This is a genomic window from Flavobacterium sp. MMLR14_040, from assembly GCF_033657265.1.
Taxonomy (GTDB): Bacteria; Bacteroidota; Bacteroidia; order Flavobacteriales; family Flavobacteriaceae; genus Flavobacterium.
Genome location: NZ_JAWVWO010000001.1, coordinates 115,343 through 566,044, shown reverse-complemented (window position 1 = coordinate 566,044; position 450,702 = coordinate 115,343). Strand labels below are relative to the sequence as shown.

The following is a 450,702-nucleotide window of genomic DNA, read 5'->3' as shown; positions in this document are numbered from 1 at the left end:
TGAAATTGCGTATGAGCTGGGATTCGAACACCTTCAGAGCTTTAGTAAATTGTTCAAAAACAAAACAAACGAAACACCCTTAAAGTTTAGAGCTAAGCTTAATAATCGTTTTATTTAAGTTTTTAAAGTCTCTTTTTGCAGAGAGAAAATAAATGTAAAAAATCCAAAGTTACCTTGCCTGATAGCGTAATTGAAAAAAGGCGCCAATTGTCTTCAATTGGCGCCTTTTGGCTGATTATATGTAGTTATCTGTCTTCCAGTGGCTTTAGTAATTTGGTTTGGATATCCTGTTGGTATTTGATGTGAACTTTTAAAAACTGTATTGGTTTAAGGCAGTAAATTATTTCTAGAGAAATTTGGGACAATAAAAAAAACAAGGCATTAGGCTTTGGATTATAAAAACCATTGAAAAATTTAAGAAGCTAAATAATTACAAGAATGTAGCTTAATTTTTTCTCTAGTTTTTGTTTTCATATCCACTCATTTGCTGTCTTTTTTGATTTCAATATCTTTTTTTAATTGTGGTTAATTATTTGTAATTCAGCTTCTCTTTGTCCATAAATGGTATTCAGAAATCTTAAAGGAGAAGAATAAAAAGGTTTGTTTTCATCTGTATTAATTTTAATTGTCCAAATATTCTCTCCCCTGTTAAATCAATCCAGCCCTTCTGGCCGTTTGGTAATTGGAAACGAGCAAAATTATCCTGAAATTTTTCTAGTGTTTTGTATTTTGGTTCTTTATTTAATGGAAAATAACCAAATAGATTGTTCTTTTTTATTTTGAAAAACATTTTATTATTTTCCATTCCTTCCACCGATTCTAAAACAAACGGAAGACGCTGAACACTATAATACGCTTGATTTGTTGACTTTTCTAAACGAAAATAAGGTATTTAAATCATAGATATTGTCATTGCCGTTTTTCATCTTACCATATACATAAAAGTCATTTTGCATGGCCATTGTGGAGTTGAATTTCTGTGTCTGAATTAGAATGAAAATAGACAGCCTGAATACCAAGATTATCTTTTAATACTACTTTTTGATTGTCATCTACAAATTGTATAAAAAATTAAAGTTATATTTATTTGTTCATTATTATATCTCTTTCATTTTAAATGAACATTCAAATATAGTGAACAAAACAACTTGGTTCTAAACGATTGTTTCATCATATAATTTTTACTAAAAGCAAAAAACTGGCTGCATAATCATTGATTTTAGTATTTAAGTGTAAGAAAAATCAATCTGAAAAACAAAAAAAACTGCCCGAAATTACTTTTCGGACAGCCTCTTAAAATGAAATAAATTCCCAATTACGCTCTAAAAATATAAAGCGTCAGTTTATTAGCCAAAGGGATAATGATCAGGGCGCTAACATAAGCAATGGGCAGCATAATGAGCCAGGATTTAAAAAACGTAAAAATCCATCCTTCTTTTTCATATCCATTATTTAAAATGAGTACGCAAACTGCCATTATCAGTGTCATTGCTGTAACCACAAAAAGGGTATTGACATATTTAGCAAAAAGCTTCATGACTTTTAAAAGGAATCGGTTAGAATTTTCCGTTTGTGTTCTTCTGATTCTCTAAAGATGGAATTTCTTCAATAACATCCCAATGCTCTATGATTTTATTATTTTCAATTCGGTACAAATCATAAAAAGCCGAATGTGTTTTTCCAACGTAACCTTCACTTAAAACCAAAACAAAGTTTCCTTCTCCCAAAACTTTATGTACAGCAGTGTAAACTTGTGCTTTGTCATTATTTTCCCATTGTTTCAAAACACTAAAAAACTCCGAGACACCGTCTCCCATATCAGGATTATGCTGAATAAGGATGTCGCCGTCAAAATATTTTGAAGCTTCATTAAATTTTTTGCCTACCAAAACTTCTGAAACAAAAGATGAAGCTAGTTCTTTGTTAGCATCTGTTAAATGATGATCAATAGCTTTTGTTTTACCATCTGTCATTGTTCTTCCGCTCTTGTTTACTTTTTTAGGATTCGTCTGTAAATTATCCCAATGCTCTACACTCACACCATTTTCGAATCGGTGAATATCAAAAGCGACCGTTGGTTCAAATAAATAATAATCGACATGCACAAATCCGATATCGCCATCCTGAAAAGCCCTTACCACATTGGTGTAAACTTTTTCCATCGGCATTAAATCGTGCAGGGCCATAATTGCATCAAAACCGTCGGCTACATTAATATTGTGCTGTTTGTATGATTTAGGATTAATTAAGCCTATTTGTCCTAAAGTTTCGGTTTCGATACTGTTTTGAATTGCAGCAGCTTTTTCTCTGTTTGAAAGTTCCATTTTTATATTGTTAAAAATTATTCGGCAAAGTTATCTTGACCGTTGTAGTGATGCAATAATGGATAAAAGGTTCGTATGGGGATAATATTATCCATATAAGGTTATAGAGCCCGTATTGATTATATGCTTATTTTTGTACCTATAAAAAATATAGCTGCTATGTACGAAAAAAAGATTCCAAAAGATTTTGACTGCGGAATGAGTATAACACTTGAAATAATAGGAGGGAAGTGGAAACCCTGTCTTATCGATTCTATATCTAAAGGTGTAAGAAGACCGAGTGAAATACACAGATGCCATCCTGATGCTACCAAACGTGTTTTGAATCTTCAGCTAAAAGAATTAGAAGATCATGGTGTGGTACGAAAAACAATATACCCGGTACTGCCTCCTAAAGTTGAATATTTCCTGACTGATCTGGGTAAAACTTTATTACCATTAATTTCGCACATGGAAAAATGGGGCACTAGTTATATGCCGATATTTAATGAATTACAGAAGAATAAAAGAGATTTACAAGCGGCAGTTTAAATTGTTAAGGGAAAATCGTCCATCATAAAGTGAAAAATCGCCATTCCCCAGACTCAATTATTCTGTGATCTTTTTGCTACTAAACTTCATTTAAATAGTCACCTACAAGTGTACTCAGAAAATGGTTGGATTTTATAATGCCAAATGCAGTTCTTAAATTTGTATCTTTCTTATATTCTGAATAGATTGTATTTTGATCTACGCTAAACAGTTAATTTCTGGAAGTGGTAATTAGCAAAAAAATCAGTAAGAGATGTAGTTTTCTTTTAATAAATAAGATGTTTCTTTTAAAATTCTTCTATTGTTAAATTTCCAAGAGCAGAATGTCTTCTGTATTTGTCGTAGAAATTTTTGATGTAATCAATTACTTTTTTTTGCTTTTTTTATCGTTGGATACTTGTTTTGGTAAATCAATTCTGTTTTTAATGTCTTGAAAAAACTCTCAGCAACTGCATTATCATAACAGTTGCCCTTTCTACTCATGCTTTGGGCTATCTGGTTACTTTTTGTCAAGATGGAAACAAAGTCTTTACAAACATATTGCATTCCTCTCTCTGAATGAAATATTAATTTCTGGTTATCAGCTATAGGGCGATTACGCAGGGCTTATTTAAAGACGGCAATAGTTGTATCCATTACTTTCATGGTTTCACTTAACGACCATCCTACTACTTTACGGTCAAAGAGATCTATAACAGCAGTTAGGTAAGCCCAGCCTTTTTTAGTCCGAATATAGGTAATGTCCGATACCCATACCTGATTTTGATTGGTCACCTATTAGAAGGATGATAAATCTGATAGCTACATTTTAGAAGTGCAATTATTAATATTTATAAACTGAGTGAGAATTATGTAGATTGAATTATTTTTTTTCTATGCGATTTTCCCCATTCTATCATTTTCAGCATTAGGTCTCCGTATTCTTTTGAGTATTCAGTAAAATGGTATTCATAAAAAAGAGTTTCATCGGACATTACACGTGTAATGAGCTTGTTCTCTTCAAGTTCTTTCAAATTCCGGGATAACATTCTATTACTGAGTCCTGGAATACTTTCTTCAATATCTTTAAATCTAATATTACCATTACAAATGGAATGTAGGATTGGAAGCTTCCATTTGCCGCCGATGACATAAATGGTATCTGCTAAAGCTTTTGCTGCCTCTTGCTGATCTATTTTAACAGAATTTGCCATGATTTGATTTTAGTAACATCGGTTATACTAAATACAAAGTTATGCTAAATGGAAATAACTTTGCACTCAAATAAATCATAAAATAGAGATAATGAAAGCGATTGTACTGAAAGAGCAGGGTGGAGTAGAAAATTTTACTTTTGAGTCTGTTCCTGTCCCAAATATTAAAGACGATGAAGTATTAATAAAAGTAAAAGCAGTAAGCATAAATCCTGCTGATGCGATTGTTAGGGAAAATAAAAGTGTAAGTTGGATATTCGGCGAAGAGGTTCCATTAATTTTAGGCTGGGATGTTTCTGGTCAGGTCGTTCAAAAAGGCGCTAACGTGACTAATTTTCAAATTGGTGATGACGTCTTCGGTGTATTGAAACATCCTTATATCGGGAGAACTTACGCAGAATTTGCTGCAGCTCCCGCTTCTCAATTAGCTATCAAACCTAAAAATATTAGTCATGAACAGGCGGCAGCTTCTGCATTGGCGGCACTTACTGCTTTGCAACCAAGCAATAAAGTAGGTATAAAAGAAAACGATCGTGTATTTATAACGGCAGCCGGGGGAGGTGTGGGACATTTTGCCGTTCAGTTTGCCAAATATTTTGGAGGTTATGTACTTGCTTTAGCATCAGGTGCCAAAAAAGATTTTGTAATAGCTCTTGGTGCTGATGAGTTTATTGACTATCAGAAAGGTCCTTTTGAGGAAATAGTAAAAGATATTGATTTGGTTATTGAAGCTGTAAAAGCGGACGGCCATATTAATCGAAGTATGCAAGTACTTAAGTCAGGAGGAAATCTTATTAGTCTTTGGTCCGGTATAACAGCAGATGAATCTATCAAAGCAAAGAAATTGAATATAAATGCGTTTTATAATATGATAACATTTAGCGGACCGGATATGGAATTTGTTGCAAAACTATTACAGGAAGGAAAACTTGTGCCGCATGTATCGCAGGTCTTTTCGTGGAAGGAGATTGCCAAAGCGCATCTTGAAATTGAAAAAGGACACACGCAAGGTAAGATCGTAATTGTTATGGATTAAAACGTAAGCATTAGTATCCAAATAATTTATTTCTAAACATTAATTAATAATCATTTAATAAAATATATAATGTCAACACTAAAAGGTAAAACAGCATTTGTTACAGGAGGAACCCGTGGCATGGGTGCAGCAATTGTAAAACGTTTAGCATCAGAAGGTGCAAATGTTATCTTCAGTTATGTGAGTTCTGAACAGACAGCAGGAAATATGGTAAAAAGTATAAAAGAATCAGGTGGAGAGTCATTTGCTATCAAAATAGATAGTTCAGTGAAAGGTGCTTTAGAAAAAGCTATTACTGATATCAGCCAGAAATATGGCAAAATTGACATTTTGGTAAATAATGCAGCAATTTCGGTAAAAGGATCTTTAGAAACAGCTTCTGAAAGGATCGCTGAATACGATCGTCAGATCAACGTGAACATCAGAGCCGTATCTGAAGCTGTACGTACGGTAGTTAAATATATGCCAGATGGTGGTAGGATCGTAAGTATCGGATCTGTTGGAGCTCATCGTATTGGAAGTCCTTACATGTCTGATTACATCGCTACCAAGGCAGCAATTGGAGCTTATACTCGTGGACTTGCATGGGATTTGGCACCTAGGAATATTACAGTAAATACAGTTGAGCCCGGCGCTATTGACACTGACATGTTGCCTTCGGATGATGCGATTCGTGAAGCTTTTATTAATGCTATCCCACTTAAGCGTTTTGGCAAGCCAGAAGAAGTAGCGTCGTTGGTCAATTTTTTAGCGGGTCCTGAATCAAGTTACATTACAGGAAGCAGTTTTACAATTGATGGTGGAATCTCAGCTTAATATTATAAAATCTTCTTTTACAATTTAAAAAAACCTTTAAAGTCAATCACTTTGGAGGTTTTTTTAAATATTTTTATTGAAGATTATTTTTCATATTAATTATATCATTGACGGCTTTAAATTCACGATATGCTTCATATTGATAGATAATTTCTTTCTAATACGTATTGAATGCTGCATTGCCATATAGAGAGATTCATTAAATATCAATTTAGATAATTTAATAAAGGTAGTATTGGAAATACGAAATTATATGTAGACGAATGAATATTAGATTGTCAGTCCTCAATTCCAGTTCTTTTTAAGAGCAATTGCATAAGAACCATTCTCTTAAACTCGTCTTTAATATTTGGATAAGAAAAATCAAATTGTTCAATAACTACAAAACCTTGTTTTTCGTAAAATTTTGTTGCATCGGCATCTTCCATTGCTTTTAACCATATTGCCTTTTTATTTTCACCTGTGGCAAGATGTTCAACCATTTTAATGGTAGATTTTCCTAAACCTTTTCCAGCGGCTTCTTTTAGAAAATAGATCCTCTCGATTTCTAAATACTCCGTGTCTCTTGTTTTATCTATAGCTTTATTGTTGTTAATTTTTAATATGCCTACCGGTAATTCCCCATCGTAAATAAGAAAAAATCGGGTATCATCTTCATTCATTTCTGAAAATATTTTTTCTTTTGTGAAATTAGTTTTCATATAGTTCTCTCCACTATCAGTCCACAAATGAAGGTAATGTTCAATGTACGATTGTTTGTATATTTTCAAAATCTGCGGAATATCACTTTCTGAGCAAATTTTATATTCTGGAGCTTGTATCATAGTAAAAATATTTTTTTAATGTAATCTTCGATCATCAATTAATAGGGGTAGTTGTTGAGAAATATCAAGAGAAATAATAAACAATAGTTATGATACTAACTTTGTTAAAGTTAAATGGAATCTTTTGGTATTTGTAAGTACTAGGTATTTCTTTTATATTGGACATAAATATTCTTCAAAAATAAGTTGTAAAAAATACGCAGTAGGTTTGATATACAAAAGGATACTTGAATAGGTTTGCTAGGTAGTATGCGGACACAATTGTAATGTTAATTTTTATTTTTGAACTTTAAGCAAGCTAAAAAAATGGAGGTACCACTTAAAATTGATAGTTAAGATATTTTGTTATATCGATCTATATCGATAAACTTCCATATACGAACTTATAAAGACGATACTGAACCTGTGCCTGTAATATCAGATGTTATCTGAGGCTTTCCGAGGTAATAGATGTTTCCACTGCCATGTATATGGGCTGTCAGGGATTGTCCTGTTTTAATATAAATCTTGCCATTACCTACTATCGAAGCCTTAGCATTAGAACCAGACAATGTACGCAAGTCTGCTATCCCTTTACCTGTTAGTCTAACATTGAGGTTGGCAGCAGTAAAATTATCAATGGATTTCATTTCACTTTCACCGTTGCTAACTATGTCGATATTATCTGTGTAATCAAAGGTACCATGCGTTGTTAATTGACGTGTTCCATTAATATGTAACTCTGTAAAATAAGGAACAGTGATGGTGATGTCCAGGTCCTCATGATTGATATGATCCTGGTCATAAAGGAGGTTAAGCTTTCCGTTGCTAACACTGGATTGTAAGTGACTTATCAGGTTGTCGCTACCTGTAATGGTAATCCTTGTTTGATTTGAATACATAACCTTAATGTTTCTGCCAGCGTTAATGTTTATTTTGTTGAAACTTTCAAGAGCTCGAGTCTCGGTTACGCTCCTGCCACTAGCCACTAGGGAATCATCATCACAGCTGGTAAAGAATAGCGCCGCGATCACTACATAAAAAATATTTTTCATAACAATTCAAATTTAAAGGATTAAAGATTTATTCAGGCTTATAGTATTACTAACATATGTAATAATAGAATAGGCTTTGAATCGGGCGCAAAAGTAGAATTTCGTTTCAGCACATAATTACCTGTAAAGTATTTTCAGCTACGCAAAAAGTATAATTTTTGACTTTATGTTTTACAGCAAGAAAATTTACATATCTGACCCAAAAGACAGTTCACCCACACAGAAAAACCTGATGATCTGCAAAATCTACTAAATTTGAGCAGCTCTCTGAAGTCTATTCAAAACAGCTTGCGTTCTACTTTTCTGCATAAAAAAAAATCAGCATTATTTCTGTTGAAGGGCTTGGCAAGATTTAGCAATAAAATTTAGATGTGAAAATTGAAATAATAATCGATTTGAACATCTTATCTTTTTATGATACATATAAATACATTGTTTTTCCTCAAGATAATATCGGCTATTTGTATGTTGTTATTTAAGTGATAAATTGTCATTAAGGCAAGTAACAATATCTATGCCTTGCCCGTATTAAATTATACGCATCGCGTATATATACTGAGTTTCTAAAATTTACTTTTGCAAATACCAAAACTGCAGTAGTTTTGAATAGTGAATGTTAAAAATTTTTCAATTAAAGTACAGATAGAATGGAACTGAAACTGAAACCAATCGAATTAACACTTGACGGCACAAATGAAATATATCGTTCGGATAATGCGCAAATGCTGATACAAGGTTATGAAGAATTCTATAAGCAGATTGGCTACAATATCCCATGGATCGGGTATTTTGTTGTCAGGAAAAACCAAATTGTAGGTTCCTGCGGCTTTAAAGGAAGCCCCAATGACGGTAGGGTAGAGATTGCATATTGGACCTTTCAAGACTTTGAAGGACATGGAATTGCGACTTTTAGCTGTAAAGAACTGATATCTATAGCCCTGAGATTCGATTCGACTGTAGAAATTACTGCAACAACCGCTCCTGAGCACAATGCCTCAACGAAAATTTTAGAAAATTGCGGATTTGGATATTACGGCATAGTTCAGGATGATGAAATCGGAGAGGCGTGGCTATGGTTGTTACGAAGTAATCGCAAATAATGAGTGAATATAATATAAAATCTCCCGTTGAAACTGATTTTGATAACCTTATAAACCTGTGGGAGAAAGCAGTACGTGCTACGCACCATTTTTTAAAGGAAGAAGATTTAATCATCTACAAACAGCTACTTATAAAACAGTATTTTAAAGATGTGGATTTATATTGTGTCTTTTTAAATGAAGAAATTGCAGGTTTTATAGGTCTTGAGGAAAAAAATATAGAAATGTTATTTATTGACCCTCAACACTTTTCTAAAGGTATAGGTAAGGCTTTAATGCAGTATGCTATTATCCATTTAAAATGCGACAGGGTTGCCGTCAATGAACAAAATACTAAAGCATTCACGTTTTACAGAAAGTTAGGCTTTAAACCTGTAAGCAGGGTTTTAAAAGATGGTTTAGGCAAGCCCTACCCCTTAATACAAATGAAAATTGATATATAAATAGTACACTGCCTACAAATTTACAGAGATTATAGTATGGGCAACTATCATAAATTTATACCCCGAAGCTAATGGGTAATTTGGTTTAAAATTTAAACTTGGTAGGAGTTACTCCGAAGTGTTTTTTGAAAGCCGTTGAAAAATGTTGTACATGCTGATATCCTAATATGTAGGCAACTTCAGAAATTGTGTTTCCTCCAGCAAGCAAGAGCATTGAGGCATAATCCATTCGTTTGCCACGAACGTATTCAAAAACACTTTTATGATAAAGTGCTTTGAAACCTGTTTTTATCTTAAAAGTATTAAGTCCTGAAAGTCTTGCAAGCGAATCTAGAGTAAATTCTTCCAGATAATGATTGTCTATATAAAGTTTTAACTCCTGTATTTTTTTTATATCTGCATCTTTTATTTCCAAATAATAGGAAGCATGTTCAGAGGTTTTAATTTCTTTGAACTGCTGAAGCAGTAGTTCGCTCAATAGACCTTGGAGGTAAAGAGTATTCATACTATTGTCAGCATATTTTGTATTTCTAATTTTTTTTAGGACAAGATACATGTCGGCAGTAAGTTTATAAGGATGCTTGGAGAAGCTAAATGGCTGTTTTTTTTCTATTTTATTAACTATCCCTTCCATCCACGGGTCATTATCCTGAAGTATTTCCTCAAAAAATCTTTTGTTAATACCGATGGCCATACTATCAATATGTTGTGTACCCTGTAATTCATGTTCATTATCATTAGGTCCGTAAACAAAGGTACAATTACGGGATCTAACCTGAAACTGATTATTGATTCCCTGATAATTAGAATTTATTTGACCTTCCAGCAGAAGTGTTAGCACCACGTCCTCTTTTCTTTGAAAAGGTGAGGTGTCAGCATTTTCATATAAAGTCACATGCTCCACTACAGCAGCTTGATTACTTGCAATCTTTACATTTCGAAGGTTAATAATTTCAGAATTGTAGATTTGGTCTAATCGGTTATGTGCAACTCGCATTTCCATTAATTTATAATAAGTAACTTTGCTATATTTGAATAATTAAAACTTACATTAACTGAAAAGGAGTTCTCTAAGTAAGTATTTCAGGGCTTTGCAAGAATTGTCGCTTTAATACCAGGTTGCCGATCTGGAATTTTGAACAAAAATAATTAAAATTTTCCATCTCTATTAATTTATTGAGTCTTCTACTTGATTTTTCGATCTGATATTGCTTATATTCTTGTAGAAGTAAATGGTATATAGCCTCATCGATTCAATTATTAAGCAAAATTATTTTAGACTTTGAAAATGATATTAGTATTATAATGTAAAACTTTCTTTGTAAATTATACATTTTGCGTAATCAGTTATCCTTTGTCAGTATATAAAATATCGACAACGGAGGTATCTTTGCTATCCTAAATATTTATCTATAAAGATGATTGTACTACGATTCGAAAATAGTCTTTTAGTTTTGCTGAGAAATTATGAATTTTCATTGAAATATGACATATGAAAAAGGAACTACTTCAATATTTACAGTGTATTTTAATCATTTTAGCAATATTTAGCTGCGCCGATTCTGATACAACTGATTTAACTGAAACTGATAAGTGGACATCCTTTGTTTATGACCCATCTAACTCTTTATTGCCGGACAAACAAATTACTGCCATTTCATACTCGCAGATTAGTAAACTTTGGATCGGGACCACTAAGGGTCTTGTTCAGATAAGAGACGGAAAATGGAAGGTTTACAATGTCAACAACTCTGGCCTGCCATCCGATAAAATAACCACCTTGGCTTTCGGTGAGAACAGAGGGATTTGGGTAGGCACAAGCAAAGGGTTGGCAAATTACAACGGCTCACATTGGTTTGTATACAGTAATGCAAACAGTATTATTACTAATAATACAGTATTATGCAGCAGCTATGACAGTGTGCGTCACTGGCTGTGGGTTGGCACAGAATCTGAACTAATTCGCATTGATGAAATAACAGGGAAGTGGTACCGTTATGATATGTTTGAGGACAATTTGATTCTTTCCATGTCAGCTGCTCCCGATGGTACTATCTGGATGGGGCTATTTGATCATCTAGTCTTTCAGGGACGTGTAATTCAATTTGATGGTATGCATTATAAACGGATTAGTTTGGAGCAGGAAGGTTATCCATCCACATTTCCCGCTGCAATAACAGTTGCGAACAATAATACGATCAACGTGTTGCTGACAGGCACATCAGTAAAAGCTGTACTGCAATTAAATACCCAGGGTAAGACAGAATTGACAATTCCTGGTGAACTTAATGGTTTAAAGTCCTTGATGCAGGAAGAAACCAGTTTATGGATAGGGGGCAATGCACTGGCCTTAAACAAAGATACGATAACTTCACTTTTCACTGTTTATCCACTTAGCGGAAGTACTATCAGCGCAATGGCATCACAGAGTCAAAATATAAAGTGGATCGGTACGATTGACGGTGGATTAGTATGTCTTAAAAAAGGAATATGAATATGAAATACCATAATGTTATAAAACGTAAGTATTTAATTGTTTATAATAGAATGTAATCAAAGATATTAAATGGGTATGGAAATATTTTTTATAGATTTGACTGTTCTGGTTATACTTATATATTTTGAAAATGAAGATTATTATCGAACCTTTTTCGCCTAATTGGAGTGTGGCTTATCAAGAACTTTCCGAAGTTTTTCGAAAGCGGCTTGGCGGTCTGTTTACGGACTTACAGCATGTTGGAAGTACTGCGGTTACAGGACTTGCCTCCAAGCCTGTACTGGATATAGATATTGTTATTGATAGTGTCGAAGCACTACCCGAAATTACTGAGAAACTACTGAAAATGGGTTATACCAGTAAGGGAATTGTTGCCATTCCAGACCGGTATGTCTTTACTGCTGACTCGGCGCTTATTCCTTTCACAAATCCTCCCAAATTATGGATGAAGCATAATTTATATGTATGTGTTAGCGGAAGTACGGCCTTGAAAAATCATATCCAGTTTAGGGATTATCTTATAAGCAATAGTAAAGCCGCTGCTCAGTACGAAGAATTAAAATACAGACTTGCTCAAAATTCAGGGTCTATTGAAAAATATGCATCAGATAAAACGGAATTTATCAGTGCTATATTAAAGAAATGTGGTCTTTCAGAAGGCGAATTGAATGATATCCAGCAAGTTAATATTGTAAATGATTAACTATTTAGCAAATAAGACGGCAATTTGAATGTCTGAAACGCATGTTTAGAAAAGTAAGTTACTCAGCATCAAGTCATATTTTATTGAGCAGTTTTTAAGATTTTATTTATGCAGCTACTTCCATCTCCGCATCTTAGGCCGTTTATAAAACATTATCTTTTCATAAGCAGTGCTGAGACACTCACAAAAGTTCTACGAATATTTTCCGATGGTAATACGGGCGTGGTTTTCTGTCTGCAGACGGCATTGTATTCTGAAGATTATGATGAGTTGCCGCGATCATTTGTATATGGACAGATTTCGGATCATAAAACATTGAGAACCAATGGAGCCATTTCTCTTGCCATTGCAGTTTTTTACCCATTCGGAATGAGCAGTCTGTTAGGCATCCAGGCAACTTTACTGAAGAATATACTGGTCGATTCGCAGGAAATATTTGGGTCCGATGTAAATCATATTCAAGAGAGATTGCAGGTATTACAAAGCAGGGAGGATATGGTGCAAGTTTTGAATCATTTTTTCAGCAGCAGAAAGCCTTTTAATGCGAAGCTCTATCCAATTGTCTCTACAGCTACCCAATGGATGCTAACTCAGAAAGGGCTTTTTACAGCTAAAGAACTACTTGACTATACTGGTTGGCAACAGCGCTCCCTGGAAAGGGCTTTTAATGATGTTGTCGGGCTAAGTCCAAAAAAGCTGGGAGGAATTATCAGGCTGCACCATTTTCTTGGAGAGGTACGTAAGATTAAAATTAATGAAGATTTGACACCGCTGGTTTATGATTCAGGATATTATGACCAGGCTCATCTTATACGGCAATTCAAACAAATAACAGGAATTACTCCAACGGCTTACCAGAAAATCTGTAACCCTCTAGCAGTTAATCTAGTCTTGTTTGCTGACGAAAATGTACAATTACATGTAAAAACGTGTATGTAAATTTGTCAAAAAAAAAATATGAATGATATTAGAATTGCGACAGCACAGTTTGAAAATAAAAGTACCGACAAAGTGTATAATCTCCAACAGATTGCTGCATTGTCAGCAAATGCGGCCCGGGAAGGGGTAAAAGTGATCGTTTTTCATGAATGTTCGATTACAGGCTATACATTCGCCAGAAAACTAACTAAAGAGCAAATGCTCGATATTTCAGAATATTTACCTGAGAGCAAGAGTATAGAAGTACTGAGGCAAATTGCGGAAAAAAATGAAATCGCAATTTGCGCAGGATTATTTGAAAAGGATGAAAATGATAATGTATTTAAAGCCTACGTATGTGTAGATAAAACTGGAATTGTAGGTAAATTCAGGAAGTTACATCCCTTTATTAACCCATATATAAGCCCGGGCAATGGGTACTGTGTTTTTACACTTTATGGCTGGAAATTCGGTATTCTAATTTGCTATGATAATAATATTATCGAAAATGTACGGGCTACGAAATTATTGGGAGCCGATATTCTGCTTATGCCACATGTAACAATGTGCACTCCTTCTCCACGACCCGGTGCTGGATTTGTAGATCCCCAACTTTGGTACAACAAGGAGCAGGATAGCGAGCAGCTTCGCTCAGAATTCAATGGATTGAAAGGAAGAGAATGGCTTATGAGGTGGCTGCCTGCCAGAGCATACGATAATGCTATGTATTGCGTTTTTTCAAATCCTATTGGTATGGATGATGACCAGCTTAAAAATGGTTGCTCCATGATTATTGACCCCTTCGGGGCTGTTGTGGCAGAATGTACAGCTTTAGGTGCTGATATTGCGATTGCACTCATTACACCTGAAAAACTTGAAGCAGCGGGAGGGAGCAGATATATTAATGCGAGAAGACCAGAACTTTACAAAAACATTATAGGGGCATCACACAAATCTGAGCAGAAGGTTGCATGGCTTAGTGACGCAAGTAAATAATTTAAACCTATGCATTTATCTCCTAAATACTTAATAATTCAAATTGACTAAATTTTAAAACGAAAAAAATGTCCAACAAAAAAAACTTAATGATTTTGGTGGCGGGTCCTTACAGATCTGGTACTCATGATGACCCGCAACTGATTGCCGCGAACGTTCAGGCAATGACCGATGCTGCTCTGGAGATATACAATTTAGGGCATCTTCCTGTTTTGGGTGAATGGTTTGCACTTCCACTAATAGAAGCAGCAGGCTCTAAAGTGATAGGAGATACAGTATTCAATAAGATTTTTCACCCTATTGCTGTAAACTTAATCCAACACTGTGATGCGGTTATACGAATAGGAGGGCCCTCTTTAGGTGCTGATGAAATGGTTACTGCCGGTCTTATGGAAGGAAAAATAATATATTACGCAATCGAGGAAATTTTCGCTCATACATAATTTGTGTCAATAGTTAAGATTATATAAAGTTACTTACAAGGGATGAAGATCATGTATGACTTTTCTAGAAGTTTATATGATATGAACATTTTAAAGAAATAAAGATTTTTTTGCTTTTATAAAATATATACTCAAATCAAATAAATGCTACAATCTGATTATGGAAGTATTTAAATTAATTTATTTACAATAATTTAATTTCTGACTTAGGATCTTTATCGCTAGTCCATTATTTCCGGAATGCTTATTGAATATTATTTTCTTATCTTAAAAGATGTCGATTTTTACTCTAAAAAAAAAAATATATTTAGTCAGACTACGTATATATTACAGCTAATTTTAGTCTTGATTCGAAAATAAAAGCAAAAATGAGTCAAACTTACATTATTTATAATAGTTATATAAAAAAATGGCGTCAATTGTCTTCAATTGGCGCCATTTGGCTGTGTTGAACTCTACTGGACAAATTCAATAAATTTTATGGAATATTTGAAGAGATTGGCTTACTGGAAGTAAAGGCTGTCTTCAATGGCTTCAAGAATTTGGTTTGGATGTCTTGTTGGGGATCGAAGGAAAATGTAGCGTCAAAAAAACAATTCGATAATCTTTTTATTAAAACTGCCTTAGCTTATTGTGACACAAAGTTATCCATTCCAAATATTAACAGTTTTATATTTTCCACAGTTTTAACTGGTATATTTAGCCAGCCATTTAGCTTTGTGTTGTGCTCTTGAATTTATAAATTCAATATCAGTTCCTTCTGCAATAGCATCAAGAGGAAAACGTAAAGGCCTTGTACCATCGGACATAATAATTAGTTCCAAGATGCCATCGGCTATGGTTTGCGGATCCATATTGAATTCCTGCATTTTTCCAAATAATCCTGCACCAATAGCATTAAACATTTCACTTGCTACCGGATCATAAGCTTTTGCAATTTCAGTGTAATCAGCATTATTACCAGTTTTCGATCCGTTATTCATTTCGGTTGGATAAACGCCTGGCTGAATAGTAACGTTTTCAATATTAAATTGTTTTAATTCATCCTGAAGAGATTCAGTAATAGCTTCTACACTAAATTTTGAAGCTAAATAGGGTCCCATAAAGGGCAGGGAATGACCACTGGCACCTGATGTAAGATTAATTACCAAACCGCTTTTTGCAGCTCTCATAGAAGGTAACACGGCCTGATAAGTACGAATGATACCATAAAAATTAACCTCAAAAAATCTTTTGATCTGGTCAATTGAAAAAGCTTCGACTAATCCGAAACCTGATAATCCTGCATTATTTACCAAAACATCTATTTTTCCATATTTGTTGAGTACTTTTTGAAATGCGGTTTGTACTGAAAGATCATCTGTAACGTCTATTTCTACAACTTCAATATTTGGATATGAAGAAAGTTCTTCCGCTGCCGATTTGTTTTTGTCATTTGTGGCACGCATGCCGGCGATTACATTATGTCCCGCTTTAGATAAGGTAGTGGCTGTCAGTTTACCGAATCCGGTGCTGGTACCAGTAATAAAAATTGTCTTTGTCATGATTACTAAATTTATAATTTAACAGTACAAAGATCTGGTACAACAACATTTATTTTCATTGACTTTTGCCTGATAAAAAAACAAACAAAAGTCAATGAAAAATAAATAAGAATTACTTTTTCGGGTTACGACGAATACGTGTAATGGTTTCTGGAGTTATTCCAAGATAAGCCCCAATCATATGTTGCGGAATACGGTTTATTAATAAAGGATTGGACTCTAAAAAGTTTTGGTATTTTTCTTCTGCAGAAAAACTTATGTTGGCATGTATGCGGTTTTGCGAAACCATAAAACTCTTTTGTAAAATAGTATTTACCAAGTTATTGAAGCTGGGAATCTCATTACAAAGCATTTCAAAATCTTCCTTTTTTATTAATATGATTTCAGAATTTTCAATTGCATCAATATTGAACTTTGAAGGCGTATTATTTGTTAAACTTTCACGGTCTCCAAACCAGTAATTTTCCGGAGAGAAATTTATAATATGTTCTTTTCCATCCTTGTCAATAGAAAATGTTTTTATTAACCCTTTACACACAAATGCATTGTATTTCCACACTTCTCCTGCCTCGAGTAGAAATTGCTTCTTTCGTATTTTCTTAACTATTGATACAGAATCAATCAAAAACAATTCTGTTTCAGAGAGTACAATTTTGTCAGTAAGATATTCCTGTAAGATACTAAGCATTTTGACGTAGCGTATTTTCTTGTAAATGTACAAAATGAATTGAAACTCATATACAGTATATCATCTTAGAATAGCACTGGGTTACCCGCTTTCTTAAAGCTGGGGTCGGCAGTAGCCGGAACGGTCCATTACTTTTGCTTTCTGATCACCGATATACCATAAAATGAAAAATTCAGATGCATTAGTATTAATTTTAGAAAATATAAAAACATGGATTTCCAGCTTCTGTCAAAGAAGTACAAATTTTAGAAATAGAAATAAAAAATGGTTTGCGTTTCTTTTTGTAATTGCCTTTCCAACGTTGGCTCAGGCGCAACTTGAGCTATATTCTAAAGTAAACAGCGATGGGTCAATTGAACCTATAATAGATTATTTTGGAAGTAAAAAGATAAACGATCAGTTTGCATTGACCTTTTTCGGACTTACCCGGGAAAAATGGGGACAGGCATTAATCGGGTTATCTTATTCACCAATAGAAAGAGTTGTTATTTCGGCAAGTGCCGGTATTGAGCAAGGGCATCATTCACCACGATATTCTTCGAGTATTTGGTTAAAGAATGGTAGTGTTACTTTTCTGGCATTGGGTGAAAAGGGAAGTGGTGCCGATAATTACTTATATAAAGTCAATATGTTCTACAAATTTTCAGAGAAGATAAGTTTAGGAATTATGGATTGGAGATACCATGGACTTGGACCCAATTTCAGATATACAATTACAAAATTAAAAGTAACAATATGGATTATGCCTGCCTATGATCATGAGGAAAAGACTAGCAGATGCATGTTAGGAATTAGCGTAGCAATGTAAATCAGCTATTCTTTGCTTTTAAATAATTTGCCGAAGAATAGAAAGTGACTGCTCAATTTCCCGTTCGTTAAGTGCTGCAAATCCAAGCCTTAGTCCATTAGGGTTAAAGAGTTCGTTATTATAAAACGTACCGTCTGAAATCTTTAAGCCCTTCTTCTCTGCACGGTTGGCTAATTCTATCAGGTTTATTTTTTTATCAAATAAAGACCACACAGCCATGCCGCCCTCAGGAGTTTTAAAAGTGATCACATCCTTAAAATTAGTCTCGAGTATTTCACAAAAAAGATCTCTTCTCTGTCTGTATATTTTGATGGATTTACGATAATGTCTTTCCATTTCTCCTGTATCATAAAGAGATGCAAATGCCTCTTCAATCAAAGAATCCCCCTGTTTGTCTATTAGCTGTCTTAGCGAGGCACAAGCATTTACAAATTGTGAGCCTGAGATTAAAAAACCAATACGAAGTGCAGGAGCAAAAGTTTTGGTAATAGAACCAATGTAAATAACATTTTGGTTGTGATCAATACTGGCCAGCGGTATATAAGGTTTATTATTGTAATGAAAATCAAAGTCATAATCGTCTTCAATTATAGCAAAACAATATTCCTCAGCAAGTTTAAGAAGCTTTAACCGCCGTTCCATGCTCATGGTAACAGTAGTTGGAAAGTGATGATGAGGGATAATATAAACGGCTTTTATTTTTTGATGCTTTAATGTATCGGCTAAATAATCAATGTCCATCCCAAATTCATCGACTGGTATTCTCAAAAGAGCAGCCCCGCTATATTTAAAAATTTCATCTGCTGAGCGGTAATTTGAAACCCCAACAGCAATTTTGTCTGATGAAGTCAGTAATAACTGAGTTGCCAGATAAATACCCATCTGACTTCCTTTTGTAATTATTATATTTTCAGGACTCACAGCAAGGCCTCTTGTTTCAGAAAGGTATCTGCATAATGCCATTCGAAGGCGTTCGGATCCTTTAGGATGACCATACTTTAGAAAGTTCTTTCCATAGAATCTTTTGGATATGCTTCTGTATTCCCGCATTAGAAGATCTACTGGTGTGAGCCGAACATCCGGAAAACCGTCATCAATTGTCAGAACTGCTTTTTGAAAATCCTCCACAGCAAATTTTTCCGTAAACGGATTATTCCATTTAAACGAATCTGGTTTCTCTTCCAAATGTGAAATAGAAGTGTGCTTTCTTTTATCTGAAAGCTCAGGAAGCTTAGATAGCACAAATATACCTTTACGTTCAACAGATTCTGCCCAGCCCTGGCTCATAAGTTCTTCGTATGCGACTTTCACAGTGTTGCGGCTAATTCCCGTTAGTTCTGAAAGGACTCTTGTACTGGGCAAAATATCCGAAGGCTTTAAGGTTCCGTTACTAATCAATTGAATAAAACTATTGCACAATTGAACATAGAGAGAAACATTCGAATCTCTGTTGAGTTGTATCAGTGATTTATATGGAAGCATTTGTACAATTTTATGTTAGGCGAATTCCTCAGCTGTCTTAGTAAATTTATAATTTTCTTACCTAATTATGGGAAAATGGTAAATGTATTTCAAAGAGAAAAGCTGCTCGCTTAAAAAACGGAGCAGCTTACTGAATTTTATATTAAATTTATTTAGGCAGGAACGAGCTGTGTCGTAATTCCAATTCTGTTCCAGGCGTTTATAGTTATTATGGCCAAAATAACCTGTGCAAGATAGGTCTTGTCCAATACTTCTGATGCAGCCTGGTAGGTCTCATCTTTCACATGTCCGCTTATTAATGTTACTTCTTCAGTCAGTGCTAAAATTGCACGTTCTTCAGTTGTAAAAAAAGGAGTATCACGCCATGCATTGAGTGCGTAAATGCGCTGTTCTGTTTCACTGGCTTTGCGTGCTTCTTCGGTATGCATGTCAATGCAGAATGCACAACCGTTTATCTGTGAGGCCCTGATTTTTATTAAGTCCTTGTGTGTTCTTGTCAGCGGAGTGCTTTCTATAAATTTTTCAAGTCCAAGGATTGCCTGATATCCGGCAGGTTCCGCCTGATCGATCTTAATACGTGTTTTCACTTTTTAAATTTTAAATTTTATATTTATTTGTAATTGTTATTTCGGTATTTTTCCAGGAGAATATTAAGGTTTTCCTTTTCATCTGAAGTGAGATTATCAGCAAGTTTTGTTTCATAAGCAAGTACTTTGGGGGCAACTTCTTCAAGAAGCGCTATTCCTTTTCTTGTAATGGTTATATCTATTTTTCTGCGATTCTCACTGCATTCTTCCCGGGTTACAAGTTCCTTATGAAGTAATTTATCTATAAGCCGGGTGGTATTACTTGTTTTTGATGTCATTCTCTCCTGTATCATATACATGTTTGCACACATACCATTTAAGTTTCGTAATAGAACTAAAACATCATATTGTTCTTTAGAAAGAGTATGAAACTTTAATATTTCATTTAAATCTTCCTTAAAAGCAGTTTGGATGTATATGATATTCAGCAATATTCTTTTATTTATTGGTAATGAACCGCCGGATTGTTTTATATCTTCTATTTTCATAATAATAGAATTATATAGAGAATGAAAAATAGTTACATAACTACTATTTCTCTCTATTAAAAAGATTGTCTAAACTCCATTTATAATTTGGAATAAACGAAAGCAAAAGACTAGCCGCACTGGCAGTGAAAACACCATAATTAATAGGTTTTTGAATTCCTACTGAAAATGTCATAAAGACGATGAAGGTGAAAGTAAGAAGCGATGCGCCTATGGCTGACCATTTTGTTTTAAACCCTAAAATCAAAAAAACACCGATCGATAATTCGGCCACTGTTGCTACTATTCCCATAATATTAACCATGGGTCTGTCAAAAATGGGCATAAGTGTAGAAGTGTAATCAATGAAATTTTGCCAGTTACCCCATTCAATATTACCGGTGCCAGCAGGGCCTAGTATACCTAATCTGTCCGAAACCGGTGTTAAGAACGTAATACCCAGTGCGTATCTCAAAAGCAGCTGGGGAATTTTAAATGTATCTTCCATAATTTTTTTATTTATGTTTTTATACGGACAAAGGTATTGTTAGCCTGTGTTTTTATTTTACCCCAGATTTACTAAACTATAGGACCCAGATGATATCGTATTTACATCACACCAACATTTTTTTTAGGCTGGGGCAGGTGTTGTCTGTAATCTGGGGCTTCACCGATAACACCATAAGCTTTTATTTTACAGTACATAAAATAGAAATTATGAAAAGTATAGCCGTTTTCTGTGGTTCCAGTTTTGGTACCGAACCAATTTTTAGGGAAACCGCCTATAATTTAGGCGCATTATTAAGCCAAAAGGGTTTTAGTTTGGTTTACGGTGGATCAGCTACAGGTTTAATGGGCGTTTTAGCTGATGGAGTCTTAGAAAATCAGGGTGAAGTTATTGGGGTCTTACCAAGATTTCTTCAGAAAAAAGAAGTTGCACATACCAGATTAACCCAACTTATTTTGGTTGATGATATGCACCAGCGAAAAGCAAAAATGAATGAGCTTGCAGATGGTTTTATTGTACTGCCCGGAGGACTCGGTACTTTTGAAGAACTCTTCGAAATGCTTACCTGGTCACAACTTGGGCTTCACCAAAAACAAATTGTATTGCTGAATATCGGTGGTTATTATGATCCATTGTTGTCACTGCTTCAAAATCTTGAACATTTCGGATTTCTCAAATCAGGAAATCAGTCCGCATTTTTAGTTTGTGATTCGGTGTTGGCTTGTCTCAATGTATTTGAGAAATAATTAGAGATCTTAAACCGGATTGTGATTTAGTATTAATTCTGATGTTAATTGCCTTTTTCGAACGAAGCTGGATCCTTTTATTTGTTGGATGTGGTATCCTATTAAAACAGGAATGCCGGCTAATTTTGCTTAAAAATAATATTCGTCATGAAAAAAATACTGGTAATTAATGCAAGTGCAAGAAGTTCCGAATCTAAAAGCCGTGAGCTTACAGAAGTTTTTGTAAAGCAATGGAAAACGATTAATGGTGAAGCAGACATTAGTTTTCGTGATTTGACAATTTCTGAGGTTCCTTACATTACAGAAAGTTGGATCGAAGCAGCAGCAAAGAAAAAAGAGGAAAGGAGCGAGGCCGACAACAATGCACTTAAAGTTAGTGATGTTTATATCAAAGAATTGAAAGATGCCGATATTATTGTTCTTGGTTCACCAATGTATAACTGGTCGGTACCAGGTATTCTAAAAGCATATATAGATCAGATCGTGCGGGTTAATGAAACGTGGAAATTCAATCATGACCATCCAACAAATCCTTATAAAGGTTTACTGGAGCATAAAACATTATTTCTTCTATTAGCCCGAGGAGGAACAGGATATGGAAAAGGGGAGCCCAACGAGCATATGAATTTCCAAAATACTTATCTCGAGCTAGTCTTCCAGTTAATTGGTATTCAAAACATACATACTGTTGCAATTGATGGTGTTTCTGTCGATCCGGAAAAATTATATCAAAGGATTGAAAACGCATATCAGAGCATTAAAAATTTAATTGCAAATAAAGTTTATAAAAATATAAAGACAAATTATGAAAGCCAACAGTAAGCTATTTAAAGGAAGCCAGTCAATTATTTTAGCTGCCTGCTGTTATGGAATGCTGGGAACCTTTGTAAAGCTGGCCTATAAAGACGGTTATAATACTGCTGAAGTAACTATTTCTCAGTTTTTTCTGGGATTTATAGTGCTGTTTATATTTACTATTATTTCCCGTAAGTCAGTGGCTGCTGTAAAAGCACCTCAAGAAAATCTAAAGAGTTGCGTTAAACTCATTGTCGCCGGCACTTCATTGGGATTTACAAGCATCTTTTATTATATGGCAGTAAAGTATATACCCGTCAGTATTTGTATAGTTCTTTTAGTTCAGGCTGTTTGGATGAGCCTTGTTGTAGAGATGTTACAAAAACAAAAACAACCGGAATTTTCTAAGATAGCTACTGTTGTAATAATAATTTTTGGAACCCTAATTGCAACGGATGTTTGGCATCAGTACAATCAAATTAATTGGACAGGCGTTGCTTGGGGCCTTCTGGCAGCATTGTCTTACACAGCCACAATTTATTCATCAAACAACATCGAATTGGGTTTTCCGCCGATTAAAAGAAGTTTTTTAATGGTAAGCGGAGGCTTTATTACAGTTTTACTGGTATTCTGTTCTTCTTTATTACAAGGTTTTTCTTTTAGTATTCTCTTAAATTGGGGTATTCTAGTCGCACTTTTCGGGACTATTCTTCCACCTTTATTATTTGCTAAAGGAATGCCTTTAACGGGAATGGGATTGGGAGCAATTTTTACATCCCTGGAAATTCCGGTCGCGATCTTATTTGCCCATTTATTACTAAATGAATATGTTTCCGTTGGTCAATGGCTGGGAGTACTTCTTATAATAATTGCGGTAATTTTGAAAAACATTCAGATAAAAAATCATAACTAAATATTTGATTAAGTTTAAATCTTCTGTGGGGTTTTTCTAAATAACGATGGAGTAATACCTTTGTGTTTTTTAAAGATTTTATTCAGATGACTTTCGTCATTAAAACCAAGTTCACTGGCGATTTCACCCACTCGCAAATCACTATACATCAATCGGTTCTCTACAAGCTTTATTCTATATTTTGAGATGTAATCCTGCAGTGTTTCGTTGGCTTGTTTTTTAAAATACCGTCCCAGATAGGTTTCTGAAATTCCAAATTTCGCACTCATTACAGCTACACTTAGTTTTTCAGGTTCATAGATGTTGGACTGAATGTATTGCAACATTGTATGTGATTTTGCATCGGATTGTTTAGTAATATTTTCAGGCAAATATTCTGAAATATTTCGGGCAATAATTACAATTAAAGTATTAATCAATAACTGAATAAGTTCTGTATTATAAAGTGTCGGATTATGATGTTCATGCCGAATTGCATCAATAATCGGATGAACAAGATTTTTGTCTGTTATTCTTTTTAGAATACAGCCAGGCTGGTGATTGGCGTGTTGTAATATATATTCCAGCTTATATAGATTATTCGATGTAAACGGCCCGTTTTTGATGTAAATATCAGTAAAACGTAAAATGAAAACGGAAGTATGGGTTTCAATTTTTAAATCGTGAATATCATCAGGCGTTATCAAAAATAAATGACCAGGCTGATACGATAACCTATTTTCATTTATAGTCTGAATTCCGGTTCCTGATACTATATATAGTAGTTCAAAGAAATTATTGCCCACTTCTGTTGCCAGTGAATCATCAATTTCCTTAAAAACAACTTCGTACGGAAGATACAGATTATTTTTTGCCATCGCACCATATTACTAAATTAGTGTATAATATTACTATTATAAATTTATAAAATCAGTATAATTTTGCTCAAAGTTAATTTAAATATTTTAATGATGGACAAAATTATTCAAAAAAATCACGAGCAAAGTTTTCAGAAACAGAAGGTTACATTACCACTAGCACCGGTATCATTTTTTGCAATGACCTTAGGATTAGCCGAAACAGGAAACGCATGGAGAAACGCAGCGGCTCTATGGAATTTGCCTGCTTATTTTGGTGAAGTTCTGGAAGGATTGGCAATACTTTCTTTTTTATGGTGGTTAACGCTTTATTGTAATAAATGGATTCAGCACAGAAAAGCGGCACTGCTGGAATTCAATGATCCTGTTCAATCCTCTTTTATAGCGCTGATCCCGGAGTCGGTTATTTTAATGGCATTGGCACTTCATCCTTACAGTCAAAATAGTGCTATCTCGTTATTTTGGATTGGCTCAATTTTCAATCTTATTTATGGTGCCTTTCGACTTTCAAAATTGTGGACACAAGAACGTCAAAGCGAGCAAACAACACCATCATTATTCTTAACCTTTACAGCTAGTATACTGGTAAATGCTCTTGCAGCGGGATTATTGGGTTATACTAATTATGGATTTATGCTCTTGGGTATTGGCAGTATTTCCTGGTTGATAATGGATTCTGTAATTACACAGCAGTTAACCGTAGGCGGACTTGGAGTCAAAACAAGAAATTTTATGGGAATTTACATGGCGCCAGCCGTTGTTTTATTTGTAGCCTATCAGGTTTTGGCCGGTACAAATGCAAGCATACCTGTTACTTATGCACTTATGGGATATGCTTTGTTTATTTTTGTTTCCATAATTTTAGCACTAAAGTGGTTGAGAGAACAAGCTTTTGCTCCTGGTTATTGGGCATATACTTTTGGAATAGCCACTTTATCGCAAGGGTTATCCCTATTTGCTTTAAAAGCAAATGATTCAGTTGTTACTGGGCTTGCCTTAGTTATTTTCTGCTTTACAAATATTTTAGTTTTAGGTGTTACAATTGGTTCGGTTAAGCTTGCTTTAAAGGGCAAGTATATTCCAAAATAAGTAAAAAGGTTGAATTTTGCATTGAGGATTTACCAAGCTATTAATTGCACAAGACCGTACTGTTTATTGCCATCATCCCCTTAATGGTGATGAAGCTTTTATCGGTACCTGAATTTAAAAAGATATGACCCTTATCATTTAAAACAATTAAGGCATCGAGCACTGTTGCCTCGAATTCCCTGCCAGAACATAAAGCACCGCCAGAGACTTTTTGAGAATTAATGACCGGAGCAAGAAAACTGGTCATTTCTTCCAAACTGCATCCTGAGCTGTATTTCCCGGCAAGGAGCTGCAAAACTTGTATATGAAATAGTGGTAATGTTTCCATAAATATAGCTTTTACCTAATTTACGAAAAAACGATTAATTTGGATTGTTTTATGTACTTAAAATCAGCATTAAAATGAAATCTAAATCTAGTTTTAATTTCTCGTTATCCAAAACGCGATTAGATTAGAGGGGTTGATGATGCTATTTTTTAGGAGCTTTTCCCGCTATACGTTGCAATCTTTTGCGCCGAACACCGGCACAAAAGGATTTCCACTGCTATCGGGGCTATGGGCAGCGGCCCAATTTTTGCCTTTGGAGAAATGTAAATTTTAATCCAATTGTATTGGTGGAAGTGGAAAACGGTTATTGTGTATCATTTAGAAGACAAAGATAAGCGCTATAGCGAACTTAGACGACCAGTTATCACAGCCACTCTGAAATACATACTATGTAATTTTTGAACTTATAATTTTTTGGGCAGGGTACTTCCGCTAGAAATTCCATCTTTTGAACGAAGACCTCCGCAGAAGGATTTTACTGTCGGGCTGAAAAACGCCGGCAAGGCCAATTGTGATTATCATTAGTTAAATATTCTGGGGCAGGTAAACGTTAAATACGGCTCCATTTTCGTTGCTTTGACCGGCATCGATCTCCCCATTATGGTTTTGGACAATTTTCTTGCACATGGCAAGGCCGATTCCCGTGCCCGCAAATTCACTTTTACGGTGCAGTTTTTGAAATATATTGAAAATCTTCTCTGTATCTGCAGGTTTCATGCCGATGCCATTATCACTGAATTGAATTTTATAATAAGCCACCCCTTCCTTTAGATGTACCGAGCGGATCTCCTCGGGCGAGGTAATACTGCAGTGAATATCAATTTTGGGCTGCACATCAGGGCGTATAAATTTTAAAGCGTTGCCTATCAGATTGAAAAACAGCTGGGACATCTGCAGGGGAATGCCTTTGATGACCGGCAGCTCGTTCCATGTCACTTGGGCTCCCGTACGCTCCATTACCACATCATAATCTTCCAGCGCATTACGGGCCGTGTCCTCAAGGTTGACTTCAACGAAAGTGGCATCCTCTTTCGGCAGGGCCGAGTAGGCGAGCACATCGCGGATCAGTTTGCCCATACGGCTGGTGGCGTCTTTTATTTTATTGATGTATCCCTGTGATTTTTCGTCAAGCTGTTCTGTGATTTTACCTTCGAGCAGCTGCACAAAGGTGCTGATTTTGCGAAGCGGTTCCTGCAGGTCATGTGAGGCTATGTAGGCAAACTGCTCGAGTTCCCCGTTGGAATGTATGAGCTGCACGTTGGTGTTTTCCAATTCTTCATTGGTAGCCCTTAATTCCTCTATAACAGCGGCGATCTCTTCGGTACGCTCCTGCAATTGGTTTTCCAGTTCCACCTGCAGTTCCATCTGGATGGTAATATCCTGGGCTGTGCCGTTCATACGTACAGGTTTCCCCTCGGGATCAAAAACAGTTTTACCCTGGGCATGCAATATTCTTTTTTTCTCTGTAGTGGGATGGATTATGGTATAGGTCTCATCATACAAACCTCCCGATTCAGGATTCAGTCCCCATGCCACGGCATTGGCGACCCTTTGCTGGTCTTCTTCCAAAAGGATCGGTATAACTTCATTATAATCCTGGGCGGCAGGGTCATACCCAAACCATTCGATCAGGCGGTCCGAGTAGGTCAGTCCGTTTGATGCCACATCAATGCTCCAGGTACCAAGCTGGGCGAGTTCAACGGCGCCTCTCATGTTTTGTTCGGCCTCTTGCAGTTTGTTGCGCGCCACTACCTCTTCTGTTACGTCAATAGCCGTACAGATAACACCATAGATATTGCCTTTTGCATCGTATAATGGTTTATAAGTGTAGTCATAGTAGCCGTAATATGGCGAGCCATTCTTAATAAACATAATGCGGGATGCCGTTTGGGTATGAATTTCACCAGTCTTCAAAACGTGCTGGTAGGCACCGAACAAATGCGTCTCTTTCATCTCGGGTACAGCTTCCATGATGGGTTTTCCGATAATGGAATCGCCCTTGCCGAATATTTCAAGCATTTTTTCATTGGCCTGGTGCAGAACCATATCAGGCCCGGTGTATACCAATTTCGCTACGGGAGAATTATAAAAAACAGTACGCGCAAATTTTTCGCTCTCTTCCACTTTTTGCCTTTGGATCACCTGCAGGGTATTGTCAGTGACCCAGACGGCCACTTTTTTCACCTCTCCTGCAGTATCTTTTAGCGGGGCATAAACCAGAGTTATATAAACGGTTTCTTCCTTACCACCCCTGATCACCTTACGTTCGGCTTCGCTATTAGAGTAAGGGCTTCCCTTTAAAATAACACCCGCGAGTGCGCTTTCATAATGTGGGCGTGCTTCAGGGAAAGTATCCCAGTAAAAATTTCCAAGGATCGCTTCGCGTGGTTTTCCGGCCACGGCTATGAAACTGTCATTTACAATTTCCGCTTTAAGGGTCTGGGCATCCAAAACACAGATGCCCACCGGCGCATTCATGACTAGTAAATAGAGTTCCTGTTGGTTATCGATATTCATATAATAAGGCGTAGAAGATTTGAAAGTTCTTTTATATTCAATGAGAAAATTTATTTATATCCCATTACACCAAGTTAATCAATTACGAGGAATTTAAAAAATGTTATTTCTCTGCCTATATAATTGGTCGTCTAACATTATTGCCAGGTGCGGCAATGTCCAAGCCATTACGCTTTTCCACAGCGTTTCCTTAATTTTGTATAATAGTGGGTTTTTCTGGGATAATTGCCAGAAAGCGCTGCTCTCACCAATGAGTTGAAATATTAGTTTTCGATACATTTTATGAATCCACTAACAATTAATTTTTTTATTATCTTGCATTCAAAGATTAATAATAAAGAATATGAACAAGAGAGGGCCTATAGTAATTATAGAAGACGACATCGATGACCAGGAATTTTTAGGTCAGGCATTTGATAAACTTCAATATCCAAATGAAATAATTTTTTTCGCAGATGGCGAACAGGCCCTCCAATATCTTACAGAAACAAGCATTGAGCCCTTTATAATTTTCTCTGATATAAATATGCCAAAATTAAATGGAATCGAACTTCGGTCTAAAGTTCATGAAAATGAAGACCTAAGGATGAAATCTATTCCGTTTCTGTTTTTTTCGACAGCTGCAGAACAGCAGCATGTAGTGGAAGCGTACTCAAAATCGGTTCAGGGATTTTTTATAAAACCGTTTGATTTCAATCAAATGGTGGTAATGATCAAAAATATTGTAGAATATTGGCAAAGTTGCGTTTCACCAAATTACGTAAAATAACTATAGTGGTTTAGCCATACACATGAAATCCCGATCAATGGAACCCCAGCAGTATATCAGGCTCTCAGTACTTAATGACATGATCCACGATACGATTAGTTCGCGTTTTGAAGGGCAGCGTTTCTGGGTACTGGCCGATATCACCAATCATTCCTATAAGGCAGATAAAAAGATCCATTATTTTGAGCTGGTGGAGAAGGCGCAGAACGGCAATACGATCACAGCCAAAATGCTTGGCAAGTCGTGGGGCGGGGGAGCCGGTCGTATTGAGGAGTTTGAAAAGAACACAGGACAGGCCTTTACCAATAACCTGCATGTTCTGGTTCAGGTGAGCGTGGATTATCATCCCTTATACGGTTTGTCTGTGAGCGTGCTGGATATCGACAGTAATTTTATGCTGGGCATACTCGAGCAGCAGCGCAATGCTACCCTGGAGCGTCTGGTGAAAGAAAATGATTATATCCAGAAAGTGGGGGATGGTTATTTGACGTTTAACAACCGGCTTAAACTTCCGGCAGTAATTCAGAGAGTGGCTGTAATCTCGTCGAGCAGCTCGGCAGGGAATGAGGATTTCCGCCACACCATGCTGCATAATGATTTTGGGTATGTTTTCCAGATTGATGATTATTATACCGTTGTACAGGGAGATAACAATGCAAAACTGTTCTTGAATAAACTCATCGAGATTTATAATACCGGAATTCCATATGATGCCGTTGTGATTAACAGGGGCGGCGGGTCCCAGTCTGATTTTTTGATCTTTGACAACTACAATATCGGAAGGGCAGTGGCTAAGTTTCCCATTCCGGTGATAACCGGGATCGGACACCAGAAAAATGTCAGTATAGCGGACCTGATGGCCCATACCCATACCAAGACACCCACCAAGGCCGCTGAGTTTATCATTGCCCATAACCGAAGTTTTGAGCTTGGGATACTCGCGCTCCAGCAAAATATTGTCATCAAATCACAGCAGGTTTTTCACGCCCATTACAAAGAATTAAATGAGCTTAAAAACGCCATTTCCCGTAATGCAAGGGAACTTATACAGCTGCACGGGGAGGAGCTGACTCGAACCAATCATCAGATTACAAGCAGTTCAAGGGAAGTTTTGTACACACACCAAAAGAATCTAATCCTTGCTGCACAGCAGCTGGCGCAGAGTCCGAGAATGCTTTTTCAGCAACAGAAAAATGATTTTTGGAATATAAAAAATAGCATACAAAATGCGGCGAGTGATTATCTTCGCCATGAGAAGCTCACTTTGGAATACCACCAGAAAAGCATCCGGATGATGTCCCCGCAGAATATCCTTCGCAAAGGGTACGCAATTGTGAAGGTTCACGATAAAATTATCAGCAGCGCTGAGAATATAGAGGCTGGCCACGAGATAGAATTGATACTGAAAGATGCTAAACTTAAAAGCATTGTTAAAGAAAAAATACAATATAATGGAAGAGAAACTGACCTATGAGGCGGCAAAGTCCGAGTTGACAGCCATTTCAAAAGAAATAGAAAGCGAAGAAATATCAGTTGACGTGTTGGCTGCAAAAGTCAAAAGGGCCTCGGAGCTTATTGAGTTCTGCCAGGCCAAGCTTAAAAACACAGAAGAGGAAGTGAATAAAATCATCGGCAGGATGGAGAATCCTGAAAACTAATGAATGACAGTATCGATTTATTTTATAGAATACCGAATTAGAATTCAGTAAATAATTTTATTTTTGATGCCGAACAGCACGAGTATTATTTAAAATAATTGCAATGGAAAAGGGGATGAAACTGAAGGTTCGAAAAGAGCTGGACGGCAGGCAGCAGTCGAACATTATCAAATTAAAAGGAAGCCTGATCTCAAAGGGCTACACCGAGATCATACATATTTTGGATCAGGATGAGGAGTTTCATATCAATTCTTTTGATATTGAGAGTGGGACTGACAGTGAAGTACGTGAATTTATTACAGCATTTATTGCAAGGGAACAGCTTGAGGACAGCATATCTATTTTCAAGTAGTTATTCAGGGGCTATTTAATAGTGGTTTTCAGGAGCTTTTCCCGCTATTCGTTGCAATCTTTTGTGTCCGCCGCGGCGGACACAAAAGGATTTTCACTTCTATCAGGGCTAGGGCTCCTGAGGAGCCCGTTTTGTCAGTATACCAATAACCGGCGCAGCTGGCCAGAGCTTTAAAGGAACAAGTTATCGATAGAAAATTTACTTTTAGAACTTCCACCATTTTTTATCCTTATTCCTAGAAGTATCAGTGTCGTTTTCAGTGAATTCTTTAGATGGAACTGCCTTTTCATCTTCAGACAGCGTCTCAGAAAAAGGATCTGGCCAAGCATTGTCATTTTTGTCAAAGGGATTTTCCTGGGACTTCAAATGAGATTTTAAGTCAATGGCAGAATCTGCATCACTATTTGCATTTGATCCTGAAATGGTATTATCACTTATTTTTTGCAGGAAGCGGAAATTAAAGTCTATTGGTTTTTCTTTGCTAATTTCAAAAAAGTCGATTGTATACTGGTTTTTATCCGGGTTGACTGCCTTGATTCTCCCTTTTTTAAATACCTCATGCAGGACCAAATCCCCGACCGCAAAAAGTTCTTTGTTTTCTGCACCCAAATTTCTAACCGGTACTTGAGAGGCCTGAAGGATTTCCGGGCTAAGCTTTCCTTTACGGATGTAAAATTCCTCGCTGATTTCAAAGAGAAAACGCGATGGATATTTTTGGAGCCCCGTGGTAAAATTATACCCTTCGGAGTCGGTGATGTAAAATCTTTTCTCGGCGCGGGTTACCGCCACATAGGTAAGCCTTCTTTCTTCTTCAATCGCGCGGCTTCTTCTCTCTTTGATCGAGAGTGCGCTTGGAAGGACACCTTCTGTAAAACCGCAAAGGAAAACATAGGGGAATTCGAGTCCTTTTGAAATGTGGATGGTCATTAGTTTTACCTTATCCTGATTTTCATTATGGGTATCCAAATCGGTGAACAGCGCAATTTCCTGCAGGTACTCTTCCACGTTGATGGGCTCTTTATTTTCCTTTTCAAGCAGGAGCATGGAACTCACAAGTTCCTTGATGTTTTCCAGTCGGTCCTCATCACCGTCTTTTCGGTACAACGCGGCCAGTCCGCTTCTCTCGAGTATCTCTTTGACCAAATCCGATATGGATTTTGTTTTGGCAAGCTCTTGTAGATTGTCTATCAAATCCAGAAATTCAGCCGCTCCTTTTTTAGCCAATTCCTTATCGGTGCTATTTTGTTCAAGTGCTCGAAGAAGCGAAAGGTTTTGCTCTCGTCCCAGATAACTCAGGCGTTCTATAAACTTCTTGCCAAGGCCGCGGGAGGGATGGTTGAACATACGAAGGAACGATATATTATCGCCCGTTACAATAAGGCGTAAAAGGGACAGGACATCCTTTATTTCCTTTCTTTCAAAGAATTTGACACCGCCAAAAATGGTGTAGGGAATATTCTCCTTGATCAGGGATTGTTCGATGTTCTTGGAAATATGATTGGCACGATATAGTATGGTGATATCGGAATACTTTGCCTTTTCGGTTTTAAGGATCTCCTTGATTTCCGAGGCTACCCAAAGTGATTCCTCAAAATCATTTTTGCCGTGAAAATGGACCACTTCAACTCCTTCGGGCCTCTCGGTAATCATATCCTTGTCGACCCTTATTTTGTTGTTCTTGATAATATGGTTTCCAACTTTCAGGATGTTGGGCGTAGAGCGGTAATTCTGGTTCATGATGATCGTCTCGCAGTTTGGAAACATCTTGTCAAAATCCACCAGGTACTCGGGTTTGGCACCACGCCATTCGTAAATGGTCTGGTCCGGATCGCCCACTACAAATAAATTCTGATGGATGCGCGAGAGCATCTCCACAAGCTCAAACTGACTGTCCGAGCTGTCCTGCGCCTCATCAACCTGTATGTAATGCATGTTTTGCTGCCATTTTACAAGTACCTCATTATAAGTATTCAGTATATAAACGGTGAAATGTATCAGGTCGTCAAAGTCCAGGGCATAGTTCCGCTTCTGTTTATCCAGATATTTATGGAAGACCCTCAGCGATAAGTTCTCGGTCTTTTCGTCCTCAAAACTTTTATTGGCCAGAATGTAGCTTAAATAATCCGAGGTACCTTTTGATTTGGAAATGAACTGCAGGACCTGTTTGAAAGTCAGGTTTTTGGAGTTGATGTCCAGTTCATTAAACACTTCGCGCAAAATGGTCTTTTGATCTTCCGCATCGAGTATAATAAAATTTTTGGGATACTGTATCTTGTTGATTTCCTCGCGGAGAAAACGCACGCAAAAACCGTGATAGGTAGTGATAAGGCTCACATCATAGATATCTCCAATGAGCATTTTTACCCTTTTTTTCATTTCCTGTGCTGCCTTGTTGGTAAAGGTCACGCAAAGGATATTGGAGGAATTGATCCCGAGCCTGTCCACGATATAGGCAAACCTTGAGGTCAGCGCTTTTGTTTTTCCTGATCCGGCCCCGGCAATCACGCGCACAAACCCTTCGGTAGTTTTTACCGCCTGAAGCTGTTTTTGGTTTAGGTTCTCTAGAATCGGATCGGTCATTGTATTTTTTATGTTTGGGCAAATATTGTTTTTGAAATGTATCAGGCGCATTTGCACCTTGGGATAAAATCAAAAATCCTGAAAAGAATTTACCATAAAAATACTAAATTCTTTTCAGGATCCACGAGTGTCATTATGATCCTACACTGTTAAATATCCGACAGCTTGGAAGGATCTGTGGCCTCGGCAATGCTTTTCCCCTCAGGATTGTTTTTTTTGTCTGCATCATCCAGGTCATCCTCCTCGTAGTCATTCAGGCGGCCGGCTTCTCCTGTTCCCGCACCGGGTTGTATGTTTCCCGAACCGCTGTAGGCGCTGTTTGCATTCTGATTTGTGTTTTCCTGATCGTTTTCGGATTTGTTTTTATTCGTTTCCATGATTTTCAGCTTTTTAGTTTTTTTCTCCATGATTCTCCAATAGTTCGCGGGCCTGTTTAAGACCGGTGGCTATGGCAGCTCCTTCTTCCATGCCGTCCTGAAGCAGGGCATTGGCGATCTCGACAGCCTTTTCCCTTACCTCGGAGGGCTGGTTTTTATAAGATGGGGGATAATCCCCGTTGTAACACGGCATGATTAGTTGTTTTCTGCCAGATAATCCCTGACGTCATCCACTCTGGTACCTGCGGCTCTCACGGCACTTTTTAATGTTTCTGTCGGCACATTGAACTTTTCAGACCAGTACTGTACCTCGTATGATTCGTTAATGTTAATCTGCGAATCATCTGCTTTTCCTGTTTTTGATTTATCATCCATGATTTTAAATTTAATAGTTTATTTAAAGTTACCATAACAGTGCAGGGATCCTGTTACAGGAAAAACGCTGATTTTTATAGGATTGCAATGATACATGGAGATAATTCATTTGAAAATGGATCAGTTTCTTTTATCTCACCTGACGAAAAGTAAGGTTGATCCTTGGCAGCACTTCCCGGGCTGTTTTGGGCACCTGATGTTCCCAATAGGTGTTGGTATGTCCGGCCATCAGCAGAAAAGTGCCGTGATGCAGCGGGATTTCAATCTGGGGGATGTGCTTTAGGGTTTTATGGCGCAGACGGAAAAGGCGTGTTTCGCCAAAGGTAACCGAGGCGATGTTCATGTCCTTGTTGGTGCTGGTGGTTTTGTCGCTGTGCCAGCCAACACCGTCAGTGCCGTCCCTGTAGAGGTTCAGCAGCACGGCATTGAATGCAATACCGGTATGCTGCTCCACACGTTCCCTGATCTGAAGCAGTGCTGTAGGCCAGTCGGGATTCGACTTTCTTTCGGGTCTTCTGGTCTCCCCATACCAGGAAATCATTCTTGGGGCGGTGACCACTTTGTCGTACATGGGCATTTCATATTCCCTCCACTGTGTGGTATGGTATAAAAAGTTATAGTAATAGTCGGACTCTTCCTTGCTGAAAAAATTATCGATCAGCATCAGGTCCGCATCAGGGACGTCAAAGGTTCTTTGTCCGCCTTTACCTGATGAAAAAATTTCGGTGTCATCAAATAGCATCATTTTCATAAGTTTTAAATTGTACATCTTTTTCAACCATGACCCGACAATCAAATAAAAGCATTCTTAATTGCTCATCTTAAGCCTTGGCAGGTTGATTTCATGTTCCTGCGGGTAGGGCTGGCGGTCGGTCATGCTGACGTCCTCACGCAGTTGTTCGTGCGCCTTGAACTGCCGCTCATCAGAGTTCGAATACCTTGGATCGGCAACAAAAGGCATCTTGGACATTTTGGTTACCGTAATGGTAGGGAAGTGGTAATCCACCTCCACATGGCCCAAAAGCAGGTAACAGCCACCGCCCTGAAAGGGATATTCCTTGAGGCTTCCCGTGAAATGGGCCGTATCAAACAGCTCGCCTTCCGCGTCAATCCAGGTACCGAAAAACATGGCGCCCATCTTGGTGGGAACATGTTTGCGTGAGATCAGGTAGGCCAGCATGCGGACTGTTTTTTTATGATGTTTGAGCAGATCCCTTGCCATTACATCACCACGGAATTTGGTCTGCAAAAGATCAAAAGGCGAGCAGGAAACAGGAAAGCTCAAAAGCTCTATCTCGTCAAAGGCATCCTCAAATTCAGAACGCGCCAGCTCAGGAAGTACAAATTCCCTGACGGGCTCCTGAAGGAGCAAAAGTCCGCGGTTCTCGGGCTTGAAATTGACAAGGATCAGTCGGGCGATGACCAGCAGCTGATTTTTTGTTTTTCCCGTAAACCGGAAAGCGCCTATAAAAATCAAAATCTGCAGGGTCTCAATGCCGATAGGGATGCGGTTGATAAAATCTTCGAGCGTGAGGTACGGGCCATTTTTTTCGCGCTCGGACTGGATCAGCCGGGCGGTCTGTTCATCAAGGCTTTTCAGGTGCATAAATCCCAGATATACATCGGTTCCGTAGAGCGTGGTTTCCAGCTCGCTTTTGTTCACGCATGGATTGTGAATCTCAGCCCCTGACATCCTTGCCTCATGCACGTATACCTCCGTCCGGTAAAATCCGCCCTGGTTGTTGATGACCGCTACCATAAATTCTATTGGGTAGTGCACTTTCAGGTAAAGGCTCTGGTAGCTCTCTACAGCGTACGATGCTGAGTGGGCCTTGCAGAACGAGTATCCGGCAAAGGATTCGATCTGGCGGTAGATTTCCTCGCTGAGTTTCTCGGGATGTCCCTGCGCGGTACAGGAAGCAAAGAAATTATCCTTTACCTTTTGGAGCGCTTCCTTGGAGCGCCCTTTGCCTGACATGGCACGGCGCAGGATATCCCCATCCGCTGCGGGCAGCCCGCCGTAGTGAAGGGCGATTTTAATTACATCCTCCTGATAGACCATAATCCCGTACGTTTCGCCAAGCTGCTCCTGGAACACAGGATGGAAATATTCGAACTGATCGGGATGGTTATGGCGAAAAATATACTCTTTCATCATGCCGCTTTGGGCAACACCCGGGCGTATAATGGAGGAGGCTGCTACCAGGGTTTTATAATTGTTGCATTTCAGGCGGCGCAATAATCCCCTCATGGCCGGGCTTTCAATGTAAAAGCAGCCTATGGTGCGTCCAATACCCAGAAATTCATTGCAGCTGGTCTCGTTTTTTGAAATGGAGGTATCGCGTATATTAAGGCGGATACCGCGGTTTTTCTCAATAAGCTTTACGCTGTCGTCAATATGGCCAATACCCCTTTGGCTCAGGATATCGAATTTTTCAAGGCCGATGTCCTCGGCTATATGCATGTCAAAAAGCGCAATGGGAAAACCCTTAGGGGGCATTTCCAGGGGCGTGTAATTGGTTATGGGGCCCTCGGAGATCAGGATCCCACAGGAATGCATGCTTCGCTGGTTGGGATATTTCTCCAGCAGCATGCCGTACTGCTGTACCTCGCGCACCACCTTGTTTGTAGGGTGCAGCTCCATGGGGTTTTTGGTAAGGATATCGAGCTCTTCCTTGGGAAGCCCGAAAACTTTACCCACTTCACGAAATATGGATTTATACTTGAATTCTACATTGGTGCCGCAAAAAGCCACATGATCATAGCCATAACGCGAGAAAATGTATTCCAGGATCGTGTCTCGCTCCTTCCAGGACCAGTCAATATCAAAATCCGGCGGGCTTTTGCGGTTCAGGTTCAAAAACCGCTCAAAATACAGGTCCAGTTCGAGCGGACAGATATCGGTAATGCCCAGGCAGTAGGCAATGATGCTGTTGGCCCCGCTGCCGCGTCCTATGTGCAGGAACCCCTGTGAATTGCTGAACCTGATGATGTCCCATGTAATGAGAAAGTAACCGCTGAACTCGAGCTGGTCAATTACCTTGAGTTCCTTGAACATGCGGGATTTGGCCTGGGCGTTATTTGTGCCATAGCGCCACTCCAGTCCTTTTTTGGCCAGTGTGGTGAGAAGATTCATATCGTCCTTTCTGTTATTGGTATAAAACTTCTTGTTTTTTGGCGTTTTGAAATCAAATTCAAAATGACACTCGCTGATGATTTTTTCCGTGTTGGCTATAATCCCCGGATAATTTGAGTAGCAGCACTGGATCCTTTTAACATCCACCATCACCTCTGAACTGCGGCAGTAATCTGAAGGGGAGAGTTTCGATAAAATAACATTCAGGTCAATGGCTCGAAGCACCTTGTGCAGCTGATATTCCTTTGTGGTACGAAAGGTCACCGGCTGGAGTACGACCATTTTGTCCTGCCTGTTTTTCCAATCAGAAAGCACCAGTTTTGGAAGCTCTTCGGGACGAATGCCGATGTATTCATTTTCTCTTAACAGATCCGGCGCGTTCTCCAAAGGATAAATGACAAAAACATCCTCAAGATCAGGAGCACAGAGGGGCAGGGGTGTTTTTTCAAAATTATGACCGGTCAGAAAACGGTTCATCTCGGCAAGACCCGATGCATTTTTAGCAAGGCCGATGTAGCGCAGCTTATTTTCGGACCGAAATTCCATTCCCACAATGGGTTTGATTCCAACGCTCTGGCATCCTTTTATAAAATCATAGATCCCGGTCACCGTATTAATGTCAGTGAGGGCCATGGCCTTTACGCCACAGGCGGCAGCATGGCTGATCAATTCCGGTAGTGGAATTGTGCCGTAGCGCAGGGAATGGAAGGAATGACAGTTGAGATACATGGGCTCGGGTTTATTTATCGGACTTGCGTTTTAAAATTTCATTTTTATTGTTGGGTTTAAAGGATGCCCCGGCGCAGCGCATCACCGCGTCAAAGCCATATCTAGTCTTCATCCGGTCCATGGCCTGATAAAGCGAGAGCATTTCCTGGGTATCCTCGAAAAGATCGATCTGATAGGTACCGCGCACAAGCCCGCTGAACCGTACCCCGATAAGGCGCAGGCGCATTCTTCGCTGGTAGAGCTTTTCAAACAGATCAACAGCGGTCTGGGTCAGGATATGATCGGCCGAGGTATACTGCACGCGGGACTGCTTGGTCTCGGTATCAAAGTTGGCATAACGGATCTTGATGGTAACAGTGGATGTGAGCCACTGCTCGGATCTTAGCTGAAAAGCCAGTTTTTCCACCATTCCCAGTATCACCCTTTTGAGTTTGTCCATATCAATGGTGTCCTGCCCAAAAGTATGCTCGGTAGAGATGGATTTCCGCTCCGTGTAGGGTTCCACCGGATTGTTGTCAATGCCGTTGGCTTTTTTCCATAGCTCCAGACCGTTTTTGCCAATCATCCGCTGAAGCGCTTCGGCTGGCATCTGGGAAAGCGTTTCTATCCTGCGGATCCCAATCCTTGAGAGCAGCTGGAAGGTTTTGTCCCCAACCATGGGGATTTTTCGTATGGACAGGGGATTTAAAAAAGACTGGACCAGATGCTCGGGTATTTCGAGGTTCTGTTTTTGTTTGCCTTCGCCGGTTCCGATTTTCGATACGGTTTTGTTTACTGATAAGGCAAAGGTGAGGGGAAGGCCGGTCTCTTTTGTGATGGTCTGCGCAAGCTCGTCTGTCCATTTGTAGCTGCCATGGAACTTGTCCATGCCGGTAATATCCAGATAAAATTCATCGATACTGGCTTTCTCCACCACCGGCGCTTTTTCCTGAATGATCTCGGTAATGTCATGGGATAGCCTGGAATAGAGTTCCATGTCGCCTTTCATGATTTTGGCCTGTGGGCAAAGCTTCATGGCCAGGTGAATGGGCATGGCCGATCGTACCCCAAACCTTCGCGCTTCGTAGGAACACGAGGCCACAACACCCCTTTCACCGCCCCCGATAATGAGTGGTATCCCTTCGAGTTCCGAATTGGTCAGTCTTTCGCAGGACACGAAAAACGTATTCATATCGATGTGCACAACTGCCCTTTGCATAGTCTTCTCATTTTATACATGACAAAATTATTACAGATCGTAACATTATTTAATAGCTTGTATGTTCTAATTTATAACAAATTTATATGGTGCGTTTTTTCTTATAGGGCAATAGCCTGTAAATATTGAAAACTCGAAAAGAAATGCAGATTAAGAAAATGTAAAAAAGAATTTTTTTAATGTGTTTTTTCTGAATTATGGATTAACTTTACATTCCCCTTATCAAATCAGGATATCATTTTGCAGTTTTAAAATAGCATGACCTTTACTTTGGAATATTGTTTATCCAAAGCAGCTTTCTATATTACCAGTTAATGTAAATTTTAGTAGAATGGCATTTGAAAATTACAATTCCCACAGGTTTATTTACCAGGCCGATGACGACAGCGATGACAGGGAGTTCTTTGCTGATGCGGTAAGTGAAATTGACCCCGATCTTATCCTAAGACAGGCCCCCGATGGCATGCATTTAATGGATGAACTTCTCGCGCTTGCAGGTTCTGATCTTCCCCAGTTTATTTTCCTGGATATCAATATGCCCGGCAAATCAGGACTGGAATGCCTAAAGGAGATAAGAAGTTTTGAGGGAGGTCTTAAAGATGTGAACATTGTGATGCTTTCCACCAGCAGTGATCCGGAGAATATCCTCAGGGCATCAGAGCTCGGCGCTACTTTCTATGCGGTAAAACCCAGCTGTTTTGATAGGCTCAAATCCCTGCTTGAAGAGGTGCTTTCGATGAATCTTGTGGGGGCTGATGAAGGAAATAAAAAGTTTCTTTTGGTTTAGTTTTTGGGTTATTTTTTTTAGTTTAGGCAGGTCATAAAGTGACTTTTACTAATGCTATTTTTTAGGAGCTTTTTCCCGCTATCCGTTCCAATCTTTTGTGCCGAACACCGGCACAAAAGATTGGAACGGATAGCGGGGCTAGGGATGCTGAGCAGCCCTGTTTTGCCTTGGAGAACTCCACATTGAAACCCAATTGCTGTTTTTCTAATTAATAATCCAGTAAACTTTTGACAACATTTAAAGAGCGGAAATTTTAGAACATTTTTCTATTTAATCTTCAATAAAATAAATGACAATTAATTTTATTATTTGGCTATTTTTGGCATTTTGAAATTATTGCCTGTATTTTATGAGATTATCTTTGGTTTTTATTGTTTTTATTTTGTCATTTTCTGCAAAAGCACAATCGGTAAGCGGGGTTATAACCACTGCAGACGGAAAAGCACTGAGTGATGTAATGGTTTATAATTTCTCTTCGAAAAACCATGCCCATAGTGATAGTAATGCAAAGTTTATTCTGGAAAACACTAAAACTCAAGACAGCCTTGAAATAACAAAACGAGGGTATATTACCAAAAAATAAAGGTTTCGGATACTGAAACACTTTGGGTTTCTCTTGAAGAAAAACCTTTTTTATTAGAGGAAGTTACCATTACCAACAACCTGAAATATTTAAATACCATTTCCAGGATAGATTTGGAAATCCAGCCGGTTTCAAATTCGCAGGATTTAATGCGAAAGGTGCCGGGCCTGTTTATCGGCCAGCATGCGGGGGGCGGGAAAGCCGAACAGATTTTCCTTCGCGGTTTTGACTGTGACCATGGAACCGACATCAATGTTTCGGTTGATGGAATGCCCGTGAATATGGTTTCCCACGCCCACGGGCAGGGGTATGCCGATCTACATTTTGTGATTCCGGAAACTGTCGATAAAATTGATTTTGACAAAGGGTCCTATTTTGCAGAAAAGGGTGATTTTACAACAGCCGGATATATTGGTTTTACTACCAAAGAGGCTTTAAGCACGAGCGCCGTTTCATTTGAAGCGGGCCAGTTTGATACCTTCCGGACTGTGGCATTGTTTAATCTGCTTCATACCGAGAACCAGTCTGCTTATTTTGCAGGGGAATATATGATGACCGATGGCTATTTTGATGTGCCTCAAAACTTTAACCGGATCAATTTATTTGCAAAATATTCAGCCAAAACGAGTAACGGCGATAAGATGGCCGTTTCCTTATCTCATTTTACAAGCCAGTGGGATGCCAGCGGACAGATTCCCGACAGGACCGTAAAGGATGGGACGATTTCACATTTTGGCGCTATTGACCCAAACGAAGGCGGGAATACCGCAAGGACCAATTTTAACCTGCAGTATGATTCCAAAATTGATGATCATTCTCACATCAAAAACAATGCGTATTTAAGCAAATATGATTTTGAACTATACTCAAACTTTACTTTTTTTCTAAATGATCCTGTTAATGGGGATCAGATCAAGCAAAAAGAAAACAGGACCATCATAGGCTTTCAGTCTGAGTATAATAACAAGCTGAGTGATAACTGGCTCTTTAAATTGGGCGCGGGACTCAGAAACGACAATAACAAAGACGTCGAATTATCCCACACCTTAAACCGAAAAACGGTACTGGAGTACTTGAGTTTAGGCGATGTAAACCAGAGCAATCTTTTTGCTTACTCCAGTTTTGATTTTACATCCGGGAAATGGCTGGTAAGTTCAGGTGTGCGTCTGGATTATTTTAAATTTGGATATGAAGATCAGCTGACAACAGCTTACACTAATCAGACGCAAACGAAGGCTATTGTCAGCCCGAAACTGAGTTTTTTATATACCCAGAATAAAACCCTGCAATATTTTCTGAAGCTCGGAAAGGGCTTTCACAGCAATGATACCCGTGTGGTGGTGCAAAAAGGCGAGAAAATCCTTCCGGAAACCTACGGGGCAGATCTTGGAGTTAACTGGAAGCCTTTTCCAAGGATGATTATAAATTCTGCTGTTTGGTATTTATACCTGGCCCAAGAATTTGTCTATGTGGGTGACGAGGCTGTTGTGGAACGGGGCGGGAAAACACACCGAAAAGGTTTTGATTTTGGTTTTAGGTACCAATTTACAAACTGGCTGTTTTGGAACACGGATTATACCTATACACATGCACGCTCTATCGATGAGCCAAAAGGGGAGAATTATCTGCCGCTGGCTCCCGTTCATACCCTGACAAGCGGACTATCGGTAAAGGAACTGCATGGTTTTTCAGGAAGCCTGCGAACACGGTTTTTAGGGGACCGCCCGGCAAATGAAGACAATTCGGTACTGGCAAAGGGATATTGCATCACTGATTTTTCGGTAAATTATCAAATTAAAAAGATTACTGTGGGTATTAATATTGACAATATTTTCGATACAAAATGGAAAGAAACGCAGTTTTTGACCGAGACGAGATTGGCCAATGAAACCGATCCTGTGGAAGAAATTCATTTTACCGCCGGAACCCCGTTTAATGCCAGACTGATTTTAAAATACAGCTGGTAATTATAATACACGTATTTAATTCTGTAGGGCCGGGAATAAAGGTTATCCATTTACTTTCTCCTTATGGTACTGCCTGAGCCATTTTTCCATTTTCTCAAGCAGCCGGATTTCCCTGGGGTCGCCAGTAGGATCTGGAAGCCCTGTGATGGTGCGGCTGTAATTGAATTTCCTGTCTTCAAAGCGGCAGATAAATTTTGGCAGTTCATTATGGGAAACCATCCAGCTGTCACGGTCTATTTTTTTTATTTCAAACTTTTTCATGCCCTTTTCAGCTAGTAGTATTATCCGGTTCTCTCGCTACGATCAGGCTGTTTTTAATGTTCCTGAAATTGCTGCAAAGATACTGCAATATTGAAAGTGATTTGAATCTGTCTGCTGAATTTCTTCCTGGATCCACCTTGGCCTATACCTGGTATTGAAGCGCTGTCTGACATTTGCCTTAAAGGCTGCGATCTGGAAAAAAAACCCGCCCAATACAAAAAATGCATCAGGCGGGGTGTCCATAAACATAATCTTCCATTTTATGTTTACTTGTTTATTTAAAGGGCAGTAAGGCGCTTTTTGGCTTGTTTTTACCGCTGTGGGGTAAAAAGGATGGGCATCTTATAAGGTCAAAGGTGTAGTTTGCTGACCCATTGCAGTTACAGCCTTCCGGTATGTTATTACACAATTCGCATCTTTAAATTTTGTAGTGCGGCAGTGCAAGGTATTTAAAAATAATAATAGTGCAATATTATGGGACAAAATAAGCACACGGTTTTAGGGTTTTAGGAATTGTTACCGGAATCTGATGTGAGTGATCAGTATTGTCGTTTATAATTAATGCTTTCTTTTTGGAGCTTTTTCCCGCTATTCGCTCCAATCTTTTGTGCCGAACACCGGTACAAAAGGATTTCCACTGCACAGGAGCGAAGCGAACTGGCGAAGCAATCAGGGCTAGGGGAGTATCGCACAACGTTCCGGTATTACAGTTGGTTTGTGATTAAATTAAGCTCGATTTTTGGAATTGCCCAAAATCATTCCACATACAAAACCAGCTTCACATTAAAATTATTGCCCAAATCCGTTATAGTAGCTGTTGATGGCCTGAATTTTTTACGTTCGATGAGTCGTTTTTATATATTCAATTTTTGCGCAATGCGGTTACCCCTGCGTTACCATCATTTTGGCTAACAAATTCCTCATTTACACTTCATGCTGCAAAAATCAGTTAATGACATTTGCAGTATAAAATTTTAAGAAATGAAAAATATTTTAACACACAAAACAGCATTTTTATCCTGGCTGGCTATTTATCCGGTAATGAACATCGTGTCCTATTTTTTTGATGATGTATTGATGCAGGTCCCATTACTCTTCCGTACACTAATACTCTCAGCAATCCTGGTTCCTCTGATGACCTATGTGATAATGCCGCTGTATACTGCTTTATTTAAAAAATGGCTGGAGAAACAATAGATTCACCGTATCTGTTATTAATTAATTTTATTTAAATTTAAGCGATGAAAAAGCAAGAAACTACCCACCGAAAAATTGACTCCCTCCATGACTTCCACAGGGCTCTTGGGCTGCCAAAGCCATTACACCCGATGATAAGCATGATCAATCTTGATGATGTAAATGTATTGCCGGACGCGCTGCCTGAAATGATGGTGCTCAATTACTATAAAATTGCTTACAAAACCAATATGGCGTCCCAGGTTCGGTATGGTCAGAATCATTATGACTTCAGTGAGGGCGGTTTGATTTTTACGGCCCCAAACCAGTTGTTTGAAAGCCCGGATGAAACTAAAAAGTCCGGCTATGTACTGCTGATCCATCCTGATTTTTTATTATCCTACCCTTTGGCAAGAAAGATAAAGGACTATGGCTATTTTTCGTATTCGGCCAATGAGGCATTACATTTATCGGACAGGGAAAAAACTACCATCCTTTCTATTTTTGGCATCATTCTCGAGGAACTGGAAAGCCGAATTGACGATTTCAGCCAGGATGTAATTATTTCACAGCTCGAATTATTACTCAATTACTGTAACCGTTTCTATAAACGCCAGTTCATTACAAGAAAAGCAGTAAATAATAGTTTGCTCGAAAAGCTTGAAGACATACTGGAGGATTACTTTAAAAATCAAAGAACAGCTACTGAGGGTATCCCAACAGTTCATTATATTGCAGGGCTTCTACACTTGTCACCGAGCTATCTCAGCGATATGCTGCGCTTGCTAACAGGCCAGAATGCCCAGCAGCACATCCATACTAAGATGATCCAAAAGGCCAAGGAGTTATTGTCCGGTACAGATCTAACGATTTCAGAAATTGCCTATCAGCTGGGTTTTGAGCATCCGCAATCTTTTAGCAAACTCTTTAAGACCAAGACCAAACTGTCCCCTGTCGATTTCAGGCATTCCTTTAATTAGTTGTCTGGTATTTAAGATTACCAGCGTTAAAAAGAGAAGCTAATTCCAAGTTGGATTTAGCTTCTCCTTTTATTTTATAACAGATTGAAACCAGCTTGAATTGTCTAAAGGTCCATTCTCATTTTGACTACGCAAGCCCTCAATTTGGCTACGTGCGGCGACCGTAATCTATCAACCTTTGTGTATTGTTAAACTAAAACATTTATACGATGAAAAATCAAGATCAAATCTCAGTTATCGGACTCAGCACCAATCCCGTTATTACGTACAGCCCCATTGTAATGCCGGTTTCTGGCAGACCGGCAGACATGCATGTAAAGATATCGGCACCTGCCAGCGGAAACAATCTTCCTATAGTAATCCTGTCACATGGGCATGGCGCCTCGACTTATCTTTCCTCATTAAGGGGATTGGCGCCTCTCACCGAGTTCTTCTCTTCCAAAGGCTTTATTGTAATTCAGCCCACCCACCCTGATGCCAAGCTTTTGGGTCTGGACACTACAGGCCCTGAAGGAGGTTTGTTTTTGAAATCAAGGGCCAAAGACATCCATTTTATCCTGGACAACCTGGACCATATCCTGGCCAGAGTTCCGGGCCTGGAGAACCGCGCCGACAAATCACAGGTATCGGCTATTGGCCATTCCCTTGGTGCACTGACTGTAGGAATGCTTGCCGGCGCAGAAGTTACCGATACTGTAACGGGTGAAACAATAAACTTGGCCGAAACAAGGCTAAAAGCCCTGGTAATGATAGGGGCACCCGGCGGTCCCGAAGGCCTAAACGGTGATTTTGCCCTAAACCATTATCCTATATTAAAAGGGATCAACTACACATCTATGTCACTGCCCACACTTGTAATCAATGGCGACAAGGACATTAACCTGAATTTTTCAAACGTTGAAAACTGGCGCGCCGATCCCTACTATCAAAGCCCGGTACAGTCAAGCCTGCTTACCGTATTTGGCGCCGAACATATCTACGGGGGTATATCGGGATGGGATGTCGCTGAAACCACAGATGAAAACCCTCAGCTTGTCGCCTTTCTCTGTGAATCTATTCTGGCATACATCCGCTCGGCAATGGATCCAAGTGATAATAGCTGGGCAGAATTGCAAAAGGAGTTTGAAAACGATCCAGATGCAAAAGCGCGCATCGACAACAAATAATACTGGGATCCATACGCTGGATTGTTTATGAATCAAAGGTACTGCCAGCAATAGGGCAGTACCTTTTTTATTTTTCTTTGTCCTTTGTCAAATGTAAAATATCACTTAAATTCGATCTCAAAATTAGCTGCTATTTTAATAACTAATCGAAAACAAATGCGATCCATCACCCAAAAAGACATTCAAAAACCTATTAACGGTTTATTTTTCATGATCATAAATACCGCTATCTGGACTTTTATATCTGAATACTATCTTGAAAATAAAGATTTAAGAATTGTTGGAATGCTGTTAGGACTTGTCATTGCCTGTTTTTTATATTTTTATTTCAAATTGGCTAAGGCACAAAAAAAGCTGCCTGAAACGCTAATTGAAAAAACCGCTGAAGAAAAAAGCAGAGAAAAATGGTTTCTGATCATTTTTGGCCTAGAAGGTTTTGGAATATTAGTAGTCAAAAATATTCTCGTAAATACTAATCACAACGAATTATTCATTCCCTTTTTTGCGTTAATTGTTGGTTTGCACTTTTTTCCGCTTGCCCGAGTATTTAAACGAACTTTTGACTATTACATCGCCACATGGACTTGCCTATTGGCGATATTAGGTTTTTATCTAATTACACAAAAAACTGTAAATCCGTATTTGGCAAACGTAATTGTAAGTTTAGGCTGCGCGGTTTCAACTATTTGTTACGGGATTAGAATGATTTTTGAAGCAAGAACAATACTCTGGCGAACTAATAATTCAAATAGCTATTAAAAAATCTTAAAGCTGGCGCCTAAAATAAATTAAGGACAGGAACAAATTATTTCAGATCTTAATGCATTAAAATTTTGGCTGGGAAGGTTTAGTATTGCGGTTCAAACTATGACCTGTTTCATCCCTTGCGCGTTCATCTTCCTGAAGCTCTTGGTTGCCCAGCGGCCTAATTTCGAATTCCTTCCTTACCGGATCATCCTTTTCGGGCGCTATGGTCTCAAAGGTGTCGCTTTGGGCCTCATCACTCTTGTTTGTATCCATATCCGTTTGGGACCCCTCCGGTGGGTCATTCTCTATAAGGTCCTTTTCTATGTCCTTCACCGTTATGTCTTTGGGGCCGCTTTGGGGTTCCTTATAAGGGTGCTGCGGGTCATAGGGGCTGGGTGTTTTTGGCTGCGTGTTTTGGGGCTTTGGTTTGGTTTTGGGAATTATTGTCGCCTGGTGGTATTTTTGGTTGTATTTTTTTCGTTTGATATTGTTTTTTTGGAGCTTTTTCCCGCTATCCGTTGCAATCTTTTGCGCCGAACCCCGGCACAAAAGGATTTCCACTGCTATCGGGGCTAATTGTTGTGTCCACACTATTGTTAAGACATACTTTATGATGCTTTATACCATAAGATAATAAAGTTTTCCAAATCCCTAAACCGAATCGTGCCAATTCAGCCTATAGGGGATTTGTATACTGAAAAAATGGATTTGGCTGTGATGAATTCCTATGATATGTTGTATTTCTAAAAACTCAAAAATCATTTTTTAGAACAACTTTTTTGTTACATTTGAGGTAAAACAAACAAAGTTTTTCCATAAACTGACCTTATGCGTCATACTATATGGTCAGTGAAAAATATAGATTTTAATAGCGATAAAAATGACCGACAAACTCACGGAGCTTGAAAAACAAATTGGACACCTTTCAAAAAAATCAGAACTGTCCGGAGAAAACCTTTTGGTATTCCCTGAAAACTTCAGACAGGTTCATTCCTTTAAGATTTTTGGAGACAATTTACTTGCCATACCAGCGAACCTAATAATTGAAGGTGATGATGAAGAATTTGAAAAACCGTTTAGTTTTTTAGACAGCCTGGAAAACCTAAAATTATTCGAGAGTGAATTCAGGCCAAAAGTTCCCTATGATTTTATACAAATTGGAAATTTATATGGTTCAACTGAAATTGTAGTATTAAATAAATTGAAGGACACTATTCATATTTTTCATGTCTCTGACTTATCAGACAAGGATTGGCTGAAATACAAATTGGAAAAAGGAATCTGTGATTTAGAATCATTTATTGATAGTATTCAAGTACAGACTGTTTGTTGTTTAATGGACCCAACTGATTACTCTAAATGGGATATTTGTGAAATTCGAAATAATGAAATGTTGACTGGTGCCGGGCTCTTAAAATTTAAAGACAAGGAAACTGCATGCATGAAATATAATAGATTTATAGAAAAATCATTAGAGAGAGGATTTCAAATATACTACGCTCCGAAAAAAATATTAAATGAACTCCAGCAATAATTTACAAAATCTAACACTGGCTCCAGGCGGGCTCAACTTTAAGCCAGGAGCATTACGTTTGATATACACAAAAACAGGAAACTTTGTACTTTGAAGCCTCATGAACTCAGGTTCAAAGTGTTAGTTGGTTAAGCCACATCATACACTAAATAATTAAACATAAAATGAATTCTAAAAATAGAAACTTAATAAATATATTAATTGGTATAATTTTAATCCTTTTTGGCTATTATTTATATTCTTTAAATGCGTTATTGTTTCATTATATGGGACTTTTAATGATAATTTACGGAAGTTTTGTATCAATTGTTAAAACGCTAAAAATAATATTTTTGAATAATGGCAAATTTAAAGCTATACGCAGATTTGAAGAACGTGAAAACCTGCAAATACCTAGTTTTATTAAAGAAATTTTAGAATTTAGAATAAAAAACAATCGAGAGCTTCTTTTTGAAGTTGCCTATTTGGGTGAGTTTAAAGTTTTAAATTATAGCAGTAGAGACAGCAATTTTAATAATCCAAGTTTCTTAAAAGAAGCAATTCTCGACTTTGTCAATAGCGAGTTTTATCCAGTATTCCGTGTAGAAAATTTAATTCCTATAGCCCGTAATAAGAGCAACGGCGCTTTATTTGTTGAAGAAAATAAATCCGAGGTAGTCTATATTGATTTAGATAATTCTAATTTTAAACCTTTGGCTTTAGATAAAAAAATAGATTTTTATTTAGACCTCAATAAATTATCGTTGCAAAATAATGCTTATTATGGCAATGCATTGGAGAAATTAGAGAATATAATTTCAAATAAGGAATTCTTTTATGATGTTCCGGATGGTATTTTTGAAGGTAAGGATTACTTGGAAATTTTTGATAAAAGTTTCAATTTACTAGATATAAGTATTGATTATTCCATTACAGCTATTCAAGAAAAAGAAGATAAATATTTTATCGAGTTAGAAATAAAGAATAAAATTTTTAAAACTTTTTTTCAAAAATATAGCCATTATATCGATAACGAAAGAATTACTATTGTTTTAAATGAAATTTTGGAATTAACACAAGCTCATTTTCAAAAGAAATTCTATTTACTCTCTTATGAAATTTGCGATTTCGGAATTGTATTGGCTGACCAAAATACTTATGAAAAATTAAAAGAAAATGGCTGTATAGATTTTGATTTTGAAAATCAAAAGTTAACAGCAGAAGAAATCAAAAGTATCAGGAAATATTCTGATTTGTCTACAGAAATTGAAAATATAGAATTTCATATAGAAGTGGTAAAAAAATCCAATAAGAACGATTTTAAAAAAGGAGAGCAATATCATTTTTCCTACCAGACGAAATATTTATTTGATGCTGATGGATTAAATTTAATTAAGGAAAAACTAAATATTATAATTGTAAAAATAGAATTGGGATATGAGATTTTCTTTAAAAACTGACAATAATATTTAATGATCAAACGATTAAAAATTTGTAGAATAGATTTGGGTAATTAGATTAATTGAAAATAGTTCTGGATTTGGAGGATTTGATAAAGTCGAAGAATAGGGCTCATTTAATGCAATATCTAGTTTAAGTCAAGAAAATCTGCTGTTATATTAAAAATACTATTATGAAAAATAAAACCATAATCGAAAGATTAAAAGAGACCGAAATTCAATTGGAAAAAAACGTAACTGAAAGTCTAAAATTAACAGACAACAAAACCCAACTTGAGTTTTATAATCTTTGGAAAGAACATGATAGCAATAAAAATATTGAAAGCATGTTTAATGATTTGAAAGCAAATATTAATAATTACTGGTTGAATGACAAGTACAATAATGACCTGAAAAAAGAGTTCAATATGCTTTATTTTGAGCATGGAGGGCTGTACGGCGGCGCATTTGATACCTTTGCCATCGGTTTCAATTACAGTAGCATTGAATCTCCTATTTTTAAAACTATGGACGAGCGACTGAATTATTTAGAAAACATTTCTTGTTTGCCAGGGTGTATAATTCCATTACTTTCTGATTTGACCAGAGAAATTCAGGGAAAAGAAAATGATTTTGATGATTGGGAGGACTTAATGGATATTTATAATTTATTTGAAACTGCAGCATTTATTGAATCATACCAGACTTTTTTAAGGGCTCACCACGAGAATATATTTAGTAAATTAAATTTTAAAAAACCTTTTTATTTAGCGGTTGGCGAACATGATGCAGGAGCTCCGAAATTACTATATGTAATTGAATAAAATACACAGCGAATATGCTACAACGAATTTGGACATTTGACCTATAGCGCTTAAAACGGATTTGGGCAACAGCCTTAATGGAAAGTTGGATCTGTATTTTGGAACCTGGCAAATCTGAACAATGGGGCTAATTTAGCCCCGAGCCCGCTGTTATATCCTATCGTTAGCAGAAATGCTAAGATTTGCGTAGATTCAATAACTTACTACAACACGTCTAATTAAATTAATGATGAGATTATTACAAATAACACTTATATTTTTTTAACACTTATATTTTTTTCAATATATGTTTAAGACTATACAAATTTTAAGGACACCTTGAATTAAATAAATCAAAAACTTTAAAACTCTCAATACAATACTATGTACGAATATCTTAAAAAAAATTGCGCCATGTCCAACTTGTTTGATAAGGTATATTTCGCAAATAAACTGAAGAATTTGAAAAGCGCTATTAAATTCATGAAACAGACCACTTTTGAATTTAATAAGGAATCCCTAGTATGGGAGCTCAGAGAAAGCTCAGAAAATTTTTCTTTTGAGTTTAAGAGGGAAAAAGAAATTATAAGAGAAGTGTCAGGGGACGGCCTATTTGAAATAAAATATAAGAATTTTAAAGAAAAAAAAATACTCTCTAAGCATTATTTTCCTGATAATTCCACTGAACTCTTTGAATATGATCAACAGACAGGCCTGGCTAATAAATATATAAAAATCAAAGATGGTGTAAGGACCGAGCAGGCACTGAAAATTGACATATTAGAGGATGGTTCAATAATTCATTTAAATGTAAGTATGGAAGTTCACTACGATAGTGATGGACATACATTGATTGAGAGGGACAGGAACAGTGATTTGGAACTTATTTATGATTATTCCGGTTATGGAAAAAAAGGATTTTACACCAAAACGCAGCGTATCGGAGATCAGATTCATGTTGTAGAAAAATATGGCAATAAAAATGAATTTTTAATAGGGAGGATCTCGTATAGAAATAATATCGTTTCAAGCAAAGACATGCTGTTTTTTGATGAGACCGATAAACTTGTACAATACCTGAAAATTTTTGACGAGGATTCATTTGACAATCATTATTATTTTTATAATGACAAAGATTTATTGATTGAGGATAGAATTTCCCTTCCAAATGGATATATGGGTACTGATCATTTATTTGAATATGACCAATATGATAATCTCATTAAAACCACAGACAGATCATATGAATATAAATATGACCAAAAAGGAAACTGGATAGAGAGGGTAGAAATTTACAGAGGTGAAATATCCAATAAAACAACCAGGGAATTTACTTATTTTCCTGCAGGGCTTCATTTAGTTTAGCTCCAAGGATAATAAGGCACGCGGTTATTTTTGCAGGGGATCTGCCTTCACTCTATTCGAAGGAGACACTGAAAAAAGATTTTATATTTTTCGATTAGACAATCTTTGCTTATCCGAGCGCTGACAATATGCTAACGAGGGTGAACCATGAGATATAAGAGTATAAAAGCTCAGGATCTCTAAGCAATTTTACTTTGATAATTACTATCTATTAGCAATTTTGGCAGCATTAGCCATACTATAATAATATTACTCTTTTGATTAGTCCCGTGCAGAGGATTGCCGGCAGATCGTATAAAAAACCTTTAAGGATTATAAAGTTTTTTTTAGGCATCAAATCTCCTTGCATTAAAATTTTCGCTCGGAGGGTTTGGCATAGCCTGGTGCACATTGACCTGTTTCATTTCTGGTAAGTTCATCTTCTTTTAGCTCCTGGTTGCCCAGTTTCCCTATTTCGAATTCCCTGCGCGCCGGATTGTCCTTTCAGGCTATGGTCTCAAAGGAATCATTCTCAGCCTCATCGCTCTTTTGGGTATTCCTATCCGTTTGAGACCCCTTTAAAGGGTCATTCTCTATGAGGTCCTTTTCTATGTCCTTCACCGTTATGTCTTTGGGGCCGCTTTGGGGTTCCTTATAAGGGTTCTGGGGGTCATAGGGGCTGGGTGTTTTTGGCTGCGTGTTTTGGGGCTTTGATCGGGTTTTGGGAATTACGGTGGCCCTTGTGGTAATTTTTGGTTGTATGGAAGTTTTTTATTTTATTTTTTGGATTAGATTATTGCTGTTGTTTTTTAAAGGGGTGTAGCGGGCAGGTTGGGCGGTATTGGCGTTTTTGTTCGCGGTTGTGCTTTTGTGCTTGGTACTTTGTCAAATATAAAAGGATAGTGATATTTTTTTTTTTAGAATAAGGATTTGTATTTATAAAATAGCGATCAGGTAATCAGGTGTGTAGGTGCGATATTATATACATGGACTATTGCTCATCTCTGAGTTTTTAGATTTGATATTATTTTTTTGGAGCTTTTTCCCGCTATCCGTTGCAATCTTTTGCGCCGAACACCGGCACAAAAGGATTTCCACTGCTATCGGGGCTAGGGCTGCCGCAGAGCGTTGTATTTCTAATTTTACAGGCGGTGCAAAAAAATCAGGTATTTTTTCGTAAAATATTTTCCTGTTTTTTTAGGTTTAATAAAAAAGGAAACGAAAACAAAAAAAAACACTAATGTATTGATTAAAAATTTTTTAAGTAATATAAGGTGCCAATTGTCTTCAATTGGCACCTGTTGGATTTTTTGTGACAGGAGAGGACAAGTTTATATAAAATTTTTGGACGATTTGAAGAGTTTGTCATAGGACAACATGTAGTGTCTGTCTACGAAATATCATCAGCGAAAGGTTTTTCCGTTTTAAAATGGTTATCGATGCCAAAGTAATAATGCCAGTGCTCAATTTTAAATCTTCAATATACTAATAAATATTTTTCAGAGATTACAATTTTTAGCACCGAACTATAAGGAAGAAATATTGTTAAACGGGGAAAAATCCCTGTCTTCCCTGATTTTTGATACCGCTGAATATGTGTAAGTTCAAATTGTCTTTTATCAGGTCTAGAGTTACCGGGTCAGGCATTTTGTTGTCAAAAATAATAATCTGTGAATTATCTGGGAGTTTTATAATGTCGGTAAAAAATGATTTTAGAATTTCAGCCTTTATTTTTTCGGCACCAGTGTAGTCTTTCTGCTTTTCTTCAAATGTTGTTAGGGGAGAATCCAAAACAATTAGATTAGAAAAATCTGTCTGGTTGAAACTGCAATAATCTAGAAGTCCAATTAGACACGCCGTGAAAGAAATGGACCGTTTACCTTTTCCGTAACTTCTTCTTGACTTTCCGGAAATCATGATATCAAAAATATTATAAGTTGAGTCAAAATCAACTTTCACTTGTTCTTCATAATTCCAGTTGCTAAGTCTGTTTTCAATAAATTTGCAAAGACTTACAAGTTTTGAGTAAGGAACCAAATTTATATCAGTTTCACTTTGATTTTTAGAATTTGGAAGCTGTTCCAAACGATTTTTCTCATCTGCCAACCTAGTTATTAAATTGTCAATAAAAACAATCTCCCTGTCTGATCTTTCCAATTCTAAATATTGATTGAGTTCATCTTTCAGTTCCTTTATTTTAATGGAAAAATTAGTATCTAAATCGGCTTCAATTTCACGAAGGGTATTATCCAGAATCTCAATATCAAAAAGCAGTGAGTTTTCCTCGGAAGATAGATTTTCAGCTGTTTCTTTTAGTCCGGCTAGATTGTATTTCGTTTTGATAAGTTCATTTGTTGCAGCAAGCATGAAATTTTCTTTTTCCAGCATATGGTCAATTGTATGATCTTCTAAAGGAGATGAGCAGATAGGGCATACACTGTCACCCAGCTGGCCTGAAATAACATGAGTTTCAAGGATGAAATTAAGCCGATCTGCATCGCTGATGTATTGCTGTTTTAATATTTGAAATCTCTGTAAAAGTTCCTTTTTATATACAAGGTCATTATGCAGTTCCTGTTTTTGAGCCAGCAATTCATTTTTTGTTGAAATTAGGTTTTTTGCCGTTTCAATATTATTCTGCAGTGTCTCATTTATATTTAGAAATTTCTGCCTTTCTTCTTTCGAGTGATTATTGTTGTTATCAATCAGCATTTGTTTTTCGTTACCGTAATGCCTGATCTGATATTCAATAAACTCGATCTTTCCCGATATTTGATTCTCTGCAACAGTAAAGTCTTCTTTTTCAACAACGTCTGAAAAATCGTTTCCAGAAAGAAGAATATGTAACAGTGACTGAGCCATTGTACGTTCTTTATACTGAACGGAATAGTAAAAAGGAGAGGTTGTTTTAATGATCTGGTCTTCGGGTATAAAAGTCAAATTCATTAAGTTTTTCCAAGATGCCGGAGATGTGGAACCTTTATCTTTGCTGACTAATACTTTCTTATCCTTCAGGCCCATAAAACCAAGCAGGAAGGATGAAATGTGATTCTCATTATCCAAACGGCCAGTGGTATGAAGTTCTTTATAAGGAATGTTTTTATTATAAAAGTCTTTGAATTCGCATTCCTTAAGATAAATTGCGGTTTTTCCAATTCGGCGCCATAATGTAAAAGGTTTTGAATCCTCATATCTAATTATTTCTATAAGTATTTGATCATAACCGGTACTTTGCGGAATATCTTTTGGCGCCTCGCCAATGCCCAGCCCATATGAAAGAGCAGCAAAAATATATGATTTTCCTGTGTCGGAAGCGCCTGTAATTAAGTTTGCACCACTTTTGAATTCTAAGCGGGCCGTCTCAACATGCTCTCCGCTAATGTTGATGCTGCGAATAAAAAAACCGCTCATATCGTTTTAATTCCAGAAGTTAAAAAATCACCGCCCCACTTTTGTATGTTATTATCAATAAAAAGCTTGATTTGGTCAGTATCTTGCGATCCCCATCGACTTACAACCCACCGACACCTATCGTTGAGTTCAAGAAAATAGTTTGTTTGAAACAGTTTCAGAAATAATATTCCTGCAGGAGTAATCTTGTAAAAAAAACCTTCCGGCATAACAACCAGTGTTATGAGTTCCTTTGTAGCCATTATGGATAGTCCTTTTTGTATAAGCTCTTTTTTTGAGAATACCTGCACACCTCGGTTAGGTATTGGGGCATGCAGACTTTTTGGGCCATTTATGTCAGAGGTGTTCAAACATAAATAGTCCAAATACATTATCTTTTCGAGGTCCATTAACTGGTCACCTCCTACGCCCAAAATTATTAATGACCTCATTCCGATTTCAATAGGTGTATTGTATATTTTTACTGTTTCTCTAATTTCTTTCATGAGTCGATCCATTTAATCCGATTTTCATTCGCTAAATGATTACATAACCCGTCTTTATCCAAAGGTTTTATTTCCAAGTGAAGCGGATTGCTTGAAAAATCAGTACGCTTCAACTCTTGCGAGGCCAATAGTATACGTCTATAGCCTGAATCACCCTGGTGGAGTTCCAAAGTAGTCTCTAGAATAGAATGAGCATCATCCAAAAGTTCCGAAAATGGCGAAGGATTTGCTTCTGTGAAATTTTCTCTGCTGAATTTGTCGAGTGATTCGGCACTGTAAAAGCTATTTCTCTGAGTATTAAAATGAGTAAAATATCTACCTCCTATATTTCTCAATTCTGAAATGTTTTGAATCTTTTGATTTAATTCCTGTTCATAAATTTTAAACAGCAATTCGGTGTAGGTCTGTTCACGTGGCTGTATGTTTGTTTCTGGAGCCGGTATAAGCTCCCTGTATTTTTTGATTCCTCCACCAAATCTTAATACATGATATTCCGTCAACTTGTGCTCTTCAATTATTTCATGCGGTGCTAAATCATTTAAAATGGAAAAGTCAAAGGATTCTACATATTTTTTTAGCTCTTTTGTTAATACAATATCTTTGGTTGAAGTAATTAGTTTCAAACAATAGTTTTCCCAATTTGCTATTAGCTTTTCATTTATATGTTTAGGATTATCAAGCCAATCCAAAACTGCAGGCCCGCAGCCTTTTGGTGCCACTATAAAATACTTTTTTGGGACGGGATAAGCACCAGAAAATGTATAGTAGCATAGCTTGCCCAGTTCTGGATATATTGTGGTAGGTGCTATTTTATTATTGTAATGCTTGCATTGGTAGATATCGATCGAACCATCCGCATAGTAGCCCACCACATCTCTTCCTTTATCCCCAGCTCCAGCAAATGAACGAACTTTTGCATATCTTTTATTGCGACATCCAAAGAGCCATTCTAAAATAAAAGTTTCGTAGTCGTCTGATGACATTAATTCTACCCTTTCCAAAGCAGAAATAACGGAACCCTGTATTGCCTCTAATGCTGTAATTCTTCTAAGAGGTGTAGGTTTAGAAAAGGGTAATTCTTCCTGCATTGAAATCAATTGTTTATATTTTTTGATAACGAAAAATAAGTATTTATTATTAAAGAGCAATTAAATTCTCACAAACAAAATCCAATATCTTTGTTATAAGTCTGTTTTATATGGCTGAATTATACTAATAAAATTAATCTTCAAAGTTATGATTTTAAAAATTCACTTTATAAGTAGTTATACCTGTTTTTATTTCTAAAGTTCCTTTTTAAGCACGATAAATTACTATTTTGTTTCAGTAGACTGTAATTAAAAATTTACTAACTTTTATTTGTAACTTATTAGTTGATAATGCTAGTAAAAAAAAAAAACGGCTTTTGGAACAAATTAAGGATTATGAATTAAGATTAAGCAATGCGAGAGACTTGTTCTTAATTTCAAGAATATATGCCGATGATTGTAAATTGATGAAAGAGACATAGGTGTACGAATTACAAACCTTGAAGTTGTTACTTTCTAAAAAGGAAACGAAATTAAAAAAATAGTGTCAATTGTCTTCGATTGGCGCCATTTGGCTGTAGTGACCTCGACGGAACAAATCTCTTTTTTTAGGACAGAGATATTAATCTATTATTTTTAGGCATCGGATGTAAAATCCTTCAATCTGGTACTCGTTGCTGATAGTTATATTTGGGTCATTTATTTTTAACTGAACTGCTTTTGAAGTTTTACCCGGAGGCGGAAGCTCAGGCTGGTTTGGATCTGTATCCGAAGTCCAGTAAAATACTGATTTACCAAAGTCTTCAAAATTACCTGCCCTGAAACCAAATAGCTGGGCATTAAAACCTTTTTGATCTTGAAGGATTCTGCCGCCTGAATTTAAACCACCAAAATTTTTTGCCAGTGTTTTCCAGTCTTCAACACTAGGAATTTTCCATCCTAATGGGCAAATATTTTCTGAAGCATTGACGGCAAACCAGTTGTAAATCCTGCCATATTTTTGATTTTCTTTTTTATTTTCAAACACTGCCTGGCTAGGAGAATGAAAATTCTGCCACTGCAGGCTATTCTGCACTAAAGTAATAGGGCTTCCATTTGCAAAAGAAGCAACTCTTAAATTTTCCGCCATCCAAATTTGGCTTCCAATTTTTATAGTTTTATATTCATTTCCATCTATATCATTAATTGTTTCTTCCGTGATGGACAGTTTTGTTGATTTACGGTTTTAATTGTTTTTTAATTAATATGTTTTTGTGATCTGAGCATTTGCAGCAGGAGTAAGTTCGATAGAAGTAAACTTCAAAATTTCCGCTACGACGTCATCTTTATTGTCAAAAATTGATAAAATAAGATTTTTATATTTTCCTTTATCTGACATTTCCTTTAGAAGCGGATAAATAGGACGTTCATCTGTCCAGTACTGTTGATTTAGAAAGACCATAGGGCTGGCGTAGCCAAAACTTAAATAATGGTTCTGTACTGCGTCCTGAAAAATTTCCTGGATAGTTCCCGCACTTCCTGGTGCAAAAATAACACCTCCTTTTGCTATTGCCAGAAGCCCTTCTTCACGTATGCTGTTGTCAAAATATTTTGCAATTTTTGAAGCGAAAGGAGTTGGAGGTTCGTGTCCATAAAGCCAGGTTGGTATTCCCAGACTGTCGTACGTTGTGTCAGGATACTGATCCAAAACCTGAAATGCTTTATCCAGCCAAAACCTGTCCTTGAAGCTAGGAGCTTGAGATAAGATATCAAACGCTATTTTTAATTCTTCTTCATCTCGACCTGCAAACCATGCTCCGAGGTGAGAAGCTTCCATTGCACCTGGACCACCGCCTGAGACTACCAGGTATCCCAATTCGGTAAGCTTTTTACTAATTTTTGCTACATCGAAGTAACTGAGATTATTACGTGGCAGATCGTGTCCGCCCATTACAGCTACTATTTTCTTTTCATCATATTTTGCCAGAAAATCATATAATGCATCAGTTATGGAATGGTCATGAAGGCGTCTGGAAAGAGTTTCTTTAATATCCTGTGCTTCTTTGCCGGCAGTTATATAATGATTGTAAACAATTTTGTCCAAAGTACTCTCGTAACTGTCAGGGTCGCCAAGGGCATATCCTCCAAGAAGAGAAGACTTTGTGTATAATGAATTTAAATAGCTGTTATAAGGCGTGTTAGTCTCGGGGAAAATCAAATTATCCTGAAGGAGAAACTTACCAAAAGTATCAGGTAGCTTGCAGCCTAAAAAAAGACAGTCTGAGAACTGTTTGTTTTCCAGTATACTATCGGTAAAAGTAAAATTAAGATTTTGAAAGGCCATCTGGCTAATCTGATTTGCACTGCTAAGAAGGATTCTTAAATCTTCCTCATTTTCTATTTCCCTGTATTTCATAAAGTAAAAATTTAATTTTAGTAGAACCGATTAAGGATACAGCAAAACAAAATAATTCTATATTTTGGTGTAAAGTACTATAAATCAAAAATATATTATTTAAGGATATAAAGAAATACGTATTTATACGGTTTTTTATTATTAAAAAACTGCGAGTCATGTCCATAAAAACTTCTGCTTTCAGACTTTTTTTTATTGCTATTTATTCTTCAAAGTGTAAAAATACTATCTTACAGCTTCAATAATTACCATTAAAAATATGGATCACGAAGAACTGGGATCAAAAATAGGAACTACGGAAATAAATGATGCGGCTCAGCTGTGGGAATTCCTGAAAAGCAGCGCTGGACTGGACTTAAAATACTATGATAAACAAATGCTTGACTCGTACGATCCTGATCTTAATCTATATTCGCTGCTTGGGATATCATGTGATCTGCCTTCAGTCGAGGAGAATTTAGCAGCAGGACAGGTCACTTTAGAGCGCCTGCTGGAGGTTCTTCTTACTGCATTTCATCCTTATAGTAGGATGATGAATGAAATATGCCGTTTCTTTGCCAAGTACGAGATCAAATATGCAGATGAAAATATTAAAATGGAGTTTGATTTTGATTCTCTCACAGAGGATATGAGATTTGATCTGGAAAGTTTTCGTGAAATGGTTAATAAATATCATTTAATTGAAGTTCAGATCTCAGCGTATGAAATAACAGCTTCTCAAATCAATGAATTGTACGGCATACTTCGTTTAACGGGTAGCGCTTCAATAAAAAACGTGGCTGCAAAAATGTGGACAGATTCCTATATTGACGAAAAGTCAGGAGCTGTTTTCAAAGCGCCAGACCTTAAAACGCCAATTACAGGACATCCAGATCTAGACCGAAGCCTTGAAATTCTTATGAGTATATGGCGTTCTTTTGTAAATAACTGCCTCGAGCATGGCAGAAGTCTTGAAGATCTAAAGAAAGCTGCGAACTGGAATGAGGACAGGGGAGCGTTAGAACAGAATGTAAATGTCCTAACTGATATCAGGCTTTTATGCCGGATTTCTTTGGATCACTGGGCTAAATTTTTTATCGTCCAAGTTTTTTCTACCATTGAAGAAATTGAACAACTGGATGCTGAAGAACGTAATTTACGCTTCAATGGGCTTTCTGACATTCTAAATGCTTTCGTTTTAAATTTGAATAGAGTTACTGTAACTGTGCCTGAAAAGAAAGTAACGGAACAGCTTAAGGATATTTTAAACCTACCAGTCTGGAAATTTCGTTATGAACTCTATGCAGCCTGGATACTGACAAAAATTGACAAATCATTTGACGGATATCAGGTCATGCTCCACCATAAGAATGGAAAGCTTAGTCTTCCTTTTAAAGCTAATCTTATTGCTACTATAAAATCGGCAGAAGGTGATTTTGAACTCTGGTCGGAAGTTAGAAGTGCACTTGCAAACCCAAGCGGAAGCAAAAGGAAAGCAGCGATTCAACCGGACTATAGGATTTTCTTCAGTGCAGATGATGATACTCCTGAAAATCATTTTGTTGCAATCGAGGTAAAACAGTATAGAAATTCGAATAAAAAGAATTTCAGCGAAGCTATGAATGATTATGCTCGAGGGCTTCCCAAGGCAGAAATCTTTTTAGTTAATTATGGTCCTGTTAAGGACAATATGTATTTAGAATTCCCGGAAAGATGTACATACATGGGGCAGATCAGACCGGATGATTTAGGTTCGGATATCTTCGAAGAGAAACTTTTAGCTGTGTTGCCATTACCAGATATAGAGGGATTGGAGCATTATCTTGATTCATCAGTGCTGGCGCCTTATTTGGGATGTCCTGTAGATGAAATATATGTTGATATATCAGCGTCTCTTGAGAGTCCTGACTATAAATCATTTTTGAAAGTAGTACTCAATGAATTACTACGTCGGAGAAAAATTGTAAAGGTAGCAGCTGTAGATTCTGCGGAACGTTATTTGTGGAAGAATCCGAATCAAAGTGCGGTAGAACAACTTACAGATATTGAATTTAAGGGCAGTACAGATTTCACAGAAATTATTCGTGGAGTTAGTCGAAAGAAACTGATTATAACTGATCTCGATGGCTATAGGATCTGTGTGAGGAATAATGTACTAATTGGAGGCTGCTTAATTTATCATGATAAAAAAGTTGATTTTCAACCACTAAGTTCTGATTTGTGGTGATACGAAAAAATAATATTTTAGCCCGTAGAATAGCTTTGAATTTAATTTTTCTGGTTTAACTATATTCAAAGCTTTCTGACGGACTTTTTTTTACAAATTCTTGTAAAACATACCGGGCAGGGAGGTTATTTAATTATTTTGAAAAATATTATCGGTCTTCCCACCAGTCATAATTTTGAGAGTCTGGCTGTATGTCATAAAAGTGATCCAGTTTTCGACCAAATAGACGTCTTAAACTATTTCCGTTCTGATTTTGAGCCGAGAGTTCGGCTAGATAGTTTTGAAGATATTCAGTTAATAAATTGTTTAAAATATTTCTGTCAACTCTGATTGTTCCGCTATCTTGTGTGATAAATATACGCTCTCCGCCAGGATAGGCTTTTTTTGCATTAATTACCCAGCTGCCTTTTGTCCGTGCCTCATGCATGAGACCGCAACGTACACTGCCATAAAAGTCCTTGGCAGAAAATGGAACATTTAATCTTTTTCGCCCTGATCTCATACTGTAAAAATGATTTTCAAAAATTGCCTCAGTCTGCAGGAATTTTATGAAACAGTCATCAGCCTGTTTATATTCAAATGAGGGACTAACAGCTGTTTTCCTGTGATTATGGATTTTACCACTTTTAAAAGCTGCAAACATTTCAATTAAAGCACACTGTATTGTCAGTATGGTAAAACCTTCACCCTTTAAAGCCGCTGGATGTTTAATTTTATTAATAGGAGATAAATAATAATTTTCAATTCGCAATCTGAATAATTCAATTACATTTCTCCAGTTATCATTATAATCATAGTTATTGCGCAACTGGTTTCTAAATAAATACCATTGGTTTCGGTCGAGTATCTGTTTATTCATAATTCTCTATTTTTTGATTTAATAATAAGATTAGCAAGCAATTTATTGAATGTCTTTAGATTTATAGCTATTATTTTAATGATGACTGATAATTGTAAAAAACTATAATGAAATAGCTGGTTTTGTTCCTAGAATATTATTCTTTTATTAGATTCAACAATCTTTCAAGAAGAAATTCTACGGATAAAGAAGGGTCATGCTCACGTTTCCAAGTGGCTATCCAGCCGCTTTCTTTTGCAATGGAGATCCCTTTGGCATTTTCGATAAGCATTTTAAAAAAGGATGTATCTTCAGGAGTTATTGATTTTTTAGTCTGAAAAAAGTCTAAGTCAATATCAAGAATATAGTTATTTATCCACTGTTCACGAGGAATGTAAAGATCAAATAAACGAAACCTGCTTTCCAGCTCAGGCCCATTAATAATAGTGGATGGCTCATGGTATGATTGTGAATTGTTGATGACCTGCTGCCCAGAATAATTTTTGGTAACATTTATGCAGAAAACCCGGTCTGGTTTGTTATGATATGAATCGTGGCTGTATACGAGTGCTTTTTTTATAAAGCCTGCGTTGATCGCTGCATCTATGTGCTCATCGTGCTTTAAATCATTAATGTTCTCCCAGTTATCCTCGATCATTTTGGAAAGAAGCTTGGATTGTGCTAAGTCCCATTCAGCTTGTGACTCCCACCGTTTCCCCGTATACGAAATCGTGTTAAGGTATCCTTGGAAGGCCCGATGAAGATCTGTGTGATGATCGAATGTTACAAGATAAGGTTGTTCTGCTCTATACTGACGCCAAAATTTCAAGACATGGTGATGCTCCTCGCAGATAAAAATTTGTTTATTATTGAGTTCAAATTGTTCGGTTTCCATTTTTTATTTTTATATAACTAAACGAGCAACTTCTTATATAATATGGTGATTAATGCTTTTTAAGTACTATTAATTGCTTTTCAACAGCGCATTTTTATACATTTCAAGCCGTTCATCTCCTTTTATCCGTGATTGTCTGGAAGTCGACGGTATTATTTCTATGTTAATTATCTTATTGTTAAAATGTAAAGTCGCCGTTTTAGGAAGCTTACCAGTAGGAATTATAAATGGATTTCCATTCAGACTGCAGTACTGATGTAGCCATGCTAATGTGCTGCTGTTTTTTGAGCTGCTGGTTACCACAATTGTTGTAATAATTGGATGGTTTTCAAGGAGAAGAAAAATATCAGTAAATTCAATTGGGAATAGTGCATTATCATTGGAGCTGGTTTTCTGACGGTAAATCATATGACAAATATCGGCAATTCCGAGTCCTAATTGTGTTAATACTTTTTTTCGTAATCTAACAGGATCTTTTTTTTGTGAATTTTCTATGTTCAAACCTGCTATTTCAAATATAATTTTCCAAAAATCATTATTGGGATTGGGATAGAAAAACTCATAAGTTTTTCTGTTTCTCGGGTGGGTCGGGAAGGTTCCCAATAAAAGCTTATCTGCTTTTTTGGGTATAAAAGGTTGCCATGGATGAGTCTCTACTTCAAAATTATTATTGGTTATATAAGTCATCACCTCTAGAGTATTAAATTTTTATATAATTATTAATTTGATTTTTATTTAGCTTATAATCAACGATGAACTGAGAGTATTTGCCAGGTTTAATTAATTGGAGGCTAGGAATGAGAAAATGGTATACGAACTGTCCGTTAAAAAGACTTATCCGAATACTTAGAAAGGATTCTGACTGGTAAAGGAATATGTTGTGGGTATTTGGCTGAGAATCCAGAATCCATTTTTTAGCCTCAAGGCCTGCAGAAAAAGTTCTTTTTCCTGTTTTTACAAAATCCAGATATGGCTGAATTGGGATCTGGTTTCTTGAAGCGGGATAATAGTGAAAAAGAGTATTGAGAGCAATCTTTACCAATGCTTGTTCACACTTTTTGGAGTTGAAACTAAAACCTACTGAGACTTCTTTCATATTTTTAGTATCAGAAACATAGGAATTCATCATCTCTTTAGAATCACTGAATTTAAGCAGTTCTAGAATAAATTTCACTGCTGCTGTCTCGGTTTTTGCTCTGATTTTTAAATTTCTTAGGTCATCGAAGTATATTCTTGTATTGAGTGAATTGTGCAGATGATGTGATCGGGGAAGTATGTCAAGAATTATTTCATTTTTTATTTTCAAGTGACCTTTAATTTTCTTGCAAAAATAGTTGTTTTCTGTTTTTTCAATCTCTAAATAGTTAGTCTCGGTAAGCTTCGATTCAGGTAATTTTGAGATAAGCCGCAGGTTATTATATTTCCAAGATTTAAATTTTACCATTAATGCATTTAGATTATCCTGATGATCAGCCTCCACATAAAAAGTATTTTTAATTTGAATAATCTGAGGGCGGATAAACACCTGCATTCTTTCAGACTGGCCAACTTCGTATACGATACCACTTGCGTCATCCTGACAAAGGAGTAAGGAAGCTTTAAAAGCTGAAACTGAATTTCTAGATTTATTTCCAATGACACCTTCCGTACTTCTAATTAAGGCTACTGGAGATTTCTGGTAAAGTTCCCTTTCTAATTTTGAAAATTCATTGTTGCATTTATCGCACACACAGTCAATCATAATTTTTTCACCTCCTAAACCAAGCGGAAAAACGTGTTCAGTATTTTTAGGATATAGGGTTTGGCAGTAAACACAGCTATACATCAACATAAATTAACATTATTCTTTCCACGGCTTCGTTCATATTTTTTCATTTTTATGGTTAACCATTCCTAATTGATGCAATACTTTAGCACATTCTCAAAATCTCCTAAAAGATGTTCCTGTTCGGTTAAATCCAGATCAAATAAAATTTTAGTTCCAGCGACACTGTTTTTAAGCATCTGAAGGTATTTTATTATTGAATTTTACCTGAATTATTGGTTCGGTGAGTAAATTGATCGAGGAAAGTTCTTCAAAAATCCCATTCTGGTCATTGAATACTCTAAAATTCTTAAATCCGTTAAAATCGATTGGTTTCATAAATTGCTGTTTATTATAGCGAAGATATACTTAAATTTTTAAGGTATAATCAGTGACCTTTCGGATTAATAAGAAACAGGTATTTATACGTGCGGGGATAAATGATTTTAGAGACCTTGATTGCACTTTAGTACTATCGGAAGCATTTCAAAACAGGCAAAAAACAATCTTTTTTCCTTTATTCAGAATTTACAGCGGATTGAAAAACAGAACTAATCAAAGCCTGTCAAGCAGCCTGCTTTTTTTCCTTTATCGGTTTTATCCATAACATCACAATTACTTCCCTTTTACTTTTTATCAAAGTCCCTGTATGCTTTTGTTTTATTTCAGGAGCAAAGGTAGTCCGTGTCCTTTAGCAAAAGCAAGGCCGGGCCTTTCAGGTCCTGTCAAAAAATCTCCACCCATGCGGGTTGTATTTTTTGCCAGAGCCTTGCTTTTGCCGGACACTCACCTTTTTATGCTCATGAAACAAAACATAGCATACTGCGGCTCTTTAGACGAATAAAAAAAAATGTCAGAAATGAGAATTGAAATATTGAAAAAAGCAATGATGAAACAAAACAGCACCTGCTCTCATTGCCGAATAAAATTTAAAAAAAAAAGAAAAGTAAAAAAAGTAAAAATGCGGGACGGGAAAAAGAAAGTAACAATTTAAAAACTAGAAATCATGAACATTACAGGAAGAGTGACAAGAGATGCGCAGGTACGCACCTTGTCAGACAGCAGACAGGTAGTAAATTTTTCAGTAGCCATTAACGAGAGCTACAAAAACAAAAAGGGCGACAGGGTAGAGCAGACCACCTTTTTTGAGTGCGCCTACTGGATAAGCCCGAGGGTTGCCGAGTGGCTGACCAAAGGCACAGTGGTGGAACTCACAGGGATGGTAAGCGCTAGGGCGTGGAAAGGGAATGACGGGGAACCGCGCGCGGGGCTGAACTTCAATACCTCGAATATAAAACTGCACGGGGGCGGGAAGAAGTCCGAAGGTGCGCAGGCAGTGAAAAATGGGGATAATGCGGAACAGGGAGAAAACAAAAAAGCCACCTTAAAACAGCCTGAGGATGACATCCCGTTTTGAGCAGGCAGTAAAGGGTTCTAAACAATTTTATTTTCAAACTTTAAAAATCAAATATCATGGCACATAATATCAATTACAACAGCGAGACAGGAAAGTATTCTTTTTTCAGCGTAAAGGAAAAAGCATGGCACGGGCTTGGGCAGATCGTGGAGCAGTACCCTACAAGCTCGGAAGCCATCAAACACGCAGGGCTTGATTACGAGGTGGCTAAAAGCCCGCTATACACAAAAGCATCGGGCATTATCCAAACTTCGGGCGGTATTGAAATGGGCAGTACTGAACTGGCAGTACCTGACTGCTTTGCCACTATCCGCACCGACAGCAATGCTGTTTTGGGTGTAGTAGGGAAAGACTACCAAATCGTGCAGAACCGTGAGGCGTTCAGCTTTTTTGATGCCATTGTAGGCGGGGGCGACGGTATACTGTACGAAACAGCAGGGGCACTCGGGCAGGGAGAGCGCATTTTTATCACGGCAAAACTCCCTGATTATATCCGTGTGGGTAAAGGGGATGATGTGACTGAAAAGTACATTTTCCTGACCACCTCCCACGACGGTAGCGGAAGCATCACAGCGGCTTTTACGCCCATCCGCATCGTATGCCAAAATACCCTTAACGCTTCGCTTAGAAATATGAGTAACGTGGTGCGCATCCGACATACCTCGGGGGCAAAACAGCGTTTGGATGATGCCCATAAAGTGATGGGACTGGCGGATAAACTCAGCAGTCAGCTCGAAGGTATTTTTAATGAATGGGCTAAAGTGAAGGTAACAGATACGCAGGTTAAGAAATTGATTCAATTGGCATTATGTCCCAATACCGAAACACTCGCTTTAATCAAGAACGGAGCAGAGGATGAAGTGTCTACCGTGTTTAAAAATACCGTTGAGGATGCTTTTGCGTACGCCATGGCAAGTGAATCTCAGCAGATGGACACGACCAAAGGCACGCTTTTCGGGGCTTACAATTGCGTGACGGGCTACTATCAGAATGTGCGAAAATACAAAGACAGCGAAGCCAAACTGCAATCCATTGTCATGGGAGGCACCGCCCAAGGGAAAGCCCAAAAGGCATTTGATTTATGCACAGCTTTTCAGTCAGACGGTTCGAAAATCCTAAATCTGAATTAGGAAGTCAGATAACCAAAGGCTGTTGCAAATCGTGACAGCCTTTAAAATCAGGTTGTAGTGATGCGATAGCAGGATTGGACATCTGCACAATTCAATAACATAAAAGCGCAGGAATTATGGCAAGGAAGCACAGCAACAATTTTGAGTTTATACTGTATCTCTACAATGAATTTGTCAGCAAACACCGCAGTATAGGCAAGGAAGCCCGAGTGTATTGGCATATTTTGGACATGTACATAAAACTGGGGCTTTCAAAAAAAAGCCAGACAGCCGAAAAAAAGTACGCCCAAAAGCTTATAGCCATCATCAGGGAAGCGGTAATGAACTGGAACACCCATCTGCTTATCTTAAAAGGGGAAGAGGGAGAAAAGGAATATCAGGAAAATATGAAAAGCTACATCGAACGCCTCTACAGGTTAGGGCATGATGAGCAGAGCGTCATGGAATTAATTATTAAAAAACTAAAATTAAATTATGGAAACGACAACTAATTTTTTCAATCAGATAGCGCAGTTGCAGATCATAGGTGATTTGCACATTACAATAGCCAAAGGGGCAGAGGACAGGCTTATTGTACTGGTCATGCTTCAAAACGAGGCGTGCGGGGATAGCGCCAAACACAGCATACCGCCATTAAACCTGCGAGGGACAGCAGAGGAACTCGACAGCGGTTTTTTTGAGAATATCACTACGCCCATGGAGTCCGCTTCGGGTCTTATGGTCGACATGGAAGGCTATATGAAACAGCTTGAAGATACCAAAAAGCAGTCGGCTATGGAAAAAGAGAAAGCCGACAGCAAGAAAAAAGAGCATGAAGCCAAGGATAAAAAGTTCAGCGAAGCTATGGCAAAGGCGGACGAACTGGAAAAGGAGGGGAAATTCCGTGAGGCATGGATAAAAGTGCCCGAAATACATGAGTTTCCACTAAAGGCGGAGGAAATACGCAGACGAAAATCTGAATTATCAGCCCAATTTGCGCCCGATTTGTTCGGCAGTACAACAGGGCAGACAATACCCGAACCACCCCGAGAGGCGTTTTTTCCCGAGTATGCTAATGATAGTAGTGATGCGCAGGAGCATGAAACGGACGAGGAAGAAACGGAATACTGGGAAAATGACCCCGAAGCAGAGGAGTAGGATATTAATCTAAATAATGAAATCATGTTATTAGCAACACAATTACAGCGGGTTTTTATACTCAAAGACAAAGGGCAGGAAATCAGGCTTTCCGACCCCGAGCCAAGATGGAGCACAGAAACGGTACTGAATTTTTATGCCCCGACCTATCCGATACTCACAACCGCCAAAATATCAGCCCCTGCCATCAGGGACGATGCGGTGGAGTACCGATTTGAAACGGTAATGGGAACAAAAGGTTAATCAAAAATTTAAAGCTATGAATTATGCAACAGACAATCATATCGGGAACAGTGCAACTGCCCGAGCGAAAAAGACAAAAACAGCTTCGCGCACAGCTCGCAGGGTTTATGGGTTGGATGCAGAGACCCAAGGACGCAGGCGAGGTGCAGAAAGACAAGCAAAGGTCAGTGCCTGCGGGGATGCTACCGATGGTTTTCTAAAGGTCTCTTTTCTGCCCAGACTACAGGAGAATAAAACGGTACAGGCTTGTCAGGATATTTCCAAAATGGAGAGCGATTTTTATAGCTCTCTTGACAGTCTAGCAGGGCATTACCGTATTGTGCCGATGCCGACCTCTCATTTTGAATATCCCTATAATATGGCATTGGCTGTGTGGGATTTGGAAGAGAAACTCAAAAAAAGTGTGGGGAACTTTTCCGAACTGCGGTTATTGCAGGACAGCCACAGAACGTATCTGCTCATCGAGGAAAAATACAGCACAGGCACAACGTTTTATTATATCCCCATTGAACCGATTTATCAGATGCTCAAAGACCACGAGCGCAGGAAAAATGCGCATCTGCTTTTGTCGGTATGCTCGTATCTGTATCATATTGCAGATGTGCCGTATTACAGACAGCAGGGAAGTTATTTGTACTGGCTCTATGAAATGCACAGGGAATGGACAGAAGAGCAGGACGAGGACGGGGAGGAAAACGAGCGGTATATTCGGGAGTTTGACAAAGCGGAATTTATCGGGGACTGTATGGGACAAAAGTTTTTCAGTCCCATGAACCTGACCTTTTTTGAAAAACGGCTGAACGGTTTTAAAAGCCTTGATGACTTTGATAAGCAGTGTTTGGATATAGGCAAAAAAGCCTTTGCATTATTTACCGATTATCCTAATGAGAGCATTTTTCGAAATGCACCAACACATGACGAGGAGGAAGATGAAGACACGGAAAGTGAGAGTATCGGGATGGAAAAGTACATTTCCTTTATCTCCGATACCAAAGGATGGCTGTATGAAAGCATTGAAGAGGGTATCAACAATGAATTTAACGAGTACGGGGCAATGGATGAGCCGACCATTATAAAATGCTTTGACGGAAAGGAACTGACAGAGAAAAGCCTTGATTTTGAAAGCCGTCTGTTTAACCTTTTGGAAGATATGTGCGCTTTACTGTCTAACTATAAACACAACGAAAATGAATAATGTAATTGATAGAACAGAGGATTTCGGGACACTCTACCACCCGAAATCCGCCCTTATTTTCTATGAAAGTAAAGGTTTAAATAAAGATATGTATGTCGAGCATTTTGATATGGATAAAAACGGCACGCCTATTAATGCGCACCCACTTACTGAGCGTGAAGCAGAAGCCCTCGCAAAAGCCCTTATGACCGAAAAGCAGAAGCAGAATGCTTTTTTAAAACCCGTCGGGATTCTGCCAACCACTATCCTGCACATCAATCCGAGCAGGGACAAAGGCGCTGTGACATGGTACACCAAATCCCAAAAAAGACCGCTTTATTTTATAGAGGGTTTAGGGATTCCAAGCGGTCAGGGGTTTGTGCCTCCCATGGTCTGGCAGGCAAGCAAAAACAGTCTGCGGGTATTTGCGCTTTTAAGTAACAGAAGACCTACGGAAAAAACACCGCTGTACTATGCACCATTTTTTAACATTTATGAGGACGGCAGGGTATGTATGGGGTCTGTTAGTATTGAGATAAAAGAATCTGCCTGCGTTGAGGAATTTACAAAGGCGTGGGAGGATTATTTCTTCAACAGCTACTTCAGCCACCTTATGGGAGAGAACAGCCCTGTAAAGGGTAATTGCGTGAGCCTGTGGAAAGACCTTGTTGCAACAGGCAGAACTTTTCCAAAGGAAGTTTTGAAAAGCAATACTAAAACACTTAAAAATTTATTGTCATGAAAACAGGCAAAACCAAAATGCATTTTACAGACCCGTATCTGATTAGCCCCACCAATCCAATAACGGTAAACCTTATTGGGGCAGGCGGTACAGGCTCTAAGGTGCTGACCGCCCTTATGGAAATGAACCACAGCCTTACAACGCTCGGGCATGCTGGTCTATCGGTGCGCCTTTGGGATGACGATAATATCACAAATGCCAACCTCGGTAGACAGCGTTTTGCGCAGAGCGAGGTCGGTCTTTACAAATCCGTGGCACTCATCAACAGAGCGAATCGTTTTACAGGCACACACTGGAAAGCGGAAACCGTAAAATTTGAAAGGGACAGCTTTGGAAAACTGCCGAGGAATGCAAAGGCAAGTATTTATATTACTTGTACGGACACTGCAAAATCCCGTTTTAACATAGCCGATATTTTAAAAAACAGCAACCAAAGGCATCACAGGGACGACCCCAAATACTGGATGGATTTTGGCAACAGCAAGTATACAGGACAGGTCATACTCTCCACTATTGGGGAAATTCCACAGCCCAAGTCCGAAAAATTTGAAACGGTGGAGCGCCTGCCATTTGTGACAGAGGAATTTGGGGAGCTTTTACAGGAATCTGAAACGAAGGACGACACGCCAAGCTGTTCACTTGCAGAGGCACTCGAAAAACAGGATTTGTTTATTAATTCCGCTTTGGCGCAAATGGGATGCTCGCTATTGTGGAATTTGTTTCGTGAGGGCATGACAGCAAACAGGGGATTTTTCCTGAATTTAAAAGATTTCCGCTCTCAGCCCATTCCAATATAAGCCCGAAATCGGGCGGCAAAAAGACACTCCTTCCTCTCGGGCGGAGCGTCTTTTTGCGTTTAAAACGGTGGAGCGCTTTTGCTGCAGTGCCCGCTATTTTACCAAACCCGCTGCGTTTTTTTAAGGGATGTTTATCATCCCTTTTGCTGTATTTGGCGGCTTCTTTTCTTTCCGAGGCCGGCCAAAGAAAAGAAGCAAAAGAAGACCGCCTTTTTTATGGTTTTTATTTTATTTGTATAATAGGCGCTTTTTTCCAGCGGGAAAAGCCTTTGAAAAGATACGCTATGTTTTCAAACTCTATAAAGGCTATGAGTTCTTCTTTGCACTTTATTTTAAATCCCCTGAAATGCTGAAAATCCTTCAGCGGTATATCGGCAAGGTCCCCAACAGTTTTGATCTCTAAAGCCTCCAATACGCTTTGCAGTCTTTTACTGAAAGCAAATAAACTGTCGTTAAGCAGTTTCTGCCGTTCTTTTTCCTCTTTTTTTTTTCTGATCTGAGCGGGGCTGTTATTTGGATTTAATTCGCGCTTTAATGCCTGAAGTTTTTTCTTGTAATGATCGATTTCACGTATCAGTTCGGTTGCTGCTTTTACTTTATTGCAGGTTTTCTCGTAAAGCTCCTCCACATATTCGGATGTAACCCCGTATTGTTCTGCTGCCTGGGTCAGGGGCATCTTATCAATGAGTAGTTTCTGAAGTAAATCATATTCCTTTTCAGAAAGTACCTGCTTGGACATTTCGATATAAAACCTGTTGGTGCGGTCAATAACATTATGCATAACTATACAAGTTAAATCTTTATTGCCAAAATAGGTTTTGGCTCTTGCAGTTCAATCCTAAGATATTAACGTTAATGCAGTTATCTAATTTATTTACAGGAAAAGATTAAGCTCAGGAAACAAAACAGCCCAAAGCAATGCTTCGGGCTGTAATACTTTTAATTTCTATTTTTTTAATAGTTTTTAAAATTTAAGGTGCATACTGTTTATCACCTTGGCTTTTACCAGATCTGAATTTTTAATCTTGAGTGTCTGGTGTCTGCCTCCGTTTTTCTCAAAGATCTCAATTAGCAGCAGTTTGTCATCCGCTATTGTAAATTGGTCAAAGAGAAACACATTTTGGTCCGTTGCTTTTCCGGGAACTTCATCGATCATTTTACAAGTGCGCAGCGGCACAATTGGCCTTTGCTGCGAGGCTGTGCGTCTGGCTGTTTTTTTATCCACCACCTTGAAACTCATAAAATCAATACTGAAAGGTACATTGGTTTGGTTTTCAAGCTGCGTATGGAAATAATACTTGCCGTTGTGGATATAGATGGCCTTTAAGCTGAACTGAATGCCGAAACTCTCCGATGCAATGTGCTTTACGATTCGCTTGTTGTTTTTGTAAATAGTTTCCAGGATCAGTCCTGCCAGTGAGGGCGGTGTTTTTCCAAGCTCCTCAAAAAGAACATCGCTTGCAATGACTTTGTCTAAGTTCTTCTGCATCCCCATAAGATCATAGCTAAGGGTAGGCGGGTTGGCGCTGTACTGTACGTTAAAATTGTAAAAACGGCCGTCATCGGTAATCACCGAAAAGTTGGTTTCCTCTTCAAAAGTCTTGACTGATGCCTTGATGCGAAGGACGTTTTCAGCATCCTCGGCCTTTGAGGCAATCAGGTATTCACTTCCGAGATCCACGTATCGGATAGCGGACGGGAAAATAAGATGTGAAGTTTTGTCATAAGTAACCTGCATTTGGTACGGCGGTATCGTTCCTAAATCAAGGCTCGTGGCTTCGTTTTCCTGCGCAGATGCGGCTAATGAATATGCTATTAAAAGGGCTGTTGCCCAAAATAGTTTAAATTGATTTTTCATAATTAATTTATTTTAGATTGCTGTTATTTTTTGGAAACCAGATACACCTGATGTCCTGCTTTTAGGGTCACTTTAGGCGTCCTCACTTTTTTGGCGAAATAGCCCGAGATGCCCTGAACCACCCCGCGGCTCAGGTCAGCGGCCACCTGCTGTCCTGCAGACTGTGTCATCATAAGGCTCGTGCCGGACTGTTGGCTCATGTTGCCAGCCATTTCAGTTAGAGCACTTCTTTCGGCAGAATAGGGAAAAGGCACTCCCTGCTGGCCGTCAAGGTCATAAATGGTAATGTCCACCGGAATAATGGATTCCTCAAGTTCGATGGAAGTGACTTTCAACTGAAGGCGGCCGGCCTGTATCTTCGCATTTGCTGTTATTATCGTGCCCGCTGCAATGGTTCGACCTGAAATCCTTGCTGGTTCTAAAAGACGAAGGGAAACACCTGCCTCGCCAATAATAGTTTGTGTTTGGTGCACGCGGGCCTTGACGCTGTTTTTTGGCTGAAGCGTTTCTTGCATTGAACCGGCTGAATTATACCCTCTGCCGGTGCTCCATTCTGCAAGAAAAGTGCTGTCGGAAGGCTGGCGATACAGCGAGGAGACTTTGCTTTTTTTTGCAGAAACCAGTGCCGAAAAAATCTTCTCTTCTGATTCCGCCTTTGCTGCTGTAGTGTTTTTGCCTGCAGGCTCGACAGAACCGGAGCCTGAGGGAAGGTATTTGGCGGCCATCTGATAGGATTTTTCCATAAGTGCCAGCTGGTCATCAACCGTGGCAGCTTTGGGAATTTCCTTTTGCGCGAGCTCCTGCTTCAGGTCCTCGAGCTGCCTGTGCAGTTCCTTTGTTTCTCCGTTATCCTGCTGATAGAAAGAGTCCAGCGTGCTTTGGGCAGTACGGTAAGTGTTCAGCGCCGGATTGTTAGCTCCTTCCGCGTCATCGGGCATTGATTGTTTCTGCTCAGTTTTGCCCTCATTCCAATAATCGGACAGCGTGGTTAAAGCGTTCTTTTTTTGCTCTTCTTTGTCTTCAAGTATTTCCTGCTCATACGCTTTCTGTTTGTCTGCCTGCAGTACAGATCCGCTTGCCTGTGGCACGCTGTCGTTCAGACCAATGCTTTCGATCTGATTTTTATCTTTCGAGGGCTTAAAGATCAAATACATACAGCCGAAACATACAATTCCCATCAGTGTGAAAATCAGCGGTTTTTTAATGCGCTCGGCAGTTGTCTTTTTTTCATCAGGCAGAAACGGGGAACTGTTTTGGCGAGCCTCGTCTGAGAGAAGGCTGACCTTTTTTTTATTTTCTTTCATAATCCTATTTTTTTAATTGGCTTCAGGGAGTCCTGTAGGGACGCCGGACTTTCTTTCCCTGCCGAGGCAGGGTTTTCGATATGTTCTACAGCCATATTGTTTCTCGCGTATGCCGTATCGCGGCATACGTTGAAAATGACAACTGCGGTCAGCAGCACGTACGCTGCAAAAAAGTATAGTATCACCTGATGTTGCCTTTTTATTGGCATTGCTTCCCAGTTCCTGTCAAGCCCTTCCAGCCATTGGTTTATATTTGCTCTTAATTTATTCATAACCTTGTTATTTTTGTTCTCAAAACTTAAAACGTTTTGGACATTTATCTGTTTTTTGGTGCTGTTCATCATTGACCAAGTCGACTGCCTGCGACGCGCTGGGCGCAGATATAACAGACAGGTTTGTCAGTTCCGCTTTTTTCAGCAGCTGTCCAAATTGATCTTTCCTTGCCACCTCCGTTCTGTTGAGAGAAAATTTACCGTTCAGGTATTTTACCAGCATAATGCATCGTACACTGGGCTTGTCTTCGCCTGACCATTGCAGGTAGCCTGTCAGCAGCAAGTCCTCTTTAGGCAAGCTGTCTTTTCCATTTTTGCAGTTTTCAAGGTATTCGCTGATGCTGTCTTTTAACTTTCCTGCGTATGCACCCTGCGCATGGAAATGGCCGTTAAATCCTTTTTGAGTCAGGATTCTCGCAAATGTGTCTAAATCTAATAATGCTTCCATAAGATTATTTTAGCGTTCGATGACTTCTATATCCCTGTTTTCAACCACCGCAAATTTTTCAATATTAAAGCCCTGCGGATTATTATCCGAGCGCACCGAATTTACGAGAAGGCAGGATGTAACCAGACTGCGTCTGGTTACATTACTCGAGCGTATGATAATTTGCCTTGCATAGCTCCGCACCACATACGGGTAAGTCTCGAAATTGCAGACCACGCTGTCCATTTCGATACGCTGCTGTACATTGCCCGATATGATCCGGTTGTAATAACCTTTTTCCAAAAGATCCTTGTAGTAGTTAAAGGCACTTTTATCGGCAAGGCTAAATGCCCTTTTCATATTGTTTTCAATGGCATTTTTGTCGGGCGCCAGGGTAAAGAACAGCTCGTGAAAACGCCTTACGTGCTCTCGGGCTTCCACAGGACGGTTGATCGAGGCGTCCTGAGCAAGTGCGAGCATGAGCGATTTGCCATTGTCCAACACATAAATTTTCTGGCGCTGCTGCTCGGCGAAACCATACGATCTCCAAAGCGCGTATCCGGTCACTAATGCACAGAGCACGGCAAATACAATGGCATACAGCCTGATCTGCTGAAAACTGTTTTCTATATTTCTGAGTGTTTTAAATTCCATTTTAGTGAATGTTTATTGATTACTTATTGACCAGCCTTCCGGCAATGTTGCCTGCGGCCGAACCAGCGCCTGCGCCTGCTATATTTCCGGACTTCATGGCAGTCTGGTGGATGTTGCGTGAAAAGTTTCCTGCGCCGCCTGCTTGGATAATCCAGCCTGTCACAGTTGGAATGGTAAAATATCCCACTATGCCGATGATCATAAAAATGATGTATACGGTGTTTGAGGTGTCAGGAATGAAAGCAGGATCAGCAAGCATTTCTATGTCCCTTTCAATAATCAGGGACTGGACCCTGGCCAGCATCGAGCTGAACAGGTCCGCTACGGGAAGCCAGAGATAAACGCTGACATACCGTGTAATCCACTGCGTGAGAGTTGACTGGAATCCGTCCCAGACTGATATGGCAAATGCGATAGGCCCCAGGATGGACAGCACTATGAGAAAGAAAGTGCGTATGGTGTCGATCACCAGCGCTGCAGCCTGAAATAGTATTTCGAGCAGGTTGCGAAACCAACCTTTTATTATTTTCTCTATCTGATAGGTCTGCCTGTCCATATACATTCCGGCCATTGTCCCGATGTCCGAAGGCGACCAGCCCAGCTCGTCCAGTTTCTTGTCGAACTCCGCGTCCGATACCATATAGGCGGTTTCGGGATTGCGGATCATCGCTTCATGCTCCAATAGGTCTTTTTTTTCCTGCAGATTGTTCAGGTCCAATACCTGATCTTCCAGAATGCTATGTGTTCCCTGAACTATCGGGCTTAATACGGCATTGATTGTGCCCAGCACGATCGTCGGGAAAAACATGATGCAGAGACCCAGTGCAAAAGGACGCAGAAGCGGGTAGACATCAATAGGTTCAGCTCGGCTGAGTGCCTGCCAGACTTTCAAGGCCACAAAAAACAGCGCCCCAAGTCCTGCCAGTCCTTTGGCCACCGCCGCCATATCGGCGGACAGTGGCTGCATCTCATCATACAGCGAGCGAAGGACCTCGTGAAGATTATTGAATTCCATATTACCAGTATTTTTGGTTGGGGGTGCCGTAAAGCTCAAGAACCCTTTTGGTGCTGTTCTGCTTTTTAGCTCTTAAGATACTGACCGAAATATTTTTATTGGTGTAGTAGCGCACCAGGCTGTGGTATTCTTTTACCTCTTTGTATACACGGTCGATAATATCCATTCGTTCCTTATCACTGAGTGACAGGCTCGAGGAGGTGACAATCTGCTTGAGTTCTTTCAAAAGCTCGGTACTCTCTCCCAACAGCGCCGAATATCCCTTGGCAATAGCGGTGAGTTCCCTTGCCGAAAAGTTTGGATCATTGAGCATCCTACCGAAATTCTGCACATACATTTCCGATACATCACCCACCAAAAGGACGGTCTGCTGTACCTTGCGGGCGTCCTTTACCAGATTGTTAATCGCCTGTAGCTTATCGTAATATTCCTTGCCCTGTTTGTATACCTTTTCGACTTCCTTGAAATTTTTGACCACATTGCTGACTGTAGAGGAAGTCTGTATGATCTCGTTGGCGCTGTTGAGGATTCCCGAGGCAAGATTTGCCGGATCGGTAACCACAAACTGGGCTTTTGCTGATGGCGCCGAGGCAAGCATAATTGCCGCAGACACCATAAATAGTATTTTTTTCATTGTTATCGATTTTTTCATTGTTATTGATTATTGATTTTTCTTTTCGCGGCGCCTACTGGCGATCTGCTTGATGGCAAGTTCTACATTGCCGCCAAGTTCAGCGGCAAGCTGCATCACCTCCATTTTTTCTGTTTCTTCTGTCGTGTACGCGAGATATTCCTCAGCGGACACTTCTGTGGCATAGACAGCCGAATGCGTCCCTCCAAGCCCGATCCATACTTCTTTGTAAAGACGTGATGCATCGTTGTTCATATTAATGGATAATACCTGCGCTTTTTCTTTGTCTGTCAGCCCGAGCATTGCCTGTATTTCATCAAACTTGTTCATATATTTGCGCTGATCCAGAAGTATCTTGCAGTCCGAATTATTGATGATGCTTTCCTTAACAATAGGGGATTGGATAATGTCATCAACTTCTTGGGTCACCACAATGGCCTCGCCAAAGAACTTACGAACAGTCTTAAATAAATACTTTATATAATTTGCCATACCTTCCTTTGCAATAGCTTTCCAGGCCTCTTCAATCAGGATGAGTTTTCGGATACCCTTAAGCCTTCGCATCTTGTTGATGAACACTTCCATAATGATGATCGTGACGATTGGAAAAAGGATTTTATGCTCCTTGATCGCATCAATCTCAAAGACGATAAAACGCTTGGAAAGCAGGTCCAGCTGCTTGTCGGAATTCAGCAGGTAATCATACTCGCCTCCTTTGTAATATGGCTCCAGTACATTAAGAAAATTGGCAATGTCAAAGTCTTTTTCCCTCACCTGTTTTTCCATCAGCACGCTTCGGTAATCTCCCTGAACATACTTGTAAAAGCCATTGAAAGACGGAAAGGCGTCATCGCGCTTGATCTTTTCGATATAACCGCTTACGGCATTGGACAGTGCCACTTCCTCGGAGCGGGTGGGAGGCTCGTCATCACGTTTCCATAATGTCAGTATGAGCGTCTTAATACTTTCTCTTTTTTCAATATCGAAAACCCCGTCATCGGTATAGAAAGGGTTAAAGGCAATGGGATTGTCCTCGGTATAGGTAAAATACACCCCGTCTTCGCCTTTGGTTTTTCCATTGATCAGCCCGCACAATCCCTGATAGGAGTTACCGGTATCTACCAGCAGGACATGGGCGCCTTGTTCATAATATTGCCTCACCATATGATTGGTAAAAAAAGACTTGCCACTTCCCGAGGGACCGAGTATGAACTTGTTGCGGTTGGTAATGATACCGCGTTTCATCGGCAAGTCGGAAATGTCCAGATGGATAGGTTTTCCCGTCAGCCTGTCTGCCATCTTGATGCCGAATGGCGATGGGGAATCATGGTAATTGGTTTCTTGGGTGAAGAAGCACAATGCTGGTTCAATGAAGGTGTAAAAGCTTTCCTCGCTTGGAAAATCTCCTGCATTGCCGGGCATACCCGCCCAGTACAGCGCCGCCGTATCAGTAGTATTGTGCCTTGGCTTGCATTCCATAAGGGCCAGTGCGCTCCCGCAGTCGTTCTTTAACTGCTTGAGTTCGGACGGGTCGTCCGACCATGCCATGATATTGAAGTGCGCTCGGATTGACGATAGTCCAAAGGAATGCGCCTCATTCAGATAGCGTTCAATCCACTCTTTGTTGATCTGGTTGGCGCGGCTGTAGCGTGCCAGTGAATGCATGTTTCGGGCGGATTTTTCAAACTTCTGCAGGTTCTCCTCACTGTTGTCCAAAAACAGGTACTGGTTGTAAATGTGATTGCAGTTCAGCATTAGCCCCACAGGAGCTGCAAAAGATAAACGGCAGTCGCTGCGGTCTGTGGACAGTTTTTCATATCGCGTATCAGCTGATACCGATGAGGGCATGTCGTCGGTGTCTGAAAGCGTATGAAGGCACAGCCTGTTATTTCCTACGCGTATCTCTTCACTGCCCAGCACAATATCCTGCATCGAGGTACCTGATTCCTTTGAAAGGGTCAGGTACTGTTCCAACAGTCCCGGCCTGCCTTGCTCACCGATGATGTCTTCTTCGCTTATGCGGCTGATCTTGACAAATCCGCAGTCGTTTATAATGCGCTCAAACTGAGCGACGGCTTCCATAAAACGGTGAACTGTTTCTTTATCCCTGATTTCTTTTGGTATAAGTACACCTTTGCATAGTGAGGAGAAATTGCTCTGCATCCTCATACGCTCTTTGGTGGTTTTGGTAAGAAACAGATAACAGTAATGGTTCAGGAACGGGCGCTCATTAAAGTGCCGCTGATAAGATCTGGCCAGAAAACTCTGCACATCCCTGTACATTTCAGGATCATATTTCTCCCTGATGTACCAATCCTGTTTATGGACAATCGTAAAATCGGGTAGGGTCTTAATAGCCTTATGCCAGGCAGAATGAATTGCTTCATATTCGGCCGAAGCCACTGTGAAGAGTTCAGGCAGACGGACTTCAAAGCAGGCGGTAATATCCGCATCCTTTGAAAGTATGCAGTTATTTTCCACTGCCAGCAGCGGAAATCTGCTTTCCAGTGTAGTGCTCTTGGCTGTATTTCTCATACGTCACTGGATTTAGGAATTGACTGTAAATAGCGTCGTACTGGCTTGCGGCAGATGATGTAGCGTGGATGTCTTTTTTTTGCCCCGATTTTCATAAGTCCGTGTTCCCCGTACTTTCTGTTCAGCGAGAAGGTCTGCCATACAATTAGCGAGCTGCCGCCTGCGCCCAGAAAAAGACAGATATAGGAACTCGTTCCGGCCATATATAAAATCATGACCAGGATAAGTATTCCAAGCAGCCCTCCTGCGAAAATGAACAGGTACTGTGCCTTGAGTCCCCTGAACTCGACTGTTCTTCCTATGCCTTTGTTGATGTTGTAAGTATTCATAGGCAAGGTTAAAGGAAGAAGGAGCGAAGGATGGTGGCCGCGACAATAAGGAAGATACAGGCGCCGAACCAGCTCGCCGCGGTTTTTGAGGTGTCGGGATCTCCGCTGCTGAATTTATTGTATACCTTAACCCCGCCGATCAGGCCGACTACAGCTCCAATGGCGTAGATGAGTTGTGTGGCGGGATCAAAATAGGAGGTAACCATTTGGGTGGCTTCCGTGATGCCTGCTGTTCCGTTTCCCTGCGCCGATAACTTTAAGGATGACAGTAGTATGATTACTGCCGGCAGGAATTTTTTTCTTTGTTTTTTCATAATGAAACACTTTAGATTGTTACTGTACTTCCGCATTATGCGGGCTCTGGCAACAAAAGTGTGATGAAAATCGAGTTCCTTCCGTAAAGTGGCTGTCTGTGGTATTAGTTGACTAACTGTGGCGTTATTCTTAGTGTTTGAGCATAAAAAAACGTCAAACATTTTAAGTTTGACGTTTAAATTTTCATGCAGAATTATACGGTGTTTATTAAATGAGAAAGGGGAGTATTGCCCTTTCAGACATACTCCCCAATATCAAATTCATTCAAATCAATTTTCCGCAGATAGGAAGAGCCGGAATGCTTTTCAGAAGAAAGGCTCCCGTCCAACAGCTCAGCTATTTTTCGAGAGGCACTTTCTATGGAATTTTCCAGCAGGCTGAATAATTCGGTTCCTTGTATTTTCTGAACTAACGCTATCGCTGTTTCCTGTTGAGAGGGCTCCAATTTATCTTTTTGAAGCAGCATCCCCACGGAGCTTAGTTCCTCGAAGGTAACCCCTTGGGCAAAACCGTCATCTGCGCCGGATATTCCATACCTGTTCCATTCTTCTTCTTCCTGTTCAAAATCAGGCATATTGCTGAAAAGTTCATCCAGCTCTTCCTGCGGAATTTGAACACCTATGTTTTCATTTTCGTCGTATTCAATGTCAAAATTATGGGGATCCACCTCTGTTTCCTCGATTTGGCTTTCATTGGCATTGTTTGGGACTGAAAGGCTTCTTGCAGGCTTGGGCTGACCCATAATATCTGGCAGGTTCGGGTTAACTTTTTCCTTTTTTGGCTGCTGTTGCCTTAGCCTATTTTGAATGACGATCTTGTCCTGCAGAAGAAGGACTATGACTATTAGCAGGCATATCACAATAACTGTTTCCATAATCAAAGAATTGGTTTTTGTTTTTCAATATGCAGTGTCTCTATATCCTTTCCAAAATCCTGAAAATGCTGCTTCAGTAAATTGTACATGTAATCTGAGATTGTGATTTTTCCATCGCCGAGAATAAAAACAATACGGGATATCTTCCTGTGAAAATCCTCACTGATATATACCGACTTGCCGTTTCTAGCTATAAATTCTGTTGGTTGTAAAAAATTGTCTTTGTATTGCCCGATTTGTGCGGGCGGCTTGATTTTCTTAAATAAATTTTTCATAATCATAATATTAAAAAATGGGTTTAAACTTCTCATTAAAATCTTCAGTAATTGCTTTCTCAAATATTTCAAAATGATGTTCGAGAATATTGTCGAGATAAGCATACAGCGGTATCTGATCTTTCCCTATTACCTGAACAATGCGGGACAAACGTTCGTGATATTCCTGACGAATGTAAATACTCTTCTCTCCACGCTTGGTCATTGAGTGGGTTTTCAAAAAGTGGCCCCCATAACTTCCGTCAACACCTTTCTTTGCTCGGTTCTTTTCCCTTTGTACAGGTTTAATCGACAGTGACTCTTCCTGTTTTACATCTATCTTTTGTATCTCTTCGATTGGTTCATGCGGAAACTGTATCCCTTCTTTTTTGACGCCGTCAACCATCAGGTCCATCATCAATTCTTCATTAATGTCCGGCGGGGCTTTTCTCTTATTTTCCTTTTCCATAAATCTACAATTGAATAATTTTTAAAAATTCGTCTATGAACAGGTCTAATTGACACGCTTTCATCAAGCGTTCATCAGGAGGCATTATCGTGGAACGGAAAACAGTTTTGCTGTCTGCTTCACTTTCTTTGCGGAAACGTGTGCTGCTCTTGATTTGGCTTTGCATAAGGCTTAAACCTAATTGTGCAATAAGTTGGTTATACACTTTATACAAAGGCGTGCTTTCCCTGCCGTCAACCTGGTTCCAGAACAGGTTAATAGTTTCTATGGAGGTTTCACCTTTTTTCATAATCACATCCTGCAAAAGCTGTGTGAAGATCAGCGTACTTTCCATTACCACACGGTCGGCCGTGATCGGGCTAAAAATGTGGTGCATTCCTGCCAATGCTTTCAGGATGCCGGGCGTGTTAACGGTTCCGGGCAGGTCGAAGAATACAACATCAACGGGAGCAGGAGAATCATTTACAAACTCTTGAGCTGCTTCCAGTACGCTGTCTGCTTTGTACGGCATGATGGGATAGGCTTTTTTGCTGAGGGTAGTAAACTGTTTATACGCCAGCTTTTTCAAAGCTTCGTTTTCCATTACCATTGCCAAATCCCTTGTCTTCATTTTTACAAGGCTGTGCTGTGGAAAATCCGCATCAAATACGACTACGTTATAGCCCAACCGATAGTGCAGCACACTTGCTAGAAGGGTTGTAAATGTACTTTTGCCAACACCGCCTTTTTGAGAAGAAAAGGCGATAAACAGAGGTTTCTTTTTTGTGTTCATATTTGATAATTTAAAGTTTATATATTCTAGCAATACAGTTTTGGAGGCACACTGATTTCAAGTTATTTAGCACCGGGTAGCTGTCAGGGATGCCGGCCGGCATTTCTGAATGCTTGCTTTTTTTAAGTACAGCATCACTTCATTCATTCCTGTATCTAGTCAGGCGGGAATTCCATCTTACTTATATTCTTTCAACCACTCCATCAGGAATTCAGGATAGTCTCACGTCATGCTGTCACGCTTTCCGACATTTCCGCATTGTTGCGATCTTGCATTCTAGCAATCGTGAAAACCAGATGATATGAAATCTGGAATGGACCCAATATACTTGTACTGAAGTACGGGCTGATTGTCCTCCTGCCAACATTCAAACACAAAGGAATAATCATTTTTGTTGCGCTCTATGGTTGTGGCATTGCTTGTCGCTTAAAGGAAGTGTTTGGTACTTCTTTATATTACAATCCTTTTGTAAACAGGGATTTACTTTGTAAAATGAATTTTTATTAAAGGATTTATGCAACGACTACTGAAAAAACGGAGAATAACGAAACGGCTTCGAGCCGTTTTCCCTGTTACATTTAATCCGTCCCGAAGGGCGGATTTTTGTGTTCACCAGAACACGGCAAGTTGTGTTTTGAGGCACTCGAAACCGAGTTAGTGCCTCAAAACAACTTGCCTTGCCGGGGGCTGAAAAAACCTTCCGAAGTCAGGTTTTATAAAAATTTAATTATGGATAAATAATGAAGGAGAATAATAACAACAAAAAACAGAAGGGTGGACGCAAGCCTAAAATCGACCCGAGCATCCACCGCCATGTATTTCGTCTGACGGATACGGAAAATGCCAAACTTTTATCGCTTTTTGAAACATCGGGAATTCCTAATAAAGCAAAATTTATCACCTCGATGCTGTTCAGCAAGGAGATGAAATCGATTAAAATTGATAAAGGAACAGTTGATTTTTATATGCGGTTGACTTCGTTTCATAGTCAATTCCGCTCCGTAGGCGTTAATTATAACCAGATTGTAAAGCTATTGTACCGTCATTTTTCCGAGAAAAAGGCGGCGGCTTTTCTCTATAAATTGGAAAAACAAACTGCTGAAATGGCGGCACTATGCCAAAAAATCATACAGATAACTGAAGAATTTGACGCAAAATATCTGAAAAAATAGCCTTAGAAATGATAGCAAAAATCGGAAGAAGCGCAAATTTATACGGAGCTTTAGCCTACAACCAGCTCAAAGTTGAGAATGAAAAAGGGGAGATATTGTATGGCAATAAGATAATTGAAACCGCTAGCGGTAATTATTCCGTTGCACAATTAGCCCAATCTTTTACTCCTTACCTCATTGCCAACCGCAATACAGAGAAACATACGTTGCATATCTCGCTTAATCCCGATCCGAAAGACAAAGTAAGTGACGACAGGTTCATGGAAATGGCAGATGCGTATATGCAGGAAATGGGTTATGGACAGCAGCCTTATGTAGTGTTCAAACATACTGATATTGACCGTAGCCATATCCATATTGTATCGGTGTGCGTTGATGAACAGGGTAAAAAGATTTCGGATAGTTATGAGAAAATGCGCTCTATGAACGTCTGCCGTGAACTTGAAAGGAAATATGGATTGATACCTGCAACAGATAAAGAGCATAAACAGATAGACAAGGTTTTCCATCCTGTAGATTATAAGGCAGGTGATGTTAAAAGTCAGATAGCTTCCGTAGTTCGTCACCTGGCTAACTATTATCAATTCCAAACTTTAGGAGAATTCAATGCCTTGCTTTCTCTTTTTAATATTACCACCGAAAAAGTGCAGGGCGAGTTGAAAGGAAAAATGCAGGAGGGTTTGTTATATATACCTTTGAATGAAAAAGGCGAAAGAGCCGGACATCCTTTCAAGGCTTCTTTATTTGGAAAGAATGCTGGACTGCAGGCTCTGGAATTGAATTATGCAAAATACAAAGAAACTTTAAAAGACCACCCGGCAAAGCCGACCATTAAAGCTGCCGTTACCATTGCCCTGCAATTAACAAGTGATGAGGAGGCTTTTAAAAAACAGTTAGTGGAGCAAGGAATGAATGTGGTGGCACGTAGAAATGACACAGGACGTATTTACGGAATTACCTTTATAGACCATAATTCTAGAACAGTGTGGAACGGCTCTAGATTGGGAAAAGAACTATCTGCCAACACATTTAATGATTACTGGAACAAAAATATCACACCTGAAATTAAAGATTCGGTTAAATTGCAATCGAAAATATCCCCAGCAAATAATGCAGATATTCCGCCAGATAAACCTTATCATTTGTTCGACTTCCTGAATACTGCGCAAAAGCACGAAGGCGATTTAATTGATACATTTGGTACCTTATTGCCAGAAGCCAATGGAGAAGATTATCAGGAACAAGATTTTGCTAATAGAATGAAGAAGAGAAGAAAAAAGAGGGAAGGCAGATAAGGATAGAATCAAAGCTATCCGAAAAGCCGACGGTTTTATCGGATAGCTTAGTTAAAAAGGCTAGAGTAAATTCCAGTTTTGAGCCACAAAATTATTTAGCTGGTCTCTCATTACAATGCTGCTGGCTAGAGATAGTCTTATTATTCTCTCGACCTTTTGAAAGCTTGCTTTCGTTTTCGGAACCTGATAGTTCTTTACAAAAGCATCGCAAAAATAGACGACTTCATAGCGTTCTTTTTTATTTACACGTTCTCTGTCACGAATAGCCGTGTAATTGGGATTGTCACCAGTGGTGGTCGTGTTTACATAATCACTATTGACTAGGTCATTTTCATCAAATTCTACCATAATTTATTAATTTAAAATTTCCTAAAATTAAGAGCTTTTAAAAAGCAGTTATTACGGTTTTCCGTAACCTTAAAATTTAAATTTTAACAAATCAGTCAAACACTGCCGCTTGCCGCCATTTTCAACCACTTTTAATACAAGCAGTTCTTATCGTATTTAAATTCATGAAACAACATTAAATGTTTTGAGATGCAGGGAGAAGATGATTTAAGAGGATTAGCCAAAATTATGGCTTTTATGCGGGCAGTAAGTATCCTATTGATACTGATGCACCTTTATTGGTTTTGCTACGGGTACTTTATAGCTCGGGGCTGGACACTAGAGGTAATCAACAAAATATTAGACAATTTTCAGCGTACTGCGGGATTGTTCTCGCATACTCTTTATACCAAAGTATTTGCCTTGGTGTTGTTAGCTTTAAGCTGCCTGGGTTCAAAAGGAGTTAAGAACCAGAAGATAACGTGGCCTAAAATTTATATTGCTTTGGCAATTGGGTTTGTTCTGTTTTTTCTGAACACAGCCTTATTAAAGCTATCAATCAATACCGCAACAATTTCTTATATCGTTACAACTGGTTTAGGATATATCGCTTTAATGGTTGCCGGAGTCTGGATGAGCCGACTACTTCGTAACAATCTCATGGAGGATGTTTTCAATAACGAGAACGAAAGTTTTATGCAGGAAACTACATTGATGGAAAATGAATATTCTGTTAATCTATCCACGAAGTTTTATTACAAAGGAAAATGGAACAATGGGTGGATTAACATAGTTAATCCTTTTCGAGCAACGATTGTTTTAGGTACTCCGGGCTCAGGAAAATCATACGCAATTGTAAACAATTACATCAAACAGCAGATTGAGAAAGGTTTTTCAATGTACATCTACGATTTCAAATTTGATGACCTTTCTACCATTGCATATAATCATTTATTGAAGCACAGCGATAAATACAAAGTACAACCAAAATTCTATGTCATCAACTTTGATGACCCCCGAAAGAGCCACCGTTGCAATCCTCTTAATCCTGATTTCATGACGGATATCTCGGATGCTTACGAAGCAGCATATACGATAATGCTGAACCTCAATCGTAGCTGGATACAGAAGCAGGGCGATTTTTTCGTCGAAAGCCCAATTATCCTTTTGGCTGCAATCATTTGGTACCTGAAAATTTATGACGACGGTAAATATTGCACATTCCCACACGCGATAGAACTCTTGAATAAAAAATACTCAGACGTATTTACTATTTTAACCTCATATCCCGATTTGGAAAACTATCTGTCGCCTTTTATGGACGCGTGGCAGGGAGGGGCACAGGATCAGTTGCAGGGACAGATAGCCTCTGCAAAAATCCCTTTGTCAAGAATGATTTCGCCTCAACTGTACTGGGTTATGACAGGAGATGATTTTTCATTGGACATCAACAATCCCAAAGAGCCTAAGATATTATGCGTAGGCAATAATCCTGACCGCCAAAATATCTATTCTGCTGCGCTGGGATTATACAATTCACGTATCGTTAAACTCATTAACAAAAAAGGCCAATTGAAAAGTTCTGTTATCATAGACGAGCTGCCCACTATATACTTTAGGGGGCTTGATAACCTTATTGCAACCGCCAGAAGTAATAAAGTGGCTGTTTGTTTGGGCTTTCAGGATTATTCCCAGCTGACAAGGGATTATGGCGACAAAGAGAGCAAGGTAATTCAGAATACTGTAGGTAATATTTTTAGCGGCCAAGTGGTCGGCGAAACTGCAAAAAGCCTGTCGGAAAGATTCGGGAAAGTATTGCAGAAAAGGCAGAGCATGAGCATCAATCGCAACGATACATCAACTTCAATATCAACTCAATTGGACAGTCTTATACCGGCTTCCAAAATATCCACCCTGACACAAGGCTTTTTTGTTGGTTCTGTATCGGACAATTTTGATGAACGCATCGAGCAGAAAATCTTCCATGCTGAAATTGTCGTGGATAATCAAAAGGTTGCTTCCGAAACTAAAGACTATCAAAAAATTCCTGAAATCTTATCTTTTATTGACGAAAACGGTAAAGACAATATAAAACAGGCAATAGAGGAAAATTACAGGCAGGTAAAAACGGATATTGTACTAGTTATAGAAACCGAATTGGAACGTATAAAGAATGATCCCAATTTAAAGCATTTGATACAAAAGGATAGGACTAAGAAGAGCGAGTAAAATTAGATGCTAAGTTAAAGTTTTGACCAGGGCCAGGCTTTTCAGTAAGTCCAAAATAAAACAAAACCCTCGAATTATTCAGAGGGTTAATTTATTTAATTGTTCAAAATTTGCAGCATTTTGCCAACCTCAATATCCATTCTTGAAAAGGCAAACCATTTTTTACCCAAATCCTTGAGCGAGGCTCCAATGTGATAGAGTTCCGTATCGTCAATTATCAAAAAACGGTCGTGAGCATCAGAGAAAATTTCGATTTCAATCCTGGGATATTGGCTGTTGTATCGCTGAACATCCAACCGCAGCTGATTGCTAATACTTTTGGTATAAATAGTTGCGGTGACATCATCGCTGCGTTTACCCAGTAAAGTTAGTACCGTGTCATCAACATAATTATCAAGTAGGATAATTGAGTTTTTGGCATTTCGGATAATATCGGAAACAAAGGCATAGGCATCAAAAATCTGCCCGTTATAGAAAATCCCTTTTTCGCTATGGAGCTTATCGCTTTCCAAAGCCTTAAAAATTTCTTCAAATTTTTGGTTCGCTTCTAATTGCTTGAATTCAATCTTATCTAATCGATGAAAAAGAGAGGCGTTGCTCATAAGTATTCTACGCATTTCTACAAAGGCTTCCATGATTTCTACACTGACCTTAACGGCAATGTAGGAACGCAGTATAGCGGAAGCCATGGCAACACCCTGTTCGGTAAAAACATAAGGTAAATAGCGTCTTCCACCATAACTCAAACCTGAGGTTCCAATTTGGAACCTCAAGATTTCAGCTTCCTCTTCATTCAATTGAAAACAAAAGGATTCAGGAAACCTTTCTATGTTCCTTTTTACGGCCTTGTTGAGGTTCTTTGTTTCAACCTGGTATAAGGAAGCAAGGTTGCTATCGAGCATAACCTGCTTTCCGCGTATGGAATAAATCAGATTTCTGATTTCCATAGTGCTAAGGGTAGGTTTATTTTCCATTACTTGGGAAGCTTTTGTTTTTGGCAAATTCAAAGGTAGTTTCGGCATTATCGTTCAGTACGATGTACGCATCGAATTTCTTTCCTGACCTGCTTTTCATTCCTTTAATGAGTGAAGTTGTACCCTTGCTGACAAGACTTTTAATATTGTCTATACTGATTTGCGCACCGCAGACATTGCGGAACTGTATCCAGTTGCAAGTCTCTTCAGGACACTTTACTATTTTGTCACGTATGATAAGTTGTTGGCTTTTACATTTAGGGCAGATGAGGTCTGACAAGTTGTTTTTGGCAATTGGGGTCTGCAACAATTCATTGGCAATAGATGCAGCGTAATTTTCCGTTTGCTTTTGAAATTTTCCTGCATCTGATTCGTTGTTTTCGATTTTTTCCAATGCAAGTTCCCATTGGGCAGTCATCGCCACATCTGCAATTTTTTTTTCTTTGACCAATTCGTATACCAATAATCCCTTTTCGGTTGGTACCAGAGATTTCTTTTCCCTATTTATGTAATTACGGTTAAACAATATTTCGATAATTGATGCCCTTGTAGCTGCAGTGCCAATACCTAAATTTCGCAAAACCTTTCGCTCACCTTGATTTTCGATATCATTTCCGGCACTTTCCATAGCTGACAAAAGGCCTGCTTCAGTGTAAAGCACAGGCGGTTTGGTTTTCTTTTCCAGAACGGAAGCTTCTTTTATTTTAAGTTCATCGTCCTTTTTCAGCTCAGGCAAATCCATTATATGTTCCGTATCATCATCAAGGAAACTGCCTCTAATAGAACGCCACCCGGATTCTATAATCTTACAGCCTTTTGATGTAAAATCATAATGCAGTACCTGTAAGTCGACATCAGTTATCTCTTTGATGCAGGGTTGTGAAACGGCTTCGAGTAATCGAAAGGCAATCATATTATAAATCGCATTTTCCTTTGGATTCAGGGCTGATGGCATTTTATCAGTAGTTAATAATCCATTATGGTCAGTGACACGCAAATCGTTCACGATATGTTTATTAAAACGGCGCCATTTCATTTGAGATAGGTTTTGTTTAATATTTTCCCTCTTTTGTAAAGCTCTTACAAGGTTGGGAATCTCTGCCCACATATCTTCAGGAATGTATTTGCTTGCGGTACGTGGGTATGTGATAAATTTCTGTTCGTAAAGGCTCTGGGAAATGTTGAGGGTTTCTTCGGCCGAAAGGTTTAATTTTTTATTAGCTTCTTTTTGCAGGCCGGTAAGGTCGAACAATAAAGGCGGTTGCTCTGTAACGCTTTTGGTCACTTGGGATGTAATTATTGCCGTTTGGTTTCGTGCAATGGCTTTCAAGACATCAGTGGCTAGTTTTTTATCTTCCCATTTGATTTTTGAGATACTTTTAAAATCTATCATTTCTTTGTTATGGGACAACTGTATCTGCCAGTAATTTTTTACTTTGAAACTCCTGTTTTCCAGATAGCGTTTGCATATTAAAGCTAATGTAGGTGTCTGCACTCTTCCGAGTGAATAAACCCCGTTTGCTAATGCAATGGAGAGCGCTTGTGTGGCATTGATACCCACTAGCCAGTCGGCACGGCTCCTGGCTTGTGCTGCCTGATATAATCCGTCAAATTCTTTTCCGTCTTTGAGATTATCAAAACCTAGTTTAATGGCTTTTTCGGTAAGGGAGCTTATCCAAAGTCGCTTAAAGGGTTTATTGCATTTCAAGTATTCGTATATGTACCTAAAAATGAGTTCGCCCTCACGTCCTGCATCGGTGGCGACAATAATATTATCGCTGTTGTCAAAGAGCTCTCTAATGATTCTTAGTTGTTTTAGCGCTCCTGTATCTACAGAATCCCCTTGATTTTTACTGACCTTTCTGACAGTCAGTAAAAAAGGGTTTGGAAGTATCGGCAGTGATGCTTTGTCAAATCCTGTGATTCCGTAATCTTCGGGCATCCCTAATCCTACAAGATGGCCCAGTGCCCATGTAACAAAATAGCCGTTACCTGTCAGGTAGCCATCTTTTTTTTCGGTGGCTCTGATTATAACGGCTATTTCCCTTGCTACACTGGGCTTTTCTGCAATAATTGTTATCATATTTTATTACATTTTACGCCCTTTTGATTTAGCAGTTGAGTTAGATTCTTCTTGTTGTTCCTGTTGTTTCTTGTCATCAGGATTTGTCTGACCTGATTTTAATGGCTCCTTTATGTTCTTAGTAGCTTCATTAGTTTTGCCTTCGGAATTGACAGCGGTCTGCGTTTTATGGGCTTCAGAAGGTTTTATCTGTTCTTTGATTTTATCTGGATTTTGAAATGAAAAATCTGTTTTATTGGTTTCCTTGTTGTAGGTGATATATCCATTGTATTCTTTTCCTTTTTTATCCACTAAGCCGCTGATATAAACCGTCTGACCATCTTTGAGCTTATGGTATTGCTCATTATTGAGTTCCTTATCTCTAAAGTTTTTAGGTGCTCCCTGAGTTTGGTTCTGCTGATTGCCTTGTGTCTGTTTATTAGAATCATTTCGGTCAAAGAGAAATTCAACAAAACGTTTATCTGCATTGAATTGCACAGATGCATCAAAGGCTGTTCCTTTCTTGGAAACCATTCCTTCTAGAGTAAGCGGCTTCCCTTCGAGCAAGGTTTGCTTTTGCTCTTCACTCAGCTTAATTCCTTTAATTTCATCGGGAATTTTAATGAAATCCGTGCGCAGTGCTATCACCTCATTGGTCAGCCTGTCTATACTGATAATGGAGGGCATGATCTCATTGTTTTTCGGATTGGTGAGATCTACTACGCGTCCCATATTGCCTGTTTGCAGCAGATTGTCTTTATCTTCCTTGCTGAACTCGTGACCGAAAAAAGGATAATTCAGATTAGGTTCTTTTCGGATGCCATGAATGGCCAATACGACCTGTCCTTCGTCATTTTGTTTAAGCGATAAACGGGCATCCATTCTTGTTACTGCAGTACCAAGATTAAGACTTACCGGTACAAGTTCATTTGTTTTGTATCCTTTGAGTAGCGGATCAAGCAGGCTCATTTTTTCAAGTTTTTCTTTGCTTAAACCCAAATGGTTTAATGTTTCCCAATCGATTTGTTCCGGTTTGTATTTGTATTCACTTGTTTCCGGATTTGTCTGTGCTGTTTCCATATTAATTTCATTTTTTTGTTTATAATCTTTTACTTCGTGCTGTTTCATTAATTGCTCACCTTCAGGTGTAGGATGATCTAAATGTTTCTGCATCTCTTTTGAAGTATCAACAGCCAGCAGAGCAGGGATTTTGAAGAACAAAAAATTAGTTGGGTTCTTCAGTTGGCTGAAAAAATTTGAAAAGAAATTTGAAAACACATCTCCGTGCTTGTCTACCCGCATAAATTGATTCTGATTTTTGTTGGTAGGGTCAACGGTTTCCAGATTGCCATTTTGGTCAATACCTTTTACCGCCAGAATTTTCTTTTTCTCTTTATCGAATACCAGCAGTATATCCGATAATTCTTCGGGAGTGTTAAATGCATCTTTAATATTTTCGCTCATAATTTTAAATTTTAAATTCATTTGCGAAATTAAAAGTTGAAAAGGTGCTAATTAAAAGCTGGAATCTATTGGCGTTATTTTTCACTCTTTGGCATAGTTTTTTGGCGTTCGGACACTGATACTTTCTCTGATGAACTGGTGTACATCTGATAGCTTATAATATATTTTTCCACTGATGGTATAGTAGGGGAGCTTGCCGATTGATCGGTAGCGCTGGAGTGATCTCCCACTTATTTTAAGCATCTGTAATATATCCTGATTATCCAATAGCTCTTCGCCGTCAACACTTCCTCGTTTTTTTTCAAGTTCTATGATATGTGAGCTCAAAAGATCGAAACGTTCTATGATTCGTTCCATCCACGAAATGAATTCTATTCTGTCTATATTCATGGCTGTGTGTTTTACATTAGTGATGCAAAATTGCTACTGGCAAAAGTTTTTCATTGCCAATACCAGCCAATGTAAAATGCTGTTTTATGAAAATTTTAACTGAATAAAAAATGAAGATAAGTTACTGATTTACAGGGATAAATAAATATTTAGAAGTAATTATATGCCAGTAGCCATTTAATGCCAATTGCACCTCATTGGCAAGAAAATTGCAAGTTTTAAAAAAATTAGACCTCTTTTTCCATGTGCTGTTTAAGCGATAATTTCAGCTGATCTAGAAAAATACTTTTGCTATCAGCCCTGTCTTTCATCCTATGGTAGGCGTGATGGACATCGCCGAGCTGGATCCTAAACAGCAGCTGAAAAACCATACTGATTTTACGGATGCCGGCTTTTCCATGAGAAATACTGCCCGATGCGTGAAGTGCGTAAATTAATTCGATCAGAGCATTCTTTGAATCTGTCCAGAAAAAATCTCTGTTAGCTACATTTCCGTCTGAAAAAATGGTGGCCTGCTGGGTGTCAGGTTCAATTTTAGAAACGAGGTAACTGTTAAGCAGTTCGTTAGCAATTATTCGCGCTACCTTGTAATCATAATAGGTAGAAAATTGAGTGTCAATTTCAAAAACAAAACTATTAACTCCTTCATGAAGGTCTATTTTTCCCCGACAAAAGAAATGATGGTCCCATTCGGTTCTTCCCGTGCGATAATAGCGATAAAAATCAGTGTTATAAAAGTGCTCTTTATATTCCTGCTTAAGGATATTAAGCTCATTGGAAAAATATTTATGATGCATTTTACCGGTTACAGCCGGACAGGATGCTTCAATTCGGAAAACTTTATTATAGAAAATCAGTTTTCCCAGTATTTGGGGTTTGATACTTTTAAAAAAATTAATCTCTTCATTTTCATCGGAGAATCCTTTTTCTAAAACATTTTTTTTAACCGTACAAAGCAAGCTTCGAAGAACGGTAGTCATGTGGTAGGATTTTTCAATTATATGTTCAGGGTCTAAGCTGAATTCCTGTTCTGCTTTTCGAATAACCTGAAGTGCGTTCTCACATGTAGATCTTATCATGGCAACAGAATTTAGATTTATTTGAACAAGGAAAAGTGAGGGCAGCTCTGCGCAAATACGGTATGACGTTACTTTTCGTTGGAGAATTTAAATATATTATATCAGCGCGCGGTATTGGTTTCATTCTGCAGTGTCTGCATCATTTCCATAGCGTAGTTATCCCTGGCTTGTACGTAAGCGACCTTCGTTATTATTGAAGCGCCAAGTTTTTTCTTCTCAAAGCTTGCCGATATGCCGAAATCAATTCGCTCAATTTCAAGCTCTCGCGCTCTTTTGATTGTTTGGTATAAAAGCTGTCTGTACAGATTGAAACCTTCTCCGGCAATGTAGTCCATGCCGATAAGTTCAGGTACATATACTTTTCCTGAATTTTTATAGCAGAACATTATCCCAACAAAATTGTTTTCAGGGGCATTTTTCAGGGTCAGAATTAAGAACTCCCAGTTTGGAGAGCTGTTCATATTTTCAAATACTTGTCTGTTGTATGTGAAGGTATTTATGGCTAGGTTGCGATCCTTTACATTGCAGTATAGCTCGTAGGCCCTGTTTATTTCTTCTTCTGTTAGGCAATCTTTTATTTCAACATCATAGAATTTTTCATACTTAAGTATTTCCCTGTTGAAATGCTGGCGGGAACGAGTAGAAAGCAGGGATCCATACTTCTCAATTGTGGGCCATTTTTTATTTTCAATAACACAGGATTCCGGCATATCAATCCGGAAATACCCATGGTTTCTTATCATTTCATCCCAGCGGAATCCGGTTTCAAAATCACGCAGAACAAGCATATCGGCCCCTAAAGAATTGTATGTTTCTTCCAGCTTGTTTAAGAGCATTTGAAAGGATTGCTCGGCCAGAGGATGATCCTTATCAATATAGCAGTGCAGTCCCTCAGTAAACAACGAGCCGGTACTTAATACTTTGGAAGTCATATGTATGGGATCTGTTTTTCTAATCTCTTCAAGGTGCCTTGATACAGATTCTGTAGCCAGCATATCATCTTTCCAGATACCAAATGTGCAGAACGTCATTAAAACAACTTGCATGTTTTGGTCCCTGATTATATAATAGAAGAAATCCCATTTATTGGCTGTATGCTGGTTGTTTGAGAAAGTCTGCTCGAGATACTGCATTCCTTCCCAATCCAAAATATTATAAGCACCCAGATACTTGTTCCATTCCTGCTTGTCGATGTTTTCGATTGTTACTTTTTCTTCAATCTGCAGCAATTCTGTTTGCTGTTTTATAACAGGGAGCCTCGTTTTGATGTCCATTCTAAAAGCCTGTCGTATTTTCTGGTCACTACTTCCTGTTTCTTCTACAGCTTTGTGAAAGTGGTGATCCATTGCACGGGCAAGATCTGTAATATCTTCAATTTTATTATGTGCAGATATCGTGATACGGATTCCGGTATTTTTTATAGGAACTGCCGGATAGATACCAAGGTTGAGATAAAAACCTTCCGAATAGAGACGTTTGGTAAAATTATAAGCAGTAGCAGGTGTTCCCATTCCAAGAAAAAAGACGGGAGAGTCGTTATCAGAGACTAGGGGCAGACTGCTTTTTGAAAGCAGCGTGCTGAAATAGGCTGTTTTTTTGGCAAGTTCAGTTTGGCGGTTATAGATTTCCGCAGAGAGATGGATGTCGCAAGATGCGATTGCAGCGGCAACTGATGCCGGTTCAAGCTGGGCAGAGAAGGTAAGAGGACCGCCAAAAGTTTTAATCTTTTCGCGTAATTTACGATCGCTGCAGAAAAAGGTTGCGCCGCTGGCACCAAATGTTTTGCTCAGAGTGCTGACAACCACAATATTTTCTTCTAACGTTCCAATTGCGTCAAAGATAAAACCAGTACCATTTTTTCCTTTCCAGCTCATTCCATGGACATCATCAAAATAGAGGTGAAGGTGCGGATACTTTCGGGCAAGGTTTAATAGATCCTGTACCGGCGCATAATCGCCGTACATAGAATAAACACCATCTGCCATGTACCAGATTTTTCCCGATTTTCCGCCTAACATCCGAATTTTGTCTTCAAGCATTTCAAGGTTATTATGGCGTATCATCTCCACTGGTATTCCCCTAAGCTTAAGAATCTGACAAGCATTCTGCACACTCCAATGCGCCTGATGGTCTATAATTACTGCATCTTCATCTCTTATCAGGGTTGGGATGATTGCCATATGTCCAAGGGTACTGTTCTTAGTTATGATTGGCGGTATATTGTACATCTGCTCAATCTTGCTTTCCAGTTCAGCATATAAGGGATGGGAAAGATAAGTTTTAGAAAGCGGGAACTGAGTTCCATAATTAGTAATGGCGCTTATTGCTGCCTCTTTTAGTCTTTTGTCCTGTTCCAGTCCAAGATATCCTGTAGTTCCGAAATGGAGCATTTCGCTTCCGTTAATTTTTATGCTTCGTCCATTAAGATATTCACCTTCAGCGTAAAGGTGTAATATGCCTTTTTCTTTTGCATTTGAAAAAACGGTGTCAACTGTATCAATAAAATTGTTGTGCTTTATTTTTGCCATTTTTTATAAGGTTTTTAAGTTTTAGAATTATCATCTTTTAAATATCTGAAAAACAGACATCTAAAATTCCTTATAAAAATTGAAAGTACTTTTATTGACAGATATTTTACTCCCAATTTGGCAAGTGTAATTCCCAATTTAACAACAAATCAGTGTGTTTTGCAAGAAATAATCCGCAATTGACAATTAGAATGTTTCTTAATCTTTATATTTTTGTTAAATTACAACCCTTTATTTAAAAACTGATAGGACATGATTGCGGCACATGAATCTTATGAGAATCGAAATGCGAGGTTTTGGATTGAAAAAGGAATTCTTTTTTTCGAATATAAACCCAATACTGCAATTGATTTAGAAGTGGCTATGCGTGTTGTAGCTGACAGGATTGCATTTCAAAATGAGAGACTTCTTCCTGTCTTCTGTGATACAAGGGGCATAGCCTCCATTGACAAAGCAGCCAGAGACTATCTTGCTAAATCCGGATCTCTGCTTGCAAAAGCAGTCGCATTGATTGGCAGTGAAAACGTTTCAATGACAATGAGCACTTTTTATCTGGAAATCAGCAAGCCCTCTGTACCTACCCGAATTTTTACCATTGAGCAGGAAGCACTGGATTATCTTAAAGGCTTTCTATAGAAACAGATCTAACTAGGCAGAAGTATATATAAAATCAGGACCGATGAAGAGACCCCACAATCGCCAGCGGCTAATATCCATGCACAAGATGTTATTTGAGATAGCACGGGGCAACTTCAATGGTCATATCCCCCTGAGTAGTTATGACGACGAAATTGAAACCCTGGTGGTTCTTGTAAACATGGTTGCCGAAGAACTTAAAGAGTCTGCCTTTCATTCCGGTTTTGTAAATCCCTATGTTACTCATAGGATGGTAACACTTGCAACTTTTATTTTAGATGAAAACCATTCCATAAAAAATGTAAATCAAGGGGCCTTGGAAATTTTGGGTTATAATGCAGCAGAAATGCTCAGACGCCCGATACAGGATTTCTTAAGCGATGACTTCAGCAGTATGTCTGAGATTGAGAGAAAAGAACTGGAAGAAATGCTTTTATCGGGTGAAATTATTACACTGAATTTTATAACATTCAAAAAGCTGATTGTAACTGCCGAGTGTTCCGTATCGAGATTATCGGATGGTAAGTTTACCGTACTTAGTTTTGTGGCACCCTTTCTCAAGGTTAATGAAGTTGCTTCGGAATCATTTGAAATAAATTTAAGCAGGCATTCTAATTTCAAACAAACTGATGCGCGCCTTATACAGCGGGTTTATGATTATGTATTAGCAAATTTGACTGAACCATTACCATCCGTTAAGGAACTGGCAAGACAGTTCGGTACAAATGATTTTAAACTCAAAGACGGATTCAGGCATTTTTTCCATACAAGCGTCTACAAGTTTTATACAGAGCAGCGCCTAAAAAGGGCTTACCTTATGATAGAGCAGACCGATATTCCGCTGAAGAATATTTCCTTTATGAATGGTTTTAACAGCTATCCTAATTTTTCTAAATCATTCAAGAAGCAGTTTGGATTTTCTCCTAAAGAACTCGGCAGAGGTAAAGCCGGTGGTTTTTTGCCATTGGATCACTTTAATCCTTCATAATTAATTTTTGCTCCCAATAACATAAGTGTTATGGTTTTGAAATTCAGAATTTTACATTATTGAATTCAAATCGAGTAATTATGATAGTGAATGCGAAAACGGGATTGAAAAAAAATATTACAGAGGTTATCTGTCTTCTTTATATAGTACTTTTTGTTTATGCGGCAGTCAGTAAACTTTTGGATTTTGAAAACTTTCAAGTTCAGGTTGGACAGTCCCCTTTGATAAGTGCCTTTGCTTCATGGATTGCATGGTTAGTTCTAATTTTAGAATTAACTATTGCTTTACTACTATGTATACCTAAATTCAAAATATGGGGGCTGTTGGGGGCTTTCAGCTTAATGACATTTTTCACGATATATATATTCATCGTTTTGAATTACAGTTCTTTTGTTCCTTGCTCCTGCGGTGGAATTTTGGAGAAAATGAGCTGGAAAGTACATTTGGTTTTTAATTTTGTTTTTATACTGCTGGCAGCATTGGCGGTTTATTGGCAAACTAAGATTGATCACGTAAAAATCTTAAGTCATAATTTAAAACCAGTCAGGAGTATGTTTATTCTCTGTCTTTGCAGCACAGGAATCATGATATTTTTATCCCTGTATTCAGAAGATATTATGCATTATGAAAATCCTTTTATAAGACGTTATGCAAAGCATCCTGTCACATTTCTTTCTAAAAAAAATCTAACGTTTAATTCTTTTTATATTGCAGGAATCTCTCAGGGAAGAATTTATTTGGGAAATTATACGAGTCCTTTACATATTGTCTCCGTGGATGAAAAACTGCAGGATGAGCAGGTGCATCAGATTAGTTTTATCCCCAAAAAAACTTCTTTTAAAAGTATAACAATTAACGTCAGAGGAAAGTATTTTTATCTGAAAGACGGAACGGTTCCCGCGATTTTCAGAGGAAGAATTTCTGATTGGAGAGTTAACAGTGAACTTAAAGGCCTGCCATACTTTACACAGGCAGAACCAATGGACAGCATAGCTGTTGTGTTTCGTTCCAACAATGGTAAGAACCTCGCTCATGTTTTAGGGATATACAATTCGAATGACAAAACAAAAGTGGTTTATAATGACTCTTTGCTTCAAAAGCAGATAGATGGTGTTTTTGATACGGACGGAATATTGACTTACAGTGAGATGCAGCGTAAAATAGTGTATCTGTATCTGTACAGAAATGAATTTATTGTAGCGGACCAGATAGGCAGACTGACTTTACGCGGTAACACAATTGATACAACAACAAAAGCAAAAATAAAGGTCTCTTACATTAAAGACAGCACACAGAGAAAAATGTCTGCCCCACCTTATGTTGTTAATGCTAAAGCTGCCGTATGTGAAAATCTGCTTTTTGTCCAGTCAAAAATAAAAGGAAGATATGAAAATGATAAACTATGGAATCAGGCATCCATAATCGATGTTTACGATTTAAGCAGAAACGCTTATGTACTGAGCTTTCCGGTTTATAATTTAAAAGATGAAAAAATGAAATCATTCAGAGTAACCCATACCCATTTATATGCAGTGATTGGACGTGATTTAGTGGTTTATGACTTTAAAGACGAGCTGCGAAATAAGATGGAAAATAAGGGTTCAGAATAATTTGAATTTGAAAATATACTGGCCAGTATCAGGAGGCAGATCGAAAACCTGTAAAAAAAAGTAGATCAAAAGTTAACTTAATATTTGATATTATGAAAACGCAATTTTTTAAAAACGCAATGCCTTTTGCCGTAGCTGCATTGGGTATTATTGGGGCTTTTACAACCACTTCAATGCAAAGTGCAGAAAAAGAAATGGTTCTTGTTGATGCTTACAATCCAAGTAATTGTCAGGACATTGTCAAACAATGTGATAATCAGGAAAGAACCTACATCTGTAGTTTTAACGGTAATCAGCTCTATGCTAAAGACAATATTGGAAATTGTACAGAGACCTTATGGCAAGAGCAGCCATAAGCTTATTATTAACTTTTAAAAAACAATGCCGTTCCTATTTGGAGTGGCATTGTGAGTTTTAATTATTTAATGATTAAATATGACCGCTGATCCAGTAAGGTGTTTTTTCATCTTTGAGGTAATAATCAAACCACTGTAACACTCGAATGGTTAGATCCTTCTGGTTAACTGGATTAAGGAGTGTGTGGCTTTCTTTTGGATAGAGAAGCATGATGTTTTTTTTGTTTAACCTGCGCAGTGCCATGTAATATGCTGTGGTCTGGAATGGATCAACCTGTGTATCTTCTTTTCCGCTCCACATTAAAAGCGGAGTCTGTAAATTTTCAATGAAGGCAAGTGGTGAATTCCGATCAAAATCCGCCTGACTAGAGAAAGGCGTTTTGTCTCCCATGCGCCAGCCTCCTGATGCAAAACGCCATATTTCAGGTCTTGCCGTATTTATGCCTATGGTAAGATATCTTCTAGTCAGATCTGTTATGGCCCCGCTGGCTATCGCTGCAGCAAATATATTGGTTTGATTGATAACATAGGAAGTTTCGTAGCCTCCGAAGGAATGTCCCATAATTGCAATCCTTTTAGTATCCACGTGTCCTGTTTCCATGATTTTTTTTGTGCCGGAAAGCACACAGTCCAAAGTGGAAGGACCGACATTTTCCTTTTCATGTACTATATCAGGCAGAAAGACAAAATAGCCCGCAGCTGTAAAAACACTTGGATTAAAGCCTGACTCATTTTCAAGAGTAGGATTCCAGTATCTGTGTAGTCCGCCGGACTGTACTTCATATATGTATACAATCATGGAGTATTTTTTATTTGGGTCGTAGTCTGCCGGGTAATATAAAACACCTTTTAAGTTTTTATTTTTTGAATTTTGGAAAGATACAAGTTCGTTTCTTCCCCAGCTAAAATTAGCGTGTTGGGGATTACTTTGGAAAATACATTTTTCATTTGAGTTGTTTCCCACAGCAATCATCCTGGGAGGAAGATCAAACTTCTGTTCCATACAGAAATAGGTGTCTCTTTTTGATCCTGTAATAAGATTGGAAAAATAGGAATCGCGGGCTATGATTGTCTTTATTCCCTCAGTGGAATTCCATGTGTAAAATCCTGTTTGACCATTCTGGTTTTCACCCCGAATCAGTAGTGTTTTTTTTATATCATATTGCTGGTGCAGCAGCCCGTCATAAAGATATTTGCGGTTAATTGTTTTAGGTTTCAGATCCAGTTTAAATCTAATTTGTACTTCCCTGCCATTAGTTAATCTTCTGTTTTGGGTGCCATCCGCTTTAAAAGCCCACAAATCAAATTCGTCATAAAGAAGAATTTCTTCGTCTGAAGTAGTCCAGCCGGCATTTCCATAAGGGCTGTCAGCTGAAAGCGCGATTACTTTTCCTAAAAAAGGAATGCGGGATTTTGAAGTAAGGTTGGTATGGGTTTTATCCTTTAGGCAATAAATCCACCAGTTTTTGTCTTTAAAGTACGAGATATACTTTCCTGTTGACGAAATGGAAATATCATGCATTAATACAGGTTGTTTTCTTAGAAGAAGATGTTTTTCAAAAGTGGAAAGATCTAAAAGATAATAATCCCTGGGGCCTTCAAATTCGAACTGCGGTTCATAGGCTTTTGGATCAGACAGCACAGCGTAGCTGCAGTCAGGGGAAAGCATCATAGAGGAAAGGTTATTGTCCGTAATCTGTCTGAATAATTTTTGTTCAGGCATCCATACCGCCATTTTTGGAGTGGAGGAAGAATTTCCGTTTCGCTGTTCCTGTGGGTATATCCATTTGTCTTTAGTACTCCAGATCTCCACTTTTGAATCTGATTGATTAAGTGGCGCTTCGCTTTTGTTTACAGAGAAAAATACCTTTTTAAGATCGTCTGATATTAGCATCTTATTCCGTGAAGCGGCGGCTATGGAAGCTCCTTTAGGAAAACTATCCAATATGTTTGGATCAAGCTGATACATTTTCTTGTCAGCAATGGTATAGAGAAACAGTGAGACTGGAGCTCCTGCTTTTGAATTACTGCAGAAAGCGAAGGCTTTATCAGTTCTCTGCCAGGTAAAATTGTCATAATAGTTTTCATCAGTTTTTACTAGCTGTTCTGATACGGATATTTTTTTAAGATCAATAAGAAACAGGGAATTCTTTCCATTGAAAGCGATGTTATATAACAAGCGACTACCTGAAGGGCTCATGGAAAATTTAGTCACATTAGGTATCTCCAGAAGCGTTTCATCTAACGGGGATTTAACTCGTAAGATACCTTTGTTTTTCTCTGAACGGATAAAAACCAGTAGCAGGTTGTTCTGATAGGAATACTCATAATGATCCGCTGCTGTGATTATGTCCTTTTTTCCGTTTTCTGGATTAATGGTGGTTAGGGTATCTCCTTTCATAAAGAGGAAGAGATTATTTTTAGTAAACAAGGACTTTACAGCAGAAGGAAAACTATAGGTTCTGCCGTCCGTAACGTTGCGCAGGAATAACGTATCGAAGCTGTAGGCGTAATTAATGCCGTAGCTTACCCATTTTTCATCCGGTGCCGTTTTATCTATTTCAAAATTGGACCATAGCTTGTAAGAAGCCTGATCTAATTTCTTTTTTTGCATTACCTGCCCCTTTAAAGGGCAGGTTACTAATGGCAAAATAAAAAATGGAACAAGGGTAAAAAATGGCAAAAATGAGATTTTAAATGTTCTCAATGGAATAAATGCTGTCATAATAAAAGGTTTAATATCCAGGATTTTGAGCAAGAAGGTTGGGATTTAAATTAAGTTCATTTTCAGGCAGGGGAAGAAGCTTGTCCGTGGTATCCCAGCCTGGCTTAACTTCTGAGAGCACGGCGTCTATTTGCCCAAATCGGCGTAAATCAAAAAAACGATGTCCTTGTTCTGTAAAAAGCTCCCATCTTCTTTCCTGAAGAATAGCATTTAGGATTTCTTGCGGAGAAACTGCAGCTGTGCCGGCAAGACCTGCCCGGCTTCTGATTTTATTCAGATCCTCTTTTGCCCCAATAAGGTCTCCCTGACGGATCCGCGCTTCAGCTCTTATTAGATATTGTTCGGCAGTGCGAAAAATGATGGAATATTCTTTAGAAACTGAAGTGTTGTTCTGTTCTTTGTATTTGTAAGCATGAGACCATGAACCATTTACATTGGTAACAGGTCTGATCCAGCTGGCTTTGCGCAGATCGGCATTTGAAAAGGAGTTCAGCAGATAGGGTGTGAGTGCTACTGTGGATGGCGGGCCAGCCTGAAAAATAAAAAAGGATCCTTCCGCCGCATTCTGGCCTGCAACTGAGGTCTGCAGCTGCCAGATTGTTTCTTTCGAATTATTTAAAAATACCTTTGAAAGATCATTTTCCATTATAAAGAGTTCTGTTTTCTTTAGCACTGCAGAGGCTTCGTTTGATGCCTGCTCATACATTTTATTGTAGAGGTAAACCCGTGCCAGAAAAGCGTGGCAGACATATTTATTGGGACGGATTCTGTCTGTAGAGGTGTAATTCTCCGGTAAGAGTTCCATTGCCTGATTTAAATCATTAATAATGTTCTGATACACTTTTTCTTCGGCCATCCTGCTGACTTTTGTGTTTTGCTCATAGTCAGTCTCTTTGATGTAGGGTATACCGCCGAAAAGATTGAGCAGATAGAAGTGTGATAAAGCCCTGATAAAAAGGGCTTCACCCTGAAGCTGTTTTTTTCGGTCCTCACTGAAATTTGTGATGTTTTCAACCCCTTTTAATATAGCATTGGCGGTATAAATCTGGTTATAGGAATTGTTCCAGTATGTTAGGACCACAGTTGATGAAGCAGGAACGGTGTTATCATAAAATGTAAATACTGCATTTGAGGGCAGCCCATAAGCAGTCAGTTCATCTGCATAGTTTCCAAGCTGGTTTGAAATTCCCATGGTTGATCCGTTCAGAATTCCGTTATCTCTAATCTTAGAGTAAATATTGGTAAGAGCGGCATTTGCGGTGTCGTAATTATCAAATACAGCTTGTGCGGTCAGTTGTGATTTTGGAAGGTCAACTTCAACAAAATCAGTACAGGAGCTGAACATTAGTAATATGGTCAGCATTGAAAAAAATGAATTAATAGAATGTATCATTGGAATATCTTTTTTTAAAAGGTTAATTGTACCCCTGCAGTCACAACTTTAAGAGGAGGGAGGTAACCGATAGTAGAAAATTCAGGATCTCCATCCTGATACTTTGTAAAAGTCAGCAGATTTTGAGCCTGCAGCATTACCTTGCAGCTTGTATCTTTCAGGCTTAACGGAACAGTATAGGAAAGCGCAATATTTTTTAAACGGATAAAGCTGGCATCGGTTATGATTGTATTGCTGAGCAGGTAATTATTATTGGCGTTTACCACGTTTCTGTCTGTGCCCGTTGTATACATTTGATAGGCAGTCTGGTCCCCTGTTGTCTGCCAGCTGTCTGTTATCCTTGTCTGCTGATTGGACATCATCCCGGGCGTTCCCATTGGGTATATGCGGTTCCGCTGTTTTGTGAACTGAAAAAGAAAATCAAGATTCCAGCCTTTATAAGTGAGCTGATTTTGTATGCCTCCAAAATACTTAGGATTCAGATTAGCGGTATGCTGTCTGTCATAAGGAGAAGATATTACGCCGTCGCTGTTTACATCCTCAAAATCATAAATGCCTGTCTGGGGATTTACCTCCTTAAATTTATACAACAGCAGAATGTTCAGTGGTTCTCCTATTCTGTACTGCTGGCTGTAGGTGGACCCCTCCAGACCGGGAAAACTCAGCAGTTTGTTTTTTGCAAAAGTGAGGTTGAAATTGGTAGTCCACTGAAAATTTGCTTTCTGTAAATTAACTGTACGCAGCGTAAATTCCAAACCTCTGTTTTCAACAACAGCATTTAGATTGGCCTGAATAGAGGAGAAGCCTGTTGTTCCGGGAAGCGGAATCCCGACCAGTTGATTAGAGGAACGGTTTTGATACCACGCTGCTGTTGTAAAGATTCTGTCCCTTAAAAATCCTGTTTCAAGTGCAAATTCAAGCTTCTTATTGATCTCCCAGCCGAAATCAGCATTGTAAAGCCTTGAAGGGGAAATTCCGGTCACACCATCATAGTTGACTCCTGTTGTGCTGTAGGTATCAAAAAACTGATAATCGCCGATCTGGTCATTTCCTGTAGTTCCGTAACTGCCACGGAGTTTTCCAAAACTGAGCCTTGAACTGTTTTTTAAGAAATTTTCATTTGTGAAAAGCCATGCAAATCCTGCCGCGCCAAAGTTGGCGAATTGTCTGCTGGGTCCAAAGCGGCTGGAGCCGTCCCTTCTTGCCGTAAGGTTTAAAATATATCGGTCCTGCCAGTTATAGTTTAACCTTCCAAAAATAGCCTGATATTTGTATTGTGTTTCATCGTCCAGCTGTATGGTAATGACTTTGGCAGCTGCAAGATTATAAATTAAGCTGTTGGAACTGAAACCGCTCCCTGATTGATAAAGAGCAGCTGTGGTCTGGTTTTGAAAAGTGGTGCCTGCCAATAAATTTATTTTTCCCTTTCCCAATTCTTTTTCCCACGTAAGCTGTGGTTCGATAATCCAGGAAGTTCTTGAGGTCTGGTTTTGATACAGTACTGATCTCTGGCTGGTGAAATTGTAAGCAGGGTTAAAGATCGTTGAAGGTGCTGTACGGGTTTCCAAAGTCGCGAGATCAGTAAAACCAAAGTTACTTTTAATACTTAAACCTTCTAATATTTCATAAGACAACATTGCGTTTGCTATGAAATCTTTAGTCTTCGATTCATATTTTGCATTAAGGTTTCGCAACGGATTTTCCCAAGTCTGATTTTCCCAGTTTAAACTCCCATCTGAATTGTACAATGCAGGGGCGTTAGGGGCAAGAAACCTTGTAGCATTAGTTAAATCACTGGCAGGCTGGTTGTTTTTCTGTGAAGTGTATCCGCCTGAGAATGTCATTTGAAATCTATTGTCTTCAGACGTGTGGTTGATATTGACCTGCACCCCTCCTCTGTTATAACCAAAATGACCGGGAAATACTGTTGATTCACTGTGGTAGGTGCCACTGAGCAAAAACTGGGTATTTTTTGAGCCCCCTGAAACAGTCACCTGATTGTCATTAATTTTTGAAGTTCCACCCAGAAGTTCCTGCTGCCAGTCAGTATATCTGTTTTGATCCCAAGCTCCGTTTACATCATAATCAGTACTACCATATTGTTTTCCGTCATTTACGAAAGCTTGTTTTCGCATTGCCAGATATTGTTCAGTATTCATGAGCTTGAGAAATCTTGTAACGGTTCCGGCTCCCGTACTGCTTGTTATGGTAAATCTGGTTTTTCCTGATTTTCCTTTTTTAGTTGAAATCAATACAACCCCGTTAGCTCCCCGCGATCCATAAATAGAGGTAGCATCGGCATCTTTCAGAACCTCGATGCTTTCTATATTGTCAGGATTGATGCTGTTCAGCGGACTGGTTGAGGTAGGAAAAATGGATGAGGTCTGCCCCGAACCAATAGGGCTGGAAGAGTAAGGAACTCCGTCAATTATATACAGCGGAGTATTTGCTCCAGAGCGCAGACTGTTTTGTCCGCGAATCTTGATATCAAAACCGCCTCCGGCAACTCCAGTGGTCTGTGTGATATTCACACCGGCCATCCGGCCCTGCATGACTGCAAGGACATTGGAAACCGGCTGTGTTTCGATATCCTTTGATGTAATTTTGGCTATGCTGCCTGTGCGTTCACTTTCTTTAACGGAATAATATCCCGCATTTACCCTTACTTCCTTAAGTGTAGTAGTATCGTAGGATAGTACAATGTTTACAACTGAGCGCCCTTTAATGGGAACAAGTGCAGTTTTAAAGCCTATATAAGATACTAAAAGTGTGTCATTAGGAGAACAAGTGAGCGAGAACTGACCACTGTAATCTGAAATTACGGCATTGTTTTTTTTGTTTTTAATTGCAATGGTTACACCAGGCAGGGGATTAGTGCCGTCCGTTACAGTACCCTGAACCTTATGCTGTTGGGAAAGTAAGTTGCCAGCCTGAAAGTGATTTTTAGCAGACATTGGTGAAAAAGACAGTAGGAAACCTAGAAAAATTAGGTAATAGAAAGCTCTTCCACCCGTGGAAAATGAATAATTATTCATAATTTTGGGATTGGTTAGTTAAATATGATTTGATTGGCTACGGTCCTCTGCTATAGTTAGTCGCTGCTGCAGAGGACTATTTTTTATTTATTAAGTAAACGCTTAATAGACATAAATAAGATTTGTTTAATTCACAGGCAATCGTCGTTTTAAAAGGTTCATCTTGACTGCGAAACTTTAAAATAAGAAGTGTGATTTACTAAGAATCCGAAGAGAGTATAAGGCAAAAAAAAAGCGCGGAACTCAGCTTATCGAACAGAGGTACTGGCGGCACCAACCACAATAAGTGAGCCCACGCCAATGACGTGAGCATCTTACTTATCCTCTCGTGGTATAAAAAAACGCCAGTTTTCTGTTCGAGATTCAAAGCGAATGCTTCAAATATTTTTAATTGAAGAGTCGCAAAATTAATAAAATACTATTTAAAATTTCTTTAAATAATTTTTTAGAATTCAAATATACGAAAAAAATCACAAAATTGTCAAATTTGACAATTTTTTTTGTTGTAATTATCTCAATTTCACTTTATGAAGGAGATTAGAAAAAAATATTATAAAGCATTTGGGCAGAACTTAGAAAGAGTAATGGAAAAGAATGAAAAAGATGTTATGACTGTTGCTTCTATTGGAAAGATTGAACTCAAGCAAGTATATAGAGTTCTAAATGGTGAACATGGGGCATCGCTAGGCACAATAATTTCAATAGCAAAAGGTCTAGATATTGAGCCTAAAGAATTATTTGATTTTCAATTTGACTTAGAAAAGGAGTAAAAAAGATGCAATGGCATCTTTTTTTTGTGTCTTAAATAAGAGAAAAGTATATATGTTTTTGAGAATAAATAATGGAAAGATTAAGATTAAGATGAAAATGATTTAAAGATTTTACAGATTAATACAAAATTAAATGGAAGACCTAATACTAAATAAGAGGGAAAACCATTTTTAATATGTCGTACTTTTTGAAGCGTTACGACGCGAAATAACAGATAGTAAGGTCTTGCATGTTACGTCAACAACTGCTTCTATTAACATTTAGGTATCTTTGATTAAATAATAACCTGATTTAAAGAATTTGTGTAATGAAGATTAAAACAATAGAAATAAGAAATTTTAGGCTATTAAAGAAGGTTGTTCTTAGCTTAGAAGATTACACTACCGTCGTGGTAGGTAGAAACAATTCTGGAAAAACCTCATTAACCGAGATTTTCCGAAGGCTGGTAGGGGATAAAAACCCAACTTTTTCGCTTTTTGACTTCAGTATTTCTTCCATCGAAGGTTTTAAATCTGCATTGCAGAAAAAGCTAAACGGAGCAAATGATCAAGAAATTCGAGCTGAGATTCCCTCAATTGAAATTAAAATTACAATTGAATATCCTATTGACGCTGAAGACTTGGGTGCACTAAGTGATTTTATTATCGATCTTAACGTAGCAAGTAACAGTGCCGTTATGTTGGTTCAATACACTTTGAAAGATGGCAAATTAGATAACTTATTTGAAGGAACTACTGACGATAGTGCTGAAAGCATTGCGGCATTTCTTAAGTCATTACGAGAAAAAATTCCTAATCTTTTTGAAGCTAAGATATTTGCACAAGATCCAAATGATGAAACTAATGTTGCGGCAATGGATCACTCCAAATTTAAAGCCGTTATTGGAGCAGGTTTCATCAATGCACAGCGTGGCCTTGATGATGTGACACATTCAGAAAAGGATGTACTAGGAAAAGTGTTGTCGCAACTTTTTAAAACATCAAAATCGGATTCAGCACCTGAAGACATGAAAGAAAAGTCAGAGGCACTGCAAGTTATTATAGATGAAATTCAAGAAAAAGTTGATACAGATTTTAATGGAAAACTTGACAAACTGCTTCCTGCGTTAGCACTATTTGGCTACCCTGGTTTGGCCGACCCAAACCTAAGCACAGAAACGCGTCTCGATGTGTCAAACATCTTAGATAGTCATACCAAAATAAGATACAATCAGGGCGATAACCTATTCTTGCCAGAAACATACAATGGCCTTGGATCAAGAAATCTAATTTATATTTTGTTTCAATTATTTGAGTTTTTTCGTCAATATCAAAGTAGACCGGTTAGCAATAGTCTAGACATAATCTTTATTGAAGAGCCTGAAGCACACCTTCATCCACAGATGCAGCAGATATTTATTAAGAAGCTTTACGAAATTGCGGAAGAATTTTCAAATGTTTTAAATGAAGGAAAACCTTGGCCCGTACAATTTGTTGTAACTACACACTCAACACATATTGCCAACGAAGCGGAATTTGAGGCTATACGATATTTTCTAACTTCGAATAATGAACAAAGAGAAACAACAATAAAAGATTTGCGAAAAGAATTTCGTGCTGATGAACTGCAGGTTGACAAAGAATTTTTGCACAAATATCTAACTCTTACAAAATGTGATCTTTACTTTGCAGATAAAGCCATTTTGATTGAAGGTATTGCAGAGCGACTAATGATGCCATTACTAATTAGCAAAAGCGATGCTTTGACGAAGGCCGAATTAACTGTAAATCCTTCAACTGATGTTGCTATTGATGAAGATGATCTAGAAGCTACTGTGACCGGAGAAATTCAAGCTCAGCTTCCAGATACAGAGAAAGAAGCTGAAAAGGACACCAACGCTCCCGAGGCGATTTCAACTCACGACGTTCCTATTACGGCAGAAGAAGCAGTTGACAATGCTTCTTTGGACGAAACCACGTTGTCTGTCGAAGGCTATCCTACATTGGAGACACAATATATTAGCGTAATCGAAGTTGGTGGTGCCTATGCACACCATTTTTATAAATTTTTAGACTTTTTAGAATTGAGGTGCCTCGTTATCACTGATATTGACGCCGTTGTTTCCACCGTAAAGGAGAATAAAACTACATATCCAGGATCACTTGTATGCGAAGGCTCACATAGTTCAAATGCAGGAATAAAAAATTGGTTCGCACCAGGTACAGCCGGCTATTACCCAATGGCGGATTGCTTAGCTAAAACAGCTGATCAAAAAGTTGCAGGTTCCCGACGGATTGCTTATCAAATCCCAGAAGATGGGCTTATTGGATGCGGAAGAAGTTTCGAAGAAGCTTTAATTTTAGCCAATCGCGATCTATTTGCAGTAACAGGTGCGTCTGTTTCAGAGATAGAGAAGTTTGCTGACGATAATGCGCCAGACAACAAGAATAAGTCTGGTTTCGCTTTAGAGTACGGATTGGAAAAAACGGATTGGAAAGCACCAAAATATATTGTTGAAGGTTTAAAATGGCTAGCACTCAGACCGAATAAGCCTTCACAAGAAGTTGAGGAAGCAATTGTTGAACTTGTACAATAAAAATGATAGCAGAAGAAGATCAAACCAGTCCAGCAGAAAAAGCATCGCAAGAATGTTTAATGCAAGTGCTCAAGGCGATTGATGAGCATAAAAATTTTCTTGTTGAAGCAGGTGCAGGCGCAGGAAAAACATATACGCTCATTAAAGCATTAAAACATTTAATATCAAAATATTCAGCGGAGTTTGAAAGAGCAAATAAAAAAATAGCTTGTATCACTTATACTAATGTCGCAAAAGATGAAATTAAATCTCGTACTGACAATCATCCGGTTATAATCGCCGATACAATTCATGCTTTTGCTTGGCAAGTCATGCAGGTTTTTCAAAAACCTTTACGGGATAGGATATCTGCCTTGGGGGAGAAATGGGTTGCAAGAATTGAAGAGGCTGGTGGTATTACTGACCAAAAAGTCATTTATAATTTGGGATATCCCAAAATTACTGACACGGAGATTTTCTTACATCATGACGATGTAATTAAACTTTTTACATCACTATTAAGCGATGTAAAATTTAGAAAGATATTTGCAAACAAATATCCGGTGCTATTGATTGACGAATATCAAGATACGAACTTATCCTTAGCAAATACATTGGTGGAGAATTTTATCGAAACTGAAGAAGGACCGTTGATTGGATTTTTTGGAGACCACTGGCAAAAAATATATGGTTCAAGCTCTTGCGGTCTGATACAAGCTTCAGATGGTAAATTACTTTCAATCGGAAAGCAGGCTAATTTCAGATCGGATAAAAGTATTGTTGATGTATTAAATAATATGCGGCCTGAATTACCTCAACACGAACATGACCCACATTCTGCTGGCGAAATCAGTGTTTATCATACAAATAATTTTACTGGAGAGAGACGTACTGGAGCACACTGGAATGGTGATTTACCCGAAGATGTAGCGCATGAACGTCTGGAAACACTCAAAGAACTCTTGCGGGCATCAGGATGGAATATTTCTCCTGAAACTACAAAAATATTAATGCTGACAAACAATGTTCTTGCTTCTGAACAAGGATATCAAACTGTTTCCTCTGCATTTTCTGACTCAGATGATTACCTGAAAAAGAACAATGAATACATTTCATTTTTAACCGACACTGTAGAGATAGGTGCTGCGGCATTTTTAGAAAAGCGTTATGGCTTAATGATAGAAGCATTTAGAATTAATACCAATCGAATTAGAAGACATAGTGATAAGCAGGTCTGGCATGACGCTATGATGCAGCTAAATGATGAGCGTACCAATGGTACAATTGGCAGCGTTATAGATTTGCTTAAAGTGACTTCAAAGCCAAGGTTGTCAAAGAAAATCGATGAGTGTGAAAACCGCATAGCGACGGTTCGACTCCAGCCCGAATCAGAGCGTAGTGACGAGGATAAAAATTTACTTACGAAATATGATGGTATTCGCACAATTCCTTATCCCGAAATTGGTAATTTGGCGAAATACATAGATGACAAAACCATATATTCTACGAAGCACGGAGTCAAAGGCGCTCAATTTGACAACGTAATTGTTGTATTTGGAAGGGGATGGAATCATTATAATTGGAATCAGATGCTTGAGCATGTCAACTCCGGAAATGTACCTGAGGCCAATCGAGATGCGTTTGAAAGAAACAGAAATCTTTTTTACGTCGCGTGTTCTCGACCTAAGCATCGTCTAAGCCTTTTATTTACACAAGAATTATCAGCTAATGCTATTCTAGGCTTACAGCGCTGGTTTGGTGAAATAGTACAGCCCATTTAAGTAGCGGTTCATGTTAAAAGTACATAAACCGCTAGAGAAAGTCTCCATTTTAATTCTATTTTGTGACGACACGCATTTCTAAAAGTAAAAAATTGAAAAGCCTACTTATACTAGATACGATCACAAGCAATAAAAATTATTATATAGTGTCTTAGTTATTTTTTCTTAGCGGTTTTTAGCTTAATGTAGTTTGTGAGTTTCTCGTATTCTATTTTCTTTATGTAGTTTTCCATATAGTCATAGTCGATATGCCCTTTTTTATTTATTGGAAATAATAACTTTTGTCTTAACATTCGGGTTTCATTAAACTTATAGGCATATTGAAACTTGGACTTTTGGTTTAAAATACTTGTTTTTATGAACAAATATAAAAACTCATTTCCTTCTACTTCTTTTAGGCTTAATCTTTTTACATCATCTGAAAATATAGCCTTATAAGGATGATAAAAATTTTCGACAACACTTCCGTTATAGTTTACTCCTAAAATATTGGAATCTAAAGAAGAATTGTTATTTGAAACAAAATTTGTAATTCCATTATTTGAATCAGATGCGCCAATAAATGGGGTTTCTCCGCTATGCATATCAGCTTTTGTGAGTCTTTTGCCTGCTTTAATGTTAAAAACATCTTCAATAAAAAATTCTCCCCACTCTTTTTTATTAAGTGTCTCGACCTCCTTGAAATCTTTTACTTGTTCTATTTTTTGAACTACATAATTACGAACCTTTAAAATTTTCTCATTTTCTTTATTACGAATATATTCTTCCATAAAAGAATAATCAGGTTCGTTTTTGGAATTGATGGGAAGTTGAATAATTTGCCGCTTCAATCTTGTTGAATTGATTGTATAAGAGTATGAATACTTGCTTTTATGAAGCTTCAAGCATTGTGAAATAAATAACAATACTTCTTTTGAAACGTTATGTTTTGATATCAATATATTGACTTTAGTTCCTGTAAAAAAAGGATAATTCTGTACAAAAGGTTCTGCTGTTTCATTTCCAATTGTTATAACTGGTCCTTCATTGTTCAAATATGCATTATCAAAATCTATAAATCCATCTAGACCATTTGCACTTTCTTTCCTTGTGATGTAGGCAACCTCACCACCATTTTTATTTACCTTGTTACCATCAATACTTTTACCGATTTTAACTACGAACAATTCATTAATTACGAATTTACCCCAACGAATATTTATCGAATCTATCTCCATAGGCTATTTTTTATCAAATAAATGTTCTTTTCCCTGCATTATCATACTAAACTCAAATGTTAGATAATCAGTAATTGTTTTTTCAAAGTCGCGTGCATTGGGGATTTCGTCATTAAAATAATAAAAAGAGTGTAACCATTCGTCTTCAGGTTCTATAGTAGTTTTGACACAGAATTTAGTTTCTGCATCTAATCTGTCAAACCATACATCCAGTAAATGCTGTTTTTTATCTTTGGCTTGAATAGTCTCAACAAGACCCCGATGCTTTTGAACTTCAAAACCATCTTGCTCAAAATTGATGAACTTTACTTCTTTTTCTTTATAATGAGGAATACCTGCTGTAAACACTGCAATGCAAGGATTTGTTCCAACTCCATAGAAGGTATTTTTATTTAGCGTAATAACTCCGTCCAAAGTGTGATGTTTTAATATGTTTTCTTTTATTGCCTGTTCTTCCCTAGTTTTACCTGTCATAGAAGATTGAGGTACTATTACAACTACTTTACCATCTGGCAAAATGGAATTTAATAAATGTTCAGTAAAATTAATCTCATATAAATTTGTATTATTTTTGCTTCCCATCGAGTAAGGTGGATTCATCATGCCTACTGTGCAGCCTTTTTCTTGCAATAATGAAGGGTTAAATTTTATAAAATCTTCTTGTTCAAGGTTACTTTTTCCATCACCGCGCAAAATCATATTAGTAGTAGCAATAGTAAACATATATGGTTGTAGCTCTAAACCATGTAATTGATTTTTTCTAATATTCCTTTGCTCTACTGGATTATCCGTTTTTTGCAACATTTTATGCATTGAAGCTATTAGAAAACCAGCTGTTCCACAGCAAGGATCTAGAATAGAATCTGTTGTCTTCAATTCTACTAAGTCGCAAAACAATTCCGTAACGTGCTTTGGAGTTAATACGATACCTAAAGATTGACCATCGCCACCAGAATATGACATAAATTCTCCATAGAATCTTCCCAAATAATCTTCAGCGGACTGTATATATTTAATATTTTTATAGATGTTCTCGTACAAAAAATCTGTAAAGTGTTTTAAAGGTGTTTTTTTTAAATGTTCATTTTCTTCATTGATAGCTTTGGTGTCTTTGATTACCAAAAACTGGCTAAGTAATTTATCTTTTTTAACTTGAGGAGAAACATTTGCTCTTTTTAGGTTTTTTTCAATGGCCTCGTATATTTTTTCGCCATCAGTAGTAGTTTCGTCACCTGTAAGGCTATCAATACTGAAACCTTTATGTTCCATTTCCCTTAATGCCAAAAGAATACCTGAAACTATAAGTGGTTTATCTTTGTCTTGGATACTACCATAATTTCTTAAATCTTCATGTAAATTTTTTGCATCCCTTAGAATCTCTTCTGTTGTTTTGTCTTCAGGAGTCTGCTCTTTAAGTATATTTTTTGTGTAGTATTCGTCAATGTTTTTCTCGTTGAAAAGTGTAAATGTTTCTACATCATCCAATTCTTTATACCCTGCTCTTTCATCAATAAATATAGGAGTTATTTTGTGTCTTTTTTCGTTACCTGAAACACCAAAAACTATGAATTTTTTATATGAAGTTTTCTGAGCTAAATGTCTGCCGTAAAATAAAGCTCCATTTACAGCGTAATTCTTTACGCTAGCAATATCGCTACAAATCACCTCTTTTTCGTTTCGTCTTAAGTGAAGTGATACATCCGCTTTATTTTCGATAATTAAAACGAAATCTTTAACTATTCCACAATATTCCGGAAAGCCAACTTTTCCCGTTCCGGCCTTTGATGCTGATTTTAAAGCTTTGTCAATATCATGTATGTTACTTCCTTGTGGATGTAAGTCAATATTTGCCTCTTTTAGCAATTCATAAACCCACAAATCTGTTAATACTTCTTTTTTAGCCATCTATATAATTATATTATAAATTCTTTTTAGATTGTAAAGTTAATTTTTTTTTACTGTTTAAATACTTTCGAATAAATAATTAGTGTATATACATCGGTTAATTTTTTTTATAGACTCAAACGCCTCATACTGCAACTGAATTGATTTACTCAAGCTTAAATGAGGTTAAGACCTCAATCTCATTTTTGTTGTATAATCCGATTGCCAATACTGATTCAACCTTTTATAGATCCTAACCTATTAGCTTTTGCTATGTTTGTTATTTCTACTCTAATGTACATTACTATTTTTAGTAGATATTTTCGTTTAAGTGTGCTAGGAAGTTGAATTAGGTAATAAACTTCCTTTTAAAGACAAGTACTATTGCTACTAAAATTTGAAGCGTTTCTGTATTTAAATTACATTTTATCAATTTAAAAAGTGTGATTATGGAGAAAGATATCGACTACAGTAATTCAAAGTTGACCCCAGAAAAAGCTTTACAAATGCTTCGATCTGAGGGATTAGATGTTACAATTGAGCAAGCAGAGGATATTTTGTATTTCTTAAGAATAATTGCTAATATCGCTGTGTTGAAACATTTAAATAAAACAAAATGAGCAAGATAGCAGATTTATATATTCGTGTAAGTACTGACGAGCAAGCAGAAAAAGGATTCTCCCAACGGAATCAGGAGGAAATGCTTAGAAAATATTGCGGCATAAACCAAATACAGATACGCAATGTAATTTATGAAGATCATTCAGCTAAGACTTTTAACAGGCCTCAATGGAAAAGATTTCTTGCTGATGTAAAAAAAAATAAACGTAAAATTAATTTAGTTCTATTTATGAAATGGGACAGATTCAGCCGTAATGCAGGTGATGCTTATCAAATGATTAATCTGTTAAGAAAACTCGGTGTAGAGCCACAGGCTATAGAACAGCCGCTTGATTTGAGTGTTCCTGAAAACAAGATGATGCTCGCATTTTATCTTGCGGCACCTGAAGTTGAGAATGATCGAAGGGCCCTAAATACATTCCAAGGACTTAGACGTGGCAAGAAAGAGGGTAGGCATATGGGAATGGCTCCTTATGGATACGCCAATAAAATAACAGAAGACGGGAAAAAGTATATTGCCATTGTACCGGAGAAAGCTGTAAAAGTTATTTGGATCTTTGAACAGATTGCGAAAAATATCTTTAGCACTGAATCTATTTATCAAATGGCAAAAGAAAAAGGTTTTGCTATATCTAAAAATAACTTGTGGCTTATCATAAGAAATCCTCTTTATTGTGGAAAGATAGTTGTTCCTAAGTATAGAGATGAAGAGGAGAGATGGGTCAATGGACAGCATGAGCCAATTATCACTGAGGGATTATTTTATCGGGTTCAAGACGTTCTTGATAGTAAAGCAAGAACCTACCGGCCTAAAATTAAGACTATTGAGAATTTTCCTTTGCGAGGTTTTTTCCTTTGTCCAAAGTGCGGTCAGAAGTTAACAGGAAGTAAATGTAAAGGAAGGAATAAATATTACTACTATTATCACTGTGATAAAGTATGTAAATGGAGAGTGAATTCTGAAATAGCTAACAAGATTTTTAAAGAACATTTAAATAAATTTAAACCTTTACAAGAAGTTAAGAAGCTATATACCGCAGTTCTGCTTGAAGGTTACAGGGAGCATACTGGAGTAATAGCTAACGAAAAAAAGAAGTCCCTTGAGCAGATTGCAGTTTATGAAAAGAAATTATCTGTGGCTAGAAATTTATTAGTTAGCGAGAAAATCGATGCTGAAGATTACAATCTCATGAAGACTGAATACAATACGATTATCAGTAATCTGGAAAAAGAGATGGGTAATGTCGAGGACGACAGGGCGAGTATAGAGCATTTAACGACGACTGGATTGGAAAACCTTTTAAAGCTAGGAGAAGTCTTTGATGGTGGGACTTTAGCTGATTCTAGAGAATTAATTGGTTTAATTTTTCCCGAAAATTTCACATTTCAAGAACAGAAAATCCGCACCGCCCGAGTCAATGAAATGGTCAACTGTATCTATCTGGTAAACAATAGGTTACGGGCAAAAAAAAACGGGACAAAAGATGATATTTTTCTTTTGTCCCGAGTAGTGACCTCTACAGGACAAATTTCAAATCATTTTATGTAAGATTTGTTGAGATTGTCTCACTATAAGTAGATACTGTCTTTTAATGGAACTAGGAAGTTGGTTTAGATGTCCTGTCGGGGATCAAAGTAAAAAATTATTTACTTATTCATTACAGTTGAAAATGTAATTTCAAGCCAAAAAGGAAATAAGCTTCCAATTAGTGCCAAATACCGTCAATAAGTATTTCAAAAGCATTTTAGAAATAATTTCCCTTAATAAATTTCTAAAGATGCAAGTTATGGAGAAAAGTATTGACTATAGTGGATCTAAATTGACAACTGAAAAAGCTTCACAAATTCTTCGTTCAGAGGGATTAGATGTAACGTCTGATACATCTACTAAACATATCCATACTATGAAAGCATATAAATTTGAAGACCTTCCAGATATTTTGGGAGCACTTTATTTAAGAATAGAAAATATTGAAAGAATTTTGAAAGATTACAATAAACAAGATAAAGTAATTGATAATGATCTACTCTCTATAAATGAAGCTTCAATATTATTAAAACTTTCCGTTGCTACAATTTATTCCAAGGTTTGTAGAAATGAGATTCCAGTAAACAAGCAAGGAAAACGCCTGTATTTCTATCGTACGGAATTACTGAATTGGATCAAATCCGGCCGTATTAAAACTATCTCTGAAATCCAGCATGAGGTTGAATTGAGTTTTAAATCAAAACAATCGGGTAGATAAGAAGTTTTAGTTTTTTATATAGAAAAGACGTCACCACAATGACGTCTTTTTTGTTTTATTATTTTAAACTTATTCTAACTGTTGTATCTCTTTTTCTCTGATCGATAATATGAGCGTAAATCTGAGTTGTTTTTACATTCTTATGACCGAGCATTTTCGAAACGGTAAATATGTCAGTTCCCGCGGATAATTGCAAGGTAGCATAACTGTGACGAAAGCAATGGAATGTAATATGTTTTATAATTCCTGCATGAGCTAGCCATACAGGTAAAATTCTGTCCACATCCCACTTTTTTAAACCTGGAAATACTTTCTGGTTTGGTTTTCCCCTTTTACCAAAAATTTCATAAGCTTCATCAGATATTGGCATTGTCTGCAAACCTTCCGTTTTCTTTTGTTTAAACCTGATATAATATCCGTCATTTTCAATATGCTCAATTTCAGACCATTCTAATTTGGCTATATCTGAATAGCGGTTCCCTGTTAAAAGAGAAAATTTTGAAATTCTATATACAATATCTTTTGAACACGGTGTACTAAATAACCTCCTGGCTTCTTCAATGGTTAAAAAATTGCGCTGAGATTCTTGTTCTTTAATTGAATCAACACCAGCATTTATATCTGTTCTTATTTTACCCTCTTTGTAAGCTTTTCTCAGCGTCGACTTAATTTTATTGTGGTAAGAGAGTGCTGTATTTCGTGTTAATTTTTTTCCCGTGCCCCTGCGGCTCTTGGTGTTCAGCAAGTAATCTCTAAAATCTTCAATAAAAATTACTGTTATATCTTTAAAGCATACATCTTTTCCTGCGAGAAATGCCTCAAAGTGCGCAATGGCCGTGTCCCAAATTTGGTAATTACTTCCTTTTCTTTTTTCGGCCTGATCTTTAAAATACTTCAAAAATGAAGTTTTACCGATTTTTTGTATTTCCAATTGCTCCTTCTCAAATTCAGAATATATATCATCTTTACGCAATTCGTTTAATCTGCGTATTAATATCAATTCTGCGATACGCTGGTTCTCTATATTGGTAATTTTTTCAATCTGATTTTTTGGTTTTACAAAGAGATATAATTTTAGAAATTCCCGCCTTGTATACTCATTTGTTTCTGCGTTGAATATCGGTGGATAAAAATCCAGGTATAATGATATCCTTCCACTTGCCAGCACTTTTTCTCTCAATGTTACATTACTCTTTTTCATTTCCTCTTGCATTAAATATAATATCAATATCCTTCTTTGCTACATAATTGAACTTCCCAACAGAATATTTAGTTATTGCGTGTCTTTGAATTATCATATAAAGAGCACCTGGTGAAACTCCAAATTTCTGCTGGATCTGCGTTATTGTATAACACTGATCCAATCCCGGAAATTCCTGTACCGGACGCAGTAAGGACTGATCCAGTGGAATAGAGAAAAAGCTATCCATGTCACACCTGCGGATCACGGTCCTTGCTCCAAATTTTGCTACATCGAGCTCTCCTCTTGATATAATTCTGTAAATAGTCCTGCGGCTTATTCCAAACAAAACACTGGCCTGATCCACGCTAATGAAATCTTTTGTTTTAACTATTTCAAGATTAGGATTTCTGGCAATTTCTGTCTGTCTGTTGCTTTCTTCAATTTTAGACTTTCTCGTCCTTGCTTTGTAGGCTCTGCTGCTGCATTTTAGCGAACAATACTGTGTTTTTGTTGTCTTGGCCGTGAATTCATTTTGGCAGAATTCACAGATGCGGGTAATCTTAATGTTTGTACTCATAGAAATGTGACTTTAAGTGTCCCACTGTGACTATGTGTGTCTACGCGTGCCATAATTTGGCCAAAAAAAATAATATTTGTACCTCACATTCTCGAGGTACAAATAGGGTACAAATTTAATCAAAACATCACATAATATCCAAAAGAAAAAGGAATTAAAAAACGAGTTAAAATATTGTTTATCAATACTTTAACTCGTTTGTTTATTGTTGTTTTGCGTTATTTTGTACTGCTATTTTCCAATACAGAAATTAGCAAATATATTCCCCAGCAATTCATCATTAGAAACCTGGCCCGTAATAAGACCGAATTGGTATAAAGCTTCGCGGATATCAAGAGCAATTAAGTCACTTGAAAGATTTGTTTCAAGGCCAAATTTTACTTTTGTAATTTCGTCTAAAGCTTTAAGTAACGAATCGTAATGTCTTGTATTTGTTACGATAGTTTCATTATTTCGTAATGCTCCAGTATTTACAAAAGAGAGTAATTCATTCTTTAATTCATCAACACCAATTTTTTCTTTGGCTGAAATCTTTAAAAGTTTCAAGTTTAAAGTTCCAAGCTTCTCATTGATAGTTTCAATTTCTTTTTCACTTAATAAATCCACCTTATTTACCACAACTAATATTGGTTTTAGAGGATATTTATTTTTAACTTTTTCAATTTCTACAATATAGTCAGAACCTGAAACCTGAAATTTGAAACCATCAAACAAAAATATAACAACCTGCGCCTGATCGATTTTTTCAAAAGTTTTCTTGATTCCAATACTTTCTACTACATCTTTAGTTTCGCGAATTCCGGCAGTATCAATAAATCTAAAACCAATTCCGCCAATAACCAGTTCATCTTCAATCGTGTCGCGGGTGGTTCCGGCAATGTCAGAAACAATGGCACGTTCTTCGTTTAATAAAGCGTTTAGTAAAGTTGATTTTCCAACATTTGGTTCACCAACAATTGCCACCGGAATTCCGTTTTTAATCACATTACCAACAGCAAACGAATCGATTAAACGTTTTAAAACAAATTCAATTCTGTTTAATAATTCATAAAACTGGGTTCTGTCTGCAAATTCAACATCTTCTTCGGCAAAGTCTAATTCTAACTCAATTAAAGATGCAAAATTTAAAAGTTCTTCACGTAATTTGGCAATTTCATTACTAAAACCGCCACGCATTTGCTGCATCGCAATTTGGTGTGAAGCTTCGTTATCTGATGAAATTAAATCGGCAACAGCCTCGGCTTGTGATAAATCCAGTTTTCCGTTAAGGAAAGCTCTTAAAGTAAATTCTCCCGCATCGGCCATTCTGCAGCCTTTTCTCAATAATAACTGAATAATTTGCTGCTGAATATAAGTAGATCCGTGACATGAAATTTCGATAGTATCTTCTCCGGTATAAGAATTTGGGCCTTTAAAAACAGAAATCAAAACTTCGTCCAGCGTTTTTGCATCATCAACAATATGACCCAAATGCAGGGTATGGGTTTTTTGTTTGGTTAAATCTTTGTTTTTAATCGATTTAAAAACCGAATTCCCAATAGTGATTGCTTCAGAACCTGAAATTCGGATTATAGCAATAGCTCCTGCTCCGGATGGTGTTGCCAATGCAACTATAGAATCTTGATTTATCATGGTGCAAAGGTATAAAAAAAGGCACAAATTTCCGAAACCGAAGCTCATTCGCAAAAGCGCTATTTAACCAATAACTTAATGTTAAAATACTGATAATTATCAAGGTGTTTTGTTTTTAGAATGATTAAATTTGAGAGAAGAACTTTATAAAACTGAAACAAAATGAAAAAGATATTATTACCAACCGATTTTTCTGACGCAGCAACAAATGCGTTTGTACATGCATTAGAATTTGCAAAAATTGTGAATGCCGAGCTTATTTTGTTACATACTTTTGAGATTCCGGTATATGATAGTCAATTTTTCCCTGAAAATTATGCTACAATTTATAGCTCCATTGAGTTTGCAAAATTTGAAATGTTCAAAGATGAAATTCCAAAATTAAGAGCTATTGCGGCCGAAAGAAATTTAGGTGATATAGTGCTAAAACACCGCCTAATGGATGGCGATCTATTATTTAATTTGAAAAATGCCGTTGAAGAAGATCAAATTGATTTTGTAATTATGGGAACAACCGGTATTTCTGACTGGACAAAATTCTTTCTGGGATCAAATACAAGCTCTGTAATTTCAGGAGTAGATGTTCCTGTTTTATGCGTTCCTGTTGATGCTAAATTCAAGAAAATTAAAACAATTGGATTTACGACCCGCTATCGTGAAAAAGATAAAAAAGAACTAAAAAAAGTACTGAAAATTGCAAAAAAAACAAATGCAAAAGTAAAAAGTTTATACGTTAAAACTTCAAACTCAGATGTTACTGATGTTACTGTTAAAGAATGGGAAAGAGAATTTGCCGGCGAAAACATCGAATTTTTAGTTTTACCAAGTGATGAAGTAAAAGAAACTATCCTTGATTTTATACTTTATAAAGACATAGATATCTTGACGACCATAAAGCATAAAAGATCTTTCTTTGAAAGTATTTTCGAGTCCAGTTTTTCAAAAAAAATAACCAAAGAGGTTTCAGTACCCGTTTTAATTATGCACGAAGATTAAATTCGCTCTTTTTTAATATTGATTTTATGATCTAAAACCTATATTTGTATTTCATCAAATCAATAAAATGAATTCATATCAGGATAAAGTTTCGCATTATTCAGAACTTCTTAATAAAATCAATAAAAGATACAACAGTTTAAGTTTACTAAGGCTTTTAAGCATTTTTGCTTGTTTGTTCCTGTTGTTTTATTACATTAAAACAAGTGAAATCCTATACGTTGTTTTTGCTTTTATATCTTTTGTTGGTTTTATTTTTTTAATGAGAATTCATTCTCGTTTATCTTTTCAAAAACAGCTTACAACGGCACTTTTAAAAATCAATAAAAATGAAATCTCTTTCTTAAAAAGAGAAAAAATTCCTTTTGAAAACGGAATAGAATTCAATGATTTTCATCATCCTTATGCATACGATTTAGATATTTTTGGCGAACATTCCCTGTTCCAGAATCTAAACAGAACTGCAACTTTTATCGGAAAAAAAACATTGGCAGATAACTTGTTGCAACAGTTTTCTAATGAAACTATTTTAGAAAATCAGGAAGCCATTAATGAGCTTAAAACGAAAATAGAGTGGAGACAGGAATTTTTAGCCCTGGCAATGGTGAGCAATGATTCTAAAAATTCGTACGATTCTATAATTCATTGGAATTCATTTAAAAATAATACCTTATCTAAAGTTTTAATTTCAATTTCAATTATTCTCCCAACTTTGTTTTTTGGAACATTAATTGCCTATTTTATTACTTCAAAAACAATTTTATTATCGTATCTGACCTATATTTTTATAGCGAATATGATTGTTTTGGGAAGATCATTAAAACGAATTCAATCAGAAATTGCCAAAGCAGATAATGTTGATAAAATAATCAAACAATACAGTTTATTGGTGGAGAAAATTGAAACCGAAAAGTTTCAGTCTAAAAAAATAATGGACTTGCAGCAAAAGCTTATTTTTAAAAATGCAACTGCAAGCAAACATCTAAAAGATTTGTCAGAACTGTTTTCCAGAATGGATACCATTAGCAACTTTGTTACCGCTATTTTATTCAACGGAACTTTTTTGTTTAATCTCCACGTTTTAAAAGCACTTTTAAAATGGAAAGAAAACTATTCTGATGAACTGGAAAAATGGATTGCTATTATTGGTGAATTTGAAGCTTTAAATAGTTTGGCGAATTTGGCCTATAATAATGCTGATTTTGTTTTTCCTGAAATTAATTCTGAATACAAAATTGAATTTTCAGATTTGAGCCATCCTTTATTAAATCCTGCGACCAGAGTAGGGAATGACACTCATTTTTATCCACAATCTTTCATGATTTTGACGGGCTCAAATATGTCCGGAAAAAGTACTTTTTTAAGAAGTTTAGGAATTAATATGGTTTTAGGTGGAATAGGTTCTGTTGTTTGTGCTTCAAAGGCTAACATTCATCCACTTCCAGTTTTGGTTTCAATGCGATTATCAGATTCTTTGGCAGATAGCGAATCGTATTTTTTTGCCGAAATAAAGCGTTTGAAACAAATTATGGATGCGCTTGAAGATAAACCGGCTTTTGTTTTATTAGATGAAATTTTAAGAGGAACAAATTCTGATGATAAACGTAACGGAACTATTGAGGTCGTAAAAAAGATTATTGCAAAAAAAGCCATAGGCGCGATTGCTACACACGATATCGAAGTTTGTTTAACAACCAATGAATATCCTGATACTTTAACCAATCAGTGTTTTGAAGTCGAAATTCAAAATAATGAACTCCATTTTGACTATAAATTGCGTCCGGGAATTTGCAAAAATAAAAGTGCTACTTTTTTAATGCAAAAAATGGGAGTGATATAATTTTAGATTTTAGAATGTAGATTTTAGATTATTTTAAAGCTAATAGTTTTGTTTCTTCGGGGGTAAAATCGTTTACAATAGCGTACGTATTTATTCCTGTTATTTTCATTTCATCAAGAATATCAACTAAATTTCCGTAGTTAGATTTTTTACTTGGTTTTATAATTACTATTATATTCTTTCTGTAGTCACCTGTATAGTCTTGAACTTGTTTAATTTTATTTACTAATTCTTTTCTTATACCATTTTTGCCATAAGAAACGTTTTTAGGATTTTCTAAAGGATCAAATAATAAACCTGAATAGGTAACAATTTTATCATTGTCATCAAGTAGTATAGTAGTAATTCGGTGATAATCAACACCACAAATAATCACACCATTCCATTCATCATCCCAATATCTTTCAGGCAAACCTAACTCCATTACTTTAGGTTTCGCTAACTCAATTGTAACCATAAAAAAGATAATCAATAAAAAAGAAACGCTAACCATTGCCGTTAAATCTACTCGTGTATTTAACTTTTTACTTCTTACTTTTTTTGGTAGATTTTCCATAAATCATCAATTTTTTATGAAAGTTAATAATAAAATTGAAGCAAAACAGAGTTGGTTTATAAAATATTTCAAAAATAATTTTATCTATTAAAGTCTTGTTTTACAGCATATTTTGAGGATTTTGCAATAATATTTCGTCTTTTTTATTTTTTCACTAAAACCAAAACGATTGTTATGGCGTAAATGAGCTTATAACTTAAAATATTAATTATGAAAACTAGAAAATTTTTAGCCGTAGCAATCTTAACATTAGGATTTGGATTTGCATCTTTCGCACAAAAAACTGTAATGGTTGGTGGAGCAGCAATGTATCCAAATAAAAATATCGTAGAAAATGCAGTTAATTCAAAAGACCATACGACACTTGTTGCTGCTGTAAAAGCTGCAGGATTAGTAGAAACATTACAAAGTAAAGGACCATTCACCGTTTTTGCCCCAACAAATGCCGCGTTTGACAAATTGCCAGCAGGAACTGTTGAAACATTATTGAAACCAGAAAACATTAAAACATTACAAACTGTTTTAACCTATCATGTTGTTGCAGGAAAAATGAACGCATCTGATATTGCAAAAGCAATTAAAGCCGGTAAAGGAAAAGCAACTCTTAAAACAGTAAGCGGCGGAACTTTAACTGCCTGGATGGATGGAAAAGATTTGTACATTAGCGATGAAAGTGGTAACAAAGCTAAAGTTACTATTGCAGACGTAAACCAATCAAATGGTGTGATTCATGTTGTCGATACAGTTTTACTGCCAAAAATGTAATTCAGTTTTCAGATAGCCTACAATCCAAAAAAAGTCCTGTATTTTACAGGACTTTTTTTATGAAAATTTATTTTTTAAGATATACAAAATTGAAAAAGTATTAATGAAGAATAAAAAGATTAATATACTTCCATCACTTCCGTTTAAATTTGTTAAATAAAGTATATCTAGTATTGCAATAAGGATGATTAAACCATATTTAATCTGATCTTCAATATCAAGATTGTTTTTTGTTACAAAATAGAAAATAATACTGCAAAGTAAAATGATAAGTTGAATAGAAACAAGGAATAGACTAACTATAATAAAGGTTCTAAGATCGAAAGATTCAAAAGAGCAGAACCAGAAAATCATCCAAATTAAAATGGAAATAAAATATATTCCATTGGTAACTTTAATATATTTAAGTAAATCACGGTTCATTATAAATTATTTCTTAGCTGTTAAAGTACTTCCTGCAGAAGCCACGACAACACAAACTACAGCAAGAATTTCATAAAAACTTAAGTTTTCCTGTAAAAAGATAAAAGCACAAATAGAAGCTGCAGCCGGTTCTAAACTCATTAAAATACTAAAAGTTCGTGGAGGAAGCTGACCCAAAGCTTTCATTTCTAGTGTAAACGGAATTGCACTTGACAAAAGCGCAAGAGCAACACCCATTCCGAAAAGTTTTGGAGTAAGATTTGCCAATCCGTTTTCGTAAAAACCGAATGGCAGAATTAAAATTGCTGCAAATAACATTCCCGTAGAAACAGCCTGACCATCATTCATTATTCGGGAAATTTTTCCGCCCAAAACTATATAAGCTGCCCAAAGACCTCCAGCGATAAGGGCAAACAAAACACCCAGCGGATCGATTCGTTCATTTGACCATGGAGCAATTAAAACGATTCCTGCCGCGGCCAATAATATCCAGCAATAGTCTATTAAACGTTTTGACCCTATAATAGCAACCAATAAAGGTCCGATGAATTCTAAAGTAACCGCTAAACCAATTGGAATTCTTTCTATGGCGAAATAAAAAATCAAATTCATGGCTCCCAATGATAAACCATACGGAACTACAATTTTCCATTGCTCACGCGTAATTGCTTTTAAATTTGGCCTGTAAGCCAATAATAAAATCAAAGCCGAAACTCCAATTCGTAAAGATGCTGTTCCTGCTGCGCCTATCGCAGGGAAAAGGGTTTTAGCAATTGCTGCACCACATTGTACACTAATAATAGCTAAAAGTACCGCCGGAACAGGAGGAATGTTGAATTCTTTATTTTTCATGGAAATTATGATAAGGGCAAACTTGAAGCTTAAGAAGATGTATTTTTCTAATTTATTCAAATAGAAAGCGGTGTTGAAAATAAATCAACATTTACAAAAATATTGGATTATAAACTATCCCAAAGCACGTTTTGTTACATAAGCGCGGTAACCAATAATTGCCATCTGCCATTTTTTTGCTTTAGCAATGTCCAAACCCTGCTTAGTGAAACTTGGTAAAAGTAGTTTATTTATTTTGGCTAAAATTTTATACATGGTAGGTTAATTTTCATCAAAGATATAAAAAAAGACTTTGCGTTTTGGCAAAGTCTTTTTATGGTTTTTAATTACTATAATTATATTAATCAATCTTCAAAAGCAAATTTTTATCTGGTCCATTTTCAATATTTAAAGCATTTTCAGGAGCTTCAATCCAACCTGTTTTATTGATAACAAATTTGAACATACGTACTTTATCATTTTCAAACTGGCTTTTTGGAATCGAAAGTTCAAAAGTATCTTTGTTTTTTCGAACCATTTGGTACTTTTGATCTCTTGGATTCCAATTGTCGAAAGAGCCGGCAATGGAAACACTTTTTACCAGACTTGCGTCAAGACCCTTATCATGCTGATAGGTAAAAACAACATTGTTGTTACTAATTTTATAGCCATAAATTTCTTTTTTGCTGTTTTCATTAACCAATAAATCGTGTGACAAACTTACTATGGCATTTCCTAATGCATTTGCGGTTTTTTCATTACTGATATTTACAATAATAGAAATTCCTAAACCACGTTCAGGATAAACCAAAAACATATTTTGTGTGCCAAAAGCTCCACCATGTTTCCAGCAATTTTTTCCATTGTCGTCAACTTGTATGCCATCCCAAAAATAACCGTTAAAATCACTATCAGAATTTAATAGGTTTCTTTGAGATTCGAGAACTATTTTATTTTTGGTATTTAATTCAAAAGCAAGAAATTTGGTCAAATCACCTAAAGTAGATTTTAAATATCCTGCCGCTCCCCAAAGATTATCACACAGCATTGGCATTTGGATTTTACCATTATATCCATTTGCAATAATGGTGTTTTTATCCGGATGCAAAAATGTCGATGTCATGTTGAGTTTCGACAGAATATTTTCTTTCAAAAGTGTTTCGTAACTTTTATGAAAGATATTCTCCAGAATATGTGCCGCTAATTGAACACTTCCGTTACTATATTTAAATTTAGTACCCGGTAAAGTATCCAGCTTTATTGTTTTTAAATCTTCAAAGAATTTTTCTCTCGAATAGGATTCATCCATTTTTTTAAAATCAAGATAACTGGTATCGCTTGGATTATTTCTGAATTTCGAATTATCTGGTAAATCTTTATTAAACCCAGTTCTAAAAGAAACTAAATTCTTTATTTTAATTGGATTTCCCTGATATTCTAAATTAGGATAGGATCCTGTAATATACTTTCTAATATCATCTTCAGGACTAATTTTTCCTTCTGTAACGGCTTGAGCCATTAATAATCCGGTAAATAATTTTGTTATCGACGCAACTTCAAAAACGGTATTGTTATCAGCTTGATTTCCTTTTCCTTTATCTATTTCGCCATAATGTTTTGTGTATGTTTTACCATCTTTTACAATACCAATAGAAACAGAATTGGCTTTGGAATTTTCTAATAAAATTGTGGCATTTTTATCCATTGATGCCAGAATTTCTTTTTCGGATAAGTTATTTAATTGTTTCTGTGCCAAACAGGAGAAACCGGAACTTATCAATATTATTAAAATTATTTTTTTCATTTGATTGGGACTTAAATGTTCTATTTAACAAATTTGCATTAGTTTGTAACTAAAAGACTTTCGTATTAAATATTTGTTTCACTTCTTAAAGAAATATTGGGTTAAAATTTTGAATAGAAAAATAAAAGCTAAAAAAAGAACCAGTGTTTTGTTCACTGGTTCCTATCTTATTTTTTATTTACTTCAATTTTTATTTCTATTACCTTTTTGATACAACGATCAATATTCAGCTTTGTTCCGTTCATTTCTTTTTGACTAAAACATAAATTTAAAATGAACAATAGTGTTGCAATAAAAAATGTTTCTTTCATTTTAATAAATCTTATGATTTTTTATTTTTCTCAGCTTTTCTTATATCCCTTTCTTGCTGTCTCATATGTTGCTCATAGACTCTCATGCCTTTTTCGTATTCTCCCATGTTTTTTTCATATTCGCCCATATTTCTCGCATATTCGTCGCTGCTTGGTCCGTATGCTTTTTCTATGTATTGATTGAATTTCTCCATATCAGCATCAAATTTTTGCATAGCAAGATCGTATTTCGCCATTTCTTTATCGTAAATGGCTTCACGCTTTGCCATGATTTCTTCTACTTGTTTTTCATAAGCAGACATATCCGGTTCAAATGCTTCCATTTTTTTCTCGAATTCAGCCAATTCTTTCTCAAAAGTTTTCATGGCCGCTTTATCGTTATGGTTGGTTGGCGCTTTTGGTGCTTTTGGCATTTTAGACATATCCATAGGCGGCGCTGTAGGCATTGGCCCATTTGGAAACACTGGCATTGTTGGCATTGTTGGCGGTGTAGGAGGAGTAGGAGGAGTTACTTCACCAACTTGATTTCTAATTTCTCTAACTTCAATTTTGCGATCTTCAATAATCATGGGTTTGTCAATTGCATCATCTGTAAGAATACCTATTCTATTAGAACCATTCTCCTTAATGGATACCACAATTCCGCATTTTTTAATGGCTTTATCACCTTCTATCTGAAGAGTTTGGGTTTCTTCATTTTCTTTTTTGATATCGATTCTAATAGATGTCAATTCTTCTTTTGAATTTCTTTTTACATTAGAAATAACAACATCGGCATTGTAATTTTCCTTTAACTCTTCGGCCATTTCCTTTAAATCCTGATCTGTTGTATGCTTATTAATTTTGTAAACATCAACAGGATCTGTTTTTTCAGCAACTTCTGTTTTTTCTTTACTTTCTTTTTCTTGTGCAATAACTTTGATTTGAAATAAAAATACAAAGGCTACAAGTGCCGGAATTATGGTATAATACTTCCAATAATTCCATTTTTTTGATTGATTTTTGTTTAACATGACAATTCGTTTTTTGATTAATGATTGATAAAAATGATTGGTGATTGCAACACATGATTCGTGTGTTGTTATTTTTAAAAGCGTGTATTGATACGCTTTTTTGTCGGATATTTTTTTGGTGGCTTCGCGGTCTGCAATAAATTCCAGATTTTGCAAAATCGCTTTTTTGTACAGCCAGATGATTGGATTGAACCAAAAAAGCACACAAAAGATTCTCGAAATTAAAACGTCAATAGTATGATTTTGATCACTATGTACTTTTTCATGTTCCAGAATATTTTCTAATTCAGATTCGCTGTACATTGATGAGTTGTACACGATATAATCAAAATAAGAAAAAGGCGCAATATTTTCTTTGACGTCAACAAATTTAAAATCAGCTTGTTGTTGTACTTGTTTACCTTTTAAAACGGAGTTTAAACTATAGAAATCAAGAGCAAACTTTAGCATAAAAGCCAAAAATCCGAGGGCATAAATAGCAAGAGAAACTAAATTCCAGTCTATCTCAAATGATTCTTTTTCACTACTTTGTGGAACGTAAGTTGGTGAATAGTTAAAATTTGGCAGTGGAGTAGGATCAACCCAGACAATTTTGGTGTAAACTAAAAAAGGCAACGCAACCGAGGTTAACAAACCAATTAGTAAAAACCATCTGTTGCTATTAAAAAATGTTTCCTTGCGTAATAAAAAATGATAAGCAAGATAAAACAAGATTAATAATCCACTTGATTTTGCGACAAATATGAAAAGTGCTTCCATAAAAAGGTTATTTTAGTTTGGTTGATTTTTTTTCTTACTTTTCTTTCGGATTTTCGATCATAGCAAGGATTTCGCGTAATTCATCGGCAGAAATTTTTTCTTCCTTCGCAAAAAACGAAACCATACTTTTGTAAGAACTATTAAAATAATTGTCGATTGCAGTACTCATAAATCCTTTTCTGTAATCTTCAATACTCACAATTGGATAATATTGGTGTGTGTTTCCAAAAGCATTATGCGCCACATATCCCTTTTCTTCCAAATTACGCACAATTGTCGAAAGTGTGTTGTAATGCGGTTGATCTTCAGTAATTTCTGCCTGAACCTCTTTTACAAAAGCTTTTTTAAGCTTCCATAAAATGTGCATGATCTCTTCTTCTTTATTGGTTAACTTTTGCATGTTTTCTAATTTTAATTCAAACCTACAACTATTTTTTTAGTTACACAACTATAAATGTAGTTATTTAACTAAAAAAGAAGTTTTGTTTTTCTTTTAGTACGGAAGAATTATATCTAACTGTTTGATTTTCAGGTTAAAATTAGTGATAAAAAATTTACCGCAAAGTGCGCAAAGTTTTTTTCTAAGTATGATTTTATTAAATAAAAAAAGTCCGCAAAGCTTTGTTTTGAAAAAGCTTTGCGAACTTTATGTTTATATAATATCACCTTAAAATAACTTTGTGAACTTTGCGTAAATCTTTGCGGACTTTGCGGTAAAATTATTGAATTAGACTTTCTCGTCGACTAAAGCTTTCCTAATCCAGAAACAACAAAAAGTCGCAATAACACCAATACAAGCCATAAATAACCAATTAGTTTGATAACCTTGCCAGTCAATAATTCCAAAACCAACTTTTGAACTTACAATATGAGCCAAACTAAAACTCATCGTATAAAGTGCCATATAACGGCCTTCATGCCCACGTGGCGCCCGGCTTAAGGCAAATGCATTCGAAAAAGGAAAAGTTAGAATTTCTCCAATCGAAATGCAAACCATACTAATCACCAAAACTCCGGCCCAGGTATTAATCAGTAATAAAAAGAAACTTAAAGCCATTATGAAGGATCCAAGAATGATAATTCGTATTTTTGAGTAGCCCTTTCTTTCCATAAAACCAACAGTAGGTACTTCCAGAGCAAAAATTAAAAGTCCATTTAAAGTCATTAATAATCCGGTTTGGAATTCGCTTAAACCAAATTTTTTATGATGATATAAGGGTAATGTCGTAAATAACTGGAAGAATATCATAGCGGTTATAAAACTCACAAATAAGAAAACTAAAAAAATACGATCATGAAAAGCCGACTTTATTTCTGTAGGAATTTCTATTTTATCGTCATGAACCGCTTTTTTCTTTTCTTTAACCAATAAAGCAAAAATGGAAATCGAAATGATACAAGATGCACCATCAACCCAAAAAAGTCCCTGATAACCAATTCCCATAATAATCAAACCTCCCAAAGCAGGTCCAGCAGCAAAACCTAAATTTACTGCTAAACGTACTAAAGTTAAGGCACGAGTTCTGTTTTCTGGTTTTGCATAAGCGCCCAATGAAACAAACATTGCCGGTCTAAACATATCTGCAATTGTCATTAAAACAAACATTGCAACACATAATCCCCAAAAAGAGGTTATATATTGTACAAAAAAAAGTGAAACTCCGCTGGTAAATAAACTAAAGATCATGATTTTATAAAAACCAATTTTATCAGATAATTTTCCGCCCAGCCAGGAACCCAGCATTGATCCTAAACCAAAAGAAACCATGATCCAACTTACATCTTTCAAATCAAAGTGCAAATCTTCATTTAAATATTTTGACAAAAAAGGAAGCACCATTGTACCGGCTCGATTGATAAAAGTGACAAGCGTAAGAATCCAAATTTCTCTTGAAAATCCTCTAAAATTATTGATGTAATGGTTAAAAGCAGTTTTGAGCATTATAAATAAGTATTTGCAACAAAGTTAGGAAACTTTGTCACTTACTGCGGTTGGAGCTTTGTTACTTTTAAACTATTTTTGCTTAAAATTTCAAAGATGAAAAATGTAATTGCTTTTTTAGTATTGTTACTGGTTAATTTTTGTTTTGGTCAGAAAAAATTTGATCAGAAAGAAACAGAAAAATTTCAGAAAACAATAAACGCTGAATATGCTGATCCTAAGACTAGTCCGCTTATGGAAGAAGATTTAAAGACTTTTAAAGCTTTAGATTTTTACCCTATAAATTCAAAATATTTTGTGAATGCCAAGTTTGTAAAAGCAAAGAATGAAAAGGTCTTTGAGATGAAAACTACGGGAACAAGAACTCCACAATATATTAAGTACGGAACTTTATATTTTACCTTAAACGGTGTCGCCCTGCAATTGAACGTTTACAGAAATATCGAACTTTCTAAAACGGCAGAATATAAAGATCATTTGTTTTTACCATTTTCGGACTTAACAAGTGGCAAAGAAAGCTATATAGGAGGAAGGTATATTGATTTGAAAATTCCGAAAGGAAACACAATTGCAGTCGATTTTAATCAGGCTTATAATCCGTATTGTGCTTATAATCATAAGTATTCATGTCCGTTGGTTCCTTTAGAAAATGATTTGAAGGTAGAAGTTAAAGCTGGGGTTAAAACATTTCATTAATGGAATTCTTTAATTTTCATACCCATCAATTTACAAACCAGCCTGATATTTTAGAGCTGGTTAATCAATATCCGCAGGAATTTAATGCTGGAATTCCGTTTTATTCTGTCGGAATTCACCCTTGGTATATTGTGGAAGACAGAGTTGATGCTGATTTGAAAATTATCGAAGAGAAATTGCAAACCAATAATTGTCTGGCAATTGGCGAATGTGGTTTGGATAAACGCATTGAGATTCCGTTAGAGCAGCAAATTATAGTTTTTAAAAAACAATTGGCTTTAGCCGAAAAATATAAAAAACCCGTTGTAATTCATTGTGTTGCGGCTTTTCAGGAAGTAACTGTAATCAGGAAAGAAATGAAAATTTCAGTTCCGATGATTATGCATGGTTTTTCAAAAAATGCTCAAATTGCAAATCAGCTTCTTAAAGATGGATTTTATCTTTCGTTTGGAAAATATTTATTGAGAAATCCGGAATTGAAAACGGTTTTTGAGCAAATTCCAAACGATCGCTTTTTTCTGGAAACCGATACAGTTGAAGAAAGTATTAAACAGGTTTACAATTTAGCAGCAGATTATAAAAATTTGAATATAAATGAATTACAAGATATTATCTCAAGTAATTTTAAAGAAGTTTTCGGTTAAAGTTAAACTTGAAACCTGAAACCTGAAACAAAATAAACTTAACAAAAATAAGAAGATTATATGGCAGAGTGGACAGAAAGAGCCGAGCTTTTATTTACAAAAGAAGGATTACAGAACTTGCAAAACTCGAATGTTTTAGTAGTTGGTTTAGGAGGAGTTGGCTCATTTGCAGCAGAATTTTTGGCAAGAGCAGGAGTAGGGAATATGACAATTGTAGATGGTGACGTAGTGGATATTACGAATATAAACAGACAATTGCCAGCTTTGCATTCGACAGTTGGTGAGCCAAAAATAAAAATTGTTGGCGATCGATTGATGGATATTAATCCGGAATTGAAACTTACTCGTGTACAGGAATTTTTATCTCCGGAACGTGCTTTTGAGATTGTTTCTCCAGAATTTGATTATGTTTTGGATTGTATTGACAGTATCACACCAAAATTAAATTTGATTATTGCAGCCAAACGCAAAAGAGTAAAAATCATAAGCAGTATGGGCGCTGGCGGAAAAATGCTGGCTTCGAAAGTAAAAGTGAGCGATATTTCTAAAACAATAAACTGCTATTTTTCTAAAACGATCAGAAAACGTCTGAAAGAAGTAAAAATAAACAAATTAAAAGTGGTTTTCTCTTCTGAAATTCAGGACGAAAAAAGCTTAAAATTAACCGACGGGAAAAACTTCAAAAAATCATTCTACGGAACCAACAGCTATATGCCAGGATTATTTGGACTTCACGCTGCCGAAACAGTGATTAGATATTTGTTGAAAAAATAAGTTGCTAAGATGCTAAGTTTCTAAGCTGCTAAGATTTTAAACTTATAGCAAAAAAAACTTAGCGACTTAGCACCTCAGAACCTTAGAAACTTAAAAAAGAAATGATAAAAACAGTAATATTTGATATGGACGGCGTAATTGTGGATACAGAACCCGTTCATCGTTATGCTTATTATAAACAATTTACAGAATTAAATATCGAAGTAACCGAAGAAATGTATACTTCGTTTACAGGGTTTTCGACCCGAAATACTTTTCAAACTCTAAAAGGCTTTTTTCCAGCGATTGAACATGAAGTTGAAGATCTGATTCAGAGAAAAAGAAATATTTTTAATGATGCTTTTGATACCAAAGAAGATTTGTATCTGTTAGAGGGGGTAGAAGATTTAATCAAAGACTTGTATGCCAATGGAATACAGCTGATTCTGGCTTCATCAGCATCAAAAGTAACGATTGATCGTGTTTTTACAAGATTTAATTTGCATTCGTATTTTACGCATATTGTAAGCGGAGAAGATTTTCCGCAATCAAAGCCTAATCCGGCAATTTTTCTTCATGCAGCATCATTGTCTGTGGCGCCTGCAGAAAATTGTATTGTAATTGAAGACAGTACAAACGGAGTGAAAGCGGCAAAAGCAGCAAATCTGTTTTGTGTAGGTTATAATAGTCATCATTCTAAAATGCAGGATTTATCTGCTGCTGATTTGGTTATCAACCATTTTAACGAATTAAATGCACAAAAAATATCACAGCTAGGCGCTTGAATTATATAATATTTAACATTTGTTCGCTAATTGAATTTGTAAATTTGAACAAAACAAATAAACTCAAGAAATGAAAAAACTACTTATTGCATTAGCCATTATTTTGGCTCCTTTTGCTACAGAAGCACAAATAAAAACACCACAAGCGAGTCCGAAAGGTTATATCAAACAAACTGTAGGCTTAACAGATGTTGAAGTTACTTATTCAAGACCAGGTGCCAGAGGAAGAGCTGTATTTGGAAATTTAGTTCCATTTGGCAAATTATGGAGAACCGGTGCTAACGAAAATACAATCATTAATTTTAGCGATGATGTTATTATTGATGGTAAAACATTGAAGAAAGGAAAATATGCAATATATACAATTCCTAAAATCGAAAGCTGGGAAGTGATTTTTTATCTTTCTACAGATAACTGGGGATTACCTGAAAATTGGAATGAATCGTATGTTGTTTTAAGAACTACAGTAAAAGAAGAGGCTTTACCAACTCCTGTTGAGACATTTACAATCGGGATTAATGGTTTAGATCCAAACTTTGGTTATTTAGAAATGGCTTGGGAAAACTCTCATGTTGCTTTAAAATTTGAAGTTCCAACTGCAAAAAATGCGATCGCAAGTATTGAAAAAACTTTAGGCGGACCAACAGCGAATGATTATTTTGCTGCATCTCAATATTTGTTTCAATCAAACGGAAATATCGAAACAGCAAGAACTTATGTAGATAAATCTCTAGATATGAGTACTGAAAAACCTTATTTTATCTTAAGATTAAAATCATTGATTCAGGCAAAACAAGGAGACAAAAAAGGCGCAGTTGAAACGGCAAAAGCTTCATTGGCCGCTGCTGAAACTGCAAATAATCAGGATTACGTAAAATTAAATAAAGATAGTATTGCGGAGTGGAGCAGATAATAATTCTTTGAATTATTAAATTCCATATATTTTAAATCCCAAATTCCAAAAGCTTTGACTTTGGAATTTGGGATTTTTTTTGTCATTGCGAGGAACGAAGAAATCTCACGATATGTATTCTGCAAAAATAAGAAAACATAAATGAGATATAATGTGAAAACCTGAAACAAAATCTCTAATTCATACTCGGAGGCTCAGGAATCTTGATAGTACGTTTTGTTTTTTTGACAATTAATAAATAAAAAGTAATTCCGCCCAATACAATGAGCAAAGCGATCTCCAGTTGTCCTAGGCTATTATTATCATTATACATGGCATTTGCGCTGGCCAATTTTACTTTTCCTTCTGTAATTTGAATTTGAGATAATTGTTCTAAAGTTTTTAAAGCTTTTTCACTCGATTTTGCAATTTGATCCCAATTTTTATTTTGGGTTTGTTTATTAATTGTATTACAGGAATTTAGAAAATTTTGAAAAAATATTCTTTCGGTTGGTGTCAAAACTGTTTTTTCGTATAAATGATCTATCGAATGAATTACTTTTAATGTGCTGATAATTTCATCTGTTTTAATAGTATCACTGAGATTCAATTTCTCTGCTTCGGCTTTTATAAAATGAAGTTCTTTTGAATATTGAAAAATATAATGTGCCACCACCAAACGATCTTTATAGATTGCGTTTATATTTTCATTTACCTTTTTTGAGTTTTGAAGCGTATTGAAATTACTTAAAATAATAATCAGCATCACAATCAGCAAAATGAAAGCAGCTTTGGTCTTATTGCTGATTTTATGTAGGTCTTTCATTTTGTTTAAGGTTTTGATTTTTCTCTATATCGTCTGAAAACTTCATTTACTAAGTGTTAAATTACTTTAGCAATTAGTCACGAACTGATAATCAGTATTTTAAATTGTTTATTTGTTTAAGGCTAGATTTTGGAAATACTAAAATAGTCTTTTTATTACAATTACAATATAATTATTTACTTATAAAATTGAGTATGTGGCGAAGTGTTTCTTCCTGTTGTTTTTCGCGGGAAATTGTTGCAGAATCGTCTCCCAATTGAAAACCATAATAGCCAAATTGTCCGTGATTGGCTCCTTCGATCTTTATAAATTTTGTATTTGGAGGAAGTTTAGCTTTATTCTTAAAAATTGTTTTTTCATCGGCAACACCATCTTTTGAACCGTATATCTTCATTATTGGAATTTTACTTTCTGCCAATGAAATATCTCGAGGATGTGTTGTTCCAATTAAAATCAGTTTTTGAATTAAATCAGGATTTTCTTTTACAAACTGAGCAGCCATTTTCCCGCCTTGCGAATGTCCCGATAAAATATAGGTTTTGGTTTTATCTGCAAATAAATCAAGCTGTTTCGGAATTTCGTAACCTTTTGAAGCCAGTCTCCAGGGCATTTTTATCAGATAAACTTTGATTCCGTTTTCTGAAATTTTTCTACATAAAGGCACATAAGCTTCCGGATCAACCATTGCGCCGGGAAAGAAAATAAAGACTTTATCAAATTTTTGTTTTGGTTCAAACAGAAAATAATCATCGCTATCTTTTACTGAAATTTCGGCACTGGTTTCTAAATAAGAATCAGGAACATTTTTAGCCTGATAAGAATAAAACAACCAAATCGTAAACAAAATAGCAATGGTAAACCATACTCTTTTTATGATCTTTACGATTTGGTATTTCTTTTTCATAGTTATGATAGTTTCAATTACTTGAATATAAAAATATTAACTATTTTTTGTTTATCAATAACATCTATAATTAGAATCAGTTTTTGAAAGATAAAAACTGTCTCGTTTAATCATTAAAATTATTCCAAAACCACTTCATCAACGTCTTTTTCTCCTCTAAAAAAGAAAAATTGTATCAACAATGACAATATGATTGTCAACATTGCCCCAATAAAATTAAGCCATAAATAACCCAATTTTTCCTGACTGTAAATCATAAAATAATAAATAATAAATATAGTGGTCTGGCTAATGATTGCACTGATAAACATGGCTTTTGCTTTTACGCGACGCAAATAAAATCCAACCAAAAATATTCCTAAAACTGTTCCGTAAAAAATAGAACCAATAATATTGACAAGCTGAATTAAATTCTCAAACAAAGTTCCCACGCAGGCAAAAAGTATAGCTACAATTCCCCAGAAAAGAGTGAAGAACTTTGTTGCATTTAAATAATGTTTCTCAGATTTTTCGGTTTTAAGATTTCGTTTGTAAATGTCAATTGCCGTTGTCGAAGCCAATGCATTTAGTCCTGAAGCTGTTGATGACATTGCTGCAGAAAGAATTACAGCCAATAATAAACCAATTAAACCTTTTGGCAAGTAATGCAAAATGAAATGGAAAAACACATAATCTTTATCATTTGTTTCACTATTACTGTCGGCTTTTGAAATAATTTCTTTGGCACGGTCGCGCAGATCTTTTTCTTTATTGGATAAAGCAACTAGCTCTTTACGCAAAATCGGATTGTCATAATCCTGATTCAACTGATCGATATACAATAAATTGATTACTTTTTTATCTTCAGAAAGTTTGCTTAATTTCTTTTCCAAGCCATGATATTCTTCCTTAAAAGCCGATTTTTCAATGACAATTTTGTTATTTGGATTAAAATTTAATGGAACCGGATTGAATTGGAAAAACACAAAAACCATAACTCCGGTTAACAGAATAAAAAATTGCATAGGAACTTTTAAAAGTCCGTTCATAATTAATCCCATTTGGCTTTCGCGAACCGATTTTCCTGATAAATAACGACCAACCTGCGATTGATCTGTTCCAAAATAGGCAAGGGCTAAGAAAAATCCGCCTGTGATACCGCTCCAAAAAGTATATTTTTCTTCGGGATCAAAAGAGAAGTCAACAATATTCATTTTATCATTTGCACCGGCAATATGCAGTGCGCTGTTAAAAGTCATATCATTTGGCAAATAATGTAAAATCAGGAAAAACGTGATAAACATTCCCGACATGATCACAAACATTTGCTGTTTCTGTGTTACGTTTACAGCTTTTGTTCCTCCCGAAAAGGTATAAATAATGACAAGAACACCAATCATGATGTTCATAAAGGTTAAATTCCAACCCAAAAGAGCCGACAAAATAATCGCAGGAGCATAAATGGTAAGCCCGGTTCCCAAACCTCTTTGCACTAAAAAAAGAATAGCGGCAAGAGAACGCGTTTTTAAGTCGAATCGTTTTTCCAGAAATTCGTAAGCGGTAAAAACTTTATTTTTATGATAAAGCGGAATAAATGTCAAACAAATCACAATCATTGCAATGGGCAATCCAAAATAGAACTGCACAAAACCCATTCCGTCATGATAGGCTTGTCCGGGAGTTGATAAAAAAGTAATTGCGCTGGCTTGTGTCGCCATTACCGAAAGACCAACTGTATACCAGGGAGTTTCGTTATTTCCTAAAATAAAATCTTCGACGTTTTTACTTCCTTTGGTTTTCCAGGATCCATAACCAACAATAAATAAAAGCGTAACGATCAATACGATCCAGTCAAATAATTGCATAGGTTATGAGTATAATTGCATGATTAAGAAAAAAATCACAATGTAAATTGCGTTGGCTACCAAAACGTAGGTGTAGCTTTTTTTCCATTTTTTTGTTTTTTTAGCTTCCATATTCTTGAAATCTCTATTTTTTTAGTTCTTGTTTAGGCGCTTCTATTGGCTGTTTCAGCGAAATAATATTCGACAATAACCTGTAAGCTCCGGCCACGCCCTCAGGCAATTCCCTAAAAAAGCTTAAGCCTGTGTAAATGTAATATCCTTTTCCGTATGGTGCTACTAATAAAGCGCCATCTTTAGCAGATTCGCCTTTATCATGCGATGATATAATAGGAGTGAAGGCAGCATCATATTCATTAGGATAATACAAACCTTGTTCTTGTGTCCAGCCTTCAAAATCTTTTGGTGTGATTTTGTTTGGCGTATTTAAGACAGGGTGATTTGGTGCTAAAAAAGTAACTTTTGCGTTTTCTTCGGTAACACGATCATTTGATATTTTTAAGGGATATGGTGCAATCTGATCGGTTACAGTTCTGCCAAAAGTATTGTACTGAACAATCATGTTTTTACCGCTTTTTACAAAATCAAAAAGTATTTTTTGTTTGTTTGCTAATGCATTTACGGTGTTGTAAGCACGAATTCCGGTAATTACGGTACTAAAGGAATCCAGTTTTTCAGGCGTAATTTCTTCTGGTTTTACAATCGTAACTTTATAACCCATTTGTGCCAAACTTTCCGGGACTTCGTCGCCCGCGCCCATAATATAGGCAATAGCATCTCCGGAAGTTTTCAAATCAATTCGAATACATTTTGATTCGGCTGATTTTAAAACCATTTGTTTTGTGATATGATCAAAATCAATGATAATTTCATTTTTGTCAAAACGTTTGTTGTCAACAATTGCTACACTTTTTGCAACGGCTTCTTCCGGTAATGTTGGTGGTGTAACTTCAAAATAAAAAGTTTGCTCAATTCCTTTTTTCGCCAAATTAAACGGAATTTCTTTTGGAGAAACTGCCCAGCTTTTTGGTAATTCAAGTTGCAAAACGCCCTTAATATCATCTTTTCCTGCCCGAACTTTTACAGGAATCATTTTGCTTTTAGTACTTCCAAACAGTAAAACTTTTTCCAGAATTGAAGTAGTAACTTCTGGAACTATATCCAGAAAATTATACATTTCACCTTTTACACCATCATTATATTTGTAAACAACAGTGCGCTCAAACGGAATTTCAACACCATTTATTTTGACATTAAAAATAGCTTTTGTTTCTCTGATAATATCCGGAATTCCAATATTTTCCTGATTCAAAACCGTGTACATTCCTACGCTTGCTTTTTCTTTTAACCAATAAGGCTGCGTGTATTCAATTGTATTTGGAAGCTGAATCTGAAGATTGATTTTCTGATCGTTGTTGTTTTGTAAAATACTGTTTTGAACTCTAGTTTTATTATCCGGCAAGGTTGTTACGCTCGTTAATTCCATTGCAACAGCACATCTGTTTATGGCTTCAAGGCTTAATTTTACAGTACTTCCCGGAGTTGCTTCCTGTTCGCTGGCAACAGCTTCCAGATAAAGTCCGGAACAAGAGGCAATAATGTTTTTTATTGCATTAGATTTTAGCTCTTTCCAATGATCATCTTCTAAAGATTGAATCATCGAATAGGCTTTTACCAAATCAGGAATACTGGCAGATGGATTGCTGAAATTATAGTTTGAAATAATTTTAGAAATTAATTCTCCAACAGGTTTTCCTCCTTTAACACGGTTCCATGTTGTGTCGATTCCGTCGAATAAATTATCGCGATCTTTAGGATTTTCTCCATTAATAAGTTCCAGATATTCGGTTTCGTTTCCACGAACGCCAGTGCTTCCAAAACCCTGCGATTGGTGACGGCTGCGGCTTAAAGCGGCAATTTCCTGATTAGATTTTCCAATTCCGGTATAATATACACCTGTTTCCAGTTTGGTGAACTTTGATTTATTTGCTGCATCAAATTTTTCCTGGCTTCCGTAAAACCACCACGAAGGATTAAAAAACTGACGTTTTACCTGCCATGGTTTAACATATTTTAATTGCTCCGGATATATTTTAGGATCGTTTGTTAATTTATAACTTTCAATGCTCAGCATTGCTGATGATGTGTGATGTCCGTGAGTGGTTCCAGGTGAGCGATGATCAAATCTATTAATGATAACGTCCGGCTGAAATTTTCTGATTGTCCAGACAACATCTGCAAGGACTTTATCTTTATCCCAAATTTGTAAAGTTTCGTCTGGATTTTTAGAAAAACCAAAATCATTGGCACGAGAAAAAAACTGTTCTCCGCCATCAATTTTTCGTGCTTCAATTAATTCCTGAGTTCTTATAACGCCTAATAATTCACGCAATTGGGGGCCAATTAAGTTTTGTCCTCCATCGCCTCGGGTTAATGATAAATATCCTGTTCTGGCATTCATTTCATTTGCCATAAAAGAGATTAAACGGGTATTCTCATCATCGGGATGTGCAGCAATATATAATACAGAACCTAAAAAGTTTAGTTTCTTAATTTGATTGTAAATTTCTACAGAACTTGGTTTTTGTGGTTGTTGTGCAAAAGAGATTTGAAAACCTATAAAAAATAAAAGAATTAATTGAACCTGTATTTTTCGCATGGTGTGATTTGATTGTTTTTTGAAATAGCTTCAAAAATAGTAATTATTTTACGGAACAGTATTTAAATGAAATGTTAATGCTCAAAAATCGATCCGATTTTTAAGATGAAAACCTAGAAAAAACAAAAATAAAAAGGAGAGCATCGTTATTTTGATACTCTCCTTTAAAAAAATTGGCTATTATTTTATTATCTTCTTCCACGGTGATCATCGTGATCATCATGATCGTGTCTGTCGTGTCTATCATGTTTATCATGATGTCTGTTATCGTGGCGTCTGTCATCTCTGTGGTCATGACGATCGTTGTAGCCATACACAGGTCTTGCTCTGTATGGTCTTTGTGGTGCGCCATGATATCCTTTGTAATATTTTACTCTGTGTCTGTCAAAATACGTATAAGGCGTTCTTCCATGATAATCATTTAAAACTACTTTATATCCTCCGTACAAATCATAGTTACGATATTGTCTTGGTAAACGAGTTGCTCTAACCCATCTTCCTCCTCCAAAATAAATAAACTGTGAAGCTCTAACATCATAATACGCTTCAACATCCGGCAAATAGTAATATTCCATTTCAGAATAACCAGATGGTCCCCAAGCTGGAGGTGTTCCTATATTTACATTAACTGATACCTGGGCTTGTGTGGCATTTGCAACCAAAAGAAATAATCCCGCGATTGCTATTTTAATTGTTTTCATTTTGTTTAGTTTTTTATATTAATCGTAATGTTATTTAACGATATTCATATACTGTGCCAAAAATGAAAACAGCTGGTATTTTGACGAATAAAATACATGTTTCGTCGATGTAAAACCGCTACTGTATTGGGAATGTGTTGATTTTTAAAAAGTTACTAAAATTTTAAAAAAGCACTTTTTTTTCGTTTTTTTTTCAAAAAATAAGAAGACAAAATCGATTATTTATATTCAACAATTCTTGGTTTTGCAAGTTCGAAATTCTGTAAACCAAAATCTGTGGTTTCAAAAGTGTTAGTTTTAAATACATTATCCCCTTGTAACGGTATGCTTGGATAGTATGACAGCGATAATTGAAAGGAACTGAAAACTAAATAATCATTACTGATCACCAAACCAATTGTTACTTTTTGATAAGCCTTGTTGTTGAACATGGCATCATTCGGACTTCCTAACACGGCAATAGAGTAATTAAAAAACGGATTCATACGAAATCCCCACAAGGCATGCGGAGAATACGTTTGTGTCTGTAATGATAAAACTGCTTTACTGGTACCGTATAATGCAGCATTAAAACCCGCAAGACCATTTTGCTCGTTTAAATTAAGTTCGTCTCCAATAATTTCCTGCCGATTTCCACCTAAAACCAATTTTGGATTAACGAATTGTCTTAATTTCCAATTTCCTATACTATATAATTTGGTAAAATAATTCGACTCAAATAAAAACGAAGTCTGATACGTTTTTGATTGATGGAAAAAAGTTCCGGCTTCAAAATTGGTACTTAAAAATCCCCAGTCATAGTAATTTCCAAAAGAAAACTGAGCTCCAACATAGGGCCGCCAATATTTATTTTTATACTGATAACCAAGTGTGATGCCATAAATTCTACCAATCGGGACGTCTTCTGTTACACCATTTCTAAAAATATAACTGTCTTTGACGAATTTTCTGGTATTGATTCCGATACCGCTTAAAAGCAGTTTTTCATCAGAATAAAAATGCGTTGGATCATATAGGTCTGATGGCATTTCGGTATAATCAACATTCAGAAAACGGGCAGATACAATTAAATTGGTAACGCCATTATTATCATCTTCAAAAACCTTTGATGCTTTTCCTACCCAAAAATCCTGTATATTATTTTTAAAAGGCTGAAAAGCATATGTTGTATCAGGTAAAGGCGCCTGAAGCGTATCTCGTCTAAAATTTTGGGCAAAAAACATTCCGCCGGCCCATTTGGTCAATGGCGAGTAGAAATCACGTTCAATATCAATACTTTTAGAATAATTATTATCCAAATCCATATTGTATCTTAGTTTGGTACTAATATAGGTGTTCTTGATATTTGGTATGGTGTAGATAACATCATTGGCATTTTGGCCGTCATCAAAACGATTGGTAAAACGATATTCAAGTTCTTGTCCTGAACCAAAAAAATCTTTTTCCTTAAACCCCACAGAAACGCGGCTGCCTGATATCGAGAATTTTGGAATCGTACTCCAGGAATCTAAAACGCGAATGGTAACATCTACAGAATCTGATGCCGGACTCGCTAATTGCTTTGTAATTCGAACGGCCGTTACATATCGCTGCGCACGTATAAGACGCTCAGATTCCTGCACTTTATAAGAATCGTACGGAACATTTCTTTTAAACAGCAATAAATTGTAAATCGCTATTTTTTTTGTTTTAAGATGAAGTTTATTACCGGTTCGTTCTCCCCAATTTCGAGGCCTTGCTGTAGTATCTGCTATCGAATGACCAAACGGATCTAAGGTTATTACATTTATATTTCTAATGATTTTACCATCGTAATTGGCCGTATCTTTTTCTATAATTTCAGCTTCTTTCTTTTTAGGTTTATTGGCTCTAAAAAGTAATTTGTGCAAAGTTTTGGTAAACTTGTGCTTTTTAGAATAGTTTTGGATTTTTTTATACATTGCCGCACTATCTTTTTTTGTTTCCAATTTTGGCTTATCTACCTGCGCACAAATGCTCTGCAAAAAGAAGCATAGTAAAATAGAAAGTATTATTTTAAAGTTTCGGAACATTAAGTATAGTGGGCTTTTTACAGATAATTTTTACATGAATATAAGATAAATAAAACTCATATTTTTTAAAAGAATCATTTATTATTTAATTTTCAATTTTGAGTTTTCTGATTCTCCACGTAAATTTTCTCGGCATATGATTTCCCATTAAATATCCCCACGGTTCTAACGATTCTATTCTTTCAAAAATAATTTTCAAAATAGCTAAAAGCGGAATTGCCAAAAACATTCCCGAAACTCCCGCAGCGGCTCCTCCAACAATGATTCCCAAAATAGATACAAAGGCATTAATTTCTACTTTAGAATTAATAATTAAAGGCACAAGTAAATTATTATCAATTAACTGAACAACGAGATTTACTAACAGAATACTTAACACCATAGAGGTCTCGGGCGTGCCGGATAAAGATGCCAAAAGACTTATAATACCTGCAATAGTAATACCTATATAAGGTATTAGGTTTAAAATTCCGGTTATTAATCCTAATAGAATAAAATATTTGACGCCAACAATCCAAAATCCTAAACCAGTCAAAATGGAAACTACAATCATTTCTAATAATAAACTAACAATATAATTATTTATAGAAACCCGTATTTGTGCCAATATATCTTTTAAAGCAGAATGGTCTTCTTTGTTCACTAATTTTGCCAAAAAAAGAATAAAATGATCTTTATACAGCAAGAACAAAAACGTATAAATTGGAATAATAGTACAATCTATTAAAAGATCGGTGATAGATAGTATTGCAGAACCTAAAGTGACAACACCGCCATTTTTAACAGAATCTTTGGTAACCGTATCAATGTATTTTTTTTGTTCACCAATGCTGATATGAAAATTATCTTTAATAAACTTATGAACCTCAGTTATAAAGACATTTATGTTTTTCTTTATAGCATCAAAATCGTTAGCAATATCTTTAACCTGATAGGAGATAAAGACTAATATACCTACAATAAACGCAGCAAATATCAAGACACAAAGTATAGCGGCAAGATGTCTGGGAAATTTAAATCGTACGTTAAAAAGAGTAAAAATAGGCAGCAATAAAACGGCAAATAAAAAGGCCATCAATACGGGTGTAATGATATCTTTTCCGATACAAAATATAAATGCAAAACAAAGTAAAGTTATAAGTATGAAGGAAAGTTTAGCGTAAAACGGCAATTTTATTGTTCGAATCATTGGTATAGAAATTAAGTTACATGGATCGAAAATTGATCTATACAAAATTCCTTAATTTCCCACAAAATTGTGTTGTACGTTTCTAATATTACTTTACAAGATTCCCATTATAGATTTTAATCGAAAAACTCTTTATCTTCATAGTGGCTTGGCATGATTGAAATCCCTTTTTGAAGCAGTAGGTTGTTCGGGAAAATGATTCTTTCGCCATCTCTTGTTCGAAGATTAACATGAAAGGCACTAATGTCTTCTATTTCTGCTTCGATGGGAAAATCTTTGTCATGGATTTTAATAGTATCGCCAATTCTGAAAGGAAATGAAAAGAACAAAATCATTCCAGAAGTTATATTGCTCAAAATAGACCATTGCGCAAACATGGCAACGCCAATAACGGTAGCAATTGACGAAACGGTAATAAAAATATCTTTGGTATCAACCCCCCAAATAACAATTAAACTAATGGTTACCAATATATTCATCAATATGTGAATATATTTTATAACCAAATTAGTCCGGTGTTCCAATAATTGACTTGAATGCGCATAACGACGAATTAATTTTGCAATTATAACGCGTAACGCCATTAAAGTTAACAAAAGAATGACGGTGGTTAAGATCTCCTGGCTATATTCTTTAAAAGAAAACATAAATAAATTTTTACACTAAAGTACTCAAATATTCGTAAACTTTAGCTGTTGGCAAGCCCATAACATTGGTATAAGAACCTTCAACTTTTGCAACTGCCATAAAACCAAACCATTCCTGAATACCATAAGCTCCGGCTTTATCATAAGGTTTGTAGTTTTCTATATAATATAAAATAGCTTCGTCAGACAAATCTGTGAAAGTTACTTTGGTTACATCATTAATTAGGGTAGAAGCAGCGTTCGTTTTAAAACAAACCGATGTAAATACTTCGTGTGTAGTATTCGACATTGATTTGATCATTTCAAAAGCTTCTTCGGCACTTTTAGGTTTTCCTAATGCTTTGTTTTGATGCCAGACAATGGTGTCGCTGGTTACTAAAATTTCATTTTCTTTTAGTTCACCTTCAAATGCACTGGCTTTTAATTCAGCCAAATAATCGGTTATTTCAACAGCTTTTAATTCTGGAGGATAAATTTCTTCGATGTCTTTTAACCTGATTTCGAAATCAAGATCTAAATCTTTAAAAAACTGCTGTCTTCGCGGCGACCCCGAAGCGAGGATTAGCGTATATTTTTTTAATTTTTCTTTAAGCATTGTACTTGATATTTAAGGTAATAATCAAAATTGATAAAATTCCGAAAAGCAAAATCAGTTTTAAAACCGTACTTAAATGATGAAAATCTTTCTGAGATTTAGCACTAACTATTTTTACACCAAAATATCCTAAAGGCGCTAAAACAAAAGCAAAAGCATATAAAGTAACAATATAAAGATTGTTTTCTATAAAGTATTTATCGATATAAAATAGTGTTAGAATAAACGGAATTACAGCAAAGCCCAAAGCCACTTTTGCAGCTCTGCTATTTCCAATTGCAATGGGTAACGTATTCATTCCCTGATTATAATCTCCATTTACATCTTCGATATCTTTTATTATTTCACGAATAAAATTAATCATAAAGGCAAATAAAGCATAATCAATTAATATAGAAAACATACTTGCCATTTGCGCCCGATTTTCGCCGGTCGTTGCCGGAAAAATATCAAAAACACCAATAATTATAACGCTAAGCGATAACACTGAAGCTACCACAAAATTTCCTAAAACCATAATTTGTTTTAAGCTTGTAGAATAGAAATAAAGCACAGAAGCAATCAATATAAAAATCACGGCAAAACTTGGTCTCATGATCACATTTGACAAATAACAGCCTATGGCAACGCCGGTAATATTTAGTCCAATATAAATATTGTAACCACGGGTTTCAGAAATGCCTTTACCAATTACAACATCATTTGGTTTATTAATTCTATCCGTCGCAATGTCAAGAATATTGTTAATTACATATCCCGCTGCCGCTAATAAAACGGTGCTTAAAATCAATAATCCATATTGCCAGTCTGCCAGAGCCAAAGGAATATCCTGCTGTTTTAAAAATGCATAACGAAATAAAAGCTGCATAAATGCCAGCATTAACAGGTTCTGGTAACGAATGAGTTTAAGGTATTTCATTTTTTTTTGAAGGTTCTAAGTGGCTAAGTTGCTAAGGTTCTGAGGTTTTTTGTTTCACGTTTTTCTTTGTTTCAGGTTTCAGGTTGCCAAAGTTTGCGCATTTTCAAAAAACTTGAAACCTGAAACCTGAAACAAACTGAGACTGAAAAACTAATCGTGTTGACCGTTAAAATACTCCATCCATTTTCCCTGTACTTTCATTACTTGCTCGATTACATCACGTGCAGCGCCTCGTCCGCCTTTTACGTGAGAGATGTAACGGCTGATATTTTTGATTTCAGGACTTGCATCTTGCGGACAAGTTGGTAAACCTACTAATTTCATAACATGAAAATCGGGAATATCATCGCCCATATACAAAACTTGTTCTGGTTTAATATTATAAGTATCCGTATATTCTTTAAAGGTTTCAACCTTGTTTGGAGTTCCCAAATGTATGTCTTTAATGCCTAAATTTTGAAGTCTAACACGCACACCTTCATTACTTCCGCCAGAAATAACACAAACATGATAGCCACTTTCTACAGCTGCTTTCATGGCAAAACCATCACGAATATTCATCGTGCGAAGAATTTCCCCTTCGCTGGTTACAAAAACGGAACTGTCTGTAAGTACGCCATCAACATCAAAAACAAATGTTGTGATATCGTTCATTATTTCTTTATAACTCTTTGCCATTATTTTGTATAGATTGTGTTAGTATTTTATAAATATTCTTTTGATTTTCATTTGTTAAATACTCCAAATGCGCCTCAATTGTAGTCGAATCACTGCGTTTTGCAGGTCCGGTTTGAGCTTCGGTTGGATTTAAAGTATTGATTTTATCAGCCGTTTCCTGAATTAAAGGTTTCAATATTTCAAAAGGAACCTTATTTTCTTCACAAATTTCCTGACCAATCTGATATAAATGATTCGTGAAATTGTTCACAAAAACTGCAGCGACATGAAGTGCCTTACGCTGCTCTGAATTTATAGGAAAAACAGCTTTTGAAATGCTTTTTGCTACAGTATCTAAAACACGAAAATCAAATGTATTTTCTGCTTCCAGACAAATCGGAATCACTGAAAAATCAACATCCTTATTTTTAGAAAAAGTTTGAAGGGGATAAAAAACGCCTTTACGGTTTTTGTCATCCAAAGTCTCAATTGAAGCCGTTCCCGAAGTATGAACCACAAGCTGGTTAATAAAAGGTAATTTTGCTGAAACCTCTGCAATTGCGTTATCTGTTACGGCAATAATATATAAATCAGCTTCTTTTAAATCCTGAAAATCGTCTACAATTTTATCAAATTCAATCAAAGAAGCCAGAGTTTCTTTTTTTCTGGAAAAAACCTGTGCAATTTCAACAAGTTCAGTTTTAGCAAAAGCTTTTATCAAATGCTGTGCAACATTTCCGGAACCAATTAACGTTATTTTAATCATAACGCAAAATTAGCATTATTTTTTGAAAGTAGAGACGCACCGCGGCACGTCTCTTATGAAGAATTACATTTTCACCGCTCCTTTAGCAACAGTTTCACCAATAGTCGTTGTTTTAGAATAATTTAGATCTTTAGAAGAAACTAATTCAATTTTCTCACTTGCGGCGCCATCTATTGTAACGGCTTTTGCAGAAGTTGAGTTGAATTCTACATTCTTTAAAGACATATTTTTCCCATTATAGATTTCAAAAATAGTTGGGCTTTTGATGTCTAATTTGGCATTTGTTATTTTAATTCCGTTTGCATCGATGATTGAAAAACCTTTTTCTGCTTTTGCAGTTAAGTTTGAAATTTCGATATTTTCCAGATTCATTTCAGGTAAACCTTGTAAAAATACAGCTTGATAAGCTCCAGTAATGGTAATGTTTTTAATCGAAATGTTTTTGAATTGCGGTGTTTCTTCATTTACCGGAACCGCTTTTGTATTGATTTTATTTCCGCCTTCGGCTAAAGTTTCTGCGATAGATTTTCCTCCATAATAAAGGTCAAAAGAAATTGCCTGCGATGGAATATCGGTCATAAAAATATCTGAAATATAGATATTTTCCACAATTCCGCCACGTCCGCGTGTGCTTTTAAAACGCAATCCAACATCAGTTCCCATAAAAGTACAGTTAGATACGTGAAGATTTTTTACGCCTCCAGACATTTCACTTCCTACCGTTACACCGCCGTGTCCGTGATACACGATATTATTTCGTACAATAATATTTTCGCATGGAACGCCACGGTCGCGACCGTCTTTATCTTTTCCTGATTTAATACAAATGGCATCATCGCCAACATCAAAACTGGAGTTTTCGATCAATACATTTTTGCAGGATTCTACATCAAGACCGTCTCCGTTTTGAGAATACCAAGGGTTGCGAACGGTTATATTTCTAACAATTAAATCTTCAACCATTAAAGGATGAATATTCCAGGCTGGAGAATTTTGAAAAACAGGTCCGTCAAAAAGTACTCTTTTACTGTTTTGAATACTAACCATTACCGGGCGAAGAAAATCATGAATGGCTTCAAATTCTTCTTTTGTTTTTAAATCAAGACGAACATTTTGATCGGCGCCAATAGAAGCTTTCATAAAAGTTTCAGAGGGATACCAGCTTTCTTTTTTCTCATTTAAAACCCCTCCGGAAGCAATCACTTTTTTCCATTGGCTATCGGTTAGTTTGCTCTTTTTAACTTGTCTCCAAACTTCGCCTGAGCCATCCCAAACACCATTTCCGGTAAATGCAATATTTTCTAAGTTTTTACCATAAATAGGAGAGATGCAGCGCCAGGTGTTTAAGCCTTCAAAACTGGTTTCTATAATAGGATATAGACTTTTATCTGTCGAAAATTTAATCAAAGCTCCGGTTTCTGCATGCAGTTCAATATTACTTTTCAGAATAATGGGTCCGGTAAGCCATATTCCGGGCGGAATAACAACTTTTCCGCCCCCTATTTTTGAAACAGCATCAATAGCATCGGCGAAAGCCTTTGTATTAAGAGTGTAACCGCCGTTTACAGCTCCAAAATCTTTTATATTGACGGAATTATTGGGAATTTGAGGTTCCTGAACTTTGGCCATTTTAAATTCGATTCCTGTATAAGTTTCAGCTGTTTTGGATTTTTGAGCCTGAATACTTCCTGAAAAGCAAGTCGCTAAAAAAGCGGCTAAAATGCACAATAAGTTAGTTGAGTTAGTTTTCATTTCGAAATTATATGAGTTTGGTTATTAATAGCTGTAATTCGTATTTTGAAACTCGATTTTTATCAATTCTGAAATAATTCTTGTTTTTCAAATATAAATTAAAAATGTAATCGATTACACAAATCTAATGATTTTTTTTCATTTTCAAAGAAATTCTAAAATAGATTAATTGTAGTATTTAACTTGTTTAAGATGAAAACATCAAACTAAATTAAACCTATTTTTGGTTTTAATTAACAAATGGCAAATATCGATACTCAACATTTTTAAGTACTTTTGTGGCACTTTTATACAATGTAATTCCTCAAAAATGGATAAAAAAATATTCTCTTTTTTGTTTTCTACACGATTAATGGCCGTTCTTTTTTTAACATTTGCAATCGCAATGGGTGTTGGAACTTTTATCGAAAGTAAATACAATACCGATACAGCCAGAATTTTAATTTATAATACCTGGTGGTTTGAAGCCATAATGGTTTTCTTCCTCATCAATTTCTTCGGAAACATCAAACGCTATCAATTATTAAAAAAAGAAAAGTGGGCGACTTTATTACTCCACCTTGCCTTTATTTTTATTCTTTTAGGAGCTTTTATTACACGTTATATTAGTTACGAAGGTATGATGCCAATCCGCGAAGGCGCTGCGGAAAACCAAATTTATTCTGATAAAACATTCATCACTATATTTGCAGACGGCGAATACAAAGGTGAACCAAGAAGAAGAGTTTTTGAAAAAAGCCTTTTATTATCTCCAGTTACCAATAATGATTTTAGTATTTCAGGAAAATTTGATGAAACTCCTTTTGAAGTGAGTTACAAAAATTATATCATGGGTGCTAAAGAAATTGTAAAACCGGATGCAAACGGAACTTTATACCTTAAACTGGTAGAAGCAGGAGCAGGCGGGCGTGAAGAACATTTTCTGAAAGAAGGTGAAGTTCAGAACATTCACAATGTTTTATTTGCTTTGAATAAACCTACTGCCGGCGCTATAAACATCAATACAACTGGTGAAAAATATACTATTCAAACTCCTTTTGAAGGACGTTTCATGAGAATGGCCGATAAGCTTGAAGGTGATGTTACTAAAGATAATGTGCAGCCGTTAATGATGCGATCTTTATATAGTATTGGTGATATTAGAATCGTTTTCCCGGATCCTGCTGTAAAAGGAACTGTTGATTATGAGTCTAATAACGATTTTAAAGCAAAATCTCATACCGATGCTTTACTTGTAAAAGTAAAAGCTGACGGACAGGAAAAAGAAGTAAGACTTTTAGGTTCTAAAGGTAGTATTGGTGAACCACAAACAGTTAAAATTGGAAAAATAGAATATACTTTATTCTACGGAAGTAAAGCTTATGTTTTACCGTTTAAAGTAAAATTAAACGACTTTATAGCCACAAAATATCCAGGAACAGAGAAAAGTTATTCGGCTTTTGAAAGTAAAGTAACCGTTCAGGATTCTGCAGAAACTTTTGATGCTGATATTTATATGAACCACGTTTTAGATCATAAAGGATTCAGATTTTTTCAATCATCATTTGATCCGGACGAAAAAGGAACTGTATTATCTGTAAACCACGATTTCTGGGGAACTAATATCACCTATTTTGGTTATTTTATGTTGTACTTTGGTTTAATGGCCATTATGTTTACTAAACATTCTCGTTTTGCAGATTTAAAACGTAAACTGGAAACTGTGAAAAAGAAAAAAGAAAAATTAATTACCATTTTCGTTTTATTGTTTAGTTTGAATGGCTTTGCACAGGCACCTCATGTTCATGAACATAATCATTCGCATAACGAAGATCCAAATGATCATGCCAATCATGTTACAGCTCCGCCAAGCCAAAAACAAATAGATTCGTTATTGACAATTTATAAAGCTCCTGTAGGACATGCTGCAAAATTTGGCCGTTTGATTATTCAGGATGCAGGCGGTAGAATGAAACCTATCAATACTTTTTCATCTGAATTATTGAGAAAAGTGAGTCAGAGCGATACCTATAACGGAATGAATTCTGATCAGGTATTTTTATCGATGACACAATACGCTCAGGTTTGGATTCAGGTTCCTATTATTTATCTGAATACAAAAGATGACAGTATTCGTAAAATTATTGGTATCGACAGAAAAGCAAAATTAGCTCCATTTGTAAAGTTTTTTGACGAAAACGGAAATTATAAACTTGCACCTTATTTAGATGCTGCTTACAAGGCAGGAAATCCAAATAGTTTTGAGAGAGATTTTATCGAAGCTGATAAAAAAGTAAACTTAATGGAATCTGCGTTGAGTGGTAGTATCTTAAAAATATTTCCAATTCCGAATGATCCTAACAACAAATGGATCTCTTATTTAGAATTGAATAATGCAGGTTTAAAGGGAATGGATTCTACTTATGTAAAGCAAATTCTTCCAATGTATTTTAGTGCATTAAACAACGGTTCGATTTCTAAAAACTTTGATACTGCCGATCAGCTGGTAGAAAGTATTAATGGTTTTCAGAAGAAATTTGGCAGTAAAGTACTTCCGAGCGAACAAAAAATTGATCTTGAGATCGCCTACAATAAGTATAATATTTTGCCAAAAATGTTTTATTGGTATTCCCTTTCAGGAATCTTTATGTTGATTTTTACACTTTTCAGTACCTTTTTCGATAAAAAATGGTTACGAATCACTGTAAATGGTTTTCATATATTAATTGGAATAATCTTCGTATTGCACACAGCTGCATTAATTGCCCGTTGGTATATTTCGGGTCACGCACCGTGGAGTAATGCTTATGAAGCCATTGTGTATGTGGCTTGGTCAACAATGTTCTTTGGATTGGCTTTTGATAGAAAATCGAAACTTACTGTGGCATCTGCAGCATTTGTGACGGCGATGATTTTCATGGCATCAAACGCCAACTGGATTGATCCTGAAATTGCCAATTTACAGCCTGTTCTAAATTCATATTGGTTAATGATTCACGTTGCTGTTATTGTGGCAAGTTACGGGCCTACCGCACTTGGAATGATTTTAGGTTTTGTAGCCCTGATATTGATTTTCTTTACCAATGAGAAAAACAAGGCCAAAATGGAATTAAACATAAAAGAAATCACTTATATCAACGAAATGGCATTGACTATTGGTTTGATTATGTTAACAATAGGAAACTTTCTTGGAGGACAATGGGCCAACGAAAGCTGGGGACGTTACTGGGGATGGGATCCAAAAGAAACCTGGGCATTAATTTCAATCATGATTTATGCATTTGTAATTCACGCTCGTTTTGTACCATCGCTTCGTAGTAAATGGTTTTTCAATGTAATGAGTATGTACGCCTTTGTATCTATTTTATTTACCTATTATGGAGTAAATTTCCATTTGGTTGGTCTGCATTCTTACGCAAGCGGAGAAGCGCATTCATTAAGCTGGGTTTATTATTCACTAGGAACCATTTCTTTAATTGCACTTATAACATATCCAAAATACAATAAGTATTATAAAAGCAAAAAAGCTGTAAAAGCAAAAAAATAATAATTTCAGAAAGCAAATTATTAATTCTCTTCAAAGGTTCAACGCAAAAGTTGGACCTTTTTTTTTGATCAGTAGCAGAATTAGGAGCTATTTCCTGCTGTCCTTCCAAATCTTTTGTGCCGAACCCCGGCACAAAAGGATTTTCCCTCCCATCAGGGCTAGGGCACCTCGTTTCATTAGGATATTTGTAATTAATTATTTAGGAAGTTTTCCAAGCAAGGCAAGAATTATAACCAGTATTATTGTAAAAACAACCAAAAAAATCAGGTGACTTAATATCGTTAAAAAGAAAGCTTTTGTTCTTGGCATTCTATTAAAAAACTGAATGTTTGTCCATAATATTAATATAATTCCTAGTAGATAAGTTATAGAGGAAAACTTCTCCGCATGATGTTTACTATTTAAATATAAAAGTATAGGAAATGCCAAAATTTGTACAAAAAGTCTTTGTGAAGCCTTAAAAGTGTTTAATACAAATAACTCAAAAAAATTATAGCCTTGTTTTTTAAAAACAATATATGATCCAATCGTGTATATTGGAATTGTGGCAATCGTTACCCAGGCAAAATGATTTGTCATCCATTCATTGTAGTCACTTATATCTATTTCTGAGTCTGTAGAAGTCTCAAATATATCAATATGAAAATAATGATATAAAAAACCATAAAGCGCTCCCAAAACCGCAACTAAAGACAAAGGCTTAAAATGTCTTATTCTTTTTCCCTCAATAAATTCCCGAATTGAATGACCGGGTCTTGTAAACAATTGTTTAACCGAATAAGGAATTCCATTATCAAAATGCAATAATCCGTGTTGAATATCATGCCATAAAAAATGTGCATTTATTTTGTGTGTATCAGCAGGTTGTCCGCAATTATTGCAGTAATGTCCTTTAAAAGTCTGATTGCAATTTTTACAGGTAATTTCCATACTTTAAAACTTTTAAATTATTCAGATTTCTTAAAACCGTTTGGATACATAATGGCTAATAAAACAAAAATCAGTAAGAAGTTATATTCTACACCATTTCTCCCGCCTCCAACAACAAACCAGCCTTCCTGAAAATGAACTAAAATTATACCCATTATCAAAATAAAAATAGTAACAAAACCTGCAGGCTTAACATATTTGTTTAGTAGTAACAATATAGCAGCGATGATGTGCGAAATTTTTATTGACCATGCCAGAAAAACACCAAACGGCGCAAAACCAATCTGATTAAGATATAGATTTCCAAAATCGTTTATACCATTATTGAAAATTCCAAAAACAGAGTGGGAGAGAAGTATGATTGCAGTTGCGATTCTTAAAAGTAAATTTCCGTTCATATATTTGGTTTTGAGTGTTTTGAATTAAAAATAATAAAAAAACGCATATTAAAATAAATTAATATGCGTTTTAAGTTTTGTTTTAAATTGTATTTTAAACTTTTCCTAAAGTATATAATTGTTCCATTGTAGGCGTTGCACTTCCTCCGGCCGGCTCAAGTGTAATTCCAAAAGCTTCTGCCGAATCTGTTTGTTCTACAGCAAAAATCTTTTGATCATTTTCTTCAAAATTATCCAGTAAACCAATACTTGTTGGCGTAAGAACCGGACTTAATTTTAAGGACCAAACCTGATAAACCATTCCTTTTGGAGGTTTTGGTAAACCTGCAGCATCTATATAAGTCGTTTTGGTGTTTTTGTTCCAATATACTTTGGCAAAAGATGTTGGAGAAACCGCCTGACCGCCAAGTGTTACACCTGTATTTTTGATGTCCCGAACAATCGTTAAGTTTTTCTCTGTTTCTTTATTTTGCTGATCTAAATAAGCAAACTCTCTCTGAATTTTATTCTTTTCATTACCAACAGTTGCAATAGCTTGCTTGGTTTTTGTTAATTCTAAAGTTTGATATCCAAGTCCTAAAAGCATTAAAACCGCAGCTGCCCAGCCCACATATTGAGACCAGTTTGATGCCGGTTTCATATCGACTACTTTGCCGTGTTTCAGCTCGAGGCGTGCTTTTATCTTTTCGAAATTAGCTACAGAATGAAAAGGTGAAAAACTTGATGATAAAGCTATAATAGCTTTTTCTATCTCAAGAATCTCCTGTTCAACCTCGGGATTTTTCTTTGCCATTTCGGCTATCTCCAGGTTTTCTGTTTCGGTTAATAAACCGTAAACATAAAGTTCTAAAATTCCTGATTCTATATACTCTTGTGCTTCCATTATATTTTTAAATAATTACGTAAATCGTTAATACAGTTTCTGTTTTGCGTTTTGATAGTACCTAACGGAATTGCCAGCTCTTCTGACGCTTCTTGTTGAGTGTATCCTTTAAAAAATAATAAGTCAATAATTTCAATACACTTTGGTTTCAATTTTTTTACAAATTCCTGAATCCCAATGGTGTCAATTTTATTAGTGAGTTTATTACTGTCATCTAACAGATTTACGAAATTATCCGAAGAAAGGTTTTTTTGGCTATTATTAAAATTTTTGGATCTTAGCTTATCGATGCTCGTATTACGAGCTATATTAAGGATCCAGGTGTAAAAACGACCTTTACCTTCGTTATATGAATCTATATTTTTCCAGATTTTTACAAAAACTTCCTGCAAAACATCTTCAGCTTCTTCACGGTTTTTTACGAGAACATTGATGACCGAAAACAAACTTTTAGAATACATATCATACAAATGGGTAAAAGCTCTTTCGTCTTTTTTGTAAATTAAAACTAATAATTCTTCTTGACTCATACATTTTGGTTTTTAAGCTTAAACAAAATTTTAGGAAATATTTTATTACAATGAGATAAAGATAATTTATTTTTTTATGAAAAAATACTTTTTTTTTATTGTTCTCAGCCCTTTAAAAATAAGGGGTTTATAGAAAAAATACTTTTTTTTTACTTTTTTTGATTTTTTTAAAACCAAAATTTAATCTCTTTCGTATATACAATTATAAAAGTAAGTGAAATAATACAGATTGAAAAAATAAAGATAAAAGCCGATTAAAAATTTGATTTATATAAGATTAGTATGAGCCTTTTAAGAGTATTAAAAAAGAAATTTAATAATCAAAAAAAACATCATGAGTAACGTAAATAAATTAAAAATACTGATAATTGCCTTAACTAGTGTCTTGCAGTATTCAAATTCCACAGATACTATTCTTCGAAAAGGTATTGTTAGACATAGTTCTTCAACAATACATCAAATAGGTAATTTAGATAATAGCAGTTCTTATAAGAAAGATGTAAATCAAGATTTATAAAATTTTATAGTTGATGCTACTCGGACTTCCAGACTGAAAATTTCCGGAATTTAAAAACTACCAGGAAAATAAGCCATTTAAAAATTGTAAACACCACTCAGAAAGTATTTGGAAGTTTAACAATTCAGGGAACAAAGAATTTTTCGTCATAACCGCAGTGCATCAGCTATAATTTAAATAAAAAAAATATATAAAATTAATTTCATGGTTTGATTTGTTTGTATGGGGAGAAGCCTAACGAGTGATTAACGTTAGGCTTCATTTTTTTATTTAACTTATGATTAAGAAAAAATAAGCAGTCAAAATCTCTTTAAGAAACTGATTTTGATTAATTTTATAAAAAATCTAAACATGAAAAAAATTATAATAATGGCGTATGGTGCACTACTTTTATTTAGTTGCCAAAACCAGGCGCAAACTAATAAAACGAAAACGCCTAAAATGGATAAAGTCATGACAAAAGAAACTATTTATCAATTTAAAGTAGAAGATTTATCAGGAAATTCATTTGATTTTGCTTCTTTAAAAGGTAAAAAAGTAATGATTGTAAATACCGCTTCAAAGTGCGGATTAACGCCTCAATACAAAGATCTTGAAGCAATTTACAAAGAATATAAGGACAAAGGTTTTGTAATTGTAGGTTTTCCTGCAAACAATTTTGCTTCTCAGGAACCGGGTACAAATGAGGAAATCGGCGCTTTTTGCCAACAAAATTACGGAGTAACTTTCCCTATGATGGACAAAGTTTCTGTAAAAGGCGATGACATGTGCGAAGTATATAAATTCCTGACCCAGAAGTCTAAAAATGGTTTACAGGATTCTGAAGTAGAATGGAACTTTCAAAAATATTTAATTAACGAAAAAGGCGAATTGGTTAAAGTTATCAAGCCAAAAACTTTGCCAACAGATCCTGAAGTTATCAACTGGATAAAAAGTTAATTAGAAAACTATCAAACCTAAAAGTCCGCAAATTTGAATTTCTCAAGTTTGTGGATTTTTTTTTACAACAAAGTACATCTTTGCTTGGAACGAAGCGATCGCAATTGCTGCATCGACAAAAGTTATATTGAAGCGATATTGAACGCGGATGACGCTGATTCGCAAGCGAAAACGCGGATTTGTACGGATTTTTTTATAACAATCTTATGTTCTTGAGTGTTTTACTTTGTGGTCATAAAAAACTTTAAAAATCCTCGCGATCTTTGCGTAAATTCTTGGCGGTCTTTGCGGTAAAAAATAGGATCTACTTCAATATCAACTGCATAAATACCAAATCAAGCCAGTGATCAAACTTATATCCCACTTCGCGAATCGTTCCTGTAGCTACAAAACCAAATTTTTCATGAAAGGCAATACTTCCGGCATTATCAGCATCGATGGCGCCAATCATTACATGGTAGCCTTGTTCTTTTGCCAAACGAATTAATTCTGTCAGTAATTTAGAACCAATTCCTTTTCCTATTACATGATCTACAACATAAACAGAATGTTCTACGGTATATTGGTAACCAATTTTTTCACGAAATTGACCATAACTCCCAAAACCAACTACTTCGCCATCTAAATCGGCTACAACAATAGGCAGGTTTTTAGCTTTTTTATCTTCAAACCATTTTGTCTGCACTTCAAGAGTCTGAATATCATAACTATAATTTGCTGTTGTATGTAAAATAGAATGATTTACAATTTCAAGAATTTTATCTAAATCTTTTGTTGTTGCGGGTCTAAGTATTGTATTCATGATGGTTATAATTGGAATTTGGAATTTATATTTTGAAATTTTATTTGTTATTTAATTCAGCTAATAAAACATCAACATCTTTAGAATTCCAATTCATTTCCTTTGCAATTGTTTTGGCATCTTTAGCGTATTTTAAAGCTGATTTTTTATCTTTTATTTTATTACACAACCTTGCAGTCAGCAGATTACCATCATAAGAATCGTTTAATTCTAAAGAATGTTTTACCCAGAAAATTGATTTTTTCAGGCTTTCCTCGTCAGTAATGTGTTTCAAATAAGTTTGTCCAATATCTTTTAGGAAGCTGGCATCATTCCAAACTAATTTTTGAGTGTCTTCAAGAGTAACTTTTTTATAAAACTGCCATTTTTCGGTTCTTTCTGCCAGAGTTAAATCAAACTTAAAAACTAGTGAATCTGTTTTTTGCAAACGAATTGACTTTGCAGTTTCTCTTTGTTTATAATAGTTTATCGTATCCAAATTATCTATATAAGGGCGCAATAACTCTGTTACAATATTTTCTATTTTTCGATCAACACGATTTTGCGAAGCTACGGCGGCAAACTCCTTTTGGTGTTTTAAAACGTATTGAAATTCCCTCGAATTAATATCAGTTACACCATTGGCAATAACACGCCAGTTTGTTTCGCTAACTAGTTGATTATCTGATTGTGTTTCAAGATAAATGTGTGTTGGAATCGATAGTTCTGTTCGGTCTTTTCCTTTTTTTAAAGTGTTTAAATAAGCAAAAAACTTAGTTGAATTGCTTTTATCGGCTAAAAACTCTTTTTCCAGATAAGGCAATTGCATTTTAGGATTCAAAGCAAAATTGGCCTCGTTCATGAAATCAGCTTTTTTCATTTCGCCCTTTAAAGCATACAAAAGCGTTTCATTATCATCCAAAAACAAAAAAGTCGGCAATGATTTGGTATTGAATTTGTCTTTCAGCGCAATACCTTCTTCCTTTTCAATATTTTTCCAAACGCAGATATAATTTTTCTTCAGAAAATCCATTACGGCTGCATCGCTAAAAACTTCGTTTTTCATTTGATTGCAATGTGGGCACCAATCAGCATATAGCATTACGAAAAGTGGTTTTCCTGTATTTTTTGCAGTTTCTAAAGCAGTTTTATAAGGAACATCATCAGGAATAAACTGATTTTGAGATTTTATTGTTTGAATTGAAATGAATATAAAAAGTATATATAAGAAACGCATATTGTAATTTTTACCGGGAATTTCGTTTCACAAATATATCCTCTTTTTACAAAAGCAGTCTTAATATCTTCCTAATTTATAAGTTAAATCCAGTGCGAAGTTTGTAACTTTGTACTATCAAAAGTTAATCTTGCTCTTAAAGATTTCTTTATAAAAATAATACATTATAAGAATGATTTACCCCAAAATACCGCTTGCACAAAGCATTATCGAAATTTGTTTAGCAAAAGGAATCACCAATATTATAATTTCTCCAGGATCAAGAAACGCACCTTTAACTATAGGTTTTGCCCAAAATCCTAATTTTACCTGTTACAGTATTGCAGATGAGCGTAGCGCCGCTTTTTTTGCATTGGGAATTGCCCAGCAAATTAAACAGCCAACAGCTGTTATATGTACTTCAGGATCAGCATTATTAAATTATTATCCTGCTTTTGCCGAAGCATTTTACAGCCAGATTCCTTTAATCGTAATCTCTGCAGATCGTCCGCAAAGTAAAATTGATATTGGTGATGGACAAACGATTCGTCAGGAAAATGTTTTTCAGAATCATTCTGTTTTTAATGCTAATTTAACTGAAGAAGCTTCAGAAGAAAATGATTTAAAAATCAATAAAGCGATCGAAACTGCAATTCTTCAAAAAGGCCCTGTTCATATCAATGCTCCGTTTGAAGAGCCACTTTATCAAACGGTAGATACACTTTCGGTTCACCCGAAAATTACGGTTTCCGAAGAGATTATCGGAACAAAAACTATAGAAAACAGTGGAGAATTAGTTTCAATCTGGAACTCTGCCAAGCGTAAATTAGTAATGGTTGGCGTTAACGAAGCCAATACTATTGATAATGAAATTATTCAAAATTTGGCAAATGATCCTTCGGTTGTTGTGCTGACAGAAACGACTTCTAATCTTCATCATCCAAGTTTTATTAATAGTATCGATACTTTAATTACTCCATTTGAAAATGGTGATTTTGAAGACTTTCAACCAGAAATTTTATTGACTTTTGGCGGAATGATTGTTTCGAAAAGAATCAAGGCTTTTTTGCGAAAATACAAACCAAAACAACATTGGCACATAGATACTTTGCGCGCCTACGATACGTTTGATGCAAAAACAAAACATATTGTGATGCAGCCAAATGATTTTTTTACCAATTTACTTTCTAAAACAACATTTGTAGAAAGTGATTATTTTTCTAAAATCAACAAGATTTACGATTTGCGAAAAATAAGAAAGCAGGAATATCTCAGTAAAATACCCTTTTCTGATTTTCAGGTTTTTGAAAAAATAATAGAAACTTTACCCAAAAACAGTCAATTGCAAATAAGCAACAGTTCGGCAATTCGATATGCCCAATTAATTGATATTGATAGTTCTATAGAGGTATTTTGTAACCGTGGCACAAGCGGAATTGATGGAAGCACATCAACGGCAGTAGGAGCTTCGGTAGGGAGTAAAAAGCAAAATGTTTTTATAACCGGCGATATTAGCTTTTTGTATGATAGTAATGCTTTGTGGAATTCTTATATTCCTAATAACTTCAAAATTATATTGATTAATAATGGAGGGGGAGGAATATTCAGGATTTTGCCGGGTCATGAAGAAAAACCTGTCTTTAATACTTATTTTGAAACATCACATCAATTAACAGCTGAACATTTGGCTAAAATGTATAAAATGAACTATTTAACAGCAACTGATTTGAAGTCTTTAAATGAGGGTATTGATTCATTATACAGTCAGAATAACACGCCGGCTATTCTGGAAATATTTACGCCAACCTTAGAAAACAATTTCATTTTAAATCAATTTTTCAAGGAATTAATCTAATTTATAATTTGTAAGTTAAATTGGGTTAAAATAATTGTAATTGTAAAATAAATATGTAAGTTTGATGTTTTAAAATAACAATCAAATAACTGTTTATTATGAGTGCAAGAGAAGAATTAATTAAAAAATATGCAGAAGATTTAAAGGAAAAATGTGGTGTAACGCCAAATATGGATTTATTGACTAAAGTAACAATTGGTTGCGGACCGTCTATATACAACCCAGATGCATCTACAGTTGCCGGAAGCCAGCCATCTGAATTGGAAACGGTTAAGAAAAATTTCCTAATAAAAAAATTGGGTTTACCAAAAAGTCCTGAATTAGATACTGCAATTCACGCAGTTTTAGAAAAGTATGGTAAAGCCAATAAACACAAATACAGAGCTGTAGTTTATTATTTATTGACAGTGCACTTTAAAAAAGAGAGTGTTTACAAATAAATCGAAACGATTATATACAAAAGCACCATTTATTTGGTGCTTTTTCCTTTTTATGTGGAATATTTTTCTGCGAACCATTTTCAAACTTCGTACATTTGCGCCTTAGAAACTTAGTTGCTTATCAGCTTAGAAACTTAGAATATGATTGAAATAGGAAAATACAATACACTAACTATATTACGTGATACCAAAGTTGGTTTGTTTTTAGGGAATCCTGAAAAAGATCCCGAAGGAATTCACGATATATTATTACCCAATAAATACGTTCCCAATGAATTTGAAATAGGCGAAGAACTTATCGTTTTTGTTTATTTAGATCATGAACAGCGTCCGGTTGCAACAACTCTTGAACCTTATATTTTATTGAATGAATTTGCTCTTTTGCGAGTAAATTACATCAATCAGGTTGGTGCTTTTATGGATTGGGGAATGGAAAAAGACATTCTGGTTCCGTTTAAAGAACAGGCTCGTCCTATGGAAAAAGGAAAACGTTACCTGGTTTATCTTTATATGGACGAAAAAACAAATCGTTTGGTGGCTTCAAGTAAATTGAACCAATTTTTGTCAAACGATCGGCTTACAGTTGAAAAAGGAGAAGAAGTTGATTTGATTGTATCGCATATTACCGAATTAGGGATAAATGTGATCATCAATGAGCAGCACAAAGGTTTGTTATATAAAGATGAAGTTTACGACGACGCGATTAGAACCGGCGACAGACTGCGTGGATATATTAAAAACATTCGTCCTGACAATAAAATAGATGTTGCTTTGCAAGTGCAGGGATATCAAAGTATTGAGCCAAATGCAGAGAAAATTTTAGATGAATTGCGTGCGAACAGAGGCTTTTTACGTTTAAATGATAATTCTCATCCCGAAGACATTAAAACAGTATTAAAAATGAGCAAAAAAACTTTTAAAAAGGCCGTTGGTGCTTTGTATAAAGATAAACTCATCGAAATCAAAGAAGACGGAATTTATCTGATTCAGGAAAATTAAAATTAAATTCCAATATTTTAAAATTCCAAATTCCAATAGCATTTAATATATTGGAGTTTGGAATTTTTATTTACTTGAAATCTAAAAATTGGATCAACACTAAATGTTGTGGATAATAACTTACTGATTATTTTTTAACGCAGAGAACGCAAAGGCTTCACTTAAGGATGCCTTAAAAAGCATAGAGTTCGCAAAGCTAAATCAACACAAAGCTTTGTGAACTTTGCTTTTTTATAAAAACTAAGAGTAAAAAAACTTAGCGTTCTCTGCGGTAAATTTTTTTCTTTCTCGATAGGTTTTGACTTTGTCTCATTTGGTTTGGAATTTGTATTTTATTTTTTGGAATTTAAACCATTTATAACAGGAAAGGCTACTCATTACAAGTAGCCTTTCCCTTTTTATTCTAGTTTTAAAAAAAATTGTAATTAAAAAAAAACAGAAATAAAATTATTCGAATCAATCATTTAAGATAATAACTTTAAAAATTTTAGAAATCATCGTCGTGATTGGTATGTCTTTAAATAGTTTATAACATTCGCATCAACAGCAAAAAATCAATTTCACGGCAGAACCATTTGGTTTGTTTGATATTTATATTTATAGAAAGTTTTCAATTTAAATTAAGTCCCCATTATCGTAATCCTTGCTAGACAAATTGAGTGAACAATTCTATTTTTTAACCTTAGGTGTTACTATCTCTTCTTTGAGTTTTTACAAACGCATAAACCATTTGCCCATCAATTAAAGTTTTAGTATTCAAAACCCCAAAAAAATGAGCGACAAATTTTTTAAATTTTCTCAAAAAAATCATTTTTTAGGTTAATAAATCAGTGAAAGAAAATCAATCTGAAATCAATGAAATAAATGTATCTAATTGATTTCTAGGCCGTAAAATTACTTATTTTTTTTTAAAACGAATGTTAAATAATGTTATTTTTTGTAAGTAAATACTATTTGTTAACATTCAACCACAATTTAGTAAAGACTTAAAGTAAATTGAGTAGGTAAAAATGTAAAAATGGTTTATTTTTACACTATAATTATTTAAAATAGACAAATAGAAATGGATTGGATTACTGCCAGAGAATTTGAAGATATAACTTATAAAAAATGTAATGGAGTTGCAAGAATTGCTTTTAACAGACCAAATGTTAGAAATGCTTTTCGCCCAAAAACGACTTCAGAATTATACCAGGCTTTTTACGACGCACAGGAAGATACTTCGATTGGGGTAGTTTTACTTTCGGCAGAAGGACCATCAACAAAAGATGGTGTTTATTCTTTTTGCAGCGGAGGAGATCAAAATGCTCGTGGACATCAGGGTTATGTTGGCGAAGATGGCCAGCACCGTTTAAATATTCTGGAAGTACAACGTTTAATTCGTTTTATGCCCAAAGTGGTTATTGCCGTTGTTCCTGGTTGGGCAGTTGGTGGCGGACATAGTTTACATGTGGTTTGCGACATGACTTTGGCCAGTAAAGAACATGCTATTTTTAAACAAACCGATGCTGATGTAACCAGTTTTGATGGTGGTTACGGATCTGCCTATCTTGCTAAAATGGTGGGACAGAAAAAAGCACGTGAGATTTTCTTTTTAGGAAGAAACTATTCAGCTCAGGAAGCAATGGATATGGGAATGGTAAATGCTGTAATTCCACATGATGAGCTTGAAGACACTGCCTATGAATGGGCTCAGGAAATTCTTCAAAAATCACCAACTTCTATAAAAATGCTAAAATTTGCAATGAATTTAACCGATGACGGAATGGTTGGTCAGCAGGTATTTGCAGGAGAAGCAACACGTTTGGCTTATATGACCGAAGAAGCAAAAGAAGGAAGAAATGCGTTTTTAGAAAAAAGAAAACCAAATTTCGGAGAAAATAAATGGTTGCCATAAGAAGTTAAAAATTGTTTCAAGTTTCAGGTTTCAAGTTGCGAAACTCAACCCAAAACTTGAAACCTGAAACCTGAAACAAATTCAAAACTAAACAAAACATAATGAAACATTGGATTGAAGCCGCCAGACTGCGCACATTGCCTTTATCAGTTTCCGGAATAATAGTAGGAAGCATATATGCCCTATCACACCCAACGGAAACTATCAATACACCAACTGAAGTTTTTAGCTGGAAAATTTTTGGTTTTTCACTTTTAACGACACTTGGTCTACAGGTTTTATCCAATTTTGCAAATGATTATGGAGACGGTGTAAAAGGTACTGATAATGCCGACAGAGTTGGTCCGCAACGTGCTATACAAAGTGGTGTAATTACGCCGCAGGCAATGAAAAAAGCCATCATAATTACTTCGATATTGACACTTTTATCAGCAATTATTTTAATCTATTTTGCTTTTGGAGAAAGTAACTTCGGATACTCTATATTTTTTCTTTTATTAGGAATCGCTGCCATTATTTCTGCAATTCGTTACACAGTTGGTAATTCTGCTTACGGTTACAAAGGTTTTGGAGATGTTTTTGTTTTTGTATTCTTCGGACTTGTAAGTACTTTGGGAGTAAATTTTTTGTATTCGAAAGAAGTAGATCCTATTTTAATTTTACCTGCAGTTTCAATTGGTTTATTAAGCGTTGGAGTTTTAAACCTCAATAATATGCGTGATGAAGAATCAGACAAAAAATCAGGAAAAAATACAATTGTAGTTCAAATTGGCGGAGCAAAAGCAAAAATCTACCATTTTGCATTGATTATAACAGCCATGCTTTTGGTTGTTGTTTTTGCAATATTGAGTGATTATCGTTTCGATCAATATTTATTTTTATTGGCTTATATCCCTTTAACAAAACATTTAATTACCGTTTATAAAAACCAGAATCCTAAGTTATTAGATCCGGAATTAAAAAAACTCGCACTTAGTACATTCTTACTTTCTATATTATTAACTGTATGCATGATCTCGTTGATTTCAGACATTATTGTTAACCTCTTCTTAGGCGGAAGATAAAATAAAGTTCAATTTTAAAAACTTATCAAATGAAAATTACATTTTACGGACACGCTTCTTTAGGCATTGAAGTGGGAGGAAAACATATAATTGTTGATCCTTTTATTACAGGAAATCCACAAGCGGCAGCAATCGATATAAATACATTAAAAGCTGATTATATTTTATTAACTCATGCACATGGCGATCACGTTCTTGATGTTGAAGCTATTGCAACTCGTACCAACGCGGTAATCGTTTCTAATGCAGAAATTACAAGTTATTACGCAAAACAAGGACTTAATGCACATCCGATGAATCACGGCGGAAGCTGGAAATTCGATTTCGGAAAAGTAAAATATGTAAACGCAATTCACTCAAGTTCTTTTCCTGACGGAAGTTACGGAGGAAATCCTGGTGGTTTCGTAATAGAAAGCGAACATAAAAACATATACATTGCCGGAGACACAGCTCTTACAATGGACATGAAATTGATTCCGTTAAGAACAAAATTAGATTTGGCAATTCTTCCAATTGGAAATAATTTTACAATGGATGTTGAAGACGCTATAATTGCTTCTGATTTTGTAGAATGTGATAAAATCTTAGGGTATCATTTTGATACTTTTGGTTATATCGAAATCAATAAAGAAGAATCTATTCGCAAATTTTTCGATAAAGGAAAAGATTTAATGCTTTTAGGAATTGGAGAATCTATTGAATTGTAGTTAAAAGCTTCATCATATTTTTTTTGTGGTTCCCGAAATGTGAGGAACCACAAAAGAATATGCTTTATCGAAATTTAAAAAAAAGATTTTTTGCGATAATTAATATGGATAATAGTAAGTTTATTTGTGAGTGCTGTGGTAAAGAACATGAAAGTTGGCCTGCACTAACATACAATTCACCAAGTAGTTACTACAATCTTTCCACTGAAGAGCGGGAAGAAATAGCTGTAATCGATCAGGATTTTTGTGTAATTAAGTACCCGGATCATGTAGATCGATTTGTCAGATGTGTTCTTATTCAAAAAGTGAACGACCATTGTGAAGACCTTGAATATGGTTTTTGGGTTTCCTTAAGCGAAAAAAGTTTTAAGGATTATCTCGAAAATTTTGATAATGAAAATCATGAAACACAATATTTTGGGTGGCTTTGCAATTATATCCCACAATATAAATTTTCAAATAGCGTTCCTACAACCGTTGTAACCAAAAGTGGCAATGACAGACCGGAAATTTTTCCTCATCAGGATTTTGACCATCCTTTTGTAAAAGATTATTATGAAGGAATTACAAAAGAAGAAGCTGAAAAAAGAATTCAGGGAATGCTAAAAAATTAGGCTTGAAATTTGCATGAATATTTAAACTAAATTTTCTAAAATGAATTTAAAACAAATAGCCCTATTTCTTTTAATAACAATTTCTTATAACACTTTTGCACAAAAAGATGGTTATTGGGACAAAGAACGCGCCACTACAAAAGAAATTATTGTTTATGCACGGGACCGTATTACTCTGACAACTGAAGATTTACCTGTTGGAACAACTGAAATCGTATACAGAATTACGCTTCTGGACGAAAACCAACAAATGGCAAATAGTTTAGTTTCAGTATTAAAAGCAATTCCAGATCCTACAGGAATCAGTCAGGGCTCTGCCGGAGCAGTTTTTTTAATGTCAAAAATTTCAGGAGACGATACTTGTACTTACGCATTATTTACTTCGGGAGAAAATGCAAAAAAATATATTGAAGACGGTAAAACAGACAAGGCTTGTTACGCTCAGGTTGATGCCGTAAGCAAAGATGCTAAACGATTATCGCTTGATAAATCTTCTTGTTTGGGAGAAAACGTAAGTACAATATGGTTTGGTTTTCACAGTAAAAACTGGGTTTTAAATCAAAAAATAGTTTTGGAAGTCGTGCCGTGGGTCGATACAAAACTGAATAGAGGCTGGAACCAGGACAATAAAAACGAGATTATCAGCTTATGCAAAACATCTACAATGGCACAAAAAATGGCCAATTCTGATGATTTTTGTGTTTGCATTATGGATAAAATAACAAAACAATATCGTTACTCGGAGTTTCAAAAGTTATTGCCAATCGAAAAGAATAAAGTTTATAAAGATTTTGGGAATGCCTGCTACAAAGATGCTGACATATCAAAAAATGTTTATAATGATTTGAGAAATCAGGCTTCAGCTTTAATAAAACAACAAAAATACAATGAAGCAATTCCGAAATTAAATACTATAATTAATGACGGAAAAGCAACTGCACTGGACTACAGTTCGATAGGCTATTGTTATATTTTGACTAAGCAATATGCAAAAGCTATAAAATCATTAAAAGAAGGTGAGAAATTGGACGACACAGAATTATTGGTCAAATTAAATCTGGCGCATGTTTATTTGGTTAGTGATGACTACAGCGAAGCAAAAGCGATTTATAAAAAATATCAGACTCAAAATGTTACTGACAGTTTAAGCTGGATAGAAAAAACAAAATTAGATTTTGCCGCATTTCAAAAAGCAGGTTTACCATCTAAAGATTTCGAAAAAGTTCTAAAACTTTATAATTAAAAAATTTTCCACCATATAAGTTATATAAGTAAATTTAAGTTAGCCACCACGCAATATTTAAATGAACTTATATAACTTATATGTTTTAAAAAACATACCAACTTGAAAGCAACTTACCACAAATACATGCTCGAATTCAAACGCCCGTCAGGAACGTCGCGCGGCGTTATGACCGAAAAAGAAACCTGGTTTATTGTACTTGAAAAAGACGGTAAAAAAGGAATAGGCGAGTGTGGCATTTTGCGTGGTTTAAGTGCCGACGATCGTGACGATTATGAAGAAAAACTAAAATGGACTTGTAAAAATATTCATTTAGGAGAAACAGCACTTTGGGAAGCTTTATTAGAATTTCCATCAATACAATTTGGCGTAGAAATGGCTTTTTTATCCTTAAAAAGTGAAAATCCATATTTATTATTTCCTTCAGATTTTACCAATAGTACTAAATCAATTACCATAAACGGATTGGTTTGGATGGGAGAGGCTGCTTTCATGAAAGAGCAAATTGAAGAAAAATTAGCAGCTGGTTTTAATTGTATAAAATTGAAAATTGGTGCAATCGATTTTCAAAAAGAATTGGAATTATTACAGTTTATAAGAAGTCATTTTTCTGCAGAACAAATAGAAATTCGTGTAGATGCAAATGGAGCTTTTGCCTTAAATGAAGCGTTAGATAAATTAAAGCAACTAAATCAATTTCAACTTCATAGTATTGAGCAACCAATAAAAAAAGGAAACAGTAAAGCGATGAAGGACTTGTGCGAAACAACGCCATTTCCAATTGCATTAGACGAAGAATTAATAGGCATTTTTTCATTCGAAGAAAAAGAAAAATTACTGCAGGAAATTAAACCACAATACATCATTCTGAAACCAAGTTTTGTTGGAGGTTTTAGAGGAACAAAAGAATGGATAACATTAGCAGATAAATATAATATTGGCTGGTGGATTACATCGGCATTAGAAAGTAATATTGGTTTGAACGCCATTGCACAATGGACTTTTTTGCAAAATTCAAAAATGCCGCAAGGTTTGGGAACAGGTGCACTTTACAATAATAATATCGATTGCCCGCTCGAAGTTTCTAATGGTCAATTATGGTATAATAATGATAAAAGCTGGGATTCCGATTTTCTTGATAAAGCATAAAAAAAACTGGCTTCTGACCAGTTTTTAAGGTTTAATTAATATTGGCTTTATTCTTTTCCTCCCAATAAGTTTTCCTGTAAATCTTTTAGATCCTGCCATTTCCCTTCATAGGCAAGTAAAGCTTGTTTTGACCACGTACTAGGATTGTGAATCGCATAGTTTTCTCCTCCCGCATCCAGAATTGCTTGCAATTTTTCGGTAGATGCTTCTGATAATTCCTTCCATGTGCTGATTCCAGCGGCGTTCATCAGAGTTTCAATTTTTGGTCCAATTCCTTCTACAATTTTCAAATCATTCTCTTCTATTTTTTTATTGCAAACCGATGCAGCCAAATCCTGATCAAAAAGAAAAACGGGAGTTGTGGCTGCAAATGACTGAGTTGCGTTTGGTTTAGATAGTTTTGCTGCTAAATCGGCTTCAAGAGCTGAAATTCTGGTATTCAGGCTTTTTGTATGTGCTTTACACGCATCCAAATCGGCTTGTAAATCAGCTGCAAGAGAACCATCTCCTTTTGAATTCATTTTCCCTAGTAAGTAACCTAAAATTCCACAGATTAATCCCACTAGCACAGGTATTAAAATACAAGGTATATTCATAATAGTATATTTTTGATTATTATTTAATCGTTATTACCGTTCTTCTGTTGTTGGCTTTGCCTTCGGGAGTTGTGTTTTCTCCAATTGGCTCATCAGGACCTTTTGATTCGGTTGTAATGCGTTCGCCATCGATTCCATTTTTTACAAGGTAATCTTTAGAAAATTCAGCACGTTTTTGTCCGAGAATTACATTTGCATCACGATTTCCAACATTATCAGAATGTCCCACAATTAAAACTGTAGCGTCATTAACATTTTTTAGATAATTCAAAATATCACTTACTTTTTGTTTTTCAACGGTATTTAAATCATCACTTGCTTTATTCGTGTTAAAATGTAGAATCAAAGGATCAGAATTGATCTTTTCCTTTAAAGTATCCCATTCATTATTAACGGCCGTAGTGGTATCCAAAGCCGGAAATTTATATTCTACCGGACCAATAAGAGTGTCAGCAATCATTTTCCAATTGTTTATAATTTCACCTTTTGTATCAAACTGACTTGCTGTTAAACCTTTAGAAACAAAATAATTTTTAACCTCATTTGCCCTTGCAAGTCCGAGATTTTCAAAAGTGGAGTTATTGGTTTCATTGGAAATAGCATAACCTGTAATTATTACTTTTTGTTTTGAATTTGAAGCTAAAAATGTTTTAAGATTCTCAATTCCAATTCCAATAGAATCACTTACCGGAGTAAGCAATGCCGAACTGTTTTTGAGGAACTTAAGGTTATCACTAGTACGAAAATCAATTCCGGAACCATTAAGAACAAAACGAACCATAGTGGTATCTCTGGCAGCTCCGGGTGTTTTTTCGGTGGCAACAGCTGGCGATTTCATACTGCAATTGCAACAAAATTTCAGGTATAAAAAAGTGCCTAAAATAATTGTTATAGCAATGCCTAATAGGTAAAGTGCTTTTTTAGACATAGTAATGAAGTTTAGATCCTATCAAAATTAACAAAAAAATAAATACAAAATGCTTTAATAATCAGTTATTTAAAATATAACATTCTATTTTTGAGATGATTACAAAATTTAACTGATTAGAAGGTATTGATAAAATGCAATTTCAAACTGAATTAAAATGAGTAACTTGCAGTAAAAATTTAATTTGGAGTTAAAATGATTGAAATAGAAAGAAAGTTTCTTGTAAAATCAAATGATTTTAAAGAACAGGCTTTTACTCAAAATAAGATTGCACAAGGTTATTTGAGTTCGCTTCCCGAAAGAACGGTGCGTGTGAGAATAAAAGGAAGTAAAGGATTTATTACGATAAAAGGAATTGGGCAGCATGGTGGAATGTCGCGCTTTGAGTGGGAAAATGAAATCCCGCTTGATGAAGCGCAGGAACTGCTAAAACTATGCGAAAAAGGTAAAATCGAAAAGACTCGTTTTGAAATAAAAGCCGGAAAACATGTTTTTGAAGTAGATGAATTTTACGGAGAAAATGAAGGTTTGGTAATGGCTGAAATTGAATTGGAATCAGAAACAGAATCTTTTGAAAAACCGGAGTGGCTTGGAGAAGAAGTTACGAATGATAAAAGATATTACAACGCTTATTTGAGCAAAAATCCCTTTAAAGACTGGGAAAAATAATAGATTTATGACAGAATATGATTTGATAATTGTTGGAGGCGGTCCAATTGGATTAGCCTGCGCAATTGAAGCTCAAAAGAAAAACTTACGCTATCTAATTATTGAAAAAGGTGCAATTGTAAACAGTATTTTCAATTATCCGTTGTACATGACTTTTTTTTCAACAGCCGAAAGACTAGAAATTGGAAATATCCCTTTTAATTGTCTTGCGCCAAAACCCGGTCGTCAGGAAGCTTTAGAATATTATCGAAACATTCACCGCTATTTTAATTTTTCCATCAATTTGTTTGAAGAAGTACTTAGTGTTGAAAAACAAGGGAATTCGGTTTTCAAAATAACTTCTGATAAAAAAACTTATGAAGCTAAAAATATTGTTATCGCTACAGGTTTTTATGATATTCCGATCAAAATGAATGTAAAAGGCGAGGGATTGCCAAAAGTTAGACACTACTATAAGGAAGCTCACGAATATGCTTTTAGGAATATTGTGGTTGTTGGCGCCAACAATTCATCTGTTGATGCTGCATTGGAATGTTGGCGAAAAGGAGCTAATGTAACAATGGTGATTCGCAAAAACGAAATCAATAATCGTGTAAAATATTGGGTAAAACCAGATATTGAAAATCGAATTGAAGAGGGAAGTATAAAAGCTTATTTTCAATCAAATATTACTGAAATAGGAGAAAATGAAGTTGAAATTGAAACTCCAAACGGTAAAGTGACCATTGAAAATGATTTTGTTCTTGCCTTAACCGGATATAAACCTGATTTGAATTTCCTTGAAAAAATGGGTATTGAACTTTCTAATGATGAACTAAAAATACCAACGTATAATCCTGAAACCATGGAAACAAACGTTGAAGGTTTATTTTTGGCAGGAGTAGTTTGCGGTGGAATGCAGACACATAAATGGTTTATCGAAAACTCCCGCATTCACGCCAATATGATTGTGGATTATATTACTGCTAAATAAAAAATGTTGCGCCGAATTTCACGAATTTTCACTAATTAATATTTTTGTCAGTTCGAGCGAAGTCGAGAACACTTTGCGTGCATTTCGACTTCGCTCAATGTGACATTCTTTGTCAATAAATTCGTGAAAATTCGTGAATCCGTGGCAAAAAAACTTTTAAGAACTACAAGAAAGCATAGAACAACCTACTTTTGAACGTGCCCAGTCTGGTCGTTTTGCAAACCATTTTTCTGATTCCGGCTGCTCGTCATAAGGCTTTTGCAATAACAAGTACAATTCATTTATCAACGAATAATCTTCCTGATCTGCATGGTCGATGGCCAATTGTGCCATATAATTTCGCAATACATATTTTGGATTTATTGTATTCATTTTTTGTGCACGATCTTCATCAGATAATGTTTCACTGTTTAATCTTTCAAGGTAAACAGAAAACCATTTTTTCCAGGATTCTAAAATGTCTCCAGAAATTTCTTCAGGAATATAAAAAGCATCCTGAATTTTTTCAATAGCGTTTTCTACAGAATCTTCTTTTTTAATTTTACTTAAATTTCTAAAAAAGATGGTCATATCCGTTTCAGATAATTGCAAAACAGTTTCTAAAGCGGTAACTAATTTATCGTCAGCTTCAGTTGAAGTAAATACACCTAATTTACTTAAAAACATCACTTTATAATCAGATTGAAAATCATTTATAAACGATTCTAAAATTTTTTCTAAAGGTTCTGCTTCATTTATTAAAGGATAAAGCGCATTGGCCAATTGATACAAATTCCATTGAGCAACCTGAGGCTGATTGCCAAAACGATATCTTCTGTTTTGACTATCAGTTGTATTAGGTGTCCAGTTTGGATCGTAATTTTCTAACCAGCCATACGGGCCGTAATCAATCGTAATTCCGTGAATTGACATATTATCGGTATTCATCACGCCATGTACAAAACCAACACGCTGCCAATGCAAAATCATTTCGCGGGTTGTATCAGCAACTTTCTTGAAAAATTGTAAATATTGTTCCTTTGGCTCGCCAGTAATTTCAGGAAAATAATGTTTGATATTATATTCAACAAATTGCTTTAAATTTTTAAGTTCATTTCGGGCTGTAAGCATTTCAAAACTTCCAAAACGAATAAAAGACGGAGCAACACGACAAACGATAGCACCTTTTTCGTAAGCAGGATTTCCATTGTATAAAATATCACGCAAAACCTGATCTCCAGACAACATTAGCGAAAGCGATCGGGTAGTGGGAACTCCCAAATAATGCATGGCTTCGGCACATAAATATTCTCTTATCGAAGAGCGCAAAACGGCCAAACCATCAGCAGTTCTGGAATACGGAGTTTTTCCTGCACCTTTTAACTGAAGGGTGAAAAACTCGTTATTATGTTCAACTTCAGTTAGATTAATCGCACGACCATCACCCAATTGCCCAGCCCAGTTCCCGAATTGATGTCCGGCATAACACATGGCGTAAGGTTTTGTTTCCTGCAAAATTTCCTTTCCCGAAAATGCATTCAAAAAGGCTTCTGACTGAATTTCATCTACAGAAATTCCAACCAATTCAGCAACTTCTTTAGAGGCATGAATTAGTTTTGGTTCTGTGGGTTTTGTTGGATTTACATATGAAAATAACGCATTTTTAACCTGACGAATTTCATTTGTTTCATCAGGATCTGCGGGTAGTTCAGCAGTAAATCTATTATTTATTTTTAAATTTTTCATTTGAGTTTCTTCTTTTTTTGCCACAGATTTCGCAGATTAAAAAGATTTTATATTAGTAAAAGCCACGAATTCACGAATGATTAGGTATATTTTTTTTAAATAAATTCGTGAATTGGTGGCTGTTTTTAAATGTTACAATAAAATCTAAGATAAAAAACTGCTATTTAAACAAGTTTATCTGCGTACATTTTTTTTAATTTCTGCACTTTTGGGTCAATTACGATTTGGCAGTAACGTGCATCCTGATTGTTATTGTAATAATTTTGATGATCTTCTTCGGCTTCGTAAAAAACTTCAAATTCAACTAATTGCGTTACAATTGGATCATCGTAAAACCCTTTTACTTCTTCAAAAACCTGTTCTGCAATTGCTTTTTGTTCTTCATTATGATATAAAATTACAGAACGGTATTGTGTTCCAACATCGGCTCCCTGACGGTTCAATGTTGTTGGATCATGACTTGTCATGAATATAAAAATTAAATCATGATATGAAATTATGTCAGGATCAAATGTAACTTGTATGACTTCGGCGTGACCCGTTCTGCCAGTACAAACTTCACGATAAGGAGGATTTTTAATAAAACCTCCTGAATATCCTGATTTTAAAGATTCTATTCCTTTTAAACGCTGAATTACAGCTTCTATACACCAAAAACATCCACCACCAAAGGTAGCTACTGATAAATTTCCCATAAATGTTATAGTTAAAGTTTTATATGCCCTATTAATCCGATAGAATATTATGATAATTTATTCAAAAAAAGACTATTTAATTAAAGATACTAAAAGGTTATTTAATGTTTGAAGTTTATAATTGATAAATTCACAATTCTATAAAAAAGCAATATATTTGCAATCAAACTCGGGCACAATAATGAATAGCAAAAATAATACCATCAGCTTAGAAACATATTTTCAGGATTTTAGAAAAAATATTGTTGGAATAAATCAGGAATTTATATCTCCATACGGTAAAAAACAGATTATTTATACCGATTGGACTGCCAGTGGAAGATTATATCGCCCAATTGAAGAGAAACTTCTTAATGAATTCGGGCCTTTTGTGGCTAATACACATACAGAAACTACTGTGTCAGGTACTGCCATGACAAAAGCGTATCATCATGCCAGACATATTATCAAGCGTCATACAAATGCAAATCAGGATGATGTTTTGATTACTGATGGAACAGGAATGACGGGCGTTATCAATAAATTCCAACGTATTCTGGGTTTAAAAATTCCGGAAAATTTAAAGGATTTTATTACGGTTCCTGCCGAAAAAAAACCTGTTGTTTTTATTTCACATATGGAACATCATTCTAATCAAACATCATGGTTAGAGACAATTGCAGATGTTGAAATTATTCCTTCCTGCGAAAAAGGGCTTTTTTGCCTGGATAATCTTGAACAATTATTAGAAAAATATACGGATAGAACAATTAAAATCGCTTCGATTACTTCCTGTTCAAATGTTACAGGTTTGAAAACTCCTTTTCATGAAGCAGCAAAATTGATGCACCAGCATAATGGTGTTTGTTTTGTAGATTTTGCCTGTTCTGGACCTTATGTAGAAATTGATATGCATCCTGCTGATCCTGAAGCTTATCTGGACGCGATTTTCTTTTCTCCACATAAATTTTTAGGCGGACCGGGAACTTCGGGTGTTTTGATTTTTAATAAAAAATTATACAATAATATGATTCCCGATTGTCCGGGTGGGGGAACTGTAAGCTGGACAAATCCTTGGGGCGAACATAAATATGTTGACAATATTGAGGATCGTGAAGATGGAGGAACTCCAGGTTTCTTGCAGGTTATAAAAACTGCTTTGGCAATTGAGCTAAAGGAAGAAATGGGAATTGAAAACATTTTACAACGTGAACACGAAATTGTTGATTATGTTTTTAGCGAATTAGGATCTGTTGAAAATATCAAAATCCTCGCAGGGCAACATAAAAATCGTTTGGGTGTTGTTTCTTTTTTTATTGAAAATTTACATTTTAATTTAGGTGTAAAATTATTAAATGACAAATTCGGAATTCAAACCAGAGGAGGATGCAGCTGTGCCGGAACTTACGGTCACTTTTTACTTCACGTAGATCAGGAAACTTCAAATAAATTGGTGAACGAAATCACGATTGGTGATTTGATCAAAAAACCGGGATGGATCAGAATGTCTATTCACCCAACTACTACTGATGAAGAAATTAAATTTGTTTGCGATGGCATAAAAGAATTGGCTAAAAACCATGAAACCTGGGCTTTAGATTATTCTTATGAAAAAAACACAAACGAATTTATCCATAAAAATGCAAATTCATTTGAAGATGAATTGGTAGGGAAATGGTTTAAATCATAATATTTTTCACAAAGATTGACCGTAGAGACGCACAGCAGTGCGTGTACGTTCCAATTTATTACAATGATTGTATATATACGATGTTTTAGACGCACTGTTGTGCGTCTCTACGATATACATTACCATAAATATTGCGGTAAATGTTGTGAAGATTTATAAATGAAATAATGTACAGGGAATTTTTTAAAAATAAATTTCTAATAAATTACAAAATTTCTAATATAGCCCCGATAGAGCCGTTATCCTTTGAGAGGAACGAACAAAGATATAGGTGAAAGCGGGACTGGTGGTCTTGGAAATTTGATGTTTCTGCTTCTAAAAAAAGAACCCGACAAGTTTTTCAAAACAAGTCGGGTTTTATATTAAATAATAGTATTAAAATTATTTTGCCTGCTGAAATTTCTTAAGTGATAATAAGGCCTGCTCTTTTACTTTATCCTGAAAAAAACCTGTCCAGCCCAGTAAAAGTCCTTTAAACCCGAAAGCTTGTTTTGACCATTTCCAAACATCAAAACTATCTGTGTGTTTAATAATCAAACCATCCTGAAAAATAAATTCGGCAGAAATTTTATTAATAACATTTCGGTTGGTTTTACTAAAATTATAAGTCGCAACCCAATTTGCCGATCCTGTAAAATCATCAGCCTTAACATTTGAGAACTCAATTTTTAAATTGCCTTTACTTCTTAAAAGTAACATTTGCCACATAGCAGAAACCTGCTCTTCTTTTAGTAAGCCAAAAGCGGGATCAATAAAATGAATTTTTGGATGATAGCATTCACTCATTGTTTTATAATCGGCGTTGGCAAAAGCAGTGTAGAATTTGGTGATTAAGTTTTCGTTTGGGTTCATAAAATACAATTAAGGCATAAATATAAGATTTATTAGAGAAAAAAATCTTTATAAAACGCTAATTTCTTTTGCTGTATTGAATGTTTTTTTTGATTGGTCGAAAGCTGTCGAAAAATAATTGGTTTTGTTTACTGCCGTAAAATATCCGGTTTGATTGCCGAAGGTATTTGAGTTTCCGGTAATAATAAACCTAATTCCTTTTATATCAGTATTTTTAAGTTTGTTCATTTCTGCCGGTGTAAAATAATAATAAGAAGTCGTTTTGCCATCTGCATATTCTTTTACATTTTTATCAACACAGGCTATTACATCGGCGTTTGCCAAATCTACATACACTCCTCCGGCAATTCTGGCTTTGTCGTTTGCTGTTGCAATTGTTAATTTTAAAATTCCCCCTTTTTCTGTTTTTGCGATCTGAACATTCGCTTCTCCCGTGTAGGCATATTTTTCGCAGATAAAAGTATAATTTTGTGTTGCCGAAAAAGGTTTAGAATCCTTTACAATCATGGTTTCCTGAGCATTGACCAAAGTCGAAAGAAACAATAACACAAAAAGAGGGAATTTTAAATTCATAAGTTAATTTTTATTAGTCTGTTATTTGAGATTCGAATTTCTCATCCCAATCCATTGATTTTATAGCAGAAACTAAATTATCTTCATTTACAAAAACACGCAATTCTTTGTTTGCCACTTTTTTGGTGTATAATGCATGATAGCGATAAATGGTTTCTTGTTTTGTTTTGTAAACACCATCCAATTTCAAATCAATAAAACTGCCATAATATTGTCGAAACTTTTGGCAGGTTTTTGTCAAACGTTCTTCGGTCGTGTTTTCCATTACAGATTGTGTGACTTCAGTTTCGTTAAAAGGTTTAAATTTAGATGTGTTGCAGGTTTCTAAAACCCGTTTCCCTAAATCATACGCTTTTTGTTGCTGCGCCGAAATAATTTCGGTCGAAACAACTTTTTTAATTTTTAAATCTTCGGTGTCTCTGCTTATGGTTTTCGATTTACAACCAATTAGCAATAACAAACATATAATCAATCCTGCTTTCTTCATAACTATTTATGTTATTTTTAATAATAAGTTAGGGTCGGGACAGTTTTCTATATAAAAGTTCAAGTCGTTTATGTTACAAACTCCTGGATAATCACCGTAATAATTTTCAATATTATTTATAATCTGAAAATGCAAATGAGGTGCATAATCTCCATTAACTGTAGAATTTCCAAAGGTTGCCAAACGGTCACCTTTTTTAAAAACTGTCCCAACGGTAATATTTTCTATACTTTCTAACGATAAATGTCCGTATAAAGTATAAAATTTTTCATTTTCAATTTCATGTTCCAAAATAATAGTGGGACCATAATCTCCAAAACCCTCATTATTTTTAAAACTGTGAATTTTTCCATCAAGCGGAGCGAGAATGGAAGTTCCAACTTTTCCCCATAAGTCCAAACCTATATGGATATTACGTTCGGGAAGATTTTCATTTTTAAAAATAGTACTTCTTTGATATAAGTTCCGCCCTTCTATATAACCGCCAAAAGCTATTTCGGCATCATTCTTTTTTAAATAATTGGTTATAAAAATTTCAAAATCATTGGCAGTCAAAGGTTTACTTTCAACTAGTCCTTTGTTGGTAACTGATAAATCTAATGCTATATATTTTGAGAAATCTATACTTGAATCAATAACTTTAGTAGGCGGCAAGGATTTTAAAATAGAAACTAGGGTCTTCATAAAATAGCAAATTAGGCGACTTTTTCGATGATAATTAATTCGTTGTGAACCTCCACACGAGGTAACATTTTTGAGGAAAACAATTTACTATTTATTTCCGAAATATACTTTCTATTTCTAACATTATGTGCTTCATCCAAAATCATGGTATTAAAAAGGACAACTCCTTTGTTTTTTAATAATGAAAAAACGCGGTTTGCAAAAAAGCTTTCGAATAAAAAATTGGGCATTTTTATATCTTCAAAAACATCAATAATAATCAAGTCGTATTTGTCTTTGGTTTTTAAAACAAACTCAAAAGCATCGTCGATAATAATTTCGAGTTGCTTGATTTGGTCCAGGTTAAAGTATTGATTGGCGATCTGAATCATATCAGGATCAATTTCGACTCCGGTAATTTTACCTTTATATTCAATTTCGTCTACGAGAGTTTTTATAACACTTCCGCCGGCAACGCCCAACAACAAAATATGTTCCATCTTAAGAATGCTTTCGTAACCAATATTTCGTAATCCGTACCTTAATATGCGCTGGAGACTTCCATAAGAATAATTGGTGTTTTCAGAATCTAAAACTAATTCGCCATTTGCCCAGGTAACTTCGATTACTTTGCTTCTGGCTGATTTTTTTTTGAATATTTTTATTGGAATCAGATAACTGAATATTTTTTGAATCATTTTATTGCGCTTTAACTCAAATTTACCATTAAAATCTTTTAATTTGCACGAAATAATTGACTTTAATGAAGAAAAAATTATACAAATTCCTTTTTTTTAAGCTAATGGGCTGGAAAATAGTGGGTGTAGAAAATGCCGAAGTAAAAAAATGTGTCTTGATGGTTATGCCTCATACAAGCAATCATGATTTTTATTTGGGAGTTTTCACCCGCGGAATCTCCGGACTGCAAATGAATTGGGTAGGAAAGAAAGAATTGTTTACTTTTCCGTTTGGTTATTATTTTAAATATATGGGTGGAGAGCCTTTAGATCGTACCGGCGGTTTAAATAAAGTAGATTCTATTGCTGCTATTTTTGAAAGAAAAGAAGTTTTTCGTCTTGCCGTTGCTCCGGAGGGAACCCGAAAAGGAGTGAAGGAAATTAAAACCGGATTTTACTATATTGCTCTTAAAGCAAATGTGCCAATTGTACCGGTAACTTTTAACTGGGGCAAGAAAGAAGTTAATTTTGGAACACCTTTGCAACCCACTGGGAATTATGAAGCCGATTTAGAAATTTTGAAATTACATTTTAGAGGAGTATTAGGGAAAATTCCGGAGAATGGCGTTCAGATCTAAATTTTAGCTCTTTTTTTTGCTTCCGTGAGAATCGCTTAAATGAAAAATATTTTTAAAATTTTTTAAATACGCGAAAATTCAGATTATGGGTTATATACCTTAAATGTTCCGTTTTTATAAAAAAATACAATTTTTTCGATTTCGCCTTCTTCCAAATTTAGATTTGAATTTTTTGATTCTGAAAAATATCTCTTTTCCTGATTTTCCTCTTTTTTATTCATTCCTGAAAATAAATCTTTCGAAACTTCATTTTCATGATACGGAATAGGTGTAGAAGGTTTTTCTGTTTCAACCGTGTTTTCAATTTTAGAATTTACAGTTTCTTCTTCATTTTTAGGAAAACTTCCTTTTCCATTTAAAATCCAATACAAGTCCACATCCGGAAAAACATCCAAAATTTTAAGAACAAAATCAAGGCTTGGTTTGTTTCTACCAGAAAGCAGGTGAGACATACTAGATCGCTGCACACCAATTTTATCAGCAAAAGAAGAGGCGTTTAGAGCATAATAATCGAGTATTATTTCGAGTCTTTTTACAAAATCATCGATGTTTACCATTGTAAATTCTATATTTAAAAATTGATGTTTACAAATGTAACTATAATAAGTCGAATAAGCAATTTTACAATAGTAAATAAGGTAAATAAGATTAAAAACTACTCTAATTTACTATAAGTAATGATGCTTAACTAATTGAAATAGAGCCTTATAATATATTTTATTAACAGAAGTAACAAATGTTAATCATGAAATATTAAAAACCAATTTAAAAGCATTAAAAACTGTTTACATTTCTAAATAATTAGAAATTTTACATGTTTACAATTGTAAAAATAAAGATGTTTACTTTTGTAAACTAATCAAAACACAATGAATTTAGAAGAATTATTTAATCAATACAAAGAGCAATCTATTGCGGGACGTTATCTAACTTTAGATCATATCCAACCATTATTAGATAAACTAAATACTAATAATCAGGTCAAAATTATTGGACATTCGGTTTTAAATAAACCTATATATAGTTATGAAATTGGTACAGGAGAAACTCGTATTTATTTATGGTCTCAAATGCACGGAAATGAAAGCACTACAACCAAAGCGCTTTTTGATTTTATAAATGTTTTAAACGGTAAGTCGGATTTTGCAGATAAAATGCTAAAAGCATTTACTTTTTACACTATTCCAATTCTAAATCCTGATGGGGCGGCGCTTTACACTCGTGAAAATGCCAATAAAATTGACTTAAACCGAGATTCACAAAATCTGACTCAGCCCGAGAGTACTATTTTAAGGAAGGTATTTGAAGATTTTAAACCTCATTATTGTTTTAATCTTCATGATCAGCGCACCATTTTTGGTGCAGGAGATAGTGGTAAACCGGCAACCGTTTCTTTTTTAGCACCATCTTATAACGAAGCGCGTGATATAAATGATAACAGATTAAAAGCCATAAACCTTATTGCAGGCCTTAATGATGTATTACAGGGGTATATTCCGGGGCAGGTGGGACGTTTTGACGATTCATTCAATATTAATTGTATTGGAGATACCTTTCAGTTCTTAGGAGTTCCAACTATTTTATTTGAAGCAGGTCATTTTCCGGATGATTATCAAAGAGAAATTACCCGAAAGTTCATATTTTTCTCACTAATTTCGAGTTTCAAACTGCTTTCCGAAAACGATTTAGTTGATAATCGAATTAATGATTATTTGAATATTTCACAAAATAAAGTCGTTTTTTATGATTTTATGTATAAAAACATCAAAATAAATTATGATGGTATCGAAATTATTACGAATTTTGTCGCACAATACAAAGAAGAATTGATTGAAAATAAGATTCAGTTTAACGCTTACATAGTTGAAGTAGGCGACTTGGAAAATTATTTTGGTCATTATGAATATGATGCTAAAGGCGCAGATTATTCAGATGACTTTAGTAACATTCCGAAATTGAATCAAAAAGCAAATTTTTATTTAAATAAAAATGTTAAATTTGTTAACGGATTGATAAAAAGTTAATTTTTATGTGAATTTGTTATTTTTTATGCATATTTTTATACTTTGTTATAGCAATTAGTAATATTAATTAAAGAATTATGAGTAAATTTCGTTTAGATGAAGTAGATCACCAGATTTTAGATATGTTAATAGACAATACGAGAGTTCCGTTTACTGACATTGCAAAAAAACTATTGATATCTGCTGGAACAGTACATGTTAGAGTAAAAAAAATGGAAGACGCCGGAATTATAATGGGATCTTCACTAGCCTTAGATTACGATAAATTAGGGTATTCATTTATTGCTTATGTAGGTGTGTTTCTTAATAATACCTCTCAAACTAAATTTGTATTAGAGCGAATAAACCAAATTCCTTTCGTAACTGTGGCTTCTGTGACTACCGGAAAATTCAATATTTTCTGTAAAATCAGAGCGAAAGATACGAAACACGCGAAGGAAGTTATTTTCATGATCGACGATATCGAAGGCGTTTACAGAACAGAAACAATGATTTCATTAGAAGAAAGTATAAACGATAAGAAGCGTTTGATGCATACTATATTTAAAAATATGTAATATTTTCTTGAATGCTATATTAAAATATAACCTCAAGTTTATTCTTGGGGTTTTTTTATGACCAATTAACCAACCAACTATAACACGATTATGTATACGTTACCCAAAATTGAGCGCTTCAATCAGGACGTTCTCTCAAAATACCACATTTATAATAGTGTTTTTATAACATTACCTTTTGATTCTATAGATAATACAGGAGTTTTACTTCCTTTATTTACAGAAACTTGCGAAACGGGCTTTAAAAAACAGGAAACACCAAAAGAGATTTTTGATTTCTTTTCTAATAAATTTTTAAATAACGCAACTGAGACTGAAAAAATCGATTTAATGTTTCGATTTATTCAATATATAGAACGTCAGATTGTGCTATTTGATGCCATTGAAGATGCTGCTTTTCCGGTTGTAAACAACATGGAAGGGCGTGGTTCTCTTCGTGATATCAAAGAAAAATCAGATGCAAAGGAAAAAGACGACGATCTTATTGAATTTCTTGAAAATTTCAATGTAAGAACGGTTTTAACGGCGCATCCTACGCAATTTTATCCAGGCCCGGTACTTGGGATTATAAATGATTTAACCGAAGCAATTCGATTGAATAATTTATTGCAGATTAAGCAATTGCTGGCTCAGCTGGGAAAAACTCCATTTATTCAGAATGAAAAACCAAATCCTTACGACGAAGCGGTAAGTTTGATTTGGTATCTGGAGAATGTTTTTTATGCTACATCTGGAGAAATTGTGCATTATTTACAGAAAAACATCCTTCACGGAAATGCTATTCAAAACCAATTAATCAAACTTGGTTTTTGGCCGGGAGGAGACCGTGACGGAAATCCTTTTGTAACAACTGAAATTACTTTGAAAGTTGCAGAACGCTTGCGTACTTCGATTTTGAAGTGTTATTATGTTGAAATGAGAAGTTTAAAAAGAAAACTAACCTTCTCAGGAGTAGATACTTTGGTGTCTGAACTTGAACAAAAACTTTATCGTTCTGTTTTTTATTCAAAAGGAGAAATTTATATCACTTTAGACGAATTATTATCGCAGCTTAATGCAATTCGAAACATTATTATTGAAAAACACCAATCCTTGTATTTAGATGAATTGGATGCGTTTTTAGTAAAAATTAATTTATTTGGTTTCCATTTTGCGACTTTAGATATTCGCCAGAATAGTAAAATTCACAACGCCGTTTTCAAAGATGTTGTAAATTATTATTTGAATTCAGGTTCGAAAATTTTCCCTGAAAACTATTATGAATTATCAGAAGAAGAAAAACTGGTTGTTTTATCAAAAGTAAAGGGAGAATTGAATCCTGAGCATTTTGAAGATGAAATTACCAGATCTACTTTAGAATCTGTTCAGGCTATAAAAACGATTCAGCAAAATAACGGAGAGTTTGGTGCTAACCGTTATATTATTAGTAATAACGAAAGTGCGCTGAATGTTATGGAAACTTTTGCCATGATTCGTTTGAACAATTGGGAAAATCCTACTGTTGATATTATTCCGCTTTTTGAATCAGTTGATGATTTACAAAATGCTCACGAAATTATGGAGCAGTTGTACACCAATCCTGAATATTCTAAACATTTACAGGCGAGAGGAAATAAGCAAACTATTATGCTTGGTTTCTCTGACGGAACTAAAGATGGTGGTTATTTAATGGCAAACTGGAGTATTTACCAGGCTAAAATTGCATTGACAGAAATTTCAAGAAAATATGGTATTAAAGCTATTTTCTTTGATGGCCGTGGTGGACCTCCAGCTCGTGGCGGTGGAAAAACACATAAATTTTATGCGTCTTTAGGACCAAAAATTGAAAATAACGAAATTCAGATTACAGTTCAGGGACAAACAATTAGTTCAAATTTTGGAACTCTTGATTCTTGCCGTTATAACATCGAAAACTTATTAAGTGCCGGTGTAACGAATCAGGTTTTTAGCAAAGAAAAAAATGAATTAAGCGCTACTGAGACTGAAATTTTAACGCAATTGGCTGGTTTAGGATATGACAAATATTTGAGCTTTAAAAATCATCCAAAGTTTATTCCGTATTTAGAAAAGATGAGTACATTAAAGTATTATTCTAAAACAAATATTGGAAGTCGTCCATCTAAAAGAAGTAAATCTGAGCAATTGGATTTTGCTGATTTAAGAGCAATTCCTTTTGTGGGTTCATGGAGTCAATTGAAACAAAATGTACCGGGATTTTTTGGAGTAGGAACTGCATTGAAATATTTTGAAGACAACAATCAATGGGATAAAGTGAGTGATTTGTATCATAATTCACTATTCTTTAGAACATTGCTAGAAAATAGTATGATGTCATTGGCAAAATCATTTTTTCCTTTAACAGCGTACATGAAAAAAGATCCTGAATTTGGTGAATTCTGGCAGATTATCTACGATGAGTTTTTAGAAACAAAACGTCTTCTGCTTAAAATTGCTGGTCATAAAACATTGATGGAAAATTATCCTGATGGTATAGCTTCTATTCAAATAAGAGAGCGTATCGTTATGCCATTGTTGACAATACAGCAATATGCTTTATTGAGAATTAATGAGCTAAACAAAGAAAATGGCAATAATGAAGAGTTGATTAAGGTTTACGAAAAAATCGTAACAAGATCTCTTTTCGGAAACACAAACGCGAGTAGAAACTCAGCCTAAAACTAGAATTTTAATTTATTTTATAGCAAAAATTAATAGAAATGAATTCAAGCCAATTATTAGAAAATGAATATTCAGGCGGTTTTGCAACGTATATTCGTGAAGCCGGAGATGTAAACCTGATAGAAGAATTAGAGATTTCTCTGCATGATTTTATACGGTTTGTTCAAAATATCCCGATGGATAAATTTGATTATCGCTACGCAGAAGGAAAATGGACAATTAAAGATATTATTCAGCATCTAATAGATTGCGAGCGCATTTTTGCTTATCGCGCTTTGCGTTTTTCAAGAAATGATCAAACTCCATTGGCAAGCTTTGAAGAAAATGATTATGCAATCAATACCAATGCAAACGAAAGAAGTATTCAGGATTTATTAACTGAATTATCTGCCGTAAGACACTCAAATTTATTGTTTTACAAAAGTTTATCTGAAGAACAGCTTAAACGTATGGGAACAGCTTCGAATATTCAGATTTCTGTTCGTGCTTTAGGTTTTACCATTATTGGACATCAGAAACATCATCAAAAAGTTTTTGAAGAAAGGTATTTGTAAGTTTTCTTTTTTAATATAAAAAAATCCTGTGAAGAATATTTTTCACAGGATTTTTATTTTACTGATGATTTATAATTTCTACTAATTCAAAAATGAAATGAAAAAATAAAAAACCGTGAAAATTATTTTTTCAATTCTAATTTTTTCAATCTGGAGTTTATGGCGCCTTCATTTCTTCCTAACAAAAGCGCTATTTCTTTCACTTTCTTTCCTTGATAAAAATTATGAACAAGCTCTGAATCTTCTTCTGAACTCCATTTCTTGTAAGCCTCAGGATTTTCTAATCTTTTCTCATCCAATGAATAAGCTTTAATTTTTAGCTTTTCATCATCATCTTTGTGCCTTTCAAGAAAAGCTAATGCAAATCGAATTTTATCGTAAGACAATTTTTCTTCAAAATAATCATAATAGGGTTTCAATGCAGTTGGAAATTCAAGTTCGATTTGCGCTTTTTGCAATTGAGAAATTTCTTTTTCTGTAACAAACTTACTTAAATCAAAATCATGTCCGTCAACATATAATTTAGCTAAATGTGAAATAATAGTAGTCTGTCCCAAACTTCTTTTTTCTGCGATTTCCTGTACCGAAGCGCCACTTTGAAACATCACTAAAGTTGTTTTATAGGTGTTGCCTTCTTTTTTAGCTTTAGCATTTGTCTTTTTTACTTTTTCATAATAAATAATTGCATCTATAAATTCCTGACCATATTTTTCAAGTTTAGCTTTACCAACACCATCAATAGCAAGAAACTCTTCATCACTCATTGGACGTAAGGTTTCCATTTGTCTTAATGCAGCATCGCTAAAAATTACGTAGGCAGGAACTTCTTCGTCTTTAGCAATTTCGTAGCGCAACTTACGAAGTATTTCAAAAAGAGAATTTTTGGCAGTTTTAGCTTTTGTTTCCTTGATTTCGTTTTTATCAATTGCTTTTTTAACAACGTTAGTCAATTTTACTTTCTCTCCTTCAAATAAAACTTTTTTAGCAAAAGAGGTGAGTAATATTTTATTATGCTGATGAAAAGCAATTTCAAGATATCCAAGATTAATTAGCTGAATAAGGTATTGATTCCAGTCGTACCACGAAACATCAGCGCCAATTCCGTACGTTTTTAGGTCTTGATAATTTTTTTCGTAGATATATGCGTTTTTTGAGCCTCTTAAAAAATCTACAATCACGGCCAAAGGTTCAGATTCCTTTAAACGGCTAATAGCTGACAATGCTTTTTGCGCGAGAATCGTACCATCGAAAAATGTTGGCGGTTTTTTGCAAATATCGCAATTACCGCAATTCTCATTAACCAACTCACCGAAATAAGAAAGCAAAATTTTTCTTCTGCAGCTTAAAGCATCTGCATATTGTTTCATCCTTTCCAATTTTGCTAACTGAACATCAGAATTCAATCCTTCTGAAGCAAATTTCTGTAGTTGGATTACATCTGCATAACTTTCAAATAAAACGGTTTCTGCTGGCAGTCCGTCACGACCGGCACGGCCAATTTCCTGATAATAGCCTTCAATATTTTTTGGTAAATTATAATGAATAACCCAGCGCACGTTCGATTTATCAATTCCCATTCCAAAGGCAATTGTCGCGCAAACTACCTGACAATCATCATTTATAAATTCGTCTTGAGTTTTGGCACGAAGATTATTATCAAGACCTGCGTGATATGCTTTTGCCGCTATTCCTTTTTTTTGCAGTTTCTCCGCCAGTTCTTCTGTTGTTTTTCGGCTCAGACAATAAATTATACCGCATTCATTGGGTTTATTTTCAACGAAATCTATAATTTGTTTTACTCTGTCTAATGCCGGACGAACTTCCAGACTTAAATTTTTCCTGTCAAAGGATGCTACAAAAGTTTTCGGATTTCTTAATTTTAGTTGTTTTGTAATATCAGTACGCGTCGCTTTATCTGCAGTAGCCGTCAAAGCCAGCACCGGAGTAGAAGGGAAGCGGCTTTTTAGATATCCCAAATTGGTATAAGCAGGTCTGAAATCATGTCCCCAAGATGAAATACAATGCGCTTCATCAATGGCAATTAAACTGATTGTCAACTCGTTAAAAACAACATCTAGATACGATAAACTTTCAGGAGCAATATAGACTAATTTAAAAGTATTCGATTTTAAATTGTCGATATAAAACTGCTGTTCTTCGCTGGATTGACTGCTATTTATATAACAAGCTGAAATTCCGTTGGTTTTTAAACTGTCAACCTGATCCTTCATTAAGGCAATTAAAGGAGAAATTACAATTGTAATTCCTGGCAAAACCAAAGCCGGTAATTGAAAACAAATCGATTTTCCGCCACCTGTTGGCATAATCGCCAGAGTATCCTGACCAGAAAGAATCGTGTTGATTATGGTTTCCTGATTAGGTCTGAATTTTTCAAAACCAAAATTTTCTTTTAGCTTGGCATGTAATATTTCTGAATTCATTTGGCTTATAATTATCCGTTAAATATAGGAAAAAATCAAAATATATAATATTTTTCCTATAAAATATATACGTTTCCAGTAAATAAAAAAAGGAACCCCAAATAGAGTTCCTTTATTTTATTGTGAAAGAGATAAATTAATCTTCATCGTCTTCATCATCGTCGTCATCAGCAATATCATCTGGGTCCCTGTCATCGTCATCATCGTCATCTCCGCCATCTGTATCTGGTTTATCTATTGCATCATCGTCGTCGTCGTCATCAATATCATCATCAAGATCAAGACCTTTTACTGGTTCGATTGTATCAACATCAACGTCGATATCATCGTCTTCATCGTAATTTTCGATTCTGTCAGCAAGTTTAGTACTAATTTTTACTAAATAAATAGTGTCTTCAGTACGTACTTCAACAGCTTCGATCAATTCGTTTTTAGCATTTCTAAAACGGATTACATCCGAATCATCATAACCATCAGGAAATTTTTCTACCAAAAGGTTTAAAATTTCATTGGTAAGTTTAGCGTAGTCTACTATAACTCTTTTCATAAATATCCTATAAATCTAATAAGTAAGCAAAAATTAAAGGTGCCACAATTGTAGCATCCGACTCAATAATAAATTTAGGGGTTTTAATGTCTAATTTACCCCAAGTGATTTTCTCGTTTGGAACTGCTCCGGAATAAGATCCGTAACTAGTTGTTGAATCTGAAATCTGGCAGAAATAACTCCAAAACGGAATATCATGCATTTCCATATCCTGGTACAACATTGGAACAACACAAATAGGAAAATCTCCTGCAATACCACCACCAATTTGGAAAAATCCAATTCCGTTAGTACTGTTTTTTGGATACCAGTCAGCAAGGAATGTCATGTATTCAATTCCTGATTTCATGGTAGAAGCTTTCAAATCTCCTTTGATTACGTATGAAGCGAAGATATTTCCCATTGTACTATCTTCCCAACCCGGAACAATAATAGGTAAATTTTTCTCGGCTGCTGCATACATCCAGCTATCTTTTAAATCTATTTCGTAATATTCTTCTAAAACACCTGATAATAGCATTTTATACATGAATTCATGTGGAAAATAACGTTCACCTTTATCATCAGCATCTTTCCAGATTTTGTAAATGTGTTTTTGCAAACGACGAAACGCTTCATGCTCAGGAATACAAGTGTCTGTAACACGATTTAATCCTCTTTCAAGCAAAGCCCATTCGTCTTCTGGTGTCAAATCACGATAGTTAGGCACTCTTTCGTAGTGAGAGTGTGCTACTAAATTCATGATATCTTCTTCTAGATTGGCTCCGGTACAAGAAATAATCTGTACTTTATCTTGTCTAATTATTTCGGCAAAAATTTTACCAATTTCTGCTGTACTCATAGCGCCAGCCATACTTACCATCATTTTAGCACCGTTTGCTAATTGTTGTTCGTATGCCTTTGCAGCATCTACAAGAGAAGCAGAGTTAAAGTGTAAATAATGTTTTTCAATAAACTGACTGATAGGTCCTTTCATTTTGTTTTGTTTTTTTGTTTTTTTTTTGAATTAAAAGTTTGACCTTTTACATGATACTGCAAATTAATAATTTTATATATATTAACATTTAATTTGCAGGTTTTTTTTTATACTTTTTTTGTATATCCTAAAATTTTCAGTACATCGTCAGAAGTTTGTTGTTCTGAGAAAACTTCGGTAGCTAAAATTCCGTTTTCGTCACGATCTATTAAAATGTGTTTAGGCTGCGGAATCAAACAGTGGTGTAAACCTCCATATCCTCCAATAGTTTCCTGATACGCACCAGTATTAAAGAAACCAATATACAATGGTTTTTCTTTGTTGTATTTAGGCAAATAAATAGCGTTCATATTTTGTTCTGAATTGTAATAATCGTCACTATCACAAGTCAATCCTCCTAATAAAACCCGCTCGTATGTATCATTCCAACGATTAACCGCCAGCATGATAAAACGTTTGTTTATAGCCCAAGTATCCGGCAAAGTAGTAATGAATGAAGAATCAATCATATTCCATTTTTCTCTATCATTTTGTTGTTTTTGATACAAAATCTGATAAATTGCACCGCCGCTTTCACCAACTGTAAACGAACCAAATTCTGTGAAAATATTTGGAACATCAACTTCAGCTTCATCACAGGCGATTTTAATTTGATTGATAATTTCATCAATCATATATTGATAATCATATTCAAATGCAAGTGAATTTTTAATAGGGAAACCACCTCCAATGTTTAATCCGTCCAGAGTAGGGCATTCCTTTTTAAGCGCAATGTATACCTTAATACATTTTACTAACTCATTCCAGTAATATGCTGTATCATTTATTCCGGTATTAATAAAAAAGTGAAGCATTTTAAGCTCTAACTTTTCATTTTCCTGAATTTGTTTTTTATAAAACGATACAATGTTTTTATATCCAATTCCTAATCTTGAAGTATAAAACTCAAATTTAGGCTCTTCTTCAGCTGCAATACGAATTCCAATTTTGAATTTTCCTTTGATTTCTCCCTGAAGCAAATCAAGTTCTTCATAATTGTCAATGATCGGAATAGTATTTTTATGCCCGTTATTGATTAATCTTGCAATATTGCTGATATATTCATCTCTTTTAAAACCATTGCAAATAACATAAGTACTTTTGTTGATTTTACCATTTTCCAACAAATTCTCAACAATATTGACATCAAATGCTGATGATGTTTCAATATGAATATTGTTTTTGAAAGCTTCATTCATAATGTATTCAAAATGAGAACTTTTTGTACAATAACAATAGTAATACTTTGCTTCGTATTTGTTCTTTTCCATTGATTTTCTGAACCAGGCCTTTGCTTTATTGATGTTTTCAGAAATCTGAGGCAAATAAGTAAACTTTAATGGTGTACCATATTGTTCAACTAATTTCATCAAATCGATATTGTGAAACTGTAAGTTGTCTTTGTTTAGTTTAAATTCCTCTTGTGGAAAATAGTATGTTTGGTTTATTAGATCAGAATATTTTGTATTCATTTATTTTTCAATATTTTAGGATTGTAATTTTTTAATTTAAGATACGATAATAATCTTAAATTCAAACCCTAATATTGGCAAATATAATTTGCAGTTTTTCGTGTTCTGCTTTTGAGCATGAGAAAACATCAAAACAAAACGGACTTTTACTATTATAAAAACGGTTCAACATCCTTAGTAAAGAACTATTGAGTCGGTTTCTATAAGAACTAAAATTTCTCTGTTTATTGTTTGTTTTCATCTTGGCAAATGTAAAAAATAATATATACCTAAAGCAATGGTTTTAATTAAAAAAAACTTTAAGATTTATAATCTTGAAACGCATTCAGAATCAATTTATTTTCAACGGATTGGTTAATTTTTATTTTTCCGATTCCTTCAATAAGTGCAAATTGAATCAATCCGTATTCATTTTTTTTATCATGAATAAGTAATTCTAAGATAGGATCTATGTCATTTTCTTCGATTTCTACATCATCATAGATACTTTTAATAGCTGTTTTAATTTCAGCATATTCTTCTGCAGTAATTAAATTTTTCTGCCATGAAATATAACTTTCTAAGATCATTCCTATAGCAATCGCTTCTCCGTGCAATAATGTTTTTTTAGTTTCACTTTCCAGAAAATAACTTTCTATCGCATGACCTAAAGTATGACCGAAATTTAAGGCTTTACGAATATTTTTTTCTGTTGGATCCTGAATTACAATATCGTTTTTAATTTCTACAGAACGATAAATTAGTTCATCAAAATCAACATAATCGATAGAATTTAAATCTAAAAATTGTTTCCAGTATGGTGCATCGTAAATTAAACCATGTTTTAGCATTTCTGCCAAACCAGAGCGCATTTCACTTTGTGGTAAAGTTTCAAGGTAATTTGTGTCAATCAAAACCATTTGAGGCACATTAATAACCCCAATTTGGTTTTTAAGATTTCCTAAGTCAACGCCTGTTTTTCCTCCAACAGAAGCATCAACCATAGATAATAGAGTAGTAGGAATATTAATAAAATCGACTCCGCGTTTGAAAGTCGAAGCTACAAATCCGCCTAAATCTGTGACAACGCCACCGCCAAGGTTAATTACAAGAGATTTTCTGTCAGCACCAAGTTCAGTTAAAACCTTCCAGATTTCTATACAAGTTTCAATATTCTTATTAGCCTCGCCAGATTCAAATTCAATTATTTCAATTGTTAAATCGGTTTCAAGTAAAGGCAAAAATTTAGGTAAACAATGCTCATTTGTCTCATTATCAACTATAATAAACAAATTTGAATACTTATTGTCTTTTAAATGTGTATTTAAAGCATCGTACGCATTTTGATTGAAATGCACTAAATAATTGTTGGCTTGAATAGATTGCATATTTCTTTGGTTAATTGAAACCACAAAATAAGGCATTTTTAACTAAATAATATTCAAACTTTAGCTTTAATTTGTTTTAAAAACAGCTTAAATAAAATGGTTTCAAATAACAAATTATTACTTTAAACACGCTTATTTTTTAAAATCTGTTCCTTGTCAAAATTATTTTACTTCGCAATATGGATTGAGGAGCTTCGCGTCTGAATAATTTTTATTCTTAGCCAAATTAATAAATTTACAGGCATTTTCTTTGTCATTAAGCTTCATGTAGCATATGCCTAAAAAATATTCAGTTTTTCCATTCTCCAATCCAGGTTTTTTTATAGAGTTTAAAAAATAAGGTATTGCTTTTTCATTTTGTCCCTGATTAAAATAATAAAAACCTAAATTCTGACTCACATAAATGTTTTCAGGATCAATTTTCAATGCTTTTTTATAGGTATTTAGTGCTTTGTCAAATTTTAATTCCGTTTGAAATTTTTGCGCTTCAATGATATATTTTGTAATCAAAAAACTATTCTTCTGTTTTAAAAGAGTGCTGTCATTTGGAAATTCTTTTACTCCGTCATTAATAAAATCAACTAATTTTTCCTGATCAAGTCCGGCATTTTGTAAAGCGGCAACAGTTGTAGTCCAGGCTTCGGGCGATTTAATATATTTTGAAAATATTTTATGTTGCTTAATTATTTCAGCAGTATCTTTTTTTTCAGAAGCTGTAAATATTGATGTTTTATATAAAGAATAATTTCTTGGGCGTAAATAAAAAGCCTGTTTACTGTAGATGTATGCACTATCACTATTTCCTTTTTTATTGGCTATGACATACTTAAAGAAATTAATTCGTCCGGTATAAGGGTTAATTTTAGTAGCTTTTGAAAAACAATTCATTGCTTTTTCGTAGTTTTTTTCCCTTACATAATAAATTCCGGCATACTCATAAAACGACTCTGCGCTTTGAAAAACATTAGGAAATTTAGGCATTCTCCTTAGTACTTCATCACCTGTTAAAGCTCCTTTGTCTTTAAAATTAATGTCATCTTGCGCAATTAGATATTCCAAATTTGAAGCTTTATAGATTATATAAGCTGAATAACTTGTTAAGCAGGCAATACAAATTAAAACAACATAAATGTTTTTATTCTTTTGATTTGAAGTTATTGTATGTTCTTTATCTGATAAATCTAAATTTACAACAGTCAATGCTAACAATAGCGCAAAAATGATCTGCATTGTTGGTCTGTACATTGGAAAATTAAAAAAGGAATCGACGCCATAAACAACCAATAATAGTAAGGTCAATAATGCAATTGTTTTTGTTTCTGAATTTTGAGATTTAAGAATCCTTTTCGCATTAGTGAAAAAGATAAAAATAAAAAGTGATAAATAAACCAATGCGTTGATAATACCTGTTTCACAGCAAATTTCCAGAAAATCATTATGAGCATGTAAGGAAACAATAAATTCATCCGAGATATATTTTTCATACGGAATAGATTCTACCTGATAATTTCCTAATCCAATACCAAATATTGGATTCGTTTTAGTTATTTCGATACTATTTTTCCAATAATTTAATCTGGCTTGTGTTGATCCATCCTTATCAATATGTTTAAATCTATTTTCTAATGAAACGTAACGCGAAGTATCTTTAGATTTTTCAAAAATTCCACTAACAAATACCATAGCAATCAAAACAGGGATAACTAGTGTAATGATTTTTATGTACCCTGATTTTTGAAACGAACTTTCTTTTAATAAAAAAGCGGCAAAAATTAAATAAATTAATGTCAAGGAAATGTACGGCGTTCTTGCTCCGGTTAAAAATATAACACTTGTTACTGAAAATAAAGCAATTAAAAGGAACCATTTTTTAAAACTTTTAAAATGAGTGATTGCTAATAATAAGAACGGAACTTTAATAGTAAGGCTTGCTGCCAGAATATTTATATTTCCAGTGTTACCTTTCAAGTTATTCAGTAATTCAATGATTGAGGCATGTTTAGGAATTATGATAAAATGACAAAGTTGCTGCCATGACTGAATTAACGCGGTTATGCAAATTATAAAAACAATTTTGTAAAAAAGATCAAGCTTATCTTTAAGTAGAAGAGAAAGATTTATAAAAAGACAAAATACAATAGCTATTTCTGTGAATTTAGTTATAACGAGCGATGTGTTTTTAGCAGAAAAAAAACTTAAACCACAAAGAAGTAGGAAAACTAAGTAAATTTTAAAAACATAACTCTTTTTTAATATAGGAAGGATTTGATTTGAAAGACGAGATGAATTAAAATAATAATAAAACCCAAAAATAAGATTCAGTACCGATAAATATAGAAACTGTGGATTTATAATTTCGAGAGTCTTAAAATAAGGAAGAAAGTCTATTATTAAAAGTGAGATTAAAAAGAAAAAAACAACAAAATTTGGTATGGACTGTTTTCCCTTTAATTCATTAATAATATTATATGCTTTACTATTCATATTTATTTTTTTTGCAAAAGTAAATAAAATATAAGTAAAATCTTACTCTTAATATAAAAATAAACTTTGGGGAGATTAAAGATATTAAAAAAATCTGATATTCCTGATGAATAATATTCAAAACAGTCGCTATCTTTGCGCAAAAAATAACGTAAATGGAAAAAATATTCGATAACACTCAAGTTGCATTTTCGCTAAAAAGTGATACTGAACTTGATAGAGCCTATTTTCTTTTTAAAATGATAGACAGTCAGCCTTTAGTGAGGATAGGAACTGCTGTTACCAATTTTGCTATAAAAGCAAATCTTCCGGTTGAAGGATTAATCCGTGCAACTGTTTTTGACCATTTTTGTGGTGGTGTAAACGAAAATGACTGTATTACAGTTGTAGATAAAATGTTTACAAAAGGCGTTTCGTCTGTTTTAGATTATTCAGTTGAAGGAAAAGAAGAAGAAGAGCAATTTGATGCTGCTTTACAAATGACTTTAAAAACTATTGAATTTGCTAAGGAACGTCTGGCTATTCCGTTTGCGGTTTTTAAACCAACAGGGTTTGGTCGTTTTGAATTGTATGAGAAATTAGGAGAAAAACAAACGTTAACTCCGGCAGAACAAGCAGAATGGGATAGAGTAGTAGCTCGTTTTGATCAGGTTTGCAGCGAAGCGCATAAAAAAGATGTTGCTTTATTAATTGATGGTGAAGAAAGCTGGATGCAGGACGCTGCTGATGATTTGGTTACCGATATGATGCGTAAATACAATAAAGAGAAAGCAATCGTTTTTAATACGCTACAAATGTACCGTTGGGATCGTTTGGATTATTTGAAAAAATTACATGAAGTTGCCAAAAACGAAGGGTTTTTTATTGGAATGAAATTGGTTCGTGGCGCTTACATGGAAAAAGAGAATAAAAGAGCCGAAGAAAAAAATTATGTTTCGCCAATTTGCATTTCAAAAGAAGCAACAGATGTTAATTATGATGCTGCTGTACATTATATGTTAGACCATTTAGAAACAATGTCAATTTTTGCAGGAACTCATAATGAATTGAGTTCTTATAAATTGATGGAAATGATGCAGGAGAAAGGTATTGCCAAAAACGATAACAGAATCTGGTTTGGGCAATTATATGGAATGAGTGATAATATCAGCTATAATTTGGCCGAAAACGGTTATAATGTAGCAAAATACCTTCCGTTTGGACCTGTAAAAGATGTTATGCCTTATTTAATTCGTCGCGCCGAAGAAAACACTTCAGTTGCAGGGCAAACAAGCCGCGAATTATCTATGATTAAAGCAGAACGTAATAGAAGAAAAGGAAAATAATCTTTCTGAATTTTTAGATTTTAGATTTTACATTTTACATTTTACATTTTACATTTTACATTTTACATTTTACATTTTACATTTTACATTTTACATTTTACATTTTACATTTTACATTTTACAAAAAAAATCCATTTGCTTTGCAAATGGATTTTTTTATTGGAATTTGGAATTTCTTACTAAGAGTTACTAAACTGCAGATTGCTTAAGTTTTTGTAGATTCCGTTTTCTAGATTTATTAATTCCTGGTGCGTTCCTTCTTCTGTAATTCTTCCATTATCGAGAACTAAAATTTTATCAGCATTTCTAATAGTCGAAAGACGATGCGCAATAATAATGCTTGTTCTTCCTTCCATTAAAACTTCCAGAGCTTCCTGAACCAGTTTTTCGCTTTCACTGTCTAATGATGACGTAGCTTCGTCGAGAATTAAAATACTTGGGTTTTTAAGCAGCGCACGCGCAATTGCAATACGCTGGCGTTGACCTCCTGATAATTTTACACCACGTTCCCCTACTAAGGTTTCGAATTTTTCCGGGAAACCTTCGACAAAATTTAAGGCATTGGCTTGTTTTGCAGCTAGCATGATTTCTTCATTTGTTGCATCCGGTTTTCCGTAGGCAATATTTTCTCTAATTGTTCCCCCAAATAAAATTACATCCTGCGGAACGATACTCATATTACCTCTAAGATTCTCCAAATCATAATCGTAGATATTTTTTCCGTCTATAAGGATTTCTCCCGATGTAATATCATAAAAACGCAGTAAAAGAGAGGATATAGTTGATTTTCCGGCTCCACTTGGGCCAACGATTGCGATCTTTTGACCAAATTCTGCTTTAAAATTTACCTCTTTTAGTACTTGTATTTCCTTACGGGAAGGATAACTGAAAGCTACATTATTGAAACTTACATTTCCTTGTATTTTTTCTAAAGAAGAAGCTTTAGGACTTGCTTTTATATCTTCCGGAGTTTCTTCTAATAATTCAAAAACACGTTCTGTTGCTCCAACTGCTTTTTGAATTTGAGCATACATTTCGGCAATTCCCCCAAAAGAAGCGCCAATAAAAGTAGTATAGAGAACAAATGAAATTAAATCTCCAACGCCTTCAACTTCGCCTTTAATCGTAAGGGTAATTCCGTACCAAACAACGGCTACAACACATCCAAAAAGACAAAGAATAATAAACGAAGCAAAATAACCACGGTATTGACCCCCCTTAATTGCAATTTTTACTATTTCCTTGATCTTATTTTTATACCGCTGAATTTCATACCATTCATTGGCAAAAGCTTTTACATTGCTTATTCCCTGTAATGTTTCTTCAACAATTACCTGACTTTCGGCTACTTTATCTTGTGTTTTTTTTCCGTATTTACGAATAAACCTTCCAAAAACTACGGCGGCAACAGCTACAATTGGCACAATAGCCAACATCATTAAGGTTAATTTAGGGCTAATATTTCCTAAAATCACAAAACCGCCAATAATCAAGATTAACTGACGCAAAAACTCAGCAATTGTAGTTGTAAAAGTGTCTTGTAACTGAGAAATATCAGCACTGATTCTGCTGTTAAGTTCTCCAACACGTTTTTGAGAATAAAAAGACATTGGAAGTTTTACCAGATTCTCATACAATGCAAAACGAATATTGGATAATGAGTTTTCGGTAAAATTTACAAAAAGAGAAATTCTGAAAAAAGAAAAAACTGCTTGCAGGATTAAAATTCCCATAAGACCAACAGCTATTTCATTAGCTCTCGCAAGATTTTTATTGGTAACACAATCTACCAGCATTCCCATTAATTTTGGAAAGGCGAGGGCAGTGGCGCTGGTTAAGAGTAAAAAAATCAAACCCAGAAAAAATTTCCATTTGTGATTTTTACCGTATTTAAAAATTTTAAGTGCTTTTTGAATTGAATTAGAGTCTAATTTAGCTTTCGGTAAATCATTTTCTTGAAATCTTGCCATTTGAATACAATTAAGATATGCAAATGTATGACTCTGGCAAATGAATACAAAGAATATTATCGATTCCGTTTAAGATTTCGTTTTTTAACTAATAAATAATAAAAAGATAAATTCTCTTTGCTTTTTAAAAAACTGAATAACAGATTGATAAATACCAATGTGAAAAAATATTTCACTTTTTTTATAAATATGCTTGCAAATACAAATTCTAGCTGTATATTTGCACTCGCAATCACGAAATGATAGCAGCCTAGTAAAATAGGGCGATTAGCTCAGCTGGTTCAGAGCACCTCGTTTACACCGAGGGGGTCGGGGGTTCGAACCCCTCATCGCCCACCAAAAAACTCCTTAAGAAATTAAGGAGTTTTTTTATGTCTTTTTCTCTGCAAATTTTACCTTGATCCGTTTTATTACGTTTATGAAATAAAAAAATCAGATGGAAAATCCCGGTTTAAATCGCGCAGTTTTAACTACAATATAAAATTCAAAGACCTTATATCTTCTAAAATGCTATAATATTTTTTTTACTACATTTGACATAGATATTATTTATTGGCAAATTTATTGCTGAGAAGTAAATCAAATCATAAACGCCAAATTTTAAAATGAAAAAAACACTCATAACTCTTTTATTTGTATTTACTCTTATAAATATATTTGGGCAAACGCCAACCACTCCAGCAATTGAAAAACCGAATGATGTGGTTACTAATAAAGTGATAAATCCGCTTGCAAAAGTTCCATTAGACGAAACATCAATCCTAATTTATGATTACGACGGCGCTCTTGTATCATTTGATTTAGAAGCCGAACGAATTAACTGGACGGTTAAAGCTACAGATGCTTATACTGAAATGTGCGCAAATAAGATAACGCTGCAAGATGGAGTTGTTTATATTCCGTTTATCAACGGTGAGATTTTTGCAGTGGATAACCAAAGTGGTGAAGTTTTTTGGAAAACTAGAATAGGTAATATTACAGATCAAATTGTACTGAAAAATCAAATTCCAACCATAAATAATGGAAAGCTTTATATAACGGCTCAAAATAATAACATTTATGCTCTTAATATAAAAAATGGGAGTTTACTGTGGAACTACAAGTTAGATTCTCCAAATAATGATATTCCGGTTCTGTTTTTTGACAATAAAATTTTTACGCAAAGCGGAACCAGTTTTTACAGTTTTGAAGCTAATACAGGAAAACTTCTTAATCAAAAAACCTTTCAGGAAGCTATTTATGGAAAACCTGTAACAGATGGTGAAAATATATTTATAGCAAACGAAAAAAATATCCTTTTTGCCTTAAGTCCTGATAAACTTGATATTTTATGGGAATTTAAATTAGATGAAAACCAACATAGTGTCAAAGAACGTATAGTTTGCAAAGACAAAAAAATATATTTGGCAGCACAAGGCGAGGAAGTTTCTTCTATATATGCTGTTGATTCAAAAACAGGAACTCAGTTATGGAAAACTGATTTTAAAGGTGATAATGTTGAATACATTACCGAGGAAAGCGATAATCTTTGGGGATATACCCGCAAGAAAAAACTTTTTCAGATAGATTTATCAAACGGTGAAATAGCATCGGAAGCAAAATTGACAACCAATCCTATTTCAAATTTTGAATTTCCTATTGATGATTCTCTGTTTTATTATTCGGATGCTGCTTTAATTCAATTTGACTTAAAAACAAAAGACGAAAATGAAGTTTATCTGCGAACTTCTATTAAAGATGATCCTTATAGTGCCTATCTAAAAATAATTCGATAACATACAAAGAAAAAGCCGTCTAATCAGACGGCTTCTTTGTTATTACTACTATAATAATTTTAAATTTTGAAATATTATTATGGCTAATGATCTTCTTTTAATTAATTTTCAGTTAAAAGACTGTCTAAATTGCAAAGGAGATTGGTTTGTTTTTATCTTGAAAAGTTTACTGAATGATTGCGGATGCTCAAAACCAAGTTTATACGCAATCTCTGTTACAGACAATGAAGTAGAAGTTAGTAAATCTTTTGATTGCTCGATTAAATTATTTTGGATGTATTGTTGCGTGTTTTGCCCCGTGAGCGAGCGCAGCATGTCGCTTAAATAACGAGGCGATAAATTGAGATGAGTACTAACAAATTGTACAGATGGCAAGCCTTTTTCTAAACTGTTTTCTTTTATAAAATACTCCTGTAAAAGATTATCCAATGCAGTGACAATTTCGTGATTCGCTGTTTTTCGGGTAATGAATTGCCTATTGTAAAAACGATTACTGTAATTTAATAATAATTCTATTTGAGAAACCAGAACATCCTGACTGAATTGGTCAATACTGTTCTCTAATTCTTCTGCTATTGTGTTGAATAAATTTCGAATGATTTTCTTTTCTTTTGCAGATAAAAACAATCCTTCTGAAACTGCATACGAAAAAAAGCCATATTGATTTATGGTCGCGCCTAAAGGATAATTTCTAATAAAATCAGGGTGAAAATACAATGAATACCCTTCGTAGCTTTCTAAATTTTCTGAGGAAACTACGATTTGGTTTGGTTTTAAAAAAGCTAAACCCCCTTCTTCAAAATCATAATAACCGTGTCCATACTTTATTTGTCCTTTGAAATTGGTTTTGAATGAAATTTTGTAAAAATCCAGACAAATTTTTTGATTTTTTTCAAACGAACTCAATACTACATCATCATAATTTACCAGCGCAATAAAAGGGTGCAAAGGCCCCGGCAGTTGAAGATAAGACAGCAACTGAGAAATACTTCTAAAAGTCTGTATGTTTGAATTATCTTGTTTCATCTTAAAAAATAAATTTACAATAATACTTTAATATACACTAGCGAAAGCTAATTTTGTACTGAAGGACGAATAACAATATCTCCAATTTCAACATCCAAAGGCTGTTCAATCGCATACAAAACAGCATTTGCAATTGCATCGGGGCTAATTGCCATCTTTTTCATATTTTCTTTTACTACAGATTTCATTGTATCGTTTTTAATGTTGTCTACAAATTCTGTATTCACCACTCCGGGAGAAATTCCGGTAATGCGTATTTCTCCATTCGACTCTTGTCTAAATGCTTCTGCAATAGTGCGTATTGCATTTTTAGTTCCCGCGTAAACACCTTGCATTGGTACAATTTTTATTCCCGAAGTGGAAATTATATTGATAATATGTCCGGATTTTTGCTGTTTAAAAAACGGAATAGCAGCAGCAATTCCATATAAAACACCTTTAATATTAACATCAATCATTTCATCCCAGCCTTCAATATCCAAATCATCAATTCGGCTAAGTTCGCTAATTCCGGCATTATTTATTATTACATCCAATTTGCCATAAGCGGTGATTGCGGTTTGAACCAGATTAAGTAAATCTTCTTTTTTCTTAACATCAGTTACAGCATATTCTACTTTTCCATTTGCCATTTTTATTTGATTTGCCAATCCGGAAAGCTTTTCATTTCTGCGGGCGCCCAATACAACACTGGCACCATTTTCAGCAAGTTTCAATGCAATAGCTTTTCCAATTCCACTGCTTGCTCCGGTAATAACAACAACTTTTCCGCTAAGTTTTTTTTCTGTAGTATTCATTTTTTTTCTCTTTATAATGAAGTACAAAAGTCGGTTGCCGTTTATTGTCTTATGTAGTTAGATTGGAGAATCTTGTAGTTGAATTGGTAAGAAATAAAAAAACTCCATTAGAATAATGGAGTTTTTTCTCAAAATATATTTTTAAATGCTTTAAGCTTTTCGTTTTACAAATTTTTCACTTAAATATTTCCTTACAGGAATATCGTAAATTGTCATTACCAAATAAGCAAATCCAACCAACAAAATCAGTCCGGAAACAACTATTATTGTAAGTTGCGTATTAACAGGTTTATAATTTGTGTAATAATTACCAAACATCCATAAAGCGGCGTAATGCGTCATGTACAAAGGGTAGGAGATATTTCCCGAAAACACACAAACCTTTTTAAATTTAGGCGATAATGCTGCACCTGCACCCAAAGCTATCAATAAAGGAAAATAAAACAGGACAACTAAAGGCTCAGAAAACCAGTTGAAGTTGGAAAATGGCATTATAAAAGCCAAAAGTAATAATATTGACAAACCTATAAATCCAAGTTTATTTTTGATGATCCAATTAGAACGATATATAAGTAATCCTGCTAAAAAAGAATAAGATATTCTGGCACAACCATCCCAAAAGGTGGGGCCGCTCCAGCCTCCTAACAAATTACCGGAACTATAACTTACATAACAAATAGCAATTGCAGCTATTATTGTTAGAAAAAGTAAATAATTACGGCTTATGCGATAAAGCACAAAAGCGTAAACAATATTGGCAATATACTCCCAAAATAATGACCATGCAGGTGCGTTAAAACTAAAAAGATTAAAACCACGATCGGCTATTATCGGTAATGGAATCATGAATAATGAACAAATAAATGTCAAAATAATTTTTCCGATGCTGTACAATTCAGGATGACCTCCAAACGGATCAAACAAAAATGCCAGCAATCCTAATACTGATCCTGCTACAACCAAAGGATGCAGTCTGATGATTCTTGCAATAAAGAACTTACGAAGCCCCATTTTGGCAATACGATCGTCATAAGCATATCCAATTACAAAACCAGAAAGACAAAAGAAAAAATCTACAGCCAGAAAACCGTGTCCGATAAAGTTTTGAGTAGGATCAGTGTAAATCCATTCCATAAAATGAAAAAGTACAACAGCAAAAGCTGCAATACCTCTTAATCCGTCAAGAATTTCAAAATGTTGTTTTGTTGGCAGAATTGCTGCGGAAGTATTGTTGGAATTCATTCTTTTATATATCCTTTCAGATTAAGTGAAATAGGGCGATAGTGCCTAATTTGAAGCTGTCGCAAATTATATAAATTAATAATCATATCAAAATTCGATAAACGCGTATTTCTACGGTTTTAATTGTATCTCAAGTTTTCTACTTTCGCAAGCGAAATCTTTAATACAATTTCATTTATTAAAGTTAAACATGTCCATTGTTTTCCTAAAAAGAGAAATTCACAAATAATTTAAATTAAATATGAAAAGTAAAATTATAAAACTACGCAATTTTCTAAATCGAAATAAAATATTTTTCGAAATTCTAGCCGCTATAGCATTAACTTCCACAAGTATTTTTGTTTCTATTAAAGCAAATAATATATCTGAAAGTCAAACTAGAATCATGGAATTGGAAAACACGCCAAGAATAGAAATTCAGAGAACACAATTATATGATGACTCAACTAAAACTAATTATACAACCAAGTGGATAGTTTTTAATAATAATAGTAAAATATCTAATTTTGAAATTCAAAAAGAGATTTCATATCTTAATATCAGGAAAAAAAATGGAAAAGAAATTGATATTCCCTTAGTAGAATATCTTAACCATCTAGGAAATTTAACTGGTCAAAGTGAAGGTCTCATATATGAATTTGATAATAAATATTGCAGTGAAGATGAGTTTTTAACTCGTAAAGAAATTTCAGATTATGGTGATATAGATGTAAAAAGTTTTATTGAAATTTCATATAACAACGTCTTAGGGAAAAAAGAAATAATACATTTTCAGATTTCACCATTAATTCAAGAAATTTCAGAAGATTCTTGGGAGGCAACAAATAAAGATTGGAGTGATAAAAATAGTAATGCAATTTATTTAAAAGACATTGAAAAAAATATTCAAAAAATAAAAAAACGCATTTAATAGTTTTTCTATCTAAACTAATCTTCAATAATTTATTGCTAAAATTAAAACTCTATTAGAAATAATGGAGTTTTAATTTTGTGTTTTATAAAAGCTATGGAAAATAGCTCAAATCTTCCCTGTAAATCATTGTTTCTGATTGAATTGAATCGATTACTTTATTAGTTAATTTAGATTCTATTTTTGCAATTTCATCCATTATATTTTCAGAAACAGCATATTCTTCCCAAGAAGGAAAACCTAAAATAATGATAAACTCATTCAGGTTTCCGCCATCTGCAATGCTAAAAGTATTTACAGTTTTTATGTTTTTTGATTTATAAAAATTTTGAAGCTGTCCGAGTAAATTCATTATTTTATCCCTGTTTGCAGCCTTAATTGTCAGCATTTTAGATAATTTCAATTTGCTAGCATAAAGATCTTGTGTACTAAATTGCTTCAAATGAGCAACTTTAAAAACCGTTTGTACATCGGCGTATGGAAAAACATTTATTTTATTATCTGCCATATCCTCAGAAGGATTCACCGGTTTATCAAAATCCGACCAGCCTAAATTAAAAGTAGCATCTACAAATTGTCCGTATCTTGCCCCGGAAATAATGAACCAGCCATACCAACTCCAGGAATCACCATTGGTTTTATGCCAATTGAGATGCTGTATGTAGCCATTTTCAAAATTTTTCGACTGTCCATCTTTTGGTTTCCAAACGGCAAATTGGCCAATATTTTTATTTTGCCCAAAAATAAAGACCGAAAACAATACAAATACACAGCTTATCTTAACTTTGTTCATCACTTTTTTTGCAATTAAGGTTCCCAAAGCTCTATTTTGTTGCCTTCAGCATCCATAATATGAACAAATTTTCCGTAATCATAACTTGCAATATCATCGAGAACAGTGACACCATTTTGTTTGAGTTTAGCAACAAGGCCTTCAATATTCTGAACACGGTAATTGATCATAAATTCTTTTTTTGATGGAGAAAAATACGCATCATCTTTTTTGAAAGGACTCCATTGCAGAGAATCTATCACGTCTGGATTATTAAAGTTTCTGGATTCAAAAGTCGAACCCCAATCGTTAACGTCAAGTCCTAAATTTTGAGCATACCATTCTCTGGTTTCTTGTGGGTTTTCTGTAAAAAAGAAAATACCTCCAATTCCGGTTACTTTTGGTGTAGTGTCTGTTTGATTATTTTCATCTTCCATATTATCTTATTTTATATCAATTAAATTTGAACTTATAAAAACATAAAATTAATTCGCAGACAGATTTTAATGCCCACAAAAAAACTCCATTAAAAATAATGAAGTTTTTCTTATCTAAAACATTAGAACTATTTTTTTACCACGGACTCATTTCTGAACTATCCTCAATATCATTGCTGAAGAATTTCCCTGTTGGCGCATTTTCATCTGTCACAGTGTGCTTGATGATAAAAGTTGCTGCACTTTCTACAGTTCCGGGACCAGAATGATGATTAAAATCTGTAGCTGTATAACCTGGATCGATTGCATTAACTTTAAAGGGTAAATCTTTTAGTTCGTAAGCCAACGTAATAGTGTAAGCGTTTAAAGCGGCTTTTGAAGTAATATAACTTGTAGCTTTAAAATTGTAATATTTCCAACTAGGATCGCTGTGCAAAGTTAATGATCCAAGTCCTGAAGTGATATTACTGATTCTCGGGCTTTCTGATTTTTTCAGCAATTCTAAAAATGCCTGCGTAACGCTAATTACTCCAAAAAAGTTGGTATTAAAAACGTTCTGAATATCATTTATAGAAGTATCTAAAGCACTTTGAGGAAACTCACCACTAATTCCGGCATTGTTTATCAAAATATCCAGTTTTCCTTTCTCGTTTTCAACTATTTTTTGAGCAGCTAAAACCGATTCCGGTTTTGTAACATCAATTTCTATGGCTTCGATATTCTCAAATCCGTTTTGATTTAATTCGGCTACAACTGCTTTCCCTTTTGCCAGATCACGGGTTCCTAAATACACAAATAATCCTTTTTTTGAAAGCTGTTTGGTTATTTCTAATCCGATGCTTCTATTGGCTCCTGTAATTAATACTGTTTTCATTTTTTCTTATTTTAAAATTAATAAGGCAAATTTCAATCGTTTAAAAATAGAATCATTTGTCAAATGACAAAAAGCGAATTTAACGTATGTTTTTTCTAATTCTGCTTAAGGAAGATTGTGTAATTCCAAGATACGAAGCAACATACGAAAGCGGAACACGATTTACGATATTGGGATAAATTTCCAAAAACATTAAATAACGTGTGGTTGCATCTTCAGAAATTAGCGGGCTTCGTCTTTCTACTTTTTGTCGCAATGCTTTCGAAATAAGTTTGTGTACAATTGCATCCCAGCCCACAATAGTATCCGAAAGTTCTCTCCATTCTTTTCTTGAAAAGATGAGAATTTTGCAATCATTTACAGCCTGAACGTAGGCTGATGAAGGAGTTTCGGTTTCGAAACTTTCTAAATCGACCACAAGATTATTCTCATCTATAAAATATTTGGTAATTTCTTCACCTTTGTTATTGTAGTAACAAACCCGAACAATTCCATCCAAAACAAAACCAACCTGATTGGAAACTTTTCCGGCCTCAGAAAAATAATCGTCCTTTTGAAGTTCTAAGGTTGTGATTTTCTTTAAAACTAAATCAATCTGCTGTTGATTTAATATGCCAAACTGCAATATATAATCTATAAATTCTTTCATACTGCAAGATAATCAAAGTTATTTTTTTTCAATTTGTCATTTGGCAAAAAAAATAAAAGCTTTTAATCCTGCAAGGTTTTGAAAACCTTGCAGGAAATCTAAATAAATATTCTATTTTAAAAAACTAAAAATTTCTTAAAGTGATTTGAATGCATTTTTGCTTATCGTAAATTAGTAAGTATTATAACTTTAATACACAAATCATGAAAAATAAAATCATACTGACCGCATTATTATTTGGATTTATAATATCGGCAAACGCACAAAAGAAAATAGAAGTTTCTGAATTGCCACAACCGGCACAAGAGTTTTTAAAAAAGTATTTTAGCAATACCACCGTTGATATCGCGAAGAAAGATGCTGAGCACGGCGAAAAAGGTTACGAAGTAAAACTAAAAGACGGAACAGAGGTAGAGTTCTGGAAAGATGGTTCGTATCGCGAAGTTGATGGAGACGATAAACCAATTCCAACCGATTTTATTCCGCAAGCTGTAAAAGAGTATGTGGCAAAAAATCATCCAAACGAAAAAATTACCCACATAGATTACGGTCACAAAGATCTGGATGTCGATTTAACCAATAAAATTGATTTGGAATTTACGAAAGAAGGTAAAATTCTAAAGGATAAAAAAGATTAAATCATTATAAAAATGGCTTCATAAACTAAATGAAGCCATTTTATTTTTTTTAAACTCGCAAAGAACCACGAAATCCTCGGGCTGCATAATACGATTCTGCACCATTATGATACACAAAGACAGTATCATAACGAAAATCTGAAAATAAAGCTCCGCCCAATTTTCTGATGTTTGAAGGCGTCACAATCCAGCTTGATGTTTTAGTATCAAACTTTCCCAGTTTTTGCAGTTCGCGATATTGTTCTTCGGTTAAAAGTTCGATACCCATGTTTTCGGCCATATTTAAGGCACTGTCGTTTGGTTTGTTTTCCTTTCGTTTTTCGAGAGCTTCGTGATCGTAACAAAGGCTTCTGCGACCTTTCGGACTTTCTGCCGAACAATCATAAAAAATGTATTCGTCTGTTTTTTTATCATAGCCCACAACATCCGGTTCGCCTTCGGTTCTCTCCATTTCGTCAAGTGACGATAATTTTCCAGGATTTGCTTCTAATTTTAATTGAATTTTATCCCAATCAAAATCTTGATGGCGGTTTTTATTATCTTCAAAACGCTTTCTGAGTACTTTAAGTAATTCTTCAGTTGCTGTTTCTGATAGTTTGTTTTTCATGACTTTATATTTTATTATTAAGCATTTCTGCTAAATATTTTTCCAGCTTTTCTAAATTCTGTTTTGTTCTTCATCTGCTTTATGTGCTTTTACGATAATGTGATACATTTCTTCAGAGTCAAATAAAAGCGACTAGTCTAATAAAGTTCCTTTGCCTTTAGACTCCAATAAAACGCCGAACTTTTTATTATGATCAATCATTTTTTCGTTGCTCAGCGCTTTAAGCTACACAAGTATTTCCTGAATTTAAATATTATTTTTTTCTTTTAAAAGTAAGAAATATTAATCATTTAATCCTTTTCCTTCAAAAATTAAGGGTATACATTTTTCTACTCTTGATTCTCTCGTTTTTGCTTGTTTGGGTTGCGAAAAATGAAGCAAATAAGCTCTTTGTCTGCCGGGGGTTAAAGCTTCAAAGGCCTTTTTCAATTCTGGATTTTCGTCTAATTTCTGTTGAAATTCATCAGAAACCGGAAATTCTACTGTCTTTTTTAAATGTACTTTCAAACCTGCTTTTTCAATTTCAACAGCTTCAAAAATGTAAGTTTTAAGAACTGATTTTAAATCTATTATTTCCTGCAGATTTGTAAACCTGATCTGGCGTGCTGCCTGAACGTTTGCCGATTGCTGAATTAAGATGTCGTCTGTATCCTTCAATAATGCCCCTTTAAAAAACAAAAGCGCACAATATTCTTTAAAGGAATGAATTAATACGATATTGTTTTTTTGATGCATATAGCAGGGAACACCCCATTTTAATTCTTCAGCAAGACCGCATTCAAGAACAATTTCTCTTAATTGTTCCTGTTCTTTTGGCCATTTTTTTTCTTTATCAAAATAAAAATCAACTTTAGGATTCATTTTTACTGTTTTAAATTAAGCTGAAATAACTTTTCTGTCCGCAGGCCTGAAATACCAGGATATTATTGTCAAAACAAGTAATAGTGTTGGACCAAAAAGTGCCATAGCATCATCGCCTACAGCTAAATGAGAAAAAATAGCACCCGACATTGCAAAAAAGAAACCTGCATAAGTCCATTCTTTCAATAACGGAAATTTAGGAATTAGAATTGCGATAACGCCTAAAATTTTCCACACACCAAGAAGCGTCAAAAAATAAAGCGGATAACCCAAATGTTCCATCATATCAACTTCTTCTTTTAATTTTATAATTTGTACAATTCCTGTTGATGTCATTCCCAGAGCAAGCCAAATTGTTGCAATCCAATAGATAATTTTATTTCTTTTTGTCATAATATTTTTTTTTAATCGGTTAAGTTTACTATTTTAAACATAAAAATTTACAAATGTAAAGGGGTTTTAAATTAGGTTAAAAAATAATTTTAAAACTTTAAATATCAAATGTTTAAAATTTATTTTAATTTATTTACCACATCCTGCAAACGGTTATGTGCCATATTTAATCCTTGTGCAAATGGTAATTTCAACATTTGATTTCTCAATTCTATACTTTTGTAAACAATTTGCATAGTAAGTTTACTGGTTTCTTCAGTAATTTTTTCGAATTCCAAAAATTCAAGCTGAACTGCAAAAGGAGAGTTTTCCATTTCAAAAGTTCTGATAATTCTTTCGTTGGCAGTAAACTCGTGAATGGTTCCATTTGCTTTAAAAACCACATTTCCGTTGGGATCAGAAGTTTCAAACTGATAACCTCCATGTTTTTTATTTTCCAGTTTAATCACTTTTGTTCCCATCCATTGCGCCACAATTTCCGGTTCTTCATACGCTTTAAAAAGTAATTCTAAAGGCAAATCAAATTCTCTGGTAATTATTAATTCCTGTTTGTTATCTTCTGCTGCAATTTTTGTTTTTTGTTCCATAGTATGCTACTTTTTAGGTTGGTAGTTTTTCATAATCGCTTCGAGTTTATTAAATCTGTCGTCCCACATTTTGCGAAACGGTTCAATAAATTGGTCTATTTCTTTCATTTTTTCAGGATTTAAATGATAATAAATTTCCCGGCCTGTTTGGGTCTGGCTTAACAATTCGCATTCACTTAATATCTGAATGTGTTTTGAAATCGTTTGTCTAGACGATTCAAAGTTCTCGGCAATAGCGCCTGGCGTCATCGCTTGTATGGCGACCAGACTTAATATTGCTCTACGTGTGGGATCGGCAATTGCCTGAAATACATCTCTTCGAATTTCCATTGTGCAGTTATTTGACTGCAAATATAATGCAGTTATTTGACTGCGCAAAATATTTTCATCAAAATGTTTCAAAATTTATTCAAACTAGTTTTTATAAGTAATTATAAACTAATTATTTAAGCAATCAATAAACCGCATTTATTCTAATACTGGCTTTTACTAGCGCCAGGCCCTTAATAGCGTTAATGTTGAAATCTTTTGACTGATGATGTTTGTTTTCTGAAGAAAGGGTAATGAATTCATCTCCTTTTTCAGATTTATGAATCCATTTTAGCATTACAAATTCATCCTGATCATCGTTTATTAAGGAAACAAGATACATTTCGCCCCAATATATGTTTTCGATTGTGGCTGCTATTTTTTTATATAATATTATATCTCCGGATTTTAGAAGGGGATACATACTGTCGCTGCTTGCATAAATTGCACCATCGCATTTTGGCAAGTTGGGAATAGTTATATGACCAAGTGGTGTTTCTTTGCTAGTGTCTTTAAATAATGCTTCGGTAGATGATAATGTTTTTATATCATAAAGCGGTAGAAGCTGTTTATTGTATTCTGCAGGCTCTTCACTTACAAAATTGATATCAGAATTTGCTTGATAAGGTATGTTTTTAAGCATAGTTTCCTGCCCGGAAAGTAACCAAACCGGGTTAATATCTCGACAATTGTCTATTATTTTATTGAGAACATCTTCACCCAAGGTGCCGTTTCGCTTCAATTGCGTACCCAGATAGCCATTAGAGAGTCCGCTGTCTTTTTCAAATCGGGTTGGTTTAATGCCTTTATAATCAAGGTATTGATAAAATCTTTCAATGGCTTTCATAAAAATATAGGAAATAGTTTACTTTTTTATTGCTTTAATAAACAATTGTCTATATATTTGTTCTTACAACGGGAACAAACAAAGCAATGGACAAAGAAACGAAAAAGAAAAATACTTACAATAAAGAAATCCTTAATCGTATCAAAGAAAAATATGGTATATCGAAAAGATTTATCACAATGAGTCTTTCAGGGGACCGCAAAAGTGAAATGACGGATAAAATTAGAAAAGATTATAAAAGAATGGAGAATGCTATTACAGAGCTTTTGAAAACACTGTAATTCCCGATAAATTATTATAAGCCAATAAACTAATAAATCGCAGTAAAATGATGGTTGAAATTAAAGAAATAAGGTATAAGGAAAAATATGAGATTAACGAAAAACTAGTCTACAAAGATCAATCCGGTAACTGGCAATGTCATAGCGAACTTTCAAGAACAGAAAAAGAAGCTTTTAAAAAGTTTGCAAAATCATGGGGAGATAGCAATAAGGAAGATCTTAATGGTGAAGCTCATAATATCCATTAATTTTTTTGGTTGGTTCATTTTTGTCTGAATGGGTATTCTCCTTATTTATTTTTATTTATACCCATTCTTAACCTCCAGAACTGATTACTCTGGAGGTTATCTTCTTTTTAGCTACATTAACCTCTTTTATTATCCAATTTCTGCAATTATAAAAATATTTTCTTTCCTTCCTGGGCGGCTTTATATATTGCATTAATTACTTTGATGTCTTTTTTGCCTTCTTCGCCCGTAATATGGTCCGGCAATTTTTTGTTTTCTGCTAATACCTTACAGATTTCATCCAACTGTGTTTTTTGTTGGTTTATAACAGGAAATTTTAATTCTTTTTCTGAAGTTCTCCCTACAAACGGGCCATAACTAAGCGCAGGACTCATTTGGAAGAAACCTTCATCTGCAGAAGCGTAAAATCTGTCTACATAAAAACCGCAGGAAGTATTGCAATTGGCAACCGCACCACTAGGAAACTCCATTTGCCAGCTGATGCTTTCTTCAGTTTCAGAAAATCTGTCTTTATCATTTACAGTTCCAAATTGGGCCGTTACAGCAATTGGTTCTTCACCCAGAACGTAACGTGCACTTTGAATACAGTAAATTCCCAAATCCATCAATGGGCCGCCGCCAAGTGCTTTTGTCAATCGCCATTCGTTGCGATCTTTTTTATCAACCTTAGTTTTACTAATTGTATCGTAGGTTTTATAACCCAATGAAGCTTCAATAAAACGAACTTGTCCGAACACTTTATTTTGCCCTAATCGTTTAATCTCTAAATGATAAGGCTCATAATGCAAGCGATAACCTATGGCAAGCTGAACATTTGCATCATTACAGGCTTTGATCATTTCGTCACAATCTTTTACCGTTACCGCCATTGGTTTTTCGGTTATAACATGTTTACCGGCTTTTGCGGAGCGAATAACAAACTCTTTATGTAAGCCATTTGGCAGAACAACATACACCAAATCAATATCTTTATTATTAATTATTTCATCAAAATTTTGATAGTTGTAAATGTTCTTTTCAGGAATATTATATTGTTTTTTCCATTTTTCAGCCTTTGAAGGCGTTCCGGTAACAATTCCTGCAAGCGTGCAATATTCAGAAACCTGAATTCCTTCAGCCAGCATACCAGCGTAATTTCCTAATCCGCAAAGGGCAATGTTGATTTTTTTGCCTGTATAAGTTTCCTGCTGATTTTCCGGCAATTCTAAAAAGGAGGGAAGTGTAGTCAATACTACCGAAGCGCCAACCCCAACGCCAAACTTATTTACAAAAGAACGTCTTGAAATTTTTTCCATAAAGATTACTGTTTTAGTGAAACATTTTAGTATTAGTAACTAATTTCATAAAATGTTACATAATAATCTCTAAAACTGTTTTGGCTTTAATTTTTTAGCAGCAAGCATTGCAACTTCATTAATTCTGTTTTGTTTGGTTTCGGGTCTTTTAGCAACAGTGACCCATTGCAAAATCATTTTTTTTACCGATTTGCTTAAACTCATAAAAAAATCTTTCGAACCCGGATTTTGTTCAAATGCGATTGCAAGCTCTTTTGGAATCGTTAATTCTTCAACATCATCAAGAATATTCCACGAACCATTTTCTTTTGCTCTTTCAATGCTTTCGTAGCCTGCTTTCTGCATTAATCCTTCTTCAATAAGGCGTTGTACTTTTGCTTTATTTATTTTAGACCACGCGCTATTGGGTTTTCTTCGGGTAAAAAACTGGATAAAAGTATCATTTCCAATAGATTTTCTGGTACTGTCAATCCAGCCGAAACAAAGTGCTTCGTCTACGGCATCGCTCCAGTTAATCGTGGGTTTATTGGCTTGTTTTTTATAGCAAACCAGCCAAATAGATTGTTTTGAGTTATGGTTTTCAATCAGCCATTCTCTCCAGTCTTTTGGGCTGGCCGGACAAAAAGTTTCTAAATCATTCTGTTCCATTTTGTTTTGTATTTATCACATTATGATTATAATCGTATTTTGGTAATTGACAGATTTTAATTGTTTTTACAAGTTTATACCACAAAGCTAAAAGTGCTGAATGACAACCCTATGTCAACAGTAAAAACGAATACTGGTTTTATTTTTCAAGCACAAACAAAATATATTCGCCATGATTAGAAAAGCCTTTTTCTTTTTCGATAAATCCTTTCTTTTTATAAAACTCGACGGCTTTTGTATTTTGTATCAGGCATTTTAATGTAATAGGAGAATTCATCATTTTAATGGCTTCGTTAAGCAAAATTGTTCCAATATTTTTATACTGATGTTCTTCATCAATATATAAATGGTGAACAAAATTATCGGGAAGCCATAACGATATAAATCCAATGGCTTTATTATTTAATACAGCAACTAAAACAAATTCTCCTGCAGTTTCACGGTCAAAATCATCAAGATTGTATTCGACGACATCCTCTAGCCAATAAAATGTTTTTTGACGAACTTCAAGAAATATCCTTTTTAAATCGGGAATATGATTTTTGTTCTTTTCAAAAATTTGAATCATTTTGGTTCATTATTTAAGGGAACAAATTACTCTTTTTTTCAATTCGATAATTTACAAATACGTTAAATCATAATTACATTCCGTCCGGCAATCTGTCGGCATCATTTTTCTTGCGGTTAAAGCGATATATTACCGTAAGATTCAAATATCGCCCCTGAGATTTAAATTCAGATTCAAGATAATAAAATTCGGTTCTTGTTTTTGTTTTGGTAATCTGAGAGTTAAATAAATTATTGACATTTATGGTTACAGACATTTTATCTTCAAAAAAATCTCTGTTTAATCCCAAATTCGCACTGTATTGCGGTTCTCTAAGCGTTTGTACTCCCTGGCTTTCTCCGCGGTATCTAAAACTAAATTCTCCAGAAACAATTTTAGGAAACTTAATTACAGAACGAAAATTAGACAGCCAGGTCTGATCTTCTGCATTGTAAGCAACGCCTTCATAATTACCTTGTTGCTTGTATTTGTAATAGTTAAAATCCAATGATAGTCGCAACCAGGCTGCAGCGCTATAAGTTGCTGAAAATTCGGCTCCATAACGATCCTCACTGTCCAGATTTACCGGTGTGCTTACAAAATAGTTTTCATCAGTACGTTTTAAAATATATTCGAAGAAATTAATGGTATGCTGATAGTAAACAGAAGGATTTATGCTAAATTTCCCTTGTTTTGTCAATACCGTAAACTCAAAAGAATTGGTAAACATTGGGTCAAGATCCGGATTTCCAACCGTAAGGTTTCGTAAATCTGAAAGCCCCGAAAATGGATTCAATTGCCAAAACCTTGGCCTGTTAATTCGTTTACTGTAACTCAATTGCAAATCGGTTTTTTCGGTTAAATTATAAACCAAATGAACCGTTGGAAATAAATTGATGTAATTTTTTGAGTTATTAAATGTGTTTTTTGCATCAGAAATTTTAATATCCGACAGTTCAGATCTTAAACCCAGCAAATAATTAAACTTTTTAATTTTGCTGCCAAACTGAAAATAAGCACTATAAAGATTTTCGTCATATTTTAATTTATTAGTAAATTGTTCCTGCTGAATACCATCAAGAATGGTGTAATAATCGCTTCGCAGAGCACGCAAATCGCTTCTAATTCCCATTTCGATTTTAGAATGCTCACTAATCGGATTCACATAATCTGATTTTATAAAAATATCATTGCTGCTTTCGATATCTCTTGAATATAAATTAGAAATTTCGGGCTGCAAAGGATACACTTTTTGCTGGTTAATGTTTTGATTTTCATCATCATTCCAAAAATCGTATTGCAGGCTTGTTGTCCATTTTTTATCCTTTTTATCGAATGTTTTTACGTAATTCAGTTCCAATGCATTGTAATATTGCGGTTCCTTATAGTTTTCAGATCGTGAAATAATACTGTCGGTAACATTGGCTGCATTTGCGTAGTTATAGTTATAATTTGTGTTGTCGCTGTTATCATTTTTTGAACGATAATAACTTCCTGTTAAAGTATTTTTTTCGTTTATATAGTAATCGCCTCCAAGATATATGTTGTAACCTTTGTTGTTTCTTTTGCTGTCATTGTATTGATTTAGAATGGTTGTTGTACCATTATTGTCATTAATTTGAAATTGTTTGCTGTTTGCATAAATATCAAAATAACGATAACCAATATTCGAAAAAAGATTCACTTTTTCTGTTTTATAACTCACATTTGCATTCACATTATGCTTTGCCGGCGTACCAATACTGGCCTGAATCGAACCATTAAAACCCTGCATACTATTCTTTTTAAGGATAATATTGATGATTCCCGCGCCGCCCTGGGCTTCATAAGCCGCAGAAGGATTTGTAATTACTTCTACTTTTTCAATATTGGCGGCCGAAATTTGCGATAAGCCATTGTTTGCGGTAAGCATTGATGGTTTTCCGTTTATTAAAACCGTTACGGAGCTGTTTCCTCTCAGGCTGATAACACCGGCAATATCTACATTTACAGAGGGAACATTATTCAAAATATCGTTGGCAGAGCCTCCTCGTGAAAGAATATCTTTCCCGACATTAAATACTTTTTTATCTAATTTTAGCTCCACAGCCGATTTCTCTGCGATAACATTTACTTCATTTAACTGATTGATATTTTCTTCGAGTGAAATGTCTTTTACTAAATCTTTATTTAATTCAATAGTGTTGATTGTGACTGTTTTATAAGACATGAATTCAACCGTTAATTGATAATTTCCGGCGTTGCTTTTCAATATATAATTTCCTTCAGCATCTGTAGAAACTTCTTTTTTTGTTTGAGAAGAAGACAATATAACGGTAGCGTAGGGCAGAGACTGCTTGTTTTTTAAATCTGTAACTTTTCCTTTAATTGTAAACTCTGTTGATTGTGCCATTGCGGTAAATTCGAAAAGCAAAATCATTAGTAATGCGAACTGTTTCATTTTTTGATTGGTTTTAAATTTTGAACAAAACTCAAGTTTATTTCCCTTCAAAAAATCAAAGCATGACACAACAGCGATTATTAACTATAAACAGGTAAAAAATCCATATAAACCCTATTTATGCCTGTTTTTTAAGTGTTGGTATCTTTTTTTTATCTGTTTGTCGACAACTTAAATGTCTTTACAAATAAATAGTAACTTTGAATTCTATGACACCATTCGAAAAACTATTAAACTTCTCTACAGCGCACAGGTTGACTGCGCATATCATTTTTTGGACGTTTATTTTTATTATGTTTTTTAGTAAAAATACATCCTCAGAACCTGAAGAATTGCGGGTTGATATCCTCTATACACTATATTACGAGGTGTTTTCAATGCTATCGGCTTATTTTTTGGCCTATAGAATTTTACCTCGTTTAATGGCGCCACAAAAACATATGTGGGTTTGGATTGAATTTGTTGTAGTATCTTATTTGATTTCAATAATTGCCAGAATAGCCATGGTGTATGGTTTAGAGCCTTTTGTGCGCAAGGAGCCTTTTACCCAGGAATCTATTGTCGAAATTTTAACCGATTTACCGACTTTATTTGGATCCTATTTATTGCATATCTTTTCTTTATCTATGTTTTTTGTTTTTATAAAACTGATAAAAGATCAATATATAATCCAGAAAAGATCTTTGTTGCTGGAAAAACAAAAAGCCGAAACAGAATTGAAAATACTAAAAGCGCAGTTAAATCCTCATTTTCTGTTTAATACATTAAATAATATATATTCACTTTCTATTATAAATTCGCCTATAACATCAAAATCAATTGCGGTATTGTCTGAAATTTTAGATTGTATTTTATACCGATGCGGCAGCACGTATGTACCAATTTCTCAGGAAATTACATTAATCGACAATTATATTGCTCTGGAAAAGCTGCGATACGACGAACGATTAAGCGTAATTTTTAATCATACTGTAGAAAATAACGGCGAAATTGCACCTCTAATTTTACTTTCATTGGTCGAAAATGCCTTTAAACATGGAGCAGGTGAGGATACGGGAGTTTCTCCAATTATTGAAATTGATCTGAAACTGATTGAAAATAGTTTTGAATTTATTATAAAAAACAGCATCAATCAATTTGATAATCAAGCAGAAAGCGGAAAAATTGGTTTAAATAACATTATTCAGCAACTTGATAAAATTTATCCGGATCATTATACTTTTGATATTATAAAAACGGAGAAAGATTTTACTGCTCATTTAAAAATTAACCTGCAAACCAATAATTAAGCCTGAAAATGAAGATAAAATGTTTATTAGTCGATGATGAGCCTTTAGCGATAAGCTTATTACAGAATCACATTAGTAAATTAGACTATTTTGAAGTAGTTGGCACTTGCCCAAATGCTTTAAAAGCAGCCGAAGTCTTGCGAACAACCGCCGTAGATCTTTTATTTTTAGATATAAAAATGCCACAGATTACCGGAATAGATTTTTTAAAAACATTAAAAAATCCGCCAGCTGTGATTTTTACAACCGCTTATCGCGAATATGCATTAGAAAGCTATGAACTCGATATTATCGATTATCTTTTAAAACCCATTACTTTTGATCGTTTTTTTAAGGCCACAGACCGATATTTAAGAATAAGTGCACCCATCAACAACAAAATCATTGCGCCCATGCAGGAAGACTTTATTTATATTAAAAACGGACCAAAATTTAATAAAATCAATATCGATACAATTTTATACATTGAAAGCATTAAAGACTATATTGTTGTACATCAAAAAGAAGGTATAAAACTAACTGCTAAGTATAAAATAAGTGATATTGAAATTGAATTGCAGGACAAGAATTTCCTTAGAATTCACCGCTCGTTTATCATCAACTTAAAAAATATTACGGCATTTACACCTTATGATGTTGAAATTGGAAATATCGAAATTCCTATTGGGGCGAGTTACAAAGAATATGTTTTTAAGATTTTAAAAAGCTCTTAAAAAAAATCTCCTTAACACAATGATATTAAGGAGATTTTATATGGTTTAGTAAAGCATTTCTTTTGCTTAAATTTTGTCCAGTGTGAGTTTCATTTCTTTGCTATCCAAAATCAATTTATCATTTGTAATAGTACTTTCGCAAGGATATGGGGTTCCGGTTTCATCTTTAATTACCAGTGTTTTGCCACCATTTGTTAGTGCGTAAGTACCATCCGTTATTTCTCTCTGCAAAAATCCCGTAACATGCCCGTCTTTTGTAAACGTTAAAGTTCCGTTAGTTAAAATCACATTTTTCAGAGAATCAGAAAGAGGCATTTTTGCTTCAACAGCGGTAATTTTCCAGGAATTTACCAGTTTGTTTCGCCCTTTGCATGAAACCATTATGATAGTTAATAATGCAATCCCAAAGATAAATAAGTTAGATTTTTTCATGATTTTGTGATTAAAGTTAGATAATATGAAATTACAAAAATATTTTTAATTAAAAATCTAAAAATCAAATATTTATAAAAACAATCAAAAGATTAAACTTACAATTAATAAAAACACATAACCAAGAGAAAGAGATACAGAAACGCAACTTTATGAAAACTTTTTTTGTTTTCAATCTAAAGAAAAACTCAGAACCTTAGCAACTTAGCCCCTTAGCATCTTAGTTAAGCGTTAAAGCTCCCAAAATTTCCTCATACATAAATGGTCCGCCCGGATATTTGGCAGTATAATCAAGATTTAACCAAACCTGGCCACGCTCATCAATATGGTAATGTAGTTTTTGCTTGTAACTTTCTTTAGCGAAAAGCACATTTTTTATCAAATAATTGACCTTTTCTAAATCGATCGATGAACCAATTAGAATTTCAGGGTAAATATGTCCTTTGGTATGTATTAATCTAGGAGTTCCGCCAATTGACCGAATCGCCGCTGCCATCAAAATGGAATGATCATCACAATCTCCTGAAAAATATTCTAAAGATTCGCTGGCAGTTGCAATATAATCGCCTTCTTTGGGGTCGTTCACATAATTCCAACGGCTGTTTATTTCTTTAAAAACAGCAAAACACTGAATCGTTGTTCTATAATCAGAATAGCCTCTTATGCCTTTAAAGTGCTTTGTAGTTGCCATAATGGCAAAGTTTCGAACTTTCGGATTTTGATATTCGATAGCACTAAGAATCAATGATTTGTTTGGAAAAGGAAGCAACTTTGCCACAATAATATCCTGAGGATACGGATTGTCTGACATTGTATAAATCATTGAATTATAATCTTCTGAAATTTCATTGAAACCATAATTCCCTATTATCGAACCATAAACCAATACCAATAAGTATATTGCAATACAGGCAATTATGATTGTTCGCAAATACATCAAAAGAAAAAATATAGCTGCAAAAACAAACACAAACATAAAAACGCGATCCAGATTAAAGGCCCATTCTATATCGATCAGGTTTTGATGCAGAATGATAAAAATGGGTATCGTTATCAAAAGACTCAAAACGCTAATAATAATCCTGTCCCAGGGTGATTTCACCTGTAATTTGGATTTTAATTGCGGAAAGTCAATTTTAGGAAATTTTATCATAAGAATCAAAAGCAGTATTTACAGCGCTTTTACAGTTTCAACAAAAGTACTTTTTTTATCAATAATTCCGAGATCAAATAATTGATTTTGAATTTTATCGAATGCTTTTTCATTTAAATGTTTTTGCGACCATTGTGTTAGCTTTAACCATTCCTGAATATCTTCAAGCTGTTGGTTAAAAAGTTCTGCCAATGTTTTATCAATATCCGGAATCTGTGCAAAATCGTGCGTAGTTTTATTGATTACTTCCAGAATTTTTTCGACAGCTTTTGCATTTTTCTTCAAAAATTCGTCTCGAACTGTAATTACAAACGAAGGCCATGGAGTAGGGCAGTCGCCAACACGCCTAAAAACGCCCTGATCTACAAGAGGTTTTGTCATAAAATGTTCCCACATAAAATAATCGGCAGTTCCGTTTGTCAAAGCTTCAACAGCGCCATCAATGGTATTTACGATTTCAAATTGTAAATTATCGGTTTCCCAACCCTGATTATTGGCATTTACATACGCCATTAATTCAGATCCGGAGCCTTTTCTGGAAATAGCAACTTTTTTATTTTCAAGATCTTTTATAGTGTGGAAATCAGATTTTGCGCCAACATGAATTCCCCAAATTAAAGGAGATTGCACATATATCTGAACAATTTTGCTTGGGTTTCCTGCAATAATGTCTTTTACAATTCCTTCTGTTAAAATAACCGCAATATCAGCTTCTCCATCACGAAGCATCTGACACATTTTACCGGTTCCTTCGGGAATATTTGTCCATTGCAAATCAATGTTTTCAGCTTCAAATTCGCCATTTTCGATGCATATACGCCATGGCAAATTGAAGTGTTCGGGAACACCCACAATTTTTACAGTTTTCATTAGGTTTAAGTTTAAGTTAAGTTGTTTGGTATGCGTATTATAAGTTTGTTTGTCGTTTATTTAGTTTTTCATTAAATCTGCTCTGTGTTTTTCAGAAAGACATGGTTCCCCAAAATCTATTATAGAAAGTTCTACATATTCATTCAATATACTTTTTACAACAGAATAATCAACTTCTCTAATTACTTCAACTGCAAAAAGAGTTTCATTCATTCCTTCTGATTCACAATTAACTTCTTTAAGTTTTTCTCTTATTATTTCTTTGTCAAAACCTTTTTCCAGAATTATAACCTGAAGAATTGAATTTCCAGAAGTTTCAATCGTTTTCTTATAAACCAAACGCTGTTCATCTTCATCATATTCTGCATAAAAAATATCATCTGTTGCAATAAGAGGCCCAAAAAATGGAATATTATCTAATTTGTAATATCCTTTTTCCAAATCAATAATCTCTGCCCACATTGTTTCTACAACTGTGTCTTCTAATAAATCACTATAATATTTAAATAGGATTTTTTTATGTGTATCTGTCATTCTCTAATTTAATTTTGTTGCCTTTAAAGGCGATATTACAATGCGATAACCGTCAGGATCCTGAAACATTTGTCCATTTTCATTCCAATATGGATTAATTGCTTTTATCTTTGGAATACTACTATCATAAAATCTTCTTAGCAATATATTATATTCGTTAATAGTCTCTGGATAAAGAACTATTACATCATCTTCATCAAACGTATGATTCGCTTTTGTTTCAGATTGTGTGAATTCAAAATGCCAGTCTAAACCAGATTTTCCAATAAAAATACCATCGTAGTTATTATGCTTTTCAAAACCGCCCAATCGCTCAAATCCAAGAATATTGATATAAAAATCTTCAATTTTCTTTAAATCATCTGTATGTCGCGCAACTCTTAAAACCATATTTAAATTTCGTTTTTACCAGAATTTTCTAATTATCTAATCTTAAGATCGTAATTGCCGAATATGATGTTCCAAATGATCAACATAATCCGTCATTAAAAACCTTAAATCAATTATAGATTCATCACTTAGAACAATTTTATAATTTAAAGTCTTTTCATCAACAGCTTTCATGAGTCTTACAATTTGTTTATTTATTAAAAGCCAGAGTTCTGTCAAATCATGAATATCCATTGTTTGATATTGATTTAAATTTACTAAATCTATTTGATTATATGGTCTGTGACGATAAGGTTTTTCTACATAATTAATCTCTGTAAACCGAACCAAATTATGAATCGCAGAGTCAACCAAATGCCCCAGAATCTCTTTTTTAGACCATTTACCAGGAATTTTAGCTTCTAGAACAACAACATCAATTGTTGGAAAATAATCAGCATTTTCGGCCAGTATTTCTTCAAATCTAAGAATTGAATTTTGTAAAATCATATAATTTTGATGAAGTATTTCACAATAAATTTAGGACGAGCAAATAATTATCTAATTTTCTAATTGCCAAATTATCTAATTATTTAGAAGCCAGTTTATTCAAAGTATAAGTAATCAATTCGTCAACAGCTTTATACGGATCTTCACTAAAAGTTCCCGATGCACGATTGGCAATAATAGCATTCAATGACAAAGCATTATGACCTAAAAGAGCCGAAAGCCCGTAAATAGCCGCAGTTTCCATCTCTAAATTAGTGATTCTTTCCTCATTAAAAGTAAAATTATCCATTTTATTATTTAATTCTTCGTCCTGGATATTCAAACGTAAAACACGCCCTTGTGGACCGTAAAATCCTCCGGCAGTTGCTGTAATTCCTTTAAAAATTTTATCAGATTCAATTACTTTTTCCAGTTTTTCCGAACAGGCAATCGCATATGGTTTTCCTTTACGAATGTCCCAATTGGTATGCGTTACAAAAGCATCTTCAAGAGCAATATTTGATACATCATCAATTAAATAGGAGCGAAGCATGTTGTCTAATCCAAGAGCATATTTTGACATCACAAAACTGTCCACCGGAATATCAGCCTGCAGCGAACCCGAAGTTCCAATTCTGATGATATTCAAGGAAGTTAGGTTTTCTTTTGGTAAACGCGTTTTTAAATCGATGTTAACCAAAGCATCTAATTCGTTTAAAACAATATCAATATTGTCAGGACCAATTCCTGTTGACATTACTGAAATTCTTTTTCCTTTATAGATTCCCGTTTGGGTTTTAAATTCTCTTTTTTGAGTTGAGTATTCAATCGAATCAAAAAACTGAGTAATTTTCTCAACTCTGTTTTGGTCTCCAACAAAAATTATATCGTGTGCAATATGCTCAGGAAGAAGGTTTAAGTGATAAACGCTTCCGTCTGGATTAAGTATTAATTCTGATGATTTTATCATTTTTTTTGAGGTGCTAAGGTTCTGAGGTACAAAGGGACAAAGGTTTTCTAACTTCACGAACAACTTGAAACTTGAAACATGAAACTAAAAAAAACACTTTTACCCGCCAACTCTTTTTGTTTTAAATCCTTTTTCTTTTAAAATTGCCATAATTTTATCGCGATAATCGCCTTGAATGATGATTGAATCATCTTTAAAAGTTCCACCTACGCTAAGCTTTGTTTTAATTTCCTTGGCCAGAATTTTAAAATCTTCATCGCTTCCTTCGTAGCCTTCAATTATGGTTGTGGCTTTTCCTTTTCGTTTTTCAAATTTACAAATCATAGGTTCTTTCTGAACGTAAAGAACATGATCTTCCTGCTGAACTTCTTCAGGTTCATTTGATTGCACATGATCGGGAAATAAATTTTTTAATTGGTCTTGTAAATCCATTTGTTGTGTTTTTTGAACGCTGATGACGCGGATTTTATTTTCTAAAGTTTTGATATACTTTTCTAATAAATTCTGGTTTCTTACCAAAATTTAAAAGAAGTCCAACTTCACAATCAGTTGCTTTTAAATAATTTATTATTTGAAATTCATTTGCTTCAATCAAACATTCTTGTGCTTTTAATTCTAAAATTACACAATCATTTACAATAATATCAGCAACATAATCTCCAACATCAATATTTTTATAATATACTTTTATTTTTTTCTGAGCTTCTACCTTAAATCCGTTTAATCTAAGTTCGTAAAACAATGAATTTTGATAAACTCTTTCAAGGAAACCATATCCCAATTCATTATAAACATCATAGAATATTTTTAAGATAGCCTTTGTTAATTCTTCGTGTAAAAGACTATTCATATTTTCGTTTTAAATCCGCGTTATCCGCGTTCTAATTTAATAGCAAAGAGACATCAGGTTAAACCCAATGCCTCTTTATAAATTAGAATAAATTTACACGTCTATTTTTTAATTAAACCTAAGTCTACTAAACGTTCGTATAAATAATCTCCTGCAGTAATATCCTCAAATTTCTTAGGATGTTCAGCATCAATACAGTTCTCTAAACAGTCTAAACGCATATCGCTTACCGGATGCATAAAAAACGGAATAGAATAACGAGAAGTTCCCCATAATTCTCTTGGCGGATTAACTACTTGATGTATTGTTGATTTTAATTTATTATTGGTGTGTCTTGACAACATATCACCCACATTAATCACTAATTCATCATCTTGTGCAATGGCATCAATCCATTCGCCATCATGATTTTGAACCTGTAATCCTTTTCCCTGCGCTCCCATTAAAAGCGTAATCAGGTTAATATCCCCGTGAGCAGCTGCACGAATTGCATTTTCAGGCTCAGAAGTAATTGGTGGATAATGTATTGGTCTTAAAATAGAGTTTCCTTCTTTTGCATACTGATCAAAATAAAACTCATCTAAACCTAAATGTAAGGCAAGGGCTCTTAATACATAAACGCCTGTTTTTTCAAGCATTTGGTACGCCTCTTTACCAACAGCATTAAAACGTGGTAACTCTTTAACTTCAACATTTTCAGGGTATTCTGCAGCATATTTTGAGTCTTTATCAACATACTGCCCAAAATGCCAAAACTCTTTTAAATCTCCCTCTTTACGTCCTTTAGCATGTTCTTTTCCAAAAGAAACATAACCTCTTTGTCCGCCTATTCCGGGAATTTCATAATTATGCTTAGTTTCTATTGGCAAAGCGAAAAATTTTCTAATCTCGCCATAAAGTTCGTCTACCAACTGATCATCTAAGAAATGACCTTTTAGGGCTACGAAGCCAATGTTTTCAAATGCACTGCCGATTTCATTTACAAATTTTTGTTTACGTTTCGGGTCGTCCGAAAGGAAATCACGTAAGTCTACACTAGGAATGTTTTGCATACTTTACATTTTTTATTTAAAAAGAATAAGGAACGGTAATTCCTTACAATAACAAAGGTAGATAATATTTTAGATTTCAATTTTAAAAATTAATTAAAAATTAAATTTTACCGTAATATTTTTAACGTAAATAAATCATTTATCCAATAGATTAATTATTCCGCTAAAAAGTTTTTATTCTCTGTAATTTTCCTATTTTTAAACATTCGTAAATTATGTTTTCCGATGTTATTTATTTAACAATTATCGTTAAAATTGTTATATTTTTATATATTTGAAGACAATAAAAAATAACCAAAATGATCTTTTACAGACACAATTTAAGTAATACTGAATTATTAGATTTATATAAAAAAATACTAAAACCGCGTTTAATCGAAGAAAAGATGCTGATCCTTATCAGACAAGGAAAAGTGTCTAAATGGTTCTCGGGAATAGGGCAGGAAGCAATTTCTGTAGGTATTACGGCTGCATTGGACGAAACGGAATATGTGTTGCCAATGCACAGAAATTTGGGTGTTTTTACAACAAGAAATATTCCGTTGCACCGGCTTTTTTCACAATGGCAGGGAAAAGCAAATGGTTTTACTAAAGGACGAGACCGCAGTTTTCACTTTGGAACTCAGGAATATAATATTGTGGGAATGATTTCGCATTTGGGTCCGCAATTGGGTATCGCTGACGGAATTGCCCTTGCAGATAAACTTCAGAAAAATAAAAAAGTAACAGCTGTATTTACGGGTGAGGGCGCAACAAGTGAAGGCGATTTTCACGAAGCGCTGAACATTGCCGCTGTCTGGAAATTGCCGGTAATGTTTGTAATCGAAAATAATGGCTACGGACTTTCGACTCCAACAAGCGAGCAGTATGTATGCGAAAACCTTGCCGATAAAGGTGTTGGTTATGGCATGGACAGTTATATTATCGATGGGAATAATATCCTTGAAGTATACCATAAAATCAAGCAGTTAAAAGAACATATGCAGGAAGATCCGCATCCGGTTTTATTAGAGTTTAAAACATTTAGAATGCGTGGCCATGAAGAAGCGAGCGGTACCAAATATGTACCTGAAGAAATGATGAAGGAATGGGCTACAAAAGATCCTGTGGATAATTACCGAATGTTTTTATTGGATGAAGGCGTTCTTACAGAAGAATATGACAACACGTTAAGAGCCGAAATTAAGCAGGAAATAGACGAGCAATTAGCTATTGCAAATGCTGAACCTGAGATTGTTCCTACTTACACCGGAGAATTAAATGATGTTTATGCACCATTTGAATATGAAGAAGTTAAATCAAAATCTGAAACGAGAAATATACGTTTTATAGACGCTATCAGAAGCGGTCTTGAACAATCATTACAACAACATTACCATCTTATTTTAATGGGTCAGGATATTGCAGAATATGGTGGTGCATTTAAAATAACAGAAGGTTTTGTTGATCTTTTTGGAAAAGACAGAATACGCAATACTCCAATTTGCGAAAGTGCTGTAGTTTCTGCCGCAATGGGATTGTCAATTAATGGTTATAAAGCTGTTGTCGAGATGCAGTTTGCTGATTTCGTTTCAACAGGATTTAATCCAATTGTAAACTTATTGGCAAAATCACATTACCGCTGGGGCGAGAAAGCCGATGTTGTAGTTCGTATGCCTTGCGGTGGAGGTACTCAGGCAGGACCTTTTCATTCGCAGACCAACGAAGCCTGGTTTACAAAAACTCCTGGGTTAAAAGTGGTTTATCCGGCATTTCCATATGATGCAAAAGGATTATTAAATACTTCTATTAATGATCCGAATCCGGTATTATTTTTTGAACACAAACAATTATACAGAAGTGTTTATCAGGATGTTCCAATAGATTATTATACAATTCCGTTAGGAAAAGCAGCCCTTTTAAAAGAAGGAAAATCAGTTACTATTATCGCTTTTGGAGCGCCGGTTCACTGGGCGTTGGAAACTTTGGCAAATAATCCTGAGATTGAAGCTGATTTAATCGATTTAAGAACTTTACAGCCTTTGGATACCGAAACTATTTTTGCATCGGTTAAAAAAACAGGAAAAGTAATTATATATCAGGAAGATACTTTGTTTGGCGGAATTGCCAGCGATATTTCAGCCCTAATCATGGAAGAATGTTTTGAATATCTTGACGGTCCGGTAAAAAGAGTAGCAAGTTTAGACTCGCCAATTCCGTTTACAAAAGCGCTTGAAGATCAATTTTTACCTAAAAATCGTTTTGAAGAGATTTTACTTGAGCTTCTAAGATACTAAGGCTCTAAGCTGCTAAGGTTCTGAGGTACTAAGGTTTTGAAACGACTAGTATTTCAGAACCTTAGTGCTTTTTTATTAACCTTCTAAAAAAACTTAGAACCTTAGCAACTTAGCATCTCAGAACCTCTAAATAACAACCACCAATCGTTTCCCATCGGCAACTTCTACATTCCATTTTATTTCAATATCAACCAAACTCACTTCTTCAATATTGATTTTTAGTTTATTTTGAGCGGCCAGAAGAAACATTTCCGGAAGAATTTCTGAAAACAATAATTTAACTTCTTCTTTTGCCCAGCTTCCTAAACCTGAACCTGATAACTGAAGATCGACGCTTCTTAAAATTCCTGATGACAATTGAATTGTTTCACCGGCCATTCCTCCAATAGATACATATCTTATTTTGTTGGTAAACGATCCATTTCCTTTTAAAACCGAAAGAATCAATTCTGCCGGATGTCCCCACAAATAATCCAGAATAATATCTAGAGGCGTATTTAAGTGAATTGCTTTTAGCTGAGCAATAAAATCTTCATCATTTTGTTTAAGCGAAACAACTTCGTCAGCGCCTAATTCTAAAAGATTTTGAAGTGTTTTTTCATTTCTTCCGGTCACAATAATTTTCTTGGCGCCATAATGTTTCGCAATCTGGATTGCCATTTGACCCGTAAATCCGGTTGCACCGTTTATTAAAACCGTTTCTCCCGGTTTAATTTGAGCTCTAAATTTTAAAGCCATCGCCGAGCCAGCAACCGCATTGGGCATTGAAGCCGCAACTGCATTACTAATTCCGTCTGGTAAAGGCACAGATAAATTTTTATCGATAATCGCTTTTTCTGCCATGGTACCGCTAATGCCACGAGCGTAAATTCGGGTTCCATCTTCCAGTAAACCAATTCCGTCACTGCCCACTACAAAACCGTTTTGATTTTCCTTTTCAGATGAATAATGTGCGCCGCTGGCTTTTCCTTTATCAAGATTGGTAATGGCAACTGCTTTAACCGACATTAGAATTTGGTTTTCATTTTGCACGATTGGCTCTGCAATTTCTGCATATTTTGGCATTTCGCCTTTTTTATAAACTACTGCTGCTTTCATAATTATTTAATTTTATGAGGCAAAGTTAGATAGCCGAAAAAGGGCAGATGATAACATTTGTTATCAAATGAAGAAAGAAGCAATTGGCGTTTTTTTAAACCATATAAGTTATATAAGTCATTTAAGCTTTACTTATAATTTCTTATATAACTTATATGGTGAATATTTTATTTTCTAATCAATTTGCTTTTTATCCGGCTTAAATGAACTGTAGTTACACCAAGATAGGAAGCTATATAATGTTGGGGAACACGTTGTATGATTTGAGGTTTTTCTTCGATTAAATTGAGGTAACGCTGAGTAGGGGAGTCTTTTATAAATGAAACAAAATGCCTGATATAATCAAATGTACGCTGAAAAATCATGTCGATAAAACGATCTCTTAACTCGGGAATTTCTTTTACTTCTTCCAGAATTTTATCCATATCGTTTTTAGATATCCACCAAATTACAGAAGGCTCAATGGTTTCGATAACAACTGGACTTGGGAATTGTTTTATGAAACTTTCAATAGAAGCGACACTTTGATTTTCGAAGAAAAACTGCGTCGTCAAATCTTTTCCGTTATTGTTAAACCAAACTCTAATACAACCTTTTTCAATAATAAAAAGCTTCTTTGAAATTTCGCCTTCTTCTAAAAGTGTTGTTTTTGCAGGAACTTCAATGCGATTGAAATGGTTGGTGTATTCGACCCATTTTGCGTCGTCGAGAGGGATTTTATTTCGGAATTGACTGAACATTAATTATTTTTTTGAGGAATTTTAATCGATTAAAAATCCAGTTTTTATTGATAATACATGAAAAATTATCTGATCCAGAAATTCTAAATTTTCATCATTTATAGTTAATAAAAATTTAGTTGAAAAACTCATAATCTTTTGTTTTAAATGAGCTGTTTTTATTCCTTCAAAAAAATAATTGCAATTATTATTTAGAGCAATGAAATAGGTCGATTTAATATCTAAACGCTTGTCATTATCAAAAATCATATATTCGTTATTTATCCTGGATATAAGCTTGGTCATAAATTTGTTTTGATGTAAAATTTCATAAGAAAAAGCATCAACTTTTAATTCTAAAGCTACAACATCATAAGGATTGTATATTTTTATGATTCTACTAAACCAATTAGATTCGATTGTCGAGTAAAACAATAGTTCACCTTCGTTATAAGCGACTAAACTTTGGTTTTTTCCTACGATTTCTATTATCATTTAAAGAAAATCTAATTCGAATTCGATTCCAACTCAAACAATTGCACCTGACTTTTCAATCGGTCAATTAATAGATTCATCATTCTTTTGTTTAAACTCGATGAATTTTGAATATAAGTATCGTATTCTTCAATAGTAAAAAGTGCCATAACAATTCCTTTTAAAGAATTACGGAATTTAATATCTTTTTGAATGGAGTTTTCAATCGTCTGAATTTTCTTTTCAACTGAATACGAATAAAAATCGGCTTTGTTTTTCTTTACATAATTGATGAAAACTGCAATAAATAAATCATTTTGGAGTTTTAAAATAGGCCTAATCGTTTGATTCTGAAACAACTCATCTGCCGAAGATTGAGCACTTACAGTTCCTAAAGTTTCGCCTCTGAATTCTTTTAAAAAAGTGTCTCTCTCTGCCATGTTTTTTCTTTAAATTTAGAAAAAAATAAAACACGAAACTCATTATAATTATTTTTTTGCAATATAAAACGCGTAAGTTTATTTAAGCTTAACTTTAATTTGTTATAGGATTTTAACCGAATAAAAAAACTCAAAATGTTTCAAAAATTTTTAATTGTTTCTTTGCTCTTTGTTTTTCTAATTTCCTGTAATTCTAAAGAGAAAAAAGACAAATACAATCATGCTTTTTATCGGGCCGTAAGTGGCAGTGATACAGCAACTTTAGACATTAGTATAAGCGATAAACGTTTTTACGGACGTTATGAAATATCATATTACAAAACAGGAAAAGATTCCGGCGATGTGAGAGGCGATATAAAAGGAAATACTTTAACCGGCGATTTTCATTATATTTCTAACGGAGGAAGCTGGAAAAGAGTTCCATTGGCTTTGCTTAAAAAAGAAAACAAATTAGTACTTGGAAATGGCGTAATTGGCACTTTCATGAATCTTCCTTGCTTTATTCAGGGAACGCTGAGTTTTAACGAGCCAAAATTTGTTTTTGAAGAAGTGAAAAAAGAGTAATTTTTTTGTTTCACGTTTCAGGTTCAGGTTCTATAAATGACAAACCCGACACGTTTTAAAGACCTGTCGGGTTTACTAATACGTATAGACTTTAGTTTAAAAGTAAAGCAATCTGAAACCTGAACTTTTATTTAATCTAAAGGCCCAATCTGCGATGGTAATTCGAAAATTTCCAGATCAAAATAAATAACCGAAGCCATTACATGATCAAAAATATCGGCCATAATGTATTCGTAATTTGCCCAGCGTTTATCGCTCGAAAAAGCATAAATCTCTAACGGAACTCCATGTGCGCTCGATTGTAACTGACGGCACATAATATGCATGTCTTTATTCAAACCCGGATGCGTTACGAGATACTGAATGATATATTTTCGGAACAAACCTAAATTAGTCATGTTTCTACCGTTTAGTGCAAGGCTTTTATCAACACCGTGCAAAGCATTGTATTTCTCAATTTCGGCTTGTCTGGTTTCTATATAAGACGAAATGAGCTGTACTTTTTTCATCTGATTCAAATCTTCATTATGAAGAAAACGAATGCTGCTGCTTTTTATCAAAACATGCCTTTTAATGCGTCTTCCGTCAGATTTTTGCATGCCTCGCCAGTTCTGAAACGAATCGGAACTCAGTGCATAAGTGGGAATTGTGGTAATGGTATTATCAAAATTTCGAACTTTTACAGTCGTTAAATTAATTTCGATTACATCACCATCGGCACCAAATTTATCCATTGTAATCCAGTCGCCAATGCGAACCATATCGTTTATAGCAACCTGAACACTGGAAACAAATCCTAAAATAGTATCCCTGAAAATCAAGATGATAATTGCCGAAAGTGTCCCTAAAATAGTAAGCAATTCGCCTTTTTTAATTCCGAATAAAGTCGAAATAATCATGGCAACACCAAAAATCCAGAGCACGATCATGATAACCTGCACAAAACTGTCGATAGGTTTATCGCTGTATTCCGGTTTTTGTTTTAGATAATCCCGTAAGGAATTAAAAATCGTTCTGACGATCCATAAAGTCAGCAAAACAATATAAACGCCAACTATTTTTCCAAAAAGTCCTTCCCAATATTCGTATTTATCTAAAATAACAGGAACAGCTTTATAAATAAAGAAAAACGGAATTAAATAAGCAGTATATTTTGTGGTTTTATTATGAACCAAATAATCATCAAATTTGGTTTTGGTACGCTGCGCAAAAACCGCCGTAAGCGTCACCAGAACAAATTTGGCAATATAATAAATGGCATAAGCCAAAGCCACCATAATGGCAATATTAAACACAAGACTGGTGTAGGACGCAAAGTTGCGGCTCATTCCCCAATCCCGAAAAAGCGGATATAAAAAGTTAAATATTTTATCCAAAAGTTTATGCATTATTTTCTAAATATTTTTTCTCGATATAGAAAGTTCCAAACGGAATAAGCGAAGCAATTAGTATAATTCCGAAAGTTTTTAAATCCCAGTTTTGAGGTTTTTTCAGTAAAAAAGCCAACAATATATATCCGATAAATAATACGCCGTGAGTCATTCCTAAAGGACGTAATAATGTATGATAAAGTTCAGGATTATTTGTTTTTATGATAAGCATATTGGCAAATAAAACTAAATAGGAAATCCCTTCTAAAATTGCGGTAACCTTAAAAATCTTGAGCATATATTTGGTTTTTAAATTTAATGCGTCAAAATTAAGTATTATGGTTGATTATTAGAGTATGAATGGTAAAAGTAATTTAACTTTGTATCCTTAAACTTTGATAATGAGCAAGCGCGATTTAAAAAAATATTTAGCCGATTTAAATAAGGAACAACTTGAGGAACAAATTATCGAATTGTACGAGAAATTTAGTCCGGTAAAAGTGTATTATGATTTTGCTTTTAATCCAAAAGAAGACAAATTATTGCAGGAAAGCAAAGTCAAAATTTCGCATGAATATTTCCCGGTAAAAAAGCCAAATGCAAAATGGCGTCCAAAAGCAAAAATGAGGCGATCTGTTGCTCAAAAAATCATCAAACATTTCATTTCTTTAGGTGTTGATTCGTTTATTATTGCCGATTTGATGTTGTATAATATCGAAATAGCACAAACTTTCTCATCTAACAATTTTATTAAGCAGGAATTGTTTTACAAAAGTATGTTTAATTCTTTTGAGCAAGCGTTAAATTTTGTTATTTCGAATGGAATTTTGAATGAATTTAACACAAGAATAATTGCGATCCAACAGCAAACTATTCAACAAAAATGGAAAAATAAAAACGATTTTGAGATAATTTTAGATAAAATTGACTTATAAAAACACTTCTCATAAAAAATCTTATTAAAAAAAATCATTTATTTTAAATTAAAATAGGATGGATAACTGTTTTTTAGATGTATTTTTGCAAAAATCCAAAAATAAACAATGTCTCAAAACACTTTAGAAATAGAAAGAGAAGAGAAAAAAGAACTTTATGCATACCAAAAAGGCGATATCGACGCCATTTTTGAACGTTTAGACAATGCTCCAGCTCAACATCATTTATTGTATCAACTACCTACAGGTGGAGGAAAAACTGTAATTTTTTCTGAAATCGTTCGTCGTTATTTAGCAAATAATGATAAAAAAGTAGTTGTTTTAACGCACCGTATAGAACTTTGTAAGCAAACTTCAAAAATGTTGAAAGGCTTTGGTGTTTCTAATAAAATCATCAATAGTAAAGTAAAAGAGTTACCTGATCAAAACGATTATTCTTGTTTTGTGGCAATGGTCGAAACTTTAAAAAACCGTATCAATGACGAGAAATTACATCTTGACAATATTGGTTTGGTTATTATTGATGAGGCGCATTACAATTCCTTTAGAAAATTATTAAACTCATTCAAAAATGCTTTTATTCTTGGAGTAACAGCAACGCCTTTGAGTTCGAATATAAAATTACCAATGCACCAGAGTTATGATGAACTTATTGTGGGAGACACAATTAGCTCGTTAATTGACAAAGGCTTTTTGGCAAAAGCTACCACTTATAGCTATGATGTTGGATTAACATCATTAAAAGTGGGTATTAATGGAGATTATACCGTAAAATCTTCAGATGATTTATATACCAACACAATCATGCAGGAAAAATTACTGCATGCTTATACAGAGCGTTCATTGGGTAAAAAGACACTGATTTTCAACAATGGTATTCATACGTCATTATATGTATATGAAACTTTTAGAGAAGCAGGTTACGATATCAGACACCTGGATAACACAAGCAGCTCTGAAGAACGTAAAGATATTTTGGCCTGGTTTAAGAAAACTCCGGATGCGATTTTAACTTCGGTTGGAATTTTGACTACTGGTTTTGATGAGCCAACTGTTGAAACTATTATCTTAAACAGAGCAACAAAATCGTTGACATTATACTACCAGATGATTGGTCGTGGATCTCGTAAATTACCTGGTAAAGACGAATTTACGGTTATCGATTTGGGAAATAATGCAGCACGTTTTGGTTTGTGGAGCGAACCGGTAAACTGGCAGCATATCTTTAAATCACCTGAATTTTATTTGGAGAATTTACGTGATGATACAGAAATCGAAATGTATTTTAAATACAGCATGCCGCCAGAATTACGCGCGAAATTCAGTAAAACAGCAGAAGTTACTTTTGATGTTGATGAAGAACACAAATTGGCGATTAAACAAAATTTACGTTCTAAAATCGTATTAGACAAGTCATTAGAACAACATGCCGCAATGTGTGTTGATAATACCGAAACTTTGCAAGAAGCAAAATCTTTAGGGAAAGAATTGGATGATGATATTGAATGCCGTATTAAACGTTATGCAAAATGCCTGAGCCAGTGCAGTAAAAACTACCGCGAATGGCTGGTTGAAGATTATAAAAAGAACATGACTTTATTAATCGGTAAAAAATACCGTGAAAAAATCATGAACGAACCGGATTGATAAGAAGGTTAAAAAAATGTTTCAGGTTTCAAGTTTCAGGTTGTTAGCTTTAAACATAATTTTACCGCAAAGTTCGCAAAGTTTTTCGCAAAGTGCGCAAAGTGTAACTTGCGTTCCTGGCATAAACCTTTGCGAACTTTGCGGTTAAGTAAACTTGAAGCAAAAAAATAAAAATCATTTTAATCTGAGTAATCTGTGGCAGAAAATCTAAAATCAGAACTCTAAAATCTAAAATAAAAAATGTCTAAACAATTCTCATCATTAGGAGTTTCAGCACCAATTTTAAAAGCTCTAAACGAGTTGAACATTGTTGAACCAACAGAAATTCAACAAAAAACAATTCCGCTGCTTTTAAATGAAATTCACGATGTTGTAGGTTTAGCCAAAACCGGAACAGGAAAAACAGCCGCTTTCGGATTGCCTTTATTGCAATTAATTAATACAGAATTACCAGTTGTTCAGGCTGTTATTTTGGTACCAACCAGAGAATTGGGACAACAGATTTTTAGAAATTTAGAAGATTTCGGAAAACATATTCCGAATATTTCTATCGCTGCAACTTGTGGCGGAATCCCCATAAAACCACAAATTGAACGTCTTTCGCAACCTACACATATTGTTGTAGCAACACCAGGACGTTTAATCGATTTGATTCAGCGTAAAGCGGTTGATTTAAAACAAACAGAATATTTAGTTTTGGATGAAGCCGACGAAATGGTTTCAATCTTAAAAGAAAGTTTAGACGAAATTGTAGCTGAACTTCCTAAAAAACACCGCACTTTATTATTCTCAGCAACTTTGCCGGGAACAATCAAACAATTGATTCAGAATTACTTAAATAAAAACGTAGTTCAGGTTAGCGCCAATATGGAAACTGTTGGTAACCAAGGAATTGATCATGAATATATTGTGGTTGACCCAATTGAAAAGTTAGATGTCTTAATGCATTTTTTAAACTCGAAGGATGGCGAACGCGGAATCATTTTCTGTAAAACCAAAGCTGCAGTTAATAAATTAGCTAAAAATCTGGCTATAAATCGTTTTTCATCCGGAGCACTTCACGGTAGTTTATCACAAGGAATTCGTGATAGAATTATGGAACAATTTCGTGAAGGACATATTAATATTTTGGTCGCTACAGATTTGGCTGCGAGAGGAATAGATGTAAAAGAAATCTCTTACGTGGTAAATTACCACTTGCCTGACACTTATGAAAACTACGTTCACAGAAGTGGAAGAACCGCAAGGGCAGGAGCAAAGGGGCTTTCGTTAACCGTTTTACAAGAGGAAGAAACAGTTGAAATTCCGGAATTTGAAAAAGAATTAGGAATTAAATTTACCAAATTCCAAAAACCTTCAGCAGTAAGTTTAGAAGAAAATAATATGCTTTTATGGGCAAAACAAATCTTCAAAACCAAGCCAAATCACGATCTTTCAGCAGATTTAAAAACGAATGTAAAAACAGTTTTTCACCATCTTACTAAGGATGAATTAATTGAAAAACTAATGGCAAATTACGTTTTACAGAACAAAGTTGAAGTCGCAGAAAAACCTGTTAAAAAATTCAAAAAGTAATATTTCGATAACTTGATTTAGCCAATTTATGTTGTATTTTTATGAGCAAATGACAATTTGAACTCTAAAATACGATTGAAATGGCAGCAAATATTATTATAAAAAAAATATCGATTAGCGAAATTGATGATTTACAAAAGATTGGCCGACAAACTTTTGAGGAAACATTTTCTGAACATAATTCTAAAGAAAACTTAGATGCCTATCTGGATGAAGGATTTTCATATGAAAAACTAACTGCCGAACTTACCAATGAAGATTCTGAATTTTACTTCGCTATTCTTGAAAATGAAGTAATTGGCTATTTAAAAGTAAATTTTGGAGATTCTCAAACAGAATTGAAAGACAGCAAAGCGCTTGAAATTGAGAGAATCTATGTTTCAAAAGAATTTCACGGAAAAAAAGTCGGGCAACTACTTTACGACAAAGCCATTGAAATTGCAAAAGAAAAAAATGCTGAATACGTGTGGCTTGGCGTTTGGGAGGAAAACGGAAGAGCCATAAATTTTTACCAAAAAAATGGTTTTGTAGAATTTGACAAACACATTTTTAAACTAGGTGATGACGAGCAAACCGACCTTATGATGAAACTTAAATTGAGTAATTAATTCCATAATTTTTTAACAGAAAACTCAAAATTGTTTTTTGTATCTGGAATTATAATGTTAAATTTATAGAACTGCTACAAGCAGAAACAGTTTTACTCATAAATCCTACTTAAATAAAAATACATATGAATATAGTCATAATAGGAGGCGGTTTTGCAGGGATAAATCTTGCAAAAGAACTTGTTAATCAGCCTGAAATACAAGTAACGCTTGTAGATAAAAATAACTATAATTTTTTTCCACCCTTAATATATCAGGTTGCAACTGCTTTTTTAGAACCATCAAGCATTAGTTATCCTTTCAGAAAGTTTTTTGCCGGTAAAAAAAATCTACAATTTCGTTTGGGAGAACTACTTTCTGTAGTTCCCGCCGAAAATAAAATAATTTTAAATAATGGCGAATTAACATACGATTATCTGGTTTTTGCCACAGGCGCTGAAACAAGTTATTTTGGTATGGAAAATGTGATGAAAAACGCCATTCCGATGAAAACCTTAAATGATGCCATCGAAATGCGAAATGCATTGCTTAAAAATCTTGAAAAAGCAGCTATTACCAAAGATATTCGCAAGCGTCGTAAATTATTGACAATTGTGGTTGCCGGAGGAGGACCAACAGGAGTAGAGGTTTCGGGAATGTTTGCCGAAATGCGAAAAAATATCCTGCTCAAGGAATATCCTGAATTAGAGACTTCAGCCAGTAATGTTTATTTAGTTGATGGAGGAGATGCTTTGTTGGCGCCAATGAGTAAAGATTCTCAAAAAGATACACTCGAAGCACTTACAAAACTAGGTGTTGTAGTAAAACTAAATACCAGAGTTGTTGATTATGTAGATGATACAGTTCATTTTGAAAATGGAGACACCATCAAAACCAAAAATTTAATTTGGGCTGCGGGAGTTTCGGCTAAAATTTTTGACGGAATTCCGAAAGAAAGCTATGGCCGTGGTCGCCGTATGGCCACAGATCAATACAATAAAGTAAACGGACTCGAAAATATTTACGCGATTGGTGATACAGCAATTTTGGCCGGAGATAAAAATTTCCCTGACGGACATCCACAAGTCGCACAGGTTGCAATTCAGCAAGGTTTAAATTTAGCCAAAAACTTTAAAGCAATCGTTAAAAATAAACCGCTTAAACCGTTTGTTTACAACGATAAAGGTTCTATGGCAATTATTGGAAAAAACAAAGCCGTAGTAGATTTACCAAGTCCCAAATGGCATTTCAATGGATTTTTTGCCTGGATTATTTGGTTATTTATCCATTTAATTTCTTTGATCACCTACAGAAACAGAATTAACACATTCTGGAATTGGATGGTAGCTTATTTTGCAAGAGATCAATCTCTTAGAATGATTATTAGACCAGAGAAGAGACAGTAAAATTTTAAATTCCAAAGTCCAATAAAAAGCCCGAATCTATCATTCGGGCTTTTATTTTATGCGTGTGATTTCTCCTTCGTCAAAATAAAAATGTGTATAAACTTTAGTTTACAATACTGCGTTACAATGCAGCTGGCTTTGGAATTTATCCGGAAGTTTAAGGATTGGAATTTAATAATCTAATGTGCAACTAAAACATCATCATCCCCAGAAATTTCTATCTTTTCCTTGATAAAACGCTTTCCAATATTCAAAACTATAAATGCAATTACTGTTGTTGATGTCATAATAATCACCATTGGCCAAACAGAATCTTTTACAAAAACCCCAACAGCAAAAGAAGCTAAAGCTCCCAATCCTAATTGAATTGCACCCATTAAGGCTGAAGCGCTTCCGGCATTTTTGGCAAACGGAGCCATTGTAAGCCCCGCAGTATTTGGATTTGAAATTCCCAGACAGCCTAAAAATAAAAACAACATTGTGATCGTCTGATATAATCCTAAAAGATTATTTACTGCTAATATCAGGAAAACAATACTGATTACAGATTGAGCAATTAAGGCTGCAAAAATCATTTGCTCACTCGAAAATCTCTTTAATAAAACAGAATTCAATTGACTTGAACCAATAAAACTTACTGACATAAAAGCAAAAATCCATCCGTATGTTTTAGCATCTACATGATAAATATCCATAAAAATTATAGGAGAGGCCGCTACATAAGTAAATAAGCCCGAAAAAGCGATAGAACCTGTAAATGCGTAAGTATAAAATTGCGGTTCTTTTAATACTTTTAAAAAGTTATTTATAATGGGTTTTGGTTTTAATGAAATCGAAGTATCCGGTTTAAAACTATTTGGTAAACCAACTTGAGCCGCTATTAAAATAGCAATTCCCATACACATTAGAATAAAAAAGACAGTATGCCAGCCATAATCTTCGGTAACATAACCACCGATTGTTGGCGCCAACATCGGCGAAAGCCCAAGAACAAGCATCAATAATGAAAATACCTTGGGAATATCTTTTACAGGAAATAAATCACGAACCATAGCAACAGAAGCAACCGTGGCAGCGCAACTACCAATCGCCTGAATGAAACGCAAAAAGATAAAAGCATCAATATTAGCGACATAAACACAGCCTAAAGAAGCCAAAATATAAACCAGTAAACCAATAAATAAAGGTTTTTTGCGTCCAAAACGATCCAATAAAGGTCCGTAAAGCAATTGTCCTGCAGAAATTCCGATAAAATAACTGGATAAACTCATCGAAACTTTAGCTACAGTGGTGTGCAAATCCTTTGCAATACCAGAAAAACCGGGTAAATACATATCGATTGAAAAAGGACCAAGAGCTGTTAAAGAACCTAAAATAAGAATAAGTTGAATATATTTTTTTGTTGTCATTTCTTAAAAAATTGCTTTTAATTTTCGGCAAAGGTAAATATTTCCTACCTTGTTAGATAGAGAAACCTTTTATATCTCAAAAAAGGGACCTGGTTTTTCTGAACATTCGGCTTTCAAAAGTGTTTTGAAGACGATAATCTTAAATTAAAAATTATGAAAAAGTACATTTTACTATTAGCATTTATTACAACATCAATTTCTTTCGCCCAAACCATTACATCTAAATTAGAAGATGCAAATCCGGCACAGTATTCTTTGCTTGAAAAAGTAAACAAATATTATCCCGACATTACACTTAATAAAGCTATTACAAATTTTTATGCCGATGGAAAAATTATTGATTCTCAACAATCATTTGATTTAAAAGGAACAAAATTTTCCAGCTATAAAATTGGAATTGAGCCGGATAATAAAAAACTATTGTTCGAATATACTTCAGACGAAACTGGAAAAGTTTACGGAGATGTTTCGCTTTTTAAAGGAAGCGCTTTACGAACAACATTTACAGAAAAAACGGGTCAGGTTGAAGTTTCCTTAGACGGAAAATCTGTTTATCAGACCAAAATCTAATTCAGATAACGAAATGTTATAATTTAAAAGTGTCACGAAAGTGATGCTTTTTTAATTTATATTTGAAAATCAAATTTATTTAAAATTTTCATTCTAATGAAAAAAATTATTCTGTTGCTGTTATTTTTTTCTTTTTCAACATATTCTCAAACAAATTCTTTTACTGGAATCTGGAGCACCGAAAATTGCAAAAGCTGTAGCAAAGAATATATTTTAAAATTAAATATGGCAGAATCTAACAAGAAAATATTTGGAACTGCGGAAATTACAAGCAGCAATGAAAAATTTGTTACAGGCGTTATGGAAATTACCGGATATGTATATGCGCTTGGTGAAAAAGCACAAATAAATATCAAAAGCAAGAATGGTTCTGCGAGCGCGGTTCTTTTTGTAAATGATGGCGTTTTACAGTTTAACAAACGTGGTGGAGCTGATTTAGTACCAGAAGAAACAATTCTGACGAAATTATACGAGTAAAGGTATATTTCAGATATATGTATTTTGAACTATAATTTATATTATGTAAAATAGACTTTTTGAGAAACCACTCTGCATTAATCTTTTACAATAAATTCCATTTCAACACTCAAATAAATATTTATCTAAATAATCTTACACTTCATTTTTAGAAAACTACTTAGAATTTATCGATTAAAGTCAAAAAAAAACGTCTAAATCGTTTTAAAAAAAGAAAATCTAATGATTTTTTAATAATAACCATATTCTGATCGTGATGCTTTCATTGTAAGGGTTTATTTTATTATTTTTACATTCGATACTTTAAAAAAATTATCAAACATATGAATACAATTGCTGAGCATATTGCAGATTTTTTAAAAGAATACCCGCCATTTAACAACTTAACTTTTCAGGAATTAGCTGATATTGCAAGCAATATTCGTGTTATCAATTTAGAGAAACACGCGGTATTGTTTGAAAATAACGATCCTTTGCATGATAGTTTTTATGTTGTGGCTTCGGGCGTTGTAAATCTGACTACAATTGCAGATGCCGAGGAAACTATTATTAATAAATGTCACGAAGGAAATATTTTTGGATTACGTCCGTTTTTTGCCAAAAATAACTACATGATGACTGCAAAAGCACGTGAAGAAAGCATTATTTATGCTATTCCGATCGCGGTTTTTAGACCTTTTGTAGCCAATAATTCTGATGTTTTAAATTTCTTACTGGAAAATTTTGCTGTAAATTCGAGACATACAAAAGACAGTTCAAGTTCTAACGGAAAAATGATTTCTGAAACTTCATTTTATGTTGATCAACAGTCAGAAATGCAATATTTACAGACACTTACCTATAATAATTCGCCATTAAAAACAGAAGCAAACCGCATTGTAAAAGATGTAGCTATTTTAATGACAGAATCTATGGTAGATAATATTGTAGTTACAGAAAAAAATAATCCAATTGGTATTGTTACTGATGCTGATTTGTCTTCGAAAATTGCTACAGGCCGCTATCCTATTACTGAAACCATCGACAAAATCATGTCGTCGCCGGTTGTTACCGTTTTAGAGAACGTTTCGCTTGCTGAGGCACAGCTACTTATGTTAAAACATAACGTTACCCATTTATGTGTTACCAAAGACGGAACGAGTAAATCTGCTGTTAAGGGAATTATTTCTGAACATGATTTAATTGTAGCTCAGGCCAGTAATCCCGGAGTTTTGATTAAAGAAATCAAACGTTCTCAGCTTCCAAAAGATTTGAAACAAATTCGTGATCGTTTATCTGATTTGATTCAGAATTCGATTCAAAAAAATATTCCACTTTCACATGTCAGTAATATTGCCAGCGAAATTAATCTGGCAATAATTAAGCGTGCGGTAGAATTGTCTATTTTAGATTTAGGCTCTCCTCCTGCTCGATTTGCATGGTTAAGCATTGGTAGTCAAGGACGTAAAGAACAGCTTTTACTTACCGATCAGGATAGTATTTTAGTTTTTGAAGATGTTACACCGGAGAAATACAGAGACGTAAAAGATTATTTTTTAAGACTGGCTAAAAGAACAACTGCAATACTTGAAAAAGTGGGTTACGAACTTTGCCCTAACGGGCATATGGGAAGTAACATGTTATGGTGTAAGTCATTGACTGACTGGACAAAACAATACAACAGTTGGATGAATACTCCAGGTGAAAATAGTAATGATTTGAGCAGTATTTTCTTTGATTATGAGATCGTTTTTGGCGAACCAAAAATTGAAGAAGCCATTGAAGGGGTAATTTTCAAAAATGCAGTTAACAATACTTTATTCTTTGATTTTCTAGGAAATGATGCTTTAAAAAGAAATTCTCCTCTGAGCTTTTTCAAAAAATTTATTGTTGAAGAAGAAGGTCCGCAAAAAGGTAAATTTGATATTAAAACCCGTGCTTTAATGCCTTTGATTGATGGAGCTCGTTTACTTATTTTAAATTCTAACATAAAAGGAATTCAGAATACTTATCTAAGATTCAAACAATTAGCAATAACGGATTCTAAAAATGCAGAAATATATTTAAGCTGTGCAGAGGCTTTTCTAATATTATCAAAATTCAGAACTGTTGAGGGATTAAAAAATGACGATTCCGGGCAATATATCAATATAAAAGAAATGTCAAAAACAGATAGAGAGAAATTAAAAAATGCTCTAACGCCAATGAAAGATCTTGAAGAATTAATCAAGAGCAAGTTTCAACTTACGCAATTTTCATAAATATGTTAGACTGGATTAAAAATATAAACAAAGAATATCCTGATTTTTGGAAGGATTACTTAACCAAATTCGAAACAAAGCCTAACAGATTTGTAGTTTTATCTACTGAAACTTCTGGCTTAAACCCGAATAAGGATGTAATTCTATCTTTGGGTGCCTTTTCTATTATTGATGACAGTATTGTAATTAAAGATAGTTTTGAATCTGTTTTATTACAATACAAATTCCTGCATGATAATGGGCTTTCTAATGAGTTTATTATCGAAAGCAAAATGATAAAAATGGAAGAGCCGGCGGCTTTGGAAGCTTTTATTAATTTTGTAGGGAATGCAGTTTTGGTAGGACATCATATTAATTTTGATATAGAAATGCTTAATAGCGCTCTTGAACGTCTCGATTGTGGAAGATTGAAAAATGAAGCGCTGGATGTTGATATGATGTATCGCAAATTAACGGACATTAACGACAAACAATTTTCACTTGACGATTTAGGAGAAATTTTCAAAATCCCAAAAAGCGATAGAAATTCTTCTTCTGAAGATGCTTATCGAATTGCGCTTTTGTTTTTGAAATTAAAATCGAGGTTGGGAATTAAATAGTTTTTTTTTGAACCATATAAGTTCATGTAAGGGATTTAAGTTTGAAAATCTTTGACAAGGATAAAAAGGAATGCTGCCATTGTCAGGCTGAGCGAAGTCGAAGCCACGTAAAGCATTGCTGATTTAGCTTGTCATTTCGAGGAACGAGAAATCACACTCGTAACTCAACAAAGATTGGCGATTTTCTTTGTGGAAATTCTAGTGTGATTTCTTGTTCCTGGAAATGACACACGGCAAACATTATATAATAAAAAAAATGCCTCTTAAATTTTAAGAGGCATTTTTGTTTTATTTCAATGAGAATTAAGCAATTCTTTCTTTTGTAATTTCTTCTACAATTTCAGGATTCAATAAAGTTGAAGTATCTCCGAAATTAGAAAAATCCCCTTCTGCAATTTTACGTAAAATTCTACGCATAATTTTTCCTGAACGTGTTTTTGGTAAACCAGAAACAAACTGAATTTTATCTAGTTTAGCAATTGGCCCAATATGGTCTGAAATATATTGGTTGATTTCTCTAGACAAGTTTTCTTTATTTCTAACTTCTCCTGTTTCTTTCAAAATTACATAACCATACAATGCATTTCCTTTTATATCGTGAGGGAAACCAACAATTGCAGATTCTGCAACTGCAGGATGCTCGTTGATTGCATCTTCGATAGGCGCTGTTCCTAAATTATGACCTGAAACAATTACGACATCATCTACACGACCTGTAATTCTGTAATATCCAACTTCGTCTCTTAATGCTCCGTCTCCTGTAAAATATTTTCCAGGGAAAGAAGAGAAATAAGTGTCTTTATAACGTTGGTGATCTCCCCAGATTGTTCTGGCGATTCCCGGCCAAGGAAATTTAATACATAAACTACCAACAACTTGATTTCCTTCAATTTCGTTGCGCTTTTCATCCATCAAAACAGGCTGAATTCCTGGTAATGGTAAAGTGGCGTACGTTGGTTTTGTTGGTGTTACAAAAGCAATTGGCGAAATCATGATTCCACCGGTTTCGGTTTGCCACCAGGTATCAACCACCGGACATCTTTTATCTCCAACGTGGTCGTTAAACCAGTGCCATGCTTCTTCGTTGATTGGTTCTCCAACAGATCCAATAACTTTAAGCGATTTTAGAGGATATTTTTGAATATAATCTAAACTTTCTTTTGCTAATGAACGGATTGCTGTTGGCGCTGTATAGAATTGTGTGATTTTATGTTTTTCGATAATATCCCAAAAACGACTGAAATCAGGATAAGATGGCACTCCTTCAAAAATTACGGTTGTTCCTCCGTTTAATAGAGGTCCGTATAAAATGTATGAGTGACCTGTAATCCATCCAATATCTGCAGTACACCAGAAAATATCATTTTCTTCGTGGCTAAATACGTTTTTAAAGGTATAAGCCGTGTAAACCATATAACCAGCCGTAGTATGAACCATTCCTTTTGGTTTTCCTGTTGATCCTGAAGTATATAAAATAAACAAAGGATCTTCGGCATCCATAATTTCCGCAACGCTATTGTCTATAGCAGCGTCTAATAATGGCTGCAACCAAACGTCACGACCGTCTTTCATTTTAACTTCAGTCTGGGTTCTTTTTACAACCAAAACTTTTTCAACTGTAGGACAAGTATCTAAAGCTTCATCAACAATTCCTTTAAGATCAATTGTTTTGTTTCCTCTGTATCCACCATCAGAAGTAATTACCATTTTACATTCGCAATCGTTAATTCTTGCAGTAACAGCAGACGCTGAAAAACCCGCAAAAATAACAGAGTGAATGGCTCCAATTCTGGCACAAGCCAATACAGCAACTGCCAATTCAGGAATCATTGGTAAATAAATACAAACACGATCTCCTTTTCGAACACCTTGCTCACGCAAAACATTCGCCATTCTTGATACTCTTTCGTATAATTCGTTATACGTTATATGTAAAGCAGTTTCTGAGGGATCATTTGGTTCAAATATAATTGCCGTTTTTTCTCCTCTTTTGCTTAAATGTCTGTCGATACAGTTTTTGGTAATGTTAACTTTAGCTTCAGTAAACCATTTTACTTCGGCTTCGGCCATATTAAAATCTACTACTTTATCCCATTGTTGGTACCAGGTAAAATTTTCCTCAGCTATTTTCCCCCAAAACTTCCTTGGTTCCCTTATTGACTTATTGTAATGTTTAAAATATTGTTCTAAATTTTCAATTTTATAATAACTCATATGTTTTTGGAATTTTTTTATAAATGTATTAAATCTCGACGTATTCTTAAAATTATTTAATTCATAAATTTTATCAATTAAAAACACATATTAAAAAAAATAGCGCTTTTTTATGTGTTTAATATAAAAATATGTGTTTTGAACTAAAAATGCGTTCTACAAAAAAGGCACGATAAATAAATATCATGCCTTTTGATTTTAACAATTTCAATAACAATTAATTTTGTAATTCTGTATTACAATGCCATGCTTTATTTTGAAAATAGCAGCAGCTTTATTAATTAAAACAGAAATTTCAACAAGCATATTTAGTTTAAAACATGCCCCTTCATTTAGGGATTAGCCTCACTTAACTTTCTCACCGAAGTTAAGTGAATGCAATATGCATCTATATCTAATTTTCTTAATAAGTGCTTACTAATTCAAAATATTACATAAAATAATGATACAGTGCAAATCCCATCACATTCGACTGTGTGGTAATTCCCAATTTATTATCCAATTTTTTTCATTGCAGTCATCGATTCTCTCAACCATGCTCCTACTTCTTCGATAGGGTGTTGGCGGATTTCTTTGTTTACAGCAATTAAAACCGCATTATCTACTCCGTTTGAAGTCGAAAATGGTTTTCCAATTATGTTTGTTTCAACATTTTTCATGTATTCAGCCAATAACGGTTTACAAGCGTGATCAAACAAATAACATCCGTACTCAGCTGTATCCGAAATTACACGATTCATTTCAAATAATTTCTTTCTTGCAATTGTATTAGCAATCAAAGGCAATTCGTGTAATGACTCATAATAAGCTGATTCTTCGATGATTCCAGCTTCTGTCATTGTTTCAAAAGCTAATTCAACACCAGCTTTTACCATTGCAATCATTAAAACTCCATTATCAAAATATTCCTGCTCTGCAATTGACGCATCAGTTGGAGGTGTTTTCTCGAAGTTAGTTTCTCCTGTTGCAGCTCTCCATTTCAATAAGTTAGCATCGTCATTAGCCCAGTCGATCATCATAGTTCTTGAGAATTCTCCAGAAATAATATCATCTTGGTGTTTTTGAAATAACGGACGCATAATGTCTTTTAATTCTTCTGCAATTTCGTAAGCTTCGATTTTTGCAGGATTAGAAAGACGGTCCATCATATTTGTAATACCACCATGTTTTAAAGCTTCTGTGATAGTTTCCCATCCGTATTGAATTAATTTTGAAGCGTATCCAGGCTCGATTCCTTTTTCTACCATTTTATCAAAACATAAAATAGATCCAGTTTGCAACAATCCGCAAAGGATAGTTTGCTCACCCATTAAATCTGATTTTACTTCTGCTACGAAAGATGATTTTAAAACTCCCGCTTTATGTCCTCCAGTTGCAACAGCATACGCTTTTGCCTGATCTAGACCAGCACCATTTGGATCATTCTCCGGGTGAACTGCAATTAAAGTTGGTACACCAAATCCTCTTTTGTATTCTTCACGAACTTCAGAACCAGGACATTTAGGAGCACACATAATTACTGTAATATCTTTACGAATCTGCATTCCTTCTTCAACAATATTAAATCCGTGAGAATAAGCTAAAGTCGAACCTTGTTTCATTAATGGCATAATTGCAGTAACTACTGCAGTATGTTGTTTATCAGGAGTTAAGTTACAAACTAAATCAGCAGTTGGAATTAATTCTTCATAAGTACCAACTTTAAATCCGTTTTCAGTTGCATTTTTATAAGATGCTCTTTTTTCAGCAATTGCATCTGCACGTAATGCATATGAAATATCCAAACCAGAATCTCTCATGTTCAATCCCTGGTTCAAACCTTGTGCACCACAACCTACAATAACAACTTTTTTTCCGGCTAATGCTGCAATTCCGTCTGCAAATTCTGATTGCTCCATAAATTCGCAAACGCCTAATTGTTCTAATTGTAATCTAAGTGGTAGTGTGTTGAAATAATTTGCCATTTTCTTTTAAATATTTAATAAGTGTAATTTATAATTGATACTATTTTAGGGCTTCTAATAATGTTGAAATTTCCATTTTTTCTTTCGAAACAGATATTCTTCCTGAACGCACAAATTGCATAATGCCGTAAGGTTTGAATTTTTCGTATAATTCTTCAATTTCAGAACGTCTTCCGGATTTTGAAATCACGAAGAAATCTCGCGAAACCGTTACAATTGTCGACTGACTATCTTTAATTATATTTTGAATCTGTTTTTCATCAAACAATAAACTTGAAGCAATTTTAAATAAGGCATTTTCAAGATAAATAGTTTCTTCATCTGTATGATAAAATGCTTTTATAACCTCAATTTGTTTTTCAATTTGTCCAACAATATTCTGAACCCATTTTTCTGTTGTATTGACTACAATGATAAATCTTGAAACATTCTCTATTTCTGATTCTGAAACGTTTAGACTTAATATATTAATGTGACGCTTTAAGAATATTCCTGATATTCTGTTCAACAAACCCACGTTATTTTCTGAATATACCGATATGGTAAATGTTTTATCTTCCATGTAATTTTTGTTTAAAGTTTATTTTGTTTCAGGTTTCACGTTTCAAGTTTCTACAACTTGAAACAAAATAAACCTGAAACTTGAAACTTCTTTCTCTAGCTTAATCTAATTTCTGAAACGCAAGCTCCTGTTGGAATCATTGGGAAAACGTTGTTTTCTTTTTCTACCATGACTTCTAAGAAATAAGAATCTTTTGAAGCCAGCATTTCTGCGACTGCTGCATCAAGATCTTCTCTTTTTGCAACTTTCTTAGATTTAATATGATAACCTTCAGCAATTGCAACAAAATTTGGATTGATCATTTTTGTTGAAGCATATCTGTTGTCAAAAAACAATTCCTGCCATTGACGTACCATTCCTAAAAACTCATTGTTTAGAACCACAATTTTTACCGGAACTTTTGTTTGAAAGATAGTTCCCAATTCCTGAATTGTCATCTGGAATCCTCCATCACCAATAATGGCTACAACTTCGCGATCCGGTCTTCCCATTTTGGCTCCAATTGCAGCCGGAAGTGCGAATCCCATTGTACCTAAACCGCCGGAAGTAATATTACTTTTGGTTGAATTAAATTTGGCATAACGACACGCAAACATTTGGTGCTGACCAACATCTGAAACAATAATGGCATCGCCTTTTGAGTGTCTGTTGATCATTTCAAGAGTTTCTCCCATTGAGATTCCTTTACCATTTGTTGGATTTAACTCTTCGTTTATAACCGTTTCAACTTCAATTTTATGTAATTCCTTAAATTCATTATGCCATAAATCATGAGATTTTGCATCAATTAAAGGCAATAATGCATTTAAAGCTTCTTTGACATCTCCTAAAACAGCAACTTCTGTTTTTACGTTTTTATCAACTTCTGCAGGATCAATTTCAAAGTGAATTACTTTTGCCTGTTTGGCATAGGTTTTTAAATTTCCGGTTACACGGTCGTCAAAACGCATTCCCAAAGCAATTAAAACATCACATTCGTTGGTTAATAAATTTGGACCGTAATTTCCGTGCATTCCCAACATCCCTACGTTTAAAGGATGATCTGTTGGCAAAGCCGAAAGTCCTAAAATTGTCCATCCAGCCGGAATTCCTGATTTTTCAATAAAAGCTTTTAATTGTTCTTCGGCCTGACCGAGAATAATTCCCTGACCAAAAACAATAAAAGGTTTTTTTGCACTATTGATTAAGGCTGCAGCTTCGGCAACTTTATCTAATTTTAATTTCGGAACCGGAATATAACTTCTGATCGAAGTACATTTTTCGTAACTAAATTCAAACTCATCAAACTGAGCATTTTTAGTTATGTCAATCAAAACTGGTCCCGGGCGTCCGGAACGAGCAATGTAAAACGCTTTTGCAATAATTTCAGGAATCTCAGAAGCTTCAGTAATCTGGTAATTCCATTTGGTTACCGGAGTCGAAATTCCGATAATATCTGTTTCCTGAAAAGCATCAGAACCTAATAAATGTTTTCCCACCTGACCTGTAATACAAACCATTGGTGTAGAATCGATTTGTGCATCTGCAATTCCGGTTACTAAATTTGTAGCTCCCGGACCAGAAGTTGCAATTGCCACTCCTACCTTTCCTGTAGCTCTGGCAAATCCCTGAGCTGCGTGTGTTGCACCTTGTTCGTGACGAACTAATACATGGTGTAATTGATCCTGAAATTTATATAATTCGTCGTAAACCGGCATGATAGCTCCTCCCGGATATCCATAAACCAAGTCTACTCCTTCTTCTAATAAACATCTTATAACGGCTTCTGCCCCTGATATTTTCATAGTATATTTTGTTTTATCAATGTCAATTTCAAAAATCAAAGTTCAATGGCAATGTCTAAAATCAATTTTAATTATAAATTTTCAATTGATTTTTTATTTTTTTGCTATTTGATTTTTGTCATTGTCATTGATTTTTGATATTGTTATTGTAAAATTAATTATCGGTAACGCAACCTGTAGAAGCGCTTGAAACCGATCTTGCGTATTTAAGTAAAACTCCTTTTGTAACTTTTAACGGCGGTTGTACCCAAGCCGCTTTTCTCGCTGCAAATTCTTCGTCAGATATTTTCAGGTCGATTGTATTTTTTACTGCATCGATCGCGATCAAATCACCATCTTTTACAAGTGCAATACCACCACCATCAAAAGCCTCTGGTGTAACGTGTCCTACGACAAAGCCATGTGAACCTCCAGAGAACCTGCCGTCTGTAATAAGAGCACAGCTGCTTCCTAATCCGGCACCAATAATTGCCGATGTTGGTTTTAGCATCTCAGGCATCCCCGGACCACCTTTTGGTCCACAATACCTGATGACGACTACATTGCCTGGTTTTATTTTTCCGGCTTGTAATCCGGGAATTACTTCAAATTCTCCTTCAAAAACTACAGCAGGACCTTCAAAGTATTCTCCTTCTTTTCCGCTGATTTTTGCTACAGCACCTTCAGAAGCAAGATTTCCATATAAAACCTGAATATTTCCTGTTGGTTTTAATGCTTTTTGAATTTCATGAATTACTTCTTGTCCGTCTTGTAAATCCGGAGTTGAAGCTAAATTTTCAGCAACTGTTTTTCCGGTTACGGTTAAACAATCTCCATGAATCAATCCTACTTTCAATAAATATTTCATTACAGAAGGAATTCCTCCAACCTCATGAATATCTTCCATCATATATTTTCCACTTGGCTTCATATCAGCCAAAACTGGTGTTCTGTCGTTAATTGCCTGAAAATCATCCAGAGTAATTTTGATATCTACAGCGTGAGCCATTGCAATTAAGTGCATAACCGCATTTGTAGAACCTCCTAAAACTGCTACAATTGTAATAGCATTTTCAAAAGCTTTGCGAGTCATGATATCTCTTGGCTTAATATCTTTTTCTAATAAAATTTTGATGGCTTCTCCCGCTGCAAGACATTCATCTCTTTTTTCCTGACTCAAAGCAGGGTTTGAAGAACTGTAAGGTAAGCTCATTCCTAATGCTTCAATAGCAGAAGACATAGTATTTGCCGTGTACATTCCGCCGCAAGCACCAGCACCCGGACATGCGTTTTGAATAACTCCTTTAAAATCTTCCGGAGTAATTTCGTTTTTAACTCTTTTTCCTAAAGCTTCAAAAGCCGATACAATATTTAAGGATTCACCTTTCCATTTTCCAGAGTGAATTGATCCTCCGTAAACCATCATCGCCGGACGGTTTAATCTTCCCATTGCGATTAAGGCTCCAGGCATATTTTTATCACAACCCGGAATTGCAATTACACCATCGTACCATTGTGCTCCCACAACAGTTTCAATAGAATCTGCAATAACATCACGAGAAACCAATGAATAACGCATTCCTTCGGTACCGTTTGAAATTCCGTCACTTACACCAATGGTATTAAAAATAAGTCCGACCAGATCTGCATCCCAAACACCTTTTTTGACGTCTTTTGCCAAATCATTCAGGTGCATGTTACAAGTATTTCCATCGTAGCCCATGCTTACAATACCAACTTGTGCTTTTTTCAAATCTTCTTCAGTTAAACCAATCCCGTACAACATAGCTTGCGCTGCAGGTTGTGTTTGATCTTGAGTGATGGTTTTGCTGTACTTATTTAATTCCATTATTGTATTATTTTTTTTAATTTTTATTCAAAAAAAAACCTTCCAGTATTTGGAAGGTTTCTAATATAGTTTTTCAATTATATTTATACCATTCCTGATGCAGATGTGCTAAACACATTGACAACAATGACAGAAGTAATAATAATTGAGATTTGCATCTTTATTTTTTTAGTGTTACAAAAGTATGAAAACTTTAAGAACTAAAAAAATAAAATCTCAACATTTACAGTACTTCTTGTTATTTATTTCAATTTTTTAATAAAAAAATTAAACAATTGTTGATTGCCCGATATGAACATTATCATTTCTAAAATATAGAAGGTCATCCTTGCTGAAAATAAAATTAGAAACAAACTCCCCTACTTCATTTGTACCGAATTTTGAATCTGGTTTTAAATCAACAGTAACTACTTTATATTCAATTGCTTTTTCGATAGCTTTATAAATCACATTTGCTTCTGTAAATAATCCGAAATGCTCTAACAACATTGCTGCTGATAAAATAGAAGCAATTGGGTTGGCAATGTTTTTTCCTTTTGCCTGAGGATAAGAACCATGAATTGGCTCGAAAAGTGCATTTTTTTCTCCTAAAGATGCCGAAGCCAGTAAACCGATTGAACCTGTAATAACACTGGCTTCATCTGATAAAATATCTCCAAATAAATTCTCTGTCAAAATCACATCAAATTGTTTCGGGTTTAAAATCAATTGCATTGCTGCGTTATCTACAAATAAAAAGTCTAAGACTACATCCGGATAATTCGCGCTTACTTTTTGAACTACTTTTCTCCATAATCTTGAGGTTTCCAAAACATTGGCTTTGTCCACCATCGTCAGCTTTTTGCGTCGGTTTTGTGCCGATTTAAAAGCTAAATGTGCAATTCTCGTGATTTCTTCTTCTGAATATTCACATAAATCCGAAGCGTGTGTTCCTTCTTCATTTAATGTTTTTGCTCCAAAATAAGCTCCACCTGTTAATTCTCTGAAAATAGTAAAATCAGCTCCGTCGATAATTTCTCTTTTTAAAGGAGAAGCATCAATTAGTGATTTATAAGGTTTTATAGGACGAATGTTGGCAAACAAACCCAGTTCTTTACGAAGCTTTAATAATCCCTGCTCCGGACGAACTTTTGCATTTGGATTATTGTCATATTTAGGATCGCCAATAGCACCAAATAAAACAGCATCGGTATTTAAACAAAGATTTAGCGTTTGCTCCGGCAATGGATTTCCTGTTTTATCAATAGCAATTGCTCCCATGAGCGCTTCTTCAAAAACAAATTCATGATTGTACACTTCGCCAATAGCGTATAAAGCTTTTTTGGCTTGTAAAATTACTTCCGGTCCAATTCCGTCTCCTGGTAAAACTGCTATTTTCAAATTCATAACGTCTCGTTCTTTATGTATTTAAATCTTTATTTTTTATCTTTTTTCTTTCGTCTATTCTCTTTATTCTATTCTCTTTATTCTATTCTCTTTCTTCTATTCTCTTTCTTCTATTCTCTTTCTTCTCTCTTCAACTAGCTTCTAATCAAATCACCTTCAATTTTTGAAGCTTCAATAATCTGATGAATATCAGCATCCAAAACTTCTTTTTTGATATCGGCAAATTTCAAAAACTCGATGTATACAATATCTAATTGTACTTTTGTAAGTTCGTAACCTACTTTTTTAGCACGATAAGCCAAAGCAGCTCTTCCGCTTCTTGCTGTAAGAATAATTGATGATTCATTTACACCCACATCAAGCGGATCCATGATCTCATAAGTTGCTCTGTTTTTGATAACACCATCCTGATGAATTCCTGAACTGTGTGCAAAAGCATTTGCACCAACAATTGCTTTATTTGGCTGAACAATCATTCCCATACTTTCAGAAACCAAACGGCTCATTTCGTTCAATTCTCTTGTATTGATGTTCGTATCTAAATTAAGGTAAGGATGTTGTTTGAAAATCATAACCACTTCTTCAAGTGCTGTATTTCCGGCTCTTTCGCCAATACCGTTAATAGTACATTCTATTTGTCTTGCTCCATTTATCGCACCTGCAATAGAGTTTGCAGTCGCCATTCCTAAATCATTATGACAGTGACATGAAAGGATTACGTTTTCGATTCCTTTTACGTTTTCTTTCAAATATTTAATCTTTGCTCCGTATTCTTCAGGCAGGCAATATCCTGTGGTATCAGGGATATTTAATACGGTTGCACCTGATTTAATTACTTCTTCACAAACTTTTGCAAGGAAAGCATTATCTGTTCTTCCGGCATCTTCTGCATAAAACTCAACATCTTCTACATAAGATTTTGCGTGTGCTACAGCATATTTTGCTCTTGCAATAATATCTTCTGGTGTAGTATTTAATTTGTGGAGTATATGAGATTGCGATGTTCCGATTCCGGTGTGGATTCTAGGTCTTTTAGCATGCTTTAAAGCGGCTGCAGCAACATCAATGTCGTTTTTTACGGCTCTTGTTAGTCCGCAGACGGTTGCATTTTCTACAATTTTACAAATCTCAGAAACCGATAAAAAATCGCCCGGACTTGACACAGGAAAACCCGCTTCGATAACGTCAACTCCCATTTTGTCAAGTCGTTCTGCGATAACTAATTTTTGTTTAGTATCTAACTTACATCCTGGAACTTGTTCACCATCGCGCAAAGTTGTGTCAAAAATTTGAACTTTCTCTCTATTCATATTCATTTATTTAATGTAATTTCACATCTTGATAACAAATATATATTGTACTTCTACAGTACGAAATTCATTTTAATGAAATTATACTGTTTATAACACAATTTATAACGTATTAAATAACTAAAAACCAATAAGTTACACTATTATATTTTACAATGGCTAACCATCAAAAAGATTTCTTATTTGTATTAATAAAATCGCTTTCGAAATCTGAAAAAAGACAGTTTAAAATTTTTGCAAGCCGATTAGAAACAAGTTCGAACACCAAGTTCATCGAATTATTCAACATTTTAGATAAATCTGAAACCTATGATGAAAAGCTTATTTTAAAAAGCGGAATCATCAAAAAAGTACAGTTATCTAACTTAAAATCATATTTGTACAAACAAATTTTAGTGAGTATTCGATTGAATATTCCCAGCCAGAATATTCGCTATCAATTGCGTGAACAAATAGATTTTGCCGTTATTCTCTATAATAAAGGATTGTACAAACAGAGTTTGAAAATTCTGGATAAAACAAAAATCATTGCGCTTGAAAATGATGAAAAATATATGGCGTATGAAATTGTTGAGTTCGAAAAACTAATAGAATCTCAATATATTACACGAAGTATTCAGGGTCGCGCCGATGAATTGGTCGTTCAGGCAAAAGAACTGAATTACAGAAATACAATTTCAAGCAAATTATCAAATTTATCGCTGCAATTGTACGGAATCATGCTAAAGACCGGTTACGTAAAGAGCGATGAAGAATATAAATACATTGACGATTATTTTAATAAACATATTGCCAAACTAGACGAAAGCAAATTCGGTTTCCGCGAGAAATACTGGTTTTACAATGCTAATCTTTGGCGCAGTTTCCTGGTTCAGGATTTTTTGGCGAGTTACAAATACGCCTATAAATGGGTTACCTTGTTTTATGACAATCCGAATATGATTTATCAAAATCCGGTGTTCTTTTTAAAGGGAAATCATTACTTTTTAGAGTCTTTATATATGTTGAAATACAAATCGAATTTCAAGAAATATTTAACTCTTATGGAGGAAACCATTGAGGATCCTAAATTTCCTGTAAACGACAACATTGCGTCGCTATCATTTTTATATATCTACAATAATAAGCTCAATTTGCATATTCTTGAAGGTACTTTTGCTGAAAGCGAATATTTGATTCCGGAGATTTTAGACAAATTAAAAATTCACAGCGAACATCTCGATGAACATCACGAAATGTTGTTTTTCTATAAAATTGCTTCTATTTATTTTGGAAACGAGAAGTATACAGAATGCATTTATTATTTAGATAAAATCATTAACAACAAGAACTTAACCATGCGCGAAGACTTAATGTGTTTCGCCAGACTTTTGTCGTTGATCGCACATTATGAATTAGGAAAAGATTATTATTTAGAAAATAATATAAAAAACACGTATAAGTTTCTAATAAAAATGAACGACTTGCACGAAGTTCAAAAAGAAATTATCAAATTTCTTAGAAGTCTGAATAATCTTTATCCTGCCGATATTAAAAAGGAATTCAAAAAAATGCACACACGTTTTGTAGAACTTGAAAATAATACGTACGAGAAAAGAGCTTTCCTTTATTTGGACATTATTTCGTGGCTGGAAAGCAAAATCGAAAATAGAAAAATTGCTGATATTATTAAGGAAAAGGCGAAGTTGAATAGCCGCTAAAAATTAAATTCCAAATTTTTTAAATTTTGAATTCCAATAAAAAAAGGCTTCGAAAACTATGTTTTCGAAGCCTTTTTGTCATCTCGACGGAGGAGAGATCACACTCGAAACTCCGCAAAGATTGTTTCTTTTAGCAACGGAATTTCTATTGTGATTCTTCGTTCCTCAGAATGACAAACTGCACGCAAGACAAACCGGACAGGTTTTAAAAACCTGTCCGGTTTAACTTTTAAGGCGCCTTATCTACAATAACAGCAAACCGTAGTTCCAGTCTGACATACATCTCCTCTGCCCGGCGTATTCGAAATAACTCCTCCAGCTTCGCCACATAATATAACGCATAAAGGAATACCTCCTGAAATAGACTTTTGAGCATTCTTACTTAAAATTTCAATGTTTTTTAGGTTTTTTAAACTTTTCATAATTTTGTTTGATTTGATTTTGTTTCTTAAGCTTTTCGGATTACGCTTTATTTATTCATTTTCAGATTAATAGAGTCTAAAAATAGAGAAATAAAACGGTAATATTCGTACAAAATTTAAAATTAACGTTAATTGAAAATATTATTCCTCGACAGTCCTGTCATTCTGAGAAACGAAGAATCTTCGCAAGTAACTCGACAAAGATTGGTCATTTTGTGTGCGGAGCTACTCGCGGAGATTCTTCGTTCCTCAGAATGACAAGATTGTGTTTAAATATTATAAAAAAATCCCAAACTCCATAATTGGAATTTGGGATTTTTAAAATTGGAATTTTTAAATTTTTATTCAACGATATTAGAACTCGTTACATAAAAATCTTTATCAACTTCTAACGTTCTGTTTTCATTAGTGGTTTTCTCTGATTGCCATTCTGTAGTTGGTTTCAACCAGGTTTCTACGCCGTTAATTTTTACTTTTACCGGCATATCAAACTTCGAAACACAATTTGTCCAGTGATAACCTAAAGTTCCATTTTTAAAAATATATTCAAAAACCGGAATTTGAGTTGTAGTCAAATATTGAGCAAAAACTCTGTTGAAATTAATTCCTGATTGTGTATTGATATAATCTTCAATTTGCTTAGAAGTAACTGTTTGGTGATAAAAAGTACTGTTTAAACCTCTCAAAATCGATTTCCATTTTGCATCATCATTTATAATCTGGCGCATTGTATGCAGCATATTTGCACCTTTTGGATACATATCGCCAGATCCTTCATTATTTACATCATAATGCCCAATAATTGGCTTATCGTTGTGAATGCCTTTTCTACAGCCTCTTACATATTCAGCTCCGGCTTCTTTTCCGTAGTAATACTCCACAAAAAGACTTTCAGAATAGTTGGTAAAACTCTCGTGAATCCACATATCAGCAATATCTTTATATGTAATATTGTTGGCAAACCATTCGTGGCCTGATTCGTGAATAATAATAAAATCAAATTTTAATCCCCAGCCCGTTCCGCTTAAATCACGACCTAAATAACCGTTTTTATATTCATTTCCGTAAGTTACGCTGCTTTGATGCTCCATACCTAAATAAGGTGCTTCTACCAATTTGTAACTATCTTCGTAAAACGGATAAGGTCCAAACCAGTTTTCAAATGCTTTTAGCATTCTTGGTGCGTCTTTAAATTGTTCTTTGGCTACAGCCAAATTATCGCGTAAAACGTAATAATTACAATCTAAATCGCCTTTTTCTCCTTTATATTTCTCAGAAAAATTAACGTAATCGCCAATATTAATGTTTACACCATAATTGTTAATTGGGTTCGAAACATACCAATTGAAGGTTTTAGTTCCGTCTTTTTGTTTTTTAACGCTTTGTAATCTTCCATTAGAAACATCCGTTAAATCTCCCGGAACATTCACGCTAATCAGCATATTTTCGACTTCATCATACATATGATCTTTGTTTGGCCACCAAATACTTGCGCCTAAACCCTGACAAGATGAAGCAATAAAATCTTTCCCGTTTTTATCTTTTTTCCATGTAATTCCACCATCCCAAGGCGGGCGAACGGCTTCTTTAGGTTTTCCTCCAAATGAAATTACGATTTCTTTCGTTTCACCTACTTTTTGAGCAGCTGCCAAATCTATAAAAAAAGCATTTCCGTCTCTTTTAAACTTCAATTCTTTTCCATCCTGTGTTACTTTGTAAATTTGCATTGGTTCCTGCAAATCAATCTGCATTTTATTATACGAAGTCAAAACAGTATAACGAACGGTATTTGAACCTGTAATGGTTTTTTCAGAAGGATTTACCTTAACATCAAGATGATAGTATTTTAAATCCCACCAGGCTCTTTCTTTTGTAATGCTTCCGCGAAGTGTATCCTGATGTGTAAAAACCGTTTCAGACTTGTTTAAAAGCCCTTGTGCATTTGTAGTAAAACAAACCAAAAAGGCAATAAAAAAGCCTCCAAAGTAATTTTTCATAATGGTAGAAATTGAAAATAATAACGTATTTATAGAACTTAATCTTCACAAAAGTAAACATTCGAATTAAGTTTTCTCAAATTTTATGATTTGACTATAAAAAACAAACCCTACAATTTTATTCTTGTAGGGTTTGTTTTGTTATGAATTCGAAATTCTAATTTGTAATATTAAATTCGGTTATATAAAAGTTTTTATCAACGATTATAGTTGGTTTATCACCTTTTGCATTCACAGCATTCCAGTTTGGTGTTGGTTTTAGCCAGGTTTCAACTCCGTTTAAAGTTACTTTTAAGGGCAAATCAAAGTTCTCGACACAATTGATCCAGTGATAAACTAATTTTTGATCTTTAAAGTAATATTCAAAAGTAGGCACATTGGGTGTTCTTAAATATTGATTAAAGACATTACTAAAATCAATTCCTGCTTGTGTACTGATGTAATCTTCAATTTGTTTTGTAGTAACCGTTTGGTGATAAAATGTACTATTCAGGCCTCGTAAAATTGATTTCCATTTTGCATCATCGTTTATCACCTGACGTATTGTATGAATCATATTGGCTCCCTTCGGATACATATCTCCAGATCCTTCCACATTTACATCATAATAGCCTATAATTGGTTTTTTATTGGTAATCACTTTTCGAATTCCTCGTATATATTCATTCGCAGCTTCTTTTCCATAATAATATTCCACAAAAAGTGCTTCTGAATAGGTTGTAAAACTTTCATGAATCCACATGTCAGCAATATCTTTGTATGTAATATTATTGGCAAACCATTCATGTCCGGATTCGTGAATGATGATATAATCGTACTTCAGTCCCCAGCCGCTTCCGCTCATATCAGTACCATTATATCCCTTTGTAAAGTTGTTTCCATAAGTTACACTACTTTGGTGCTCCATTCCTAAATACGGCGCTTCTACCAACTTGTAACTGTCTTCATAAAAAGGATAAGGTCCAAACCAGCTTTCAAACGCTTTTAGCATTCTTGGCGCATCCTTAAAATGTTCTTTGGCTACAGCCAAATTATCACGTAAAACATAATAACTACAGTCTAAATCGCCTTTTTCTCCTTTATATTTTTCTGAGAAATTTACGTAATCTCCAATATTGATGTTTACACCATAATTATTAATCGGATTTGCAACATACCAATTAAAGGTTTTAGTTCCATCTTTTTGTTTTTTAACGCTTTGCAATCTTCCGTTAGAAACATCCGTTAAATCTCCGGGAACATTTACGCTAATCAGCATATTTTCTACTTCATCGTACATATGATCTTTACACGGCCACCAAACACTGCCTCCCAATCCCTGGCAGGTTGAAGCAATAAAATCTTTTCCGTTTTTATCTTTTTTCCAGGTAAGTCCCCCATCCCACGGTGGGCGAACGGCTTCTTTTGGTTTTCCTCCGTAAAATATTATAATTTCTTTTGTTTCACCTACTTTTTGATTTTCAATTAAATTGATAAAAAATGCATTTCCATTTCTTTCAAATTTTAATTCTTTACCATTTTGAAGCACTTTATAAATTTGCATTGGTTCCTGCAAATCAATCTGCATCTTATTATTTTCTGCTAAAACAATATAACGAACCGTATTAGATCCGGTAATGGTTTTCTCAGCCGGATTTACTTTAATATCAAGATGGTAGTATTTCAAATCCCACCAGGCTCTTTCTTTTGTGATGCTTCCGCGAAGTGTATCCTGATGTGTAAAAACTGTTCCTGACTTTTTTAAAAGTCCCTGAGCATTGGCAGAAAAACCAATTAGAAAAGCTATTATAACACTCCCAACATATTTTTTCATTATAAATTAAGTTTTTGAATTAGTTATAATATTAGTATATTTTTTTAATTTATGTTACAGATTTGTATTCATATACAGTATTGTTTTTTTATTTTAGCTAAAATTTACCAGTTTTATGAAATTTAGCTCATTTTTATACCTTTTAACATTCCTGTATTCAGTAAATAATTATTCCCAGACATTTCCTATTCAGAAAAAAAATGATAAAATAACAATTGACGGTGATTTAATTGATTGGAAAACACCATTTCTAGGGCCTTTTGTAATTCATAATTCCGGAGAAAAAGCTACTCAAAACACAATGGTTTCACTTTCGTGGAATGACGAAAACCTTTATATAGCATATCATTCTAAGGATTCGAAAATAGTTGGAAAACTTCAGAAAAAAGATTCTAAAATCTATGAAGCTGATGATTTAGTAGAAGTATTTATTGATCCTGATGGCGATGGGAAAAACTATCTTGAAATTGGCATAAATGCTTTTTCTACCAATTATGATATGCTTATAAAGTGTATTTCTCCTGAATGCGGAGGCTGGAAAACAGCAATGAATTTTGATATTGAAGGATTAGAAGCTATCAGCAAAATAACTCCTGAAGGTTTTGATACCGAAATTAAAATCCCGTTTTCAAGCTTAGAAAAAATTGAAAACGGAAATTTTATAAAACCTAAAATTGGCACAAAATGGAAAGCAAATACTTTTAGAATTGATTACGGTAATACAACCGAATATCTTGCATTACAAGATTATAAAAGTTTGAAATTTGGTTTTCATCATCCGGAAGAATTTGCAGTTTTTGAGTTTGTGGAATAGCGAGGAAATGGCACGCGGATGACGCAGATTCGCTAAAGCGAAAACGCAGATTAACACGGATTTTTCTTTTTATTATTGTCAGACTGAGCGGAGTTGAAGTCCGGCAAAGTGAGTCAGCAAACGGGCTTCGGCTTCGGTCAGCCTGACATGAGACTTCCCTGCAAATGACATTTTTTGAATTAAAATAAAAAATCCGTATAAATCCGCGTCTTTGCAAAGCAAATCCGTTTAATCTGCGTATCATGACAAAGATTAATTACTTCTGTCTTTTCTTCAAAACATCTACAACATCATTCAGTTGAAAACCTTTTGCCTGCAATAAAATCAAATAGTGAAATAATAAATCAGCGCTTTCGCTAAGAAATAAATCATCATTATCATCTTTGGCTTCAATCACAACTTCTACTGCTTCTTCGCCCACTTTTTGAGCAATTTTATTGATTCCTTTTTCGAATAAAGAAGCCACATAACTTTTCTCAGAATCAGCGTTTTCTCTTCTAATTTTGATTGTGTTTTCAAGATCAGAAATAAAGCCATAATTTTCTTTGTTCTCTTCCTGCCAGCAAGTACCTGCGCCTGTGTGACAAGTTGGCCCAACAGGTTTTGCCTGAATTAAAAGCGTATCGCCGTCACAATCATTTTTGATACTTACCAGATTCAAAAAGTTGCCGCTCTCCTCACCTTTTGTCCAAAGTCTTTGTTTTGATCGGCTAAAAAAAGTAACTTTTTGTGTTTCTATGGTTTTTTGAATCGATTCTTCGTTCATATAACCCAGCATTAAAACATTTTTTGTTTCAGAATCCTGAATTATCGCCGGAATCAATCCGTGTGAGCTTTTTATATCTATGTTCATTTTTATAATTTTAGATTTTAGAGGTTAGATTTTAGATTTCTACACTCTATGATTATTTTTATTATTTTAGATTTTAGGGCTCAGATTTTAGATTCTTAAGATCTTTTCTAACTCTATTCTCTTTATTCTATATTCTATATTCTTTATCCTTTATTCTATTTTCTTTATTCTATTCTCTTTATTCTATTCTCTTTATTCTATATTCTTTATTCTATTCTCTTGCTTCTAAATCCTCACCTCAATATCACTCTTCCTCAATTCTTCTTTCAAAGCCTTAATTTCAATTTCCTTAAAGTGAAAAACGCTCGCAGCCAAAGCCGCATCTGCTTTTCCTTCTTTAAAAGAATCTACAAAATGCTGAATATTTCCTGCTCCGCCAGAAGCAATTATTGGAATATTAATCAGTTCTGAAAGTTTAGCTAAAGCTTCGTTTGCAAAACCATTTTTAGTTCCGTCATTATCCATTGAAGTAAATAAAATTTCTCCTGCGCCACGCTCAGCTACTTCTACAGCCCAATCGAATAGATTTAATTCAGTTGGAACTTTTCCTCCAACTAAATGTACAATCCATTGTCCTTCAATTTGTTTCGCGTCTATCGCGACAACAACGCATTGGCTTCCAAATTTCTGAGCCAAATCGTTAATCAATTGCGGATTTTTTACTGCCGATGAATTAATGGAAACTTTATCAGCGCCATTATTCAGCAAAATTTCAACATCTTCAACAGATGAAATTCCGCCGCCAACCGTAAACGGAATATTGATCTTTTCCGCCACGCTTCGTACCATATTTACCAGCGTTTTCCTGCGTTCTTCTGTTGCTGAAATATCCAGAAAAACCAATTCATCCGCTCCTTCAGCCGAATAAATTTCTGCCAGTTCTACAGGATCTCCCGCATCGCGCAAGTCAACGAAATTAACGCCTTTTACGGTTCTTCCGTTTTTTATATCCAAACAAGGAATAATTCTTTTTGCTAACATTTTTTTAATTTGTCAATGTGAAATAATGTGCCAATTAGAAAATTTGATAATTAGATAATTTTAAACGCACCGTAAAAAATCATCTAATTCTCTAATTGACACATTATCTAATTTTTATCTACTCAAATACAGGACTCAAAAACGTTCTTTCATAACTAATAATGCACCTTGTGTCTTCTGCAAGTTTAAAAGCGTCTACACATTCTTTGTCGTCTTTTGAAAACATTTGCTTTCGGTAATTCTCATAAACTGTTAAACTCGGAAAAGAAAACAACGCATAAGCAATATTATTTGCTCCTTCCGATGGCATAAAATAACCATGATGCTGCCCTCCCAAACGATTTACAATCTTAATCCATCTTTTACCATAATCCTCAAAAGCTTCCAATTGATAAGGATCTATAACGTATTTTAAGTGACAGGTTATCATATTTTGTTTTTTAATGTGACAATCTTTAATGTGACAATGAGATAATTAGTCAATTAGATAATTTTAAGCGTATTGAAACAATTATCTAATTTTCTAATTGGCACATTATCTAATTAATTCTCATTTACTAATTATGTAATTCTCTAACTGTTTGAGCGTAATTCTCCCTTCATAAATCGCTTTCCCAATAATTGTTCCTTCGCAGCCCAATTCTGCTAATTTAGGCAATTCGTCGAAAGTTGAAATTCCTCCCGAAGCGATTAGTTTTACACCTTTTGCTTCTGCTAATATTTTCTCGTACAAATCAAAACTTGGACCTTCCAGCATTCCGTCTTTGGCGATATCGGTACAAATAACGTACTGAATCCCTTTGGTTTGATAATCCTGAATAAACGGAATTAAATCTTCATTTGAATCTTCTAACCAACCTGAAACGGCTATTTTTTCGTCTTTCGCGTCAGCGCCCAAAATAATTTTATCTGATCCGTATTCAGAAATCCATTTTTCAAAAATCGCTCTGTTTTTTACGGCAATACTTCCGCCGGTAATTTGATTTGCACCGCTTTCAAAAGCAATTCTTAAATCATCATCCGATTTTAAGCCTCCGCCAAAATCAATTTTTAAACTGGTTTGATTCGCAATTTGTTCTAATATTTTATAATTAACGATTTTGCTCGATTTTGCACCGTCAAGATCTACCAAATGTAAATACTCAATTCCGTGCGCTTCAAATGATTTCGCCACTTCAAGCGGATTTTCGTTGTAAATTATTTTGGTATCGTAATCGCCTTTGGATAAACGAACACATTTTCCGTCGATGATATCTATGGCTGGTATTATTCTCATATTCTATTTTAGATTTATGATTTTAGAGTTTAGATTTCTAAAATTGATATTTTGATTGATTTTTGATATTGAAATTTTAAGAAACTGGAATTTTTAAAAAGTTTTCCAGTATTTTCTCCCCAACCGCTCCGCTTTTTTCCGGGTGAAACTGAGTTCCGTAAAAATTATCTTTCTGTAAAGCCGATGCGTATTCCAGTTCGTAATCCGTGGTAGCAATGGCTTCATCGCAATTTGGCGCGTAAAAACTATGCACCAAATACATGAATTCATTTTCTGAAATTCCTTTAAACAAATCCGATTTTAAATCATAAATCTGATTCCATCCCATTTGCGGCACTTTTACTTTTGATGTAAATTTAACTACATCAACATCAAAAATCCCCAAACCTTTCGTATTTCCTTCTTCAGATGAGTTGCACATCAATTGCATTCCCAGACAAATTCCCAAAACCGGTTGTTGCAATTTCGGAATCAAACTATCCAAACCGCTTTCACGAAGTTTAGCCATCGCTGAACTCGCCTCGCCAACGCCAGGAAAAATCACTTTATCAGCCGCCAGAATTTCTTCCGGATTGTTACTCAAAACTGCTTTAAAACCCAGTCTTTCAATAGCAAACATAATGCTCTGAATATTTCCTGCTCCGTAATTTATAATTACTATTTTCAATTTATTTTAGATTTAGATTTTAGATTTTAGATTTCTCTTCAATGTAAAATCATTAATTACTATTTTAATATCAAGTTCAATATTACCAATGTGAATGAACCGGTTTTATCTATATACAGCTCCAGAGGAGCATAATATTTATAGCTAATAATTCTCGTAATTTCAATCAAGCTCCAGCGGAGCGATATTACGTTTCATTATATGCCACCCCGCTGGGGTTTCTACAAACAAATCATAAATTTCTATAAATATAATGTCCCTCTGGGACTTACTTCAAACATTTATTTTAACTTGAAACCTAAAACTTGAAACATTTTTTCACCCTCTTAAAGCATTCCCTTTGTCGAAGGCAAAATCATTTTTTCTGTATCTCTTTTCACCGCTACTTTTATTGCTTTCGCGAAAGCTTTAAAAATTGCTTCAATTTTATGGTGTTCGTTTGTTCCTTCGGCTTTGATGTTTATGTTTGCTTTTGCACCGTCAGAGAAGGATTTAAAGAAATGATAGAACATTTCTGTTGGCATTTTGCCTACCATTTCGCGTTTAAATTCGGTTTCCCAAACCAGCCAGTTTCTACCACCAAAATCAATCGCAACCTGCGCTAAACAATCGTCCATTGGCAAACAGAAACCGTAGCGTTCGATTCCTAATTTATTTCCTAATGCTTTTGCAAAAACTTCACCCAAAGCGATCGCCGTATCTTCAATCGTGTGGTGTTCATCAACTTCAAGATCACCTTTTACCAAGATTTCTAAATCCATTTGACCGTGACGCGAAATCTGATCTAACATATGATCAAAAAAAGCAATTCCGGTTTCGATTTTACTTTTTCCGGTTCCGTCCAGATTTAAATCGATAAAAATATCCGTTTCATTGGTTTTACGCGTAATCGATGCCGAACGTGCTTCGAGTTTCAAAAACTCATAAATTCTCTTCCAATCTGTTGTCTGCAAGATAATTGTATCGTTCAGTTCCTCTCTTATTGACGAAATTTCATTACTTCCAATTCCGTCTGTCATATTCATAAAAATCGCTTTTGCACCCAGGTTTTTCGCCAGTTCAACATCTGTCAAACGATCTCCCAAAACAAAAGAATTCGCCAAATCATATTCCGGATTATCAAGATATTTTGTCAACATTCCCGTTCTTGGTTTACGTGTTGGCGCGTTATCTTCAGGAAAAGATCGGTCTACAAAAATATCATCAAACAAAACACCTTCATTTTCAAAGGCTTTTAAAATAAAATTCTGCGTTGGCCAAAACGTATCTTCCGGAAAGCTATCTGTTCCCAAACCATCCTGATTGGTGACCATTGCCAATTCATAATTTAATTCATTGGCAATTTTAGCCAAATATTGAAAAACTTTCGGATAAAATTCTAATTTATCCAAACTGTCCAATTGATAATTTTCAGGTTCTAAAACAATCGTGCCATCACGATCGATAAAAAGTACTTTTTTCATATATTTTTTTGTTTTGCCACAGATTACCCAGATTTAAAAGATTTCTTTTGCCACGAATTTCACTAATTTTCACTAATTTAATTTGTGTTAATTTGTGAAATTCGTGGCGAAAAACTATTACAAAAAGAATAAAAAAATCATTTTAATCATTTTAATCTGTGGCTAATATTTTTTAGCTCAACAGCTTTAATTCTTTAATTAATACTGCATTTTCCTCAGGTATTCCAATCGTAAAACGCAGGCAGTTTTCGCATAAAGGCTGAGTTGTTCTGTTACGAATTACAATTCCTTTTGCTATTAATTCGTCATATCTTTTATTAGCATTATCTACTTTTACTAATACAAAATTAGCTTCTGTTGGATAAACTTTTTCAACAAAATTTACTTCCAGTAAAACTTTAAGTAATTCTTCTCTTTGTTCAATAATAGAAGCTATTTCCTGTTTTATTTTATCTGAATCTTTTAAACGTTCAATTGCTCTTTGCTGCGTTAATTCGTTTACATTATACGGCGGTTTTATTTTGTTTAAAACTGCAATTACAGCTTCTGATGCATAACAAATTCCCAGACGAATTCCAGCCAAACCGTATGCTTTTGAAAGCGTTTGTGTAATGACCAAATTTGGATATTCATCAATTTCTGTTAGCCAGCTTTCCTTGCCCGAAAAATCAATATAAGCTTCATCAATTACAACCAGGCCTTTAAAATTCTGAAGCAATTTTACCACGCTTTCATCAGAAAAGGAATTTCCTGTTGGATTATTGGGCGAACATAAAAAGATAATTTTTGTATTTTCATCAACCGCTTCTAAAATTTCCTCTACTTGTGGCTGAAAATCTGTCGAAAGTAAAATTTCTCTATTTTCTACCGCATTAATGTTTGCCAAAACGCCGTACATTCCGTAAGTCGGTGGTAACGAAATAATATTGTCAATTTTTGGCTCACAAAAAGCCCTGAAAAGTAAATCTAAAACTTCGTCGCTTCCGTTTCCTAATAAAATCTGACTTGATTTTACCATTTTATTCTTTGCCAAAATCGCCTTAACAGAACTCTGCTGCGGGTCCGGATAACGGTTTACGCCATTTTGAAACGGATTTTCATTGGCATCCAAAAAAATCATTTGTGCTGTATCGAAATCTTCAAACTCGTCTCGCGCAGACGAATACGGTTTTAGTGTTTTTACGTTTTCACGTGTTATTGTGTTTATATCGAATTTCATTATCTTAATTTTTAGAAAATAGAAAATAGAATAAAGAGAATAGACTTCTCATTTTATTCGTAAAATTTTCTAATTCTTTGTTCTATATTCTATATTCTTTACTCTATACTCTATATTCTTTACTCTAAACTCTTCAATCTCAAAGTAACAGCATTTTTATGCGCTTGCAAACCTTCGGTTTCTGCCATAATTTCAATCGCTTTCCCGATATTTTGAATTCCTTTTTCGGTTATTTTCTGAAAAGTCATTGATTTCATAAAGCTATCCAGGTTGACACCGCTGTAATTCTTTGCATAGCCGTTTGTTGGCAAAGTATGATTGGTTCCAGAGGCGTAATCTCCGGCACTTTCAGGCGTATAATTTCCAATAAAAACCGAACCCGCGTTTATGATTCCGTTACAATAAAAATCATCAAATTCTGAACAGATAATAAAGTGTTCCGGTCCATATTCATTGATTAAATCCAAAGCAATCTGATCGTTTTGTACATAAATCAATTTTGAATTTTCAATTGCTTTTTTTGCAATTTCTTTTCTCGGAAGTTCTTCAATTTGAGTTTGAATTTCCTTTTCGACAGCATCAATTAATCTTTTTGAAGTCGAAACTAAAATAACCTGACTGTCTGTTCCGTGTTCTGCCTGAGATAATAAATCCGAAGCCACAAATGCAGGAACGGCAGTATCATCGGCCACAACTAACAATTCTGATGGCCCTGCCGGCATATCAATCGCAACACCAAATTGGGTTGCCAATTGTTTTGCCACAGTTACAAACTGATTTCCAGGTCCAAAAATCTTGTATACTTTTGGTATTGATTTTGTTCCAAATGTCATTCCGGCAATCGCCTGAATACCGCCTACTTTTAATATTTTGGTAACCCCGCACAAATTGGCTGCGTATAAAATTGCCGGATTAATTTTTCCGTTTTTATCCGGTGGCGAGCATAATACGATTTCTTTAGAACCCGCAATTTCGGCAGGAACAGCAAGCATCAAAACGGTTGAAAACAAAGGCGCCGTTCCACCCGGAATATATAATCCTATTTTCTGAATTGGGCGTTTTTCCTGCCAGCAATTTACGCCTTCAATTGTTTCTATGGAAATTCTGTCCGTTTTTTGAGCCGCGTGAAATTTATAAATATTACTCTTTGCTAACTGAATCGCATCTTTTAATTCACTTGAAATCAAACTAATAGCTTCTTCAATTTCTGCAGGAGTTACTGTATAGTTTTCCAAAGTAATTCCGTCGAAAATTGAAGTGTATTTTGCAACAGCTTCATCGCCTTTTTTCTGTACTTCTTTAAAGATTTCTTTTACCGTAACTTCGATATCATCGATTGTTTTGGTTGGTCTTTTTAATATTTCTGACCAGGTTTCTGGTTTTGGATTGTCTATTTTATTCATGCTGTATTATTTTACCGCAAAGGCGCAAGGTTTTTTTAATTCTTTGTCTTTAAAAACGCTAAGTTCGCAAAGCTGTTCTACATTTCTGTCATACTGAGCGAAATCAAAGCATTTTCAATTGGAATTCGTTTTTTTATATTGAGATTTATGTTATAATACCATTTTCTCAATTGGGCAAACTAAAATTCCTTCGGCTCCGGCTTCTTTTAGTTTATCGATTACGTCCCAAAAAGTGTCTTTATCAATTACAGAGTGTACACTGCTCCAGCCTTCTTGTGCCAATGGCAAAACAGTTAAGCTTCTTAAAACCGGTAAAATTTTTCCAATTTCATCGATTTTATCGTTTGGAACATTCATTAAAATATATTTTGAATTTCGGGCTCTTAAAACTGATTGTATTCTGAATTTTAAAGTATCAATGTGCTTTTGGATCTCAGGAGAAACTTTTGGAGAAACGGCTAAAACAGCTTCACTTTTCAGAATTACTTCAACTTCTCTTAAATTATTTTTGAATAAAGTGCTTCCGCTTGAAACAATATCAACAATAGCATCTGCAAGGCCAATGTTTGGTGCGATTTCTACAGAGCCGGAAATTTGGTGAATATCAACGCTTAAACCAAAAGAATTAAAGTATTCGTTTACCGTATTTGGATAGGAAGTTGCAATACGTAAACCTGCTAAATCCTGAATCGAATTGTACTCAAAAGTTTTAGGAACAGCGACAGAAACTTTACATTTTGAGAATCCAAGTTTCTGGATTACTTCAATATGTTTTCCTTTTTCTACTAATAAATTGTCACCAACAATGGCAAGATCTACTACTCCATCAATTAAATACTGAGGGATATCTGAGTTTCTCAAGTATAAAACTTCTAAAGGAAAATTGGAAGCTTCTGCTTTTAACTGATCGTTTCCGTTGTTGATCGAAATTCCGCAGTCTTTTAGAATCTGAATGCTGTCTTCGTTTAAACGACCTGATTTTTGAATTGCAATTTTTAAAGTACTCATTTTTTTAGTTTTTGTTGAATTAATAGTTTGAGTACAAAGGATAAGAATTAAAAAACCCGTTTGATGTACTCAAACGGGTTTTAAAATATGATGATTTACATGCATACCATTAACACATCGCCTGAGAGCAATAATGAAAATGATGGTGATGTAATTGAATTGAAATCATGATTTGTGTTTTGTTTTATTCTTTGATTCGGTTGCAAATATAAAAGATAATTTCATAAAAAAGCAATTTTTAATTTAACTTAACGATAGTTTATTGTTAAAAAAGTTTTTTGCTCCTGCTTTTATTACATTTTTTTAATTTACTATAACGTTTTCAAGATTTAGCTAAAAATCAAAATAACCGTGGTTCCCTCTCCTATTTTACTATCAATTTTAAACTCTACATGAAGTAATTCTGTAATTCTTTTTACGATAGAAAGTCCTAATCCTGTTCCCTTAATTTCCGGATGTTCAGTCGATCCCGATCTAAAGAAAGGACTAAAAACCGATTCTAAATCTGTTTTTTCAATTCCGATTCCGTTATCAGAAATTTTGCAGACTGTTTTATTATTCTGTTCTGAAAGTAAAATCGAAACTTCGCCAGTATCATTCGTATATTTTATAGCATTCGATAATAAGTTTCTTAAAATAGTAATGACCAAAAAATTATCTGATTTTACATAAAAATCCTGTTGGGCATCCAGTTTAATATCGAGATTTTTGGTCTTTATTTTCTCTGCATTTAAGGTTAAAACATCCAAAATAAGCGCATTCAGATACACGGATTCTGATTGTATATGCTGCTTTTGATTTTCGTAACGAGCCATCAATAAAAGCTGATCCACGAGTGTATTTAAATGATCTACTTCCTTAATGCAATAATTTATTTTTTCTTCGTATTCCTTATTATCACGAGGTTTACGGATTAATACTTCAAGTGTTCCTTTAATAACGGTTAAAGGCGTTCTCAACTCATGTGAAGCATCAGATGTGAATTGTTTTTCGCGCTCAATTGCATCTTCAATTCGAATTAATAAATGGTTTATTGTTTTGGAGAGCGTATACAATTCATCCCGCGTTTTGGGCAGCGGAATCCGTGTTTTCAGATTGTCTTTTGTTATGCTTTTGGAAGTATTTATTATGGCATTTATAGGTTTTATACTTCTGCCTGCAAAGAATCGGGCAATAAAGAACAACAGCAATAAAATAACTGAAAACGACAAACACATAATGTCAAACAAGTTATTAAGCACCGATTTTGAATCGGCCAGTGACATGGCTACAATTATATATCCTATTTTTTTCTTTTTTACATGAAGTTCGACCTGGATTTGCCTAAGCGCATGATCTCCCATTTTAGTATCAAACAACTCGTAATCTTCTACAGAATCATTAAATTCAAGTGTTTGCGATTTTAAATTGGGTGCTTTTTCTATAATTTTTTTATTCAAATCTAAAAACTCTACAAAAACCGGATTTACATCAACAGTGTTATGTTCGCGTTCGTTCCATTCTTCTTTATCAATTAGGATTACTTTGTTTCCTTCGACTTTAATTTCTGCTAAATGGTTTTTAATTTCTGCTTTTAGATTTTCATCAATATCGATGTAAACAGTATGTTTTACAATAGAATAAATGACTGAGAAAACCACTAAAATCAGTAAACCAGTTGTAATAATATAATTTAAGGCTATTCTATTTTTAAAAGAAAGTTGTTTCATTTACAGATCGTTGGCGATATAACCAATACCGCGAATTGTTTTTATATAATCTTCTTCAATTTTTAAATTGAGTTTTTTACGAATAGCATTCATAAAAACATCAATGACACCGGTATCATATTCAAAATTAATATCCCAAACATCTTTTAAAATCTGATTTCTGTTACAAACTTTTCCTTTATTTCTAATTAAATAAGTCAGTAACTCAAATTCTCTTTGGGTTAGCGAAATTTCTTCTTCATTTTTAAGAACAGTATGTTTAGATAAATCGATTTTTATTGTGCCTAAAGTCAGAATTTCAGCTTCTTTAGGATTTCTAAAATGAATTTTTATTCGTTCTACCAATTCTTCAAAACTAAAAGGTTTTTTAATATAATCGTTGGCTCCGGCTTTTAAACCTTCTATTGTTTCCTGTACTGTATCTTTTGCAGTCAAAAAAATAATGGGCGTTTTTTGATCTTTTAATCTAATGGCTTTGCATAAATCCAGACCATTAATTTTTGGCAGCATCCAGTCAAGAAGAATTAAATCAAACTTTTGGTTCTGAATTAATTCAAAGCCTTTTGAGCCATCATTTGCCGTAGTAATCTGATAGCCTTCTTCTTGCAGGCCTTGTTGCAGGAACTGAACAATTCCTAACTCATCTTCAACTATTAAAATATGCATCCAATTTTTAATTAAGATTATAATGTATTCCTTATTTTATTAATCAAAGATAATTCAGAAATACCTAAAATTCACTGTACTACACCAAATTCAAAGATTTTAAGCAAATATTAAGCCAACACTAAGTAAGGTAAAAGCTGGCTTAATCCTGAATTAATTTACCGAAAGTAATTTTGCATAAAATATAATATTATGATATCTTATAAGAAGCTTTCTCCTTTTTACAATCTTGCTTTGTTTTATTTCATTATAAGTTTTGTATTGCGAATTGTTTTGTTTTTTCATCCGATAACACAAAGTTCATTTACTTTTTTTGAAAGCCTGAAAATCTTTACTTTAGGATTAATATCTGATGCTTTTGTTTTTGTTGTTGCCAGTATATTTTTGTGGATGTATTTGATTTTTATCTCCAATTTAAAATACAACAAACCTTCAGGATATATTATTCTTGGAGTTTTTATTGCATTATTTTTGTATGTGGCTTCAGGCAAAAGTATTTTTGATGAATATGGAGGCGCGTTGCCAAAAATTGTTTTAATTTTTATCGGAATTAAAACAATACTTTTCGCCCTTTTGCTTTTTTTTCCAAAACTAAGAACAAAAATAAGGTTTTGGCTGTTTGCTTTTGTGATCTTTTTATATGTTTTACTGATTCTTCAAAATGGTTTAAGCGAATACTTTTTTTGGAACGAATTTGGAGTAAAATACAATTTCATTGCTGTAAATTATCTTATTTATACCAATGAAGTTATCGGAAATATTATGCAGTCTTACCCTGTTATTCCTCTATTTTCAGCTTTATTTTTGATTACCGGAATTGTTACCTATTTTATTCTAAAAAATTCTAAAAATTTCATCAATGAGATTCCAACATTTAGCGAAAAAATAAAATTTACCGTCCTTTATTTGGGTTTATTTTCAGTTTCCCTAATTGCTATTCCAACTTTTGCCAAAACTGAAAATTCAAAAAATATTTTTGTTAATGAATTACAATCCAACGGATTATATAAATTTTATCTTGCCTTTGAGAATAACAAATTAGATTATTTTAAGTTTTACAAAACACTTCCCGAAAAAGAAGCCTTTTCTGTTTTAAAACAACAATTTCCTAATATTACTGCAGAAAACACAAAACAAACCATAAGTAATGATTCTACTGAAAACCATAAAAATGTAGTATTAATTACGATCGAAAGTTTGAGTGCTGATTTCATGAAATCATATGGAAATGAACAAAATATAACACCTTTTTTGGATAGTCTGTCTCAAAAAAGTTTACAATTTACGAACTTGTATGCTGCCGGAAACAGAACTGTACGCGGACTTGAAGCTGTTACTTTATGTTTGCCTCCTACCGCCGGTGAAAGTGTCGTCAAAAGGGAAGACAATAAAAACAAATTCTCTACAGGCTTTATTTTTAAACAAAAAGGATACGACGTAAAATTCATGTACGGCGGAGATGCTTTTTTTGATAATATGCAGGATTTCTATTCTGGAAATGGTTATACAATTGTAGATCAATCGAGTTTTTCACCAGAAGAAATTACGTTTTCGAATGTTTGGGGCGTCTGTGATGAAGACATGTACAATAAAGCTGTGAAAGTAATGAATGCCGAGGCTAAGGAAAATAAGCCTTTCTTTAATCATATTATGACCGTGAGTAATCACAGGCCTTTTACTTATCCCAATAATAAAATTGATATTCCGGGTGATATTAAATCGCGTGACGGCGGTGTAAAATATACGGATTTTGCTTTGAGAAAATTCTTTGAAATGTCCCGTAAACAATCCTGGTTTAAGAATACCGTTTTTGTAATTGTTGCAGATCATTGTGCTTCAAGTGCCGGAAAAACACAACTTCCGTTAGACAAATACAGAATTCCTGCTTTTATTTACAATTCTGATATAAAACCGGAAAAATGCAATAAACTAATGTCGCAGATTGACTTAATGCCAACGCTTTTCGGACTTTTACATTTTGATTATGAAAGTAAATTTTTCGGTCAGGATGTTTTAAAACCTGATTATAAACCGCGTGCCTTTATTGCAACGTATCAGGATTTAGGTTTGATAAAAGATAACGTTTTGACCATTTTATCTCCAAAAAAAGTGGTAAAGCAATTCAACTTAAAATTAAAGCCAAAATCTGGTGTTCAGGATAATTATCAAATTTATTATGATGAAATTCCATTGAAAAAAGAAAGAACTGATTTAGTAAATAGTGCGGTTTCATTTTATCAATCGGCCTCTTACCTGTTGAAGAATAAAAAATATCAGAAGTAATTTTTTGTTTCAGGTTTCAGGTTTCAGGTTTCAGGTTTCAGGTTTCAGGTTTCAGGTTTCAGGTTTCAGGTTTCAGGTTTAGCGCATGACAAAAACTGAAAAAGCCTCAAATTCTAATGAATTTGAGGCTTTTTTTTAAAATCGCATTTCAACTTGAAACCTGAAACCTGAAACTAAAAACTTTTTCTTAGTCGTTCTGATTTTTCATACCAAAAAGATCTCCTTGTTGATATAGTTTTAAATCGTCTTTTAATGCCTGATTATTTCTTTGTGTAACTGCTGGTGCATCTAAATCACTTAAATCAGGTTTTCCGGCATTTACCCAGGCAGTATACCAATAACTTGCTGTTGCAGTAATGGCTTTTCGCATTTGGTTTTCAACCATTCCGTTTAAATCTTTGTGCAGTTTCTTAGCATATTCATCAGAAAAAACAGCCGTATTATATTTGGTTTTTAGCACTTTACCATCTGCATCCATTTTAAAAACTTCATTTTCAGGAGTTGCAGTTCTTAGTTTTTTATCAATATCTAATAAAGGCTGAGCTAAACTATGCGTATCATTAATCATATCCCAGGTTGCTTTATGAACATCTTCATAATATTGCGCCTGAGGAACATTTAATTTGTAATTTTTTGCGAATAACTCCGGTAATCTGCTTTCCCAAAGCGAATGAATCCCTTTTTGCTCGCTCAATTGTCCGTCGTGGTTGGCAGACGTGTGCAACGGCATATGCGCATCACCCACATAATGACCTAAATCTGCAGCAAGAAATAAAATCTCTGCTCTGTTTTTATCTTTAAAAGCTTTGGTTAATTTTACCATTAAATCTTCAATATACCATGGCAATATTCCGTTGTCATTTAAGAATTTGGCATCGTATTTTTTCTTTGCCTCTTCCATGGTTTGCGGCCAGGTGTCTGCCGAACCAAAATTTTCCATATCAAAATAATGTCTCGGATTCTCCTCTTTATAATTCAGGGCGTATTTACGAATGTCCGGAACCGAAGCTTCCTGGGTAATAAAATCAATATGATTATAAAAGAATACTTGCAGTGGATGAGGCAAAGCCATAACTGCAGCTTTGTTAATACGTTCATGGCCAACGATTCCCCATGATAATGTCAAAAATCCAATCCCTAATGCAAAAAAAGCAATTAGTTTTGATTTCATTTTAAAGTTTTTCATTTGTAAATTTGTTTGAGGGGGCAAATTTATCTCATTTAAATATAATTCAAAAGAATACTTGCAAATATTGTGTAAATTTAATTTTTATAATTTTTTGAACCCTATAAATGATATAAGTTCATATTGAAAGTTTCTTTGTAACTTCGTTTTTTTTATTCTAAATTAAATATATGCGCCTTATTCGCCTGAGTTTTCTTTTTTTGATATTTACCTCTATTTGTTCGGCACAAGATGATATTGTGCAATTGAAAAGTGTTAGCGATACCATTTTAAACCCTAAAAGAGCTTTGACTATTGCCGATCCGCTGGATCCTGCAAAAGCAATGCAAAAATTATTTCCAGGAAAACTATACAACCTTTCTGATCATAATACTTTTTTAAGCTGGAAATGCAAAAACTGTAAACCTACGCCTTATATTGATGTTAATGGCGAAGAAGCCGATCCTTTATTTCCATATAGCCAAGGCGTTGCAACAAGGCTTCTTTCTAATATTGATTATACGGATTCTAAAGGAAATCAATTTAAATTATTGTTTTTTAATCATTCTGTTTATGATGAAGATGGTTTACAAACCAGCCGATTTACCGGTGGTCTTTTAGGCGTTGCTAAATTTGCCAAAAATGATAAACTTTGGGAAATGAGATCTTTTCAACCGGCTGTTGCTGCATTCGGGGCATTTGCACAATCTCCTAAGCCTAAACTTTTAGAAATTGGAGAAGATCAATACGCTTTTACGTTGCTGCATGTAAATGGCGGTGGCGGGGGTCCGTTTGACGGAACTTTGTATCTCGTTGTTGGTTTGGATGGAAAATACCAACCTATTATGGAGGCTTTTCAATATCAGCTTACCAATGTTGAAGACATAAGCTGGTCCAGTTCGTATAAGGTTATAAATGATAACAATAATAAAAAATATTTCAGAGATATTCTTATCACTACAACGGGTAACTATCATAAACCGGGAGCTGACGCTGAATTTGAAGTGAGTTTGCCGGAAGAAGTTAATGCAATGACTAAAACAAAAAAGCAATTTACGTTTACTATAGAAAAACGATATACTTTTAGCGGTAAACGTTATAAAGTTGTTGGTAAACCGGTTGTGAAAATAAAATAATTTTCTTTTCTACAATATAAGTTATATAAGTTCATTTAACATACAGTTCGAAAGATTTAATTCTTTGCTGTCTATTCTAAGTTCATATTAAAGTTTAGGTGCTTTTCAAAACGAAACATAAACTTTAATATGAACTTATATAACTTATATGGTGAAATTAATTCAGATATAAAATTGCTGTTAAACTTAAACCTGCAATAAATATCCACAGGAAGATTCCCTGAAACAAAGGCTTTACTCCTACTGATTTTAATGTGTTTATATTTAATGTTGCGCCAATTAGAAACAAAGTTATTGTTAACCCAATTTTAGCAATACCCACAATTTGAGGTGCAATGATTGCTGTTGCAGGCACATAAGTATTAAAAAGCATGGCCACAATAAACAAACCAATAAAATAAGGAATCTTGATTTTTGTCCCGCCATTTTCAGATTTTTTATTGAAAAGTAAAGCTGTTAAAAGCGAAATTGGGATGATCCATAAAGCTCTGGCTAACTTTACAGTTGTTGCAATTTGCAAAGCTTCGGCACCATATTTATTGGCCGCGCCCACTACAGAACTTGTGTCATGAATGGCAATAGCACACCATAAACCAAATTCTTTTTGTGACAAATCCAACTGATGTCCAATAAACGGAAAAGCAAATAAAGCAATAGAATTCAGAATAAAAATAACGCCCAGCGCAATCGAAGTCTGATTTTCGTTTGATTTAATTACCGGAGAAATAGCTGCAATGGCACTTCCGCCACAAATTGCGGTTCCGCATGAAATTAAATGTGATGTTTTTTTATCTGTTCTAAGCCATTTTCCTAAAAGTGTTCCGAAGATTAATGTGCTGAAAATCGAAAATATAGTCAATAAAAAACCTTCTTTTCCCGCTGAAATTGCTGATGCTGCATTCATTCCGAAACCTAAACCAACCACAGAAAATTGTAATAAATAAGTAATGGCTTTATGATTGAAGGCAATAAATGGATTTCCGAAAACATTTACGATCAAAACGCCCAGCAGTAAAGCAATTGCCGGAGATATAATCGAAAACAAACACAAAATAACCACCAAAGCAAAAACTGCTTGTTGGATATAAAGGTTAACTTCGAATAAATGTGCTGCTGTATGTTGTTTTGTTTTCAAAATAAGGTACTTGATATTTTACCTTACAAAGGTCTGTCCTTTATATTGAAAACGCCAATCGTAAAATACAATCGGCTATAACTTCAGGTTATAGTAAGAAGAGATATTTTGAATGAATAATTCAGACAAAGCGTCTGATTTTCCGAGTAATGTGATGATATAAAAATATCTTTCAACAGATAATTTCTCCACATCCAAAACAATCAGTTCTTTATTTTTCAACTCTTTATCTACCGCATGAATTGACATAAAAGCAAAACAATCTGAATTTAAAAGATAAGATTTTATACTTTCTGTACTTCCTAACTGCATTTCGATTTGTAAGTCAGATAATTTTACTCCAACTTGTTTTAACGCAAATTCTATAACTTCAAGTGTTCCTGAGCCACGTTCTCTGGTTATGAATTTCATTGATTTTAAATCATCTACAGTAATTTCATTTTGTTTAACCAAAGGATTTTTATTACTGCAAACCAAAACCAATTCGTCTTTTAAAAACGGAATGTATTTTATTGACTGATTTTTTGATTGTCCTTCTACAATTCCAATTTCAATTTCTTTGTTGATTAAAGCATTTTCGATTTGTTCGGTATTTCCGTTCAGCAAATTGACTTTTATATCTTGCTGTTTTTGGTGAAATCGTGCTAAAACAGGTGAAATTATATATTGGGAAATGGTTGTACTTGCTCCTAACCTAAGTAATCCCTGGCGTTCGCTGCTAAACGAACTCATATCAAAATCGATTTTGCGATAGATTTCGAATATACTTTTGGTATGTTTTAGCAGAATTTCTCCGGCCGGAGTTAGTGCTATTTTAGAACCGCTGCGTTCAAAGAGTTTGGTTTTGTAGGTTTCTTCGAGTTCCTGAATGTGTTTCGAAACTGCCGGCTGTGTGATATACAATTCGGTTGCCGCTTTAGTAAAATTAAGGCGGAGCGCAACGGTGTAGAAAACTTTTAGCCTGAAATCCATATTTGTTTATTTAAAAGTGAAACACGAATTTCACAAATTTTCACGAATTTTTTTGTCCAAATATTTTTTTGAATTGCCTCCAGCTTTAGCTGGGGGTATAATATGCTATTTACTTGGCTTTAGCCAAATAATATATTTATAACACAGAGATTCACAGAGATTTCACAAAGTTACACTAAGTTTATTTTAGAAATATTAAATTAAATTCTAAGAATTTGATTTTTGAGAACCCTGAGTTTCCTTATTTGGCTAAAACCAATTCTTTATCTCTTAAATTCCTCCAGCTAAAGCTGGAGGCTATTCAAATAAATTCGCGCTAATTTGTAAAATTGCTTTGCCAGGTCGCTATCGCTCGGGTTGTGGCAAAAAGCTACAACAATCCATTATACTTTCTAATAAACCATTCCGTAGTCAATAAAACGGCAATTAAAATCAACAACCAAATCCAATCAATTAATGGTGTTTTTGTTGAGATATTTTTTTCTATTGATTTGTACTCTTTGTTTTCTATTAAGGTTTTAATCAAATCATCAACTTCATTTTGGAAAAAGGCTTTTCCGTTGGTTTGTAATGCTAATTGTTTTAGTTTTACAACATCCGGATTTACAAATTGCTTTTCGATATCAAAATCTAAAATCTCAAAATGGCTTGAATAAACAGTATTTGAGTTTAATTCTTTTACTGTAAAATTATATTTACCAGCTTGTAAGCCGTCCAGATTTGCTGAGAAAGAATTATTTCCTTTTAATAAATCGTAGTTTTTAACTTGTTTGGTTTCGGCATTTGTAACGGTGATTGTTAATCTTGCTTTTTCGTCGAACTCGTAATTTTTATTAAAATATTGAGCGTTGATTACAATGGCTTCTCCTGAATTGTAAAAGCTTTCGTGTGTTACAACTAATGATTTTCGTGAAGTTGATGTTGCCAAATACTGAATGATCTTGCCTACAAAAACATCATATTTGTCAAAGGATTGATTGTCGATATGACTTTGTAAACGCCATTTCCAGCTATTTTCTCCTAAAAGAAAAGCGGTACGCTTGCCTTGATTTTCGGCGAAAGCCAATAAAGGAGCATTTGTAGATACGTTTCTAATTTTAGACGAAAGTAAAACCGAAACATTTCCGTTTGTGGTAATGGTCCCGAATGGATTTTGTAATGGCGGAAAATTTTCGAATCCTATATTATCTATCGCAAACAAATTAAACTGCGATTGAAATTCGTTTAAATAATCTTCTCTTTGATTGCTCATTTGAAAAACCAAATTCTTTTGTTGTTGGTTTAAAAAATTGAAATCGGTGTTATTTCCGGTAATAATAAAGGTATTTGTTCCGGCTAATTTATTGTTGTCAAAAATAGCTTTGAAAGCAGTTGTTGGCTGATATAAAACCAAAACAGAAATATCTTGTAACTGATTAATATCATTCGGTTTAACCAAAATCACTTTACGCTGTGCATTAACTTCTATCGAGCGTTTTAAAGCAGCAATATCGGGATGATTTATAGCCGAAACAATTGCAATTGTCGACTTTTGATCGATAATTTCGACAGCAAAATTCTTTACATTATTATAACTGTTTTTCTCTTTCGTATTGGCAGAAACGGTTGCTTTAAAAATTTGCAATCCAACGTTATCTGCTGGTAAAAGCAAATTTAAAGTGGCTGTTTTTTTAGAAGGCGAAAAAGAAACTCTTTCTTTTGCTACAACTGAATTTCCTTGCGAAATGGTAAAATCTGCATTTATTGTTTTATCTCCGGCATATTGCAGGAAAACTTCAACCGGAAATTTATTTTTATGAAAAGCGTATTTGTTTACGTTTAACTGATTGATTTTTAAATCTAAAAATGTAGTTGTATCTCCCACAACCAAAGGATAAACTTTATTTACAGGGTCAAAGCGATATACATAATCGTTTCCTGTAGTTTGATTTCCGTCTGTAATTATAACGGTTGGGAAAATCAGGTTTTTGTTGATGCTTTTTAAGTTTTTGGCAACTTCATCTAAGTTGGTTTGTTTTCCTTTAAAATCAAATTTATCTGAAGATTTAAAATCTGCGTCGAATTGATAAGACTGAATTTCAAATTTTTCCTTAAGCGCAGGATTCGAAACCAAAGCTTTATATAATTCGGCAGTTTTTTCGTCTGATTTTAAGGCAACTATCGAACTTGAATTATCAACTGCAATTGCCAAAGGTGTTTTGGTAATTTCAAGGGAATTCTTGGTCATTATTGGATTTATCAATAAAAGCAATAATCCGAAAATGGCTAAAAAACGTAAAAAAGCCAAAAACCAAATCACATTGGATTTGTTTTTGGCTTTGAAAAAATATTGAAAATACGACAAGCCACCAGCGATTACTAAAGATAGTAATATTAACAGAATCGTATTTGTAGTCATATATATTTTAAGTTTATAGTTTTGAGTTTATAGTTTTTGGTTGAAGAACAATAAACAACAAACCATTAACAATTAACATATTAAGTAAGCATTCCTCCACAAACATTAAGTACTTGTCCTGTAACGTAAGCACTTAAATCTGAAGCTAAGAAAAGACATGCGTTTGCTACATCTTCTGTAGTTCCGCCACGTTTTAACGGAATTCCTTCTCTCCATCCTTTTACTACATCTTCCGGTAATTTTGCAGTCATTTCGGTTTCAATAAATCCAGGAGCAATTGCATTGCAACGAATGTTACGTGAACCCAACTCTAATGCTACAGATTTTGTAAAACCAATTGCACCAGCTTTTGAGGCTGCATAATTTGTTTGTCCCGCATTTCCTGAAACTCCAACTACTGAACTAATATTGATAATAGAACCTGCGCGTTGTTTTAAGAATGTTTTTTGAATTGCCTTTGTCATATTAAATACTGACTTTAGGTTAACAGCAATAACCTGATCAAAATCAGCTTCTGACATACGCATCAATAAATTATCTTTTGTGATTCCGGCGTTGTTAATTAAAATATCAACTGTTCCAAAATCTGCCAAAACAGCGTCAACAAAAGTTTGCGCTTCATTAAAATCAGCCGCATTAGATTGGTAACCTTTTGCTTTAACTCCTAAACCGTTCAATTCTGCTTCTAAAGCCTGAGCCGACTCTACAGATGAACTGTATGTAAAAGCTACGTTTGCACCATGTTTAGCGAAAACTTCAGCAATTCCTTTTCCAATTCCACGACTAGCGCCTGTAATGATGGCAACTTTTCCTTCTAGTAATTTCATATTCAAAATTAATATTAATATTTATTTTAGTTATTTCTGTAATTAATCACAGAAAAATCTGATTCATTCGGGGTCTTTGAATGATACGTCAAATATATGATAATTCCCTTTTTAAAAAAATAACAATTGCAAAAAAGGTACAAAGTTGCACAGCTTCATAGTGACAAAGGTTTGGGTAAACATTCTTAATCAAAAAAGCAGTTCAATTTTGAACTGCTTTTTCCTCAATATAAAAATCAAACTAACACTATATGTAATTTTGTTTCAAAATAAAAAAACAAGATGTTAACAATACTACCATAAACAGAAATTTATAGAGCAATGCCTGAAACTCTGTTGTATCATTGATTTTATCTTCTCTCCACTGTTTAATAAGATTGAAAATCATTATCGAAATCATTACTGTTATGGATAAGTAATTAAAATATCTTATATAATCCGGATAAAAATGTGATATAAGAAGATTCATCGGTATCCATACAAACAAAATAACGGTAGTTGATGTGATGTATTTTTTAATCATAATTCTTAATTTAAATTGCTAAACATTCTATGAAGATTTCATCAAAAAAGCAGCCCAAAATTGAGCTGCTTTTTATTCAAAATAAAAATTAAACTAAAACTATACTATAATTGATAAGTAGTCATTCTGAAACTACTTGAAGCGCTCGTTATTGTATATATAGTATTGGTATACGTAATATTAAAATTCTCTTTTTTAACGTATAATCCGGCAGCAGTTGTAAATTCTGCGTCAATTTCAGCAAGGAAAGCTGGAGGTGGAATAATATTCGCACCGTCATCCCAGTATTCATCAGTTAAAACTATTGTTTTATTTAATGCATTTTCACTAGTGGAAACCGTATGATATAAACTAGGTTTTCCACCTGCAAAACGATATTCAATGTAGTTTCCAAAAGCTGAATTAAAGAACAATTGTATTCTTGTAATTTGCTGATTAGCAGGCAAAGTTGCATTAGCTTTAGCAATTAATGATTTAAAATATTTTGAAGTTGTTGGAGCTGTATTTAAATTAGCCGCTATATATCCTACAACAAATTGAGGCTGACCATCTAACATTTTTTTATAATCATCTGTTATTATTGCTGGTACAGTCGTAAAGCTAATCGTTGCACTAACTCCGCCAGTTCCAGATGCAATAAAACTATCACTTACGCTGTCATAAACAAAGTCTGATAATTTTTGACCTTTAACATCTATTGCCGGTTTTACAATAGCACTTGTAGGCGTAAAAGAAAGTGCCATATTATAGTTTTGTGTAGCTATTCCGTCTAGCGGAGTTGCTACGCCAAAACGTGCATCTGCATTGTAATCAAAGTCAAACTGATGTATTGCTGAACCATCATTTATTTCTAAAATTTTAAACAAAGGAGTGTTTATTCCTCCTGAAAGATGGTCTATCGTTTCTACATTCCCAGCCAAATTTGTCCAGTCTGCGGCAGTTGCTTTTACGAATCGCAGTTCCTGAAAATTTCTGTTAGTTCTAAAAATAATCTCTCCGTTTTCCTGTCCGTAGTAAAAAAACTGAAAATCACCGAGATGTCCTTTTCCAACAAGAGCAGCCGTAGGATAATTATCAGATTCGGATAAAAGATGGATTCTATTGGCTGTTGTAAAAACTAAACTTACTGCACTGCCTAATTGAATTTCGTACTGGCTTCTGTAAATATCAGTATCCGCATCATAATCAGATGCCATATCTACTTTTCCGTCGGGCAAAAATTTAAAAACATGCGTCCAGCCACCTAATTGCGTACTATCTGTATAATAAATGGCCTTCCATCCAAATTCTGATGTCAGAAGTAAATCGTTCAATTCTTTTTTCTGAGTACTTAATCGCTCTGCGGGAGTCTGATCAAATTTATCTTCAGCTTCTGTACTTGTACATGCACCCCAAAGTATTGCTGCAAAAACAACAATCAGGTACTTAAATATATTTTTTATTTTCATAATATTGACTTTTACATTAATTAACGCTCATTATTATTGATGGTTTTTAGTTGTTAACAACGTCAGTTGTATTTTTTTGTGCTTCATCTCTTAAAGCATAAAAATCTATATTAAACGCATCTTTATAATATTGAACTACAATGGCTTCTTTCTTTTTAAGATTTGCTTTTCCTGTTGCATCTGTTACACTAGCCAAAATTGCATCATATTCTGCTTTTGAACTTGTTAATATGGTTGCTGCAGTTTCTGCAAAATCTTCATATACATTTAGCCTTGCATAATTTGTTATAAAACCTAATGACCTTGAAGTTGCTGTTTGTTGAATATACCAGCTTGATGTATAACCAGATGGTGTTAATTTGGCCCAGGCTTGTACGTCGAAAGGCTTTGTCTGATTTAAAATATGAACATATTCGTGCTGAATTGTATGAATAAATTCTGTTACAGCCGCTCTGCTATTTCTATTTAAATAATCTATTTTAAAAAGTGTAACTCTTTGTCCGCCTTCTGCCAGTCCAAGTGTTTGAGTTCCTGTTGTATTTAGGTTTGTACCTCCTACCAAAACAAATTCTCTTGGGGCGATTTTCTTAACGAAATCTTTTCCACCAATGGTAGAATAACTATCGATCCAGATTGATTTTACAACTTCCATTGCCGATTCTACATTTTCAACAGCTGGCGGATATAAATAACGGTTGTTATCTACAAGATTCTGATTCCATTCATAATAAACTTTTATATTGTATGGATCTAAAAAACTTGTAGCAAGCCATGTATCTAATTCTGTTCTATTAGGAACTGTATAGTCTAACTGACTTTCTGTAGGCTGATCTTCATGAGCACAGGCGGTAAATAAAATCACCCCTGTAAGCATTACTATCATTTTATATATTTTTAATGTTTTCATACTATTTAAAATTAAATTTTTATCTAGGATTTTTCTCGATTCCGTTATCTGATGCTCTTTGCGGTATTTGAAGCGCTCTTCGTTTATCATCTTTAACCAAAACATTATTTCTTACTACTTGACCAAATTCGTAAGTGTCATGTTCTATCACAAGATTAAAACGCTTAATATCAAACCATCTCATTCCTTCATGGATAAATTCTCTTCTTCTTGCTTCTGCAATGGCTTTGATATAAGAAGTCTGTACAGGTGTTAAAGCATAAAATGGCGTAAACTCATCTGCAATTACAGGGTAAAAATCAACTATATCCTGTTCTGTTAAATGATCTGTTGCCGGATTGTATCCTGACGTTCTTGATCCTAGAAAATATTCTAATTCTTCAGTAGCTTCAGCAATTTGATTGTTCATAACATGTGCTTCAATTCTGTTTAAGAAAAACTCATCGTTACTTAAAAGAACTGTTCCTGTGTATGGTTCACCAATACCTGCTGTTACATTGGTATATTTAAAATATTCATAAAATTTAGGAATCAATACGTTATTTTCATAAAAAGATGATGTAAAGATTAACCAGCTTTTACCAAAAATATTAGTTTCAGATCCTAAAATCTCATCCTCTCTATTAGCCGAAAGATAATATCTGTTTACATATCCTCTTCGGGCAATTGAGTTTGGATAGTCTACCAATAAATTTGCCGGCTGTTCTACTTTTGAATATTCTAATGGTTTTTGAGCAGAAGTCGCCGCGTTAAAAGCAACGTAATCTCTAATTGTGGTTGGTTTAGACCCTAATGCTTCTGAATATTCAAGTACTTTATTCCAATCTCCTTTTATTAAATAAAAACGGCTGGCAAAAGCTTTTGCTGCATCAATGTTAAAATGATATTTTGGCTCTTTATAGTCATTTGTTACATATTTCATTCCTTCAGTAATATCCTGCTCAATAAAATCAAAAACTTCTTTAACAGTATTACGTTTATATTGCTGCAATAAAGCCCCTTCTGGTTTTGTTACGTATGGTATACCTAAATCTGTCGCAGCAGTTGCAGGGTTGTATCGATTTGACCAAAGTTGAACCAGCATAAAATGAGAATAAGCTCTTGCAAACAATGCTTCTCCTTTTTGAGGATTTAGACTTGCAGGACTACCTAATTCTTCAATTGCTAGCAGAGCCTGATTTGCTGCAGCAATCGCTTCGTAAGATGCATTCCAAAAATCTGCTTCTGTATCAATCCCAAACTGAGTTTGCATTTCCCAGTTAAAACTCTGTCTGTTATCAATATTCGAATCCTGCATTTGGCTATCAAATACATTATCAGACATTGTTTCTGCAATCACCATATAAGTTCTGTTAGGATAAGCAGTAACTAATAATTCGGATATTTTTTCGGGTGTGTCAATTTGAGTTCTATTATCTGGTATTTCTGAAAGAAATTCATCACAACTACTTGTACTAATTAGTACTAATAATGCGAGTGTTATTTTTATATTTTTCATGATCAATTTATATTAAAATGAAATATTTATTGCAAAAGTATATTGTGACGTAATTGGAAAAGCTACACCTCCTGTATTACGAAATTCAGGATCCTGACCATGTAAAGCCTTGTCTGAATAGATCAACCATGGGTTTACTGCTGATCCTTTTAGAGTAAAAGTACTAAGCCCTAATTTTCTCTTGTAATCTTTAGGGAATTCCCAGCTAAGAGATACGTTTTTCAATCTTACAAAATCACCATCTGCCACTCTCACATCAGAGAAATTATAAGTGTTGTAAGCGATTTGTAAATCGTCTTCTCCATAATTTCTATTTAATAATCGATCTGCAATTACAGGCACATTAGTAACATTTTCATCTCCCGGATTGATCCATCTGTTTGTAAATTCTTTTGTAAAAACTGTTAAATCATTGTATTCATTACTGTACACCGGATTTAAACGAACTTTATTTCCTCCTGATCCTACAACAAAAACATACAATGACCAATTTTTATAAGTAAATGTATTGGCTAAACCAATTGATTTATTTGGCTCAATAGATCCTTCGTATTTTAAATATTTGGTAACATCATTTGTATCCTGAAAATCAGCTCCTGTTATGTTGCTGCTTGCCCCATCCTGTAAAAGAAATGTTGGTAATCCCTGATTGTTCAAGCCTTGAAATTGATAGGAATAAATTGAATTTCTAGGATGTCCGACTGTATTACCTCCGTTTGAATCAACCAAATCAAAAGCTGATGGTTTATTTTGTAATTTTGTTACTTTTTGATCATAAACTGAGAAATTCAATGTTGTTGACCATTTAAAACTATCAGTAACAATATTTTGAGTTGTAAAACCAAGCTCAATACCTTTGGTTTCCATATCAGCATTATTACCCTGCTTAATAGACTCACCTCCAACTCCTGAAGTAATTACATAATCAATCAAATCAAATGCTTTACGGCTATAAACATCAGTAGTTAACTGCACTCTATTATTAAACATACCTAAGTCTATACCAATGTTAGTCTCAAATTGTTTTTCCCATGTTAAATCCTGATTTTGCAAATCTTCAATTCTAATTGCATTTTCTCTATCAGAAAGATTAAAACGATCTGTTATAAAACTTTTATAAATTGCTAGTGAATTTGTTGCAGGTCCGGCCGTTGCAGTAAGTCCGTAAGAAGCTCTTAAAGCAAGAGTATTTACAGATTCAACATTTTGCATAAAGCTTTCTTCCTTTACATTCCATTTTCCACTAAAAGTATAAGTAGGAAGCCATCTAGACGAACCACTATTTCCTTGTCTGTTTGATCCGTCATAACGTCCTGTAATAGAACCTGTATAACGACGATCGTAGGTATATCCTACCTTTCCAAAGAAACCAACCGTTCTTTCTCTTTCCTCTCCAAATTCATAATAAGAATCTCCACCATTTACAATTTTCTCAATAATTCTAGGATCTATAAAAGAAGTAAGACCTTTATCATATTGAAGACCTACAGCAGTAAAATTATCATTGTTTCTGTCTACCGATCTAAGTTCTGTTCCAAAAAAGCCTTCTAATTCATGCTTTTCTTTAATTGTATTTCTGTAAGTAACACTATTTCTAATATTATAAGAAGTCATGTCGTTGGTATATTTTCTTAAAAAACCACCACTTGGTAATACAGAAACCTTTGGTGCTGTTAAATCATTTGGATTTTGATATAAAAACACGTTATCTTCTTGTATTTGAGTATTTACATTATCTCCTACACCTGCATTGTAAGCCCCAACTACATTGGATCCTTCATATATTTTGTGCTCTCTTGAAGTATTTGCATAACGTGCAGAACCTGTAAGATTATAAGTTAAATTTTTATTGATTTTATAATCTAAGTCCAATTGAAAACGAATATCATTTACTCGAATGTCCAGAGTATTATTCTCTAATTCGTTGATAATATTCATTGGCGCCCAGTTATTTTGATAATATTCTAAATTTCCATTGTCATCATAAGGTCTTAAAGTTCTGCTTGTACTTAAAACATAATTGAATGGATTGATATCAAAATCTCTAGTAGTTTTTCCAAAAACAACATCTTCCTTACTTTCATAAGCTCCAGGAGCCATTTGATTACGAATAGAACCTAGTGTTGATAAAGTAATATTTAATCTGTCATTAACATAAAAAGTTCCTTTAATGTTAGATGATAATTGTTTAACATTATCCGCAATAGTCCATCCCGGATCTGTATAATAACCCAAAGAAGCATAAAAAGTATTATTTTTACCTCCACCGGAAAAACTTAATGAATGGTTTTGAGTAATAGATGGTCTAAATAAAACGCTGAACCAATCTGTATTGGCTAATTCATATTTTTTTAGAAAATTGTTGATGTAAGGCTGCTCGTTTTTAACACCAAACTGACCGTTTGAGTCATTATAGCGGTTAATTTCCTTAGCTAAAATATTATATGCTCCACCAAATCTTCCTGTATAAGAGGAGCTTAAGTCAAGGTAACCTTTGGCTTTCATTTCCTGAAAAACACTCATTGATTCCTGAGAATCCAAGATATCATATTGTGTATAACTCGGAACTGTTCTTACTGTGTTTTCTACAGAATAACTTACTTTTAAAGGTGCATCTCTACGACCTTGTTTTGTAGTTACAACAACAACACCATTTAAAGATCTTGAACCATAAATTGAGGTAGCTGATGCATCTTTAAGGATTTCAATACTTTGAATATCATTAGAATTTAAACCTGCTACTGCAGAACTTAGTAATGTAGATGAATTCCCGGAAGCTAAATCTGCAAAAGAAACATTTATAATATCTTCCTGAACAACACCATCAATTACCCATAATGGTTTTGTATCTCCAAAAATTGAAGAAGATCCACGAACAGTGATTTTTGGGGCTGTACCAAATGTTCCTGTTACGTTTTGTACTGTTACACCGGCAGCTTTACCTTCAATCATTCTGCTTACATCTACAACCCCGTCTACTTTTAATTCTGCTCCAGAAATTTTACTAATAGCTCCTGTAAAAGTTCTTTTTGAAGTCTTTTCGTAACCAGTTGTAACTACCACTTCTTTCAGGTTTTGTCCTGCTTCGTTCAAAATTACGGTTGGCGAAGTATTTTCAATACCAATTTCTTTGGTCTCCATTCCAACATAAGAAATTACTAAAGCGGTACTATTTGCAGGCATTTCGATAGAAAAATTTCCGTCAAAATCTGTTAATACCGCAACTTTAGTTCCTTTTGCCATTACTGTTGCGCCAGGAAGCGGCACCCCAGACGGATCTGTAACCTTTCCTTTAATGATAGGCCCTGCCATTAGCGCATCAAATAAAGAATTAGTACTGTCTAAGTTCGAAAAAGGTTCTAATGAATTGTCTTTCTGTAAAATAATCTGATTACTTACTTCAGAGAAAGTAATATTAAAGGGTTTTAAAATTCGATTAAGTACACTAGACAAAGCTTCCTGATTGGCCTCAATTGTAACTTTTTGGTTCAATTGTGGCAATCTTGAATTGTACGAAAACTTTACATGCGCAGATTTTTGCAATTTAGATAAAGCATTATCTAAAGTTAAATCTGAAACAGTAATCGTAACCTTTGTATCTAGTTTTCTTTGTCCATTTACACTGTTTGCCATTGTAACACTTGAAAATACAAGTGCTAAGACAAACTGAAATAGCGTTATTTTCATGATTCGGTGGAGTAATCGTTGTTTAACAACTGGTTTTTTCATAATTTTGGTTTGTTTTGATTAATACTGTTCGAGTGTATTTTAAGAAACACTATGAATTACTTTTTACAGAAAGCAATTCAATTAATTTAAGTGTCGATAATGTTACAGCATTTCGGCACTTTTTTTATGTATTTTATTCTTACATAGGCATTTATAATTTTTTAGTTTAAGGGGTTTTAATTTATTTTCTTGAATAATATTTTTTAATTACAGCCTTTTGACGTTATGGTAATTTGATTTCCATTCATTTCAAAACTCGTATCATTGCCAATGCTTTTACAAATAATTTTAAGTTTCTCCGGTAGTGGCTGATCGCTGAGTGATGTGGTCAAATGGCAATCATTTAATTTATCTTTAGGATAATCAATATCAACTAAATAGGCTTGTTCTATAGTTTCGAAAATTTGGGCAATTGGAATATCATTAAACTCAAAACTTAATTGTTCAATGTTTCCAACACTACGAACCAAGACTTCATCTTTTGTAATATTGGTTATTTTATTAAAAACCAAATCTTTACGAACAAACCGAAGTGCCTGATTAGGAAGAAGTACGATTTCATGATCTGTAGCATTCGAAATTAAACTATTGGATTTTACCCTTACTTTACCGGTGCGAACCAAAACTTCAACATTTTGCTGGTCCTGATAAGCTTTAATTCTAAAACTAGTACCAACAACTCTTGTTACAATTTCGTTTGCGTAAACAAAAAAAGGCTTTTTGGGATTTTTACTAATTTCAAAGAAACCTTCGCCGGACAAATAGACCTTTCTTTCATTTCCGGTAAAGATTTTAGGATAACTTAATTTACTTTTTGGCTGTAATAAAACCGAACTTCCATCAGATAATGTGATAGTTTGAGAAATGTCTGAATTATTGGTTTGCTCTACTAATCCCTCATTATTTTCTTCTATCAATTCATTATAAGTAACAACAGTATTATTGATCAGGCTGTTATTTCTAAAAGCCAAAACTGATGATAATGAAATGATTATAAGAGCTGCAACGCCGCTTAACCAATATTTTCTCAGATAGAAAATTTTTGATCTCGTATTATTAAAATCTTCTTTTTCTTCGATTTTTTTCCAGGTAGATTCCAATGCCTCATGAATCTCATTTTGAGACATATTGACATCAGTAACTTTCATCGCTAACAATAAAAGTCTGGCATCTTCAACTAATTTGGCTCGCTGACGATTTTCTAAAGTCCATTCCTCCCAGCCTTGTTCATCAATCTTAGATAAAATCCACAATTGAAATGACTGATCAGCTAAAAGATCTTCGATTTCGGTATAAGTATTACGTTTTTGCATCTTAGAATTAGGGTTACAAAAACATAGAGGACACTTTTCTTATTGTATACTCACTTAATTATGATTTTTTTTAAGTTTTTTTTAAGAAATTCAAAAAAGCCCTGAAGATAGTAGTAAAATAAAGGACAAATTGCCTTTCCATTCCTTGCGTAGGCTTAATAATCCGCGGTATAATAAGTTATTTGCCGATTGATAATTGACATCTAATAACTCTGCAATTTGCTCTACCGCCAATCCCTGATGATATCGCAAGTATAAAGCTTCTTTTTGACGAGGAGGCAAATCGTTAAGTAATTTATTTAAATATAAAACACGTTCTGCAGTCACTTCATCTTCAACGAGTTCATTTTCTATAGAAAAGTCAAAAAGAAATTCAATTGCTTCTGTAGAAGTTGTTTTTCGAAAAATATGATCTCTTTCAAATAAACGGGCAATTCTTTTTCTTACACTTGATAACAAATACGCCTTTACAACAACATTTTCCTGCAATGTATTTCTATATACCCAGACATCTGCAAAAACATCCTGAACGCAGTCCTGCACCTTTTCTTCAAAAGGAGAAAGAGAATTTCCATAACTAATAAGATCTTTATAATATCTTTCAAAAAGTTGCGAAAAAGATTTTTCGTTACCGGCTTTTAAATTACTCCAAAGAGTATTGTCATCTAAAAACTTATTGTTTAAAGTTTGGCTTTTCATATTTATCGGGGCGTGGGAATTATCGAAATAAGTATTTCTTAATACAAACAGAATAGTATTTTAACATTATTCTTTCATATTGTTCGATAAATATATAAAAGCAAAAATATAAAAACAATTTATTTACAAAAAAGGAGCGGTTTCTTAATATAGAAACCGCTCCTTAGCTTTGATCATATCAGGGATCTTAAATAAATGTTAAAAAATAATTTTATTTGAAGAACCTTACAATTGTGAGATTTTACAGATAGCTATATAAGTTTATTCCTTAATAAATTTCAATATGATGTACAAAAAAAGCCTGACTTATTAAGGAAGGCTTTTCATCAAATTTTATTTTAAATCAGCTTTTTAGAAAGCTACATTCCATCTTGGTAATTTTGAATTTTCATCTAAGAAATTTTGTAAAACCTGTCCTTCAACTGCAGTTGGAATTGCTTTTACATCTGCATTAAAAGTTTCGTACCAAACTACTTCAAGAGCTTCAATGCTTTCTAATTTCATTTGAGCAGGCCAGGAATATTTTCTTCCTGTTTTTGCAAATTGGTGTCCGTTTACGATTTTATCGTATAAACCGCCGTTTTTACTTTTCAAAGTCCCGTCGTTTTGAACAGTTCCTGTAGAAGCAACCATGATTAATTCTCTTGCATCACCTTCAACAGCATATACAACAAAAATTCCTGCGCCACCTTCCGGAGCATTACAAACTTGTTCTAAACTATCTTCGATTGTAAAAGTAAAACTGTTGCTTACTTTAAACTTTTTTAATTCTTTACTCATTTTTCTTATTTTAAGATTCTAAGACACTAAGGTTCTTAGTCTCTAAGTTTAAATTATATTCCAATCATTTTAAAAATGTAAAAAAGTCTCAACATAATATTGAGACTTTTTTTGGAATTTTTTATTTCAAATATTGGAGATTATCCAAGTACTTCTTTTACCTTTTTACCAATTTCAGCTGGTGAATCAACAACGTGAATTCCGTTGTCTCTCATAATTTGTTTTTTAGCAGCAGCTGTATCATCAGAACCACCAACAATAGCACCTGCGTGACCCATTGTTCTACCAGCAGGAGCAGTTTCTCCGGCGATAAAACCAATAACTGGTTTACGGTTACCATCAGCTCTAACCCATTTAGCAGCATCAGCTTCTAATTGACCACCAATTTCACCAATCATAATGATGATTTCAGTTTCTGGATCGTTCATTAATAATTCAACAGCTTCTTTAGTTGTAGTTCCAATGATTGGATCTCCACCAATACCAATAGCTGTAGTAATTCCTAAACCTTGTTTTACAACCTGATCTGCAGCTTCATAAGTTAAAGTTCCTGATTTAGAAACGATACCAACAGTTCCTTTTTTGAAAACGAAACCTGGCATAATACCAACTTTAGCTTCACCCGGAGTAATAACACCCGGACAGTTTGGCCCGATTAATCTAGAATTTCTTTCTTTAACATAATTATTTGCTTTAATCATATCTGCTACAGGAATTCCTTCTGTAATAGCAATAATTACTTTAATTCCAGCGTCAGCAGCTTCCATAATTGCATCAGCAGCAAAAGCCGGTGGTACAAAAATGATAGATGTATCAGCTCCAGCTTGTTCTACAGCATCTTTTACTGTATTAAAAACCGGACGATCTAAATGGCTAGTTCCTCCTTTTCCCGGAGTAACACCACCAACAACATTAGTACCGTACTCAATCATTTGAGAAGCATGGAAAGTTCCTTCGCTTCCTGTAAATCCTTGAACAATTATTTTGGAATCTTTATTAACTAAAACACTCATGATATATATTTTATGTAGTTTTTAAAATTGTGTTGCAAAAATAAGGTTTTGTAATCTATTTTAACCTTTTTGTCATCAAAAAAATTAAGAAAATTGACTCATTTGATAACCGCGATAAAGTTTGTCATCTTTAATTTGCCAAATTGTAGCAAAATGAGCTAACAACATTTCTTCTCTTGGGTTTTCAATCGTTTTTACAAAATGTGAGTAACGTATTGAAACTAAATCATCTTCGGCAATTATATGGCTAATTCTCACTTTCGAGCGTACATAAGCACGACTCAATTCATTGGCCATTGCGAGCATCGAATCATGATCCATCTCAATCAATCCTTTGGTACTATTCCAATCCAACTTTACATCGGGATGCAAATAAGTTTTCATGATTTCACTATCAATTAAGGCATCCGACTTATAAAATTTTTGAACAAATTCTTTTATAGACATATTACTTCAATTTATTTAGAATTTCAGGAATCTTTTTGATATTGGCTAATTGTTTTAACTTTTCTCTTGATTCTTCTATTGGAGTTCCAAAATAAGATTTTCCGCCTTCTACTGATTTAGTAACACCAGTTTGGCCCATAATAACAGCCTTCGCTCCTATTGTAATACCACTTGTAGTACCAACTTGTCCCCAAATAGTTACTTCATCTTCAATAATAACGCAACCAGCAATACCGGTTTGTGATGCAATTAAACATTTTTTACCGATAATTGTATCATGACCAACATGTACCTGATTATCAAGCTTAGTTCCTTCGCCAATTGTTGTATCACCTGTTACACCTTTATCAATCGTACAAAGTGCACCGATGCCAACATTATTTTCGATTACTACTCTTCCTCCTGAAATTAACTGGTCAAAACCATCCGGGCGTTTTTTATAATAAAAAGCATCAGCGCCTAAAATAGTCCCTGCGTGAATAATTACATTATCGCCAATTACAGTATGATCGTAGATAGTAACATTTGGATGTATTATACAGTTTTTTCCAATCGTTACGTTGTTTCCAACAAAACAATTTGGCTGAATTACAGTTCCTTCGCCAACATTTGCAGAAAGAGCAATTGAGACATTAGTTGCCTGAAAAGGTCTAAAATGTTTAGTAAGTGTATTGAAATCTCTGAAAGGATCATCAGAAATTAAAAGTGCTTTACCTTCAGGGCAATCTACTTTTTTATTGATTAAAACAATAGTCGCTGCAGATTGTAAAGCTTTATCATAATATTTAGGATGATCAACAAAAACAATATCGCCTGGTTCGACAACATGTATTTCGTTCATACCTAAAACCGGAAAGTCTTGGTCTCCTATAAATTCGCAGTCAAGCAAATTTGCAATTTCTCGTAAAGAGTGAACTTTTGGAAATTTCATATTTTATAATTAGAAAATTTGTCAATTAGAAAATGTGCCAATTAGAGAATTTGTCAATTAGAAAATGAATGCTCAAAATTGTGATGATTCACTAATTTTCTAATTGACTCATTGACAAATTATCTAATTAAAAATTACTCTTTTACACGCTCCATGTAAGAACCTGAAGCTGTATCAATTTTAATTTTATCACCTTCGTTGATGAATAAAGGAACGTTTACAGTTGCTCCTGTTTCTACTGTAGCAGATTTTGTAGCATTTGTAGCCGTATTTCCTTTTACACCAGGCTCAGCATAAGTAACTTCAAGAATTACAGAAGATGGCATATCTACAGATAATGGCAAATCAGTTTCAGTATTAACCTGAACCATTACACTTGTACCTTCTTTTAATAATCCCGGAGCATCCAGAATATTTTTATTCAAAGAGATTTGCTCATAAGATTCTGTATTCATAAAATGAAACTCATCTCCTTCAGCATATAAAAATTGGTAATTATGCGTTTCTACACGCACATCGTCAATTTTATGTCCTGCAGAAAATGTATTATCTAATACTCTTCCTGTCGTTAAACTTCTCAATTTTGTTCTTACGAAAGCTGGTCCTTTTCCAGGTTTTACGTGAAGAAATTCAACAATTTTATAAATATCATGATTGAATTTAATACACAATCCATTTCTAATATCTGATGTAGATGCCATTTTTTTTAATTTTAGATTTTAGAATGTAGATTTTAGATTCCTGAAGAATTAATAATCTACATTTTATTATTTTTTATTTTAGATTTTAGAATTTAGAATTTTAGGTTCTCTAAAAATTTAATTCTTCTTCTATTTTTTATAATGTTTTAATATTCTTTATTAATTTTATATGAAGCTAGAAATCTAAAATCAGAAATCTAAACTCTAAAATTAATAATTCCCTGAATAACCTTTCATGATTCCTCTAGATGAATTTCTGATAAAATCTAGAATTTCATCTCTCTCAGGAGTAGCTTCCATTTCAGCTTCAATAATACTTAAAGCCTGAGTTGTATTGTAATTTTTTTGGTATAAAATTCTGTAAATTTCCTGAATTTCTCTGATTTTTTCAGTACTAAATCCTCTTCTTCTTAAACCAACTGAATTAATTCCAACGTATGACAAAGGCTCTTTTGCTGCTTTTGTGTATGGCGGAACATCTTTTCTAACCAAAGATCCACCAGAAATCATAGCATGATCTCCAATATGAATAAATTGATGGATCGCTGCCAAACCTCCAATTACAGCATGATTTCCTACTACAACGTGACCTGCAAGAGCAACTCCGTTTACGATAATAGCATTGTTTCCAATTTCGCAATCATGCGCAATATGCGCGTAAGCCATTACTAAACAATTGTTTCCCAAGATAGTTTGTCCTGAAGCAACTGTACCCCTATTTATAGTAACACATTCTCTAATGGTACAATTGTCGCCAATTATAGCAAGAGAATCTTCGCCACCAAATTTTAAATCTTGTGGCACCGCAGAAATTACCGCTCCTGGAAAAATATTGCAATTTTTACCAATTCGGGCGCCTTCCATAATGGTCACATTTGAACCAATCCAAGTACCATCACCAATAACAACATTATTGTGAATTGTTGTAAAAGGCTCAATTACAACGTTTTTAGCGATTTTAGCGCCAGGATGAACATATGCTAATGGTTGATTCATCTGTATCTTTTATATTTTATTAAAATAATCTAATTTGGGCAACAAACGTAAACAATAAATTTGATTAAATTATTATTGCTTTTTAACAATTTGCGCCATTAATTCTGCCTCGGTAACTAATTTACCATTTGCGTAAGCATTTGCCTGCATATGACAGATTCCTCTACGGATAGGTGAAATCAATTCGCATTTGAAAATTAACGTATCTCCAGGCAATACTTTATGCTTAAATTTAACATTGTCAATTTTCATAAAGTATGTTAAATAATTCTCAGGATCAGGAACTGTACTTAAAACCAAAATTCCTCCTGTTTGAGCCATCGCTTCAACAATTAAAACTCCCGGCATTACCGGAGCTTCAGGAAAATGCCCTACGAAGAAGTTCTCGTTCATCGTAACATTTTTCAAACCAACTACATGGCGATCAGACATTTCTATAATTCTGTCAATCAATAAAAACGGTGGACGGTGTGGTAACATCGCCATGATTTTGTGAATATCCATTAATGGCTCTTTATTTAAATCATAAACAGGAACATGATTTCTTTGTTCTATTTTGATGATTTTGCCAATTTTTTTAGCAAACTGAGTATTTACATAATGCCCAGGTTTGTTAGCAATAATTTTTCCCTGAATACGAACTCCAATTAAAGCCAAATCTCCAACAACATCAAGCAGTTTATGACGGGCAGCTTCGTTTGGATAATGTAAAGTAAGGTTGTCTAAAACACCATTTGGTTTAACCGAAATTTTATCTTTACCAAACGCTTTCTTTAAATTTTCCATTGTAGACTCAGAGATTTCTTTATCTACATAAACAATTGCATTGTTTAAATCTCCACCTTTAATTAATCCGTGCTCTAACAAAGATTCTAATTCATGAAGGAAACTAAAAGTTCTTGAGTTTGCGATTTCATCTTTAAAATCGGCAATGCTTTTCATTGTTGCGTTTTGCGTACCTAAAACTTTAGTACCAAAATCAACCATTGCAGTAACCTGATAGTCATCGCTTGGCATTACCAAAATCTCGCTTCCTGTAGCTTCATCAGTAAAAGAAATAACTTCTTTTACCACATAAACGTTACGTTTAGCATCTTGTTCTTCGATTCCGGCATTTTCTATAGCTTCAACAAAATATTTCGAAGAACCATCCATAATAGGTAGTTCTGAAGCGTTTAATTCTATGATAACATTATCCAAATCACATCCAACTAATGCAGCCAGTACGTGCTCCGGAGTTTGAATTTTTACACCTAATTTTTCTAAATTTGTACCTCTTTGTGTATTAACAACATAATTAGCATCAGCCTCAATCACTGGTTGTCCTTGCAAATCTACTCTTACAAAAGTGAAACCATTATTAATTGGAGCTGGTTTAAAAGTCATTGTAACTTCTTTTCCAGTGTGTAATCCAACTCCTGTTAGCGAAATTTCATTTTTGATGGTCTTCTGTTTAACCATTATTTCCATTTTTTGGGTTTATTATTTGTTTTTTTAATTCGTCCAGTTCGGCGACAATTTTAGGTAAGTTCTTGAAATGAACGTATGATTTGTTAAAATCACCATATCCAAGCGATGGCGATCCTTGCAAAATTTCATCATCTTTGATGTTTCTTGCAACTCCCGACTGTGCCTGAAGCCTTACATTATTACCTATTGTTAAGTGGCCTGCGATACCAACCTGCCCTCCAATCATACAGTTTTCACCAATTTTTGTAGAACCCGCAACGCCTGATTGAGCGGCAATTACAGTATTTTTACCTATTTCTACATTGTGGGCAATCTGAATTTGATTGTCTAATTTAACTCCTTTTCTAATAATTGTAGATCCCAGAGTTGCTCTGTCTATTGTAGTATTGGCACCAATATCTACATTATCTTCAATAATAACATTACCAATTTGTGGTACTTTACTATATACACCTTCTTCATTGGGTACAAAACCAAAACCATCTGCACCTATAATAGTTCCTGAATGTATCGTACAATTGTTACCAATTACGGTTTCAGAATATATTTTAGCGCCGGCAAAAATATACACATTATCGCCAATAACAACGTTATCGCCAATAAAACTGTTTGGATATATTTTTACATTGTCTCCTAAAACTACATTTTGACCTACATAACTAAAGCTTCCTAAATATAGATTTTCTCCATATTTAGTACCTTCAGATATAAAAGAGTGCGCTTCAATTCCGTTTTTATTCAATTTTACCTGATTGTAAAACTGCAAAAGTTTAGAAAAAGACGCATATGCATCTTCTACTTTTATTAAAGTTGTTGTGATTTCGGCTTCGGGTACAAAAGTATCATTAACAATGGTTACAGTTGCTTTTGTAGTATATATGTAGTTGATATATTTCGGGTTAGCCAAAAAAGTAAGCGATCCTTCCTCGCCTTCTTCAATCTTAGAAAGTCGAGAAACTTCTGCATTGGGATTCCCAACAACTTCTCCTTCTAAAATTCCTGCTATTTGTTCTGCTGTAAATTTCATCGCGACAAAAATATAAAAAATAGATTTTAAATGTTAATTTTAGATAAGTTGTTTTGGAAAACAGATGTAATATTTTGTGACCAGTTTAGATAACGATTTCAAATTCAACTGATCAGAGGCTTCAACAACATCTTCAATTGTTTTATCTTTTTTCAAAATTCGTATCGGTTCAGCCTCTTTACTGTATGCCTGGTTTTTTATTTTACCTCTAAAAATAAAATATCCCGCATCTAAAGCCGAAATATGATGTTCTTCTGCAAACTCTTCTTTTAAAGATTGGGAATCTTCCATCGGAATCTTTTCTGCGCTCAGCTTTATCTTCAATAAATCCCTGTTAATGATCATCTTGCTTAATGTGGAAAGTATAAAATCATCTTGTTTTTGCCAGGCTTTTAAAGCGCTAATAATATCAAAATCATCTAATTGAGAAAACAAATCCAATTTTTCCGCATCAAAATTCTCTAATGTAATTTTGTTTTTCATGAAATACAAAAGAGGCTCACTGCAAGGCAAATTCACGCCTTTTAAGGTAAGTTCTTTGGCTCTTTTTAAAACCTTCATCAGAATTAATTCGGCAACCAGACTTGTTTTATGCAAATATGCCTGCCAATACATTAATCGTCTTGAAAGAAGGAATTTTTCAACAGAATAAATCCCCTTTTCTTCAATAACCAAAACACCGTCAACGACATTCATCATCTGAATTAAACGTTCAGAATTTACGTTTCCTTCTGCAACTCCGGTATAAAAACTATCACGTTTAAGATAATCCATTCGATCCATATCTAACTGACTTGAAATCAGTTGCAACATAAATTTTCTATGATATTCACCTTTAAAAACCTGAATTGCCAAGCTCAATTTTCCGTCAAATTCGTCATTTAACTGATTCATGAACAATAAAGAAATAGCTTCATGATTTACATCTTCGACAATACTTTTTTCCATTGCGTGCGAAAATGGCCCGTGACCAATATCGTGTAATAAAATAGCAATTAACAAAGCACATTCTTCCTCCTGAGAAATCGCAACTCCTTTAAAGCGAAGCGTTTCAATAGCTTTTTGCATCAAATGCATACACCCTAAAGCATGATGAAAACGGGTATGATTGGCTCCCGGATATACCAAATACGATAATCCCATTTGCGAAATACGTCGCAAACGCTGAAAATACGGATGCTGAATTAAATCGTAAATAAGTTCGTTTGGGATGGAAATAAACCCGTAAATGGGATCATTAAATATTTTTAATTTATTTATGTGGGTCACTATCTGGTTATTTTTTGGTCAACAAATATAAGTAATTAACTATAAACAGCTTTGGGTTTTTAACTTAAAAAAAAAAAGCAATTTCATAGTATTAATTTCTTTAATGAAAATAGATCGAAAATTAATTTTGAAAAAAAACTGAATTTGTTATTCTGAATTTTATACTATTTTTAATACTTTTTAAGTTCTATACCTTTAAATTGCATTAAAATTAATTTGTTTATGGATAAGATAAAAATACTTTGGGTTGATGACGAAATCGACCTTTTAAAGCCACATATATTATTTCTTGAAAAGAAAAACTACACGGTAACAACTTCTAATAACGGTCTCGATGCCATAGCTTTATTCGAAGAAGATAATTTTGATATTGTTTTTTTGGATGAAAATATGCCCGGAATGAGCGGCTTGGAAACACTTTCTGAAATGAAAGAAAAAAAGTCAGCTATCCCAATGATTATGATCACCAAGAGTGAGGAAGAGTATATAATGGAAGAAGCGATTGGTTCTAAAATCGCTGATTATTTGATAAAACCGGTAAATCCAAATCAGATTTTATTGAGTTTAAAGAAAAATCTGGATCACTCAAGGTTAATTTCAGAGAAAACTACTTTAGATTATCAAAAAGAATTTAGAAAAATTTCTATGGAATTGGCTATGGTTAATTCTTATGAAGATTGGGTAGAGTTATACAAAAAATTGATTTTTTGGGAATTAGAACTTGAAAACATCAACGATCAGGGAATGATTGAAATCCTTGAATCACAGAAAGTGGAAGCCAATTCTCAATTCGGAAAATATATTGAAAGAAATTACGAAGATTGGTTTGAGCCAAAAGCCGACAAACCAATTCAATCTGATACCTTATTTAAAGAACTGGTTGTTCCAGAAATTAAAAAGAAAGACAGACCTGTTTTATTTGTTGTGATTGATAATTTGCGCTACGATCAATGGAAATCTTTTGAAACTGTGGTTTCGAATTATTATAAATTAGAAAAAGAAGTTCCTTATTTCTCCATACTTCCAACAGCAACACAATATGCCAGAAATGCTATTTTCTCTGGTCTGATGCCTGTAGAAATGGAAAAAAAATATCCTGAGTATTGGAAAAATGATGTTGAAGACGGAGGAAAAAACCTTTACGAAGCCGAATTTTTATCGGCACAATTAAAACGGTTAGGTCTCAATATTAAGGAAGATTATTTCAAAATCACCAATTATGCAGGTGGTAAAAAATTAGCCGAAAACTTTAAAGCTTTAAAAGGCAATGATTTGGTAACTGTGGTTTATAATTTTGTAGATATGTTATCGCACGCCAAAACAGAAATGGACGTAGTAAAAGAACTCGCTTCTGATGATAAAGCCTATCGTTCGTTGACTTTAAGCTGGTTTAAAAATTCGCCATTATTAGAAATTATTCAACAAGCTCAACTTTTGGGTTTCAAATTAATCCTGACTACAGATCACGGAACGATTAATGTAAAAAACCCTTCGAAAGTTGTTGGAGATAAAAATACAAGTTTAAATTTGCGCTATAAAACAGGTCGTAGTTTAACCTACGAACAAAAAGATGTTTATGTGGTAAAAGAACCTAAAAAAATTGGTTTGCCAGCGATAAACATGAGCAGTTCGTTTATTTTTGCCAAAAATGATTTGTTTTTGGCGTATGTAAACAACTATAATCATTATGTAAGTTATTATAAAAACACATATCAGCATGGCGGAATTTCGTTAGAAGAAATGATTATTCCGTTTTTGGTATTCAATCCAAAATAAAAAATAGCCACGAATTTCACTAATTTTCACTAATTATTCTTTTTATTTCAATTTGAAAAATTTGGGGAAATTAGTGAAATTCGTGGCAAAAAAAAACACTAAATAGAAGCAATGAATATCGTTTTTTCATTAGATCAGATTCAAGAAGTGGCAGAGCAGATTTTAACTCAAAATCCTAAAAAAATCATTCTTTTTAACGGAGAAATGGGTGTTGGAAAAACTACTCTTATCAAACAATTATGCAAAAGTTTAGGAGTTGAAGATGCAACAAGCAGCCCAACTTTTTCTTTAGTAAATGAATACTATACCGTTAATAACGATATAGTGTATCATTTTGATTTTTACAGATTAAACAAAGAAACCGAAGCGCTTGATATGGGAGTTGATGATTACTTATATTCAGGAAACTGGTGTTTTATCGAATGGTCTGAAAAAATTGCAAGTTTGATTCCTGAGGAACATTCTACAGTTACAATTGAATTGTTGGCTGATGGGAAACGTAAGCTCGAATTAGTTTAAAAGTTATTTCACAGAGATCCACGAAGTTTTCGCAGAGAAGCACAAGAGATTTCTTTAAAAAACTTTGCGAATCTTTGTGTAAACTTCGCGAATCTCTGTGAAACAATATATCTTAAAATGGAAAAAACAATACCTTAATATTAGCTTTTAGTATTAGCAGAAAATTTGCACTAATTTTAAAACTTTTTACGTAATTTGTACCCTTAATTTTTCGCACAACCCATGTCAATAACCTTAACTCCATTTACGAAACAACAATTGTTGCCACAAGAAGAAAAGCTTGAAGTTGGCCGATTTAAAAGAGAGCTATTCATAGGAATACCTAAGGAAACTAGTTACCAGGAACGTCGTATTTGCCTGACACCAGACGCAGTAAATTCGTTAACATACGAAGGACATCGCGTTATGATCGAATCAGGAGCAGGAGAAAGTTCGAGTTATTCTGACAAAGAATATAGTGATGCGGGCGCAGAAGTAACAAAAGACACTAAAAAAGTTTTTGGCTGCCCAATGTTGCTTAAAGTTGAGCCGCCTACTCTGGCTGAAATCAAAATGATTAATCCCGAAACGATTATTATTTCTGCTATTCAGTTGAAGACCAAAAAGAAAGAATATTTTGAAGCCTTAGCGCAGAAAAAAATAACCGCACTTGCATTTGAATATATCAAAGATGAAGACGGCTCTTACCCGGCCGTAAAATCTTTAAGTGAAATTGCCGGAACTGCTTCTATCCTTATTGCATCAGAATTAATGATTACAGATGAGTTTGGAAAAGGACTTTTATTTGGAAATATTACCGGCGTTCCTCCTACCGAAGTTGTAATTTTAGGAGCCGGAACTGTAGGTGAATTTGCCGCAAAAACAGCAATTGGGCTTGGAGCAAACGTAAAAGTTTTTGATAATTCGATTACGAAACTACGCCGTTTGCAAAATAATTTAAATCAAAGAATTTTTACTTCTACAGTTCAGCAAAAAGCACTTTTAAAAGCTTTAAGACGTTGTGATGTAGCAATTGGCGCGATGCGCGGAAAAGAGCGCTGCCCGATTGTAGTGACAGAAACCATGGTTGAACATATGAAAAAGGGAGCTGTAATTGTGGATGTTAGTATTGATACCGGAGGATGTTTTGAAACTTCAGAAGTAACGACACATGAAAAACCGACTTTCATAAAAAGCAATGTTTTGCATTATTGTGTACCGAATATCCCATCAAGATATTCTAAAACTGCTTCACTATCAATAAGCAATATATTGACCCCATACCTGCTTCAGATAGCCGATGATGGTGGTTTAGAAAGCTCTATCAGATGTAATAAAGGTTTGAAAAACGGAGTTTATTTATACCACGGAATCCTAACAAATAAAGCAATTGGCGAATGGTTTGATTTGCCTGATAACGATATTAATTTACTTGTATTTTAAGGGAACTTTAATGTACCTTTGCCAAAAAAATTACTCATGAAGTTCGTACATCGTTTTGCTTATTATTTAATTGGTCTTATTATGGGATGCTTTTTTGTAGCCCTTGTTTTTAGTGGAAAAGATACTCGTTGCAATTATTTTCCAAATGCTCGAGTTTTAAATAATCTAAGAACCAAACCTTTTCAATATTCTGATAAAGCAATTCAAACTTTGAATGAAAAATGGGTTGATACCGCAGATGTAAAAAATACACTAACTTACGGAGATGTTGATTTTGACCAAAGTAATGTGCCGTTAAAAAAAGGAAAACTTTACATTATAGAAGGAAAAACAGTTAAAAACCAAGAAATTATTTTAAAAGTAATTAACTACGAGAATAAGGCTGTTTTAGACGAGATTATAAAAAAACCTATCGAAAAATAGATTTTTTGTCATTTCGACGGAGGAGAAATCACACACGAAACTCGACAAAGATTGGCTACATTCTACGTGAAATTACTAATGTGATTTCTCGTTCCTCGAAATGACAAGATTGTGGAAAATCAAAATTATTAATTAGTGAAATTCGCGTTTACCATTCAATCTCTTTCATTCCTTTTGATTTCAAAAACTCATTTGTCTGGCTAAAATGTTTATTTCCAAACCAAAATCCTCTATTTGCACTTAAAGGCGATGGATGCCCAGATTTTAAAATATGATGTTTGGATGCATCAATTAATGCTGCTTTCTTTTGAGCAAAACCTCCCCAAAGCAAAAACACAACATTTTCTTTTTCAGCAGAAATTTGTTTGATAACAGCATCTGTAAATTTCTCCCAGCCTTTTCCCTGATGGCTTCCGGCTTCGGCTTGCCGAACTGTTAACGTTGCGTTTAAAAGAAAAACACCCTGATCTGCCCAACGCTCCAAATTACCCGTTTTGGGTATTGGTATATTTAAATCTTTTTCGATTTCCTTGAAGATATTATAAAGAGATGGAGGAAACGGAATGCCGTCGTTTACAGAAAAACACAAACCGTTTGCCTGATTTGGCCCGTGATACGGATCCTGGCCTATAATAACAATTTTTACCTGATCAAAATGACAATGGTCAAAAGCAGAGAAAATCTGACTGCCTTTTGGATAACAAACCTTTGTAGCATATTCAGATTTTACAAAAGCAATTAAATCCTTGAAATAGGGTTTTTCAAATTCTTCATTTAAAACTGGTTTCCAGGAAGAATGCACTTTTATGTCCATGATATTTTTTATTGCTAATTTCAGAAATTTTTGAGTAAAATCATATTTACAAAGTCACAAAATTTAGGTAAAAACTTTGTAGAATTCAATCACACTATTTTCGTACTTTTGTACATACTTTATTAAAGGAATTAAATGATTAGTATTACCGAAAAAACATTACAAGATTTACAATTTCCAACAGTTCTCGAAACCATTTCTGCAGGCTGCAATACCGATATTGGAAAAGAAAAAGCTTTACAAATAACCCCATTTAGAGATAAAGAAACTTTGATGCAGGCTTTAATGCAGACATCCGAATATGTTTCGTCTTTTGAAAATAACAACGCAATTCCCAATCACGGATTTGATGCCATAACGCATGAAATAAAATTTCTGGCAATTGAGGACAGTTTCCTGGAAGTTGGAAGTTTTAGAAAAATCGCGACGCTTTCATCAACAGCAAACTTCTTATTAAATTTCCTTAAAAAATTCGACGATTATTATCCAAATTTAAATGCAAGGGCCTCAAGAGTTGAATATACTAAAGATATTGTTACTCTTATTGATGCCATTGTAGACAAATATGGAGAAATAAAAGATAATGCTTCGCCGGCTTTATTGAGTATTCGCCAAAATATGAATATCGTTCGCGGCAAAGTAAACCAAAGTTTTGGAGTTGCTCTTAGCCACAATAATGGTCTTGGTTATTTAGACGATATTAAAGAAAGTTTTGTTCAAAACCGACGCGTTTTAGCCGTTTTAGCCATGTATCGTCGTAAAGTAAAAGGCTCTATTTTAGGAAGTTCCAAAACAGGAAGCATTGCTTATATCGAACCGGAAGCTACTTTGCAATATTCCAGAGAATTAGCTAATCTTGAATATGAAGAAAAAGAAGAAATTACCCGAATTTTAAAGCAATTATCAAATCAGATTCGTCCCTTTTTACCAATATTAATTGAATATCAGGAGTTTCTAAGTGATATTGATGTTGTTGCCGGAAAGGCAAAATATGCTAATAGAATTAACGGAATCCTGCCAACAATAACAGAAGAAAGAAGATTGTTTTTCAGAGAAGCCTATCATCCTATTTTGTATTTGAATAACAAGCAAAAAAACGAAGTTACGCATCCGCAAACAATTGAATTAAAACAAGATAACCGAATCATTGTAATTTCAGGACCTAATGCGGGAGGAAAAACAATTTCGCTTAAAACCGTTGGTTTATTGCAACTGATGCTACAATCGGGTATGTTAATTCCTGTTCATGAAAGAAGTGAAACTTTCTTGTTTGACAGGATTTTAACGGATATTGGAGATAACCAATCTATTGAAAATCACTTGAGTACATATAGTTACCGGTTAAAAAACATGAATTATTTCCTGAAGAAATGCAATAAGAAAACCATGTTTTTAATTGACGAATTTGGTACTGGTTCTGATCCTGAATTGGGTGGTGCTTTGGCGGAAATTTTCCTCGAAGAATTTTACCATCGTGAAGCTTTCGGAATTATCACCACGCATTATTCAAACTTGAAAATCCTGGCAAACGAATTACCGTATGCTACAAATGCAAATATGATGTTCGATGAAAAATCATTAGAGCCCATGTACAAACTGGCTCTAGGTCAAGCTGGTAGTTCGTTTACTTTTGAAGTTGCGTTGAAAAACGGAATTCCGTTTGGATTAATAAATCGTGCCAAAAAGAAAATCGAAGTTGGAAAAGTTCGTTTTGATAAGACTATTGCAACACTTCAAAAAGAGCGATCTAAGTTGGAAAAAACTTCTATCAATCTTAAAGAAGAAGAAACAAGAGCTCGTGAAGAAAGCAAAAAGATGGAAAACATCAATGTAAAAATCAAACAGAAACTGGAAAGCTACCAGGAATTATATGACAGTAACCAAAAGACAATTTACATTGGTCAAAAAATTGAAGATATCTCTGAGAAGTATTTCAACAATAAAAATAAAAAAGAATTGATTGGAGAGTTTTTGAAAATCATAGAAATTGAAAATTCAAAACGTAAAAAAGCTACTCCAAAAGAAACAAAAGCTATAATCGAAAAGAAAAAAGAAGTTATTGCCGAAATTACTGTTCAGGTTGAAGAAATTCGAAAAGAGAAAAAAGAGAAGAAACTTAAACCAGTCGTAGAAAAACCTAAACCAATTTTAAAAGTTGGTGACAGAGTAAGAATGCTTGACGGAAGATCTGTGGGAAGTATCGATTCAATCGAAAAAAATAAAGCAACTGTAAATTACGGGATTTTTACTTCGAAAGTAAGTCTAGATGAATTGGAATTTGTAGAGGCTGGGAAGAAATAAGTTTTTCAGTTTTCTGGTGCAGTTTTTAGTATTTAAATTTTAGATTTTGATCGAAAATTGAAATAAAGCGATTTAAGAAACGATTTTCAAGAATACGATTTGGGAGATTGATTTTTTTATAAAATTAATTGAAAATGATTTATGAAAGTCGTTTTTGATTTTTAAAATTTATTCAAATATTACATTTGATAGATAAAACAAATAGCACTAAACGAATCAAAAAGTGCAATATTCACAATCTTTCATTTCGAGGAACGAGAAATCTTCACGAGAAGCTCGACAAAGATTCGATTCTCATTGTGGAGTTACTTTCGGAGATTTCTCCTCCGTCGAGTGACAAACTAAACGTTAGCTTTGTCAAAGTTTAAAAACTTAACAAAGCTTTTAACTAAAAACATACAAAATGGAAAACCTTCCAAAACATAAAAAAATAATCCTCTTCGATGGCGTTTGCAATTTATGCAACGGAGCTGTTCAGTTTATCATCAAACATGATAAAAAGGATATTTTCAGATTTGTAGCATTACAATCAGAATTGGGAATTGAGATTTGTAAATATATAGGTGTCGATCAAACTAAAATAGATAGCATCATTTTATACAATCCTGGCGTGGCATATTATTATAAATCAACGGCTGCAATTGAAATTGCCGAAGAGCTAGGCGGAATTTATAACTTTATTTCTGTTTTAAAAATATTCCCGGAAAAACTTCGAAATTATATTTACGATTATATTGCCAAAAATCGCTACAAATGGTACGGTAAAAAAGAAAGCTGCATGATTCCTACTCCGGAATTGAAGGCAAGGTTTTTGTAAATTCCAATTTTTAAATTCCAAATTCCAATCACGTTAAAATTCTTATTCAAGTTTGTCATTTCGACCGAAGGGAGAAATCACATCCAGAGCGCGACGTACTGTATGGCTAAACTTTATGTGATTTCTCCTCCGTCGAAATGACACAAAATTAGATTAAAAAAATCCCAAACTCCAGTTTTAAATTGGAATTTGGGATTTTTTAATTTAAAAATTAATTAGAAATTTATCTAATTAACTTTCTGTATTTCAAACGTTTTGGAGTTAAATCACCGCCTAAACGTTTCTTTTTGTTTTCTTCGTATTCAGAGAAACCTCCTTCAAAATAGTAAACTTCAGAATCTCCTTCAAAAGCTAGAATGTGCGTACAAATTCTGTCTAAGAACCATCTGTCGTGCGAAATAATTACGGCACAACCTGCAAAATTCTCCAGACCTTCTTCAAGTGCACGAAGTGTATTTACGTCAAGGTCATTCGTAGGCTCATCCAGTAAAAGTACGTTTCCTTCTTCTTTCAATGTCATGGCAAGGTGCAAACGGTTACGCTCTCCACCAGAAAGCATTGAAACTTTTTTGTTTTGCTCGCCTCCACCAAAGTTAAAACGAGATAAATAAGCTCTTGAGTTTACTTGTTTTCCGCCCATCATGATCAATTCCTGACCATCTGCGAAGTTTTCCCAGATAGATTTATTCGGATCAATATTAGAGTGTGACTGGTCTACATAAGCGATTTTTACAGTTTCACCAACAGAAAATTCTCCGCTATCAGTAGCTTGCTCGCCCATAATCATTTTGAAAATGGTCGATTTACCAGCACCGTTTGGTCCGATAATTCCAACAATTCCGGCCTGTGGCAAAGTGAAATTTAAATTATCATATAATAATTTATCTCCAAAAGCTTTTGCAACATTTTTAGCTTCAATAACATTGGTTCCTAAACGTGGACCGTTCGGGATATAGATTTCCAGATTTTCATCCAGTTGTTTTTGATCTTCGTTTAATAATTTGTCGTAATTCTGTAAACGCGCTTTTTGTTTTGTCTGACGTCCTTTCGCACCCTGACGAACCCAGTCCAACTCACGCTCTAACGTTTTTCTACGTTTAGAAGCAACTTTTTCTTCCTGTGCCATACGGTTTGATTTTTGGTCTAACCAAGAAGAATAATTTCCTTTCCAAGGAATACCTTCTCCTCTATCCAACTCAAGAATCCAGCCTGCTACATTATCAAGGAAATATCTATCGTGCGTTACCGCAATTACAGTTCCTGCATATTGTGCTAAATGCTGCTCTAACCAAAGTACAGACTCGGCATCTAAGTGGTTGGTAGGCTCATCAAGTAACAATACATCAGGCTGTTGCAACAACAAACGACATAAAGCAACACGACGACGCTCACCTCCTGAGAGGTTTTTAATTGGTGTATCACCTTCCGGTGTACGCAATGCATCCATTGCAATTTCTAGTTTAGTATCGATTTCCCAGGCACCAAGAGCATCAATTTTGTCTTGTAAAGCTGCCTGACGATCCATTAACTTGTCCATTTTATCAGGATCGGAATAGTTTTCTTCCAGACCAAATAAATCATTAATTTGATTGTATTCTTCCAGAACTGCCATCGTTTCAGCTGCTCCTTCACGAACAATTTCGATAACCGTTTTAGAATCGTCAAGAATTGGTTCTTGTTCTAAATAACCTACAGTATAACCAGGTTGAAATACAACATCTCCCTGATAGTTTTTATCAACTCCTGCAATAATTTTTAAAAGAGAAGATTTTCCCGAACCATTAAGTCCTAAAATACCAATTTTAGCACCATAAAAGAAACTCAGGTAAATATTTTTAAGTACTGGTTTGTCTGCTCCCTGATAGGTCTTACTCAATTTCTGCATTGAGAAAATTACTTTCTTATCGTCTGACATTTGTTTGTTTTTATTTTAATTAATTATTTTTTGATTTTAAATTGCAATTGATATTGATTTTTATTAAACTCTACCTTTTAATGCATTAAAAACCCAGGCATTAGCAAAAAAACCAACACCCACAGCTACAAATCCCCAGCCAGAAACATCTCTGTATCTAAAAGCACCAAGACCTATAAGCAACAATCCCATAAGTATCATTATAAAAGTAGCCCATCCTAAAACGGTATTTTTATTCATTCCCATAATTGTGTAATTATTATTTTAAGTAGTAAAATTTTTAGAAAGGCAAATATCGTGAATTTTAACGGCTTAATTAAATATTTTGTAAAGCATTTCTTTTAGTAAATCTGATTGTGGTAAAGCATTTGCTCCTACTCCTTTACTTTTAACATCTACATCACGCAAAGCTCCAACAATCTGACTCACTTTTCGCATGGGATAATTTTTAATTGCCAAATCATATTCCTTTAAAAAATAAGGATTTACGCCAATAGCTGAAGCAACATTTTTTGGATTTTTATCCTTCAATCCGTGGTATTTTAAAAGTTGGACAAAAAATCCAAAAACCAGTCCGGTTGTCATGACCAAAGGATATTCTTTGGGATTATGAGCAAAATTTTCGGCAATTTTGTAAGCTTTAAGTTGATTGCGTTCACCAATTGCTTTTCTTAATTCAAAAACATTGTAATCTTTACTAAAGCCAATATTTTCTTCAATATGCTGCGGTGTAATCATCGTTCCTTGTGGCAAAATGATCTGAAGTTTCTCCAGTTCATTATTGATTTTACTCAAATCAGTCCCCAGGAATTCCACCAGCATTGCATTTGCTTTTGGGTCAATTGTGTATTTTTTTCCTGCAAGTACTCGTTTTATCCAATCGCCAACCTGGTTTTCGTACAATTTTTTACTTTCGTAAACAATTCCGTTTTGTGCTAATAATTTAGTTACTTTTTTACGTTTGTCAAGCGTTTTATATTTGTAACAAAAAACTAAAACCGTAGTTTCCATCGGGTTATTTACATACGATTCAATTTTATCAATTGTTCTGGATAAATCTTGTGCTTCTTTTACGATAACAACCTGACGATCAGCCATCATAGGATAGCGCTTGGCCGTAGAAACGATATCTTCTACAGAAACATCCCTTCCGTATAAAACAGTCTGATTAAACCCTTTCTCTTCTTCAGAAAGTATATTTTGCTCAATATATTCAGATAATTTATCAATATAATAAGGCTCCTCGCCCATCAAAAAATAAATTGGTTTTATATTTCCCGCTTTTATATCATTAACAATTTTTACAACTTCGTCCATCTATAATTTTGTTTCAAATTTAAAGTTTCAAGTTTATTGCTCCAATAACTTGAAACTTTAAACTTGAAACCTGAAACCATTTTTATATTTTTGCTTTATGTTAAAGCTAAATTTTCCTTCATATACTTTCCGATTCAAAAATAGCGAAAATAAAGTGTCTATTTTTGATGAAATCAGGAAAAAATTTATCATTCTTACTCCCGAAGAATGGGTCCGTCAACATGTTGTTCATTATTTAATGAGTGAAAAAAAATACCCAAAATCACTCATAAATGTAGAGAAAGTTTTAACAATCAATGGATTACGAAAACGGTATGATATTGTTGTTTTTAATTCTGATGGTTCTATACATATATTGGTAGAATGCAAAGCTCCAGAGGTAAAAATATCTCAGGCAACTTTTGATCAAATTGCCCGTTACAATATGACAATGCAGGCACGATTTTTGAAAGTTACAAACGGACTGAGTCATTATTACTGTCAGATGGATTTTGAAAACGAAAAATATGAGTTTTTAAAGTCTCTACCTGATTATAAAGAAATTTACTAAATAATAAAAAAATACTTTTGGATAAAATAGCTGTTGTCATTTTAAATTGGAACGGAGCAAAATTGTTAGAACAATTTTTACCTTCAATAATTCAGTTTTCAGAAGAAGCCACTATATATGTTGCAGATAATGCTTCTACAGATAATTCGATAGATTTTGTCAGGCAACATTTTCCAACAATAAAAATCATACAAAACAGCGGTAATCATGGTTTTGCAAAAGGATATAATGATGCTTTGAAAGAGGTAAATGCAGAAATTTATGCCTTAGTTAATTCTGATATTGAAGTAACGGAAAATTGGTTAAAACCTATTATTCATACCTTTGATTCTGAGAGACAAACCGCTATCATTCAGCCTAAAATTTTGGATTTCAAAAACAAAGAATACTTTGAATATGCCGGCGCAGCAGGTGGTTTTATAGACAAATACGGTTTCCCGTTTTGTCGCGGAAGAATTTTTGACACGCTTGAGAAAGACAATGGTCAATACGATGATAATTGTGAATTATTCTGGGCATCCGGAGCTTGTTTTTTTATTCGAAAAGAAGTCTATGAGGAATTAAAAGGATTTGATGAAACTTTTTTTGCACATCAGGAAGAAATCGATTTATGCTGGCGTGCTGCAAATGAAGGGCATATAATTAAATACAATTCACAATCAATTGTTTATCATGTTGGTGGCGCTACATTACAACAAGGAAACCCTAAAAAAACATTTTTGAATTTCAGAAATTCACTATTGATGTTAGTCAAAAATTTACCTAAAAAAGGTTTGTTTTTTGTGATTTTCTTTCGAATGATTTTGGATGGTATTGCCGCTATTCGTTTTCTTACACAAGGAAAATTTAAACATACTTTTGCTATTTTAAGAGCGCATTTTTCATTTTATTGTATATCTTTAAAATATCTCCGAGAGCGAAAAGATTTTCAGATACAGCAATACTATACCGTAAAAAGTATCGTTTACTTGTATTACGTTAAGAGATTGACTGTATTTAAAGAAATCTTTAACAGTAATCAAAATATTAAAAACTAAATTTGTAATTCAACGTTTAATTAAATATAATACCTATGAGAAAAATAGTTATCGCACTAACAGTATTAATGGCCTTAACTTCTTGTGTATCGAAAAAACAATACGCAGCATTAGAAGCTAAGAACAAAGAGACCCAAGATTTATTAAACTCTTGCACAGTTAAATTAAATTCTTGTCTTGAAGAAAAAGCAGGATTAGCAGCAACAGCTGAAAGTTATAAACAACACAATCAGGACTTAATAAACAGTTCAAAAGACTTAACTGTATTAACTACAAAAGGAGCTGAAAATCTTGAAAAATCTTTAGAAAGCTTAAAAGAAAAAGATTTAAAAATCTCAAGACTTCAAGATGCCTTAACTAAAAAAGACAGTGTTACTTTAGCTTTAGTTACAAGTTTAAAAGGAGCAGTTGGAATCAACGATCCGGATATCGAAATCAATGTTGAAAAAGGAGTTGTATTTATTTCTATCGCAGACAAATTATTATTTAAAAGCGGTAGCTATGATGTAACAGATGCAGCAAAAGGCGTTTTAGCTAAAGTTGCAAAAGTTGTAAACGACAAGCCTGATTTTGAATGTATGGTTGAAGGACACACAGATAACGTTCCTTACAAAAGCAATGGTGTTTTGTTAGACAACTGGGATTTAAGTGTTAAACGTTCTACTTCTATTGTTCGTGTATTAACAAATGACCTTGGTGTTAACCCTGCAAAATTAATTGCTGCTGGTAGAAGTTCATACATTCCATTAGTTGCAAACGATACTCCTGAAAACAAAGCACGTAACAGAAGAACTCGTATTGTTGTTATGCCAAAAATCGATCAATTCTATGATATGATTGAAAAAGAAATGAAAAAACAAGCTAAATAAATCTGGCATTTCATTTTATAATATACAAAAAGCAGGTCAATTGACCTGCTTTTATTTTACTCTTAACTTTTTTAATAACCAATTAAATGTTAATTAAGAATAGCATTATTTTTAAATTAACTAACTAAATTTTAACTATCCTAAAATTAGTTAAATATTTTAAATAATTATACTATTTCAGTATTTTTTTACAAAATATCTATATCACCCTTTCCTTCTCTTACAATAACGGGCTCATGCTCAGATAAATCGATAATTGTCGAACCAACATTATCTCCGTAACCACCATCAATTACCATATCAACAAGGTTTTGCCACTTCTCAAAAATTAATTCAGGATCTGTTGTATATTCAATTACGTCATCTTCATCACGAATAGAAGTCGAAACAATAGGATTCCCTAACTGGCGAACGATTTCCAAAGCAATATTATTATCAGGCACACGAATACCAACAGTAGTTTTCTTTTTAAACTCTTTTGGTAAATTATTATTACCCGGTAAAATAAACGTATAAGGTCCGGGCAAAGCTCTTTTTAGAATTTTAAAAGTAGAAGTATCAATCTGGCGCACATAATCTGACAAATTACTCAAATCATGGCAAATGAATGAAAAATTTGCTTTCTCTAATTTCACTCCTTTAATTTTTGCAATTTTCTCTAAAGCGCGAGAATTGGTAATATCGCAGCCTAAACCGTAAACAGTATCTGTTGGATAAATTACCAAACCTCCATTTTGAAGCACTTTTACAACCTTTGCAATCGCAGCTTCACTAGGTTTATCGGGATATATTTTTATGAACTCAGCCATTTAGTTTTTTGTTTAAAGTGTTATTTGTTTCAGGTTTCAAGTTTAAAAACTTTGCGTAAATCCTTGCGAACTTTGCGGTTAAATTTATGTTCAAAGTCAAGCAACCTGAAACTTGAAACTTTTTTTATCCTATCACATCCAATTTAGCAAATCTCAGCAAGAGCTTTTTAATTCCGCCTACTTCAAATTTTATTTCGGCTTTCTTATCAGCTCCAACACCTTCAAGGCTGATAACTTCACCTTTGCCAAAACGTTCATGCATCACAACATTTCCAACCGTTAATTTACTGTCGAATAAATTTGCACCGGTAGAAGTTGGCGCATTTCCAGCAACAGGTTTTAGTTTTCGAATATTCAAATCCGGTTTTGGTTCGTTATCCGTAATGTGTTTTGGCGGAGTTCCTCCAACCGGTTTCGCCAATCGTAATTTTGATTTATCTACATCTCCAAAAATATCACCGTCAATCATTGGTTTATAGCGATAATTACTTTCTGCAGGCGTTAAATATTCTAAATATTGCGGATCAATTTCTTCAATAAAACGAGATGGTTCACTGTCCGTCAGTTTTCCCCAACGGTAACGCGATTGAGCGTAAGTTAAATACGCCTGATGTTCTGCGCGAGTTAAAGCTACGTAAAATAATCGACGTTCTTCTTCCAATTCACTTCTTGTACTCATACTCATTGCACTCGGGAACAAATCTTCTTCCATTCCCACCACAAAAACATGCGGAAACTCCAATCCTTTTGCAAGGTGAATTGTCATCAGCGCCACACGATCCTCGTCACTTGTATCTTTATCCAAATCCGTTGCAAGTGCTACATCTTCCATAAATTCAGAAAGTGCTCCTCTTGCCCCGTCAATTTCTCTTTGTCCTTCAGTAAAATCTTTTATACCATTTAAAAGTTCTTCGATATTCTGAATTTTCGCCATTCCTTCCGGAGTAGCATCTTTCTTTAATTCCTGAACCAGACCTGTTTTTTTAGCCACATGATCTGTAATATAAAAAGCATCCTGATTTTCATTGATTACCTGAAAACTCTGAATCATCGTCACAAAATCATTCAATTTATTCTTTGTTCCCGTGTTCAGTTTCAAATCAATTTTATCAATATTCACCATTACCTCCCAAATCGAACGTTTGTAATGATTCGCGGCAATAGTTAGTTTTTCAACAGTTGTATCTCCAATTCCACGCGCCGGATAATTGATCACACGAATCAATGCTTCTTCATCTTTCGGATTAATTATCAAACGCAGATAACACAAAACATCTTTGATTTCTTTACGTTGATAAAAAGACAATCCGCCATAAATTCTGTACGGAATATCACGTTTTCTTAAAGCATCCTCCATCGCACGCGACTGGGCATTAGTACGATACAAAATTGCAAAAGCTCCGTTATGAAGCTGGTTTTGCATTTTCTGTTCAAAAATGGTACTGGCTACAAAACGTCCTTCCTCGGCATCCGTCAAACTGCGGTGAACCTTAATTTTTGCTCCAAAATCATTTGCCGTCCAAACAACTTTATCCAGTTTGGTTTTATTATGCTCCATGATAGTATTTGCCGCTTCCACAATATTTCGCGTCGAACGGTAATTTTGCTCCAAACGAAACATTACAACACCTTCATAATCTTTTTGGAAATTCAGGATATTATTAATGTTCGCTCCGCGGAAAGCATAAATACTCTGGGCATCATCTCCAACCACACAAATATTCTGAAATTTATCTGATAAAGCCCTAACAATCAAATACTGAGAGTGATTTGTATCCTGGTACTCATCAACCAAAATATAACGGAAACGATTTTGATATTTTGCTAAAACTTCTGGAAAGCGAGTCAGCAATTCATTGGTTTTCAATAATAAATCATCAAAATCCATTGCACCGGCTTTAAAACAGCGCTCTACGTATTGCTGGTAAATTTCACCCAATCTTGGTCTTTTTGCCATTGCATCGGCTTCAACAAGTTCGGGATTATTAAAATAGGCTTTTACGGTAATTAAGCTGTTTTTATAACTCGAAATTCGGCCTAAAATCTGTTTAGGTTTATAAATATCACGATCCAGCTGCATTTCCTTAATAATCGAAGAAATAAGTCTCGCCGAATCCTGTGAATCGTAAATTGTAAAATTGGAAGGATAACCCAAATGATCTGACTCTGAACGCAGTATACGGGCAAAAATCGAGTGAAAAGTTCCCATCCATAAGTTCTTAGCCTCAGTTGCACCCACAATATCCGAAATCCTGTGTTTCATTTCACGGGCCGCTTTATTCGTAAAAGTAAGCGATAAAATGTTGAATGCATCAACACCCTGGGCCATTAAATAAGCAATTCTAATCGTTAAAACACGGGTTTTTCCAGATCCTGCACCAGCAATAATAATCATTGGCCCATCTTTCTTTAAAACGGGTTCTCGTTGCGCTTCGTTGAGCTGGTCAATATATTTTTGCATGAAATTTTTCTCCTTTTATGCAAAAATAAGAATTAAAAAAGAAAGTTCCTAAGATACTAAGGTTCTGAGATGCTAAGTTTTTTTTCTTAAGATTCTGAGTTTTGGTATGCTATTTTTTTTATTCCGAAGCAGAACAATAGGCATTTTAATAAACATAGTTCCCGCTTTCGGCTATATCTCTTCGTTCCACTGCGAGGATACCGCCTCTATCGGGGCTAGATTCAAACAATTGGCTTTTTTTATAAAAAGTTACTGAGATGCTAAGATCCTAAGTTTTTTTGCTAAAACAATAGAAACTTAGTACAGCAATACAAGTTTTAAATACTATACATAATTCTTAGCTTTTCTTTAAACTCCGAAAAATCAATTGTTCTACATGCGTTTATATCTTCTTCGCTTTTTTGAAGTCCCTCAATCAACTTCTCTAAATTTTTATTATCTGTTTCAGTCATTTTATAAAATATTGTAAATATTCAAACAAAAATAATTAATTTTTCTTACAATAAAAATCCCGCAAACAATTAAAAAGTATAAAAACTTAGAACCTTAGCAACTTAGTATCTTAGCATTTCTATTTAAAAAACACATCATAAGCAAAACGTATCAAAGTCCCTATTACCACAACTAAAAAGAAGATTCGAATAAAACCATTTCCTTTATTGATCGCTAATTTTGCTCCAAGCCAACCGCCAAGTCCGTTGCTAATTGCCATCGGAATTGCTATTGACCAAATGATTTTTCCTTTTATCATAAACAAACAAATCGAACCAAAATTAGTGGCAAGATTTACCATTTTGGCATTTGCCGAAGCATGCAGAAAATCAAAACCTAATAACGCAATAAAAGCAACTACAAAAAAACTGCCCGTTCCAGGACCTATAAAACCATCATAAAAACCGACAATTACACTAATTACAACGGCATAAATTACCTGAGTTGTTGCCGAATGGTCTTTTTCGACATGCTGACCAAAATTTTTCTTTGCATAAGTATATACAAACAGCAAAGACAAAACCACAAGTAATAATGGTTTCATAAAATCATTGCTAACCATCGTTAAGATCGTAGAACCTAAAAACGCAGATGGAACCGCCAAACACATCATGATCAAAAGTAATTTCCATTGAATCACTACTTTTTTCAAATATTGAAAAGCTGCAAAAGCAGTTCCGGTGAAAGCAGGTAATTTTAAAGTTCCAATAACAGTAGAAACTGGCAAATTTGGTAATAAAATCAATCCCATTGGGGTTTGGATTAATCCACCGCCGCCTACAATAGCATCAATAAATCCTGCAGCAAAAGCAGCTAAACAAAGTAAAATAATGATGTATGATTCCATTTATATTGGGTTTCAGCAGGTTTAAAGAATTGTGCACAAAAGTAGGCTTCCATTTCATTTATTACAATAAAAAATAATGTTGTTTTCTCCTCAAAAAGTATATTTTTGTTGAAAAATTATTCAAATGGATTTTACAAGAATTATAGAATTAGCCAGTTATACTCTACCCGCCATCGTGACCGGATTTGTAGCTTACAGTTTTTTTGAATTACATATTAAAAACAACGATAAAAAACGTGCCTTTTTATTAAATAAAGAATATCAGAAACAATCATTACCAATACGTTTACAGGCTTACGAACGTATGACTTTATATTTAGAGCGTATAAACCTAACAAAATTATTGATTAGAGTTGTGCCAATATCAAACGAAAAACACGATTATGAAAACTTCGTAATCGACCAAATCGAACAAGAATTCGAGCATAATTTAACACAGCAAATTTACATGTCTGATGAATGTTGGACAATCATTACAACAGCTAAAAACTCAACTATTCAAATTATTCGTAAAGCTGCCATGAGCGACCGTGTTGACAGCGCAGATAAATTACGTGAAGTGATTTTGAATGATTTATTAGAGAAACAATCTCCTAGTAATGCTGCGTTGGGATATATCAAGAATGAAGTTGCAGATTTGTGGTAAGAAAATAATTTTAGAGTTCAGATTTTAGATTTTAGATTTTTGTAAAGATGAAAAATTAATTTCATTTTTAGCAATCTAAAATCTAAAATCAACAATCTAAAATTACCTGTTATCACTCATAACTTCAGACTTATTCTGAGCATATTCATAACCTTGTTCCCACCATTCTTTCATTACTTCTTTATTGAAAATAAGTGCATTGTCAGTCAGTTTTGTGGGCGTGTAATATAAGTTAAGTTTTACATTTTTGTTGTTTGCCATAAGTTTTCCTATAGCAATATCATGTTTCTCTACCTGATCTAAGGCAATTCGGAACAAATCAATCATTAGCGAAAACGGGTTTTTTCCAATAACCATTTTGTCCATATTCACTTCTGTTTCGAGGATAATAACGTCGATTTCTGTGGCACCGCGGTTAATAGCTTCACGAATAGGAACCAAACTCGAAAATCCTCCATCACCATATTCGTAATTGTTTTTTTCAACCAAACTCATAAACGGAACATAATTACTCGAAATCCAAGACCAGTCGCAAAACTCTTCATAGCTACAATCTTTTATAGATTTATATTCTGATTCATTTTTGGTAAAATTGGTTACCGTTATAATTACATCATTATTTAGTTTTTTCAGCTTATTAAAATCCGTAAGGCTAAAATTATTCTTAATGTACTTTCTTAAACCTTTGCTTTCGCCAAATGTTCTTTTTCCTTTAAAAAACTGACGTAAAACATTGAAGTGATTTATCGTTACAATATCAACACCATCTTTGGTTTTAACTACAAACGGACAAATATTGAAAATACTTGACATGGTAACATTAGTATAAACAGAGTGGATTTTTTTAATATGCCCCAAGGCTAAATGCGGAATCAGTAAACTTCCTGTCGAAGTTCCCAGAAACAAATCGTATTCGTGATTTTTTTCTTCTATTAAATATTGTGCAACTCCGCCGGCAAATGCGCCTTTGCTGCCACCACCTGAAATAACCAATGCTCTCATAAATTTAATGTAGGTATTATTTTGTTTTTGGGCTTTTTTTTTAGAGAATAGAGTAAAGAATATAGAAAAAAGACTAAAAGCTATGCGCAAAAATCTATATTTTTTGCTCTACTCTCTTTGTTCTTTTCTCTATTCTCTTCTTACTCTTTCAATAAACGATTTAACTGAAACTGTTCATCGGGGGTCAAATTAGGTAAAATTCTATCAAATGAAGCACGCATTTCAGGTTTTTTTAATAAAAATCGAATCGTGTCTCTTCCAAATTTCGAAAATTGCCACATATGATGCGTTGTAGAACTAACCAAATTACTGAGAACCTGATCGTTAATTATTTTAAATGCGATTAATTTTTCAAGAGCATTTTGTCGTGTTGTGGCTTCATATTTATTAGATGAAAACGAAATTAATTCAGCAATCAAATCTTCTGAATTCTCAGTATAATTTGGAGTTGATAACGCCAGTGAAAGCCACATCGTACGAAGATTATAATCATTAAAACCTATCCAGTTTTTCGATTTATCTAAGTAAGCATTGCGCTGATCCGGAAAGTTTTTCCATAACCAATACAAAGCAATTTCTTGCGTTTGATATGATTTGTCATTCAGTAAAGTTTCATATTCTGATCTAAATTCTTCGGGAATTTTGGTTAAAGTAGTCGCAACAGCCTGCCTAATTTGTATATTATTGGTTTGTAAAGCCAAAAGCAAAAGTTCTTTCTTGGCTTCAAACTTTTCATTTTCTAATTGATCAACAGTTGCTTCTTTAACAGCATAATAAACATCTGATTTCAAAGTATTTCTTAAAAAATCAAGCTTTTCGGCTATTGGTGTCTTTTTCAATTTATCAACTTCCAGCCGAATTTGAATTGCTTTATTTTTGCTCAACAAAGCATTTGCAGCAGCAGTATCAAAAACAGTAGATTCCAGCCAGGTTTTTTGAAACTGAACCAAATCAAAATTGGATACTTCTTTTATTTCGTCAAAGAAATTTTGAGTATTCACGTTTTGATAAGCATATTTTTTCAAATAACTTTTTACGGCTTTCTTAAATGCTTTATCACCAATTGATTCATGTAAAACAAATAAAGCCCAGGCACCTTTTTCATAAAAAGTAAGCGAGCTCGCTTTGGCATTTAAAACCGGAATTGTGTCAGTTCTCGAAGCAAATTTTATTTGTTGGGCGGTGTCGTATAATTTCGAGTAAAAATAGTCATCACCATAAATTTCTCTTTCGGCCAAAGCAGCATAATAGGTTGCAAAACCTTCCTGAAGCCAATGATGTGTGCTGCTTTCGGCTGTTATTAAATCTCCAAACCAATGGTGTGCCAATTCATGCGCGTCGACATTAGTATAATTTCGATCTTCAAAACCAATTGAATCAACTACATAACGGGTTGCAAAAAGTGTTGCTGTTGTGTTTTCCATTCCTGCATATAGAAAATCGCGAACCGGAATTTCTCTATAAATTCCCCATGGATAACTGACCCCTATTTCTTTTTCCAAAAAATCAAAAATACGTTTCGAATAACGGTATGTTGGCTCAAAACGATTTGCATCTTTATTTTCTAAATAATATTCTAACGGAATTTTAGATTTTGCAGTAAATTCTTTTTTATCATATTTTCCAATGGCAAGCATCAATAAATAAGAACTCATTGGATTTTTCATCTGGTATTGCCAATGAATTGAATCTCCGCTTGACGATTTATCTTTCAAAATTCCGTTTGAAACAACCTGATAATCTTTGTTATAAGTAATTCCCAGATTAAAAATCAATTTTTCATTCACATCATCAAAGCTTGGAAACCAATTGCTGGTGTATCTTCCCTGCCCTTGTGTCCAGATTTGAACTTCTGCATTTTCGATATCTACAAAATACAAAGCCTGTTTTGGTTTTACAGCGTAATCAAAAGTAAGATGATTTTGTCCTTTTTGAAAGTTGTCAATAATTTGCAATTGTTTACCGGTATTAATAAAAATCACCTCTTTTTGGTTGATTGCAACCTTAGAAAATTCCATGTTTTTAGCATCAATTTTTATGGTGTCTAAAGGTTTTAAAACCTCAAATTCGTAATCTACGGATCCGGAAACAGATTTTTCTTTGGCATTTAATTTCAATTGTCCGTTTACCGATTTAAAATCGACAAATTGTGTTTGTTGTGCAAATATGAAAGTAGTAAATAATAGTAGGATATATTTCATTGAAATTTTGAATTTATAGAATCTGTGTCCCAAGATCTTGGATTTGCTTTTATGTAATTGTATATGGTCTCGAATCGTTTATGATTTCTAACAATATGATCGTGATAATTGGTTTGCCATATTTTTTTGCTATTTATATTGGCAATTTGTCTGTTTTTATACAAATCATTTATTTGTTTTGTGGTAACAGATTTAAATATAGCAACAAAAGATGAAATTGAATTTGATTTTCTGGATAATTTTGATTGTGATTGATTCGTATTTTTATTTACGGTTTTATCCACGCCCTGTATGTGTAGAGACGCACAGCAGTGCGTCTCCGCAACGTTTGACACAACGTGTGTTTCAATGTTTGTTTCAACGTTTGCCTCAATCTTTGTCGATGTGCCGGGCGTAGACGCACTGCAGTGCGTCTCTACGATATGCGTTGTGGTTACGATTTCGTTTTGATTTTGAATTTGAATTTGATTTTCTTTTTGAATTTCTTTTTGAATTTCATTTTCATTTTGAATTTCAATCAACAAATGAATATGATTTGGCATAACAATCCAATTATGAAAAAACCAGTCTTTGCGAATTTTAATCGATTTTAAAAGCTCATTTTCAACAATTTGCCCAACATTATTCAAAATCATTTTGTCGTCTACAACAGACCCAAAAATACATTTACGATCTTCTGTAGTTATCGTAATAAAATAAACGGCTTGATTCGAATAATCCCAATTTTGTAATCGATTTGAATTGGTTTTATATTTATCTTGAAATAATGACATTATTAGGCGTATAAATATTCAAAGTTACAAAGGTTTAATCAACAAATCGAATGAAATTTGTATGTTTACGATAGAAAATTACAACATCGTGTTAAAACAAAAAAAAGCCATATTCAATTGGAGCAGCGGTAAAGATTCTGCACTTACATTATATAAAATACTGCAAAATCCTGAATATAAGATCGAATATCTTTTAACAAGCGTAAACCAGCAATTTCAACGAATTTCGATGCATGGCGTTCGGGTCGAATTGTTAGAATCACAATCGAAAAGCATCGGGATTCCGTTAAAAATTTTGCAGATTCCGGAAATGCCAACCATGGAAGTTTACGAAAATGTAATGACAGAAACTTTAACGGAATTAAAGAACGAAGGAATTACACATTCTGTTTTTGGGGATATTTTTCTCGAAGATTTACGAAAATATCGCGAAGATCAATTGTCCAGAATTGGTTTTGAAGGTGTTTTTCCTATCTGGAAAATTCCAACGCAAAATTTGATACAGGAATTTATTGCTTTAGGATTTAAAACTATTGTAGTTTGCGTAAACGAACGTTTTTTAGATAAAAGTTTTGTCGGACGAATTATCGATCAGGATTTCATTAATGATCTACCCGATAACGTTGATGTATGTGGCGAAAACGGCGAATTTCATACTTTTACTTTTGACGGACCTATTTTCTCAGAACCCGTAAATTTCGAAATTGGAGAAATTGTTTATAGAAAATATGAAAAATCCGGAAATGAAGATACTTCAAATACAGCCTGCGATACAAATACAGTCGATCCTTTTGATTTCGGATTTTGGTATTGCGATTTAATACCAAAATAAAGAAAGTTTGCCACGAATTGCACTAATTTTCGCGAATTAATTTGTGTTAATTCGTGCAATTCGTGGCAAAAAACTCTTACTCATTATTATAGATTGCAAGCAAATTCGTAACCGTATTCCAGTTTCGCATGGTTACAATGACATTTAGTTTTTTTTCGATATACTTTCCTTCCAATCTGGTTTTTCCGGCACCAATATCATATTTAATAAAAATCCTGTTGCCGTCTATACTGGCTTCATCGGGTTTAAACTGACTGATTTTTAAGTCATTTATGTTTTCTTTTTTCAAAACAGTTGAGACAAAAGCAACATAGAGTTTTTTAGTGTCAATATCTTTTTCCTTAAAGAAAGGGTTGTTTGCAAAACACAATTCCAGATCTTCTTTCGTAATCACAATCGTAGGAACTTCGTGTCCAAAAACTTTAAAAATTTCCTGCTTGATCATAAAACCCACTTTTGAAGCTTCTTCTTCGCTTTCTACAAAAACATTTCCGGATTGTAGATACGTTCTCACGTTTTGAAAACCAATATTTTCCAACATTGTTTTCAAAGCTTCCATTTTCATCATGTTATGTCCCGAGACATTGATGCCGCGCAGAAGTGCTAAATGTGTTGTCATTTTTCAAAATTTAAAACTCAAAGATATAATTTTTAAAACTTTGACAACAATTAGAAACAGTTTCATTTTAATGGATACTTTTCATTGTAGTTTCTTTCTTCCGGGATTTAAAATTCTCTATTAAATATTTTCATTTTGAAAGACAGTATATTCTTTGCCAGATTCTAAGCGCTTTCTTCCTTCCTGAGTATAAAAAACAGGTGGAAAATATTGATATGTGTTTTTAGCTCTCAATGGAGATTGCTCAATTTGAGAATTTAAATTTTGAGACAGATAATAAACGTCAAAGTCCAATCTATATTCCTTTTTATTATATTTTTCAATTATTCCTAATTCAGTTTGTGCATTAACTGTTTGTCCAAGTTGGACAAAGATTCCATCTTTTTTGAAACCTTTATACATTGCAAAAGTCCCGTCTTCATGTTCTATCACCACTTGATTTCTTCTGGAAGTAAATTGTGCATCTAAAACTGAATTGTCGTTGTATTGATTATCGATTAAAACAACAATACCTTTTCTCATACTACATATCGTATCTGGTTTATTTGTAGCGACAGCATAAGATTTCCAATCTGGGAACCTTTCTAAACCAAAATATTTTTGACCTGCATATTCTGCTTCAAATATTTTTATTTTTTTGCCATTTTTGAAAGGAAGTACATATTTAAATAAATTATCAATCTTCGGATTTACAGCTCCTAAAGTGGCAATGTACTGAATCGAATAAGTAATATTTTGATTTTTATCTACTGGCTCAAGTTTCATAATAAATCCTGAATTATCACATATTACTTTTTCGTAAGTACTAACATTACAATTACTTAAATTTGAAAATTCAATGTTTAAGGTATAACTTCCCGGATTTTTCTTTTCATAAAATAAATCAACACTTTTATCTGAATTTTCTATTGATAAGATTGAAATATTTTGACTTTGAGCTAATAAATTTGAATTCGTCAACAAAAAGAATGAAACAATTAGTAAATAAAGAATTTTATTATTCATTTGTGGTTTATTTAATGGTTAACTTAAAAATAAAATTAATCCTACAATAATACAATAAAAAAGTATAACACAATATTTTTCTTACATTTTTTCTTATCACTATTTAGTTTTTAAAATTCCTAATTAAAATCTATCTTCGCTATCCTAAATAGAAAAAAGAATTTAGAACAAAGAATTATAGACAAAATTCCTTACTCTATATTCTTACTTCTATTTTATAAAGTCTATCCCGAAGTTTCGGGACTAAAATCTAAGAAGTCTAAAAAATGTCTAATAATCTCCTCGAAACCCCAATCGAATACTTAAAAGGTGTTGGCCCAAGCCGTGGCCAGTTGCTTCGTAAAGAATTGGGTATTCATAAATATGGAGATTTAATTAATTTTTTTCCGAATCGATATATTGACAGGACGCGTTATTATAAAATAAATGAACTTCAAAACACAGGCTCTGAAGTTCAGATTATTGGAAAAATCATCAACATTAAAACGGTTGAGTTTGCAAAGAATAAAAAACGTTTGGTTGCCACTTTTGTGGACGATACAGGACAAATTGACCTGAATTGGTTTCAGGGACATAAATGGATTCGCGAGAGTTTAAAAATAAATGAAGTTTGTGTAATTTTTGGAAAATGTTCCCTTTACGGAAGTCAGTTTAGTATGGCACATCCGGAAATTGAATTGCTGAGCGAGCACGAAAAAAGCCTTCGTTCTGCGATGCAGCCTGTTTATCCTTCAACAGAAACACTCACAAATCGCGGAATTTCGAACCGAACGATCAATAAATTAATGCAGCAATTGTTTATTGAAACTCAGGCATTGTTTTCTGAAACATTTCCAGCTTATTTAATCGAAGAATTAAAACTGATTTCGAAAAAAGCCGCTTTATTCAATATTCATTTTCCAAAAAGCACTGAGGCTTTGGCGAAAGCCCAATTCCGATTGAAATTTGAAGAATTGTTTTTTATTCAACTACAATTAATTACCAAAAATCTCATTAGAAAACATAAAATAAAGGGGCATCCGTTTAGTAAAGTGGGTGAATTTTTTAATGAATTCTACCAGAATCATTTGCCTTTTGAACTTACAAATGCACAAAAACGTGTGGTTAAGGAAATCCGTTCTGATATGGGAAGTAATGCCCAAATGAACCGATTATTACAGGGTGATGTGGGTTCTGGAAAAACAATTGTCGCATTTTTAAGCATGCTTTTGGCAATGGATAACGGGTTTCAGGCTTGTTTGATGGCGCCAACAGAAATTCTTGCCAATCAGCATTTTATTGGTTTATCCGAATTGGCCGTAACTTTAAATCTTAACATAAAAATATTAACCGGTTCTACCAAAACAGCAGCCCGAAGAATAATTCATGAAGAGCTTGAAAACGGCAGTTTGCATATTTTGATTGGAACACATGCTTTGCTGGAAGATAAAGTAAAATTTAAAAATTTAGGTTTGGCCGTAATTGATGAGCAGCACCGTTTTGGAGTGGAACAGCGTTCTAAACTGTGGAAGAAAAATGATATTCCGCCACATGTTTTGGTGATGACCGCCACGCCTATTCCCAGAACTTTGGCAATGAGTTTATATGGCGATCTTGATATTTCTGTTATCGATGAGTTGCCTCCCGGCAGAAAACCAATTCAGACTGTTCATCGATTTGACAGTAACCGATTGAAAGTATGGAAATTCCTCAGAGATGAAATTGCAAAAGGGAGACAAATTTATATCGTTTATCCGCTGATTCAGGAATCAGAAAAAATGGATTTTAAGGATTTAATGGATGGCTATGAAAGTATTTCACGTGATTTTCCACTTCCTCAATATTCAATTTCAATCTTGCACGGAAAAATGAAACCTGCGGATAAAGATGCCGAAATGAAACGTTTTTCTGAAGGGAAAACCAATATTATGGTCGCAACAACCGTGATAGAAGTTGGCGTAAATGTACCCAACGCCAGTGTTATGATTATCGAAAGCGCCGAACGTTTTGGTTTGTCTCAGCTTCACCAGTTGCGTGGCCGTGTGGGTCGTGGCGCCGAACAGAGTTATTGTATTCTGATGACAAGCCATAAATTAAGTGCCGATAGTAAAACCAGAATGGAAACTATGGTTCAAACCAATGATGGTTTTGAAATTGCCGAAGTCGATCTTAAACTTCGTGGTCCGGGAGATTTGATGGGAACGCAGCAAAGTGGTGTTTTAAACCTGCAAATTGCTGATATTGTTCGTGATCGTGATATTTTGGGCCTGGCCAGAAATTATGCCATGATGATTTTAAAAAATGACGCACCTCTCCAAAAACCAGAACATGCAACCCTAAAAGCTGTCTTCATAGAATTAACGAAGAAAAAAAATATTTGGAATTATATTAGTTAAGGTACAAAGGCGCAAAGGTATAGAGGAACAAAGGTTTAATTTCAAACTTAAAATTAAAAGCTTAGATACTCAATATCTTTGTGCCTTTGCCACTTTGAGCCTAAAGAAAAAAAAAACTTCACTGTATCAAAACATTCATTTACCGTTATGGTAAGATTGATTTAAATTTGTTGGGGAGCAAATTTGAAGTTGAATATTTTATAGATACAATGAAGTACAGCGTCATGTTTAATCTTCAAAATAATTTACTATTATTTTTTTGTATTTTTCTTTTCAAAAAAACCATTAAAAAAGCCTTTACTTACTTTATTCTTGTCGTCTTTACCTGTTGCAACCAGATGATCAACATATTCCATGTATGTTTTTTTGCGTTCTTCCAGAAAACCAACCAAATAATCCTCAGAAGCCCCTATTCCGCTAACTTCTTCAATATGTATTAGTTTTTTGTACAAAGGTTCTATAAATTTTACGATAATAGTTTCGGGCACTGATTTTCTGGTTCCAAAATATCCAACAATTTCTCCATCTCCATCGGCAATGATCTTAAAATCGGTAATTACCCAATAGTATCTGCCTGTTTTAGACATGTTTTTGATAATCGCATGAATATTTTCGCCTGATTTAATACTATCCCATAAAAATTTAAAAATCACTTTTGGCATGTCCGGATGACGGATAACGTTGTGCGGCTGTCCGATCAGTTCAAATTCATCATAACCAGAAACGTCAATAAAAGCCTCGTTGGCATATAAAATGGTTCCTTTTGTATCTGTTTTACTTAGTAACACTTTAGTTTTATTCCAATCAACTTCTCTGTCAGATGGTGTCGGGCGAGTAATTCTGGTATCCATAAATCTTGTGTTTAAAATTAATATGTATTACGTTTTACGTATAAAATGATATTTCCTACGCTTATTTAATTAAGTTCTTCTTCTAAAATTTTCAATAAGTTTTTGATTTTTTTAAAAACAGATTCCAGCTCATCTTCCAGCCAGTCTGGCAAAGTTTCGTCATTTACAGATTTTAAATGCTGAATATCGTTTGCTATCTGAATGATTTTTTTATATTGAAAATCTAATTTCTTTGCGTTTGGATTTTCCTGGTTCTCGTCAAAAATTTTAGTAACTTCTTTTCCAAAATCAGTTTTAAATTCTGTTTTTGACGAAACATCATTTTTCAAGAAAACATCAAAAGACTTTTTTAACTCTGTCAGCATAGTATTTGCCGATTCAAAATCGTGTTTGGACATAAAATAAGATTAAGTTAAAATTGATTTGGAAATCGCCGGCATATTGAAACTGCAATTCTAACCTCTGCTATTAGTTGATTTTACGTGAATATCATTCACCAAATCATCAATTTTTTTGGCACTGTCTCTCATCATATCCAGATAGCTCAGCAATTTGTCATTGTCAGTATGCCCTTTAGAAACGTCTATTAATTTTAATACAGAGCTTACCGGAAGTTTTAAATCTAAAGTCGTTCTGTGAACAAAATCATTGTATTCTTTAGTTGCAGAAAGTGAACTGTATTTTGCCGAAGCCAATTTGATGTTTTCCAATTCGTATTCATCAGATATTTTAGAAATATGATTCTGGCTGTGTTCTTTAAAATAATAAGCCCAATAACCGTTCATAAAAAATACTACGGCCGCCAATATCACGTGAATAATTAACGTTTCCATATCAAAATTTACCTGCGAAAAATAAACTTGTAAACCATTTGGATCATGGTAAACAAAATTTTGCATATAAGCCAAACCTGCGTGATGCATTACAACCAAAAGCGTAAGCGGTATTTGTAATTTCCAGTTTTGATAAATAATAAGAATCGTACTGGCAATAAATACTGTAAAATGCATTTCAAACAAACCATGCATCTGGTAAATGTATTGTGCCATAAAAATGGCCAGTACAACTGATAAAACATACTGGTAAAAATTTGATTTTTTAAGTAAAAATTTTGCAGAATAATACATTAACAGGTTTAATGTACCTACTCCTACACCAATTTCAAAGGTGTCGTATTTAAAGGCAAGACCAATTCCAAGGAAGAAATAGGCTGCAAGAACATAATTGATAATAGTATCAGATTTTTGCGTCATTGTTGACATAAAACTGTGCAAATAATCCTGTTCGTTTAAACTGGCTTTTGTTTTCATAATTGTGGTATTTAGGTTAAGGTTAGATTTATTTAGAACATTTTGGTAATGAACATCCGTAAGCTCTTAGAGCTAAAGCATCAAATGAGGGGGTTTTGGTTTGCTTTAATAATGATTCTAATGCCATTTGTGCATAATTACTATCGGCATTAGTGCAATATCTTGTTTTATTGTAGTTTCCCCGATAATACAAATTATGCGACGGATCAACAATAACGGCTTGCGGAGTTGAGAAAACACCACAATTTTCTGCAATACCTTCGTCAAAATAAACAGGAATTTTGGCATCAAACTTCTTCTGAATTTCTTCTATGGTAAATTTCTTTTGGTTATTCAGGACAACAATTTTAAAATTAATCCGGTCTTCGTACTTTTTAATCAATCCGCTTACATGCGGAATATTAAATCGGGAACAAGGACAATCGGGATTAAAAAAATGAATAAAAACAGGTCTGTTATCAGTAATACAGCATTTTAAGTCGACTTTTTTTCCTATTGCTATCTGATGGAAATTTTGAGGAATTGGTGTGGGCAAAGTATATTTTATTTCATTCTGCCAAAACAAAAATGAAATTGCACAAAACAATAAGGAAATCCACAAACAAACGAGTATTTTTCTTCTCATAGATAGGTAGTTTTTTAATTTTAAGGCAAACAATTAATAAACACTTGTTAATTAATTTATTCTAATAAAGTATCTTTTTAACTTAAATTTAGATAAAAATCGTACTTAATTCAACACTTAACCGCCGAAAACATTAATATTCTCACAAAAAACTACCATTTTGTTTAAGCTTATCAATGTTACAAATAAAAAACGATAAACTGCAAAATAAATCATACAAAATGCAAAAAGAATGCTTGTTTAGAATAATTACAAACCATCATCAGAGTATAAACAATTGATTTAAAATGTTTTAAATATTACTATCTGGAAATTTTTTAACTTTAACAGAAAAAAAATAAATTCGATTTAAACCTTTTATCAAAAAACAAGTCTAAAGGCAAAAGTTTGCCCAAATAACCTATTAAACAGCTGTTTAAATTTATTGTTAAATAAAAGCTAACGCCTTTTGATTTCAATACAAAAAGTTAATTTTGCGAGCTACTAAAAAACACCAAAAAATATCTTTACCTCAAGTTTATGAAACTAAAAAACCTAATTTATGCCCTTATTATTATAGTACTCGGAGGGTTTATCACGTATCGCGTGATGTCTAATAAAACTAAAAATGATGAATCTAAAAAATCCGGCGACAAAGACAGACCTACAACTGTAACCGGAATTATTGTTCAGACTTCAACTTTTGATAATAATTTGTCATTATCAGGATCTATTGAAGCCAATGAACAAGTAGAAATTCATAGTGAAGTTTCGGGAATTGTTGAGGGAATTTACTTTACTGAAGGTACATATGTAAATAAAGGTCAGGTTCTTTTTAAAGTAAACGATGTTGAATTAAGAGCTCAGTTAAAACAAGCACAGACAAGAGAAGGTTTAGCTGGTGAAAACGAAAGAAGAGCAAAATTACTCTTGCAAAAAGAAGCTATAAGCCAGGAAGAATTTGATGTTGCTAATGCAGATTACGCATCGATGAAAGCTCAAACACAATTAATTAAAGCCCAAATTGCCAAAACTTCTGTAAAAGCTCCTTTTTCAGGAAAAATTGGTTTGCGTTCTATTTCACCGGGAACTTATATTACCCCAACTGTTTTGGTGGCAAAATTGGTTAATACCGGAAAACTAAAAATTACATTTTCTATTCCGGAAAAATATGCTTCGCAGGTAAAATCAGGATCTGTAATTGATTTTACTGTTTCTGGATCTGATAAAATATATACTGCAAAAATTTACGCCATTGAGCCTGAAGTTGAAGTGGCAACTCGTACTTTAAAAATACGCTCGATCGCTGATAATGTTGACGGAAAACTTTTTCCCGGAACATTTGCCGATGTAAAACTGCCTTTAAGCATTATTAAAGATGCTATTGTAGTTCCTTCTGAGGCTATCGTACCAATACAGGATGGTAAAAAAGTCTATATCGCAAATATGGGCAAAGCCAAAGAAGTTATGGTAGATGCAACAACCAGAACAGATGCTTCAATCTTAATTTTAGCTGGATTAAAAGCGGGTGACACTTTGATTACAAGTGGTGTAATGTCATTAAAAAATGAAGCTCCGATAAAAGTTAACGTAAAAAAGTAGTTTTGAATTATGAATTTTGAGTTATGAGTTATTAAGGTTGTGGGTTATAAGTTATAAGTTCTAAATCTTAATCTATTCTCTTTATTCTATACTCTATTTTCTTTATTCTAAAATCAAAACTCTAAAATCTAAAATCTAAACATGAGTTTATCAACCATAAGTATAAAAAGACCTGTTTTAACCATTGTACTTAATCTTTTGATTATTTTATTCGGTTTCATTGGTTATACATTTCTGGGTGTTCGGGAATTTCCATCAATTGATCCGGCGCAGGTTTCTATTAGAACCAATTATACCGGAGCCAATTCTGATATTATCGAATCGCAAATTACAGAACCTCTGGAGAAAGCCGTAAATGCTATCGACGGAATTCGAAATATTACATCATCAAGTAATCAGGGAAGCAGTAATATTACCATAGAATTTAATTTAGATAAAGATCTTGAAGAAGCTGCAAACGATGTTCGTGACAAAGTTTCGCAAGCTGTTCGAAATTTACCGCAGGATATTGATGCTCCGCCTGTAGTTTCAAAGGCCGATGCTGATAGTGAATCTATTATATCTATGACGGTACAAAGCGACACCCGAAGCTCTTTAGAATTAAGTGATTATGCTGAAAACGTTATTTCGCAGCGTTTAGAAACGATTCCGGGCGTAAGTGGTGTTCAAATCTGGGGGCAAAAACGTTACGCCATGCGTTTGTGGATTGATCCCGTAAAATTAACGGCTTACGGCTGTACAGTTGCAGAAGTTCGTGCCGCATTAAACGCGCAAAACGTCGAATTACCCTCTGGAAAATTAACCGGAAACAACACCGAATTAACCGTAAAAACAATTGGAAATCTTTCTAAACCGGAAGAATTCAACAACATCATTATTCGTACCGATGGAGATAAAATTGTTCGTTTAAGCGATGTTGGCGGTGCCGAATTAGGTCCTGAAAATATAGAAACTTCTTTAACTTCATCAGGGCTTCCAATGATTGGTATGGCGATTGTACCAATGCCGGGAGCGAATTATCTTGATATTTCAAAAGAGTTTTATAAAAAATACGACGCTTTAAAAAAGGATCTTCCAAAGGATATTAAACTAAACATTGCGCTTGATAATACGCAGTTTGTTAAGAAATCAGTATTAGAAGTTGCTGAAACTTTGGGAATTTCTATTATTCTGGTAATCATCATTATTTATTTGTTTTTTAGAGACTGGGCAATTGCGTTCAGGCCTTTAATTGATATTCCGGTTTCGTTGATTGCTACGTTTTTTATCATGTGGCTTTTCGGTTTCTCGATCAACGTATTGACCTTATTGGCCATTGTTTTGGCTACAGGTTTGGTGGTTGATGACGGAATTGTAGTTACAGAAAACATCTTTAAAAAAGTCGAAGAAGGAATGTCGCCAATTGAAGCGGCAATAAAAGGATCAAATGAGATTTTTTATGCCGTAATTTCAATTTCAGTTACTTTGGCAGCAGTATTCCTGCCGGTAATTTTCTTAGAAGGATTCGTAGGCCGACTCTTTCGGGAATTTGGTGTTGTAATTGGTGCCGCAGTATTAATTTCTGCTTTTGTATCCCTGACTTTAACACCAATGTTAAATGCCTATTTAATGAAAGGCGGAGAACAGAAAAAATCGAAATTCTACATTAAAACAGAACCGTTTTTTGAAAAATTAAATAGTGGTTATGCAGAATCTTTACAGCGTTTTATCGCCAAAAAATGGCTTAGTTTTCCTATTTTGATTATTTGTTTTGGTTTGATTTATTTGTTTTTTACCATTCTGCCAAAAGAAACGGCTCCTTATGATGACCGTAGTTCTGTAACGATGCGTATGACAACTCCTGAAGGTTCATCTTATGATTATACAAACCGTTTCATGCAGGAAATGTCAAAATTGGTTGATGATTCTATTCCGGAGAAAAAAGTGAGTTTAGTAATTACCGCCGGAGGTTCCGGAGGTTCTGCAACAAATTCCGGTTTTATCAGGCTTTCGTTGAAAGAACCGGATGAAAGAGCTAAATCTCAAAAAGATATAGCTGATCAGTTAAACAAGTGGACTAAAAAATATCCGGATGCTAAAACATCTGTAATTCAACAGCCTACAATTTCCGTAAACAGACGTGGAGGTTTACCGATTCAATATATTATCCAGGCTCCAAATTTTGACAAATTAAGAGAAAAAATTCCTCTTTTTATGGATGAAGTTGGTAAAAGTGATGTTTTCTCTACGACCGATGTTAATTTAAAATTCAACAAACCTGAAATAAACGTAAGCATCGATCGTGAAAAAGCCGAAAGCTTAGGGATTTCTATCATTGATATCGCTCAAACGTTACAACTTTCTTTAAGCGGACAACGTTTTGGATATTTCATTAAAAATGGAAAACAATATCAGGTTATTGGTCAATTTGATCAAAAAGACCGTTCGAAACCTTTGGATTTAACGTCGATGTTTGTTAAAAACAAAAACGGAGAATTGATTCAGATGGACAACGTGGTAAAAATACAAGAACAAAGTAATCCGCCTCAGTTATACCACAATAACCGTTATATGTCTGCAACGGTTGCCGCAGGTTTGGCACCGGGAAAAAGTATCAGCGATGGTATTCAGGAAATGGACAGAATAAAAGCTAAAGTTCTTGACGAAAGTTTTACCACAGATTTAAGTGGAGAATCCCGGGATTTTGTTGAAAGCAGCTCGAATACTTCTTTCGCCTTCGGATTGGCTTTGTTATTGATATTTTTAATTTTAGCTGCTCAATTTGAGAGTTTTATAGATCCGTTAATTATTATTTTAACTGTTCCAATGGCTGTTGCCGGTGCATTATTTTCTTTGTGGTTATTCAACCAGACCTGGAATATTTTTAGTCAGATTGGTACAGTAATGCTTATTGGACTGGTAACCAAAAACGGTATTTTGATCGTAGAGTTTGCCAATCAGCTGCGAGAACAGGGCAAGCCAAAACTTGAGGCTATTTTAGAAGCTTCGGAAGCGCGTTTACGTCCAATTTTGATGACCAGTTTAGCCATCGCATTAGGAGCTTTACCAATTGCAATGTCACTTGGAGCGGCTTCTACAAGTAGAATTGGAATGGGAGTTGTAATTGTTGGAGGAACAATTTTTTCATTAGCATTGACCCTTTTTGTTATTCCTGCAATCTATTTAATGTGGTCTAAAGCCAGAAAACATTATCCGGAATTTGATCATATTGAAGAATACGAAAGAGAAAGTAACAAATAATTTATTAGCCACGAACCACGAATTAATTTAATAAAAATTCGTGATTTTGTGGCAAAAGAAAACTAATATGAATACTAAAATTTTATTCAATACTCTACTGTTATTGTTGTTTTGCATCACAAAAAGCAATGCACAGGAAATCCTGACTATTGAAGATGCTATGAAAATAGCCTTGGAGAATAACTTTGAAATTAAGATTGCAAAAAATAATACCCAAATAAGCGAGACAAACGTAACTATTGGAAACGCTGGAATGTTACCGGTTGCAACTGCCTCAATTGTTGATAATAACAGTATTACCAACTCGTCGCAAACACGTCAGGATGGTACATCAACCACTTTGGATAATGCAAAAAACAACAGTTTAAATTACGGCGTAACGCTGGGCTGGACTGTTTTTGACGGAATGAAAATGTTTGCAAGATTAGATCAGCTAAAAGAGCTTCAGAAACTTGGTGATTCTCAGTTAAAACAAACCATTTTGATGAAAATTGGTCAGGTCAATTCTTCTTATTATGATTTGGTTCAGCAACAGCAGCAATTATCAGCTTTGGACACAACTATTGTAATTTCAAAACAAAGACTGACATTGGCACAAAACCGTTTCAGTATTGGAAAAGCTTCAAAATTAGAGGTTTTAAATGCTCAGGTCGATTTAAATTCAGATCAGGTTGCTTTGTTAAGACAAAAAGAATCGTATGCAAATGCTAAGATTTTATTGAACCAATATTTGGCGCGTGATCCAAAAATTGACTTTAAAGTTAATGATCTGGTTACGGTTGACAGCACTTTGGTTTTGGCTAATTTAATGGATTTAGCTCAAAAACAAAATCCGGCTCTGGAAGTTCAGATAATCAACAAACGTATTGCCGAATTGCAGCTTAAACAAGTAAAAGCAGACCGTTATCCTGTTGTAAACCTGACCTCTGGTTACAATTTTTCTGAAAGCCAGTCGAGTTTAGGTTTTACAAGTTCGGCATCTTCAAAAGGTTTAAATTATGGTTTTAATGCAACGCTTAATATATTTGACGGTTTTAATCAGCATCGAAATGAAAAAGTCGCAAAATTGCAAATCGAGAATTCTCAAATTGCAATCGAGCAGCAAAATATGATTTTGAACACCCAATTAAGCACAGCTTTTCAAACGTATTTAACCAATTTAGAATTAATTGATCTCGAAGAAGATAATGAAGCGATTGCCAAACAAAATCTGGATATTACTTTGGATAAATTCAAAATTGGAACAATCACAACTATTGATTTCAGAACAGCTCAGCTTAATTATGTAAACGCAAAAGTACGTTACAGCAACGCGCAATATGAAGCAAAATTATCCGAAATTGCATTAAAAGAATTGGCGGGAACTATTAATTTTTAAGTAAATTTGTTTCAAAACAAACTTTAATGATCTCATATAATACCAAGGACTGGTTTACTTTTATATTCCATTTTCATAAATCCGATACCGTTAGAAAGTTATTACCTATTATGCTTGCTATCGGAATATATGCGGCAACGGTTGGTTATCTGGAAGTTGAATATTTTAAATTTGGTAAAAACGATTATATCCACAACATTCCTATTATGCACGGAATGCTTGGTTTTGTAATTTCATTATTGCTTGTATTTCGTACTAATACGGCATATGATCGCTGGTGGGAAGGTCGTAAATTATGGGGCGGTCTGGTAAACAGCAGCCGTAATCTGGCGATTAAACTTTCGGCAATGCTAAAAGAGGAAAATGACAGGAAATTTTTTAGAAAATTCATTCCGATGTATGCTGATATTTTGCACGCGCACCTTAAAGATGATGATACCAGCAAACAGCTTTTTGAAAACGTAGATCTGGAAATTGATCATCATAAACACAAACCGAATCAGCTGAAAAGAATGATGTTTCATAAAATAAATGATTTGTATGATGCCAAAAAAATCACCGGTGATCAGCTTATTATTTTAAACGAAGAATTACAATCTTTCACTGATATTTGTGGCGCGTGCGAACGTATTAAAAATACGCCTATTCCCTACTCCTACAGTGCTTTTATTAAAAAATTCATCTTCTTTTACACAATGACTTTACCGTTTGGCTATTCGATTAGTCTGGGATATTATGTGGCACCGGTTGTTGTTTTTATCTTTTATGTTTTGGCGAGTTTAGAACTTATTGCCGAAGAAATCGAAGATCCGTTTGGTGATGATGAAAATGATTTACCTACCAGAAAGATTTCTGAAAACATAAAAAAACACGTTGAAGAACTCATTTAAATAAACGTTAAATTAGAATTTCTGTCATTCTTTTTGATTAAATTTAAGCTTTCCACTTAAAATTTAATTCTAATGAACAATCAACGCTTTTTAGTTAATCCGCTTCAATTATCAAAAGAGAAATCATTAAAAACGCTGGTTGAAAACAGAACGATTTACAACTTAAATCATTGTGAGTTAAATCTTTTTGAAACTTACGAATCCTCAAAATTAGTTCCGCTAAAATTCAACGATCTCGTTGTAACAAGTATGTTGAGAGGAAAAAAGGTTATGCATCTTTTTGATGATCCGGAATTTGATTATTTACCGGGAGAAACTGTAATTGTTCCTTCGAATGTAGAAATGAAAATCGATTTTCCCGAAGCTTCAAAAAAAAATCCCACACAATGTCTGGCACTGGCGATTGAGCAGTCCAAAATTACTGAGATTTTAAATTTTCTAAACGAGCGTTATCCAAAAGAAGGAAACAATTTCTGGCAATTAAACTATCAAAATTATTTCTTTTATAATAATGTTGATATGGCTGCCACGATCAACAAACTCATTAAAGAATGTATGAGTACATCTATCACTAAAGATGCTTTGGCCGATTTAACGCTGCAGGAATTACTGATAAGAATCATTCAAACACAAACTGCAAAATCTATTGATGAAGGAAATGTTCTTCAATTAAACAATCCCATAAACGAAGTCACTACTTATATTAAACAAAATTTAAGGGAAAATATCAACCTAAAAAGTCTGAGCGATAAAGCCTGCATGAGCAGTGCTTCTTTTTATCGTTTTTTTAAGCGCGAATTAGGCATGAGTCCGATTGAATATATATTAAACGAAAAAATAAAATACGCCAAAAAATTACTTAAAAACCCAGCAATACAAATTAATGAAGTTTGTTATTTATCTGGTTTTGAAGACGCTAATTATTTTATCAGATTATTTAAAAAACACGAAGGCATTACTCCAAAGCAATATCAGCTGTTGTTTGTTAACTAAGTTTTTTTTAGGTTCAAAGATTCAAAGTTGCAAAGGCCCAAAGGTTTTTGCAACGTTTGACAATGTTTGACAATTTTATCCGCAATATTTCTCGAAATGTTTAATAGACACATGATATAGACAATTGGAACGTAAACGTATTGCTGTGCGCCTCTAAGTCAATTTTACCTTTGCTCCTCTGCAACTTTTCACCTCTGCAACTTTTCACCTCTGCACCTTTGCTCCTCTGCACCTTTGCTCCTCTGCACCTCTGCATCTTTGCATCTTACTCAATAATCTTGACCGGTTCCAAATCCTTTTCCTCTTCTTCCGTAAAAATCCTGTATTCAATTTGAAATGTCTTTTTCAAAGGCGTTTCTAAAGAAAAACCACCAACACCAAAAGCGTCAATTACTTTTAACGTGAAATGTGCGTGTTTCCAGTATTCAAATAAATCTTTATCAACCCAAAATTCTGTGTCTTCAATAGTTCCTATGCAGACATCGCCCATTCTTTGGTAATAACCACCTTTTTCAAAACATTGCGGCTGAGTTCCTTCACAACATCCACCTGCCTGATAAAACATTAAATCACCATGTTTTTCTTTTAGAATTTTTATTAGTTCAATGGCTTTTTCTGTGGCATCAATTCTTTTTATCATGATAATTTTTTAATAATTAAACTTATAAAAAAAGGTAAGTCAAAAACTTACCTTTTCGAACCAATAGAATAATTAATTAAAAGAAACCAAGTTTCTTTTTGTCATATGAAATCAGCATATTTTTTGTCTGACGATATTGTCCTAACATCATTTTATGGTTTTCACGACCAATTCCGGATTGTTTATAGCCTCCAAATGGCGCTCCGGCAGGATAAGAGTGATATTGATTAATCCAGACACGACCGGACTGAATAGCTCTTGGAACCTGATAAATCTCATGTGCATCACGTGTCCAGACGCCCGCACCTAAACCGTACATCGTGTCATTTGCAATTTCGATGGCTTCTTCAGTCGTTTTAAAAGTCGTAACGGCGAGAACGGGACCGAAAATTTCTTCCTGAAAAATTCTCATTTTATTATGTCCTTTAAACAATGTTGGCTTAATATAATATCCGCCTTCAAGATCTCCTCCTAAATTATTTACATCACCTCCGGTTAATAATTCTGCACCTTCTTCTTTACCAAGTTTAATGTACGACATGATTTTTTCTTTTTGAACCAATGAAGTCTGCGCACCAATCATGGTCGATTTATCCAACGGATTTCCTGCAATAATCGCTTCAGTTCTTTCGATTACTTTGGCAATAAACTTATCGTAAATATCTTCATGAATTAATAATCTGGACGGACAAGTACAAATTTCACCTTGATTTAAGGCAAATAAAACAGCGCCTTCTATCGCTTTATCAAAGAAATCATCATCATGATCTGCAACAGAAGGAAAGAAAATATTGGGCGATTTACCACCAAGCTCAAGTGTTACCGGAATAATATTTTCTGTAGCGTATTGCATAACCAAACGTCCTGTGGTTGTAGAACCTGTAAAGGCTGCTTTTGCTACTTTTTTGTTAGTTACTAACGGACGGCCAAGTTCGGCACCAAAACCGTTTACTATATTTAAAACACCAGGAGGAAGAATGTCGCCAATTAATTCCATTAAAACTAAAATAGAAATTGGTGTACTTTCGGCAGGTTTTAAAACGATTGTGTTTCCTGCTGCCAAAGCCGGAGCGATTTTCCAAACGGCCATTAAAATCGGGAAATTCCACGGAATTATTTGCGCTACAACACCTAATGGTTCACTTAGAGCGATTGAAACTGTTTGAGAATCCAGCTCTGCAATCGAACTTTCTTCGGCACGAATGACACCTGCAAAATATCTAAAATGATCTATTGCCAATGGAATATCTGCAGCTAAGGTTTCGCGAATTGGTTTTCCATTATCAATCGTTTCAACTGTAGCAATATATTCCAGATTATCTTCGATTTTCTGAGCAATTTTATTTAATAAAATACTGCGTTCTGTCACGGATGTTTTTCCCCAGGCTTTAAATGCTTCATAAGCGGCATCCACTGCCAATTCTAAATCTTCTTTGCCTGAATGAGCTGCTTTTGTAAATACTTTTCCATCAATTGGAGATATAACATCAAAATACTCTCCCTTTACCGGAGCTGTAAATTTTCCGTTTATATAATTATCGTATTTTGCCTTAAATTCAGGTCTTTGTGTGGTATTACTCATGATATTGTTTTTTTTTGATTCATTTCAAATTTACCTTCATAAATCGAAATAGAATAGCACTTTTCATTCATCTAATAGCACAAAAATTACATATTCACTTTTATAACTAACTTTTAATAATTATTTAATAAAATATTAACAGTAAAAATGAAAAATACTTAATTTCAAAAACACTTTTATTTAATATCGTCGGTCTACTACATTAATAAACAAGTCCTTAATCGCCTAAATAATACATTAAACGATTATATTTTGAAATATTAATAATAAGCGATAAAATTTGTGATAGATAATTTATATGCCTGTTTAAAAATCTGCGCAGATGGTATTGAATTGTTCTTTACTAATTTAATTCCTTATTAAAATGAAAAAGATTATTTTAATGCTGGTTTTAGCTTTTGTTTCTGTCAATTGTACTAACGATCCTGTAAGTACGGAGACTGCAACAGAAGCTAAAGAATCGAATAGTTCCAGTTTAACCTCCAAAGGAACTTATTCAGAATGTGATCCTGTTTCAATTAACATTATGGCCGGGCAATTTACAAACGCTGGAAAAATTTTAATTGAAAATGATGCTGCCAATCTTTATGTAACCTACACTGCATTTGACAACTGGTATTTTAGCGAACTGCATTTATTTGTGGGTCCGTATGCCAGTATACCAACCCAAAATGGAAACCCTGTTCCCGGGCAATTTCCGTATAAAAAAACCTTTAATCCTTTAGTTCAGAGCTACACTTTTACAATTCCGATTTCCAGTATAACGCTGGATGCAAACAAATGTTTTTACATTGCAGCACATTCGAGTATGAAAAATGTTGTAAACGGAACTATTGTAAAAACTGAAACTGGCTGGGCCGGAGATATTAAATTTCCCGGAAAAAACTGGGCAACCTATTTTAATTATTGCCTGAGAACCTGCACTACGCCGCCTCCTGATGTAACAACTTGCGACACAGCGTATATGTACGGAAATTATACTTTTAATGCTTTAGAAATCTCAGATAAATGGGGCTGGGCAACTTATTATGATAATGCTCAAAATGGCATTTATACTTATAATTTATATGCAGGAGCAGGACAAAATGATATCACCAAAGGATATTTGGCCGGAACTGTTACAGTTACTATTCAGGGTGCTAATATAGGTATCGAAATCAACGCAACAAATCCGGGAACTGTATTTACAGAAACTCATGTTTACTTATCTGATAGTCCACCTACAACTGCGGCGCCGGGCCAATTTGGAAATCAACATACATTAAACAATACAATGCTAGATAATTACAATTTATCTTATAGTGGTGATGGCACTTTTTGGCTAATTGTACACGCTGGAGTCTGTACTACCGAATAATTTTAAATTTATAAAAGAGAGAACTTAGGTTCTCTCTTTCTTTTTAAATTCAAACTTTAAATCATTTATTTTTGAAAAAAAAATCTTAATCAAAAACAAAAAAATATTTCCAACTCCCGTGATCAATCCTTATATTTACACCCTTATTCAAGAATAATATCACTAAAATGAAAATATCTTACAACTGGTTAAAACAATTCATTAAAACAGACTGGACGTCTGAGCAAACTTCGGAATTATTGACAGATTTAGGGCTGGAAGTTGAAGTTATCGAAAAATATGAATCTGTAAAAGGTGGTTTAGCAGGAGTTGTTGTAGGACACGTGTTGACATGTGAAAAACACCCTGATGCCGACAGATTAAAAGTTACAACCGTAAATATCGGTCTTGAAGCGCCTATACAAATTGTTTGCGGAGCTGCGAATGTAGCTGCGGGACAAAAAGTACCTGTTGCTACTATTGGAACAGTTTTATACGATAAAGACGGTGCAGAATTTACTATAAAAAAAGGAAAAATTCGTGGTCAGGAAAGCCACGGAATGATTTGTGCCGAAGATGAACTAGGATTGGGTTCAAGCCATGACGGAATTATGGTTTTGGATGAAGCATTAACGCCTGGAACTCCCGCGGCTGAAGTATTTCAAATTGCAAATGATGAAGTTTTCGAAATTGGTTTAACACCAAATCGTGCTGATGCCATGAGCCATTTTGGAACCGCGCGTGATTTAAGAGCAGGAATGCTGCAGCGCGGTGTAAACGTAGAATTGATTACGCCTTCTGTAAGCAATTTTAGAGTTGACATGCGTACTTTAAAAATTGATGTAAGTGTCGAAGATTCTCATTTGGCACCAAGATATTGTGGTGTAACAATTTCCGGAATTTCTGTTGGACCATCGCCAGCGTGGTTACAAGATCGTTTAAAAGCAATTGGATTGACTCCAAAAAATAATATTGTTGACGTTACTAATTATGTTTTACACGAATTAGGGCAACCTTTGCATGCTTTTGATGCAGCAAAAATCAACGGAAAAATAATTGTAAAAACACTTCCTGAGGGAACTAAATTTACAACTCTTGATGATGTCGAAAGAACATTACATGCAGAAGATTTAATGATTTGTGATGAAAAAGGACCGCTTTGTATTGCGGGAGTTTTTGGAGGAAAAAAATCTGGTGTTACTGACGGAACTACAACTATATTTTTAGAAAGTGCCTATTTTGATGCCGTTAGCGTTCGTAAAACCGCAAAAAGACACCAATTAAACACAGATGCTTCTTTTAGATTTGAAAGAGGAATTGACCCAACAATCACGGAATATGCTTTAAAACGTGCTGCTCTTTTAATCCAGGAAGTAGCAGGTGGAAAAATCACATCTGACGTTATAGAAGTGTATCCTAAAAAAATAGAAGATTTTTCAGTTTTACTAAATTTCAGTCACGTTTACAAAATCATCGGACAGGAAATTCCAAAAGATACCATCAAAAAAATATTAGTTTCTTTAGATATTAAAGTAAACAGTGTTTCTGATTCTGGTTTAGGACTTACAATTCCGGCTTATCGTGTTGATGTTCAACGTGAAATTGATGTTATTGAAGAAATTCTAAGAGTTTACGGTTACAACAATATTGATTTTTCAAAAAAATTCAATGCTACAGTTTCTAATTCACCAAGAACAGAAGATTATAAAGTACAAAATGTAATTGCATCACAACTGAATTCTCAAGGTTTTCATGAAATGATGGCAAATTCTTTAACAACAGCAGCTTATGCAAAATTATCTACTGTTTTAAAAGAAGAACATAATGTTACAATGCTTAATCCGTTGAGTAGTGATTTGTCTACAATGCGTCAATCTTTATTGTTTTCAGCACTTGAAGCAATTTCATACAACATCAACAGAAGAAATTCGGATTTGAAATTGTTTGAATTCGGAAAATCATATCATAAATACCTAAATGGTTACGAAGAGCACAAACATTTGTCGCTGTCAATTTCAGGAAACAGAAATAAAGAGAGCTGGACAAATGCACAAAAATCGACTGATTTCTTTTTATTAAAAGGATATGTAAGTGCTATTCTATCTCGTTTGGGAATTGATAAAATCTCAAATGCGCCTGTGCAATCTGATGTTTTTTCTGAAGGAACTTCTATTTGCTACAACAATGATACTTTGGTTGAAATGGGTGTTGTAAAAAAATCAATACTGAAACATTTCGGAATTAAACAAGATGTTTATTATGCTGATTTTAACTGGGATTTGGTTTTAAAAATCATTACTGGAAAAATTAAATATTCTGAGATTCCTAAATATCCGGAAGTTCGCAGAGATTTAGCTTTGTTAATTGATCAAAGTACAACTTACGAAAGCATTTACAATCTGGCCAAACAAACGGAAAAAGCACTTTTGAAAGACATTAATTTATTTGATGTTTATGAAGGTAACAAACTTCCGGAAGGCAAAAAATCTTATGCATTAAGTTTTACTATTCAGGATAATACAAAAACGCTTACAGATTCTCAAATTGATAAAATCATGTCGAAATTACAGCAAACTTTCGAAACAGAATTGGGAGCTACTTTGAGATAAAATTTTATTTTATACATAAAATTCAGCCCGACAGGTTTTAAAAAACTTGTCGGGTTTGTTTTTGTTTTTTGTTTCAGGTTTCAAGTTTCAGGTTTCAGGTAGCTTTACTTTGAACATAATTTTTTACTGCAGAGTTCTCTAAGATTTACACAGAGTTTCGCAAAGAGATTAAAATAAGTTTTAACTTTAAAGTTCGCAAAGCTTTGTGAACTTTGCGTAAATCTTAGAGAACTCTGCGGTTAATTAAACGTTCAACAAACCTGAAACTTGAAACCTGAAACAAAATTATTTAAGCAGAAAACTTAAGATACGCTTTCATTAATTTTTCATCGTATTTATTTGTTTTATAAGCCGGACCATTGTATTTAGAAGCAAAATCTGCCCATTTTTTGTTTCTTAAAAGACCAATCAAATTATTCTTTGCCAAAAACATGCCGAATGCTTTTAAATGTTCGCCTTCGTTTAAATACATCTTTTTTACATACTCATCTATAGACGCATAACCAATAGGAACTGCATTAAACCCCATTATTTGATACAAACCCCAAGATGCGGAACATTTTGCTGCATCACTAAATTTCTTGTCAGGATTTAAACGTATTGCTTTCTCCAATCTTGTATATTCTGCGGCGCCTCCTAAATAGTACTTTTTTGTATAATTTTTATATAAAACATCCTGATTATTGGCGTTGGCGTAATTAGCCGGATCTATATTTCGTTTTTCGAGCTCTTTCCAAAAAATATGCCCCTCAAATAAAATCTTCGGACGCCCGTCTACCAAAAATCCCTTCCCTCCGCTTTCAACTTCATTAACCGCCTTAACAATAGCCAATTCAAGATTGTGGGTCTTTGCAAAATCAATCAGGTTTTGTTCTGAAAGCAATTTATTATTTGAAGAAAACTCCTCTTTGCTTTTCTCGATAGTGCAGACCACGTTTTAAGCCCTACAATTCCATCTACAACCAAATTATTTTTTAGCTGAAAATCCTTCACAGCGTTGTTTGTTTGAGTCCCAAAGTAATCAGAAACAATAACGCTGTATTTTAGTTTTTCCAGAAGTTCATTTAGGTAATAAACTTCGTTTGACCTGAGTCCAAATTTTATAGTTTTCATACTTTTTATTTATAATTATTTTTGATGGTAGTTTTATTTATTTTATCTGCTTATTTTTTTGCATCAAAATAAACAATATAAAAGTAATATTTATTAAATAACTATAAAACAGTACTTTAGCTTATTTTTAAAATAATTCAACCTAATGAAAAAAGGGTGAATTCACCCTTGTGTTTCTGCAACGATTAAAATACTTTTGGCAGAAATATATAATAAAAATATTGTTAACTAAACCTTTAACCAATTACATTAAAAATGAAAAACCCTCCCGCTAAACCAAGTCAGTTAATTACCAGAGAATTTGCTCAGGTATTGAACTTAAATTACAACAAAAAGAAAGCCGATTTAAAAACCGGTAAGTCTTCCAAAAAAGAAAAAGAAGAAGCAAATGCCATTTGGTATTCGATAGAAGCTTTAGAAAGTTACATTCACTATGTAAAAACCCAGGGCGCACAAGATGGCTACAATGTTGATGGCATTCGTTTTTATTTTGGTGTTTATCCTGAAGATGAAAAACACGAAGAAAAAGCAGGACAAACAACTTTATTTTTAGTACCAACAGGTAAAAAAATAGAGGCTGCCAATACTGCAAAAATTCAAAGCTTTGTCGCTATACAAGATGATGCACCAAGCGACATACAAAGCCTTGAACCAATGAATTATGGAAATATTGGCAGACCGCCAAGTTTAACATATTAAAAAAAGTTTATGTTTGAATTTTTAAGATCTTATGTTATCTATTTTGCTTTATTATCAGGAATTATTGGTTTGATTTCATTACACAAACTTCCTGATACTAAAGCAAAATCTTTAGTTATTTTAATTTGGTTTTCGATACTTATAGAAATTGTTGGCTACTATTTTACATACTGGACAGGTTTATTAAATTATTACGTATATAATTTTTACATGCTCATTAGTATTTCTGCCTACATATTGATTATCAGGAGTCTTTTACCAAAACGGAATAACAAAATATCAGCCTTTCTGTTTTTAATCTTGTTTGTGTTTTCTTTTTTCCTAAACCTTTTATTTTTTGAAAAAGACATGAACAACTCTTTTATTTATAGTTTTGCCGTTGGCGTTTTGGTAGTTATGATATTATCTTGCTTATATTTGGTAGAAATTTTTAATTCAGACAAAATACTAAACTTTAAAAAATCAGTTTTCTTTTGGTATATCTTAGGAATTCTGGTTTTTCATGTTCCTTTTTTACCTTTCATGCTAGCCATAAAATGGTTCTTAGTCAAACAGGATGAATCCATTTTTAGTCTGGTATTGTTTATTCTGAATTTTTTAGCACATAGTTGTTTTATCATCGGGTTTTTATGGAGCGAAAAGAAGTACAATTATTAGTTATTTTGTTAGGTATAGTTTTCTTAACTTTACTAATCATTTTGCTTGTCATATTCTTTTATTTCTTAAAGAAAAAAAATAATTATCTGGTTGAAAAGATGGAAGCTAATCTTTATTTTCAATCAGAATTAATCAAAACCAGAATTGAAATAAAAGATCAGACGCTTTCTGAAATTAGCAAAGAACTTCATGACAATATCGGGCAAATCGTCTCCGTTGGAATTATGCAGCTCAATATGTATCTCAATAGCGAAAAGCCCATTCAGCAAAACGAATTAAGTGATTTAAAAGATATATTAGCGAAATCGCTGGACGAAATTCGAATTTTGTCCCGAATTATCAATAAAGATAATTTACTGCAAAGCAATTTTATCGAAGCCATAAAACAAGATTTAGAGCGTATAAAAAAGCTAAAAAGCATTCAGTATAAATATACACTTTCCGGAGAAATACCCGAGATTAGCGGAGAACATGATTTGTTTATTTACCGAATTTTTCAGGAAGCTTTGCATAATAGCCTAAAACATTCGCACAGTGACAAATTTGAAGTGAATATTACCACAACAGACGATATTTTTTGCCTGAAAATTAAGGATTTCGGAATTGGTTACGACGCGCTCAATACAAATTCAGGCCAGGGATTGGGCAATATGAAATTAAGAGCTAAATTAATTGGAGCTGCTCTAATTATGGAATCAGACGCATCAGGAACTACTGTAACTTTAGAATACCCTTTAACTAAAACCAATGAAACCTAAAAACAAAATTATTATTGTAGATGATCATTTACTGTTTTCGCAATCGCTTGAACTTTTGATCAATAGTTTTAAAGATTTTGAAGTAATAAACCGCTTTGAAAATGGTAAAGTATTTATTACGCACTTACAGGAAAATGTCGATACCGATGTTGATTTAATTTTACTAGATGTAAATATGCCTGTTTTAGATGGCATTAGCACCATGAAATGGATTAAGGAAAACAGGCCACAACTTAAAGTTATCGCTCTTTCTGTAAATGACGACGAAGAAGTGATTATAAAAATGATTACCAACGGTGCCAAAGGATATTTACTAAAAGATACTTCGCCGGAAATATTTAAGGATGGCATTGTCTCTGTTATCGAAAAAGGCTTCTATTTTACCGAATTAGTTTCGGGAATGCTGGTGAAGAAAGCCAACGACGATTCAAAAAAGATCAATTTAAAAGAAAAAGAAATTGTTTTCATAAAACATGCCTGCACTGAGAAAACATACAAGGAAATTGCTTCTGAAATGTGTTTAAGCCCAAAAACAATTGATGGCTACAGAGAGTGTTTATTTGATAAACTCGAAATTAAAACCCGAATAGGCTTAGTACTATATGCCATAAAACACAAAATTGTCTTAGTTTAATCACTAAGACAATTTTTTTGAACTTTAATCAAACGGAATTAATTTATCTGTTGGTAAGTCGTATTCATATAATTTACCGATTGCATCATCAAGATATAACCACTGAATTATATTAGTATGATGCTCAAAATCATTTGATATTCCTAAAACGATATAAGAATGGTTTTCTCTGTCTTTTTCTTCAATTGAATAGCTTAAATCGGCGTTTGAGTCTTTTATAGTACTTTTTACCAGTTCGTTTTTTGAATTTGCAAGATAATATTCGACTTGTTCGTAGATATGATCTTTAAAATCTGCTGTAAAATCGCTTTTCTCTGAATAATATTTTATTGGTTTAGGATGTTTTTTTCGAAACAAACTTACGTTCCCATCTTTTATTTTTTTTGCATTTACAAGCCATTCAGCAAATTCCAGTTTTTCTCCTTCACCAGCTTCATAAATGGTATCCATTTTCCAGGATACATCCAGTAAATCTCCTCTTTTAAAAGCTTTGGCATCTGCAAGATCTGTATAAAACGAAATGAGTTTTTTGTCTTTCTGAACCGTAAATAAAGCGTAATCTCCATTTCCATCAAAATTGACAAACTCAACAGTATCATCATAAACTTGTTCTAACTGTAGCTTCTCGCCTGTTCTTAAATTACTTTTCAGGTTTAAATCTGAAGAATTATCAGTTACATTCTTTGCAGCTGTGGTATCCTGCTCAATGTTTTTATTCAAATTTTCGGCAGTAGTTTCTTTATTGTCTTTACAGGAAAATAATACGGCAAGTAATGCCACACAGTACAATTGCTTCATAGTAGGTTTATTTTAAATGATTTGGGTCATTAATACGTAATTGCAGCAAATATAGGATTATCCTTTATTTTTTCTCGTCCATTTAAAAAAGAAAGTTCCATTAAAAAATTAAACTGAACAATTTCGCCTCCTAATTCATTTACTAAGTCGGCCAGTGCTTTTGCTGTTCCGCCAGTTGCCAGAACATCATCGTGAATTAAAACTTTATCGCCTTTTTTGATAGCGTCAATATGTATTTCTAACGAATCAGTTCCATATTCTAATTCATAAGAAGCAGAAATTGTTGTAAAAGGAAGTTTTTTAGGTTTACGTACAGGAACAAATCCTGCATTTAAGCGATCGGCCAATAACATTCCGAAGAAAAAACCGCGACTTTCTGCTCCTATTACCACATCGATTTTTTGTCCGTTTAAAGAATTTAGCAATATTTTAAGGCATTCTTCTCTTGCAATAGGATCATTTAGTAGCGGAGTGATATCTTTAAATAAAATTCCTTGTTTAGGAAACCCCTGAATATCACGTATATAATTTTCAATCTTCATTTTTTTTTATTTTTATGTTATTTTTCGTTTGTATATGTCACATTTATGCCTATATTTGCACCCGCTAACAGCAATCAACAAAGGTATAAAAAATACCTTATTGAAAAACAAAAGGCCTCGTGGCGCAACTGAATAGCGCATCTGATTACGGCTCAGAAGGTTACTGGTTTGAATCCAGTCGAGGTCACAAAAAAGCCAAAAGGCGCCAATTGAAGACAATTGGCGCCTTTTTTTATATACCTATTAATAAATGAGTTTGGCTCGTTTTTGCTTTATTAGCTTTTTTTAAATAACACTAATAAAAAGAAATAAACTACAAATCATAAGTGTTTATGCGAAAAGGGCAAATTTAAAATTTAGTATGATAACCTAACAGTATTCGAACAACAAGAATGTAACAGATTAAGGCTCCATATTATCCTAAACTGTTTTCAATTGCTTCTTAAAGGCAAATAATGAAATCTCCTTAGAAAATAGTGTCCTATTTCATATTACCAGCTATTCACTGGTTGATTTTCCTGTAATTTCTTTTAGGTTTTTGTTGAGATAATTGACATGTACACAAAGTTTATCAGCATATTCTTTTGGTGTGCGTACTTGTACCCTATCGGCGGGAGAGTTGATAGAAAACTGCTGTTCTAAAAGATCAAAGAACTTTTCAGTAATTCTCTGGGGAGCATTACGCAATTCATTCCTGCTTACATTAGGTATTAATTTCTGTCCATAATGAATAAGTTCTGCTATATAAGCTCTTATAAGATCATATCTATAAACATAATCACTATTTATTTCACTGCATATCTTTTCAAAAATAATACTCAGTTCTTTCTTTTGCTTGAATGAAATATTGAAAACAGGGTAATGATCCGTTTTAAAAATAGGAAGGGCATCGGGCAGTATTTTACTTTTTTTATTAAAAAGAAAATCGGCAGTGAAAATACAGAAATAACCTCCATCCTGAAGATCCTGGTCAATGTATTGGTAAGGAATGCTGGGATCAGCAAACAAAAGCCCGTTTTCTTCTACATCAACAGTAGTATCTGCATACTTAACTTTGGTACTGCCAACAAGCAATGCAATCTTAAAAAAAGATTTACGGTTATAAAACATCGCGGCATCGACAGGCTTGAGTTTATTGAGATCTTTTATCCTAAACACATTAAAATGCCCCGACTGAGCAGGAATATCATTAGGAGAACCTGAAAGAGTGTGTTTATAAAAATCTTCTAATGATGTTGGCTTCATTTATACAATTAATACTTTAATTATGCATTTACCCGATACTGCAACGGCGTAAGTCCTGTCTTCTGCTTAAATAATCTAGTAAAATGCTGCTGATATTTAAAACCTAATTCATAAGCAATATCGCTTACCGATTTTTCGTGATCAAATAATATTGTCTTTGCTTCATCAATCAATTTTGACTGAATATAATCTAATGCCGTACTTCCGGTTTCTTTTTTTATAATGTCTCCAAAATAATTTGCCGATAGAAATAACTGCTCAGCACAATAGGTTACAGAAGGAAGACCTAAAGTCTTAGACTTACCCGAAGTAAAATAATCCTTGAGCAGATTTTCAAAACGAATCAGAATATCTTTATTTACATGGTTTCTGGTTATAAACTGTCTGTCATAATACCGCATGCAGTAATTCAATAAAAGCTCTATATTAGAAACTACAAGTGTTTTGCTATGCTTGTCAATATTTTGGTCAATTTCAGTGAGGATTTTTTCAAAACAATCGTTGATGGCTTTTCTTTCTTTTTTAGATAAATGCAATGCCTCATTAACTTCATAAGAAAAAAAAGAATAGTCCTTGATCTGTTTAGCAAGACTTGTCCCGGCAAGCAAATCAGGATGAAAAACGAGTGCTTTGCCCCAAGGTTTAATAATCTCCTTCCTGCCGTCAATTCCATAAATCTGACCCGGTGAAATAAAAACCAACGTACCGTCTTCATAATCATAAGACTGGCATCCGTAACGCATATCGCCACATTTTATATATTTTAAAAACACACAATAAACACCCATATATCTTTTAAAATACTGGTATGTTGGTATTTCATCAAAATTGACAACGCTTACAAGCGGATGTAAAGTCTCCACTCCTACTGAATCATTGTATTGCTTAACGGTTTCAATTCTATCAATTCGTTCCATAACCAAATGTTTTATACAAATTTAGCAAACAGAGCCATGTAAATGATGATTACAATTCAAAATCAGTAAAAATGGTAAATACATCTGTATTATGTATAAAATCAGCTCCCTTACAATCGCGAAATTTGTAATAGTTAAAATTAGAGAATTACTAATAATTCTTTCATTTACTTTAGTAAAGATCTCAACATGTTTAATTTATAAATCCACATAGCTATGACAAAAAAGAAATTTCGACTCTCTATACATATATTCACTTTCTGCTTAATTTTCAATACAATGACTTCACAAAACAACGATAAAAAAGATCAAACCTTAAATACACACCAGCAAAGCATGGCTGTCATTGCCGCACTTACAGCCACAGGAAATTTAGAACAATTAAAACCTGCCATAAATACTGGTCTTGATGCCGGACTTACCATAAATGAAATAAAAGAAGCTATCGTACAGCTTTATGCCTATTGCGGATTTCCCCGAAGCTTAAATGCTATCAATACCCTTATGGTAGTTCTGGAAGAAAGAAAGTCTCAAGGTAAAAAAGACACTGAAGGAAAAGAGGTTTCAAAAATAACCGTAACCGACAAATACAAATCAGGAAAAGAGAATCTTCAAAAATTAACGGGTAAAGAAGATATGGGGCCCAAAACAGGTGCCGCCGCTTTTGCTCCTGTAATAGATACTTTTTTGAAAGAACATCTGTTTGCCGATATTTTTAATCGCGATGTGTTGAATTTCCGTCAGCGAGAGTTTGTAACCATATCAGCACTGGCCGCAATGCAAGGAGTTGAGCCGCAGCTGCAGGCGCATCTGTTTATGGGTAAAAATACCGGAATTACGGATACCCAGATTTTGGAACTTATTGTTATTATCGAAAAAACAGCAGGAAAAGTACAAGCCAATGTTTTAAGAAATGCTATTGGACATCCTGTTACGCCAATTATAGAACCTGATATGATGGTAAGGATTTCTGAAATAGAAATTATACCGGAGTATTTAGACCAATACAAAGCTATACTTGATAAAGAATCTTCAGAATCAGTGAAATTGGAAGCCAGAGTAATTGCCATTTATCCTATGTTTCAAAAAGAAAATCCTTTACAGATCAGGATAGTAGAAATATACGCCAATCAAAACGCTTATAGATCTCATTTGCAGACACCCCATTTTCAGCATTATAAAACAACTACTTTAAAAATGGTAAAATCATTAAAATTAATAGACATGACTGCTTTAGATCCTGAGATGATGCAACTTATTTTTGAAAAGATTGGAAAGTAATTATAATAAGAAACAAGCCAATGGATGCAAATGATTTTAAAGCTTTTAAGATTGAGAATTTAGATACTTACACGCCCTCTTTTGGCCGAAAAGATCTTTATCGAATATGTTTGGTATACGGGAAAAGTACGGTGCATTTTAGAGATAAAAGTATGACTATAAGCGGGACATATCTGTTTTTTGGAAATATAAATACTCCCTATTCATGGGAAACAGAATCTGAACAAAGTGGCTACAGCTGTCTCTTTACTGAAAATTTTCTAAAGGTAGCCGGATATTTTGATAATACAGAACTGCTTTCTATTTTCAATATAGAAAAAGTTCCTGTATATGAAGTTATTGGAGATAATGAAAAAGCAAATATTAAGTTCATTTTCGAAAGAATTCTGGAAGAAAGCAACGGGCAGTATCCAAAAAGAAAAGACCTAGTTCGAAATTTCATCAGTATATTGATTCATGAAGCATTAAAACTGAATCGTAACGGAGATAATCCTGCTGCCTTCACTAGTAAAAAAGCCTCAGAAAGAATCTCTTCCAAATTTTTAAATCTGCTTAATGAACAATTTCCCATAGAGGATAAAAATTGTATACTTCCTTTTAAAACCGTTGCTGAATTTGCGCGCCAGTTGAATGTTCATCCCAATTACCTGAATCGTCTGGTAAAAAGGGAAACCGGAAAAACAATTTTAAAAATCATCAATGAAAGAATTGTAACAGAATCCAAAATTTTACTGCTGCATACAGATTGGACCATTACAGAAATAGCGTGCACACTCGGGTTTGAATATACCTCCTATTTTGATAATGTTTTTAAAAAGACAACGGGTTTAAGTCCAAAATTATTTCGGAAAACAAACTGATATTTAATACTGAATTAAAAACAATTTAAATCGAATCAAATGTCTCAGTCCACTTTTAAAATTATAACTACAGAAGAACATTTTGTTCTTCAGGAAATTTCACGCAAAGTATTGACGTTTAATAGCTCAAAAAGTACTTCAAATTTATCATCTATCCAAGTACAAAAAGAACTAATGTCAATTGTTATGCCCAATACTGATGCAATAGAAGATGTAGCGGAACTCCGAATTAAATTTATGGATGACAGTGGCATAGACATGCAGATATTATCTTATGGAGCAGGAAGTCCGCAGAATATTACAGACAAAATTTTAGCATTAGATTTGTGTAAGCAGGCCAATAATGAATTAGCACGGCTGATCAAAATACACCCAACCAGGTTTTCCGGATTAGCAGTCTTACCCATGGCAGATTCTATAGCAGCGAGCGAAGAACTGGAAAGGTCAGTAAATTTATTAGGTTTAAAAGGTGCTATGCTCTCAGGAACTTATAATGGACGTTTTTTGGATCATCCTGAGTTTCTACCTGTTTTTTATAAAGCACAGGATCTTAATATACCTCTTTACATGCATCCTGCCCCAATATCAGAAAACATTGCAAGTTCTTATTATCAAAGTGATCAGTGGCCTGCTATAGCGGGGGCAATGTTTGCTGGTGCAGGTTATGGATGGCATTTAGATTCCGGCATTGGAATTATAAGACTAATTATTTCAGGAATTTTCGACAAACTCCCTGCCCTTAAGCTTATATCTGGCCATTGGGGCGAGATGGTTCCTTTCTACTTAAATCGCTTAGATGATCAGCTTGGTAAAACTTTAAAATTAAATCGAAACATTTCTGAATATTACAAAAGAAACATTTACATCACACCAAGTGGCCTTTTTTCTGAAGCCCAATTGCAATTTGCCATTTCACAAGTTGGATCAGACCAGATACTGTATTCTGGTGATTATCCTTTTTTGATTGATAAAAATACACGCAGTTTTCTAGAAAATGCCTCTATATCAAATGAGGATAAAGAAAAAATTGGCTATAAAAACGCAGAGAGCCTTTTTCATCTCTAACACTACTACATTACTTATTTTAGTTTGAAATACTTTCATTTCAGCGCTAAAATGGTTTGAAATTCATAAATATCAGTATAAATCTTCTTAACAAATTACCTCTAATGCAGTATAATTTTGCTGTATAACTTAATAAAGAAAATATGAATACAATACTAGTAAACACTGTTTTAGGCAAAGTCGAAAACATTGAAGAGATTTTACCTCAGGAATTCGCTGTTGTGGCAGCCTTGAAAAAAGAAGGGGTTTTAGCACATCTTTTTATTAAAGATGCTATGGGTGGTGCCGTTCTTGTTTTTAATGAGACAGATCAGGATAAAGTACAAAAACTGCTTGCCAGATTACCACTTTATAAATATTTTGAAAAAATAGAATATACGCTGTTAAACCAACAATTTTAATCATGAAAAAAGTATTATTTGTAGTTACAAGTTGTAATGAAAAAGGAGAAACAAAGCTTCCAACCGGATTTAATTTAGCTGAAGTTACCCATCCGTTAGAAGTTTTGGAAAATGACGGAATTCATGTAGATATCGCTTCTATAAAAGGAGGAGCCGCTCCACTTGACGGATTAGAAGATTTTAGCGATCCTGTTATTGCCAAATATTGGGAAGATATGAATTTTAGAAACAAAATTGATAACACTCTGAAACTGGAAGATGTAAATGTAAAACAATACGATGCGATATTTTTTGCAGGCGGGCACGGAACGATGTGGGATTTTCCAGAGACACCGGCCGTTATAAATGCAATTCGTGAAATATATGAAGACGACAAGATTGTATCAGCAGTATGTCACGGACCTGCAGCACTTGTAAATGCTACATTAAGCGATGGTTCGCACTTAATCAGCGGAAAAAAAGTAGCCGCGTTTACAAACGAGGAAGAGGAAGAAGTTCAATCTACACATGTCGTTCCTTTTATATTAGCCGATGCCTTAAAAATTAATGAAGCCTTTCATCAGCCCGCACCAAACTGGAGTGATAATACCATTGTAGACGGTCGTTTAATTACAGGTCAAAATCCGCAGTCTGCTGCCAGTGTTGGTAAAGCATTGTCTCAATTATTGTTAAACAAATCAAAAGTTTAAAATGGATAATATCGAAAATAAAGTAATTGTAATTACAGGTGCAAGCAGCGGGTTGGGCGAAGCTTCTGCAAAAGCATTATCAGCAAAAGGTGCAATTCTTGTCTTGGCGGCAAGACGTTTAGAGCGTATTGATGCACGTGTGGAAGAGTTTTCTAAAAATGGAAAAAAAGCGCTTGCGGTGCAAACCGATGTGACCGATTTTGCACAGATGCAAACCTTGATGAAAGAAGCTGTAAATAAATTCGGAAAAATAGATGTGCTGCTTAATAATGCAGGAATCATGCCCTCAACACCAATAATGGATTGTGATGTAACAACATGGAATCAGGTTATTAACGTGAACATAAACGGGGTTTTGAATGGTATTGCAGCAGTACTGCCCTACTTTAAAGAGCAAAAATCCGGGCATATTATAAATGTATCTTCGGTTGCGGCACACAAAATTGGTAAAGGATCAGGAATTTATTCTGCTACTAAAACTGCTGTAAGAGCCATTTCAGAAGGTTTAAGAATGGAAGCCAAAGATTACAATATTAGAACGACTATTATTTCTCCGGGAGTTATCGATACCGAATTGCCAAGTGCAAGCGGTGTTCCGGATCAATTAACCCAACAATTCTATCAGGCTGTGGCTATTCCTGCAGATTCTTTTGCACGAGTTGTAGAATTTGCTATCAGTCAGCCCGAAGAAGTTGACATTAATGAAATTCTGTTTAGACCTACGCGTCAGGAGTATTAAATCACAAAAAAATGAAAAAAATAACCATTATATATTTTTCTGGTTCAGGCAGTACGGCAAAACTTGCCCAATCAATTGGCAAAGGGGTTTCGTCATTGCAAGAAGCTTCACTAAATATTATTTCAATAGATGAAAATGATATCACAAAGGGACGCTATAAAAATGATGCTGTCATAAGTCAATTAGATGAAAGTGATGCTATCATATTTGGAACGCCCACTTATATGGCTGGATGTGCCGCACAATTTAAAGCATTTGCCGATGCAACAATTGGAAGCTGGTCACAGCAAAAATGGAAAAATAAAATTGCAGCAGGATTTACGGTATCAGGAACACCAAGCGGAGACAAAGTAATCACTTTACAGTCTTTACAAGCCATTGCAATGCAGCATGGAATGATCTGGCTGGGCACAGGCGAAATGCCTTCACAGTCAAACGGTGTAAATCGCTTAGGAACTTGGATAGGCGCTATGGCTTTTGCCGAACAAAATACGGCATCATCCATTACAAAAGACGATTTATTGTCTGGAGAAGTGTTTGGCAAAAGAATTGCCGATTTTACAATTAATCAGTTACGCTAATAACCCTTTAAAACTAACCAATGAAAAAAATAACCTCTTTTAAAAATAAAGACCTTAAGATGGCTGCTGAATTACATCTTCCGGATAATTTTAATGAAACAGCTAAATATCCAGCTATAGTATGCATACATCCAGCCGGCGGAGTTAAAGAACAAACAATTGGGCATTATGCCTCTAAATTAGCCGAAAACGGATTTATAGCTTTAACTTTCGATGCTTCTTATCAAGGCGAAAGCGAAGGACTTCCCCGTTATTTAGAAGATCCTACAGCCAGAGTTGAAGATGCGCGTGCCGGAGCCGATTATTTAGCTACTCTTCCCTACATAGATATAGATCGCCTAGGTGTATTTGGCATTTGTGCAGGTGGTGGTTATGCCATAAGCGTGGCGCAGACAGAGCATCGTTTTAAAGCAATTGCTGTTATAAGCGCTTCTCCAATGGGCGAAGGTTTTAGAAATTTCCTAGGATATGAAACCCCTGCTCCTGTTTTGTTAGACTTACTGAAAAACGTAGGGATACAGCGAAATCTTGAAGCAAACGGAGCTGAACCCATGTATATGCATTGGGTGCCGGAAACAAAAGAAGAAATTAATGAAAACACACCCGATTTATTAAGAGAAGGCCACGACTATTACAAAACTTCAAGGGCACAGCATCCTAATTCTGTAAACAAGTATCTCTTTACCAGTGCAGATCGAATTTTAGCTTTTTCTGCTTTTGATCAAATTCCGGCCTTTTTAACACAGCCAATGCTATTAATTGCCGGAAGTAAAGCTGATACTAAAATTTTCAGTGATCAGGCTTTTGAGCTTGCACAGGGAGACAAAGAATTATTTATTGTTGATGGGGCCACCCATATCGCCATGTATGATATTCCGGAATATGTGGATCAGGCAGTAGCTAAACTAACTGAATTTTACAGTACTACATTGTAATTTTGAGTTAATATAAGTTGGAGATTAAAAATGGAAGAGCTTGAGTTAGATAAAAACTGCCTTAAATGCTCTTCCTCCTTTTATTTGTAGATTCACAATTTAGAGCTGCTGCTTTTTTTTACAAAAAGTTAAGACAGTCTTTTTTTATTCTTGCAATAATTATATATAAATCTAAATACATTTTCGCTTCTATCCCCAACAGTACATCTAAACCAAAATTACAAAGCCACAGGAAGACAGATAACTACATATAATAAGCCAATTTTTTCAAATCATCCAAAAAAAATGTGGGAATTTGTCCCGTCAAGGTCACAACAAGCCAAAAGGCGCCAATTGAAGACAATTGGCGCCTTTTTTTTATTTATGCTAATAAATGCGCTAATTTGAATCATTTTTGCTTTTATTTTTTATACAATGGCTCAAAACAAAGAATATGTATTTATACAAAAAAAAGGCAAATTTTATGTTTATCAATCGATAACTTAACAGGATTCGAACACCTAGAATGGAACAGTAAATAAAGGGATTGAAAAATTTATTTTAAATCAAAAAATTCCTAACTGCCCTAAAAGAATCGTCCCTGCACTATAACAATGGAAAGATTTTATTTTCCCATTTTCGATTTTGAAAACATCACAACACGGTACTTCTATTATTTTTCCAGTAGGTTCGATTATTCCTGACGAAAACTGCAATGGTCCTTTATGAGTTCCATTTAAAGATAATTCTACCACTACAGTATTTTGATCTTCCAAAACATATAGTTCATATAGTTCTCTGTGCATATCGGGAAAAGCTGCGGCATAAACATCTACTGTTTTTCCAATATCTTCACCATAATATTTAGTTCCGGCAGAGACATCCCAAAAATAACCATCATCTGTAAAAAGTTCGACAAATGCTTTGGCATCCTGGCTTTCTGCCACACTGTAAAGTTTTCGGATTAATTTTTCGTTTTCTGAATTTGAATTTATTATTGAAGCTTTCATAATTGTTGTTTTTTAATGTTTAGTATTTAAATATAAATTGACGTTTTTACTTAAACAGTTTTGAATACAAAACCGTAAAGCCCACCGATAATTCTTATGATTTGTTTTATTTTTTGCTGTCAACAAAAACATATAGTTTTTGCACTTTTCCATTTTCAATAACAAATAAATCCATTCCGGTAACTGCAGCAGGATTTGCCTCTGATCCATTCTGCCAGTAAGCACGAATAATATTGTGGTGACTTTCAATTGATTTTACAATAAATTTATATCCTGGAAATTTTTCATGAAGATTATCTACAAATTCATTGATCTGTCCACTGCCAACAGCACTAAAATGATTATCCAACACTTCGATGTCTCTGGCATAAATGTCATTCATTGCTGCTATACGTTTTGCTCCATCAGTTCCGTTCCATATCTCAAAATGACGCTCTACAATTGCATTGTATTGCAATGGATCGGCTGTTTGATTTTTTAATCTCACAGCAGATGTTTCATTTTTTGGCGACCATAACATTTGTTTAGGATTTGTTTTTTCATATCCTTTTCCGTCAGGATATGAAACCAGCTCCATTTTAGAACCCCAAGGTGTTTCGAAATATACCCAAGATTCTCCAGCCGTATCTCCAGATGGAGTTAAATATGGTTCTCCCAATATTTTTACGCCCTTAGATTTCAGATATTTTACTGATTCTTTTATATCTGATGTATAAAAAGCAATATGTGAAGCTCCGATATCGTCTGAATTAGGATGTACTTTACTGCCTTTATTATCAGCGTAACTAAATACCTCAATACTTGCGCCTGTTCCGGCATTTATCATTTTTATAGTTACAGCTCCGGTAGTAGGATTTATATGATTCGCTTCTTTCCAGCCAGCGTCCAGCGGTATAGGTCCAAGTTGTGTTACAGGTTTAAAACCAAGTACATCACTGAAAAATGTTATTCCCTGATTTAAATCCGGGACATTAATTCCAACGTGATCGATTCCAATAATTCCTGCAGTATTTTGAGCCTCTGCTTTTTCTGAAGCAGAAAAGAAAAAAACGAGATTTAATAGAGCAACTGCAGAAGTTTGAATTTTTTGATTTGATTTATAATTTGTTTTCATGATTACTGTTTTTGACGTATTTATATATAATTTAATTTGATTTTTTGATGTGAATTAATTACTGTAAGCTGCTAACCATTTTGCTTTGATGGCTGCACGAGCCTCTATAAATTCTTTATCCGTGCCTTGAGCGATCGCATCCAGAGGAAAACGAAGCGGTCTGTCTCCTTTTTTCATACTTACCAAATCCAGAATTCCGTCAGCAATAGTCTGAGGATTCATTTCAAATTCAGCCATTTTACCAAACAAGGCGGTTCCTAATGCATTAAATTTTTCCGATGCTGCTTGTCCATAATCTTCTATAATTTCAGCTTTATCGGCATGAATACCAGCTTTAGAACCGTTATTCATTTCTGTTGGATAAACTCCCGGCTGAATGCTCACGTTTTCAATTCCGTAATCTTTTAATTCATCCTGGAGACCTTCGGTAAAACTTTCAACCACCAGTTTTGAGGCGATATATGGGATCATAAAAGGAAGTGTATGGCCACTCGCTCCAGTAGTAATATTGATAATAAGACCATTTTTTTCTTTTCTCATAGAAGGAAGTACGGCCTGATACATGCGAAGTACGCTGTAAACATTAACATCGAACATCCTGCGGACCTGATCAATTGAATATCCTTCCAGCAGACCAAAACCGCTTACTGCAGCATTATTGATAAGCACATCAATTTTTCCGTATTTAGTAAGCATTTTTTCTACAGCATTACTAACCGATCCATCATCTGTAATATCTATATCTACTACTTCAATGTTATCAATAGCAGTTAATTCTTTTGCTGCTGCTGCATTTTTATCTTTTGTATTTCGCATTCCTGCAATTACTGAATGACCGGCATTTGCTAATGTTATAGCTGTAAGTTTACCAAATCCTGAACTTGTACCGGTAATGAAAATTGTTTTTGACATGATTTCTAATTTTATATGTTTATAAAGTTTGTCCCTTTTGAACATTACAAAGTTGCGACAACTGTAAAACCTGTACATTGATTAGAGATAAGTAAAAACTTGATATAGATCAAGTGTTCAGCATAGAGCATTAAAAAAGGAGCTTTAAGCTCCTTTTTTAATTATTTTTTTGCCGTCTGTTTTCGTATACGGCTTAATGTTTCTGGTGTCATGCCGAGATATGAGGCGATCATGGTCTGTGGTATGCGTGAAGCAAAACCCGGGTATTTATTGATAAAGTTTAAGTACTTTTCTTCTGCCGTAAAACTAAGTGATGCCTGAATTCGGTTTTGTGCTGCAATGAAGCTTTTTTGTAAAATCGCATTTACCATACTATTAAAGGCTGGAATTTCCCTGCAAAGCATTTCAAAATTTTCATGGGTAAACAATATTAGCTCACTGTCTTCAATTGCATCAATATTAAAACGTGATGGTTGTTGAAACAGCAGGCTTTCTCTATCGCCTGTCCACCAATTTTCAATACTGAAACTATTTACATGTTCACTTCCTTTTTCATCTACAGAATAAGTCCGAAGACATCCCTGACTAATAAATGCATCATATTTCCAAATATCCCCTTCCTGAAGAAGATACTGTCTTTTACGCAGTTTTTTTATAATGGCAAAGGATTTAATATAAGCAGACTCTGAATCTGTCAGGGTTGTTTTATCGTCAAGATATTTTTGGAATATTTCATACATACAAATGTAAAATTATGCAAAAGCTCTCTTATCGGCAAATTTATCTCAGCAGATATAATGGCAATTTTGTCGACATTAAGGTTTATAAAGAAAAATTTTTAAGTTCATTATGTATTATCATATGACCAAAAAAGATATCAATCCCCAACAGGCATCCAAACCAAATTCATAAACACACTCAAAGACAGACAACATATAATAAAACAATTTCTTCAAATCATCCAAAAAAAATATTGAAATTTGTCCCGCTGAGGTCACTCTACGGGACAAAAGATAAAAATCATCTTTTGTCCCGTTTTTTTTTCCAGTAACCTATTGTTTGCCATATAAATACATGCTTGAGTATATTTACTATAAATATGCTTAAATTAGCATAGCAATAATACATGAAAATTATTACCATTTAAATAAGAAGAGATGGAAACAATTATTATAAAACAAGCTAAAAGATTTAGAAATCACACCATCATAATATCATTTTTAGCATCTGTGATTTTTTTGGCAGTTACAATTATGGTTATAGACTTATCTGTTTTTCTGGCAGTATTTTTGGGTATTATTGGACTCTTATATCTTTTTTCTTTTATAAAAAACACGCGTGTAACCCAGGAACCTGCTGAAATTATTTTGAGTGATAGGGAGGTCTTTTTTAATTCAATAGGAACTTTTGCCTGGGATGAAATAAATGCGTTTGAAGTAAATAAGAGAACCAGCCATAACGAATACAATGAAAAAAGTACTGCTACTCACTTATATATACTGTTAGAAAATAAAAAATCCTTTTATTTTCAAATCGATTTACTTGAGAAAAATGAAAATGAAATCATGGCACTTTTTATGACGTATAAACCAGTTCTCCGAAATTCACATTTCTAGCAATGGGCTAAAATCCTATTTGTAATGTTATGGTATTAAACTCCTGCGTTGCCTTATCAAAAATAAGAAGAAATCTATTTGCCTGAGATTCAAATTTTAACCATCAATTTTCTGAGTGTAACTATCAGGCAAAGTTTTTCAATACAATTATAGTAACTAAATAATTTATTGTTTTATAAATATCAAATACCTTTTTCAACGATACTTTTTGCCTTTCTATCGAAATACAATTGATCCTGGGAAGTTTTCTAATGACCTTTACATAAGAAAAGAAAGCGATAATGCTTATAACTTAAAACTTTAGATTATGAAAGCAACCATTGGGATTACAGAAAAAAACACAAACGCTGTTTCAAATGAATTGGCAAAATTATTGGCTGACGAATTTGTACTTTATACTAAAACAAGAAATGCGCACTGGAATGTAACAGGAGATAATTTTCACGCAAATCACATTTTCTTCGAAAATCAGTACAAACAACTGGATGAAATTATAGATAGTGTTGCAGAGCGTATGCGTAAAATTGGTCACTATGCTCCTGCCAGCTTAAAAACATATCTTGAGCTTACACATCTTACAGAATATAGCGAGAGAACAAATGACGGATTAGGTTTTATGAAAGACTTGTTGCAGGATCATGAAAGTATTATTGATTTTCTTCGAGGCAACATCACACCCTTTGCCAATGATTACAAAGATTATGGTTCAAGTGATTTTATTACCGGATTATTAGAAATTCATGAAGAAATGGCCTGGATGATTCGCTCTTACTTTAGATAAAATAATTAGGAATAAGTATATTTGTCTAAACCAAAAACCAAATACCATGAAAGCGTTGATTGTTGATGACAATGATATTGCAAGAACCACTTTGTCTCATTTGGCAAAACAAATTCCGAATCTTACTGTTGTAAATGAATATTGTAATGCCATTGAGGCATACCATCATTTACAGGAAAATCACATCGACCTGATCTTTCTGGATATTGAAATGCCGGAGATGACTGGAATCGAATTGACAAAAAACCTTTCTGGCAAAGATATCATTATCATTTTTACGTCTTCAAAAAAGGATTACGCGCTCGAAGCTTTTGAGCTCAACATTGCAGATTACATCCTTAAACCCGTTACGCCTGCCCGATTTTTACAAGCAGTCAGTAAAGCGCAGTCGATTATAGAAAGCCGAAAAGAAAACATACAATATGGTAAAGAAGAATTTTTATTTGTCAGGGATTCTAATATTACAAGACGCTTAAAACTGGATGATATTTTTTATGCAGAAGCCATGGGCGATTATGTAAAGTTTTACACTAAGGAAAAAATGTTTGCCATACACGGCAAAATGAAAACAGCCGAAGAACGTCTGCCCAAAGATGATTTCATAAGAGTGCACCGTTCCTATATTGTCTCTATTAGTAAAATCGACACTTTGCAAGACGGCGGTATTATGATCAATAAAAAATTTATTCCAGTTGCCGATGCTTACCGAAAAGCACTGAACGCCAGAATGAATGTTTTTTAAACAAAATTTATTTTGCCTGAATAAAGTTCTATTCTCTTGTTTTATTCAATTAAGACAAACAATTTATTTACACCTGTTTTTATGATAAATACATCTACTCTAATGGGCAACAAACGCTTTAGTTATTTTATAATAAGCAGTTTTATTTTATGCAGTATATTATTAATAGCTGTACAAATAAATTCTGCTAAAAATACTAAAGAGCTCATCAGAAACAATAATACACTCTTAAACGAATTGCGTTCAAGCAATCATTTAAGAGAGATCGACCGCGATATTTTGAGTGTTGAAAGCAGAATCAGGGCTTCTATCGCAACCAACGATACAACCCATTTGGAAGGTATCGACCAAAAAATAAAGCAGATCAGAAATTTTCTTGATTCGCTATCTGTAGACAATGAAGATCATGAGGAAGAAAAGTTAATACAAAGACTGGGGATTCTTGCACAAAATAAAATGATTACTAAGGGTAAACTGCTCCATCGCTATGACTCTTTGGGGAATATGGATGATGAAAGTTCTATAGCCAACCCACAAGCCAGAATAATTTCGAATGAGATTACCGACATAACAGCTAAGATTTATCAGAAACGTCAGGTACGAATGGTGGAGCTCAGCAATTTAAGTCAGGAAATGGGGCGTCGTGCCAAGTTATATGACATTTCTTTGTTGTTTTTATTGGTCATTAGCGGTGCTGTAATTGGTTATCATATCATGCGTCAATTCAGAAGACAGCATCATTTAATTAAGGAATTGGACATAGCCGAAAAAAAAGCATCTGTTGCCGCACAGACCAAAGAAAATTTTCTGGCCAATATGAGCCACGAAATCAGAACGCCCCTCAGCGGAATTTTAGGATTTACCAATTTACTGCAGAAAAGGCCTTTGGATGAAACTTCTGCAGAATTTGTTACCTCAATTCAGCGTTCCGGAGAAAATTTAATGACAATCATTAATGACATACTTGATTTATCTAAAATCGAAGCCGGAATGATGCGTATTACTCCAGGTATATTCAGCATTAATGGATTACTGAATTCTATTGAAACCCTTTTTTCTGAACGTGTAAAAGAAAAAAAACTAACTATTTCCAGTAAAGTAGATGCCTCTATTCCCGATACTTTAGTTGGTGATGCCACCAGATTGACACAAATATTGGTGAACCTTATTGGAAACGCGATAAAATTTACCCATCAGGGAACCGTAAGCATTGAAGTTTATAACAAGGAACAAAGTGAAAATCAGATTACTTTGGGCTTCAAAATTACGGATACGGGAATTGGGATTGATAAAGAAAAACTAACAGAAGTTTTTGAAAGATTCAATCAGGGCGAAGATTCGACAACCAGAAATTATGGCGGAACCGGGCTTGGATTATCAATTGTAAAAAGGCTTATTTTATTGCAGGAAGGTGATATCGAAGTAAGCAGTGAACAAGGAAAAGGAACGGCTTTTAATTTTTATATTCCTTATGGAATTTCCAAAAAACAATTCAATTCAGTACCCGTCGCAGATATTGACCATTTTAAAGACATGTCTAATACCGCATTGAGAGTTTTGGTTGTAGACGACAATGCGATCAACCAAAGTTTGATGAAGCACTTGCTCTCGCAATGGAATATTGATTTTGACATAGCCTCTAATGGTTTAGAAGCGGTTGAATATCTGAGAAAAAAAGAATGCGATCTTGTACTTATGGATTTACAAATGCCTCAAATGGACGGATATACTGCCGTACAGGAAATTCGTGAAATATTAAAATTAGATATTCCTATAATCGCCATGACCGCTCATGCACTTCCCGGCGAAAGAGAAAGATGTTTGAGCCGAGGCATGAATGAATACATTTCTAAACCTATAAAAGAAGAGGAACTGTATAAACTGATTACTAATTTCGGACTGAAAGAAGCAAAATCTGAAGAAATGAAGATCAGCCAAAATAATACTGTTTTTGAGTTTATTGATCTTACCTATATGCAGTCTGTAAGCGGCGGAAATAAAAGCTTTGAACAAACAGTTACAACACAATTCGTTGAGAATGTACCGTTACATTTGGAACAGCTTATCACAGCTTACCAAAATGAAGATTTTAAAATCGTAAAACTCAGGGCACACGATTTACGATCTAGTGCCGCGATAATGGGTTTACTGCCAATTCTAGAACAAAAACTTAATCTTCTTGAAATGGCCAAAGAGAAAAACACAGCCTTACAGCAGATTATAGAGGATGTAGAAAGCATTCTTACTTCTGCAATTGCTGAAGCCAAAATAGTATTGGAAAATCTGCGACAATAATTTTACTTCAAATACAAAATCATCTTATTTATAATATTCAATTGAGAGACTGTTCCCCAAAGGCAGTCTCTTTTTTTATAATTATTGCGTTACAATGGCTGCAACTATTGGCTATGCTTTTTCATATCGAAATCACGTCCCAATGGTTGAAACCATCGGCTATGTTTTTTTTAGATTGAGACTAATATTCTCCTCTTAATTTTTCCCACTCCTATTTTAAAATATAGCCCGAGGTTTCAACCTCGGGAGACGCAACGGAAAATGCATTGTGATACGTATCATGTCCCAATGGTTGAAACCATTGGCTATGTTTTTCAGAATTGAGAATAATATTTTCTCTTAATTTTTACCACTCCTATTTTAAAATATAGCCCGGGGTTTCAACCTCGGGACACGCAACGGAGAACGCATTTTGATACGTATCATGTCCCAATGATTGAAACCATTGGTTATGTTTTCTCAGATTGATATTATAATGTTTCCTTTAATTTTCTTTCAAATTAAAATAGTAAACGATTGATTTCCGTTTTTAAACGAGTGTTTTTGCCCGTCCGATGAATAGTGTACTGCACCTCGGTTTTATGAGGCTAAATTTACTGTAGTAAAACACTTAAAACCAAAATTATGGAAATCATTCAAACCCCGGAAAATGCATTATCACATTCAACTGTAACCGCAGTTATCAATGCTCCTATTGAAAAAGTAAATATTGCCGATTGGCTTTTAAACCTTCCTGATGCCGAATACCAACGCTGTTCTACACAGCATATTGGTGCAGGAATTACAAGCACTTATGAAGGCGAGCCCATGTCTATTAACGTAGAAACAATAGGCGATGCTTTAATGGTACAGCATTATGTTGCAACAGTTCATCGTCCGGATTATTGCCGTATGCTATCAATTTCAGATTCTATCACTCAAAACGGACGCACTAAAGTTCAGGTTTTATGGGAACTGAAAGTAACTAAAATCGACGAAAACACTTGTCTTTATACCAATGAAATTCATGCGACCGCAACGCCGGAAATGTTTGCATATTTAAAAGAACATAATATCAATCTTTCAGGTGCTGCTGCTTCAAGACAAGCTGCTTCTGACGCTCACAATCATGAGGAGACTCCCAATTTTGCTAAAAGCATCGAAAACAAAGCGCTAACAGGCAAATACAATCAGCCTTTTTAATCCTTACAAATCGAGCGTACTAATGTGCGCTCCTTTTATTTTGAGTAATATGAAAAATAATTTATTTGAAAAATTGGTTGGTTCCTGGTCTTTGGTTGAAATGATTGAAGTATCTTTAGATGGAGGAGAAATTACATATCCGATGGGTATAAAACCAAAAGGTCTAATTATTTATAACGGCGATGGATTCATGTCGGCACAAATAATGAGTGCAGATTCTGAAAATTTTGACACTAAAAAGAATGCAGCTTATCTCGCCTATTCAGGACCTTTTCAAACAGACGATGAAAAACAAACCGTCAGCCATACCATGTATATATCCCTTTTTGAAAATTGGAGAAACCAGACACAAATCAGAAAAGTTCTTTTTAAAGATGGATTACTTCATTTAGAAACCGAGCAGCCTTTTATGAATAATTCACGTTTGGTAACTCATAAACTGACTTGGAAAAGAATTGAAAAATCTATAGAAACCATTAATCATTAACCAAATGAAAGCAATAGTTATAACGCAACCTGGAGCTCCAGATGTACTGAAGCTGCAGGATTATCCCACTCCAGAAGTTAAAGCAGACGAAATATTAATAGAAGTAAAAGCAGCAGGATTAAACCGTTCTGATATTTTTCAGCGTGAAGGTAATTATCCCGCACCTTCCGGCGTATCCTCTGAAATTTTGGGTTTAGAAGTTTCCGGAATTGTGGCGGAATGCGGACCAGATGTTACCGACTTTAAGGTTGGAGATAAAGTTTGTGCCATTCTCGCTGGCGGAGGTTATGCAGAATATGTCAGCGTTCGTGAAGGTCAATGCCTTCCAATTCCATCAGGACTGACTTTTGCCGAAGCTGCAAGTCTGCCGGAAACCGTTTTTACAGTCTGGTCCAACGTTTTTCAAAGAGCAGGCCTCAAGTCTGGAGAAACTCTTTTAATTCATGGCGGCAACAGCGGTATTGGTATCACAGGAATCCAGATCGCTCATGCTTTGGGACATCGTGTAGCTGTAACCGTAGGATCTGATGAAAAAGGGCAAAAATGTCTCGAGCTTGGTGCCGATGCTTACATTAATTATAAAACACAGGACTTCGAAACAATTTTGCAGGAAGAAGGAGTTGATGTAATTTTAGATATGATTGGTGGTGATTACCTTAGTAAAAATGTGAACATCTTAAAACCAGAAGGCCGATTAGTTCATATTAATGCCGTTAGTGGCAGTCATGTAGATCTTGATATCTGGAAAGTAATGATAAAACGCCTAACCATAACCGGAAGTACTTTACGAAGCAGAGAATATGATTTTAAAAAACAATTGGCAAAAGAGGTACAAAAAATCGTTTGGCCTTTAATTGAGTCGAAACAATTCAAACCGATTATATTTAAAACTTTTCCCTTTACAGAAGCTCCTGAAGCGCATCGGTTATTAGAAGAAAGCAGACATACCGGTAAAATTATATTAGTAAGATAGTATTTTGATTATAATTTTAAGAAATCTAAATAAACAAAAGTATTATGGAAAATCAAGGCGCATCTGTGGTAATTAGCCATCATATTTTAGATGGAAAAGAACCCGAATATGAAAAATGGCTGAACGAAATCGTTCCCATTACCAAACACTCCAATGGTTTTATCGATTTGCAGATTGTGCGTCCCATTCCTCATCTGACTTTTGTTTACACCGTTATTATCCGATTTGACGATATTGAAAATCTGAAAAGCTGGATGGAATCAGACAACAGAAAATTACTGATCGAAAAAGCTAATCCGCTTTTTAGAAAAAATGACAACTATCAGATAAAATCAGGTTTGGATTTTCTTTTTAATAATGAAAACGAAGGAAATAAAGTTCCTGTACGCTGGAAACAATTCCTGGTAACCTGGTCTGCCATTTATCCATTGTCGCTGGTAATTCCATTGTTGGTCATTCCAGTGTTGAGATTGCTAAAAATTCCAGCAAATCATTATTTTGATGCTTTGGTCAATTCAGGTTTCATTGTCTTTTTAATGGTATTTGTTGTAATGCCCAATTATACCAAACTTATTAAAAAATGGTTGTACAAATAGAACACAACCTCTTATACAAATAAAAAATCACTGCACATGCGGTGATTTTTTTTTGATTTAAACGCAAATAAATTGGTATTTATTCTTGCAAATTAAACCACTCTTCACAAATAATATTTTAAAAGTTTCTATTCACCAAACTCAACGATAGTTTTTGCCCATCTAACGAATTTGAACTAAAGATCCTGCATATCTTCAATAGCTTTACAATAGAATTAACAAACGAAGTAAACCAACAAACAAATACAAATTTCGTTTAAATGTTCTGGCAGGAAAAACAATGTTTTTCAACATTCAGGCTATTAACCTTAAAAATAAACCTTATGCTACAGAAAAATGAAGTTGCGCCGGATTTTACCTTATTTGCAACACCCGACCAAAAAATCACTTTATCAGAATTTAAAGGAAAAAACGTGGTTTTAGCTTTTTATCCTGCCGACTGGAGTCCGGTTTGCAGTGATCAAATGGCCTTATACAATGAAATGCTGAAATACTTTAAAAAATACGATGCTGAAATTTTCGGTATTTCTGTAGACAGCAAATGGTGTCACATGGCTTTTTCTCAATCCAGAAACCTGCATTTCCCTTTATTAGCTGATTTTGAAAGCAAAGGAGAAATCGCTAAAAAATACGGTGTCTACAATGAAGAAGAAGGCGAATGCAGCCGTGCACTTTTTGTAATCGATAAAAATGGAATTATACAATGGAGTTATCTCTCACCAATGGCCATAAATCCCGGAGCTGATGGAATCTTAGAAACTTTAGAAAACCTTAAAACCAACTAATTATGTCACTAAAACCATCGGTTAGTACAACTGACCATAAACAAGGAAAAAAAGATGCCGATATCGTAATTGTTGAATATGGAGATTATCAATGTCCGTATTGTGGTGCCGCTTATCCCGTTCTTAAAGAAATGATGAACAAATACGGAAACCAGATACAATTTGTATTTAGAAATTTTCCATTATCAGAAATGCACCAATACGCACGTCCGGCAGCCATCGTGGCAGAAGCGGCTGCACTGCAGGGAAAATTCTGGGAAATGCACGATGCTATTTATGAAAATCAGCAGTATTTAAGTGAAAATCTTTTGTTAGAATTAGCAGAAAAACTAGAACTTGACAGCGAGCAATTTAATAATGATATTAAAAAATCTGAAGTTGCAGCCAAAGTCGATTCTGATTTTGAAAGCGGTATTATGAGCGGTGTAAATGGTACTCCTTCCCTATTTGTTAATGGCACAAAATTTAACGGTGGCCCGGAAGATTTACTGCAGCTTATGGGTGAGATCGTCAAATAAACAACCACGTTAATGAATGTTAAATCATACGGCTTCATCGGCTAATTAATGAGGAAAAGTGCCTTCTCTGATGATATTTTTAATTAAATTTACGTAGCAATCTCAATTAAATCCTTTATGGAAATAAATTATTCGGAATTAGTTTCCATTAAAAACGTAAACGTCCAAAGGATAAATGGTAACGAAATCTCCTTTTTTTTAGATACCCTTTCAGTCGAAGAACCACTTGAGATTAGAATATCTTATGGCTCCGGGACAGAAAGAATTCAGAAGAATATTTCGGTTACCATGCGCACACCGGGCAATGATACAGAACTGGCAATTGGCTTTTTATTTACAGAAGGCATTATTACTTCTTTTGAAGATGTAGAACGCGCTTATTCTGTAGAAATGAACTGTCTTTCTAAGAAAGAAAACATTGTTCAGGTTGATCTTAATGAAAATTTTAGTCCAAATTTGATGCAGACAGATCGTAATTTTTACACGACTTCGAGCTGTGGTGTATGTGGTAAAAGTTCGATTCAGTCGATCAAAACAGTGAGTTCGTTTGTAAATTTGATGAAACCCAAAGTTACGATTGAGGCATCGGTATTGTATAAGCTTCCCGAAAAATTAAGAATAGCACAAAGTGATTTTGCATCAACCGGAGGCCTTCATGCATCGGGACTTTTTAATAATCAGGGCGATTTGATTCTTTTAACGGAAGACGTAGGAAGACACAATGCATTAGACAAATTAATTGGGCAATCGCTTATGAATAAAACACTGCCCTTAAATGAGCATATCTTGCTTCTGAGCGGAAGAGCAAGTTTTGAACTGATACAAAAAGCTGCAATGGCTGGAATTTCCATTATTGCTTCCATTGGTGCTCCGTCCAGTCTGGCAGTCGAGCTTGCCGAAGAATTTAATATTACTCTTTTGGGATTTCTTAAAGAAAACAGGCTGAATATATATAATGCTTCAGATCAAACCGTTATTGTAACTGACTGAAATTATCTCATACCATATCGCACAAGACCAATTAAACCAAAAATTCAATGAAGGAAGAGCAACAAAACTCAGATAATTTAGACCCTAAATTACCTGACGCAGAAAATCCATACCAGCTTTCAAAACTTAAAATAACAAAAGTAGAGAAATGGGCTGCCGGCGTGCCTGCGGTTTTAGCTGCGGTAAGCGATCTTATTGAAGACAAAGCAGTTCTTCGAGGTGGAAAAGCGTTGTTTCAAATGAATCAAAAGGGAGGTTTTGACTGTTCGAGTTGTGCCTGGCCGGATCCTGATGACGATCGGTCTCCTTTGGGCGAATATTGCGAAAATGGTGCAAAAGCTTTAGCAGAAGAAGCGACAACTAAAAAAGTTACTGCCGATTTTTTTAAGAAAAATTCCGTTTACAGCCTTTCAAAATTAGACGATTACCAAATTGGAAAAATGGGAAGGTTAACTGAGCCCATGTATTTACCGGTTGGAGGAACGCATTATCAGCCCATCAGTTGGGAGAATGCTTTTGCAAAAATTGCTTCACATTTAAATGCGCTTGAATCTCCAAATGAAGCTGCTTTTTACACTTCGGGAAGAACAAGTAATGAAGCTTCGTTTCTGTATCAGCTTTTTGCAAAAGAATTCGGAACCAATAATATGCCCGATTGTTCTAATATGTGCCACGAAACCTCTGGCACGGCTCTGAAAACCACAATCGGTATTGGAAAAGGAACGGTTACTTTAGAAGATTTTTATGATACTGATCTCATCATTATAATTGGACAGAATCCCGGAACCAATGCACCGCGAATGTTGAGCGCTTTGGAAAAAGGCAAAAAAAACGGAGCAAAAATTATTGCTGTTAATCCCTTGCCGGAAGCAGGTTTAATGGGATTTCATAATCCGCAGGCAATAAAAGGAATAATAGGTTCAGGCGGCAAATTGGCTGATCTTTTTCTTCCGATAAAAATAAACGGCGATATGGCTTTTTTGAAAGCGATTGAGTTACTGCTAATAGAATTGGAAAAGAAAAATCCGGGTCAGGTTTTTGATCATGAATTCATTAAAGACAAAACAACCGGTTTTGAAAATTTTGAGAAACAATTTGAAAATTTAGATTTAGATCACCTCGCCTTTCTTTCTGGTATTTCAAAAGAATTAATTATCGAAGCAGCAGAAATGATCGCCTTCAAAAAAAGAATTATTGTTTGTTGGGGAATGGGTCTTACACAGCAGCCAAACGGTGTAGACATGATCAGAGAAATCGTTAATATTTTACTGATTAAAGGAAGTATTGGAAAACCAGGTGCAGGTGTTTGTCCTGTTCGCGGTCACAGTAACGTGCAGGGAAACAGAACAATGCTTATTGATGAAAAACCAACCAATGAACAACTAGACAGACTGCATGCATATTTTGGATTTAATCCTCCAAGAAATCATGGGTATGATGTCGTTGAAACCATAAAAGCAATACATGAGGAAAAAGTAAAATTTCTGTTTTGCATGGGAGGAAATTTTCTGTCTGCGGCGCCAGATACTACTTATACAGCAGAAGCCTTCAGAAAATTAAAACTGCTGGTATGTGTTTCTACAAAACTAAACAGAGGGCATTTGATTCATGGAAAAGAATCTCTTATACTCCCTACACTTTCGCGAAGTGATATGGATATTGTAAACAATGAAATACAAATAATAACTACTGAGAATTCTATGGGTGTCGTACAATCTTCAAAAGGTGTTTTGAAACCTATATCAGATCAATTTATAAACGAAATGCAAATTGTCTGCCGTATGGCTATGGCAACGCTTGGAGAGAAAGCGGTTGTAGACTGGAAACGCTATCACAATAGTTATGATGAGGTAAGAGAAGCCATAGAAAATTGTATTCCGGGTTTTGAAAATTACAATAGCAGAGTTAGGGAAAAAGGTGGTTTTTATCTTCCGAATGCACCGCGTCACGGTGAATTTAAAGGAAAAGAATCGGCTGATCGGGCTTCGTTTACAATAACTGAAATTCCGGATAACGAACTTGCACCAGACGAATACATGATGGCCACCACACGCACACATGACCAGTTTAACACCACTATTTATGGCATGGACGATCGCTATCGAGGAATCAAAAATGAACGAAGAGTAATTTTTATGAATCAAAAAGATATCGATAAAGCAGGATTAAAAGCCGGTGAAAAAGTAGATTTATATAATTATGATGATGGAATCGAAAGAATTGCGCCTTTATTCCTGATCGTCTCATATGAGATACCAGAACGGAATACGGTTACTTACTTTCCTGAAACCAATGTTTTAGTTTCTGTAAATAACGTGGTGAAGGAAAGCAATATGCCGGCATCTAAATACGTGAAAATAAAAGTAAAAAAACACGACCCTGCCGTTTATGAAAAGATAAAATAGCATCTGATTCTTTTCAATACAAGTATTTACTGAAGACTTTGAATCCATTCTTTTAGATTAAAAATAAAAAAATTATTACTTAATCTGGATTAATAGACAGATCCTCTATGTCTATATAAATTTGAAAAAAAATAAGCGATAAAAAATTAACGCAGAATATTAACAATACAAAATTACACATCTATAAAATTTATTAATCTTAAAACCATAAAAAATGAGCACATTTAAAACACAAGACGGAACTGAAATTTTTTACAAAGATTGGGGAACAGGACAACCAATCGTTTTTCACCACGGATGGCCTTTATCTAGCGACGACTGGGATACTCAAATGATGTTTTTCTTAAAACAAGGATACAGAGTTATTGCACACGACAGACGCGGACACGGTCGTTCTGGTCAAACTTCTGAAGGGAATAATATGGAAACTTATGCATCTGACATCGCTGAATTGACAGCTGCCTTGGATTTAAAAAATGCAATTCACATTGGCCACTCAACCGGCGGCGGCGAAGTAGTACGTTATGCAGCAAAATACGGAAAAGAACGCGTCGCAAAAGCAGTAATTATTAGTGCCGTAACGCCGATTATGATACAAAACGAATCCAATCCTGAAGGTGTGCCATTAGCTATTTTTGATGAAATAAGACAAGGAACCGGATTTAGCAGAGCGCAGTATTTTTATGATTTTCCTATCGCCTTTTACGGATGGAACCGTGAAGGAACAACTGTTCAGGAAGGAATCAAACACAATTGGTGGCGTCAGGGAATGATGGGTTCTGTTCTGGCTCATTATGAAGGAATTAAAGCGTTTTCTGAATCAGATTTTACAGAAGATTTGAAAAGTTTAGATATTCCTGTTTTGGTTTTACACGGAGAAGACGACCAGATTGTTCCTTACAATCAAGCGCCGAGAGCCGCAAAACTTTTGAAAAACGGAAAACTAATTTCGTATCCTGGATTTCCTCACGGTATGCCAACAACAGAAGCAGATACAATTAATAAGGATATTTTAGAATTTATAAAATCTTAAATATATCCTGATTTTCTAAATAAAAGCCTCCATTATCATTTTGATTCTGGAGGCTTTTATTTTCGATTTCTATGATGGTCAGTTGTCTAAAAATTAAATTGTCTTCGTGTTTAAACATTTGACATCATACCTACCTGTCTAATTATCTAATAGCTATTTTATAAATACAAACCATTATTCTGTAAAAAAAAGTATACAATCCTTTTTATATTTGGCAAAGGACAAAATAAAAAAGTACAAACCGGGACAAGCAGGCAATACCGGCAAACTTGTTCCGCAATAATCCTTTTATAAAAAGACAGCAATAATTTAATTTAAAAATAATATGACAAATTCAGATACACCGGAAAATTACCCTCAGGACGACCGTAATTTTCAAAACCCAAACACCCACCCGCAAAGCAGCGATAAAGACAGCTACCAGTATGATTCGGAGAATCTTGACCAGGAATCAGGCAGCGACTCAAAAGATATAACGGAACAGGATATTGAGAAGGATCTTATAGAAAATGATCCATCTGAAGGGTTTGAAACTGATTTAGATACTCAAAATAGCGATGAGGATGAAAGCGCGTCCTTTGAAACTATTGAACCCGAAAAGGATAATCCAGTGAACAGGGAATTCGAAATTGGGCGTCTTGGCAATGAGGAGCTTAAAGAAGATGAACTCACCAGGGATGAATCCCATCATGGCGGATATAATAATAAACCTTCCCAGCGAAAATTTTAATGTATTGAGAGTTTAGGCCTAACGATGATCCTCCCCCACAAATTCACCTTTATGCACAGCAACCTTATTTCCCCATTCAGTTATTGCATTTAGTAATGGTATACAGGATTTTCCAAAATCAGTTAAACTGTAAACAACTTTTATCGGCGGTTTTTTACCCTCAACGGTACGTAATAAAAGACCGTCATTTTCTAGTTGTTTTAATTGGAGGCTCAAAGTCATTTCTGTAATAGCCGGGATATCCCTTCTAAGTTCACTATACCGTTTATCTGTATCTTTTAAATGATATAAAATAACCGCTTTCCACTTTCCACCAATCAAATCCATCGCTATGCTAACCGTACATGGGTACAATTTACTGTCCAATTTTATAGAATCACTTTGACATTCAATTTTCATAAACTTCTTCTTTAGACCTATCCAAATAGATAGTTATTGCAAATTTATGCAACTATAGATAGTTTTGCAACTATAATTTTTATAGTTTAAAATTAATTAAAGAAATGAACTTATGGGAAATGATTTTAAAGCATCCAAATCAATTAAAAGTAGTAAACCGCTCATTACCATTGTTGGTGTTTTAGGCAAACAAGGCTACAGCGTTGCACAGACTCTAATACAGAGCGGACAATATCAAGTACGTGGTATTACCAGGAGACTTGATTCTCCAGAAGCAGTAAGTTTGATAGAACAAGGAGTTGAACTAGTAAGTATACCTCTTAATTTAGGTTATAAAAAAGATTTTGTAAAGGCTTTCCAAGGTTCATATGGTGTTTTTTTGATTACACCCAGTATTGCACCTCCCAATACGCATGAATTTGCTTTGGGAAAGGATCTCGCAGATGCAGCACTTGAGGCAAAGGTTGAGCACCTAATTTTTAGCAGCCTGGAAAACGTCGATAAAATTACATCAGGAAAAAAATTTGCACCTCATTTCACTGACAAAGCCAATATTGAGGCCTATATAAGAACACTACCAATTAAAAGTTCGTTCATTTATATGGCTTTTTTTTACACGAACTTTCTGGAATTTTACACTCCTATTGTCCAAGATGATGTGCTTGTGTTTCCAATTTACTTACCAAAAGACTTTCGCGCACCATTTGTTGATCCTCTTACAGCTACAGGTCCGGCTGTTTTAGAAATTTTCTCTAATGCAGATAAATATACAGGCACCTCATTACCAGTGATTGGTGATATTTTATCACCTCAGGAAATAGTGAATACTTTTATAAAGGTTACGGGCAAGAAGGCTGTATATAGTTCGGCATATACCCGAGATGAATTTCTTAATCATTTTCCGGAATTTCGTTTCAATGAAATTTTAGTGGATGAGATAATTGGAATGGCCGAATATGCTGTTGAATATGGCTATTTTAGCAACAATCGTAATTTACAATGGAGCAGAAAAATTAATACTAAAAGTCTTTCCTGGGAACAATTTCTAATTCAAACAGATTGGAAAGGCTTAAAGCAATCTTATTAATTTTGTATCTTTAATTGCTAATGGGCTAAATTATTATAATATTCCTGACAGAGACAAAAAATTAATAAAATCTATCGTAATTTCAAAAGCAAAAGGCATACTAAATAGTATGCTTTTTTATATTTAAAAGGACAAAACAATTTAAAGTAATCACACAATTTTATGTAATTTGTCTTTTTGTAAAACTCTTTAGCAACTTAAAATCCTTACATTTACCCGCTGGCTAACCAAATTTCGCTGTATAATTAATCAATTTAGCAGTGTCATGTCAATTAATTTTAAGCAGTCAAGATGGAAAAACATACTGTAACAGTAGCATCGTTACCTTTAGATGAGCATACACTAACGAATATTCAAATTAAGAAAGCCAATTTGTTACCAGATCTTCAATCGAGGCTGGATTCTATGGAAATGAAAGAAAAACCTCTTATGGATTCCAGTATTCCGTTTAGAGATTTAACGAATCCTTCAACAAAAAAAGAAACTATTGCCCAATTGATTGATAAATTAGATGTTGAAAATAACGTAAGATATCAAAGAACGGTCGAAGATACGTATTGCAATGTATATTCTTATGATTATTGCTATTTCGCTAAAGTATACCTCCCAACAGTTTGGTGGACACCCGAATCCCTTGAAAAAATTATACAGGGACAAGATGTAGAAGCTGTTTTTGAACAAACTGTAGACCGAATTTATTCCAGTGCCATACACGATTGGTTTTTACAATGGGGACAAAATTTTGGATGGGAAAGAATCACTACTGTAGATGAAATTCAGAATAAGGTAAATGCCAATGGCGGAATTGGAATCATTTGTGCCAAAAGAAGAGAAAAAGGACTTTCCGGACATATTGTTCCTGTTGTACCGGAAACTGATTTACACAAAGCCTATCGCGAAAATGGTATAGTAGTATATCCGTTACAATCGCAAGCCGGAAAACTGAATTATAATTACTTTGCGGAAATAAGAAAAGACTGGTGGAATGATGAGTTGTATTCCTCTTACGTGCTGTATTACCACGAATAAGAACGCAATTCACAGGGTTGTTTCATCATTCAAAAAAAATATTGATTATCAGTAAGTTAACCACTTGCAAATACGATAATAAAAAACTACTTTTGCAACTTAGAAAAAACAAGAATACTAAAAGTTGTGATTTAGCTATTCTCCCGCATAAATTATTGATACAAAAGTGATTAATAACGAAAGTAATTTTATGACCTTATTATAAAATTTTACTTCTAAATTGATGTTTCAGTCGATAAAATTGCGAAAAATCTAAAATATAAATTCCTATATTTTTAAAAGTAAACGAAAACTTTTATAATGGAGGCAACAATGCTTAATCCGTTATAGGTTTCTTGTCTCTGGTTTTAACAGATTGAATTTGTATTCCTGAATAAAAAATGACTTCATAAATTAAAAATAACCTTAAAAAAGAAAGTAAGTATAAATGAAAGACAATCAGACAAAAAAATATTATTGGGGAATAGGATTGGAAAACGAAACCTACATGCAGTTTGAAGAACCCCTAATAGTTTCTGGTGAATTTATACAAGAAAAAATTGGCTTTGAGAAATATAGTATTGATTACAGAAAATGCTATAAACCCGAAAGCCTGGCTCCTATGCTGAAAAAAGCTTTTAACCTGACTGAAAACTATAAAGTAAGTCGAATGATGAACAGTCATTCGCTGGAAAAGCTCGATATCAATTATCAGCACAAAACATTATCGCCAGTAAAAAAAGTAATCGATACGGAAGCCGGTGAGACGATCGCAGAACCAATTGAGAATCCGGAATATCTGGGTAAATCGATCATGGAACTTTTCCTTGAAGATCAGCCATACAACATTCAGAGTATGATTACCCAAAGAAACAAAACGATGGGATCGGTGCATTTTGATGGTGATTCCATTGAATTTGTAACCAAATATTTTGAAAACAGAACCATTACTGATTCCTGCAAAGAATTGAAAGCAACCAAAAAACTGTTTTTGGATAAAATCAACGAATCGTCTGTGTTAAACGGGAAATTAAATTTTCCGGATTACAACAACGGCCTTAATATGTTTATGACCAATCAGGAAAACCTGGTTTTGTTCAATAACGGAACCTATCATTTTCATATCACTTTGCCTTCATTAACAGAAGACAGCAGAATTGTGGATTACAATGCTTTTGAAAAAACACACGCTAACGCCATTTATTTATTGCAGTGGTTTGAGCCTTTTTTCATATCTACGCTCGGAAGTCCTGATATTATGGGCGTTATCAGTGATAAATACAGTTTAGACAAAAAGTTCACTTTGGGTTCAATGCGAAATGCCATGTCGCGTTACATAGGCGTTGGTACCTATAACAAATCAATGCCAAAAGGTAAAATTCTAACTTATAAGGTAGACAATTTTAGAAAACTGCTGAAATTTACAAAAGAAGAAAATATCTGGTGGCGCGATCAGATTGAAGCCGACATGGAATATGAAATGCTTTCGGAAGTGGGGCTTGATTTTAATCAGGAAAAAATGTACCAGAGCGGTTTCGAATTCAGAAGTTTTGACGAATTCCCGGCGGAGTATTTAAATGATGTTCTTTTTTCTATTATTCTAATTTGCGAACATTCCCTAAACCTGCCTGATGTGCAATGGGGACATGATAGCAAAGCCTGGAATAACCTGGTCTTTAAAACCTTAAAAATGGGTTATGCTACTGAAATCAATGAAGAAGAAAAAAAAGAGCTTTTAAATTTACTACAGCTATTAAATCCTTCAGATTCTAATTACAGTACACTAAAATCAGAATTTGAAGCCATCATCATGCTGGATGAATTTTTCTTTAAAATTTTGGCTGTTTTACATGACAAATACAAGGACAACAACATTTGCCTGGATGCTATGTACGGACAAAAAACAAGTACCGCTCCAAAATGGGACAACTTTAATAAATACCAAACCGAAAGGCATTTAAAGCAAATTGGTTCGTTCTGCGATAATTAAAAAAAGTATATTAAATACAACATGGGGTAATTCTGGTAAAAGTGATACAATTTTCACAATCAATCCCCAGCAGGACATCCAAACCAAATTAATAAAGTTAATGAAAGGCAGACGCTAGATATGGCATAGCAATATCTTTCAAACCTTCCATAAAATTTGTAGAAATTTATCCCGGAGGTTACAAAAGCAAAATCCCATTTCACAAGAAATGGGATTTTTTTATGTCTTCTCGATACTATTTAACCAGCTTTTACGGGATCAACACTCATCAATCCCAAAACTGTGGAGCAATAAAATTTACGCATAAATATTGGCTTGAACTTTTTATTTGATTTCAAATTTCTCCAGAGTCTCAATCTCCCTGATCAATGGCTAACCAACCGTATTTTACTTTCTGCAAAGCTGAATAAACCCGTATAATAAATATCAATATAAATTACAAAGGTTACGATAAGATTTTATCTGCTCCATTTTTTTGGTTTCATATTGTAATATGGAACCTTTACTAATCTTTATTTTTATTGCTAACTATTTAAAAGCTATACTTTTACTTCTATAAATACAGCAAATCAACAAGTAATAATTACTATAAACGATACTAATACTATGATCACAATAAATTTAATCAGGCGGATATTATTTGTTCTATTTTTTATTTTCTGGATTCAGAAAAATAACGCTCAGGCAACGCCCTTAAGTAAAGCAAAACCTATTCCGGGAAAAGAAAATTGGCAGCCAGCTGTTCCAAATCCTGATCAGGAAAAAATTGCCAATGATAAATTAGCAGCATTAAAAAAGAAAACAGGTAAAAAACCCAATATAGTTTGGTTTTTAATTGATGATATGGGATTTGGCGATCCTGGATTTAACGGTGGCGGTGCATCTATTGGAGCAGCAACACCTAACATGGACCGGCTGGCGCGCGAAGGTTTACTGTTAACGGCTACCTATTCACAACCTACTTGTACCCCAACACGTTCAGCAATTTTAACGGGCCGTATTCCGGCAAGAACCGGATTAACAAGACCTATTTTAGCGGGAGATATTTTAACAGCAAATCCGTGGGCAGATGAGATTAGTTTGCCAAAAATATTAAGTCAGTCGGGTTATAAAACGGTTCTGACAGGAAAATGGCACGTAGGAGAATTGGAAGGAATGCGTCCATTTGACATTGGTTTTGACGAATATTACGGCTATTATGCCGCCGAAAAAGAAATCACACAATCTTTTGACAAACGACGTTATCCTGATTTGGTTTTGGATCCTTTTAAATTAGAAGCTTACAATAAAATGGGCGCTTCTAAAGATTTGGTTCACGGAAAAAAAGGCGGAAAAGAAGAATTGGTAATTGCTACAAAAAGCACAGACGATATTGCAGAAGCCGATGAAAGACTGGAAGCTTTTTCCATCAAAAAAATACAGGAATTTGCCAAATCCGGAGAACCGTTCTTCCTGGAACATGCTTTTATGAAAGTTCATACAGATAATTTTGCTTCTAAAAGATTTGAAGGAAAAAGCGACAGTAAATATCCATACAAGGACGCGGTTGTTGAAGTAGATGCAATTATTGGAGAATTAGTAGCCGAATTAGAGAAAAACGGTTTGCTTGAAAATACCTTTATATTCATCACATCCGATAATGGCCCACAAGGAGATTCATGGCCAGATGGTGGTTATACCCCTTTTAGGGGAACAAAAGGATCTGCTTGGGAAGGCGGAACACGCGTTCCGGGCGTGGCGTACTGGAAAGGCATGATTACAGCAGGAAGACAAAGTGCGCAATTGTTTGATTTAATGGATTTATACAATACTTCAGCCTTTATTGGAGGTGCAATTGATAAAGTACCAACAGAACGCCCTATCGACGGTATTAATCAAACTTCTTTTTTATTGGCTGATAATGGACTCTCAAACCGTGATCGTGTCTATACGTGGGTAGAAACGCAGTTAATATCGATCCGTCTTCATGAATACAAAATGTATTTTAATATAACCGAATCTCAGGATCCGCATTTGATGATCGATCAATCTACCGTTACTAAAACCGGACTAGCTCCATGGTTGTTTAACCTGTATGTTGATCCTAAAGAATATCGTGTTATGGGACATGCACTTAATGCATGGACTGCTTCTTTGGCAGCCGAAGCAAAGTTACATGCCGCCACTTTTATAAAGTTTCCTCCTAAAAAAGTAGGATTAGGGCAATAACAAATAAGAATTATCAAAATGAAAGCTCCTTTCTCAGGAGCTTTCATTTTTCAGTTTTCCGAATTACATTGTTTTTACTTCATTGCAAATATAGTAACGTCTGTTTTACCATTCAAAAAGCCTTTAGTATCGTACCAAAATTCAATTGATTTTAATTTTCTTTTACCTCCGTGTAAATCAATTACTCTGCTTTCTCCGCCTTTAGGTATTTCAATTCTGGTATTTATGTTTTCCGGAGCTCCATCATCATAACGTACAACCAAACGTTGAATGTTTACAGGCGAATCTGTTACCTTAAGTTTTATTCTTCTATAATAATCATATGGCCCCGGAACATTCAGTGCGTCATGATCTACGGTATGTTTGGCGTGTACAGTTCCTAAAACCCTCCAGCTTCCCGCATTAATTGTATTATTCATTTTAGGATGAATAACCTTTTGTGCCTGCAAATTATTAAAACTTAAAGCACTAATAAAAATCAATAGTAAGACATGTTTCATTTTAATTATTTTTTAGTTAAACTCAATCCATTTATCTCTAAATCTATTTTTTATATTCTATTTTCTATAATCTTGCCTCTTAAAAAAAAAACTACTCGGGCTTCTGCAACTTCTTCAAATTCGCATAGGAAATCACCGCTGTAATCCGAATCATATTAGATTGCGCACCATTATCACCAACAATAATACCGCCATAAGAGGCATTCAGACCTAGCATCTTCATAACCTGAAATCCGGCAGTAATTCCTCCTCCCAAAATATTTTGTTTGTCATCCTGATTAACACCATCAACTTCGAGATCGCCTCCGTATTGGTATCTTAAATCGGCACTCGCCCAAAATTTATCGGTAAAATTATGCGACAAATGATTTTCAACAGAATACAAAGCATGTTGTTGTGTTTTATTAGCCATTGAAATAAATAAAGGATTATTATTTGACGTGTACATGTGAATAGCAGGATAAATTTCAAGCCAGGTTGATCTTTTAGGATCTTTGCTTAACCAAAGATCTATTGGAAAACCCAATTCAAAAGTTAATCTATTAGATCCTAAATTAAGCGGTTTTGCACTGTCGTACGAGCCCGAATACCATAACCGGCCATAAAACATCATAGAAAATGTCTTTTTTTCATACTGACTGTATTCGATAATATTCAAAGCGGGCTGATTTACTAATCCGATTTTAAAACCAATAAACCCATCTGCAAAACCAGAAGAACTTAAATGAGGCGCTGGAAGACTTGGCTGACTGGCCGATAAACTTCCGGAAACATTACCAGGAACGGCATTCACCATAACCTGAGCGAATCTATTGGCGAGGCCAAAATTATATACCAATGTTAGTGGAAAAGCATCAATGCGCAAGTCCGCATCTTTAATAAGAACATTTCCCGGTGTAATATTCTGATTCATGCTCATCCATTTAGGCAGAAATGCAAATGTATTTTTTGGACTCCATAATAAATTTCTTGGCCCATCACCTTGCGCCAATACTGGCAGATTTATCATTAAAAATAATATAATAAAACACTTGAAATTTCGTAGCACTCTTTTCATACTTTCGTTTTTAACTATAATAAATTCACTTTTACACTATTAATTTTTCCTTCAAACTTATAAGGCGCTTTTTTATAATATCGCATCGAAACAGAACCCCCTAAATCTTCGCCAACATCAAAGGTTTCACTGGCAGTAAAGGCTGCAGGAACCGTTCTTTTTACTTCGCCTTTGGCATATTCTTTTCCGTCAAGGGTAATAACTACTTCAGCTGCAGCACCCGGTTTTGCAATCGTTGTTGAAACTTCTATGGTATGTTTACCTGCCGGAATCTTTTTATCAGCTTCAACGGTATATCTTTCAATAATCAGCATGTTGTATTCGTAAACTAATTTTCCGTTTTCCATGAATAAAGTAACACCTCCTCCATTGCCTCCTAAAGCATATAAAACACCCGAAATATTATCCTTTACTTCTAAATCAATGACTACTTTATTGCTCTTTTTCCCTAAACCAGGCGCACTAAACTCGGGCATTCTATTCGTATTTTCATCAAATACCCAGGAATTGTAAGGCGATCGAATCACATCTTCGGGATGAATACGAAGCCAGATCCCGGCACCAATCGGATAATCTTTATTGTCTTTTGCCTGTTTATTGAAAATTTCCTTAAGCTCTTTTAGTTTCTCCGGATTTTTAGTCGCCAAATCATTGTTCTGAGTAAAATCTTCTCTGATGTTATAAAGCTCCCATACATCTTTACTCGAAACCCATTCAGCCAATCCTTTCTGAGCTGGAATCCAAGGATATAATGGCCCGAAAGTACAAGCGTACCAGCCATCTTTGTAAACACCACGACTTCCGTTATTATCAAAAAACTGAACTTTAGAAACTTCTTTGGCTTTAGGATCATTAAAAGTATATTTCATGCTCACGCCGTCTAATTGCATTTGATCAAAACCATTTACCACTTTTGGAGCTTTTATACTTAAAACATCATAAATCGTAGGTACAATATCATTGATATGATGAAACTGACTGCGAGGTATTTTGTCTGGTTTAATCATTTTTGGCCATCTTATGACCATGGCATTTTGAGTTCCACCAAAATGCGAAGCCACTAATTTTGTAAATTTAAAAGGTGTGTTTCCAGCCCACGCCCAAGAGGAATGGTAGTTGTTTTCTAATAAAGGCCCACCAATAGCATCTAATCCACCTAATTTATCTAAAGCGGCCAATTGTTGTGTAATTGTATTTGAAACGCCGTTTTGAGCCAATAATTCGCTAATGGAACCGTTTTGTCCCTCGGCACTTGAACCATTATCTCCCCAAATAAAGAAAACAATCGTGTTTTCTTTTTGTCCATTTGCTTCAAGCGCATCCAAAACTCTTCCTACTTCATGATCAGCGTGTTCTACATATCCCGCAAAAACTTCCATCATTCGTATTTGAAAAGCTCTTTCAGACTGTGGGATACTTTCCCACGAAGCCATCGTTTTATCACGGGCTGTAAGCTGTGCACTTTTCGGAATCCAGCCTAATTCTTTTTGGCGTTTGAACACTTTTTCGCGATATGAATCCCAGCCATCATCAAATTTTCCTTTGTATTTGTCTGACCATTCCTTAAAAATATGGTGTGGTGCATGACCAGCTCCCGGTGCAAAATAGAGAAAAAAGGGCTTATCTGTCGCATATGCTTTATGCTGATTCATCCAGGTAATAGCGTGATCAGCCAAATCTGTAGTCAGGTGGTATTTCTCATCTTTTGGAGGTTCGACTGGTGTAAAATCATCAATCAGACGCGGTTCGTATTGAGAAGTTTCGCCGGCAAGGAAACCATAAAAGTGCTGAAAACCATAATTTACCGGCCAATAATCAAAAGGCCCTGCAACTGTTGTTTGATTGGCAGGCGTATTATGCCATTTACCAAAGGCCGACGTGCTGTAGCCATAATTTTTTAAAACCTCGGCAACTGTAGCAGCTTCTTTGGGAATAATTCCGGTGTATCCATCCCAGTCAACCGCTCTTTCTGCAATAGTTCCGCTGCTGACTCTGGTGTGATTACGCCCTGTAAGCAAAGCTGCTCTAGTTGGAGAACATATTGAAGTAGTATGAAATTCATTATAAGCAATTCCTTCGCTATACACTTTTGACAATGTTGGCGTATTGACACCGCCACCAAAAGTAGCCGGTGTACCAAAACCCACATCATCCATTAAAACGATTATAATATTCGGAACATCTTTCGGTAAATGTTCGGGTTGGGACCTACGTGTATGTGTACTTTCTTCCAGCGTTTCGTTCGCAGTACTGGCACTAGGAACCGGTGGAAAAGGCAAAACGTCCTGAGCATGTATATTGAAAATTCCACTTAAAGCAAATAACAAAATGAAAACTTTTTCTTTATGAAAAAATTCAGAAAAAGATATTTTTCCAAAACTTTTGAATTCTTTTAAATAAATTTCAATCATACATGCGCGATTTAAATATTATACATAAAAAAATACTGAAATTTCTTGCAAATTTCATTACGACTAAATTAGATTAAATTAATAGGACGGCTAAATAAAAGGATCAAATTATGGGTTCAGTTTATAATATGAAACCAATTTCTATCTGAATTTAATTTGAATTTTTAAATAGTGACGCGAGTAAATATCATAAAAGAAGTGGAGCGGATATCGTTTTTTTCAAAGAAACTTAAATCAATCCCCAACAGGACATTCAAAACAAATTTATAGCGCCAATGAAAGACATTATCTACATCTATTACGCCAATCTCTTCAAATCTTCCATAAAATATATAGAAATTTATCCTGTAGAGGTCACCACAGTCAAATGGCGTCAATTGACGCCATTTTTTCATTTAAAAAACTATTAACCAATATATTACTTATTTTGTTTTCGTTTCCACATTGGCTTTTTGTACATCTTTAGGGAATTTGGTGGTTTCTAAATTTTTAAAAGATTTAAAAAGAAACTTTTGGTAAAATAAGGTAACCGTAAATTTTATCTCTAAATTTATGATTCGGAAATTTCAATAATAAAAGTAAAGAACCTTTAGTTTTAGAAATCTTAAAACAATAAAAATAATATCTTTATACCAAGCTTCTAAAATAAATAATCAATTGTTATGTCTTCAAAGTTTGTTATTTATATTGTTTTGACCTCCTTATTATTTATCTCATGTAATAGTGATGATGATACTCCCATTGATGAGACAGACGTCACAGATTCTGTTTTGATTGAAATAAACAAGCTAAGAACAACAGGATGTAAATGTGGGACCGATGATATGCCTGCTGTACCTGCATTGGTAAGCAATCCATTATTAACAAAAACAGCAGTCAGTTATGCTAATGATATGAATGCACGTAATTATTTCTCGCATATATCACCAGAAGGGACAAGTCCTATACAAAGAGCCTCTGTCGTTGGTTATACCGGAAAATATGTGGGTGAAGTGATTGCTCGCAATTACAGTACTTCTGCCGAAGTAGTACTAGGCTGGAAAAACAGCGAAGACCATTGTAAAGCTATGATGAGTAATACTTATGTAGAAATGGGTGCTGGAAAATCAAGAAAAATATGGGTTGCAAATTTAGGAAAGTAACTAATTCTTTTCTTGAAGTTGTTATTTAACAATATAACAGAGCATCGACTATCAAATTATCTTCACTACAAATAAGCAAAAAATAGACTTATTCTTACTATAATGAGAATAAGCCTATGTTATCTTTTACAAAATTATATTATTCTCAGTTTTTTATTTTATATATAGTCATTTTTACCATAACTAAAAAATATTTTTAAACTTTAATCAATAATGTCGATTATTTATGAACATAATTTAAAAATACCTTGGTTTTTTAATAAATAAAAGGATAAATATTTAATTATCAATATCTTAGTATAACTAATATCTAACCTTAAAAATTAAAATTTTATGAAAAAACCAATTTTATTTGTAGTATTAAGCCTAATGTTTATGGGATGTGATACAAGCGAGACAAACAATGAGTCAGAAGTTAAAGCTGCATGGTCATCATCTGATCAATATGCTAGTTGGTCAAATGCCGGTTATACTGTTTATAATAACATATGGGGTTCTGGTGCAGGAAGCCAATCCATATGGGCAAATAATTACAGTAATTGGGGTATTTGGGCAAACCATCCCAATACAGCAGGTATTAAATCGTACCCAAATTCAACCAAATATGTAGGTAAAGTGTTAAATACGATCAATACTCTTAGTACCAGCTTTAATGCAACTACGCCAAGTGGAGGAGCCTGGGTTTCGGCTTACGACCTTTGGGATAGCAATAAAGCCAATGAAATAATGCTGTGGTTAAACTACACAGGAAATTCGGACGGTTCAGGAAATGTAAAACCAATTTCTTATAATTATTCATCAACTGGTGCTTCTGTTCCGGTATACACAAACCAAAGCATAGGTGGTCATACCTGGAATGTATTCCGCGGAAATAATGGATCTAATAATGTTTATTCCTTTTTACGCACAACAAAAACCAACAGCGGGACAATAGATGCAAAAGCAATCTATAATTGGATAAAAAATAAAGGATGGTTTGGTAACGTAACTGTTGGAGACATACAATATGGATTTGAAATCTCATCTTGTTATGGCACAAACGGAAATGGCTCAAATTTTACCTGCAATAGTTATTCCGTAACCAGCAATTAGTATTTTTTTGCAAAATAAAAACTGGCTTAATTTAAAGAATTGAGCCAGTTTTTATTTTAAAGCAATTTAAAAGACAATACCAGCATTACCAATTCATATCTATTGATAAGCAGCTTTTTTAACTCTGGCACTCTCAATTTCATAATCCGATTTTAATTCTAAATTTCACTCCATTACATAAAAAGAAGCCCCGTGTGTTAATATTTGCGGTTCTTTTTAATAAAAAATGTCTTTCTATAAGCTTCAAATCAATTATTTAAAACTTATGGGAAGGAAACACAGAATGTGAATTAGTTTCTTTTATTTAACCACGGATTACAGCAATTTAAAGATTGTGTAATTCGTGGTTTTTTAAATTTTATAGACAACTATTACACGAATGCAAAGATATTTTGTTCCTAAAAAGTAGCTAGTTTGACTGTCCTTTTTTGAGGCAGATGAAAATTCACATTCAGGATAATTTATATCTTTGTATCTTATGTCTATTGAAAAACTCCTATCGCATTTTAACAGCTATCTTCCTTTAAACATGGAAGAAACAGATGCTGTAACAAAAAAAGCAAATGAAAGAAAGATTAAGCGCCGACAATTTATTTTACAAGAAGGAGACCGATGCAAACATTATAATTTTATAGTTAGCGGGTGTTTTAAAATGTACAACGTTGACAAGGCCGGAAAAGAGCACAATGTACAATTTGGAGCAGAAAATGCCTGGATTACGGATATGGCAAGCTTCCATTCTGTAGATCCAGCCGATTTTAAAAACCCTAATGCAGGTAAACCAAGCCAGCTGTTTATTGAAGCAATCGAGCCTTCTGTAATTATTCAAATAGAACAAAAAGATTTGGTTTTCCTGTTTGAAAAACATCCCAAGTTCAATAGGATTTTTAGAGTAATTGTCGAAAATAATTTTATCGAACTTCAAAATAGGATATTGCAAAATATTAGCATGACAGCAGAGGAGCGTTATCTTTCCTTTTTAGAACAATATCCAGATCTTTCCAGTAGACTTCCTAATACTCAAATAGCTTCCTTTCTCGGAATTACGCCTGAGTTTCTTAGCAATATTCGAAAAAGCATTGTGGGGTAATTACTTTACTCTTAAACTATCTTAATGTTATTTCTTAAACTTTCTTATTGGCCTGATGTTCTGGCTTGTTTCATCTTTGTTCTACAATTATAAAACAAAGATTATGAAAAAATTATCACAGAAACTCAACTGCCGATATGTCCCCAGGAGGTTGATGTATAAACAATTTTTAGCCGTAGTCTTAATAATCTTAAGCACCGGCTTTCAAACAGCACAAGGACAAATAACAAAAAAAAGAACAGAAGAAAAAATGACACCAGAACAAAACAAACAAGTAGTAATTAAGTTTAATAAAGAATTTTTCGAATCGGGAAACACAGCAATCACAAAAGAACTTTTATCAGACTCATTTACGAATCATACCGCCCCACCAAGTACTCCAAAAGATGCAAGCGTAATGATTAGATTTATAACAGATTTTCATAAAGGTTTTTCTAATATTTCAGTTCGAATTGACGAAGTGTTGGCTGAAGCCGATAAAGTATCCCTGAGAAAAACGATAACTGCGACACACACCGGTGAATTTATGGGGAAAACCGCCACGGGGAAAAAAGTAGAAATGAATGTAATAGAAATAGATATTCTTAAGGATGGAAAAATAACAGACCACTGGAGCAGAAACGATTTTATGCAAGTTGTTCAAGGTTTATAAATTGACTCCGTTATTTTATGCAGCAAGCCAATATCTGGGCAACATGCAGAATGGTGATTCTCTCCCACCCTATCCTCTTCGAATTATTGCACTTTGTTGCATCCTTTAAGGAGGCAGGTTATTCCCCTTAGCTAATTATTTAATCTAAAAGCTTTTATTTTTTGCATTGAAAGATTTTACGGAAGCGTTTGTGATAAATTTGACTATCATTTAGACTTTTAATGATGTTTTTAAACCTTGTTCTGGCTAAGCTAATTGTTTAGATATCTCAAATTTGAGAGATAACTAACTAATAACCCAAAAAATATGAATGAAGACATTTTAAAAACAAAAACTGATTTAGATCCTTCAGAGTACAAAAAAATATTTGGAGATCCATTTTGGAGAAGTCAATGGCAACAAAGTTTTAATAAAACTTTTCAATCTGGATTTTTTGGAGGCTTAAGTATAAAGTTGAAATAGAAAAGATGAAAAAAAAAATATACATAGGATTAGTGAGTCTAATTATTGTATTCCCAATTTATTATTATTGGCAAAACAGGTATGTAGAACTTCGCCCTGTACTTGTAAATGAGGTTTTACATAAACCAATATTACTCTCAGAAACATTTCATAATCAATTATTTAGAATTGCAAAACCAAATGAAATTCCGCCAAATTTTTATAAAAATATAAAGTGGGTTTTGCAAAGAGAACATCAAGAATATATTGTAAAAAATGGATTGATTTATATCAGATATAAATACATGAATGATTACGAAATGATTTGGAACCATACCATCAAAACTAACAACCTAGAATGGTTTAAATCACAAAGAAGGATGGATAGTATTAATGCAAATTACCAAAGCAAAGAAAAATTAGATAGTATTATTAATGGATTTCGTAATTAATACGATTATATATTACAACTAATGCTTACCATTAATAATAAATTGCAGTTCGGTCGAAGTCACTGGGACAAAAGATAAAAATCTTCTTTTGCCCCGTTTTTTTGCCGTAATCTATCATTTACCAAATATGAATTTATTTTAGGATTTATGTAATTGTTTAAGAACATTTTTTTCCAAAATTCCATAAGCAAAATGCTGGAGGTTTATCAGGACAGAAGTGCCTTTACCCACAATATTTCTAAATTTAGGTTTAGCCGTCTGTACTACTTTAAGCACTTTTTCTGCAACCATTGCAGGATCCTCGGCTTGTTCTACCAAAGTGTTTGTAAATTTTTCAATCTTACCTCTCAGTATATTGTAATCTTCAATTTTATTTAAAGTTGTTGATGAGTTATCTAAAATACTTGTTTTAAAAGCAGCAGGTTCAATCATGGCAACACTAATGTTAAACTCATTCAATTCATATCGTAATGCTTTGAAATATCCTTCTAATGCGTGTTTGGAAGCTGCATAGTATGCCGCATTGGGAAACGACACAAGCCCTACAATTGAACCTACGGTTATTATTTTGCCGAATTTTTGTTTTCTAAAATAAGGCAATACAGCATTCGTTACCTTGATGGTTCCCCAAAAGTTAGTTTCCAATTGCTGTCTTCCCAGCTCAATAGGAGTTTCTTCTGCAATACCGGAAACTAAAAAGCCAGCATTATTGATAAGAATATCTAACTGCCCTATTTCCTTGAAAATTCTTTCTGAAAAAGTATTTATGGATTGTTCTGAATCAAGGTCTAATGCTATCATTTTAAAAGGCAGCTCTGATGCGTACTTTTCGGGGTTGCGGCTGGTACCGATTATATTATATCCGCTTTTGTGAAGCTTGTTTGCTATTAACAGGCCAAACCCTGATGAAGCCCCTGTAACTAAAATCGTTTTACTCATAATTACTTGATTTAAAATTTAATTTGTAAATTTGCTTGCAAATTGCAAGTACAAATATATAAACAACTTTCAAAATGCAAGTTGTTTTTTAAAGATATTTTATGAAAACAGATAAAAAAAGATCAGACTGCCCATTGAGTGGTTCTCTTGACGTATTTGGCGACAAGTGGTCATTGCTTATTATCAGGGATTTAATGTTCGGAAATAAATGTACCTATAATGATTTTTTAAAATCGGAAGAAGGTATTGCAACCAACATTTTAGCATCACGACTCAAAGGACTTGAAGAAAATGGCGTAATTGAAAAATCGGCACACCCCGACAGTAAAGCAAAAAATTTGTACAAACTCACACCAAAAGGAATTGACTTATTACCCATAATTATGGAAATTTACATTTGGTCTGACAAATATTACGAAATGCCAGCCGAGCTAAAAGCGACAATCAAAGAAGCTAAAAAAGATAAAGACAAATTTGTAAAACAGGTAAAAAAAGAATTGAGAACCAAAATGACTGAAAAAAAAAACTAATAATTTACCCCTAATCCGCTTATAGAACCGTGTATTTCAAAATTGGGATAGGAATATTTTATTCCGTTACAGCATCAATCTTATCCTTTTTCTTGATTTTCTCAACTCCCCTTTCTCTGATTAGTTCTACTGCATCGAGCATTTTAATGAAATAAATATAGGGCGTCGTCAGGTCAGTTTCGGGATCTCCGGCATGGGGAGACAGGGAAAGCTCTACGATTAGACATAAAAAGAATTCAAATTCTTTAAGCGTTTTTTCTTCAAATGCTTTTTGAAATACAATAAAAGGATTATCGTATTCTTCCTTCGTCAAAGAAGTAAGATGAAAAATGGTTTCAGAGCGCAAAGACTTTTTTACCTTCCATTTTTTGCTTTTCTCCTGCAGGCAGTAACAAACTTTGAGAAAAGAAAAGATAGCCGTATAAAACACAAAAACATCAGAAGGATTGTCCTCTTTGTAAACTTTTGTTTTATAGCTGTAAAGTACCATTTCGGTTAAATTTTGTTTATAATAATCAAGACGCGCAAAGGCAAAAAAGGCTTCAATTGCCTTAAAGGGATTTCCTGCCACAAACCCTTCCCAAAAGTTAGTTTCTAAGGATACTTTATTCTTTTTCATAGTACGGAAGTATAAAATTTTTCAGCGAAAGTCCATTCTTTACAAAGAATAATCTATTCTAAATGCAGATATAATATTCTGACAAAAGGAATGTTTTATGGGATATTTTTTTATCTTTGAAATTCAGGATTTTTAAGCCAAATGGCTTTATCTTTGAGCCTCTAGAAAAATTGATATTCATTATGGAACAGAAAATACATCAGGGAAGAAACGTAAAACGCTTCAGAGAAATGCTTGGCATCAAACAAGAAGCATTGGCTTTTGATCTGGGAAATGACTGGAACCAAAAGAAAATTTCTATGCTGAAGCAAAAAGATGTAATTGAAGATGATATATTAGATCAAATCTCACATGCATTAAAAATTCCTATTGAAGCGTTTCAGAATTTTGATGAGGAACAGGCGGTGAATATTATTTCTAATACGTTTAGCGATAATAGCATTGGGTATCAAAAAAATGACAATCCTATTTTCAATCCTGTTGAGCAGGTACTAAAACTTCACGAAGAAAAAATTTCTTTGTATGAGCGTATGTTGAAGGAGAAAGATGAAATGATGGTGAGGCTTGAAAGATTAATAAATAATCATTTATAATACTTTCAATAACTTATTTAGTTCCACTTCAAACTCATTTTCAGTTGAAGCTTTAATTAAAAATATTTTTCTTCTTGTGTTTAAGAAAAGTACTTTACGCAATTCAGCTATCCTATTTTTGACCATATTGGTTAAATCAGTATTGTAAACAAATAAAAAATCACCTTCTAAACCTTCAGATTGATTAACAAATCTTTCAAAAGAACTCAAACCAACTTTAGAACGAATTAAATATTTACATTCTACATAAAATGTTTTATTTTTATATTCAAATGTTACATCAAAGCCGTAATCGATTTTTTGATTTTCAATTAACTTGACGCCAGGAAAATTCTTTATCACGCTTATCATTTTATTTTCATATGATAGTGCTGAATCTACATGGTTTAATAAATTTTCTGATTGATTAATCTGATTAGCTATTTCTTCATCCTTCTCTTTTTCTTTGATATATCTTAGATAATAGCTTACAATTCCAATCACAACACTGAGAACAGTCAATACTATTGAAACAAAACCGAGTATAAATGCTTTATTTGATTCCTTTTTTTTAGGTTTAATATTTGTACTAGGAATTTGTTTTTTAATATTTTCGATTTCAGCCATTAATTGTTTTCTTTTCAGTAATGGAAGAAATCGGTCTTGCATGAATGATTCTTGAACTTTTATTAAAACTTCATTTGGCTCTAAAGGATAACTTTCGCTTATTTCTAATTCTTTAGCTTTTATCAATATATTAATTTCATTATATGAACAAATTGTGTCAGCAAAAACTAACTCTTTGATTGATTGTTCGAGATTTTTTTGTGCATTTATAATTTTTTCCCTTTGATTTTCTGCAAGCCAATCAGGAACATACCAAACTCCAAAATATAACGATAATAAAATTCCGATTACACTAAAAATGTGCGAGAGATTTTGTACAATCCAATTCAAAAATGCTTTCATATGTGTATTTCATTATTAGCAATAACCTTCTGGCGCTACAGGGGTTTTGGGACTAAGTTAAACCTTATTATTTGGATCTCCCAACTTATTAAGCCAATTTCCTAAATCTGTTGTAGTGTATGTTATTACTAATCTATGGAATTTTATTTGCAATACTCATTAATCGTTTTACTACTTTATTGTCACTAATGTGATATTCGTCGAGTAGTTTAAAATAATTTTGTAAATAGGCCGATTTCTTTGGCCTCGTAAGTATTTTTTTTAATTTCTCATCATTCGTTATTTGAAAATCATAACCATAATTATTTAGGAAAATTATTGTGGTTAAGTGAAAAAGATGAAACCTATCCCACCTTTTTCTATTCTCTAAAGGAGAAAGTTGATCTATAAATTCATACAAAGGTGCTAGGTCATTTAATGTAATTTGTAAGTCTCCAATAAAGACCGCATAAGATTTGACACCGCCAGTATTATCAATTATTACGTCTGGAAAAAGCTCAAAATTGTTTCTGAAAAAATGATCGACTGCATAATTCCCATTTGCATTTGGTCCTTCAATAAAAGTTAAATCACAAAAAATCTGTGGAAATATTTTTAGAAATTTTATAAATTCTAAATCTTCTTTTGTCGCAATAGTAGTATCAAGATATATCATTTCTTTTTGTGTTTGTTTTACCCATGCAAAAAGGACTAATATTCTATATACAAAAGAATGAAAATAGTCTTTTTCAATATCATATCTTCCGTTTGTATCTAACCAATTTTCATTATGGTTTATAGCAAAATTCCAACCGCGATGATTTAAAGTTTCACAGGCATTTATAAGATGAATTTTATTTTTGGCTATAACTTCTTTTATTTTTTTTCTTTGCTCAAATTTATGTTGGGTTTCTAATTTTTTTAATGCGAGTTTGTTCTCGAAATAATTTTTCAAAATATTAGTAATAAAGAACGTGACAACTGAAACCAAAACGCTTATAAGAGCAACTTGTAAAGCATTTAGTGTATAATTTTCAATAATGGTTTTTATTTGAGTTTCCATAATTTATGATTTGGCGAAGCTTTGTCTCTAACGTTCTACTACTACAGCAGGTTTGGGACCAAATTAAGCCCATTATTCGGATTTGCCAAATCTTATCAGTTAATTCATTACCTACCCAAGACAACTCGATCGCGCGGATTTGTAGTCCGTGCTCGCAAAATATATCTTAACAGATTTAAAAAAAGAAAATCCAGTTTTTATTAAATAATAAGAACGGGCACGGAAAGAATTTCCGCGCTATAGTTGCGCATATCTAAGCGATCGGGTCTATTAATCGTAAACAACTTTAGCTTCAGAATAGATTCGGGCTTCTGTTATCTCGTAATCGTATTTAACTTCATTTATTAAATCCTTGTTTTCGTATTCTGGCTTTATAATGAAGTTTATAACGCCTTCAATATTAAAATCCCTGGCAAGTAACTGCCATTTAATTTCCATAGCATAATTTTTTTCAAATGGAGTTAACCAAAATTCAAATGACCTTGAATCTTTTTGCACAAGAGTTTTTTCGTCACAATAAACAATCTTATTTTTATCAATATTTAAAGGGCTTTTTAGATGATAACTGAGATCTTTTTTCCATCCAGAATTAATAATATCTACATATTGAACATTATCATCAAAAAAAATAATTAGCTTCCAATTCTCAATTGGAGAATTTCCTGTATTTATCATATCTATATTTACCAAACAACAAGCTAAGTTCGTTTTTCTAAAACTTGAACCAAAATCGCCCATCATACTCAGTATTCCGAATGAAGATCTTGGATCATGAGGAATAGGCCTTGCTATTTTGTCCCTTATTAAACCTCGTATATATTGAGGTTCTAAAGTTACTTTATTGTTATCTGAACTATTTATGACGACCTTAAAATCATGCTCGTGATTATAACTGATATTATTGAGATAAAAATCCAATATGTTTTTTCTTTTTAAAATTTCATCCGCAATATCTTCCCAACAAAACAATAAAATTTCAAATTGATTATTCTTTAAATGTTTGTCATTTAATAGCCTTACATATTCCTCTATTTTCACATCTTTGTTTGCTGTAGATGCAATTACAAAAATCTGTAAACTGGGTTTAAAATTCTTTGCTCTCTCTACTTCAATATCAATTTCCTTTTCTGTTAACTGTGCATTTGTATAAGAATCTTTTCCTTTGCATTGAATTCCCCAATAATCAGTTTCTCCTTTTGGTATCCCATAAATATCAACCCCGTCTTGCGATTGTCCCGATCTACCATTCTTTTTAATCTTTAAAGGTATTCCTAGAAGATCACCCCATAGATTTTTACATAAATCTTCAAAATCTTGCCAATGTTGTGGCTTGGGTAACTGTTTCTTCATAATAAAAATTTTAATCCAATATTAAGAAAAGTTACGATAATTTCTAATTTTTATTTTAAATTTAAATTTCCATCATTAGTTGCCCATGCTAGTTTTATGGCAAATCTCCCCTCAACAAATCAACAACAACCGATATTCCCCATCATTTTCTATTGGTGCTCTATGAATACAAGGCAGCACTTGCTGTTTTGGATGATCTACAGCCAGACGCCAAAGATGTCCTAAACCTAAATTTATAGGTTCTGCATCTGCATGTAGCTGATAATGCAAATCAAAATAATTTTCCTTCAAAAAATCTTCGAATTCTTCTGTAGGTCCGTCATGCAGTTGTTTTAGCTTTGCCCGGATTTCCGGAATCAGGATTTTTTGTTCTGCCTGCGAATTAGGAATAATATCGCTTGCCGCTCCGTGATAGGTACATAAAAAAGTATCTGTTGCAATGGGCGAGCGATCCACATGAAACGAATATACATCTGTCGATATGAAATCAAATTCATCATCACGATCATAACACTTCAGTAAATTAAGAGCCGGCGAAGCGCCAAAATCAGTTAATAATTGTAAATCATTTAAGATTATTTCTCTTGCTATATTCCCTTTTTCTGAGAGTTGGAGTGCGATGAGATCTTCAGGATAAATTTCTGTTATATTTTGTGTTATATTTTCTTGTAAAGATAATTGGGTCACAATCTCCTTAAAATCGCCATCCAAATCTCTGTACCAGCAAAGCGCATTCATTTCCCCCTTAAAATCAGTATGCACAAGATCAGAAAAAGTAGATACTGTTCCAATTTGGCTGTTGTGCGAAAATGTATTGCTCATAGTATAATAGTAAGAAGCTGGTTGCTTCGTGCAGTACAAAATTATGCAATAGTAAGCAGTTGCAGTATTTTTCACAAAAAAAAAGATCAAACATAAAACGTTTGATCTTTCTAATCTTATCTAAGATACCCTTAATCAGCAATTAGCGATTCTCAAATTCCCTGCGGTTGTAAAAAGCATCATCATTACTGTCATAGTTAGGGTCATTTTCAGGATAATAGGACTTCATAACTCTTCTTTCATATTCCCTGTCAAAATTATGCTGCGTGTTATATCTGCTTGTTCTTCTAAAGGTATCATATCCAATACTGTTGGCCATAACAATTTTGGTGTCTTTATTTATGTTTACCGATCCAATTGGTATGATAATATGGCTGTCTCCTTCTTTGTAGATAAACTCCTTTCCGTTGTCGTTTGCAATAACATCATGCACTTCATTACGGTCATCAAGTAATCCTTTATCTAATTTTACATCCAGATAAACCACTCGCTGCATGTCTTTATTAACCCATAGATTATCAATTTTGCCTATTGTATGGTTTTCGGCATCTACTATCTTCCACCCTCTTACATCAGAATAATTGGAAGCAACTTTATAATCAGATAGCTCGTCCAGCTTGTATAAATTTTTGTCTTTATTTTCCATGATTTTTTTATAATAATTATTATATACTACTTTTCTACCCGGTATAACTGCAGGAAATTAAACCTATATTTTTAAATATCCTTTAATAGCAAAGAAAAAAACAATATTGATCCCCCTGTTTTTCCGGTTATTGTTTTCCTATTGTGCACTTGTAGTGTTTTCGATTTCAACGTTACTTTCACTTTGAGTTTCATTATCACTCGAATACATGTAATATATAAGTGCTGCTATCAACAACACAGCCACAATCCACGGCCATACTGGTCTTTTTTTCTCAATTTTAATTTCTGCCATAACTCATTTTCTTTTGATTATAAAATAGTTTTTAAACACTATTAAAGATACAAACGAGAAAGGAGTGCAAAGTATTTAATTTCAGCAGGATCTTACAAAATTCCCAGTAGTGGATATTGTTTTATTGTAAGAATAAAAAAAACTCTTCTTATAAAAAACTCTTGCAGAAAGTGAAATGGAGATTATGGTTTATAAAAACTGGAGATCAATAAAATTTAACAGATTTTATCAAGCCATTTTACAATACTTTCTGCGGTTTCTTTCCATTGAGGCTCCAATATCAAAAAATGATCTTTGCCCTGTAGTTTTTTGAAACAGGTGATAGAATGAAAGTTTTTGTATTTTTTGTAATTCCAATACATCAATTTAGAAGTAACAAATTTGTCCTCCGCTCCTGCTATAAAAAAAAGAGGAACATGCCGTTTTTTAAAGTTTATGTTTGTGTTTTTTAAAAGCAGATCGCACAAAGCCCTTCGTGATTCAGGAATTATAAAATCTTCAAATTCAATTATCTGTTCTTCTTCCGATGCTGAATTATACAAAATATCCTGCCACTTTTTAAATGTTAGTAAAACAATGCCTTTATCTGAAAAAAAAATATTTGAAAATTGGAGTAGATTTTTATAAAATACAATTTTTTTAAACGATAATCCTGCTGGCGGAAAAGAGCTGATACAAACGCCGGCAGCTGCAAGATCCTGCTGAATAAGCAGCTGAACTAAAAGACCGCCGTAAGAGTGACCAATTAAAATTGGTTTTTCCTGAAGCTGTTCTATAATTTCGGTATAATAGCATAAAAGTTCAGATAAGCTTATGGAATCAATTTTATTACAGATGTTTTCATCCCTTAAATTTTCTGCAGTATCGTTTTTATGGATCCAGGGTGGCGCTACAACTTTGTATCCTTTGCTTTTAAAATACCAAAGCCACTGTTCCCAATAATAATGACTCACAAAAGCCCCCGAAATAAACATAACTGTTTTTGTAGTAATCTGATGCATACACTGTTTTTTTAAGTCTTAAAAAAACCGACAGCCATAATTCTTTTAAAACGGACTTCGGTTCTGTAATGAATTTTCAGAGGGGGTAAATGTGGTATTAGGAGTGAAATATTTGTCCTGGGATTTTGAAGATTAAACAAATTCGATTTGTTTTTATACCATGCGATTTCAGGTTTTTGCTGAGAAAACCTGCGAAAGTGTTTTAATCTTCTAATCCACGGACTTATGCATAATGATATTGAAATATTGTAAAGACTTATTTTACAGAATAAGGAAGTGATAAATTTCCGCTTGCCACTGTATAAACTTTGTAAACGCCAAGCATCGGCTTTGCTCCTTCACCTTCGTGAGAACCTCCGGCACCGGTACTTACTTCCATATAACAGCTCACGGCATCAAACTTGAAACTGGTTTTATTATTGATTCTAAAATCGGGAACAATAACCTTAATGGAATTGCCTTTGGCGACAATATTAAAGCCCGGACTATCCATATACATAGCCATACCGGGATTCGTTGGAGGCAAAACTACTTTTGGGTCTCCTTTTGTAAATTCTTTAACCGAAAGTCCGCCGCCAACACGTTTGTCTTCAACCAACAGCACCCAATGTGCATGCCAGATCAAACCATCATTAAGAAAATTGCCGTCTAAATTTTCATCCCAAAGTGGTGTATCTTCAAAATCAGGGTGCGAGGTCAATGCGAGCGCTACAATTCCTTCCGTTTGGCCAAAACCAATGTCAGAAGATTTTAATGTTGTGGAAAACACATACGCTAACACAGGCGCACCATTGAGCTGTCCAACCGGTTTGGGCATTGTTTTTCCTGCAGTTCCTTCCACCTTAATATCCCAGACAGTCAAACCTAAATCTGCCTTGTGGGTAATTGTTGCTGTTTTTATCTTGAAATCGCTGTTGTTATAAGAGCCACATTTGTCACAGGCTTTTGAAACTCCATAATTTAAAAAGATAAGTACTAAAATGATAATTGATTTTTTCATAATTTATATGGTTTAATGTTACTTATTTAATCAGAAGCCAATTTATGTGCCACGTACAAAATCGCCTGTTAATCATCAATTTGAAGGGTTCATCCCACAATAAGTTGTTATATTTCCCAAATCAAATTTTGTTTTAATGAAATTTCACCAAAAAATTATAAACGTTCGTACCAGTCTAAAATAAAATCTGCAACAATTTCCCATCCTTTTTCTCCGCAGATGAAATGGCTTTTTCCCTGAAAAATTTTCAGATCGACGCGACTGTTTTTATCTTTGTATTTTTTAGCCAAAGTTGTTGTAAGAGACGCAGGAAAAATATTGTCGCTTCCCCCGCCAATAAATAAAATGGGCTCGTGCGGTTTTTTAAAATCAATGTTAGAAAAAGAGTTCAGTACCAGTTCACGGCTTACTTTAAAACTCTCTGGTACTGCGTAAGTAGCAAATGCATTTGCTTTTTCGCTTTCTGACTGCAGGGTATTAAAAAAACTTTTATTGTACCATTCACGGCTGCCCATATAGTAGTCTTTGCCGGAGAAAAAGCCAAACGCAGGCAATACAGTTTTTAAGGTTTGAAACGGAGGAAATACATTTTTCGGCGGCGCTCCGTCAATACTTACCGCGGCGGCGGCTTTTCCTAATTCCAACAGTTTCATTACAGCCATTCCCGCCATAGAATGCCCAATAATTAATGGCTTTTCCGGCAGACTGTCGATGAGTTTGGCGATGTTGCCAACCACATCTGTAAATCCTGTTTTCGTAAGCTCCGGATGAACCTGATTTCTTAAATCTGCAGGATTGCCCTGATGTCCCGGATTAGCTGGCGTATAAACTGTATACCCCTTTTTTTCATAATGGCTTTTCCAATTTGCCCAGCTTAAATCATTCACAAAGTTTCCATGTATCAGAATTATGGATTTTGATTTTGTCATAATATTTAAATTTTTAGTGATGAATAAAGTGCAGCTTACTGCTTTTGAGTTTTTAAATCAGTAAATCTTAACTTAATTGCTTAACATTTAAAACTATAGCAATCTTTAAGCCTGAACAACAAATAGCACATTATCAGTAGTTTATAAAGAAATCATTTTGTTTAATTACTAAATTTCGTTAATCGTAAATATTTTTTTACGATATTTAAATAATTAGTGTTTTTAGAAGTGGCACGAAGAATTATTTCTCTGTTATAATGCTTAACCGGAAAAAAATCCAATCGTTCCTAAATTTTCAAAGTGTTAAATATTACGTTTTGTTTCTATAAGTCCCGTACTTGCACCAAATATATTTTTCTGATTTTCTGAAATCATGGTATGAGGATATCCAAGATCAAAATCACTGAGTTTATTAAGAAGTTCAATTTCCTGTTCAGAAAGTGTTACAGCTAATGAATTTAAATTATCTACAAGTTGCTGTTCGTTGCGTGGACCTAATATTGTAACGGTCGAAAGTCCAGTATTGTCGTGTTTTTGTCTTAGCCAGGCCAATGCTATGTCTAATATTTTGGCTTCTTTTTCATTGGCGATGCTTTCCAGGGCATTTAAAATTTCAGTTTCCCTGTTTCCTGTTTCGCCTTTTAATAATGCACCGCCCCAAGCCTGCTGTCTTGATGGTTCATTTTGAAGATTTGAACGGTATTTTCCGGTAAGAGTTCCACCGGCAAGAGGTGACCAGAAAGCTGCTCCCAGACCCAATGATTCTGCCATAGGCAATAATTCACGATCGGCTCCTCTTTCAATAAGGTTATATTCTATTTGTATTCCGGCTACCGGAGCCCAGCCTCGAAGATCTGCCAGAAGTGCAGCATTTGCAATTTTCCACGCAGGAAAATTTGAAAATCCGGTATATAATATTTTTCCCTGACGTACCAAATCATCCATGGCTCTCATGATTTCTTCAATTGGAGTTTGTCCGTCTGCAAGATGCGCCCAGTAAATATCTAAATAATCAGTATCCAGTCGTTTTAAACTCTGTTCTACAGAATGGATAATATTTTTTCTGCTGTTTCCTGTAGTCAATAATGTAGATCCACCGGTTGAGAATTTAGAGGAAAGTATTAAATCGTGACGTTTCTCTTTAATAAGATTTCCAAGAATTTCTTCAGACTGCCCTACCTGATAACCATCGGCTGTATCAATAAAATTACCTCCAGCTTCAACATATTTATTAAAAATATTTTTTGAGGTTTCCTCATCTGAACCGTGTCCCCAACGTGTTCCAAAGTTTCCTGTTCCCAATGCCAGTTCCGAAACTCTAAGTCCGGTTTTCTGTCCAAAAATTTTGTATTTCATAATATAAAAGTTTAAAAATTAATTTTGTACTATTTAGTACAAAATTGGTTAAAAAAAAGTTATTCGATCATTTCAAGATTAAATTTTATAAGGGCAGCCAATGAAGCATCATCCATGTTCATGCGTCTGGTAACATTAATTCCGTTCCATAAATTAAGAAGATGGCTTCCTATAAGCTCTGCACTTTTATCTGTTTTTATAATGCCTTTATTTTTACTGTTTTGAATAACATCAGCAAATATTTTTTCAAGTTCAAAAAGTAGTTTGGCAATTATCTTTCCAGTGTATTCATCTTTTGCAGCCATTTCTACCAAAGCATTTCCCATGAAACATCCTTTTGCTTTGTTTATGTTTTCACTATCTGCAAGCTCCATAAAAAATGATTTTAAATATTCAAATGGATTTTCACTTTCTGCTATTTCTTTTCGCAATCCTGAAAGTAAATTAGCCGCAAACTGATGCAGTGATTTTTCGTAAAGTTCTTTTTTTCCTCCTTTAAAAAAAAGGTAAAAACTTCCTTTCCCAATTCCCATAGCTTTCAAAAGTTCTTCGGCAGATGCAGCTTCATAACCCTTTTCCCAAAAGATTTGAGTCGCTTTTGAAATCACTTCCTGTTCGTCGAATATTTTAGGTCTACCAGCCATTTTGAATTATTTATAGGACAAAGATATAATAATGTACCATTCGGTACAAAATACACTTATAACTTTAACACAAAATTAACTACTGCAAAATAAAGGTGATCGCAGTTAGCCATTCATTCACCTTTATTCTACTATAAATTATTTCGAAGAGTATTTTATAAACTGACTGATATAATTTGCAGTAAGTTCAGGATATTGGTGATGAGGTCCATGTCCCGATTTTGGGTACACCACTATCTGTGCATTTTGAAACTTACCCGAAAGCTTGTACCAGTTCTCTGCCGGAACGCTCGGATCATGATCTCCGCAGATAATCAAAATTGGAGTTTTAGTTTGCAGGAGCTGTTCCCTCCTATTTAGATCGTCTTTATATTTAGTATGCCCGGCAAAAAACAACTCAAATTCAGGCATTGTTGACGGAATTTTGGAAACAACATCTGGTCTGGCGTAAATTCTTTCGCGAGATGCTTTAGCCCTTTCTTTGCTGAATTCTGATGCAGGTTCAAAGAATAGAATTTCTTCATCCTCCAAAGTATTAATTTCTTTAATAGCTCTTTCTACCCATATTTCTTCAATCGGTTCGCTGTCATGTGTTCCTGCGGGAGCAGTACCTACCAGAAAACCGTGGGTTACAATTTCAGGATATTCCAACAAAGTGGTCTGAGTTGCATATCCTCCCCAAGACCAGCCAAGCATAGCAAATTTATCTACTTTAATGGCAGTCGTGAATTTTTTCACATAATCTGCAACAATCTCCATACTATTGGGTAAAATACCTGATGAATAGCCTGTACCCGGGTAATCAAATGTTATTACGGTATGGAATTTCGCAAGTTCGTCCAAAAATAAGGGATCCCATGTATCTAATGTACCTCTCATTCGATTAGCCAGAACAATAGGGCTTCCGTTTCCAAAAGCACGGTATGCAATTTGATCTCCATTAACTTCTACATACTTTGTTTCTGCTCCGGCGGCAGTTGCATTTTCACTACTTGATTTCATAACTTCTTTTTTTAATTGATTTTCTACATTTTATTTGTTTGTACTATACAGAATTTCCAATTGTTGTGCCACGCCAAAATGTGTTATTTAATAAGTAGTTTATGAAATGTTGCGAATTGAATTTGGGATATTTCATAAATGTGTTTCGAAATATCCAAAAATTAGGTTTCTTTCCGGAAACAAAAAAAATCTCTAAAGCTATATAACTTTAGAGATTTATATTGTTGGGATTAATTCATTATAGAATAAAAAACCAGCCATGGTAAAAGGCATTAATTAGTGCAACAAATTTTCTAATTTAGTTTTTAATGTATCATCATTTTGATGCCCGAAATACACTCCTAATGTATTATAATTGTCATCGAAAATAATAAATGATGGAGTTCCCTGTAACTGATTAAGCGTAAATGTTTCTGCTAATACAGGTAACTGTGCGTAATATGACTTTATTTTCCCTAATAAATTTTCTTTTTCTTTCTCTGAAAAGTTTGCAAAATCGGGAATGATATTGCAAATGAGTTCAATCTTATTTGAATTAATTAATTCTTCAGAAGTTGTAATAGTATCAAAAGCTATTGGAAATTTCGGAATATCTAAATAATTAGAAAGACCAAAATTTGCGTTGTAATACTTTTTGGTTTCTCCAACCAATGTACCGTTTTCTAATAATAGCTTTAAGTTGGCTTCGTTATTATATTCAAAGTCCTCAAAAGCTGTAGCGACTCCAATAAAGCCAACGTTATCCTTAAATAATTTATAAAGATCATTCATCATAGGAAAGCCATATATAAAACAACCCGGACAATTTACCTGAAATACAAACGCTATGTTTACCTTATTTACTTTGAATTTTCCCTGAAGTAATTCCTGAGTATTGAGATGAAATTTTGACATTGATGAAATTAATTATTTTAAACATTCTAATTACAGCACAAAAGTAGTTAGGATTACTAACTTGTTACTAGTCCAGTTTTTGCATTAATTCCTGTTTTCTGGTTTTTAATCATCTGCAATTTATTGAGTTAGCTTTCTTTTAAATCAAATAACAATAATCAAGCAAGCAAAATATATTTTTTAAAATATGCGCTAATCTCAAAACTATATCGTAATATTGCAATATAGATATAAAACAATGGGAGCTACAAAAACAGATCATTTTACAGCCAATCAAAACGAACTTGCGGTTTTAGCTAAGGCTTTGGGTCATCCTGCACGAATCGCCATTATGGAATATTTACTAAAAGTAGATGCCTGTATCTGCGGAGATATAGTTAATGAATTACCGCTATCTCAGCCAACAGTATCGCAACATCTTAAGGAACTTAAAAGTGCAGGCTTAATAAAAGGCAGCATTGAAGGCAACTCTATTTGCTACTGCATTAATGAACCGGGATTAGAAAAAATAAAAGGATTTTTTGAACACATCAGCGCTCATTTAGAAAAAAAGAGAAACGAGTGCTGTTAAATTTATACATTATGAAACTTTCAGAAATTAAAGAAGTATTAAAAACAGTGGAGGCTGTAAATTTTGAATTGCCTAATGGGAATTTTGTTCCGGAATATTTCCATGTTACAGAAGTTGGTTTAATCACAAAAAACTTCATTGACTGCGGAGGAATAGTAAGAAAAGAAACTGTTGTAAACTTTCAGCTTTGGAATGCCAATGATTACGAACATAGACTTAAACCACAAAAACTGATTCATATCATTGAACTTTCAGAAAAGGTTCTGGGTATCGAAGATTATGAAATTGAAGTTGAATATCAAGATACTACAATTGGTAAATATGATTTAGGTTTTAATGGTAAAAATTTCATTCTGCTTAATAAACAAACTGCCTGTCTTGCTCAGGAACAGTGCGGGATACCAACAGATAAACCAAAGATAAAATTATCACAGTTAAATGCTGACAGCTCAAATTCATGCGCACCCGGATCAGGTTGTTGTTGATTTTTAAATAACCATTAAAAATCTATTATAATTACCAGACAAACTATGTTATTTACCGAAATTAAGAATACCACTAATTCATTTGATTTTAATCAGATCCCGGAGGAACGCAAAACGATACTGCAGTCTTTGGTTAATTATATTCAGAATAAAGTCGATAATAAACAGCCGATACGACTAAATTTAATCTGTACGCACAATTCGAGAAGAAGCCATTTGTCTCAGGTTTGGGCGCAGACCGCAGCTGCCAATTATAACATACAAAATGTTTCCTGTTATTCGGGAGGTACAGAAGCTACTGCCCTGTTTCCGATGGTAGCCGAAACGCTGCAATATTCAGGATTTAAGGTTAAGGTTATTTCAGAAGGACAAAATCCTGTTTATTCCATAAAGTTTGCATCGAATGAACTCCCGGTGATCGGCTTTTCTAAAACCTATGATGATGATTTTAATCCTCAGAGTGAATTTGTTGCCATAATGACCTGTTCGCAGGCAGATGGAGGCTGTCCTTTTATTGAAGGTGCCGAAAAACGTATTCCAATAACTTTTGAAGATCCAAAGGTATCAGATGGCACTCCAAAACAAAAAAAGGTATACCTGGAGCGCAGTCTTCAAATTGGAACGGAAATGTTTTATGTATTCTCACAAATCAAACAATAAAATAATTGATCCTATATAAAATAAAAAAAAGAGCTAATTAGCTCTTTCTCTTTATATATTGTTTCTTAGTATTGTAATGTCTTGTGTTTAATTAATAATACATATAAAGCATTATTTTCGAATTTGAACTCTCTATAACTTTTTCAAGTCTTTTAAAAAATACTTCACTTACCATCGGGCAGCCATGGCTGTTTATAATATAATATTCTTTTTCGTCATCAGGAACTTCTTTATAACGATGCAATACGATAGCTCTTTTCAAGGCATTGCTATTAGTTTCATCAAGACCGTTAAGTCTGAAAGCTTTGCCAAAAACACCGGTATATGATTTCTCAATAGAATATCGGCCTAGCGAAGAGCAGTTAGAATTTGGTGTATTGCTAAATTGCAAAATATCGCCTTTTATTCCTGTTTCTGATCCTGAACCATGTGCAACAAGCCCCTGGTCAATTATCTGATCATTCTCAAGATCATAAACAAAAAAACGATTTTTTCCTGATTTGATTTTCATATCTACAAGAAAAGCAATTTTCTTGCTGTAAGTGCGGTTTGCAGAAGTAAAAGATTTGATCTCGCTTACATGATTTGTAAGTCGTGCGAATTCAACTTCAGATAACATTTCTTTTTTATCCGTTACATTGTAGGTAGTAAAAGAACTCAAAGAAAGAAGCAGTGCCATAAAAAATATTCTCATACGCAACAGTAAATTTTAAGTTAAACAGCAGATTGGGATTGCCTTATCATAAATTATTTTTACCAATATTATGATGTTGCAAATTTATCAACAATTTTTACACAATTCCCATGTTTCATAAGTTAAATATATTATAAATATTTGATAACATGAACTTTATCATTGTTTTTTTTCAAAATTCACTCTTTTTTTTTTAAACATGAGCTAAATAAGTAGGAATTTAAGGTGTTTTTTAAATAGAACAAAATAAAAAGTCTCATTCGCCGCGGCGAATGAGACTTTTAATTAAGAGGGATATAAATCTTAATTTTTTAACGCCAACCCAGTTCCGGGGCGATGTATTTTAGTATAGACGACAATATATGTACGTTGTAATCAACACCCAAGGTATTTGGAATGGTTAGCAGTATTGTATCCGCTTCCTGAATAGCCTCGTCCTGAGCCAGTTCAGCAATTAGCTTTTCTGGTTCCGCTGCATAACTTTTTCCAAAGATTGCTCGTTTATCTCTTTCAATATTACCAAAACTGTCCGAACCCTTAGCCTGATTTCCAAAGTAATACTTATCCTGATCGTTTACCAATGCAAAAATAGAACGGCTTACCGAAACTCTTGGCTGGTGTTCGTGTCCTGCATTTTTCCACGCTTCTTTATACAACCTGATTTGTTCTGCCTGTTGGATATGGAAGGGTTTACCATTTTCGTCGTACTTTAGGGTAGAACTTTGCAGATGCATCCCCTTTTCGGCTGCCCAGATAGCTGTGGCATTTGATGCCGCTCCCCACCAGATACGATCTCTCAATCCTTCTGAATGTGGTTCTAAACGTAACAAACCCGGCGGATTTGGAAACATAGGATACGGGTTGGGTTCTGCAAATCCCTCACCTTTAAGACCATCCAAAAACTCTAAAGCCTTTCTGCGTCCCATATCAGCATCAGTTTCACCTTCCAGAGGTTCATAACCAAAAGAGCGCCAGCCGTCAATGACCTGCTCCGGCGATCCTCTGCTGATTCCTAATTGTAAACGTCCACCTGAAATTAAGTCTGCAGCACTGGCATCTTCCACCATATAGAGCGGATTCTCGTATCGCATATCAATCACGCCTGTTCCAATCTCAATTTGGCTCGTTTTAGCACCGATAGCCGAAAGTAATGGAAAAGGAGATGCAAGCTGTGTTGCAAAATGATGAACACGGAAATAAGCACCGTCTAAACCAATTTCTTCTGCAGCAACAGCCAAATCAATCGACTGAAGCAGCGTATCAGCCGCTGTACGAGTTTGATAGGATGGATGATTGGCCCAATGCCCAAACGATAAAAATCCTATTTTTTTCATAGATCCTATTATTATTTTACAATTTTAAATATACAAACAGAAAAGAACTTTTTCTCATTATTACAGTACATCTTATTATTAAGAAATGTAAGTAACAAATTTATCTATTGAAGTTCTCACTTTTTTCAGGTTTACCAGCCAGTCAGCGGTTTCGTCCCTATATCCTAACGGAAGCAATACAACACTTTTAAGGCCTTGTTTATTTAATTCTAATATTTTATCCAATTCAGGCGGCAAAAATCCTTCAATTGGTGTAGCATCTACATTTTGCTCAGCGGCAGCAGCGAGCGCTATACCAAATGAAATGTACGCTTGTTTGGCCGCATGATTTGCATGCCATTCGTGACCCAAAGGTTCGTACATTGACCATAACCTTTCTTTGTAAGCATCCATTGCATCTAATGGCAAACCGCGTTCCTGAACCGTTTTATTAAATACAGCTTCTATTCTTTCAAGAGAATAACTATCCCAGGCTGCAAAAACTAATAAATGAGATGCATCTGTAATTTGACTTTGGTCAAAACTGACAGCTTTTATTTTTTCTAATAATTCCTTATTTGAGATAACAAATATTTGGTAAGGCTGAAGACCTGATGATGAAGGTGATAATCTTGCGGCTTCTAATATATAATCAAGTTTTTCCTGAGGAACAACTTCTCCATTCATTTTCTTCGTGGCATATCTCCACTTTAGGGCATCTAACAATTTCATTTGAATTAAATTTTTAATTTATATCTCAAAAATACAACTATTTTAATTGTTTAAGCGGCATAAAAATCATCTTCATTAAATCTATTTTTGAGCTTCTGAAGTCAATTGTAGTCGCCGGATTCCAGATAATCTCCTATATTCTGCAGTATTTTTATAAATAACAAAAAAAAATTAATGAAACACAGTTGCATTTAAAAATAAGAATTTTATATTTGTGCTGATGATTGTTCAGAATGAAAAAGAAATTTAAATTTATTACTCTTTTTATGCCACTGCTGGTAGTATTTGCAATACTATTTCCGGCAATACATTCTTATGAACATATACAGAATCATAATTCTGCACATAAAAGTTCAATACAACATCATTCACATAAAAGCGAATTTAAAATACACGATCATTCTTCTGATGAATGTTCGATCTGTCATTTTAAATTTAGCCCAGTTAGTACATTCTCATTTGTACATTTTGATTTTTACAAAAGCTTTAGCATTACTACAAATGTTGGCTTTTATTTCAAAGGCTACTCTTCCTTTTTTAAAGGATCCCTTTTTGCGCTTCGTGCACCACCAAGAATTTAAATAAATAAGCCATCATTTCACGATGAAATGTACACGCATTTTTTATTTAGAATTGAATGCTGTCGAAAACCCAATTGTTTTTTATGTCTTTTATTTTTGAAGGTTTCATTTCTTTCAGGATTTCTGTAGTCATAAATAACATTTTATGTTATCATTAAATCAATTTTGATATTCATAATTCGACTTCAAATTCATTAAAATAAAACCTGAAAACTTATTTAGGTAAATGCCATATGTTACATTTTAAAACCAGATAAATAGATTTCAATTGTAAATTGATTTGGAAATTCTTATTTGGTTTTAAAAGTGAAACGCTTATTTCACAAAATGCTTATTAGAGCATAATTCGCCCCATTAGTTTATAAAAATTACGTAATGCCATCATTGCTATTCTGAGATAGCTGTGCTGCATTGTTATATCGTTTTCTTTCGTAACCCAATTTAATATTTATGAATACAATCCAGACCAAATCAAACAAGATGAAAATACTACAACTTGCCTTTTCGCTTCTTGCAATGTCTTTTTTTGTTACCGCCTGTTCAAGCGATAATGAGCAAATTGACACAGAATATCCGGTTATTGATCTTTCTGCTTCGAATACTTTTCCTGTGCAATGCAGTGAAATTACACGCGGACAAAAAATCACCTTCAGAACAAAATTTACAGATAATGCCGAATTAGGTTCTTACAGTCTTGATATTCACCACAATTTTGATCATCATACGCATAGTACAGAAGTCAATGATTGTGTTTCAGATCCTATCAAAAAACCTGTAAATCCTTTGTTATACATCAATTCTGTAACAATTCCCGCAGGGCAAAAAAGTTACGAAGCCGTTCAGGAAATCAGCATTCCACAGGATATTGATCCCGGAGATTATCATTTTTTAATCCGCCTGACGGATAAAGAAGGCTGGCAGACCATTAAAGGTTTAAGCATTAAAATTTTATAAGCTGATTTTGATGTATAAAACCAAATTAAATCGATTCCGAATTTTTTGTCTGCTTTTTTGTTTTGCTATAGTTTCAAAAACGGCAGCACAATCAGTTCGTATATCAGGTAAAGTACTTTCCAGTGAAAGGGGTTCGCTGGAAGGTCTTACCGTTATTATTCAGCCCGGTAATTTAACCACAATTACAGACAAAAAGGGTCATTTTTATTTTACAAATATTCCAAAAAATTCGAAAAGCTTAACGATAAACTACGCGGGTTATCTGCCTTATGAAATAAAGCTTTCGCTGAAAGAAAGTGCCGTTTTATTACCGGATATTTTCTTAAAACCAGACATAAAAGAATTAGAAGAAGTGATTGTTTCCGATAATTTTGGCTTTCGCCGAAAAAAAGCAGAATCGTTAAATATCGAAACCGTAAACAGCAGTTTTATCCAGAGAAACCTCGGCGGAAGCCTGATGCAATCGCTTCAAAGAATTCCCGGTGTTAAAACGATTTCCATTGGTTCAGGAGGTTCAAAACCTTTAATCCGCGGCCTCAGTTTTAATCAGGTTATTGTGGTCGAAAACGGCATTAAACACGAAGGCCAGCAATGGGGCGCAGATCACGGACTAGAAATCGATCAATATGCGGTAAATCGCGTCGAAATTATCAAAGGTCCTTCGTCTTTTATGTACGGATCTGATGCTATTGGCGGAGCGGTCAATATAAAACCGGTTCCCGCGCCTTCAAAAAACACATTAGGCGGAAGTATTGATTTTACCGTAAAAAGCAATAATGAACAATTTGGCGGATCGATCAATCTGTTTGGTCGAAATGAAAAATGGTTTTTAGATACCCGAATGACGGTTATGGATTACGGAGATTATCGTGTTCCCACAGACACGGTTCATGTTTACAATTACGCCGTTCCATTGTATAAAAATCGCTTGCGAAATACCGCAGGACGCGAACTCGATTTGCACGCAAGCACAGGATATGTTTCCGAAAAATTTAAATCGGTTTTATATGTGAGTAATGTTTACAGCAAAAGCGGCTTTTTTGCCAATGCTCACGGACTTGAACCCAGAAATGTTGATACAGAACTTCACGACAAATCGAGCCGTGATATTTTGATGCCTTTTCAGGAAGTTACGCATACCAAACTTAGCAATACAACTTCTTTCAAAATAGGAAATCATGAGTTGGAAACGCAATTGGGATTTCAGAAGAATTTCCGTCGCGAATGGAGCCATTATGTCAATCATGGTTTTATGCCGCCCCTGTATCCTGATGATATGTACGCCCCTCAACATCTGGAAAGACAGTACGATAAAGAGGTTTTTTCTATTGCAACTAAAGACGAATTTTCGATAAATAAACACCAGATTACTGTGGGAATCAATGGCGAAAAACAGCAGAATACGATTAATGGCTGGAGTTTTTTAATTCCTGCTTTTCAGCAAATTACAACGGGATTATTTGCTTATGATAAAATCCGGATCAATGATTTATGGCTGCTTCATGGCGCTGTTCGTTTGGATTATGGTAAAATCGAAATGGAACAATACAACGATTGGTTTCCAAGTGAAATTACAGAAAATGGCCAGACAACGTCTCAATATTTAAAACGTTCAGATGATTTAACCAGAACATTTCAAAGTTTTAATTGGTCAGCGGGAGTGAATTATAATCCGGGAAAATTGGCTTTAAAAGCAAATCTGGGAACGAGTTTTAGAATGCCGATTGCAAAAGAACTGGCTTCAAACGGTGTCAATTATCATTATTTCAGATTTGAAAAAGGAAATCCCAATTTATCTGCAGAACGTTCGTACCAATTAGATCTTGGAATGGAATGGCAGGAAAATAAATGGTCCATTCAGCTGAGTCCGTTTTTTAATTATTTCCCCAATTATATTTATCTGAATCCCACTTCGCAGCATGATATTTATTACGGAGCAGGTAATCAGGTGTTTGAATATGAGCAAAGTAAAGTCATGCGTTACGGTGGCGAATTGCAAACGCGTTATCAGTTTCTGTCTGTTCTAAGTGTCGAAATTCTGGCCGAATATCTTTATTCTGAACAATTATCAGGAAACAAAAAAGGCTATACACTTCCCTTCTATCCTCCTGCTTCGGTTTTATTTGGGATGATGTACAGTCCGGAAATCAAAAATTTAAGAGATACTTATTTTTCGCTTGATTACCGATATACAGCAGCGCAAAACCAGATCGTTCCTCCCGAAAAGAAAACCGCGAGCAGCAATGTTTTCAACCTTGCTTTGGGAACGAAATTAAAAACCGGAAAACAGGATTTTACAATTAGTCTGCAGGTTCAAAACCTGTTTAATACCAAATACCTCAATCACACGAGTTTTTATCGGTTAATCGAGCTTCCTGAGGCAAGCCGAAATATTATCCTGTCGGTAAAAGTGCCGTTCTTAATTTATCAATAAAAATTTTAAATCAAATTAATTAATCCTACCCCCTTTGGCATTAATGTCTAAAATTAACCACATAGAAACATAGATATGATTTTGAAAAAAGTAAACCAAAAGAAACTCGTTTCTCACACATAGCTATGTTTGTTAATGCAAGTGAAACGCCTTTTTTTGAGTTCAATAATTCTATGTTTCTATGTGTTAAAAAACAATACACCAAGTGGGTTAAATCCTAAATCTTATGAAAAAAGTAAAATTATTTGTTCTGTTTCTCCTTACCGCTACAGCGTTCAGTTCCTGTGATAACGATGATAACCAGGAAGCTGCAAAACCAACAGCCGAAAATATTGAAATTGGAACTGCCAATAACAAACATGCTTTGATTGGCCGTGATTTTCATTTTAATGCCGATGTTGTTGCCGGCAATAAAATTGCAGATGTACAGCTAAAAATCCTTCCGAAAAGTGGTGAAACCTACACAAAAGACTGGAAACTGGAATTTAAATGGTCTCAATACATTGGAACAAAAAACACCAATGTACACAAACATTTTACAATTCCTGCCGATGCTCCGGAAGGTAAATTTGATTTCTATTTTATTGTCTTGGATGAAAATGGAACCCAACTCGAAATTAAGGAAGAAATCACAATTACAGATCCCGCCAATATGCCTGCCGATCCTTTAATTGGTCGCGATATGATTTCCAGAAACGATGATTTGATTTATTATATGGAAACCTGGGTGGAGCCGAAATTAATCTTCAAAAAAAATGATTTGCTTACAGCCCATGCGCAGGTGAGCCAGATTGTGGGCGACGGAATTTTATATTCTGTTTTAATCAAAAAAAGCCTGAATTATCATCCTGAAAGTATTGATAATCTTGATTATAAAAAGGTGATTGTAATTTCAAAAGTACAACATACAGACCTTCCTGCTGCTTCAAAAATTGCTACGCTTCAAAAAATAAATGACATATGGGGCGGAGAAAGCATCACGATTGGCGCTGATAAAGATGCTATTGGCGAAGCAACAACTTTAGATAAATCTTGGCAATCCGGTCAGTACAACTGGGTAATTCTTTATAAAAATACCACACACAATTTGAGCGTCTATAAATCGATGCCCATTACCATTAGTTTCTAATTAAACCCAAATATTAATTTAAATACATTTTACAATGAAAAACAATTATTTCAAACTGATTTTCTTATTTGCTTTATCGACTTTCGTAATCTCCTGTAGTAATGATGACGACAACAATGTTGAAACTCCGGACGAAACGCTTTCAGAATTTAAATACCTTAGAATTTTACTTTCTGACGAAAAAACAAATGAAATCACATTGGTAAATCCGGTTGATGCAACGACGGCTTTTTTTAATGCAAAATTTGCAAAATCTTCTCTTTATACCACAGAATCCGGAAGATACGCGGGAATTGTTCACAGAGCCGACAACACAGTTCAAACTTTTGACAGCGGTTTTGAAAGTCATGGCGATCATGTTGATGTAGATGGTATTCCGCAATTTGGTACTTTGACCGGACAATCGCTTTTGCCAACACATTTTAAAAGTAAAATTGGCGAATTATTGACTTTTAATGACGGAGACGGTACCTTGTCTGTGGCAAAAGAATCTGAAATTAATACTCCTGGTGCGACATTTAAAGTGATAAATGCAGGACTTTTGGCACATCACGGTGCTATGGCGACTTTTACTAACGGAACTTATGCAATTACCGAAAAAGATAATTCGATTACAGGAACGCTTCCTGAAAGAGTAAAAATTATAGACAATAGCGGTAAAACACTTTTTGATGCCACAATTGTTACCAAAGGAATTCACGGAAATGCTTCTGACGGAACGTATGCTGTTTTTGGTTCTGCAAGCGGAGTTCTTGTTGTGGAAAGTACAGGAAAACAAAAGTTAATTGCTCTTCCTGAAGATTTTGGAACTGCCTGGTTTGGAAGCATTTTAGAAACTTCAACTAAAGGAAAATTTGTAGGTTATACTGCCGCAAAAGGGGCTTATTTAATTGATGTTGTAAACAGCACAATTAAACCAATTTTGCAAAACACGACTATTATGCAATGTAAAGTAAGCTACAATGATAGCAAACTGGGAATTTTATTGCACTCTGGTGAGTTCAAATTATATGACCTGAATACTCTGGCAGTTGAAAAAGAAGGAAAGATTATCGCCGAAACTGCAGCTGACGCTACTTTAAAACCACAAATTCAGTTAACAGAGAAATTTGCTTACATCACATCTCCAAATACAGGAGAATTATTGCAATTGAATTTGACTTCTATGGAAATTGTCAAGAAAATCAAGGTTTCAAAAACGCCTTATATGATTACGATTCTTGGGTTTGAGAACAGTGAAAGTCACTAAGTTTTAATGCTGATAATAGAAAAATAAGCTGCCAATGGCAGCTTATTTTTTTTGAAGTCAAAGCTTCTTTTCAATTATTTGATTTTAAATTTCCTGACTCATCCACTTGTAGATCTGTAGGAGAATCAGGCTCCTCACTTGCATTTTTTGGTGATTCTAATTTCTCATCACTATTTTCAAGAGGTTTGTCTTGTTCGTCAGGACTAAAATCTCCGGATCCGCTATATTGATTTCTGGCATTAAATCCCTGATCGGTATCTCTAAATTCCTCGTTATCCGTACTATCATTTTGTTGCTTTTCCATAACTATACATTTTCGTTTTTATCCTGAGCATCATGACCTTCCAGTTTTACAAGTTTATTATAAATACCCAACAGTAAAAATGGAGCAGCCCACTGCCCTACAAATAAAGCATTGTGGCTTTTACCCAGACATTTTAGGGTAAGAGATGTTCCCATTGCAGCCAGTGAGGCATACAAAAATAAATCTGACGGCAATTTTGATGTTTGCTCTTCAATAGCTTTTGCCGTAGCACCTTCTGTGTTTTGATTTTCTAATATCATAATATGTTTATTTAAAATTAATATTCGGAAAATTAAGCCTCTCTATTAAAGTTATTTTACAGAATTTTTTTCAAAACTTACAATATTTACCAACATAAACTTCACGTAATCAATAAAGTAATTTCATTTCTTCTTATCCTTGCCTTCTTTTCTATTCTGCTTCATTCTTTCATCGGCTCCATCATCAACACCACGTCCTTCGTACATTGGTTTGTAAATTGATCCCTGAGTATCGGGAGCTTCAGGTCCCATTTCTATTTGATATTTATGTGATAGATTTCCCGCGAACCATTCTGTAAAACGAGGAAAAACGTTGGCAAAAAAAGAAGATCCTTTTGCTTTCCATCCTACCGGAACTATTTTCGCGGGGCGTATTGATTTACGCAATACCGCATTGACCACTTTATCAGGCTCATCCATCAATAACATTTTAGGTTCTACACCGCTATAATTTGCAGCATGCCTCCATAATGGCGTATCAACTGCCCAGGGTTCTATTGTAACAACTTTAATATCCTTGTAATCATTGAGGCGTAATTCCTGACTTAATGCAAGACCCAAACTTCTTACTCCCGCTTTTGATGCCGAATAACTAATCTGGTATGCGAGCGGTATTTCGCTTTCTACTGATCCCATATTAATCAGGATACCTTTTCGCTGTTTTATAAATTGTTGCACAGCCACTCTGCTTCCATATAAAAATCCTTTCAGGTTCACATCAATTACCCGCGCCTGATCTTCAACAGGAATATCCCAAAAACGCCCCAAAGCGGCTACTCCTGCCATATTGATCCAGACATCAATTTTAGAATATTCTTTTACAGCAATATCCGCTAGCCGCTCCAAATCTTCAGGTTTACTAATATCCATAGTTACTATTACAGCGTTTCCTCCGTTTGCACGAATAGTATCTGCAATTTCTTCCAGAAGGTCTGTTCTGCGGGCGGCCAAAACTACATTTGCTTTGTATTTTCCTACTTCTTGCGCCACTCCACGTCCAAAACCGCTGGACGCTCCTACTATTACATAAGTTTTGCCCGAAATTTTTTGCTGTCCCGCCTTACCCAATTTCCATGTTGTACAGCCCGTTATTAAAAACAAAAGGCAAAAAAGTGTCAATAACAGTTTTATTTGTTTGAATGTTATCATTGTATCTTTTAAGTTTTAATTGCATAATTAGGATCGCTTAGGAATTATCCTTAACAGCCGTTTCCCAGTCGTTTCCCTGACAAAATGTACATTTTTGTTCTATAGTATGGATAGAAACTGTATTTCCACAATTTCTGCAGGCAATAAAATCCTGATTGTAATTTATCTCTGCTCTAAAATCAGTATCACTTTCCGGCAGCAAACATAATCCCGGTCTTTCTTTTTCATCAATGTATGTTACTATCGAAAAAACACCTTTAGATTCAAAATAAACTCGCTGAATTGTACCCAGATTAATAATGCCTTTGAGCCTTAAAGCAGCAAAAAGACGCTCTCGGGTAATTCGGCTTTTTTTCATTTCACTTACCACCATACGTCCATTTTCTACCAAAGTTGAAATCTCATCCAGCAAAATTCTTTCTGCATTAGCATTTTTCGAAGTTATGTAAGACTGTAATGCCTGCAGCGAGATAATGATGATTATAACAACTACAGATGGCAAAAGTCCTCTTTCGGGAGTATGAATGGCAACACCAACTGATGCACCCAGAGTTACTAAAGTCACCATTTCGCCCCGACTAAGCATAGATTCCATTCTTCTGCCTAATAATCTCAGCGATATAACCAATATTATATATATAAAGCACATTCTCAAAATGACTTCAATAATAAATTCGGGTGGCACATCTCCTAAAAAAATGCGTCCCCAATCACTTAATTTGATATCATCTTTATCCATCTTTTAAAAATTCTTTTGAAGGTTCAACCCAATGTTGATGTCTGCAATTGGGACATTCTGCTGAATGGTTTTTATCGACAATTGTTCCGCACCAGGAGCAGACGCTGTGTTTTTCATCTTTGAGAATAATAATATCAATATCCTTTTGAGGAAGTATCGATAATCCCGGTTTTGGTTCTTTATATTTGTAAATACTAACGGTACCGCTGGCTTCGATATAAGCTCTTTTAACCTGCCCTAAATGCCGTATTTCTTTTTCGCGCAAAAGCTCAAATAACTGCTGCCGTGAAATAGAATGTTTTTCTATTTGTTTTACATCAATAACCGTATCTTTAATTAGCGTTGCTACGCTTCCCTGCATCAATTTTTCCCATTTTTTGCTTATAAAAAAACTTCGAGTTAAACTTCGCTGTAAGATCATAACGGTTAGTAATACTACCATACCAATGATAATTCCGTGCGCGGGACCATGCATGGGCATAGCGACAATAGCACCAAGTGTTATAAAAACTGCCCGTTCGGTAATAGTGAGTATCGAATTGGTTCTTTTACCCAATAACCGCACTACAAAAACCAGTGATATATACAAAATAATAGCTCGAATGGAAACTTCTATAAGTATCTCCGGTGGTGCCTCTCCAAATAAAATGCGGTACCAGTCTGTAATTTCAACATCTTCTTTTTCCATATTTATCTGACTTATAACTACCCTTAAAATTGTAGTCTTTTTCAAGATTTTTTTTACATTATTTTTTGGATTGCTTATATAATTTGTATCGTTAAGAATCTCTTATTCATACATTTTCAATTAGTTAAAAAGAATTACAGATGAAAATTCGATAACAAATTGAGATTTTCTTATAAAAAAAACATTGTTCGTTGTTTTAATTTTAAGCTATAACCTTTTAATAATAAAACAATGGAAAATTCAAATCAATACAACGACTACCAAAGATGCCCTTTTCATGCACAGCCAGATAAAGATGAAAACCCAAATAGCGGTGACTGGGATGAAGAACGTGATGATACAAGTACGAATCCCGAGCGCTATGACGAAGATAATCGTGGAAATGACAATTCCGGCGGTGCAGGAAGCAGCGGAAGCGCAGCAACCAACAGTTAGACTTTATACTTTAAATAACTATTAAATTTAATTATCATGAGTGACGATTTAAACAAAAAAGGAGTTCAGGACAGATCAAGAATCAATATGAATGAACCGCATGAAGTATCTTATTGGACAGAGAAATTTGGAGTAACCAAAGAAGAACTCCAAAAGGCAATTGAAAGAACAGGAACCAATGCTGCAGCAGAAATTGAAAAGGCGCTGGATACCTTATAAGACTGTTAAAGTAAATTATTGATTTATATCTAATTATAAAAAAATCAATTTAATAAATACTAAAGTTATGCCATGGTATAATGGAGATTATCCACCCTCTTATAAAAATCAGCCTGTAAAGCTTCGGGATAAAGCCGTTGAAATCGCCAATGCCCTTCTTAAAGAGGGCGTAGAAGAAGGCATTGCTATTGCGACAGGACTTAAACGCGCCCGTGAATTTTTCAGGGATCAAAAAAATAAAAGTTAGAACGATCTTTTCGATATTAAGAACTGATCGGCTGACTTTGATAAATGAAAAGATGATGAGAAACAGAAAAGAAACAGCTAAAAAAATTCCAAAGAAAATTGAGGCACTGCTAGAAAAAGGTATAACAGTCAAAATTCCTTTGGGAGTAAAACCAATGCTTGCCACATTAGTAAACGAGCCCTTTGATGATCCTGATTGGATTTACGAAGTAAAATGGGATGGTTACAGGGCTCTTTCTTATGTAGAGAACGGTTCTGTTTCTATTTTGTCACGCAATAACAAATCTTTTGCAGATAAATATTATCCTATAACTTATGTTATGGAAAAATGGTCGGTAAATCTTGTAATTGATGGTGAAATTGTGGTGATCGGGAAAGATGGAAAGGCTAATTTTAGCGCGCTGCAAAACTGGAGAAGCGAAGCAGACGGTAATCTTATTTATTATGTTTTTGATATTCTTTGGTACAATGGCAAAAATATCATGCCACTTAAACTCTCTGAAAGACAGGCCATTTTAGAAGAAATACTTCCACAAAATGATGATCGCATTCGCCTGAGTAAAAACTTTAATGGTAACGGACTTGACTTTTTCGCAGCTGCAAAAAAAATGGGTTTGGAAGGCATTATGGCAAAAAGAGCCGATTCTGTTTATACTCCCGACAGTCGGAATAAAGAATGGCTAAAAATCAAAGCCAATTTGCGCCAGGAAGTGGTTATTGGCGGATTTACAAAAAATGACGGCTCCTCAAAACAATTCAGTTCATTGCTTCTTGGTGTTTTTGAAAATGGTGTTTTGCAATATGTTGGCAAGGTTGGCACGGGCTTTAGTGACAAATTGCAAAAAGAAATGATGCAGCAATTTAAACCCTTAATTACCAACAAAATTCCGTTTGCTTCTGAGCCCGACATCAACAAACCTTCCCGATTTCGACCTAATCCCCCTAATGCTGTAGCAACCTGGCTAAAGCCCGCACTGGTTTGTGAGGTTAGTTTTGCAGAAGTAACGAGTGATGGTGTTTTTCGTCATCCATCATTCGAAGGAATGCGCGCTGACAAAAAAGCTGCTGATGTGGTACGTGAAACGGCGGCTCCAACAATCGAAATCATAGAAGATATTCAGGAAGAAACAAGCAATAAGTCAGACCTGGTGACTGCGCCAACAAACATCGGAAGAAAAACATTACTTAACCCCAGTGAAGAATCTCAGGTAAAAAAAATAAAAGGACACAACCTGAAATTTACAAACTTAAGTAAAGTTTACTGGCCTGAAGAGGGTTATACGAAACGTGATATGTTCAATTATTACTATCAGGTGGCCGAATATATTCTTCCCTATCTCAAAGACCGTCCATTGTCTCTTAATCGTTTTCCGGGTGGTATTCACGGTCCGAGTTTTTACCAGAAAGATGTAAAGGGAAAAGCTCCCGATTGGGCTAATACTTTTCCGTATACTACCAGTGATGGCGAAGACAAGGAATTTCTTGTTGGCGGAGATGAAGCTACGCTTTTGTATATGGCTTCGCTGGGTTGCATTGAAATGAATCCGTGGTTCAGCAGAATTCAGCATCCTGATAATCCCGACTATTGTGTTCTCGATCTTGATCCTGATAAAAATACTTTTGATCAGGTTATAGAGGCTGCTCAGGAAATAAAAAAAATATTGGATGCAATTGAAATTCCGGGTTTCGTAAAAACATCCGGTTCGACAGGAATTCATATTTATATTCCCCTTGGCGCCAAATATTCATATGATCAGTCGCAGATGTTTGCAAAACTTATTGTAACAATTGTGCATGAGCAATTGCCTGAGTTTACTTCTATGGAACGCCAAATCAAAAACCGGAATGGCAAAATGTATCTTGACTTTCTTCAAAACCGTCCCGGAGCAACAATTGCCAGTCCCTACTCGCTTCGTCCTAAACCGGGAGCAACAGTCTCTATGCCTTTGCATTGGGATGAAGTTAAAAAAGGGCTTACGATGAAAGATTTTACGATAACAAATTCTATCGAAAGAATTAAAAGAGAAGGTGATCTTTTTAAGGACACTTTAAAAAAAGGTATCGATATGACAAAAGCATTGACAAAAGCCCAAAGCATCTTTTTTAAATAACACCATGTTATTCAATTCGAAATCAAAAAGATACTCAAAAAAGTAAAGTATAATTTAAAAAATCAAAAATGGAAGAGATACTAAAGCAATTTGAAATAGGATTAAAAGCGCACCTCGAAAGCACTTATTCTATCCTTGACAAGGAAAATAATGAAATTAAAAAATTAGATGACATTGAAAAAACAGTTGATGATTTTGTTGACACTTATTTGCTGGAAACAAATCTAATTGCAGGCGATGTTGCACGTTCTGTTCAGCATGTTGTAGATGCGTTTATACAATCAAAAATCAAATAAAAGCAACACTATTCTGCTAAAATATGTAAGAATTTCTATTTTACAACTAAAAGTAAAAATTGCAGTATATTCTTATATAAAATCTAAAAATATGGGAATTATGTAATTTTTTGCGTTTAATATATAAAAACATGGTTAATAAGGCATTTATTTTTGTTTTAATCGACTCATTTTATAAGCCTTTACTTATGTATTTACTTAAACTAACAACATTTATATCTCTCTTCTTCTTATCTTTTGTAAGTATTAATTGCCAGCATCCTGACGATGAAGATTGTAAAAAAGAACCGAAAAATTTCACCATTAAACTCACTAATACTTTAAAATTCAAAAATAGTGCTTAGGTTCAATCTTCTGAAAAAATACTTTTATCTTATAAATATCTAATCATATTTATCGCATCCTAAAGCTATTTTCTCTTTATTATTATTGCCGGAAAATGCCAATCTCTTGTTTGTACCTAAGTGATTTATGGACTAAAACTCTGATGTAGCACTAATCATCTGCATTTTCGAGAGTGTTCCATTTTTTTATTCATTTTTCCAGACTTACCATTATCAATTGGTGAGTATTAATTTTCTCCCATTTCATTAAAACCCATTCTAATGAATGCAACTAAAACTACACTAAAAAAAACAATATCAAGTTTTCCAATAGTAGGCATCGGCGCCGCAGCAGGCAGTTTTGATGCTATTGTAAAAATAGTTTCTTCTATACCTGAAGATTCTTCGATGGCTTATATTGTTCAGCAAATATCCGATGATTATCATAACCTTGCCGAAGTGCTTTCGCAATATACAGACCTTCCGGTTCATGAAATTGTCAGCGAAATTAATCTGGCCCCCAATCAAATTTATGTTATGCCGGAGAATAATAATCTGATCGTGCAGGATGGCGCTTTAAAACTATATTTAAGAAACCGCAGTGATAAGATCAATAAAACGATTGACATATTTTTTGAATCATTGGCAGAAGTTCATAAGAGTTTTGTTATTGGAATACTTCTTTCCGGATTTGCTTTTGATGGAACTTCTGGCTTTAAAAGAATTAAGGAATTAGGTGGCGCTACTGTAGTACAAGATCCCGAAACGACTATTTTTAAGGGAATTCCTCAAAATGCCATCGATGCCGGTCTGGCCGATTATATTGCAACTCCGGAAGACATTATCGGGAAAGTAATGCAAATTGCTAAAAGCTATGCGACTAATGACGCTTATAATGATAAGGATCTTACAGTAAAAAACGATGAAGAATTATTATTTAAGATTTTGGATCTCATTTTTTTAAGAACCGGTAATGATTTTCGCCACTACAGACAGCCAACAATCAGAAGACGTATTGCCCATAGAATGGTAATTTGCAAAAAGAATTCTATTGAGGATTATTACAATTATTTAAGAAACGATAAAACAGAACAAGACTTCCTTTTTAACGATCTATTGATTCCTGTTACGTACTTTTTTAGGGATGCAGCTATTTTTGATTCATTGCCAGACCTTATTTTTTCAAAAATAATTCAAAATACCGAAAATAATACAATACGCATCTGGGCGGCGGGATGTGCAACGGGTCAGGAAGCCTATTCATTAGCCATCTGCCTTCATGAATATCTGGCTCAAAAGAGATTAAATGAAATAAAAGTGCAGATTTTTGCCTCTGATATTTCAGAAAAAAGCATTACAAAAGCCAGAACAGCCACTTATTCTGCTCAGGAAGTGGAGCAAATTTCTGAAACAAGGCTGCAAAATTACTTTATAAAAAGAGATGGCCAATATCATGTCAATAAAGTCATCAGGGATATGTGCGTTTTTGCCACCCATAACCTTATCAAAGATCCTCCTTTTGCTAAAATAGATTTGGTATGCTGCCGTAATGTTTTGGTTTATTTTGATGCATTACTGCAAAATAAAATTCTGAATTCGTTTCATTATGCATTGAAAGAAAAAGGTTTTTTATTTCTGGGAAAATCAGAAACTGCTCTTAATGGACACAATTTATTTGAGATTACAGGCAAAGAGGAAAAAATTTACGCCGTAAAAGATATTCCGGGCAGATATAATAAATCGTTTAAGACTAAAGACAACATTGAAAAAGAGGAAGTAAAAACAATATCCAAAAATAAACTGAACCCACAGGAAGAATTTATCAAAATGGGCTCGAATCTTTTATTTTCGCGATATACGCCGTCTAGCGTAATCATAAATAAACATTTGGAAGTAATTCATTTTCATGGTGATACCAGTCCTTTCCTATTGCCATCTCCGGGAAAACCAAATTTTAATATTTTAAAAATGGCCCGTGACAGCATTAGTTTTGAATTGCATAATGCAATTATAAAGGCTAAAAATGATAATACAGGAATTCAAAAGCAAAATATTAAAGTAAGTGACACGCCGTACCCGTATTTGGTTTCGTTTGAAATACAGCCCGTAAATAATCAAACTGATTATTTGCTAATTATCTTTAATCGAAGTGCAATTGTTCAGGATGAAATTAAATTCAAAGAAAAAGATTTTTCTGCTAATCGAATTAACGATCTCGAAACTGAGTTATTACAAGTTCGGGCAGATATGAAATTAGTAACAGAAGATCAGCAGACAGCCCTGGAAGAACTTCAGACTACTAATGAAGAATTATTAAGCAGCAGTGAAGAACTTCAGGCAATGAATGAAGAACTTGAAGCCATAACCAGAGAACTGCAGTCTAAAAATGAGGAATTAGTTGTTTTCAATGATGAATTGCTAGACCGTCAGCAACAGCTGATCAATATGGGAAATTACGCCGAATCGATTATTAAAACCATTAGTGAGCCATTGCTTATAATGGATAAAAACTTTATCATTAAAAGTGCAAATCCGGCATTTTATAATTATTTTAAAACCGATGAGAATAAGACCGAAGGCTTTGACTTTTTTGAAATTGGAAATTGCCAATGGGATATTGCTGAGCTGAAAGAACAAATTCTTAAAATGCAAAACGAGCAAGTAAACATTAAAAATCTTAGAATAGAAACAATTTGCCAGCATATTGGAAAAAAAATTATTTATGTTAATGCGTGTCAAATTTTGGATAGTAAGCCTTCCGGCCTTATACTTTTGGCAATGGAAGATATTACCGAAGTAGTTGCAACTAATGATTTATTAGCATCGAAAAATCTGGAACTGCAAAAACATAATAAGCTGTTAGAAACTTTTGCAGCGGCGGCAAGTAATAATATGCAGGATCCTTTAGACAAAATTCATATGTTTAGCACAAGGCTTTTTGAAAGTGAAAAAAATTTGAGTGAAGCCGGCAGGCACAATCTTGAAAGAATACTATTTACAGTAAATAATGTGAGACAGCTAATAGGAGATTTAATTCATTATTCGAAAATCAGCTTTTTAGAAAAAAAATACAAAAAAACAGACTTGAATTTGATCGTGAAAAAAAACCTGACGGATCTTAAAAATAATATTAAAGAGAAAAAGGTCGTCATACAAACTGCTCCTTTACCTCATGTAGAAGCGATTCCGCATCAAATGAAACAGCTATTTAATAATATAATAGACAATTCAATCAAATATACCAAAGAAGATACTATTCCTGAAATAAAAATTGAAACCAACTCGCCTTCTGTTGAGGAAATTAAGGAACTGGGCGGAAATCCGGAAATGGGTTTCATAAAAATTTGCATTAGTGATAATGGAATTGGTTTTGACAAACAATACGAAACCAGAATTTTTGATCCTTTTTACAGGCTGCATAATAACAATCAATATAGCGGAAGCGGACTGGGACTAACTTTGGTAAAAAAAATAATCGATGATCATCACGGATTCATAAAAGCAACCAGCACTGTAAATGCCGGCACGAGAATAAATATTTATATGCCTACGCGGCATTTTAGCGGTACTTAATATGAATGTTTTTTAATCTGGATAAATGTCTGTTTATTTCTTCAATCCTAATGTAAATACGAAAAAAATTCAGTGAATTTTTTTCCATTAGCGGTACAACCGAAATAACCCTGCCTTGGTCCAGAATATATTTGGCTGCCTGAATATAACTTTGGCGTTCATTATCTTCAGTGATAACAAAAATAGAGTCAAATGGATTAGCAATTGTAGCTGTGTAAAAATTATCTGTCTGCGAAAATTCACAAAGTAGATCAATACACTGCTCTGCGCATTCGACTAAGATTATATACTTTTCCATTCGAATACTATTTGGGGTTATTAATTGAAATTAAATATACGATTTGTTCAATAATTATCAAAAAACATTAAACAAATTGTGTATTTAATCTCAATTTTGTATCCAAGTGTAAAAATTTTCTTTTTAATAAAGTCTTAAAGTTATTTTTTGGTTCCTTTTACAGGCTGTTTAGTGTTTGTGGTATCTTTAGTTTGAGATGAAATATCATATGTTGCACCATCTTTTGCACTTTCTCCGGGACCACTTCCTGTACCTTGGGTAGATTCTCTCTTGGTAGCAGTTCCGGGATCAGAAATACTTCCCGCTCCGGTAACGCCTTCAGATTCAGTTCCTGTTGCGCCGGTTGTATTTGTACCGGTTGTGTTTGAACCTTTATTTCCAGTGGTGTCTACAGCAGTAGTATCGGGAGTTTGTCTTGTGTCAATTTCATCACTGTACCCATCTTTATTATCTTTACAGGAAAGCAAAAGTCCTATTGTCAGTACAGCCAAAATAATCTTTAATTTAGATAGCGTTTTCATAATATTATTGTTTGTTCGTTATATTTTCAAATTTAAAAATATGAGGAACTAAACATTTTATATAATTTGAATTGTATTTTATATCCTCTCACTTAAGTCATTAGTAAAAAGATGTACTCAATTCGTATAATTATGATTAACCTGAAACTTATTAAATGCTTACCCGATTATTGGAAGGATTTGAAGAACTCATAAGCTCTTTTTTCTGCATAGGAATACGTTGAATTGCGCAGCGGGAAAGCGCAATGTCCGCCATATTTGGGTGTTTCAAGATAGACATATGGACTGTCCTTTGCGATCGCTGTTGGGTAACATCTTTCGCCTAAAAAAGGATCATCGAGAGAATTAATAATCAAAACCGGAATGGTAATATTTTTAAGGGAAAACTCAGGAGAAACACGCTGATAATAGTCATCACGGCTGGCAAAACCGTGCAGTGGCGCTGTAAAATAATGATCAACTTCATCAAAAGATGTAATGCTGTCAATTTGATCACGGTTTATAAAATCAGGAAACTGCGCTGCTTTGTGTTTAAGTTTTCTTTTAATATCAATTGTAAAATTCTTTAAATAAACCCTGTTAAAACCTTGTTTGAGTACTTCAGCGCTTGTTGCAATATGGGTTGGTACAGAAATAGAAACTCCTGCTTTTATGCGTTCATCCATTTTTGTCCAGCCAAAATAGTTTAAAAGCTGAACACCGCCCATTGAATATCCAATTAAATAAACATTTTCAAAACCTTTTTTCAGGACAAACTGAACTACTTCATCAAGATCATCAACTGCACCATGATGATAAAGTCTCGGCAATCGGTTCATTTCGCCGCCACAGGTTCTGTTATTCCACGCAAAAACTGAAAAATCTTTCTCCTGAAAATAAGTCGCACAGCTATTGTTATAAGTTCTTCGGGAATCCCCTTCTAAACCATGGCATAAAATCACTGCATTTTTAGGATCTTTTATAATAAAATCGATATTAATAAAATCTCCGTCATTCAATTCATGTTTTTCTCTTGTGTATCCGGGAACGTCGAACTTTTTAAATAAAGCAGCGTAAATAGTAGATATATGCCTGTTCCGATGAATAATCGGAGGAAAATTATATTCTGATTGTTCAATTACAGGCATGGTAAAAAAGTTTTTGGTGCTTTGTACAAAGCTAAGAAATCAATCAATATGTAATTTAAAACTTTCATTTTTTATTTCACTTTAATAAATTATAAAATAAACTACATGAAATTATACCAAATAATCAATTAGTGCTTTCAACTCCTTATAATATTATAAAAATTAGCAAAAATTATATAAGTTTTAAATATTCGGCTATTCTAATTTTAACTTTCAGAATTAAGCAAAAGAATCTCTTTTGTTTCATAAATAACTAAAAATTAGATATTTAAAAACAGTTAAACTATTAAATTCAAATACTATGAAAAATTTAAAAACGATATTATTTGTTTTGCTCCTGGCAGCAAACTTCAACACGGCATTTGCCCAAAAACCAGCAGTGGTATTAAGCGATAAAAGCGGATGGCAAAAAATTGGTGAAACAAGAGTAGACTTTACACACGAAAAAGATGAAATTGTGGTTATTGGCGCGAGTCGCTTTAGCGCAATTAAAATTAAGGTAACCGATGCGCCGGTAAACTTTAAATCATTTGAAATTAATTTTGATAAAGGCGATATGCAAAACGTTTCTATTGGTGAAAGCATTAAATCACCAGGTGAAAGCCGAGTGGTACAATTGGACGGTAATGGTGAAAGAATTATCAGAAAAGTCATTTTTAGATACAATACAGCCAATAACAATGATGGTAAAAAAGCGCACATTGAACTTTGGGGATTAAAAACAAATACAGATAAAAAATAGAAAATCTTAACGTTATTCTCCTATTTATGGCAACAGCCCTTAAAAAACCGCTAATAGTCACGAGCCCTGACTTTTTAAATAACGAAATGATCCCGGCCAAATATACCTGCATTGGTTCTGATACCAATCCGGAAATTAAGATTACAGATATTCCACAAAACACAGAATCGCTGGCGTTAATCGTTGATGATCCTGATGCGCCAAATGGTACTTTTGATCATTGGGTTATGTGGAATATTCCTGTGGTTGGAAAGATTGAGAGAAATACTGCGCCGGGAGTTCAGGGAAAAAATGGGAAAGGCGAAAACAAATATACAGGACCTTGTCCGCCAAACGGTACACACCACTATAATTTTAAGGTATATGCCCTAGATGTAAAACTGGATCTACCCCCAGATTCAGACAAAAATGCACTTCTAAAAGCCATGGATAAACACATTCTTGCTTCTGGCGGACTCATAGGTCTTTTTAATAAACAAATCTAAATCTAGAGAGGCTGTAACTCACGATTATTATTCATTAATTTTCCTAAACAGCATTTTCATAGATTCGGGATCAATTGCATCCATTTCTACCAGTTTTAATGCTTTAACCATTTTAGTTGTACTGGTTTTATATTTTTGAAAATGCGGTGTTTTTAAATGCGCCTGATAAGCCTCTTTATCATTATATATTTCGATTATTCTTATTTGGGTAGAATCATTTTTTTGATACATAGGAAAAATTGCCAAAACGCCGGGTTCTAATTTTACAGAGGCAGCCGACTCTTCTTTCAATATGGCTTTATATTGCGATAAATGTTCGGGATAAATTTCAATTTCTGCAATACGAATCATCATCTCTTTTTTTTGGGCAGATAAAGTATCGGACATAAAAAATACGGCTGCAAATACTAAACACAAAAATCGACCTTTTGAAAAACTGCTTTGAAGATTTCGGGCTAACTTTTTCATATCCATAAATTCAAATTAATTAGTCTGTTGATATTGAATTATCTTACGAAAGATATCCAATAGACTTACAATATACTTATTTTCTTTGTATTTCTTAATCCATACTTCTCGGAACTTCTTACTGCAGTTTAAAATTTTTCACCACATTCACACATACCGATCGGTATTTGTATTATATTTGTCATGAATCGCTAATCAAACATTATGAATACTTCTGAAATTATTTTAGATAAAGTAGCTCCGATTTTTAACAAACAAGGATATGTTGGAACCAGCCTAACGGATATCACTAAGGCTACAGGTCTTACAAAAGGTGCTATTTACTGTAATTTTTTGAATAAAGAAGATTTAGCGTTAAAGTCATTTCAATTAAATGTAAGCCTTGCAATAACTCCCTTATTCAAGCTGGTTGCCAGTAAAAAAGGCAGTTTAAATAAGCTTCATACTATAACCGAATATCAACGCAGTTATTATGATTTGGTGAAAGACAGAGGCGGATGCCCGATGCTGCGTGCAGGAGTTGATACCAAATTTATTAATCCGTTACTGTTTAAAGCAGCGCAAAATTTATCTCAAAAATTTACCATTGGTTTAACCAATATTATCAAGGATGGAATTATTAATAATGAAATTAAGCAAAATACCGATCCTGATAAATATGCTAAAATAATTTTGTCCTTAATTGAAGGCAGTTCTCTTTTGACATTTACCCACAATGACCCGACATACATCAATGACGCAATGGATTTTATAGATCAAACTATAATTGAAAGCATCAGTAAATAAAAATTTTTTAACCTTTCAGATACCGATCGGTATTTGATGTAATAATTATAAAAATGGAAAAAATATTAAAGACAAAAAGAAAAGTAAGGTTTCAGGATTGTGATCCTTTTAATCATTTGAACAATTCTAAATATTTAGAATATTTTATTAATGTGCGCGAGGATCAAATTGCAGAAAACTATGATCTTGACATATTTAAATATATGAAAAACACCGGACTGAGCTGGGTTGTTGCATCAAATCAGATCAGTTATTTGAAGCCGGCTTTTACAATGGAAACGGTATTAATTGAGTCGCAGCTGATTCAATATACAGACAACCTTTTACTGGTTGAAATGAAAATGTGGAATGAAAATGAAACTGAATTAAAAGCAATTCTGTGGATAAAGTTTATTCAGTACGACATCCAGACAAAAAAAGCAGCAAGCCATTCAGAAGATTTGATGAAATTATTTGAATCGGTTGTGTTACCTGTTGAACAGTCTGTTTTTGAAAATAGATATTTAGAAATTATCAAAAATTTAAAAACAAGAACTCATGCCTAAACCAGAAACAATTGAACAATTTATTGCTATGGTCGAATCTAACGAACATGATAAAGCGATTGAAAAATTTTATACTATTGATGCGTCAATGCAGGAAAATCAGGCAGAACCACGTGTAGGCAGAGATAATCTTGTGGCTAACGAAAAAAATACACTTTTAAATGTCAAATCTTTAGTATCCAAATGTATTCGCCCGTATTTTATGAATGGTGATCAGGTTGTTATTCGATGGTATTTTAGATTTGAATGGAAAAATGGAACTATTTCTGAAATTGAAGAAATCGCGTATCAAAACTGGCAGGAAGAACTGATAAAATCGGAAAAGTTTTTTTATGATCCTAAACAATTTACAAGCATGTAATAATAAAAACTCCGCAATGTCAGAGACATTTGCGGAGTTTTTATTAAGGCAACCTATGCTTTTATAATGTTTTTCACTAATTCTGACTTAGCACATTGTTCATCTCTTTGTAATATTCACATTGACTCCACAACTTTTTATTACCAATAACATATAATCTTTTTTTGGCACGAGTCAATGCTACATTCAGAATATTTGGTTTTTGTGAAGCCCATTTTCTTGCTCCTGATGATTTAGGATCACTTCCTAAAACCAGAAATACGATATCAGCTTCTTTTCCCTGAAATTTATGAACAGTTCCGCAGAATACGTTTTCTATCTTTCTAAATTCGTTATCACAAGCTCCGGCAACCGACTTAAATGGCGATATAACATAAATATTACCACTATAATCGCTATTAAGTAACTCGGTAATTTTAATTTTTAGCAAATCCATTTCTTCAATTATTACATGTTTATTTATTGGTGGATTTATATTTTCAACATGAAACCATTGAGATGCTCCTATAAAAATTTCCTTAGAATTTTCTTTAACAGCTTTTACCATCTGGTCGCTATAGGCAATTTTGTTTGCTATAGAAAACATAGGCTCATCACATCTTCTATGTGTTCTCAAAGGAAAACCAGTCCATATCGGGTCTGACTCTGTTCCATTTTGCATGTAGGTACCAGATAATGAAATTCTATCTGCAAGTTGTTGTACAGAGGTTTGTAAGGGAGACCATAACAAATCAACGTTACTTAACTGACGTAACTTTGCAACTAAGTTTGCCGGTATAGTAACTACAGGTTCCACCTGCAATGGATCACCTACAATTACACATCTTTTTGATCTGTGAATAATTCCTACAGCAGATTGTGGTGTAGCCTGCCCTGCTTCATCAATCAATAACCAACCGATTTGATTCTCATTTGTGTTTGGAAATAATCTGCTTGCTGAAGCTAAAGTAGTAGAAACAACTGGTATGCAAAGAAAAAAGGTATCCCATAAATTTTGAGCTAGTTTTGCTTCTACTTCGACCCAGCCAAGGATCATTTCAAAAAACAGATTGAGGTTGTTTTTTACCTTTTTTGCATTAGATAATATAACATATTTATGCAAGTTGAGACTTTGAATAAAAATATCACTTCTCAATTTTGCAATTTTTGGTGAATAATAAGGCATTCGAAGATGAATTTCTTCTAAAGATAATTGATGGAACTCTTCAGTAAACAATTGCTTATTTTCAATGCCAAAATCTGTATTAATTTTTATATTAAGTTTCTGATAATTATCGATTATTTTTAATTTATCCTTTAAATTATCCTGGTACCTGTTCTTTTTAGTTTCTAAATCTTTTATCTTTTTTTCCGTATGTGATAGCTCTTTTTTTAAGATCTTTAAAACATTTTGCGAATCACTAAACTGAACTAAAAATAAATCAGCTTGCTTTTTCCATTCTTTAAATGATTTGGTTCCAAAAAGCTTTTGAAAAAAGAAAAACGAGGGTTTATTTGATTTAATAACAGTTAAAGCATTTTGAATTCTCTCGCTTTCTAAAAGCTCATTTTTGATACTATTATCTAATTCTTTCTTTATTTCGAGATTTTTATCTATTTCCGAATCTGTTTTCCGAATCTGTTTTTTCAAAATAATTTCATCATTTTTTGCCTCAATAAAAACAGGTAATGAGTTGTGAAATTTTTCTACTTTATTTATGAATGATTCAAATTCCTCATGAAGTTGTTTTAATTTTTTTCTTGTTTCTTCGAATAAATCCTGATTATAAGCTGTTGAATCATTTTCTTTATCTTTATAAACATTATACAATAAGTCTTCAAGACCTAAAATTTGATTTTCTTTATCTGACTTCCAAATAGCATTTTTAAAAATATGCCGATTTTGATTATTTCCTAGCGCAGCTGCTAGCGTACCCCAGCTTTCTACGGAAATTAGTCTCTCTGAGCATTCTGAAAAATAATCTGCATCAGGAAACATAATGCAATCTATCTTCTCTTTAGCAGGAAGTTCTTTTGTAATATTTTCAACGGCCGAATTATTATTGCTCGCAATCACAATTCCAAAATTATTCTGTAAATCTGATTTTAGATTAAAAGAAAATAAATTGAAACCATTTTCTTTTTCTACTTTATTATATCCTCCTTCAAAAATGTCTCTACAACCTAATTTAGCAATAACCTTAGCTCGGTTAACAATAACATCAGAGATTACGTCTAATAGTAATGTCGTTTTTCCCGTTCCCGGAGGTCCATTGATTCCTTTTACAAAGGGTTCATTTTCTGAAAATAAGTCGTTGACTGCTCCAAGTTGTGCAGTGTATAAACTATAATCTATGTTAGAAGGCCATCTGCCAGCCTGCATTAATTTTGGATTTACAGAGGCAGACAGTTGATTTTTATCTAAAATAATATCTTTTCGAATAGATGTATCTACAGATAAGTTTAGATAAGCTTTTAAAGTTTTACTATATTCCTTCTCATTTAAATTACAGAGATAATTTAAATCACTTAAATAAAAACTGTTTAAAAAACTAGTATCTGATTTATTGTCTTTGGGAACTTCCTGAGAAAACATATAAATTTTTATATCCTCCTTATTCCATATGTCAAATTGTTTATGCAGATAATCTAATTCTTCATTTAAATGTGCCGAAGAAATAATATCTCCTTTTCTTGAAGGCTCTTCTTTTTTATCATTTTCGCTGTTATTTATAATTTCAGGGATATTATATCTGATCTCAAAATCTTCTTTTGATTTTTCCAGATCGGCATACACAACAGACAAGTTTTGTTTTTTTATTAATGCATTTATTCCAAAAGAAAATGAAGCCGTTACATAACTTTTTTCATCTGGTCTTCCTCCCTGATCTAGAATTAATGCTGAAAGACACGTATATCCGGAAATAGTTTCTTCCCAGTCTCCCTTTGTAATTTCACCATTCAAAAAATGATCAATTTGATCCACAATCTTCTTCTTTTCTAATCTTCCGAAAATTAAAGTGTGTTGCAAAACATAATTTTTTTTGGCAGCTGTTTTGTTTAAAACCCAAGGAAATATTTGCTCTGTTTTTAACAAGGCAGCATTATTATTAAAATCCGGTAGATTGAATATTTCAATATTTCGCCAAAATTCCAATATATCTTTTTGCTTCAAAATCTTTTATTATAATTTATATTTAGAATAGCTAATATAGGAAATATTCTTACATAAATAAGCTATAACTTACAAAGTTAAGTTATTAAAGGATTAAGATAAAATCCCCGCTGTGAAGTCTTGCGGGTGCGAAATCAGGAGACTTCGCAGAGTTTCATAAGAATTCTTCGGAGAGCAAGGATCGGTTGTGTTACCTGTTGATCAGTCTGTTTTTGAAAATAGATATTTAGAAATTATTACAAATTTAAAAACAAGAACACATGCCTAAACCAGAACATTTCCATCACCTCAAATATCCCTAACTTTGATTGTTTATTTTCTATATTTTATTCAAATTTGCACCTCAGAATAACTCAGAAAAACGAATTTCAGCATCAATAAATATAATGACAATACAAGATTTAACAGGCAGTTATTCCATTTCAGGGAGTAATCAGGAGGAGAGTCAGGAAATAAACTATAAAGGTATTTTACATTTATATTTGGATGAAAATAACCGAATTGTTGCGCTGTGGCTTATTAACGATACGCAACAGCAAAAAGGACACGGTTTTTTTAAAGACAATATTTTAGTGATTAATTTTAGCTATAAAGGTGATGACAGGAAAACCTATAAAGGTGTCGCCGTTTATCGTTGTATAACCAAAGATGTATTGGATGGCTTTTGGTCAGAAAAACACGGAAATCCCTTGTATTTAGGAACCGAACATTGCTTAAGAATTAAAAGCACTGAAAAACTAAGTTCATGATATAAAAAAAGCTAAATCTTTCGATTTAGCTTTTTCATTTTCAATAAATAGCATTCATTTATAAAATACTATTTACGCTTATTTATTTGGCATCAAACCATAATTTGGTAGTAAGCAAATCTTTTCCCTGAACAGATATTGCGGCCTGATAACTATTTCCGTTTAATGACTGTTCTGTACCCGGATAGAAGAAACGCGAAGGAATCTGTCCGTCTAAAACTGTAGCTGGACCAGCTGTTAATACCGGATAATCAAGTCTTCTCCATTCTGCAAAAGCATCAAGACCTTGTCCATAAAATGCAATCCATTTTTGTGTACCAATCGATTTTGCATAATTTGCAGCATCGTACTGCACTGTTGGCTGATTAAGATAATTAGAAATAACGGTAGCATCGGTAATACCAAACTGATTTAAAGATGCCGTAATTGCATTTTTGTATAACTGCTCTGCATCTCCGGCAATAAAACCACGCGCTGCCGCTTCTGCAAGATTGAAAAGTGTTTCTGAATAAGAAGCAAATACAGCCGGTGATGCCGAAGTTAGAAAATAAGTTCCCGGTTTTGATGTTTTAGCAAAACCCTGACTATTGGCGTCACTATTTGATAATCCATTGGCACCTCCAACATATTTCACTACGCTCGCATCCGATGGCAATTGAGCAAAAATAGGTAAGCGCGGATCTGAGAATTCATATAATTTATCGACCATTGTTTTTGAAATACGAAAATCGTCACGTGTTTCAAACCAGGCCGAAGCTGGATTTTGCTGAGGCGAACTCGTGTAAACAAACTTAAAGATTTCGCTATTATTGCTAATTACTCCTGCCGCATCTGTTGTTGCTTCAATCGCAGCCTGCTTTGCTAAAACTGGTTCTTTATCAGCAATTTTCAATGCTATACGCAAACGAAGCGAGTTTACCAGTTTTTTCCATTTTAAGACATCACCTTTGTAAGCCAAATCTCCGGTTACGGTACCATTTGCTGTAGCCAATAAAGACTGAGCTTGTTTTAAATCTTCCAGCAATCCTGTGTATACTTCTTTTTGAGTATTATAAGCCGGTGTTACTTTCAAACCTGCTTCTTTGTACGGAATGCTTCCATAAGCATCGGTTAACAATAAAAATGTCCATGAACGCAAAGTCAATGCAATTCCTTTATAATTTGAATTGGCCTGTGCATCCGGGAAATTGATAATCGTATTCAAATCGGTAATTAAAGTTGAATATCCTTTATCCCATAAAGTGGTGAAAGAAGCATTAGATACATCATATCTGTCTGGTTCTGTATATTGGATTTTAGCCCAATGCTGAACAAATAACAAAGAGGAGTTAAAATTATTAACGTCTCCCCAATATAAATCAGCTCCCTGTTTTAATGTTCCTGTTAACAGGTATGGCGCTAATGGTGTTTCGGTTGCATTTGGATTTTTATTAATATCATCCAACGTATCGCTGCAAGAACTCAATGACAATGCAAAGAGCGTTATATAGGCTATTTTTTTTAGCATGATTGCGTGTTTTTAAAATTTAAGATTAACATTAAGGCTGAAATTTCTCGTTGTTGGCAAAGATAAACTCTCCAATCCCTGAGCATTTCCGGTATTAAAAGCTGTTTCCGGATCAATATTCGGTACATCTTTATAGATAAACAACAAATTACGGCCTACTGCAGTAATACTGGCTCCATCTAATCCCAGCTTTCTTGCAAATTTTTTATTGAAATTGTAAGCTAATTTTATTTCTCTTAGTTTCACAAAAGTTGAACTATAGATATACGCTTCGCTAATATTGTATGACGCTTTATAATATTCCTGTGCACTAAGAACCGAAGTGTTTGGAGTTCCATCAGCATATACTCCTTTAAAAATCATTCCATCATCATATATTACTGCTCCTGATGGTGCATTACCGCCAGAAACCAGGGTTTTCGTATTTGTTGTACCCGTTGTTGCTACATAATAATTTAATCCGCCATTGGCAGCATCACGACCCGGAAGCGTTTCTGCTAATACACCCGTGTAAGTACCCGTTCTGTTAGTTCCTGAAAAAATCTCACCACCTACACTGGCATCAACAAGAAATGAAAGTTCAAGATTTTTGTAAGTCAATGTGTTGGTAACACCTGCTAAATAATCAGGAGTGTAATGTCCTAATACTCTCTTGGTCGGATCTGCTTTTGGCAATCCGTTTGCTCCTACTACTATATTTCCGTTGGCATCGCGCTCATAAGCTGTTCCGTAAAGTGCTCCGTAAGCCTGCCCTACAGATGCCAATACATCAACACCTCCTGAAGAACCAATTGTATAGTTTTTAATACTTCCCTCATAATCCAAAATTTCTACTTTACTTACGTTTCTTGAGTAGTTTGCAGCAATATTCCATTTAAAGTTTTCAGTTTGAACAGGAGTTCCATCCAATTGAATTTCGATTCCTCGGTTGTTTATTTTACCTGCATTGATTAACTGAGAAGTATAACCACTCGCAGCAGTTGTTTTAATCTCCAGAATCTGATCAAAACTATTGGTGTTATAATAAGCAAAATCAAAATGCAATCTGTTTTTCCAGAAAGAAGCTTCTAAACCTAATTCGGTAGAGCGTGTTGTTTCCGGTTTCAGGTTCTCATTAAGTTTCTTTTGTGAAGAAGTCTGAATTGGATTTCCGTCGAATGCCGTTTGAAAATTATAAACCGTAGATAATTGATACGGATCGGCATCATTACCAACTTCAGACCATCCGCCGCGTATTTTTAATAAATCAAGTGTGTTGCTTTTTAAATTAAAAGCATCAGAAATAACAAAACTACCATTAAAAGAAGGATAAAAATAAGAGCGGTTGTTGCTTGGCAATGTAGACGACCAGTCATTACGTGCCGTTACATTTAAGAATGCATAATTTTTATAACCAAATTGAGCCGAAGCATAGGCACTATAAACTCTTAATCTTGATAAGTTGTTTGATGACGTTAACGGATCTCTTGAATTCGTTAGCGTGTACAAATCCGGTACAGCCAAACGTGGTGCTTTTTGATAATTGTTTGCGTCGCTGTGATTACGAATATTGAATCCGGCAAGGGCATCTACACTAAAATCATCGTTTAGCTTTTTAGTATAAGTAAAAATACCCTCAGTATTTTGTTCGTTTACAGTATAAGCATCTTCTGCATACGATCCAAAAGGAGTTCCATTTGTGCCGTATTTAATCTCGTATTTTCTGCGATCGTTATAATAATCAACTCCGGTACGGAATCTAAAATTAAGTCCTTCGGCAAGTTTTGCATCCAAATGAATATCTCCAATTAAACGATTACGCTGTTGGCTTGTAGTATTGTAATACGCATTCCAGTACGGATTGCTGTAATAGCTGTTGTTCCAGTTAACATCTCTGTTATTTCTAAGCGCATTAATATCTACCTGACGTCCGAACCAAAGAAACTGAAGCATTACACCTGCAGCACGGTTACCCGATGGACCACCCGGAAGTGCCGGAGCATCAGTAACAATATAATTCCCGGTTACCCCCACTTTTATACTTTCAGATATTTGATAATTAGAATTAATAGTAAAGTTTGTTTTGTTTACTTCACTATTCGGTACTATTCCGGTTTGTTTTTGATTGTTTATTCCTAAGCGGAAATCTGATTTTTCGTCTGATTTTGCTACAGAAACACTATTTTCATACGTAATACCAGTATTAAAAAAGTCTTTCACATTATTAGGATGAGCCACGAAAGGCACCGCTACACCATTTGAATTAAATTGAGGAATAAGACGTCCGTCCATTTTAGGGCCCCAGCTTTCATCAACACCATCATTGATACCGCCACCTTTACCATCTACATAACTGAACTTTCCGTTTGATCCTTGTCCGAAAGTATTTTGAAAGCTTGGCAACGTAGCCACTTGAGAAATAGTGATTCCTGTACTAAAGCTTATTCCCAGACCTTTTTGATTTTTTCCTGATTTAGTTGTGATTAAAACCACACCATGCGCCGCACGTGATCCGTAAAGGGCTGCCGCATTTGGGCCTTTTAATACCGTTAATGTTTCAATATCATTTGGGTTTAAATCGGCAATTGCATTTTTAAAGTCACGGGAAGCGCTTGTACCACCTGAACTGCTAAATTGCGTGTTATCTACCGGAACTCCATCTACCACAAATAAGGGCTGGTTATTTCCGCCAATAGATGTTTCACCACGAATAATGATACGTGAAGATCCCATATCACCCTGAGAATTGGTAATACGTACTCCGGCTAATTTACCGGTCATACTATTTAAAAAATTGGTTTCTTTAGTATCTGATAAATCTTTGTTTTTAAGCGATTGTGTAGTATAACCCAAAGATTTTTTTTCTTTTGTAATACCAAGTGCAGTAACCACTACTTCTGATAAGGCATTTTCCTGCTGCGTAAGTTCAATGACAACAGAATTTGAATTTACTACCACTTCCGTTTGTTTGTATCCCATGTAACTTACTACAAGTGAATAAGGGAATTTTTGTCCGGTTTGGAAATAAAATTTTCCATCAAAATCTGTCTGAGCACCGTGTGTAGTGCCTTTAATGTTTACCGAAGCACCAATAACAGGGTCTTTTGTCACTGCATCCACTACTATTCCTTCGAGTTTGGACTGAATTAAGGGTTTTGTCTCCTGGGCAGTAACACCAATAGAAATCAACAAGATGCACAACCATGCATGTTTATATAATATTTTTTTCATTACTTAGTTTTAGTTTGGATAAGGTTTGCTGAAAATATCATTAGCTTTCCTTATAGAGATGTACAATTTATTTAAGCTTTACCATTTCTGTTGCAGCAGAAACAGTTTCTTTTTTTATCTGCAACACATTCGTTTTTTCATTTTACTTCTTTTTTGGATTACTATTTTTTAATTTTTTTTGATAGATTTCAACCTTAACATTTTAGGTTTTATTTTCTAAAAATTTGCAGAATTTAAAAGTTAGAGAATTTTTAACAGCAAAAATCATAATGTTTAAATAGTCAAATGATTTGTTCTTGTTCAAATAAAATGTATTCGAAAGCGCTTACCAGCTGTGTTTATTACCTTAGTTTAAATCCTACCAATTTGATAGAACAAAAGTAAATTAAAATTATTAACTCAAAAAGTTTAACTGAAACTTTTGCAAAAAAAATGTTAATTAAAATTTTACTAAAACTTTAATTAACTACAAGTAAAGAAGTTAACACCTTATAATTTTCTTAAATACGTTAAGATTTTTCTTAAACAAATGAAAATTAATTGCAAATATTATCACTTTTCGCAGCTGTTTTACTAGCTCAGTGCCTGTTAAAAGGAGTATTTTTTACTTTCATAAATAAAAAAAAGCGATTTGTAAAAACAAATCGCTTTTCGTTTTTCATTACAAAAGTCTATTTCGTTTTTATGACTGCCGGTGGTGTCCAAATGTTTTTTATTGTAATTTCCTGCGGTCCATAACATCTAAAATACAGACAAAAGATTTCTTTAGGACAAGGAAGCCAATTTGCTTTTTTGTCCGGACTTGGTTCTATGTTTTGTACATACAATGTCAGAGATCCGTCCGGGTTATATTTTAAGTCTTTGTTTTTTGTACCAACAGAATAACGTTTTATAGGATTTGGTGAGAAAAAGTGATGTTCATCATATAAAGTAAGTGACCAGAATCCATTCACGGGCGGCATTTTACCTTTCTCAAAAGTTACGGTATATTGGTTTGCGCCACTTAATCTTGCACTTTCTGAATCAAGATCCTGATAAAAATATTTGGTTTCAAGACTCGCATTTACAAGGATATTTGATTTTGCAATTGCAGTACGAGTAAAATAATCGGTTCCAAAAGCAGCGCAATTATTGGCTGTTGACCAATTATGAGCAAGTGGTATTCCCCAATTTCTAAATTGCAGTAATGGATCAATTAATTCTTTATCTGCCTTAACAGCTTCTTCTATCATTGCTTTTTTAAGAGCAGGATTTTTCTTTGCGGCTTCAATTACAGCAAGAACCTGAGCATAACGGGATTCTTCGCCGGGTAAAGGCGGTGCATCTTTTAATACAGTCGGAAGTTCATCAAAAAACTTATCAGGAAATACCCATTTTGTTTCTCCAGATCCACCATCTTTGGTTGGTGAACCCAAAGAAGGAAGCTTGCTCCAATCTTGTTTTTTTACTTTTCCATCAAATTTATCCAAAGCATAAACATCAATACTATTAATAATATTTTGTATTGCTTTTTTGTCTTCAGGAGAATCGTCCTGAAAAACTCTGGGTACAATAAATGCGGTGCCGGTTTTACTTCGGAAAGTTTTTGTGATTCCCTTAGGTACTTCTCCTTTCCAGTTTGGACCAACCAGCAAATAAAAACCTGGTTTTGTCCCGTACATTTTTCCCAGTTGCGCAAAAGAATCCGTTCTCAAATCAACAACCTGATACACCCAGAATCGATCTCCAAAATCCGGCACTTGTACAACAACGGGTGTTTCGTCCAATGCAGCAATTGCGGCTCCATAAACTACATCCTGGTTCGGACAGGCAACCCAACGCTGCTCAGGCTGAATATAATCGTGAAGCATTGCCAAAGAATTTAACGGAGCAAAAGGCAAAACACCATTCATCAATCCAACTTTGGGAGATTGTTTAAAAGCAAGCCGGCGATTATAAATATTTTCCATCGGCCAAGCCCAGAAATAGGCATCCCTTGCCACTTGTCTTGCATACGATTCTGTAATTTTGACACTGGAATCTGGTCCCGGAGGCAATTGCGACGACTGGCCAGACGTTGTACTGTCAATTTCTGTTGAGTTTGCTAAATCTGCATCAGTATTTTTATTTTGGTTACATGATATAAAAACAACTATTGCAAATAATGAAATGAGTTTCTTTTTCATTTTTATTTTTTTTTAGAATAAATAATCACATTTATAAAGCACTTGATTAGTTCACTTTTTCCACGTCATTTAATTTCCAGCTTTGGTCATAAAGATTTGGTTTCGGACCATAAAAACGAGCCAATATTTCAAACTTTCCTTTTGGATCTGTAGGCACCCAGTTTGATTCGCCACTTTCTGGAGGCTTCGGACCAAAATAAAGATCAACAGTACCGTCGCTGTTTGTTTTTAATCCCGGAGTTTGTGACGAGCGTCCCGCCCATTTTTGATTGCGAATAAAAGTATGTGTATCACGATCATAAACGGTCATTGACCAATATTGTTTTACAGGAACATTTGCCGGAACATGGAGTTTGTAAGAAGAGTTTCCATCAAGTGGATTACCCTCTTTATCTACAATCTGGATTAAATAATACTGTGATTCACCAATATGTTTGGCACTAAAAAAGATTACTGAGTAAATCATTCCCCTGTTGTCAATAGGATAAGAATCAGCTACCTGAAAATTAGTTTTAATGTTTTTTCCAAATTCCGCAGTAGCAGGAAAAACCCAGTGTGTATCTTTAAAAAATGGCGGGAAAGATTCATAATTTAAGTCAAGATATTCTTTTGCTGCTTTGACTGCCAAAGACAAAATTTCTTTGGTTCTAGCATCCGGATTAAACGTTTTACCTCTTTCGATTCCAAGTGTTTTCAGCGGATCAATCATGGCTTTATCTCGTTCAAGCCATGGCTCTGCCTGTATTATTTTGTTTAAAGATTCATAAAAACTAACATCATACTGAATGGCTGAATCAAAGACCTTTTCGCTGGCATCTACAAATACTGTTTCAGGATTTTTTGAAGCTTCGCTTAACGGATAAACCTTAATTCTCTTAGAATACGCAACAGCAGCGGCAACATCAGCATCACTGCCGCTTTTTAATACAGAGCGCAGTAATGCATAACCGCGATACGTATCTGATTGCAGCGGAATATAACCTGCAGGTATTTTCGTTTTGTCATAACCTGGCGGAAGAAATAAATACTTCCCTCCTTTTCCTTTATCTACACCACCCGGACCAACATCTTCCAGAGCATTTTGCCAATAGGTCATCACACTGCCATTAAAAACGCCATCATCAGCAGGCGGAATTTCCAGCACTACAGGACCCACTTTTTCAGTATTAAAAAAGGGCATTAAATAAATTACATCAGGATTTGGTGTAAGCGTTTGATTTTTCCAATCTAATAATTTTGGCCAAATTACAACCTGATTATAATTGCCGTTTATTTTAGCAAAAGCATCATACATTAATTGAAAATTGACAGCCGGCATCGCCCAAATGGCAGAT

At 34.5% G+C, this 450,702-nt stretch carries 430 protein-coding genes and 2 tRNA genes (1 of these 432 running past the window's edge); 182 read left to right on the top strand and 250 right to left on the bottom strand.

The window, feature by feature from the left end; genetic code table 11:
• The coding region (locus SD960_RS02655) for a helix-turn-helix domain-containing protein (protein WP_318800699.1) at positions 1–118 on the top strand (118 nt) is incomplete at its 5' end.
• A 459-nt stretch (positions 119–577) separates the two neighbouring features.
• Here the strand turns inward: SD960_RS02655 and SD960_RS02650 are convergent.
• The 3 genes from SD960_RS02650 to SD960_RS02640 form a co-directional block, all read right to left on the bottom strand.
• Positions 578–805: a hypothetical protein gene (locus SD960_RS02650; RefSeq protein ID WP_121321718.1), complete on the bottom strand. Its 228-nt coding sequence runs from the start codon at positions 803–805 to the stop codon at positions 578–580.
• A 510-nt stretch (positions 806–1,315) separates the two neighbouring features.
• Positions 1,316–1,537, bottom strand: coding sequence for a DUF2798 domain-containing protein (locus tag SD960_RS02645; protein WP_071637754.1), 222 nt, complete (start codon positions 1,535–1,537; stop codon positions 1,316–1,318).
• A 19-nt stretch (positions 1,538–1,556) separates the two neighbouring features.
• Positions 1,557–2,324: a hypothetical protein gene (locus SD960_RS02640; RefSeq protein ID WP_121321716.1), complete on the bottom strand. Its 768-nt coding sequence runs from the start codon at positions 2,322–2,324 to the stop codon at positions 1,557–1,559.
• A 159-nt stretch (positions 2,325–2,483) separates the two neighbouring features.
• On the opposite strand from SD960_RS02640, the gene SD960_RS02635 reads away from it, so the two are divergent.
• Complete coding sequence (locus tag SD960_RS02635) at positions 2,484–2,855, top strand: winged helix-turn-helix transcriptional regulator (RefSeq protein ID WP_121321833.1); 372 nt, start codon at positions 2,484–2,486, stop codon at positions 2,853–2,855.
• A 360-nt stretch (positions 2,856–3,215) separates the two neighbouring features.
• Here SD960_RS02635 and SD960_RS23680 read toward each other — a convergent pair whose 3' ends face one another.
• From SD960_RS23680 to SD960_RS02630, 3 genes are all read right to left on the bottom strand, one after another.
• A complete protein-coding gene (locus SD960_RS23680; protein WP_121321714.1) occupies positions 3,216–3,401 on the bottom strand; it encodes an integrase core domain-containing protein in 186 nt (61 codons plus the stop codon).
• 60 nt (positions 3,402–3,461) lie between these two features.
• Entirely contained in the window at positions 3,462–3,629 is a 168-nt protein-coding gene (locus tag SD960_RS23675; protein ID WP_121321713.1) for a DDE-type integrase/transposase/recombinase, read from the bottom strand.
• Positions 3,630–3,703: 74 nt separating this feature from the next.
• Positions 3,704–4,048 carry a winged helix-turn-helix transcriptional regulator gene (locus SD960_RS02630; RefSeq protein WP_121321711.1) on the bottom strand — a complete coding sequence of 115 codons (345 nt, stop codon included), beginning with the start codon at positions 4,046–4,048 and terminating at the stop codon, positions 3,704–3,706.
• A gap of 91 nt (positions 4,049–4,139) precedes the next feature.
• On the opposite strand from SD960_RS02630, the gene SD960_RS02625 reads away from it, so the two are divergent.
• Both SD960_RS02625 and SD960_RS02620 read left to right on the top strand, forming a co-directional pair.
• Complete coding sequence (locus tag SD960_RS02625; protein ID WP_121321710.1) at positions 4,140–5,084, top strand: NADP-dependent oxidoreductase; 945 nt, start codon at positions 4,140–4,142, stop codon at positions 5,082–5,084.
• A 69-nt stretch (positions 5,085–5,153) separates the two neighbouring features.
• A complete protein-coding gene (locus SD960_RS02620; protein ID WP_121321708.1) occupies positions 5,154–5,900 on the top strand; it encodes an SDR family NAD(P)-dependent oxidoreductase in 747 nt (248 codons plus the stop codon).
• Positions 5,901–6,178: 278 nt separating this feature from the next.
• Here SD960_RS02620 and SD960_RS02615 read toward each other — a convergent pair whose 3' ends face one another.
• On the bottom strand, positions 6,179–6,724 hold the full coding sequence (locus tag SD960_RS02615) for a GNAT family N-acetyltransferase (protein ID WP_121321706.1): 546 nt from the start codon (positions 6,722–6,724) through the stop codon (positions 6,179–6,181).
• 383 nt (positions 6,725–7,107) lie between these two features.
• Complete coding sequence (locus SD960_RS02610; RefSeq protein WP_318800689.1) at positions 7,108–7,758, bottom strand: GIN domain-containing protein; 651 nt, start codon at positions 7,756–7,758, stop codon at positions 7,108–7,110.
• A gap of 647 nt (positions 7,759–8,405) precedes the next feature.
• Here SD960_RS02610 and SD960_RS02605 point away from each other — a divergent pair.
• Together SD960_RS02605 and SD960_RS02600 are read left to right on the top strand one after the other, a co-directional pair.
• Complete coding sequence (locus SD960_RS02605; RefSeq protein WP_121321702.1) at positions 8,406–8,858, top strand: GNAT family N-acetyltransferase; 453 nt, start codon at positions 8,406–8,408, stop codon at positions 8,856–8,858.
• Positions 8,858–9,301, top strand: coding sequence for a GNAT family N-acetyltransferase (locus SD960_RS02600; RefSeq protein WP_318800686.1), 444 nt, complete (start codon positions 8,858–8,860; stop codon positions 9,299–9,301). The genes SD960_RS02605 and SD960_RS02600 overlap by 1 nt, the downstream gene beginning before the upstream one ends.
• Before the next feature lie 85 nt (positions 9,302–9,386).
• Here SD960_RS02600 and SD960_RS02595 read toward each other — a convergent pair whose 3' ends face one another.
• On the bottom strand, positions 9,387–10,298 hold the full coding sequence (locus SD960_RS02595; RefSeq protein ID WP_158596313.1) for a helix-turn-helix domain-containing protein: 912 nt from the start codon (positions 10,296–10,298) through the stop codon (positions 9,387–9,389).
• Between the two features lie 495 nt (positions 10,299–10,793).
• On the opposite strand from SD960_RS02595, the gene SD960_RS02590 reads away from it, so the two are divergent.
• From SD960_RS02590 to SD960_RS02570, 5 genes are all read left to right on the top strand, one after another.
• Entirely contained in the window at positions 10,794–11,795 is a 1,002-nt protein-coding gene (locus tag SD960_RS02590; RefSeq protein WP_318800683.1) for a hypothetical protein, read from the top strand.
• A gap of 133 nt (positions 11,796–11,928) precedes the next feature.
• Complete coding sequence (locus SD960_RS02585; protein ID WP_318800682.1) at positions 11,929–12,501, top strand: GrpB family protein; 573 nt, start codon at positions 11,929–11,931, stop codon at positions 12,499–12,501.
• 108 nt (positions 12,502–12,609) lie between these two features.
• Complete coding sequence (locus SD960_RS02580; protein ID WP_318800681.1) at positions 12,610–13,440, top strand: helix-turn-helix domain-containing protein; 831 nt, start codon at positions 12,610–12,612, stop codon at positions 13,438–13,440.
• An 18-nt stretch (positions 13,441–13,458) separates the two neighbouring features.
• On the top strand, positions 13,459–14,415 hold the full coding sequence (locus SD960_RS02575) for a nitrilase family protein (protein WP_318800680.1): 957 nt from the start codon (positions 13,459–13,461) through the stop codon (positions 14,413–14,415).
• Positions 14,416–14,483: 68 nt separating this feature from the next.
• A complete protein-coding gene (locus SD960_RS02570) occupies positions 14,484–14,858 on the top strand; it encodes a DUF4406 domain-containing protein (RefSeq protein WP_318800678.1) in 375 nt (124 codons plus the stop codon).
• A gap of 686 nt (positions 14,859–15,544) precedes the next feature.
• On the opposite strand, the gene SD960_RS02565 is transcribed toward SD960_RS02570, so the two are convergent.
• On the bottom strand, positions 15,545–16,402 hold the full coding sequence (locus tag SD960_RS02565) for an SDR family oxidoreductase (protein WP_121321686.1): 858 nt from the start codon (positions 16,400–16,402) through the stop codon (positions 15,545–15,547).
• 112 nt (positions 16,403–16,514) lie between these two features.
• Entirely contained in the window at positions 16,515–17,090 is a 576-nt protein-coding gene (locus tag SD960_RS02560) for a Crp/Fnr family transcriptional regulator (protein WP_121321685.1), read from the bottom strand.
• Between the two features lie 163 nt (positions 17,091–17,253).
• On the opposite strand from SD960_RS02560, the gene SD960_RS02555 reads away from it, so the two are divergent.
• Positions 17,254–17,898, top strand: a complete 645-nt coding sequence (locus SD960_RS02555; RefSeq protein ID WP_121321683.1) for a hypothetical protein — start codon at positions 17,254–17,256, stop codon at positions 17,896–17,898.
• 18 nt (positions 17,899–17,916) lie between these two features.
• On the opposite strand, the gene SD960_RS02550 is transcribed toward SD960_RS02555, so the two are convergent.
• The 4 genes from SD960_RS02550 to SD960_RS02535 all read right to left on the bottom strand — a co-directional run bounded on the left by SD960_RS02550 (position 17,917) and on the right by SD960_RS02535 (position 20,942).
• Entirely contained in the window at positions 17,917–19,380 is a 1,464-nt protein-coding gene (locus tag SD960_RS02550; RefSeq protein WP_318800676.1) for a PLP-dependent aminotransferase family protein, read from the bottom strand.
• 152 nt (positions 19,381–19,532) lie between these two features.
• Positions 19,533–19,967 (bottom strand): carboxymuconolactone decarboxylase family protein, encoded by a 435-nt coding sequence (locus SD960_RS02545; RefSeq protein WP_318800674.1) that lies wholly within the window; start codon positions 19,965–19,967, stop codon positions 19,533–19,535.
• A 23-nt stretch (positions 19,968–19,990) separates the two neighbouring features.
• Positions 19,991–20,455, bottom strand: a complete 465-nt coding sequence (locus tag SD960_RS02540; protein ID WP_318800672.1) for a MarR family transcriptional regulator — start codon at positions 20,453–20,455, stop codon at positions 19,991–19,993.
• 43 nt (positions 20,456–20,498) lie between these two features.
• On the bottom strand, positions 20,499–20,942 hold the full coding sequence (locus SD960_RS02535; RefSeq protein ID WP_121321675.1) for a DoxX family protein: 444 nt from the start codon (positions 20,940–20,942) through the stop codon (positions 20,499–20,501).
• A gap of 209 nt (positions 20,943–21,151) precedes the next feature.
• Here SD960_RS02535 and SD960_RS02530 point away from each other — a divergent pair, with 209 nt between their 5' ends.
• The 3 genes from SD960_RS02530 (at position 21,152) to SD960_RS02520 (ending at position 23,396) form a co-directional block, all read left to right on the top strand.
• Complete coding sequence (locus SD960_RS02530; RefSeq protein ID WP_318800670.1) at positions 21,152–21,688, top strand: TIGR00730 family Rossman fold protein; 537 nt, start codon at positions 21,152–21,154, stop codon at positions 21,686–21,688.
• 147 nt (positions 21,689–21,835) lie between these two features.
• Entirely contained in the window at positions 21,836–22,510 is a 675-nt protein-coding gene (locus SD960_RS02525) for an FMN-dependent NADH-azoreductase (protein ID WP_121321671.1), read from the top strand.
• Complete coding sequence (locus tag SD960_RS02520) at positions 22,494–23,396, top strand: DMT family transporter (protein ID WP_318800667.1); 903 nt, start codon at positions 22,494–22,496, stop codon at positions 23,394–23,396. The genes SD960_RS02525 and SD960_RS02520 overlap by 17 nt, the downstream gene beginning before the upstream one ends.
• A gap of 14 nt (positions 23,397–23,410) precedes the next feature.
• On the opposite strand, the gene SD960_RS02515 is transcribed toward SD960_RS02520, so the two are convergent.
• Positions 23,411–24,253 (bottom strand): AraC family transcriptional regulator, encoded by an 843-nt coding sequence (locus tag SD960_RS02515; RefSeq protein WP_318800666.1) that lies wholly within the window; start codon positions 24,251–24,253, stop codon positions 23,411–23,413.
• 90 nt (positions 24,254–24,343) lie between these two features.
• Here SD960_RS02515 and SD960_RS02510 point away from each other — a divergent pair, with 90 nt between their 5' ends.
• Complete coding sequence (locus SD960_RS02510; protein ID WP_318800664.1) at positions 24,344–25,342, top strand: hypothetical protein; 999 nt, start codon at positions 24,344–24,346, stop codon at positions 25,340–25,342.
• 40 nt (positions 25,343–25,382) lie between these two features.
• Here SD960_RS02510 and SD960_RS02505 read toward each other — a convergent pair whose 3' ends face one another.
• Positions 25,383–25,670, bottom strand: a complete 288-nt coding sequence (locus SD960_RS02505) for a hypothetical protein (protein ID WP_318800662.1) — start codon at positions 25,668–25,670, stop codon at positions 25,383–25,385.
• 279 nt (positions 25,671–25,949) lie between these two features.
• Between SD960_RS02505 and SD960_RS23670 the strand changes: the two genes are divergently transcribed.
• The gene (locus SD960_RS23670) at positions 25,950–26,072 is read left to right on the top strand and encodes a winged helix-turn-helix transcriptional regulator (protein ID WP_413230372.1); all 123 of its coding nucleotides are present in this window, start codon (positions 25,950–25,952) and stop codon (positions 26,070–26,072) included.
• Positions 26,073–26,195: 123 nt separating this feature from the next.
• On the opposite strand, the gene SD960_RS02500 is transcribed toward SD960_RS23670, so the two are convergent.
• On the bottom strand, positions 26,196–28,187 hold the full coding sequence (locus tag SD960_RS02500; RefSeq protein ID WP_318800660.1) for an ATP-binding protein: 1,992 nt from the start codon (positions 28,185–28,187) through the stop codon (positions 26,196–26,198).
• 343 nt (positions 28,188–28,530) lie between these two features.
• Between SD960_RS02500 and SD960_RS02495 the strand changes: the two genes are divergently transcribed.
• The 4 genes from SD960_RS02495 (at position 28,531) to SD960_RS02480 (ending at position 30,966) form a co-directional block, all read left to right on the top strand.
• Positions 28,531–28,956, top strand: coding sequence for a response regulator (locus SD960_RS02495; RefSeq protein WP_318800659.1), 426 nt, complete (start codon positions 28,531–28,533; stop codon positions 28,954–28,956).
• Between the two features lie 37 nt (positions 28,957–28,993).
• A complete protein-coding gene (gene xseA, locus SD960_RS02490) occupies positions 28,994–30,430 on the top strand; it encodes an exodeoxyribonuclease VII large subunit (RefSeq protein WP_318800658.1) in 1,437 nt (478 codons plus the stop codon).
• The gene (gene xseB, locus SD960_RS02485; RefSeq protein WP_230038336.1) at positions 30,408–30,614 is read left to right on the top strand and encodes an exodeoxyribonuclease VII small subunit; all 207 of its coding nucleotides are present in this window, start codon (positions 30,408–30,410) and stop codon (positions 30,612–30,614) included. Before xseA ends, xseB begins: the two co-directional genes overlap by 23 nt.
• A gap of 103 nt (positions 30,615–30,717) precedes the next feature.
• A complete protein-coding gene (locus tag SD960_RS02480) occupies positions 30,718–30,966 on the top strand; it encodes a hypothetical protein (RefSeq protein ID WP_318800655.1) in 249 nt (82 codons plus the stop codon).
• A gap of 204 nt (positions 30,967–31,170) precedes the next feature.
• On the opposite strand, the gene SD960_RS02475 is transcribed toward SD960_RS02480, so the two are convergent.
• The 6 genes from SD960_RS02475 to dinB form a co-directional block, all read right to left on the bottom strand.
• Positions 31,171–33,546 carry an ATP-dependent helicase gene (locus SD960_RS02475; protein ID WP_318800653.1) on the bottom strand — a complete coding sequence of 792 codons (2,376 nt, stop codon included), beginning with the start codon at positions 33,544–33,546 and terminating at the stop codon, positions 31,171–31,173.
• 149 nt (positions 33,547–33,695) lie between these two features.
• Entirely contained in the window at positions 33,696–33,923 is a 228-nt protein-coding gene (locus tag SD960_RS02470) for a hypothetical protein (protein WP_318800652.1), read from the bottom strand.
• Positions 33,924–34,118: 195 nt separating this feature from the next.
• Positions 34,119–34,298, bottom strand: a complete 180-nt coding sequence (locus SD960_RS02465) for a DUF3606 domain-containing protein (protein WP_242661170.1) — start codon at positions 34,296–34,298, stop codon at positions 34,119–34,121.
• 130 nt (positions 34,299–34,428) lie between these two features.
• Entirely contained in the window at positions 34,429–35,043 is a 615-nt protein-coding gene (locus tag SD960_RS02460; RefSeq protein WP_318800651.1) for an alpha-ketoglutarate-dependent dioxygenase AlkB family protein, read from the bottom strand.
• Between the two features lie 63 nt (positions 35,044–35,106).
• Positions 35,107–38,163 carry a DNA polymerase III subunit alpha gene (locus SD960_RS02455; RefSeq protein ID WP_318800650.1) on the bottom strand — a complete coding sequence of 1,019 codons (3,057 nt, stop codon included), beginning with the start codon at positions 38,161–38,163 and terminating at the stop codon, positions 35,107–35,109.
• A gap of 10 nt (positions 38,164–38,173) precedes the next feature.
• Positions 38,174–39,361, bottom strand: a complete 1,188-nt coding sequence (dinB, locus tag SD960_RS02450) for a DNA polymerase IV (protein WP_318800649.1) — start codon at positions 39,359–39,361, stop codon at positions 38,174–38,176.
• Between the two features lie 331 nt (positions 39,362–39,692).
• On the opposite strand from dinB, the gene SD960_RS02445 reads away from it, so the two are divergent.
• The 3 genes from SD960_RS02445 (at position 39,693) to SD960_RS02435 (ending at position 42,698) form a co-directional block, all read left to right on the top strand.
• Positions 39,693–40,148, top strand: a complete 456-nt coding sequence (locus tag SD960_RS02445) for a response regulator (protein WP_318800648.1) — start codon at positions 39,693–39,695, stop codon at positions 40,146–40,148.
• Positions 40,149–40,497: 349 nt separating this feature from the next.
• On the top strand, positions 40,498–40,731 hold the full coding sequence (locus SD960_RS02440) for a hypothetical protein (RefSeq protein WP_318800647.1): 234 nt from the start codon (positions 40,498–40,500) through the stop codon (positions 40,729–40,731).
• A 113-nt stretch (positions 40,732–40,844) separates the two neighbouring features.
• Complete coding sequence (locus SD960_RS02435; RefSeq protein WP_318800646.1) at positions 40,845–42,698, top strand: TonB-dependent receptor; 1,854 nt, start codon at positions 40,845–40,847, stop codon at positions 42,696–42,698.
• 42 nt (positions 42,699–42,740) lie between these two features.
• Here SD960_RS02435 and SD960_RS02430 read toward each other — a convergent pair whose 3' ends face one another.
• Positions 42,741–42,959: a hypothetical protein gene (locus tag SD960_RS02430; RefSeq protein ID WP_318800645.1), complete on the bottom strand. Its 219-nt coding sequence runs from the start codon at positions 42,957–42,959 to the stop codon at positions 42,741–42,743.
• Positions 42,960–43,940: 981 nt separating this feature from the next.
• Between SD960_RS02430 and SD960_RS02425 the strand changes: the two genes are divergently transcribed.
• The 4 genes from SD960_RS02425 to SD960_RS02410 all read left to right on the top strand — a co-directional run bounded on the left by SD960_RS02425 (position 43,941) and on the right by SD960_RS02410 (position 47,040).
• Positions 43,941–44,156, top strand: a complete 216-nt coding sequence (locus SD960_RS02425; protein WP_318800644.1) for a hypothetical protein — start codon at positions 43,941–43,943, stop codon at positions 44,154–44,156.
• Between the two features lie 44 nt (positions 44,157–44,200).
• Entirely contained in the window at positions 44,201–45,115 is a 915-nt protein-coding gene (locus SD960_RS02420; RefSeq protein WP_318800643.1) for a helix-turn-helix transcriptional regulator, read from the top strand.
• 209 nt (positions 45,116–45,324) lie between these two features.
• Positions 45,325–46,281, top strand: coding sequence for a hypothetical protein (locus SD960_RS02415; protein ID WP_318800642.1), 957 nt, complete (start codon positions 45,325–45,327; stop codon positions 46,279–46,281).
• Positions 46,282–46,437: 156 nt separating this feature from the next.
• Entirely contained in the window at positions 46,438–47,040 is a 603-nt protein-coding gene (locus SD960_RS02410; protein WP_318800641.1) for a hypothetical protein, read from the top strand.
• A 66-nt stretch (positions 47,041–47,106) separates the two neighbouring features.
• Here the strand turns inward: SD960_RS02410 and SD960_RS02405 are convergent, their stop codons facing one another.
• Positions 47,107–47,619 carry a hypothetical protein gene (locus SD960_RS02405; RefSeq protein ID WP_318800640.1) on the bottom strand — a complete coding sequence of 171 codons (513 nt, stop codon included), beginning with the start codon at positions 47,617–47,619 and terminating at the stop codon, positions 47,107–47,109.
• A gap of 289 nt (positions 47,620–47,908) precedes the next feature.
• On the opposite strand from SD960_RS02405, the gene SD960_RS02400 reads away from it, so the two are divergent.
• The 4 genes from SD960_RS02400 to SD960_RS02385 all read left to right on the top strand — a co-directional run bounded on the left by SD960_RS02400 (position 47,909) and on the right by SD960_RS02385 (position 52,148).
• Entirely contained in the window at positions 47,909–48,562 is a 654-nt protein-coding gene (locus tag SD960_RS02400) for a hypothetical protein (RefSeq protein WP_318800639.1), read from the top strand.
• A gap of 164 nt (positions 48,563–48,726) precedes the next feature.
• Positions 48,727–50,001, top strand: coding sequence for a hypothetical protein (locus SD960_RS02395; RefSeq protein ID WP_318800638.1), 1,275 nt, complete (start codon positions 48,727–48,729; stop codon positions 49,999–50,001).
• 173 nt (positions 50,002–50,174) lie between these two features.
• Entirely contained in the window at positions 50,175–50,804 is a 630-nt protein-coding gene (locus SD960_RS02390) for a hypothetical protein (RefSeq protein ID WP_318800637.1), read from the top strand.
• A gap of 462 nt (positions 50,805–51,266) precedes the next feature.
• A complete protein-coding gene (locus SD960_RS02385; protein ID WP_318800636.1) occupies positions 51,267–52,148 on the top strand; it encodes a hypothetical protein in 882 nt (293 codons plus the stop codon).
• A gap of 1,524 nt (positions 52,149–53,672) precedes the next feature.
• Here the strand turns inward: SD960_RS02385 and SD960_RS02380 are convergent.
• From SD960_RS02380 to SD960_RS02360, 5 genes are all read right to left on the bottom strand, one after another.
• Positions 53,673–55,538 (bottom strand): hypothetical protein, encoded by a 1,866-nt coding sequence (locus SD960_RS02380; RefSeq protein ID WP_318800635.1) that lies wholly within the window; start codon positions 55,536–55,538, stop codon positions 53,673–53,675.
• Positions 55,535–56,023, bottom strand: coding sequence for an ABC-three component system middle component 2 (locus SD960_RS02375; RefSeq protein ID WP_318800634.1), 489 nt, complete (start codon positions 56,021–56,023; stop codon positions 55,535–55,537). The genes SD960_RS02380 and SD960_RS02375 overlap by 4 nt, the downstream gene beginning before the upstream one ends.
• Positions 56,020–57,111, bottom strand: coding sequence for an ABC-three component system protein (locus SD960_RS02370; protein WP_318800633.1), 1,092 nt, complete (start codon positions 57,109–57,111; stop codon positions 56,020–56,022). Before SD960_RS02370 ends, SD960_RS02375 begins: the two co-directional genes overlap by 4 nt.
• Before the next feature lie 562 nt (positions 57,112–57,673).
• Entirely contained in the window at positions 57,674–58,228 is a 555-nt protein-coding gene (locus SD960_RS02365; protein ID WP_318800698.1) for a fibrobacter succinogenes major paralogous domain-containing protein, read from the bottom strand.
• A 63-nt stretch (positions 58,229–58,291) separates the two neighbouring features.
• Positions 58,292–59,446: a hypothetical protein gene (locus SD960_RS02360; protein WP_318800632.1), complete on the bottom strand. Its 1,155-nt coding sequence runs from the start codon at positions 59,444–59,446 to the stop codon at positions 58,292–58,294.
• Between the two features lie 259 nt (positions 59,447–59,705).
• On the opposite strand from SD960_RS02360, the gene SD960_RS02355 reads away from it, so the two are divergent.
• Positions 59,706–61,652: a hypothetical protein gene (locus tag SD960_RS02355; protein WP_318800631.1), complete on the top strand. Its 1,947-nt coding sequence runs from the start codon at positions 59,706–59,708 to the stop codon at positions 61,650–61,652.
• A gap of 148 nt (positions 61,653–61,800) precedes the next feature.
• Here SD960_RS02355 and SD960_RS02350 read toward each other — a convergent pair whose 3' ends face one another.
• The 5 genes from SD960_RS02350 to SD960_RS02330 all read right to left on the bottom strand — a co-directional run bounded on the left by SD960_RS02350 (position 61,801) and on the right by SD960_RS02330 (position 65,528).
• The gene (locus tag SD960_RS02350; RefSeq protein ID WP_318800630.1) at positions 61,801–62,511 is read right to left on the bottom strand and encodes a hypothetical protein; all 711 of its coding nucleotides are present in this window, start codon (positions 62,509–62,511) and stop codon (positions 61,801–61,803) included.
• Between the two features lie 136 nt (positions 62,512–62,647).
• Entirely contained in the window at positions 62,648–63,385 is a 738-nt protein-coding gene (locus tag SD960_RS02345; protein ID WP_318800629.1) for a UPF0489 family protein, read from the bottom strand.
• A gap of 69 nt (positions 63,386–63,454) precedes the next feature.
• Positions 63,455–64,072: a hypothetical protein gene (locus tag SD960_RS02340; protein ID WP_318800628.1), complete on the bottom strand. Its 618-nt coding sequence runs from the start codon at positions 64,070–64,072 to the stop codon at positions 63,455–63,457.
• A 13-nt stretch (positions 64,073–64,085) separates the two neighbouring features.
• Positions 64,086–65,216 carry an HNH endonuclease gene (locus SD960_RS02335; RefSeq protein WP_318800627.1) on the bottom strand — a complete coding sequence of 377 codons (1,131 nt, stop codon included), beginning with the start codon at positions 65,214–65,216 and terminating at the stop codon, positions 64,086–64,088.
• A 165-nt stretch (positions 65,217–65,381) separates the two neighbouring features.
• Positions 65,382–65,528: a hypothetical protein gene (locus SD960_RS02330; protein WP_318800626.1), complete on the bottom strand. Its 147-nt coding sequence runs from the start codon at positions 65,526–65,528 to the stop codon at positions 65,382–65,384.
• Between the two features lie 667 nt (positions 65,529–66,195).
• Between SD960_RS02330 and SD960_RS02325 the strand changes: the two genes are divergently transcribed.
• The 8 genes from SD960_RS02325 (at position 66,196) to SD960_RS02290 (ending at position 71,829) form a co-directional block, all read left to right on the top strand.
• Positions 66,196–66,606, top strand: a complete 411-nt coding sequence (locus tag SD960_RS02325; protein WP_318800625.1) for a single-stranded DNA-binding protein — start codon at positions 66,196–66,198, stop codon at positions 66,604–66,606.
• A 56-nt stretch (positions 66,607–66,662) separates the two neighbouring features.
• On the top strand, positions 66,663–67,736 hold the full coding sequence (locus SD960_RS02320; protein ID WP_318800624.1) for a DUF932 domain-containing protein: 1,074 nt from the start codon (positions 66,663–66,665) through the stop codon (positions 67,734–67,736).
• A gap of 116 nt (positions 67,737–67,852) precedes the next feature.
• On the top strand, positions 67,853–68,227 hold the full coding sequence (locus tag SD960_RS02315) for a hypothetical protein (protein ID WP_318800623.1): 375 nt from the start codon (positions 67,853–67,855) through the stop codon (positions 68,225–68,227).
• On the top strand, positions 68,211–68,873 hold the full coding sequence (locus SD960_RS02310) for a PRTRC system protein E (RefSeq protein WP_318800622.1): 663 nt from the start codon (positions 68,211–68,213) through the stop codon (positions 68,871–68,873). Before SD960_RS02315 ends, SD960_RS02310 begins: the two co-directional genes overlap by 17 nt.
• A 24-nt stretch (positions 68,874–68,897) precedes the next feature.
• The gene (locus tag SD960_RS02305) at positions 68,898–69,116 is read left to right on the top strand and encodes a PRTRC system protein C (protein ID WP_318800621.1); all 219 of its coding nucleotides are present in this window, start codon (positions 68,898–68,900) and stop codon (positions 69,114–69,116) included.
• 16 nt (positions 69,117–69,132) lie between these two features.
• Entirely contained in the window at positions 69,133–70,311 is a 1,179-nt protein-coding gene (locus SD960_RS02300; protein WP_318800620.1) for a hypothetical protein, read from the top strand.
• A complete protein-coding gene (locus tag SD960_RS02295; protein ID WP_318800619.1) occupies positions 70,304–71,032 on the top strand; it encodes a PRTRC system protein B in 729 nt (242 codons plus the stop codon). Before SD960_RS02300 ends, SD960_RS02295 begins: the two co-directional genes overlap by 8 nt.
• Entirely contained in the window at positions 71,029–71,829 is an 801-nt protein-coding gene (locus tag SD960_RS02290) for a PRTRC system ThiF family protein (protein WP_318800618.1), read from the top strand. Before SD960_RS02295 ends, SD960_RS02290 begins: the two co-directional genes overlap by 4 nt.
• 223 nt (positions 71,830–72,052) lie before the next feature.
• Here SD960_RS02290 and SD960_RS02285 read toward each other — a convergent pair whose 3' ends face one another.
• From SD960_RS02285 to SD960_RS02215, 15 genes are all read right to left on the bottom strand, one after another.
• Positions 72,053–72,610 (bottom strand): hypothetical protein, encoded by a 558-nt coding sequence (locus tag SD960_RS02285; protein ID WP_318800617.1) that lies wholly within the window; start codon positions 72,608–72,610, stop codon positions 72,053–72,055.
• A 183-nt stretch (positions 72,611–72,793) separates the two neighbouring features.
• Positions 72,794–73,687, bottom strand: coding sequence for a conjugative transposon protein TraN (gene traN, locus SD960_RS02280; RefSeq protein ID WP_318800616.1), 894 nt, complete (start codon positions 73,685–73,687; stop codon positions 72,794–72,796).
• 23 nt (positions 73,688–73,710) lie between these two features.
• Positions 73,711–74,991 (bottom strand): conjugative transposon protein TraM, encoded by a 1,281-nt coding sequence (gene traM / locus SD960_RS02275; protein ID WP_318800615.1) that lies wholly within the window; start codon positions 74,989–74,991, stop codon positions 73,711–73,713.
• The gene (locus tag SD960_RS02270; RefSeq protein ID WP_318800614.1) at positions 74,988–75,263 is read right to left on the bottom strand and encodes a nitrogen regulatory IIA protein; all 276 of its coding nucleotides are present in this window, start codon (positions 75,261–75,263) and stop codon (positions 74,988–74,990) included. The genes traM and SD960_RS02270 overlap by 4 nt, the downstream gene beginning before the upstream one ends.
• 19 nt (positions 75,264–75,282) lie before the next feature.
• Positions 75,283–75,711 (bottom strand): hypothetical protein, encoded by a 429-nt coding sequence (locus SD960_RS02265; RefSeq protein ID WP_318800613.1) that lies wholly within the window; start codon positions 75,709–75,711, stop codon positions 75,283–75,285.
• A 9-nt stretch (positions 75,712–75,720) separates the two neighbouring features.
• Entirely contained in the window at positions 75,721–76,344 is a 624-nt protein-coding gene (gene traK, locus SD960_RS02260; RefSeq protein ID WP_318800612.1) for a conjugative transposon protein TraK, read from the bottom strand.
• A 19-nt stretch (positions 76,345–76,363) separates the two neighbouring features.
• Positions 76,364–77,359: a conjugative transposon protein TraJ gene (traJ, locus tag SD960_RS02255; RefSeq protein ID WP_318800611.1), complete on the bottom strand. Its 996-nt coding sequence runs from the start codon at positions 77,357–77,359 to the stop codon at positions 76,364–76,366.
• A gap of 1 nt (position 77,360) precedes the next feature.
• Positions 77,361–77,993 (bottom strand): DUF4141 domain-containing protein, encoded by a 633-nt coding sequence (locus SD960_RS02250; RefSeq protein ID WP_035680836.1) that lies wholly within the window; start codon positions 77,991–77,993, stop codon positions 77,361–77,363.
• Between the two features lie 27 nt (positions 77,994–78,020).
• Positions 78,021–80,525 carry a TraG family conjugative transposon ATPase gene (locus tag SD960_RS02245; RefSeq protein WP_318800610.1) on the bottom strand — a complete coding sequence of 835 codons (2,505 nt, stop codon included), beginning with the start codon at positions 80,523–80,525 and terminating at the stop codon, positions 78,021–78,023.
• Positions 80,522–80,854: a DUF4133 domain-containing protein gene (locus SD960_RS02240; protein ID WP_318800609.1), complete on the bottom strand. Its 333-nt coding sequence runs from the start codon at positions 80,852–80,854 to the stop codon at positions 80,522–80,524. The genes SD960_RS02245 and SD960_RS02240 overlap by 4 nt, the downstream gene beginning before the upstream one ends.
• An 8-nt stretch (positions 80,855–80,862) precedes the next feature.
• On the bottom strand, positions 80,863–81,168 hold the full coding sequence (locus SD960_RS02235; RefSeq protein WP_318800608.1) for a DUF4134 domain-containing protein: 306 nt from the start codon (positions 81,166–81,168) through the stop codon (positions 80,863–80,865).
• Between the two features lie 236 nt (positions 81,169–81,404).
• Positions 81,405–82,043 (bottom strand): conjugal transfer protein TraD, encoded by a 639-nt coding sequence (locus SD960_RS02230; RefSeq protein WP_318800607.1) that lies wholly within the window; start codon positions 82,041–82,043, stop codon positions 81,405–81,407.
• 2 nt (positions 82,044–82,045) lie between these two features.
• Entirely contained in the window at positions 82,046–82,318 is a 273-nt protein-coding gene (locus SD960_RS02225; protein ID WP_318800606.1) for a DUF3408 domain-containing protein, read from the bottom strand.
• A gap of 10 nt (positions 82,319–82,328) precedes the next feature.
• Positions 82,329–82,766, bottom strand: a complete 438-nt coding sequence (locus SD960_RS02220) for a DUF3408 domain-containing protein (RefSeq protein ID WP_318800605.1) — start codon at positions 82,764–82,766, stop codon at positions 82,329–82,331.
• A gap of 4 nt (positions 82,767–82,770) precedes the next feature.
• Positions 82,771–83,538 (bottom strand): ParA family protein, encoded by a 768-nt coding sequence (locus SD960_RS02215; RefSeq protein ID WP_318800604.1) that lies wholly within the window; start codon positions 83,536–83,538, stop codon positions 82,771–82,773.
• 740 nt (positions 83,539–84,278) lie between these two features.
• Here SD960_RS02215 and mobA point away from each other — a divergent pair.
• Both mobA and mobB read left to right on the top strand, forming a co-directional pair.
• Complete coding sequence (gene mobA / locus SD960_RS02210) at positions 84,279–84,710, top strand: conjugal transfer protein MobA (protein WP_318800603.1); 432 nt, start codon at positions 84,279–84,281, stop codon at positions 84,708–84,710.
• Between the two features lie 8 nt (positions 84,711–84,718).
• Positions 84,719–86,005, top strand: coding sequence for a conjugal transfer protein MobB (gene mobB / locus SD960_RS02205; RefSeq protein ID WP_318800602.1), 1,287 nt, complete (start codon positions 84,719–84,721; stop codon positions 86,003–86,005).
• Between the two features lie 60 nt (positions 86,006–86,065).
• On the opposite strand, the gene SD960_RS02200 is transcribed toward mobB, so the two are convergent.
• Positions 86,066–86,353 (bottom strand): hypothetical protein, encoded by a 288-nt coding sequence (locus SD960_RS02200; protein WP_318800601.1) that lies wholly within the window; start codon positions 86,351–86,353, stop codon positions 86,066–86,068.
• 189 nt (positions 86,354–86,542) lie between these two features.
• Here SD960_RS02200 and mobC point away from each other — a divergent pair, with 189 nt between their 5' ends.
• Entirely contained in the window at positions 86,543–88,561 is a 2,019-nt protein-coding gene (mobC, locus tag SD960_RS02195; protein ID WP_318800600.1) for a conjugal transfer protein MobC, read from the top strand.
• Between the two features lie 95 nt (positions 88,562–88,656).
• On the opposite strand, the gene SD960_RS02190 is transcribed toward mobC, so the two are convergent.
• The 6 genes from SD960_RS02190 to SD960_RS02165 all read right to left on the bottom strand — a co-directional run bounded on the left by SD960_RS02190 (position 88,657) and on the right by SD960_RS02165 (position 97,058).
• Complete coding sequence (locus tag SD960_RS02190) at positions 88,657–89,535, bottom strand: ORF6N domain-containing protein (RefSeq protein WP_318800599.1); 879 nt, start codon at positions 89,533–89,535, stop codon at positions 88,657–88,659.
• A complete protein-coding gene (locus SD960_RS02185; protein WP_318800598.1) occupies positions 89,525–91,618 on the bottom strand; it encodes a type IA DNA topoisomerase in 2,094 nt (697 codons plus the stop codon). The genes SD960_RS02190 and SD960_RS02185 overlap by 11 nt, the downstream gene beginning before the upstream one ends.
• Positions 91,619–91,624: 6 nt before the next feature.
• Entirely contained in the window at positions 91,625–93,061 is a 1,437-nt protein-coding gene (locus SD960_RS02180; RefSeq protein WP_318800597.1) for a DUF3945 domain-containing protein, read from the bottom strand.
• Positions 93,062–93,142: 81 nt separating this feature from the next.
• Positions 93,143–93,451 (bottom strand): helix-turn-helix domain-containing protein, encoded by a 309-nt coding sequence (locus SD960_RS02175; protein WP_318800596.1) that lies wholly within the window; start codon positions 93,449–93,451, stop codon positions 93,143–93,145.
• Positions 93,452–93,678: 227 nt separating this feature from the next.
• Positions 93,679–94,527 (bottom strand): RteC domain-containing protein, encoded by an 849-nt coding sequence (locus SD960_RS02170; RefSeq protein ID WP_413230373.1) that lies wholly within the window; start codon positions 94,525–94,527, stop codon positions 93,679–93,681.
• 104 nt (positions 94,528–94,631) lie between these two features.
• The gene (locus tag SD960_RS02165; RefSeq protein WP_318800594.1) at positions 94,632–97,058 is read right to left on the bottom strand and encodes a bifunctional aminotransferase class I/II-fold pyridoxal phosphate-dependent enzyme/GNAT family N-acetyltransferase; all 2,427 of its coding nucleotides are present in this window, start codon (positions 97,056–97,058) and stop codon (positions 94,632–94,634) included.
• A gap of 252 nt (positions 97,059–97,310) precedes the next feature.
• Between SD960_RS02165 and SD960_RS02160 the strand changes: the two genes are divergently transcribed.
• The 4 genes from SD960_RS02160 (at position 97,311) to SD960_RS02145 (ending at position 100,648) form a co-directional block, all read left to right on the top strand.
• Positions 97,311–97,694 (top strand): hypothetical protein, encoded by a 384-nt coding sequence (locus SD960_RS02160; RefSeq protein ID WP_294779069.1) that lies wholly within the window; start codon positions 97,311–97,313, stop codon positions 97,692–97,694.
• 43 nt (positions 97,695–97,737) lie between these two features.
• On the top strand, positions 97,738–98,682 hold the full coding sequence (locus SD960_RS02155; RefSeq protein WP_318800593.1) for a helix-turn-helix domain-containing protein: 945 nt from the start codon (positions 97,738–97,740) through the stop codon (positions 98,680–98,682).
• 80 nt (positions 98,683–98,762) lie between these two features.
• Positions 98,763–100,292 carry a DoxX family protein gene (locus SD960_RS02150; protein WP_318800592.1) on the top strand — a complete coding sequence of 510 codons (1,530 nt, stop codon included), beginning with the start codon at positions 98,763–98,765 and terminating at the stop codon, positions 100,290–100,292.
• 92 nt (positions 100,293–100,384) lie between these two features.
• Positions 100,385–100,648: a hypothetical protein gene (locus SD960_RS02145; RefSeq protein WP_026983230.1), complete on the top strand. Its 264-nt coding sequence runs from the start codon at positions 100,385–100,387 to the stop codon at positions 100,646–100,648.
• Positions 100,649–100,721: 73 nt separating this feature from the next.
• Here the strand turns inward: SD960_RS02145 and SD960_RS02140 are convergent, their stop codons facing one another.
• Genes SD960_RS02140 through SD960_RS02130 form a run of 3 tightly spaced genes read right to left on the bottom strand, consistent with a single transcriptional unit; the run spans position 100,722 to position 107,720 of the window.
• Positions 100,722–103,373, bottom strand: coding sequence for an alpha/beta hydrolase family protein (locus SD960_RS02140; RefSeq protein WP_318800591.1), 2,652 nt, complete (start codon positions 103,371–103,373; stop codon positions 100,722–100,724).
• A 10-nt stretch (positions 103,374–103,383) separates the two neighbouring features.
• Positions 103,384–104,766, bottom strand: a complete 1,383-nt coding sequence (locus tag SD960_RS02135) for a RagB/SusD family nutrient uptake outer membrane protein (RefSeq protein ID WP_318800590.1) — start codon at positions 104,764–104,766, stop codon at positions 103,384–103,386.
• 14 nt (positions 104,767–104,780) lie between these two features.
• Positions 104,781–107,720: a SusC/RagA family TonB-linked outer membrane protein gene (locus SD960_RS02130; protein ID WP_318800696.1), complete on the bottom strand. Its 2,940-nt coding sequence runs from the start codon at positions 107,718–107,720 to the stop codon at positions 104,781–104,783.
• Positions 107,721–108,328: 608 nt separating this feature from the next.
• On the opposite strand from SD960_RS02130, the gene SD960_RS02125 reads away from it, so the two are divergent.
• The 3 genes from SD960_RS02125 (at position 108,329) to SD960_RS02115 (ending at position 112,907) form a co-directional block, all read left to right on the top strand.
• The gene (locus tag SD960_RS02125) at positions 108,329–108,571 is read left to right on the top strand and encodes a helix-turn-helix domain-containing protein (protein WP_318800589.1); all 243 of its coding nucleotides are present in this window, start codon (positions 108,329–108,331) and stop codon (positions 108,569–108,571) included.
• A 308-nt stretch (positions 108,572–108,879) separates the two neighbouring features.
• Complete coding sequence (locus tag SD960_RS02120; protein WP_318800588.1) at positions 108,880–111,147, top strand: ATP-dependent nuclease; 2,268 nt, start codon at positions 108,880–108,882, stop codon at positions 111,145–111,147.
• Positions 111,148–111,149: 2 nt separating this feature from the next.
• Complete coding sequence (locus tag SD960_RS02115) at positions 111,150–112,907, top strand: UvrD-helicase domain-containing protein (protein WP_318800587.1); 1,758 nt, start codon at positions 111,150–111,152, stop codon at positions 112,905–112,907.
• Positions 112,908–113,062: 155 nt separating this feature from the next.
• On the opposite strand, the gene SD960_RS02110 is transcribed toward SD960_RS02115, so the two are convergent.
• Positions 113,063–114,124, bottom strand: coding sequence for a restriction endonuclease subunit S (locus tag SD960_RS02110; RefSeq protein WP_318800586.1), 1,062 nt, complete (start codon positions 114,122–114,124; stop codon positions 113,063–113,065).
• Positions 114,125–114,127: 3 nt separating this feature from the next.
• Positions 114,128–116,029 carry a class I SAM-dependent DNA methyltransferase gene (locus SD960_RS02105; RefSeq protein WP_318800585.1) on the bottom strand — a complete coding sequence of 634 codons (1,902 nt, stop codon included), beginning with the start codon at positions 116,027–116,029 and terminating at the stop codon, positions 114,128–114,130.
• A gap of 428 nt (positions 116,030–116,457) precedes the next feature.
• On the opposite strand from SD960_RS02105, the gene SD960_RS02100 reads away from it, so the two are divergent.
• The 3 genes from SD960_RS02100 (at position 116,458) to SD960_RS02090 (ending at position 118,875) form a co-directional block, all read left to right on the top strand.
• Positions 116,458–116,628 (top strand): hypothetical protein, encoded by a 171-nt coding sequence (locus SD960_RS02100; protein WP_318800584.1) that lies wholly within the window; start codon positions 116,458–116,460, stop codon positions 116,626–116,628.
• Positions 116,625–118,178 (top strand): recombinase family protein, encoded by a 1,554-nt coding sequence (locus tag SD960_RS02095; protein WP_318800583.1) that lies wholly within the window; start codon positions 116,625–116,627, stop codon positions 118,176–118,178. Before SD960_RS02100 ends, SD960_RS02095 begins: the two co-directional genes overlap by 4 nt.
• Before the next feature lie 238 nt (positions 118,179–118,416).
• On the top strand, positions 118,417–118,875 hold the full coding sequence (locus SD960_RS02090) for a helix-turn-helix domain-containing protein (RefSeq protein ID WP_318800582.1): 459 nt from the start codon (positions 118,417–118,419) through the stop codon (positions 118,873–118,875).
• 58 nt (positions 118,876–118,933) lie between these two features.
• On the opposite strand, the gene SD960_RS02085 is transcribed toward SD960_RS02090, so the two are convergent.
• The 3 genes from SD960_RS02085 to mnmE all read right to left on the bottom strand — a co-directional run bounded on the left by SD960_RS02085 (position 118,934) and on the right by mnmE (position 122,267).
• The gene (locus SD960_RS02085) at positions 118,934–120,103 is read right to left on the bottom strand and encodes a site-specific integrase (protein ID WP_318800581.1); all 1,170 of its coding nucleotides are present in this window, start codon (positions 120,101–120,103) and stop codon (positions 118,934–118,936) included.
• The gene (locus tag SD960_RS02080) at positions 120,063–120,635 is read right to left on the bottom strand and encodes a helix-turn-helix domain-containing protein (RefSeq protein WP_318800580.1); all 573 of its coding nucleotides are present in this window, start codon (positions 120,633–120,635) and stop codon (positions 120,063–120,065) included. The genes SD960_RS02085 and SD960_RS02080 overlap by 41 nt, the downstream gene beginning before the upstream one ends.
• A 231-nt stretch (positions 120,636–120,866) precedes the next feature.
• Entirely contained in the window at positions 120,867–122,267 is a 1,401-nt protein-coding gene (gene mnmE / locus SD960_RS02075; protein ID WP_318800579.1) for a tRNA uridine-5-carboxymethylaminomethyl(34) synthesis GTPase MnmE, read from the bottom strand.
• A 162-nt stretch (positions 122,268–122,429) separates the two neighbouring features.
• On the opposite strand from mnmE, the gene SD960_RS02070 reads away from it, so the two are divergent.
• Both SD960_RS02070 and SD960_RS02065 read left to right on the top strand, forming a co-directional pair.
• The gene (locus tag SD960_RS02070) at positions 122,430–123,263 is read left to right on the top strand and encodes a universal stress protein (RefSeq protein WP_318800578.1); all 834 of its coding nucleotides are present in this window, start codon (positions 122,430–122,432) and stop codon (positions 123,261–123,263) included.
• Positions 123,264–123,330: 67 nt separating this feature from the next.
• On the top strand, positions 123,331–125,103 hold the full coding sequence (locus tag SD960_RS02065; RefSeq protein WP_318800577.1) for a MutS-related protein: 1,773 nt from the start codon (positions 123,331–123,333) through the stop codon (positions 125,101–125,103).
• A 28-nt stretch (positions 125,104–125,131) separates the two neighbouring features.
• Here SD960_RS02065 and SD960_RS02060 read toward each other — a convergent pair whose 3' ends face one another.
• The gene (locus tag SD960_RS02060) at positions 125,132–125,659 is read right to left on the bottom strand and encodes a biopolymer transporter ExbD (RefSeq protein WP_318800576.1); all 528 of its coding nucleotides are present in this window, start codon (positions 125,657–125,659) and stop codon (positions 125,132–125,134) included.
• A gap of 210 nt (positions 125,660–125,869) precedes the next feature.
• Here SD960_RS02060 and SD960_RS02055 point away from each other — a divergent pair, with 210 nt between their 5' ends.
• Complete coding sequence (locus SD960_RS02055) at positions 125,870–126,424, top strand: fasciclin domain-containing protein (RefSeq protein ID WP_318800575.1); 555 nt, start codon at positions 125,870–125,872, stop codon at positions 126,422–126,424.
• Between the two features lie 429 nt (positions 126,425–126,853).
• On the opposite strand, the gene SD960_RS02050 is transcribed toward SD960_RS02055, so the two are convergent.
• From SD960_RS02050 to SD960_RS02020, 7 genes are all read right to left on the bottom strand, one after another.
• Positions 126,854–127,699 (bottom strand): DMT family transporter, encoded by an 846-nt coding sequence (locus tag SD960_RS02050; protein ID WP_318800574.1) that lies wholly within the window; start codon positions 127,697–127,699, stop codon positions 126,854–126,856.
• Between the two features lie 114 nt (positions 127,700–127,813).
• On the bottom strand, positions 127,814–127,954 hold the full coding sequence (locus tag SD960_RS02045; RefSeq protein WP_042566890.1) for a hypothetical protein: 141 nt from the start codon (positions 127,952–127,954) through the stop codon (positions 127,814–127,816).
• Positions 127,955–128,039: 85 nt separating this feature from the next.
• Positions 128,040–129,482 (bottom strand): serine hydrolase, encoded by a 1,443-nt coding sequence (locus tag SD960_RS02040; RefSeq protein WP_318800573.1) that lies wholly within the window; start codon positions 129,480–129,482, stop codon positions 128,040–128,042.
• Positions 129,483–129,649: 167 nt separating this feature from the next.
• On the bottom strand, positions 129,650–129,793 hold the full coding sequence (locus SD960_RS02035) for a hypothetical protein (protein ID WP_318800572.1): 144 nt from the start codon (positions 129,791–129,793) through the stop codon (positions 129,650–129,652).
• Between the two features lie 11 nt (positions 129,794–129,804).
• The gene (locus SD960_RS02030; protein WP_318800571.1) at positions 129,805–131,565 is read right to left on the bottom strand and encodes a M56 family metallopeptidase; all 1,761 of its coding nucleotides are present in this window, start codon (positions 131,563–131,565) and stop codon (positions 129,805–129,807) included.
• A 34-nt stretch (positions 131,566–131,599) separates the two neighbouring features.
• Complete coding sequence (locus SD960_RS02025; RefSeq protein ID WP_115848244.1) at positions 131,600–131,965, bottom strand: BlaI/MecI/CopY family transcriptional regulator; 366 nt, start codon at positions 131,963–131,965, stop codon at positions 131,600–131,602.
• A 327-nt stretch (positions 131,966–132,292) separates the two neighbouring features.
• Positions 132,293–133,507: an MFS transporter gene (locus SD960_RS02020; RefSeq protein WP_318800570.1), complete on the bottom strand. Its 1,215-nt coding sequence runs from the start codon at positions 133,505–133,507 to the stop codon at positions 132,293–132,295.
• Positions 133,508–133,603: 96 nt separating this feature from the next.
• Between SD960_RS02020 and SD960_RS02015 the strand changes: the two genes are divergently transcribed.
• The 5 genes from SD960_RS02015 (at position 133,604) to SD960_RS01995 (ending at position 137,298) form a co-directional block, all read left to right on the top strand.
• Positions 133,604–134,203, top strand: a complete 600-nt coding sequence (locus tag SD960_RS02015; RefSeq protein ID WP_318800569.1) for a DUF1684 domain-containing protein — start codon at positions 133,604–133,606, stop codon at positions 134,201–134,203.
• Complete coding sequence (locus tag SD960_RS02010; RefSeq protein WP_318800568.1) at positions 134,203–134,847, top strand: TatD family hydrolase; 645 nt, start codon at positions 134,203–134,205, stop codon at positions 134,845–134,847. The genes SD960_RS02015 and SD960_RS02010 overlap by 1 nt, the downstream gene beginning before the upstream one ends.
• A 60-nt stretch (positions 134,848–134,907) precedes the next feature.
• Positions 134,908–135,621 carry a tRNA threonylcarbamoyladenosine dehydratase gene (locus tag SD960_RS02005; protein ID WP_318800566.1) on the top strand — a complete coding sequence of 238 codons (714 nt, stop codon included), beginning with the start codon at positions 134,908–134,910 and terminating at the stop codon, positions 135,619–135,621.
• 101 nt (positions 135,622–135,722) lie between these two features.
• Complete coding sequence (locus tag SD960_RS02000; RefSeq protein ID WP_318800565.1) at positions 135,723–136,385, top strand: HAD family hydrolase; 663 nt, start codon at positions 135,723–135,725, stop codon at positions 136,383–136,385.
• A gap of 70 nt (positions 136,386–136,455) precedes the next feature.
• Complete coding sequence (locus SD960_RS01995; RefSeq protein WP_318800564.1) at positions 136,456–137,298, top strand: DUF2911 domain-containing protein; 843 nt, start codon at positions 136,456–136,458, stop codon at positions 137,296–137,298.
• 175 nt (positions 137,299–137,473) lie between these two features.
• Here the strand turns inward: SD960_RS01995 and SD960_RS01990 are convergent, their stop codons facing one another.
• From SD960_RS01990 to SD960_RS01930, 13 genes are all read right to left on the bottom strand, one after another.
• A complete protein-coding gene (locus SD960_RS01990) occupies positions 137,474–138,103 on the bottom strand; it encodes an MCP four helix bundle domain-containing protein (protein ID WP_318800563.1) in 630 nt (209 codons plus the stop codon).
• A gap of 172 nt (positions 138,104–138,275) precedes the next feature.
• Complete coding sequence (locus SD960_RS01985; protein WP_318800562.1) at positions 138,276–139,007, bottom strand: alpha/beta hydrolase; 732 nt, start codon at positions 139,005–139,007, stop codon at positions 138,276–138,278.
• A gap of 119 nt (positions 139,008–139,126) precedes the next feature.
• A complete protein-coding gene (locus SD960_RS01980; RefSeq protein WP_318800561.1) occupies positions 139,127–140,851 on the bottom strand; it encodes a sodium:solute symporter in 1,725 nt (574 codons plus the stop codon).
• Positions 140,852–140,975: 124 nt separating this feature from the next.
• Entirely contained in the window at positions 140,976–143,507 is a 2,532-nt protein-coding gene (locus tag SD960_RS01975) for a PIG-L family deacetylase (RefSeq protein ID WP_318800560.1), read from the bottom strand.
• Positions 143,508–143,695: 188 nt separating this feature from the next.
• Entirely contained in the window at positions 143,696–144,208 is a 513-nt protein-coding gene (locus tag SD960_RS01970; protein ID WP_318800559.1) for a hypothetical protein, read from the bottom strand.
• A 218-nt stretch (positions 144,209–144,426) separates the two neighbouring features.
• Complete coding sequence (locus tag SD960_RS01965; RefSeq protein WP_318800558.1) at positions 144,427–146,175, bottom strand: hypothetical protein; 1,749 nt, start codon at positions 146,173–146,175, stop codon at positions 144,427–144,429.
• Between the two features lie 169 nt (positions 146,176–146,344).
• Positions 146,345–147,448: an AI-2E family transporter gene (locus SD960_RS01960; RefSeq protein WP_318800556.1), complete on the bottom strand. Its 1,104-nt coding sequence runs from the start codon at positions 147,446–147,448 to the stop codon at positions 146,345–146,347.
• A gap of 116 nt (positions 147,449–147,564) precedes the next feature.
• Positions 147,565–148,095, bottom strand: coding sequence for a mechanosensitive ion channel domain-containing protein (locus SD960_RS01955; RefSeq protein WP_318800555.1), 531 nt, complete (start codon positions 148,093–148,095; stop codon positions 147,565–147,567).
• Positions 148,096–148,105: 10 nt separating this feature from the next.
• Complete coding sequence (locus tag SD960_RS01950) at positions 148,106–148,690, bottom strand: Maf-like protein (RefSeq protein WP_318800553.1); 585 nt, start codon at positions 148,688–148,690, stop codon at positions 148,106–148,108.
• The gene (locus tag SD960_RS01945; RefSeq protein WP_318800552.1) at positions 148,683–149,609 is read right to left on the bottom strand and encodes a geranylgeranylglycerol-phosphate geranylgeranyltransferase; all 927 of its coding nucleotides are present in this window, start codon (positions 149,607–149,609) and stop codon (positions 148,683–148,685) included. The genes SD960_RS01950 and SD960_RS01945 overlap by 8 nt, the downstream gene beginning before the upstream one ends.
• 150 nt (positions 149,610–149,759) lie before the next feature.
• On the bottom strand, positions 149,760–150,287 hold the full coding sequence (locus SD960_RS01940) for a KdsC family phosphatase (RefSeq protein ID WP_042566914.1): 528 nt from the start codon (positions 150,285–150,287) through the stop codon (positions 149,760–149,762).
• Positions 150,271–151,032 carry a Rossmann-like and DUF2520 domain-containing protein gene (locus SD960_RS01935; protein WP_318800550.1) on the bottom strand — a complete coding sequence of 254 codons (762 nt, stop codon included), beginning with the start codon at positions 151,030–151,032 and terminating at the stop codon, positions 150,271–150,273. The genes SD960_RS01940 and SD960_RS01935 overlap by 17 nt, the downstream gene beginning before the upstream one ends.
• Before the next feature lie 63 nt (positions 151,033–151,095).
• Positions 151,096–152,784 carry a glycoside hydrolase family 28 protein gene (locus SD960_RS01930; protein ID WP_318800549.1) on the bottom strand — a complete coding sequence of 563 codons (1,689 nt, stop codon included), beginning with the start codon at positions 152,782–152,784 and terminating at the stop codon, positions 151,096–151,098.
• Positions 152,785–153,094: 310 nt separating this feature from the next.
• Here SD960_RS01930 and ccsA point away from each other — a divergent pair, with 310 nt between their 5' ends.
• Positions 153,095–156,310, top strand: coding sequence for a cytochrome c biogenesis protein CcsA (ccsA, locus tag SD960_RS01925; RefSeq protein WP_318800548.1), 3,216 nt, complete (start codon positions 153,095–153,097; stop codon positions 156,308–156,310).
• Positions 156,311–156,505: 195 nt separating this feature from the next.
• Here ccsA and SD960_RS01920 read toward each other — a convergent pair whose 3' ends face one another.
• The 4 genes from SD960_RS01920 to SD960_RS01905 all read right to left on the bottom strand — a co-directional run bounded on the left by SD960_RS01920 (position 156,506) and on the right by SD960_RS01905 (position 159,051).
• Positions 156,506–157,240: a DUF3667 domain-containing protein gene (locus tag SD960_RS01920; protein WP_318800547.1), complete on the bottom strand. Its 735-nt coding sequence runs from the start codon at positions 157,238–157,240 to the stop codon at positions 156,506–156,508.
• A 17-nt stretch (positions 157,241–157,257) separates the two neighbouring features.
• On the bottom strand, positions 157,258–157,638 hold the full coding sequence (locus SD960_RS01915; protein WP_318800546.1) for a DoxX family protein: 381 nt from the start codon (positions 157,636–157,638) through the stop codon (positions 157,258–157,260).
• Between the two features lie 94 nt (positions 157,639–157,732).
• Complete coding sequence (locus SD960_RS01910) at positions 157,733–158,521, bottom strand: anti-sigma factor (RefSeq protein ID WP_318800545.1); 789 nt, start codon at positions 158,519–158,521, stop codon at positions 157,733–157,735.
• Positions 158,521–159,051 carry an RNA polymerase sigma factor gene (locus SD960_RS01905; protein ID WP_115848275.1) on the bottom strand — a complete coding sequence of 177 codons (531 nt, stop codon included), beginning with the start codon at positions 159,049–159,051 and terminating at the stop codon, positions 158,521–158,523. The genes SD960_RS01910 and SD960_RS01905 overlap by 1 nt, the downstream gene beginning before the upstream one ends.
• A gap of 868 nt (positions 159,052–159,919) precedes the next feature.
• Here SD960_RS01905 and SD960_RS01900 point away from each other — a divergent pair.
• Complete coding sequence (locus SD960_RS01900; RefSeq protein ID WP_318800544.1) at positions 159,920–160,507, top strand: glutathione peroxidase; 588 nt, start codon at positions 159,920–159,922, stop codon at positions 160,505–160,507.
• A gap of 304 nt (positions 160,508–160,811) precedes the next feature.
• Here SD960_RS01900 and SD960_RS01895 read toward each other — a convergent pair whose 3' ends face one another.
• Both SD960_RS01895 and SD960_RS01890 read right to left on the bottom strand, forming a co-directional pair.
• On the bottom strand, positions 160,812–161,309 hold the full coding sequence (locus SD960_RS01895; RefSeq protein WP_318800543.1) for a GNAT family N-acetyltransferase: 498 nt from the start codon (positions 161,307–161,309) through the stop codon (positions 160,812–160,814).
• 40 nt (positions 161,310–161,349) lie between these two features.
• Positions 161,350–162,525: a thioredoxin family protein gene (locus SD960_RS01890; protein ID WP_318800542.1), complete on the bottom strand. Its 1,176-nt coding sequence runs from the start codon at positions 162,523–162,525 to the stop codon at positions 161,350–161,352.
• A 172-nt stretch (positions 162,526–162,697) separates the two neighbouring features.
• On the opposite strand from SD960_RS01890, the gene menD reads away from it, so the two are divergent.
• The 9 genes from menD (at position 162,698) to SD960_RS01845 (ending at position 172,472) form a co-directional block, all read left to right on the top strand.
• Entirely contained in the window at positions 162,698–164,359 is a 1,662-nt protein-coding gene (gene menD / locus SD960_RS01885) for a 2-succinyl-5-enolpyruvyl-6-hydroxy-3-cyclohexene-1-carboxylic-acid synthase (RefSeq protein WP_318800541.1), read from the top strand.
• 98 nt (positions 164,360–164,457) lie between these two features.
• Positions 164,458–164,799, top strand: a complete 342-nt coding sequence (locus SD960_RS01880; protein ID WP_318800540.1) for a DUF2853 family protein — start codon at positions 164,458–164,460, stop codon at positions 164,797–164,799.
• Between the two features lie 141 nt (positions 164,800–164,940).
• Positions 164,941–165,798, top strand: coding sequence for a S1 RNA-binding domain-containing protein (locus SD960_RS01875; RefSeq protein WP_318800539.1), 858 nt, complete (start codon positions 164,941–164,943; stop codon positions 165,796–165,798).
• Positions 165,799–166,861: 1,063 nt separating this feature from the next.
• Positions 166,862–167,695, top strand: coding sequence for a 1,4-dihydroxy-2-naphthoyl-CoA synthase (locus SD960_RS01870; protein ID WP_035681238.1), 834 nt, complete (start codon positions 166,862–166,864; stop codon positions 167,693–167,695).
• Positions 167,696–167,796: 101 nt separating this feature from the next.
• A complete protein-coding gene (gene menA, locus SD960_RS01865; RefSeq protein WP_318800535.1) occupies positions 167,797–168,759 on the top strand; it encodes a 1,4-dihydroxy-2-naphthoate octaprenyltransferase in 963 nt (320 codons plus the stop codon).
• Positions 168,760–168,788: 29 nt separating this feature from the next.
• On the top strand, positions 168,789–169,466 hold the full coding sequence (locus SD960_RS01860; RefSeq protein ID WP_318800534.1) for a metal-dependent hydrolase: 678 nt from the start codon (positions 168,789–168,791) through the stop codon (positions 169,464–169,466).
• A gap of 104 nt (positions 169,467–169,570) precedes the next feature.
• Positions 169,571–170,080 (top strand): DUF2199 domain-containing protein, encoded by a 510-nt coding sequence (locus SD960_RS01855; RefSeq protein ID WP_318800533.1) that lies wholly within the window; start codon positions 169,571–169,573, stop codon positions 170,078–170,080.
• Positions 170,081–170,120: 40 nt separating this feature from the next.
• Positions 170,121–171,323 carry a hypothetical protein gene (locus SD960_RS01850; RefSeq protein WP_318800532.1) on the top strand — a complete coding sequence of 401 codons (1,203 nt, stop codon included), beginning with the start codon at positions 170,121–170,123 and terminating at the stop codon, positions 171,321–171,323.
• A gap of 102 nt (positions 171,324–171,425) precedes the next feature.
• Positions 171,426–172,472, top strand: a complete 1,047-nt coding sequence (locus SD960_RS01845; RefSeq protein WP_318800531.1) for an o-succinylbenzoate synthase — start codon at positions 171,426–171,428, stop codon at positions 172,470–172,472.
• Between the two features lie 47 nt (positions 172,473–172,519).
• On the opposite strand, the gene SD960_RS01840 is transcribed toward SD960_RS01845, so the two are convergent.
• Positions 172,520–173,068, bottom strand: coding sequence for a hypothetical protein (locus tag SD960_RS01840; protein ID WP_318800530.1), 549 nt, complete (start codon positions 173,066–173,068; stop codon positions 172,520–172,522).
• A 19-nt stretch (positions 173,069–173,087) separates the two neighbouring features.
• Positions 173,088–173,996, bottom strand: a complete 909-nt coding sequence (locus SD960_RS01835) for an OmpA family protein (RefSeq protein ID WP_318800529.1) — start codon at positions 173,994–173,996, stop codon at positions 173,088–173,090.
• A 195-nt stretch (positions 173,997–174,191) separates the two neighbouring features.
• Here SD960_RS01835 and SD960_RS01830 point away from each other — a divergent pair, with 195 nt between their 5' ends.
• Entirely contained in the window at positions 174,192–174,665 is a 474-nt protein-coding gene (locus SD960_RS01830; protein WP_318800528.1) for a CYTH domain-containing protein, read from the top strand.
• Positions 174,666–174,672: 7 nt separating this feature from the next.
• Positions 174,673–175,638: a YpdA family putative bacillithiol disulfide reductase gene (locus SD960_RS01825; protein WP_318800527.1), complete on the top strand. Its 966-nt coding sequence runs from the start codon at positions 174,673–174,675 to the stop codon at positions 175,636–175,638.
• Positions 175,639–175,794: 156 nt separating this feature from the next.
• Here the strand turns inward: SD960_RS01825 and SD960_RS01820 are convergent, their stop codons facing one another.
• Positions 175,795–177,363 carry a protein adenylyltransferase SelO gene (locus tag SD960_RS01820; RefSeq protein ID WP_318800526.1) on the bottom strand — a complete coding sequence of 523 codons (1,569 nt, stop codon included), beginning with the start codon at positions 177,361–177,363 and terminating at the stop codon, positions 175,795–175,797.
• Between the two features lie 164 nt (positions 177,364–177,527).
• The gene (gene msrA, locus SD960_RS01815; RefSeq protein ID WP_318800525.1) at positions 177,528–178,058 is read right to left on the bottom strand and encodes a peptide-methionine (S)-S-oxide reductase MsrA; all 531 of its coding nucleotides are present in this window, start codon (positions 178,056–178,058) and stop codon (positions 177,528–177,530) included.
• 181 nt (positions 178,059–178,239) lie between these two features.
• Between msrA and SD960_RS01810 the strand changes: the two genes are divergently transcribed.
• Positions 178,240–179,727: an aminotransferase class V-fold PLP-dependent enzyme gene (locus SD960_RS01810; RefSeq protein ID WP_318800524.1), complete on the top strand. Its 1,488-nt coding sequence runs from the start codon at positions 178,240–178,242 to the stop codon at positions 179,725–179,727.
• 381 nt (positions 179,728–180,108) lie between these two features.
• On the opposite strand, the gene SD960_RS01805 is transcribed toward SD960_RS01810, so the two are convergent.
• The 5 genes from SD960_RS01805 to SD960_RS01785 are packed head-to-tail and all read right to left on the bottom strand — an operon-like array spanning position 180,109 to position 183,000.
• Positions 180,109–180,579, bottom strand: coding sequence for a nuclear transport factor 2 family protein (locus tag SD960_RS01805; protein WP_318800523.1), 471 nt, complete (start codon positions 180,577–180,579; stop codon positions 180,109–180,111).
• A 48-nt stretch (positions 180,580–180,627) separates the two neighbouring features.
• On the bottom strand, positions 180,628–181,152 hold the full coding sequence (locus SD960_RS01800; protein WP_318800522.1) for a hypothetical protein: 525 nt from the start codon (positions 181,150–181,152) through the stop codon (positions 180,628–180,630).
• Between the two features lie 13 nt (positions 181,153–181,165).
• Positions 181,166–181,639, bottom strand: a complete 474-nt coding sequence (locus SD960_RS01795) for a hypothetical protein (RefSeq protein WP_318800521.1) — start codon at positions 181,637–181,639, stop codon at positions 181,166–181,168.
• Between the two features lie 6 nt (positions 181,640–181,645).
• On the bottom strand, positions 181,646–182,323 hold the full coding sequence (locus SD960_RS01790; protein ID WP_318800520.1) for a peptidoglycan DD-metalloendopeptidase family protein: 678 nt from the start codon (positions 182,321–182,323) through the stop codon (positions 181,646–181,648).
• Positions 182,324–182,334: 11 nt separating this feature from the next.
• Positions 182,335–183,000: a fused MFS/spermidine synthase gene (locus SD960_RS01785; RefSeq protein ID WP_318800519.1), complete on the bottom strand. Its 666-nt coding sequence runs from the start codon at positions 182,998–183,000 to the stop codon at positions 182,335–182,337.
• A 65-nt stretch (positions 183,001–183,065) separates the two neighbouring features.
• On the opposite strand from SD960_RS01785, the gene SD960_RS01780 reads away from it, so the two are divergent.
• Positions 183,066–183,617, top strand: coding sequence for a 1-acyl-sn-glycerol-3-phosphate acyltransferase (locus SD960_RS01780; protein ID WP_318800518.1), 552 nt, complete (start codon positions 183,066–183,068; stop codon positions 183,615–183,617).
• Positions 183,618–183,700: 83 nt separating this feature from the next.
• On the opposite strand, the gene SD960_RS01775 is transcribed toward SD960_RS01780, so the two are convergent.
• On the bottom strand, positions 183,701–184,174 hold the full coding sequence (locus tag SD960_RS01775; RefSeq protein WP_318800517.1) for a helix-turn-helix transcriptional regulator: 474 nt from the start codon (positions 184,172–184,174) through the stop codon (positions 183,701–183,703).
• 312 nt (positions 184,175–184,486) lie between these two features.
• Between SD960_RS01775 and SD960_RS01770 the strand changes: the two genes are divergently transcribed.
• The 4 genes from SD960_RS01770 (at position 184,487) to SD960_RS01755 (ending at position 189,431) form a co-directional block, all read left to right on the top strand.
• Entirely contained in the window at positions 184,487–185,641 is a 1,155-nt protein-coding gene (locus SD960_RS01770) for a M14 family metallopeptidase (protein ID WP_318800516.1), read from the top strand.
• A 77-nt stretch (positions 185,642–185,718) separates the two neighbouring features.
• Positions 185,719–186,198 (top strand): Lrp/AsnC family transcriptional regulator, encoded by a 480-nt coding sequence (locus SD960_RS01765; RefSeq protein WP_007805990.1) that lies wholly within the window; start codon positions 185,719–185,721, stop codon positions 186,196–186,198.
• Between the two features lie 90 nt (positions 186,199–186,288).
• Positions 186,289–188,874, top strand: a complete 2,586-nt coding sequence (locus SD960_RS01760; protein WP_318800515.1) for a phosphoenolpyruvate carboxylase — start codon at positions 186,289–186,291, stop codon at positions 188,872–188,874.
• 41 nt (positions 188,875–188,915) lie between these two features.
• Positions 188,916–189,431 carry a DinB family protein gene (locus tag SD960_RS01755; RefSeq protein ID WP_318800514.1) on the top strand — a complete coding sequence of 172 codons (516 nt, stop codon included), beginning with the start codon at positions 188,916–188,918 and terminating at the stop codon, positions 189,429–189,431.
• A gap of 122 nt (positions 189,432–189,553) precedes the next feature.
• Here SD960_RS01755 and recQ read toward each other — a convergent pair whose 3' ends face one another.
• The 6 genes from recQ to SD960_RS01725 form a co-directional block, all read right to left on the bottom strand.
• On the bottom strand, positions 189,554–191,872 hold the full coding sequence (recQ, locus tag SD960_RS01750; protein WP_318800513.1) for a DNA helicase RecQ: 2,319 nt from the start codon (positions 191,870–191,872) through the stop codon (positions 189,554–189,556).
• A 136-nt stretch (positions 191,873–192,008) separates the two neighbouring features.
• Positions 192,009–192,419 (bottom strand): DNA primase, encoded by a 411-nt coding sequence (locus tag SD960_RS01745; RefSeq protein ID WP_115848307.1) that lies wholly within the window; start codon positions 192,417–192,419, stop codon positions 192,009–192,011.
• Between the two features lie 7 nt (positions 192,420–192,426).
• The gene (locus SD960_RS01740) at positions 192,427–193,395 is read right to left on the bottom strand and encodes a deoxyhypusine synthase family protein (protein WP_007811609.1); all 969 of its coding nucleotides are present in this window, start codon (positions 193,393–193,395) and stop codon (positions 192,427–192,429) included.
• A 107-nt stretch (positions 193,396–193,502) separates the two neighbouring features.
• Complete coding sequence (locus SD960_RS01735; RefSeq protein WP_302096172.1) at positions 193,503–194,906, bottom strand: arginine decarboxylase; 1,404 nt, start codon at positions 194,904–194,906, stop codon at positions 193,503–193,505.
• Positions 194,907–195,205: 299 nt separating this feature from the next.
• Positions 195,206–196,273, bottom strand: coding sequence for a 3-dehydroquinate synthase (gene aroB / locus SD960_RS01730; protein ID WP_318800512.1), 1,068 nt, complete (start codon positions 196,271–196,273; stop codon positions 195,206–195,208).
• A gap of 162 nt (positions 196,274–196,435) precedes the next feature.
• Entirely contained in the window at positions 196,436–198,241 is a 1,806-nt protein-coding gene (locus tag SD960_RS01725) for an O-antigen ligase family protein (RefSeq protein ID WP_318800511.1), read from the bottom strand.
• Between the two features lie 671 nt (positions 198,242–198,912).
• Here SD960_RS01725 and SD960_RS01720 point away from each other — a divergent pair.
• Positions 198,913–200,082 carry a proline dehydrogenase family protein gene (locus SD960_RS01720; protein WP_318800510.1) on the top strand — a complete coding sequence of 390 codons (1,170 nt, stop codon included), beginning with the start codon at positions 198,913–198,915 and terminating at the stop codon, positions 200,080–200,082.
• Positions 200,083–200,261: 179 nt separating this feature from the next.
• Here SD960_RS01720 and SD960_RS01715 read toward each other — a convergent pair whose 3' ends face one another.
• The gene (locus SD960_RS01715) at positions 200,262–202,052 is read right to left on the bottom strand and encodes an ABC transporter ATP-binding protein (RefSeq protein ID WP_318800509.1); all 1,791 of its coding nucleotides are present in this window, start codon (positions 202,050–202,052) and stop codon (positions 200,262–200,264) included.
• Positions 202,053–202,313: 261 nt separating this feature from the next.
• Between SD960_RS01715 and SD960_RS01710 the strand changes: the two genes are divergently transcribed.
• Both SD960_RS01710 and SD960_RS01705 read left to right on the top strand, forming a co-directional pair.
• Positions 202,314–202,391 (top strand) — tRNA-Val (locus SD960_RS01710).
• Between the two features lie 266 nt (positions 202,392–202,657).
• The gene (locus tag SD960_RS01705) at positions 202,658–203,827 is read left to right on the top strand and encodes a PQQ-binding-like beta-propeller repeat protein (protein WP_318800508.1); all 1,170 of its coding nucleotides are present in this window, start codon (positions 202,658–202,660) and stop codon (positions 203,825–203,827) included.
• A gap of 108 nt (positions 203,828–203,935) precedes the next feature.
• On the opposite strand, the gene SD960_RS01700 is transcribed toward SD960_RS01705, so the two are convergent.
• The 3 genes from SD960_RS01700 to SD960_RS01690 all read right to left on the bottom strand — a co-directional run bounded on the left by SD960_RS01700 (position 203,936) and on the right by SD960_RS01690 (position 206,892).
• Positions 203,936–204,853 carry an AraC family transcriptional regulator gene (locus tag SD960_RS01700; protein ID WP_318800507.1) on the bottom strand — a complete coding sequence of 306 codons (918 nt, stop codon included), beginning with the start codon at positions 204,851–204,853 and terminating at the stop codon, positions 203,936–203,938.
• A 47-nt stretch (positions 204,854–204,900) separates the two neighbouring features.
• The gene (locus SD960_RS01695; RefSeq protein ID WP_318800506.1) at positions 204,901–205,650 is read right to left on the bottom strand and encodes an SDR family oxidoreductase; all 750 of its coding nucleotides are present in this window, start codon (positions 205,648–205,650) and stop codon (positions 204,901–204,903) included.
• 150 nt (positions 205,651–205,800) lie between these two features.
• Positions 205,801–206,892 (bottom strand): acyltransferase, encoded by a 1,092-nt coding sequence (locus SD960_RS01690; protein ID WP_318800505.1) that lies wholly within the window; start codon positions 206,890–206,892, stop codon positions 205,801–205,803.
• A 241-nt stretch (positions 206,893–207,133) separates the two neighbouring features.
• Between SD960_RS01690 and SD960_RS01685 the strand changes: the two genes are divergently transcribed.
• Positions 207,134–207,802 carry a hypothetical protein gene (locus tag SD960_RS01685; RefSeq protein WP_318800504.1) on the top strand — a complete coding sequence of 223 codons (669 nt, stop codon included), beginning with the start codon at positions 207,134–207,136 and terminating at the stop codon, positions 207,800–207,802.
• A 94-nt stretch (positions 207,803–207,896) separates the two neighbouring features.
• On the opposite strand, the gene SD960_RS01680 is transcribed toward SD960_RS01685, so the two are convergent.
• From SD960_RS01680 to SD960_RS01665, 4 genes are all read right to left on the bottom strand, one after another.
• Complete coding sequence (locus tag SD960_RS01680; RefSeq protein ID WP_318800503.1) at positions 207,897–208,595, bottom strand: hypothetical protein; 699 nt, start codon at positions 208,593–208,595, stop codon at positions 207,897–207,899.
• A 14-nt stretch (positions 208,596–208,609) separates the two neighbouring features.
• The gene (locus SD960_RS01675) at positions 208,610–209,011 is read right to left on the bottom strand and encodes a VOC family protein (protein ID WP_318800502.1); all 402 of its coding nucleotides are present in this window, start codon (positions 209,009–209,011) and stop codon (positions 208,610–208,612) included.
• A 136-nt stretch (positions 209,012–209,147) separates the two neighbouring features.
• A complete protein-coding gene (locus SD960_RS01670; RefSeq protein WP_318800501.1) occupies positions 209,148–209,885 on the bottom strand; it encodes an SDR family NAD(P)-dependent oxidoreductase in 738 nt (245 codons plus the stop codon).
• 79 nt (positions 209,886–209,964) lie between these two features.
• Positions 209,965–210,534: a Crp/Fnr family transcriptional regulator gene (locus tag SD960_RS01665; RefSeq protein ID WP_318800500.1), complete on the bottom strand. Its 570-nt coding sequence runs from the start codon at positions 210,532–210,534 to the stop codon at positions 209,965–209,967.
• A gap of 203 nt (positions 210,535–210,737) precedes the next feature.
• On the opposite strand from SD960_RS01665, the gene SD960_RS01660 reads away from it, so the two are divergent.
• Positions 210,738–211,172 (top strand): PepSY-like domain-containing protein, encoded by a 435-nt coding sequence (locus SD960_RS01660; RefSeq protein ID WP_318800499.1) that lies wholly within the window; start codon positions 210,738–210,740, stop codon positions 211,170–211,172.
• Between the two features lie 49 nt (positions 211,173–211,221).
• Here the strand turns inward: SD960_RS01660 and SD960_RS01655 are convergent, their stop codons facing one another.
• From SD960_RS01655 to SD960_RS01630, 6 genes are all read right to left on the bottom strand, one after another.
• Positions 211,222–211,779 carry a DUF4256 domain-containing protein gene (locus SD960_RS01655; protein ID WP_318800498.1) on the bottom strand — a complete coding sequence of 186 codons (558 nt, stop codon included), beginning with the start codon at positions 211,777–211,779 and terminating at the stop codon, positions 211,222–211,224.
• A gap of 282 nt (positions 211,780–212,061) precedes the next feature.
• Positions 212,062–212,640 carry a YdeI/OmpD-associated family protein gene (locus SD960_RS01650; protein ID WP_318800497.1) on the bottom strand — a complete coding sequence of 193 codons (579 nt, stop codon included), beginning with the start codon at positions 212,638–212,640 and terminating at the stop codon, positions 212,062–212,064.
• Positions 212,641–212,655: 15 nt separating this feature from the next.
• Positions 212,656–213,033: a DoxX family protein gene (locus SD960_RS01645; protein ID WP_318800496.1), complete on the bottom strand. Its 378-nt coding sequence runs from the start codon at positions 213,031–213,033 to the stop codon at positions 212,656–212,658.
• Between the two features lie 119 nt (positions 213,034–213,152).
• Positions 213,153–213,620, bottom strand: coding sequence for an SRPBCC domain-containing protein (locus SD960_RS01640; RefSeq protein WP_318800495.1), 468 nt, complete (start codon positions 213,618–213,620; stop codon positions 213,153–213,155).
• Positions 213,621–213,626: 6 nt separating this feature from the next.
• Positions 213,627–213,950, bottom strand: a complete 324-nt coding sequence (locus SD960_RS01635; RefSeq protein WP_042566972.1) for an ArsR/SmtB family transcription factor — start codon at positions 213,948–213,950, stop codon at positions 213,627–213,629.
• 124 nt (positions 213,951–214,074) lie between these two features.
• Positions 214,075–214,776: a helix-turn-helix transcriptional regulator gene (locus tag SD960_RS01630; RefSeq protein ID WP_318800494.1), complete on the bottom strand. Its 702-nt coding sequence runs from the start codon at positions 214,774–214,776 to the stop codon at positions 214,075–214,077.
• 86 nt (positions 214,777–214,862) lie between these two features.
• On the opposite strand from SD960_RS01630, the gene SD960_RS01625 reads away from it, so the two are divergent.
• Both SD960_RS01625 and SD960_RS01620 read left to right on the top strand, forming a co-directional pair.
• Positions 214,863–215,057 carry a hypothetical protein gene (locus SD960_RS01625; RefSeq protein ID WP_318800493.1) on the top strand — a complete coding sequence of 65 codons (195 nt, stop codon included), beginning with the start codon at positions 214,863–214,865 and terminating at the stop codon, positions 215,055–215,057.
• A gap of 47 nt (positions 215,058–215,104) precedes the next feature.
• A complete protein-coding gene (locus tag SD960_RS01620) occupies positions 215,105–215,305 on the top strand; it encodes a hypothetical protein (RefSeq protein WP_318800492.1) in 201 nt (66 codons plus the stop codon).
• Between the two features lie 146 nt (positions 215,306–215,451).
• Here the strand turns inward: SD960_RS01620 and SD960_RS01615 are convergent, their stop codons facing one another.
• The 4 genes from SD960_RS01615 to SD960_RS01600 all read right to left on the bottom strand — a co-directional run bounded on the left by SD960_RS01615 (position 215,452) and on the right by SD960_RS01600 (position 220,235).
• Positions 215,452–216,600, bottom strand: a complete 1,149-nt coding sequence (locus SD960_RS01615; RefSeq protein ID WP_318800491.1) for a Gfo/Idh/MocA family oxidoreductase — start codon at positions 216,598–216,600, stop codon at positions 215,452–215,454.
• 69 nt (positions 216,601–216,669) lie between these two features.
• Complete coding sequence (locus SD960_RS01610) at positions 216,670–217,248, bottom strand: YdeI/OmpD-associated family protein (protein ID WP_318800490.1); 579 nt, start codon at positions 217,246–217,248, stop codon at positions 216,670–216,672.
• 139 nt (positions 217,249–217,387) lie between these two features.
• A complete protein-coding gene (locus SD960_RS01605) occupies positions 217,388–217,816 on the bottom strand; it encodes a GNAT family N-acetyltransferase (protein WP_318800489.1) in 429 nt (142 codons plus the stop codon).
• A 73-nt stretch (positions 217,817–217,889) separates the two neighbouring features.
• Complete coding sequence (locus SD960_RS01600; protein WP_318800488.1) at positions 217,890–220,235, bottom strand: outer membrane beta-barrel family protein; 2,346 nt, start codon at positions 220,233–220,235, stop codon at positions 217,890–217,892.
• Between the two features lie 209 nt (positions 220,236–220,444).
• On the opposite strand from SD960_RS01600, the gene SD960_RS01595 reads away from it, so the two are divergent.
• The gene (locus SD960_RS01595; RefSeq protein ID WP_318800487.1) at positions 220,445–221,524 is read left to right on the top strand and encodes a sensor histidine kinase; all 1,080 of its coding nucleotides are present in this window, start codon (positions 220,445–220,447) and stop codon (positions 221,522–221,524) included.
• Between the two features lie 8 nt (positions 221,525–221,532).
• Positions 221,533–222,237 (top strand): LytTR family DNA-binding domain-containing protein, encoded by a 705-nt coding sequence (locus SD960_RS01590; protein WP_318800486.1) that lies wholly within the window; start codon positions 221,533–221,535, stop codon positions 222,235–222,237.
• Between the two features lie 66 nt (positions 222,238–222,303).
• Here the strand turns inward: SD960_RS01590 and SD960_RS01585 are convergent, their stop codons facing one another.
• From SD960_RS01585 to SD960_RS01540, 10 genes are all read right to left on the bottom strand, one after another.
• On the bottom strand, positions 222,304–222,669 hold the full coding sequence (locus tag SD960_RS01585) for a hypothetical protein (RefSeq protein WP_318800485.1): 366 nt from the start codon (positions 222,667–222,669) through the stop codon (positions 222,304–222,306).
• A gap of 220 nt (positions 222,670–222,889) precedes the next feature.
• Positions 222,890–223,822, bottom strand: coding sequence for a transglutaminase family protein (locus SD960_RS01580; RefSeq protein ID WP_318800484.1), 933 nt, complete (start codon positions 223,820–223,822; stop codon positions 222,890–222,892).
• Between the two features lie 18 nt (positions 223,823–223,840).
• On the bottom strand, positions 223,841–224,692 hold the full coding sequence (locus tag SD960_RS01575) for a substrate-binding domain-containing protein (protein ID WP_318800483.1): 852 nt from the start codon (positions 224,690–224,692) through the stop codon (positions 223,841–223,843).
• A gap of 60 nt (positions 224,693–224,752) precedes the next feature.
• Positions 224,753–225,226 carry a DUF4265 domain-containing protein gene (locus SD960_RS01570; RefSeq protein WP_318800482.1) on the bottom strand — a complete coding sequence of 158 codons (474 nt, stop codon included), beginning with the start codon at positions 225,224–225,226 and terminating at the stop codon, positions 224,753–224,755.
• 3 nt (positions 225,227–225,229) lie between these two features.
• Positions 225,230–225,616, bottom strand: a complete 387-nt coding sequence (locus tag SD960_RS01565) for a VOC family protein (protein WP_318800481.1) — start codon at positions 225,614–225,616, stop codon at positions 225,230–225,232.
• 42 nt (positions 225,617–225,658) lie between these two features.
• A complete protein-coding gene (locus tag SD960_RS01560; protein ID WP_318800480.1) occupies positions 225,659–226,105 on the bottom strand; it encodes a DinB family protein in 447 nt (148 codons plus the stop codon).
• Between the two features lie 79 nt (positions 226,106–226,184).
• A complete protein-coding gene (locus SD960_RS01555; RefSeq protein ID WP_318800479.1) occupies positions 226,185–227,054 on the bottom strand; it encodes a nucleoside phosphorylase in 870 nt (289 codons plus the stop codon).
• A gap of 99 nt (positions 227,055–227,153) precedes the next feature.
• A complete protein-coding gene (locus tag SD960_RS01550; RefSeq protein WP_042566981.1) occupies positions 227,154–227,486 on the bottom strand; it encodes a translation initiation factor in 333 nt (110 codons plus the stop codon).
• A 34-nt stretch (positions 227,487–227,520) separates the two neighbouring features.
• Entirely contained in the window at positions 227,521–227,904 is a 384-nt protein-coding gene (locus SD960_RS01545; protein ID WP_318800478.1) for a GxxExxY protein, read from the bottom strand.
• Between the two features lie 101 nt (positions 227,905–228,005).
• Positions 228,006–228,956 (bottom strand): isopenicillin N synthase family dioxygenase, encoded by a 951-nt coding sequence (locus SD960_RS01540; protein ID WP_318800477.1) that lies wholly within the window; start codon positions 228,954–228,956, stop codon positions 228,006–228,008.
• Positions 228,957–229,255: 299 nt separating this feature from the next.
• On the opposite strand from SD960_RS01540, the gene SD960_RS01535 reads away from it, so the two are divergent.
• On the top strand, positions 229,256–231,232 hold the full coding sequence (locus SD960_RS01535; RefSeq protein ID WP_318800476.1) for a dehydrogenase E1 component subunit alpha/beta: 1,977 nt from the start codon (positions 229,256–229,258) through the stop codon (positions 231,230–231,232).
• A 126-nt stretch (positions 231,233–231,358) separates the two neighbouring features.
• Here the strand turns inward: SD960_RS01535 and SD960_RS01530 are convergent, their stop codons facing one another.
• From SD960_RS01530 to SD960_RS01515, 4 genes are all read right to left on the bottom strand, one after another.
• Positions 231,359–232,330 carry a zinc-binding alcohol dehydrogenase family protein gene (locus SD960_RS01530; protein WP_318800475.1) on the bottom strand — a complete coding sequence of 324 codons (972 nt, stop codon included), beginning with the start codon at positions 232,328–232,330 and terminating at the stop codon, positions 231,359–231,361.
• A gap of 167 nt (positions 232,331–232,497) precedes the next feature.
• Positions 232,498–233,070, bottom strand: coding sequence for a Crp/Fnr family transcriptional regulator (locus SD960_RS01525; RefSeq protein ID WP_318800474.1), 573 nt, complete (start codon positions 233,068–233,070; stop codon positions 232,498–232,500).
• 21 nt (positions 233,071–233,091) lie between these two features.
• Positions 233,092–233,544: a hypothetical protein gene (locus SD960_RS01520; protein WP_318800473.1), complete on the bottom strand. Its 453-nt coding sequence runs from the start codon at positions 233,542–233,544 to the stop codon at positions 233,092–233,094.
• 11 nt (positions 233,545–233,555) lie between these two features.
• A complete protein-coding gene (locus tag SD960_RS01515) occupies positions 233,556–233,963 on the bottom strand; it encodes a glyoxalase (RefSeq protein ID WP_318800472.1) in 408 nt (135 codons plus the stop codon).
• Between the two features lie 135 nt (positions 233,964–234,098).
• Between SD960_RS01515 and SD960_RS01510 the strand changes: the two genes are divergently transcribed.
• Complete coding sequence (locus SD960_RS01510; protein ID WP_318800471.1) at positions 234,099–234,527, top strand: hypothetical protein; 429 nt, start codon at positions 234,099–234,101, stop codon at positions 234,525–234,527.
• 131 nt (positions 234,528–234,658) lie between these two features.
• Here SD960_RS01510 and SD960_RS01505 read toward each other — a convergent pair whose 3' ends face one another.
• Together SD960_RS01505 and SD960_RS01500 are read right to left on the bottom strand one after the other, a co-directional pair.
• Positions 234,659–235,915: a mechanosensitive ion channel family protein gene (locus tag SD960_RS01505; RefSeq protein ID WP_318800470.1), complete on the bottom strand. Its 1,257-nt coding sequence runs from the start codon at positions 235,913–235,915 to the stop codon at positions 234,659–234,661.
• Complete coding sequence (locus tag SD960_RS01500; protein ID WP_318800469.1) at positions 235,908–236,195, bottom strand: DUF3817 domain-containing protein; 288 nt, start codon at positions 236,193–236,195, stop codon at positions 235,908–235,910. Before SD960_RS01500 ends, SD960_RS01505 begins: the two co-directional genes overlap by 8 nt.
• Positions 236,196–236,298: 103 nt before the next feature.
• Here SD960_RS01500 and SD960_RS01495 point away from each other — a divergent pair, with 103 nt between their 5' ends.
• The 5 genes from SD960_RS01495 to SD960_RS01475 all read left to right on the top strand — a co-directional run bounded on the left by SD960_RS01495 (position 236,299) and on the right by SD960_RS01475 (position 242,047).
• A complete protein-coding gene (locus tag SD960_RS01495) occupies positions 236,299–236,832 on the top strand; it encodes a DUF6155 family protein (protein WP_318800468.1) in 534 nt (177 codons plus the stop codon).
• 108 nt (positions 236,833–236,940) lie between these two features.
• Positions 236,941–238,479, top strand: coding sequence for a DEAD/DEAH box helicase (locus SD960_RS01490; protein ID WP_318800467.1), 1,539 nt, complete (start codon positions 236,941–236,943; stop codon positions 238,477–238,479).
• A 240-nt stretch (positions 238,480–238,719) separates the two neighbouring features.
• A complete protein-coding gene (locus tag SD960_RS01485) occupies positions 238,720–240,054 on the top strand; it encodes a DEAD/DEAH box helicase (RefSeq protein ID WP_318800466.1) in 1,335 nt (444 codons plus the stop codon).
• Between the two features lie 80 nt (positions 240,055–240,134).
• Positions 240,135–240,662, top strand: coding sequence for a GNAT family N-acetyltransferase (locus SD960_RS01480; protein WP_318800465.1), 528 nt, complete (start codon positions 240,135–240,137; stop codon positions 240,660–240,662).
• Between the two features lie 125 nt (positions 240,663–240,787).
• Entirely contained in the window at positions 240,788–242,047 is a 1,260-nt protein-coding gene (locus SD960_RS01475; protein ID WP_318800464.1) for an NAD(P)/FAD-dependent oxidoreductase, read from the top strand.
• 179 nt (positions 242,048–242,226) lie between these two features.
• On the opposite strand, the gene SD960_RS01470 is transcribed toward SD960_RS01475, so the two are convergent.
• Positions 242,227–243,456 carry a multidrug effflux MFS transporter gene (locus SD960_RS01470; RefSeq protein WP_318800463.1) on the bottom strand — a complete coding sequence of 410 codons (1,230 nt, stop codon included), beginning with the start codon at positions 243,454–243,456 and terminating at the stop codon, positions 242,227–242,229.
• A gap of 153 nt (positions 243,457–243,609) precedes the next feature.
• On the opposite strand from SD960_RS01470, the gene SD960_RS01465 reads away from it, so the two are divergent.
• The 4 genes from SD960_RS01465 to SD960_RS01450 all read left to right on the top strand — a co-directional run bounded on the left by SD960_RS01465 (position 243,610) and on the right by SD960_RS01450 (position 247,342).
• On the top strand, positions 243,610–244,026 hold the full coding sequence (locus SD960_RS01465) for a hypothetical protein (RefSeq protein ID WP_318800462.1): 417 nt from the start codon (positions 243,610–243,612) through the stop codon (positions 244,024–244,026).
• Positions 244,027–244,122: 96 nt separating this feature from the next.
• Positions 244,123–244,503: a hypothetical protein gene (locus SD960_RS01460; protein WP_318800461.1), complete on the top strand. Its 381-nt coding sequence runs from the start codon at positions 244,123–244,125 to the stop codon at positions 244,501–244,503.
• Positions 244,504–244,826: 323 nt separating this feature from the next.
• Entirely contained in the window at positions 244,827–246,743 is a 1,917-nt protein-coding gene (locus SD960_RS01455; protein WP_318800460.1) for a DUF294 nucleotidyltransferase-like domain-containing protein, read from the top strand.
• 2 nt (positions 246,744–246,745) lie between these two features.
• Entirely contained in the window at positions 246,746–247,342 is a 597-nt protein-coding gene (locus SD960_RS01450; RefSeq protein ID WP_318800459.1) for a 3'-5' exonuclease, read from the top strand.
• A 303-nt stretch (positions 247,343–247,645) separates the two neighbouring features.
• Here the strand turns inward: SD960_RS01450 and acs are convergent, their stop codons facing one another.
• The 7 genes from acs to SD960_RS01415 all read right to left on the bottom strand — a co-directional run bounded on the left by acs (position 247,646) and on the right by SD960_RS01415 (position 258,390).
• Positions 247,646–249,556, bottom strand: coding sequence for an acetate--CoA ligase (gene acs, locus SD960_RS01445; RefSeq protein ID WP_318800458.1), 1,911 nt, complete (start codon positions 249,554–249,556; stop codon positions 247,646–247,648).
• 494 nt (positions 249,557–250,050) lie between these two features.
• On the bottom strand, positions 250,051–251,520 hold the full coding sequence (gene ilvC, locus SD960_RS01440; protein WP_318800457.1) for a ketol-acid reductoisomerase: 1,470 nt from the start codon (positions 251,518–251,520) through the stop codon (positions 250,051–250,053).
• A gap of 40 nt (positions 251,521–251,560) precedes the next feature.
• The gene (gene ilvN / locus SD960_RS01435) at positions 251,561–252,082 is read right to left on the bottom strand and encodes an acetolactate synthase small subunit (RefSeq protein WP_042567004.1); all 522 of its coding nucleotides are present in this window, start codon (positions 252,080–252,082) and stop codon (positions 251,561–251,563) included.
• Between the two features lie 95 nt (positions 252,083–252,177).
• On the bottom strand, positions 252,178–253,866 hold the full coding sequence (ilvB, locus tag SD960_RS01430) for a biosynthetic-type acetolactate synthase large subunit (protein ID WP_318800456.1): 1,689 nt from the start codon (positions 253,864–253,866) through the stop codon (positions 252,178–252,180).
• A gap of 154 nt (positions 253,867–254,020) precedes the next feature.
• Positions 254,021–255,694 carry a dihydroxy-acid dehydratase gene (ilvD, locus tag SD960_RS01425; protein WP_318800455.1) on the bottom strand — a complete coding sequence of 558 codons (1,674 nt, stop codon included), beginning with the start codon at positions 255,692–255,694 and terminating at the stop codon, positions 254,021–254,023.
• Positions 255,695–255,961: 267 nt separating this feature from the next.
• The gene (leuB, locus tag SD960_RS01420; RefSeq protein ID WP_318800454.1) at positions 255,962–257,080 is read right to left on the bottom strand and encodes a 3-isopropylmalate dehydrogenase; all 1,119 of its coding nucleotides are present in this window, start codon (positions 257,078–257,080) and stop codon (positions 255,962–255,964) included.
• Between the two features lie 134 nt (positions 257,081–257,214).
• Positions 257,215–258,390 (bottom strand): 2-isopropylmalate synthase, encoded by a 1,176-nt coding sequence (locus tag SD960_RS01415; RefSeq protein ID WP_318800453.1) that lies wholly within the window; start codon positions 258,388–258,390, stop codon positions 257,215–257,217.
• Between the two features lie 155 nt (positions 258,391–258,545).
• Here SD960_RS01415 and SD960_RS01410 point away from each other — a divergent pair, with 155 nt between their 5' ends.
• The gene (locus tag SD960_RS01410; RefSeq protein ID WP_318800452.1) at positions 258,546–260,090 is read left to right on the top strand and encodes a hypothetical protein; all 1,545 of its coding nucleotides are present in this window, start codon (positions 258,546–258,548) and stop codon (positions 260,088–260,090) included.
• 763 nt (positions 260,091–260,853) lie between these two features.
• Here the strand turns inward: SD960_RS01410 and SD960_RS01405 are convergent.
• The gene (locus SD960_RS01405) at positions 260,854–262,509 is read right to left on the bottom strand and encodes a M1 family metallopeptidase (protein WP_318800451.1); all 1,656 of its coding nucleotides are present in this window, start codon (positions 262,507–262,509) and stop codon (positions 260,854–260,856) included.
• Positions 262,510–262,666: 157 nt separating this feature from the next.
• Complete coding sequence (locus tag SD960_RS01400) at positions 262,667–264,322, bottom strand: M1 family metallopeptidase (protein ID WP_318800450.1); 1,656 nt, start codon at positions 264,320–264,322, stop codon at positions 262,667–262,669.
• A 115-nt stretch (positions 264,323–264,437) separates the two neighbouring features.
• Between SD960_RS01400 and SD960_RS01395 the strand changes: the two genes are divergently transcribed.
• Positions 264,438–265,136, top strand: a complete 699-nt coding sequence (locus SD960_RS01395) for a carbohydrate-binding family 9-like protein (protein WP_318800449.1) — start codon at positions 264,438–264,440, stop codon at positions 265,134–265,136.
• 256 nt (positions 265,137–265,392) lie between these two features.
• Here SD960_RS01395 and hisIE read toward each other — a convergent pair whose 3' ends face one another.
• The 11 genes from hisIE to SD960_RS01340 form a co-directional block, all read right to left on the bottom strand.
• Positions 265,393–265,989, bottom strand: a complete 597-nt coding sequence (gene hisIE / locus SD960_RS01390) for a bifunctional phosphoribosyl-AMP cyclohydrolase/phosphoribosyl-ATP diphosphatase HisIE (RefSeq protein WP_318800448.1) — start codon at positions 265,987–265,989, stop codon at positions 265,393–265,395.
• A 225-nt stretch (positions 265,990–266,214) separates the two neighbouring features.
• A complete protein-coding gene (gene hisF, locus SD960_RS01385) occupies positions 266,215–266,970 on the bottom strand; it encodes an imidazole glycerol phosphate synthase subunit HisF (RefSeq protein ID WP_318800447.1) in 756 nt (251 codons plus the stop codon).
• A 118-nt stretch (positions 266,971–267,088) separates the two neighbouring features.
• Entirely contained in the window at positions 267,089–267,400 is a 312-nt protein-coding gene (locus SD960_RS01380; protein WP_318800446.1) for an NIPSNAP family protein, read from the bottom strand.
• Positions 267,401–267,520: 120 nt separating this feature from the next.
• The gene (hisA, locus tag SD960_RS01375; protein WP_318800445.1) at positions 267,521–268,246 is read right to left on the bottom strand and encodes a 1-(5-phosphoribosyl)-5-[(5-phosphoribosylamino)methylideneamino]imidazole-4-carboxamide isomerase; all 726 of its coding nucleotides are present in this window, start codon (positions 268,244–268,246) and stop codon (positions 267,521–267,523) included.
• A 76-nt stretch (positions 268,247–268,322) separates the two neighbouring features.
• Positions 268,323–268,913, bottom strand: coding sequence for an imidazole glycerol phosphate synthase subunit HisH (gene hisH / locus SD960_RS01370; protein WP_318800444.1), 591 nt, complete (start codon positions 268,911–268,913; stop codon positions 268,323–268,325).
• A 326-nt stretch (positions 268,914–269,239) separates the two neighbouring features.
• Positions 269,240–270,376, bottom strand: coding sequence for a bifunctional histidinol-phosphatase/imidazoleglycerol-phosphate dehydratase HisB (gene hisB / locus SD960_RS01365; RefSeq protein ID WP_318800443.1), 1,137 nt, complete (start codon positions 270,374–270,376; stop codon positions 269,240–269,242).
• Positions 270,377–270,548: 172 nt separating this feature from the next.
• On the bottom strand, positions 270,549–271,595 hold the full coding sequence (hisC, locus tag SD960_RS01360; protein ID WP_318800442.1) for a histidinol-phosphate transaminase: 1,047 nt from the start codon (positions 271,593–271,595) through the stop codon (positions 270,549–270,551).
• A gap of 119 nt (positions 271,596–271,714) precedes the next feature.
• A complete protein-coding gene (hisD, locus tag SD960_RS01355) occupies positions 271,715–272,998 on the bottom strand; it encodes a histidinol dehydrogenase (RefSeq protein ID WP_318800441.1) in 1,284 nt (427 codons plus the stop codon).
• 150 nt (positions 272,999–273,148) lie between these two features.
• On the bottom strand, positions 273,149–274,006 hold the full coding sequence (hisG, locus tag SD960_RS01350) for an ATP phosphoribosyltransferase (RefSeq protein ID WP_042567020.1): 858 nt from the start codon (positions 274,004–274,006) through the stop codon (positions 273,149–273,151).
• Between the two features lie 329 nt (positions 274,007–274,335).
• A complete protein-coding gene (locus tag SD960_RS01345; protein ID WP_318800440.1) occupies positions 274,336–275,715 on the bottom strand; it encodes a HAMP domain-containing sensor histidine kinase in 1,380 nt (459 codons plus the stop codon).
• On the bottom strand, positions 275,716–276,381 hold the full coding sequence (locus SD960_RS01340; protein ID WP_318800439.1) for a response regulator transcription factor: 666 nt from the start codon (positions 276,379–276,381) through the stop codon (positions 275,716–275,718).
• A gap of 192 nt (positions 276,382–276,573) precedes the next feature.
• Here SD960_RS01340 and SD960_RS01335 point away from each other — a divergent pair, with 192 nt between their 5' ends.
• Positions 276,574–278,664 carry an LTA synthase family protein gene (locus SD960_RS01335; protein WP_318800438.1) on the top strand — a complete coding sequence of 697 codons (2,091 nt, stop codon included), beginning with the start codon at positions 276,574–276,576 and terminating at the stop codon, positions 278,662–278,664.
• 187 nt (positions 278,665–278,851) lie between these two features.
• Here the strand turns inward: SD960_RS01335 and SD960_RS01330 are convergent, their stop codons facing one another.
• Complete coding sequence (locus SD960_RS01330; protein ID WP_318800437.1) at positions 278,852–279,850, bottom strand: zinc dependent phospholipase C family protein; 999 nt, start codon at positions 279,848–279,850, stop codon at positions 278,852–278,854.
• Positions 279,851–280,050: 200 nt separating this feature from the next.
• Between SD960_RS01330 and SD960_RS01325 the strand changes: the two genes are divergently transcribed.
• A complete protein-coding gene (locus SD960_RS01325) occupies positions 280,051–280,965 on the top strand; it encodes a hypothetical protein (RefSeq protein WP_318800436.1) in 915 nt (304 codons plus the stop codon).
• A 157-nt stretch (positions 280,966–281,122) separates the two neighbouring features.
• On the opposite strand, the gene SD960_RS01320 is transcribed toward SD960_RS01325, so the two are convergent.
• The 19 genes from SD960_RS01320 to SD960_RS01230 all read right to left on the bottom strand — a co-directional run bounded on the left by SD960_RS01320 (position 281,123) and on the right by SD960_RS01230 (position 305,048).
• Positions 281,123–282,100 (bottom strand): YeiH family protein, encoded by a 978-nt coding sequence (locus SD960_RS01320; RefSeq protein WP_318800435.1) that lies wholly within the window; start codon positions 282,098–282,100, stop codon positions 281,123–281,125.
• A gap of 75 nt (positions 282,101–282,175) precedes the next feature.
• The gene (locus SD960_RS01315) at positions 282,176–283,072 is read right to left on the bottom strand and encodes a LysR family transcriptional regulator (RefSeq protein ID WP_318800434.1); all 897 of its coding nucleotides are present in this window, start codon (positions 283,070–283,072) and stop codon (positions 282,176–282,178) included.
• 370 nt (positions 283,073–283,442) lie between these two features.
• Positions 283,443–285,470: a hypothetical protein gene (locus SD960_RS01310; RefSeq protein ID WP_318800433.1), complete on the bottom strand. Its 2,028-nt coding sequence runs from the start codon at positions 285,468–285,470 to the stop codon at positions 283,443–283,445.
• Positions 285,471–285,550: 80 nt separating this feature from the next.
• Complete coding sequence (gene fabG / locus SD960_RS01305) at positions 285,551–286,297, bottom strand: 3-oxoacyl-[acyl-carrier-protein] reductase (RefSeq protein ID WP_318800432.1); 747 nt, start codon at positions 286,295–286,297, stop codon at positions 285,551–285,553.
• A 627-nt stretch (positions 286,298–286,924) separates the two neighbouring features.
• Entirely contained in the window at positions 286,925–288,268 is a 1,344-nt protein-coding gene (locus tag SD960_RS01300) for a DUF4302 domain-containing protein (RefSeq protein WP_318800431.1), read from the bottom strand.
• A 46-nt stretch (positions 288,269–288,314) separates the two neighbouring features.
• Positions 288,315–289,175: a putative zinc-binding metallopeptidase gene (locus tag SD960_RS01295; protein ID WP_318800430.1), complete on the bottom strand. Its 861-nt coding sequence runs from the start codon at positions 289,173–289,175 to the stop codon at positions 288,315–288,317.
• Positions 289,176–289,194: 19 nt separating this feature from the next.
• Complete coding sequence (locus tag SD960_RS01290) at positions 289,195–290,673, bottom strand: RagB/SusD family nutrient uptake outer membrane protein (RefSeq protein WP_318800429.1); 1,479 nt, start codon at positions 290,671–290,673, stop codon at positions 289,195–289,197.
• Positions 290,674–290,685: 12 nt separating this feature from the next.
• Positions 290,686–294,402, bottom strand: a complete 3,717-nt coding sequence (locus tag SD960_RS01285) for a SusC/RagA family TonB-linked outer membrane protein (RefSeq protein WP_318800428.1) — start codon at positions 294,400–294,402, stop codon at positions 290,686–290,688.
• Between the two features lie 203 nt (positions 294,403–294,605).
• Positions 294,606–295,715, bottom strand: coding sequence for a FecR family protein (locus SD960_RS01280; protein WP_318800427.1), 1,110 nt, complete (start codon positions 295,713–295,715; stop codon positions 294,606–294,608).
• A 90-nt stretch (positions 295,716–295,805) separates the two neighbouring features.
• A complete protein-coding gene (locus SD960_RS01275; protein WP_318800426.1) occupies positions 295,806–296,414 on the bottom strand; it encodes an RNA polymerase sigma factor in 609 nt (202 codons plus the stop codon).
• A 351-nt stretch (positions 296,415–296,765) separates the two neighbouring features.
• Positions 296,766–297,194 carry a hypothetical protein gene (locus tag SD960_RS01270; RefSeq protein WP_318800425.1) on the bottom strand — a complete coding sequence of 143 codons (429 nt, stop codon included), beginning with the start codon at positions 297,192–297,194 and terminating at the stop codon, positions 296,766–296,768.
• Between the two features lie 140 nt (positions 297,195–297,334).
• Entirely contained in the window at positions 297,335–298,207 is an 873-nt protein-coding gene (gene sucD / locus SD960_RS01265; protein WP_318800424.1) for a succinate--CoA ligase subunit alpha, read from the bottom strand.
• An 84-nt stretch (positions 298,208–298,291) separates the two neighbouring features.
• Positions 298,292–298,654 carry a nuclear transport factor 2 family protein gene (locus SD960_RS01260; RefSeq protein WP_318800423.1) on the bottom strand — a complete coding sequence of 121 codons (363 nt, stop codon included), beginning with the start codon at positions 298,652–298,654 and terminating at the stop codon, positions 298,292–298,294.
• A 1-nt stretch (position 298,655) separates the two neighbouring features.
• Positions 298,656–299,585 (bottom strand): UDP-3-O-(3-hydroxymyristoyl)glucosamine N-acyltransferase, encoded by a 930-nt coding sequence (locus SD960_RS01255; RefSeq protein ID WP_318800422.1) that lies wholly within the window; start codon positions 299,583–299,585, stop codon positions 298,656–298,658.
• Positions 299,586–299,719: 134 nt separating this feature from the next.
• The gene (gene efp / locus SD960_RS01250) at positions 299,720–300,286 is read right to left on the bottom strand and encodes an elongation factor P (RefSeq protein WP_115845696.1); all 567 of its coding nucleotides are present in this window, start codon (positions 300,284–300,286) and stop codon (positions 299,720–299,722) included.
• A gap of 210 nt (positions 300,287–300,496) precedes the next feature.
• Entirely contained in the window at positions 300,497–301,282 is a 786-nt protein-coding gene (gene lpxA / locus SD960_RS01245) for an acyl-ACP--UDP-N-acetylglucosamine O-acyltransferase (protein ID WP_029270176.1), read from the bottom strand.
• Between the two features lie 72 nt (positions 301,283–301,354).
• Positions 301,355–302,743, bottom strand: a complete 1,389-nt coding sequence (locus SD960_RS01240; protein ID WP_073394290.1) for a bifunctional UDP-3-O-[3-hydroxymyristoyl] N-acetylglucosamine deacetylase/3-hydroxyacyl-ACP dehydratase — start codon at positions 302,741–302,743, stop codon at positions 301,355–301,357.
• Positions 302,736–303,779 carry a UDP-3-O-(3-hydroxymyristoyl)glucosamine N-acyltransferase gene (gene lpxD, locus SD960_RS01235; protein ID WP_318800416.1) on the bottom strand — a complete coding sequence of 348 codons (1,044 nt, stop codon included), beginning with the start codon at positions 303,777–303,779 and terminating at the stop codon, positions 302,736–302,738. The genes SD960_RS01240 and lpxD overlap by 8 nt, the downstream gene beginning before the upstream one ends.
• Before the next feature lie 39 nt (positions 303,780–303,818).
• A complete protein-coding gene (locus tag SD960_RS01230) occupies positions 303,819–305,048 on the bottom strand; it encodes an HD domain-containing protein (RefSeq protein ID WP_318800414.1) in 1,230 nt (409 codons plus the stop codon).
• A 222-nt stretch (positions 305,049–305,270) separates the two neighbouring features.
• Between SD960_RS01230 and SD960_RS01225 the strand changes: the two genes are divergently transcribed.
• The 4 genes from SD960_RS01225 to SD960_RS01210 all read left to right on the top strand — a co-directional run bounded on the left by SD960_RS01225 (position 305,271) and on the right by SD960_RS01210 (position 309,188).
• Positions 305,271–306,824 carry a bifunctional response regulator/alkaline phosphatase family protein gene (locus tag SD960_RS01225; protein WP_318800413.1) on the top strand — a complete coding sequence of 518 codons (1,554 nt, stop codon included), beginning with the start codon at positions 305,271–305,273 and terminating at the stop codon, positions 306,822–306,824.
• 111 nt (positions 306,825–306,935) lie between these two features.
• Complete coding sequence (tsaE, locus tag SD960_RS01220) at positions 306,936–307,343, top strand: tRNA (adenosine(37)-N6)-threonylcarbamoyltransferase complex ATPase subunit type 1 TsaE (protein WP_318800412.1); 408 nt, start codon at positions 306,936–306,938, stop codon at positions 307,341–307,343.
• 222 nt (positions 307,344–307,565) lie between these two features.
• The gene (locus SD960_RS01215) at positions 307,566–308,765 is read left to right on the top strand and encodes an alanine dehydrogenase (RefSeq protein WP_318800411.1); all 1,200 of its coding nucleotides are present in this window, start codon (positions 307,566–307,568) and stop codon (positions 308,763–308,765) included.
• Between the two features lie 36 nt (positions 308,766–308,801).
• Positions 308,802–309,188, top strand: coding sequence for a DUF4258 domain-containing protein (locus tag SD960_RS01210; RefSeq protein ID WP_318800409.1), 387 nt, complete (start codon positions 308,802–308,804; stop codon positions 309,186–309,188).
• 148 nt (positions 309,189–309,336) lie between these two features.
• Here SD960_RS01210 and SD960_RS01205 read toward each other — a convergent pair whose 3' ends face one another.
• On the bottom strand, positions 309,337–310,002 hold the full coding sequence (locus tag SD960_RS01205; RefSeq protein ID WP_318800408.1) for a uracil-DNA glycosylase: 666 nt from the start codon (positions 310,000–310,002) through the stop codon (positions 309,337–309,339).
• 135 nt (positions 310,003–310,137) lie between these two features.
• Here SD960_RS01205 and SD960_RS01200 point away from each other — a divergent pair, with 135 nt between their 5' ends.
• Positions 310,138–312,303, top strand: a complete 2,166-nt coding sequence (locus SD960_RS01200) for an endonuclease MutS2 (protein WP_318800407.1) — start codon at positions 310,138–310,140, stop codon at positions 312,301–312,303.
• Between the two features lie 403 nt (positions 312,304–312,706).
• A complete protein-coding gene (locus tag SD960_RS01195; protein WP_318800406.1) occupies positions 312,707–313,120 on the top strand; it encodes a thiol-disulfide oxidoreductase DCC family protein in 414 nt (137 codons plus the stop codon).
• A gap of 223 nt (positions 313,121–313,343) precedes the next feature.
• On the opposite strand, the gene ettA is transcribed toward SD960_RS01195, so the two are convergent.
• From ettA to holA, 3 genes are all read right to left on the bottom strand, one after another.
• Entirely contained in the window at positions 313,344–315,035 is a 1,692-nt protein-coding gene (gene ettA / locus SD960_RS01190) for an energy-dependent translational throttle protein EttA (protein WP_318800404.1), read from the bottom strand.
• A gap of 63 nt (positions 315,036–315,098) precedes the next feature.
• Positions 315,099–315,281, bottom strand: coding sequence for a CAL67264 family membrane protein (locus tag SD960_RS01185; protein ID WP_035666747.1), 183 nt, complete (start codon positions 315,279–315,281; stop codon positions 315,099–315,101).
• A 66-nt stretch (positions 315,282–315,347) separates the two neighbouring features.
• Positions 315,348–316,352 (bottom strand): DNA polymerase III subunit delta, encoded by a 1,005-nt coding sequence (gene holA / locus SD960_RS01180; RefSeq protein WP_318800401.1) that lies wholly within the window; start codon positions 316,350–316,352, stop codon positions 315,348–315,350.
• Between the two features lie 97 nt (positions 316,353–316,449).
• On the opposite strand from holA, the gene SD960_RS01175 reads away from it, so the two are divergent.
• From SD960_RS01175 to SD960_RS01165, 3 genes are read left to right on the top strand one after another with little or no spacing between them, the layout of a single operon-like run.
• Positions 316,450–316,902 (top strand): type I restriction enzyme HsdR N-terminal domain-containing protein, encoded by a 453-nt coding sequence (locus SD960_RS01175; protein ID WP_318800400.1) that lies wholly within the window; start codon positions 316,450–316,452, stop codon positions 316,900–316,902.
• A 17-nt stretch (positions 316,903–316,919) separates the two neighbouring features.
• Positions 316,920–317,939 (top strand): glycosyltransferase family 2 protein, encoded by a 1,020-nt coding sequence (locus tag SD960_RS01170; protein WP_318800398.1) that lies wholly within the window; start codon positions 316,920–316,922, stop codon positions 317,937–317,939.
• Positions 317,940–317,974: 35 nt separating this feature from the next.
• Positions 317,975–318,808, top strand: a complete 834-nt coding sequence (locus SD960_RS01165; protein WP_318800396.1) for a flagellar motor protein MotB — start codon at positions 317,975–317,977, stop codon at positions 318,806–318,808.
• Between the two features lie 188 nt (positions 318,809–318,996).
• On the opposite strand, the gene SD960_RS01160 is transcribed toward SD960_RS01165, so the two are convergent.
• The 4 genes from SD960_RS01160 to SD960_RS01145 all read right to left on the bottom strand — a co-directional run bounded on the left by SD960_RS01160 (position 318,997) and on the right by SD960_RS01145 (position 323,417).
• Positions 318,997–319,617 carry an L-threonylcarbamoyladenylate synthase gene (locus tag SD960_RS01160; RefSeq protein WP_318800395.1) on the bottom strand — a complete coding sequence of 207 codons (621 nt, stop codon included), beginning with the start codon at positions 319,615–319,617 and terminating at the stop codon, positions 318,997–318,999.
• A gap of 124 nt (positions 319,618–319,741) precedes the next feature.
• Entirely contained in the window at positions 319,742–322,078 is a 2,337-nt protein-coding gene (locus SD960_RS01155) for an ATP-dependent helicase (RefSeq protein WP_318800394.1), read from the bottom strand.
• Positions 322,079–322,395: 317 nt separating this feature from the next.
• Complete coding sequence (locus SD960_RS01150; RefSeq protein WP_318800392.1) at positions 322,396–322,530, bottom strand: hypothetical protein; 135 nt, start codon at positions 322,528–322,530, stop codon at positions 322,396–322,398.
• Positions 322,531–322,649: 119 nt separating this feature from the next.
• Positions 322,650–323,417 (bottom strand): sulfite exporter TauE/SafE family protein, encoded by a 768-nt coding sequence (locus SD960_RS01145; RefSeq protein ID WP_318800391.1) that lies wholly within the window; start codon positions 323,415–323,417, stop codon positions 322,650–322,652.
• Positions 323,418–323,541: 124 nt separating this feature from the next.
• Between SD960_RS01145 and SD960_RS01140 the strand changes: the two genes are divergently transcribed.
• Complete coding sequence (locus SD960_RS01140) at positions 323,542–324,063, top strand: hypothetical protein (protein WP_318800390.1); 522 nt, start codon at positions 323,542–323,544, stop codon at positions 324,061–324,063.
• 102 nt (positions 324,064–324,165) lie between these two features.
• Here SD960_RS01140 and SD960_RS01135 read toward each other — a convergent pair whose 3' ends face one another.
• From SD960_RS01135 to SD960_RS01125, 3 genes are all read right to left on the bottom strand, one after another.
• Complete coding sequence (locus tag SD960_RS01135) at positions 324,166–325,065, bottom strand: patatin-like phospholipase family protein (RefSeq protein ID WP_318800388.1); 900 nt, start codon at positions 325,063–325,065, stop codon at positions 324,166–324,168.
• Between the two features lie 140 nt (positions 325,066–325,205).
• Entirely contained in the window at positions 325,206–327,266 is a 2,061-nt protein-coding gene (locus SD960_RS01130) for a M1 family metallopeptidase (protein ID WP_318800387.1), read from the bottom strand.
• Positions 327,263–328,039, bottom strand: a complete 777-nt coding sequence (locus tag SD960_RS01125) for a transposase (RefSeq protein WP_318800385.1) — start codon at positions 328,037–328,039, stop codon at positions 327,263–327,265. The genes SD960_RS01130 and SD960_RS01125 overlap by 4 nt, the downstream gene beginning before the upstream one ends.
• A 61-nt stretch (positions 328,040–328,100) precedes the next feature.
• Between SD960_RS01125 and SD960_RS01120 the strand changes: the two genes are divergently transcribed.
• Positions 328,101–328,871: a diphthine--ammonia ligase gene (locus SD960_RS01120; RefSeq protein ID WP_318800383.1), complete on the top strand. Its 771-nt coding sequence runs from the start codon at positions 328,101–328,103 to the stop codon at positions 328,869–328,871.
• Positions 328,872–328,947: 76 nt separating this feature from the next.
• On the opposite strand, the gene SD960_RS01115 is transcribed toward SD960_RS01120, so the two are convergent.
• Together SD960_RS01115 and SD960_RS01110 are read right to left on the bottom strand one after the other, a co-directional pair.
• On the bottom strand, positions 328,948–329,490 hold the full coding sequence (locus SD960_RS01115; protein WP_318800382.1) for a DUF1697 domain-containing protein: 543 nt from the start codon (positions 329,488–329,490) through the stop codon (positions 328,948–328,950).
• Positions 329,491–329,610: 120 nt separating this feature from the next.
• Positions 329,611–330,495, bottom strand: coding sequence for a hypothetical protein (locus SD960_RS01110; RefSeq protein WP_318800381.1), 885 nt, complete (start codon positions 330,493–330,495; stop codon positions 329,611–329,613).
• A gap of 266 nt (positions 330,496–330,761) precedes the next feature.
• Here SD960_RS01110 and recG point away from each other — a divergent pair, with 266 nt between their 5' ends.
• Positions 330,762–332,870 (top strand): ATP-dependent DNA helicase RecG, encoded by a 2,109-nt coding sequence (gene recG, locus SD960_RS01105; protein WP_318800380.1) that lies wholly within the window; start codon positions 330,762–330,764, stop codon positions 332,868–332,870.
• Positions 332,871–333,121: 251 nt separating this feature from the next.
• On the opposite strand, the gene SD960_RS01100 is transcribed toward recG, so the two are convergent.
• From SD960_RS01100 to SD960_RS01085, 4 genes are all read right to left on the bottom strand, one after another.
• Entirely contained in the window at positions 333,122–333,721 is a 600-nt protein-coding gene (locus tag SD960_RS01100) for a PAS domain-containing protein (protein WP_318800379.1), read from the bottom strand.
• A 65-nt stretch (positions 333,722–333,786) separates the two neighbouring features.
• On the bottom strand, positions 333,787–334,119 hold the full coding sequence (locus SD960_RS01095) for a hypothetical protein (RefSeq protein WP_318800377.1): 333 nt from the start codon (positions 334,117–334,119) through the stop codon (positions 333,787–333,789).
• A gap of 57 nt (positions 334,120–334,176) precedes the next feature.
• Positions 334,177–335,031, bottom strand: coding sequence for a hypothetical protein (locus tag SD960_RS01090; protein WP_318800375.1), 855 nt, complete (start codon positions 335,029–335,031; stop codon positions 334,177–334,179).
• Between the two features lie 28 nt (positions 335,032–335,059).
• The gene (locus SD960_RS01085) at positions 335,060–335,656 is read right to left on the bottom strand and encodes a redoxin domain-containing protein (RefSeq protein WP_318800373.1); all 597 of its coding nucleotides are present in this window, start codon (positions 335,654–335,656) and stop codon (positions 335,060–335,062) included.
• A 519-nt stretch (positions 335,657–336,175) separates the two neighbouring features.
• Here SD960_RS01085 and SD960_RS01080 point away from each other — a divergent pair.
• From SD960_RS01080 to SD960_RS01060, 5 genes are all read left to right on the top strand, one after another.
• Positions 336,176–337,237, top strand: coding sequence for an efflux RND transporter periplasmic adaptor subunit (locus SD960_RS01080; protein WP_318800371.1), 1,062 nt, complete (start codon positions 336,176–336,178; stop codon positions 337,235–337,237).
• Positions 337,238–337,378: 141 nt separating this feature from the next.
• A complete protein-coding gene (locus SD960_RS01075) occupies positions 337,379–340,477 on the top strand; it encodes an efflux RND transporter permease subunit (protein ID WP_318800370.1) in 3,099 nt (1,032 codons plus the stop codon).
• A gap of 67 nt (positions 340,478–340,544) precedes the next feature.
• Entirely contained in the window at positions 340,545–341,855 is a 1,311-nt protein-coding gene (locus tag SD960_RS01070; RefSeq protein WP_318800369.1) for a TolC family protein, read from the top strand.
• Positions 341,856–341,881: 26 nt separating this feature from the next.
• Positions 341,882–342,745, top strand: a complete 864-nt coding sequence (locus SD960_RS01065) for a bestrophin family protein (protein ID WP_318800367.1) — start codon at positions 341,882–341,884, stop codon at positions 342,743–342,745.
• Between the two features lie 72 nt (positions 342,746–342,817).
• Positions 342,818–343,738: an AraC family transcriptional regulator gene (locus tag SD960_RS01060; protein ID WP_318800365.1), complete on the top strand. Its 921-nt coding sequence runs from the start codon at positions 342,818–342,820 to the stop codon at positions 343,736–343,738.
• A 265-nt stretch (positions 343,739–344,003) separates the two neighbouring features.
• Here SD960_RS01060 and SD960_RS01055 read toward each other — a convergent pair whose 3' ends face one another.
• Both SD960_RS01055 and SD960_RS01050 read right to left on the bottom strand, forming a co-directional pair.
• Positions 344,004–344,378: a DUF779 domain-containing protein gene (locus SD960_RS01055; protein ID WP_318800363.1), complete on the bottom strand. Its 375-nt coding sequence runs from the start codon at positions 344,376–344,378 to the stop codon at positions 344,004–344,006.
• Positions 344,379–344,454: 76 nt separating this feature from the next.
• The gene (locus tag SD960_RS01050) at positions 344,455–345,960 is read right to left on the bottom strand and encodes an aldehyde dehydrogenase family protein (protein ID WP_318800362.1); all 1,506 of its coding nucleotides are present in this window, start codon (positions 345,958–345,960) and stop codon (positions 344,455–344,457) included.
• Between the two features lie 364 nt (positions 345,961–346,324).
• Here SD960_RS01050 and SD960_RS01045 point away from each other — a divergent pair, with 364 nt between their 5' ends.
• The gene (locus tag SD960_RS01045; protein ID WP_318800360.1) at positions 346,325–347,317 is read left to right on the top strand and encodes a hypothetical protein; all 993 of its coding nucleotides are present in this window, start codon (positions 346,325–346,327) and stop codon (positions 347,315–347,317) included.
• 167 nt (positions 347,318–347,484) lie between these two features.
• Positions 347,485–349,905 (top strand): phenylalanine--tRNA ligase subunit beta, encoded by a 2,421-nt coding sequence (gene pheT / locus SD960_RS01040; RefSeq protein ID WP_318800359.1) that lies wholly within the window; start codon positions 347,485–347,487, stop codon positions 349,903–349,905.
• A gap of 289 nt (positions 349,906–350,194) precedes the next feature.
• Here pheT and SD960_RS01035 read toward each other — a convergent pair whose 3' ends face one another.
• The gene (locus SD960_RS01035) at positions 350,195–350,788 is read right to left on the bottom strand and encodes an N-acetylmuramidase family protein (protein WP_318800357.1); all 594 of its coding nucleotides are present in this window, start codon (positions 350,786–350,788) and stop codon (positions 350,195–350,197) included.
• Positions 350,767–351,018 carry a peptidoglycan-binding domain-containing protein gene (locus SD960_RS01030; protein WP_318800356.1) on the bottom strand — a complete coding sequence of 84 codons (252 nt, stop codon included), beginning with the start codon at positions 351,016–351,018 and terminating at the stop codon, positions 350,767–350,769. The genes SD960_RS01035 and SD960_RS01030 overlap by 22 nt, the downstream gene beginning before the upstream one ends.
• A 255-nt stretch (positions 351,019–351,273) precedes the next feature.
• Between SD960_RS01030 and SD960_RS01025 the strand changes: the two genes are divergently transcribed.
• From SD960_RS01025 to SD960_RS01010, 4 genes are all read left to right on the top strand, one after another.
• Positions 351,274–351,717, top strand: coding sequence for a hypothetical protein (locus SD960_RS01025; RefSeq protein WP_318800355.1), 444 nt, complete (start codon positions 351,274–351,276; stop codon positions 351,715–351,717).
• 9 nt (positions 351,718–351,726) lie between these two features.
• A complete protein-coding gene (locus SD960_RS01020) occupies positions 351,727–352,374 on the top strand; it encodes a hypothetical protein (RefSeq protein ID WP_318800354.1) in 648 nt (215 codons plus the stop codon).
• Positions 352,375–352,472: 98 nt separating this feature from the next.
• Positions 352,473–353,132, top strand: coding sequence for a sensor histidine kinase (locus SD960_RS01015; RefSeq protein WP_318800353.1), 660 nt, complete (start codon positions 352,473–352,475; stop codon positions 353,130–353,132).
• Positions 353,122–353,766: a response regulator transcription factor gene (locus tag SD960_RS01010; RefSeq protein ID WP_318800351.1), complete on the top strand. Its 645-nt coding sequence runs from the start codon at positions 353,122–353,124 to the stop codon at positions 353,764–353,766. The genes SD960_RS01015 and SD960_RS01010 overlap by 11 nt, the downstream gene beginning before the upstream one ends.
• 24 nt (positions 353,767–353,790) lie before the next feature.
• On the opposite strand, the gene SD960_RS01005 is transcribed toward SD960_RS01010, so the two are convergent.
• Together SD960_RS01005 and SD960_RS01000 are read right to left on the bottom strand one after the other, a co-directional pair.
• Positions 353,791–354,564: a hypothetical protein gene (locus SD960_RS01005; protein ID WP_318800350.1), complete on the bottom strand. Its 774-nt coding sequence runs from the start codon at positions 354,562–354,564 to the stop codon at positions 353,791–353,793.
• Between the two features lie 29 nt (positions 354,565–354,593).
• Positions 354,594–355,106 (bottom strand): adenine phosphoribosyltransferase, encoded by a 513-nt coding sequence (locus SD960_RS01000; protein ID WP_318800349.1) that lies wholly within the window; start codon positions 355,104–355,106, stop codon positions 354,594–354,596.
• Between the two features lie 113 nt (positions 355,107–355,219).
• On the opposite strand from SD960_RS01000, the gene SD960_RS00995 reads away from it, so the two are divergent.
• Positions 355,220–355,293, top strand: a tRNA-Arg gene (locus SD960_RS00995).
• A 311-nt stretch (positions 355,294–355,604) separates the two neighbouring features.
• On the opposite strand, the gene SD960_RS00990 is transcribed toward SD960_RS00995, so the two are convergent.
• Both SD960_RS00990 and SD960_RS00985 read right to left on the bottom strand, forming a co-directional pair.
• Complete coding sequence (locus SD960_RS00990; RefSeq protein ID WP_318800348.1) at positions 355,605–356,351, bottom strand: AraC family transcriptional regulator; 747 nt, start codon at positions 356,349–356,351, stop codon at positions 355,605–355,607.
• A 20-nt stretch (positions 356,352–356,371) separates the two neighbouring features.
• A complete protein-coding gene (locus SD960_RS00985) occupies positions 356,372–357,268 on the bottom strand; it encodes a helix-turn-helix transcriptional regulator (protein ID WP_318800347.1) in 897 nt (298 codons plus the stop codon).
• A 279-nt stretch (positions 357,269–357,547) separates the two neighbouring features.
• On the opposite strand from SD960_RS00985, the gene SD960_RS00980 reads away from it, so the two are divergent.
• The 8 genes from SD960_RS00980 to SD960_RS00945 all read left to right on the top strand — a co-directional run bounded on the left by SD960_RS00980 (position 357,548) and on the right by SD960_RS00945 (position 363,819).
• Positions 357,548–358,549 carry a carboxymuconolactone decarboxylase family protein gene (locus tag SD960_RS00980; RefSeq protein ID WP_318800345.1) on the top strand — a complete coding sequence of 334 codons (1,002 nt, stop codon included), beginning with the start codon at positions 357,548–357,550 and terminating at the stop codon, positions 358,547–358,549.
• A gap of 20 nt (positions 358,550–358,569) precedes the next feature.
• Positions 358,570–359,409, top strand: a complete 840-nt coding sequence (locus SD960_RS00975) for a helix-turn-helix transcriptional regulator (protein ID WP_318800343.1) — start codon at positions 358,570–358,572, stop codon at positions 359,407–359,409.
• 39 nt (positions 359,410–359,448) lie between these two features.
• Positions 359,449–360,474: an amidohydrolase family protein gene (locus tag SD960_RS00970; RefSeq protein WP_318800342.1), complete on the top strand. Its 1,026-nt coding sequence runs from the start codon at positions 359,449–359,451 to the stop codon at positions 360,472–360,474.
• Between the two features lie 143 nt (positions 360,475–360,617).
• Positions 360,618–360,875 carry a muconolactone Delta-isomerase family protein gene (locus tag SD960_RS00965; protein ID WP_318800341.1) on the top strand — a complete coding sequence of 86 codons (258 nt, stop codon included), beginning with the start codon at positions 360,618–360,620 and terminating at the stop codon, positions 360,873–360,875.
• Between the two features lie 2 nt (positions 360,876–360,877).
• Positions 360,878–361,564 carry a type 1 glutamine amidotransferase domain-containing protein gene (locus SD960_RS00960; protein ID WP_318800340.1) on the top strand — a complete coding sequence of 229 codons (687 nt, stop codon included), beginning with the start codon at positions 360,878–360,880 and terminating at the stop codon, positions 361,562–361,564.
• A 1-nt stretch (position 361,565) separates the two neighbouring features.
• Positions 361,566–362,303, top strand: coding sequence for an SDR family oxidoreductase (locus tag SD960_RS00955; RefSeq protein ID WP_318800338.1), 738 nt, complete (start codon positions 361,566–361,568; stop codon positions 362,301–362,303).
• A gap of 11 nt (positions 362,304–362,314) precedes the next feature.
• Positions 362,315–362,884, top strand: coding sequence for a flavodoxin family protein (locus SD960_RS00950; RefSeq protein WP_318800336.1), 570 nt, complete (start codon positions 362,315–362,317; stop codon positions 362,882–362,884).
• Between the two features lie 20 nt (positions 362,885–362,904).
• On the top strand, positions 362,905–363,819 hold the full coding sequence (locus SD960_RS00945) for an alpha/beta hydrolase (RefSeq protein ID WP_318800335.1): 915 nt from the start codon (positions 362,905–362,907) through the stop codon (positions 363,817–363,819).
• Positions 363,820–364,364: 545 nt separating this feature from the next.
• On the opposite strand, the gene SD960_RS00940 is transcribed toward SD960_RS00945, so the two are convergent.
• The 4 genes from SD960_RS00940 to SD960_RS00925 form a co-directional block, all read right to left on the bottom strand.
• Entirely contained in the window at positions 364,365–364,808 is a 444-nt protein-coding gene (locus SD960_RS00940) for a nuclear transport factor 2 family protein (protein WP_318800333.1), read from the bottom strand.
• A 106-nt stretch (positions 364,809–364,914) separates the two neighbouring features.
• Positions 364,915–365,922 (bottom strand): VOC family protein, encoded by a 1,008-nt coding sequence (locus SD960_RS00935; RefSeq protein ID WP_318800332.1) that lies wholly within the window; start codon positions 365,920–365,922, stop codon positions 364,915–364,917.
• 54 nt (positions 365,923–365,976) lie between these two features.
• Positions 365,977–366,834, bottom strand: a complete 858-nt coding sequence (locus tag SD960_RS00930) for an SDR family oxidoreductase (RefSeq protein ID WP_318800330.1) — start codon at positions 366,832–366,834, stop codon at positions 365,977–365,979.
• A gap of 161 nt (positions 366,835–366,995) precedes the next feature.
• The gene (locus tag SD960_RS00925; RefSeq protein WP_318800329.1) at positions 366,996–367,574 is read right to left on the bottom strand and encodes a Crp/Fnr family transcriptional regulator; all 579 of its coding nucleotides are present in this window, start codon (positions 367,572–367,574) and stop codon (positions 366,996–366,998) included.
• A 417-nt stretch (positions 367,575–367,991) separates the two neighbouring features.
• Here SD960_RS00925 and SD960_RS00920 point away from each other — a divergent pair, with 417 nt between their 5' ends.
• From SD960_RS00920 to SD960_RS00855, 14 genes are all read left to right on the top strand, one after another.
• Positions 367,992–368,450 (top strand): hypothetical protein, encoded by a 459-nt coding sequence (locus tag SD960_RS00920; RefSeq protein ID WP_318800327.1) that lies wholly within the window; start codon positions 367,992–367,994, stop codon positions 368,448–368,450.
• Between the two features lie 307 nt (positions 368,451–368,757).
• Positions 368,758–369,231, top strand: coding sequence for a Dps family protein (locus SD960_RS00915; RefSeq protein ID WP_115845837.1), 474 nt, complete (start codon positions 368,758–368,760; stop codon positions 369,229–369,231).
• Between the two features lie 46 nt (positions 369,232–369,277).
• On the top strand, positions 369,278–369,973 hold the full coding sequence (locus SD960_RS00910; RefSeq protein WP_318800326.1) for a LytTR family DNA-binding domain-containing protein: 696 nt from the start codon (positions 369,278–369,280) through the stop codon (positions 369,971–369,973).
• 81 nt (positions 369,974–370,054) lie between these two features.
• Positions 370,055–372,268, top strand: coding sequence for a hybrid sensor histidine kinase/response regulator (locus tag SD960_RS00905; RefSeq protein WP_318800325.1), 2,214 nt, complete (start codon positions 370,055–370,057; stop codon positions 372,266–372,268).
• A 624-nt stretch (positions 372,269–372,892) separates the two neighbouring features.
• The gene (locus SD960_RS00900; protein ID WP_318800324.1) at positions 372,893–373,450 is read left to right on the top strand and encodes a hypothetical protein; all 558 of its coding nucleotides are present in this window, start codon (positions 372,893–372,895) and stop codon (positions 373,448–373,450) included.
• Between the two features lie 49 nt (positions 373,451–373,499).
• Positions 373,500–373,937, top strand: a complete 438-nt coding sequence (locus SD960_RS00895) for a lipocalin-like domain-containing protein (RefSeq protein ID WP_318800323.1) — start codon at positions 373,500–373,502, stop codon at positions 373,935–373,937.
• Between the two features lie 4 nt (positions 373,938–373,941).
• A complete protein-coding gene (locus tag SD960_RS00890; RefSeq protein ID WP_318800322.1) occupies positions 373,942–374,910 on the top strand; it encodes an NAD(P)H-quinone oxidoreductase in 969 nt (322 codons plus the stop codon).
• A 44-nt stretch (positions 374,911–374,954) separates the two neighbouring features.
• Positions 374,955–375,506: an antibiotic biosynthesis monooxygenase gene (locus tag SD960_RS00885; protein WP_318800321.1), complete on the top strand. Its 552-nt coding sequence runs from the start codon at positions 374,955–374,957 to the stop codon at positions 375,504–375,506.
• Positions 375,507–375,829: 323 nt separating this feature from the next.
• Positions 375,830–376,291, top strand: a complete 462-nt coding sequence (locus SD960_RS00880) for a redoxin domain-containing protein (protein WP_115845833.1) — start codon at positions 375,830–375,832, stop codon at positions 376,289–376,291.
• Positions 376,292–376,293: 2 nt separating this feature from the next.
• A complete protein-coding gene (locus SD960_RS00875; protein ID WP_318800319.1) occupies positions 376,294–376,809 on the top strand; it encodes a DsbA family protein in 516 nt (171 codons plus the stop codon).
• 117 nt (positions 376,810–376,926) lie between these two features.
• Entirely contained in the window at positions 376,927–377,799 is an 873-nt protein-coding gene (gene fdhD, locus SD960_RS00870) for a formate dehydrogenase accessory sulfurtransferase FdhD (protein ID WP_318800318.1), read from the top strand.
• Between the two features lie 47 nt (positions 377,800–377,846).
• Complete coding sequence (locus SD960_RS00865; protein ID WP_318800316.1) at positions 377,847–380,204, top strand: FdhF/YdeP family oxidoreductase; 2,358 nt, start codon at positions 377,847–377,849, stop codon at positions 380,202–380,204.
• A gap of 214 nt (positions 380,205–380,418) precedes the next feature.
• Positions 380,419–381,237, top strand: a complete 819-nt coding sequence (locus SD960_RS00860; protein ID WP_318800315.1) for an alpha/beta hydrolase — start codon at positions 380,419–380,421, stop codon at positions 381,235–381,237.
• Between the two features lie 325 nt (positions 381,238–381,562).
• On the top strand, positions 381,563–381,967 hold the full coding sequence (locus SD960_RS00855; RefSeq protein ID WP_318800314.1) for a hypothetical protein: 405 nt from the start codon (positions 381,563–381,565) through the stop codon (positions 381,965–381,967).
• Between the two features lie 18 nt (positions 381,968–381,985).
• Here the strand turns inward: SD960_RS00855 and SD960_RS00850 are convergent, their stop codons facing one another.
• A complete protein-coding gene (locus tag SD960_RS00850) occupies positions 381,986–382,366 on the bottom strand; it encodes a helix-turn-helix domain-containing protein (protein ID WP_318800312.1) in 381 nt (126 codons plus the stop codon).
• Between the two features lie 112 nt (positions 382,367–382,478).
• Between SD960_RS00850 and SD960_RS00845 the strand changes: the two genes are divergently transcribed.
• The 4 genes from SD960_RS00845 to SD960_RS00830 all read left to right on the top strand — a co-directional run bounded on the left by SD960_RS00845 (position 382,479) and on the right by SD960_RS00830 (position 388,659).
• Positions 382,479–383,453 carry an NmrA/HSCARG family protein gene (locus SD960_RS00845; protein WP_318800310.1) on the top strand — a complete coding sequence of 325 codons (975 nt, stop codon included), beginning with the start codon at positions 382,479–382,481 and terminating at the stop codon, positions 383,451–383,453.
• Between the two features lie 291 nt (positions 383,454–383,744).
• On the top strand, positions 383,745–384,482 hold the full coding sequence (locus SD960_RS00840; RefSeq protein ID WP_318800309.1) for a hypothetical protein: 738 nt from the start codon (positions 383,745–383,747) through the stop codon (positions 384,480–384,482).
• Between the two features lie 427 nt (positions 384,483–384,909).
• Positions 384,910–386,451: a hypothetical protein gene (locus SD960_RS00835; RefSeq protein ID WP_318800308.1), complete on the top strand. Its 1,542-nt coding sequence runs from the start codon at positions 384,910–384,912 to the stop codon at positions 386,449–386,451.
• 606 nt (positions 386,452–387,057) lie between these two features.
• Positions 387,058–388,659 (top strand): arylsulfatase, encoded by a 1,602-nt coding sequence (locus SD960_RS00830; protein WP_318800306.1) that lies wholly within the window; start codon positions 387,058–387,060, stop codon positions 388,657–388,659.
• Positions 388,660–388,733: 74 nt separating this feature from the next.
• Here SD960_RS00830 and SD960_RS00825 read toward each other — a convergent pair whose 3' ends face one another.
• The 4 genes from SD960_RS00825 to SD960_RS00810 form a co-directional block, all read right to left on the bottom strand.
• Complete coding sequence (locus tag SD960_RS00825) at positions 388,734–389,159, bottom strand: hypothetical protein (RefSeq protein ID WP_318800304.1); 426 nt, start codon at positions 389,157–389,159, stop codon at positions 388,734–388,736.
• Positions 389,160–389,250: 91 nt separating this feature from the next.
• The gene (locus tag SD960_RS00820) at positions 389,251–390,168 is read right to left on the bottom strand and encodes a transporter (protein ID WP_318800302.1); all 918 of its coding nucleotides are present in this window, start codon (positions 390,166–390,168) and stop codon (positions 389,251–389,253) included.
• Between the two features lie 62 nt (positions 390,169–390,230).
• Positions 390,231–392,627 carry an arylsulfatase gene (locus tag SD960_RS00815; protein WP_318800301.1) on the bottom strand — a complete coding sequence of 799 codons (2,397 nt, stop codon included), beginning with the start codon at positions 392,625–392,627 and terminating at the stop codon, positions 390,231–390,233.
• Between the two features lie 164 nt (positions 392,628–392,791).
• Complete coding sequence (locus tag SD960_RS00810; protein ID WP_318800300.1) at positions 392,792–393,022, bottom strand: hypothetical protein; 231 nt, start codon at positions 393,020–393,022, stop codon at positions 392,792–392,794.
• Between the two features lie 267 nt (positions 393,023–393,289).
• Between SD960_RS00810 and SD960_RS00805 the strand changes: the two genes are divergently transcribed.
• From SD960_RS00805 to SD960_RS00780, 6 genes are all read left to right on the top strand, one after another.
• Entirely contained in the window at positions 393,290–393,769 is a 480-nt protein-coding gene (locus SD960_RS00805) for a CAP domain-containing protein (RefSeq protein ID WP_318800298.1), read from the top strand.
• A gap of 333 nt (positions 393,770–394,102) precedes the next feature.
• The gene (locus SD960_RS00800; RefSeq protein WP_318800297.1) at positions 394,103–394,861 is read left to right on the top strand and encodes a GH12 family glycosyl hydrolase domain-containing protein; all 759 of its coding nucleotides are present in this window, start codon (positions 394,103–394,105) and stop codon (positions 394,859–394,861) included.
• A 529-nt stretch (positions 394,862–395,390) separates the two neighbouring features.
• The gene (locus SD960_RS00795) at positions 395,391–395,951 is read left to right on the top strand and encodes a Crp/Fnr family transcriptional regulator (RefSeq protein ID WP_318800296.1); all 561 of its coding nucleotides are present in this window, start codon (positions 395,391–395,393) and stop codon (positions 395,949–395,951) included.
• A gap of 103 nt (positions 395,952–396,054) precedes the next feature.
• A complete protein-coding gene (locus tag SD960_RS00790) occupies positions 396,055–396,603 on the top strand; it encodes an ester cyclase (RefSeq protein ID WP_318800295.1) in 549 nt (182 codons plus the stop codon).
• 306 nt (positions 396,604–396,909) lie between these two features.
• Positions 396,910–397,065 carry a hypothetical protein gene (locus tag SD960_RS00785; protein WP_318800294.1) on the top strand — a complete coding sequence of 52 codons (156 nt, stop codon included), beginning with the start codon at positions 396,910–396,912 and terminating at the stop codon, positions 397,063–397,065.
• Between the two features lie 5 nt (positions 397,066–397,070).
• Positions 397,071–397,496, top strand: coding sequence for a hypothetical protein (locus SD960_RS00780; RefSeq protein ID WP_318800293.1), 426 nt, complete (start codon positions 397,071–397,073; stop codon positions 397,494–397,496).
• A 138-nt stretch (positions 397,497–397,634) separates the two neighbouring features.
• Here SD960_RS00780 and SD960_RS00775 read toward each other — a convergent pair whose 3' ends face one another.
• Positions 397,635–398,435 carry an SDR family oxidoreductase gene (locus SD960_RS00775; protein ID WP_318800292.1) on the bottom strand — a complete coding sequence of 267 codons (801 nt, stop codon included), beginning with the start codon at positions 398,433–398,435 and terminating at the stop codon, positions 397,635–397,637.
• A 101-nt stretch (positions 398,436–398,536) separates the two neighbouring features.
• Here SD960_RS00775 and SD960_RS00770 point away from each other — a divergent pair, with 101 nt between their 5' ends.
• A complete protein-coding gene (locus tag SD960_RS00770; protein ID WP_318800291.1) occupies positions 398,537–398,965 on the top strand; it encodes a helix-turn-helix domain-containing protein in 429 nt (142 codons plus the stop codon).
• Between the two features lie 58 nt (positions 398,966–399,023).
• On the opposite strand, the gene SD960_RS00765 is transcribed toward SD960_RS00770, so the two are convergent.
• The gene (locus tag SD960_RS00765; RefSeq protein WP_318800290.1) at positions 399,024–399,584 is read right to left on the bottom strand and encodes a hypothetical protein; all 561 of its coding nucleotides are present in this window, start codon (positions 399,582–399,584) and stop codon (positions 399,024–399,026) included.
• A gap of 182 nt (positions 399,585–399,766) precedes the next feature.
• Between SD960_RS00765 and SD960_RS00760 the strand changes: the two genes are divergently transcribed.
• Positions 399,767–400,177: a helix-turn-helix transcriptional regulator gene (locus SD960_RS00760; protein WP_318800289.1), complete on the top strand. Its 411-nt coding sequence runs from the start codon at positions 399,767–399,769 to the stop codon at positions 400,175–400,177.
• On the opposite strand, the gene SD960_RS00755 is transcribed toward SD960_RS00760, so the two are convergent.
• From SD960_RS00755 to SD960_RS00695, 13 genes are all read right to left on the bottom strand, one after another.
• Complete coding sequence (locus tag SD960_RS00755) at positions 400,172–401,125, bottom strand: hypothetical protein (protein WP_318800288.1); 954 nt, start codon at positions 401,123–401,125, stop codon at positions 400,172–400,174. The genes SD960_RS00760 and SD960_RS00755 overlap by 6 nt on opposite strands.
• A gap of 133 nt (positions 401,126–401,258) precedes the next feature.
• On the bottom strand, positions 401,259–402,167 hold the full coding sequence (locus tag SD960_RS00750) for a hypothetical protein (RefSeq protein WP_318800287.1): 909 nt from the start codon (positions 402,165–402,167) through the stop codon (positions 401,259–401,261).
• A 270-nt stretch (positions 402,168–402,437) separates the two neighbouring features.
• Positions 402,438–403,517, bottom strand: coding sequence for a hypothetical protein (locus SD960_RS00745; RefSeq protein WP_318800285.1), 1,080 nt, complete (start codon positions 403,515–403,517; stop codon positions 402,438–402,440).
• A 111-nt stretch (positions 403,518–403,628) separates the two neighbouring features.
• Positions 403,629–404,339, bottom strand: a complete 711-nt coding sequence (locus SD960_RS00740) for a DUF1826 domain-containing protein (RefSeq protein WP_318800284.1) — start codon at positions 404,337–404,339, stop codon at positions 403,629–403,631.
• Positions 404,340–404,481: 142 nt separating this feature from the next.
• On the bottom strand, positions 404,482–404,985 hold the full coding sequence (locus tag SD960_RS00735) for a PRC-barrel domain-containing protein (protein WP_318800283.1): 504 nt from the start codon (positions 404,983–404,985) through the stop codon (positions 404,482–404,484).
• Positions 404,986–405,123: 138 nt separating this feature from the next.
• Positions 405,124–405,279: a hypothetical protein gene (locus SD960_RS00730; protein WP_318800281.1), complete on the bottom strand. Its 156-nt coding sequence runs from the start codon at positions 405,277–405,279 to the stop codon at positions 405,124–405,126.
• Positions 405,280–405,494: 215 nt separating this feature from the next.
• Entirely contained in the window at positions 405,495–406,280 is a 786-nt protein-coding gene (locus SD960_RS00725; protein WP_318800280.1) for an alpha/beta hydrolase, read from the bottom strand.
• 256 nt (positions 406,281–406,536) lie between these two features.
• The gene (locus tag SD960_RS00720) at positions 406,537–407,280 is read right to left on the bottom strand and encodes a hypothetical protein (RefSeq protein ID WP_318800279.1); all 744 of its coding nucleotides are present in this window, start codon (positions 407,278–407,280) and stop codon (positions 406,537–406,539) included.
• A gap of 155 nt (positions 407,281–407,435) precedes the next feature.
• Positions 407,436–408,209 (bottom strand): alpha/beta hydrolase, encoded by a 774-nt coding sequence (locus SD960_RS00715; RefSeq protein ID WP_318800278.1) that lies wholly within the window; start codon positions 408,207–408,209, stop codon positions 407,436–407,438.
• Positions 408,210–408,512: 303 nt separating this feature from the next.
• Entirely contained in the window at positions 408,513–409,565 is a 1,053-nt protein-coding gene (locus tag SD960_RS00710; RefSeq protein ID WP_318800277.1) for an aldo/keto reductase, read from the bottom strand.
• 59 nt (positions 409,566–409,624) lie between these two features.
• Complete coding sequence (locus SD960_RS00705) at positions 409,625–410,209, bottom strand: TetR/AcrR family transcriptional regulator (protein WP_318800276.1); 585 nt, start codon at positions 410,207–410,209, stop codon at positions 409,625–409,627.
• A gap of 138 nt (positions 410,210–410,347) precedes the next feature.
• Positions 410,348–411,211, bottom strand: a complete 864-nt coding sequence (locus tag SD960_RS00700) for an alpha/beta hydrolase (RefSeq protein WP_318800275.1) — start codon at positions 411,209–411,211, stop codon at positions 410,348–410,350.
• A 276-nt stretch (positions 411,212–411,487) separates the two neighbouring features.
• Complete coding sequence (locus SD960_RS00695; RefSeq protein ID WP_318800274.1) at positions 411,488–412,105, bottom strand: hypothetical protein; 618 nt, start codon at positions 412,103–412,105, stop codon at positions 411,488–411,490.
• A 238-nt stretch (positions 412,106–412,343) separates the two neighbouring features.
• On the opposite strand from SD960_RS00695, the gene SD960_RS00690 reads away from it, so the two are divergent.
• Genes SD960_RS00690 through SD960_RS00680 form a run of 3 tightly spaced genes read left to right on the top strand, consistent with a single transcriptional unit; the run spans position 412,344 to position 413,821 of the window.
• Entirely contained in the window at positions 412,344–412,676 is a 333-nt protein-coding gene (locus SD960_RS00690) for a metalloregulator ArsR/SmtB family transcription factor (protein WP_318800273.1), read from the top strand.
• 11 nt (positions 412,677–412,687) lie between these two features.
• Complete coding sequence (locus SD960_RS00685) at positions 412,688–413,161, top strand: DUF6428 family protein (protein ID WP_318800272.1); 474 nt, start codon at positions 412,688–412,690, stop codon at positions 413,159–413,161.
• Between the two features lie 45 nt (positions 413,162–413,206).
• The gene (locus SD960_RS00680; protein ID WP_318800270.1) at positions 413,207–413,821 is read left to right on the top strand and encodes a protein-tyrosine-phosphatase; all 615 of its coding nucleotides are present in this window, start codon (positions 413,207–413,209) and stop codon (positions 413,819–413,821) included.
• A gap of 91 nt (positions 413,822–413,912) precedes the next feature.
• Here SD960_RS00680 and SD960_RS00675 read toward each other — a convergent pair whose 3' ends face one another.
• From SD960_RS00675 to SD960_RS00665, 3 genes are all read right to left on the bottom strand, one after another.
• Entirely contained in the window at positions 413,913–414,515 is a 603-nt protein-coding gene (locus tag SD960_RS00675) for a murein L,D-transpeptidase catalytic domain-containing protein (RefSeq protein ID WP_318800268.1), read from the bottom strand.
• Between the two features lie 311 nt (positions 414,516–414,826).
• Positions 414,827–415,849, bottom strand: coding sequence for an LLM class flavin-dependent oxidoreductase (locus SD960_RS00670; protein WP_318800266.1), 1,023 nt, complete (start codon positions 415,847–415,849; stop codon positions 414,827–414,829).
• A 78-nt stretch (positions 415,850–415,927) separates the two neighbouring features.
• Positions 415,928–416,560, bottom strand: a complete 633-nt coding sequence (locus tag SD960_RS00665; protein ID WP_318800265.1) for an NAD(P)H-dependent oxidoreductase — start codon at positions 416,558–416,560, stop codon at positions 415,928–415,930.
• Between the two features lie 1,061 nt (positions 416,561–417,621).
• Between SD960_RS00665 and SD960_RS00660 the strand changes: the two genes are divergently transcribed.
• From SD960_RS00660 to SD960_RS00645, 4 genes are all read left to right on the top strand, one after another.
• Positions 417,622–418,095 carry a DUF4625 domain-containing protein gene (locus SD960_RS00660; RefSeq protein ID WP_318800264.1) on the top strand — a complete coding sequence of 158 codons (474 nt, stop codon included), beginning with the start codon at positions 417,622–417,624 and terminating at the stop codon, positions 418,093–418,095.
• Between the two features lie 10 nt (positions 418,096–418,105).
• A complete protein-coding gene (locus tag SD960_RS00655; protein WP_318800263.1) occupies positions 418,106–420,529 on the top strand; it encodes a TonB-dependent receptor in 2,424 nt (807 codons plus the stop codon).
• A 226-nt stretch (positions 420,530–420,755) separates the two neighbouring features.
• A complete protein-coding gene (locus SD960_RS00650; RefSeq protein ID WP_318800262.1) occupies positions 420,756–421,658 on the top strand; it encodes a DUF4625 domain-containing protein in 903 nt (300 codons plus the stop codon).
• 34 nt (positions 421,659–421,692) lie between these two features.
• Complete coding sequence (locus tag SD960_RS00645) at positions 421,693–422,907, top strand: hypothetical protein (RefSeq protein ID WP_318800261.1); 1,215 nt, start codon at positions 421,693–421,695, stop codon at positions 422,905–422,907.
• Positions 422,908–422,977: 70 nt separating this feature from the next.
• On the opposite strand, the gene SD960_RS00640 is transcribed toward SD960_RS00645, so the two are convergent.
• From SD960_RS00640 to SD960_RS00620, 5 genes are all read right to left on the bottom strand, one after another.
• Positions 422,978–423,211 carry a hypothetical protein gene (locus tag SD960_RS00640; protein WP_318800260.1) on the bottom strand — a complete coding sequence of 78 codons (234 nt, stop codon included), beginning with the start codon at positions 423,209–423,211 and terminating at the stop codon, positions 422,978–422,980.
• 2 nt (positions 423,212–423,213) lie between these two features.
• Entirely contained in the window at positions 423,214–423,471 is a 258-nt protein-coding gene (locus SD960_RS00635; RefSeq protein ID WP_318800259.1) for a hypothetical protein, read from the bottom strand.
• A 123-nt stretch (positions 423,472–423,594) separates the two neighbouring features.
• Complete coding sequence (locus SD960_RS00630; protein ID WP_318800258.1) at positions 423,595–424,620, bottom strand: SDR family NAD(P)-dependent oxidoreductase; 1,026 nt, start codon at positions 424,618–424,620, stop codon at positions 423,595–423,597.
• Between the two features lie 37 nt (positions 424,621–424,657).
• Positions 424,658–425,359, bottom strand: coding sequence for a DUF421 domain-containing protein (locus SD960_RS00625; RefSeq protein ID WP_318800257.1), 702 nt, complete (start codon positions 425,357–425,359; stop codon positions 424,658–424,660).
• Entirely contained in the window at positions 425,352–426,047 is a 696-nt protein-coding gene (locus SD960_RS00620) for a DUF421 domain-containing protein (RefSeq protein WP_318800255.1), read from the bottom strand. Before SD960_RS00620 ends, SD960_RS00625 begins: the two co-directional genes overlap by 8 nt.
• Before the next feature lie 231 nt (positions 426,048–426,278).
• Here SD960_RS00620 and SD960_RS00615 point away from each other — a divergent pair, with 231 nt between their 5' ends.
• The 6 genes from SD960_RS00615 (at position 426,279) to SD960_RS00590 (ending at position 433,250) form a co-directional block, all read left to right on the top strand.
• Positions 426,279–426,482 carry a hypothetical protein gene (locus SD960_RS00615; RefSeq protein ID WP_318800254.1) on the top strand — a complete coding sequence of 68 codons (204 nt, stop codon included), beginning with the start codon at positions 426,279–426,281 and terminating at the stop codon, positions 426,480–426,482.
• A 36-nt stretch (positions 426,483–426,518) separates the two neighbouring features.
• Positions 426,519–426,701 carry a DUF3606 domain-containing protein gene (locus SD960_RS00610; protein ID WP_318800253.1) on the top strand — a complete coding sequence of 61 codons (183 nt, stop codon included), beginning with the start codon at positions 426,519–426,521 and terminating at the stop codon, positions 426,699–426,701.
• A gap of 67 nt (positions 426,702–426,768) precedes the next feature.
• Positions 426,769–426,948 carry a hypothetical protein gene (locus SD960_RS00605; RefSeq protein ID WP_318800252.1) on the top strand — a complete coding sequence of 60 codons (180 nt, stop codon included), beginning with the start codon at positions 426,769–426,771 and terminating at the stop codon, positions 426,946–426,948.
• Positions 426,949–427,000: 52 nt separating this feature from the next.
• Positions 427,001–429,058, top strand: a complete 2,058-nt coding sequence (gene ligD, locus SD960_RS00600) for a DNA ligase D (RefSeq protein ID WP_318800251.1) — start codon at positions 427,001–427,003, stop codon at positions 429,056–429,058.
• Positions 429,059–429,126: 68 nt separating this feature from the next.
• Positions 429,127–429,354, top strand: coding sequence for a hypothetical protein (locus SD960_RS00595; RefSeq protein ID WP_318800250.1), 228 nt, complete (start codon positions 429,127–429,129; stop codon positions 429,352–429,354).
• Between the two features lie 605 nt (positions 429,355–429,959).
• Positions 429,960–433,250 (top strand): CheR family methyltransferase, encoded by a 3,291-nt coding sequence (locus tag SD960_RS00590; RefSeq protein WP_318800249.1) that lies wholly within the window; start codon positions 429,960–429,962, stop codon positions 433,248–433,250.
• Here SD960_RS00590 and SD960_RS00585 read toward each other — a convergent pair.
• The 3 genes from SD960_RS00585 to SD960_RS00575 all read right to left on the bottom strand — a co-directional run bounded on the left by SD960_RS00585 (position 433,237) and on the right by SD960_RS00575 (position 435,196).
• Positions 433,237–433,548: a hypothetical protein gene (locus SD960_RS00585; protein WP_318800248.1), complete on the bottom strand. Its 312-nt coding sequence runs from the start codon at positions 433,546–433,548 to the stop codon at positions 433,237–433,239. The genes SD960_RS00590 and SD960_RS00585 overlap by 14 nt on opposite strands.
• 140 nt (positions 433,549–433,688) lie before the next feature.
• Entirely contained in the window at positions 433,689–434,069 is a 381-nt protein-coding gene (locus SD960_RS00580; RefSeq protein WP_318800247.1) for a hypothetical protein, read from the bottom strand.
• 167 nt (positions 434,070–434,236) lie between these two features.
• Positions 434,237–435,196: a YheT family hydrolase gene (locus SD960_RS00575; RefSeq protein ID WP_318800245.1), complete on the bottom strand. Its 960-nt coding sequence runs from the start codon at positions 435,194–435,196 to the stop codon at positions 434,237–434,239.
• A 301-nt stretch (positions 435,197–435,497) separates the two neighbouring features.
• Between SD960_RS00575 and SD960_RS00570 the strand changes: the two genes are divergently transcribed.
• Together SD960_RS00570 and SD960_RS00565 are read left to right on the top strand one after the other, a co-directional pair.
• Positions 435,498–435,938, top strand: coding sequence for a hypothetical protein (locus SD960_RS00570; RefSeq protein WP_318800244.1), 441 nt, complete (start codon positions 435,498–435,500; stop codon positions 435,936–435,938).
• A gap of 26 nt (positions 435,939–435,964) precedes the next feature.
• Positions 435,965–436,423, top strand: coding sequence for a YbhB/YbcL family Raf kinase inhibitor-like protein (locus SD960_RS00565; RefSeq protein ID WP_318800243.1), 459 nt, complete (start codon positions 435,965–435,967; stop codon positions 436,421–436,423).
• A gap of 27 nt (positions 436,424–436,450) precedes the next feature.
• Here SD960_RS00565 and SD960_RS00560 read toward each other — a convergent pair whose 3' ends face one another.
• Positions 436,451–436,891, bottom strand: a complete 441-nt coding sequence (locus SD960_RS00560; RefSeq protein WP_318800242.1) for a putative quinol monooxygenase — start codon at positions 436,889–436,891, stop codon at positions 436,451–436,453.
• Between the two features lie 204 nt (positions 436,892–437,095).
• Here SD960_RS00560 and SD960_RS00555 point away from each other — a divergent pair, with 204 nt between their 5' ends.
• Genes SD960_RS00555 through SD960_RS00545 form a run of 3 tightly spaced genes read left to right on the top strand, consistent with a single transcriptional unit; the run spans position 437,096 to position 438,583 of the window.
• The gene (locus SD960_RS00555; RefSeq protein WP_318800241.1) at positions 437,096–437,677 is read left to right on the top strand and encodes a TetR family transcriptional regulator C-terminal domain-containing protein; all 582 of its coding nucleotides are present in this window, start codon (positions 437,096–437,098) and stop codon (positions 437,675–437,677) included.
• A gap of 53 nt (positions 437,678–437,730) precedes the next feature.
• Positions 437,731–438,222 carry an acyl-CoA thioesterase gene (locus SD960_RS00550; protein ID WP_318800239.1) on the top strand — a complete coding sequence of 164 codons (492 nt, stop codon included), beginning with the start codon at positions 437,731–437,733 and terminating at the stop codon, positions 438,220–438,222.
• Positions 438,215–438,583, top strand: a complete 369-nt coding sequence (locus SD960_RS00545) for a nuclear transport factor 2 family protein (RefSeq protein WP_318800238.1) — start codon at positions 438,215–438,217, stop codon at positions 438,581–438,583. The genes SD960_RS00550 and SD960_RS00545 overlap by 8 nt, the downstream gene beginning before the upstream one ends.
• Positions 438,584–438,659: 76 nt before the next feature.
• On the opposite strand, the gene SD960_RS00540 is transcribed toward SD960_RS00545, so the two are convergent.
• Positions 438,660–441,359 carry an ATP-binding protein gene (locus SD960_RS00540; RefSeq protein WP_318800237.1) on the bottom strand — a complete coding sequence of 900 codons (2,700 nt, stop codon included), beginning with the start codon at positions 441,357–441,359 and terminating at the stop codon, positions 438,660–438,662.
• 764 nt (positions 441,360–442,123) lie between these two features.
• Between SD960_RS00540 and SD960_RS00535 the strand changes: the two genes are divergently transcribed.
• Positions 442,124–442,486, top strand: coding sequence for a hypothetical protein (locus SD960_RS00535; protein WP_318800236.1), 363 nt, complete (start codon positions 442,124–442,126; stop codon positions 442,484–442,486).
• An 82-nt stretch (positions 442,487–442,568) separates the two neighbouring features.
• Here the strand turns inward: SD960_RS00535 and SD960_RS00530 are convergent, their stop codons facing one another.
• From SD960_RS00530 to SD960_RS00515, 4 genes are all read right to left on the bottom strand, one after another.
• Positions 442,569–443,993: a SusD/RagB family nutrient-binding outer membrane lipoprotein gene (locus SD960_RS00530; protein WP_318800235.1), complete on the bottom strand. Its 1,425-nt coding sequence runs from the start codon at positions 443,991–443,993 to the stop codon at positions 442,569–442,571.
• Between the two features lie 12 nt (positions 443,994–444,005).
• On the bottom strand, positions 444,006–447,203 hold the full coding sequence (locus SD960_RS00525; RefSeq protein ID WP_318800234.1) for a SusC/RagA family TonB-linked outer membrane protein: 3,198 nt from the start codon (positions 447,201–447,203) through the stop codon (positions 444,006–444,008).
• Positions 447,204–447,874: 671 nt separating this feature from the next.
• The gene (locus SD960_RS00520; RefSeq protein WP_318800233.1) at positions 447,875–449,368 is read right to left on the bottom strand and encodes a DUF1254 domain-containing protein; all 1,494 of its coding nucleotides are present in this window, start codon (positions 449,366–449,368) and stop codon (positions 447,875–447,877) included.
• Between the two features lie 46 nt (positions 449,369–449,414).
• Positions 449,415–450,702, bottom strand: the 3' portion of a protein-coding gene (locus tag SD960_RS00515) for a DUF1254 domain-containing protein (RefSeq protein ID WP_318800232.1). Its footprint extends 161 nt past the window's final position; the window shows 1,288 of its 1,449 coding nt (coding positions 162–1,449); its start codon lies off the right edge, out of view — the gene reads right to left on this strand; the stop codon is at positions 449,415–449,417.

Excerpts from the sequence above, each read along its gene's own strand:
- SD960_RS02650 (WP_121321718.1), bottom strand. The coding sequence starts at position 805 with ATGGAAAATAATAAAATGTTTTTCAAAATAAAAAAGAACAATCTATTT.
- SD960_RS02645 (WP_071637754.1), bottom strand. The coding sequence starts at position 1,537 with ATGAAGCTTTTTGCTAAATATGTCAATACCCTTTTTGTGGTTACAGCA.
- SD960_RS02640 (WP_121321716.1), bottom strand. The coding sequence starts at position 2,324 with ATGGAACTTTCAAACAGAGAAAAAGCTGCTGCAATTCAAAACAGTATC.
- SD960_RS02635 (WP_121321833.1), top strand. The coding sequence starts at position 2,484 with ATGTACGAAAAAAAGATTCCAAAAGATTTTGACTGCGGAATGAGTATA.
- SD960_RS23680 (WP_121321714.1), bottom strand. The coding sequence starts at position 3,401 with ATGCAATATGTTTGTAAAGACTTTGTTTCCATCTTGACAAAAAGTAAC.
- SD960_RS02630 (WP_121321711.1), bottom strand. The coding sequence starts at position 4,048 with ATGGCAAATTCTGTTAAAATAGATCAGCAAGAGGCAGCAAAAGCTTTA.
- SD960_RS02625 (WP_121321710.1), top strand. The coding sequence starts at position 4,140 with ATGAAAGCGATTGTACTGAAAGAGCAGGGTGGAGTAGAAAATTTTACT.
- SD960_RS02620 (WP_121321708.1), top strand. The coding sequence starts at position 5,154 with ATGTCAACACTAAAAGGTAAAACAGCATTTGTTACAGGAGGAACCCGT.
- SD960_RS02615 (WP_121321706.1), bottom strand. The coding sequence starts at position 6,724 with ATGATACAAGCTCCAGAATATAAAATTTGCTCAGAAAGTGATATTCCG.
- SD960_RS02610 (WP_318800689.1), bottom strand. The coding sequence starts at position 7,758 with ATGAAAAATATTTTTTATGTAGTGATCGCGGCGCTATTCTTTACCAGC.
- SD960_RS02605 (WP_121321702.1), top strand. The coding sequence starts at position 8,406 with ATGGAACTGAAACTGAAACCAATCGAATTAACACTTGACGGCACAAAT.
- SD960_RS02600 (WP_318800686.1), top strand. The coding sequence starts at position 8,858 with ATGAGTGAATATAATATAAAATCTCCCGTTGAAACTGATTTTGATAAC.
- SD960_RS02595 (WP_158596313.1), bottom strand. The coding sequence starts at position 10,298 with ATGCGAGTTGCACATAACCGATTAGACCAAATCTACAATTCTGAAATT.
- SD960_RS02590 (WP_318800683.1), top strand. The coding sequence starts at position 10,794 with ATGAAAAAGGAACTACTTCAATATTTACAGTGTATTTTAATCATTTTA.
- SD960_RS02585 (WP_318800682.1), top strand. The coding sequence starts at position 11,929 with ATGAAGATTATTATCGAACCTTTTTCGCCTAATTGGAGTGTGGCTTAT.
- SD960_RS02580 (WP_318800681.1), top strand. The coding sequence starts at position 12,610 with ATGCAGCTACTTCCATCTCCGCATCTTAGGCCGTTTATAAAACATTAT.
- SD960_RS02575 (WP_318800680.1), top strand. The coding sequence starts at position 13,459 with ATGAATGATATTAGAATTGCGACAGCACAGTTTGAAAATAAAAGTACC.
- SD960_RS02570 (WP_318800678.1), top strand. The coding sequence starts at position 14,484 with ATGTCCAACAAAAAAAACTTAATGATTTTGGTGGCGGGTCCTTACAGA.
- SD960_RS02565 (WP_121321686.1), bottom strand. The coding sequence starts at position 16,402 with ATGACAAAGACAATTTTTATTACTGGTACCAGCACCGGATTCGGTAAA.
- SD960_RS02560 (WP_121321685.1), bottom strand. The coding sequence starts at position 17,090 with ATGCTTAGTATCTTACAGGAATATCTTACTGACAAAATTGTACTCTCT.
- SD960_RS02555 (WP_121321683.1), top strand. The coding sequence starts at position 17,254 with ATGAAAAATTCAGATGCATTAGTATTAATTTTAGAAAATATAAAAACA.
- SD960_RS02550 (WP_318800676.1), bottom strand. The coding sequence starts at position 19,380 with ATGCTTCCATATAAATCACTGATACAACTCAACAGAGATTCGAATGTT.
- SD960_RS02540 (WP_318800672.1), bottom strand. The coding sequence starts at position 20,455 with ATGAAAATAGAAGATATAAAACAATCCGGCGGTTCATTACCAATAAAT.
- SD960_RS02535 (WP_121321675.1), bottom strand. The coding sequence starts at position 20,942 with ATGGAAGATACATTTAAAATTCCCCAGCTGCTTTTGAGATACGCACTG.
- SD960_RS02530 (WP_318800670.1), top strand. The coding sequence starts at position 21,152 with ATGAAAAGTATAGCCGTTTTCTGTGGTTCCAGTTTTGGTACCGAACCA.
- SD960_RS02525 (WP_121321671.1), top strand. The coding sequence starts at position 21,836 with ATGAAAAAAATACTGGTAATTAATGCAAGTGCAAGAAGTTCCGAATCT.
- SD960_RS02520 (WP_318800667.1), top strand. The coding sequence starts at position 22,494 with ATGAAAGCCAACAGTAAGCTATTTAAAGGAAGCCAGTCAATTATTTTA.
- SD960_RS02515 (WP_318800666.1), bottom strand. The coding sequence starts at position 24,253 with ATGGCAAAAAATAATCTGTATCTTCCGTACGAAGTTGTTTTTAAGGAA.
- SD960_RS02510 (WP_318800664.1), top strand. The coding sequence starts at position 24,344 with ATGATGGACAAAATTATTCAAAAAAATCACGAGCAAAGTTTTCAGAAA.
- SD960_RS02505 (WP_318800662.1), bottom strand. The coding sequence starts at position 25,670 with ATGGAAACATTACCACTATTTCATATACAAGTTTTGCAGCTCCTTGCC.
- SD960_RS02500 (WP_318800660.1), bottom strand. The coding sequence starts at position 28,187 with ATGAATATCGATAACCAACAGGAACTCTATTTACTAGTCATGAATGCG.
- SD960_RS02495 (WP_318800659.1), top strand. The coding sequence starts at position 28,531 with ATGAACAAGAGAGGGCCTATAGTAATTATAGAAGACGACATCGATGAC.
- xseA (WP_318800658.1), top strand. The coding sequence starts at position 28,994 with ATGGAACCCCAGCAGTATATCAGGCTCTCAGTACTTAATGACATGATC.
- xseB (WP_230038336.1), top strand. The coding sequence starts at position 30,408 with ATGGAAGAGAAACTGACCTATGAGGCGGCAAAGTCCGAGTTGACAGCC.
- SD960_RS02480 (WP_318800655.1), top strand. The coding sequence starts at position 30,718 with ATGGAAAAGGGGATGAAACTGAAGGTTCGAAAAGAGCTGGACGGCAGG.
- SD960_RS02475 (WP_318800653.1), bottom strand. The coding sequence starts at position 33,546 with ATGACCGATCCGATTCTAGAGAACCTAAACCAAAAACAGCTTCAGGCG.
- SD960_RS02470 (WP_318800652.1), bottom strand. The coding sequence starts at position 33,923 with ATGGAAACGAATAAAAACAAATCCGAAAACGATCAGGAAAACACAAAT.
- SD960_RS02465 (WP_242661170.1), bottom strand. The coding sequence starts at position 34,298 with ATGGATGATAAATCAAAAACAGGAAAAGCAGATGATTCGCAGATTAAC.
- SD960_RS02460 (WP_318800651.1), bottom strand. The coding sequence starts at position 35,043 with ATGATGCTATTTGATGACACCGAAATTTTTTCATCAGGTAAAGGCGGA.
- SD960_RS02455 (WP_318800650.1), bottom strand. The coding sequence starts at position 38,163 with ATGTATCTCAACTGTCATTCCTTCCATTCCCTGCGCTACGGCACAATT.
- dinB (WP_318800649.1), bottom strand. The coding sequence starts at position 39,361 with ATGCAAAGGGCAGTTGTGCACATCGATATGAATACGTTTTTCGTGTCC.
- SD960_RS02445 (WP_318800648.1), top strand. The coding sequence starts at position 39,693 with ATGGCATTTGAAAATTACAATTCCCACAGGTTTATTTACCAGGCCGAT.
- SD960_RS02440 (WP_318800647.1), top strand. The coding sequence starts at position 40,498 with ATGAGATTATCTTTGGTTTTTATTGTTTTTATTTTGTCATTTTCTGCA.
- SD960_RS02430 (WP_318800645.1), bottom strand. The coding sequence starts at position 42,959 with ATGAAAAAGTTTGAAATAAAAAAAATAGACCGTGACAGCTGGATGGTT.
- SD960_RS02425 (WP_318800644.1), top strand. The coding sequence starts at position 43,941 with ATGAAAAATATTTTAACACACAAAACAGCATTTTTATCCTGGCTGGCT.
- SD960_RS02420 (WP_318800643.1), top strand. The coding sequence starts at position 44,201 with ATGAAAAAGCAAGAAACTACCCACCGAAAAATTGACTCCCTCCATGAC.
- SD960_RS02415 (WP_318800642.1), top strand. The coding sequence starts at position 45,325 with ATGAAAAATCAAGATCAAATCTCAGTTATCGGACTCAGCACCAATCCC.
- SD960_RS02410 (WP_318800641.1), top strand. The coding sequence starts at position 46,438 with ATGCGATCCATCACCCAAAAAGACATTCAAAAACCTATTAACGGTTTA.
- SD960_RS02400 (WP_318800639.1), top strand. The coding sequence starts at position 47,909 with ATGACCGACAAACTCACGGAGCTTGAAAAACAAATTGGACACCTTTCA.
- SD960_RS02395 (WP_318800638.1), top strand. The coding sequence starts at position 48,727 with ATGAATTCTAAAAATAGAAACTTAATAAATATATTAATTGGTATAATT.
- SD960_RS02390 (WP_318800637.1), top strand. The coding sequence starts at position 50,175 with ATGAAAAATAAAACCATAATCGAAAGATTAAAAGAGACCGAAATTCAA.
- SD960_RS02385 (WP_318800636.1), top strand. The coding sequence starts at position 51,267 with ATGAAACAGACCACTTTTGAATTTAATAAGGAATCCCTAGTATGGGAG.
- SD960_RS02380 (WP_318800635.1), bottom strand. The coding sequence starts at position 55,538 with ATGAGCGGTTTTTTTATTCGCAGCATCAACATTAGCGGAGAGCATGTT.
- SD960_RS02375 (WP_318800634.1), bottom strand. The coding sequence starts at position 56,023 with ATGAAAGAAATTAGAGAAACAGTAAAAATATACAATACACCTATTGAA.
- SD960_RS02370 (WP_318800633.1), bottom strand. The coding sequence starts at position 57,111 with ATGCAGGAAGAATTACCCTTTTCTAAACCTACACCTCTTAGAAGAATT.
- SD960_RS02360 (WP_318800632.1), bottom strand. The coding sequence starts at position 59,446 with ATGAAATACAGGGAAATAGAAAATGAGGAAGATTTAAGAATCCTTCTT.
- SD960_RS02355 (WP_318800631.1), top strand. The coding sequence starts at position 59,706 with ATGGATCACGAAGAACTGGGATCAAAAATAGGAACTACGGAAATAAAT.
- SD960_RS02350 (WP_318800630.1), bottom strand. The coding sequence starts at position 62,511 with ATGAATAAACAGATACTCGACCGAAACCAATGGTATTTATTTAGAAAC.
- SD960_RS02345 (WP_318800629.1), bottom strand. The coding sequence starts at position 63,385 with ATGGAAACCGAACAATTTGAACTCAATAATAAACAAATTTTTATCTGC.
- SD960_RS02340 (WP_318800628.1), bottom strand. The coding sequence starts at position 64,072 with ATGACTTATATAACCAATAATAATTTTGAAGTAGAGACTCATCCATGG.
- SD960_RS02335 (WP_318800627.1), bottom strand. The coding sequence starts at position 65,216 with ATGTTGATGTATAGCTGTGTTTACTGCCAAACCCTATATCCTAAAAAT.
- SD960_RS02330 (WP_318800626.1), bottom strand. The coding sequence starts at position 65,528 with ATGAAACCAATCGATTTTAACGGATTTAAGAATTTTAGAGTATTCAAT.
- SD960_RS02325 (WP_318800625.1), top strand. The coding sequence starts at position 66,196 with ATGAACATTACAGGAAGAGTGACAAGAGATGCGCAGGTACGCACCTTG.
- SD960_RS02320 (WP_318800624.1), top strand. The coding sequence starts at position 66,663 with ATGGCACATAATATCAATTACAACAGCGAGACAGGAAAGTATTCTTTT.
- SD960_RS02315 (WP_318800623.1), top strand. The coding sequence starts at position 67,853 with ATGGCAAGGAAGCACAGCAACAATTTTGAGTTTATACTGTATCTCTAC.
- SD960_RS02310 (WP_318800622.1), top strand. The coding sequence starts at position 68,211 with ATGGAAACGACAACTAATTTTTTCAATCAGATAGCGCAGTTGCAGATC.
- SD960_RS02305 (WP_318800621.1), top strand. The coding sequence starts at position 68,898 with ATGTTATTAGCAACACAATTACAGCGGGTTTTTATACTCAAAGACAAA.
- SD960_RS02300 (WP_318800620.1), top strand. The coding sequence starts at position 69,133 with ATGAATTATGCAACAGACAATCATATCGGGAACAGTGCAACTGCCCGA.
- SD960_RS02295 (WP_318800619.1), top strand. The coding sequence starts at position 70,304 with ATGAATAATGTAATTGATAGAACAGAGGATTTCGGGACACTCTACCAC.
- SD960_RS02290 (WP_318800618.1), top strand. The coding sequence starts at position 71,029 with ATGAAAACAGGCAAAACCAAAATGCATTTTACAGACCCGTATCTGATT.
- SD960_RS02285 (WP_318800617.1), bottom strand. The coding sequence starts at position 72,610 with ATGCATAATGTTATTGACCGCACCAACAGGTTTTATATCGAAATGTCC.
- traN (WP_318800616.1), bottom strand. The coding sequence starts at position 73,687 with ATGAAAAATCAATTTAAACTATTTTGGGCAACAGCCCTTTTAATAGCA.
- traM (WP_318800615.1), bottom strand. The coding sequence starts at position 74,991 with ATGAAAGAAAATAAAAAAAAGGTCAGCCTTCTCTCAGACGAGGCTCGC.
- SD960_RS02270 (WP_318800614.1), bottom strand. The coding sequence starts at position 75,263 with ATGAATAAATTAAGAGCAAATATAAACCAATGGCTGGAAGGGCTTGAC.
- SD960_RS02265 (WP_318800613.1), bottom strand. The coding sequence starts at position 75,711 with ATGGAAGCATTATTAGATTTAGACACATTTGCGAGAATCCTGACTCAA.
- traK (WP_318800612.1), bottom strand. The coding sequence starts at position 76,344 with ATGGAATTTAAAACACTCAGAAATATAGAAAACAGTTTTCAGCAGATC.
- traJ (WP_318800611.1), bottom strand. The coding sequence starts at position 77,359 with ATGGAATTCAATAATCTTCACGAGGTCCTTCGCTCGCTGTATGATGAG.
- SD960_RS02250 (WP_035680836.1), bottom strand. The coding sequence starts at position 77,993 with ATGAAAAAAATACTATTTATGGTGTCTGCGGCAATTATGCTTGCCTCG.
- SD960_RS02245 (WP_318800610.1), bottom strand. The coding sequence starts at position 80,525 with ATGAGAAATACAGCCAAGAGCACTACACTGGAAAGCAGATTTCCGCTG.
- SD960_RS02240 (WP_318800609.1), bottom strand. The coding sequence starts at position 80,854 with ATGAATACTTACAACATCAACAAAGGCATAGGAAGAACAGTCGAGTTC.
- SD960_RS02235 (WP_318800608.1), bottom strand. The coding sequence starts at position 81,168 with ATGAAAAAACAAAGAAAAAAATTCCTGCCGGCAGTAATCATACTACTG.
- SD960_RS02230 (WP_318800607.1), bottom strand. The coding sequence starts at position 82,043 with ATGGAAACAGTTATTGTGATATGCCTGCTAATAGTCATAGTCCTTCTT.
- SD960_RS02225 (WP_318800606.1), bottom strand. The coding sequence starts at position 82,318 with ATGAAAAATTTATTTAAGAAAATCAAGCCGCCCGCACAAATCGGGCAA.
- SD960_RS02220 (WP_318800605.1), bottom strand. The coding sequence starts at position 82,766 with ATGGAAAAGGAAAATAAGAGAAAAGCCCCGCCGGACATTAATGAAGAA.
- SD960_RS02215 (WP_318800604.1), bottom strand. The coding sequence starts at position 83,538 with ATGAACACAAAAAAGAAACCTCTGTTTATCGCCTTTTCTTCTCAAAAA.
- mobA (WP_318800603.1), top strand. The coding sequence starts at position 84,279 with ATGAAGGAGAATAATAACAACAAAAAACAGAAGGGTGGACGCAAGCCT.
- mobB (WP_318800602.1), top strand. The coding sequence starts at position 84,719 with ATGATAGCAAAAATCGGAAGAAGCGCAAATTTATACGGAGCTTTAGCC.
- SD960_RS02200 (WP_318800601.1), bottom strand. The coding sequence starts at position 86,353 with ATGGTAGAATTTGATGAAAATGACCTAGTCAATAGTGATTATGTAAAC.
- mobC (WP_318800600.1), top strand. The coding sequence starts at position 86,543 with ATGCAGGGAGAAGATGATTTAAGAGGATTAGCCAAAATTATGGCTTTT.
- SD960_RS02190 (WP_318800599.1), bottom strand. The coding sequence starts at position 89,535 with ATGGAAAATAAACCTACCCTTAGCACTATGGAAATCAGAAATCTGATT.
- SD960_RS02185 (WP_318800598.1), bottom strand. The coding sequence starts at position 91,618 with ATGATAACAATTATTGCAGAAAAGCCCAGTGTAGCAAGGGAAATAGCC.
- SD960_RS02180 (WP_318800597.1), bottom strand. The coding sequence starts at position 93,061 with ATGAGCGAAAATATTAAAGATGCATTTAACACTCCCGAAGAATTATCG.
- SD960_RS02175 (WP_318800596.1), bottom strand. The coding sequence starts at position 93,451 with ATGAATATAGACAGAATAGAATTCATTTCGTGGATGGAACGAATCATA.
- SD960_RS02165 (WP_318800594.1), bottom strand. The coding sequence starts at position 97,058 with ATGGCAAAAATAAAGCACAACAATTTTATTGATACAGTTGACACCGTT.
- SD960_RS02160 (WP_294779069.1), top strand. The coding sequence starts at position 97,311 with ATGATTGCGGCACATGAATCTTATGAGAATCGAAATGCGAGGTTTTGG.
- SD960_RS02155 (WP_318800593.1), top strand. The coding sequence starts at position 97,738 with ATGAAGAGACCCCACAATCGCCAGCGGCTAATATCCATGCACAAGATG.
- SD960_RS02150 (WP_318800592.1), top strand. The coding sequence starts at position 98,763 with ATGATAGTGAATGCGAAAACGGGATTGAAAAAAAATATTACAGAGGTT.
- SD960_RS02145 (WP_026983230.1), top strand. The coding sequence starts at position 100,385 with ATGAAAACGCAATTTTTTAAAAACGCAATGCCTTTTGCCGTAGCTGCA.
- SD960_RS02140 (WP_318800591.1), bottom strand. The coding sequence starts at position 103,373 with ATGACAGCATTTATTCCATTGAGAACATTTAAAATCTCATTTTTGCCA.
- SD960_RS02135 (WP_318800590.1), bottom strand. The coding sequence starts at position 104,766 with ATGATACATTCTATTAATTCATTTTTTTCAATGCTGACCATATTACTA.
- SD960_RS02130 (WP_318800696.1), bottom strand. The coding sequence starts at position 107,720 with ATGTCTGCTAAAAATCACTTTCAGGCTGGCAACTTACTTTCCCAACAG.
- SD960_RS02125 (WP_318800589.1), top strand. The coding sequence starts at position 108,329 with ATGAAGGAGATTAGAAAAAAATATTATAAAGCATTTGGGCAGAACTTA.
- SD960_RS02120 (WP_318800588.1), top strand. The coding sequence starts at position 108,880 with ATGAAGATTAAAACAATAGAAATAAGAAATTTTAGGCTATTAAAGAAG.
- SD960_RS02115 (WP_318800587.1), top strand. The coding sequence starts at position 111,150 with ATGATAGCAGAAGAAGATCAAACCAGTCCAGCAGAAAAAGCATCGCAA.
- SD960_RS02110 (WP_318800586.1), bottom strand. The coding sequence starts at position 114,124 with ATGGAGATAGATTCGATAAATATTCGTTGGGGTAAATTCGTAATTAAT.
- SD960_RS02105 (WP_318800585.1), bottom strand. The coding sequence starts at position 116,029 with ATGGCTAAAAAAGAAGTATTAACAGATTTGTGGGTTTATGAATTGCTA.
- SD960_RS02100 (WP_318800584.1), top strand. The coding sequence starts at position 116,458 with ATGGAGAAAGATATCGACTACAGTAATTCAAAGTTGACCCCAGAAAAA.
- SD960_RS02095 (WP_318800583.1), top strand. The coding sequence starts at position 116,625 with ATGAGCAAGATAGCAGATTTATATATTCGTGTAAGTACTGACGAGCAA.
- SD960_RS02090 (WP_318800582.1), top strand. The coding sequence starts at position 118,417 with ATGGAGAAAAGTATTGACTATAGTGGATCTAAATTGACAACTGAAAAA.
- SD960_RS02080 (WP_318800580.1), bottom strand. The coding sequence starts at position 120,635 with ATGAGTACAAACATTAAGATTACCCGCATCTGTGAATTCTGCCAAAAT.
- mnmE (WP_318800579.1), bottom strand. The coding sequence starts at position 122,267 with ATGATAAATCAAGATTCTATAGTTGCATTGGCAACACCATCCGGAGCA.
- SD960_RS02070 (WP_318800578.1), top strand. The coding sequence starts at position 122,430 with ATGAAAAAGATATTATTACCAACCGATTTTTCTGACGCAGCAACAAAT.
- SD960_RS02065 (WP_318800577.1), top strand. The coding sequence starts at position 123,331 with ATGAATTCATATCAGGATAAAGTTTCGCATTATTCAGAACTTCTTAAT.
- SD960_RS02060 (WP_318800576.1), bottom strand. The coding sequence starts at position 125,659 with ATGGAAAATCTACCAAAAAAAGTAAGAAGTAAAAAGTTAAATACACGA.
- SD960_RS02055 (WP_318800575.1), top strand. The coding sequence starts at position 125,870 with ATGAAAACTAGAAAATTTTTAGCCGTAGCAATCTTAACATTAGGATTT.
- SD960_RS02050 (WP_318800574.1), bottom strand. The coding sequence starts at position 127,699 with ATGAAAAATAAAGAATTCAACATTCCTCCTGTTCCGGCGGTACTTTTA.
- SD960_RS02045 (WP_042566890.1), bottom strand. The coding sequence starts at position 127,954 with ATGTATAAAATTTTAGCCAAAATAAATAAACTACTTTTACCAAGTTTC.
- SD960_RS02040 (WP_318800573.1), bottom strand. The coding sequence starts at position 129,482 with ATGAAAAAAATAATTTTAATAATATTGATAAGTTCCGGTTTCTCCTGT.
- SD960_RS02035 (WP_318800572.1), bottom strand. The coding sequence starts at position 129,793 with ATGAAAGAAACATTTTTTATTGCAACACTATTGTTCATTTTAAATTTA.
- SD960_RS02030 (WP_318800571.1), bottom strand. The coding sequence starts at position 131,565 with ATGGAAGCACTTTTCATATTTGTCGCAAAATCAAGTGGATTATTAATC.
- SD960_RS02025 (WP_115848244.1), bottom strand. The coding sequence starts at position 131,965 with ATGCAAAAGTTAACCAATAAAGAAGAAGAGATCATGCACATTTTATGG.
- SD960_RS02020 (WP_318800570.1), bottom strand. The coding sequence starts at position 133,507 with ATGCTCAAAACTGCTTTTAACCATTACATCAATAATTTTAGAGGATTT.
- SD960_RS02015 (WP_318800569.1), top strand. The coding sequence starts at position 133,604 with ATGAAAAATGTAATTGCTTTTTTAGTATTGTTACTGGTTAATTTTTGT.
- SD960_RS02010 (WP_318800568.1), top strand. The coding sequence starts at position 134,203 with ATGGAATTCTTTAATTTTCATACCCATCAATTTACAAACCAGCCTGAT.
- SD960_RS02005 (WP_318800566.1), top strand. The coding sequence starts at position 134,908 with ATGGCAGAGTGGACAGAAAGAGCCGAGCTTTTATTTACAAAAGAAGGA.
- SD960_RS02000 (WP_318800565.1), top strand. The coding sequence starts at position 135,723 with ATGATAAAAACAGTAATATTTGATATGGACGGCGTAATTGTGGATACA.
- SD960_RS01995 (WP_318800564.1), top strand. The coding sequence starts at position 136,456 with ATGAAAAAACTACTTATTGCATTAGCCATTATTTTGGCTCCTTTTGCT.
- SD960_RS01990 (WP_318800563.1), bottom strand. The coding sequence starts at position 138,103 with ATGAAAGACCTACATAAAATCAGCAATAAGACCAAAGCTGCTTTCATT.
- SD960_RS01985 (WP_318800562.1), bottom strand. The coding sequence starts at position 139,007 with ATGAAAAAGAAATACCAAATCGTAAAGATCATAAAAAGAGTATGGTTT.
- SD960_RS01980 (WP_318800561.1), bottom strand. The coding sequence starts at position 140,851 with ATGCAATTATTTGACTGGATCGTATTGATCGTTACGCTTTTATTTATT.
- SD960_RS01975 (WP_318800560.1), bottom strand. The coding sequence starts at position 143,507 with ATGCGAAAAATACAGGTTCAATTAATTCTTTTATTTTTTATAGGTTTT.
- SD960_RS01970 (WP_318800559.1), bottom strand. The coding sequence starts at position 144,208 with ATGAAAACAATTAAAATAGCAATCGCGGGATTATTTCTTTTGGTTGCA.
- SD960_RS01960 (WP_318800556.1), bottom strand. The coding sequence starts at position 147,448 with ATGATTCGAACAATAAAATTGCCGTTTTACGCTAAACTTTCCTTCATA.
- SD960_RS01955 (WP_318800555.1), bottom strand. The coding sequence starts at position 148,095 with ATGTTTTCTTTTAAAGAATATAGCCAGGAGATCTTAACCACCGTCATT.
- SD960_RS01950 (WP_318800553.1), bottom strand. The coding sequence starts at position 148,690 with ATGCTTAAAGAAAAATTAAAAAAATATACGCTAATCCTCGCTTCGGGG.
- SD960_RS01945 (WP_318800552.1), bottom strand. The coding sequence starts at position 149,609 with ATGAAATACCTTAAACTCATTCGTTACCAGAACCTGTTAATGCTGGCA.
- SD960_RS01940 (WP_042566914.1), bottom strand. The coding sequence starts at position 150,287 with ATGGCAAAGAGTTATAAAGAAATAATGAACGATATCACAACATTTGTT.
- SD960_RS01935 (WP_318800550.1), bottom strand. The coding sequence starts at position 151,032 with ATGATTAAAATAACGTTAATTGGTTCCGGAAATGTTGCACAGCATTTG.
- SD960_RS01930 (WP_318800549.1), bottom strand. The coding sequence starts at position 152,784 with ATGAAAACTAACTCAACTAACTTATTGTGCATTTTAGCCGCTTTTTTA.
- ccsA (WP_318800548.1), top strand. The coding sequence starts at position 153,095 with ATGGATAAAAAAATATTCTCTTTTTTGTTTTCTACACGATTAATGGCC.
- SD960_RS01920 (WP_318800547.1), bottom strand. The coding sequence starts at position 157,240 with ATGGAAATTACCTGTAAAAATTGCAATCAGACTTTTAAAGGACATTAC.
- SD960_RS01915 (WP_318800546.1), bottom strand. The coding sequence starts at position 157,638 with ATGAACGGAAATTTACTTTTAAGAATCGCAACTGCAATCATACTTCTC.
- SD960_RS01910 (WP_318800545.1), bottom strand. The coding sequence starts at position 158,521 with ATGGAAGCACAAGAGTATATAGAATCAGGAATTTTAGAACTTTATGTT.
- SD960_RS01905 (WP_115848275.1), bottom strand. The coding sequence starts at position 159,051 with ATGAGTCAAGAAGAATTATTAGTTTTAATTTACAAAAAAGACGAAAGA.
- SD960_RS01900 (WP_318800544.1), top strand. The coding sequence starts at position 159,920 with ATGAAAAAAATTATAATAATGGCGTATGGTGCACTACTTTTATTTAGT.
- SD960_RS01895 (WP_318800543.1), bottom strand. The coding sequence starts at position 161,309 with ATGAATACAATACTTAGACCCGCAACAACAAAAGATTTAGATAAAATT.
- SD960_RS01890 (WP_318800542.1), bottom strand. The coding sequence starts at position 162,525 with ATGCGTTTCTTATATATACTTTTTATATTCATTTCAATTCAAACAATA.
- menD (WP_318800541.1), top strand. The coding sequence starts at position 162,698 with ATGATTTACCCCAAAATACCGCTTGCACAAAGCATTATCGAAATTTGT.
- SD960_RS01880 (WP_318800540.1), top strand. The coding sequence starts at position 164,458 with ATGAGTGCAAGAGAAGAATTAATTAAAAAATATGCAGAAGATTTAAAG.
- SD960_RS01875 (WP_318800539.1), top strand. The coding sequence starts at position 164,941 with ATGATTGAAATAGGAAAATACAATACACTAACTATATTACGTGATACC.
- SD960_RS01870 (WP_035681238.1), top strand. The coding sequence starts at position 166,862 with ATGGATTGGATTACTGCCAGAGAATTTGAAGATATAACTTATAAAAAA.
- menA (WP_318800535.1), top strand. The coding sequence starts at position 167,797 with ATGAAACATTGGATTGAAGCCGCCAGACTGCGCACATTGCCTTTATCA.
- SD960_RS01860 (WP_318800534.1), top strand. The coding sequence starts at position 168,789 with ATGAAAATTACATTTTACGGACACGCTTCTTTAGGCATTGAAGTGGGA.
- SD960_RS01855 (WP_318800533.1), top strand. The coding sequence starts at position 169,571 with ATGGATAATAGTAAGTTTATTTGTGAGTGCTGTGGTAAAGAACATGAA.
- SD960_RS01850 (WP_318800532.1), top strand. The coding sequence starts at position 170,121 with ATGAATTTAAAACAAATAGCCCTATTTCTTTTAATAACAATTTCTTAT.
- SD960_RS01840 (WP_318800530.1), bottom strand. The coding sequence starts at position 173,068 with ATGAATATACCTTGTATTTTAATACCTGTGCTAGTGGGATTAATCTGT.
- SD960_RS01835 (WP_318800529.1), bottom strand. The coding sequence starts at position 173,996 with ATGTCTAAAAAAGCACTTTACCTATTAGGCATTGCTATAACAATTATT.
- SD960_RS01830 (WP_318800528.1), top strand. The coding sequence starts at position 174,192 with ATGATTGAAATAGAAAGAAAGTTTCTTGTAAAATCAAATGATTTTAAA.
- SD960_RS01825 (WP_318800527.1), top strand. The coding sequence starts at position 174,673 with ATGACAGAATATGATTTGATAATTGTTGGAGGCGGTCCAATTGGATTA.
- SD960_RS01820 (WP_318800526.1), bottom strand. The coding sequence starts at position 177,363 with ATGAAAAATTTAAAAATAAATAATAGATTTACTGCTGAACTACCCGCA.
- msrA (WP_318800525.1), bottom strand. The coding sequence starts at position 178,058 with ATGGGAAATTTATCAGTAGCTACCTTTGGTGGTGGATGTTTTTGGTGT.
- SD960_RS01810 (WP_318800524.1), top strand. The coding sequence starts at position 178,240 with ATGAATAGCAAAAATAATACCATCAGCTTAGAAACATATTTTCAGGAT.
- SD960_RS01805 (WP_318800523.1), bottom strand. The coding sequence starts at position 180,579 with ATGAACCCAAACGAAAACTTAATCACCAAATTCTACACTGCTTTTGCC.
- SD960_RS01800 (WP_318800522.1), bottom strand. The coding sequence starts at position 181,152 with ATGAATTTAAAATTCCCTCTTTTTGTGTTATTGTTTCTTTCGACTTTG.
- SD960_RS01795 (WP_318800521.1), bottom strand. The coding sequence starts at position 181,639 with ATGAAGAAAGCAGGATTGATTATATGTTTGTTATTGCTAATTGGTTGT.
- SD960_RS01790 (WP_318800520.1), bottom strand. The coding sequence starts at position 182,323 with ATGAAGACCCTAGTTTCTATTTTAAAATCCTTGCCGCCTACTAAAGTT.
- SD960_RS01785 (WP_318800519.1), bottom strand. The coding sequence starts at position 183,000 with ATGATTCAAAAAATATTCAGTTATCTGATTCCAATAAAAATATTCAAA.
- SD960_RS01780 (WP_318800518.1), top strand. The coding sequence starts at position 183,066 with ATGAAGAAAAAATTATACAAATTCCTTTTTTTTAAGCTAATGGGCTGG.
- SD960_RS01775 (WP_318800517.1), bottom strand. The coding sequence starts at position 184,174 with ATGGTAAACATCGATGATTTTGTAAAAAGACTCGAAATAATACTCGAT.
- SD960_RS01770 (WP_318800516.1), top strand. The coding sequence starts at position 184,487 with ATGAATTTAGAAGAATTATTTAATCAATACAAAGAGCAATCTATTGCG.
- SD960_RS01765 (WP_007805990.1), top strand. The coding sequence starts at position 185,719 with ATGAGTAAATTTCGTTTAGATGAAGTAGATCACCAGATTTTAGATATG.
- SD960_RS01760 (WP_318800515.1), top strand. The coding sequence starts at position 186,289 with ATGTATACGTTACCCAAAATTGAGCGCTTCAATCAGGACGTTCTCTCA.
- SD960_RS01755 (WP_318800514.1), top strand. The coding sequence starts at position 188,916 with ATGAATTCAAGCCAATTATTAGAAAATGAATATTCAGGCGGTTTTGCA.
- recQ (WP_318800513.1), bottom strand. The coding sequence starts at position 191,872 with ATGAATTCAGAAATATTACATGCCAAGCTAAAAGAAAATTTTGGTTTT.
- SD960_RS01745 (WP_115848307.1), bottom strand. The coding sequence starts at position 192,419 with ATGAAAAGAGTTATAGTAGACTACGCTAAACTTACCAATGAAATTTTA.
- SD960_RS01740 (WP_007811609.1), bottom strand. The coding sequence starts at position 193,395 with ATGAAAGGACCTATCAGTCAGTTTATTGAAAAACATTATTTACACTTT.
- SD960_RS01735 (WP_302096172.1), bottom strand. The coding sequence starts at position 194,906 with ATGAATACAAAATATTCTGATCTAATAAACCAAACATACTATTTTCCA.
- aroB (WP_318800512.1), bottom strand. The coding sequence starts at position 196,273 with ATGCAATCTATTCAAGCCAACAATTATTTAGTGCATTTCAATCAAAAT.
- SD960_RS01720 (WP_318800510.1), top strand. The coding sequence starts at position 198,913 with ATGGAAAAAATATTCGATAACACTCAAGTTGCATTTTCGCTAAAAAGT.
- SD960_RS01715 (WP_318800509.1), bottom strand. The coding sequence starts at position 202,052 with ATGGCAAGATTTCAAGAAAATGATTTACCGAAAGCTAAATTAGACTCT.
- SD960_RS01705 (WP_318800508.1), top strand. The coding sequence starts at position 202,658 with ATGAAAAAAACACTCATAACTCTTTTATTTGTATTTACTCTTATAAAT.
- SD960_RS01700 (WP_318800507.1), bottom strand. The coding sequence starts at position 204,853 with ATGAAACAAGATAATTCAAACATACAGACTTTTAGAAGTATTTCTCAG.
- SD960_RS01695 (WP_318800506.1), bottom strand. The coding sequence starts at position 205,650 with ATGAATACTACAGAAAAAAAACTTAGCGGAAAAGTTGTTGTTATTACC.
- SD960_RS01690 (WP_318800505.1), bottom strand. The coding sequence starts at position 206,892 with ATGAATTCCAACAATACTTCCGCAGCAATTCTGCCAACAAAACAACAT.
- SD960_RS01685 (WP_318800504.1), top strand. The coding sequence starts at position 207,134 with ATGAAAAGTAAAATTATAAAACTACGCAATTTTCTAAATCGAAATAAA.
- SD960_RS01680 (WP_318800503.1), bottom strand. The coding sequence starts at position 208,595 with ATGAACAAAGTTAAGATAAGCTGTGTATTTGTATTGTTTTCGGTCTTT.
- SD960_RS01675 (WP_318800502.1), bottom strand. The coding sequence starts at position 209,011 with ATGGAAGATGAAAATAATCAAACAGACACTACACCAAAAGTAACCGGA.
- SD960_RS01670 (WP_318800501.1), bottom strand. The coding sequence starts at position 209,885 with ATGAAAACAGTATTAATTACAGGAGCCAATAGAAGCATCGGATTAGAA.
- SD960_RS01665 (WP_318800500.1), bottom strand. The coding sequence starts at position 210,534 with ATGAAAGAATTTATAGATTATATATTGCAGTTTGGCATATTAAATCAA.
- SD960_RS01660 (WP_318800499.1), top strand. The coding sequence starts at position 210,738 with ATGAAAAATAAAATCATACTGACCGCATTATTATTTGGATTTATAATA.
- SD960_RS01655 (WP_318800498.1), bottom strand. The coding sequence starts at position 211,779 with ATGAAAAACAAACTATCAGAAACAGCAACTGAAGAATTACTTAAAGTA.
- SD960_RS01650 (WP_318800497.1), bottom strand. The coding sequence starts at position 212,640 with ATGAATCCTAAAGTTGATTTTTATTTTGATAAAGAAAAAAAATGGCCA.
- SD960_RS01645 (WP_318800496.1), bottom strand. The coding sequence starts at position 213,033 with ATGACAAAAAGAAATAAAATTATCTATTGGATTGCAACAATTTGGCTT.
- SD960_RS01640 (WP_318800495.1), bottom strand. The coding sequence starts at position 213,620 with ATGGAACAAAAAACAAAAATTGCAGCAGAAGATAACAAACAGGAATTA.
- SD960_RS01635 (WP_042566972.1), bottom strand. The coding sequence starts at position 213,950 with ATGGAAATTCGAAGAGATGTATTTCAGGCAATTGCCGATCCCACACGT.
- SD960_RS01630 (WP_318800494.1), bottom strand. The coding sequence starts at position 214,776 with ATGAAAGCCATTGAAAGATTTTATCAATACCTTGATTATAAAGGCATT.
- SD960_RS01625 (WP_318800493.1), top strand. The coding sequence starts at position 214,863 with ATGGACAAAGAAACGAAAAAGAAAAATACTTACAATAAAGAAATCCTT.
- SD960_RS01620 (WP_318800492.1), top strand. The coding sequence starts at position 215,105 with ATGATGGTTGAAATTAAAGAAATAAGGTATAAGGAAAAATATGAGATT.
- SD960_RS01615 (WP_318800491.1), bottom strand. The coding sequence starts at position 216,600 with ATGGAAAAAATTTCAAGACGTTCTTTTGTAAATAAGTTTGGCGTTGGG.
- SD960_RS01610 (WP_318800490.1), bottom strand. The coding sequence starts at position 217,248 with ATGGAACAGAATGATTTAGAAACTTTTTGTCCGGCCAGCCCAAAAGAC.
- SD960_RS01605 (WP_318800489.1), bottom strand. The coding sequence starts at position 217,816 with ATGATTCAAATTTTTGAAAAGAACAAAAATCATATTCCCGATTTAAAA.
- SD960_RS01600 (WP_318800488.1), bottom strand. The coding sequence starts at position 220,235 with ATGAAACAGTTCGCATTACTAATGATTTTGCTTTTCGAATTTACCGCA.
- SD960_RS01595 (WP_318800487.1), top strand. The coding sequence starts at position 220,445 with ATGACACCATTCGAAAAACTATTAAACTTCTCTACAGCGCACAGGTTG.
- SD960_RS01590 (WP_318800486.1), top strand. The coding sequence starts at position 221,533 with ATGAAGATAAAATGTTTATTAGTCGATGATGAGCCTTTAGCGATAAGC.
- SD960_RS01585 (WP_318800485.1), bottom strand. The coding sequence starts at position 222,669 with ATGAAAAAATCTAACTTATTTATCTTTGGGATTGCATTATTAACTATC.
- SD960_RS01580 (WP_318800484.1), bottom strand. The coding sequence starts at position 223,822 with ATGATAAAATTTCCTAAAATTGACTTTCCGCAATTAAAATCCAAATTA.
- SD960_RS01575 (WP_318800483.1), bottom strand. The coding sequence starts at position 224,692 with ATGAAAACTGTAAAAATTGTGGGTGTTCCCGAACACTTCAATTTGCCA.
- SD960_RS01570 (WP_318800482.1), bottom strand. The coding sequence starts at position 225,226 with ATGACAGATACACATAAAAAAATCCTATTTAAATATTATAGTGATTTA.
- SD960_RS01565 (WP_318800481.1), bottom strand. The coding sequence starts at position 225,616 with ATGGTTTTAAGAGTTGCGCGACATACAGATGATTTAAAGAAAATTGAA.
- SD960_RS01560 (WP_318800480.1), bottom strand. The coding sequence starts at position 226,105 with ATGATTTTACAAAATTCAATTCTTAGATTTGAAGAAATACTGGCCGAA.
- SD960_RS01555 (WP_318800479.1), bottom strand. The coding sequence starts at position 227,054 with ATGATAAAATCATCAGAATTAATACTTAATCCAGACGGAAGCGTTTAT.
- SD960_RS01550 (WP_042566981.1), bottom strand. The coding sequence starts at position 227,486 with ATGGATTTACAAGACCAATTAAAAAATTTATTTCCCGATCATGTGCAA.
- SD960_RS01545 (WP_318800478.1), bottom strand. The coding sequence starts at position 227,904 with ATGAATAGTCTTTTACACGAAGAATTAACAAAGGCTATCTTAAAAATA.
- SD960_RS01540 (WP_318800477.1), bottom strand. The coding sequence starts at position 228,956 with ATGCAAAACATTCCTAGTGTAGACTTACGTGATTTCCTTTCGGACGAC.
- SD960_RS01535 (WP_318800476.1), top strand. The coding sequence starts at position 229,256 with ATGATCTTTTACAGACACAATTTAAGTAATACTGAATTATTAGATTTA.
- SD960_RS01530 (WP_318800475.1), bottom strand. The coding sequence starts at position 232,330 with ATGAAAGCAGCAGTAGTTTATAAAAAAGGCGAAATGCCAAAATATGCA.
- SD960_RS01525 (WP_318800474.1), bottom strand. The coding sequence starts at position 233,070 with ATGTTCAGTCAATTCCGAAATAAAATCCCTCTCGACGACGCAAAATGG.
- SD960_RS01520 (WP_318800473.1), bottom strand. The coding sequence starts at position 233,544 with ATGATAATAGAAATCGTAGGAAAAAACCAAAGTTTAGTCGCTTATAAC.
- SD960_RS01515 (WP_318800472.1), bottom strand. The coding sequence starts at position 233,963 with ATGGCAGAGAGAGACACTTTTTTAAAAGAATTCAGAGGCGAAACTTTA.
- SD960_RS01510 (WP_318800471.1), top strand. The coding sequence starts at position 234,099 with ATGTTTCAAAAATTTTTAATTGTTTCTTTGCTCTTTGTTTTTCTAATT.
- SD960_RS01505 (WP_318800470.1), bottom strand. The coding sequence starts at position 235,915 with ATGCATAAACTTTTGGATAAAATATTTAACTTTTTATATCCGCTTTTT.
- SD960_RS01500 (WP_318800469.1), bottom strand. The coding sequence starts at position 236,195 with ATGCTCAAGATTTTTAAGGTTACCGCAATTTTAGAAGGGATTTCCTAT.
- SD960_RS01495 (WP_318800468.1), top strand. The coding sequence starts at position 236,299 with ATGAGCAAGCGCGATTTAAAAAAATATTTAGCCGATTTAAATAAGGAA.
- SD960_RS01490 (WP_318800467.1), top strand. The coding sequence starts at position 236,941 with ATGTCTCAAAACACTTTAGAAATAGAAAGAGAAGAGAAAAAAGAACTT.
- SD960_RS01485 (WP_318800466.1), top strand. The coding sequence starts at position 238,720 with ATGTCTAAACAATTCTCATCATTAGGAGTTTCAGCACCAATTTTAAAA.
- SD960_RS01480 (WP_318800465.1), top strand. The coding sequence starts at position 240,135 with ATGGCAGCAAATATTATTATAAAAAAAATATCGATTAGCGAAATTGAT.
- SD960_RS01475 (WP_318800464.1), top strand. The coding sequence starts at position 240,788 with ATGAATATAGTCATAATAGGAGGCGGTTTTGCAGGGATAAATCTTGCA.
- SD960_RS01470 (WP_318800463.1), bottom strand. The coding sequence starts at position 243,456 with ATGACAACAAAAAAATATATTCAACTTATTCTTATTTTAGGTTCTTTA.
- SD960_RS01465 (WP_318800462.1), top strand. The coding sequence starts at position 243,610 with ATGAAAAAGTACATTTTACTATTAGCATTTATTACAACATCAATTTCT.
- SD960_RS01460 (WP_318800461.1), top strand. The coding sequence starts at position 244,123 with ATGAAAAAAATTATTCTGTTGCTGTTATTTTTTTCTTTTTCAACATAT.
- SD960_RS01455 (WP_318800460.1), top strand. The coding sequence starts at position 244,827 with ATGAATACAATTGCTGAGCATATTGCAGATTTTTTAAAAGAATACCCG.
- SD960_RS01450 (WP_318800459.1), top strand. The coding sequence starts at position 246,746 with ATGTTAGACTGGATTAAAAATATAAACAAAGAATATCCTGATTTTTGG.
- acs (WP_318800458.1), bottom strand. The coding sequence starts at position 249,556 with ATGAGTTATTATAAAATTGAAAATTTAGAACAATATTTTAAACATTAC.
- ilvC (WP_318800457.1), bottom strand. The coding sequence starts at position 251,520 with ATGGCAAATTATTTCAACACACTACCACTTAGATTACAATTAGAACAA.
- ilvN (WP_042567004.1), bottom strand. The coding sequence starts at position 252,082 with ATGGAAGATAAAACATTTACCATATCGGTATATTCAGAAAATAACGTG.
- ilvB (WP_318800456.1), bottom strand. The coding sequence starts at position 253,866 with ATGAAAATATCAGGGGCAGAAGCCGTTATAAGATGTTTATTAGAAGAA.
- ilvD (WP_318800455.1), bottom strand. The coding sequence starts at position 255,694 with ATGGAATTAAATAAGTACAGCAAAACCATCACTCAAGATCAAACACAA.
- leuB (WP_318800454.1), bottom strand. The coding sequence starts at position 257,080 with ATGAATTTGAAAATAGCAGTTTTACCAGGAGACGGAATTGGACCGGAA.
- SD960_RS01415 (WP_318800453.1), bottom strand. The coding sequence starts at position 258,390 with ATGAATAGAGAGAAAGTTCAAATTTTTGACACAACTTTGCGCGATGGT.
- SD960_RS01410 (WP_318800452.1), top strand. The coding sequence starts at position 258,546 with ATGGCTAACCATCAAAAAGATTTCTTATTTGTATTAATAAAATCGCTT.
- SD960_RS01405 (WP_318800451.1), bottom strand. The coding sequence starts at position 262,509 with ATGAAAAATTACTTTGGAGGCTTTTTTATTGCCTTTTTGGTTTGTTTT.
- SD960_RS01400 (WP_318800450.1), bottom strand. The coding sequence starts at position 264,322 with ATGAAAAAATATGTTGGGAGTGTTATAATAGCTTTTCTAATTGGTTTT.
- SD960_RS01395 (WP_318800449.1), top strand. The coding sequence starts at position 264,438 with ATGAAATTTAGCTCATTTTTATACCTTTTAACATTCCTGTATTCAGTA.
- hisIE (WP_318800448.1), bottom strand. The coding sequence starts at position 265,989 with ATGAACATAGATATAAAAAGCTCACACGGATTGATTCCGGCGATAATT.
- hisF (WP_318800447.1), bottom strand. The coding sequence starts at position 266,970 with ATGTTAGCAAAAAGAATTATTCCTTGTTTGGATATAAAAAACGGAAGA.
- SD960_RS01380 (WP_318800446.1), bottom strand. The coding sequence starts at position 267,400 with ATGATAACCTGTCACTTAAAATACGTTATAGATCCTTATCAATTGGAA.
- hisA (WP_318800445.1), bottom strand. The coding sequence starts at position 268,246 with ATGAGAATAATACCAGCCATAGATATCATCGACGGAAAATGTGTTCGT.
- hisB (WP_318800443.1), bottom strand. The coding sequence starts at position 270,376 with ATGAAAAAAGTACTTTTTATCGATCGTGATGGCACGATTGTTTTAGAA.
- hisC (WP_318800442.1), bottom strand. The coding sequence starts at position 271,595 with ATGAAATTCGATATAAACACAATAACACGTGAAAACGTAAAAACACTA.
- hisD (WP_318800441.1), bottom strand. The coding sequence starts at position 272,998 with ATGAATAAAATAGACAATCCAAAACCAGAAACCTGGTCAGAAATATTA.
- hisG (WP_042567020.1), bottom strand. The coding sequence starts at position 274,006 with ATGAGTACTTTAAAAATTGCAATTCAAAAATCAGGTCGTTTAAACGAA.
- SD960_RS01345 (WP_318800440.1), bottom strand. The coding sequence starts at position 275,715 with ATGAAACAACTTTCTTTTAAAAATAGAATAGCCTTAAATTATATTATT.
- SD960_RS01340 (WP_318800439.1), bottom strand. The coding sequence starts at position 276,381 with ATGCATATTTTAATAGTTGAAGATGAGTTAGGAATTGTTCAGTTCCTG.
- SD960_RS01335 (WP_318800438.1), top strand. The coding sequence starts at position 276,574 with ATGATATCTTATAAGAAGCTTTCTCCTTTTTACAATCTTGCTTTGTTT.
- SD960_RS01330 (WP_318800437.1), bottom strand. The coding sequence starts at position 279,850 with ATGAAAAACTTTAAAATGAAATCAAAACTAATTGCTTTTTTTGCATTA.
- SD960_RS01315 (WP_318800434.1), bottom strand. The coding sequence starts at position 283,072 with ATGGATTTCAGGCTAAAAGTTTTCTACACCGTTGCGCTCCGCCTTAAT.
- SD960_RS01310 (WP_318800433.1), bottom strand. The coding sequence starts at position 285,470 with ATGACTACAAATACGATTCTGTTAATATTACTATCTTTAGTAATCGCT.
- fabG (WP_318800432.1), bottom strand. The coding sequence starts at position 286,297 with ATGAAATTACTAGAAGGAAAAGTTGCCATCATTACAGGCGCTAGTCGT.
- SD960_RS01300 (WP_318800431.1), bottom strand. The coding sequence starts at position 288,268 with ATGAAAATAAAAAATATATTTAAGTACCTGATTGTTGTTTTTGCAGCA.
- SD960_RS01295 (WP_318800430.1), bottom strand. The coding sequence starts at position 289,175 with ATGAAAACATTAAAAATATATAAAATGATAGTAATGCTTACAGGGGTG.
- SD960_RS01290 (WP_318800429.1), bottom strand. The coding sequence starts at position 290,673 with ATGAAAAATATAAAAATAACACTCGCATTATTAGTACTAATTAGTACA.
- SD960_RS01285 (WP_318800428.1), bottom strand. The coding sequence starts at position 294,402 with ATGAAAAAACCAGTTGTTAAACAACGATTACTCCACCGAATCATGAAA.
- SD960_RS01280 (WP_318800427.1), bottom strand. The coding sequence starts at position 295,715 with ATGCAAAAACGTAATACTTATACCGAAATCGAAGATCTTTTAGCTGAT.
- SD960_RS01275 (WP_318800426.1), bottom strand. The coding sequence starts at position 296,414 with ATGAAAAGCCAAACTTTAAACAATAAGTTTTTAGATGACAATACTCTT.
- SD960_RS01270 (WP_318800425.1), bottom strand. The coding sequence starts at position 297,194 with ATGAGTAAAGAATTAAAAAAGTTTAAAGTAAGCAACAGTTTTACTTTT.
- sucD (WP_318800424.1), bottom strand. The coding sequence starts at position 298,207 with ATGAGTGTTTTAGTTAATAAAGATTCCAAAATAATTGTTCAAGGATTT.
- SD960_RS01260 (WP_318800423.1), bottom strand. The coding sequence starts at position 298,654 with ATGTCTATAAAAGAATTTGTTCAAAAATTTTATAAGTCGGATGCCTTA.
- SD960_RS01255 (WP_318800422.1), bottom strand. The coding sequence starts at position 299,585 with ATGAAATTTCCAAAAGTTCACTCTTTACGAGAAATTGCAAATTTGCTT.
- efp (WP_115845696.1), bottom strand. The coding sequence starts at position 300,286 with ATGGCATCTACATCAGATATTAGAAATGGATTGTGTATTAAATTCAAT.
- lpxA (WP_029270176.1), bottom strand. The coding sequence starts at position 301,282 with ATGAATCAACCATTAGCATATGTTCATCCTGGCGCTAAAATCGCTAAA.
- SD960_RS01240 (WP_073394290.1), bottom strand. The coding sequence starts at position 302,743 with ATGGTTAAACAGAAGACCATCAAAAATGAAATTTCGCTAACAGGAGTT.
- lpxD (WP_318800416.1), bottom strand. The coding sequence starts at position 303,779 with ATGAAATTTACAGCAGAACAAATAGCAGGAATTTTAGAAGGAGAAGTT.
- SD960_RS01225 (WP_318800413.1), top strand. The coding sequence starts at position 305,271 with ATGGATAAGATAAAAATACTTTGGGTTGATGACGAAATCGACCTTTTA.
- tsaE (WP_318800412.1), top strand. The coding sequence starts at position 306,936 with ATGAATATCGTTTTTTCATTAGATCAGATTCAAGAAGTGGCAGAGCAG.
- SD960_RS01215 (WP_318800411.1), top strand. The coding sequence starts at position 307,566 with ATGTCAATAACCTTAACTCCATTTACGAAACAACAATTGTTGCCACAA.
- SD960_RS01210 (WP_318800409.1), top strand. The coding sequence starts at position 308,802 with ATGAAGTTCGTACATCGTTTTGCTTATTATTTAATTGGTCTTATTATG.
- SD960_RS01205 (WP_318800408.1), bottom strand. The coding sequence starts at position 310,002 with ATGGACATAAAAGTGCATTCTTCCTGGAAACCAGTTTTAAATGAAGAA.
- SD960_RS01200 (WP_318800407.1), top strand. The coding sequence starts at position 310,138 with ATGATTAGTATTACCGAAAAAACATTACAAGATTTACAATTTCCAACA.
- SD960_RS01195 (WP_318800406.1), top strand. The coding sequence starts at position 312,707 with ATGGAAAACCTTCCAAAACATAAAAAAATAATCCTCTTCGATGGCGTT.
- ettA (WP_318800404.1), bottom strand. The coding sequence starts at position 315,035 with ATGTCAGACGATAAGAAAGTAATTTTCTCAATGCAGAAATTGAGTAAG.
- SD960_RS01185 (WP_035666747.1), bottom strand. The coding sequence starts at position 315,281 with ATGGGAATGAATAAAAATACCGTTTTAGGATGGGCTACTTTTATAATG.
- holA (WP_318800401.1), bottom strand. The coding sequence starts at position 316,352 with ATGGACGAAGTTGTAAAAATTGTTAATGATATAAAAGCGGGAAATATA.
- SD960_RS01175 (WP_318800400.1), top strand. The coding sequence starts at position 316,450 with ATGTTAAAGCTAAATTTTCCTTCATATACTTTCCGATTCAAAAATAGC.
- SD960_RS01165 (WP_318800396.1), top strand. The coding sequence starts at position 317,975 with ATGAGAAAAATAGTTATCGCACTAACAGTATTAATGGCCTTAACTTCT.
- SD960_RS01160 (WP_318800395.1), bottom strand. The coding sequence starts at position 319,617 with ATGGCTGAGTTCATAAAAATATATCCCGATAAACCTAGTGAAGCTGCG.
- SD960_RS01155 (WP_318800394.1), bottom strand. The coding sequence starts at position 322,078 with ATGCAAAAATATATTGACCAGCTCAACGAAGCGCAACGAGAACCCGTT.
- SD960_RS01150 (WP_318800392.1), bottom strand. The coding sequence starts at position 322,530 with ATGACTGAAACAGATAATAAAAATTTAGAGAAGTTGATTGAGGGACTT.
- SD960_RS01145 (WP_318800391.1), bottom strand. The coding sequence starts at position 323,417 with ATGGAATCATACATCATTATTTTACTTTGTTTAGCTGCTTTTGCTGCA.
- SD960_RS01140 (WP_318800390.1), top strand. The coding sequence starts at position 323,542 with ATGGATTTTACAAGAATTATAGAATTAGCCAGTTATACTCTACCCGCC.
- SD960_RS01135 (WP_318800388.1), bottom strand. The coding sequence starts at position 325,065 with ATGAGAGCATTGGTTATTTCAGGTGGTGGCAGCAAAGGCGCATTTGCC.
- SD960_RS01130 (WP_318800387.1), bottom strand. The coding sequence starts at position 327,266 with ATGAAATATATCCTACTATTATTTACTACTTTCATATTTGCACAACAA.
- SD960_RS01125 (WP_318800385.1), bottom strand. The coding sequence starts at position 328,039 with ATGTCATTATTTCAAGATAAATATAAAACCAATTCAAATCGATTACAA.
- SD960_RS01120 (WP_318800383.1), top strand. The coding sequence starts at position 328,101 with ATGTTTACGATAGAAAATTACAACATCGTGTTAAAACAAAAAAAAGCC.
- SD960_RS01115 (WP_318800382.1), bottom strand. The coding sequence starts at position 329,490 with ATGACAACACATTTAGCACTTCTGCGCGGCATCAATGTCTCGGGACAT.
- SD960_RS01110 (WP_318800381.1), bottom strand. The coding sequence starts at position 330,495 with ATGAATAATAAAATTCTTTATTTACTAATTGTTTCATTCTTTTTGTTG.
- recG (WP_318800380.1), top strand. The coding sequence starts at position 330,762 with ATGTCTAATAATCTCCTCGAAACCCCAATCGAATACTTAAAAGGTGTT.
- SD960_RS01100 (WP_318800379.1), bottom strand. The coding sequence starts at position 333,721 with ATGGATACCAGAATTACTCGCCCGACACCATCTGACAGAGAAGTTGAT.
- SD960_RS01095 (WP_318800377.1), bottom strand. The coding sequence starts at position 334,119 with ATGTCCAAACACGATTTTGAATCGGCAAATACTATGCTGACAGAGTTA.
- SD960_RS01090 (WP_318800375.1), bottom strand. The coding sequence starts at position 335,031 with ATGAAAACAAAAGCCAGTTTAAACGAACAGGATTATTTGCACAGTTTT.
- SD960_RS01085 (WP_318800373.1), bottom strand. The coding sequence starts at position 335,656 with ATGAGAAGAAAAATACTCGTTTGTTTGTGGATTTCCTTATTGTTTTGT.
- SD960_RS01080 (WP_318800371.1), top strand. The coding sequence starts at position 336,176 with ATGAAACTAAAAAACCTAATTTATGCCCTTATTATTATAGTACTCGGA.
- SD960_RS01075 (WP_318800370.1), top strand. The coding sequence starts at position 337,379 with ATGAGTTTATCAACCATAAGTATAAAAAGACCTGTTTTAACCATTGTA.
- SD960_RS01070 (WP_318800369.1), top strand. The coding sequence starts at position 340,545 with ATGAATACTAAAATTTTATTCAATACTCTACTGTTATTGTTGTTTTGC.
- SD960_RS01065 (WP_318800367.1), top strand. The coding sequence starts at position 341,882 with ATGATCTCATATAATACCAAGGACTGGTTTACTTTTATATTCCATTTT.
- SD960_RS01060 (WP_318800365.1), top strand. The coding sequence starts at position 342,818 with ATGAACAATCAACGCTTTTTAGTTAATCCGCTTCAATTATCAAAAGAG.
- SD960_RS01055 (WP_318800363.1), bottom strand. The coding sequence starts at position 344,378 with ATGATAAAAAGAATTGATGCCACAGAAAAAGCCATTGAACTAATAAAA.
- SD960_RS01050 (WP_318800362.1), bottom strand. The coding sequence starts at position 345,960 with ATGAGTAATACCACACAAAGACCTGAATTTAAGGCAAAATACGATAAT.
- SD960_RS01045 (WP_318800360.1), top strand. The coding sequence starts at position 346,325 with ATGAAAAAGATTATTTTAATGCTGGTTTTAGCTTTTGTTTCTGTCAAT.
- pheT (WP_318800359.1), top strand. The coding sequence starts at position 347,485 with ATGAAAATATCTTACAACTGGTTAAAACAATTCATTAAAACAGACTGG.
- SD960_RS01030 (WP_318800356.1), bottom strand. The coding sequence starts at position 351,018 with ATGAAAACTATAAAATTTGGACTCAGGTCAAACGAAGTTTATTACCTA.
- SD960_RS01025 (WP_318800355.1), top strand. The coding sequence starts at position 351,274 with ATGAAAAACCCTCCCGCTAAACCAAGTCAGTTAATTACCAGAGAATTT.
- SD960_RS01020 (WP_318800354.1), top strand. The coding sequence starts at position 351,727 with ATGTTTGAATTTTTAAGATCTTATGTTATCTATTTTGCTTTATTATCA.
- SD960_RS01015 (WP_318800353.1), top strand. The coding sequence starts at position 352,473 with ATGGAAGCTAATCTTTATTTTCAATCAGAATTAATCAAAACCAGAATT.
- SD960_RS01010 (WP_318800351.1), top strand. The coding sequence starts at position 353,122 with ATGAAACCTAAAAACAAAATTATTATTGTAGATGATCATTTACTGTTT.
- SD960_RS01005 (WP_318800350.1), bottom strand. The coding sequence starts at position 354,564 with ATGAAGCAATTGTACTGTGTGGCATTACTTGCCGTATTATTTTCCTGT.
- SD960_RS01000 (WP_318800349.1), bottom strand. The coding sequence starts at position 355,106 with ATGAAGATTGAAAATTATATACGTGATATTCAGGGGTTTCCTAAACAA.
- SD960_RS00990 (WP_318800348.1), bottom strand. The coding sequence starts at position 356,351 with ATGAAGCCAACATCATTAGAAGATTTTTATAAACACACTCTTTCAGGT.
- SD960_RS00985 (WP_318800347.1), bottom strand. The coding sequence starts at position 357,268 with ATGGAACGAATTGATAGAATTGAAACCGTTAAGCAATACAATGATTCA.
- SD960_RS00980 (WP_318800345.1), top strand. The coding sequence starts at position 357,548 with ATGACTTCACAAAACAACGATAAAAAAGATCAAACCTTAAATACACAC.
- SD960_RS00975 (WP_318800343.1), top strand. The coding sequence starts at position 358,570 with ATGGATGCAAATGATTTTAAAGCTTTTAAGATTGAGAATTTAGATACT.
- SD960_RS00970 (WP_318800342.1), top strand. The coding sequence starts at position 359,449 with ATGTCTCAGTCCACTTTTAAAATTATAACTACAGAAGAACATTTTGTT.
- SD960_RS00965 (WP_318800341.1), top strand. The coding sequence starts at position 360,618 with ATGAATACAATACTAGTAAACACTGTTTTAGGCAAAGTCGAAAACATT.
- SD960_RS00960 (WP_318800340.1), top strand. The coding sequence starts at position 360,878 with ATGAAAAAAGTATTATTTGTAGTTACAAGTTGTAATGAAAAAGGAGAA.
- SD960_RS00955 (WP_318800338.1), top strand. The coding sequence starts at position 361,566 with ATGGATAATATCGAAAATAAAGTAATTGTAATTACAGGTGCAAGCAGC.
- SD960_RS00950 (WP_318800336.1), top strand. The coding sequence starts at position 362,315 with ATGAAAAAAATAACCATTATATATTTTTCTGGTTCAGGCAGTACGGCA.
- SD960_RS00945 (WP_318800335.1), top strand. The coding sequence starts at position 362,905 with ATGAAAAAAATAACCTCTTTTAAAAATAAAGACCTTAAGATGGCTGCT.
- SD960_RS00940 (WP_318800333.1), bottom strand. The coding sequence starts at position 364,808 with ATGAAAGCTTCAATAATAAATTCAAATTCAGAAAACGAAAAATTAATC.
- SD960_RS00935 (WP_318800332.1), bottom strand. The coding sequence starts at position 365,922 with ATGAAAACAAATTATAAATCAAATCAAAAAATTCAAACTTCTGCAGTT.
- SD960_RS00930 (WP_318800330.1), bottom strand. The coding sequence starts at position 366,834 with ATGTCAAAAACAATTTTCATTACCGGTACAAGTTCAGGATTTGGTAAA.
- SD960_RS00925 (WP_318800329.1), bottom strand. The coding sequence starts at position 367,574 with ATGTATGAAATATTCCAAAAATATCTTGACGATAAAACAACCCTGACA.
- SD960_RS00920 (WP_318800327.1), top strand. The coding sequence starts at position 367,992 with ATGGAAACAATTATTATAAAACAAGCTAAAAGATTTAGAAATCACACC.
- SD960_RS00915 (WP_115845837.1), top strand. The coding sequence starts at position 368,758 with ATGAAAGCAACCATTGGGATTACAGAAAAAAACACAAACGCTGTTTCA.
- SD960_RS00910 (WP_318800326.1), top strand. The coding sequence starts at position 369,278 with ATGAAAGCGTTGATTGTTGATGACAATGATATTGCAAGAACCACTTTG.
- SD960_RS00905 (WP_318800325.1), top strand. The coding sequence starts at position 370,055 with ATGATAAATACATCTACTCTAATGGGCAACAAACGCTTTAGTTATTTT.
- SD960_RS00900 (WP_318800324.1), top strand. The coding sequence starts at position 372,893 with ATGGAAATCATTCAAACCCCGGAAAATGCATTATCACATTCAACTGTA.
- SD960_RS00895 (WP_318800323.1), top strand. The coding sequence starts at position 373,500 with ATGAAAAATAATTTATTTGAAAAATTGGTTGGTTCCTGGTCTTTGGTT.
- SD960_RS00890 (WP_318800322.1), top strand. The coding sequence starts at position 373,942 with ATGAAAGCAATAGTTATAACGCAACCTGGAGCTCCAGATGTACTGAAG.
- SD960_RS00885 (WP_318800321.1), top strand. The coding sequence starts at position 374,955 with ATGGAAAATCAAGGCGCATCTGTGGTAATTAGCCATCATATTTTAGAT.
- SD960_RS00880 (WP_115845833.1), top strand. The coding sequence starts at position 375,830 with ATGCTACAGAAAAATGAAGTTGCGCCGGATTTTACCTTATTTGCAACA.
- SD960_RS00875 (WP_318800319.1), top strand. The coding sequence starts at position 376,294 with ATGTCACTAAAACCATCGGTTAGTACAACTGACCATAAACAAGGAAAA.
- fdhD (WP_318800318.1), top strand. The coding sequence starts at position 376,927 with ATGGAAATAAATTATTCGGAATTAGTTTCCATTAAAAACGTAAACGTC.
- SD960_RS00865 (WP_318800316.1), top strand. The coding sequence starts at position 377,847 with ATGAAGGAAGAGCAACAAAACTCAGATAATTTAGACCCTAAATTACCT.
- SD960_RS00860 (WP_318800315.1), top strand. The coding sequence starts at position 380,419 with ATGAGCACATTTAAAACACAAGACGGAACTGAAATTTTTTACAAAGAT.
- SD960_RS00855 (WP_318800314.1), top strand. The coding sequence starts at position 381,563 with ATGACAAATTCAGATACACCGGAAAATTACCCTCAGGACGACCGTAAT.
- SD960_RS00850 (WP_318800312.1), bottom strand. The coding sequence starts at position 382,366 with ATGAAAATTGAATGTCAAAGTGATTCTATAAAATTGGACAGTAAATTG.
- SD960_RS00845 (WP_318800310.1), top strand. The coding sequence starts at position 382,479 with ATGGGAAATGATTTTAAAGCATCCAAATCAATTAAAAGTAGTAAACCG.
- SD960_RS00840 (WP_318800309.1), top strand. The coding sequence starts at position 383,745 with ATGGAAAAACATACTGTAACAGTAGCATCGTTACCTTTAGATGAGCAT.
- SD960_RS00835 (WP_318800308.1), top strand. The coding sequence starts at position 384,910 with ATGAAAGACAATCAGACAAAAAAATATTATTGGGGAATAGGATTGGAA.
- SD960_RS00830 (WP_318800306.1), top strand. The coding sequence starts at position 387,058 with ATGATCACAATAAATTTAATCAGGCGGATATTATTTGTTCTATTTTTT.
- SD960_RS00825 (WP_318800304.1), bottom strand. The coding sequence starts at position 389,159 with ATGAAACATGTCTTACTATTGATTTTTATTAGTGCTTTAAGTTTTAAT.
- SD960_RS00820 (WP_318800302.1), bottom strand. The coding sequence starts at position 390,168 with ATGATAAATCTGCCAGTATTGGCGCAAGGTGATGGGCCAAGAAATTTA.
- SD960_RS00815 (WP_318800301.1), bottom strand. The coding sequence starts at position 392,627 with ATGATTGAAATTTATTTAAAAGAATTCAAAAGTTTTGGAAAAATATCT.
- SD960_RS00810 (WP_318800300.1), bottom strand. The coding sequence starts at position 393,022 with ATGAAAAAATGGCGTCAATTGACGCCATTTGACTGTGGTGACCTCTAC.
- SD960_RS00805 (WP_318800298.1), top strand. The coding sequence starts at position 393,290 with ATGTCTTCAAAGTTTGTTATTTATATTGTTTTGACCTCCTTATTATTT.
- SD960_RS00800 (WP_318800297.1), top strand. The coding sequence starts at position 394,103 with ATGAAAAAACCAATTTTATTTGTAGTATTAAGCCTAATGTTTATGGGA.
- SD960_RS00795 (WP_318800296.1), top strand. The coding sequence starts at position 395,391 with ATGGAAGAAACAGATGCTGTAACAAAAAAAGCAAATGAAAGAAAGATT.
- SD960_RS00790 (WP_318800295.1), top strand. The coding sequence starts at position 396,055 with ATGAAAAAATTATCACAGAAACTCAACTGCCGATATGTCCCCAGGAGG.
- SD960_RS00785 (WP_318800294.1), top strand. The coding sequence starts at position 396,910 with ATGAATGAAGACATTTTAAAAACAAAAACTGATTTAGATCCTTCAGAG.
- SD960_RS00780 (WP_318800293.1), top strand. The coding sequence starts at position 397,071 with ATGAAAAAAAAAATATACATAGGATTAGTGAGTCTAATTATTGTATTC.
- SD960_RS00775 (WP_318800292.1), bottom strand. The coding sequence starts at position 398,435 with ATGAGTAAAACGATTTTAGTTACAGGGGCTTCATCAGGGTTTGGCCTG.
- SD960_RS00770 (WP_318800291.1), top strand. The coding sequence starts at position 398,537 with ATGAAAACAGATAAAAAAAGATCAGACTGCCCATTGAGTGGTTCTCTT.
- SD960_RS00765 (WP_318800290.1), bottom strand. The coding sequence starts at position 399,584 with ATGAAAAAGAATAAAGTATCCTTAGAAACTAACTTTTGGGAAGGGTTT.
- SD960_RS00760 (WP_318800289.1), top strand. The coding sequence starts at position 399,767 with ATGGAACAGAAAATACATCAGGGAAGAAACGTAAAACGCTTCAGAGAA.
- SD960_RS00755 (WP_318800288.1), bottom strand. The coding sequence starts at position 401,125 with ATGAAAGCATTTTTGAATTGGATTGTACAAAATCTCTCGCACATTTTT.
- SD960_RS00750 (WP_318800287.1), bottom strand. The coding sequence starts at position 402,167 with ATGGAAACTCAAATAAAAACCATTATTGAAAATTATACACTAAATGCT.
- SD960_RS00745 (WP_318800285.1), bottom strand. The coding sequence starts at position 403,517 with ATGAAGAAACAGTTACCCAAGCCACAACATTGGCAAGATTTTGAAGAT.
- SD960_RS00740 (WP_318800284.1), bottom strand. The coding sequence starts at position 404,339 with ATGAGCAATACATTTTCGCACAACAGCCAAATTGGAACAGTATCTACT.
- SD960_RS00735 (WP_318800283.1), bottom strand. The coding sequence starts at position 404,985 with ATGGAAAATAAAGACAAAAATTTATACAAGCTGGACGAGCTATCTGAT.
- SD960_RS00730 (WP_318800281.1), bottom strand. The coding sequence starts at position 405,279 with ATGGCAGAAATTAAAATTGAGAAAAAAAGACCAGTATGGCCGTGGATT.
- SD960_RS00725 (WP_318800280.1), bottom strand. The coding sequence starts at position 406,280 with ATGCATCAGATTACTACAAAAACAGTTATGTTTATTTCGGGGGCTTTT.
- SD960_RS00720 (WP_318800279.1), bottom strand. The coding sequence starts at position 407,280 with ATGAAAAAATCAATTATCATTTTAGTACTTATCTTTTTAAATTATGGA.
- SD960_RS00715 (WP_318800278.1), bottom strand. The coding sequence starts at position 408,209 with ATGACAAAATCAAAATCCATAATTCTGATACATGGAAACTTTGTGAAT.
- SD960_RS00710 (WP_318800277.1), bottom strand. The coding sequence starts at position 409,565 with ATGAAATACAAAATTTTTGGACAGAAAACCGGACTTAGAGTTTCGGAA.
- SD960_RS00705 (WP_318800276.1), bottom strand. The coding sequence starts at position 410,209 with ATGGCTGGTAGACCTAAAATATTCGACGAACAGGAAGTGATTTCAAAA.
- SD960_RS00700 (WP_318800275.1), bottom strand. The coding sequence starts at position 411,211 with ATGAAATCAAGTAGTGAAAATGCAACTGCCGCCGGAGCAGAAACAAAG.
- SD960_RS00695 (WP_318800274.1), bottom strand. The coding sequence starts at position 412,105 with ATGTCAAAATTTCATCTCAATACTCAGGAATTACTTCAGGGAAAATTC.
- SD960_RS00690 (WP_318800273.1), top strand. The coding sequence starts at position 412,344 with ATGGGAGCTACAAAAACAGATCATTTTACAGCCAATCAAAACGAACTT.
- SD960_RS00685 (WP_318800272.1), top strand. The coding sequence starts at position 412,688 with ATGAAACTTTCAGAAATTAAAGAAGTATTAAAAACAGTGGAGGCTGTA.
- SD960_RS00680 (WP_318800270.1), top strand. The coding sequence starts at position 413,207 with ATGTTATTTACCGAAATTAAGAATACCACTAATTCATTTGATTTTAAT.
- SD960_RS00675 (WP_318800268.1), bottom strand. The coding sequence starts at position 414,515 with ATGAGAATATTTTTTATGGCACTGCTTCTTTCTTTGAGTTCTTTTACT.
- SD960_RS00670 (WP_318800266.1), bottom strand. The coding sequence starts at position 415,849 with ATGAAAAAAATAGGATTTTTATCGTTTGGGCATTGGGCCAATCATCCA.
- SD960_RS00665 (WP_318800265.1), bottom strand. The coding sequence starts at position 416,560 with ATGAAATTGTTAGATGCCCTAAAGTGGAGATATGCCACGAAGAAAATG.
- SD960_RS00660 (WP_318800264.1), top strand. The coding sequence starts at position 417,622 with ATGAAAATACTACAACTTGCCTTTTCGCTTCTTGCAATGTCTTTTTTT.
- SD960_RS00655 (WP_318800263.1), top strand. The coding sequence starts at position 418,106 with ATGTATAAAACCAAATTAAATCGATTCCGAATTTTTTGTCTGCTTTTT.
- SD960_RS00650 (WP_318800262.1), top strand. The coding sequence starts at position 420,756 with ATGAAAAAAGTAAAATTATTTGTTCTGTTTCTCCTTACCGCTACAGCG.
- SD960_RS00645 (WP_318800261.1), top strand. The coding sequence starts at position 421,693 with ATGAAAAACAATTATTTCAAACTGATTTTCTTATTTGCTTTATCGACT.
- SD960_RS00640 (WP_318800260.1), bottom strand. The coding sequence starts at position 423,211 with ATGGAAAAGCAACAAAATGATAGTACGGATAACGAGGAATTTAGAGAT.
- SD960_RS00635 (WP_318800259.1), bottom strand. The coding sequence starts at position 423,471 with ATGATATTAGAAAATCAAAACACAGAAGGTGCTACGGCAAAAGCTATT.
- SD960_RS00630 (WP_318800258.1), bottom strand. The coding sequence starts at position 424,620 with ATGATAACATTCAAACAAATAAAACTGTTATTGACACTTTTTTGCCTT.
- SD960_RS00625 (WP_318800257.1), bottom strand. The coding sequence starts at position 425,359 with ATGGATAAAGATGATATCAAATTAAGTGATTGGGGACGCATTTTTTTA.
- SD960_RS00620 (WP_318800255.1), bottom strand. The coding sequence starts at position 426,047 with ATGGAAAAAGAAGATGTTGAAATTACAGACTGGTACCGCATTTTATTT.
- SD960_RS00615 (WP_318800254.1), top strand. The coding sequence starts at position 426,279 with ATGGAAAATTCAAATCAATACAACGACTACCAAAGATGCCCTTTTCAT.
- SD960_RS00610 (WP_318800253.1), top strand. The coding sequence starts at position 426,519 with ATGAGTGACGATTTAAACAAAAAAGGAGTTCAGGACAGATCAAGAATC.
- SD960_RS00605 (WP_318800252.1), top strand. The coding sequence starts at position 426,769 with ATGCCATGGTATAATGGAGATTATCCACCCTCTTATAAAAATCAGCCT.
- ligD (WP_318800251.1), top strand. The coding sequence starts at position 427,001 with ATGATGAGAAACAGAAAAGAAACAGCTAAAAAAATTCCAAAGAAAATT.
- SD960_RS00595 (WP_318800250.1), top strand. The coding sequence starts at position 429,127 with ATGGAAGAGATACTAAAGCAATTTGAAATAGGATTAAAAGCGCACCTC.
- SD960_RS00590 (WP_318800249.1), top strand. The coding sequence starts at position 429,960 with ATGAATGCAACTAAAACTACACTAAAAAAAACAATATCAAGTTTTCCA.
- SD960_RS00585 (WP_318800248.1), bottom strand. The coding sequence starts at position 433,548 with ATGGAAAAGTATATAATCTTAGTCGAATGCGCAGAGCAGTGTATTGAT.
- SD960_RS00580 (WP_318800247.1), bottom strand. The coding sequence starts at position 434,069 with ATGAAAACGCTATCTAAATTAAAGATTATTTTGGCTGTACTGACAATA.
- SD960_RS00575 (WP_318800245.1), bottom strand. The coding sequence starts at position 435,196 with ATGCCTGTAATTGAACAATCAGAATATAATTTTCCTCCGATTATTCAT.
- SD960_RS00570 (WP_318800244.1), top strand. The coding sequence starts at position 435,498 with ATGAAAAATTTAAAAACGATATTATTTGTTTTGCTCCTGGCAGCAAAC.
- SD960_RS00565 (WP_318800243.1), top strand. The coding sequence starts at position 435,965 with ATGGCAACAGCCCTTAAAAAACCGCTAATAGTCACGAGCCCTGACTTT.
- SD960_RS00560 (WP_318800242.1), bottom strand. The coding sequence starts at position 436,891 with ATGAAAAAGTTAGCCCGAAATCTTCAAAGCAGTTTTTCAAAAGGTCGA.
- SD960_RS00555 (WP_318800241.1), top strand. The coding sequence starts at position 437,096 with ATGAATACTTCTGAAATTATTTTAGATAAAGTAGCTCCGATTTTTAAC.
- SD960_RS00550 (WP_318800239.1), top strand. The coding sequence starts at position 437,731 with ATGGAAAAAATATTAAAGACAAAAAGAAAAGTAAGGTTTCAGGATTGT.
- SD960_RS00545 (WP_318800238.1), top strand. The coding sequence starts at position 438,215 with ATGCCTAAACCAGAAACAATTGAACAATTTATTGCTATGGTCGAATCT.
- SD960_RS00535 (WP_318800236.1), top strand. The coding sequence starts at position 442,124 with ATGACAATACAAGATTTAACAGGCAGTTATTCCATTTCAGGGAGTAAT.
- SD960_RS00530 (WP_318800235.1), bottom strand. The coding sequence starts at position 443,993 with ATGCTAAAAAAAATAGCCTATATAACGCTCTTTGCATTGTCATTGAGT.
- SD960_RS00525 (WP_318800234.1), bottom strand. The coding sequence starts at position 447,203 with ATGAAAAAAATATTATATAAACATGCATGGTTGTGCATCTTGTTGATT.
- SD960_RS00520 (WP_318800233.1), bottom strand. The coding sequence starts at position 449,368 with ATGAAAAAGAAACTCATTTCATTATTTGCAATAGTTGTTTTTATATCA.